The organism is Rathayibacter sp. VKM Ac-2856, from assembly GCF_013205055.1.
Lineage (GTDB): Bacteria > Actinomycetota > Actinomycetes > Actinomycetales > Microbacteriaceae > Rathayibacter.
The window spans coordinates 618,024-1,074,579 of record NZ_JABMLF010000001.1 but is presented as its reverse complement, the minus strand read 5'-3'; the positions used below and the strand labels follow the sequence as shown (position 1 = coordinate 1,074,579).

Here is a 456,556-nt window from a genome sequence, read left to right as displayed (position 1 = left end):
GGCGGGCCCGATCCGCGCCGCCGCTGCGCAGGCCGGCTCGACCCCGGAGCGCGCCTGCCTCGAGCAGTGGCTCGACGGTCGCGATCTCTCGGGGGTCGGCTCGTTCTGGACCACCCGGCCGCTGGCGCTCTACGCCGATCCGTCCGTCGACGTGCAGCAGGTCGACTTCGACTTCACGCCGCAGCTCTGGATGAACAACGCGGCCGAGTACCGGTCGAAGACCTTCAGCTACGTGCTCGCCGACCGGGATCCGGACTGGTCGGCCCTCGCGCTCGGCACGCTCGGCGAGCCCGCCGCGGTGACCGCGTGCCCGACCTTCGACGTCTACGACTACGCCGGGACCGAGGGGGAGACCGTCCTGAACACGATCGTCCGGAACGGCATCGAGGCGGCGGAGGCCGAGCGTGGTCTCTGAGCGACCGGTGCGGTCCGCTCCCGAGGCGCGGGGCGGCGGCGGAGCGACGCGCAGGCGCCTGGTCGTCGAGCTCGGCGCGGCGCTCGCCGCCGCCGGCGGGAGCGTCCTCGCCGCCGTGATCGCGCTGGGCGTGACGCCGGCGGCGATGACGCAGCGCTGGCAGGTGGGCGGCGGCGATCAGACGCTGCACTACCTGCTCTTCCGCAGCGCGACGCAGGCGTTCCCCTTCCTCGAGAACGGGGCCCTGGGCTTCCCGGACGGCTTCAACGCCTTCTTCACGGCGCAGTTCGACGTCGCCTCCGCGGTGACGGCGGGCGCCCTGAGCCTGGTGATCCGCGACGGGCTGCTGCTGCTCAACGTGTTCACCCTGCTGACCTTCGCCTCGGCCGCGCTGACCGGCTACGCGTTCTTCCGGTGCCTGCGCTCCCCGGTGTGGGCGTCGGCGCTCCTGGCCGCCGTCTTCAGCCTCGCGCCCTACCACTTCCTCCGGGTCGGCTACGGGCACCCGTTCCTCGCGAACTACTGGTCGATTCCCCTCCTCGGCATCCTCGTCCTCGCGGCCGCGGGCGACCGGACCGACCCGTTCCGCGCCTGGATCTCCCGGGCGGCGTCCCGGCGCTCGCGACTGCTGCGCGGTGCCGTGCCCGTCGTCGTCCTGCCCGCGCTGATCGCCTCCAGCAGCGGCTACTACTACGTCTTCAGCGTGCTCGTGCTGGGGGGCGTCTGGGCGCTGTGCGCGCTCGCCGGGCTCGCCAGCCGGGTGCCGCTGCGCGAGGTCCTCGGCCGCGGACTGCCGCTCGCCGTCCTCGGGCTGTTCGTCGGGATCGAGATCGCCGTCCTCGGCAGCGACTGGGGCGAGCGCACCTCGGCCTACTTCCAGAGCCGCGGGGTGGGGGAGTCCGAGATCTTCGCGGGCAAGCTCCTCTCGCTCTTCCTGCCCTGGCAGGGCACCGAGCTGCCGAAGATCGGCGCGCTGACCAACCTCTACTCCACGGGCACCGCCGTGGCCGTCACGACCGAGCCCCCGGGAATGCCCGTGCTCGCGATCGCGGGCCTGTGCCTGCTGCTCCTGGCGCTGCCGCTCACCGGTGCCGTCGGCGGGCGGGCGCTGCGCCTCACCGCCGTCGGCCGGCTCCTCTCGGACGAGCGGCTGCGGGTGCTCGCGATCGCGGCGCTCTGGACGCTCGCCTTCTTCGTCATCGCGGGCTTCGGCATGGCGATCGCGCTGTTCCTGGACCCGACCATCCGCGCGTGGTCGCGGCTGTCGATCGTGATCATGCTGCTCGGGCTGGGCGCGGTCGCGATCGTCCTCGGCCGGATCACCCGGCGCGGGCTGCGGATCGCAGCGGCCGTCGTCATCGTCGGCGTCGCCGCTCTGGATCAGCTCGCCGGCGTCGCGCGGATGGTGCCGATCGCGCCGACCGACGACGCCGAGGTCTCCGCGCTCGTCGCCGACGCCGATGCGGCCCTGCCGGACGGCTGCGGCGTGGTGCAGCTGCCGATCAAGAGCTTCCCCGACAGCGGGGCGATCGGGAACATGGGCGACTACGACCCGGCGCTCCCGTATCTGCGGACCGAGGGCGAGGACCTCGTCTGGAGCTACGGCTCGGTCGGCGGCACCGAGGGCTACGAGGTCTTCGACGACCTCGGGACGCCCGCCGAGTTCGCCGCGGCCGTGCGGGCGAGCGGCGCGTGCGCCGTCTCCGTCGACACCGCCGCGTACGTGGGGCGCGAGGGCGCGTGGGAGGCCGACGTCGTCGAGGTGAGCGGCGCGCTCACGCCGACGGCGCAGTCCTCCTCGGGCCGCTGGCTCGTCTTCCCGGTCGCGCGCTGACCACTGCCGTCCGCCGAGTGCTGCCGACCGGTGGACGCGGTCGTCCTGCCGCAGCGCCGGTCACGAGCGGAAGAGCAGCCAGCGCTCGTTCCGGTCGGTGCTGGTGACGGCCGGAGCGTCCGGGTCCGCGACCGCGTCGACGAAGGCGCGCCAGCCGTCGGGGTCGTCGACGTAGGCCGCCGTGTCGACGAGGACCGCGCAGGCACCGGAGGCGTCGTACTCGCGCTCGAAGGCCCGCGTCGTGGTCGCGTCGTCCCAGTCGTCCGCCGAGAGGGTCCCGCGGACCGCGCCGTAGCTGAAGCGCAGCCCCTCCTCGTCCGAGGAGTAGACGTAGGGCAGCGCCTCGTCGTAGTCGCCCATGTCGCCGATGGCGCCGGTCTCGGGGAAGTCCTTGAGCGGGAGCTGGACGACACCGCAGTCGGACGGGAGCACCGCCTCGCTCTCGTCGACGAAGGAGCGGAGCGCGGTGTCGCTCGTGGCCTCGACGTCGATGCCCGTCGAGGCACCGCCGACCTGGTCGACGAGGCCCACCACCGCGACGACGGCGAGGACCGGGAGGAGGACCCGCAGCCGGGAGGCGAGTGCCTCCATCGCGAGCCCCGCGATGCCGAGGGCGAGGACGCTGAGGACGATGGAGAAGCGCGACCAGGCGCGGATCTCCGGGCTGACGACATAGGCCAGGACGGCGCCGAGGCCCGCCACCACGAAGAACAGCAGCCCGACGACGAAGGCCTGCGAGAGCAGGCCCACGCGCGCGTCGGCGACGAGCTCGCCGAGGCGCGACCGGCGCTCGAGCGCGGGGCGACCGGCGCTGAAGAGGATCACGAGGACGATCAGGAGGACGACGAGGAAGGCGACCGAGACGACGACCGCCGTGACGGGGTTCTCCGACGTCGGCACCACCTCGCTCGACTTCTCGTACCCCCGGGCCAGCGCGGCCAGCGGGCCGAACCCGCTGAAGGGAGCGGGCAGCAGCAGATTCTGGATCTTCCCGCCGTAGATCTCCGACTCCTGCGCCGAGCGGCCCTGGAAGTACTTCTCGTAGCGGTCGCCCTGGTCGTTCGAGAGGGCGAGCAGCTGCACCGCGATCAGGACGACGAGGGCGCCGAGTGCGAAGGTCGGCCAGGCGAGGGTCCGCAGCGGAGCCCGGCGCACGAGCACGGTCACCACCGCGACGGCCCAGGCCGCCCCGAGGACGATCGCGCCGAAGACGAAGTAGTACGACTGGGTCCAGGCGACGGCGACCGCCAGGACCAGCACGAGCAGACCGCGGAGCACGTGGCGGCGCCGACCCGCGAGCCCGGAGGTCCAGCGTCGCAGCGGGTCGGTGGCGTCGCCGCCGATGACGAGCAGCAGGACGCCGATCAGCGGGACGGACCAGTAGTTGGCCAGGAACGGGTGCCCCAGCGCGAGCTGGAAGAAGTGGTACGGGAGGATCGCGGTCAGCACGCCGAGGACGAGCGACGTCGGTCGCCGCAGGCGGAGGGCGCGGTAGAAGAGGTACGCGGTGGCGCCGGCGGCGGGGAACCCGGCCAGGCTGTAGAGGTTGAACAGCCAGACGCCGTCGGGCGTGAAGGGGCCGACGAGGGCGACGAACGCGGCCGACCAGGGATCGAACAGCGGGGCGAAGAAGAGGTTCTGCGCCTCGGGGAAGCCGAGCCGGTCGTTCGGGAAGAACGGCAGCACGTCGCGCGCGCTGGAGAAGATCGTGTAGTGCAGGACCTGGTCGGCACCGCCGAAGGTCCAGCGCAGGCCCAGCTGATCGACGCCGACGCGGAGCGCGAGCATGCCGAGCACGGTGGCGAGGATCGCCGAGACGAGCGTCAGTCCCGCGTCGACGAGGACGCGCTGCCGACGGGACCGGCGCTTCGCGGGTGCCGGCTGCTCGACCGGGGCGGGCTTCCCGACCGGTGCGATGGTCGCTGCCGGGGCCGCTTGCTCGACCGGTGTCGTCTGCTCGTCGGGGGCCGTCTGCTCGGCGGGTTCGGGCTGCTCGTCGGGGGCCGTCTGCTCGGCGGGTTCGGGCTGCTCGTCCGGCGTCGTCAGCTCGTCCGGGGCGGTTTGCTCGGCGGCTTCGGGCTGCTCGTCCGGTGTCGTCGGCTCGTCCGCGGCGGTCTGCTCGGCGGCTTCGGGCTGCTCGTCCGGCGTCGTCGGCTCGTCCGGGGCCGTCTGCTCGGCGGCGTCGGGCTGCTCGTCCGGCGTCGTCCGCTCGTCCGATCCGGGCTGCTCGTCCGGGGCCGGCTGCTCCTCGGGGGCGGGCCGCCCGTCCGGTGCGGTCGGCGTGTCGGACGAGTCCTCGGGTGTCATCAGAGCGGTCGTCCTTCGATCGGGCACCGGGGCGGGCACGGTGCGGGGGGAGGGGGCGCTCCGGAACCCTATGGTATTTTCATTTGGCTTCGCCGGGCTCCCGGTCTGCTCTCCCCCTTCGTTCCCCACCCTGAGGAGGCGGTCCTCGACCGTGACCCGTACGTTCCTCCTCGCCGGCGGTGCCGGTTTCCTCGGCTCCCATCTCGCGGCCGAGATCGTCCGCCGCGGCGACACCGTCGTCGTGATCGACTCGCTGCTGACCGGCTCGACCGCCAACCTCGAGTCCCTCCGCGGGCACGAGCGCTTCACCTTCGTCCAGGACGACGCTGCGAACGCGCTCGCCGTCCCCGGGCGCTTCGACGTCGTCCTGCACTTCGCCTCGCCGGCCTCCCCGCCGCGCTACCTCGCCCACCCGATCGAGACGCTGCACGCCGGCTCCACCGTGACCGAGGCGCTGCTCGAGGTCGCCAAGCGCGACGGCGCCCGCTTCGTGGTCTCCTCCACCTCGGAGGTGTACGGTGACCCGCACGTGCACCCGCAGCACGAGGAGTACTGGGGCAACGTCAACCCGAACGGCCCGCGCAGCGTCTACGACGAGGCCAAGCGCTACGCCGAGGCGATCACGTTCGCCTACCGCCGCTACTTCGACGTCGACACCGGCGTCGTGCGCATCTTCAACACCTACGGCCCGAACATGGACATCGACGACGGCCGCGCCGTCCCGGCGTTCGTCAAGGCGGCGCTCGCGGGCACGGCCATCCCGATGCACGGCGACGGCACCCAGACCCGCTCGCTGCTGTACGTGGACGACCTCGTCGCCGGCATCCTGCTGATGGCCGACTCGACGGACTCGGGCCCGATCAACCTCGGCTCGGTCGACGAGCTCGAGCTGGGCGAGATCGCCCGCCGCATCGTCGCGATCATCGGCAGCGACTCGGAGATCCGCTACGAGCCCCGGCCGATCGACGACCCGGAGCGCCGGAAGCCCGACATCACGAAGGCGCGCGAGATCCTCGGCTGGCAGCCGAGGGTCCCGCTCGAGGACGGGCTCACGCGGACGATCGCCTGGTTCGAGTCCACCGCGGTCACCGCGCCCTAGCCCCGCGCCCGCCGAGCGCCGGGCCGCCCCGCACCGAGCCCCTCGCACGACGGGCCCCCGCATCCCTCGAGCGCCGAGCGCGCCGAGTGTCGTACGAGAGAGAATCCCGCCGTGAAGCTTTCCATCCTCATGCCCGTCTACAACGAGCAGGCGACCCTGCAGAAGGCCGTCGACCGCGTCCTCGCGGTCCGCTTCCAGGACGGCGTCGACATCGAGTTCGTCATCGTCAACGACGGCAGCCGCGACCGCACGAAGGAGATCCTCGACGCGCTCGAGGACCCCCGCATCCGCGTCTTCCACCAGCCGGTGAACCAGGGCAAGGGCGCGGCGATCAGCCGCGCCGTCCAGGAGGCGACCGGCGACTACGTCATCATCTGCGACGCCGACGAGGAGTACCGCCCGAGCGAGATCCCGTCGCTGCTGCAGCCCGTCCTCGACGGTGAGGCGCAGCTGGTCTACGGCAGCCGCACCTTCGGCAGCCACACCTCGTTCTCCTACTGGTACGTCATCGGCAACAAGGGCGTGAACCTGATCACGAACATCCTGTTCAACGCCTACGTCTCCGACGTCGAGACCTGCTTCAAGCTGATGCCGCTCAGCCTCTACCGCTCGCTCCAGATCAAGGAGAAGGGCTTCGGGATGGAGGCGGAGGTCACCGCGAAGCTACTGGCCCGCGGCTACCGCCCCTACGAGGTCGGGATCAGCTACAAGGCCCGCACCCGCGAGGAGGGCAAGAAGATCACCGTCAAGGACGGCTTCGAAGCGCTCTGGATCCTGCTCAAGATCCGCGTCCGCGAGGGCTCCCGCACCCGACCGCCGCAGACCGCGGGGGCCTGACCCGATGGCGAGGAGGGGTCCCGTCGCGCTCGCGAAGGCGCTCTACAGCGGCATGATCTCGTACGTGCTGAAGTTCGGCGTCGTCGGGATCCTCGGCCTCGTCGTCGACATCACCGTCTTCAACCTGCTGCGCGTCGGCGGGATCGGCGGCGAGCACCTCCTCTCCGGCCCGATCGGCGCGAAGGTCGTCGCGGTGGCCGCCGCGACCGTCGTCACCTGGTTCGGCAACCGCTACTGGACCTTCCGCGAGCACCGCCGGGCGAACTACCTGCTCGAGCTCGCCGAGTTCAGCGTCGTCGCCGTCGCGGGCATGCTGGTCAACCTGCTGCCGCTCTACATCTCGCACTACGTCCTCGGCTTCGACAACCTCGTCGCCGACAACATCTCGGCCAACGTGATCGGCCTCCTGCTCGCGACGGCGTTCCGCTTCGTGCTCTACCGCTTCTGGGTGTTCGGCCACCACCGCAGCGGCGGTGTGGTCGCGAACCGCGAGGCCGAGCAGGCCGCCGCCGCCCTCTTCGAGGACGATCAGGCCGCCGCGGCGGACACCGGCCGGATCCCGCGCCTGCGCTGATCCGGAGCCTGCGCTGATCCACTGCCCGCGCTGATCCGCCGCCCGTGCGGGTCGGCTCAGACGGTTCCGTCGAGCGCCAGGTCGAGCAGCAGCTGCGCCGTGCGGTCCCAGCCCGGTACCGCCCTCGCGGGGATCCGCCGCGGTGCCGCGAGGGCGTCCTCGATCGCGGCGACCCAGCCGGCGCGGTCGGCCGGAGCGACGAAGACGGCGTCCTCCTCGCGGCCCGCGAGCGCGTCGCGGAGTCCCGGGATGTCGGCCGCGAGCACCGGACTGCCGCAGCAGACCGCCTCGAGGGCGGGCAGGCCGAAGCCCTCGTGCCAGGACGGCATCGCGACCGCGTCCGCGCCGGTCAGGAGCGCGGGCAGGTCCTCGTCCGGCACGTACCCGGACGCGAAGCGCACATCCGCGCCGGCGGCGACGGCCCGCCCGACGGCCGTGTGCACGTCGGCGTTGTCCCAGCCGTCCCCGCCCACCAGGAGCAGGGTGTGCCCGGCCGGCCGCTCGGCCGCGGCGTAGGCGTCGACGAGGGTCGCGAGGTTCTTCCGCTTCTCGATCGAGCCGACGAAGAGGAGGTAGCGGCCGAGCGACTGCGCCGCGCGGACCCGGTCGACCTCGGCGGTGCTCCGGGGGTGGAAGAGCTCGACGTCGACGGTGGTCGGCAGCACGCGCACGCGGCTCGCGGCGACCCCGAGCGAGGTCGTGATCTCCCGTGCGGACGAGGGGGTCCCGGTGAGCACGACGTCGGTGCGGCCGAGCCAGCGCGGGACCTCGCGTGCGAGCATCTCGCGGCGCTCCCGCGGGACGAGCTCGGGCAGGACCGCGAAGCAGACGTCGTGCACGAAGGTGAGCGAGCGCGAGCGGGCGAGGGGCCAGGAGCGGAAGTTCGGGAAGAAGTAGCCGCCGCGCCCGAGGAGCAGGTCGATCCCCGGCGCCGGGAGCCGGGTGAGCGCACTCCACAGCCGGCGGGGGAGCCGCACCGGCCGGATGCGGAGGCGGCGGAAGCCGAAGCGCTCCAGCGCGGGCGCCTCGCTGGCCGGCACCACGAGCAGCACCTCGGCACGCGCCGCGACCTCGTCCGTGTCGAGCGCGCGGAGGATCCCGAGCAGCACCCGGCCCACGCCGGTCAGCCGCGGAGCGGTGAGTGCGGTCGCGTCGACCAGGAGCCGGCCGCGCGCCGCGCTCACGGCCGGCTGACGCGGACTTCGGAGTCGATGTCGACGACGCCGTCGTGCACGGAGGAGCGCTCGACCGTGAAGGTCGCCGCGACCGGGGTCCGCGTGGTCTCACCCTGCGAGAACGTGCCGGCCGAGGCGTGCACGGCGTAGTTGCCGCCGCCGAGGTGCAGGTCGGGGAGGGTGAACGTGACGGTCATCTCGCCGTCGACGCTCGAGAGCGGGGTGCCGATGCGCTCGGTGTTGGTGCCGAAGACGCGCTGGCCGAGCGGGGTGTCGATGCCCATGCCGATGTTCCAGTCGTCGACCGGGCGGCTGGTGCGCACCGTGACGTCGAACTCGAGCGACTCGCCGCTGCGGACGACGATGCCGCCGTGCTCGACCGAGCCGCCGCGCAGCTGGCAGCCGAGGATGTCGATGAGGGTCGGAGCGGGCTCGTCCTCGGCGCCCGCGGCCGCCGCCTCGCGCTCCTGGCGGGCCTGACGGCGGTCCTCGAAGCTCTCGCGGAGCACCTGCAGGCCCTCCGACGTCTCGCCGTCGAAGACGACGTTGCCCTTCTCGAGCACGATGGTGCGGTCGCAGAGCTCGCCGACCTGCTCGAGGGAGTGGGTGACCAGGACGATCGTCTTGCCGGCGCGCTGGAACGCGCGGATGCGGTCCATGCACTTGCGCTGGAACGGCTCGTCGCCGACGGCCAGCACCTCGTCGACCAGCAGGAGGTCGGGGTCGGTGTGGATGGCGATCGCGAAGGCGAGCCGGACGTACATGCCCGACGAGTAGAACTTCACCTGGGTGTCGATGAACTCGGCGATCTCCGAGAACTCGACGATCGCGTCGAACTTGCCGTCGAGCTCCGCCCGGGACAGCCCGAGGATCGCGCCGTTAAGGTACACGTTCTCGCGCCCGGTGAGGTCGGGGTGGAAGCCCGCGCCGAGCTCGAGCAGGGCGGCCAGGCGCCCGCGGCGCTCGACGGTGCCCGTGGTCGGCTGGACGATCCCGCCGATCAGCTTCAGCAGGGTGCTCTTGCCGGAGCCGTTGGCGCCGATCAGCCCGACGGTGGAGCCGAGCGGGATCTCGAGGTCGACGTCGCGCAGCGCCCAGAACTCGTCGCGGTGCTTGCGCCCGCGGCCGAAGTTGACGATGCGCTCCTTGAACGACTTGTCCTTGCGGATCACGAAGCGCTTGGACGCGCCGCGCACGCGGACGACGGTGGGGCTGGGGGAGGGGGTCGAGGCCGACTCCGCCTTGCTGGTGAGGGTCACGATCAGATCTCCTGGGCGAAGTTGCCCTCGAGGCGCCGGAAGATCCGGTGCCCGATCCAGACGAACACCACCCCGACGGCGAAGACGATGATGAGGCGGAGCGCCATGTCGGGCGGCCAGACCTGCGGGGCGATCTCGTTGCCCTCGATGACGCTGACGCGGGAGCCGTCGCCCCAGATCGCCCGCTGGAACGCGAGGATCGCGTTGGACATGGGGTTGAAGAGGTAGAGCTGCTCGAGCCAGCCGCGTCCGGCGCCGGTCGTCGCGGTCACGACGAAGTTCCAGGCGTAGACGATCGGCGACAGCCAGAAGAAGATCTGCAGGCCGACCTCGACGAGGAACTGCACGTCGCGGAGGTAGACGTTCAGCGCCGACAATGCGAGCGCGAACGCCAGTCCGTAGACGAGGGTGATGCCGAGCGCCGGGAGGATGTAGAGCAGATTCCGGCCGAAGACCAGCGAGCCGGTGAGCACCGCGCCGACCATCAGCACGACGAACTGGACCGCGAAGTTGAAGAGCGCGGACCCGATCGCGGCGACGGGGAAGATCTCGCGCGGCAGGTAGACCTTCTTGATCAGCCCGCCGTTGCCGAGGATCGACGTCGTGCCGGCGGTGACGATCTCGCTGAACAGCCCCCAGAGCGTGAGCCCCGAGAAGACGAAGATGGCGAAGTTCGGCACGCCGCGCGAGGCGCCGAGGATCTGGCCGATGGCCACGTAGTAGATCAGCAGCATGATCAGCGGCCGGACGAGGCTCCAGACGAAGCCGAGGCTGCTGTCCTTGTAGCGGGACTTCAGCTCGCGGCCGACCAGGAGCCGCAGGAGCTCGCGGTGCCGGAGGATCTCCAGGAGCGAGGCGACGAAGCCGCCGGAACCCCCGCCCACCGCGGAGGTCGTGCCGGCGAGTTGGAAGGGCTCGTCGGCGATCGAGCGTGCGCGATCGACTGGACTGATGGGCATGGAACTCCAAGGTCTCGGCCTCCGCCGTGCGACGGACCGCATCATTATACGTGTCGACCTGAGCGGTGAGGCCGGTGAGCGCGTCGACCGCGGCCGCATCGCCGGTAGTCTTGTCTCCGCTCGCCGACTGAACGACACGAACGAGGTGTTCGCCATGCCCACGCAGCCATCCGACGTCCCCCTGGAGCCTGTGGCCCAGAGTGCCGGCGACCCGGTCCCCGAACTCGGCGGCTCCGCCGAGGAGGCTCCGATCTCCGCCGACCCGAGCCTGCAGGACCTCGTCTCGGCCGACGAGTCCTCGAGTGGCGGCCCGTCGCGCGACGCGTCCTCCGGCGACGAGGCCACCGAGCTCCGGCGCCTGCGCAGCCAGGTCGACGCCCTGCTGAACGACCCCTTCGACCTGTGGGTCGAGCGGATCCAGGTCGGCGGCGTGACCGCGAGCGGCTTCGAGCAGACCCTCTCCTGGCGGGTCACCAAGCCGCTGCGCATGGTCCGCACCTTCCAGATCCGGGTGCGGCAGCTCGGGCTGCCGGGCGCCATCGGCCACACGGCGCGGTTCGCCAAGCGCCGGCTGTCCGGTCGGGCGCGATGAGCGAGAGCACCGCCGCCGCCCGCGCGGAGCGGTCCGAGGCGATGCTGCAGCGCCTCGAGCAGATCGGCGCGCTCCTCTTCGACGAGGACACCCGTCGCTCCCTCCTCGGCCGCGGTCCGGGCCCCTACCTCGACGAGGTGGCGCGCGAGATCCGCCGGCGCGGCGACGACGAGCTGACCTGGGTGGCGCTGGTGGCCTTCACCGCCGCCTACCCGACCAGCGGGCTCTTCCAGTGGTTCCGGCGCGCGATCGCGCTGGCTCCCGAGGAGGCGGCGCTGCGCATCTTCCTGGAGGCGGGATCGCGCACCGCGACCGGCTTCGCCGATCTCGACGCGAAGGTCGAGGTCGTCACCGGCGCCGTCCTCGTCGACGTCGACTTCCCCGCTCGGCACGGCCACAACACGGGCGTGCAGCGCGTCGTGCGCCAGACCGTCTCCCGCTGGGACGCGGCGCACGAGATCATCCCCGTCGCCTGGGTGCACGGCTCCCTCTCCTTCCGCCGCCTCAGCCCGATCGAGCGGGAGCGCGTGGTCGACTGGGCCGCGTCGGACCGCCGCGCCTGGCGCCACGGCGATCCCGAGCGGACCGAGTTCGTGGTGCCCTACCGCAGCGTCGTCGTGATCCCCTCCGTCCCGGAGTACAACCAGTGCGGACCGCTGTCCGCGCTCGCGGAGCACTCCGGCAACGAGGTCGTGATCCTCGGCCACGACGCCATCCCCGTCGTCAGCGCCGACACGGTCCCGCCCGAGGAGACGGTGCGCTACGTCAACTTCCTCTCCGTCGTGAAGCACGCCGCGCGCGTCGCCACGGTGAGCTCCGCCGCCGCCCTCGAGTACGGCGGCTTCGTCAAGGCGCTCCCGGCGCAGGGCCTCACCGGTCCCTCGGTCCAGGCCGTGCCGCTGCCGGTCGAGCTGCCCGACGGGATCCGCGCCGTCGGCGAGAGGACCTCGTCGCTGCCCCTCGTGCTCTGCGTGGGCAGCCAGGAGCCGCGGAAGAACCACCTCGCCGTGCTGCACGCCGCCGAGGTGCTCTGGCGCGCCGGTCTGCGCTTCCGTCTCCGCTTCATCGGCGGGGCGAACCCGTGGTCGCACCAGGTCTTCGACCCGCGCGTGCGCGAGCTCGTGGCGGACGGCCGACCGGTCGAGGTGCTCCGCGGGGTCGGCGACGACGTGCTCGTCGGCAGCTACCGGGAGGCGCGGTTCCTCGCCTTCCCGTCCCTGCACGAGGGCTACGGACTGCCGGTCGCCGAGGCGCTCTCCATCGGGCTGCCCGTGCTCACCTCGAAGTTCGGCAGCACCGCGCAGATCGCCGAGCACGGCGGCTGCGTCCTGATCGACCCCGCGTCCGACGACGAGCTGATCGACGCGATGCGCGCCCTGCTCACGGACACCGAGCTCCTCGAGCGCCTGCGCCGCGAGGCCGTGGAGCGCCCGGCGCGCACCTGGGACGACTACGCCGCGGAGCTGTGGGAGGCGCTGGTCGCCCCCTCGGCCTTCCTCGAGTCCGAGCCCGTCGCGACCCGGCCCGCCGAGTCCGAGCCCACCGAGTCCGAGGAGGCGCGTCGTGCGCAGTAAGCAGTACCTCGTCGAGCGTCTCGCGACCCTCGTCCGCACCCTCGCCCCCTCGGTCGAGCCGCTGTCGAGCGTCGACGCGCTCACCGGGCAGCTGAGCGTCCTCCTGCCGGCCCCCAGCGACCGGGAGGTCTGGCTCGTGCTGGCCGTGCTCCGCGGCACGCTGCCGCGCCGCGAGGACGTCGTCGACGGCCGCCGCCGTGCGCGCCTCGGCGGCACCGCGGGCCTGCTGCGCCACGCGGCGTCCACGATCGCGTCGGACCGCGTCTTCGCGCGCTTCCACCACCCCGACGTCCAGGTGGTCGTCGGCGCCGTCGTGATCGACGTCCACCACACCGCGCGGACCGGTCTCGCGACCGGCATCCAGCGCGTCGTCCGGCAGAGCATCGCCCGGTGGTCCCGCGACCACGAGGTCCTGCTGGCGGGCTGGGACAGCACGCACGAGTCCCTCGTCCTGCTGACGCCCGAGCAGAGCCGCAACGCGGTCGCGGGCGACGTCCGGGACGCCGAGGAGGACCGGTCCCGCGTCATCGTCCCGTGGGAGGGCACGTACATCCTGCCCGAGCTCGCGGTCGAGGACGAGCGGACCTCCCGCATCGCGGCACTGGCCGAGTTCAGCGGCAATCGCACCGGCACGATCGGCTTCGACTGCGTCCCGGTGACCACCGCCGAGACGGCGAGCACCGGCATCAGCGCGGCCTTCTCGCGCACGCTCGTCGCGGTGTCGCACATGGACCGCATCGCGACGATCTCGTCGGCCGCCGCGACCGAGTACTCGGGCTGGCGCCACATGCTCGGCAGCATCGGCATGGCGGGTCCGGACATCCGGCCGATCCTCCTGCCCTCGCAGCCCGAGGACGTCACCGAGGAGGAGCTGGCCACCGCGGCCCGCTCGCTCGTGACCGACGATCTGCCGCTGGTGGTCTGCGTCGGCAGCCACGAGCCCCGGAAGAACCACCTGGCCGTGCTGCACGCGGCCGAGCTGCTCTGGCGCCGCGGGCTGGAGTTCAGCCTCGTCTTCATCGGCGGCAACGCGTGGAACAGCGCCGAGTTCCTCTACCGCCTGGAGGTGCTCGAGGGCTTCGGGCGCCCCGTGCGCTCGCTGTCCTCCATCACGGACGCCCTGCTCTGGAGCGCGTACCGCCTGGCGCACTGCACGATCTTCCCCTCGATCAACGAGGGCTACGGTCTGCCGATCGTCGAGTCGCTCTCCGTGGGAACGCCGGTGATCACGTCCGGCTTCGGCAGCATGCTCGAGGTCGCGTCCGAGGGCGGCGCCCTGTTCGTCGATCCCCACGACGACCAGGACATCGCCGCCGCGCTCGAGCGGCTCCTGACCGACACGGCGCTGCACGAGCGGCTGACCGCCGAGGCGCTGGCCATCGACGGCGGGACGTGGGATCAGTACGCGGCGCGCGTCTGGGACTACCTCGTCGAGGGAGCCGAGGCGCCCGAGGGCGTCGATGCAACCACCGACGTCAGCACCGACGCGTCCGTCACCGGCCGCTAGGCCGTCGACGCGGAGCGATCCGGCCCGGCCCCGAGGGGGGCCGGGCCGGACGATCAGTGCGCGGTGCGGGCGAGCTCGAGGTCGTGCTCGACCATGCGGGCGACGATCTCCTCGAAGGCGACCGTCGGCGCCCAGCCGAGCTCGGCCCGGGCCTTCGACGCGTCCCCGCGCATCTCGGGGGCGTCCACGGGGCGGGCGAAGCGCGGATCGATCCTGATCCGCTCCTCCCAGGCCTCGATGCCGGCGGCCGCGAAGGCGGCGGCGACGAACTCGCGGACGGAGTGGGCGACGCCGGTCGCCACGACGTAGTCGCCGGACTCCTCGGCGCGCGAGGCGCGGACGAGCGCGTCGACGTAGTCGGGCGCCCAGCCCCAGTCGCGCCGCGCGTCGAGGTTGCCGAGCGAGAGCTCGGTCTCGGTGCCCGCGGCGATCGCGGCGACGCCGGCCGTGATCTTCCGGGTGACGAAGCTCTCGGGACGGCGCGGCGATTCGTGGTTGTAGAGGATCCCGGAGGACGCGTGCAGCCCGCGGCCGCGGTACACGCCGACCAGGTGGTGCGCGAACGCCTTCGCGGCGCCGTAGGGCGACACGGGGCGGATCGGCGTCGACTCGGTCTGCGGGTTCTCCACGGCCGCGCCGAAGATCTCCGAGGAGGAGGCCTGCACGAAGCGCACCTCGCGGCCCGCCGACTCCTGCAGGGCCAGCGAGGCCTCGAGCAGGGCGGCGACCGCGGTGCCGGTGACCTCGGCGGTCAGCACCGGCTCCTTCCAGGACTGCGCCACGGACGAGATCCCGGCGAGGTGGAAGACCACGTCGGGCTCCGCCCGGGCGACGACGCGGCCGAGGCCGGCGGCGTCGCGGAGATCGCCCTGGAAGGGGCGGACGGACTCGGGCAGGGAGGCGTCCTCGTCGCGCACGAGCGCGGACACCTCCCAGCCGTCGGCGAGCAGACGCTCGACGAGGTAGCCCCCGTCCTGTCCGCTCGCTCCGGTGACGAACGCTGCGGGCACGGCGGCTACTTGATCAGTGCGGACTGCTCGGCGAGGTCGTTCTCGACCATCATCGAGACCAGCTCGGGGAAGGAGACCTTCGGCTGCCAGTCGAGGACGTCGCGCGCCTTCGCCGGGTCGCCGATGAGCAGGTCGACCTCCGCCGGGCGCATGAACGCGGGGTTCTGCGTGACGTAGGGGGTCCAGTCCTCGATGCCGACGTGGTTGAAGGCGATGTCGAGGTACTCGCGGATCTCGTGGGTCTCGCCGGTGGCGACCACGTAGTCGTCGCCCTCGGGCTGCTGCAGCATGCGCCACATCGCGTCGACGTAGTCGCCGGCGAAGCCCCAGTCGCGCTTGGCGTCGAGGTTGCCGAGCTCCAGCGTCTCCTGCAGGCCGAGCTTGATGCGGGCGACCGCGAGGCTGATCTTGCGGGTGACGAACTCCGGGCCGCGGCGGGGCGACTCGTGGTTGAAGAGGATGCCCGAGGAGGCGTGCATCCCGTAGGACTCGCGGTAGTTGATGGTCATGTAGTGACCGAAGACCTTGGCGACGCCGTAGGGCGAGCGCGGCCAGAGGAGGGTCTCCTCGCTCTGGGGGACCTGCTGGACCTTGCCGAACATCTCGGACGAGGACGCCTGGTAGAACTTCACGCGCGACATGTCGTCGCCGGCGTAGAGGCGGACGGCCTCGAGGATGTTCAGCACGCCCTTGCCGGTCACGTCGGTCGTGAGCGAGGCGTTCTCCCACGAGTAGGCGACGAACGAGATCGCGCCGAGGTTGTAGACCTCGTCGGGCTGGGCGGCGGCGAGCACGCGGACGAGGCTCGACACGTCGGTCAGGTCGCCGGTGAGCAGCGTCACCTCGGGGACGGTGCGGCGCACCAGCTCGTACTTCGGGTTGTTCTGCCCGCGGACGAGCCCGAACACCTCGTAGCCCTTCTCGAGCAGCAGCTCGGCGAGGTAGAGGCCGTCCTGGCCGGTGATTCCGGTGATCAAAGCGCGGGGCACGTGGTGGTCCGTTTCGTCGGGGTCGGTGACAGCGGGCTACATACTACCCACCGGGCTCCGCCGGGCCGGGGAGCACCGCCGTGGAGCGCCACCCGGAGGCGGGCGCCGGCGGGCGGGCGCGGGTATCCTGACCCGGCCCGGACCCGATCGCAGCGCCGGACCCGATTGGACGCCATGCCGGAACGCCTCCCCGTCACGCTCGCCGTGCTCACCGTCGACCCCGGCGGGATGGGCGGCGGCGAGACCTACGCCCGCGCCCTGACCCGCCTGCTCGTGCCGCGACCGGGGGAGGAGGGGCTGCGCGTGCAGGCGCTCGTCCCCGAGAACGCCCGCGGCTTCAGCGAGGGCGTGCCGGAGATCGTGGCCGAGGGCGTCGTCAGCGGGGCGGGCCACCGCCGGCGCGCGACCGGGATGCTGCAGGCGCTGGCGCGCACCCTGCGGCTCCGGCGGCTGCTCGGACCGGAGGAGATCCTCTACTTCCCTTTCACCGTCCCGCTGCCCTGGCCCTCGCGGCGCCAGGGCCACGTGCAGATGGTCTTCGACCTCCAGCACCGCGATCTGCCGCAGCTCTTCCCCCGCGTCGAGCGCGTCTTCCGGCGGATCGCCTACGAGGCGACCGCGCGCCGCGCCGACGCGATCATCACCATCAGCGCCTTCACGAAGGGGCGCATCGTCGAGCTGCTCGGCATCCCTGAGGAGCGCGTCCACGTCTCGCACCTCGGCGTGGACACCGAGCGGTTCCGCCCGCACCTGGGCGAGCGGGAGGACTTCGTCTTCTACCCGGCCCGCGCCTGGCCGCACAAGAACCACGCCCGCCTGTTCGAGGCGATGCGCCTCCTCCGCGCCGACGGCCACGATCTGCGCCTCGTCCTCACCGGCGGCGACCTGGACAAGCTCGGCCCGCTGCCCGACTTCGTCGAGTGGCGCGGGCACGTGAGCGAGGAGGACCTGGCGGAGATCTACCGGCGCGCCGCGGTCCTGGCCTTCCCGAGCCTCTACGAGGGCTTCGGCTTCCCGCCGATCGAGGCGATGGCGTCCGGCTGCCCGGTTGCGGCCGCCGATGCGGGCTCGCTGCCCGAGATCTGCGGTGATGCGGCGGTGCTCGTCGATCCGCTCGATCCGCGCTCGATCGCCGACGGGATCCTCGAGGCGATCGACCGCTCGGCCGAGCTCGGCGCGAAGGGCGTCGAGCGCGCGGCCCGGTTCAGCTGGGAGCGCTGCCGGGCGGAGCACCTGGCGGTGCTCCGGGCTGTCGCGGCAGACCGCCGGGCCGGTCGGCGGGGTGCAGGAGCCGCCGCCAGCTGAGGCCCTGCGCCGCGCGCATCGCGCAGATCACCAGGAGCAGCCAGCCGGCGTCGACGAGCAGCGCGCTCTCGGCGAGCGAGGTCACGAGCAGCACGGTGAGCACCATCACCGGCCAGACGTGCACGACGGCCTTGCGCTCCGAGGCGATGAGCCAGGAGCGCCAGAGGGCGAGGCCGACGAGCACGAGGAAGAGGGCGGCGCCGACGACGCCCACCTGCAGGGCCAGGTCGAACAGCACGTTGAGGCTGGAGGAGTGCGGGCGGCCGGAGAGGAAGTCGATCGCGTTGTACGGATAGAGGTCGGTGCGCCAGTAGCCCACCCAGCCCCAGCCGATGATCGGCGCGAGGTCGGTGAACCGCCAGACCTGCTGCCAGAGCGTGACGCGGAACTCGAACTCGCTGCCCGCGTTCAGCAGATCGACGATCCGGAAGCGGAAGAGCCAGGCGGTGAGCGCGGAGGCCGCGACGACCGTCAGCGTCGTGTACTGCCGCCGCCGGCGCTGCTCGGCCGTGCCGCGCCGCACCCAGCGGAGGATGAGCGCCACCACCGCGGCGACGACCAGCACGCCCGCGCTGACGGCCGAGCGGGTGAAGACCAGGGTGAGCGCGGCGAGGGCGAGCGAGGCGAGGGCCGGGCCGCGCGCCACCGAGCGCGTCATCAGCTCGACGGAGAACGTGACGATCGCCAGGAGGCAGACGAGCCCGAGCTGGTTGCGGGTGCCCACCAGGCCCTGGATCGGACCGCCGGCCGCCAGCAGGCCCTCGACGCCGAGGAAGCGCAGCGGCCGGTCGATCAGGATCCCGGAGAGGACCTCGACCGCCAGCGAGCCGATCAGCACGACCCGCATCACGTCGCCGACGGCGCGGATGACCTGGATGATGTCGCGGGTCAGGCCGATCGCGATCGCGAGGAAGGCGAGCGCGAACTGGTAGAGCACGCTCGAGGCGGTCGCCCACTGGTAGCCGCTCCAGAGCGTGCTGAGGGCGATCCAGCCGAGGAAGACGAGGATGCTGGTGGGCAGCAGCCCCTCCCAGTCGAGCAGCTCGCGCCGCAGGACGAGCATGACGGCGGCGAGGGCGGTGAGCGTCGCGATCGCGGCGATGTAGCCGGGCCAGCCGATCATCCCGCGGACGGCCGGCGCGCAGAGCACGACGACGAGCGACGTCTGCGCGAGGGCCGCCGCGAACTGCGGGGACGCCAGCGCGTCCGCGAGGGCGGCCGGCAGCGCCGACGGCCGTCCGCCCGTCATCGGGTGGCGCGCTGCCCGGCGAGGGGGATCGGCTCGGCGGCGAGCGCGTCCTCCTCCTCGTTGGCGGGCTGCTTGGTCAGGACCGCGAGCGCGACCAGCAGCAGCCAGCCGCTCTCGATCAGGAGCCGGCTCTCGAACAGAGCCTGGGCGAGCAGGGCGGCCATCACCAGGAGCGGGGCGAGCGAGACGGCCGAGTAGGGCAGCGTGCTCGTCGCGCTGCGGCGCGGGCGGTCGACGGCGCGGAACCAGGCGCGCCAGAGCGTGGAGACGACCAGGGCCGTGAAGAGCACGAGCCCGACGATCCCGAGCTGGAACCAGACGTCGAGCCAGGCGTCGTGCGCCTGCAGGTAGAGCACGCCCTTGCGCTCGGCGAGGGTGTCGAAGGGGGCGGCCCAGGGCGCCCAGTAGCTGACCCAGCCCCAGCCGACGACGGGCCGCTCGGAGGCGAGCGCCCAGACCGAGCGCCAGATGTCCAGGCGGCCGGTCGCGTCGTCGCTCTTGCCGAGCAGGCCGAGCAGCGTGCTCCAGCCGGCGATCGCGCCGCCCGCGAGCACGACCGCGGTCGCGGCGGCCGTGAGGTAGACGGGTCGCCGCTCCGACTCGCCGCGACGCCGGGCCCAGAGCGCGAAGACCGCGGCGGCCGCGACGGCGACGGCGCAGAGCAGCACGGTCGAGGAGCGGGTGAGCAGGAGCGTCGCCGCGAACAGCACGATCCAGACCGCGGCCCAGCGCGGGCGAACGGTGCGCGCGGCCAGCTCGATCAGCACGACGACGAGCCCGAGCAGGGCGATGAAGCCGAGGAGGTTGCGGTTGCCGACGACGCCCTGGATCGGCTCGCCGGTGAAGAGGGCGGCCTGCGACCAGTAGAAGGCGTCCGGAATGCGGCCCGTCGGCAGGTCGATGACGAACGGCAGCACGGGGGCGCGGACGATCACGGCGACGACGAGCTCGAAGAGGAGCGACGCGCCCGCGGTGATCCGCAGCGCTCGGCCCAGCGCGGTGACGAACTGCCCGGTGCTGAGCGTCAGGGCGAGGGCGACGCCGCCGAGCGAGGTGGCGAGCTGCGCGACGACGCCGATCGCACTCGCCCCGGGGTAGGCCGACCAGAGCAGCGAGAGCACCGCGAGGGCGAGGAACGCGACGAGCGCCTTGGGCGTCCGGCTCCAGCGCAGTCGCGGGCGCACGCGCGCCAGCATCACCACGACGCCGACCAGGAGCGCCGCGACGACGACGCCCCAGCCCCACCAGCCGGCGAGGTTCCGCAGCGCCTGACCGCCGAGCATCACCGTGAGCACGGCCACCGCGAGCGCTCGGGGAGCGGCGGGCGCGGCGCGTCGGATCATGGCGAACAGTCTAGGGAGCGGGCGGGCACGGGACGGGCGGAGCCGCCGCTCAGACGAACGCCGCGCTGCCCGTGATCGCTCGGCCGACGATCAGCGTGTTCATCTCGCGGGTGCCCTCGTAGGAGTAGAGCGCCTCCGCGTCGGCGAAGAACCGGGCCACCCCGTAGTCGAGGACGATGCCGTTGCCGCCCATCACCTCGCGGCACCAGGCGACCGTCTCGCGCATCCGCGCCGTCGTGTAGGCCTTGGCGAGCGCCGAGTGCTCGTCGCGCTGCTCGCCGGCGTCGAGCATCTCGGACACCCGGGTGGCGAGGGCGATGCTGGCGGTGATGTTGCCGATGCTCTTGACCAGCAGGTCCTGCACCAGCTGGTGACCGACCAGCGGCTTGCCGAACTGGACGCGCTCGCGGGCGTAGCGCAGGGCCGCGTCGTAGGCGCCGATCGCGACGCCGATCGCCTGCCAGGCGACCTCGGCGCGGGTCAGCCGGAGGACCTTCGCGGTGTCGCGGAACGAGTTCGCGCCCTGCAGCCGCAGCGACTCCGGCACGCGGACCCCCTCGAGCACGATGTCGGCGTTCTGCACGGTGCGCAGGCTCTGCTTGCGGGCGATGGCCGTCGCGCGGTAGCCGGGGGTCGAGGTGGGGACGAGGAAGCCCTTCACCTGGCCGTCGGCGACGTCCTTCGCCCAGATCACGGTCACGTCGCTGAACGTCGCATTGCCGATCCAGCGCTTCGCACCGTCGAGGATCCAGGTGTCGCCCTCCCGCCGGGCCGTGGTCCGCAGGCCCTGCGCGGAGTCGGAGCCGGAGTGCGGCTCGGTCAACCCGAAGGCGCCGATCACCTCGCCCGAGGCGAGCTTGGGCAGCCACTCGGCGCGCTGCTCCTCGGAGCCGGCGACGCCGACCGTCCCCATCACGAGGCCGTTCTGCACCCCGACGTAGGTGGCGATGCTCGCGTCGACCCGGCCGAACTCGAGGGCGACCCAGCCGCGGAACACCGACGAGTTCTCGATCGCGCGCGTCTCCGGCCAGGACAGGCCGATCACGCCGGTGGCATGGATCCCGGGGATGAGCTGGCGCGGGAACTCGGCGCGCTCCCAGTACTCGTCGGCGATCGGCCGGACCTGCTCCTCGAGGAACGCGCGCACGCCGACCAGGAGCTCCTTCTCGGCGGGGGAGAGCCTCGACTCGAAGCCGTAGAAGTCGGCGCCGAGGAGCTGGAAGGCCGCGCCGGGGGTCTCGCGGGTCTCGTCGCGGGTCTCGTCGCGGGTCTCGGAGGTCGTGGTGCCGCCGGTCTCGAGGGTCGTGCTGTCCATGGTCCATCGCTCCATCGCTCGGGTGCGCACCACGGGGCCCGCAGGAGCGGCGGCGGTGCGGCTGAGGCCAGCGTACGAAGCGGCGGGCGCGGCGGCGCGGACGCTGGCGATCGGCGCCAAGCGGCGGCCGGTCCTCCGGGGCCGCTGTTGTAGATCCTGCTAGCGTCGGGGCGGGCCGCCCCCGGCAGGGTCCGGACGGCGCCGCCCCGCACCCCGCCCCGGAACGGAAGGCCTCCGCCGTGCTCATCCCGATCGGCAACACCCCCCGCGACTACGCCTGGGGCTCGCTCACCGGCATCTCCGACGCACTCGGCACCGCGCCGTCCGGCGGCCCCGAGGCGGAGCTGTGGCTGGGTGCGCACCCGGGCTCGCCCGCCCGCATCCTCGACCCCGCCTCCGTCGGCGCGTCGACCCTCGCGGAGTGGATCGCCCGCGAGCCCGAGACGGCGCTCGCCGGAGTGGCGGGCTCGGTCGACCCGGTGTCGGGAGCGCCCCGGCTGCCGTTCCTGCTGAAGATCCTCGCGGCGGGAGCGCCGCTCTCGCTGCAGGCGCACCCGTCGTCCGCGACGGCGCAGCGCCGCTTCGTCGAGGAGGACGAGGCCGGCGTGCCGCGCGACGCGGCCGAGCGCAACTACAAGGACCCGTTCCACAAGCCCGAGCTCATCTACGCGCTCACCGAGAGCTTCGACGCGCTCTGCGGCTTCCGCGAGCTCGGCGGCACGCGGACGCTGCTCGCCGAGCTGGCGGGCCGCGTCGAGGGGGAGCAGGCGGAGGCGATCACGCGCTTCGCCTCGGAGCTCGACGGCGAGCCCGCGGAGGTCCTCCGCCGTGCCGTCTCCTGGCTGCTCGCCGACGGGGACCGCGCGGAGGTCGCGGCGCTGATCGCGGCGGTGGTGCGCGCGTCCGAGGGCGACGAGCGACTCGAGACCGGGACGGTGCGCTCGCTCGCCGAGGCCTACCCGGGCGACCCGGGGATCGTGCTCTCGCTGCTGCTCAACCGTGTGCGCCTCGCCCGCGGCGAGGTGCTGTACCTGCCCGCCGGCAACATCCACGCCTACCTGGCGGGCACCGGCGTCGAGCTGATGGCCGCGTCGGACAACGTGCTGCGCGGCGGCTTGACGCCCAAGCACATCGACGTGCCCGAGCTGGTCGACGTGCTGGAGTTCTCGCCGCTGCCGGTGCCGTACCTGCCGGCCGAGGAGCCCGCGGTCGGGCTGCGCGTCTACCGCCCGGACGTGCCCGACTTCCTGCTCGCGGTCGTCCAGCCGACCTCCGACGAGCCGGTGCGCGTCGAGCTCGACGGGCCGGCGATCGCGATCGCCACGGAGGGCTCCTTCACCGTGCGCGGCGCGGAGGGCGAGACGACGATCGAGCGCGGCGCCAGCGTCTACGTCACGCCGTCCGAGCGCGCCCTCGCGGTGACCGGGCGCGGCACGCTCTTCGTCGCCACGGTCTGACCGCGTCGATCTCGCTGCGTCCGTTGCGCGGGCCCATGCTGGTCGAGTAGCCCGCAGGGCGTATCGAGACCAGTCGTCGCCGGGAGTTCGGAGCGGGTGGATCTCGATACGTCCGCTCCGCGGACTACTCGATCAGCATGGAGGCGGCAGGCCTTCACCTGCGCCGCCCATGCCGGTCGAGTAGCCCGCAGGGCGTATCGAGACCCGCCGTCAAGAGGCGACGGCCGGGGCGAAGGTGCGGCGGTAGGCCGCGGGGGTCGTCTGCAGCACGCGGGCGAAGTGATGGCGCAGCACGGCGCCCGTGCCGAAGCCGACGCGGACGGCGATCGCCTCGAGGGTGAGGTCGGACTCCTCGAGCAGCTGCTGAGCGCGGAGGAGGCGCTGGCGGTTCAGCCAGGCCAGAGGAGTCGTCCCGAGGTCGGCGCGGAAGCGGCGCGCGAAGGTGCGCGGCGACATCAGCGCCCGCCGGGCGAGGACGTCGATGCTCAGCTCCTCCGCGAGATGGTCGAGCATCCACTCGGTGACCTCGGCGAGGGAGTCCGCGCGCGCCTCGGGCATCGGGGTGCGGATGAACTGCGCCTGCCCGCCGTGGCGCTGGGGCGGTACGACCATGCGGCGCGCCACCACGTTCGCGGCCGCGGCGCCCAGCTCCTCGCGGACGAGGTGCAGGCAGGCGTCGATCCCCGCCGCGGTCCCGGCGCCGGTGATGATCCGCCCCTCCTGCACGAACAGGACGTCCGGATCGACGTCGACCGCCGGGTGCCGCCGCGCCAGCTCGTCGGCGTGCATCCAGTGCGTCGTCGCCCGACGGCCCTCGAGCAGTCCCGCCTCGGCGAGGACGAAGGCGCCGCTGCAGACGCTCAGGATCCACGCTCCCCGCTCGTGGGCGCGGCGCAGCAGGGCGAGCACCCGCTCGTCGACGGGGCCGACCGGATGCGCGGGCACCGCGATCAGATCCGCGTCCTCGGCGGCCTCGAGGCCGTCCGCGATCAGCAGGTCGAAGCCGAGCGAGGTGCGCACCGGGCCCGGGTCGGCGGTCGCGATCCGGAAGTCGAAGACCGGCCCGCCGTGCTCGCGCCGGTCGACCCCGAACACCTCGCAGACCACGCCGAACTCGAACGGGGCGACCCCGGGCAGCGCGAGGACGGCGACGGAGCGGAGCATCCCGGCAGGATATCGCGACACTGCGACTTCCTGCCAGGTGGCGGGCGCCGCCCCGCCGCTAGGGTTGCGACGGTGCGCGCGCGGCGCCCGTCGTCGAGGAGGATCCACATGGCATGGCTGGTCACCGGGGGAGCCGGATACATCGGAGCGCACGTGGTGCGCGCGTTCGCCGAGCAGGGCATCGACCCCGTCGTGCTGGACGATCTGTCCTCCGGCCACGAGGCCTTCGTCCCCGAGGGCGTCCCGTTCCACCGCGGCTCGATCCTCGACGAGGCGCTGCTGGACGAGGTCTTCGCGCAGCACGAGATCGAGGGCGTCGTCCACGTCGCCGGCTTCAAGTACGCGGGCGTCTCCGTGCAGCGCCCGCTGCACACCTACGAGCAGAACGTCACCGGCACCGTGCGCGTCCTCGCCGCGATGGAGCGCGCGGGCGTCCGCTCGATCGTGTTCTCCTCCAGCGCCGCGGTCTACGGCGCGGTCGACGTCGAGCTCGTCACCGAGGCCACGCCCAAGAGCCCCGAGTCGCCCTACGGCGAGTCGAAGCTGATCGGCGAGTGGCTGCTCGCCGACGCCGGCCGTGCGCACGGGGTGCGCCACGCCTCCCTGCGCTACTTCAACGTCGTCGGCTCCGGCTACCCGGACGTCTACGACACCAGCCCGCACAACCTCTTCCCGCTGGTCTTCGAGGCGCTGCTGGCCGGTCGCACGCCGCGGATCAACGGCGACGACTACCCGACCCCCGACGGCACCTGCGTCCGCGACTACATCCACGTCGCCGACCTCGCGCTCGCCCACGTGGCGGCCGCGCGCCGACTGGCCGCCGGTGAGCCGATCGATCCCGTGTACAACCTCGGCAGCGGCTCCGGCGCCTCGGTCGGCGAGATCATGACCGCGATCGCCGACAGCACCGGCATCGCCTTCACCCCCGAGGTCGCGCCGCGCCGCCCGGGCGACCCGCCCCGCATCGTCGCCTCGGGCGAGACGGCCGCCCGCGACCTGGGCTGGGAGATGCGCCACAGCGTCGCCGAGATGGTTGAGAGCGCCTGGCGCGCCCGGAGCGCCGCGACGTCCTGACGCCGGGTCCGCCCTCGGTCGCGAGCTTCGACACGGTCGCGACACGCCGGTGTGTCGCGAACCCTCCACGGGGGGTTGAGGGTTTATGGTCCGCGACTTGACCTCAGCGAATGACACCGGTGTAATTACGGAGGCGGTTGCTCCGGGAGGAGCCGGTCGCCGATCATGTTCGCGGGCGGGGTAGGAGACGGTATGGCGATTCCGGACAGCGTCTCGAGGAACGACAGGATCTCCGGAGCCGATCGTGCTCCGGCGGACGGCGCGGCAGCGATGCGCGCGGTCCCGGAGGACTGGTTCGTCGATCCCGTCCGGCTCGGCGTCCCCGGTGTCCGGCAGGGCATCGACTCCGACACGCAGGCGCCCGGCGGCGCGCTCTCCTGGCAGGTCGACTCGCTCTGCGCGCAGACCGACCCCGAGGCGTTCTTCCCCGAGAAGGGCGGATCGACGCGCGACGCGAAGAAGATCTGCACCTCCTGCGAGGTCCGGGCCCAGTGCCTCGAGTACGCGCTGGAGAACGACGAGCGCTTCGGCATCTGGGGCGGCCTCTCCGAGCGCGAGCGCCGCAAGCTGCGCCGCCGGGCGTGACCGCCGCCGGTCCCCGGGGGCGGCGAGCCGCCGCAGGGCGCCGCGCGCCCATCGCTTAGGGTGGTCCGCGATGTATCCACGAGTCACCGCCGTCCTGGTCGCCCACAACGGCGCGGCCTACCTGGAGCGAACCCTCGCGGCGCTGCGGGCCCAGACCCGTCAGCCCGACGCGACCGTGTTCGTCGACGGCGGCTCGAAGGACGAGACCGGGCAGCTGCTCGCCGGCTGGGGTCCCACGCAGCTCGTCCAGGTCGCCGAGAACCTCCCGTTCGGCCAGGCCGTCGCCCGTGCCGTCCGCGTCATGCAGGCGCCGACGGGGGAGGACGAGTGGCTCTGGCTGCTCGCCGCCGACTCCGCCCCTGAGCCGGGCGCGCTCGCTGCGCTCCTCGGAGCGGTCGAGGTCGCGCCGTCCGTCGCGGTCGCCGGGCCGAAGGTGATGGACTGGACCCGCTCCGGCTACATCCGCAGCTACGGCGAGTCGATCACCAACTACGGCACCACCGTCCATCTCGTCGAGGACGAGCTCGACCAGGGCCAGCACGACGCCACTCCCGACGTCCTCGCCGTCGCCGCGGGCGGCATGCTCGTCCGGCACGCGCTCTGGGAGGAGCTCGGCGGCTTCGACCCCGGGCTGCCCGTCGTCGACGACGCCCTCGACTTCTCGATCCGCACCCGGCTCGCCGGCCACCGGGTCAGCCGGGTCCCCGACTCGCGGGTCACCACCGCCCGCATCGGCCTGCAGCGCCCCGACGGCCGGCGGATCGACAGAGGGGAGCGCCGGCGCGCTCGGCAGCACCGCACGGCCCAGCTGCACCGCCGCCTCGCCTACGCGCCGGTCGCCCTGCTCGTCGTGCACTGGCTGTCGCTCGTGCCGCTCGCCGTCGGCCGCGCCGCCGTCCGGCTCCTGCGCAAGCAGCCCGGCCTCGTCGGCGGCGAGCTGCTCGCCGCCTTCGTCGTCGCGTTCGGCGGCACCAAGGTCTTCCACGCGAGGAAGGTCCTCCGCTCCTCGAAGAACGTCGGCTGGAAGGCGATCGCGCCGCTGCGCATCCCGCTCGACGTGGTCCGCCAGCTCCGCTCCGTCCGGCACGACGCGGTCCGAGTGCAGGCGAGCCGCGAGCGGCACCCGCTGCACTTCTTCCAGGGCGGCGGAGTCTGGATCGTCCTGGTCGCGGCTCTCGCCGGCCTGATCCTCTACACCCGCCTGATCGCGGCCACCGCCATGGGCGGCGGCGGACTGCTCACCCTCTCGCCCACGGTCGGCGAGCTGTGGCGGAACGCGGCCTACGGCTGGCGCGACCTCGGCTCCGGCTTCATCGGCGCGGCCGATCCGTTCGCCGCGGTGCTCGCCGTGCTCGGCTCGCTCACCTTCTGGGCGCCGAGCTTCTCGATCGTGCTCCTCTACCTCACGGCGCTGCCGCTCGCGACGATGGGCGCGTGGATGATGATCGCCCGCCTCACGGCGCGGCCGATCGCCCGCGCCGCCGGCGCCTTCGTCTACCTGCTCGCGCCCGCCTTCTTCGCGGCGCAGTCCGAGGGCCGCCCGGCCGCGATCCTCGTGCACGTCCTGCTCCCGTGGCTGTTCTTCGCGGGCTTCGGCGCGTACCGCTCGTGGTCGTCGTCGGCCACGGCGTCGATCCTGGCCGCGGCGATCGTCGCCTGCGCGCCGATCCTCGCGGTGCCGCTCGCGCTGATCTGGATCGTCGTCCTGGCCACGTCCGGGCGCCGCATCGGCCGGTTCGCCGGACTGCCGATCCCGGCGCTCGCGCTGCTCTTCCCGATCATCGTGGCGCACGCCCAGCGCGGCGACTGGTTCGCGATCCTCGCCGACCCCGGTGTGCCGCTGCCCTCCGCGCGGGTCGATGTCTTCGCGCTCCTCGCCGGCTTCCCTTCGAGCTTCACCGCCGGCTGGCTCGATCTCCTCGCCGGGCTGGGCATCCCCTCGTCGGCGGCCGGCGTCGCCACCGCCGTGCTCGTGCTCCCGCTGGTGGTCGCGGCGCTCGCGGCGCTCCTGCTCCCCAACAACCTCTCGGCGCTCGGCGGAGTCGGCGTGGCGGCCGTCGGCCTGCTGACGGCCGCGCTCGCGCAGGACGTCCAGGTCGTCACCACGGGCTCCGAGGCGGTCGCCGTCTGGAGCGGGACCGGCCTCAGCCTGTACTGGCTCGGCCTGGTCGTCGGCTTCTCGCTGTCGGTCGCCGCGCTGCCGTCGTACCGGATGGTCCCGGCCCTGATCGTGACGGCCGCCGCGGTCGTCGCCGTCGCTCCGCTGGCGATCCTGTTCCCGACCGGCGACTCGGCCGTCAGCACCGCCGGCTCCGACCGGTCGCTGCCGGCCTACGTGGCGGCGGAGGCGCAGAACGAGCCGCGCGTCGGCACGATCGTGCTCGTCCCGCAGTCCGACGGCGGCGTCCTCGCCCGCCTCGAGCGCGGCGCGGGAGCGACGCTCGACCAGCAGTCGACGCTCGCGACCACCGGCACCGAGCAGACCGATGCGATCGACGAGCTCGCCGGCAACCTCGTCTCGCGCACCGGCTACGACATCGGCGCAGCGCTCCAGGAGCTCGGCGTCCGGTTCGTGGTGCTCGCACCGCCGGCCACCGCCGACGCGGGCGACGCCGCCTCGGCCGTCAGTGCGCGCGCCGCCGTCTCCCTCGACGGCAACGCCGCGTTCTCGGCGGTCGGCGACACCCAGTACGGCCTGCTCTGGACGGCCGTCGATACCGAGGGCACGCGGATCGACGCGGCGCCGCAGGGTGTCGTCGGCCCGTTCGGCGTCGCCTACACGATCGCCCTGCTGATCGTGTTCCTCGTCGCGCTGCTGCTGGCCGTCCCCACCGGGCTCTCGCTCGAGCGGGCCCGCTCCGGGGCCGCCGTCGCGGGGATCGACGACGAGCCGGGCGAGGCGACCGGCCAGTTCGACGACGGGACCGACGATGCCTGATCCCGCCGACCAGGAGACGAGCATGATCCAGCCCCCGCCCCGCCCCTCGCGTGCCGCTCGACGCGCTGAGCGCGGCGCCGCGACTCCGGCCGCCGAGTCGTCGCCGAAGCGCGACCGGACCGTCTCGGCCGCCCGGCGCCGCCGCTCCGTGCTGCGCGGAGCCGTCGGAGCCGCGGGACTCGCCGTCGCCGCCGCCGCGATCGTGCTGCCGCAGCTCCTCCCGTCGCCGCTGGCCTCGCGCGCCGCCGACGGCGTCGTCGTCACCCCCGTCGCCGCTGACGGCACGCTCGTCTGCGCGGGCGACCTCGTCGACGCGGGGGACCCCGAGGAGCTCGTCGCCATCGACGCCTCGGGCATCTCGCTCTCGCCCGGGGATGCGACCGGCCCGCTGGAGACGCTCGAGGAGACCGATGTGGCCTCCCCGGGCACCGGGATCACCCGGGTCGCCGTCCCCGCCCAGTCCGACCCCGCCCCGGGCGGCGTGACCACCCAGTCCATCGCGACCGAGCAGCTCTCCGGTCTCTCGGCCCTCGGCTGCGCCGAGCCGTCGGCCGACAGCTGGCTCGTCGCCGGCTCGACCGACGTCGGCCGGACCTCCGTGCTCGTCCTCGCGAACGCGAGCGACGTGGCGGCGACCGTCGACCTCTCCCTCTACGGCGAGAACGGCCTCGTCCCGACGACCGGCGCGACGGGGATCGTCGTGCCCGCGGGCACCGTTCGCTCGCTCCCGCTCGCGGGACTCGCCCCCGACGTGATCCAGCCCGTGGTGAGGATGACCGCGCGCGGCGGCGAGATCGCGGCGAGCCTGCAGAGCAGCGCCATCTCGGGTCTCACCCCGCAGGGCGTCGAGACCACCGGCCCGGCGGCCGCGCCGTCTGATCTCACCGTGATCTCCGGCTTCACCGTCGCGTCACCTCCCGCCGACACGGCCGGCGACGACGGCACCGGCGGCGAGGGCACCCCCGTCCTGCGGATCCTCGCGCCCGGCGAGGCGGACAGCACCGTCTCGATCGAGGTCGCGAACGAGGACCCGAGCGGGATCGGCACCTCCACCCAGGTCGTCGTGCCCGCCGGCCGCGTCGGCGAGGTGCCGCTCTCCGGCCTCGCGGACGGCTCCTACCGCATCACGCTGACCTCCGACCAGCCCGTGGTCGCGGCCGGCCGCACCACCTCCACCGGCCCCGCCGGAACGGACTTCGCCTGGTTCGTGTCCGGCACGGCGACGGACGTGCCGTTCGGCGTCGGCAACACGCAGGAGCAGGGCGCCGTGCTGCACCTCGCGAACGGCAGCGACTCCTCGGCGTCGGTGCTGGTCGAGTCGGCGGCGGGGTCGCGGACCCTCGACATCGGCCCGTTCGCGTCGGTCTCGACGGAGCTGGGCGTCGACGCCGCGGTCGTCACGAGCGACCAGCCGGTGCAGGCGTCCGTGTCGATCGCGAACGAGGGGCGGATCGCGTCCTACGCGATCGTGCCGCCCGGCCCGCTGTCCTCGCCGGTCACCGTCTACTCGCACTGACCGCCGGCGCGGCCCGCGGCGCGGCCGTGCGCCGTCGGCCGGGCGGCCGGCCTCAGTGGTCCCGGTAGCGGTCCGGGGAGATGTCCCACGGATCGCGGCCGAGCAGCTCGGCGACGGCGCGGAAGACGTAGCTCTCGATCATCATCCGCTGGTGCCACTCGTCGCGGCGGTGCAGCTTCGCCAGGCGCTCGATCGGCACGCGGTACAGCGTGATGCGGCGGGCGGCGTGGTCCACGCGCCAGCGGGCGATTCCGGTGCCCTGGAGTCGCGCCGGGTCGACGTCCGGGGTGGACGCGAGGTCGACGCGGATGCCGGCGAGCTCCTCGGGCCAGGCGCCGCGGAGGTAGTCGATGGCGGAGCCGATCGTCGTCTCGAAGAAGTCGGCGCGGGTCTGCAGCGGCGGGAGGTGCGGTCCGGTGACGGCGCCGCGGATGCCCCGGCCGTGCCGGTCGCGCGAGCCGCCCCGCACCGAGCTCGCCTGTCGAGCGGTGGAACGGCGTGCGCGGGGCATTGGACCAGCTTATGGCCCGGAGCCCGCGGTCACGGGCCTGTTGCTACTGTGGGCGCGATGAACCGACGGCAGTGCTCGCGCACCGGGTGCAGCCTCCCCGCTGCCGTCACCCTGACCTACGACTACCGCGACTCCCTCGTGGCCGTCGGTCCGCTGAGCCCGCAGCCCGATCCGCACGGCTACGACCTCTGCGCGGAGCACGACCGCCGGCTGCTGGTGCCGCGGGGCTGGCAGGCGGTGCGCTACCGGGAGCCGTCGGCGGAATGATCCGCCGGCCGCAGCGGCGAGTCCTGCGGGCGACGAGCCGTCTCGTCGCGCACCGGGAAGCCGCGCGGGGCGTCCGCCAGCACCGGTGCGAGCCGGGCGAGCCGCCGGTCGGCGAGCTCCAGCGCCCGCTCCTCGCGCTGCCGGCGGAGTGCGGCGACGGCGAGCAGGAAGTCCTCGGCGGGAGCGGCGGGCAGCGGCGAGACGTGCACGGCGGCCTCCTGCGCGAGGGCGGCCGCGAGCTGCGAGCGCGAGGGCTCGGTCATCCCGCCCCGCTGGCGGAGGAACTGCGCGAGCCGCCGCGCGAGCGCGTCCGGGAGTCGCGCCACGTCCGCGGTCGCGGCCCAGGCCTCGAGCGGAGCGGGCACCTCGACCACGAGCGCGGGCGCGGCGGGCACCCGCTCGAGCTGGCTGTGCGTGCCCGCGAGCACGTCGCCGAGCCGGCGGGAGCGGCGCGAGAGCAGGCCGACCACCGCGGCGAGCCCGCCCGCCGTCATCACGATCTCGAGCACTCCGGTGAGCCCGCGGATCAGCGCGTGCCGGAAGCCGATCGCGCCGCCGTCGTCGCGGACCACGCGGGCGCCGACGGCGAGCTTGCCGAGCGAGCGCCCGCGGGTGGCGGTCTCGACGGCGACGGGGACGAGCACGATCGAGACGACGAGGGCGGCGATCGCGACGGCGGCGGAGGCCGCGGCGTCGAGCCCGCCGTCGCCGGCGAGGACGGCGACCAGGTAGAAGAGGCCGAACGCGAGCAGGAGCTCCGCGGCGAGGTCGATGATCGCGCCGGCGGCCCGCAGGACGAACGAGGTGACGGGGATCTCGAGCGCGATCGCCTCGCCCGTGATCAGGCCGGCGTCGTCCCGGGCGAAGTCGTCCCGGGCGGAGTCGTCGCTCATGGTCCCTCATCCCCTGATCGGTGGCCCCGGCTATCATCTCAGCAGATGGACATCGACGCTCTCTCGGCCGCGCGCAGCGCCCAGTGGACCCGCCTCGACGAGCTGGCGCGCAAGCGCCGCCTGACCGGCGGCGAGGCCGACGAGCTCGTGGAGCGCTACCAGTCCGCCTCGGCGGACCTCGCCGCGATCTCCTCCACCGCGGGCTCCACCGCCGTCGGCACGCGCCTGGCCGTCTCGCTGTCGCGCGCGCGGGGGCGGCTCACCGGCACCCGGGGCGAGCCGCTGGCCGCCGTCGCGCGCTTCGCGGTGGTCTCGCTCCCCGCGGCGCTGTACCGGATCCGCTGGCTGACCCTCGCCGTCGCGCTGGCGACCGTGCTGGTCGCCGGGCTCTTCGCGGTCTGGATCCTCGGCGACCCGCGCCTGCTCGCCGCGCTCGGCGACGACGAGCAGCTGCGCCGCTTCGCGCAGGAGGACTTCGTCGACTACTACTCCGAGAACCCGGCCGCGTCCTTCGCCGGTCAGGTCTGGACGAACAACGCCTGGATCGCGGCCCAGTGCGTCGCGTTCGGCATCGTCGGCGTCTACGTGCCGTACATCCTGCTGCAGAACGCGCAGAACCTCGGCACCTCCGTCGCCGTGATGTTCCACGTCGGCGAGGGCGACACCTTCTTCCTCTACATCCTCCCGCACGGCCTGCTCGAGCTGACGGCGGTGTTCGTCGCCGCGGCGGCGGGCCTGCGGATCTTCTGGGCCTGGATCGCGCCCGGCCCGCGTCCCCGGGGGCAGGCGCTCGCGGAGGATGCGCGGAGCCTGTTCACCGTCGCGATCGGGCTGGTCTTCGTGCTGCTCGTCTCCGGCGTGATCGAGGGATTCGTGACGCCGGCGCCGTGGCCGTGGTGGCTGAAGATCGGCATCGGCGCGCTCGCCCTCGGCGCCTTCGTCGCGTACGTCCTGGTGCTCGGCCGTCGCGCCGTCCGGGCGGGGGAGACCGGCGACCTCGACCGCTTCGGCGCGGGCTCGCGCGGCATCGCCGAGGGCTGAGCGGCTGCTCCTTAGAGGAGTCGGCTGCGGCTCTCGGCTGGGAAGCCGGCGGGCGGCGCCCGGGCGGGCGTCAGAGCCGGCCGGTCGCCTTCAGCGCGAGGTAGCGGTCGGCGAGGGCGGGCGGCAGCTTCTCGGGAGCGGCGAGCACCACGTCGCCGCCGAGGCGGCGCACGGCGGCCGCGAGCCGGTCCGCGTCCGCGAGCGAGCGCTCCGCCGCCGCGGCGGTGTAGACGGCGCCGAGATCGCTTCGGTCCCCGGCCATCCGCGCCAGCTCCGGGTCGATCGCGCAGGCGACGACGACGGTGTGCTGCCGGGTGAGCTGGGGGAGCACGGCGAGCAGGCCCTCCGCCGCCCCCACGGAGTCGAGCGCGGTGAGCAGGACGACCAGCGAGCGCTGCGACACCAGGGTGCGCACCTGCGCCGGCACCGCCGCCCAGTCGGTCTCGATCAGCTGCGGCTGCACGGGGGCCAGCGCGTCGACCACGCGGCCGAGCACCTCGGTGCCGGTGGCGCTGTGCACGCGGGCGCGCCGGGCGCGGTCGAAGGCCAGGACGTCGATGCGGTCGCCGGCGGAGGCGGCGAGCGCGGACAGCAGGAGGGAGGCCTCGATCGCCGTGTCCAGGCGCGGCTCGTCGTCGATCCGGGCCGCGGAGGTGCGGCCGGTGTCGAGCACGAGCACCACCCGCCGATCGCGCTCCGGACGCCAGGTGCGCACGACCGGCTCGCGGCGCCGGGCGGTGGCCCGCCAGTCGAGCGAGCGGACGTCGTCTCCGCGCACGTACTCGCGGAGGCTGTCGAACTCGGTGCCCTGACCGCGGATCATCACGCTCGTGCGTCCCTCGAGCTCGCGCAGGCGGGCGAGGCGCGACGGCAGGTGGCGGCGGGAGCGGAACGGCGGCAGCACGCGCACGACCGCGGGTGCGGCGATCGTCGCCTGGCGGCCGGCCAGGCCGAGCACGCCGTTCGAGCGGATCGTCGCGTGCAGCGCGCGGCGCTCCCCGCGCCGGCGCGGCTCGAGCACGGTCCGGACCGCGCGGCGCTCGCCCGGCGGCAGGCGCAGCGGCGAGCGGGTGATCAGCGCGCCGGCGGAGGGCTCCCAGGCGTCGCGGACGACGCCGGTGATCCTGCGCCGGCCGGTGTTCGTGATCAGCAGGGTCGCCTCGGCGCGCTCCCCGAGCCGCATCCGCTCGGGCGCCCGGCGCTCCACCAGGACCGAGCGGGCGGATCCGGCGACCACCAGATCGATGCCCACCAGGATCAGCCAGACCAGCAGCCAGAGCCCGAGCACGGCGAAGGCGACCTCGGCGCGGCGCCCGAGCAGGACGACCGGCACGAGGCCGACGAGGAGGACGAGGACGGAGCGTCCGGTGAGGTGCACGACTCAGACCGGGACGCGGACCTGCTGCAGGATGCCGCCGAGGACTGCCTCCGTGCGCACGCCCTCGAGCTCGGCCTCGGGCTGGAGCTGCATCCGGTGCCGCAGCACGGGCAGCACCATCGCCTGGACGTGATCGGGGGTGATCGAGCCGTAGCCGTTCAGCCAGGCCCACGCGCGGCTCGCGGCCAGCAGCGCCGTCGATCCGCGGGGGCTCACGCCGAGCTTGACGCTCGGGCTCTCCCGGGTGGCGCGGGCGACGTCGACGATGTAGCCGAGCACGTCCGGGCCGGCGCCGACCCGGCGGACGGAGGCCTGCGCGGCGCGCAGCCGCCCGGCGTCGAGCACGGGGTGCACGCCGGCGGCCGCGAGGTCGCGCGGGTCGAAGCCCGCGGCGTGCCGCGAGAGCACCTCGACCTCGACATCGCGCGGCGGCACGTCGAGCACCAGCTTGAGCAGGAACCGGTCCAGCTGCGCCTCGGGGAGGAGGTAGGTCCCCTCGTACTCGACCGGGTTCTGAGTCGCCGCGACGAGGAACGGGTCGGGCAGACGGAGGGTGCGGCCGTCGACGCTCACCTGGCGCTCCTCCATCGCCTCCAGGAGCGCCGCCTGCGTCTTGGGCGGCGTGCGGTTGATCTCGTCGGCGAGCAGCAGGTTGGTGAAGACCGGGCCCTCGCGGAAGGCGAAGCCCGAGGTCGAGGCGTCGTAGACGAGAGAGCCGGTGATGTCGCCCGGCATCAGGTCCGGCGTGAACTGCACGCGCCGGGTGTCGAGGCCGAGCGAGACCGAGAGCGCCCGCACCAGCAGCGTCTTGGCGACGCCGGGCACGCCCTCGAGCAGCACGTGCCCGCCGGCCAGCAGGGCGATCAGCAGTCCGGAGACGGCGCCGTCCTGGCCGACGACGGCGCGGCCGACCTCGGAGCGGACGCGGTCGAGCTCGCGGCGGAGCTCGTCGTCCGCGATCGGGGGGAGGGAGGAGTCGCTCATCGGAGGGGGCCTTCCGGTCGTTCGTGGTCGGTGCGGTCGTGAGCCCCGCCGCGCTGGGCGGGGCCGTCGTGGTCGATGCGCGGTGCGCGCGCCTCGCGGAGCGCGTGCTCGAAGCGCAGGAGCTCGTCCGAGGCGGCGACGAGCGCCGCGTCATCGGCGGGCCGGTCGTCGACGAGGAGCCGGCGCAGCGCTCGCGGGTCGCGCTCGAGCAGGGCGGCGGCGCCCTCGACGACCTCGTCCACCCCGCTCGACGGTGCCAGGCCGAGCACGGCGGCGGCGCGGTGCAGCGTGCCGATCCGCAGCGCGTCGAGCGCGCGGACGCGGGTGGCGCCGTGGGCGTAGAGCCGCGCTCGGCCGCGGGCGGTCTCGCTCGCGTGCACGACGACGGGCAGCGGCTCGACGGCGAGCGGTCCGAAGCGGCGGCCGCGCCAGACGGCCGAGGCGACGAAGACCCCGACGAGCAGCAGCAGCGTCGGCGTGACCCAGCCCGGCGCGAGATCGGCGGGGTCGACCGAGGCGGAGACCGCGTCGGCCGAGCCGGCGCGGTACCAGACCAGCCGGTCCTCGCCGCCGAGGAGCCCGAGCGCGAGAGCGGCGCGGCCCTCCTGCGCGATCGTCCCGTTCCGGAGGAGATCCGCGTCGCCGACGGCGACCACCGGCGCTCCCTCGATCGTGGCGCCGGCGACCAGCGCGAAGGCGTCGTCGCCGGAGGGGAAGCAGCCGACGGCGCCGCCGCCGAGGACGCGGAAGGTGCTGTCGCCCGCGGGGATCGCCTGCGCGCGCTCGGCGGCCGGCAGTGCGCAGGCGGCGGGGAGCACCCCGCGGTCCTGGGGAGCGCCGGCGAAGGCGGCGTCCGGCAGGAGCGCCGTGAGGGCCGCGCCGGAGGGCACGACGAGGACGACCGCGGCGGCGTCCTCCGCGAGCCGGGCGTACTGCTCCTCGTCGAGGGCCGACGTCGGATCGTCGACGAGGAGGGTCGAGCCGGGATCGACCTCGCGCAGGGCCTCGTCGATGCCGTCGGCGCGGACCACCTCGATCCCCTGGTCGCGGAGGACCTCGGCTACGGCGCGGGCCCCGGTCGGCGCGGCGCTGTCGACGTCGAGGTCGGCGGCCGGCACGGGGGAGCCCGTCGCCACGGTGAGCAGGACCGTGCCGAGGGCGACGATCGCGGCGAGCAGGAGCCAGATGCGGCCCCGGCGCAGCAGGGCGCCGAGCGTGGGCGAGGAGACGGTGTCGACCGGCGCGCCGCCAGCGTCGCCAGCGACGGTCGAGCGGGAGGTGGTCGGCCCGGTCATCGGAGGGCCTCGAGCGGCACCGGAGCGGCGGCGAGCGCGCGGTCGAGTCCGGCGACCCGCTCATAGTCGGCGCGGTCGCAGGGCAGGCCGAGGTAGCGGACCCGGTCGAAGTCGTCCGCGGCGCGCCGCAGCTCCTCGCCCGAGGCGGGGAAGACCGCGGCGGCCCGGCGGGAGAAGCCGTGCGCCGTCGTCCCGGGCGAGACGCTCAGCACGGTCCGCTCGTCGAGGGCGCGCACGAGCGCACGGAAGCGCTCGACCAGGGCCTCGCCGAAGTCCCCGCGAGCGGCCGCCGCCTCGGCGAGCGCGCGCAGCTCCGCGGCGGAGCGGGAGTCGTCGTCCGCCAGGACGGCGCCGGTCGCGGCCCCGCGGCGTCGCAGGCGCGGACGCCCGGCGAGCACCAGGGCGACCACGACGAGCACCACCAGCACGATCACGCCGATGACCGCCGCGACCGGCAGGCCGACGCCGTCGCCCGGCAGGGTGAGCGAGGCGAACCAGTCCCGCACGCCCTGCACCAGGCGATCGAACCAGTTCGGCTCGGCGGCCCGGTAGCGCGGGTCGGCGAGCTCCTCGAGGAGCAGGCGCCGGGCCTCCTGGGCGTCGGGATCGAGCGGTGCCCCGGCGAGCGCGAGGCGGATCACGGCGCGGTCCGCTCCGGAGCGGGGAACGGGTCGGGGGAGTCGCGGCCGGCGGCGCGCTCCTCCACATGGCGCATCAGGACGAGGTCGAAGCCCTCGCGCCGGATGCGGCGGTCGAGGTAGACCAGCCCGGTCACCGCGGACTGCAGGACCGTGCCGACCGCGCCGATGACGAGTCCGACCGCGACCGAGAGCAGGGCGACGACGACGGCGGCGACGACCTGCGCTCCGGGGTCGGTCGGAGCGACGAGCGCCCCGCCGATCGGGACGAGCAGGCTGAACGGCGTCGTGACGACCTGTCCGGCGGCCTGGATGATGATCAGCATCAGCGCGAGCGCGCCGAATGTCCGCCAGAACCCGCCGGTCACGAGCCGCCAGGAGCGGCCGATCGCACGGCGCAGCGGGAGGCGCTCCAGCACGATCAGGCTCGGCACCAGGGCGAGCTTCGTCGCGAGCCAGGCGCCGACGACGAGCGCGCCGAGGCCGGAGAGCACGAGCACCAGGATGCCGCCGACGACCGCGCTCGTCCCGGCGTCCTGCGCGCCGAGGAGGAACAGCGGCACCGAGAGCGCGGACGCGGCGATCACCAGCACCACCGCGCCGATCCCCTGCAGGACCGTCCAGCCCACCAGCGCCCAGAAGCGCCCGCGGAGCCGCACGAGCAGGCGGCGCAGCGTCGGCCGCTCGCCGAGGACCGCGCGCGAGACCTCGAGCACGACGACGCCCTGCACGAGCGCGCCGGTCGCCAGGGTCACGGCCAGCGGGATCAGCGCCGAGAGCACGACGATCGCGAGCGATCCGGAGGCGACGGCGTCGCGATCCGCCGCCTCGGCCTGCGTGATCCGCCCGATCGCGAAGATCGCGACGGCGCCGTAGAGCACGAGGGCGAGCAGCGAGCCGACGCCCTGCACCAGTAGCGCGACGCCGAGGGTGGTGCGCGGGCTGCGGCGGAGCACGGCGAAGGGCGCCCCGAGCAGGGTGCCGAAGCCGAGCGGCCGGAGCGGGATCAGCCCGGGCTTCGGCGGGGGAGTCCAGCCCTGGGGCGGCGGCGGCCCCGCGGGTCCCGCGGTCGGCGCCCAGGAGACGGGCGCGACCGGCGGGGCGGGCGCCCAGGAGGTGGGGACGACCGGCGCGGCGGGCGCCCAGGCGACCGGCGGCACCGGCACGGCAGGAGGCGCGGGCGTGGCAGGGGGAACGGGAGCCGAGGGCGTCGCCGCCGCGGCGGGCGGCCGCGCGTCGTCGCCCTCCGGAGCCCCGGCGGGCGGTGGCCACTGAGCTGCGTCGGTCATCCCTCCCCATGCTGTCACAGGCCCCGCCCGAGCCTCGCGTCCGGCGTGCGGTCCCGCTCCCGGGTGCGTCGGTTAGCCTGAGGCCCATGAGCGCGCGAATCCTGGTGGTCGACGACGACGCGGCCCTCGCCGAGATGATCGGCATCGTCCTGCGCGCGGAGGAGTGGGACGTCTCCTTCTGCGCCGACGGGTCGGGGGCACTCGAGGCCTTCCGCCGGGCTCGGCCCGACCTCGTCCTGCTCGATCTGATGCTGCCGGGGATCGACGGCATCGAGGTCTGCCGCCTGATCCGCGCCGAGTCGGGCGTCCCGATCATCATGCTGACCGCCAAGTCGGACACCGCCGACGTCGTCCAGGGCCTCGAGTCCGGCGCCGACGACTACATGGTCAAGCCGTTCGACCCCAAGGAGCTCGTCGCGCGGATCCGCACGCGGCTGCGGCCCTCGCAGGTCGCCGCCAACGCCGTGCTGCAGGTCGGCGACCTCAGTCTCGACGTCGCGGGTCACGAGGTCCGCCGCGGCGAGACCCGCATCGGCCTCACGCCGCTCGAGTTCGACCTCCTGCTCGCCCTCGCCTCGAAGCCGCAGCAGGTGTTCACCCGCGAGATGCTGCTCGAGCAGGTCTGGGGCTACCACTACAAGGCCGACACCCGGCTCGTGAACGTCCACGTGCAGCGCCTGCGCGCGAAGGTGGAGAAGGACCCGGACGACCCGCGCATCGTGACGACCGTGCGCGGGGTCGGCTACCGCGCCGGCTCCGTGCTCCCGGGCTGACGTGAGCCTCGCCCGCCGCTTCGGGGTGCCGGCGCTCCGGCGCTGGCCGCGGAGGGTGCTCCGCGCCTGGCGGAGCTCGCTGCAGTTCCGCGCCGTCGCGATCACGGTGCTGCTGAGCGGCATCGCGATCGGATCGACGGGCGCCTACCTCTCCTACAGCATCAGCGACAACCTGTTCCAGTCGCGGCTGAACCAGGTCACCGGCGACACCTCGCGGGCGACGCGGGCCGCGCAGGGCTACCTGGACGCGGCGACGGTCTCCACCCGCCAGGACATGGAGGAGGTCATGAACTCGGTGCGCACCGCGGTGCGCGACGCCTCCTCCTCCGCCCTGATCGCGGTGGTGCGCGCCCCGGATCAGGAGCCGTCCTCGCTGGCCCCGCAGGACAGCTACAACCGCGAGCTGCAGAACGGCGTGATCAGCGACGACCTCCGCGAGCGCGTGCAGGCCGGCGCCGACGGGCAGTACTGGCAGTCGGTGACCCTCGGCACGTCGAATCAGCAGCTGCCCGGCATCGTCGTCGGCTCGACGCTCGAGCTGCCGAGCTCCGCCGGGCGCTACGAGCTCTACATCGGCTACTCGCTCGCGGACGCCGAGCGGACCCTGCAGTTCGTGCAGCAGGTGCTCAACATCGCCGGGATCCTGCTGATCCTCCTGATCGGCGCGGTCAGCTGGGTGGTCGTGCGGATCGTGGTCGCGCCCGTCCGCGTGGCGGCCGAGACCAGCCAGCGCCTCGCCGCCGGCGACTTCGACGTCCGGATCCCCGAGAAGGGCCAGGACGTGATCGCGACCCTCGCCCGCTCCTTCAACGGCATGGCCGACAGCCTCCAGGAGCAGATCAGCGAGCTCGCCACGCTCAGCCGGGTGCAGCAGCGCTTCGTCTCGGACGTCTCGCACGAGCTGCGCACCCCGCTCACCACGATGAAGCTCGCGGGCGACGTGCTCTACGACCAGCGCGAGGGCTTCCCGCCCGTCGCCGAGCGGACGGTCGAGCTGCTGCACGGCCAGATCGGCCGCTTCGAGAGCCTCCTCGCCGATCTGCTCGAGATCTCCCGGCACGACGCCGGCTCGGCCGAGCTCGAGCTCGAGCCCGTGAACCTCGTGCGCCTGGCCGGCGAGGAGATCGACGGCATGCGCGGGATCGCCGAGGCGAACGGCTCCCGGCTGACGCTCTCCGCCCCCGGCGGCTACTTCGACGCCGAGATGGACGCGCGCCGGATCCGCCGGATCGTGCGCAACCTGCTCGGCAACGCGATCGAGCACGGCGACGGCCGGGAGATCGTGGTGACGGTCGACAGCAACGCCACCGCCGTGGCGATCGCCGTGCGCGACTACGGCCACGGCATGAGCTCGGAGGAGGTGATCCGCGTGTTCGACCGCTTCTGGCGCGCCGACCCGTCGCGCCGCAGGACCCTCGGCGGCACGGGCCTCGGCCTGTCGATCGCCCAGGAGGACACGGCGCTCCACCACGGCTGGCTGCAGGTCTGGTCGATGCCCGACCGCGGTGCGTGCTTCCGCCTCACCGTCCCGCGACGTCGCGGTCAGCGGATCGACGCCTCGCCGCTCCCGCTGCCGCCGGTCGATGCGGGCGAGCAGGCCTTCACCGGGCCGATCGTCCTCCCGCCGCTGCCGCTCGGCGGCGTCCCCGAGCAGGGGGCGCTGCGATGAGGCGGCTCCGCTCCGTCGTGGCCGCGGCCCTGCTGCTGGCGGCCCTGGTCGGCTGCGCGGGCATCCCGCGCGGCGGCGACGTCGGGGTCGGGCGGCCCGACACGGCGCCGCAGGACCTGCAGTACGACTTCCTGCCCTCCGGCCCCGCGGAGGGCGCCGACCAGCTCGAGATCCTCACCGGCTTCATCGACGCCGCCTCGAGCCCGCAGAACAACTACAAGATCGCCCGGGAGTTCCTCTCCACCGGGGCGGACTGGACGCCGGGCGAGCACGTCACGGTCGACGAGGGCCAGCGCTCCTCGACCCAGCCGAGCGCCTCGACGCTCTCGCTCACGATCACCCCGGTGGCGGAGGTCGACGAGACCGGCGTCTACTCCGAGGTCGCCACGACCGCCGCCCTCGATCTCGACTACGGCTTCGTCCAGGAGGACGGCGAGTGGCGGATCAGCGCGCCGCCGAGCGGGGTCGTGATCGACCGGACGACCTTCGAGCAGGTGTTCTCCACCTACGCGCTCTACTTCTTCGACCCCAGCTACAGCTACCTCGTGCCGGATCTGCGCTGGTTCGCCTCCCGCGCCGACAGCTCCACCAGCACCACCATCGTCACCGAGCTGCTGCGCGGGCCGACGGCGTGGCTGCGCGACTCGGGCGCCGTCGTCTCCGCCTTCCCGACCGGGACGACGCTGGCGGCCGAGACCGTGCCCGTGGAGGCCCAGCGGGCCGTCGTCGATCTGAACTCGGCGGCGCTCGAGGCGGACGAGCGGCAGTGGCGCCGGATGGCGCTGCAGCTGGGCCGGAGCCTCGCCAACGTCTCGAACGTGACGGGCGTCTCGCTCTCGGTGCAGCAGAACCCCATCGAGATCCCGACGGAGGTGACCGGGCTGCCGACCTCGCCGCGGGTCGACACCCGGCCGCTGGTGCTGACGGACGGCGACTTCGGCTTCCTCGGCTCCTCGGGGCTGGCCCCGACGGGCGTCTCGGAGCGGGTCGCCGCCCTCTCGCCCCGGGCCGCGGTGCTCGGCGAGCAGCGCGGCGCCGACTCCAGCGCGTCCGCGGCGGTCCTCACCGCGGCCGGCGTCTCGCTCGTCACCCCCGGCGTCGGCGACGTGCTGCTGGACGCCCGCGCCGGCCTCGCCGCTCCCGGGATGGACCCCTTCGGCTACGTCTGGTCGGTGCCCTCGGCCGCGCCCAACGAGCTGGTCGCCTACTCCTCGGACGGCTCCCGCTCGCTCCAGGTCGCGACCGCGTGGCCCGAGATCGAGTCGATCGCCTCGCTCGCGCTCTCCCGGGACGGCACGAGGATGCTCGCCCTCGCCCAGGACGGCCAGCAGGCGACCGTGCTGGTCGCCGGGATCACCCGCTCGGCCAACGGCGACCCGATCGCGGTCGGCGAGCCCGTGGTGCTCCGCTCGACGCTCGGCACGGCGGTCACCGCCGCGTGGACGGACGAGCTCGACGTGGTCTCGGTCGTGCGCGGCTCCACGGGCGAGGACACCGTGACGATGAACCAGCTCGGCGGAGCGGACACCCCGCTCGGGACGACGACCGGCACCGTGCAGATCGCCGCGGGCAACGCGTCGACGCAGATCCGGATCCTCGCCGAGGGCGGCGAGCTGCGCCAGCAGCGCGGCTCCGCGTGGCAGACGGTCGCGACAGGCATCGACCTTCTCGCGACGCAGACGGGCATGGGGTCCTGAGGGCGGGCACACTCGCCCGATGCTGCGCGATCACCTCCTCGACGCCCTCGCCGTGCTCCTGCCGGTGGACTGCCCGGCCTGCGGGCTGCCGGCGGTGCAGGTGCCCTGCCCGGGCTGCGCGTCGGCGCTCGCCGCGGAGGCGCGCCCGGCACTCCGCCGCGTCGGCCCGGCGGACGACCCGCTCGAGGTGCTCGTCGGGGCCGAGTACTCCGGCACGGTGCGGCGCCTCGTCCTCGCGCTCAAGGCGGAGGGGCGGGTCGCGGCGGCGCGCCCGCTCGGCGCGCTGCTGCGCCCGGTCCTCCTGCAGGCGCTCGCCGGGGAGCCTGCGGCGCTGGTCGGACCGCCCCGCTCGCGCGTGCGGCACCTGCGGCGCGGCTTCGACCCCGTCGACCTGCTGGTGCGCGCGGCCGGCGGGCGCCCCTCCCGGCCGATCACCAGGACGCGGCTCTCCCGCGACCAGGTCGGACTCGCCCGGGCCGAGCGGCGCTCCAATCTCGATCACGCGTTCCGCGCCAGGCGCCCGCTCGCCGGAACGCGGATCCTGCTCGTCGACGACGTCGTCACCTCGGGCGCGACCCTGCTGGAGCTGCGCCGGGCGGTGCGCGCGGGCGGGGGAGAGGTCGCCGGCGCCGTCGCGCTCGCGGGCACTCCCCGGCGCGGGAACGCGACTTCCTGAGTGAACTCCCGATGACGATCGGGTGACCGGGGTCTACGCTCGGGGCACGGCGCGAACGGACCGCCCTCAGAAAGGCGGCACGCCGTACTCGACTGGGAGGTTGTCATGGACATCGACATCACAGGCCGCAACATGGGCATCACCGATCGCTTCCGCGCGTACGCGACGGAGAAGTCGGAGAAGATCGCCCACCTCGCCGACCGGGCGCTCGCGCTCGAGATCAAGGCGAGCCGTCACAGCGAGGGCAAGGGCGCCGCCGGCGGCGACCGCGTCGAGCTCACGCTGATCGGCAAGGGGCCCGTGGTGCGGGCCGAGGCGAGCGGGGCCGACAAGTACGCGGCCTTCGACGTCGCCCTCGGGCGCCTGCTCGAACGGGTCCGGCGGGCGAAGGACCGGAAGAAGGTCCATCGGGGCCAGCATCGGCCGACCTCGCTGCGCGACGCGGCGGCCGACGACTTCAGCGTCGTCGCGATCCAGCCCGCCGACGCCGCGGTGCTCGAGCGCCTCAGCACGGGCGTCGTCCCCGTGCAGGAGCCGGCCGCCGAGGAGCCGGCGGTCGACGCGGACGAGAACGACGTGGAGGAGCCGTACTGCCCCGTCGTCATCCGCAAGAAGGTCTTCCCCTCCGTCTCGATGAGCGTCGACGACGCCGTCGACTACATGGAGCTGGTCGGCCACGACTTCTACCTCTTCATCGACGCGGACACCGACCGCCCGAGCGTCGTCTACCGCCGCAAGGGCTGGGACTACGGCGTGATCGGCCTCGGCGACGAGGCGGACGCGCAGGCGGAGGCCGCCGCCGGCTGATCCCCGGCTCGTCCGGCCGCGCGACCGAGCCCCCCGGGGGTCCTCCTCCGGGGGGCTCTTCGCGCCCTGTCGGGCGCCGCACAGTCCGTCGCCGCTAGGCTGGCGGAGTCCGCGCTCCGGCAGCGGGCACCTGTCTTCTACGTTTTGGAGTACCCCGTGGCCTCAGTTCTCGAAAAGGTCCTTCGCGTCGGGGAGGGTCGGGTCATCCGCCGCCTCGAGAACTACGCGAAAGCCGTCAACGCCCTCGAAGAGGACTTCACGCACCTCAGCGACGAGGAGCTGAAGAACGAGACCGTCGAGCTGCGCGAGCGCTACTCGAACGGCGAGTCGCTGGACGACCTGCTGCCGGAGGCGTTCGCCGCCGTCCGCGAGGCGTCGCGCCGCACGCTCGGCCTCCGCCACTTCGACGTCCAGCTGATGGGCGGCGCGGCGCTGCACCTCGGCAACATCGCCGAGATGAAGACCGGAGAGGGCAAGACCCTCGTCGCGACCCTCCCGGCCTACCTCAACGCCATCGCCAGCCGCGGCGTGCACATCGTCACGGTCAACGACTTCCTCGCGAACTACCAGTCCGAGCTGATGGGCCGCGTGTTCCGGGCCCTGGGCATGACGACCGGCGTCATCCTCGCCGGGCAGAACCCCGAGCAGCGACGCGAGCAGTACGCGGCCGACATCACCTACGGCACGAACAACGAGTTCGGCTTCGACTACCTGCGCGACAACATGGCGTGGCAGGCGAAGGACATGGTCCAGCGCGGCCACTTCTTCGCCGTGGTCGACGAGGTCGACTCGATCCTCATCGACGAGGCGCGCACCCCGCTGATCATCTCCGGCCCCGCGTCGGGCGAGGCGAACCGCTGGTTCGCCGAGTTCGCGAACCTCGCCAAGCGCCTCGTCGAGGGCGAGGACTACGAGGTCGACGAGAAGAAGCGCACCGTCGGCGTGCTCGAGCCCGGCATCGAGAAGGTCGAGGACTACCTCGGCATCGACAACCTCTACGAGTCCGCGAACACCCCGCTGATCTCGTTCCTCAACAACTCGATCAAGGCCCGCGCCCTGTTCAAGAAGGACAAGGACTACGTCGTCCTGAACGGCGAGGTGATGATCGTCGACGAGCACACCGGCCGCATCCTGGCCGGCCGCCGCTACAACGAGGGCATCCACCAGGCGATCGAGGCGAAGGAGGGCGTGCAGGTCAAGGCCGAGAACCAGACCCTCGCCACGGTCACGCTGCAGAACTACTTCCGCCTCTACGGCAAGCTCTCCGGGATGACCGGAACGGCCGAGACCGAGGCCGCCGAGTTCATGTCGACCTACAAGCTCGGCGTGGTCTCGATCCCGACGAACCGCAAGATGCAGCGCATCGACAACGCCGACCTCGTCTACAAGAACGAGCAGGTCAAGTTCGAGCAGGTCGTCGAGGACATCGTCGAGCGCCACGCGGCGGGCCAGCCCGTCCTGGTCGGCACGACCAGCGTCGAGAAGAGCGAGTACCTCTCCCGCCTGCTCGCCAAGAAGGGCGTGCGCCACGAGGTGCTGAACGCCAAGAACCACGCGCGCGAGGCCGCGATCGTCGCCCAGGCCGGCCGCCTCGGCGCCGTCACGGTCGCGACCAACATGGCCGGCCGCGGCACCGACATCATGCTCGGCGGCAACGCCGAGTTCCTCGCCGTCGCCGAGATGTCCGCCAAGCGGCTCAGCCCCGTCGACACCCCCGAGGAGTACGAGGCCGCCTGGGACGACGTGTTCGCCGCGGTCAAGGCGAAGGTCGCCGAGGAGGCCGAGAAGGTGCAGGCCGCCGGCGGCCTCTACGTGCTCGGCACCGAGCGCCACGAGTCGCGCCGCATCGACAACCAGCTCCGCGGCCGCTCCGGCCGCCAGGGCGACCCGGGCGAGAGCCGCTTCTACCTCTCCCTCACCGACGACCTGATGCGCCTGTTCAACTCCGGTGCCGCGGAGGCCCTGATGGGCCGCGGCAACGTGCCCGACGACATGGCGATCGAGTCGAAGGTCGTCTCGCGCGCCATCCGCAGCGCGCAGTCGCAGGTCGAGGCGCGCAACGCCGAGATCCGCAAGAACGTCCTCAAGTACGACGACGTCCTCAACCGCCAGCGCGAGGCGATCTACTCCGACCGCCGCCACATCCTCGAGGGCGACGACCTGCACGAGCGCACCCAGAAGTTCCTCGTCGACGTGATCGACGAGATCCTCGAGGTGCACACGGGCGAGGGCAACGGCGACGACTGGGACTTCGACGCGCTGTGGACCGAGCTGAAGACGCTCTATCCGGTGAGCCTCTCGATCGACGAGGTCGTGCAGGAGGCCGGCAGCCGCGGCCGGATCAACAAGGAGTTCATGCGCCGCGAGATCCTCTCGGACGCGAAGCTGGCCTACCAGTCCCGCGAGGAGCAGCTCGGCGCTCCCGCCATGCGCGAGCTCGAGCGCCGCGTCGTGCTCTCGGTGATCGACCGCCGCTGGCGCGACCACCTCTACGAGATGGACTACCTCAAGGACGGCATCGGCCTGCGCGCGATGGCGCAGCGCGACCCGCTGGTCGAGTACCAGCGCGAGGGCTTCACGCTGTTCCAGCAGATGATGGGCCAGATCCGCGAGGAGACCGTCGGCTTCCTCTTCAACCTCGAGGTCGAGGTCACGCAGAAGCAGGGCGAGGTCGCCGGCGTCGCCGCGAAGGGCCTCTCGGAGCCGGTCGCCCCGGTCGAGAAGCTCAGCTACTCCGCGCCGAGCGACTCGGGCGGCGTCGAGGTGCGCAACCAGCGCGGCCAGGTGCAGCAGGCGGCGACGGCCAAGGCCAGCGCCGCGGCCGCCCGCGAGGCGCGCCCGGCGGACGCGGAGGACGCGTCCACCACCGGCGCCTTCGGCCAGCAGCCGGGCGACTCGGACGAGACGCCGAACAACCGCCAGGAGCGCCGCGCACAGACCAAGCGCCGCTGATCGCTCGGCGCGCCGATCCCGAGCGCCGCTGATCGAACGACCGAGGGCCCCGGCTCCGCTGCTGCGGAGTGCGGGGCCCTCGTCGTCGGGGGAGCGGCCGGTCAGCCGCGGTGGCGCACCAGGGCCGAGACGAAGCCGCCGGCGAAGGTGTCGCCGAGGCCGATCGTCGTGGGGCGGTCGGTCTCGAGCACGAGCCCGGGGGTGCAGACGGCCGGCAGCCGCTCCTGCACCGCCGCGCAGACGGCGACCCCGCCGGGCTGCGCGGGCAGCCGGGCGACCCGGTCGTAGTCGGCGGCGGTGATGCCGTCGCCGAGCAGGTAGCGGGTGCTCGCCATCGTCACGCCGCCGAGCAGCGCCGCGCGGTACCGCTCCGCCGCCGCCCCGACCGCGGCCGACCAGTGCCGCGTATGCACGACGAGCACCGGGCCGGGCAGCAGCGCGGCCGCGGCCTCCAGCGCGTCGGCCACCGCGGCGGGATCGAGCAGGTCGAGCGGGCGCCCGAGCAGGGCCTGCAGCTCGTCCTCGTTCATGCTGACGACGTCGACGCGGCCGAGCAGGGCCGCGCGGGCCCGGTCCTGCAGGGCGGGGAGGTGGAATCCGGCGTCCTCGTAGATCACGTCCGCGGAGTGGGGCAGCGCGGCGAGGTGCCGCTTCAGCGTCGCCAGCCGCTCCGTGAGCACCGCCTCGTCCTGGATGCTGTTGAAGCCCGAGACGAGGAACACGTCCGCGTCCGCGAGGACGTCGCCCAGCCCCTCGGCCAGCAGCAGCTCGCGGTTGGGCGGGTCGTTCGAGACGATCACCCGGTTGGGATGCGGGGCGACCAGGAGCACGTCGCCGAGCCGGACGCGGGCACCGCGGGGGAACTGCACGATCAGGTGCGGGTCGGTGCTGTCCGCGGTCGCGCTCGAGACGTACTCGGTGCCCGGGGGGAGCAGGCGGCGGACGTGGTCGTCGATGCTCACCAGGTGCTGCACGGCGGCGAGGCCGTGCACGGCGAGCGCGTAGCCGGCGCGGACCCCCGTCCCGCCGAGGGTGATGCGCCGGGGGAAGCGCTGCGCGAACTCCTCGACGATGCGGGAGGAGGAGGCGAATCTCTCCCCTCCCGCACCGTCGGCGAGGAACGCGAGGAGCGCCACGACGAGATCGCGCTCGGTGGTCACCGGCGCCGTCCTCGTCAGCTCGTCCGCGCGGATCCCGTAGCCGTCCGCGAGCGCCTGGACGACGTCGCCGTCCCAGTCGATCTCGTAGTCCACGGTCCCGCCCAGTCCGAGCACGATCCTCTCGCTCACCGCGTCGTCCCTCGTGTCCGGGTTCCGGGCCTAGTAGAGCTCGGCCTTGCCGGCGGAGCCGAACAGGTCGATCTTCTGGGCGGCCGTCTCCTTCATCGCCGCGATGGAGGGCGGCTGGATCGTGTTCGGCTCGCGGACGGACGGGTCGGCCAGCACCTCGCGCATGCGGTTGTGGTACGAGGCCTTGATGTCGCTGGAGATGTTGATCTTGTTCACTCCGCGCTTCACCGACTCCGCGATCTCGGCGTCGGGGTTGTTCGAGCCGCCGTGCAGGACGAGCGGCACCGCGACGCGCTTCTTGATCTCGGCGAGCAGGTCGAGCTTGAGCGCGGGCTTCATCGACGCCGGGTAGAGGCCGTGGCTGGTGCCGATGGCGATCGCGAGGCTGTCCACGCCGGTGGAGGAGACGAAGTCGACCGCCTCGTCGGGCTCGGTGTAGATGATGTTCGCGGCGCCGTCCTCGGCCTCGTTGTCGGTCTTGCCGATGGTGCCGAGCTCGCCCTCGACCGAGACGCCGACGGCGTGCGCGGCGTCGACGACGCGCTTGGTGATCGCGACGTTCTCGTCGTAGGGGAGCATCGAGCCGTCGATCATCACGGAGGTGAAGCCCGACTTGATCGCGAGCAGCACCTGCTCGTAGGTGGCGCCGTGGTCCAGGTGGATGGTGACGGGGACGCTGGAGCGGTGGGCACGGGCGATGATCGCGTGCAGGATGTCCACTCCGGTGTGGCTCAGCTCGTCGGGGTGGATCGCGATGAGCAGGGGGGAGTCCTTCTCCTCGCTGATCTCGAAGAGGCCGTTCATCATGGCGTAGTCGCTGACGTTGAACGCCGGGACGGCGAAGCCGTTCGCATTGGCGACGTCCAGCAGGTCTTTTCCGGAAACAAGCATTCTCTGACTGTCCTTCTCGTGGTGGTGGTGGTGTTCCGGACGCGCGGTCGCGCGCCTCAGCTCTTGACGGCCCCGGCGGTCATGCCGCCGATGAAGTACCGCTGGAAGAAGAGGAAGAGGAGGAGGACGGGAACGCATCCGAGGATGCTCATCGCCATCATCTCGTTCCACTCGTAGGAGTTCTGGCCCATGAGCAGCTGGATGCCGATCGGCACTGTGCGCATGTCGTCGGTGCGGGTCAGGGTGAGCGCGAAGAGGTACTCGTTCCACGCGATCATGAAGGTGTAGACCCCGACCGAGACGATGCCGGGGATGGCGATCGGCACCAGGATCCGCCAGAGCACGGTCATCGGGCCGGCCCCGTCCATCCGCGCCGCCTCGTCGAGATCGCGGGGGAGGGTGTTGAAGTAGCCGGTCAGCATGATGATCGCGTAGGGCAGCGTGAAGACCAGATAGGTGAGGATCAGGCCCTGGTAGGTGTTGTAGAGCCGCAGCGTCACCATCAGGCCGAAGAACGGGATCAGCAGGGTGATCGGCGGAACCGCCTGGACGCTGACGATGATGATGTTGATCGGCCGCTTGAAGCGGAACTCGTAGCGGCTGAACGCGTAGGACGCGAGGATGGCGACCACCAGCGTCAGCGCCACCACCGCGAGGGCGACGACGTAGCTGTTGATGAAGAAGCGGACCTTGGTCGGGTCGCCCAGGATCCCTGCGTACGCCGCGAACGAGAACGTGTCCGTGATCAGCCGCGGCGGGTACTCGAAGATCTCGGTGTTCGACTTGAACGAGCTGGCGGCCATCCAGACGATCGGCAGGCCCGCGAAGGCGGCGCCGATCAGCAGGAGGACCCAGACCCCGGCCTTCGCGGCGAGGAGCCGCGGCGTGCGGACGGCCGGGCGGGTGGCGGTGGCGGTCACGTCAGTCCCTGGCTTTCTGGTTCCGCACGTAGAAGAACGCGAGGACCATGGTGAGGAGGAGGATCAGGACGGCGCTCGCCGAGGCCACCGAGAACTCGTAGCGGCTGAACGCGAGCTTGTAGGTGTACGTGCTGAGCATCTCGGTCGCGTCGATCGGGCCGCCGCCGGTGGTCATCCAGATCAGCGCGAACTGCTGCGAGGTCCAGATGATGTCGAGCACCGACATGCTGATGATGATCGGCTTGAGCTGCGGGATCGTGACGTTCCAGAAGCGCTGCCAGGCGCTCGCCCCGTCGACCTTCGCCGCCTCGTAGAGGTCGTGCGGGATGCCCTGCAGACCCGCCAGGAGCGTGATCATGTAGAACGAGTAGCCCGCCCAGATGTTGATGAAGGTGACCGAGAGCAGCGCGGTCGCGGGGGAGGCGAGCCACTCGATCCCCTGATCGGTCAGCCCGAGCGAGATCAGCGCGTAGTTGACGACGCCGTTGGGGTTGAGCAGCAGCCGCCAGAGCACCGCGATGATCGCCACCGTGAAGAGCCACGGCAGGACGTAGACGACCCGGAAGAGCGACTTGGCGACGGTCGGCACGAGCGGCGAGTTCAGCAGCATCGCGAAGCCGAGTCCGAGGACGAGGTGGGCGGCGACGCTGACGCCGACGAACACGATCGTGTTGCCGGTGGCCGTGCGGAACTTCGGATCGCCGAGGACCTCGAGGTAGTTGGCGAGACCGACGAAGGCCGGCCGCGGGTTCGTGATGACGTTGTCGAAGAACGAGTACCCGATCACCAGCAGGACCGGCACGAGCATCAGGACGAGCATCACGATCGCCGTGGGGGAGAGGTAGAGGTAGGGCGCGAGGTCGCGCCGCCACCGGCGCCCCGGCCGCGCCGCCGGGGTGGGCGGCGCGGGGGCGGGACGCTGGGGCGTGCTCAGCAGGGAGACCATGGGAGTCGGACGGGTCACGGGCTCAGAACTCGCCGAGCCAGGCTTCCTGGGACTTCTCCAGCGCCTCGTCGACGCTCTGATCACCGTTGAGGGCGGCCTGAAGCTGCTCGTCGAAGTCGCGCATCAGCTGCTCGGCGACGGGCAGGCCGACGAACTCGTTGGCCGGGTAGCCGGCCGAGTAGATGTCGAAGGCCTCCTGGTACAGCGGGTCGCTGTCCGAGAAGTCCGGCGTGGAGGCGGTGTTGCCCGGGAAGGCGTTGGCCAGCGTCGACAGCTCCGAGTTGGTCTCGGCGCTCATCAGGAAGGACACGAGCTTCGCGGCCTCGGCCGGGTGCTCGCTGGCGGCGGAGACCCCGATGCCCCAGGAGGCGTAGGGGATGCCGCGCTCGCCGCTGAAGCCGTCCTCGGCCGGGATGGCCGAGATGCTGAACGTCAGCTCCGGGTTGGACTCCCGGATGGTGGCGATGTGCGAGAGCGAGTCGATCATCATGCCGACGCGGCCGTTGGTGAACTCCTCGACCTTGTCCTGCTCCTTCATCGTCGCGGCGCCGGGAGCGATCACGCCGTCCTCGTCGAGCTGCGCGATGTAGTCGACGGCGCTGGTGACGGCGTCGTTGGTGAGGTCGGGCTTCCCGTCGTCGAGCATGCTGCCGCCGGAGGCCCAGACCCACGACATGACGTCGTTCTGGATGCCGTTGGGCGCGTCGCTGGAGAGCGGGAGCACCCAGCCGCTGGTGTTGTCGCCGAGCGCCGTCACGGCCTTCGCCGCGGCCTCGAACTCGCTGCGGGTCGAGGGCGGAGCGCTGACGCCCGCCTCGGAGAGCAGCGCGTCGTTCGTGAAGAGCGGGTAGACGAAGTTCACGACGGGGACCATCGCGGTCTTGCCGTCCACGACCACGGTCGAGGAGAGCTGGCTCTCGTCGAAGCCCGCGTCCGAGAGCAGAGGTCCGAGATCGGCCAGCGCGCCCTGCTTCGCGAAGTCGCTGATCCACGCGCCGTCCAGTCCGACGACGTCGGACATCGTGCCGGCCGCGGCGCCCGCGAACAGCTGCTCCTTGGTCGAGGCGTACGGGCCGCTGAGGAGGTCGACCGTGATGCCGGGGTTGGCGGCCTCGAAGTCGTCCATCAGCCCGCGGAGGGCGCCGTCCGAGAGCTCGGGCTCCCACCACTGGGCGAACTCGAGGGTGACGTCTCCGCCTTCCGCGGCGTCGCCGCCACCCTGACTGCAGCCGGTCAGCATCGTCGCGGCGACGGCCGCGCTGACGGTGAAGACGACGGCTCTTCTGATGCGAGCACCTTTGCTCATGTCACTCCCTGCAACTCTGCAGTTATCTGCTGTTGTGTGCGCATTCTTGCGCTTGTGTTCTGCGAATGTACCTGGCGGTGCGTGGGTCTGCAAGAACCGGCGTGGAATTGCCGAGATGTGCGACGAACGCGGGGCAAACCGCAGTCCAGGCGGCTCCCTGCGTGCGACAAGTTGCAGGATCCGGCACGGCGGTGTTAGACAACCCCCATGCCCGACACCGACGACACCCCCTCCGCGCACGACGCTCCGTCCCGGCTGCCCGCCGGCCGGAAGGCCGATCTGGCCGCCTACGTCGCCGAGGCGGGCGAGGTCACGGTGACCACACTCGCCCGCCGCTTTGCGGTCTCGGCGGACACGGTGCGCCGTGACCTCGACCAGCTCGATGCGGACGGCTATCTCGTCCGCACCCACGGCGGCGCGGTGAGCCTCACCGTGATGCCCGCCACGGAGAAGCGGCTGGACGTCCGCCTGGGCATCCAGCGCGGGGCGAAGGAGAAGATCGGCGCGCTCGCCGCCGGACTCGTCGACAACGGGGCGGTGGTGATGCTGAACGCCGGCACCACCTCGCTCGCCGTCGTCCGGCACCTCAATGACCACCGCGAGCTGACGATCGCGACGAACAACCTGCGCGTCGCCGCGGAGATCGGCTCGAAGACCTGCCGCGACCTCTTCGTCTTCGGCGGCGCGGTGCGCCTGGGCGGGCAGTCGACGGTGGGGCCGGTGGGCTTCGCGGCGGCCGAGCCGGGCGGCGCCGTCGACCTGCACTGCGACATCGGGCTCATCTCGGTCGGCGCCGTCTCGGCGGAGAACGGCTACTCCACCAGCAACCTCGCCGAGGGCGTGATGATGAGCGAGATGATCGCGCGCTGCGAGCGGGTGGCGATCCTCGCCGATCAGACGAAGTTCGGCCGCACCCTCTTCGCGCAGGTGGCGGAGCTCGGCCGGGCCGACTACCTCGTCACGGACGCGCCGCCGCCGCCGGAGCTCGAGGAGGCGCTGCGGGAGAAGGGCGTGCAGGTGGTGCTCCCCGCGGCGGCGCCCGCCCGCGAGCGCTGAGCTTCGAGCGCCGGCGTGCGCGCGCTGCTGCGCACGCGTCGGCCGGCGCGCTCCGATCCGCACGTGCCGCCCGGCACGCATCGTTCTGCGTCAGAGCACGTTGATCGCCGTCGCCCGCCAACGGGCGTCCGTGCCCTCCAGCCGGATGGCGACCGCTCTGGTCCGCACCCGGTTGTGCACGAGGACGACGGCCTCGACGATCCCGTCGCGCGGCTCGGTGACCACGACGCGGCCGACGGTGCAGGGGATCCGCTGCGCCGACCGGCCCTTGAGGCTCCTCGCCCGAGCGGCCATCACGACCCGCTTCTGCAGGTGGCGGTAGACGTCGTCGCTCAGCCACCTCGCCAGCTGGTCGATCTCGCGGGAGCCCGCGAGGACCTCGACCACCAGCAGTGTCAGGCAGGCGAGGATCGGTTCTGGGTCGGGCAGCTCCGCGCGCGTCGCCGGCTGCGGCGCGAAGAAGGCGGCGGTCGGCGACGCAGGGATGATCGCGTCCGTCTCCAGCGGCAGTGTGCGGTAGTCGAACGCGGTGGTGGGGTGCAACATGGGGCGTGCTCCAATGGCAGGACGAGCGACTCACGATCGGGTCACCTCTCGGCTCGGGTGGTTTCTGGCGCGGGCGGGAGTGCGACAGTGCCCTCATCGAAGCAGTCGAGCCATGCTCAGGTCGCGTCGTGCGCCGGTCTGTGGATAACCGGGCGCGGGGTGCCGCAGGTGCGGTGCGTGAGACGGCGGCACTTAGGCTGGTCGGGTGTCGACCCTCAGTGACCTCGTCCTCTCCCACGGCCGCTCCACGGACGCGGACGTCGAATGGCTGCACCTCCTGGTCGGCGACCTCCAGCTGCTCGCCGATCTCGCCTTCGCCGACATCGTGCTCTGGGTGCCGACCGCCGAGGGCGGCTTCGTCGCCGTCGCGCACGCCCGGCCCTCGAGTGCGGCGACGCTCTTCTACCGCGACTTCGTCGGGCAGAAGATTAAGGCGGAGTGGCGGGCCCAGGTGGCCGAGGCCTTCGAGAGCGCCCGCATCGTCGACACCTCCGCGCCGGACTGGTTCGAGGAGACGCCGACCCGCGTGCGCGCCGTCCCCGTCATCCGGCGCCTCGGCGGCTCCGACAGCGCGACCTACGATCAGCCGATCGCGGTCGTCACGCGGCACACCAATCTCAGCGAGACGCGCACCCCCAGCCGCCAGGAGCTGACGTTCAACGACTGCGCGAACGATCTCTTCTCGATGATCGCCTCGGGCGACTTCCCGGACCTCGGCGCGCCGACCGGTCCGCGTCGCGGCGCACCGCGCGCCTCAGACGGCCTGATCCGGCTCGATGTCGACGGCGTCACCACCTTCGCCAGCCCCAACGCGCTCTCGGCGTTCAACCGCATCGGCTTCGCGGACGAGCTCGAGGGGGAGTCGCTGGCCGAGGTCACCACCGGCCTGGTCGCCGGCAAGGTGGTCATCGACGAGTCGCTGCCCCTGGTCGTCACCGGGCGCGCGCCCTGGCGGACCGACATCGAGGCGCGCGGCGTCACCGTGTCGCTCCGGGCGATCCCGATCCGCGACCGCGGGGAGCGCGTCGGCGCCGTCGTGCTCTGCCGCGACGTCACGGAGCTGCGCCACCAGGAGCGCGAGCTGATCACCAAGGACGCGACGATCCGCGAGATCCACCACCGGGTGAAGAACAACCTGCAGACGGTCGCCTCGCTGCTGCGCATCCAGGCGCGGCGCACCCACTCCGACCTGGCCCGCGAGGCCCTCACGCAGGCGATGCGCCGCGTCGCCGCGATCGCGGTCGTGCACGACACCCTCTCGGAGGGGCTGGCGCAGAACGTCGACTTCGACGCCGTCTTCGATCGGGTGCTGCTGCTGATCGCCGAGGTCGCCTCGACGCACAACACCACCGTGCACCCCACCTTCACCGGTAGCTTCGGCGACCTGCCGAGCGAGTACGCCACTCCGCTGGCGCTGGCGCTGACCGAGCTGGTCACCAACGCGGTCGAGCACGGCCTGGCCGGGCGCGAGGGCGACGTCGAGATCGTCGCGACCCGCGGCGACGACGAGCTGACCGTCAAGGTGCGCGACACGGGTGTCGGGCTGCCGGAGGGCAAGGTCGGCTCGGGTCTCGGCACGCAGATCGTGCGCACCCTGATCCAGGGCGAGCTCGGCGGGACGATCGACTGGCACACGCTCGTCGGGCGCGGCACCGAGGTCACCATCGAGGTGCCGCTGCGCTGGCTGAAGGGACCGCGGGTCTGACGCGAGCCGTCGGCTCGGGGCCGGTGCGCTCCGGTCCGTCGTCTCCGAAGCCGACGTCCCCGGAGACGGCGCGACCCCCGCTGCCGAGGGCGAGCGGGGGTCGGGGTGGTGCCGATGCCGGGTGGAGCCGGCGACGGGCGCTACGAGGCGCGGCGGGCGCGGGCGGCGCGGCGCTTGAGGGCGCGGCGCTCGTCCTCGCTGAGGCCTCCCCAGACGCCCGAGTCCTGACCGGTCTCGAGGGCGTACTGGAGGCAGACCTCCGTGACGGTGCAGCGACCGCAGACCGTCTTCGCCTTCTCGATCTGGTCGACGGCGGGTCCGGTGTTGCCGACCGGGAAGAAAAGCTCGGGGTCAGCGGTGAGGCAAGCGGCCTTGTCGCGCCAGTCCATGCGGGTGCTCCTTGTGTGACAGCGTGCGTGGAGGAACCACGCAGTGTTCGGGTGGGATGATCGAGTCACACCGACGGCCTGGACCATCGGTATGCACCGGGCGCCCGAACCGGCGCACGCCACGAGACCCCACGCAGCTGCGCGAGGCGGTTCGGGTGCGGGACCGGACGGTGCTCGGTTCTTCCCGAGAGATCGCCCCGCTCGCACGCGTGCCTCACGGCACGGCAGGATCGGGGTGTTCACATCGGCGGTAACCCACGACCCTGTGAGCGGTGAAACGAACTGCACTAGCCTGTCACGGAGGCAGGCTCGAATCAAGAGTGCTGGATGGGATGCAGCTGTGATCATGGACGGGAACCGGCCTCCGACCAGGCCCGGAAACGGCTCTCGACCCCTCGGTCTGCTCCTCCTCGTCGCCGTTCTGGCGCTGGAGACCGCCGCCGTGGCGTGCGTCACGGGGTGGCTCCTCATCGAGCTCGTCACGACCCGCGCCGACACGATCGGTGGCGGGATCGCGATCGTGGTCCTCTCCTTCATCGCCCTCGCCTGGGTCGCCGCGACCACCGTGGGCACCGCGCGGCGCCGCAGCTGGATCCGCGCCTCCGCCCTCACCATCCAGCTCGTGATGATGGCCGTCGCCCTCGGCGCCTTCCAGGGGCAGTACGCCGTCCCGGACGTCGGCTGGGCCCTGCTGGCGCCGGCCCTCGTGGCGGTGGTGCTGCTCTTCCTCCCGAGCACGGTCGCCGCCACCCGCCGGGACCCCGCCTCCTCCTGATCGCCCCTCGGCGTCCGCCCGTCGACTAGCGTCGGAGGATGGACTCCACCCGACTCGGCTCCAGCGGCCTCCAGGTCTCCTCGATCATCCTCGGCTGCATGAGCTTCGGCGCCCCCGACCGCGGCGCGCACGGCTGGAGCATGGGGGAGGAGGAGTCGCGGCCCTTCCTCCGCCGGGCGCTCGAGCTCGGCATCACCACCTTCGACACCGCCGACGTCTACTCGGACGGCACGAGCGAGGAGTTCGTGGGCCGGGCCCTCGCCGACTTCGCGGTGCGCGAGGAGGTCGTCATCGCGACCAAGGTGCACGGCACGATGCGTCCGGGGCCCAACGGCGGCGGACTCTCCCGCCGGCACATCCTCAGCGCCATCGACGACAGCCTCCGTCGCCTCGGCACCGACTACGTCGACCTCTACCAGATCCACCGCTGGGACCCGCAGGTGCCGATCGAGGAGACGATGGAGACGCTGCACGACGTCGTCCGCTCGGGCAAGGCGCGCTACATCGGCGCCTCGAGCATGTGGGCGTGGCAATTCGCGAAGGCGCAGTACACGGCCGACCTCGGCGGCTGGACGCGCTTCGTCTCGATGCAGGACCAGTACAACCTGATCCAGCGCGAGGACGAGCGCGAGCTGCACCCGTTCTGCCTCGACCAGGGCGTCGGCGTCATCCCGTGGTCGCCGCTGGCCCGCGGCCGGCTGACCCGCGACTGGGACGAGACGACCTCCCGCACCGAGACCGACCTCTACGGCAAGACGCTCTACCACCAGCAGGAGCAGTCCGACCGCCGCACGGCGGCGACCGTCGAGCGCATCGCGACCGAGCGCGGTGTCCCGCGCGCGCAGATCGCCCTCGCCTGGGTGCGCCAGCAGGAGGCGGTGACCGCTCCCATCGTCGGTGCGACGAAGATGCAGCACCTCGAGGACGCGGTCGCCTCCGTCGACGTCGAGCTCACCGCGGAGGAGCTCGAGTCACTCGGCGGCGACTACGCCCCGCGCTTCAACGAGGGCTTCTGACCCCCCATGCTGGTCGAGTAGCCGCTGCAAGCGGCGTATCGAGACCGACGTGTGCAGTCGGGTGGATGTCGATACGCCCGCTGCGCGGGCTACTCGATCAGCAGGGGTGCGCCGCGACGGCGGGTGCCACCGTCGCACGCCGGTCGACCAGCCGCTGCAAGCGGCCCCCGCGCATGCTGGTCGAGTAGCCGCTGCAAGCGGCGTATCGAGACCTACGCGTGCAGTCGGGTGGATCTCGATACGCCCGCGGCGCGGGCTACTCGATCAGCATGAGCCGCCCGCTCAGGCGAGCTTGAGCTTCTTCCGCAGCGCCTGCACGTGTCCGGTGGCGCGCACGTTGTACTGCGCGAATTCGAGGTCGCCCTCGGGCCCGACGACGAAGGTCGAGCGCAGGACACCGACGACCGTCTTGCCGTAGCTGTTCTTCTCGCCCCACACGCCGTAGGCGCGGTGGGCGGCCATGTCCGGGTCGCTCAGCAGCGGGTAGGCGAGGCCGTGCTCGTCCGCCCAGCGGCGCAGCGCCTCCGGGGTGTCGCGCGAGACGCCGAGCACCTCGTAGCCGGCCGCCTGGAGCGCCGCCGTGCTGTCGCGGAAGTCGCACGCCTCGGTGGTGCAGCCGGGGGTGTCGGCCTGCGGGTAGAAGAAGAGGATGACGCGGCGGCCACGGAGATCGGCGAGGGCGACCGGTCGGCCGTCCTGATCGGGCAGCGTGAAGGCCGGCGCGGCGTCCCCGGCGGAGAGGCGCTCGTCGGCGGGGATCGGGGGGAGGGCGGTGTCGGTCATCGTCTGCTTCCGTCGGTGGTGGCGAAGGTGGTCAGGAGGCGCTGGAGCGAGTCGAGGCGCTCCGGCCCGCTCGCGCCGAGCAGCCCGCCCTCGACCGCCTCGATGATCGCGCAGTCGGGGGAGTCGGGCAGGTGCGTGCAGCCGCGCGGGCAGTCCTCGGCGAGCACGGCGAGCGTGGTGAAGGCGCCGAGGATGTTGTCGGTGTTCACGTGCCCGAGCCCGAAGGAGCGCACGCCCGGGGTGTCGATCACCCAGCCGTGCCGGTCACCGCGCTCGACGCGCAGGGACACCGTCGAGGAGGACGTGTGCCGGCCGCGACCGGTCACCGTGTTCACCCGGCCGATCGCCCGGTGCGCGTCGGGGACGAGCTTGTTCACGAGCGTCGACTTGCCGACCCCGGAGTGGCCGACGACGACGGTCTCGTGGCCGAGGAGCGCCTCGGCGATCTCGTCGACGGGCGGCTCGTCCTGGCTCGAGAGGAAGACCCGGAGATCGAGCCCCTCGAAGTTGCGGAGGAAGGGCGCGGGATCGGCGAGGTCGGTCTTGGTGATGCAGAGCATCGGGGTGATGCCGGCGTCGAAGGCGGCGACCAGGTAGCGGTCGACGAGCCGGGTGCGCGGCTCCGGATCGGCGGCGGCCACCACGCAGACCATCTGGTCGGCGTTCGCGACGATCACGCGCTCGATCGCGTCGGTGTCGTCGGCGCTGCGGCGCAGCAGGGTCGAGCGCTCGCGGATCCGGACGATCCGCGCGAGCGTGCCCTCGTCGCCGCTGGAGTCGCCGACCACGTCGACGCGGTCGCCGGCGACGATCGCCTGGCGGCGCAGCTCCCTCGCGCGCGCGGCCGTGAACTCGTGCTCCTCCGGAGTGCCGTCGCCGATCATCACCGTGTAGCGGCCGCGATCGACGCCGAGCACCATCGCGACCTCGGCGTCCTCGTAGGCCGGGCGGTTCTTCGTCCGCGGCTTGGTGCCCTTGGGGTTCGGGCGCACCCGCGCGTCCGACTCGTCGTAGCCGTCGAAGTCGTCGAGCACTCCGTCGGCATCGAGCCCGCTGTCCGTCCACCACGACACGGCTCAGACCCCTCCCGCGAGCGCGGTCCAGAGCTCGGGGAACTGCGGGAGCGTCTTGGACGTCGTCGCGATGTCCTCGATCGCGACGCCGGGAACGACGAGGCCGATCAGCGCGCCGGCGTGCGCCATGCGGTGATCGGAGTAGGTGCGCCAGCGACCGCCGTGCAGCGGCGCGGGCTCGATCCGCAGACCGTCCTCGAGCTCGGTGACGGAGCCGCCCAGCCCGTTGATCTCGGTCGCGAGCGCGGCGAGGCGGTCGGTCTCGTGGTGGCGGATGTGGCCGATGCCGGTGAGGGTGCTCGGGCCGCTCGCGAGCGCGGCGAGGGCCGCCAGGGCGGGAGCGAGCTCGCCGCCCTCGGAGAGGTCGAGATCGACGCCGAGGATCTCGTCGCCGCCGTGCACGACGAGGTCGTCGCCGTCGCGCTCGACCCGCGCGCCGAACATCGGCAGGATCCGCTCGAGGTGCGCCCCGACCTGGGTCGTCTCGGCCGGCCAGTGGCGGAACCGGACGGTGCCACCGGTGACGAGCGCGGCGGCGAGGAACGGCGCGGCGTTCGAGAGGTCGGGCTCGATCAGCACGTCGGCGCCGGCGATGCTCTGCGGCGCGATCGTCCACGCACCGGGGGTCGACGCGTCAACGCGCACGCCGCGGGCCTCGAGGGCCGCGATCGTCATGTCGATGTGCGGCTGGCTCGGCAGCGCCCCGCCCTCGTGCCGCAGGCGCAGGCCCTCGTCGAACCGCGCGCCCGCCAGCAGCAGCGCCGACACGAACTGGCTCGACCGGGTGGCGTCGACGACGGCGTCGCCGCCGCGGATGGAGCCGGAGCCGTGCACGGTGAAGGGGAGCGAGCCGCGGCCGTCGTCGGCCACGTCCACGCCGAGCGAGCGGAGGGAGGCGATGGTCGCGCCCATCGGGCGCTTGTAGGCGTAGGCGTCGCCGTCGAACGTGGTCGGCCCGAGGGCGAGCCCGGCCAGGGGCGGCAGGAAGCGCATCACGGTGCCGGCGAGGCCGCAGTCGATCGTCGTCGATCCGAGGAGCTCCTCGGCCGGCTCGACGACGAGATCGGCGCCGAAGGAGCCGGTGGCCCCCTCCTCGCGGATCGTCGTGCCGAGGGAGCGCAGACCGTCGATCATCAGCGCGCTGTCGCGCGAGTGCAGCGGCGCCCGGAGGGTGGAGGGGGCGTCGGCGAGGGCGGCGAGCACGAGCTCGCGGTTCGTCAGCGACTTGGAGCCGGGCAGCTCGACCACGGCGTCGAGGGCGCCGGCGGCGGACGGCGCCGACCAGTCCTCCTCGCCGGGGAGCGCGCGGGCGTCGCCGTACGGATCGAACTCGGGAGCGGAATAACGCGAGAAGACCATCGGTTGTCAGAGTAGTCGGCGAACGCGCCGGCGGCAGGTCCAGGCGGGAGGAGAGGCATCATGGCGGCGACGATCGACCTCGCGCGACCCCTCTCGGCGCGACCGACCCGCATCCGGCGTCGCGGCTTAGAATCGCGTGTGATGACTCGCGACGACAGCACACGCCCCAGCACCGCCGACGAGGCGCCGACGACGACGTCGGCCGCCGAGGAGGCGGAGCGGACGATCGAGGAGACCGTCGAGGAGTCGCTCGACGACACCGCGGCCCCCGATGCGCCCGTCGATCTGCGCGCGCTCTTCGAGCAGCAGGCGCTGCCGTTCATCGACCAGCTGTACGCGGCCGGGCTGCGGATGACGAAGAACCCCTCGGACGCCCAGGACCTGGTTCAGGAGACGTTCGCGAAGGCGTTCGGCGCGTTCAAGCAGTTCGAGCAGGGCACGAACCTCAAGGCGTGGCTCTACCGCATCCTGACGAACACGTTCATCAACTCGTACCGCAAGAAGCAGCGCGAGCCCTATCAGAGCGCGATCGACGAGCTCGAGGACTGGCAGCTGGGCGGCGCCGAGTCGACCACGGCCACCTCGAGCCGCTCGGCCGAGGCCGAGGCGATCGACCACCTCCCCGACACCGCCGTCAAGGAGGCCCTGCAGGCGATCCCGGAGGACTTCCGGCTCGCCGTCTATTTCGCGGATGTCGAGGGATTCTCCTACCAGGAGATCGCGGACATCATGAAGACCCCCGTCGGGACCGTCATGAGCCGGCTGCACCGCGGCCGGCGCATGCTGCGCGAACGACTCACCGACTACGCACGCGAGCGCGGGTTCCGCGCCGCTTTCACCACCGGGAGCACGAAATGACCGACTGCGGCTGCACGAAGGCGAAGGCCGAGCTCGAGGAGTACCTCCACAACGAGCTGTGCAAGGAGGACGCCGCCGACATCCGCGAGCACATGGCGAACTGCCCCGACTGCTCCGGTGAGGCGAAGGTCGGCGTCGTGCTGACCGTCGCGGTCCAGCGCGCCTGCAAGGAGACCGCGCCCGAGGACCTGCGCGCCCAGGTGCTCGGCATGCTGCGTGACGCGCAGGCCGGCCACGCCGCCGCGGCGACGGCGCGCGTCTAGCGCTCACCGCACTCCCACGTTCGACGACCTCCGGCTCGTCGGAATCCCGTCCGGCTCCCGTGAGCCGCGGATTCCGGCGAGCCGGAGGTCGTTCCACCTGCCGAAGGTGGCTCGTTCTATCGCGAGGTGAGGTTCGGCTCGTGAAGTGACCTCGGGCTCGCGGAATCGGCCTGTTCTCGCGTGCCGGAGGTGGTTTCGCGTGCCGGAGGTGCTCCGGGCCGTCGCGGGGTGAGCTCGGGCTCGTGAAATGACGTCGGGCTCGCGGGATTGGTCTCTTTTCGCGTGCCGGGGGTGGATTCGCGTGCCGGAGGTGGTCCGGGCTGTCACCGGTCGAGGTTCGGCTCGTGAAATGACGTCGGGCTCGCGGGATCGGGCTGTTCTCGCGTGCCAAGGGTGGTTTCGCGTGCCGGAAGTGATCAGCGCTGCTATTGGTCGAGGTTCGGCTCGTGAATTGAGGTTGGGCTCGCCGAATCGGCCTGTTCTCGCGTGCCGGAGGTGGTTTCGCGTGCCGGAGGTGCTCCGGGCCGTCGCGGGGTGAGCTCGGGCTCGTGACATGACGTCGGGCTCGCAGGATCGGCCTGTTTTCGCGTGCCGGAGGTGGTTTCGCGTGCCGGAGGTGGTCCGGGCTGTCACCGGTCGAGGTTCGGCTCGTGAAATGACGTCGGGCTCGCGGGATCGGGCTGTTCTCGCGTGCCAAGGGTGGTTTCGCGTGCCGGAAGTGATCAGCGCTGCTATTGGTCGAGGTTCGGCTCGTGAAGTGACGTCGGGCTCGCTGAATCGGCCTGTTTTCGCGTGCCGGAGGTGGTTTCGCGTGCCCGAGGTGCTCCGGGCCGTCGCGGGGTGAGCTCGGGCTCGTGAAATGACGTCGGGCTCGCGGGATTGGTCTCTTTTCGCGTGCCCGGGGTGGTTTCGCGTGCCGGAGGTGGTCTGCGCTGTCGCCGGTCGAGGTTCGGCTCGTGGAATGGCGTCGGGCTCGCGGGATCGGGCTGTTCTCGCGTGCCAAGGGTGGTTTCGCGTGCCGGAGGTGGTCGGGGGCCGGCGCGGGGCGGCGGGTCGGGGCGGAACGACGAACGGCCCGCCGGATCCGGGGATCCGACGAGCCGGAGGTCGTGGTGCAGGCCGGGCCGCCCGGGTGGGCGGCCCGAGCCGCGGGTCAGCGCTGCAGGGCGCGGGCCAGGAGGTCGGCCTGCTCGGAGGCGTGGCGCTTCGCCGAGCCGGCCGCGGGGGAGGCCGCAGCGGGACGGGAGACGACGCGCACCGGGCGGTCGAGCTGCGGAGCGACGTTCAGCGCGATGAACGGCCAGGCGCCCTGGTTCTCGGGCTCGTCCTGCACCCAGACGAACTCCGCGTTCGGGTAGCGCGCGGCGATCGCGCGCAGCTCCTCGGTCGGCGCCGGGTAGTACTGCTCGAGGCGCACCAGCGCGACGCCGGCGTCCGGCTTCTTCTCCAGCTCGGCCTTGAGGTCGTAGTGCACCTTGCCCGCGTGCAGCAGCACCCGGGTCACGGCCGACGCGTCCTGGACACGGGCGTCGTCGATCACGGGCTCGAAGCGGCCCGAGGTGAAGTCCTCGACGGCGCTCGACGCCCCACGGAGGCGCAGCATCGCCTTCGGCGTGAAGACCACCAGCGGACGTCGCGGGCGCGAGTACGCCTGGCGGCGCAGCAGGTGGAAGTACGACGCCGGCGTCGAGGGGCGCGCGACCGTCATGTTCCGCTCGGCGCACATCTGCAGGTAGCGCTCGATGCGGGCGGAGGAGTGGTCCGGGCCCTGGCCCTCGTAGCCGTGCGGGAGCAGCAGCACGAGCGACGAGCGCTGGCCCCACTTCTGCTCGGCCGAGGAGATGAACTCGTCGATGACGATCTGGGCGCCGTTGGCGAAGTCGCCGAACTGGGCCTCCCAGAGCACGAGCGAGTCGGGCCGCTCGACCGAGTAGCCGTACTCGAACGCCATCGCCGCGTACTCCGAGAGCAGCGAGTCGTAGATCCAGAGCCGGGCCTGCTGGTCCGACAGGTTCATCAGCGGCAGCCACTCCTGGCCGTTCTCGCGGTCGTGCAGCACCGCGTGGCGCTGGACGAAGGTGCCGCGGCGCGTGTCCTGGCCGACGAGGCGCACCGGGGTGTCCTCGAGCAGGAGCGAGCCCAGCGCGAGCAGCTCGCCGAACGCCCAGTCGATCGAGCCCGAGCGGCTCATCTCCTGGCGCTTGGTCAGCAGCTGCTGCAGCTTCGGGTGCACGGTGAAGCCCTCGGGCGGCGAGTTGAACGCGTCGCCGATGCGGGTGACGACCTCGGCCTTGACGCCGGTCGACTCCGGCTCGCCCGGGTAGTCCTCGCCCTGCTGCGCATCGGGCAGCTCGAGGTCGGCCACGGAGTCGCCGTCGGCGGTGATCACCGGGATCGCGCCGGTCTGCGCGGCGTGCGTCTCGGCGAAGGCGCGCTCGAGGCGGTCCTGGAAGTCCTGGTGCGCCCGGTCGTACTCCTCCTCGGTGATGTCGCCGCGACCGACGAGCGCCTCGGTGTAGAGCTTGCGCACCGAGCGCTTGGCCTCGATCAGGCTGTACATCAGCGGCTGGGTCATCGAGGGGTCGTCGCCCTCGTTGTGACCGCGGCGGCGGTAGCAGATGAGGTCGATGACCACGTCGCGGTTGAACCGCTGGCGGTACTCGAAGGCCAGCTGGCCGACGTGCACGACGGCCTCGGGGTCGTCCCCGTTCACGTGGAAGATCGGGGCCTGGATCGTCTTCGCCATGTCCGTCGAGTAGATCGACGTGCGGGCCTCGTGCGGCGGCGTGGTGAAGCCGACCTGGTTGTTGATGTTGATGTGGATGGTGCCGCCGGTGCGGTACGCGCGCAGCTGCGACATCTGCAGGCCCTCGACGACCACGCCCTGACCGGCCATCGCCGCGTCGCCGTGGACGAGGATCGGCAGGGTCGTGAAGGTGCCGATGGGCTTGCGGTCCTGCTTGGCGCGGACGATGCCCTCGAGCACGCCGTTCACGGCCTCGAGGTGCGACGGGTTCGCCGCGAGGTAGACGGGGATCTCCTCGCCGGCCGAACCGCGGAAGGTGCCCTCGGTGCCGAGGTGGTACTTCACGTCGCCCGAGCCCTGGACCGTCTTGGGGTCCTGGGTGCCCTCGAACTCGCGGAAGATCTGGCCGTAGGTCTTGCCGGCGATGTTGGTCAGCACGTTGAGGCGGCCGCGGTGGGCCATGCCGATGGCGACCTCGTCGAGGTCCGCGTCGGCGGCGCCCTGCAGGACGGCGTCCAGCAGCGCGATCAGCGACTCGCCGCCCTCGAGCGAGAAGCGCTTCTGGCCGACGTACTTCGTCTGCAGGAAGGTCTCGAACGCCTCGGCCTCGTTCAGGCGGCCGAGGATGCGCAGCTGCTCGTCGTGGCCCGGCTTCTCGTAGCCGCGCTCGAGCTTCTGCTGCATCCAGGCGCGCTGCTCCGGGTCCTGGATGTGCATGTACTCCACGCCGACGGTGCGGCAGTAGGAGTCGCGGAGGATGCCGAGGATGTCGCGCAGCTTGAGCTGGCGCGAGCCGCCGAACCCGTCGGTGACGAACTCGCGGTCGAGGTCCCAGAAGGTGAGGCCGTGGCTCTCGATGGCGAGGTCGGGGTGCGAGCGCTGGACGTACTCGAGCGGGTCGACGTCGGCCATCAGGTGGCCGCGGACGCGGAACGAGTTGATGAGCTCCTGCACGCGGGAGGTCTTCGAGACGCGCTCGGCGAGGTCGACGGCGATGTCGGTCGACCAGTGGATCGGGTCGTAGGGGATGCGCAGCGCCGAGAAGATGTCCTCGTAGAAGCCGCGCTTGCCGAGCAGCAGCTCGTGCACGATCTTGAGGAACTCGCCCGAGCCCGCGCCCTGGATGACGCGGTGGTCGTAGGTCGAGGTCAGCGTGATGGTCTTGCCGATGCCGAGCTCGACGAGGGTCTTCTCCGAGGAGCCCTGGAACTCGGCCGGGTACTCGAGGGCGCCGGCGCCGATGATGCAGCCCTGGCCCTTCATCAGCCGCGGCACGGAGTGCACGGTGCCGATGCCGCCGGGGTTGGTCAGCGAGAGGGTGGTCCCGGCGAAGTCGCCGGCGACGAGCTTGTTGCCGCGGGCGCGCTTGACGAGGTCCTCGTAGGCGGCGAGGTAGGCGGTGAAGCTCAGCGTGTCGGCGCGCTTGATGCTCGGGACGAGCAGGGCGCGGGTGCCGTCGGGCTTGGGCATGTCGATCGCGATGCCGAGGTTGACGTGCGCCGGGGCGACGACCGAGGGCTTGCCGTCGGGCTCGTCGTAGTAGACGTTCTGGCTCGGGAAGTCCTTCAGCGCGCGGATCAGCGCCCAGCCGATGAGGTGGGTGAAGGAGACCTTGCCGCCGCGGGTGCGGCGCAGGTGATTGTTGATGACGATGCGGTTGTCGATCATCAGCTTCGCCGGGATGGTGCGGACGCTCGTGGCCGTCGGGATCGACAGGCTCGCGTCCATGTTCGTCGCGAGGCTCTTGGCCATGCCGCGCAGCGGCGAGACGACGTCCTCCTCGACGGCGGCGGTCTCCTCGGCGGGCTTGCTCACGGGAGCGTCCGCCGGGATCGGCTGCGGCTTGGGCTGCTTCGAGGTGGTCCTCGCCGTGCTGGTCGCGGACGTGGCCGGGTGGCTCACCGCTCCGCCCGCGCTCGTCGACACGCGCTCGGCGACGGCCTCCTTCGCGGGAGCCGGGGCCTCGGCGGCGGGCGCCGCCGCGGCGGGTGCGGCACCGCCGAGCTGCTTGCCGTAGCGCTCCAGGATCGGCCACCAGGACTCGTCCACGGACGCCCGGTCGGCGCTGTACTGCTCGTACAGCTCCTCCACCAGCCACTCGTTGGCCCCGAAGTCCTCCGAGCCCTGATCTGTTCCCGCTCCGGTCAACTGGCTCGACACAGCCGATCGCCCACTCTCTCCGTTGATTCGTTCTCGATCATCCGGACGGCACCGTCGCATCCCTCGACGCGCAGGCGCTCCGACGCATTGCGTCCGACAGCGCTGCGGGCGTCGTCGCCCGGTCCCGTCCCGGTCGACAAGCCTATCCCGGATCCTCCAGCGACGGTCCCCGGTCGGGCCGGAGTAGCGTCGTCTCCATGCGCTTCTACGGTGGAACCCCCTCCGGCGACCTCACCTACTCGGACGTCTTCCTCGTTCCCGGCCGGTCGTCCGTGACCAGCCGGCTCGACGTGTCGCTCGCCCCCGGTGACGGCACCGGAGCCAGCATCCCGATCGTCTCCTCCAACATGAACTCGGTCACGGGCCCCCGCCTCGCCGCCGCCCTCGCGCGGCGCGGCGGGCTCGGCGTCCTCCCGCAGGACATGCCGCTGCAGCAGCTCGACGCGGCGATCCGCTGGGTCAAGGACCAGCCGGTCGCCTTCTCGGGCGCGCTGACCGCCTCGCCGTCGACGACGGTCGAGGAGGCGCTCGCGATCCTGCCGGCGGTCGCAGGCCACGGCTTCGTGGTGCAGGAGGAGGACGGCTCGATCCTCGGCTGCGTGCCCGCCTCGCGCCTGGCCACGGCGCTCGAGGACGCCCGGCTCGGCGACCTCGTGCACGGCGCGTCGGCGTCGATCGACGCCGACGACGTCCCCTCCGCCCGCGCCGCCTTCGACCTGATGGTGGCGGCCGACCTCGACTTCGCCCCGGTGCTGCACCACGGCGCTCTGGTCGGCACGCTCTCGCGCACGGGAGCGCTGCGCTCGACGATCTACGATCCCGCGCTGGACGGGCACGGCCGCCTCCGGGTCGCCGCTGCCGTCGGCATCAACGGCGACGTGGCGGCCAAGGCGCGCGCGCTCGTCGCCGCGGGGGTCGACGTGCTCGTGCTCGACACGGCGCACGGCCACCAGGAGGGGATGCTGCGCGCGCTGCGGACCGTCTCGGCACTGAAGCTGGGCGTCCCGATCGCCGCCGGCAACATCGTCACCGCCGACGCCGTGCACGACCTCGTCGACGCGGGCGCCGACATCCTCAAGGTCGGCGTCGGCCCGGGCGCGATGTGCACCACCCGGATGATGACCGCGGTCGGGCGTCCGCAGTTCTCGGCCGTGCTGGAGACGGCGGAGCGGGCCCGCGAGCTCGGCGCGCACGTCTGGGCCGACGGCGGGGTGCGCTACCCGCGCGACGTCGCCCTCGCGCTCGCCGCCGGTGCCGCCTCCGTGATGATCGGCTCGTGGTTCGCCGGCACGATCGAGGCGCCGGGGGAGCTGCGCACCGACGCGGCCGGCCGGGTCTACAAGGAGAGCTGGGGGATGGCCTCGGCCAAGGCGGTGCAGGAGCGCTTCGAGCGCCTCGACGCCTACGAGCTCGCGCGCAAGCGGCTCTTCGCCGAGGGCATCTCCTCCTCGACGATCTACCTCGATCCGCTCCGCCCCTCGCTCGAGGACCTGCTCGACATGATCACCTCGGGTGTGCGCTCCTCCTTCACCTACGCCGGGGCGCGCAGCGTCGCGGAGTTCCACGAGCGCGCGCTGGTCGGGCTGCAGTCGGCGGCCGGCTACGAGGAGGGCAAGGCGCTGCCGGTCAGCTGGTGAGCGGCGCGGGCGTGCTAGAACCGAGCCCATGACGATCGTCGACAACGCCGTGTACGTCGGCGGTCACCGCATCCGCAACCCGGACTCGCTCGAGGACACCTTCGAGCTGATGCGCGACGAGCACGGCATGGCGTGGATCGGGCTGTTCCGCCCGAGCCGCGAGGAGGTGGAGGCGGTCGCGCAGGAGTTCGGGCTGCACCCGCTCGCGGTCGAGGACGCGCTGAGCGGCCACCAGCGGGCCAAGCTCGAGCGCTACGACGACGGGCTGTTCGTGGTGCTGCGGCCCGCGCGCTACGTCGACTCCGCCGAGACGGTCGTCTTCGGCGAGCTGCACGTGTTCGTCGGACCCGACTTCGTCGTCACCATCCGGCACGCCGACTCGCCGGACCTCGCGGCCGTGCGCAAGCGGCTCGAGGGCGATCCGCAGCTGCTCGCGCGCGGTCCCGAGGCGGTGCTCTACGCGATCCTCGACCAGGTCGTCGACGAGTACGCGCCGGTCGTGCACGGCGTGCAGGGCGACGTCGACGAGATCGAGGACCAGCTCTTCGGCGACGGCACCGGCGACGGGCTCTCGGAGCGCATCTACCGCCTCTCCCGCGAGGTCATCCACTTCCAGCGCTCGGTGCAGCCGCTGACGGCGCTGCTGCACGAGCTCGCCTCGGCGCCCGATGCGGCCCCGGGCGCCGACGCGTCGCCGGACCACGTCGAGCTGCACCGCTCGCTCCGCGACGTGCTCGATCACACGATCCGGGTGACGGAGGCGGTCGACGCACTCCGCGCGATCCTCGACAAGGCGCTGACCGTGCACTCGACCCTGGTCTCGCGCCGGCAGACGGAGACGGGGCTCGCCCAGAACGACGTGGTGCGGAAGATCTCGTCCTGGGCGGCGATCCTCTTCGCGCCGACGCTCGTCGCGGGGATCTACGGGATGAACTTCGACGACATGCCGGAGCTGCACTGGCGGCTCGGCTACCCCTGGGCGATCGGGCTGATGCTGGTCTTCGGCTTCGTGCTCTACGCGGTGTTCAAGCGCAAGAAGTGGCTCTAGGGGCCCTCCTGCCCGGCGCGTGCGCCCGCTAGACTCGACGCCACGATGGACGACCCCCCTTCTGCGCATCCGCCCGCCCACCGGCTCGCCCTGACAGGCGGTGATCCCCGTGGGCTCTGAATGGCTCCTCCTGAGCGTCGGCCTGATCCTGACGCTCGGCACCGGCGTGTTCGTCGCCAGCGAGTTCGCGCTGGTCAATCTCGACCGCGCCGACCTCGAGGCCCGCCGCGAGCGCGGCGAGACCCGCCTCGGGATGACGATCGCCGCCCTCCGCGTCACCTCGACGCACCTCTCCAGCGCCCAGCTCGGCATCACGCTGACGACGCTGCTCACCGGCTACACGATGGAGCCGGCGCTCTCGACGCTGCTGCGCGTCCCGTTCAGCGGCCTCGGTCTGCCGGACGAGGTGCTCACGCCGATCATGACGGTCCTCGCGATCGTCATCGCGACGCTGCTGTCGATGATCCTGGGCGAGCTGGTGCCCAAGAACTTCGCGCTGGCCCTGCCGCGCGCGACGGCGAAGCTGGTGGTGCCGATCCAGACCGCGTTCACCACGGTCTTCCGGCCGGCCGTCGCCCTGCTGAACGGCAGCGCCAACGCGCTGCTCCGCCTGGCCGGGATCGAGCCGAAGGAGGAGCTCTCGGGCGCCCGCAGCGCCGAGGAGCTCTCCAGCCTCGTCCGGCACTCCGCGAGCGCCGGGCTGCTCGAGGAGGACACGGCCGACCTGCTCGGGCGCACCCTGCGCTTCTCCGCCCTCTCCGCGGGCGACGTGATGACCCCGCGTCTGCGGCTCTCCACGCTCGAGCGCTCCAGCACCGCGCAGGACGTGCTCGACCTCGCCCGCACCACCGGGCTCTCCCGCTTCCCGATCACGGACGACGACATCGACGACATCGTCGGAGTCGTGCACGTCAAGCAGGCGGTCGCCGTGCCGCGCGGCAAGCGCTCCGAGGTGCCCGTCACAGCGCTGCGCTCCGAGCCGCTGCGGGTGCCCGAGACGATGAAGCTCGACGTGCTGCTCACCGAGCTGCGCGGCCGCGGCTACCAGCTCGCCGTCGTCGTCGACGAGTACGGCGGAACCGCGGGCGTCGCGACGCTCGAGGATCTGGTCGAGGAGCTCGTCGGCGAGGTGGCGGACGAGCACGACCGCTCCCGCCCCGACGTCGTGAAGCTGCCCGGCTCGACGACGTTCCCCGGCATGCTCCGCCCCGACGAGGTGCGCGACCGCGCGGGCGTCGTCATCCCGGAGGAGGGGCCGTACGAGACGGTCGCCGGCTTCGTGATGAGCGAGCTCGGGCGCCTGCCCGCCGTCGGCGACGAGGTCGCCGTCGAGGGCGGCGCGCTCCGCGTCGAGCGGCTCGACGGCCGCCGCATCGACCGGCTCCGCTTCACCCCCGACCCCGAGGCGGCCGGCGAGGGCATCCCCGATCCGCTCGCCGACGTCGGACGACCGCACCGAGGACGCCAGGAGGCCGACCATGAGTGACTGGGCAGGAATCGCCTGGCTCGTGGTGCTGCTCGCCGCGAACGCCTTCTTCGTCGGAGCGGAGTTCGCGGTCATCTCCGCGCGCCGCTCCCAGATCGAGCCCCTCGCCGAGAGCGGGCGCCGCAGCGCGATCACCGCGCTCGCCGCGATGGAGCACGCCACGCTGATGCTGGCGACGACCCAGCTGGGCATCACCGTCTGCTCGCTGCTGATCCTGAACGTCAGCGAGCCGGCGATCCACCACCTGCTCGAGGTGCCGCTGCACGCGGTCGGCATCCCGGACGAGCTCTCCGGCACCGTCGCGTTCGTGATCACTCTGGTGATCGTGTCGTTCCTGCACGTCGTGCTCGGCGAGATGGTGCCGAAGAACATCTCGTTCTCGATGCCCGACCGCGCGGTGCTGCTGCTCGCGCCGCCGCTCGTCGCGATCGCCCGCGTGATCAGCCCGATCATCGTCGCCCTCAACGCGATCTCGAACGGCGTGCTCCGCCTGTTCCGGGTCGAGCCGAAGGACGAGGCGAACAGCACCTTCACGCTCGAGGAGGTGCAGACGATCGTCGACCAGTCGACCCGCGAGGGCACGCTGCGCAGCAACGGCACCCTCCTCGCCGCGTTCGAGTTCACCGAGAAGAAGGTGCGCGACGTGGCGCTGCCGCTGGACGGGATCGTCAGCCTCCCCGCCGGGGCCTCGCCCGCCGACGTCGAGCGGGCCGTCGCGAAGCACGGCTTCTCGCGCTACGTCGTGCTCGGCGACGACGGTCAGCCCGAGGGCTACATCCACCTCAAGGACGTCCTCGACCTCGACGGCGACACCGAGGGGCCGAAGTTCCGCCTGCCGATCCCGGCCAAGCGGATCCGGCAGCTGGCCTCGATCTTCGAGGCCACCGACCTCGAGGACGCCCTCGCGATCATGCGGCGCACCGGCGCCCACCTCGCCCGCGCCTTCGACGAGCAGGGCCGCGCGACGGGAGTCCTCTTCCTCGAGGACATCATCGAGGAGCTCGTCGGCGAGGTCGACGACGCGACGCGGCGCTGACTGCATGCTCGCCGCACGCGGCGGTGGAGGGGCGGCGGCGGCAGCAGTACATGCTGGTCGAGTAGGCCCGCAGGGCCGTATCGAGACCCACCGTGGCCGAGGCGGGTGGATCTCGATACGCCCTCTGCGAGGGCTGCTCGATCAGCATGGTCGCAGGCTGCTCGGCCGGCACAGCTCGTCTCGGGTCCGGAGTCACCGGCCGCTGTCGGGGGTGCGACCTAGGCTGGCGGGATGACGGATCGGCAGAGGGAGTTCGGGCCCGCGGAGGCGGCGCTCGCGGTGCGGGTGCCGCGCGCGGAGGACGACAAGTACAGCCGCGGGGTGCTCGGCATCGCCACGGGCTCGGAGCGCTACCCGGGCGCCGCCGTGCTCGGCGTCGAGGCGGCCGTCCGCACCGGGCTGGGCATGGTGCGCTACCTCGGGCCGGAGCGGCCCTCGGCGCTCGTGCTGGCGCGGCGGCCCGAGGTCGTCACCTCGGCCGGGCGCGTGCAGGCTTGGCTCCTCGGCTCCGGGACGAGCGCCGACGACCGCTCGGAGGACGAGCGCGCGGCGCTGCTCGAGCAGCTGCACTCGGGCGTCCCCGTCGTGCTCGACGCGGGCGCGCTCGACCTGATCGACGAGGCCCGCGGGCCGGTCGTCATCACTCCGCACTACCGCGAGCTCGCGGGCGTGCTCGCGCGCGCCGGGGTCGAGGTGGACGCCGCGGCGATCGCGGCCGACGCGTCCGGCTGGGCGCGCCGCGCGGCCGAGCGGTTCGGTGTCTGCGTGCTGCTCAAGGGCAGCACGACCCACGTGGTGTCCGGCGGCGTCGCCCTCGAGGTGACCGGCTCGACCCCGTGGCTCGCGACGGCCGGCAGCGGAGACGTCCTCGGCGGAGTCCTCGGCGCACTGCTCGCGGGCCGGGCCGCGGACGCCGAGGGCGACGGAGCGCCGCTCGACGACGGGGCGCTCGCGACCGTCGCCGCGGCCGCGGCCGTGCTGCACGCTCGGGCCGGTGCGGCGGCCTCCGGCGGCGGGCCGATCGCGGCCCTCGACATCGCCGAGCAGCTGCCGGGCGTCGTCGCGCGCCTGCTGGAGCGGGCCACGGGGTGATCTGAACCGAACGCCCGGGCACCCCGTTGTCCCAGGAGAGGCGGCCACCCCGCGCGATCCGGTCATCGGAGCCGTACGGCGGCCTCATCGGAACCCCATAGCTCCCGGCCCTAGCGTCGGGGCGACAGCCGCGCCGCCCCCCACACAGGAGAACAGACATGACCGCGAAGACCACGACTCCCGTCCGCTACGCCCTCACCCTCCTCGCCGGGGCCGGCACCCTCGCCGCCCTCGCCGCCTGCTCGAGCACCGCCACCGCCGGCTCCGACGACGCGGGATCGGGCACCGCCGCGACCAGCGCTCCCGCGGCCACCGCCGGCGCGACCTCCGACGCCGGGGCGACCGAGTCCACCGGCTCCGCCGCGACCGGCGCCTACGCCGACGGCACCTACGAGGCCGACGGGTCCTACACGTCGCCCGGCGGCAACGAGTCCGTCGGCGTCGAGCTCACCCTCGAGTCCGGGATCGTCACCGCCGTCACCGTCACGCCCGAGTCCGAGAACCCGACCGGCCAGGAGTACCAGAGCCGCTTCGCGAGCGGCATCTCCGGCGAGGTCGTCGGCAAGAGCCTCGACGAGCTCGACGTGAGCAAGGTGTCGGGCTCCTCGCTCACCTCCGGCGGCTTCAACGACGCCGTCGAGACGATCAAGGCCGATGCCGCTGCCTGACCCGGTGCTGCCTGACCCGGTGGCGACCGGCCCAGTGGCGGCCGGCGCCGGGCCGGCCGCGTCCGGCGGCCTGCGCGTCCTCGACAGCGCGTGGCGGTTCGACGCGATCGGCACCACCTGGCAGATCGACACGGACGCCCCGCTGGGCGCCGCCGCGCGTGCGCGGGTCGAGAGCCGCATCGCCGAGTACGACCGGACCTGGTCGCGCTTCCGCAGCGACTCCGCCGCCTCGCGGCTGCGCACCGAGCCGGGCGAGCACGTCTTCCCGGCCGAGGCCGTGGAGCTGTTCGCCCTCTACGACGCGCTCGTCGAGCTGACGGGCGGCGGCGTCACGCCCTTCGTCGGCGACACGCTGGAGCAGCTCGGCTACGACCCCGCCTACTCCCTCGTGCCGCGCGGCCCGGTCGTGCCCGCTCCGTCCTGGGCCGACGCCCGCGAGAGCGGGGGAGCGTCGCTCCGCACGCGGGCCGGAGTCGTCCTCGACGTCGGCGCCGCCGGCAAGGGGCAGCTCGTCGACCTCGTGCTCGACGAGCTGGCCCTCGCCGGCGTCGACCGGGCGGTCGTCGACGCGAGCGGCGATCTGCGCGCACGCGGGGTCGGCGCCTACCGCGTCGCCCTCGAGCACCCGTTCGACGCCCGGCGCGCGATCGGCGTCGCCGAGCCGGGCGAGCGCGCGCTCTGCGCCTCCGCCGGCAACCGCCGGGTCTGGGGGGACGGCCTGCACCACGTCCTCGACGGCCGCACCGGCCGTCCCGTCGACACGGTCATCGCCACCTGGGCCGTCGCCGACACGGCCCTCGTCGCCGACGGTCTCGCGACCGCCCTGTTCGTCTGCCCGCCCGAGGTGCTCGCCGAGCGCTTCGACTTCGAGTTCGTCCGCGTGCTCAGCGACGGCACCCTCCACTACTCGCCCCGCTTCCCCGGAGAGGTCTTCTGATGATCGGCACCCTCGATCGCGCACTCGGGCGCATCACCATGTACCGCCTGGTCTGGCTGACCCTCGCCGCGCTGCTCGTCGTCGCGCTCGGCTACTCCGCCGCCGGGCTCATCTTCTTCACGCCGATCGAGATCGCCGCGACGGCCGTCGTCGCGATCGCGTCGACGACCGGGGCGACCTGGCTGATCGGCCGCCTGGTCGGCTCGCCGGCGCACCTGGAGTCCTCGCTGGTGACCGGTCTGCTGATCGCGTTCCTGCTCTTCCCGACCGCGGAGCCCCGGGCCCTGCTCGTCGTCGCGCTGATCGGCGTGATCGCGGCGGCCTCCAAGTACGTCCTGGTCTGGCGCGGACGGCACCTCTTCAACCCGGCCGCGGTCGCCGTCCTGATCGTCGGCATCGCGCAGGGCCTGCTCCAGGACACGCCGTTCGCCGGCTCCCTCACCGCCGCGGCCTGGGCACTGCCCACGGGCGCGCTCTGGCCATGGGTGCTGCTCGGCGCGATCGTCGTCGTCGCCCGGGTGCGCCGCTGGGCGATCGTGATCGTCTTCGTCGCAGTCGCCGGCACCGTCTCCGTCCTGCAGTCGGTGCTGAACGGGCAGGAGCCGGGCGCCGCGCTGTCGCTCGTGCTCACCGCCTACCCCTTCGTCTTCGCGGGCGCCTTCATGCTGACCGAGCCGCTGACGCTGGCCCCGCGCCGCTCGCAGCAGCTGATCGTCGCCGTCGTGGCGGCACTGCTCACCACCGTCCCCTTCTCGCTCGGACCGCTGCACGCGAGCCCGGAGCTCGGCCTCGTCGCCGGCAACCTGATCGCCTTCCTCTTCGGCCAGCGCCGGCGGCTGTCGCTCGAGCTGCGCTCCTCGAGCGTGATCGCGCCGGGCATCACCGAGTACCGGTTCGCGCCGCGGACGCCGGTGCGCTTCGAGGCGGGCCAGTGGCTCGAGCTCGAAGTGCCGCACCGCGCCGACGCCCGGGGGAGCCGGCGCACCTTCTCCATCGCGTCCGCTCCCGCGGACGGCGAGATCGCCGTGGCGATGCGCCTGCCCGAGAAGGCGAGCAGCTTCAAGCGCGCGCTCGCGGGTCTCGAGCCCGGTGCCGTCGTCCGGGCGACGAGCGTCGGCGGCGACTTCGTGCTGCCGGCCGATCCGGCGACTCCGCTGCTCCTGGTCGCGGGCGGGATCGGCATCACGCCGTTCGCGAGCCAGCTGACGGCCGTCGCGACGGGCCCGGCGCGCGACGTGGTCGTCGTCTACGCGGCGAGGCGCCTGGAGGACGTCGCCTACCGCGATCTGCTCCGCGTCTCCGGAGCCCGCGTCGTGCTGGTCTCGCCCGAGGTGCCCGATCAGCTGCCCGAGGGCTGGACGCACGTGCCCGGTCGGCTCACGGCCGAGCGCCTCGCGGACGCCGTGCCGGACGCTCCGCGACGCGTCGGCCTCGTCTCGGGCTCGCCGGCGTTCGTCGACTCCGTCCGCGGCGCCCTGCGCTCGGCGGGGGCGAAGAAGGTCCGCACCGACGCCTTCGCGGGCTACTGATGCGGGCGGGCGCCGCTCAGGGGGGCGATCGGGCGGCCCTCTACACTGACGCGGTGCCGACCCCCGCCTCCCGAGTGACCACCGCCTCCCGAGACTCCGCGCGACCGATCGCGTGGCTGCGCGAGAACCGCGACTCCGCCGCCGTGCTCTGGACCGGGTTCGCCCTCGTGCACGTCCTGCTCTCGCTGCTCGCCCTGTTCGCGCCGGGTCTGCCGATGGGCGACGTCAGCATCGTCTACAAGGACTGGATGAGGACGGCCGTCGAGGGCGGTGGGATCGTCGGCCTCGACACGGGCTGGGTGTACCCGATCCTCGCGCTGGTCCCGATCAGCGCCGCCTGGCTCTTCGGCGAGGCGGGCTACGACCTGACCTGGCTCGCCGGCGTCGTCGCCGTCGACGCGGCCGCGTTCGCGCTGCTCCTGCACCGGGGGATCCGCGCCCGCCTCGCCGCGGCGCGCTGGTGGCTGCTCTTCCTGGTGCTCCTCGGGCCGATCGCGGTCGGCCGGATCGACGCGTTCACCGTCCCGCTCGCCATCGCCGGGCTGCTCTGGGTGTCCAGCCGCCCGGTGATCGCCGCGCTCGCGCTCACCGTCGCCACCTGGATCAAGGTCTGGCCCGCCGCGCTGCTGGGCGCCGCCGTCCTGGTGCTGCGCGGCCGGATCCGGATGATCGTCGTCGGCGCGGGCCTCTCGGTCGCCATCGTCGCCGCCGTCTACGCACTCGGCGGGGGCGAGTACGTCTTCAGCTTCGTCACCGACCAGACCACGCGGGGCCTCCAGATCGAGGCGCCGATCAGCACGGTCTGGATGTGGCTCTCCATCGGCGGCTGGGCCGGCAGCTACGTCTGGTACGCCGCCGAGATCAACACCTTCGAGATGCACGGCCCGTTCACCGACGTCGCCGCGGAGCTGATGAACCCGGCGCTCGCGCTCGCCGTCGTCGGGACGGTGCTCCTGGGACTCCGGGCGCTGCGGGCGAAGGCGTCGCCGGTGCGGCTGCTGCCGCTGCTGAGCCTGGGCCTCGTGCTGGTGCTGATCGACTTCAACAAGGTGCTGTCGCCGCAGTACATCGTCTGGCTCGCCCCGCCCGTCCTCGTGGGGCTCGTCGTCGCCGGGCGCGACTTCGCGACGCCCGCGAAGCTGACGCTGGCGATCGCCGCCTTCACGCAGATCGTCTACCCCTACCTCTACCTCTTCCTGCTCTACTCGAACGCGGGCATGGTGCTGGCGCTCACCGTCCGCAACGTGCTGCTGCTGGTGCTGCTCGGCTGGGTGCTGCGCGAGCTGTGGCGCATGGGCGGCGGTGCTGCACGCGGCGGGAGCGACGGCGCGGTGTCCCGCTCGGAGCGCGAGCGGTCCGCCGTGGTCGACGGGGCCGCGGTCGACGGCGCCGGCGGCAGCGCGCGCGCCTAGGCTGGTCGACGGGCCCGATGGACGGGCCCGCGGGGAGGTCGTCTCGTGCTCGTCGCATTCTCGGTCGCACCGTCGGGCGGTGAGGGCCCGGACGCCTCCGTCCACGACGCCGTCGCCGCCGCCGTCCGCATCGTCCGCGACTCCGGTCTGCCGAATCGGACGACCTCGATGTTCACCGAGATCGAGGGCGAGTGGGACGAGGTGTTCGACGTGATCAAGCGCGCCACCGAGGCCGTCGGCGCCTACGGCTCGCGGGTCTCGCTGGTGCTGAAGGCCGACATCCGGCCCGGCTACTCGGGCGAGATCGACGCGAAGATCGAGCGGCTCGGCCGCGCACTCGAGGAGTGAGCCGCGGGGGAGCGCTCTCCTGCTCGAATCGTTTCGATCGGCGCCGGATCCTCGCTATCGTTGACCGGTGACCCTCTCGCCCGCTCGGACCCGCTTCGCCCTGCTCGCCCTCGCGATGGGCGGCTTCGCCATCGGCTCGACCGAGTTCGTCGCGATGGGGCTGCTGCCGCAGCTCGCGCAGGATCTGCTCCCCGACGTCTACGCGGCCAGCTCCGAGCAGGCCAACTCGCAGGCGGGGCTCCTGATCTCGGCGTACGCGCTCGGCGTCGTCGTCGGCGCACCGACCATCGCAGCGGCCGCGGCGCGCTGGCCGCGCAAGCGCCTCCTGCTGATCCTGCTGGTCGCCTTCACCGTCGGGACCGTCGCGTCGGCACTGCTGCCGACCTTCCCGCTCGTGCTCGCCGCGCGCTTCGTGGCGGCGCTTCCGCACGGCGCGTACTTCGGCATCGCCTCGCTCGTGGCGGCGGATCTGATGGGCCCCGGCAAGCGCGGCAAGGGCGTCGCCTTCGTCCTCTCGGGGCTGACGATCGCGAACGTCATCGGCGTGCCCGCGATCACCTGGGTCGGGCAGAACGCCGGGTGGCGCAGCGCCTACCTCGTCGTGGCGGCGATCTTCGCGGCCACCGTGGTCGCGGTGTGGCTGCTCGTGCCGTTCCAGCGGGGGAACGCCGCGGCGACGATGCGCAACGAGCTGAAGGCCTTCGGCCGGCTGCAGGTGTGGATGACCCTCCTGATCGGCGCGATCGGCTTCGGCGGGCTCTTCGCCATGTACAGCTACATCACGCCGCTGTCGACCGAGATCACCGGGCTGCCGCTGGGCGCCGTCCCGTGGATCCTGGTCGTGATCGGCCTGGGCATGACCGTCGGCAATCTCGCCGGCGGCTGGGCGGCCGACCGGAACGTGAAGGTGGCGCTCGTGGTGCTGTTCCTCGGCGTGCTCGTCTCGCTGATCGGTCTCGCGCTGACCGCGACCACGGTCGTGGGCCTGGTCGCGTTCACGTTCCTCGCGGCCGGGTTCTCTGCGGGAGCGTCGCCGGCGATCCAGACCCGGCTGATGGACGTGGCCCGCGACAGCCAGACGATCGCCGCGGCGCTGAACCACTCCGCCCTCAACATCGGCAACTCGGTCGGCGCCGCGCTCGGCGGCGTGACGATCGCCGCGGGCCTCGGCTACCTGTCGCCGATCTGGGTCGGCGTCGTGCTCACCGTCGCGGGCATCCTGCTCGCCTTCGCCAGCATCGCCGTCGACCGCGCCCGCGGCACCGTCGACCCGCCGCGCGACCCCGCCCGCCCCGCCACGGGCGGCGTCCCCGTCAACGCCCTGTAGGCGCCTGAGCGCCGGGCGCCACAGCGTGCGTCGCCGACTCTGCACTCCGCCACTGCCGATGCGGGTGGGTCTCGATACGCGCCTGCGGCGCTACTCGACCAACATAGGCGGGATGCGCGACCGCCCGGTCGGCGACGGTGGGTCTCGATACGCGCCTGCGGCGCTACTCGACCAACATGGAGGGGCGGGGTGCGTGACCGCAGTGTCTGCGACGGTGGGTCTCGATACGCGCCTGCGGCGCTGCTCGACCAGCATGGAGCGCGCGGCCCGCGGCGCTGCTCGACCAGCACGAGCGGGCATGGTGGGCGCCCGCCACGTCTCGTCGGACCACGTGAGCCGACGTCCCTGCCCCCCGCAAGGCGCCGACGGAAATCCGCGTGCCAGCGGATTCTCCGCAGCCGCCGCGACCCGCTCTGCGGTATCCGGCCACGTCGCGAAGCCGACCGCGGCGGGGGCGGGCGGGGACCGCCCCCGCAGAACGACTCAATCCGTCTCGATCAGGATCCCGTCGTGGATGGCGCGCTTGCGCAGGGCGACCTTGGTGCCGACGTCGATGCCGACGACGCGGTACTTCTCGCGGATGCGCTTGAGGTACGACTTCGCCGTCTCCTCGGAGATGCCGAGCTCGAAGGCGACGGACTTGACGGGCTCGCCGCCGCCGTAGAGCGCCATGACGCGGCGCTCCTGGGCGCTGAGCTTGGGGGCTCCGTCCGAGTCGCCGGTGGAGAGCGCCATGTCGAGCTCGTGCGAGATGTAGGAGTGGCCGTCCTTGGCCGCGCGGATCGCCTCGACGATCATGTCGGCGTCCTCGGTCTTGACGAGGTAGCCGAGGGCGCCCGAGGCGAGGGCCTCGCGGACGACGGCGGGCTCGGAGTAGGTGCTCATCAGCACGGTCTTGACGCCGGTGGTCTTCAGCGTCGACAGCTTCACCGAGATCGGGATGTTGTCCTTGAGGTCGAGGTCGAGCAGCACGACGTCGACGGGGAACTCGGGGTGGGTGAGCAGCTCCGGCCAGGAGGCGACCGCGGCGACCAGCTGGATGTCCGAGGCTGCCCCGCGGATCCACTCCGTCAGGGCGCCGAGGAGCATCTTGTGATCGTCGACCACGGCGAGCGTGATCTTCGGTTCGGCGGTGGAGGTCATCGGTGTCCTTCGGGTCGGCGGGGGGTCGGGATGGTCGGTGCCGATCATCGGTCGGCGGGATTCTCGACGTGGCAGTCGATCTCGATCCGGAGCTCGTCGTCGTGGGACGTCTCGCGGAACGTCCCGACCTGAGCGATAGCCTCCCACGTCGCGGGATCGACTCCGCGCACGGGCACGCCCTCGGACTGCAGCGTGAGCGGCACCAGCAGCGTCCGGGCAGGGGCGTCGCCGGTCGGCTCGCGGGGTGCGCCCGCGTGCACGTGCAGCACCACGGAGAGCCCGGAGGCGCCGTCGAGGATGAGCCAGATCGCGGAGAGCAGGCCGTCGCGCTGGCGTTGGCCGAGGAGGCCGGCGTTCCCCTCCGGGTCGTGCAGCTCGACGAGCGGCGAGAGGAGCTCGGACTCCTGGATCGCGTGGTGCAGCCAGGTCTCGCGGCGCCCCTCGATCAGGTGCAGCCGGAGGCTGGTGGCGAGGGCGGCGGCGTGGGCGGCGCGCTGAGGATCGAGCGGGAGGACGGTCGTGCCGTCGCCGACCTCGGCGAGCAGCCGCTCGGCGGCGAGGTCGAGCCGGGCGAGCTCCTCCGAGGCGAGCATGCCGACCGCGTAGCGAGGGCCGAGCGTGGTGCTCTGCACGAGGGCGCGGTCGATCTCGACCTGGACCATGCGGCGGAAGCCCCGCATCATGACCACGGCGACGACGGCGGGGGCGAGGGTGACGGCCATCGCGCCGACGCGGACGGAGAACGAGGTCGGCTCGCCGGAGCCCATCGCGCTGTAGGCGAGGAGCTCGGCGACCGCGATGGCGAGCGCGACGGCGAGGATCTCGGCGCTGCGCCGGTGCACGATCATCGCCGCGTGGGCGACCGCGGCGGCGACGGCGGCGGTCGGCACGGCCGCGGAGGGTCCGTGGCCGGCGACGGCGACCAGATCCAGCGCCACGGCCCCCGCGACCCCGACGACCAGCCCGAGGTAGGCCGCCTGCGGGAGCCGCTGCCCGTCCGCGTGCACGGCGACGACGGCCGCCCCGAAGGACACAGCGAGGAGCAGCCAGGCCGCGATGACGAGTCCCGGTCGGCGGTGGTCGTCGTAGGAGACGATGAAGACGAGGAACTCGTAGGCCATCAGCGCCGCGGCGATGCCGTTGAGGCCGCTGCCGAGATAGCTGGTCCCCAGGGTCTCCTGCTGCCCCCTCCGCAGGCGGGCGGAGCGGGGCGAGCCCGCGCTGCGCCCGGTGTCGGCGCCGGCTCCGCCGAGCAGGGGGGACGTGCTCTCGATGCCGGCGGTCACTTGGGCACCTCCAGGACCACGGTCGTGCCCGAGCCGGGGGAGCTGAACAGCCGGGTGCGCCCGCCGACGTCCGCGAGCCGGGCGACGACCGACTCCTTGAAGCCGAGCTTCGTCGCGGGGACCGTGGCGATCTCGAACCCGGCCCCCGCGTCGGTGACCATCGCGCGGACGGTCTGCTCGTCCTCGGTGATCGTGACGTCGGCCGAGTTCACTCCGGAGTGGCGCCGCACGTTCTCGAGGCACTCGGCGAGGGCGAGGAGGAAGGAGTCGAGCGCGGAGCCGTCGAGCGCGACCTTGCCCGAGCCGTGCCAGATGACGTCGAGCCCCATCCGGCCGAACTTGTCCTTGACGTCCTCGAGGGAGGTGGCGGCGGGCGACGCGGTGACGCTGGTCAGCTGGTACGAGCCGGAGGCGCTCGGCGTCGGCGTCCCGCCGAGGCGCAGCTGGCGCAGCAGCTGGGCGTCCTGCGCGGCCTGGCGGCGCAGGGCGTCCTCCGAGACGCCACGGCCGGAGTGGGCGAGCAGGGTGAGGGTGGCGAGCACGGTGTCGTGCAGGAGCCGCGCGCCCTGCCGGCGCTGGGCCTCCGTCTCGCTGGCCTGCCGCTCCACGCGGTGCGCGTTGCCGATGCTGTCGATGCGCCGCACCACCCGCGGGACGGCGGTGCTGATCCAGAGGGCGAAGCCGCAGAGCGTGCCCCAGGGGAGCAGGCTCTGGACGAGAGCGTTGGGGAGCATCGCCTCCTCGGCGGCGAGGACGCAGATCAGGACGCTCGGGACGAGGACGGGCAGGAGCACCAGCAGGCGCCGTGCGGACGTGGTCAGCACCACGGCGACGGTGCTGGTCACCGCGTTGGCGATCGAGACGAGCACGAAGCCCTCCGGATCGCCGGCGAGCGCGATCGCGAGCCCTCCGCTGAGGAGGAGCCCGCCGACGGCGAGGAGCACCACCCACAGCGTCCGCCCGCTCCGGCCGATCTGCACGTGCAGGGCGGCGATCCCGAGGATCAGCGCCACGGCGAACGGCGTGGCCTCGAGCCGGAGAGTGGCCGGCCCGAGGGCCATGGCGACGGCCGTGGCGTCGAGCAGGAGCCCGATGCCGCAGGCGCATCGGCGGAGGAGGCGGTCGCGCTCGCGAGCGCTGCGGACCAACGGCACGGTCACGCTCCTTCCGACGGCGGCGCGGGGCGGAACCCCCGACTCACGATAGTCACTGGCCGACGACGGGCCGGGAGGCCGCGGGGACTCGGCTCTGACGGGGTGCGTCCCCGTGCCGGGGGGCCCTCGAACGGGGGTGCTCACGGATCGCCGCGGTCGGCTTCCGGACCGCGCCCGGTGCCGACCGTCGCGGGTCAGATGGCGAGCAGCCTCGCCAGGTGCCCGCCGACCGCGTCGTCCTCGATCAGGAAGCCGTCGTGCCCGAACGTCGAGCTGATGACGGCGACCCCGTCGCCGTCGATGTTGTCTCGGACGTGCGCCGCGATGATCCGCTGGCCCTCGACGGGGAAGAGCCGGTCGCTGTCGATGCCCAGCACGAGCGTCGGGCTGGTGACGCGCTCGAGCGCCTCGGCCTCGCCGCCCCGGCCGCGCCCGACGTCGTGCGAGTTCATCGCCTCGACGAGCGTGATGTAGCTGTTCGCGTCGAAGCGGCGGGTGAACTTGTTGCCGTGGAAGTCGAGGTACGACTCGACGGCGAAGCGGCCGCCGCCGCCGAGGGGGCTGAGCCCGGACTGCCAGCTGCGCTCGAAGCGGCTGTTCAGCTCGGACGGGCTGCGGTAGTTGAGCAGCGCCATCCGCCGCGCCAGCGCGAGGCCGTGGTACGGACCCTTGCCGTCGCCGGCGTCGTAGTAGGCGCCGCCCGCGAAGGCCGCGTCGTTCCTGATCGCCTCGAGCTGGACGAAGTTGAGCGCGATCTGGTCGGAGGTGACGCGCGGGGGAGCGGCGAGGATCGCGAGCCGGGCGACCCGCTCCGGGTGGTCGATGCCCCACTCCAGCGCCTGCATCCCGCCCATCGAGCCGCCGATGACGGTGTGCCAGCGCTCGATGCCGAGCCGGTCGGCGAAGAGCGCCTGCACGGCGACCTGGTCGCGGATGCTCGTATAGGGGAAGCGCGCTCCCCACTCGTGCCCGTCCGGCGCGAGCGAGGCGGGGCCGGTCGTGCCCTGGCAGCCGCCGAGCATGTTCGGCGCGACGACGAAGTAGCGGTCGGTGTCGATGACGAGACCCGGGCCGACGAGTCCGGACCACCAGCCGTCGGTCGCGTGCCCCGGGTCGCCGCGGCCGATCAGGTGCGAGTCGCCGGTGAGGGCGTGCAGCACCAGGATCGCGTTGTCGCGCGCGGGCGAGAGCTCGCCCCAGCTCTCATAGGCGACGCGGACGTGGGGGAGTCGGCCGCCGGCCTCGAAGGCGAACGGGCCGATCTCGACGAAGCGCCGGCCACCGGGGTGGTCGCCCTCGCGCCACGCGCCGGTGGCGGGCGGCTTGCCCATCACCGAGCGGAGCTGGCGCTCGGTGACGAAGGCCGAAGGGACGGTGTCCTCGAGTGTCTGCTGCCAGTCCATAGCGGTGTCCATCGTCGCAGAGTGCGGCGGACGCCCGCCCTTTGTTACGCCGCGTGCGGAGCCTGCGGCGCTGTGCGTGCGGGGAGCCCGCGGTGCCCCCCCCGTTCATGCTGGTGGAGCAGCCGCGGAGCGGCACCCCCTCATGCTGGTCGAGTAGCCGCGGAGAGGCGTCCCCTCATGCTGGTCGAGTAGCCGCGGAGTGGCGTATCGAGACCCGCCCTCTGCAGAACGGTGGATCTCGATACGGCCGCTCCGCGGCTTACTCGATCAGCAGGGAAGGGGGGCGCGGCCGCTCTCTGTCGCGCCGACCCGGGTCAGGCGTTCGCGCGGGACGCCTCCACGACGCTGCGGGCGGCCTGCAGCGCCTGCGCGAGGTCGGCGCGGAGGTCGTCGATGTTCTCGAGGCCGACCGAGAGGCGGACGAGCCCGGGCGTGACACCCGCCGTGAGCTGCTGCTCCGGGGTGAGCTGCGAGTGCGTGGTCGACGCGGGGTGGATCACGAGCGAGCGGACGTCGCCGATGTTCGCCAGGTGCGAGAACAGCACGAGCGAGTCGACGAACGCGCGGCCGGCGTCGACGCCGCCCTTGAGCTCGAACGAGAGCACCGCGCCGACGCCCTTCGGCGCGTAGCGGTTCGCCGCCGCGTACCAGGGCGAGGTGGGCAGCCCGGAGTAGTTGACCGTCGCGATGTCCGAGTGGTCCTCCAGGTACTCCGCGATCTCCTGCGCGTTCTGCACGTGGCGCTCGATCCGCAGCGACAGCGTCTCGATGCCCTGGATCAGCTGCCAGGCGCTCGCCGGGGCGATCGAGGCGCCGAGGTCGCGCAGCAGCTGCACGCGGGCCTTGATGATGTAGGCGAGCGAGTCGCCGACCGCATCGGTGTAGACCGCGCCGTGGTACGAGTGGTCGGGCGTCGTCAGCCCGGGGAACTTCGCCGCGTTCGCGGTCCACGAGAAGGTGCCGCCATCGACGATCGCGCCGCCGATGACCGTGCCGTGACCGCCGAGGAACTTGGTCGCCGAGTGCACGATGATGTCCGCGCCGTGCTCGAACGGGCGGATCAGGTACGGCGTCGCGATCGTGTTGTCGACGATCAGCGGGACGCCGGCCTCGTGCGCGACGTCGGCGACGGCGCGGATGTCGAGGATGTTGATCTTGGGGTTGCCGATGGTCTCGGCGAAGAAGAGCTTCGTGTTCGGTCGGACCGCGCGGCGCCACTCCTCCTGGTCGTCCTGGTTCTCGACGAAGGTCGTCTCGATGCCGAGCTTGGCCAGCGTGTACTTGAAGAGGTTGTACGTGCCGCCGTAGATCGACGAGGACGAGACGAGGTGGTCGCCGGCCTGCGCGATGTTGAGCACGGCCGCGGTCTCGGCCGCCTGGCCGGACGCGAGCAGCAGGGCACCGGAGCCGCCCTCGAGCGCGGTGAGGCGCTCCTCCACGACCGCCTGGGTCGGGTTCTGGATGCGGGTGTAGATGTTGCCGAACTCGGCGAGCGAGAAGAGGTTCTTCGCGTGCTCGGCGTTGTCGAACACGTAGGAGGTGGTCTGGTAGATCGGCGTCGCGCGCGCCTTCGTGACGGGATCGGGCGCGGCTCCGGAGTGGATCTGCTTGGTCTCGAACTGCCACTTCTCGGAGTCGGTCATGGTGCATCCCATCGCATCGTCGGTTCGGAACGGAGGCCGTTCCCCGTCGCGACGAGCCTAGGCGCGGGCCGCGGGCGCGGCGAGAGCACCCGACACACGGGGTAATCCCGCCGGGTCAGCGTACGGTGCGGTTCCCGGACGTCGGCCGCGGGTCGCGCTTGGACCCGGTCGGGTCGGCGCGGTTCGCCCGCTCGGGCCGCTCGTCGGCGACCGGCGCGAACAGCCAGGCGGCCCGCGGCTCGATGATCTTGTGGAAGAGCGTGCGGGTCCAGCCGAGCGAGAGCGCCACCGCCACGACGATGCAGAACACGATCATCAGCAGCAGCGCGACCGTGCTCTCGGTCGCCGACAGCAGCCCCGACTCGCGCAGCGGATAGAGGACGAAGCTGTGCAGCAGGTAGACGTACATCGTCGACTGGCCCCACGCCGTCATCGCGGTGCGGCGGCGCGGGATCAGGCTGAACAGGGCGAGCGAGAGCACGACAGCGGTCGCCATCAGCGCCAGGCGCACGAGGCCCGCCCACCAGGCGGTCTCGCCGAGCGCGTCGTAGGGGCGGTCGTAGAAGAACCAGTAGCGCAGATCCGCCGCGCGGAAGGCGTCGATGTTGACCGTCATCACCACCGCGGTCGCGGCGAAGAGGACGACCGCGATCACGCGCGAGACGAGGATCTGCCGCGGGGTGAGATCGAGCCAGCGGTCCACCAGCAGGCGCGAGCCGGCCTTCCAGCTGCGCAGCCGCCAGCCGAACACGAAGAACGGCAGGATCCCGATCGCCCGGGCGAGCGAGAAGGTCGAGTCGATGTTGTCGTAGTAGCTGACGCCGACGGCGAGGACCACGCTGATCAGCAGCGGCCAGCGCAGCAGAGCCAGGTAGGGGAGGACCAGTCGGAAGATGCCCAGGGCGAGCAGGAACCACAGGGTCCAGCTCGGCTTGGTCGGGTTGAACTCCTGCTTGCCCTCGACGGCGAACTGCACCAGCGTCCAGATCACCTCCATGATCAGGTACGGCAGCAGGATGTCGGTGAGCACCCGGCGCATGGTCCGGGTGCTCGGCGCCCCGGCCTTGGAGAAGTACCCCGAGATGATCGCGAAGGCCGGCATGTGGAAGGCGTAGATCGTCAGGTAGACGATCAGCGAGGTGTCCGAGTTGGCCGTCAGCCGCTGGATCCCGTGGCCGATCACGACGAGGGCGACGCAGACGAAGCGGGCGTTGTCCCAGAGGGGGACGCGGCGCTTGGGAGCGGTGGGCGACCCGGCGGTGGCGGGGACCGGGTCGGCGGGCTGCATGCCGCCAGGCTAGCGTTGGCTCCGACGACGGAGTCGATGGTGTCCGAGGCTTGACGGAAAGAGGACGAGCGTGGTTCGACGCGTCGTGGTGACAGGGGCGAGTTCGGGGATCGGTGCGGCCACGGTCCGCCTGTTCCGGGAGCACGGCTGGGACGTGGTGGCGGTCGCCCGCCGCCGTGAGCGGCTCGAGGCGCTCGCCGCGGAGACGGGGGCCGGCCTGTTCGTCGCCGATCTGACCGACGCCGCCCAGGTCGACGCGCTGCGCGACCACCTCGCGGCGACCGGCGCGGTGCACGCCCTCGTCAACAACGCCGGCGGCGCGCTCGGCCTCGACTCGGTGGAGGCGTCCGACCCCGCCGACTGGACGCGGATGTTCGAGATCAACGTGCTCTCGGTCAAGCTCGTCACGAGCGCACTGCTCCCGCTGCTGCGCGCCGGGATCGCCGACGCCGGCTCCGAGGGCTCGGCCGACGTCGTGACCGTCACCTCGATCGCCGGGCACGTCGCCTACGAGGGCGGCGGCGGCTACAACGCGGCGAAGTTCGCCGCGCACGCGCTGGTCGCGGTCCTCCGCCTCGAGCTCGCCGGGGAGCCGATCCGCGTGATCGAGATCGCGCCGGGCATGGTGCACACCGAGGAGTTCTCGCTGGTCCGCTTCGGCGGCGACAGGGAGCGAGCCGACAAGGTCTACTCCGACGTCCCCGGGCCGCTGGTGGCGGAGGACGTCGCCGCGGCGATCGTCTCCTCCGTCGAGCTGCCGCCGCACGTCAACCTCGATCTGGTCACGATCAAGCCGGTGGCGCAGGCCGCGCCGCACAAGGTGATCAAGGGCGCGCTCAGCCCGAAGGAGTGACGGCACCCGGTCGCGGGGTCCTGTGATGTGACGCGGGGCCTCGCGACGCTCTAGCCTGTCCCTCATGGTTTCCGACGCCGACGACTCCGCCGCCCTCCTCGCCGCCACGGAGAAGGAGGTCCTCGGCTGGCTCGAGTTCGGTGACGCCGCTCGCCATCTCGCCGACGACGTCGTCGCCTCCGGCTACCGCCCGGAGCTGGTCGTCGCCATCGCGCGCGGCGGGCTCCTGCTCGCGGGGGCCGTCGCCTACGCGCTGGGCATCAAGAGCTGCGGCGCGCTGAACGTCGAGTTCTACACCGGGGTCGAGGCGCGCCTGTCCGCCCCCGTCGTGCTGCCGCCGCTGCTGGACGAGGCGTCCGTGCGCGGCAAGCGCATCCTCCTCGTCGACGACGTGTCCGACTCCGGGCACACCCTCGCCCTCTCGGTCGACCTGATCCGCGCGATGGGCGCCGAGGTGCAGACCGTCACGCTCTACACCAAGCCGCGCACGGTGCTCGAGCCCGACTTCTTCTGGCGGCGGACTCCGCGCTGGATCGTCTTCCCCTGGTCGGCGCTGCCGCCGGTGGCGGGCGCCCTCGCGGAGGACGACGAGTGAGCGTCCACCTGATCGGCGGCGGCGGCGGAGTCGAGCACGACGCCCAGCTCTACGGCGCGTTCCTGGCGGAGGCGCACGACCGCGCCGTCGACGCCGGCCGCATCGAGGGCCCGCGCATCGCGATCGTCATCGTGCACGACGGCCTCGGCCCCGAGGTCTACGCCGCCTGGGCCGCGACGCTCGCGACGGTCGGCAAGCTCGTCCCCGTGGCCGTGATGAAGCCCGAGGGCGGCCGGATCGACCCCGCCGTCTTCGACGACGTGGACGGGATCCTCGTCGGCGGCGGTCTGACCCCCGCCTACCGCGACGCGCTCGAGGCGTCGTTCCCGCGCCTGCGCGACCTCGTCTCCTCCGGAGTGCCCTACGCCGGCTTCTCGGCGGGCGCGGCGGTCGCCGCCGACCGCGCGATCATCGGCGGCTCGCGCATCGGCGGAGTCGCCGTGGCCCCGGAGCACGCGGCCGAGGAGCTGGACGAGGTCACGGTGCTCGAGGGCATCGGCCTCGTCGACGTCTCGATCGACGTGCACGCCGCGCAGTGGGGCACGCTCGGCCGCCTGGTCGCGGCCGTCGAGGCCGGGCTCGTGGACGGCGGCGTCGCGATCGACGAGTCGACGGTCCTCACCGTCGGGACGGGCGCCCTGCGCGTCCGCGGCGCCGGCTCGGTCTGGCGCGCGAGCGCCGGCGAGGCCGGAGTGAGCGTCGCCACCCTCGCCGCGAGCTGAGGATGGATCTGCAGGAGCTGGCCGGCGCCGGCCTGATCGACCGCGGCTGGGCCGAGGAGCTCGCCCCGGTGGCGGGGGACATCGCCGCGATGGGCGACTTCCTCCGCGCGGAGACGGCGGCCGGGCGGCCCTACCTGCCGGCCGGCGCGCAGGTGCTCCGCGCCTTCGCCGCGCCGCTCGAGGACGTCCGCGTCCTGATCGTGGGGCAGGACCCCTACCCGACGCCCGGGCACCCGATCGGCCTGTCCTTCGCCGTCGACCGGCACGTGCGGCCGCTGCCGCGCAGCCTGCAGAACATCTACCGCGAGCTCCGTGACGACCTGGGCGTCACCGCCCCCGAGCACGGCGACCTCAGCGGCTGGACCCGCAGCGGCGTGCTGCTGCTCAACCGGGTCCTCACCGTCGCGCCGGGCGCGCCCGCCTCGCACCGCGGCAAGGGCTGGGAGCGGGTGACCGAGCACGCGATCCGCACCCTCGTCGCCCGCGATCAGCCCCTCGTCGCGATCCTCTGGGGCCGCGACGCCGCGAAGCTCCGCCCGCTGCTGGGCGACTCGGGCGTCGTCGAGAGCGCCCACCCCAGCCCGCTGTCCGCCTCGCGGGGCTTCTTCGGCTCGCGGCCGTTCAGCCGGGCGAACGAGCTGCTCGCCGAGCGCGGCGCCGAGCCGGTCGACTGGGCGCTCCTGCCCTGACCCGCGCGGCCCGCCTCGGCGCGCCGCCGCCCCGGATACGCTGGCTCCGGTCCTCCGCCGTCGCCCGGAGCGCCGATGCCGACCACCACCGTGCCGACCACCACCGCGGAAAGGGAGCGAGATGCTCGAGGAAGAGTACGAGCAGCGCCGGGTCCTCCCGCCGCACCTGCGCCGGCAGCCCGCCCCCGAGCCGGAGTTCTCCTTCGAGATCCGCGAGGCGCGCAGCGCCGACCTCCCGGACATCCAGGAGATCTACAACCACTACGTCCGCAACACCGTCGTGACCTTCGACGAGGACGACTCGACGCTGAAGGAATGGCGCTCGAAGTTCGCGCGGAACCAGAAGCTCGGGCTGCCGTTCATCGTCGCCGTCTCGCCCTCGGGTCAGATCCTCGGCTACGCGATGGTCTCGCCCTGGTCGTCCAAGCGCGCCTACCGCTTCACCGTCGAGAACTCGATCTACCTCCGGGCGGCCTCCACCGGCAAGGGACTCGGCAAGGCCCTGATGACCGAGCTGCTCGAGCGGGCGAAGGCGGTCGGCATCCGCCAGGTGATGGCCGTGATCGCGGACAAGGGCGCCGAGGCGTCGCTGACGATGCACGCGAAGTACGGCTTCGTCGAGGTCGGGCGGATGGGGCGGGTCGGCTTCAAGTTCGAGCGCTGGCTGAGCACCGTCCTGATGCAGAAGACCCTGAAGTAGCGCCGCCCCCCTGGGATGGCGCCGCCGGGGCAGCGCCGCCGCCGTCGCTGCGAATGCGCCGGACCGAGGCGATCGGCGGGCGGTCCTTCCCTACACTTGTCGGCATGGAATGGCTCGTCCCGCTCATCGTCGTCGTCGTGCTCGTCGTGATCCTCGGGATCTACCTCTGGGCCACCTACAACTCGCTGGTCACGCTCAACGTCCGTGTCGACGAGGCGTGGAGCGACATCACCGTCCAGCTGAAGCGGCGGGCGGACCTGATCCCGAACGTCATCGACTCGGTGAAGGGCTACGCCTCCCACGAGAGGCAGGTCTTCGAGTCGGTGACCCGCGCCCGCGCCGAGACGCTGTCCGCGCAGAGCCCCGCCGAGGCGTCCGCCGCCGAGGACCACATGCAGAAGGCGCTGAAGTCGATCTTCGCCGTGGCGGAGGCCTACCCCCAGCTGCAGGCGAGCCAGAACTTCCTCCAGCTGCAGGGCGAGCTGGTCGACTCGGAGGACAAGATCCAGTCGGCCCGCCGGTTCTACAACGGCGGCGTCCGCGAGATGAACACCAAGGTGACCGTGTTCCCGAACACGCTCTTCTCGCGCCGGCTCGGCTTCTCGGAGCGCGAGTTCTTCGAGGTCGGCGATCTCGCCGCGATCTCGGAGCCGCCGCGCGTCCAGTTCTAGCGGAGCGCGATGTACAGCGCGATCGCCCGGAACAAGCGCAACACGGTCCTGATCCTCGCTCTGTTCCTCCTGATCATCGGCGGTCTCGGCGCGCTCGCGGCCGCGATCTACCGCAGCACCGCGATCGTCGTGGTGGTCCTCGTGGTCGCCGCCGCGTACGCCCTCTTCCAGTACTTCTTCGCGGCGAGGCAGGCGATCGCGATCAGCGGCGGCGTCCCGATCGAGAAGTCCGACGACCCGCGGCTGTACCGCATCGTGGAGAACCTCTCGATCGCCACGGGCACGCCGATGCCGAAGGTCTACCTGATCGACGACCCCGCGCCGAACGCCTTCGCCACCGGTCGCGACCCCGAGCACGCGGTCGTCGCGGCGACCACCGGTCTCCTCGCGATCATGGACGACGCCGAGCTGGAGGGCGTGATGGCGCACGAGCTCGGGCACGTCCGGAACTACGACATCCGGGTGTCGATGATCGTCTTCGGGCTCGTCGTGGCGGTCGGCTTCCTCTCCGACGTCTTCCTGCGCTTCGCCTTCTTCGGCGGCAACCGCAACGGCAACGGCGGCGGCAACCCGATCCTGCTGGTGGTCGGGCTGGTCTCGCTCGTGCTGGCACCGATCGTGGCGACCGTGGTCCAGCTCTCGATCTCGCGGCAGCGGGAGTACCTCGCCGATGCGACCGGAGCGCTCACCACGCGGCACCCGGACGCCCTCGCGAGCGCGCTGCTCAAGCTCGACTCCGCCGGGCGGCCGATGCGGCGCCAGAACAGCTCGATGGCGCACCTCTGGATCGCGGACCCGTCGAAGCCCGGTGCCGTCGCCCGGATGTTCGCCACCCACCCGCCGATCGCGGATCGCGTCCGCCGGCTCGGCGAGATGGGCTCGCGCTTCTAGTCGTCCGCGGAGGGCGCGGTCGCCGGGGGCGCGGTCGCCGGGGGCGCGGTCGCCGGCGGCGCGACCGGCGCGGTCGCGGCCAGCGGACCGCCGTCGAGCGTGGTCAGGTACTCGTCGAAGACGGGCGCCGGGTCGGCCCCCGAGGCGACGGCGTCGACGAGGGCGCGGCGCACCAGGGCGAGCACCACCGTCGCCAGCACGGCCGCGCGCGGCTCGTCTGCGGCGGGCAGGCCCATCCGCAGCGCGATGCTCGGCGTCAGGGCGGTCTCGCCGTCGTGCAGCGACTGCGCCCAGACGGCGCGCATCGCCGGCGTCTCGGTGAGCAGCGGCATCAGCCGCAGGGTCCGCTCCAGCTGCGGGCCGGAGGCGGCGGCGGCGAAGGCGGCGCCGAGAGCCGTGTTCAGCGACTCCGACGCCGGACGGGTCGTGAGCTCGCGCGCCATCGCGGCGATGGCCGCGTAGAGCACGGGGCGCACGCAGTCCTCCTTGCCGCCGAGGTAGCGGTGGAAGGTGCGCAGCGAGATGCCGGCGGCGTGCGCGAGGTCCATCGAGCTGACGCCCTTCGTCGTGCCGCGCTCGAGCAGCAGGGCGACGCACTTCTCGGAGAGGGCGAGCGCGATCGGGCCCTGCCGCTCCCGCGGGCCGCTCATGCGAGGACCTCCCGGTGGCTCGCGGTCAGCGCCCTGAGGAGATCGGACGCGAGGGTGCCGCGGCCGACGACCGTCACGCTCTCGAGCCCCTGCCACCGGGCGGCCGCGACGAGCAGCGCGGCGAGCCGCTCGGCGGTGTCGGGCGGCGCCCCCGGCTCGCGCCAGGCGGACTGCACCAGCAGCACGCCGTTCCGCCGGTCGCTCTTGAGATCGACGCGCGCCGCGATGACGTCGTCGAGCAGGACGGGCAGCACGTAGTAGCCGTGCACGCGCTGCGCCGCGGGCGTGTAGATCTCGATCCGGTAGTGGAAGTCGAAGAAGAGCTCGGCGCGCGGGCGGTGCCAGACGACGGGATCGAAGGGCGAGAGCAGCGCGTCGGCCCGCAGCTCGCGGGGTCGGCGGGCCGCGGTGTGCCGCCAGAGCGGGAGCGGCCGGCCCGAGCGCTCCCAGCCGCGGACCTCGACCGGCACCAGCTCGCCCGCGTCGACGAGGTCGCGCACCGCCGCGAGGGTCGGCGCCTGCAGCAGCCGGTGGTAGTCGGCGAGATCGCCGAGCGTGCCGACGCCGAGGGCGAGCGCGGATCGGCGCACCAGCTCGCGGACCGCGTCCTCCGACGGGATGTCGGCGTCGAGCACCTCGCGGGGGAGCACCTGCTCGGCCAGGGCGTAGGAGCGCTCGAACCGCGTGCGGCCGGCGGTGACCACCTCGCCCCAGCGGAAGAGCACCTCGAGCCCGCGCTTGATGTCGGACCAGCCCCACCACGGGCCCGTGCGCGTGTTCGCCTCGTGCTCGATCTCGGAGGCGCGCAGCGGTCCGTCGGCCAGCGCCGCGCGCAGCCAGTCGAGCGTGGAGCGGTTCTCGGCCGCCCAGCCCTCGTGCTCGGGCAGCCGCACGCGGCGGTAGTGCTCCATCCGCCAGCGGTAGAGCGGCAGGTCGGCCCGGCGGATCAGCGCGGCCTCGTGCGCCCAGTACTCGAGGTAGTGGCCCTTCGGCGAGAACGCGACCGCGTCGAGGAGGGCGCGGTCGTAGGGGCCGAGGCGGGCGAGGACGGGGAGGTAGTGGCTCCGCTCGAAGACGTTCACCGAGTCGAGCTGCAGCGGCCGGATGCGGTCGATCACGCCGAGGATCTGCCGCGTGCCGACCCGCGCCGGCGGCGCGGCGCCGAAGCCCTGGGCGGCCAGGGCGATGCGGCGCGCGAGCGCGGGGCTGAGCTGCTCGGTCATGGTGCCCCCACGCTAGCGAAGGGCACCGACATCGGCCGGTCCGGTGCCGATGCCGCTCCGCCGCCGGGTGTTCCCGTCCGGTTCACCCGCCCGGCCCCGGCGCGTCGGGAGACGACCCTACGTTTCCCGAGGCGCCCCGCCGGGGCCGCCCACCCGACTCCTGGAGGACCCTTGACGACCCAGCGCTTCCCGCGCGCCGGCGTGCTCGCCGCCGCGACCGCCGCCCTCGCCCTCACTCTCACCGCCTGCTCCGGCGACGCCGGCGCCTCCTCGGGAGAGGCGTCCGCCGACGCCTCGACCGCGACCTCCGCCGCCGACCTCGGCGGGCTCGACGCCCTGATCGAGGCCGCGAAGGCCGAGGGCGAGCTGAACGTCATCGCGCTGCCCGACAACTGGGCCAACTACGGCGAGCTCATCTCGGGCTTCGAGGACGAGTACGGCATCACCGTGAACTCCGCGGACCCGGACGTCTCCTCCGCCGAGGAGATCAGCACCGCGCAGAACCTGGCGGGTCAGGACACCGCTCCGGACGTCTTCGACCTCGGCGCCGCGGTGGCGCTCGCCAACACCGACCTGTTCGCGCCGTACAAGGTCGAGACCTGGGACGACATCCCCGAGGGCAATCGCGAGGAGACCGGCCTCTGGGTGAACGACTACACCGGCCTGATGTCGATCGGCTACGACGCCGACGCCGTGCCCGCCCCCGAGTCGCTCGAGGACCTCCTCGGCGCCGACTACCGCGGCTCGGTCGCGATCAACGGCGACCCGACCCAGGCCGGCGCCGCCGCCGCCGCGGTGCAGCTCGCCGCGGTGCAGTCGGGCGGATCCGCGGACGACGTCCAGCCGGGCATCGACTTCTTCGCGGAGCTGAACGACGCGGGCAACTTCCTGCCGCTGGACCCGACCGACGCGACGATCGCCTCGGGCGAGACCCCCGTCGTCTTCGACTGGAGCTACAACAACCTCGCCGCCGCGACCGCGAACGAGGGCACCCGCGAGTGGACGACGACCGTGCTGCCCGGCACCGCGGTCGGCAGCTACTACAACCAGGCGATCAACGCCGATGCACCGCACCCGGCCGCCGCGCGCCTGTGGCAGGAGTACCTCTACTCCGACGCCGCGCAGAACCTCTACCTCGCGGCCGGTGCCTACCCGGTGCGCCTCGCGGCGATGGTCGACGCGGGCACGGTCGACCAGGAGGCCCTCGACGCCGTCGGCGCCGCTCCGGAGGACCTCGTCCAGTTCACGACCGAGCAGACCGAGGCCGCCTCGGCGCTGCTGGCCGAGAAGTGGGCCGCGGCGATCCAGTGACGACCGCCTCCGTCCGCGCCGTCCCCGAGGCCCGCGCGGCCCGGGGACGGCGCGGTCTCCCCGCGTCGCTGGGCGTCGCTCCGTTCGCGGTGTACGTCCTGCTCTTCCTGGCCGTGCCGACCGTCCTCGCGGTCGCCACCGGCTTCGTCGACGGCGACGGCCGGTTCACGCTCGCGAACGTCGCGGCGCTGGGCGACCCCGTCGTCCTGTCGGCCTTCGGCGCCTCGCTCGGCCTGTCCGCGCTCACCGCGGTGCTCGGTGCCGTCCTCGGCGGGATCGTCTGCCTCGCTCTGCTCGGCGCCGACCCGCGCGGACCGCTCCGGACGATCGTCGACGCCGCCGCGAGCGTGCTCGCGCAGTTCGGCGGAGTGATGCTGGCGTTCGCCTTCATCGCGACGATCGGCGTGCAGGGCCTCGTGACGACGCTCCTCGCGGGCGCGGGCGTCGACCTCTACGCCGACGGCGTCTGGCTCTACCAGCTGCCGGGGCTGATCCTGCCCTACCTCTACTTCCAGGTGCCGCTGATGGTGCTCACCTTCCTGCCCGCCCTCGAGGGGCTGCGGCCCGAGTGGGCCGAGGCGAACGCCGTGCTCGGCGGCGGTGCCGCGAGCTACTGGTGGCGCGTCGCGGTGCCCGTGCTCGCCCCGTCCTTCCTCGGCTCGATGCTGCTGCTGTTCGCCAACGCGTTCTCCTCCTTCGCCACGGCCGCGGCGCTGATCAGCCAGGGCGCCCAGATCGTGCCCCTGCAGATCCGTGCGGCCCTGGTGAGCGAGACGGTCCTCGGCCGCGAGAACCTGGCCGGAGCGCTCGCGCTCGGGATGCTCGTGGTGATGATCGTGCTGATGTCCGGCTACGCGCTGCTGCAGCGCCGCGCGCAGCGGTGGCAGCGGTGACCCGAGCCCTGTCCCGGATCGTCCTCGTCGTCGCCGGGATCGCCTTCGCGGTGCCGCTGATCGCGATGGCGGAGTTCACCCTCCGCGGCGCAGGCGGCTACGACCTCTCGCACTGGACGGCGATCCTCGACCCGGAGAACGAGCGCGGCTACCGCGCGCTCTTCCAGGGCATCGGCAACTCGCTGATCCTCGCGGTGGTCACCGCCCTGATCGTGCTCGTGCTGCTCGTGCCGACGATGCTCCTGGTCGAGATCCGCCTGCCGCGCCTGCGCCGGGTGCTGGAGCTCGTCTGCCTGCTCCCGCTGACCGTCCCCGCGATCGTGCTGGTCGTCGGTCTCGCGCCGGTCTACTCGGTGATCACCCGGCTCGTCGGCTCGGCGCCGTGGACGCTCGCCCTCGCCTACGGCGTGCTCGTGCTGCCCTACGCCTACCGCGCGATCGCCGCGGACCTCGCGGGCCTGGACGCGATCACGCTCTCGGAGGCGGCCCGGTCGCTCGGTGCGGGCCCTGTGGGCGTCCTCACCCGGGTGCTGCTGCCGAATCTGCGCCGGGGCCTCGTCGCCGCCGCGCTGATCACCGTCGCCGTCGTCCTCGGCGAGTACACGATCGCCTCGCTGCTCAGCCGCACGACGCTGCAGACCGGCCTCGTCCAGGTGTCGAAGCAGGACGCCTACGTGGCCGTGATCTTCTCCCTCCTCTCCCTCCTGTTCGCCTTCGCCCTGCTGCTCGGGATCGGCCGCCTCGCGCGGATCGGCCTCGTCGCGACCGGGCGCCGCGCCCCGAAAGGCATCTCGTGACCGCGCCCCTCTCCCCGGGCGCCCGCGTCCGCTTCCTCGACGTCGCCCGGCACTTCGGCGCGGCCCGCGCCCTCGACGGCGTCTCGTTCGACGTGGCGCCGGGGGAGTTCATCGCCCTCCTCGGCCCGTCCGGCTGCGGCAAGACCACGGCGCTCCGCGCGCTCAGCGGGCTCGAGCGGATCGACTCCGGTCGCATCCTGGTCGACGAGCGCGATGTCGCCGACCTGCCGGTCGCCCGACGCGACATGGGCATGGTCTTCCAGTCGTACTCGCTCTTCCCGCACCTGCGCGCCCGCGAGAACGTCGAGTTCGGCCTGCGCACCCGCGGTGTCGCGGCCCGGGAGCGGCGGACGGCCGCGCAGGACGCGCTCGACCTGGTCGGCCTCGGCGCGCTCGGCGACCGCTACGCGCACCAGCTCTCGGGCGGTCAGCAGCAGCGGGTGGCGCTGGCGCGGGCGCTGGTCACCCGCCCGCGCGTCCTGCTCCTGGACGAGCCGCTGTCCGCGCTGGACGCGAAGGTCCGCGTGCAGCTGCGCGACGAGATCAAGCGCCTGCAGTCCGAGATCGGCATCACCACGTTCTTCGTCACGCACGACCAGGAGGAGGCGCTCGCCGTCGCCGACCGCGTGGCGGTGATGAACGCGGGGCGGATCGAGCAGCTCGGAGCGCCGGAGGACCTCTACGCGCGGCCCTCGACGCCGTTCGTCGCGCACTTCGTCGGTCTCTCGAACGTGGTCCCGGGCGTCGTGTCCGGCGGCGGGGTCTCGGTGCTCGGCGCGCGCCTGCCTCTGGTCGACACCGCGACCGGCGACGGCGCCGTCTCGGCGTTCCTCCGCCCCGAGGACATCGAGATCGTGCCGGGCGGTGCTCCGGACGCCCTGCCCGCGGTCGTCGTCGCGACCAGCTTCCTCGGGCCGGTGCGGCGCTCGACTCTCCGCACCGAGCAGGGGGAGGAGCTCGTCGTCCAGCACGCCGCCGGTCTCCGGCTCGAGCCGGGGGAGCGGGTCGGGCTCGCGCTGGCGCTGCGGCCGGTCGCGGTCCGCGCCGCCTCGTGAGTCGTCGCGGATTCCGCCCGCGGAATGCGGCAAGGATTAGTCTGGGCGGATGAGACTCGGCCGGTCCCGCCGCACGTCCGGCGCCCGCGACGCCGCCCTCGACGCCGCCCTCTCCACCGCGGCTCCCGAGCGGCCCGTGCAGCCCGTGCAGCCCCGCCCGCTCGACCCCGATGCGGCGTTCGTCAGCACCGGGATGCGGATCGCCGGGGCCTGGGCGTGGCGCATCCTCGTGGTGGCCGGCGCCCTCGCCGTGATCGGCCTGCTCGTGATCGAGCTGCGGCTGATCGTCATCCCGCTGCTGCTGGCGATCGTCATCGCGGCGCTCCTGGTGCCGTTCGCGACGTTCCTCCAGCGCCACCACTGGCCCAAGTGGCTCGCGATCGTGGTGGCCGAGCTCGGCATCGTGGTCGTGATCGGCGGCCTGCTCTTCCTGGTCGTCACGCAGGTCTACTCCGGCTTCGACGACCTCAGCCGCCAGACGGTGGAGTCGTACGACGACCTCAAGACGTGGCTGCTCGAGGGGCCGCTGCACCTGACCGAGACCGACATCAACCAGTACGCGCAGCAGGCGCTCGCCGCCGTGCAGCAGGACTCGGGGATGCTCGTCAGCGGTGCGCTGAGCGTCGGCTCGACGGTCGGCCACGTGCTCACCGGCGTCCTGCTGACGCTGTTCTCCACCCTCTTCATCCTGATCGACGGCCCGAACATCTGGCGCTGGGTCGTGCGGCTCTTCCCGCACCGCGCCCGCGGCGCCGTCGACGGCGCCGGCCGCGCGGGCTGGGTCACGCTGACGAACTTCGTGAAGGTGCAGATCCTGGTCGCCTTCGTCGACGCGGTCGGCATCGGCCTCGGCTCGTTCTTCCTCGGCGTCCCGCTCGCGATCCCGATCGGCGTGCTCGTCTTCCTCGGCTCCTTCGTCCCGGTGATCGGCGCGGTCGTCACCGGCGCCCTCGCGGTCTTCATCGCCCTGGTCTACAACGGACCGGTCATCGCGCTCATCCTGCTGATCGTCGTCCTCGGCGTGCAGCAGCTCGAGGGCCACATCCTCCAGCCCCTCATCATGGGCTCCGCCGTCAAGGTGCACCCGCTCGCCGTCGTCCTCGCGGTCGCCGGCGGATCGATCGTCGCCGGCATCGCGGGCGCCTTCTTCGCGGTCCCCGTGGTCGCGACCCTCAACGTCATGGTCAACTACGTCGCGAGCGGAGCCTGGCGCTCGCCGACCCGAACCCCCGAGAGAGTTGCCGAAGAGCATGCAGACTAGCCGCGTCGTCGGACCGACCCTGAGCGAGTTCGAGGCGGCCCGAACCGTCCTCGCGCCCGTCATCGCGAACACCCCGATGGAGACGAGCAGCTTCCTCGCCGAGGTGCTCGGCTCGCCCGTGTTCCTCAAGTGCGAGAACCTGCAGCGCACCGGGTCCTACAAGATCCGCGGCGCCGTCTTCCGGCTCTCGCACCTCTCGGCGGAGGAGCGGGCGCGCGGAGTCGTCGCGGCCTCGGCCGGCAACCACGCGCAGGGCGTCGCCTTCGCGGCGCGCGAGCTCGGCATCAAGGCGACCATCTTCATGCCCATCGGCGTCGCGCTGCCCAAGCTCGCGGCGACCCGCGACTACGGGGCGGACGTCGTGCTCAGCGGGCACATCTTCAACGAGGCCCTCGCCGCGGCGGCCGAGTTCGCCGAGCGCACCGGCGCCGTCTTCGTGCCGCCGTACGACCACCCCGACGTCATCACGGGCCAGGGCACCATCGGCCTCGAGATCCTCGAGCAGGCGCCCGGCGTCGAGACGCTGGTCGTCCCGATCGGCGGCGGCGGACTCATCGCCGGCGTCGCCTCGGCCGCGAAGCAGAAGGCCGCGCAGGAGGGGCGGACGCTCCGCGTCATCGGAGTCCAGGCGGCGAACGCGGCGCCCTACCCGCTCTCGCTCGCGGCCGGCGAGCCGATCGCCATCACGATCTCGCCGACGATCGCCGACGGCATCGCGGTCGCGAAGCCCGGTCAGCTGAACTTCGAGATCATCCGCGAGGTCGTCGACGAGGTCGTCACCGTCGAGGACGACGACACCGCGCGGGCGCTGCTCGTGCTGCTCGAGCGCGCGAAGCTCGTCGTCGAGCCGGCCGGTGCGGTCGGCATCGCCGCCATCCTCACGGGCAAAATCCGGAACGCGGGCCGCACCGCGGTCATCCTCTCCGGCGGCAACATCGACCCGCTGATGATGGAGCGCGTGATCAGCCGCGGGCTCGCCGCCTCCGAGCGCTACCTCAAGATGAGCATCGGCCTGCCGGACCGGCCTGGCCAGCTCGCCCGGATCGCGGACCTCATCTCGGAGGCGAACGCCAACGTCGTCGAGGTGCTGCACACCCGGCACGGCCGCGGCCTGCAGATCAGCGAGGTCGAGCTCGAGATCAGCGTCGAGACCCGCGGCCCCGAGCACGCGGACCGCGTCCTCCAGGTCCTCCGCGACGCCGGCTACCAACCCCGCCTGTCACGCGGCTAGCCCTGCAGAAACGCGAGATGCCACTTGTGACGTCCCGACACGGCGTGTCGGGCGCACAAGTGGCATCTCGCGAAGGGGGGGACGGGACGGGGACGAGTCAGTGGCCGTTCCACGTTTCGACGTCGACGACCTTGACCGTGATGCTGCGGCCGTTGGGGGCCTCGAAGGTGGTCGAGTCGCCGACCTTCAGGCCCATGATGGCGCCGCCGAGGGGGCTCTGCGGGCTGTAGACGTCGAGGTCGCTCTCGCCCGCCATCTCGCGGTTGCCGAGGAGGAAGCGCGACTCGTCGCCGGCGATCTCGGCGGTGATGATCGTGCCCGCCTCGACCACTCCGTGGCTCTCGGGCGGCGTGCCGATCTCGGCCTCGCGCAGCAGGGCGGTGAGCTGGCGGATGCGCGCCTCGATCTTGCCCTGCTCGTCCTTCGCGGCGTGGTAGCCGCCGTTCTCCTTGAGGTCGCCCTCCTCGCGCGCGACCTCGATGCGCTTGGCGATCTCGAGGCGCCCGTTGGTGGACAGCTCGGTGTGCTCCGCCTGGAGGCGGTCGTACGACTCCTGGGTCATCCAGGTGACCTGAGGCTGGTCGGCCATGGTGGGCTCCTCACGTGACGGCCGCGCGCGACCGACGGTGCTGTCGGTCGCCTGCGCCCGTCGACCGGATCGACCGAGGACGTGCGGCGGGGGAAAAGACAAGGCCCCGACGGGTCCGTCAGGGCACCCCGACACCCTACGGGAGCCAGCAGGACGAGATCAAACCTGTCGTGGCGAGCTCCGTGGTGCGCACCGTCTCGGTGTAGGAGCGGAAGCGGTCGGTCGAGGCCGGGTACTCGACGACCCGCCAGCCGACGACGGCCGACTGCTCGTTGAGCGCCTGGACGGCGCAGGCGGCGTCGCGGCCGGTCGGCACGGTCAGGTCGAAGGAGACCTGGACCGTGCGGTCGTCGACGACGACGTGCGCGGTGTCCTGCACGTCGACACCGTCGCGGGCGCCGTCGAGGCCGGCCCAGATCACCCAGGCGGCGAAGACGGCGACGAACGCGACGGCCACGAGCGCGAAGAGGCGGCGGTCGCCGCGGCGGCTGCGCGGGGTGCGGCCGTAGCGGGAGGCGAGGGGCCCGGCGGCGCGGACGGCGTCCGGGTCGAGGGCGGGGTCGCTCGCGCGCTCGTCGCTCTCGGACGTTCGGGCGGCCACGGAACTCCCTGGGGTGAAGCGTCTACTCTGGAGGATGACGCGCCCCGGTGGAATCCGCGCGCGTCGACCCCATTAAACCCCGAGGAATCGAGCGATCGTGTCCCAGGCCGTCCAGGTCTCCGCTGATTCGGAGCCGCGCGCCGGCGCGCAGTCGCGCGTCGCCCCGGAGGCCCCGCGCCTCCTCGCCGTGCACGCCCACCCCGACGACGAGTCGAGCAAGGGCGCGGCGACCCTCGCCTCCTACGCCGACCGCGGCGCCGAGGTCATGGTCGTCTCCTGCACAGGGGGCGAGGCCGGCTCGATCCTGAACGAGGCCCTCGCCGCCCGCGCCCACGCGGAGCGCGACATGGCCGGGCTCCGCCGCTACGAGATGGCCGCGGCGCGGGACGCGCTCGGCGTCGAGCACACCTGGCTCGGCTTCGTCGACTCCGGGATGCCCGAGGACGGCGCGGTCGCCGCGGACTCCTTCGCCGGCCTGCCGCTGCACACCGCCGCGGCGCCGCTCGTGCGCCTCGTCCGCCGCTTCCGCCCGCACGTGATCATCAGCTACGACGAGAACGGCGGCTACCCGCACCCGGATCACATCCGCGCGCACCAGGTCGCTGTCGAGGCGTTCCGCGCCGCCGGCGAGGCCGACGAGTACCCCGGCACCGGAGCCGCCTGGTCGGTCTTGAAGCTCTACTACGACCGCGTCTTCAGCTCGCAGAAGCTGCGCGCGATCGCCGAGCACATCCGCTCGATCGACCCGGAGGACCCGCTGCTCGCCTCCTTCGAGGAGATGAAGCGCTGGAACGAGGAGACGCCCTACCTCGCCACCACGAAGGTCGACGTCTCGGGCTTCCACGACCGCCGCGACGCCGCCCTGCTCGCCCACGCGAGCCAGGTCGCTCCGGACAACAAGTTCTTCTTCCTGCCGCACTCCGCGATCGACGCCGCCTGGCCGACCGACGACTTCCAGCTCGTGCAGAGCCGCGTCGACGCGCCGACGCCGGAGACCGACCTCTTCGCCGGGATCGACGTCGCACTTCCGGGTGAGGCCGTCGTCCCCGCGGTCCCCGCCGCCGTCCGCGAGGAGCGGACCGCATGAGCACCGCGACCGTCCTCGAGGCCGCCCACCTGGCCCTGATCCGCGCCGCCGAGGCGACGCCGGTGCCGACGACCCCGCCGGAGTTCAACGAGGACACGGTGACGCCGGGCCTGTTCGGCTTCGTCACGATGTTCGTGATCGCGCTGGCCGCCGTCCTCCTGGCGCTCGACATGGTCCGCCGGGTGCGCCGGACGACCTACCGCGCCCAGGTCGGCGAGCAGCTCGACGCCGAGGAGCGCGAGCGCGCCGAGGGCTCCTCCGGGCGCTGACCCGGTCCACCGGTCCGCCGGTCCACCTGCCCGCCGGTCCGCCCGCGCCGGTGCGCGGCCGAGCCGCTCCGCGATCAGCCGACGTTGTAGGTCGGGTCCAGGCAGACGATGAGCGCCGCCGTCCAGTGGCAGAGGAACGCCACCGCGGTGAGCGCGTGGAAGATCTCGTGGAAGCCGAAGACCCCGGGCACCGGGTTCGGGCGCTTCAGTCCGTAGATCACGGCGCCGACGGTGTAGCAGAGGCCCCCGACGAGGACGAGCACCATCATCGCCGCGCTCGCCTCGAACAGCGGCCCCAGGTACATCACCGCGGCCCAGCCCAGCAGCAGGTACAGCGGCACGTAGAGCCAGCGCGGCGCGGAGATCCAGAACACCCGGAACCCGATCCCGAGCAGCGCGCCCGCCCAGACCAGCACGAGCAGCAGAGTGCCCTGCGACGGGGGCAGGGCCAGCACGGCCAGCGGCGTGTAGGTGCCGGCGATCAGCAGGAAGATGTTCGCGTGGTCGATCCGCTTGAGGACGATCTTGGTCCGCGGGGACCAATCGAAGCGGTGGTAGAGCGCGGAGTTGCCGAAGAGCAGCAGCGACGAGACGGCGAACACGGTCGCCGCCCACTTCGCGTGCGCCCCGTCCGCGAGCGAGACCAGGACGATCCCCGCGGCGATCGCGAGCGGGAACAGGCCCGCGTGGATCCAGCCGCGCCAGGTCGGCCGCGCCTCCGCCACCGGGCCGTGCTCGATCTCGTCCTCGAGCAGCGGGAGCGAGGGACCCGCGGCGTCGTCGTCCGTCAGCGCGCGCGCGTCCGGATCGGGCGTGGGGGAGGTCGGCCGGTGGCTCATACGCACGAGGATACGACCCGCCGCCGGAGGGCGACCGGGAGAGGCGGATCGGACGGGGGAGGGGCGGGGGTCCGGTGGTGTGGCGCGGATTCGACTACCGTGGCACCGTGCCGAAGTCGAGACTGCCCCTGGGGAGCGACCTGCTCTACGGCGTCTACAAGAAGCGCCTGCGCTCGAGTCTCGAGGGTGCCGCGCTGCCGAACCACGTCGCGATGATCATCGACGGCAACCGCCGGTGGGCGCGCCAGCGCGCGCTCGAGACGGCGGCGCACGGCCACCGGGCCGGCGCCGCGAAGGTGCACGAGTTCCTGCAGTGGTGCGACGAGCTCGGCGTCCGCCACGTCACGCTCTACCTGCTCTCCCAGGACAACCTGGTCGGCCGCGACAGCTCCGAGCTGACCGAGCTGATCGCGATCATCGCCGATCTCGCCGAGGAGGTCTCGCAGCAGCCGAAGTGGCGCGTGCAGCACGTCGGCTCCGACGACGGCCTGCCCGCCTCGCTGGTCTCGGCGCTCGACTGCGCGGAGGAGCGCACCGCGAGGAACACCGGTCTGCACGTCAACCTCGCGGTGGGCTACGGCGGCCGTCACGAGATCGCTCAGGCGGTCCGCAGCATCCTCGACGAGCACGGCAAGCGCGGCTCGTCGATCGAGGACGTCGCGGGGCTGCTCACCCCCGAGCTGATCGGCGAGCACCTCTACACCAGCGGCCAGCCCGATCCGGATCTCGTCATCCGCACCTCGGGGGAGCAGCGCCTCTCCGACTTCATGCTCTGGCAGAGCGCGCACAGCGAGTTCTACTTCATGGAGGCGCTCGGCCCGGACATCCGCGAGGTCGACTTCCTCCGGGCGCTGCGCGACTACGCCGGCCGGCACCGCCGCTTCGGCAGCTGAGCGGCCCCTTAAGAGGTCGTCCGCGGGATGTGCAGAGCCCACAGTTCACATAGCCGTTACACGCTCGTTCCGGCAAGAACCACACGATTGTCATTCGCGGGGTTAGGTTCGGATCATCAGGTGACGCACCTGGTCGAGTCGGCCACACAAGTACGGCTCGATGACCTGCCAGTGAAGGAACTGAGCGGTGCCGAGACGCACCACCGGCCGACTCGAATCCTCTGAAGTGAGTCGGGGGCTCCGGCCCCCGGAATGTGGAGAGTCGACGTGACAGTTCCCCAGGGTACGGATCCGCAGAACGGCACGCAGGGCGCGGTCCACCGCCGCGCGCAGCACGGCGCCTCGGATCGCACCGAGCAGCTCCAGCGCACCTACGTCCTCGACACCTCGGTGCTGCTGTCGGACCCCTCCTCGATGTTCCGCTTCGCGGAGCACGCCGTCGTCCTGCCGATCGTCGTGATCAGCGAGCTCGAGGGCAAGCGCAACGATCCCGAGATCGGCTACTTCGCCCGCCAGGCGCTCCGGCACCTGGACGAGCTGCGGGTCAAGCACGAGCGGCTCGACTTCCCGATCCGGGTCGGCCGGGGCGGGACGCTGCGCGTCGAGCTCAACCACTCCAACCTCTCGATCCTCCCGAGCGGGCTTCAGCTGGGCGACAACGACTCCCGGATCCTCGCCGTGGCGATGAATCTGCAGAGCGAGGGCGCGCTCGTGACGGTCGTGTCCAAGGACATGCCGATGCGCGTGAAGGCCGCCTCGATCGGCCTCGCCGCGGAGGAGTACCTCGCCGAGCTCGCCCCCGAGTCGGGCTGGACCGGCATGGACGACGTCACCCTGCAGGGAGACCAGATGAGCGAGCTGTACGACCGCGAGCGGCTCTTCACCGACGAGGTCGCCGACATCCCGATCAACACCGGGCTCGTCGTGCACTCGGACCGCGGCTCCGCTCTGGCCCGGGTGACGGGCAAGCGCCAGATCGCGCTGGTGCGCGGCGACAAGGACGTCTTCGGGCTGCACGGCCGCTCGGCCGAGCAGCGGCTCGCGATCGATCTGCTGCTCGACCAGGAGGTGGGCATCGTCTCGCTCGGCGGCCGGGCCGGCACCGGCAAGTCGGCGCTCGCGCTGTGCGCCGGGCTCGAGGCCGTGCTGGAGAAGCGCCAGCACAAGAAGATCATGGTGTTCCGGCCGCTCTACGCGGTCGGCGGCCAGGACCTCGGCTTCCTGCCGGGCGACGCCGCGGAGAAGATGAACCCCTGGGCGCAGGCGGTCTTCGACACCCTCGGCGCGCTGGTCTCGCAGAACGTGCTCGACGAGGTCATCGAGCGGGGCATGCTCGAGGTCCTGCCGCTGACCCACATCCGCGGCCGCTCGCTGCACGACGCGTTCGTGATCGTGGACGAGGCGCAGTCGCTCGAGCGCAACGTGCTGCTGACGGTGCTGTCCCGCGTCGGCCAGAACTCGCGGGTGGTGCTGACCCATGACGTGGCGCAGCGCGACAACCTGCGGGTCGGCCGCTACGACGGCGTCGCCTCCGTGATCGAGACGCTCAAGGGGCACCCGCTGTTCGCGCACGTGACGCTGACGCGCTCCGAGCGCTCGGCCATCGCGGCGCTGGTGACGGAGATGCTGGAGTCGAACGAGTCGGCGTGAGCGTGCTCGGCTGATCGGCGGCGGCTGAGACCGCTCGGCTGACCATCGGCTCCGCCCGGCCTCCGGCTCGCGGATCGCCCTCCGGCTCGTGGGATCCCTCGCTTCCCACGAGCCGGAGGTGCTTCCGCGAGCCGGAGGTGGTCCGGAGCCGCGGCGCGTAGCGTGGACCGGGTGAGCATCCTCGACGACGCGCTCCTCGAGCGCTTCCGCCTCCGCGCGGCCGACTACGACGCGCGCAACGTCTTCTTCACCGAGGACCTCGAGGAGCTGAAGGCCGCGGGCTACCTGACGATGCTCGTGCCCCGGGAGCTCGGCGGGGGCGGGCTCGGGCTCGAGCAGGCGACGGCCGAGCACACCCGCCTCGCCACGGCGGCTCCGGCCACCGCGCTGGCGACCACGATGCACCTGGTCTGGACCGGGATCGCGCGGGCTCTGCGAGCCCGCGGCGACGCCTCGCTCGAGCACGTCCTCGTCGACGCGGTGGCCGGCCACGTCTTCGCCTTCGGCAACAGCGAGCCGGGCAACGACCTCGTGCTCTCCGATTCGCTCACCCGCGCCGAGCCGCTGCCGGGCGGCGGCTACCGGTTCACCGGCACCAAGATCTTCACCTCGCTCTCGCCGGCCTGGACACGGCTCGGCGTGTTCGGCCGCGACGACAGCGGGCCGGAGCCGCGCCTGGTGCACGGCTTCGTCGATCGCGCGACGCCGGACGCACCCGTGCCCGGGCTCACGGTGCACGACGACTGGGACACGCTCGGCATGCGGGCGACGCAGAGCCGCACGACGGTGCTCGACGGCGTCGAGGTGCCCGGGGAGCGGATGTTCCGCTCGCTGCCGGTGGGGCCGACCGCCGATGCGCTCGTCTTCGCGATCTTCGCCGACTTCGAGCTGCTGATCGCGTCGGTGTACCTCGGCGTCGCCCGGCGCGCGCTCGAGCTCGGCGTCGCGGCGGCGCGGAAGCGGACGTCGCTCCGGGCCGGCGGGCGGCCCCTCTCCGAGGATCCGGACATCCGCTGGCGGCTCGCCGACGCGGCGATCCTGCTCGACGGGCTGCGGGCGCCGCTCGCGAGCGCGGCGGCCGATGTGGACGGGCTGGTGGACCGCGGGGCGGACTGGTTCCCGTCGCTCGTCGGGGTGAAGATCCGCACGACGGAGGCGGCGCTGCGCATCGTCGAGAGCGCCGTCCGCGTCTCGGGCGGCTCGTCCTACTCGCGGACCTCCGAGCTCTCGCGGCTCTACCGCGACGTGCTCGCCGGGCTGTTCCACCCGTCGGACGACGAGTCCGCGCACGGGCTGTTCGCGAACGCGCTGCTCGGGCCGGTGCCGCCGCAGGAGTGACGGGGGCCGGGGTCGCCGGTGCCCGGCGGGGCTGTGGACAACTCCGGCGGGAGCGACGCGATCCGCTCTAGGGTCTGCGGATGCAGCGGATCCGGGACCTCGTGGCGGCGCTCGGCGGAGCGGCGGTGCTCGCACCGATCGCGCTGGCGCGGAGCGACCCGCGCGAGGCGGCGGTCGTCCTCGTCGTCGCTGCGGTGACGGTGCCGCTGGTCCTCGCGGACGTCCGCGAGCGGAGGCTGCCGAACGTGCTGACGGCGCCGCTCCTGCTGGCGGGACTTGCGTCGACGATCGGCGCCGTCGTCGCGGGGCGGATGCCGCAGGAGCTGCTCGCCGTGGCGGCGACCGCGCTCGCGCTGCTCGCGCTGCATCTCGCAGGCGGGCTCGGGCTCGGCGACGTGAAGCTCGGCACGGGGCTGGCGGTGCCGCTCGCGGCGGTCGATCCGGTGCTCGCGGTCGCGGGGCCGGCGCTCGCGTTCCTGCTCGCGGGGGCGTGGTGCCTGCCGTCGGCGCTGCGAGGCGGGGCCGCGCGGATCCCGTTCGGGCCGTTCCAGCTCGCGGCGTTCTGGCTCGTGCTGGCCGGGGCGTGACGGCACCCCGGGCCTCATCGACCGTGGGTCTCGATACGCCCCTGCGGGGCTACTCGACCAGCAAGCAAGGGGCCGCCTGCGAGAGGAGGCGCCCCGCTCCGCGCTCGCCGGCGCGGAGGGCGGGCGCGCTCCATGCTGATCGAGTACCCCGCGGAGCGGGCGTCTCGAGATCCACCCGCACGGTGGGCCGGCGCCCGATGCTGATGGTGATCCCACCACGCGAAAGGCGGGCGCCTTCCATCTTGATCGCGATGGCACCACGCGAAAGGCGGGCGCCCTCCATGCTGATCGAGTAGCCCGCGGAGCGGGTGTATCGAGATCCACCCCGATCGGAGCGGCGGTCTCGAGGCGCGCCGCCCCGCGCGAGCACTCAGCCCGGGTGGGTCATCGACATGACGTCGAGCGCGCTGTCCAGCTGCGCCTCCGTCACCTCGCCGCGCTCGACGAAGCCGAGGTCGATGACGGACTCGCGGACGGTGATGCCCTTCGCGACCGAGTTCTTCGCGACCTTGGCGGCGGCCTCGTAGCCGATCACCTTGTTCAGCGGGGTGACGATCGAGGGCGAGGACTCGGCGAGGGCCCGCGCGTGCTCGACGTTGGCCTCGAGGCCGTCGACGGTCTTGTCGGCGAGCAGCGTGGCCGACGCCGTGAGCAGGCGGATCGACTCGAGCAGCGCCGTGCCCATCACCGGGATCGCGACGTTGAGCTCGAACGCACCCGAGGCGCCGGCCCAGGCGATGGTCGCGTCGTTGCCGATGACGCGCGCGCAGACCATCAGGACGGCCTCCGGGATCACCGGGTTCACCTTGCCGGGCATGATCGACGAGCCGGGCTGGAGGTCCGGGATGCTGAGCTCGCCGAGACCCGTGTTCGGGCCGGAGCCCATCCAGCGCAGGTCGTTGTTGATCTTGGTGAGGCTGACCGCGAGCACCCGGAGCGCGCCGGACGCCTCGACGAGCGAGTCGCGGGCGCCCTGCGCCTCGAAGTGGTTGCGCGCCTCGGTGACGGGCAGGCCGGTCTCCTCCGCGAGGCGGGCGATGACCGCGGCCGGGAAGCCGGCGGGCGTGTTGATGCCGGTGCCGACGGCGGTGCCGCCGAGCGGGACCTCGGCGACGCGGGGGAGGGCGGAGTGCACGCGCTCGATGCCGAGGCGGATCTGCGCCGCGTAGCCGCCGAACTCCTGGCCGAGAGTGACGGGCGTCGCGTCCATCAGGTGGGTGCGGCCGGCCTTGACGACCTCGGCCCACAGCTCGGCCTTGGTCTCGAGCGCCTCGGCGAGGTGCTCGAGTGAGGGGACGAGGTCCTGGATCAGCGCACCGGTCACGGCGACGTGCACCGAGGTCGGGAAGACGTCGTTGGACGACTGCGAGGCGTTGACGTGGTCGTTCGGGTGCACCGGACGGCCGAGGGCGGTGGTGGCGAGGGTGGCGAGCACCTCGTTCATGTTCATGTTCGACGACGTGCCGGAGCCGGTCTGGTAGACGTCGATCGGGAAGTGCTCGCCGTAGCCGCCGCCGACGACCAGGTCGGCCGCGTCCGCGATGGAGCGGGCGATCTCGCCGTCGAGCACGCCGAGGTCGGCGTTGACGAGCGCCGCGGCCTTCTTGATCCGGGCGAGCGCCGCGATCTGGGCGGTCTCGAGGCCGGCTCCGGAGATCGGGAAGTTCTCGACCGCGCGCTGCGTCTGCGCGGCGTAGAGCGCGTCGCGCGGGACGCGCACCTCGCCCATCGTGTCGTGCTCGATGCGGAAGGCGTCGGTCGCGCCGGGGTCGGTCGGGGAGTTGTCCACCACGCTGTGATCGTCCTGTTCTGTTCGGTCCGTCGAGTCGACGGTTCGGTCTGGTCTGGTCTGGTTCGGTGTGCTCGCGCGCCCGCGGAGGGCTACGGGGCGTCCGGGACGACCGCGTCGGGGGTCGCGACGCTCTGGAGGGGGCTGGAGGTGCGCTCCTGCTCCGAGCGGTAGGGGCTCAGCTGCGGCGGGTCGATGCCGAGGACCACATCGGAGTCCACGGTGCCGTCGGCGAGGCGGTAGTTCGCGCCGACCACCGCGAGGTCGCCCGCGGCGACCGCGTCGGCGATCAGCGGGGAGCGCTGCAGCAGCTCGGCGACCGTGTCGCGGAGGTGCTCGCGCCCGACCGCCAGGGCGTCCGTCGTCGACGGGTCGACGAGGACGCGGCCGTCGGGCTGCGGGCCGACGATGCGGCGGACGGCGGGGATGATCGGCTCGATCAGGTGCTCGATGTGCGGCGGGAGGCGCTCGGCACCCGGTGCCTGCGACTGGATCGCGGCCTTGACCGCCCCGCACTCGTCGTGGCCGAGCACGAGGATCAGCTTCACGCCGAGCACCGCGACGGCGTACTCGAGGGAGCCGATGATCGAGTCGGCGATGACCTGGCCGGCGTTGCGGACGACGAAGAGGTCGCCGAGACCGAGGTCGAAGATGATCTCGGCGGCGAGGCGCGAATCGCTGCAGCCGAAGAGCGCGGCGAGCGGCTTCTGCTCCGCGGCGAGCTCGTTGCGGCGCTCCACGTCCTGGCGGGGGTGGCGCGGCTCACCGGCGACGAAGCGCTGATTGCCGCGCAGCATCTCCTTCCACACCCACGACGGCGGGCGCGATTCGCGCGCGACGGCGATGCTCTGCGGCACCTCGTGCTGGGGACTCGACGGATCGAAGCTCAACGGGACTCCTCCTGGCCGATCTGGGGGGTGATGGCGTCGACCACCTGGCGGATCTCGTCCGTCGGGGCCGTGCCGTAGACGAGGTAGGTGCTGCCACCGGCCGTCGTCTCGAGAGCGTAGGGGCTGTTGCCGCTGTCGTCGCCCGAGTCGCGGTGGTCGTAGACCGTCCACTCGCGGCCGTCGATCTCCTCGACGCCCGTGGCGGCGGCGCTGTCGAGCTGCCCGGCGACCCAGCGCTCATCGGCGTCGAAGCCCTGGCTGACGCCGATGTAGCCGTTCTTCGGCGTGATCAGGCCGACGTACCAGTACTCCACCCCGCCGTCCTCGCGCAGCTCCGCCGCGTTCGAGGACCAGGCGTCGGGCATGTCGGGCGCGGCGAGGGTCTCGCTCTCGCCGAGCTGGAACTGCGCGGCGACCGCCGGCACGTCGACCGGGTCGCGGACGGTGCCCTCGCCGCGCGGCACGATCAGGACGATGAGCGCGACGACGCCGACGGTCGCGAGCAGGGAGAAGACGAGGTTGTTGACGGTCTTGCGCTGGCGGTAGAGGCGCGAGTTCTCGGCCTTGCGCGCCGCGGTCTCGGCCGCGGTCTCGGGGCGGCCGAGCTCGGCGACGACCCGGGGCGGCTTCTCGCGGCTCATCCGGCGCTCGTTCCGCCGGAGCGCGCGGCGTCGAGCCGGGCGCGCGCGCCGATCAGCCACTCCTCGCAGCGGGCCGCCAGGGCCTCGCCGCGCTCCCAGAGGGCGAGCGAGCGCTCGAGGGTGGAGCTGCCCTGCTCGAGCTCGGAGACGACGCGGACGAGCTCGTCGCGCGCCTGCTCGTAGCTGAACTCGGAGACGTCGGAGTCGCTCGACTGCGCGGCGTCGCCCGACGGGGCGGGGTCGCTCGACCGCGCTGCGGGGGAGTCGGTGCGGGCGTCGGCCATGGGGGTGATCCTATCGATCGGGGCTGCGAGGAGGGCGCTGGCGGCGGGGGTGGAGCGGAGGTGAGGGCCCGCGATCACCCGCGACCGGCGGGATCGGCCGCCGGTCCCGAGGAGCGGGCGGCGACCGCGCCCTCGGCGAGGGTCAGGACGAGGGACTCGCCCCCGGGCGCGTCCCGCGGGGAGCGCACGACGTGCCCGGCGCCGTTCTGCACGATCGCGTAGCCGCGGTCGAGGGTGTGCTGGGGCGAGAGCGCGCGGAGGTGGCCGTGAAGGCGCTCGACCTCGAGGTGGGCGCGCTCGATCCGCCGCTCGACGAGCTCGGCGCCGCGGGCGACCCAGCGGGTCAGCTCCTCGGAGCGCTGGTCGACCAGCACGCGGGGCTGGGCGAGGACCGGCCGGGAGCGCAGCTGCGACAGACGGTCGATCTCGTGCGAGACCAGTCCGCTGACCCGGGTCGTCATCCGCAGCCGTGCCTGCTGCACGCGCAGCAGCTCGTCGGACACGTCGGGCACCACCCGCTTCGCGGCGTCGGTCGGGGTCGAGGCGCGGAGGTCGGCGACGTCGTCGAGCAGCGGGCGGTCGGCCTCGTGCCCGATCGCGCTGACGACGGGGGTGGAGCAGCTCGCGACGGCGCGCACCAGCGACTCGTCGCTGAAGCCGAGCAGGTTCTGGAAGTCGCCGCCGCCGCGGGCGATCACGATCACGTCGATGCTCGCGTCGGCGTCGAGGGTGCGCAGCGCCGAGGTGACCTCGGAGACCGTGCGCTCGCCCTGGACGGCGGCGTGGACGACGCGGAAGCGGACGGCGGGCCAGCGCAGCTGGGCGTTGCGGAGGACGTCCTTCTCGGCGTCGGAGTCCCGGCCGGTGATCAGGCCGATGCCGTGCGGGAGGAAGGGGAGGGGCTTCTTGCGGCTCGCCTCGAACAGGCCCTCGGAGGCGAGCTGCCGGCGCAGGCGCTCGAGCTTCTCGAGCAGATCGCCGAGGCCGACGTGGCGCATCTCGAACACCTGCATCGAGAGCGTGCCGCCCTTGACCCAGTAGTTCGGCTTGATCAGCGCGATGACCCGGTCGCCCTGCTTGAGGTCGGCGGGGAGGCGTGCGCGGACCGACGACCAGACGGTGAACCCGACCGTCGCGTCGCCCGAGAGGTCCTTCAGCTTGCCGTAGACGTTGCCGCCCGAGACGCCCCACTGGGTGATCTCGCCCTCGACCCACGCGGTGCCCAGGCGCTCGATCCAGCCCTTGATCTTGCTCGCGAGCAGGCCGACCGGCCACGGGGCGTCGGCGGTGGGAGGGGCGTCTGTCATCGGTGCCTTCGCTGGAGCGGGCGGGGGAGAGGGGGCGGCGGACCCACGACGACAACGGTACGGGATGCCTCCGACACCTCGGCTGCGTCCGTGCGGAGGCGGCGCACGATGTCCCGGCGGTGGCGCGCGACGGCACTGTCCGGCGGATCGTTCCGCGGGCGCGCCGCCACGGTCCTGTGCGAGTTCTCCGCTCCCGCCGGGAGCACGCACGGCACCGCGTAGAATCGACGGGTGAGTGAAGCCCCGATCAGCCTGCCCATGCCGCGCATGCCCCGCGCTACCGGGCGCCTGCGCGACGAGCCCGTCGACGGTGCCAAGCGGGTGCTCCTCGCCGCCCCCCGCGGCTACTGCGCCGGCGTCGACCGCGCGGTCGTCGCCGTCGAGAAGGCCATCGAGCACTACGGCGCCCCCGTGTACGTCCGCAAGCAGATCGTGCACAACGTGCACGTCGTCTCGACGCTCGAGAGCCAGGGCGCGATCTTCGTCGAGGAGGTCGACGAGGTCCCCGAGGGCTCGCACGTCGTCTTCAGCGCCCACGGCGTCTCGCCCGCGGTCGTGCAGGGTGCGGCCGACCGCAACCTCCAGGCGATCGACGCCACCTGCCCGCTCGTCACGAAGGTGCACCGCGAGGCCGTCCGCTTCGCGCGCGACGACTTCGAGATCCTCCTGATCGGCCACGAGGGCCACGAGGAGGTCGAGGGCACGGCGGGCGAGGCACCCGATCACGTGACCCTGGTCGGCAGCCCCGACGACGTCCCGAACATCGTGGTGAAGGACCCGGACAAGGTCGTCTGGCTCTCCCAGACCACGCTGTCGGTCGACGAGACGATGGAGACGGTGCGCCGCCTCCGCGAGCGCTTCCCCAACCTGCAGGACCCGCCCAGCGACGACATCTGCTACGCCACCCAGAACCGCCAGGTCGCGATCAAGAAGGTCGCCGAGAACGCCGAGCTGGTCATCGTGGTCGGCTCCGCCAACTCGTCCAACTCGGTCCGCCTCGTCGAGGTCGCCCTCGAGTACGGCGCCAAGGCCGCGTACCGCGTCGACTACTCGAGCGAGATCAAGCAGGAGTGGCTCGACGGCATCCGCACCGTCGGCGTCACCAGCGGCGCCTCGGTGCCCGAGATCCTCGTGCGCGAGGTGCTCGACGACCTGGCCGCCGCCGGCTACGGCGACGTGGAGGAGGTCAAGACGGCGGAGGAGGACCTCATGTTCTCGCTGCCCAAGGAGCTGCGGAAGGACGTCGCCGGCAAGCGCGACGCCCGCGGTGCCGGCGGACGCGTCAGCGCTCCCGTCCGCGCCTGAGACACTCCGCACATCCGGCGCCTCGCGTCCGATACGCGAGAAGGCCGCCACTCCCGAGGGGAGGGCGGCCTTCTCGCGTTGAAGGAGGGGTGCCGGTGCTACACGTCCGTGCCGGTGCCCGCGGACATCCGCGAGACGTAGTCGGCGAAGGTCGGGTCGCCGAGGATCGCGATGGCCGCGACCGCCAGGGAGAGCACGATCGTCGCCGCGATGCCGATGATCGGCACCAGCACGGCGCGCTTCCCGGCACGCAGGCGCCGGATCGCGATCCAGACCGCGAAGGCGACGATCAGCGCCTGCGCGAGCGCCACGACGATCCCGAGGGTGCGGGCGAGGTCGGGCGAGGCGTAGGTGCCGATGCCCTGGCTCGTGTAGAGCTCGGAGAGCGTGGTGGCGAAGCTCGACGGGTCGAGCAGGGTCGGGACGGCGAAGAAGACGCCGAGCGCCAGCAGGATGATCGTGATGAGGCGGTCGACGGGATGCGCGGCCGAGGCCGTCGCGGCCGGTGCGGTCGCGGGTCGCGGATCCGACTCGGAGCCCCGCGGGTCGGGGACGACGGCCGCGTCCTCCGGAGGCGTCCACGACCAGCCGGGCGGCGCGTACTCGCCGTACTGCGGCTCCGGTCGCTCGGTGCGGCCCGGCTGGTCGTGTGCGTTCGTCACGGAGCGGTGCCCTACTTCCCGGAGTGGCCGGCGGAGCCGAGCTGACGGGTCGCCTCGGCGACGCGGACGGCCATGGCGGACTCGGCGATCTTGCCCCACGAGCGAGGGTCGTAGACCTTCTTGTTGCCGACCTCGCCGTCGACCTTGAGGAAGCCGTCGTAGTTCTTCAGCACGGTGTCGGCGACCGAGCGGCTGAAGGCGTACTGGGTGTCGGTGTCGATGTTCATCTTCACGACGCCGTTGCGGACCGCCTCGGCGATCTCCTCGTCGGTCGAGCCGGAGCCGCCGTGGAAGACGAGGTCGAGCGGGAGCGCCTCGGTGCCGTACTTCTTCTGCAGGCCGTCCTGGATCTCGCGGAGCAGCTCGGGGCGCAGGCGCACGTTGCCGGGCTTGTAGACGCCGTGGACGTTGCCGAAGGTCAGCGCGGCCATGTAGCGGCCCTGCTCGCCGAAGCCGAGGGCCTCGACGGTCGCGATCGCGTCATCGAGCGTCGTGTAGAGGTGCTCGTTGATGTCGTGCGAGACGCCGTCCTCCTCGCCGCCGACGACGCCGATCTCGACCTCGAGGATCGCGTTGATCGCCTTGACGCGGGGGAGGATCTCCTTGGCGATCGCCAGGTTCTCGTCGAGGGGAACGGCCGAGCCGTCCCACATGTGCGACTGGAACAGCGGCTCGCGACCGGCCTTGACCTCCTCCTCGGAGGCGGCGATCAGCGGGTAGACGAAGCCGTCGAGCGCGTTCTGCGGGCAGTGGTCGGTGTGCAGCGCGACGGTGACCGGGTAGTTCTTGGCGACCTCGGTGGCGAACTTCGCGAAGGCGATGGCTCCGGCGGCGCGGTTCTTGACCGTGTGGCCGGCGAAGTAGTCGGCGCCTCCGGTCGTGACCTGGATGATGCCGTCCGAGCCGGCCTCGGAGAGGCCCTGCAGCACCGAGTTGATGGTCTGCGAGGAGGAGACGTTGAACGCGGGGTACGCGAAGCCGCCCTTCTTCGCCTTGTCGAGCATCTCTGCGTACTGGTCCGGGGTAGCGACGGGCATGGCATCTCCTTTGACGGATGAACGGGAGGGGGTCGGGCGAGGCCCGCGTCGGCGTCGAGTCTAGCGAGGCGGCCGCGGCGGTCCCCCCGGGCGCGGGGCACGCCTCCGATAGGCTCGGTCCCGGGATGGGGATCCGCTCCGCGGGTCCTGCGACGACGCCGTCTGCACGAACTCGAACGCGAAGGACTCCGCGCTGTGACCGAAATCGACCACGACTCGCTCTACCTCCACCCGGACCGCAACCTCGGCATGGAGCTCGTCCGCGCCACCGAGGCGGCCGCCATCCGCGCGGTCCCCTTCATCGGCAAGGGCGACAAGAACGCCGCCGACGGCGCCGCCGTCGACGCGATGCGCACCTTCCTCGGCACCGTCAACTTCGACGGGGTCGTCGTCATCGGCGAGGGCGAGAAGGACAACGCCCCGATGCTCTACAACGGCGAGCACGTCGGCAACGGCTCCGGGCCGGCCGCCGACATCGCGGTGGACCCGATCGACGGGACGTCGCTGACCGCCGCGGGCCGCCAGAACGCGCTGTCGATGATCGCGGTCGCCGACCGCGGCGCGATGTTCGACCCCTCGGCCGTCTTCTACATGGAGAAGATCGTCACGGGGCCGGAGGGCGTCGGGATCATCGACATCCAGCGCCCGATCGGCGAGAACATCCGCGCGCTGGCGCGGGCCAAGCGCAAGCCGGTCGATGAGATGCGGATCGCGGTGCTCGACCGCCCCCGCCACGCGCAGCTGATCGACGACATCCGCGCCGCCGGTGCGGGGACGCGCCTGCTGCTCGACGGCGACGTGGCGGGCGGCATCAACGCCGCGCGGCACGACTCGCGGGTCGACATGTGCGTGGGCACCGGAGGGACGCCCGAGGGCATCATCACCGCGTGCGCCATCCGCGCGCTCGGCGGCGTGATCCAGGGCATCCTCCGGCCGAAGGACGATGACGAGCGCCAGCGCGCGATCGACGCGGGTCACGACCTCGACCGCGTTCTGCACGCGAACGACCTGGTCCGCAGCGACAACACCTACTTCGTCGCCACCGGCGTGACCAATGGCGGCCTGGTCAAGGGCGTCCGCAAGGAGGGCCACATCATCACCACGGAGTCGATCGTCCTGCGCTCGCGCTCGGGCACGATCCGCCGCGTGACGGCCCAGCACCTCGCGGAGAAGTGGGTCTAGGAGCGATCTCCCGCCCTGCTGGGCGGGCAGGCGCGCAGCGGCGCTGCGCCCTGCCGGCCGAGTAGCCGCGGCGCTCCATGTTGGTCGAGTAGCCGCGGAGCGGCGTATCGAGACCCACCTCCAATGGACGGTGGATCTCGATACGCGCCCTGCGGGCGCTACTCGATCAGCATGGTGTCGGTCGAGACCCGCCGCTCAGGCGGTGCGCTCGTCCGGGGCGAGGAGCTCGACGGCGGTGAGCCGACGCGGGGAGACGGTGACGCCGGTGACCGGCTCGATCACGCGCGACTCGTCGAGCGAGTCGAACTGGCGCGCGGTGACGAGGACGCGCGTCTCGAGCGAGCCGGCGAAGGCGTTGTAGGAGTCGACGGTCTTCTCGATGGAGCGGCGCAGTCCCTCCGCGTGATCGGCGAGGGTGGCGAGGCGCGTGTAGAGGGTCCTGCCGAGATCGAGCAGGCGCTTCGCGTCGTCCGTCAGGACGTCCTGCTGCCAGGTGTAGGCCACGGTCTTCAGCACCGACCACAGCGTCACCGGCGAGGCGAGAGCCACCCGCTTACGGAAGGCGTACTCGAGCAGGGTCGGGTCCGCGTCGAGGGCGCTCGCGAGCAGGGGCTCGCTGGGGATGAACGCGATGACGAACTCCGGGCTCGCCGGCAGCCCCGTCCAGTAGGCCCGGTTCGCGAGCGCGTCGATGTGCCCGCGCAGCGCGCGGACGTGCGCCCGCAGCAGCCCCGCGCGCCGAGCCTCCTCCTCGGCGCCCGCCCCCGCCGGGATCGCGCTCGCCTCGAGGTACGCGTCGAACGGCACCTTCGCGTCCACCGCGATCGCCTTGCCGCCCGGGAGGCGGACGACCATGTCGGCGCGCCCCCGGCCGCCCTCGCCCTCGAGCCCGAACTGCACATCGAAGTCGACCCGCTGGGTCAGCCCCGCGGCCTCGACCACGTTGCGCAGCTGGGTCTCGCCCCACGCACCGCGGCTGGCGCTCGAGCGCAGCGCCGAGGCGAGCGTCTCGGTCGTGGAGCGGAGCCGCTCGCCGGCGAGGCGCTGCCCCTCCAGCTGCTCGGTGATGGCGCCGAACTGCGCGGCGCGCTCGCTCTCGAGGCGCCGCACCGACTCCTGCATCCCGCGCAGGCTCTCGGCCACGGGGGAGAGGGTCTGCAGGATCCGCGCGTCGTGGCGCTCGCGCTCGGCGACGACGCGCAGCTGCTCCTGCAGCTCGCGGATCTGGTCGCGGGCGGAGCCGAGGTGCTCGCGGTGCTGCTCGACGACCGACTCGTGACGCTCCTCGAGGCCCTCCGCGCGCGCCTGAGCGGTGGCCAGCTCGAGGGCGAGCGCGGTGTCGGGAGTGCGGCCGCGGGCGAGCAGCACGGCGACGACGGCGGCGAGGAGGGCGCCGATGACGAGACCGAGGACGAAGCTGAGTTCCATGCGCCGAGGAGACCACGGACCTCCGACATCCGAGCGGCGACACTCCTCGGCAGGCCCGATCGGTGCCCCGCACGGCCGCTAGCGTGGAGGGATGAGCTCGGCCGATCCCTCCGCCGCCTCCCGGTCCGCCGTGCGGCGCCGACGGGGAGGGGCGGCGGCCCTGGCGGCCCTCGCGGTCGTGCTGCTGCTGCCCGCGGCGGCGGATCTCGAGGCCGTGGCCGCCCCGGCGCATGAGCCGCCGAGCATCCGGATGTGGACCGATCTGGCGGGCGGCGTCGACGAGTCCGGCTTCGATCCCGGCGACATCGTCTCGGACGAGGTCTTCTTCGACGGCGACGCCCTCGGCCCGCTGACGATCCAGGCGTTCCTCGATGCACGCGTGCCGGACTGCGCGGGGACGGACGTCCCGTGCCTGCGGGACTACGCCGAGGACACCGGCGACGTGGCCGCGGACGAGCAGTGCGACGCCTACCGCGGCGGCGCGGACCGCTCCGCCGCGGACATCATCGGCTCGGTCGCGGGGGCCTGCGACGTCAGCCCCGCCGTGCTGCTGACGCTGCTGCAGAAGGAGCAGTCGCTGGTCACCGACAGCGCGCCGAGCGAGCGCCAGTTCCGCAGCGCCACCGGCTACGGCTGCCCGGACACGGCGGACTGCGACAGCGACTACTTCGGCTTCTTCGGCCAGGTCTACGGGGCGGCCTGGCAGTTCCAGCGCTACCGCAACCCCGAGAGCAGCTTCGACTGGTACCCGGTGGGCGAGACCAGCGAGATCCAGTACTCGCCGGACGCGGCGTGCGGGACCGCCCCGGTGCGGATCGAGAACGCGGCGACGGCGGGTCTCTACTACTACACGCCCTACCAGCCGAACGCGGCGGCCCTGGCGAACCTGTACGGCTCGGGCGACGCCTGCTCCGCCTACGGCAACCGCAACTTCTGGCGCATCTTCAGCAACTGGTTCGGCGACCCGAGCCCCGGGGAGTGAGCCGGGTCGCGGGCGTCAGGCGGCGACCGGCGCCTTCGGGCGGAGGCGCTTGACCGAGACGCCGGCGAGCTCGCCGAGCTCGGCCAGGCTCGCGGCCCCGTGGCGGCGGGCGGCGTGCACCACGATCGCCGCGCACGCCTCGGCGTCGGCGGACGCGTCGTGGTGGCGGAAGTCGTCGTAGCCGGCGGCGAACGCGACGGACGGCAGACGGTAGGACTCGAGCTCGTAGGTCTTGCGGGCGAGCTGGAGCGAGCAGAGGTAGTCGTAGGCGGGGAGCTCGAGCGCGGTCGCGGCGCAGGCGGCGCGGATGACGCTCATGTCGAAGCCGGCGTTGTGCGCGACGAACACGTCCTCGCCGGCGAAGGCGACGAGGTCGGCGAACTGCTCGACCCAGGAGGCGGCGCCGTGCACGTCGTGCTTGCGGATGCCGTGGATGCGGCTGTTCCACTCGAGGAAGTCGTCGTAGCCGTAGGGCGGGCGGATGAGCCAGCCCGCACGGTCGACGACGCGGCCGTCGCGGACCTTGACGAGGCCGACCGAGCAGGCCGAGGCTCCGTGCGAGTTGGCGGTCTCGAAGTCGATGGCGGTGAAGTCGATGGGCACGCTCCAGCCTCTCACGCACCTCCGACGCCGCCCGGAGCGGCACGCGGCGCCCCCGCGGCCCACGCCCGGGCCCCCGCGACCACGCCGTAGGATGGATGCCCGTGGCTCTCACTATCGCAATCGTCGGACTCCCCAACGTCGGCAAGTCGACGCTCTTCAACGCGCTGACCAAGAACACGGTGCTCGCCGCGAACTACCCGTTCGCGACGATCGAGCCCAACGTCGGAGTCGTGAACCTGCCCGACTCCCGCCTCGAGGTGCTCGCCGGCATCTTCGGCTCGGAGCGGATCCTCCCCGCCCCCGTCTCCTTCGTCGACATCGCCGGCATCGTCCGCGGTGCCTCGGAGGGCGAGGGCCTGGGCAACAAGTTCCTCGCCAACATCCGCGAGGCCGACGCCATCGCGCAGGTCATCCGCGGCTTCGAGGACGCCGACGTCGTGCACGTCGACGGCAAGGTCGACGCCGCCAGCGACATGGAGACCATCAACACCGAGCTCGTCCTCGCGGACCTGCAGACCCTCGAGAAGGCCGAGGCGCGGTACGAGAAGGAGCTCAAGGGGAAGAAGATCGAGCCGATCGTCCTCGAGACGGCGAAGAAGGCCCGCGAGTTCCTCGACACCGGCAAGCCGCTCTCCGCGTCCTCGATCGAGCTCGAGCCGATCCGCGAGCTCGGCCTGCTGACCGCGAAGCCCTTCATCTACGTCTTCAACGTCGACGAGGCGGTGCTGACCGACGAGGCGCGCAAGGCCGAGCTGGCCGCGCTGGTCGCCCCCGCGCACGCGATCTTCCTCGACGCCAAGATCGAGTCCGAGCTGATCGACCTCGACGAGGCGGACGCCGCCGAGATGCTCGAGTCCACCGGCCAGACCGAGTCGGGCCTCAACCAGCTCGCGACCATCGGCTTCGACACCCTGGGCCTGCAGACCTACCTCACGGCGGGCCCGAAGGAGACGCGCGCCTGGACGATCGGCAAGGGCTGGACCGCTCCGCAGGCGGCCGGCGTGATCCACACCGACTTCCAGAAGGGCTTCATCAAGGCCGAGATCATCTCGTTCGACGACCTCGTCGAGACCGGCTCGATCGCCGAGGCCCGCGCCAAGGGCAAGGCCCGCATCGAGGGCAAGGACTACGTCATGCAGGACGGCGACGTGGTGGAGTTCCGCTTCAACGTGTGACGCGGTTCTCCTCTGCGAGCCGGGCGGCGGGGGGACCGCGCAGCGCAGGCGCCTGGAAGTACGGGTCTGCTCGGCGCGAATCGCTGGTGACGAGGTCGGATGGCGCGCCAGCGTCGGTGCCGGGCATTCCTCCACGATCCAGCTCTGACATACTCGGGCAACGCCGTGCGACACGAGGGGAAGACGTGCCGGGGAGACCACCGCATCCGGATGCCCGTGCCGAGCAGTTCCTTCAGTGGTTGGAGAGCATCGGGTGGTCGGTCGTACTCGGCGACGCTCACTTCCTCGGTCGGTGCGGTGGGACCTGCGGGCACCGTGAACTCGTGCAGAACGTGGCCGAGATCCGACCGATGATTGAGATCCGACGACGGTCGGTGGAAAAGTACTCGTGTACGACCGAGGAGGAAGACCGATGATGCAGGGCTACGTGGAAGTGAGCTGCATCGTCATCGGAGCAGCTGAGGAGTCTGAGTTCGATGACGCGATCTGCAGCGTGGCCACCGAGATGTCCCGCCTTGAAGGCGGTCTCGGAGTCGCGATCTCGGGCTCGGCGTCGACACGCTCCCTCGTCTTCGAGATCCCTGTCGATGACGAGGACGACACGAGTGATCCGCTCACCTGGGCCCTGGCTCTCGTCCGCGCCGCATCGCACGCCGCGTCGCTGGGGACGCCGGGCTGGCCGACAGTGCGTGTCGAGGAGATGCGCCGTGACAGCGTCGAGGCGCCCGCGGTGGTCTGAGTCCTCCGCCGTGTTCTTGTGAACACGGCGACCACTCGTCGTCCGAGACGCGCGACCGCCCGGGCGCACCTGCCCGGGCGGAAACGGTCTGTCGTCGTCGGTGCGGGGTGGTTCTGACGCGACGGGCGTCCGAAGCCGCGATTCAGGGGGACGCGTGCGATGAGCAGCGGTGAAGAACGACAGCGGATCCTGCGTTTCTGGTGGCTCCTCGAGCTGTTCAGTCCGCAGAGCGTGCCGCGGCCGACACCTCGTGCAGCGGGGGCGGCCGACAGGCAGGTGATCGAGTGGCGGCCGGGAGATCCGCTGCCGTGGAAGGTACTGCCGACTCCGCGGCGAGTGGGCGGGTCCGAGCGTGCGTGGCGACACACGGTGTACCTGGGCGTCTACGACCTCGAATCGACGTACGACAGCCTTCAGCGCGCGTTCGGGGAGGACACGGACGCGTACGACGAACGGTCGGCGGGCCGTAGCGCTGCGGCCGGCCTTCTCGTGGGTGCCGACGGCGTTCTGGCGGTCGACTCCGCGGTCCTCTCATCCGCGCTGTGGGCGGTCGGGCGGATCGGGACACACGGCATCGATGATCCGGAGTGGGCAGCGGGCTTCCCCGAGGCGGTGAAGGCGTTCCGAGAGGCGGTGGACGAGCACGAGGGCGGGCGCCCGGGCGGTCGTGGCGACGCCGCCCCCGCACAGGACTCCGAATCGCTGACCGCGCTGACACGGCTCGCTCATGAGATGGAGGGGGTGAGCGGAAGGCCGGAGCTCGCCACGCCCGTCGCGGTCATCCAGTCCGTCGCCGTCTCCGTCCGGCGCCAGGACGACCCGGCTGACATCGACTTCCTCAACAGCCTGTTCCTCGACGACCTCGCGGCCGTCCGCGCCGCGGTCGCGAAGGGGCACGGCGGCGAGGCGCTGACCGAGTATCTGACGAGCGGGGGCCGGCTCGACGAGAGCTCCCGCGTCGATGTCATGCTCGACGACGCGGCGACCGAGGACGGCGTCGTCGTCGAGCGGCTTCCGCTCGGGCGCTGGCCGTCCACGCCCGAGCACGGTCTCTCCCTGCGTCAGCAGTTCGCGGTGAACCGGGCACTGGTCGATCTCGGGCCCGGACGCGGACTGATGGGCGTGAACGGACCGCCCGGCACGGGCAAGACGACGATGCTCCGCGACATACTGGCGGGCAACGTCGTCGAGCGGGCCCGCCGCCTCGCCGCCCTCGAGCGAGCGGAGGACGCGTTCGGTCCGAAGACTCATTGCTGGAAGGCCGGTGACGGCCGCACGCGCATCGTGCGGGAGGTGCGGCCGGAGTTGACCGGCTACGAGATGGTCGTCGCCTCCGCCAACAACGCGGCCGTGGAGAACGTGACGGCGGAGATCCCGGCGCGAACGGCGATCGACCGCCCGTGGAGCGAAGAGGCGGACTACTTCGCCGACATCGCTAGAGAGGTGCTCGCTGCTTCCACGTCCCGGAGCGACGGTGATGAGGCTGTCGATGCGTGGGGCCTGGTGGCGGCACGACTCGGCAACAAGCGCAATCGCAGCGCGTTCCAGTCGGCCTTCTGGTTCGGCGGAAGGGGCTCGGCGAGCGGTGCCTACGAACCGGACGCGGCCGGCGGCATGCTGGCGTTGCTCAAGGAGTGGCGCGACGGCGCCGGCCCGCCTCGCTCGTGGAAGGCTGCGCGGGACGCTTTCGCGGAGGCGGAGCGGCGCGTCGAGGCGCTGCTCGAACAACGGCGGGAGCAGCAGGCACGCCACTCGACGCTTCCCCGCGCGGTGGAGGAGCAGAACCGGATCGCGGAGATCGTCACATCGCTCCGGTCCCGCCTCGACGCTGCGAAAGAGGAGCGGATCGCCCGCGAAGCCGCTGTCGATGGTGCGAGCGCTCTCCTCGCGAGCATCGAGGTCGCCCGGGAGCGCATCCGTGCCCGGAGGCCCGGTGTGCTCGCGACGATCATGTCCCTCGGTCGGTCACGACGCGACTGGCGAAGAGAACTGACTCCGGTCGAGGCCTCGGCCCGTGCGGCGAGCGCCGCCCGCGACGAGGAACGATCCCTGCTCGCCGGGATCGACGACCGCGGAGAGCGGCTCGACCGCGACCTCGCGAGCGCTCGGCGTGAGCGGGCGCAGGCGACGGAGTCCCTCGCCCGGCTGAGGCAGCAGCTCGCCGCCGACGAGGAGCAGGTCGGTGCCGGGTACCCGGGCGAGGCGTGGACCGGGAACGCCCGAGAGATGCGCGCCCCCTGGCTCGACCCGGTGCTGGACGAAGCCCGGTCCGATCTCTTCCTCGCTGCACTGGACCTCCACAGGGATCTCCTCGCGAACACGGCGGCCGAGATGATCCCCGGGCTGCGGGCGGCGCTCGACATCGTCGTGGGCGGAGGGCCGCGCGGGCTCGAGCCGGCCAAGCGGCGGGCGGCCTGGCAGCTCTTCTTCCTCGTCGTCCCGCTGGTCTCGACGACGTTCGCCTCGCTCGGGCGGATGTTCGGCGACGTCGGTCAGGAGAGCATCGGCTGGCTCCTCATCGACGAGGCAGGCCAGGCCTGCCCGCAGTACGCCGCAGGAGCGATCTGGCGGGCGCGCCGAGTCGTCGTGGTCGGTGATCCCCTCCAGCTCCAGCCCGTCGTGACGATGCCGCGGAAGGCTCAGCGCGACATCGCCTCCGCGTTCGGCTTGGACGACACCTGGATTCCTCCGCAGGCGTCGGTGCAGACCCTGGCCGACAGGGTCTCCTTGCACGGCACGACACTCACGCAGGCCGATCGTCAGGTGTGGGTGAGTGCACCGCTCACCGTGCACCGCCGCTGCGACGACCCGATGTTCAGCCTCTGCAACGCGATCGCCTACGGCGGCATCATGGTGAACGGCGTGAAGCGCGACCTCACTCACCCTGAGAAGCCCGATCTCTTCGACAGTGAAGCCGGCCCACGCGTCGTCACGAGCCGGTGGATCGACGAAGCGGCTCCGACACCGGGAACACATCTCCAGGAGAATCAGATCGCGCGCCTCGAGAGCGGTCTGTCGTATCTCAAGGGGCTCGGGATCCCTCCGAGCCAGGTGATCGCGATCTCGCCGTTCCGCGCTGTCGCCGATCGGCTCTCTGCGCTGTCCACGCAGTATCCGGGTCTCACGGCGGGCACGATCCACACGGCGCAGGGGAGGGAGGCGCCCGTGGTGTTCCTGGTCCTGGGCGGGGATCCGAGCTCGCCAGGGGCTCGCGCGTGGGCCGCCTCCTCCGTCAACCTCGTGAACGTCGCGGCCAGTCGAGCCAGCCGTCGACTGTTCGTCATCGGCGACCGCGACGCGTGGCGAGGGCACGACTACTTCCGCGAGCTCGCTGGACATCTGTCTGTCGACACCGATCGCCAGAGCTGACGTCTCTTCTTCTCGGGTTCGGGTGATCTCGGTTGCTCGCGGATCGCGCACTTCCCTGCGCGCGCGATCTCACCTCGGTATTATCAGGTGATGGCCATGACTCTTGGACCGACCGACGCGCAGGACAGTTCTCCGACTGGGCCGACGGAGGCGCAGGGGATCGGCAAGCAGGAGGCGGCGGTGCGCGCCACCCTCGAGGCAGCCGATCGACGCGCGCACCGCGACGACGTCACTGCGCTGTCCGCCCGTGGGCGAGCGCGGTACGCGGCTCTGCTCGATCGACTCGCTGAGTAGTTCGGCGTGGGACTCGCGACAGGTGCGATGTCTGCGGCTCGAGGACCTGCTCGCTTCGGCCCTACGATCCGGGGTGCCACCCACCCGCGATCGTGGTCTCCTCGGCTCGGCTGGATGCCCGTCGTCGTCTTCCTCGGGCTCAACGGACTCGAACTCGACGCCCCGGAGGACGACGCGTACGACCTCGTCGTCGGCGTCGCCACCGGCCCGGTCACTGCAGAGGAGACGGCGAGCGTGCTCGGATCGTGGACGCGGGCCGTCGAGTAGCCCGTGTTCCGTCGGGTCAGTTCAGGACGTCGCCGATGATCCAGCTGGAGAGGCCGACCAGCGTGCAGACGCCGACGACCACCCAGGCGACGGTCTTCCGGACCGAGCGGGCGGCGGCCTCCGAGGTGAGCGGGGTCGGCCGCAGCGGCGCGACGTAGGCGGGCGGGGCCTCGGTGGCGCCCGGGATCAGGCGGGGGAGGGTCACCGGGCGGCCGTCGACCCAGTTCGCGGGGAGCTCGGCGGCGCGGGCGGCCTGGAGAGTCAGCTCGGCCTTCAGCGGCGAGCCCTGGATGGCGCAATAGGCGACCGCGGTCAGGCCGAGGCCGGCGAGGTGCCGGAGCGTGGGCGCGAACTGCTCGGACGTCGCCGTGGTCAGCTCGCCGACGCGATCGCCGTCCAGGCGCACCTCGACGAGACCGCCGACGAGGTGCAGCGTCACGAGGAGGAGGCCGCGGCCGCCGGCGGGGACGACCCCGGCCAGGCGCACGAAGTGCTCGTCCTCGCGCTGCACCTGCAGGGCGCGGCCCCAGGGGAGGATCGAGTAGCGGGACTCCGGTGGCGCGTTGAGCGGGACGAGCAGCTCGGGGGCGACCAGGGCCACCTTGACCGAGGCGCGCAGGCCCTCCTCCGTCCGCTCCACGCGCAGGCGGGCGGTCGTGGTGGGGGCGGCGCCGCTGGCGACCACGCGGTCGAGTGCTGTGCGCTCGGGCGCGGTGCGGTAGGCGTCGGGGAGGTAGCCGATCACCCGTCCGCCGGCGCGGACGGAGACGGCGGGGGTGCCGGTCGGGTGGTCGGGCTCGGGGACGAGGACGACGTCGAGGAGCTGGTCCGACACCTCGCCGATGCGCAGGGGACGGGCCGCGACGGCGGCGATCTCCTCGATCCGCTCGGCCTCGTCGGTGGCGTCGACGGTCGGGGCGCCGGCGGCGTTCGGCAGGCGGTACTCGACGTGCTCGGCGGCGGCGGGCGCCGGGCGGGGTGCTGCCCGGTCCGCCGCGGGGAGTGCCGCGTCGTCGGTCGAGCGGCGGGCGTCGGTCCACGCCGTGCCGTCCCACCAGCGCATCGTCCCCGGGTGCGCGTCGTCGCTGTACCAGCCCGCAGGTGCGGCGCGTTCGTCGTCCACCGGGTCCCCGTTCTCTCGGCCCATCGAGTCTACGAGGGGCGCCGGAGTGCCCTGACGCGCCCGGGACCGTGCCGACTACTCGAAAGTCGCGGTACTCGCCCGCGACTACCGCGACTTCTGCGGAGTGGAGTGGAGTCGGGTCCGGCTCAGAGGGCCGGGTCCTCGTCCGCCGGGTCCTCGGTCGCGAAGGCGACGAGCTGCACGGGGGCGCCGGCGCAGTCGCCGAGCGACGGAGCGGAGTCGAGGACGTCGGCGACGAGACCGCTGACGTGGCGGGCGTGTCCCGGATTGATCGGGGCGGGGTCCTCGAGGACCTCCACCAGCCGGTGGAGCACGGCGCAGGTCTCCGGACGCGGCATGGCTTCCACGGTATTGACGGGTCCCTCCTCCCGGTAGAGGCGATTCGCGCCAGACCCCCCGTCTAGTCTTCGGAGATGACTCGATTCGAAGGCTCCGTCGTCCTCGTCCTCGGCGCCTCCGGCGGCCTCGGGCGCCTCATCGCGGAGGACCTGGTGCAGCGCGGCGCGACAGTGGTCCGCTCGGGCCGCGACGCCGGCGCTCTGGGCGAGGCTCCGCTCGTCGCGGACCTGCTCGGCGAGGACGCTCCGCAGCGCCTCGTCGACGAGGTCCTCCGCCGGCACGGACGGCTGGACGGCGTCGTGATCGCCGCCGGCGTCGTCGCCTTCGGCCCGTCGGCCGAGCTCGACGCGGCGGTGCTGGAGGAGCTCGTCGACGTGAACGCCCTCGCGCCGATCCGCGTGCTGACGGCGGCGTTCGCGGCTCTCTCCGCCTCCGAGCGACGGCCGTTCGCGGTCACGATCAGCGGGGTGGTCGCGGAGGCGCCGACCGCCGGGCTCGCGGCGTACTCCGCCTCGAAGGCGGCCCTGCACTCGTTCGTCCGGGCGTCGGCGCGGGAGTACAAGAAGGCCGGGATCCTGCTGCTGGACGCGCGCCCCGGGCACACCGAGACCGCCCTCTCGCAGCACCCGCTGGCGGGGACGGCACCGCGGTTCGGCGCGGGGCACTCGCCGGAGTCGGTCGCCGCGCGGATCGTCCGCGCCGTCGAGGACGCCGAGACGGACCTGCCTCCCGCGGCCTTCGACGCCTAGCGGCGCTGCGGGATCGACGGCGGGCGCGCCCCTCCACAGCCGCGGATCGGCCGGTCCCTCCACGGAAGCCGGGATCCGACTCCCGAGCGGTGACCGCCGTCGTCACGATCGACGCATGGGAATCCGTTATTACGCCTACGCCTTCGATGCCGACCTGACCGAGCGCGCGCTCGCCGACCCGCGGAGCGTGATCGACGACGACGTCCTCGCGGGCGCCTGGGGGATGCCGCACGGCAGCGCGATCGAGGCCGCCGACCTGCGGCCGCCCGTGCCGGAGGAGGACATGCTCTGCCTCGACAGGGCGTGGTCAGGGCTGCAGGCGCTGACCGCGCCGCGCTCGCCGGGGCAGCCGCCGCGGCCCGCCCACCGCATGCTGGAGGGCCGGGTCTCGCTGCGGGGGATGTGCTGGGACCCGTGGGTGCGCGCCGTCCCTCCGGGCGACGTCGCCGAGATCGCCGACGACCTGCTCGCGCTGCGGTCGGAGGTCGAGGAGGGGCTCGCGGAGCATCCCGAGGGCGCGCAGCTCGGGCAGTACCTCGACCGCGCGGTGGACTTCGCCTCCCGGGTCGCGCGCTCGGGCCGCGGCTTCGCCTACCTGATCGGCTAGGCGCGTGCCCCGACGGCGCCGGCGGGGTGCGTGCTCCCTCGCATCACGCGGTCGCGAAGCGCTTCGCCGAGCGCTCGCGGGCCTTCGCCGCCTCGACCTCGCGGTCCTTGGGCGGCGCGGTCGTCACCAGGTCCTCGAGCAGGTGGCCGGTGATGTGGGCGATCTCGGCGACGGCGCGGTCGAACGCCTCCTGGTTGGCCTTGGACGGGGCGCTCGCACCGCTGATCTTGCGGACGTACTGGAGGGCGGCGGCGTGCACCTCCTCATCGGTCGCGGCGGGCTCGAAGTTGTGGAGGGTGTGGATGTTCCGGCACATGCGACGAGGGTACGACCGGGCGCGCGCGGGCGCGAGAGGGCGGACATCCGCCGTTCACCCCGGCGTCGCTCGCGACCCCTAGCGTCGCTCCGTGCCCTCCGTCTCCGATCACCCCCTCCGCTCCGCCGCCCCGCTCGATGGCGCTCTCGTGCCCTCGCCCGAGCTGCTCCGCACGCTCACACTCGAGGACGCCCGCGATCTCGTCGTGCTCGACGAGGACGACGACGATCCGGTGCTGCTGCGCCGCGACGGCACGCAGGTCGACACCTGGCGCGAGGGCTACCCCTACGACGAGCGCATGTCGCGCGAGGAGTACGAGGCGGGCAAGCGGCTGCTGCAGATCGAGCTGCTGAAGCTGCAGAACTGGATCAAGAAGCACGGCCGGCGCCTCGTGGTGGTCTTCGAGGGGCGCGACGCCGCGGGCAAGGGCGGCACGATCAAGCGCTTCACCGAACACCTGAACCCGCGCGGTGCCCGCGTCGTCGCGCTCGAGAAGCCGACCGAGCGCGAGGGCTCGCAGTGGTACTTCCAGCGCTACGTCTCGCATCTGCCCGCCGCGGGCGAGATCGTGCTGTTCGACCGCTCCTGGTACAACCGGGCCGGAGTCGAGCGCGTGATGGGCTTCTGCACCCCGGCGCAGTACGACGAGTTCATCCGGCAGACGCCGCTGTTCGAGAGCATGCTGGTCGGCGAGGGGATCGACCTGGTCAAGCTGTGGTTCTCGGTCTCCGCCGAGGAGCAGCGCACCCGGTTCACCATCCGCATGATCGACCCGGTGCGCCAGTGGAAGCTGTCGCCGATGGACCTCGCCTCGCTCGACAAGTGGGGCGACTACACCGCCGCCAAGGAGGCGATGATGGCCGCGACCGACACGGCCGACGCGCCGTGGACGATCGTCAAGAGCAACGACAAGAAGCGCGCTCGGCTCGAGGCGATGCGCTACGTGCTGAGCCTCTACGACTACGACGGCCGCGACGACGAGGTCGTCTCGCCGCTCGGGCCCGACCCGCTGATCGTCGGCTCGGCGGCCGACGTCCACGAGCGCGGCGAGCACGGGGCGCCCGCGCGGTCGTCGGACTAGCGCGAGACCGGGGGACGGGGTCATGGGCGACAGGGGCATGGGGGACGGTGTCATGGGGGACAGGACGATGCGGAGCCGTGCTGCGGGGAACGGCGTCGCGCGCAGCGGCGGCGCGCACGATCTGCCGGGGGTGCACCTGCGCTGGCTGGCGCTCGACGAGCAGAGCCTCGACGCCGAGCGGCTGCTGCCGCTGCTGGGCCGGGCCGAGCAGGAGCGCTACCGGGCCACGATGTCCGCGGCCGTGGCCGAGCGGTTCGTCTTCGGTCGTGTGCTGCTGCGGATGCTCGTGGGCGAGCTGCTCGAGCGACCGGCCACCGCGGTCCGCGTCGTCGCCTGCTGCCCCCGCTGCGGCGCCGCGCACGGACGCCCGTGGATCGAGGGCGCCGAGCACCTCTCGGTGAGCATCGCGCACTGCCGGGGAGCGGTCGTGGTCGCGGCGAGCAGCGCGGGGGTCGTCGGGGTCGACGTCGAGCCGGCCGCCGGTCCCGCCGAGCGCGGGATCGCGATCACCCGGATCGCGGGTGCGCCCTTCGCCACGGGCGGGATCCGCGCGGCCGACCCGATCCTGCACTGGACCCGCATCGAGGCCGCCCTGAAGGCCGACGGCCGCGGGCTCGACCTCGATCCGCGTCTCGTCCGGATCCACGAGTCCCGCTTCGCCGCGGAGGCGCGGATCGACGCCTCGCGCTTCCGCCTCGCCGAGCCGCATCTCGATCCGTCGCTGCGGGTGAGCGTCGCCCTCGGCGACGTCGGTGGCGGTGCAGGACCGATCATCGGCTGGCGCCGCGAGCACGGCGACGCGCTCGAGGACTCGCTGGTCTCAGCGGGCGGGCGGTAGCGGCGGCAGCCGCACGTCGACGAGCCAGGCGTCGAGCAGCGCCGAGACGCCGGTCGCCGCAGTGGTGCCCGCTACCTCGGCGCAGAGCGCGCGGAAGTCGTCCTCGGTCGCAGTGCCGGAGGCGTGCCGGGCGGTCCAGGTGCGCAGGAGCCCGAAGAAGGACTCGTCGCCGAGGCGCAGTCGCAGCGCGTGCAGCGCCAGCGCTCCGCGCTTGTAGACGCGGTCGTCGAAGAGATCGACCGGCCCCGGATCGCCCAGCACGAGGTCCTGCGGCTGCAGCCGGAGAAGCGCATGGTGGCGGCGCGCCTGCGCGTCGGCGGTGAGCCCGCCCGACTCCTCGGACCAGAGCCACTCTGCATAGCAGGCGAAGCCCTCGTTGAGCCAGATGTGCCGCCAGCGCGCGAGACCGACGCTGTTGCCGAACCACTGGTGCGCCAGCTCGTGGGCGATCAGCCGCTCTGAGCCGCCGCGGCCGTCGACGTGGTTGGCGCCGAACACGGCCATGCCCTGCGCCTCGAGCGGGATCTCCAGCTCGTCCGCGGTGACCACGACGGTGTACTGCGCGAACGGGTACGGGCCGAACACCCGGGCGAAGAACGCGAGCATGGCGCCCAGGGGAGCGAGGTCGCGGGCGGCGCGCGTGGCCAGGGCGGCCGGGCGCGCGAGGGTGACGGAGACTCCGGAGAGCAGCCGGTCCTCGAGGACGTAGCGGCCGATCTGCACCGAGGCGAGATAGCTCGCAGTCGGCTCAAGCTGCTCGTAGAGCCAGGTGCGCCGGCCGGAGCGCTCGCTCGTCTCGAGCAGCACGCCGTTGGCGAGGACGGAGTAGCCCTCCTCCGCGCTCACCCGGATGCGGTAGGCGGCCTTGTCGGTGACGTCGTCGTTGCAGGGGTACCAGGTGGAAGCGCCGGAGGGCTGCGAGGCGACGAGCACGCCGTCGGTCAGCTCCTCCCAGCCGAGCTCGCCCCAGTGGCTGGCGCGCGGGCCGGGATGCCCGCCGTACTCGATCTCGACGAGGGCGCTCGCCCCGGCCTCGATCGGCTCCGCGGGCGTGATCCGGAGCTTGTGCGCGGCCTGGTCGGCACGGGCCTTCCGGCCGTCGACGCGGACGCGGCTCGCGCGGAGGCGGCTGAGGTCGAGGGAGAAGCGGCGCAGCGGCTGGAGCGCGACGATCCGCAGCGTCGCGCGACCGGCGAGGCGGTTGCTCGACACCCGGTAGTCGAGGTCGAGGTCGTACGACTCGACGCGGTACCCGGTGTTGCCGAGGCCCGGGAGGTACGGGTCGCCCGCCGTGTCCAGGCCGGTCTGCCCGGTGCTCACGCGACGGGCGCGTGGTAGTCGCCGACGCGCACCTCGCGCCACGGACCGATCGGGTTCCCGCTCCACCGGCTGCCCGCAGGCACCAGCTCGCCGCGCATGACGAGCGAGGCGGGGCCGACCGTGCCGTGCGCCGCGATCGTGGCCGCAGGGAGGATCACGCTGTGCGGGCCGAGGGTCGCGCCGGCGTCGAGACTCACGAGATCCATGCTCATGATTCGATCATGGAACAGGTGCGTCTGCACGACGCAGCCCCGGTTCACGGTCGCTCCGTCGCCCAGATCGACGAGATCGGCCTCGGGGAGCCAGTAGCTCTCGCACCAGACGCCCGAGCCGATCCGCGCGCCGAGGCTGCGCAGCCACCAGACCAGGGCGGGGGTGCCGGCCGCGGCGTGCGCGAACCAGGGGGCCGCGACCATCTCGGTGAAGGTGTCGGCCAGCTCGCTCCGCCAGACGAATGAGGACCAGAGCGGGTGCTCGCTCGGCTGAACGCGCTGGATCAGCAGCCACTTCGCCGCGGTCGAGACGCCGGCGGCGACCGCTCCCGCGACGAGCAGGACGCCCCCGCCGACGACGGCCGTCGCGACCGCGCCGATCACGGGCACGAGCGCCAGCAGCGCCACGACGACGCCGACCCCGATCGCGACCGAGACGACGACTGGGACGAAGCGCAGCAGCTCCCAGCCGATCCGCGCGGCGCGCAGCTTCGCGGCCGGCCGGAAGGTGCGCTCCGCCTCCGCCTCGACGACCGTCCGCCGCAGCCGCACCGGCGGCGAGCCGAGCCAGGACGAGCCCGCCTTCGACTTCCGCGGGGCGGAGGAGAGCACCGCCACCAGACCGCCGGCCGGCACGGTGTGGCCGGGCGCCGCCATCCCGGAGTTGCCGAGGAAGGCGCGCTCGCCGATCTCGGCGCGGGCGAGCCGCATCCAGCCGCCACCGAGGGCGTACGACGCGACGAGGGTGTCGTCGGCGAGGAAGGCGCCGTCGCGGATCGTCGTCATCGCGGGCAGCAGCAGCACGGTCGACGCCTCGACGTCGCGGCCGACCTTCGCGCCGAGCAGGCGCAGCCAGACGGGGGTGAAGAGCCCGGAGTAGAGCGGGAAGAGCAGGGTGCGGGCGTGATCGAGCAGGCGCTCCGTCGACCAGACCTGCCAGCCGATCCGGCCGCGGACCGGGTGGGTGCCCGCCTCCACGCCCCGGCCGAGCAGGCGCACGAGCAGGACGACGAGCACGGCCAGCACGACACCGGTGAGCGCGACGGCGGGGACGAGGGCGGCGAGGGCGCGGGGGAGCGCCTCCGCGAGGCCGGCGGATCCCGTGGTCGCCAGGGCGACGACTCCGAGGCCCGCCGCGAACGAGACGATCGGGACCGCGGCGAGGCCGACGGCGGAGAGGGCGTAGGCCCAGACCCAGGCGGTGCCGCGGGGCGGGCGCTCGGCGGGGAAGCCGGCGCTCGCCTTGCCGAGGCGCTGCGCGGGCGAGCCGCCCCAGCGCTGGCCCGCGGGCACCCGTCCGAAGACCGCGGAGCCCGGCTCGATCTGCGCGTGCTTGCCGATGCGGGTGCCGGGCAGCAGCGTGCTGCGCGCGCCGACCGTGCTGCCGGCGCCGACGCGGACCGCGCCGACCCGCAGCACGTCGCCGTCGATCCAGTAGCCGGAGAGGTCGACCTCCGGCTCGATCGCGGCGCCGCGGCCGAGGGTCAGCATGCCGGTCAGCGGGGGCAGGGAGTGCAGGTCGACGTCGTCGGCGATGCGGGCGCCGAGGGCTCGGGCGTAGTGCGCGACCCAGGGCGCGCCGGCCAGGCTGACGGCGCCGAGCTGGTGCGCGATCCGCTCGGCGAGCCACAGCCGCAGGTGCACCCCGCCGCCGCGCGGGTGGTCGCCGGCGCGGACGCCGTGCAGCAGCGTGCGGGCGGCGAGGACGGTGAGGCCCATCCGCCCGAACGGGGTGCAGAAGAGGGCGAAGGCGAGGATCAGCCCGGGCAGGGGCACGGTCGGCAGCCAGTCGAAGCCGGGCAGCAGGTCGAGCAGGGCGCAGGCCGTCAGCACGACGGTCGTCCAGCGGGCGCCGCCGAGCACGAGCAGCGGGGCACCGAGGAGGGTCTGCAGCACCTGCATCCGCCGGGGGACCGGGGCGATCCGGTGGGTCGAGACCTCGCCGGCTCCGTTCGCGCGGCTGGTGATCTCGGCCGACATCGCGGCGAGGCGGGGGTGCGCGTAGACGTCCGCGACGGTGAACTCGGGGTCGTGCTCGCGGATCCGGGCGACGAGCTGCGCGGCCGCGAGAGATCCGCCGCCGAGGTCGAAGAAGTTCGCCCTCTCGTCGACCGGGACGCCGAGGACCTCGCGCCAGAGCCCGGCGAGCCAGGCCGTCTCCGCGTCGAGCCCCGGGTCGGCCGCGGTGCTCTCGGGCAGCGGCCAGGGCAGTGCGGCGCGGTCGACCTTGCCCGAGACCCGGGTCGGCAGCTCGTCGACGACGGCCAGCAGCGGCACGAGGGCGGCCGGCAGCTCCTCGCGCAGGCGCGCCAGGGCGGCGTCGCGGTCGAGTTCGCGCCCGTCGGCGAGGGCGAGATAGCCGACGAGGACCTGGATCCCCGCCCCGGTGGTGCGGACGGCGGCCGCGGCGCCCGAGACCCCGGGCAGCCCTTGCAGGGCCGCCTCGACCTCGCCGAGCTCGATCCGCCGGCCGCCGAGCTTGACCTGGTCGTCGGCGCGGCCCTGGAAGACCAGCCCGGCGCTCTCGAAGCGCACCAGGTCGCCGGAGCGGTAGGCGCGCTCCCAGCCCAGCGTCGGCGCGGGCGCGTACTTCTCGGCGTCCTTCGCGGGGTCGAGGTAGCGCGCGAGGCCGACGCCGCCGATGATCAGCTCGCCGACCTCGCCCTCGCCGACGCGACGGCCCTCGGGATCGACGACGGCCAGGCGCCAGCCGTCCAGCGGCAGGCCGATCCGCACCGGTCCCGCACCGCCGAGCGGAGCGGCGCAGGCGACGACGGTGGCCTCGGTCGGGCCGTAGGTGTTCCAGACCTCGCGGCCGTCGACGGCCAGGCGCTGTCCGAGCTCGGGCGGGCAGGCCTCGCCGCCGAAGATCAGCATCCGGACGTTCTCGAGCGACTCCGCGGGCCAGAGCGCGGCGAGCGTCGGGACGGTCGAGACCACGGTGATGCCGTGCGTGGTCAGCCAGGGGCCGAGATCCATCCCGCTGCGCACGAGCGAGCGCGGTGCGGGGACGAGGCAGGCGCCGTGCCGCCAGGCCAGCCACATCTCCTCGCAGGAGGCGTCGAACGCGACCGAGAGGCCGGCCAGCACGCGGTCGCCGGGGCCGAGCGGCTCGGCCCGGAGGAAGATCCGCGCCTCGGCGTCGACGAAGGCGGCGGCCGAGCGGTGGCTCACGGCGACGCCCTTCGGCGTGCCGGTCGAGCCCGAGGTGAAGATGATCCAGGCGTCGTCGTCGAGCGCGGGCGGCTGCAGCAGCGGGATCGAGGCGGTGCTGGGATGCGGCGCGGAGCCGGTGAACAGCCGTGCAGGCTCGGAGTCGCCGCGCTCGAAGCGGCCGGAGCCGGTGATGACGCCGCGGACGGCGGCCTCGCCGAAGACGAGTCGCGCCCGCTCCTCGGGGTCGTCGGCGTCGACGGGGACGTACGCGGCACCCGCGGCGAGGACGCTGAGGATCGCGAGGTAGAGCTCGCGCGAGCCGCTGGCCATCCGCACGCCGACCCGGTCGCCGCGGCGGACGCCGGCGGCGGTCAGCTCGCCGGCCGCGGAGACGACGCGGGCGAGGAGCTCCCGGTAGCTGAGGGCGCCGGCCGGATCCTCGAGCGCGGAGGCGTCGGGGTGGCGCTCGGCGGTGTCGCGGAGCACGTCGATCAGGGTGCGCGGCGCCGGGGCGAGGGCGCCGGCGTCGAGGAGGTCCTGGGGCTGCGCGACCGTGCTCACGAGTGCTCTCCGTCCCGGTCGCGCGTCCGGGAGCGGGTCGACCGGGGCGTCACGGTAGGGGCACCCGGTGTCGTGGAGGTGAACAGCCGGTGCCCCGCGTCGCCGCGAGGCACCGGCTCCGAGGGAGGGCTCGGCGCTAGTGCGCGGCGACGGGCCGCGGCACGTCCGACTCCGCGGGGCGCTTCACGAAGAAGGCGGCGATGATCGCGGCGGTCGCGATGCTCGCTCCCCAGACGAATGCGGCGTGGATGCCGCCGGCGGTGGCGACGACCTCGTCGACGCCGTCGCGGGCGAGCGCGGCCGACTGCACCGAGAGCACGGTGACGAACAGGGCCGTGCCCGCTGCGCCGCCGAGCTGCTGGACGGTGCCGATGATGGCACTGCCGTGCGAGTACAGCGCGGGGCGGACGGAGCCGAGGCCGGCGGTGAACAGGGGGGTGAAGACGAGCGCGAGGCCGAGGCTCAGGACGACGTGCAGGGCGAGGATGAACCACGAGACGGAGTTCTCATCGAGCGTCGTGTAACCCCACAGCGCGCCGGCGACGATGATCGAGCCGGGCACGAGCAGAACCCGCGGGCCGAAGCGGTCGTAGCCGCGGCCGACGAACGGTGCGAGCAGACCCATCAGCAGTCCGCCGGGCAGCAGCAGAAGGCCGGTCTCGAGCGGCGTGAGGCCGAGCACGTTCTGCGTGTAGAGGGGGAGCAGGATCAGCGTGCCGAACAGCGCCGACATGCTCACCGCCATCATCACGATGACCACGGTGAAGTTGCCCGAGGAGAAGGTGCGCAGGTCCAGGAGGGCCCGATCGGTCTTCTGCAGCAGGAGCTGGCGGACGATGAACGCCGCGAGGCCGACACCTGCGACGACGAAGGGCACCCACGGCGCGACGATCGCCTCGCCACCCTCGCCCAGGCTGCTGAGCCCGTAGACGAGGCCGCCGAAGCCGAAGACCGAGAGGACGACGGAGAGCGAGTCGATCGGGATCTTCCGCGGCTCGGTCACGTTCTCGACCTTGCGGAGGCCGAGGAGGAGCGCGCCGACCGCGATCGGCAGCACGATCCAGAACATCCAGCGCCAGCTGAGGAAGTTGAGGATGACGCCCGAGATCGTCGGGCCGACCGCCGGGGCGACCGAGATGACGATGGAGATGTTGCCCATCATCCGGCCGCGGATCGCCGGCGGGACGAGGGTCATCACGGTGGTCATCAGCAGCGGCATCATGATCGCCGTGCCGCCGGCCTGCACGACGCGCGCGGCCAGCAGGACCTCGAAGGTCGGCGCGAGCGCGGCGCTGAGCGTGCCGATGCTGAACAGCGTCATCGCAGCGGCGAAGAGCGTGCGGGTGTGCAGGCGCTGGATCAGGTAGCCGGTGATCGGGATGACGACCGCCATCGTCAGCATGAACGCGGTCGAGAGCCACTGGCCGACGTGCGCCTCGACGCCGAAGTCGCGCATGAGATCGGGCAGCGCCACGCTCATGATCGTCTCGTTGAGGATGACGACGAAGGCCGAGACCAGCAGGAGGCTGATGACGAGGCGGCTGCGCGGGTCGAGCGCCGTGGAGGGCTTGTCGGCCGCGGCGGCGGGCCGGGTCTCGGGAAGGGTGCGCTCGGTCACAGGTGCGTCTCCGGTCGTGAAGGGGATCGTCGTGAGGGGGCGCATCGCCAGGGTGACGTCGATGCGACGGGTCGTACGAGTCCCAGAACACTGCCGGTGACCTCCGACATTCCCGATCGGCCGACATCCGTCGCGCATCCGGCGTGTCGGGAGCGAGGCGAGCGGTGACGGGACGGCGCGCCGCCGCCGCTTCGGGATCGCCGCCGCCCATCATGCTGGTCGAGTAGCCCTGCCGGGGCCTGCCGCGACTGCATGCTGGTCGAGTAGCCCTGCAGGGGCGTATCGAGACCCGCCGTCCCCACCGGGGCGGGTCTGCGGCCTTCTCGTCTGCCGTCGGTGGATCTCGATACGCCCGCTCTGCGGGCTACTCGATCAGCATGACACCCGCGCGATCATCACTCGACGGGAACCGGGTCCCCGATCAGGCACCGACCGGTCGCGAGCGGCGCGAGGACCGCCCCGAGGTACCTCGGGCCGCCGTCCTCGCCCGAGGCCTTGTGCCGGTACTGACCCACGAGGCAGGAGTCGCCGACCCTCACCGCGACGAAGACCGCATCGGCCCTCTTGTCGGCGGACGTGATGTCGGCCGTGATCTCCAGACCGGCCCGGTCCACGCCACCGGCGATCAGCGCCCGGGTCAGATCCGCCCCGCTCGGATCGCCGATCGAGGCGACCGTCTCCCGGTTGATCGCATCGAACGTCTCGAGATCGAGAGGAACGGCCGGACCGGGTCCGTCGACACTCGGGACGGCGCTCGGAGCGGGCGGCGGCGGTGCGGATCCGTCGATCGGCGGCAGTCCGAGAGCGCAGCCGCTGAGGACCGCGGTCACGACCGCGAGGACGGTTGCCGCCCTGACGCCGGACCGGGAGGGCGACTGCGTCCGCTCGCGCATCACCATCTGCACACCGACCGATCGTCCTTCTGCAGGATCGTCGTCGTCCTGGTCCGTAGAGGACCCTAATCACGATCGACAGCCGGAGCCTTCCCGGCGCAAGAACTCGAGGACATCGGCGCGCTCTGTCCGGTCGTCGGCCCGCTCTGCGCTCCGTCGCCCAGGCGATCGAGCGCTGCTGAGCGCGCACCGGCCAGCTCGCTTCCAGGGCTCGTCTCCCACTGCGCATCCGACGAGCCGATCAGACGTCCTGGCAAAGACATCATCTGCGTATTATCCTCGAGACGGAAGTGAAGTATCTTCGCTTCCAAGAAGTGATCGACGAGACGGTGAGCCGTCATGGCTCTCGTCGAGTGCAACGATGCCAGGAGGTTCACGTGGAGGATCGCGATCGGTCGAGCTCCGTCAGGAGTAGTGGGAAGTCCCGACGCCTCCCTCAGGAGGAGGGCGTCTCCTCCGATCGCGATGACCTCGTCGTCGCTACTGGTCGGGTTCGGGCGGACGGCGGGCGCGTACGCCTCGCGGCGATCGGCCGAGGGCATTACGACCACGTTCTGCAGCACGCGGCCGGCATCGAAGTCCTGACCGACCTTCCACTCGGCTTCCAGCGGGAGGGCGTCACCACCGTGCAGGGCTACTGGGACGGCCAGCAGATCTCCGATGCTCGAGTAGTCGCGGCGCTCGATCCCGTGCGTCTTCCGGAGCACCTCGGCGATCGGATCGATCGCTCGATCGTTCCCACCGGGCGCGTCTCCCACTCCGATGCGCTCGCTCCTGATCTCCTCGCCGCCCTCGATCGGCTGCGAGCCGACGTTCTCGTCTCCTACGTCGCACATCAGCTGCCGGACGGTTGGGTCGGCGTCGCGAGCGCGACCGATTCGACAGCAGCCCGAGACGCGCTTCAGCCGTTCCTCGGTGACGCCTTCGCTCTCACACGGTCGCCCTGGGGGGAGGCCGATCTCGATGCCATCGACGAGATCGTCGAGTCGGGGGCTCTCCGCGACGAGCTGCTCGACATCGGTCGCTTCGTCGATCCCTTCGGACGTCTCCGGGTGTGCGCGCTCGTCCGCGCCCTCTCCGCGGATGCGGCGGCAGAGCTCGACATCGAGCACGCGGACGCAGTCGTCGTGTCCAGCTGGATTCACCCGATCGCCCACTGATGACGCCGTCGGAGGTCAGCGAAAGAGGTCGACGAGGTTGACATCGGCAGGTGTCACGCCCGTGCGAGCACCGCCGCGAACGCGTCCGCCGCCGCGTCCGCGTCGGCCGGCGTGGACTCCGCGCCGAAGCTGAAGCGCACCGCCGTCTGCGCGACGGCCGGCTCGAGTCCGAGCGCCAGGAGCGTCGGGGACGGCTCGTCGCGGCCGGCCGCGCAGGCCGAGCCGCTGGACACCACGACGCCGCGCTCCTCCAGGGCGAGCAGGATCGACTCGCCGCTGCGCCCCGGCACCACGAACGACGCGATCGACGGCAGCCGGTGCTCCGCCGACCCCAGCGGCACGGCCCGGGGCACCTCCGCCGCGACCCGCGCCGCGAAGGCGTCGCGCACCGCCGACACGCGGGCTCCCCGCGCCGGATCCACCAGCTGCACCGCGACGCCGAGCGCCACCGCGAACGCCACGTTCTCGGTCCCCGAGCGCCGAGCCCGCTCCTGCCCGCCGCCGTGCACGAGCGGCTCGAACGGCACCCGGCTGCGCAGCAGCAGCGCGCCGACGCCCTTCGGCGCCCCGAGCTTGTGCCCCGAGATCGAGACGGCGTCCGCACCCAGGCCGACGAGATCGATCCAGCCCGCTGCCTGCACCGCGTCCACGTGCAGCGGGATCCGCAGCGGCCGGCACAGCGCCGCGATCGCCGCGACGTCCTGCACCGTCCCGATCTCGTTGCTCGCCGCCATCACCGAGACGAGCGCCGTGTCCGGCCGCATCAGCGCGGCGAGCGCGTCGAGGTCGAGCCGCCCCTCCGCGTCCACCGGCGCGACCGAGACCTCGACGCCGTGCAGCCGCCGCAGATGGTCCGCGGACTCCACCGTCGCCTCGTGCTCGATCGCCGAGATCACGACGTGCCGACGGGACGGATCCACCGTCAGACCGCCCAGCGCGATGCCCTTGACCGCCGTGTTGATCGACTCGGTCCCGCCCGAGGTGAAGAGGACCTCCGAGGCGCGCCCGCCGAGGAAGAGCGCCACATGCCTCCGCGCCTCCTCCAGCGCGCGCGCCGCCGAGTCGCCCAGTGCGTGGCTGCTCGACGGATTGCCGTACTCGCTGGTGAGGAACGGCCACATCGCCTCGAGCACCTCCCGGCGCACGGGCGAGGTCGCGGCGTGATCGAGATAGATCACGCCGCCGGCGCCTCGATCGCGATGTCGAGGCCGAGATCGAGCGAGCGGACGCTGTGCGTCAGCGCTCCGACGGAGATCACGTCGACACCGGCCTCGGCGATGGCGCGCACCGAGTCGAGGTTCACGCCGCCGCTGGCCTCCACCACGGCCCGGCCGCCGATCAGCACGACGCCCTGCGCCAGCTGCTCCGGCGTGAAGTTGTCGAGCATGATCGTGTCCGCGCCGCCGGCCAGGGCCGCGCCGATCTGCTCCAGCCGGTCGACCTCGACCTCGATGTGCGTCGTGTGCGAGACGGCCGCGCGGGCGGCGAGCAGCGCCTCCGTGAGGTCGAGACCGCGCTGCGCGAGGATCGCGAGGTGGTTGTCCTTCGCCAGGATCGCGTCCGAGAGCGAGAACCGGTGGTTGTGCCCGCCGCCGCTGCGCACCGCGTGCCGCTCGAGCGCGCGGAGCCCCGGCGTGGTCTTGCGGGTGTCGACGATGCGCGCCCGGGTGCCCGCGACGGCCGCGACGTAGCGCGCCGTGAGCGTCGCGATCCCGCTCATCCGCTGCACCAGGTTGAGCGCCACCCGCTCGCCGCGCAGCACTCCGCCCGCCGGGCCGTCGATCCGGGCCAGGACGTCGCCGGCCGCGAAGACGGTGCCGTCCGGGACGACGTCCTGCACGCGGATCCGCGAGTCGGCCTGCAGGAACGTTCCGAGCAGCACCGCGCCCCCGCTGAAGACGCCGGGCTCGCGGGCGACGAGCGCCGCGGAGGCCGTCGCGTCGGCGGGCAGCAGGGTGTCGGAGGTGAGGTCGCCCCAGGGCGCGTCCTCCTCCAGGGCCAGGGTGACGATGCGCTCGATGCTCTGACGGGTCAGCACGGGACGGCGACCTTTCTCGTACCGGCGACGCGGTAGGCGCTCGCCGAGGGGTGGGGGTGGTCGGTGCGGCGGTGGGCGCCGCGCGATTCGGCGCGGGCCAGGGCGGCGTCGATCAGGGCGAGTCCGGAGGTGCGGAGGTTCGCGTCCTCGAGGGCCGCCCGGGTCAGCGGCGCGGGGGAGCCGGCGGCGGCCAGCGCGGCGCGGGCCGACTCGAGGCCCGCGGCGTCGCGCGAGAGCCCGGCGCCCGTCCAGAGCGTCTCCTGCAGGAGAGCCCGATCGAGGGCGAGCGGCACGAGGGCGGTGGCCGGCGCGTCGTCCGAGGCGGACGAGGACCGAGACCCGTCGTCCAGCGCCGCAGCGACCCGCCGCGCGAAGACGACGCCCTCGAGCAGGCTGTTCGACGCCAGGCGGTTCGCGCCGTGCACGCCGGTGCAGGCGACCTCGCCCACGGCGAAGAGCCCGGGGAGGCTGGTCCGCCCGTCGAGGTCGGTGGCGATCCCGCCCATCCAGTAGTGCGCGGCCGGCGTCACCGGAATGAGGTCGTCAGCGAGCGAGAGCCCGCCCGCGCGGCAGGCGGCGGAGATCGTCGGGAAGCGGTGCGCGAGCACGTCGGCGGGGATCGCCCGCGCGTCGAGGTGCACCGGCAGTCCGCCCTGGAGCCGCATCCGGTCGGCGATGGCGCGCGCCACCACATCGCGGGGCGCCAGCTCGGCGTCCGGGTGCACGCCGACGAGGAAGCGCTCGCCCGCGGCGTCGCGCAGCACCGCGCCCTCGCCGCGGACCGCCTCCGACACCAGGAACCCGCCCGGCAGGGCGAGCGAGGTGGGGTGGAACTGGTAGAACTCCAGGTCCGCCGTCTGCGCACCGGCCCGCAGCGCCGCCGCGAGCCCGTCGCCGGTGGCGACCGCGGGGTTCGTCGTGTGCCGGTAGAGCTGCCCGGCGCCGCCGGTGGCGAGGACGACCGCGTCGGCGTCGATCCGCTCGACCCGTCCCTCCCGCAGCACGTCGACGCCGGTGACGGTGGAGCCCGTCCGCACGAGGTCGACCAGCACGGTCTCCTCGAGCACGGTGACGGAGGCGGCGCGCACCGCGGCGACGAGCGCCTCCTCGATGGCGGAGCCGGTCGCGTCGCCGCCCGCGTGCAGGATCCGCGGCCGCGAGTGCGCGCCCTCGAGTCCGCGCGCCAGGCGGTCGCCGTCGCGGTCGAAGCCGACGCCCCACGCCATCAGCGCGGCGACCGCCGCCGGACCCTCGGCGCAGAGCACCTCGACGGCCGAGCGCGAGCAGAGCCCGGCGCCGGCGGTCAGCGTGTCCTCGACGTGCAGCGCGACCGAGTCGTCGTCCGTCGTGACGGCCGCGATCCCGCCCTGCGCGGCGCGCGTGCTCGACTCCGCGAGCGCGCCCTTGGTGACGAGGACGACCTCGTGCCGGCGCGAGGTCAGCAGTGCGACGACCAGGCCGGCGATCCCGCTGCCGACCACGACCGTGCGGGTCACGTCAGACCCCCGCGGCGGGAGTCGGGGCGACCGGCCCGGCCGGCGGCACCGCGGCGAGCATCCGCTCGAGCGCCACACGCGCCTGGTCCTGCACCGCGTCGTCGACCGAGATCCGGTTGTGCACCGTCCCCGCGACCAGCCCCTCGAGCACCCAGGCGAGGTAGCCCGGGTGGATGCGGTACATCGTCGAGCACGGGCAGACCACGTCGTCGAGGCAGAAGATCGTGTGCTGCGGGTACTGCACCGCGAGGCGCTGCACCAGGTTGATCTCGGTGCCGATGGCGAAGGTGCTGCCCGCGGGCGCCGCCTGGATCGCCTTCACGATGTAGTCGGTCGAGCCGTACTCGTCCGCCGCGTCGACGACCGCCATCGGGCACTCCGGGTGCACGATCACGCGGACGTCCGGGTGCTCGAGGCGCGCGCGCTCGATCTGCGCGACGGTGAAGCGCTTGTGCACCGAGCAGAAGCCGTGCCAGAGGATGACCTGCGCGTCGAGCAGGGTCGCCTCGTCCGAGCCGCCGCCCGGCTTCCGCGGATTCCACATCGGCATGCGCTCCAGCGGCACGCCCATCGCCTTCGCCGTGTTGCGGCCGAGGTGCTGGTCCGGGAAGAAGAGGACCCGCTGACCGCGCGCGAACGCGTCCTCCAGCACCGTCGTCGCGTTCGACGAGGTGCAGACCACCCCGCCGTTCCGCCCGCAGAACGCCTTGAGCGCGGCGGAGGAGTTCATGTACGTCACCGGGATCAGCGGCACTCGGCCGTCGGCGTCCGGCTCGGTGCCGTAGAGCTCGGTCAGCTCGGCCCAGGCGTCCTCGACCGAGTCGATGTCCGCCATGTCGGCCATCGAGCAGCCGGCGGCGAGGTTCGGCAGGATCACGGCCTGATCCGGGCGGGAGAGGATGTCGGCCGTCTCCGCCATGAAGTGCACGCCGCAGAACACGATGGCCTCGGCGTCCGGCCGGTTCGCGACCGCCTTCGCGAGCTGGAAGGAGTCGCCGACGAAGTCCGCGTACTGCACCACCTCGTCGCGCTGGTAGAAGTGGCCGAGCACGACGACGCGCTCGCCCAGCGTCTCCTTGGCCGCGAGGATGCGGCGGTGCAGCTCGTCGGCGCTCGCCGAGGTGTACTCGTCCGGCAGCCGGCCCTGCACCGGCGACGCGGCCGGGATCGGGTCGGCCTGGGAGGCGCCGGGGCCGTAGGCGGGGAAGCCGAGGTCGAACGACCAGGGCGCGTCGGCGAGCTCGGGCGCGCAGGTCTCGCCCGGCGCTCCGCGCTCGATGAGCTGGCTGGTGCTGTCGACCGATGTCACGGTGTCTCCTCGGATGGTGCGGTGCGGACGGGGGCGGCGGCCGGGGCTAGACCGGCAGCGGCCCGTTGTCGACGAGTGCCACGGACCCGTCGTAGCGGTACAGGCGCGGCGGGCGGTGACGGGTGCCCGTCAGCCGCTGCTCGGTCGGCACCACGGTCTTGGAGGCCTCGATCGTCCGGCGGAAGTTCGCCGGGTCGAGGGGCTTCTGCAGGACGGCCTCGTGCACCTCGCGCAGCTGGGCGAGCGTGAACGTCTCGCCGAGGAAGGCCTGCGCGATGCGGGAGTACTCCATCTTGTTGCGCAGCCGCCAGAGGGCGTAGTCGACGATCAGCCCGTGATCGAAGGCGAGCTCCGGCAGCAGATCGGTGCACAGCCAGGCGACGTTCTCGTCCACGATCGCCTCGTCGGCCTCGGAGGTGCGCACCAGCGCCCAGTAGACGATCGACACGACGCGGCGCTCGCCGCGGGAGCGCTCGGTGCCGCCGACGGCGTAGAGCTGCTCGAGGTAGCGGGGAGCGAGGCCCGTCGTCTCGCGCAGGGTCCGCCGGGCCGCCTCGGCGAGGTCCTCGTCGGGCCGGAGCGGGCCGCCCGGGAGGGCCCAGAGCCCGCGGTACGGGTCGCGGAGGCGGCGGACCGCGGGGATCCACACGGTCGCGGCCCCGGTCTCCGGGTGCGGGCGCAGCGCGAAGATCACGGTCGACACCGCGAGCTGCGGCACTGCTGCCTCCACGGCCCCCCCCTAAAAGTCGTCCTGACCCTAACTGCACGCCCCACCTTAGTGTCACCCCGACCCGAACACCAACCCGACTCGCGCCTGTGTCCCCACGCCCGTTCCCCCGCCGCGAGATGCCACTTGTGCACGCGACACGCCGACGAATCCGAGCACAAGTGGCATCTCGCGGCGGGGGGACAGCGCGCGCACCCGACCGCTAGGGTGAGCGGACAACCGAATACCGGGCCGCATACGCGACGCGGGAGAGCCGACTCCGGTCGGCACCGAAGGAGCAAGCCTCCCCGCCAATCTCTCAGGTCTTGTACCGCGTCGAACTGGCCACTCTGGAAAGCGATCCGCTCGAGGATCCGCCGATGGTGAAAGCGAGCGCTCCGCGAGGGGCGCCGTGAATCTCTCAGGCACCACGACAGAGGGGGAGTTCCCACGGCACTGCTGTGCCACGCATCACCGACCTGTGCGGGCGCGTGCGCAGCACTGCGACGAATTGGAGAACTCCCATGTCCGAAGAAAACTCTGTCGACGAGACCCCTGTCGACGACACCGTCGACGCCCGCACGGCCGACGGCGGCGCGCCCGAGTCCGGCGGCATCGAGATCGACTCGCCCGACGCCACGGCGCCGAGCACCGAGCCCCGCCGCTCGCCCCTGCACGACGTGCACGTGGCCGCCGGCGCCTCCTTCACCGACTTCGCCGGCTGGTGGATGCCCGTCCGCTACACCGGCGACCTCGCCGAGCACCACGCCGTCCGCACCGCGGCCGGCCTCTTCGACCTCTCCCACATGGGCGAGATCCTCGTCGTCGGCCCCGAGGCGGTGGACGCCCTCGACTACGCGCTCGCGAGCGACCTCTCCGCCGTCGCCGTCGGCCGGGCGAAGTACACGCTGCTGCTCGACCGCACCGGCGGCGTGATCGACGACCTCGTCGTCTACCGCACCGGCGAGGACCGCTTCATGGTCGTCGCGAACGCGGCCAACCGCCACGTCGTCGCCGAGCAGCTGCGCGACCGCACCGCGATGTTCGAGTGCGAGCTCTTCGACGAGAGCGACGACGTCGCGCTGATCGCGATCCAGGGCCCGCGCTCGCTCGAGATCCTGCAGAACGTGCAGGGGCTCGCGATCGAGGTCGACCGGGGCGAGGAGTCGGTGCTCGACACCGACGACGCGGCCCGCCTGCTCGAGGAGCTGCGCTACTACCGCGCCGTCCCCGCCACCTTCGAGGCGCACCCGATCCTGATCGCCCGCACCGGCTACACCGGCGAGGACGGCTTCGAGATCTACGTCGCCCCGGACACCGCGCCCGCGCTCTGGGAGGCGCTCGCCGAGACCGGCGCCGGCGCGGGCCTCGTCCCCGCCGGGCTCGCCGCGCGCGACACCCTCCGCCTCGAGGCCGGCATGCCGCTCTACGGCCACGAGCTCTCCCGCGACGTCTTCCCGGCGCAGGCCGGCCTCGGCCGCGTCGTCGCCCTCGGCAAGCCGATCGACTTCGTCGGCCGCGCGGCCAGCGAGGAGGGCCCCTCCGGCGACGCCCCCGTGCTCGTCGGCCTGATCGGCGAGGGCCGCCGCGCCGCCCGCGCCGAGTACAGCGTCCACGGCCCCGACGACGACGTCATCGGCGTCGTCACCAGCGGCGTCCTCTCGCCGACCCTCGGCGTCCCGATCGCGATGGCCTACGTCGCGCCCGCCTCCGCCCAGCCCGGCAGCGTCGTGTCCGTCGACATCCGCGGCAGCCGGCTCCCGATGACCGTCACCGAGCTCCCCTTCTACTCCAGAAAGAAGAACTGACCATGGCCGTTCCCACCGAGCTCCAGTACACCTCCGACCACGAGTGGATCCTGGTCGAGGGCGAGACCGCGACCGTCGGCATCACCGCCTACGCCGCCGACAAGCTCGGCGACGTCGTCTTCGTCGAGCTTCCCGAGGCGGGCACCCGCGTCGAGGGCGGCTCCGTCGTCGGCGAGATCGAGTCGACCAAGTCGGTCGGCGAGCTGTTCGCCCCCGTCGACGGCGAGGTCCTCGAGACCAACTCCGCCGTCGTCGACAGCCCCGAGCTGGTGAACGCCGACCCCTTCGGCGACGGCTGGCTGATCAAGGTGCGCTTCGACGCGCTGCCCGACGGCCTGCTCGACGCCGCCGCCTACGGCGAGCTGGTGGGGGAGTAGATGTCGGTCCGCACCCCCGGAGAGTTCGAGTCCCGCCACATCGGGACCGACGCCGACGCCCAGCGCACGATGCTCGCGGCCCTCGGCTACGACTCCGTCGACGCACTGGTCGAGGCCGCCGTCCCCGAGTCGATCCACGTCCGCGATCTCGCGCCGGTGCTCCCTGCGCCCGCCACCGAGACCGAGGCCCTGGCCGAGCTCCGCGCCCTCGCCGCGCGCAACACAGTCCGCCGCCCGCTGATCGGGCTCGGCTACCACGGCACGCTGACCCCGGCCGTGATCAAGCGCAACGTCCTCGAGAACCCGAGCTGGTACACGGCCTACACGCCCTACCAGCCCGAGATCTCCCAGGGCCGTCTCGAGGCGCTGATCAACTTCCAGACGATGGTCGCCGACCTCACCGGGCTCGACACCGCCGGTGCGTCGATGCTCGACGAGGGCACCGCGGTCGTCGAGGCGATGCTGCTGGCCCGCCGCGCGTCCAAAGCCAAGACGGACGTCTTCGTCGTCGACTCGGACGCGCTGCCGCAGACCCTCGCGCTGCTGCGCGGCCGGGCGGAGGCGGTGGGCATCCGCATCGTCGAGCTGCCGCTCTCGCGCACCGACGCGGACGACGTCCCCGAGTCCTTCGGCGCGCTCGTGCAGTACCCGGGCGCCTCCGGTCACCTCTGGGACCCCTCCGCCGTCCTCGGCGCGGTCAAGGCGCACGGCGGTCTCGCGATCGTCGCCGCCGACCTCCTCGCGCTCACCCTCGTCCGCTCGCCGGGCGAGCTGGGCGCGGACGTCGCCGTCGGCACCACGCAGCGCTTCGGCGTCCCGATGGGCTTCGGCGGACCGCACGCCGGCTACCTCGCCGTTCGCAAGGGTCTCGAGCGCCAGCTGCCCGGCCGCCTCGTCGGCGTCAGCCAGGACGCGGCCGGCAACCCCGCCTACCGGCTCTCGCTGCAGGCGCGCGAGCAGCACATCCGCCGTGAGAAGGCCACCTCGAACATCTGCACCGCGCAGGTCCTGCTCGCCGTGATGGCCGCGATGTACGCGGTCTACCACGGGCCGGACGGCCTCGCCCGGATCGCCGAGCGGGTGCACTCCCGCGCGGCGCTGCTGGCGCGGCTCCTGCTCGACCGCGGGCATGCGCTCCGGCACGCCGACTTCTTCGACACCGTCGCGGTCGTCGTCCCGCAGGGGGCGGAGGCCGCCGTCGCCCGCGCCCGCGAGGCCGGCTTCGATCTGCGCCTCGTCGACGCCGACACCGTCGCGGTCGCGCTCGACGAGACCGTCACCCCGGAGGAGGTCGTCGCGGTCGCCGTCGCGATCGGCGACCTGGACTCCGAGCACGGCGTCCTCGCCGGCGCGTCGCGCAGCATCCCGGGCGCGCTCGAGCGGACCACCCCGTTCCTGGTGCACCCGGTCTTCAACACGCACCGCAGCGAGACCTCGATGATGCGCTACCTCAAGCGCCTCGCCGACGCCGACTACGCGCTGGACCGCGGCATGATCCCGCTCGGCTCCTGCACGATGAAGCTCAACGCGGCCGCCGAGATGGAGGCCGTCAGCTGGCCCGAGTTCGCCGACCTGCACCCCTTCGCGCCCGAGGCCGACGTCCAGGGCTCCCTCGCCCTGGTCGACCAGCTCGAGCGCTGGCTGGCGCACCTCACCGGCTACGACTCCGTCTCCCTGCAGCCGAACGCCGGCTCGCAGGGCGAGCTCGCCGGCCTCCTCGCGATCCGCGGCTACCACCGCTCGCGCGGCGACGAGGCGCGCACCGTCTGCCTCATCCCCTCGAGCGCGCACGGGACGAACGCGGCCAGCGCCGTCCTCGCCGGGATGCGCGTCGTCGTCGTCGCCTGCGACGAGCTCGGCAACGTCGACCTCGACGACCTCCGCGCCAAGATCGCCGAGCACGCCGAGGGCCTCGCCGCGCTGATGATCACCTACCCGTCCACCCACGGCGTCTACGAGCACGAGGTCGCCGAGATCTGCCGCCTCGTGCACGAGGCCGGCGGCCAGGTCTACGTCGACGGCGCGAACCTCAACGCGCTGCTCGGCTTCGCCCGCTTCGGCGACTTCGGCGGCGACGTCTCGCACCTCAACCTGCACAAGACGTTCTGCATCCCGCACGGCGGCGGCGGCCCCGGTGTCGGGCCCGTCGCGGCGAAGGCGCACCTCGCGCCGTTCCTGCCGGGCCACCCGCTCGCGCAGCGGCTCGAGCACTCCGTCGGCCAGCACGGCGAGAGCGTCGTCCACGGCGGCGCGCCCGTCTCGGCGGCGCCCTACGGCAGCCCCGGCATCCTGCCGATCTCGTGGGCCTACGCCCGCATGATGGGCGAGGAGGGGCTGCGCGCCGCCACCGGCGCCGCCGTCCTCTCGGCCAACTACGTCGCCGCGCGCCTCCGTGAGCACTACCCGGTGCTCTACACCGGCGGCAGCGGTCTCGTCGCGCACGAGTGCATCCTCGACATCCGCCCGCTCACCGCGGCCACCGGGGTGACCGTGGACGACGTCGCCAAGCGCCTCGTCGACTACGGCTTCCACGCGCCGACGATGAGCTTCCCCGTCGCGGGGACGCTGATGGTCGAGCCGACCGAGAGCGAGGACCTCGCCGAGATCGACCGCTTCATCGACGCGATGATCGGCATCAAGGCCGAGGCCGACCGCGTGGGCGCGGGCGAGTGGCCGGTGGACGACAACCCGCTCCGCAACGCCCCGCACACCGCGGAGTGCCTCGTCGACGCCGAGTGGTCGCACCCGTACAGCCGCGAGGAGGCCGTCTACCCGGTCCGCTCGCTGGTGCGCGGCAAGTACTGGCCGCCGGTCCGCCGCGTCGACCAGGCCTTCGGCGACCGCAACCTCGTCTGCGCCTGCCCGCCGATCGAGGCCTTCGCCTGATCCGCGCCTGACGCCCGCTGCAGCCGATCCGTCGCGGACGGTCGTGTCCGCTCTCTCGACACGACTGCACGCGACGGATCGGCTGCTCAGCCTCCCTGCGGAGCGGGGTCAGGGCGTCGGCGTGACGGAGGGAGTCGCGGTCGGGGTCGGCGCCGCGAAGAGCTCCGGCCAGAGCGCGACCGCGAGCGGATAGCCCACGAACGACACGACGTCGATGATCGAGTGCGCGATCACCAGCGGCAGCGTGCGCCCGAAGCGCTGGTAGAACAGCCCGAAGACCACGCCCATGATCACGTTGCCGATGAACGGCCCGATGCCCTGGTACAGGTGGTAGCTGCCACGCAGCAGCGCGCTCGCGAACAGGATCCGCCAGCGACCCCAGCCGAGGTCGCCCAGCCGGGCGAAGAGGTAGCCGATCATGATGACCTCCTCCTGCACCCCTGCCCGGATCGCGGAGAGCACGAGCACCGGGACGGTCCACCAGTAGGCGTCCAGCGGCGACGCGACGACCGCGACGGTGATCCCGAGGGCCCGCCCGAGCGCGTAGAGGCCGATGCCGGGCGCGCCGATGGCCACCGCGAGCACCGTCCCGGTCCCGAGGTCGCCGAGCGGCCGGCGGAGATCCAGTCCGAGCCGCCCGAGCGGACGCGGTCCGCTCTGCCAGAGCAGGAAGACGCAGAGCAGCACCGGCACGAGGTCGAAGAACAGGGCCAGCAGCTGGTAGATCAGGTCGAAGGCCGGCCGGTCGCTCAGCGCCCCGTTGATCGTCGTCGACTGCTGCCCGAGCGCGACGGAGCGGGTCAGCTTGTTCGTGATCGAGACGACGGAGTAGACGGCCGAGGCGCCGAGCGAGAGGCCGAGGACCAGCAGGATCTCGACCCCGATCCGGCGCCGGGACTGGGCGGGCGCTGGGGGAGCGGTGGACACGAGCGGGCCTCTTCCTGGATTCGCTGCTGTGCGCCGAACGGCGCCCAGACGCAGGATTCGTGCGAATCCGCGCAAGGATTACACCTCCCGGTTACCGCTGTGTAACGGTTTCCTCATCGTTTTGTGGCGATAGGCAGTCGATACATAGTCTCGTCTGAGGCATTCGCGCGGTGGCCACCAGTCTCGCGCGCCGACGTCGTCGCTACGCGCACGGCACTCCACGCGTCAGGGAAACCACTTCTCGCGCGCCCCCACATCACTGGAGGAATTGTGAAAATCAGACGTTTCGGCCTCGGAGCTCTGGCGCTCGTCGCCGCGAGCACCCTGGTCCTGGCCGGCTGCAGCAGCTCGAACGAGGGCGGGGGTGACGCCGCGGGAGACTCCGCCGCGATCATCCTCACCAACGGCTCGGAGCCCCAGAACCCGCTGGTGCCGACCAACACCAACGAGGTGGGCGGCGGCAAGATCCTCGACGAGATCTTCGCCGGTCTCTACTACTACGACGCCGAGGGCGCGGCCCAGCCCGACCTCGCCGAGTCGGTCGAGTCCGACGACGCGCAGAACTACACGATCACGATCCAGTCCGGCCGGACCTTCACCAACGGCGAGGAGATCACGGCCCAGTCGTTCGTCGACGCCTGGAACTACGGCGCGAAGTACTCGAACGAGCAGCTGCAGAGCTACTTCTTCGAGGACATCGAGGGCTTCAGCTACGACGAGGACACCGAGCTGACCGGCTTGAAGGTCGTCGACGACACGACGTTCACCGTCGCGCTGTCCTCGCCCAAGTCGGACTTCCCGCAGCGCCTGGGCTACTCGGCCTACTACCCGCTGCCCAGCGTCGCGTACGACGACATGGACGCCTTCGGTGAGAACCCGATCGGCAACGGCCCCTACATGCTCGACGGCGAGGGCGCCTGGCAGCACGACGTCCAGATCGACCTCGTCGTGAACCCCGACTACGACGGACCCCGCGTCCCCGTCAACGGCGGCATCACGATCACGTTCTACGCCACCCAGGACGCGTCCTACGCCGACCTGCTCGCGGGCAACGTCGACGTCATCGACCAGATCCCGGACTCCGCGTTCGGCACGTTCGAGAGCGACCTCGGCGACCGCGCCGTGAACCAGGCCTCGGCCGTGTTCCAGTCCTTCACCATCCCGGAGCGCCTCGCGCACTTCAGCGGTGAGGAGGGCCAGCTGCGTCGCCAGGCCATCTCGATGGCCTTCGACCGCGACCAGATCACCGACGTCATCTTCGAGGGCACCCGCACCCCCGCCTCCGACTTCACCTCCCCGGTGATCGACGGCTGGAGCGACTCCCTCGAGGGCGCCGAGGTGCTCGAGTACAACCCCGACGAGGCGAAGGCGCTGTGGGCTCAGGCCGACGCGATCAGCCCCTGGGACGGCACCTTCTCGATCGCCTACAACGCCGACGGCGGCCACCAGGGCTGGGTCGACGCTGTGATGAACTCGGTCAAGAACACCCTCGGCATCGACGCCATCGGCGAGGCCTACCCGACCTTCGCCGAGGCCCGCACCAAGATCGTCGACCGCTCGATCGAGACCGCGTTCCGCACCGGATGGCAGGCCGACTACCCCGGTCTGTACAACTTCCTCGGACCGCTGTACGCGACCAACGCCTCGTCGAACGACGGTGACTACTCCAGCGCCGAGTTCGACCAGCTCCTGGCCGACGGCTCCGCCGAGACCGACCTCGCGACCGCGAACGAGGACTACCAGAAGGCTCAGGAGGTCCTCCTGCAGGACCTCCCGTCGATCCCGCTCTGGTACGCCAACGTGACCGGTGGCTACAGCGAGAACGTCTCCGACGTAGAGTTCGGGTGGAACTCGGTTCCGCTGTTCTACCAGATCACCAAGAGCTGACATCAGACACGACGGGCGCTTCGCCCGTGGGGACGGCACGACCGTTCCCACGGGCGGAGCGCCTTGTTGGGTCACGATCGAATGAGGTCCACCATGCGACACCGGAACAGGCAGGGCTGACGTGCTCGCCTACATCGTCCGACGCATCCTGCAAGCCGTCCCCGTCCTGATCGGGACGACGTTCCTGATCTACTTCATGGTCTTCGCCATGCCGGGGAACCCCCTCCTCGCCCTCTTCGGCGACAAGACCCCCAACGCGGCCCTGCTCGCGCGCCTCGAGGAGCAGTACCACCTCAACGAGCCGTTCATCGTGCAGTACCTCTACTACCTCGGCGGAGTCGTCCGCGGCGACTTCGGCATCTCCTTCTCGGGGCAGTCCGTCAACGACATCCTCGCCCGCACCTTCCCGGTCACCCTCACGCTCGCCATGATGGCGATCGTCATCGAGATCGTCGTCGCTCTCACGATCGGGCTCATCAGCGGACTCCGGAAGGGCTCGTTCTTCGACGCCAGCGCGCTCGTGGTCAGCCTCCTGCTCGTCTCGGTGCCGATCTTCGTGCTCTGCTTCATCGCGCAGTCCTTCTTCGCGGTGCAGCTGGGCTGGTTCTCGCCGACGGTCGGCGGCTCGCCGACGTTCGAGCGGCTCCTGCTCCCGGCAATCGTGCTCGCGCTGTTCGTGGTCGCCTCCGCGATCCGGCTCACGCGCGGCTCGGTCATCGAGACCGCCGGCTCGGACTTCGTGCGCACGGCGTACAGCAAGGGACTGTCGCGCAAGCGCGTCATCCCGGTGCACATCCTGCGCAACTCGCTCATCCCGGTCACGACGCAGTTCGGAGCCGACTTCGGCCTCCTGATCGTCGGCGCGACCGTGACCGAGGGCATCTTCAACGTTCCCGGAGTCGGGAACACGCTCTACCAGGCGATCATCCGAGGAGAGCGGCCGACCGTCGTCTCCTTCGTCACGGTCATGGTGCTGTTCTACCTCGTGGTGAACATCCTCGTCGACCTGCTCTATGCCGTACTCGACCCGAGGATCCGCTATGCCAAATGAGATGAACCGCGGCGCCGCGCGCCGCATCGATCACTTCGTGGCACCGCTCGAGGAGACGCCGATCGCCTCGATCGACGCCGTCTCCCTGGACGAGAAGCCCAGCAACCTGTGGACCGACGCCTGGCAGGACCTGCGCAAGCGGCCCATGTTCTGGATCTCGGGCGCGATGATCGTCCTGATCCTCGCCGTCTCGCTGCTCCCGAACCTCTTCACGTCGATCGACCCCCGGGCCTGCGACCTCGGCTTCAGCAACCAGGGGCCCGGCGACGGCAGCCTCCTCGGCTACACGAAGCAGGGCTGCGACGTCTACGCGCGCATCGTCCACGGCGCCTCGACCTCGCTCACCGTCGGCCTGATCGTGATCCTGATCACGACGATCACGGGCGTCATCGGCGGCGCGCTCGCCGGCTTCTTCGGCGGCTGGGTCGACACCGTGATCATGCGCGCGGGCGACATCTTCTTCTCGATCCCCTACATCCTCGCCGCGGTCGTCATCATGTCGGTCTTCTCGGCCCACCGGAACGTCTTCGTCATCGCCCTGGCGATCGGAGCCTTCGCGTGGCCGACCACGGCCCGCGTCCTGCGGTCCGAGGTCCTGAGGGTGAAGCAGTCCGACTTCGTCGGAGCCGCGACCGCCACGGGCCTGTCCCGCATGGCGATCCTGTTCCGCCACGTCATGCCCAACTCCATCGCCCCGGTCATCGTCGTCACGACGATCTCCCTCGGCGCGGCCATCACCGCGGAGGCGACGCTGTCCTTCCTGGGCGTCGGCCTGCCGGGCGACGTGATGTCGTGGGGCAACGACATCAGCCAGGCGCAGCGCGACCTGCGGACCAACCCGCAGACGCTGATCTACCCGTCCGCCGCGCTGACCATCACCGTGCTGAGCTTCATCCTGATGGGTGAGGCCCTGCGCGACGCGCTCGACCCGAAGGCGAGGGCCCTCCGATGACGAACACGACACCCACCACGCCGACGGGCCCGCTGCTCGAGGTCACCGACCTCGAGGTCGGCTTCCAGACCGGCAGCGGACTCGTCAAGGCCCTCCGGGGCGTCAGCCTGACGATCGACCACGGCCAGACCGTCGCGATCGTCGGCGAATCCGGCTCGGGCAAGTCGACGACCGCCGCGGCGATCATCGGCCTGCTGCCCGGCAGCGGTCAGGTCACCGCCGGCTCCGTGCTGTTCGACGGCAAGGACCTGGCGAAGGCGACCAGGGCCGAGCTCGAGGACATCCGCGGCCGCCGCATCGGCTACGTGCCGCAGGACCCGATGTCCAACCTCAACCCGGTCTGGTCCGTCGGCTTCCAGGTCGAGGAGACGATCAAGGCCAACGGCCTCGCCAGCGGCCGCAAGGAGGTCCGCGCCAAGGCGATCGAGGTCCTGAAGAACGCGGGGCTCGCGGACGCCGAGAAGCGGCTCAAGCAGTTCCCGCACCAGTTCTCGGGCGGCATGCGCCAGCGCGTGCTGATCGGCATCGGCCTGGCCGCGTCGCCGCAGCTGCTGATCGCGGACGAGCCCACCTCGGCGCTCGACGTGACGGTGCAGCGGCGCATCCTCGACCACCTCGAGACGCTGACGAAGACCGACGGCACCGCGCTGCTCTTCATCACGCACGACCTGGGTCTCGCCGCCGAGCGCGCCGAGAAGCTGATCGTCATGTACAAGGGCCGCATCGTCGAGTCCGGCGCCTCGGTGGAGGTGCTGCAGAACCCGCAGCACCCCTACACGCAGCGCCTGATCGCGGCGGCGCCGAGCCTGGCCTCCCGCCGCATCCAGTCCACGGCCGGTGCGGCCACGGAGTCGGTGCCCGGCGAGGCGGCGTCCGTCCACGAAGTCGACCTGGTCGGCGCGGCCGGCGCGCACCACGGCGGTGCGACCACGACCGCGCGGCCGATGATCGAGGTCGACGGTCTCACCAAGGTCTTCAAGATCCGCCGCGGCGGGCTGAAGGCCGAGGACTTCACCGCCGTCGACGACGTCTCGTTCTCGATCCCCAAGGGCACCACCACGGCGCTCGTGGGGGAGTCGGGCTCGGGCAAGTCGACGATCGCGCGCCTCGTCCTGGGTCTGGAGACGGCGACCTCGGGATCGATCTCGATCGACGGCCGTCGCACCGAGAAGATCAAGGGCAAGGAGATGCTGGCGCTGCGCCGCTCGATGCAGCCGGTGTTCCAGGACCCGTACGGCTCGCTCGACCCGCTGCACAACATCGGCAACACCATCTCGGAGCCGCTGCGGGTGCACAAGGTGGGCGATCGCGCGTCGCAGCGCGAGCGCGTCTTCGAGCTGCTCGACCAGGTGTCGCTCCCGCGCGTGATCGCGGGCCGCTACCCGAACGAGCTCTCCGGCGGCCAGCGCCAGCGCGTGGCGATCGCCCGCGCGCTCGCGCTCAAGCCCGAGATCGTCGTGCTCGACGAGGCGGTGTCGGCCCTGGACGTGCTCGTCCAGGCGCAGATCCTCCGCCTCCTCGCCGATCTCCAGGCCGAGCTCGGGCTCACCTACCTGTTCATCACGCACGACCTCGCCGTGGTCCGCGTGATCGCGGACGACGTCTGCGTGATGCAGAAGGGCCGGATCGTCGAGCACGCCTCGACCGACACCGTGTTCGACTCGCCGCAGCAGGAGTACACCCGCGAGCTGCTCGCCGCCATCCCCGGCGCGGGCATCGAGTTCGCGGTCTGATCGACCCGCACCACCACCGCTGAGGGCCCCGTTCCGCGGCCGGCGTCACCCGATGTTCATCGGGTCGCCGACCGGGAACGGGGCCCTCCGCCGTCGGACCGCGCGCCTGCGGTACGATGGAGGGTCCCCCTTACTGCACGAGAACACGAGACGAGTCCGTTCACATGGCAAGTGCCACCCGCTCCGACCTGCGCAACGTCGCGATCGTCGCCCACGTCGACCATGGCAAGACCACCCTGGTGGACGCCATGCTCAAGCAGACGAACTCCTTCGACGCGCACGCCCACGTGGACGAGCGCGCGATGGACTCGAACGAGCTCGAGCGCGAGAAGGGCATCACGATCCTCGCGAAGAACACCGCTGTGTCCTACAGCGGCAAGCACGCGGTCGACGGCCCCATCACGATCAACGTGATCGACACCCCCGGCCACGCCGACTTCGGCGGCGAGGTCGAGCGCGGCCTGTCGATGGTCGACGGCGTCTGCCTCCTCGTCGACGCGTCCGAGGGCCCGCTGCCGCAGACCCGCTTCGTCCTGCGCAAGGCGCTCGAGGCGAAGCTCCCCGTCATCCTGCTGGTCAACAAGACCGACCGCCCCGATGCGCGCATCGACGAGGTCGTCGCCGAGAGCCAGGACCTCCTGCTCGGCCTCGCCTCAGACATGGCGGACGACGTCCCCGACCTCGACCTCGACGCGATCCTCGACGTCCCCGTCGTCTACGCGTCCGGCAAGGCGGGCCGCGCCTCCGCGAACAAGCCGGAGGACGGCACGCTGCCCGACGCCGAGGACCTCGAGCCGCTGTTCGAGGCGATCCTCAAGCACATCCCGGCGCCGACGTTCGACGACGAGGCGCCCCTGCAGGCCCACGTCACCAACCTCGACGCGTCGCCGTTCCTCGGCCGCCTCGCCCTCCTCCGCGTCTTCAACGGCACGATCAAGAAGGGTCAGACCGTCGCCTGGGTCCACCACGACGGCTCGCACACCAACGCGCGCATCACCGAGCTGCTGATCACGAAGGCGCTCGACCGCTACCCGGCCGAGACCGCGGGCCCCGGCGACATCGTCGCGATCGCGGGCTTCCCCGAGATCACCATCGGCGAGACCATCGCCGACCCGGAGGACATCCGCCCGCTGCCGGCCATCACGGTCGACGACCCGGCGATCTCGATGACCATCGGCACCAACACCTCGCCGCTGGTCGGCAAGGTCAAGGGCCACAAGCTCACCGCCCGCATGGTGAAGGACCGCCTCGACCGCGAGCTCATCGGAAACGTGTCGCTCAAGGTCCTCGACATCGGCCGTCCCGACTCGTGGGAGGTCCAGGGCCGCGGCGAGCTCGCCCTGGCCATCCTCGTCGAGCAGATGCGCCGCGAGGGCTTCGAGCTCACCGTCGGCAAGCCCCAGGTGGTCACCCGCCAGGTCGACGGCAAGGTGCACGAGCCCTTCGAGCACCTCACCATCGACGCCCCGGAGGAGTACCTCGGCGCGATCACGCAGCTCCTCGCCGCCCGCAAGGGCCGCATGGAGAACATGGCGAACCACGGCACCGGCTGGGTCCGCATGGAGTTCATCGTCCCCTCGCGCGGTCTGATCGGCTTCCGCACCGAGTTCCTCACCACTACCCGCGGCACCGGCATCGCCAACGCGATCCTGCACGGCTACGAGCCGTGGGCCGGCGCCATCGTCACCCGCAACAACGGCTCGATCGTCGCGGACCGCACCGGCGTCGTGACGCCGTTCGCGATCATCGCGCTCCAGGAGCGGATGACCTTCTTCGTGAACCCCACCGAGGAGGTCTACGAGGGCATGGTCATCGGCGAGAACTCGCGCAACGACGACATGGACGTGAACATCACCAAGGAGAAGAAGCTGACCAACATGCGTCAGTCCACCTCCGACACCTTCGAGTCGATGACGCCGTCGCGCCAGCTGACGCTCGAGGAGTGCCTCGAGTTCGCCCGCGAGGACGAGTGCGTCGAGGTCACCCCCGAGATCGTGCGCATCCGCAAGGTCGAGCTTGACGCGAACGCCCGCGCCCGCGCGACCAGCCGCATGAAGAAGCAGAGCTGACCCGGGGCGCCCCACGGCGCCCCGCACGAACGACCGGCCGGAGCCCGCTCCGCCGGTCGTTCGTCGTTTCCGGGTGCACCCGATGGAGCTGCCGCCCGCGCTGCATGCTGGCGAGTAGCCGCGCAGCGTCTCTCTGCATGCTGGTCGAGTAGCCGCGCAGCGGCGTATCGAGACCGACGCGTGCATACGTCAGGTCTCGATACGCCCTCTCCGAGGGCTACTCGACCAGCATGGACGCGGCCCTCTGCAGGGTGGTCGACGAGCCGCGCAGCGTCTCCCTGCATGGTGATAGACGAGCCGCGCAGCGCCACCCCCTGCATGCTGGTCGAGTAGCCGCGCAGCGGCGTATCGAGACCGACGCGTGCACACGTCAGGTCTCGATACGCCCTCTTCGAGGGCTACTCGACCAGCATGGATGCGTCTCCCTGCGTGGTGGTCGACCAGCCGCGCAGCGTCTCCCTGCAGGGTGGTCGACGAGCCGCGCAGCGCCCCCTGCATGCTGGTCGAGTAGCCGCGCAGCGGCGTATCGAGACCCCTCAGCCGCCCGGCGCCGGCGACGGCGCCGCGCCCTCCGCCTCCAGCGTCGCGGTGACGAACGCGACGAACGCGTCCGCGTCGTCCGGCGCCCCGGTGTACTGCTGCCCGTTCACGAGCACCGTCGGCGTCGAGGTCAGCTCCGCCACCGACGAGTTCGCCAGCGGCTCGCTCGTCGCCCGCTTCGTGGCCGCGGCGACCCACGGCCGGAACTCGCCCGCCGTGATGCACGCGAGGACGTCGTCGTCCGTGACACCCGCCCCGGTCACGAGCGCCCGCAGCTCGTCGTCGCTCAGCCCGGTCGTCCCCTCGGCGGGCTGCTTCGCGAACAGCGCCTCGTGGACGGCCAGGAACCGATCGGGATCCTCGTCCGCCACGCAGGCCGCGACGTTCGCGGCGCGGCTCGAGTACTCCGACCCCGCCGAGGACGAGTCGAGGATCGCGACCGGGTGGATCTCCAGCGTGATCGCCCCCTGCTCGAGCCACGAGCGCAGGGTCGGCGCGTTCGCCGTCTCGAACTGCCCGCAGTACGGGCAGAGGTAGTCGACGTACAGATCGATCGTGGCGACGCCTCCCGCCCGGGTCGCCGCCTCGTCGGTCGGCACGGGCTGCTCGCCGGCCTCGATCGGCGCCGTCGTCACGGCGCTCACCGCCGAGTCCGCTCCCGCGAGCACGATCCCGTCGCTCCGCATGTTCGCCGGACCGGTGCTCGCGACCTCCTGCTGCGACCAGACGTTCCACGCCACGAGCGCCACGACCGCGAGCACCCCCAGCGCTGCACCGCCCTGGCCGAGCAGCCGGTTCCGCCGCCTCCGGCGCCGCTCGCTCTCGCGCCGCTCCCTCGCCTCGATCCGGGCGAGCTCCTGCCGCTCGCGCTTGGTGAGGCCGTTCTTCGCACTGTTCCCTGACATCGTCGACGACGGTAGCGAGCAGTCCTCGCCGTCGCCGAAGAGCTGCCCGCCGATGACCTGAGCCGGCATGCGCATCCCCTCAGGAACACTGGCGATCAGGCGAACAGTCCCGATCCCACGAAGTCGCTCTCGTCGCGCACTCCCGGTGGAACGGCGAAGACCGCCGAGCCGACGTGCTTGATGTACTCGTTCAGAGCATCGGTCGCGAGGTTCTGCTGCACCGCGATGAACTGCGCCGGCGAGCGCTGGAAGGAGAGGAAGAACAGCCCCGCGTTCAGCCGCCCCAGCTCGTCGTTGCCGTCGACAAAGTTGTAGCCGCGGCGCAGCAGCCGGACGCCGTTGTTGACGGTCGGGTGCGCGAGCCGCACGTGCGACTCCCGGTCGACCAGCGGAGCGCCGGTCGCGCCGGCCGCCTCGAAGTCGGGCTCGGTGAACTCGTCGCCGCCCGAGAGCGGTGCACCGGAGCCCTTGCTCCGGCCGATCACCCGCTCCTGCTCGCCGAGCTGGCTGCGGTCCCAGGTCTCGATGATCATGCGGATCTTGCGCGCCACCAGGTAGCTGCCGCCCGCGAGCCAGGCCGGCCCGTCGGCGTCCTGCACCCAGACGTGCTCCTGCACCGCGTCGGGCTCCTCCGACTTGATGTTCGCCGTGCCGTCCTTGAAGCCGAAGAGGTTCCGCGGGGTCGCCTGCGCCGTCGAGGTGGAGGACGTGCGGCCGAAGCCGAGCTGCGACCAGCGCAGCGACGCCCGCCCGAAGGCGATGCGGCTCAGATTGCGGATCGCGTGCACGGCCACCTGCGGGTCGTCGGCGCAGGCCTGGATGCAGAGATCGCCGCCGCCCGCGGCCGGAACGAGCGCGTCGCCGCGGAAGCGGGGGAGCGCCTCGAGCTCGGCGGGGCGGCGGTCGGCGAGGCCGAAGCGGTCCGCGCCCGACTCGTCGACGAAGAGGGTCGGGCCGAAGCCGAAGGTGAGGGTGAGCGAGGACGCGTCGAGACCGAGCGCCTCTCCCGTGTCGTCCGGCGGTGCCGTGTCGGGGCCGCCGACGGCGCCCTCCTCGCTGACGTCGAGGCCCCGGGCGAGGCGCGCGGCCGCGAGCGTCCAGTCCTGCAGCAGCTCGATCAGGTCGTCGCGGGTCGCCGAGCTCGCCATGTCGAAGGCCGCGAAGTGCAGGCGGTCCTGCGCCGCCGTGGTGATCCCGGCCTGGTTCGCGCCGAAGAACGGCACGACCCGGGTCGCTGCGGAGGAGGCGGTCGCGCTCGACGCGGAGGCGACGGCGACCGTCCCGCCGATCCCCGCAGCCAGCCCCGCCGTCCCGGCGGAGACGAGGCCGAGCAGCCCGCGCCGCGAGAGGCGGCGGGGCTGCTCGTCGGCCGCGTCCACGGCAGCGGCGGGGGCGGCGTCGTTCTGCTGGGGCTCCACTACTCCGCGGGCTCCTCGACGCCGAGCACCGTGTGGGTGAGCTGCGACAGCGGCTCCGAGAGGGCGTTCACCTGGTCCGAAAGCTCCTTCTTCTGCTCGTCCGTGACGCTCGAGTACGCGACGAAGCCGGAGTCGAGCGAGCCGTACTGCGCGAGCATCGCGTCGAGCTCGGCGAAGCGCTGCCCGATCTCGGCGGTGAGCGCGGCTCCGTCGTCACCGGAGGCGGTGGCGATCGGCTCGACGTTGCCGAAGGCGACCTCCGCGCCCTGCACGTTCGCGGCGAAGTCGGTCAGGTCGGTGCCCGACCACCAGTCCTCCTCGCCGGTGATCTTGCCCGCGGCCACCTCGTCGAGCAGGCCGATGGCGCCGTTCGAGATGTCGCCGACCGAGACGGTGAAGTCCGGCGCGGCGACGAGGTCGTAGAGGTCCTGCACGTCCGAGACCAGGCCGTCGGCGAAGGCGGTCCGCTGCTCGGGGGTCGACGGAGCCCAGTCCATCCAGGCGCTCGTGCCGTCGGAGTTCAGCGCGTCGGCGGCGGGGACCCACAGGTCCTTCTCGATGCGGTGGAAGCCGGTCCAGTCCAGGCCCTCGGCGACGGCGTCGACCTCGCGGTAGTCGATCTTCGGGTCGAGGTCGCCGAAGGCCTCCGCGGTCGGCTCGATGCGCTCGTAGAAGACGCGGGTCGAGGCGAAGAGGCTGCGCGCCGTCTCGTCGTCGCCCGCCTTGTACGCCTCCGCGAAGGCCGTCACGGCCGGCAGCAGCTCGCCGGACTGCGACTGCACGTAGGAGACGTAGTTGGTGACGGCGGCCTCGGTCGCGGCCTGCTCATCGGCCGACTGCTCGGTCGCCTCGCCGGTCACGACGAACTCGGCGAGGCCGATCGGGGCGCCGACCTGCTGGAACTTGCAGGCGGTGTAGTAGGTGCCGGGTTCGAGCTGGGCGACGTAGGACACGCTCTGCCCCGGCGTCACGTTCTCCTTCTCGCCGACGATGCGGAGCTTGTCCTCGGCGAGGATCTCGAACTCGTTGACGTCCGAGCCCGTGTTCTCGAGCGCGAAGGTCACCGCGCCGGCCTCGGCGGTCGCGGCGGACACGGCGCAGGCGCCGTCGTCGATGGCGACGTCGAGGGCCGCGGCGGAGGAGGCGGCCGGCGTGTTCGGCACGCAGCCGGCGAGCAGCAGGGCGAGGGTTCCCGCTCCGGCGATGCCGGCGGCGACGCGGGGGAGACGGGGGCGAGTGCGCGAGGGCATGGTTCTCCTGGTGGTGGGAGGTCGTTCCGGCGGCGCCGGAGCGGGATCAGACGGAGGCGGCGGCGGGGGCGGGCGCGGCGACCGGGGTCGAGCTGCCCCGACGCGGCCGCCGCGAGCGGACCTGGCGGACGAACAGCGCGCCGACGACGACGAGGTAGAGGAGCCACGCGACGAACTGCAGCGCCGTCGGCTCGGGGGTGTAGTTGAAGAGCCCGCCGAGCACGGCGACGACCGGCGCGGGCAGGATCGGGCCGAGGTCGAACAGCGGCGTGCCCCAGCCCGGCAGCAGCGCGGCCTCCTGCAGATCGCCCACGCCGTAGAGCAGCACGCCGGCCGCGACGACGATGAGGAAGCCGCCCGTCCAGGTGAAGAAGCGGCCGAGGTCGATCCGCACGAAGCCGCGGAAGATCAGGTACGCCGCGACGACGGCGCTGAGGATGCCGAGGAACGCGCCGATCGTGCCGACCCACGCCTCGGAGCCGGAGGCGGCGCTGCTCGAGGACACGCTCGCCCAGACGAAGAGCGCGGTCTCGATCCCCTCGCGGCCGACGCTGACGAAGCCGAGCACGACGATGCCGAGCGCGGAGCCGCTCACGGCGGCGTCGAGCCGGGACTCGAGCTCGCCCTTCAGGCTGCGGGCGTTGGCGCCCATCCAGAAGATCATCCAGGTGACGAGGCCGACGGCGAGCAGCGAGAGGCCGCCGCCGAGGAGCTCCTGCGCGGTGAAGCTGAGGCCGTAGGGCCCCCAGGTGAGGATCGCGCCGGTGACCAGGGAGAGGACGACCGCGGCCGCGATGCCCGTCCAGAGCCGGGGGAGCACGTCGCGCCGCTCCAGCTTGGTCAGGTACGCGACGAGGATGCCCACGACGAGGCCGGCTTCGAGGCCTTCACGGAGGCCGATGAGGTAGTTTGCGAGCACGTGTGTTCTCTTGATCGTCTGCGCGGGAGGACGGGGCGGTTCCCGCCCCCGGACCGCATCCTCAGGTAAGCCTTGCCTAACCCGAGGACGACTGTAGTGGCCGCCCGAGCGCCTGTCCAGACGGGACGCGCGACGCGCGGCAGGCGGACGTCCTGCATCCGGTCGCCGGTGCGGCGGACGAGAGCGAGCCGCGGACGAGAGCGCGCGACGAAGGAGAGGCGGAGAGTGGACGCGAAGCGAGACGGCGCCGACGAGCGGGTCGTGGCGGTCCACGCCCATCCCGACGACGAGTCGATCACCATGGGCGGAACGCTCGCCCGGCTGGTCGCCGACGGCGCCGCGGTCACCGTCGTCACCGCCACCCGTGGCGAGTGCGGCGAGGTCATCCCGACGGATCTCGCGCACCTCGAGGGCTCGGACGAGCTCGCCGCGCACCGCACCACCGAGCTCGTCGTCGCCCTCACCGCGCTCGGCGTCGCCGACCACCGCTTCCTCGGCGACCCCGCCGCCCGTGCCGCGGGCCTCGCGCCGCGGATCTACCGCGACTCCGGCATGCAGTGGGGTCCCGGCCGCGTCCCCGTCCCGCTCGAGCCGGCCGATCCCCGCTCCTTCACCTGGGCACCGGAGGAGGAGGCGATCGCCGATCTCGTCGCCGTGCTCGTCCAGACCCGCGCGACGCTCGTCCTCTCCTACGACACCGGCGGCGGCTACGGCCACCCGGACCACATCCGGGCCGCACTCGTCGCCTCGACGGCCGCCGAGCGCCTCGGCCTCCGCTTCCTCGCGGTGCTGCCGGAGGCGGCCGCCGCCGAGCCGGGCGACGTGGTGATCGAGCTCGACGACGAGGACCACGCCAGGAAGCGCGCCGCACTCGAGGCGCACCGCACCCAGATCGTCGTCGAGGGCGACGAGGCCCGGCTCTCCAGCGGTCCGCCGTTCGCGATCGGCCGCGTCGAGCGCTTCCGCCCCGAGGGGGCGCCGACGCCGCCGGAGCCGGTCGCGGAGGAGCGGCCCGACCTCGCCACGCGCGTCGTCTCCGGCGTGCTCTCCGTCCTCACCGGCGCCGTCGTCGGCGCGATCACCACGGTCGCGCACCAGGGCACGGTCACCGTCGGCGACGCCGTCCTCCCCGTCGGACTGGCCGTCTCGCTCGCCGCCGTCCTCCTGCTGCTGCTCGGGCTCCGCCTCGTGATGGTCGACCGCTTCGTCGCCTTCTGCACCGCGATGGGCCTGCTCGGCGCCATCGGGCTGCTCGCGCTCCGCAGCACCGGCGGATCGGTGCTCGTCCCGGCCAACGGCCTCGGCGTCGTCTGGACCTTCGCGCCCGCGCTGATCGCCCTCGTGGTGATCGCCTGGCCCCGGGTGCGCACCCTGCCGCGCCCGGCCGCGGCGGCTCAGGCGGCTGACAGCGAGGCCCCGCCGCTCCCCGTACGATAGAGACCACTGTTCGAAGGGACGTCCACGACCGTGACCTACGTGATCGCACTTCCGTGCGTCGATGTCAAAGACCGCGCCTGCATCGACGAATGCCCGGTCGACTGCATCTACGAAGGCGAGCGCTCGCTCTACATCCACCCCGACGAGTGCGTCGACTGCGGGGCCTGCGAGCCGGTCTGCCCCGTCGAGGCCATCTACTACGAGGACGACCTCCCCGAGGAGTGGTCCGACTACTACAAGGCCAACGTCGAGTTCTTCGACGAGATCGGCTCGCCCGGCGGCGCCGCGAAGGTCGGAGTGATCGCGAAGGACCACCCGGTCATCGCCGTCCTCCCTCCGCAGAGCCACTGAGCGCGCGTCCGTGGCTCTCGGACCGCTGCCGGACTACCCCTGGGACCTGATGGGCCCCGCCACCCGGGTCGCCTCCGCGCACCCCGGCGGCATCGTCGATCTCTCCATCGGCTCCCCGGTCGACCCGACGCCCGCGCCGATCCGCGAGGCCCTCGCCCGCGCGACGGACGCTCACTCCTACCCGACCACCGTCGGCACCCCGGCCCTCCGCGAGGCGATCGCCGCCTGGTACGCGCGCCGGCGGGGAGTCCCGGGTCTCGGTGCCGACGAGGTGCTGCCCACGATCGGCTCCAAGGAGCTCGTCGCCTGGCTCCCGTTCCTGCTCGGCCTCGGCGAGGGCGACGTCGTCGTGCACCCGCGCGCGGCCTACCCGACCTACGCGATGGGCGCCGCGATCGCCGGCGCGTCCGTGCTGGCCTCCGACGATCCGGACGAGTGGCCGGCCGAGACCCGGCTGGTCTGGCTGAACTCTCCCGGCAATCCGGACGGCGCCGTCCTCGATGTCGAGGCGCTGCGGCGCGCGGTCGAGCGGGCGCGCGAGCTCGGCGCGGTCGTCGCGGGCGACGAGTGCTACGCGGAGCTCGGCTGGGACGGCCGCTGGGCCGACGAGCCGATCCCGAGCGTCCTCGACCCGCGCGTGGTCGGCGAGGACCGCCGCGGCGTCCTCGGCGTCTACTCCCTGAGCAAGCAGTCCAACCTGGCGGGCTACCGGGCGGCCTTCGTCGCGGGCGACAGCGCGCTGATCGCCCGGCTCGTGACGGTGCGCAAGCACGCGGGGATGATCGTCCCCGCGCCGCTGCAGGAGGCGATGGTCGTCGCGCTCGGCGACGACGACCACGTGGCCGAGCAGAAGGAGCGCTACCGCGCCCGCCGCGATCTCCTGCGCCCGGCTCTCGAGGCCGCCGGCTTCCGCGTCGACCGCAGCGAGGCGGGTCTCTACCTCTGGGCGACGGAGGGCCGGCCGGCCTGGGAGTCGATCGACCGTCTCGCGCGCCTGGGCGTCCTCGCGGGCCCCGGCGTCTTCTACGGCGACCACTTCACCGAGCACGTCCGGCTCTCCCTGACGGCGACCGACGAGCGCATCGCGGCCGCCGCCGAGCGCCTGGCCGGCGGACTCTGACCCTCGTCGGGCCCGGATCCTGAAGGATCTCCACAACGGACCGGGGCGAGCACTGGGCGGTGTCACAGTGCCCGAGCTTTGCCCATAGGCTGTATGGGGTTCGGTCAGCGTCGCCACAAACGGCCCTGGATTCCGGACAGTTCCAGCCCCCGGCGCCGCCCGCTCCGCGCGAGCGCACCCGGGTGCGACCGATGACCTGGGAGGCGTTGTGACCGAATCCGGCACGCAGAGCGACGGAACCGCGACGGTGGAGACACCCGAGCCCGCCACGGAGAGTGCGCCGGCCGCGGCCGAGGTCCTGCCCGAGAAGGTGACGCTCACGTTCGGTGAGCGCACCGCCGAGTTCCCGGTGCTGCGCAGCGTCGACGGCTCCTCGAGCATCGACTTCTCCACGCTGTCGAAGCAGACCGGTCTGATGTCCCTCGACTACGGCTTCGTCAACACAGCCGCCACCAAGTCGAGCATCACCTACATCGACGGCGACCAGGGGATCCTGCGCTACCGCGGCTACCCGATCGAGGAGGTCGCGACGAACGCGACGTACCTCGAGGTGGCCTGGCTGCTGATCTACGGCGAGCTGCCCACCGCGGACGAGCTCGCGGGCTTCGACGAGCGCATCCGCCGGCACACGCTGCTGCACGAGGACCTCAAGCGCTTCTTCGACGCCCTGCCGCACAGCGCGCACCCGATGTCGGTGCTCGCTGCCGGCGTCTCGGCCCTCTCGACCTACTACGAGGACAGCTCGAACCCGAAGGACCCGGAGGCGGTCGAGCTCACCACCATCCGCCTGCTGGCGAAGCTGCCGGTGATGGCGGCCTACGCGCACAAGAAGTCGATCGGCCAGGCGTTCCTCTACCCGGACAACTCGCTGAGCTTCGTCGACAACTTCCTCCGCCTGAACTTCGGCACGATGGCCGAGCCGTTCGAGGTCGACCCGGTGCTCTCGAAGGCGCTCGACCGCCTGCTGATCCTGCACGAGGACCACGAGCAGAACGCCTCGACCTCCACGGTCCGCCTGGTCGGCTCGACCGAGGCCAACCTCTACGCCTCCGTCTCGGCGGGCATCAACGCCCTCTTCGGCCCGCTGCACGGCGGCGCGAACGAGGCCGTGCTGACGATGCTCGGCCGCATCCGCGAGTCCGGCGAGAGCGTGCAGACCTTCGTCGAGCGGGTGAAGAACAAGGAGGAGGGCGTCCGCCTGATGGGCTTCGGCCACCGGGTGTACAAGAACTACGACCCCCGCGCGAAGCTCGTGAAGGAGAGCGCGTCCGAGGTCCTGCAGGCGCTCGGCGTCAAGGACCCGCTGCTCGACATCGCGATGGAGCTCGAGGCGCTCGCGCTGGAGGACGACTACTTCAAGGAGCGCCGCCTCTACCCGAACGTCGACTTCTACACCGGCGTCATCTACAAGGCGATGGGCTTCCCGACGCGGATGTTCACCGTCCTCTTCGCGATCGGCCGCCTGCCCGGCTGGATCGCGCACTGGCGCGAGATGAACACCGACAAGCAGACCAAGATCGGCCGCCCGCAGCAGCTCTACACGGGCGCCCCCGAGCGCCACTGGCCCACCGGCCACTGACGCCGGGCGGTCTCGATGCGCCGCGTCATGCTGGTCGAGTAGCCCGCGCCGCGGGCGTATCGAGACCCCGCGTCCGTCGTCGGGCAGGTCTCGATACGCCGCGTACCGCGGCTACTCGACCAGCATGTGCCGCCGCGGCCGCTCGCCGTGCTGGTCGAGCAGCCCGCGTAGGGGGCGCCCCATGCTGGTCGAGCAGCCCGCGCAGCGGGCGTATCGAGACCCGCCCGCCTCAGGCGTGCAGCGCCGTGTTCAGCTCGATGCCCGCGCCCGTGCGGGGGAGCACCTCGACCGCGCCGGTGAGCGAGTTCCGGCGGAAGAGCAGGTTCGGCACGCCCGACAGCTCGACCGCCTTGACCGTCTGCGGACGTCCGTCGGCGCGGGGAGCCCCGCCGACCACGACGACCTTCGTCCCCGCCGTGACGTACAGCCCGGCCTCGACGACAGTGTCGTCCCCGATCGAGATCCCGATGCCCGAGTTCGCCCCGAGCAGCGCTCGCGCGCCGATCGACACGCGCTGCACGCCACCGCCGGACAGAGTTCCCATGATCGAGGCGCCGCCGCCGATGTCCGAGCCGTCGCCGACGATGACACCCTGCGAGATCCGCCCCTCGACCATTGAGCTGCCGAGCGTGCCCGCGTTGAAGTTCACGAATCCCTCGTGCATCACCGTCGTCCCGGGAGCGAGGTGCGCCCCCAGGCGCACCCGCGAGGTGTCCGCGATGCGCACCTTCGCCGGCGTCACGTAGTCGGTCAGCCGCGGGAACTTGTCGATCCCCGCGGCCTGGATGCCGTGGCGACGGAGTGACGGGCGGAGGCGGGTGAACGAGTCGGGCGCCACCGGGCCCGCGTTGGTCCACACCACGTTCGGCAGGTGCGCGAAGATCCCGTCGAGGTTGACGGTGTTGGGCTGCACGAGCAGGTGCGAGAGCAGGTGCAGCCGCAGGTACGCGTCCGAGGTCGAGGCCGGCGCGGTCTGCAGGTCGATCTGCAGCGTCACCACGTCGATCCGCACCTCGCGCCGGGGGTCCTCGCCCGCCTGCTCCTCGATGTCCGCCGGCACGATCCACGGGTCGCGTCCCTCGGGGATCGTGCCCAGCCGCGGCTCGGGGAACCAGGTGTCGAGGACCGTGCCGTCCGAGGCGATCGTCGCGAGTCCGTATCCCCAGGCGGAGGCGGGCGCGGGCACGGCGGAGTCGTCGGTGTTCTGGGGGCTCATGCGCCCAGGCTAGCGCGCCGGATCCGGCCGGTACCCTGGGCGCATGGCCGTTCCGACCTCCGCCCCGGCGCCCGTCGCGCCCCTCGATCTGCGCTCCGATCCGATCGCCCTGACCCGGGTGATCTGCGACGTCCCCTCCGTCTCCGGGGACGAGCTGGCACTCGCGGACGCGGTCCAGCTGGCGCTCGAGCAGTACCCGCACCTCGAGGTCCTCCGCGACGGCCACACCGTCGTCGCCCGGACGAACCTCGGCCGCGCGCAGCGCGTGGTGATCGCGGGCCACCTCGACACCGTGCCGATCAACGACAACCTGCCCGTGCGCGAGGAGGTCGTCGACGGCGTCGAGCACCTCGTCGGCCGCGGCACCACCGACATGAAGGCCGGCGTCGCGGTCCAGCTCGTCCTCGCGGCCGAGCTCGTGGATCCCGTCGTCGACATCACCTGGATCTGGTACGACAACGAGGAGGTTGCGTCCGACCTCAACGGCCTCGGCCGCCTCTCCCGGCACCGCCCCGACGTCTTCGCCGCCGACTTCGCCGTCCTCGGCGAGCCGACGCGGGGCGAGGTCGAGGGCGGCTGCAACGGGACGCTGCGCGTCGACGTCATCACCCGCGGCGTCCGCGCGCACTCCGCCCGCAGCTGGGTCGGCGAGAACGCCGTCCACGCCGCCGCCCCGATCCTCGACCGGCTCGCGGCCTACGAGCCCCGCGAGGTCGAGATCGAGGGTCTCGTCTACCGCGAGGGCGTCAACGCGGTCCGCATCAGCGGGGGAGTGGCGGGCAACGTCATCCCCGACCTCTGCACCGTGCACGTTAACTACCGCTTCGCGCCGAACCGGAGCGGCGAGGAGGCGGTCGCTCACCTCCGCGAGCTGTTCGAGGGCTTCGAGGTCGAGGTGGTCGATCTGGCCGAGGGCGCGCGCCCCGGGCTCGACGCTCCGCTGGCGCAGGCGTTCATCGCCGCGGTCGGCGCGGAGGCGAAGCCCAAGTACGGCTGGACCGACGTCGCGCGGTTCTCGGCGATGGGCATCCCCGCCGTGAACTACGGCCCCGGCGACCCGCTGACGGCGCACGCGGACGACGAGCGCGTCGCCGTGCACGAGATCACGGCCTGCGCCGACGGCCTCCGCCGCTGGCTGAGCGCGTCGGCGTGAGCGCGCTCGCGACAGGGCGGGCGCCGGCTCGCCGACGCGCGCAGCTCCGGCTCGTCCCCTGGTGGGCGCGCGTCCTCGCGGTCTTCCTGCTGACCCGGCTCGTGACGACCGTGATCATGCTGCAGTTCGCGGCGAACCAGGAGGCGAACTCCTGGACCGGTCCGTCGCCCGCCTACGCCGACTTCGCCGCGATGTGGGACGGGCGCTGGTACCAGATCATCGCGACCGCCGGCTATCCGACCGAGCTGCCCGTGACCGAGGCAGGCGAGATCGGCGAGAACGCCTGGGCGTTCATGCCGCTCTACCCTGTGGTCGTCCGGCTGGTGATGCTGCTCACCGGGCTCGGCTGGGCGACGGCGGGCGTCGCCGTCTCCGTGATCTGCGGCGCGGTCGCCTGCCTCGTCCTCTACCGGCTGATGCGGCACTCGCTGAGCGAGGCGCAGTCCCTCGTGGCCGTCCTCTTCTTCTGCGTCGCGCCGACCTCGCCGATGCTCCAGATCGCCTACGCCGAGTCGATGGCGATGATGCTCACCGCGATCGTCCTGCTCCTGCTGGTGCGGCGCCGCTTCGCCTGGGTCTTCCCCGTCGTCCTCGTGCTCGGGCTGACGCGTCCGAGCGGGCTCGCCTTCGCGGCGGCGATGGGCCTCTACGTCGTCTACCGCGTCGTCCGGCGCGCGAAGGAGCCGTTCCTGCGGGCCGACGCCGTGCCCGCCGTCGCTCTCACGGTCTGGGGCCTCGTCGTCGGCTTCCTCTGGCCGGCGGTCGCCTGGGCTGTCACCGGCTCCCCGACGGCCTACACCGACACCGAGCTGGCCTGGCGCTCGTCCTACATCGGCTACCAGGAGCTCTTCCCCTTCACCTCGTGGTTCCAGGGCGGCGCGTGGTGGGGCGGCTGGTGGTTCGGCGCCCCGATGGTCGGCATCGCGATCGTGGTCGTGCTGGTGCTGCTGTTCGTCGGGATCCTCGTCTCGCCCTGGACGCGGCGGCTCGACCTCTTCAGCCGCGCGTGGATCGCCGGATACGGCGTCTACCTCTTCGCGTTCTTCTTCCCGCAGTCGAGCACGTTCCGCCTGCTCGGACCGCTCTTCCCGCTGGTCGGGGCGCTGGCGGTTCCGCGTTCGCCGCTGTTCCGGGTGACGCTCGTCGCGGTCTCGATCGTGGGTCAGATCGTCTGGATCAGCATCGGCTGGGCCGTCGACGGCTACGACTGGACTCCGCCGTGATCCGGTCCGCGTTCTCGTGCCGACGTACCGCGTGAGACCGCCGATTTCGTCCCAGGCGCGGATGCACGATAATAGACGGATACGTCACGAAAGGGGAACTCTATGGCGGCCATGAAGCCGAGGACCGGAGACGGACCGATGGAGGCTGTTAAGGAGGGGCGACTCATCGTCGTGCGCGTTCCGCTCGAAGGCGGCGGACGCCTCGTCGTCTCGGTCAACGATGCAGAGGCGAAAGAACTGCACGACGCTCTCGCGTCGGTGGTCACTCCAGCCTGACCCACCCAGCACCGTCGAGAACGCCCGCCGCATCCGATGCGGCGGGCGTTCCCTCGTTCCCGGGCGAGGGGAACGCGCGCCGGGTCAGGCGCGGCGCTTGTTGGCCTGCAGCAGGCCGTCGCCGATCGGCGAGAGGACGCTGACCACCGCGGGGGAGCCGCAGATCTCCGCGACGAGGGTGCGGAAGGCGGACGCGATCTCGTCGCGCTGCGCGGGGTTCGAGACGCGGCCGCGCCAGAGCGCGTGCGGGACGAGCACGGTGCCGCGGGGGCGCACGAGGCGCAGCGCGTGCTCGACGTTCTCGATGACCTGGAGCGGATCGCCGTCGACGAAGACGATGTCGTAGGAGTTCTCGTTCATCCGGGGGAGCACCTCGAGGGCGCGCCCCGGGATGAGGCGCAGGCGGTTCGGCGAGATGCCGGCCTCGTGGAACTGGGCGCGGGCGTGCTGCTGGTGCACGGCCTCCGAGTCGATCGAGGTGAGCATCGCCTCGGGGGCGCCGTCGAGGAGCCAGAGCCCGCTCACGCCCGTCCCGGTGCCGATCTCGATGATCGAGGTTGCGCGCGCTGCGGCGGCGACGAGCGCGGCCTGCGCGCCGATCGAGGGCGCGATGGCGTCGATGCCCAGCTCGACGGCGAGTCGGCGGGCGGAGGCGATCGCCTCGGGCTCGACGACGGCGTCCTCGGCGTACTTCCAGTTGGCATCCTTGTCGGACACGGGTGCACTCCTCTGGTGGTGGTCGCGGCGGGCGGATCGCGCCCGTGCATCGCCAGGGTACGGGGGCGCGCGCGGTCGTCGGCGCAGGCGCGGCGGGTTAGTGTTGTCCCGTGTTCGGTTTGACGTTCGACAAGCTCCTCATCATCGGAGTCATCGCCGTCTTCGTGCTGGGCCCTGACCGCCTCCCCTACTACGCCTCGCAGCTCGCTGCGCTGGTGCGAAAGGTCCGCGGATTCGCCACGCAGGCGCGCGAGCGCGTGAAGGACGAGATGGGTGACGAGTTCGACGAGGTCGACTGGCGCAAGCTCGATCCGCGGCAGTACGACCCGCGGCGGATCATCCGGGACGCCCTGCTCGAGGACGAGCCCGCTCCCACGGTGAAGCCGCCCTCGGCGGTCTCCGCGCCCGTGACCGCGGGCGGCGCCGCGTCGACCGCGGACAGCTACTACACGACGATGAAGCGCTCGGCCGGCGCCGGCGAGCTCTCCACGGTGGCGCCGCCGCCCATCGACCTCGAAGCGACCTGACCCGCGCCCTCCCGGGTCGACCGAGCGGACGACGTCACGCGTGCCGTCGACGGTGGGTCTCGATACGCCCCTGCGGGGCTACTCGACCAGCATGAGTGCGGCGAGCATGTCGAAAGCGGCGGCGGCTGCCTTCCGCGTGCCGGTCTGCATGCTGGTCGAGCAGCCCGCGGAGCGGGCGTATCGAGACTCACGCTGCCCGAGTCATGCTGGTCGAGTAGCCCGCGGAGCGGGCGTTTCGAGACTCACGCTGCCCGAGTCATGCTGGTCGAGCAGCCCGCGGAGCGGGCGTATCGAGACCCGCCATGCTCGAGTGTCGGGTCTCAGCCGACCGACATCGGCAGCCGACGGCCGGTCAGGCCGCGCGGCCGCGACGCGAGGGTCCGGGCCAGTTCCGTGATCGCCACGGCCGCGGGATCCTCCGGGTCGCCGATGACGACCGGCAGCCCGTCGTCGCCGCCCGCGCGCAGCGCCACGCTGATCGGGAGCGACGCGAGCAGCGGCACGTCCTCACCGCTCGCGCTGAGCCGGCGCGCCACCTCGGCGCCGCCGCCGCTGCCGAAGAGGTCCAGCACCGACCCGTCGGGCTGCGGCAGCCCGGACATGTTCTCGACCACGCCGACGATGCGCTGACCCGACTGCCGGGCGAGCGCACCGCTGCGCTCCGCCACGTCGGCCGCCGCCGGCTGCGGAGTCGTCACGATCAGCACCTCGGCGTGCGGCAGCAGCTGGCCGATGGAGATCGCGACGTCGCCGGTGCCCGGCGGCAGATCGAGCAGCAGCACGTCCAGGTCGCCGAAGTAGACGTCGGTGAGGAACTGCGAGATCGTCCGGTGCAGCATCGGCCCGCGCCACGAGACGGCCGCTCCGCGGGTGTCGCCCTCGAGGAACATGCCGATCGAGATCACCTTCACGCCGTGTGCGACCGGGGGGAGCATCAGCTCGCCGACGCGCGTCGGCCCGGCGACCCGTCCGTCGTGCATGAGGCCCAGCAGACCCGGGATCGAGAAGCCGTGCACGTCCGCGTCGACGAGGCCCACCGCGAGCCCGCGCCGAGCGAGCGCTACCGCGAGATTCGCCGTCACCGTCGACTTTCCGACCCCGCCCTTGCCGCTCGTCACCGCGTAGACGCGGGTCAGCGAGTCCGGACCGAAGGGCATCTCTCGCCGACCGCCGCGCAGCCGCTCGGTCAGCGCCGTGCGCTGGGCCGGCGTCATCACTCCGACGTCGACCTGCACCGCGCCGACCCCGGCGGCCGACTCGGCGGCCGCCCGCACATCGCGCTCGATCGCCGATGCCGCAGGGCAGCCGACGATCGTCAGCCGGATCGCGACGCGCACCGCGCCGTCTGCGCCGACCGTGACCGAGTCGACCATGTCGAGCTCGGTGATGGGCTTCCGGATCTCGGGATCGACGACCCGCGCGAGGGCCGCGAGCACCGCGCTCTCGAGAGCGGCGGACTCCTCCGCACCGAGCGCGGCGTCAGCCATCGCGCCGCTCGGCCGCGATCGACTCCGCCCGGTCCTTCTCCAGCTCCTCCACGAGGCTGCGCAGCTCGGAGCGGATGAAGTCCTTGCTCGCCATGTCGCGGATCGCCAGGCGGAGGGCGACGACCTCGCGGGCGAGGTACTCCGTGTCGGCGAGGTTGCGCTCGGCGCGCTGGCGGTCCTGCTCGATCTGCACGCGGTCGCGGTCGTCCTGGCGGTTCTGCGCGAGCAGCAGCAGGGGAGCCGCGTAGGAGGCCTGCAGCGAGAGGATCAGCGTGAGCACGGTGAAGCCGAGGGCCTGCGAGTCGAACCGCGCGTCCTCGGGGCCGTAGGTGTTGAAGAGCAGCCAGAACACGCAGAAGATCGTCATGCCGACGAGGAACCAGGGCGTGCCCATGCCGCGCGCGAACGACTCGGTCAGACGGCCGAAGCGGTCGCTGCTCTGCCGGTTGCGCCGGGGGAGCACCCGGGTGCGCAGACCCTTCGGGGCGTCGAGGCGCCTGTCCTGCTTGGTGTCCCTAGCCACGCGCACCCCTCCGTCCTCGTCGTCCTGCGATGAATCTGCCCCTCGCCGCTGCCGCCGCGGCGGGCGGGACGACCGGTATGCCCTGCGTCGCCGTGCGCACGGGCGTCCGGGGTTCGTCGTCACCGTCGTGGCTGCGCCAGTCGTCGGGGAGGAGGTAGTCGAGCACGTCGTCGATCGTGACGACGCCGACCAGGCGGTGCGACTCGTCCACGACGGGCACCGAGACCAGGTTGTAGCTCGCGAGGATGCGGGCGACCTCGGCGGCGGAGGTGTCCGGGGTGATCGGGTCCAGGCTCTGATCGAGCAGGGTGCCGAGGCGCTCGTGCGGCGGGTAGCGGAGCATCCGCTGGAAGTGCACCATGCCGAGGAAGCGGCCGGTCGGCGGCTCGTACGGGGGAAGGGTCACGCAGACCGCGGCGCCGAGCGCCGGGGCCAGCTCGTGCCGGCGGATCATCGCGAGTCCCTCGGCCACGGTCGCCTCGGACGAGACGATGATCGGCTCGGTCGTCATCAGTCCACCCGCGGACTCGGGTGCGTAGGAGAGGAGCATGCGGACGTCGTCCGCCTCCTCCGGCTCCATCAGCTCGAGCAGGGCCTCGCCGCGCTCGTCGGAGAGCTGCGCGATCAGGTCGGCCGCGTCGTCCGGCTGCATCTGGTCGAGGACGTCGGCGGCGCGGTCGTCGTCGAGGCGGCCGAGGATCTCGACCTGCTCGCTCTCGGGCATCTCCTCGAGGACGTCGGCGAGACGGTCGTCCGAGAGCTCGCCGGCGACCTCGAGCATCCGCTGCTGCGGCAGGTCGAGCAGGGTGCTGGCGAGGTCGGCGGGCTTGAGCTCGGAGAGGCTCGCCACGTACTGCTCGGCCGACTGGGCCTCGGTGGAGACGCTCTCGCGCACCTCGCGCCAGCCGGCGAAGGTCGTGGCGCCCTTCGCGAAGGGGGAGGGGCTGGTCTTGGGGCGGCGCACGAAGAGCTGCGCGAGCTCCCACTCGCCCGGCCCGACCTCCTCGATCGCGACGTCCTCGACGATCGCGTCCCCCGAGCCGTCGACGAAGCTCATCCGCCGGCCGAGGAGCTCGGCGATCACGCGGACCTCGCCGCCGCGCTGCTCGAAGCGGCGCACGTTGATCAGACCGGTCGTGATGATCTGCCCGCTGCCGATGCTCGTCACCCGGCCGATCGAGACGAACACCCGGCGCCGGCCGGGGATCTCGACGACCAGCCCGACCACGCGCGGCGCGTCGTTCTGACGGTGCACGAGCAGCACGTCTCGGACCTTGCCGACGCGATCGCCCGCCGGGTCGAAGACGCTGCAGCCGGCCAAGCGCGCTACGAAGACTCTGGCGGAACTCACGGCTACCAACCTAGACCCGGCCGCCCTCGCGGAACCCGAGCACGACCCCCGCCGCTCCCGGCCGGCGCTCGGGAAGCTCTCGATCCGCGCCCAGAAGGCTCCAAGTCGGCTGTGACACTCTCAAGGTGTGACTCAGCAGATGCCCATGAACAACCGCCGGGGCGCCGTCTCCCCGACGATCCCGCGCGGCGAGATCCTCGCCACCTTCGACACCTACGAGAAGGCGCAGAGCGCCGTCGACGTGCTCGCCCGGGCGGACTTCCCCGTCAAGCAGCTGGCCATCATCGGCAACGAGCTGAAGAGCGTCGAGCGCGTCACCGGCAAGCTCACCTGGGGGCGCGTCGCCCTCGCCGGTGCCGCCTCCGGCGCATGGCTCGGTGTCTTCCTCGGGCTGCTGCTCATCATCTTCTCGCCGTCGACCGAGTTGTCGTTCCTCATCGCCGCCGTCCTGCTCGGTGCCGGCTTCGGCATGCTCTTCGGCCTCGCCTCCTACGCGGTCAACCGTCGCCGCCGCGACTTCACCTCGACGATGCAGGTGATCGCCACGAGCTACTCCGTGCTCGTCGACCCCGAGGTGGTGAACCGGGCGCGCAACCTCCTCGACGGCACCCCCGCCGAGCAGGAGGCCCCGGTCTGGTCACCGCCGCCCGCGAACGCGGAGCCGGTGCCGGTGCGTCCCGAGGACGAACGGCGCTGATCGCCACGAAGGCCCCCGGAGGAGTCCGGGGGCCTTCGTCGTTCCCGCCGCGCCCTCGAGGGAGCGTGCAGCGGTCTCAGCGGGCCGCGGACCCCACCGGCGGAAGGACGATGTCGACCGCGAGACCGCGCGGGTCCCGGTTCGACAGCGCGACGGTGCCCCCGCCCGAGAGCACCGTGGTGTGCACGAGGGCGAGGCCGAGGCCGCTGCCGCCCGAGGCGATCGTGCGGGAGTCGTCCGGGCGCGAGAAGCGGTCGAAGGCGACCGGGATGAAGTCGGCCGGCATGCCCGGACCGTCGTCGGAGACGGTAAGCAGCAGCCGGCCGTCCTTCTGGCCGAGCGACGCGACGATCGTCCCGCCGTGCCCGATCGCCTGGATCGCGTTGCGGACCAGGTTGTCGATCACCCGGCCGAAGTCCTGGGTCGCCACGGCGTAGAGGCGCGCCGGCTCCCGCTCGTCGATCTCGTAGTCGATCTCGACGTCCGACTCCGCCGCGAGCAGCCGAGTGCGGTCGACCGCCCCGACCAGCTCGTCGACGAGCTCGGCGAAGGGCGAGGCGGGCCTGGCCGAGCGGCTCTCGATGCGGGAGATGTCCAGGAGCGCCGAGGCGAGGCGGACGAGGCGGTCGACGCTCTTCTGCGCGTCGAGGATGACGCGGTCGACGGCGACCGGGTCCTCGACGCGGTGGTGCGCGATCTCGAGCTGCGCCGAGAGCGCGGCGAGGGGTGTCCGGAGCTCGTGGCTCGCATCCGAGACCATCTGCTTCTCGCGAGCGACGGAGGCCGACTGCTTGGCGAGGAACGCGTTGAGCGTCTGGGCGAGCTCGTCGATCTCGTCGCGCGTGCCGACGACCGGCAGCTGGTCGCCCGGGGTGGGAGCGGCCGCGATCTGGTCCGCCCGCGCCCGCATCCGCCGGACGGGTGCGAGGGCGGCGCCGGTGAGGATCCAGGAGGCCAGGCCGAAGGTGACGACGAGGAAGATCGCGGCGTAGACGAGCACGTGCGCGAAGTCGTCGAGCACCAGCTGCGACGCCGCCTGGTCGCGGGCCGTCGCGACGCTCCAGGTGCCCTCCTCGCCCTCCACCGCGACGACGCGCACGAGGTAGCGGGTGGTGCCCGTCGCGACCTCGGTGTAGCGGGGGACGGCGTCCGCCGGATGATCGCGCAGCTCGGCCTGGACGGAGCGCCGCACCTCGGTCGGCATGGTGGTCGCCTCGACCACGCCGTCGGGGGTGATCGCGAGGTAGAGCTGCCCTGTGGAGGAGTCCCGGACCCGCGGCACGTCGCCGACGGCGATGTCGCGCCGGATCTCGTCCTCGATGGAGACCAGGATGGTCCGCTCGCTGCGCTCGACGATGCCCGAGACGACCTGGTAGAAGAGCATCGCCGCGAGGGCGAAGAGCACCGTCGCGACCGCGACCGAGCCGATCGTGATCCTGGCGCGGATGGACAGGGCTCCCGTCCGCCGCGTCGCGGCGCGCGCCGCGGCGAGCGGCCTCGAGGCGGCCACGCGGCTACTCGACCGGGCGGAGGAAGTAGCCCTTGCCGCGCACGGTGACGATGCTCACGCCGGTGTCCTCGGCGGGCAGCTTCTTGCGGAGGTAGCTCACGTACTGGTCGACGATGTTGTTGTCGACGATCTCGCCGCCGCCCCAGATCTCGGAGAGGATGCGCTGGCGGGTGACCACGGAGCCGACCGGCGAGATCAGCAGCTTCAGCAGCTCGAGCTCCTTCGGGCTGACGTGGATGCGGGTGCTGTCCGCGGTGCGGCGGATACTCGAGCCGTCGACGGTGATGCGGCCGACCTCGATCGAGGTGGACATCAGCGAGGGGCTGCGGCGCAGCAGCGCGCGCAGTCGCGCGTTCAGCTCGGTGAAGGCGAACGGCTTCGTCAGGTAGTCGTCCGCACCCGCGTCCAGGCCGAACACGCGGTCCTCGACGGAGTCGCGCGCCGTGAGCAGCAGGATCGGGGTCGAGCGGCCGAGCTCGCGGATGCGCCGGCAGATCTCGAAGCCCGACATCGCGGGGAGCATCACGTCGACGATCGCGGCGGAGAACTCGGCGTTGCTGAACGCGACGAGCGCATCGATGCCGTTCGTGGTCAGCACCGCCTCGTAGCCGGCGTCTTCTAGGCCGCCCACGAGCGCTTCGCCCATGGCTGGATCGTCTTCGACGACAAGGATCTTCACGCGCTCACCCTACGACGCCGCTCTCAGGAACCGCGCCTGCGCCGCGCAGGACGTCGACCTCCGGACGGAGTGGGGGCATCCCCGCGGAAGAACGATGCAGGAGGGGCCGCACTTGCCAGCTTCTGCACGGGATTTTGCTCTGTTGAGACCCGGATGGGGGCCGTAGAGTACGTCAATATGCGACGACCCGAACGTCGCAGTCGATATGCGACGACCCGAAAAGTCGCATGGTTACGGTGCCCTGATGCTCATGAACATCTCCAGAAGACCGTTCCTCCTGTGGAGGGACTCTGCCCTGATCGCAGGACGTTCCCTGCTGCACGAGCGACCCGAGAGGGTGGCTGCGGGTGAGAAGGCGATGCCGGTCGCGTCGCCCTCTTCCGCGGAGGACGAGATGCCCGGAATCCGCCGCTGCGAGTACTGCCGCACGGCTCCGGCGCGGTCGCGGTCGACCACGTGCTCGCCCGAGCATGCTCGGATCGTGCACTACTACGACTGAGGTGCCCGCCGACGTCGTGTCGGCGTCGCCTGCCTCTGCCCAGAACATGACGTGAGGGCCGCGGGCCTCGGTCGCGCCCCGAGGAGTGGGGGAGTCGGAGACGGTCGATCGCATCGATCGTCGACCTGATCCGGGTCGCTGTGCGCGCTGGAGGCGCGCTTCACGCGCTAATGTCGCGGTCGAAGCCGGGGGGGGGCCATGACTGCCACACGAGTGCACGGAACGTTCTCGATCCCATCTCTCGATGGAGTCCGCGCGATAGCGGTGCTGATCGTCTTCGTGGGTCATGGAGCGACCGCTCCCGGCCTCTGGCCCGGTCATGTCGGGGTCACGGTCTTCTTCTTCCTCAGCGGCTACCTGATCACCACGCTCCTGCGACGCGAACGCGAGCGGACGGGTCGGATCGCGCTGTCCCGGTTCTACCTCCGGCGGCTGCTCCGCATCACGCCGCCGGCGCTGATCGCCATCGTCCTCTGCGTCATGGTCGGTGCCGCTGGACTGCTGCCGGCCACCACGACCGGGTGGGGTGTGCTGGCCGAGGTCTTCAACTACACGAACTACTACCTCGTCGTCGCCGGTCGCGACGGACTTCCCCCGGAGTCGAGCATGCTGTGGTCGCTCGCTGTCGAGGAGCACTTCTATCTGATCTTTCCCGCCGCCCTCATCCTCCTGCTGTGGAGGCGGCTCACCTATCGGCGTATCGCGTTCGTCCTGATCGCCGCAGCGGTCGCTGTCCTGGTCTGGCGCGTGGTGCTCTTCTTCGTGCTCGACGCGAGCTTCTTCCGCCTCTACGTCTCCACCGATACCCGCTTCGACGGGCTCATCCTCGGCGCGGCTCTCGCCCTTGCTTGGAATCCGGCGCTGGGGGATCGTCCGCCGTTCGGACTCCGAGCCGACACGATGGGCAAAGTGCTCGCGCCGATCGCTGTCGTCGTCTTCGCGGTGACCGCCGTCCTCCCCGATTCGCTGAGACTCACGTTCGCCATTCGATCCAGTACGCCTGCCTCGTCCCGATCTTCTGGCTGATCATCACGCGCCCTGATTCGGTGATCGGTCGAGTGCTCAATCACCCCGTCGCGGTGCGCCTGGGTGTGCTTTCGTTCTCGATCTACCTGGTGCACAGGCTCGTCCTCGGCCTCGTCGCAGAGATCGTTCCCGTGGCTCCGCTGGTCGACATCGTCTCGCTGGCACTGACGATCGCGCTGGCCGAGCTGATCTTCCGGGCTGTCGAGCAACCTGCCGCGCGACTTCGCAAGCGTCTCGAGAGCGACGGGCGTGGAAGGGCAGGGCGCAAGGACGAAGTGCCTCCGCTCGACCGGAGCGGTGATCGCGCGGGACTCTGAGCGGAGAAGGATCGAAGGTGCTCCTGGGCTCTGGCTGCCCGACGGCCCGGCGGTGCCCCGCCGGCCTCTGAGGCCCTTCCCGATCACGATTCCGGAGGAATGCAGCGACGCCCGTACCACTGCCACCCTCGATTCGGCGTTCCCCAGAAATGGGCACTGGCGCGCATTGAATAGTGGTGGGGGGCAGGCGGCACGTCGGCCGAGAGCTAGCGGGAGAGGCCGATGGGGAAGCTGTACTACGACGAGTCCGCCGAGATCGACGTCGAGGACCGCGTGCTCGCCCATCTGCAGATCGTGATCGTCGCGAAGCTCCGCCGCAGCGAGGCGTTCCTGCTGAGCTGGCGGAACGATCCCGGCGCGGGCGACGGCCGCAACGCGATCTGGCTGCACCCCGCTCTGTCCCTCCGCTTCACCTACTTCGGCGGTCGGATGCCGCGCATCAACCCGGCGTGGATCGCGGAGCTCACCGATCTGGCCAATTCAGCCGGTGGCCTCTACGCCACGGCGGAGCCGGCCGAGCCGGCGCGTCCCGCCTCGCGGTCGAACCGGGGCTAGGCGCCGCCGCGGCTGGAGCCGTCCGGAACGACGAAGGCCCGGGCAGCGCTTCGCAGCGTCGTCCCGGGCCTTCGGAGATGGTGCCCCCAGTAGGATTCGAACCTACGCCCCTGCCTCCGGAGGGCAGTGCTCTATCCCCTGAGCTATGGGGGCCAGGAGTGCCTGTCAACATTAGCACCCGGGGTGCGCCTCCCCGGACGCTCTGGCGGGCCGTGCGGCCGTGCCACGATGGGGGCATGCTGCGCACCGTCTCCGCCTCGCTGGGCCTGCGACTGAACGGTCCGACCGACCTCGTCTTCCTGGTGGCGGCGACGCCGACGGGCGACTCGTTCGAGGACTCCTTCGCCGTCACGCTGGACGGCGAGCCCATTCCGGTGCGCGAGTTCCCGGCCCGGCACGGCGCCCGCGTGCACCGCGTGGCGGCGAACGCCGGCGCGATGCAGGTGGAGTACCGCGGGCGGGTCTCGGGCCGCGGCACCCCCGACGAGCCGAGCGAGCTCGAGCTGGTCGAGTACCTCCGACCGAGCCGCTACGCGGAGACCGACGCGCTCGGCGGAATCGCCCGCCGTGAGTTCGGGCGGGCGAAGGGCTTCGAGGCGCTCACCGCTGTCGAGGAGTGGGTGCACTCCCACCTCTCCTACGTCTACGGCTCCACAATCGCCACCGGGGGAGCGGCGCAGGTGATCGAGAGCGGTCAGGGTGTCTGCCGCGACTTCGCGCACACGGTCGTGGGGCTGCTCCGCGCGCTCGACATCCCGGCGCGGGTCACCGCCGTCTACGCGCCCGGCCTCGAGCCGCGCGACTTCCACGCCGTCTCCGAGGCCTGGGTCGACGGAGCCTGGCACGCGGTCGATGCGACCCGGCTCGCTCCGCGCCCGTCGATGCTCCGCATCTCCTCCGGCCGGGACACCGCGGACACGGCGTTCCTCAGCAGCTACCTCACCGATCTGCGCCTCGAGACGATGAGCGTCGAGGCGAGCTGCGACGAGGTCATCGAGGACGACCACGTCTCGCCGGTCCGCCTGGGCTGAGCGGCGTCGGCTGAGCATCGTCGTCGGAGCGGACGGCGCCGTCCGAGCGGCGAGCGTCAGCCGGCGAGGGCGGCGAGCGCCGCGCGCACGAGCGGCTCGGGGTCGCCCGGCTCCACGAACGACGCGCTCGACGCCTCGAGCCAGTAGTCGCCGATGAAGGCGTCCGCGACGCCGCGCCCGTCGGCGACCTCGTAGTAGCCCTCGATCTCCGGCGGCCTGCCGTAGGTGGGCACGGCCTCGCTCGTCGTGAAGAACTCGTTCTTGAGCGCCTCGATGACGGCCGGCTCCAGCTGCGCGACCGCCAGCTGGAAGTCGGCGCCCTCGGGGTCGGCCCAGCCGCAGACGAGGCCGTCGTAGGAGGCGATCTCGGTGGAGACCGCGGTCGGCTCCACGGCGTCGCTGGGCGTGAAGTCCGCCCACAGGCCGGTCAGCGCGGAGGAGGGGACGAGCTCCTCGCAGGTTGCGGGCACGGGAGTCCCGGTGACGGCGGCGTCGCTCGCGCTCGGCGCCGGGTCCGCGGCGGGCGCGCAGCCGGCGAGGGCCGAGACGACGACGAGGAGAGCGAGGGCGGCGGGGCGGCGCATGCGGGGCACCCTAGCAATCGCGGGCCGCGGGGAGCCGGGCGCTCGCCGTGGGTGCGCGGACCGGCCGGTAGAATCGCTCCCCGTGACTCCCGAACAGCTCGCCGCCTCCCTGCACGCCCTCGTCCTCGACGCCGTGCAGCGACGAGGGAGCGACGCCGAGGTCGCGCTCGCCGACGTGGTGCTCGAGCGCCCCAAGAACCGCGACCACGGCGACTGGGCCTCGAACATCGCGATGAAGATCGCGAAGAAGGCCGGAGCGAACCCGCGCGAGCTCGCCACCGAGCTCGCCGAGGGACTCGGCGCGGTCGACGGCGTGGCCTCCGTCGAGGTCGCGGGCCCCGGATTCCTCAACGTACGCCTCGACGCGGCCGCCGCGGGCGCGCTCGCCGGCACCATCGTCGACGCCGGCGAGGCCTACGGCACCGGCTCCGTCTACTCCGGAGTGCGGATGAACCTCGAGTTCGTCTCGGCCAACCCCACCGGTCCGATCCACATCGGCGGCACCCGCTGGGCGGCCGTCGGCGACAGCCTGGCGCGCGTGCTGATCGCTCAGGGCGCCGAGGTGACCCGCGAGTACTACTTCAACGACCACGGGGCGCAGATCGACCGCTTCACCCGGAGCGTCCTGGCCGCCTACCGCGGCGAGCCGACCCCCGAGGACGGCTACGGCGGCGCCTACATCGCCGACATCGCCGACCGGGTCGTCGCCGCCTACCCGGGCGATCTCTCGGTCCTGCCCGAGGCGGAGCTGGACGAGACCTTCCGCTCGATCGGCGTCGACCTGATGTTCGGCGAGATCAAGCAGAGCCTGCACGAGTTCGGCGTCGACTTCGACGTCTACTTCCACGAGAACTCCCTGCACGAGTCGCGCGCCGTCGAGCGGGCGATCGAGCGCCTCCGCGGTCTCGGCCACATCTACGAGGCCGACGGCGCGACCTGGCTGCGCACCACGGACTTCGGCGACGACCGCGACCGCGTCATCATCAAGAGCGACGGCGAGGCGGCCTACATCGCGGGCGACCTCGCCTACTACCTCGACAAGCGCGAGCGCGGCTTCGACCGGGCGATCATCATGCTGGGGGCCGACCACCACGGCTACATCGGCCGGATGATGGCGATGTGCGCGGCCTTCGGCGACACCCCGGGCGTCAACCTCGAGATCCTGATCGGGCAGCTCGTCAACCTGCTCCGCGACGGCCAGGCCGTGCGGATGTCCAAGCGCGCCGGCACCGTCGTGACGATGGAGGACCTCGTCGAGGCCGTCGGCGTCGATGCGGCGCGCTACTCGCTCGTGCGCTCCTCCGCCGACTCCTCGCTCGACATCGACCTCGACCTGCTCACCAAGCGCAGCAACGACAACCCGGTCTACTACGTGCAGTACGCGCACGCCCGCACCCGCCAGGTCGCGGCGAAGGCGGAGGCCTCGGGAGTGCCGCGCGAGCCGTTCGCGCCCGAGACGCTCGTGCACCCGAGCGAGTCGGCGCTGCTCGGCGGTCTGCAGGAGTTCCCGCGGATCGTCGCCCTCGCCGCCGAGCTGCGTGAGCCGCACCGCGTCGCCCGCTACCTCGAGGAGATCGCCGGCCTCTACCACCGCTGGTACGACAACTGCCGGGTCGTGCCGCAGGGCGACGACCCGATCGAGGCGGTCCACTCGACCCGCCTGCGCCTCAACGAGGCGACCGCGCAGGTTCTGCGCAACGGGCTCACGATGCTCGGCGTCACCGCTCCGGACCGGATGTGACCGCCACCGGCGCCGCGCCGCGCCGAGGGCGCCGCGTGACGATCGTCGTGATCGTGCTCGTCCTCCTCTTGGCCGTGGCGGCCGTCGTCGGGGACGTGCTCGCGCGTCGCGCCGTCGCAGACACCGCCGCGTCCAGCATCCGGGAGGCGCTGTCCCTCCCCGCCGACCACCCCGTCGAGGTCGAGGTCGCCGGCTGGGCGGTGCTGCCGCAGCTGATCGGCGGCACGCTCGACCGGCTGGACGTCCGCAGCGCCGACGTCGCGTTCGGCGATCTGAACGGCGACGTCGATGCGACCCTCGAGGGCGTCCCGGCGAGCGGGAGCGGCGCGATCGAGGCGGGACGCGCGACCGTCGCGCTCGACCCGGACTCGGTCGAGACGCTCGTCGCCGCTCGGAGCGAGGTGCCCATCGACGGCGTGACCCTCGATCCGCCGCTGGTGCGCGTGAACACCTCGGTCGAGGTCCTCGGGCTCACCCTCGCCGCGGGCGTCGGCATCGAGCTGGGCGCGGCCGACGGCGCGATCGAGCTGACTCCGTCCGAGGTGACGGCGGGCGGCACGACGATCAGCGCCGCCGACGTCGAGGACCGCTTCGGCTCCGTGGCGGAGGGCCTGCTCGCCGCCCGGTCCGTCTGCATCGCCGACGCCCTGCCGACGGGGCTCGCGCTCACCGGCGTCACCGTGCGGGCCGACTCGCTCGACGCCTCGTTCGACCTGTCCCCGACGTTCCTCAGCGATCCCGCCCAGCAGGAGACCGGCGTCTGCTCCTGATGCGACACGGACCCGCGGCGCTCGACCGGTAGGATCGGAGCCCTGTGCCCGTGCTCCCCGCTGGGAGCGCACTGAGCGCACGCTCATCGACAGCACTCTCAAGGATCTTGCTGGCTTCAGGGGTCAATCCGGACTCGCTCGCCACGCAGTGACGCTCCCACTCTCTTCTGTGAGGTCTCACCCGTGGAACACGCCGACGCCCCCGTCCGCGCCCCCCGTCATCCCCTCGCACCGGACTGGCTGCACGAGCCCGACGACGCGAACGCGCTCGCCGACGGCGTCTGGTCCGACGGCGTCGTCCGCGCGCCGGACGGCGGTCTCGAGGTTGCCGGCGTCGCGGCGACCGAGCTGGCGGCGCGGTTCGGCACCCCGCTCTACGTGGTCGACGAGGACGACGCCCGTCGCCGCGCCGTCGCGACGCGGGAGGCCTTCGAGCGCGAGCTCGGCCGGATCGGCACCGGCGTCACCGTCTACTACGCCGGGAAGGCGTTCCTCTCCACCGAGGTCGCGCGCTGGATGCGCTCCGAGGGGCTGAACATCGACACGTGCAGCGGGGGAGAGCTCGCGGTCGCGCTCGCCGCTGGTGTCGAGGCCGAGCACATGGGCCTGCACGGCAACAACAAGTCGCTCGCCGAGATCGACCGGGCGGTCGAGGTCGGCATCGGCGCGATCGTCCTGGACAGCGTCCTCGAGATCGAGCGGGTCGCTGCGGCCGCCGAGCGCCACGGCCGCGTCCAGCCGGTCCGGCTGCGGGTGAACAGCGGCGTGCACGCGCACACCCACAGCTTCCTCGCGACCGCGCACGAGGACCAGAAGTTCGGCATCACGCTCGAGGACTGCCCGGACGCCGTCGCGCGGATCCGCTCGCACGCGAGCCTGCGCTTCCTCGGTCTGCACTGCCACATCGGCTCGCAGATCTTCGGATCGGCGGGCTTCGCCGAGTCGGCGTCGCGCCTGCTCGCGGTGCACGCGGCGCTCCTCGCCGACGGTCCCGTCCCGCAGCTCAACCTCGGCGGTGGGTTCGGCATCGCCTACACGAGCGCCGACGACCCGACGCCGATCGACGAGATCGCCGCTGCGATCGCGGACGCCGTCGGCGAGCAGTGCGCGAGCCGCGGGATCCCCGTCCCGCACATCGCGATCGAGCCGGGCCGCTCGCTGATCGGGCCCGCCGGGCTCACCCTCTACGAGGTCGGCACGATCAAGGACGTCGCCGTGGGGACGGACGGCGTGCGCCGCTACGTCAGCGTCGACGGCGGCATGAGCGACAACGCCCGGCCCGCGCTCTACGGCGCCGACTACACGGCCCGGATCGCCGGCCGCGTCTCCGACGCCGAGCCCGCGCTCGTGCGCGTGGCGGGCAAGCACTGCGAGTCCGGCGACATCGTCGTCCACGACGACTTCCTCCCCGCCGACGTCCGGCCCGGCGACCTGCTCGCCGTCGCCGCGACCGGCGCCTACTGCTGGTCGCTCTCGAGCAACTACAACTACCTCGGCCGCCCCCCTGTCGTCGCCGTGCGAGACGGAGTCGCGCGCGTCATCGTGCACGGCGAGACCGAGGACGACCTCCTGCGCCGCGATGCCGGCATCGAACGAAAGGCCATCCTCCGATGATCGAGTACCGCAGCCTCCGCGTCGCCCTGCTGGGCGCCGGGTCCGTCGGTGCCCAGGTCGCGCGCCTGCTGCTCGACCACGGCGACGAGCTCGCCCAGCGCGTGGGGGCGCCGCTGGAGCTCGCCGGTGTGGCCGTCCGGGACATCGACGCGCCGCGCACCGCGGACATCCCCCGGGAGTACCTCACCACCGACGCCGAGGCGCTGATCCTCGGCGCCGACATCGTGGTCGAGCTGATCGGCGGCCTGGAGCCGGCGCGCAGCTACATCCTGAAGGCCATCTCCTCCGGTGCCGACGTGATCACGGCCAACAAGGCCCTGCTCGCCGCGCACGGCAACGAGCTGTTCGAGGCCGCCGACCAGGTCGGCGCCCAGCTCAACTACGAGGCGGCGGTGGCCGGGGCGATCCCGATCATCCGCCCGTTGCGCGACAGCCTCGCCGGCGACCGCGTGCACCGCATCCTCGGCATCGTCAACGGCACGACCAACTTCATCCTCGACCGGATGGACACCGAGCACGCCACGCTCGAGGAGGCGCTCGCGCTGGCCACCGAGCTCGGCTACGCCGAGGCCGACCCGACTGCCGACATCGAGGGCTACGACGCCGCGCAGAAGGCGGCGATCCTCGCGCGCCTCGCCTTCCACACCGACGTCCCGGTCTCGCTCGTGCACCGCGAGGGCATCACCGGCGTGACCCAGGAGCAGGTCGAGCAGGCGCGCGCCTCGGGCTACGTGATCAAGCTGCTGGCGATCTGCGAGCGGCTCGTCGACGCGAAGACGGGGGAGGAGGGCGTCTCGGCGCGCGTCTACCCCGCGCTCGTGCATCGCTCGCACCCCCTCGCCGCCGTGCACGGGGCGAACAACGCCGTCTTCGTCGAGGCGGAGGCGGCCGGCAGCCTGATGTTCTACGGCGCGGGCGCCGGCGGCGTCGAGACCGCCTCGGCCGTGCTGGGCGACGTCGTCTCGGCCGCCCGCCGCCACGTCGTCGGCGGCCCCGGCCTCGTCACCAGCGCCAGCTCGGGACTCCCGGTGCTGCCGATCGGGCACGTGACCACCCGCTACCAGGTCACCCTCGAGGTGCTCGACCGCCCGGGCGTCCTCGCCCAGATCGCCGGTGTCTTCGCTGAGCACGGGGTCTCGGTCGAGACCCTGGTGCAGACCCCGCCCGTCCTCGACCCGCTCGCCGAGGCCGGAGCCGGTGCGGAGCGGCGCGAGCCGACCGCTACCCTGGTCATCGGCACGCACGCCGCGGCAGAGTCCGATCTGGCGGCCACCGTCACCGCTCTCCAATCCCACGGGTTCGTCGGCGCCGTGACGTCCGTCCTACGAGTTGAAGGAGCCTGAGATGGCCAAGCAGTGGCGCGGAGTCCTGCACGAGTACGCGGACCGCCTGGATGTCACCGAGGCGACCCCCGTCATCACGCTCGGCGAGGGCGGCACCCCGCTCATCCCCGCGGCGGCCCTCTCCGCTCGCACGGGCGCGAAGGTGTGGGTCAAGTACGAGGGCATGAACCCGACCGGCTCCTTCAAGGACCGCGGCATGACGATGGCGATCTCGAAGGCCGTCGAGCACGGCGCGAAGGCCGTCATCTGCGCCTCGACCGGCAACACCTCGGCGTCCGCCGCGGCCTACGCGACGCACGCCGGCATCACCGCCGCTGTGCTCGTCCCCGAGGGCAAGATCGCCCTCGGCAAGCTCAGCCAGGCGATCGCGCACAACGCGCAGCTGCTCCAGGTGCAGGGCAACTTCGACGACTGCCTCGACATCGCGCGCGACCTCGCGAAGAACTACCCGGTGCACCTGGTCAACTCGGTGAACCCCGATCGCATCGCCGGTCAGAAGACCGCGGCCTACGAGGTCGTCGAGGTCCTCGGCGACGCGCCGGACTTCCACATCGTCCCCGTCGGCAACGCGGGCAACTACACCGCCTACTTCCGCGGCTACTCCGAGGAGCTGGAGCGCGGCGAGTCGACGAAGCTGCCGCGCATGTTCGGCTTCCAGGCCGAGGGCTCCGCGCCGATCGTGCACGGCGCCCCCGTCCGCCACCCCGAGACGATCGCCAGCGCGATCCGCATCGGCAACCCGGCCTCGTGGGAGCTCGCGCTCAACGCCCGCAGCGTCAGCGACGGCTACTTCGGCGCGATCAGCGACGAGAAGATCCTCGAGGCGTACCGGATCCTCGCGGGCGAGGTCGGCGTCTTCGTCGAGCCCGCCTCCGCGATCAGTGTCGCGGGCCTGCTCGAGCGCGCCGAGGCGGGGGCGATCCCCAAGGACGCGACCGTCGTGCTGACCGTCACCGGCCACGGCCTCAAGGACCCGCAGTGGGCCCTCCGCACCGCCGACGGCGAGGACATCACCCCGACCGTCGTGCCCGTGGACACCGCCGCGATCGCCGACGTGCTGGGGCTGGCCGGCGCATGACCTCGGCGGTTCCCGTCGGCCGCACCGTGCACGTCAAGGTCCCCGCGACCTCGGCGAACCTCGGCCCCGGGTTCGACACGCTCGGCCTCGCGCTCTCGTCCTACGACGAGCTCGACGTGACGGCCGTGACGGCCACGGGCGCCCGGGTCTCGGTGCACGGAGTGGGCGAGGGCGAGGTGCCCACCGACGAGACGAACCTCGTCGTGCAGGCGATCGCCTACACCTTCGCCGATCAACGGCAGGAGATGCCCGGCATCGACGTGACCGCGCGCAACATCATCCCGCACGGCCGCGGGATGGGCTCCTCCGGCGCCGCGATCGTCTCGGGGATCATGGCGGCGAAGGGCCTGCTCGACGGCATCGTCCAGCTCGACTCCGACGACCTGCTCCGCATCGCGACCGAGATGGAGGGGCACCCCGACAACGTCGCGCCGGCGCTCTTCGGCGGGCTCACGATCGCGTGGGTAGAGCCCGGTGCCGAGGGCGGACCCGAGGCGCCGCTGCGCCCGCGCTCGAAGAAGCTGATGGTGCACCGCGGTGTCTCCCCGGTCGTCTTCGTGCCCGAGCACACCATGTCGACGCGGCTGGCGCGCTCGCTCCAGCCGATCAGCGTCCCGCACGAGGACGCCGTCTTCAACGTCTCGCGCTCGTCGCTGCTCATCGCGGCGCTCATTCAGAGCCCCGAGCTGCTGTTCGCGGCGACCGAGGACAAGCTGCACCAGAACTACCGGGCCGCGGCCATGCCGCAGACCTCCGAGCTGATCGCTCTGCTGCGCTCGCACGGCTACGCGGCCGTCGTCTCCGGCGCCGGCCCGAGCGTGCTCGTGCTCTGCAGCGACCCCGCGCAGCGCCTCGCCGCCGCGGATCTGGTGGCGAAGGAGGCGCACACGCCCTGGCGTGCGCACATGCTGGCCGTCGACTTCAAGGGTGCTACAGTGGGGATCGCATCCCGAGGAGCCGCGTAACGAGCGGAATCTGTCCGACGGATCGTCCCGATAATCACGGCCATCACATCGTGTGAAGGGCGCCCCTGCTTCTCTCGCAGACCAGCGCCTGGCCGCTCGTGCCCTCTCTGCGCTTCCCGAGGCAGGTCGAGCCGGCGGCCGAGAGCATCGCGTGGATCAGAACTCGCGATGGACCCGCACGGTCGATGTGCTCTCCCGGTGAGCGATCGTTCCCGGGGGGAAGGAACCCCTCTCCAGTGACAGATGTCAACACCCGCGGCTCCGCCGCGGACACCAACGCCGATCTCGCAGGCCTCCGCGTCGCGGAGCTGCAGGCGCTCGCGACGAGCCTCGGCATCAGCGGGGCCTCCAAGCTCCGCAAGGGCGAGCTCGTCCAGGCCATCTCGGACCTCCGCGCCGGTGCGGCCTCCGAGTCCGCCGACGTCGAGCCCGCCGGTGCCGAGCCCGCGGCTCCCGCCGAGGAGCCCGCGGTCGCAGACGCCACCGTCGGCGAGCAGGCGTTCGCCGAGCAGCCCGAGGCCGTCGTCGACGGCACGAGCGTCGAGGCCGAGCCCGCCGATGTGGCCGAGCAGAGCGCTCCCGTGCTCGAGGCTCCCGCCGAGGTGCAGGCTCCCGCCGAGAGCACGGAGGCGGACACCGCCGACGTGCTCGAGCAGGCGGCGACCACCACCGACGAGCCGGCGCCCGTCGCCGCCGAGGCCGCGCCGGTCGAGCTCGAGCTGCCCGTGGCCGCCGAGCCGGTCTCCGAGCCCGCCGCCGAGCGGGCGCCCCGTCGCCGCGGCTCGCGTCGCGCGTCCAGCGGCACCGTCGCCGCGGGCGAGCACGTCAACATCCCGGCAGGCAGCGGCGTCGAGTCGCTCATCCCGGAGCTCCCGCCCGTGATCGAGCAGGCTCCCGACGCCGAGCAGGCGCCGCGTCCCGTCATCGAGATCGAGCTGCCCAACGGCCCGGAGTCCGACGACTCCTCCCGTGAGGGCGGCCAGCGCGAGCGTCGCGGACGCCGTCGCAGCCGCGGCGGCAGCTCCGAGCAGACCGAGCAGCCCGAGTCGACCGACGCCGTGGAGTCCTCCACCGAGGACGCCGGCGACGAGTCGGACTCCGGCGCGCGCCAGGACGACCAGCAGGGCGGCGGCGACCAGCAGAACGGCGGCGACCAGCAGGGCACCGGCCGCGGCCGCAACCGCCGCAACCGCAACCGCCGCGGCGAGGACCGCCAGGCGAACGACGGCCAGAACGGCAACGGCCAGAACGGCGGCAACCAGGGCGGCGCCCAGGGCGGCAACGGCCAGAACGGCGGCGCTCAGAACGGCGGCGCCCAGAACGGCAACGGCCAGGGCGGCCAGGCGCCGCAGAACCAGGGCGGCCAGAACCAGGGCGGCAACGGGCAGAGCGCCCAGGGCTCCTCGCAGGGCGGCCAGCAGGCCGACGGCGAGGACGGCCGCCGCAGCCGCTACCGCGACCGCAAGCGCCGCGGCGGAGCGGTCGGCGACGACTTCGAGCCCGAGATCAGCGAGGACGACGTCCTCATCCCGGTCGCCGGCATCCTCGACGTCCTCGACAACTACGCCTTCGTGCGCACCACCGGCTACCTGCCCGGTGTCAGCGACGTCTACGTCTCGCTCGGCCAGGTCAAGAAGTACAACCTGCGCAAGGGCGACGCCGTGGTCGGCGCCATCCGCCAGCCCCGCGAGGGCGAGGGCAGCGGACGCCAGAAGTACAACGCCATCGTCCGCGTCGACTCGATCAACGGCCAGACCGTCGAGGAGGCCGCCGCGCGCGTCGAGTTCCACGACCTCACGCCGCTCTACCCGACCGAGCGCCTGCGCCTCGAGACGGAGCCGGGCAAGCTGACCCAGCGGATCATCGACCTCGTCGCCCCGATCGGCAAGGGCCAGCGCGGTCTCATCGTCGCGCCGCCCAAGGCCGGCAAGACGATCGTCCTGCAGCAGATCGCGAACGCGATCGTGCAGAACAACCCCGAGGTCCACCTCATGGTCGTGCTCGTCGACGAGCGTCCCGAGGAGGTCACCGACATGCAGCGCACCGTGCGCGGCGAGGTCGTCGCCTCCACGTTCGACCGTCCGGCCGAGGACCACACCACTGTCGCCGAGCTGGCCATCGAGCGCGCCAAGCGCCTCGTCGAGCTGGGCCACGACGTGGTCGTGCTGCTCGACTCGATCACCCGCCTCGGCCGCGCGTACAACGTGACCGCCGCCCCCTCGGGCCGCGTGCTCTCGGGTGGCGTCGACGCGTCGGCGCTGTACCCGCCGAAGAAGTTCTTCGGTGCGGCGCGCAACATCGAGAACGGCGGCTCGCTCACCATCCTCGCGACGGCGCTCATCGAGACCGGCTCGAAGATGGACGAGGTGATCTTCGAGGAGTTCAAGGGCACCGGCAACATGGAGCTCCGCCTCTCGCGTCACCTCGCCGACAAGCGGATCTTCCCCGCCGTCGACGTGAACGCGTCGGGCACCCGCCGCGAGGAGATGCTCCTCAGCTCGGACGAGGTCAAGATCACCTGGAAGCTGCGCCGCGCCCTCGCCGGGCTCGACCAGCAGCAGGCGCTCGAGATCATCCTGTCGCGCCTCAAGGAGACGTCGTCGAACGTCGAGTTCCTGATGCAGGTCTCGAAGTCGGCCGTCGGCCCGACCACCGCCAACCACGGCAACGGCCACCACTAGCGCCCTCACGTCCGCGGTCGCCCCTCCCCGGGGCGGCCGCGGACGTTTTCGCGTCCAGGGTCCCGAATCCGGCGCCTGCGGCCGCCCATGCTGGTCGAGCAGGCCGCGCAGCGGATCGCCCATGCTGGTCGAGTAGCCCGCGCAGCGGGCGTATCGAGACCCACCCTCCACCACCACCCGGAAACCAGGAACCCCATGTTCGAATCCGTCAGCGTCCTCTTCGCCGAGCACGAGGACCTCCAGACGCAGCTGTCCGACCCGGCCCTGCACGCGGACGCCGCGCGCGCGAAGAAGGTCAACCGCCGCTACGCCGAGCTGAGCCAGATCAAGGCCGCCCACGCCGCCTGGATCCAGGCCGGCGAGGACCTCGAGGCCGCCCGCGAGCTCGCCCGCGAGGACGACGCGTTCGCCGAGGAGGTCCCCGAGCTCGAGGAGTCGCTGCGGGTCGCGCAGGAGAAGCTGCGCCGTCTGCTCATCCCTCGCGACCCGGACGACGGCCGCGACGTGATCATGGAGATCAAGGGTGGCGAGGGCGGTGCCGAGAGCGCGCTGTTCGCCGCGGACCTGCTCCGGATGTACCTGCACTACGCCGAGGCGAAGGGCTGGAAGACCGAGATCCTCGACCGCGACGAGTCGGACCTCGGCGGCTACAAGAACGTCCAGGTCGCCATCAAGAGCAACGCGACCGACCCGTCGCAGGGCGTCTGGGCGCACCTCAAGTACGAGGGCGGCGTGCACCGCGTGCAGCGCGTCCCCGTGACCGAGTCGCAGGGCCGCATCCACACCTCGACGACCGGCGTGCTGGTCTTCCCCGAGGTCGACGCTCCGGAGGAGGTCGCGATCAACCAGAACGACCTCAAGATCGACGTCTACCGCTCGTCCGGCCCCGGCGGCCAGTCGGTGAACACCACCGACTCCGCGGTGCGAATCACTCACCTCCCGACCGGCATCGTCGTCTCCATGCAGAACGAGAAGAGCCAGCTGCAGAACCGCGAGGCCGGCATGCGCGTCCTCCGCGCCCGCATCCTCGCCCGCCAGCAGGAGGAGATCGCCGCCGCCGCCTCCGACGCGCGCAAGACGCAGATCCGCACGATGGACCGCTCCGAGCGCATCCGCACCTACAACTTCCCCGAGAACCGCATCGCCGACCATCGCACCGGGTATAAGGCGTACAACCTCGATGGCGTGATGAACGGCGCGCTCGACCCCGTGGTCGAGAGCGCGATCCAGGCCGACGAGGAGGCGCGCCTGGCCGACATCGGCTCCGAGGAGTCGTGACCGCGGTGACGACTCCCGTGGCCGCCCGCTCCCTGCTGGCCGACGCGGTCGCGCGGCTGAGCCGGGCGCACGTCCCCGATCCGACCGTCGACGCGGAGCTCCTGCTCGGCCACCTCCTCGGCCTCGGCCGGGGCGAGCTGCAGGCGCGCCTGATCACCGGCCTCTCCCTCGAGGAGTCGACGGTCGACGCGTTCGACCGCGTCATCGAGCGCCGCGCCGCGCGCGAGCCGCTGCAGCACATCACCGGTGTCGCCCCGTTCCGGAGCATCGAGCTCGCGGTGGGCCCCGGCGTCTTCGTGCCGCGCCCCGAGACGGAGGGCGTCGCGCAGCTCGCGATCGACGCCCTGCGCTCCGTCGCGGACCCGTCGCCGCTCGCCGTCGACCTGGGCACCGGCAGCGGCGGTCTCGCGCTCGCCCTCGCTCACGAGGTGCCGCACGCCCGCGTCATCGGCGTGGAGAACTCGGTCGACGCCTTCATCTGGGCGCGCGGCAACCGCGACCGCCTCGGGCTGGAGAACGCGCGCATCGTGTTCGCGGACCTCGCGGAGGCGCTGCCGGAGCTCGACGGAACGGTCTCGGTGGTCGTGTCGAACCCGCCCTACATCCCGGCGGCGGCGATCCCGCGCGACCCGGAGGTGCGCCTCTACGACCCGCCGGCGGCTCTGTACGGGGGAGAGGACGGCCTCGATGTCGTGCGCGCTCTCTCCGTCACGGCGCAGCGTCTGTTGCGCCCCGGGGGAGTGCTCGTGATCGAGCACGGCGAGCTGCAGGGGGCGGAGATCCGTGCGCTGCTCACCGCCGACGGCTGGCGCGGGGCGACGACGCAGCGGGACCTGACGGGGCGCGACCGGTCGACGGTGGCGGTGCGCTGAGGCGCGAAGGCGCGTCAGATCGTCGCGCCCTCCGAGGTACGCCATCGCGCGCCGTCCGAGAAGATCGGCCGTCTGATCGTCGTGTCGTAGAACATGGCGCCCGGACCGGCCAGCCCAGGGTCCGGGCGGTTCGCGGTGCTGCCGCTGCTCAGCTGCAGAGTGGACTGGAACGTGATCCGACCGTCGGAACGCCGGGCGGAGAACGCGGTACCCACGCTGCCGTCATCGCGGCCGTAGCGGAGTTGAAGCTCCGACGTCTCGGAGCCCTCTGCCTGAGGCTCGTCGTCGGATCGGAACTGCCACCGCAACGCTCCAGCCGTAGTGAGGTCGATCGACGAGCTTCCGCCGGCCGCTTTGTCGAGCGTCAGGCTCGATTGGTAGCTCGTCGGGTAGCCGATGGTCATGTACGGTCCGAGCTGCCGCTCGCCCGTCTCCTCATGAGGGACGAGATTGCCGCTGGCGACGTTGTCCCACGAGTACCACGACTCCGCGGTCTGCGGCCGGTGCACTGCGAAGGCGAGCGACGGCGACTCCCCACGTGACCCATCGTCGGTCAGAGTGGAGGCCGACGGTGCGGATGAGCCGTTCCGGTCGTCCACGATCATGTTGTGGGACACGAAGATGTTCGTGTTCGCGGTGCTGGTTCCGGGAGTGGAGACGCCGAAGCTGTCGGAGCCCGTCGCGGTGTCGGGGGCGGATCCGTCCGGACGGCGCGACCGGCCGGGCCTGACGATCATGTTCGCGGAGACGAGGATGTTGCTGCATCCTTCGTCGATCAGAATGCCGCCCCGATCGCAGTCGACGAGCGTGTTGCCACTGATCGACATCGACGCGCTGAGGCGTTCGTCGTCGGTGCTGCCGTCGCCGTCGAGGTCGATGGCGCTGCCCAGCCGGGCGAGGTAGATCCCGCAGCCCTCCCAGTTCTCCCGCTGACGCGAGACACGAGTGACGGTGTTCGCGGTGATGGAGAGCGTCGTCGCGCCTCCTTCGGCGACGATGCCGTGGCGAGTGGAGTAGTCGATCGAGTTCCCGGTGATCGTCACGCCGGTCGGGCCCGGGAGCCCGTCGGCCCCACCGCACCAGATGCCGCTGTAGTAGCTCCCGTGGATGCTGTTGCCGGAGCAGACGACACGCTGCACACCGCTGGAGAAGGACACGCCGTTGTCGGCCGACAGCTCGATGCGGTTCCCGGTGAACAGCACGGACTCGACCGAGCGGAACGACATGTCCATGCAACGCCATGAGGAGCAGTCGGTGACGGAGACCGCCCCGTCGATGCCCCACATCTTGACGGCACATCCGCGGAAGCCGGTGAACTCGACGCTGTCGAACGCGACGTCGGACACGATGGGAGACGAGGAAGCGTGACGTCGTCCGACGAAGTCGACCGACGACTGCAGTCCACGCGTTCCCGCCGTGCTCGTCGCCGTCACGCCGCCGGAAGCAGACCAGCCCGACACGAACTTGCGGGAGTCCCGAGCGACATCGGTGAGCGCGGCGCCGTTGGAGAGCGACCCGCTGAAAGTGAGGTTGCGGAACACGATGTTCCTCGTCGCTGCCGTCCCGCTCTTGATGACGAACGCCGCGCCGATGGTCGTGCTGAGCAGGCCGGAGATGACGGTGGCACCGATGCCGGCGCCCTCGATGGTGAGATCGCTGTGGCCGACCAGCGAATACGCTCTGCTGAACACGTAGGCGCGTGCACCGGCGCGGACGACGGACGGGCCGGGAGACGCCTTCGCCGCGAGGAGTGCTCGATCCCAGCACTGGACGTCGGATGTGTCGCCCGGCTGGACGTAGTCGTCCACGAAGAAGAGGGAGGTGCCGCCGACCAGAGCGTCGTTCGTCTTGCTCGCGGGATTCCTGACCAGAGCCTCGACCTGCGCATCGAGGTCGGCGGAGTCGACCGGTGCCGCTACGCTCCGCGGGGCGAGGCCGATCGCCGCAGCCGCCGTAGCCGCGGTGGCCAAGAGCGTCCTCCTGCTGGCGGCGCGGAGATCCGGTGCTGATTCGCCTGCTCGAGTGCCGCTCGTCCCCGTCGTTCTCGTCATCTCGGTGGTCCTTTCAGAAGGGACGGTGAAGGTCTCATACGAGCGTCCCGCGCGCTGTCCGCCAGTCGGTGCCGTCGGAGAAGAGCGGAAGCGCGAGGGTCGAGTCGAAGATCATGGCGCCCACGCCGGCTGAGGCCGGATCCGGCCGGACAGCGGCGGGCGCGACGACGGCGTACGAGTTCACCGTCAAGCGCCCGTCCGTCCGCCGCCCGGTCAGCACTTTGACGGTCGAAGAGTCGTCCCTGCCCGCGATCACCTGGAGATCGGAGCCTTTGCTCGCTCCGACCTCCGCAGCAGTGTTCGATGTGAGTGTCCACTGGACGGCTCCGGCACGGCGCAGTTCCAGGAGGCACCTGCCGCCGGGGCTCTTGTCCACCCTCATCCGGACCTCCGCACTGGGCGCACCCAGCGCGATCCGATCTCCGAGGGTCCGCGGAGCAGTGTCCAGGGCGACCAGGGACCCGCCGCTGCTGACATTGTCGTTCGCGGTCCAGGTCGGGACGCCACCCGGGCGGAAGACGCCGTAGCCCATCGAGGCCGGTTCCGCGGCCGAGGAGGCGGACGTCAGTGCGGAAGCGGACGGTGCCGACACTCCGTTCCGGTCGTCCACGATCAGGTTGTGGGTGACGAGGACGTTCGAGGTCGTCCCCGATGCGTCGGGAGTCGAGATGCCGAAGCTCTCATTGCCGTAGGCGATCGACGGCGCCGTGCCGTTGGGCTTCGCGATCCGCCCCGGGCGCATGACGACGTTCGCGGAGACGACGATGTTGCTGCAGCGTCGCTCGATCAGGATTCCCCCTCGGTCGCTGTCGGCGACCGTGTTCCCCGTGATGGACAGGGAACCGGTCAGGCGCTCGTCGTCCGTCGACCCGTCTCCGTCGGTGTCGGTCACCGTCGTGCTGTCGAGTCCGCTGACGAAGATCCCGCAGCCCTCCCACCACTCCCGGAGCCGCTCGGACCGGGTGACGACGTTGCCTGCGATCGACAGGCTCTTGGATCCTCCGGCGGCGTAGATGCCGTGGCGGGCAGAGCGATCGATCGTGTTCCCCACGACGACGACGCCGGTCGGACCCGACTGGTCCTCCCAGCCGCCCACCCAGATGCCGTTGTAGTAGCTCCCGAGCACGTCGTTCCCGGTGCAGACCACGTGCTGGGAGCCCCGGGAGATCGAGACGCCGTTGTCCGCTGAGTACCGGATGCGGTTCCCCGAGAAGATCACGGCCTGATTGGAGCGGAAGCCGATGTCGAGACAGCGGTGAGCGGTCGAGTCGGTCATTCGCGAGTATCCGCGGATGCCGTAGAGCTTCACCGGAATCGAGCGGAATCCCCACAGCTCGACGCGATCCACGGTCACGTTCCTGATGCTCGGGTACTCCCCGCCGGGGAGCAGATCGCCGACGAATTCGATCGCCGCCTGGAGCCCGCGCGTCCCGCTCGTGCCCGAGGAGATGATTCCTGCGCTTTTGGACCAGTCGATCACGAATTCGCGCGAGTCTCTGGCGTAGTCGGTGCCGAGAGCGTCCGAGTTGGTGAGGCTGCCCTTGATCGTCATGCCGCGGATGGTGATGTCCGAGGCGGCTTCCGTGCCGCTCCGAAGGCTGAACGCTGCGTCGAGTTTGACGTGGAGCATTCCTGAGATCACCGTGGCGCCGATTCCGGCGCCTTCGATCGTCAGCTGCGAGTGGCCGGCGAGGCTGCACGACTTGCTCAACTGGTACTCGCGCGCGCCGGCTCTGACGATGGTCGGCCCTGGGACGGCCTTCGCCGCCGTCAGGGCGCGATCCCAGCAGTACCAGTCGGAGGCGTCGGTGGGCAGTCGATAGTCCTCGACCAGGATCGTCGCGGGAGTCCGCCGCAGCGCGGCGTTCGTCCTCGCCGCCGGTGTTCGCACCAGGGATGCGAGTCGGTCATCGAGGGTGGAGGAGTCGACCGGTTCCGCCTCGGCAGCCGGTGCAGCGAGGAGCGCCGCCATAGCTCCCGCGCCCGTCGCGGCCATCACGCGGCGCCGAGTCGTCATCGCACTGCCCAGGGAGGTCATGCGGATATCCTGCGGCTGCCGTCATCCCAGGCGTCGCACCTGAAGCATGCTCAGAGTTCGAGGGCTCTGTTGGGGGTCAATCGCGGAGATGTGCTGGGCTCGGAGGATCGGTCGGGCGCGGCGAGTGGGTCAGGGCGGCGGATCTCCGGGTGTCTCCTCGGATGAGCGGAGTGCCTGTCTGGACAGCCGGATGTCGTGAACCGCGAGCCGCAGCCGAGCGACGACGCCCGTCTCGTTTCGCGGCCCTGCAGACAGCTTCTTCCCCGAGCGCACTGCAGCGAGGACAGCCCGCAGAGCGGGTGGACTCAACTCGAGGCGCTCCTTGAAGGAGGCATCACGGAACGCGACCCACCAGTGGAACGCCGTGGAGCCGGTCCCCGCCACCACCAGACGCCAGGCTCGCGCCTCCCCGGGGGTGAGGTCGCTGGGCTCGGAGGGAATCGCGAGCCGGTCGAACAACGGAGCGAGCGTATGACGCGCTCGGAGCCGCGATGCCAGGCGCACGGTGGCGGCCTTCTCGTCCTCGTCCTCGAACCGCACGGCGAAGATCCGCGCGACGGCGTCGAGATCGCGCACACTCTGGGCGCGGAGGGGATCGCGGAGCGCGTGAACGGCCAGGATCAGTCCGCCGGCGCGGGGCGATGTGACTTGGATTCCACGCCCGGCGACGACCCTCGTCTCGCACTCCGCTGTCAGCCCCTCGAAGATCTCTGCGTCGGACGCGAAGAAGCCCGGGTAACGGAAGTGGACGTCGATGTCGCTCGCCCAGCCGGGATGATAGAGCGAGACGGAGTGCACGGGGAAGAACCGCGGCGCCGCGGCTTCTCGACGAGGAGACCACCCTCGAAGGGACATCGCGCCGAGATAGTCGTCGAGACGCCCGGGCTCGATCAGGATGTCGGCGTCCGAGGAGGGCTTGCTGTCGCGGAAACCCTGCATGATCGCGACGGGCCCTTTGAACACGACGTACCGTGCTCCGATCTCCACTGCGACATGAGCGGCGAGCGCATGCGCGAGAGCGACGGATTCCTCCAGGGCGATGGCGTCGGACGGACTCATCACCTGCCTCGTCCCTGCCTGTGCTCGACCACCTCGACGTTCCGCAACGCGGCGTCGAGCATCACCGTATCGCTCGCCGAGTGTGCTCAGCCCTGCCCTCGAACCGGTGTCAAGGGAGTCTCATCTTGGTGCGACTCGGACGGGGGGCGCTCGCTCCAGTCCTGCGCGGTGCTCCGAACGATTCGCCGGACGACCGTCCCATAGGCTGATTCAGCTGGGTCGGCGTCGTACGCGGCAGCCCTCGAATCGTGCCGTGCGGACCGTCCGCAGCGGCGCAGGAGCCGCGCTCGGAGTGCTGCGCCGCGGAGCCGGTGCCACGGCAGAGCGCCGTCGAGATCCCCGTCCTCCGCACGTTGTCATGAGTTTCGAGTCCGAAGGAGATCAGCGCGATGGGTGCACGTCCGGTATGAAGCGAGTCCTCCATGTGACCGAGTGCTACGCAGGCGGAGTGAGTCGAGCGATCGACACAGTCGTCTCTCTCGCACCGGAATTCGAGCATCACCTGCTCTGGGAAGGAGACGAGGAGCCCGCGAACGACGGCTCGTTCGCCTCGCTCCGAAGGCTCCCACGCAGATTCCTCTCGCGAATCATGGAGACCCGTCGCGCTATCGACGAGCTCGATCCGGATGTCGTCCACGCTCACTCGAGTTGGGCCGGGGTCTACTCCCGGGTCCTCCCGCAGCGCGCTCCGATCATCTATGAACCGCACTGCTACAAGTTCGACGATCCGGCGATCTCTGCGCTCACAAGAACGTTCTATCGGAACAGCGAGCGGGTGCTTCTGCCCCGTACCGCGGCCGTCGTGGTCCTGTCGCCACACGAGGAACGGTTGACACGCGAGATGAGCTCGGCTGTGCGGAGCTTCTACCTGCCGAACGCGCCCTCCGTGCATCCGGACCGCGTCGGCGAGAGCGTCCGGGTCGCCGACGAGGTCGTCATGATCGGGCGCATCTCTGCTCAGAAGGATCCCTCGTACTTCACGGACATCGTGCGGACCATCAGGTCCGAGCGGCCCGGTACGGTCTTCACCTGGATCGGTGACGGCGACGATGAAGCACGAACACAGCTCGAGGCGGCGGGAGTGCAGGTGACGGGCTGGTTGGACGGCGCGGGTATCCGTCAAATCCTTTCGCGCGGCGTAGTGTACGTGCACTCTGCGCGCTACGAGGGCTTCCCCCTGTCCGTCCTCGACGCCGCTGCGTTCGGTCTGCCGATCGTCGTCCGCGACATCCCCGCTTTCGACGGAACTCCGCTGCTGCGCGCGTCGTCGGCGGCGGAGGTGGGACGCCTCGTCACCGAACTCCTCTCCGATCCCGCGGTCGAGGCGGATGTCAGGCGGAGGTCGGCGGAGCTGCTCGAGACCATGAACTCCGACCGCCAGGCGCAGGCGCTGCGCGAGGTCTACTCGTCCCTGATCGAAGGTGCCATCCGGTGAAGGTCCTGTTTCCCGAGCGAATCGTCGATCGTCACGTCGGCGGCAACACCACCTACGCCCGAGCGGTGAGAGACGGCATCGCCGCCCGCGGAATCGAGACGGGCATCATCCCCGCGCGGGGTTCCGCTGTCGCGACGATGCTCGCCGAGACCGCATACGGTCGGCGCAACAAGACCGACGTCCTGCACTATTCCGCGGATACCGGGCCCCTGGTCCGCACGGCCGGGCCTTCGCTCGTCACCGTCCACGGCGTCGCGAGCCGGTGGATCGATGTCGCCCGATCCAGTCGCCAGGAGTGGGTGTGGCGGGAACGCGTGCGAAGGGCGATCGCATCGACGGACGCCCTGATCACCGTCAGCGAGTCGGCTGCCGATGACATCGCCGAGGTGTTCGCCCTCGACCGCGGGTCGATCACGGTGATCCCTCATGGCATGGACACGTCGGCCTTCTCCACGCGGACTCCTCTGAGCACGGAGTTGTCCGCGGCCTTGCCCGCCCGCTTCGCCCTCTACCTGGGCAACATCGAGCCGAGGAAGAACCTGCGGGAACTCGTGCGCGCGTTCTCCACTCCGGAGGTCGTCTCTCTGGGACTGCCGCTCGTGATCGCAGGGAAGCCCGCATGGAACTTCGCGGAGGCGATGCGGGAGATCGAGGCTGCGCCGAACGTCCTGCATGTCGGCTTCGTCAGCGACTCCGACCGCATCGCACTGATGCAGGCCTGCTCCCTCTTCGTCTTCCCCAGCCTCTACGAGGGCTTCGGTCTCCCCGTGCTCGAGGCCATGGCGGCCGGAGCGCCGACCGTGTCGTCGAGACGGGGGTCTCTCGCCGAGGTCGCCGGTCCGGCGCGCACAATCGAGGACCTGACGGCCGAGGGGATCGCCGCGACAGTCGTCTCGGCGGCGACGGACGCGAGCTGGCTCGAGACCGCGACCCGGACGGGACCTGAATGGGCGCGACGCTTCCGCTGGAGCGACAGCATCGACGCCCATGTGCGGGTCTACGAGAAGGTGGCTGCCCGATGAAAGCACTGCTCCTTCACGGCTACAGCGCGACCAACGCCGGAGACGGTCTGCTGGTCGCCGAGGGCGTGCAGATGCTGCATGACGCGTTTCCCGACGGAGTCGACGTGACGGTCCTCGCGCTGCACCCCGACACCTTTCGCGACCGTCCTGAGACGGTGGTCGACGCGTCGTTCGGCAAGCGGGGGCCTTCGCGCGAGCTCACCGCGGTGCTGCGGCGTCTCGGCGACTTCGATCTTCTCGTGGGCGTCGGAGGTGGATATCTCCGCTTCGGACATCCGATCGAAGCGGCGAAGACCGCGCTGGCCCATGTGGCTCAGCTGCGCGCGGTGGCCCGCTCCTCCGTGCCTTCCGTCTACCTGCCGCAGAGCATCGGGCCGCTGAGGCTCGGCTCGCGCGCCCTGCTGCGACGGCTGCTCGCGGGTATCGACCTCGTGCACCTTCGAGACGATCGGAGCATGACGGAGATCGGTCTCGCGAACCTGCGGCGGTCGCCCGACATGGCCCTCATCAGCGGCGAGTGGGCGGATCGGCGCGACACTGCGCCCGCGGAGAAGGTGGTCCTGACCGCTCGGGCGGTCCGGGGACGGACGGCGCCCGGAGTCGTCGAGCTCGCGAGGCGGCTGGGCGACTTCGACGGATACGTGCAGAGCACAGGTGCGGGCAATGACGACACCCGGGTGGTCGAGGCGCTCGAACCGACTCGGATCCTCTCCAGAAGCGAGTACCTCGACCGCAGCAGCCGTCGCGTGGTCGTGGCCGTCCGGCTGCACGCTGCACTGATGGGCCTCGCCGCCGGCCATTGGGTGATCCACCTCGCCTACGAGCGGAAAGGCTTCGGCGCCTTCAGCGACCTCGGTCTCTCCGACTACGTCTTCACCGTGAACGGGTTCGACGTGGATGAGATCTCGGCGCTGGTGGATCGGCTTCGGACCGATCCTGCCGCCCGCCGCGATTACGACCAGCGGATCTCGGCAGCGAGGGGCAGACTGGCTGCCGAGCGGACTGCCATCGTCGAGGATCTTCGCCAGCGAGTGAAGGCTGAGCGGTGAGCGCTGCCCCGCGAGGGGACATGTCGTCCCAGTCCTACACCGTGGTGATCCCTGCTTACCGCTCGGAGTCGACGATCGCCCGAGCGATCGAGTCCGCGTTCGGCGCAGGCGCGCAGCGGGTCCTCGTCATCGACGACGGCTCCGACGATCGCACCGCCGCCGTAGCAGAGGCGGCTGGAGCCGAGGTCCTTCGCCAGGAGAACGCCGGCGCATCGCGCGCCCGGGCGAGGGGCGCCGAGCTCGTCTCGACCGACTTCGTCACCTTCCTGGACGCCGACGACGAGCTGCTGGGCCCCGCAGTCGGGCGGAGCATCGAGCGCCTTCTGGAGCGGGACGATCTGGTCGTCGCCGCGGGAACCGTGGTCGGCGTGGGCCGCGACGGGCGCGAGTCCTCGTTCCCGGTGCGGTATTCGCCGGTGGACACCCGATCACTCCTCATCAGGGGATTCGGTCCGTGGCCCCCGGCGGCCGAGGTCATTCGGGTCAGCGCGCTGCGAGAGGCCTCTGCGATCTCCCCGGTGCCATTGCATCTGCGGTTCGCCGACGATTACGAGCTGCTCATCCGCCTCTCGATCGTCGGCGCCGTCGATGTGCGGAACGAGGCGACGTGCAGGTACTCCATGGCGGGAGGCAAGTCCGTCACATCCGCAGCGTCCGCGATCGAGGCGAAGGAGCAGATCCGACGCCACTACGCGCACGAGTTCGGCCTCTCGCTCGATCTCATGTCGCAGAAGCAGATCAAGGCTGCTGCTCACGTGCGGGTGGCGCGGGCGCACCTGTCGAACGGAGACGTCGTCGCCGCCAGTCGGGAAGGTCTTCGATACGTCACGACGGATCCCCGAGGCGCCCTACGAAGACTGAGGAGAATCGTTGTTCCGTTCTGATCGCCCCATCGCGTCGGTGTTCGTCTGGGCCACCGGCCAGGACGAGAACATCGGCGACTCGCTGCTCCGCCGTGGCTATCTGGACGCCCTGCGCGGGGCTGGTCCTCTGAGGGTCTGGGTCGGTGCCGCGTCGCACGGCTTCCTCTCCGGCCTCGGCCTCGGCGCGGCCGATTCGACGGTCGCTCACTTCGGATCCTGGTATCGCTCGGCGCTTCTCGCGGCGATGAGAGGTCGCATCCTCCTGGCCCTCAACGCCGGTGAAGTCCCGGTCTCCCGCGGCGGGGCGTTCCGGCTGCTGAGGCTGATCCCCCTGCTGACGTTGGTCCGGGCCACGGGCGGCACTGTCGTCTGGGCAGGGGCCGGCGTCCCCGTGCACGCGTCAGCGTTCCTCCCCGTCTACCGCCTCGCAGCTCGTCTCGCCGATGTCGCCCGATGGCGGGACGAGGAGACGCTCGCCCGGATGGAGGTCGGGGGCCTGGCACCCGATTGGGCGTTCTCCCTCGGCGGCGCGGCGGCGGAGCCCGCCTCGGAGCGCGATGTACTCGCCCTGATCATGCGCGGGGACCGGCCTTTCCCGGACGCCGGCTGGATCCGGTGGGTACGTGGGCTCGCTGACGACCTCGTCTTGACACCGGTCGTCGTCGTACAGGTCGAGAGGGACGGGCACGCCGCGCGGCGGCTCGCCGAAAGCCTCGGGGGAGAGGTGCTCGAGTTCTCGGACGGGTCCACCCACGAGACGCAGGAGCGCTTGGTGCGAGACACGTACCGCCGCACCCGCCTCGCGATCGGAGACCGCTTGCACGGTCTGATCGTCGCGGCGACGGAAGGTGCCGTGCCGCTGGGATGGGTTCCGAGCTCCGCGGGCAAGATCGGGCGGCACTTCGACGCCGTCGGCCTCGAGTTCGTCGGCGAGCACGAGGGATCTGCGTCCGCTGCTCTGCCGAGCATCGGAGAACAGGAGCTCGCGATCTGGGAGCAGAGCACGTCGAGCTCGGTCACGGAGGCGAGTGAGCAACTGCGTCGCCTGACGGAGAAGATCAGCCGATCCTCGGGCGCCCCGAGTCCGTCTCGATGAGCGGCTCGACGAGCGACGACTCGGGTCTTGGTGGGAGGGCCGTCCGCGGCGCCGCGTCGACCCTTGCGGGTCAGGCGATCCGCATCGTCGTCCTGCTCGCTTCCACGGTTCTGCTTGCCAGGATCTTGTCTCCGGACGACTTCGGTCTCATGTCCATCGTCCTCAGCATCGTCGCTTTCGGGGAGCTGTTCCGCGACTTCGGGCTCTCGACGGCGTCCGCCCGTGAGATCGGCCTGACGCGAGGTCAGAAGTCGAATCTCTTCTGGATCAACACGGGCCTCGGCGTTGCGCTCGGTGCGCTGTTCTTCTTCGCCGCAGCGCCGATCGGGGCGCTGTTCGGCGAGCCCTACCTCACTGTCGCCATCCAGATCACCTCCTCGGTCTTCGTGCTGAACGGCCTCGCTACGCAGTACCGCGCCGAGCTCAACCGTCAGCTGCGCTTCCTGGCGCTGAGTGCTGTCGATACCGTCCCGGCGGTCGCCGGCCTCGTGCTCGCCATCATCTGGTCGACCTTCCAGGCGGACTTCACGGTCCTCATCGTGCAGCAGCTCGCGACGTCGGCCGGAGGTCTGGTGCTCGCCGTCGCGCTGGTCCGCTGGATGCCTGGTCTGCCGTCCCGCTCGGCGTCCGTGGGGCGCCTCTTCCGCTTCAGTGCAGGGCTGTTCGGCGCCCAGCTCGTCGCCTACTTCACGAAGAACATCGACAACCTGGCACTCGGATTCGTCTGGGGGACCGGCCCTCTCGGACTGTACAGTCGCGCATACCAGATCCTGATGATGCCGCTGAACCAGGTCGCCGCGCCACTCACCCGGGTCATGGTTCCGGTTCTCACCCGGCTGCAAGACGATCGTGACCGGTTCCAGGACTACCTGCTGCGGAGCCAGGTCGTCGGCGGGGTCGGCCTCGGGATCTTCTACGGCCTCTGCATCGGGCTCGGCGGCCCGCTCGTCGACCTCGTCTTCGGCTCGAAGTGGGCCGAGATGGTGCCGATCTTCCAGATCCTCGCCGTCGGCGGGATCTTCCGGGCGCTCGTCCAGATGTCGTTCTGGATATTCCTCGCAAAGGGCTTCTCGGGTGCGCAGTTCCGGTTCTATCTGATCAGCCAACCGGTGATCGTCCTGCTCATTCTCGCGGGGCTTCCGTGGGGCGCCGTCGGTGTCGCCGTCGGCCACTCCGTCGGCTACACGCTGAACTGGGTCATCGCGCTCTGGTGGTGCGGACGTGCGACGTCGACGCCGGTCGCGGCACTGTTCCGCTCGGGCATCCTCAATGTTCTTTTCTTCGCGCTCCCTGCTGCCGTGCTGGGCGCGGCGGCGGCACTGCTGCTACCCGGATCGTCGATCCTCGCAGTCGTGGCCGGTGTCGTCTCCTTCGCGGTCTATCTGCTGATCGCAGGCGCTCTCTCGAAGCACGTCCGAGAAGTGCTTCTCGTCCTGCGCGGGGTCGTCAGAAGATTCCGCAAGCGCTGAATTCCGCCGCCGCTCCGGAGTCGGCGGTGCTTCCACCGGGAGCAGGGCGACCCGGGGACCTGCAGAAGGAGCGCAGTACCATGACCACGATGTGGAATCTCGGAACCTCGATCGCCGTCGTCGAGAGCGCTGATCGCGTGGTGCTTCTCGACCTCGAGGCCGTCGGCGCCCTTCCGGTGGTGCTCGCCGGCACGGCACAGTCCATCTTCCGGATCGCCCTTCGAAGCACGGACCGCGCGACTCTGGTCGCGGACGTCGCCGCACACTACGGGGTCGCGCCGCCCGCCGTTCGAGACGACGTCGACCACTTCATCGCTCATCTCGTGACCGCCGGATACCTCCGGCAGAGCTGAGTGACGCCGTCGGAGAGCTCCGAGAGCGAGCGCCGTCAGCGCATGCCGCGCAGGGGAACCCGACGTGACATCGATGGCGCACGGTCCGACAGTCCTCCGCTGCGGCTGATCGTGTCCCTGCGGACCGTCTCGGCAGGCCCCGGGTCGGAGGCGCTCTCGCGGGCGGCCACGCCGAGATAAGCCAGGCCGACCCAGATCGTGACAGTCGTCCAGGAGGGCGCAGCGTTCAGCGCGAACACGAAGTAGATCGCCAATGCGAAGTCGAGACGATTCGCTCGGAAGGCTCGGAACGCCTGCACGGCGAGGAGCGCCGCGAAGACGAGCAAGGCGATCAGACCGATCTCCGAGCCCATCTGGATGTAGGCGTTCTCGGTGATCGCCCGGCCTCGAAGGGGCAGATAGCCCAGAGGGAAGGCTCCGGGATCGGCGTACTCGGCGAACCAGACGCCGAATCGTCCCGGCCCCACCCCGAAGAGGGGATGATCGAGTGCGATCTCCGAGCCCGTCGCGGACTTGCCGGAGCGGATCGCGATCGACCGGCTCGTGTCCGCTCCGGCCGACTCCGATCCCAGACCGAGTTTGCTGAGCTGGAAGGCGAGGACCGCCTGGACGCGGGGGATCGCGGCGATGGCCAGCGCGATCACGAGTCCGACGAACCCGAAGAGACTGGCCCATCGCACCTGCGGGCGCAGCAGGAGCGTCAGGATCAGACCGGCGACCACGGCCAGGATGGCGTTCGTGGATTGCGAGAAGAGAAGGCATGCCGTGGCGAGGACGACGCCGAGGACGTCCTTCGACCGCAGGCAGATCATCAGCGCCAGACCGGCGAAGAATCCGAGGTAGTTGCCCTCCATGAAAGGACCGTTCCTCGGTACCGGGGAGCCGAAGGTGGACCCGAGGACGAGCTCGAACCCGAAGAATCGAAGCAGCTCGAACGATCCGACGCTCCAGAGTGCGAACTGCAGCGCGCAGAAGGCCGCGCAGACTCGCACCGCTACCCCGACCGCTCTGCGGAATCGAACGGGATCGATGTCGATCATGATGAACCACGCCAGCAGCACCATCGCGGAGTAGCCGAGATACAGCACCGCATCGGTGCCGATGCTGCGTCCGTAGCCGGAGAAGGGGCCTGCGGGGGTGGGAGTCACCAGTGCGAACGCCGTCGAGAGCACGGTCACGACGAGCAGCGCGACTATCAGCGTCCGCTCGACGGTGAGCCCCGTCTTCCTCGTTCCGCGGCTGAACGGCGCGAGCACGAGCGCTGCGATGATCGCGAGTTCGCACAGCTTGAGGGGGAACCCCGCCTCGATGGTGAGGGCCTTCTGCAGTGGTGAGAGAGCGATGGCGATGAGTAGCAGCCGGTGGCTGATCGAGATCGTGGGCCGGGCCGCTGCGATCGACTGTCCGCGATACGCGATCCTCGTGGCCGTCATGATCCCCATCGTAGGCGGTGGTCTGGAGCCGGATCGGGCCGCGTCACGAGCACGGGGGGTGCACCAGGGACTTGATCCATGCCGCCGACTGGTAGGCACCCGCGGTCATCCACAGCGAGATGCTGTCCGGGGCCGACTTGCCGAGAACTGCGTGCCCGGACCTCAAGCACCGCTCGGCGATCCAGCGTGCACGCGGTACGTGGGGAACGGAGGTGATGACGGCGATCCCGCTCCACTGCGAGGTGACCGAGAGCTCATCCAGAGCGGACAGCTCGCCCTCGGTGGTGAACGGATCGGCACGCAGGCACACGACCTCGATGTCCATCTCCGCGGTGCACTCCTTGTTCTTGAAACGTCCGTCTACGTCCTTGCTCGATGACAGCACGAGCACGGCTCCGGAGGACCGGCGCGCGAGCAGTACTCCCTCAGCGACGTTGCGAGGATCGGAGGGTCCGAGAACCATGACGGCGTCGATCCGCCCCGGAAGGGGATCGTCAGCTGACATCGCGAGCACGGCCAGCGTCGCGCCTGTCCAGATCACGAGGAGCGCGAGCAGCCCCGCTGTGGTCCTCGTCGCGGCGATCCGGAGGCGGGTGCGCGCGCCTGAGTTCAGTGCTCCTAGGGCTCCGGGCAGGAGCAGACCCGCGACCAGGCTCCCGATAACGACCGCGGTCTGCGTCACGAGAGCAGAGCCTCCAGTCACCAGCGCACTGGTCGAGACCAGCAGGGCGCCGATACCCAGAGAAAGGAGCAGTGGACGCCCCGACAGCACAGCACCGAGCCCGACGATCGGGGCCACGAGCATCAGCAGCTGTCCGACGAGGATCTCCCCGGAGGATGGCGGTGCGAGGTGCGCGGCCTGTGCGATCAGAGAGAGCAGTCGCCCAAGCACTGACGAACCGATCGGAGTGATGATGACCGCCGCGATACTCAGAATCGCGGACATGACTACCGTTGAGAGGGCTCCGGGGCGTCGCGGGTCCCGTTCTCGCCGCCCGCCGTGGACGCGCGGCGGGCGATGCTTGACCGGCCCGAACCGGTCCGAACGAACAGCCACGTCACCCCCTCAGGAAGCTTCGCGCCAGGCGAGCGCGACCCTCGCCGGCCTCAGCTCGCAGTCGCCGCGTACTTCGCCTCGGTCGCCGCCTTCTGCGGCCGCCACCAGGCCTCGTTCTCGCGGTACCACTGCACGGTCGCCGCGAGCCCGGACTCGAAGTCGGTGTAGCGCGGCTCCCAGCCCAGCTCTGTACGCAGGCGCGTCGAGTCGATCGCATAGCGGAGGTCGTGGCCGGGGCGGTCGGTGACGTGGTCGAAGGCGTCCTCGCCCTGGCCGAACTCGTCGAGGATCAGCTTCACGACCTCGAGGTTGTTCTTCTCGCCGTCGGCGCCGATCAGGTAGGTCTCGCCGATCTCGCCGCGCTCGATGATCGCCCAGACGCCGCTGTTGTGGTCGTCGACGTGGATCCAGTCGCGGACGTTCTCGCCGGCGCCGTAGAGCTTGGGGCGGATGCCGTCGATGACGTTGGTGATCTGCCGGGGGATGAACTTCTCGACGTGCTGGTAGGGGCCGTAGTTGTTCGAGCAGTTCGAGATCGTCGCCTTCACGCCGAAGGAGCGCACCCACGCCCGCACGAGCAGATCGCTCCCGGCCTTCGTCGACGAGTAGGGGCTCGAGGGGTTGTACGGCGTCTGTTCCGTGAACTTCGCGGGGTCGTCGAGCTCGAGGTCCCCGTAGACCTCGTCGGTCGAGATGTGGTGGTAGCGGACGTCGTGCTTCCGCACGGCCTGCAGCAGCGTGAACGTGCCGATGATGTTCGTCTCGATGAACGGCGTCGGGTCGTTCAGCGAGTTGTCGTTGTGGGACTCGGCGGCGAAGTGCACGACCAGGTCGGAATCGGCGACCAGCCGGTCGACGAGCTCGGCGTCGGCGATGTCGCCCTCGACCAGGGTGACCCGGTCGGCGACCGGGGCGAGGGAGGCGCGGTTGCCGGCGTAGGTGAGCTTGTCGAGAACGGTGATCTGCGCGTCGGGACGCTCTCGGAGAGTGAGGTGGACGAAGTTGCTGCCGATGAAGCCGGCGCCGCCGGTGACGAGGATTCGCACGAGTGCTCCTGCTGTGAGGGGAGGGAGGGGGGCCTGGGGCTTCCAGCAGGGACGTTACCGCACGGCGGGCGGAGGACCCGACGGCGTCGGTCCGAGCCGCGGGCAACTGCCGACCCCGGCTCCTCTGCAGATCGACCAGGGCCTCGCTCCGCGGATCAGCGGGCGGAGAGGAAGTGCCCCCGGCTGCCCGCGACGACGCCTCGGAGGACGGTGCGGGTCGTCGAGACCCGGCCCCAGCGCAGGCCCCGTGCCGCGAGGGCGGCGCAGTAGAGGCCGCGGTTGAGGGCGAAGGCGCGGCTGCCGCGCCGTCCGTCCGTCAGTGCCAGCTCCCGGTCCAGGTACGTCCGGTTCCGCACGGAGAGGTAGAGCTCGCGCGTGTTCGCGCTGTGCAGGAGCGCATCGGTGGCCGAGACGCGCTCGCCCGCGGTCCTGGTCGTGCCGACGTCGTCGATCCGGCTCAGCGGATGCAGGTGGATCGGGAAGCCGGCCATGGTGATGCGCCGCGTCCACTCGCGGTCGTCGCCCTGGAGCAGAAACTCCGGGCGCGGCGGCGCCGTCGTCGTGAGGGCCGCGCGCGACACCAGCAGACCGCCGTAGGGCGCGACCGGAATCCGGATCGGAGTGCGGGGGCGGCCGGAGCAGCGGCCGACGGCGGGACGGCGGAGCATCCGGCGGACGTCGTTGTCGAGGAAGCGCCCGGGGCTCGGGAACACCTCCGTCACAGGCCGGCCCGTGACGAGCTGCGACTGGTAGAGGTCGGTCTCGCGCAGGCTCGCGTGGCAGGCCCGCGGGTCCAGCGCCTCCGGCGAGCTGAGGACGACGGAGAGCGCGTCCGGCCGGGGGACCGTGTCGTCCTCGAGGAGCCAGGCGTAGTCGAGCTCCTGGCAGAGGCAGTGCTCGATGCCGGCGCCGAAGCCGCCGGCGGTTCCGAGATCGTTGGGGAGGGCGGTCGAGCTCACCCGGTCGGAGAGATCGGCCGGGAGCAGCTCGCGCAGCACGCGCTCCTGGCCGCCGTTCCCGCGGAAGACCACGTGCACCGACGCGGCGCCGGCGTGCAGAGCCGCTTCGACGACGCGGGCGAGTGGCACGCCGCGCCTCCCCGAGGTCACGGTCACGGCGATGACCCTGGGTGTGGTGCCGTCGAGGCGTCGGAGCATGGCGGTGGTCTCTTCTGGAGTCGTGGTGCGGCGGCGCGGGATGACCGCTCAAGGCGGTGCGTTCCCGCAGGTGACGAGCAGGACGATGCCAGAGGAAGATGAGAAGGACTCGGTACTCTCTGAGACATTCTCGAGGAATCGTCCGTTCGCCCTCCGATTCCGCACGCGGACGGGTCAGCGCGCCCTCCCGCCGCCCGCGACCCCCGGTCCCGTATCATTGCCGCGTTATGGCTCGCATCTACGACTGCTCCGTCGACACGGACCTCCTGACCGGCACCCGTCTCGCGCGCACGGCGATCGGCCGGGGTGAGCTCGTCGTCCTGCCGACCGACACGGTCTACGGGATCGCGGCGAACGCCTTCGACGCCGCCGCCGTGCAGCGCCTCCTCGATGCGAAGGGGCGGACCCGGCAGTCGCCGCCGCCCGTCCTCATCGGCGACGTCGCCGCGCTCGACGCCCTCGCCGAGAACGTGCCCGAGGCGGTCCGCGAGCTCGCGAAGGCCTTCTGGCCGGGCGGCCTCACGATCGTCCTGCACGCCCAGCCCTCCCTCGTCTGGGACCTGGGCGAGACCCGGGGGACCGTGGCGCTGCGCATGCCCGACAACCCGGTCACCCTCGAGCTGCTGGCCGAGACGGGGCCGCTCGCGGTCTCCTCCGCGAACCGCACCGGCCGTCCGTCCGCGACCACCGCGCAGGAGGCGCTCGATCAGCTCGGCGACTCCGTGGACGTCTACCTCGACGCCGGTGCCGCAGGCAGCCGCTACGCCGACCGCCCCGCCGGCGCGAGCGAGTCCTCCACGATCGTCGACGCGACCGCCCTCAGCTTCGAAGGCGGCACCCTGCGCATCCTCCGCCAGGGCGTCGTCTCGGCCGAGAGCATCCGCGAGGTCGTCGGCGACCTGCTGCTCGACGGCATCGCCACGGCCGAGGAGCCGGAGGTCCCCACGCCGAGCCCCTCCTACGACGCCTCCACCGAGCTGAGCGACCCGACCGTCGAGGACGACGACGCGGCACCCGTCGCCGAGGAGCGCCCCGCTCCCACGGCACGGCCGGACTGGGCGTCGCGCGCCCAGGTGCAGGACGAGCCGGCGGCGAGCGGAACCGCGCGCACCGACTCCACCCCGGGTGAGTAGCCGATGATCACCTTCGCCCTGGTCTCGCTCGCCGTCGCGGTCGTGACCTGCGGTCTCTCCTGGGTCATCTGGAAGCTCAGCCTGAGGTTCCGGCTCTACCCGGCGATCCGGGTCCGCGACATGCACACCCGCCCGACCCCGCGCCTCGGCGGGATCGCGATGTTCCTCGGGATCCTGGTCGGCTTCGGCATCGCCTCGCAGCTGCCCTACTTCCGGCTGGTGTTCGCCAACCCCGAGCCGATCCTCGCCATCCTCGGCGCGAGCCTCCTGATCGTCCTGATCGGCGTGGCCGACGACATCTGGGACCTCGACTGGACGACGAAGCTCGCCGGGCAGATGATCGCGGCGGGTCTGATCGCCTGGAAGGGCGTGCAGATCGTCTCGCTCCCGATCGGCGGTCTGACCGTCGGCTCGCCCTGGATGTCGCTGATCATCACCGTCCTGGCGATCGTGCTCGTCACCAACGCGCTGAACTTCATCGACGGACTCGACGGTCTCGTCGCCGGCGTCGCCCTGATCGCCAACGGCGTGTTCTTCCTCTACAGCTACCTGCTGGTGCAGCAGACCTCGCCGACCGACTACTTCAACCTGGCGTCGCTCATCGCGGTGGTCCTCGTCGGCGCGTGCGCCGGGTTCCTGCCCATCAACTGGCGGCCCGCGAAGATGTTCATGGGCGACGGGGGAGCGCTGCTCGTCGGGATGCTGATGGCGACGTCGGCCATCGCGGTCACGGGTCAGATCGACCCGTCCCAGCTCGGGGCGAAGGAGCTGCTGCCGGCCTTCATCCCGATCATCCTGCCGTTCGCCATCCTGGTCGTCCCGCTGATGGACTTCGGTCTCGCGGTGATCCGCCGCCTGCGCGCCGGGAAGTCGCCGTTCAGCGCCGACCGGAAGCACCTGCACCACCGCCTGCTCGACATGGGCCACTCGCACCTGCACGCGGTGCTGATCTTCTACGCCTGGACGGCGGTCGTCGCCTTCAGCTGCCTGCTCATGTTCGTGGTCGACGTGATCTGGGTGCCGCTGGCCTTCCTCGCCGTCGGGCTCCTCGTCTGCACCGTCGTCACGCTCCTGCCGCTCAGCCGCCGCAAGCGGCTCGAGGCGGCGGCGCAGTCGGCGGAGGCGTCCCCCGTCCTCGACCCCCTCGATCGCGCGTCCGAGACGGACGCGAACCGGTCGCCGATCGGGCTCCCGCTCGGACGCGACACGACAGCGCCGCATTCGGCGCGGAAAGAAGCATCATGACCGGAGCCTCCCCGGCCGCCTCCCGCCCCCAGCCCGCCTCCGTGCCCGTCCTGCGGCGCACGCTCGTGGTCGGCGGGGTCTTCGTCCTCGTCCTCGCCGTCGTCGGCTCGGTGATCGGCTTCCTCGCCGCCGGCGGCGAGGGCGCGATCGGCGCCCTGATCGGAGCGGTCGTCGGGGGAGTGATGGTGGCCCTCACTGCCGCCAGCATCCTCGTCGCCAACCGGATGGACATCGGCGGCTTCTTCGCCGTGGTGCTCGGCACCTGGCTCGCCAAGTTCGTGCTGTTCGTGATCGCGGCGCTCGTTCTGCGCGACCAGCCGTGGCTGAACAGCACCGCGATGTTCGTCACGATCATCGCCGCGGTGCTCGGATCCCTGGTCATCGACGTGCTCGTCGTGTCCCGCTCGCGCATGGCGAATGTCAGCGACATCGCTCGATGAGCGCCGCCCGAACGGTGTCTGAGAGGATCACGATTCGGCTCTCAGGCCGTTCTGTTGCTACAGTGGGGTCAAATCCCCGCAGGCGACGTGTGCCCGTCCTCAGGTCGTCTCATCGTTGATGTCGATCGCCGAGTGCGAACGCCGTCCGAGCGGAATACCCCACCTTTCGTCGTCGCGAGAGCGTTGTGTCCGTACGACTCACGTCGTCCGTCTGCCACGTGCCACGCCCCGAATTCCAGGAGCTAGCGCTGTTTGCTAACGCTGTGACCCTGTTGGTCTCGTCCTCGACCGGTGAGAGTGACTTCCACACCCCGTCGATCTCCGAGTTCTTCCCGCCCGGTTTCCTCTTCGAGGGAACCCCTTTCGAGATCAACCGCGTCATGCTGGTCCGCTTCATCGCGGTCATCGCACTGATGCTGTTCTTCTACCTCGGGACGCGCAAGATGCGCATCGTCCCGGGACGCTTCCAGAGCGTCGTGGAGATGGCCTTCGACTTCGTCCGCGTGACGATCGCGAAGGACATCCTCGGCGAGAAGGACGCGCGCCGGTTCCTGCCGATCCTGGTGACGATCTTCTTCGCGATCATCGCGATGAACCTCACCGGAATCGTCCCGTTCCTGAACATCGCGGGAACGTCGGTCGTGGGCATGCCGCTCTTCCTCGGTCTGGTGGCCTACGTCACCTTCATCTACGCCGGCATCAAGGACCGGGGGATGGGCTTCTTCAAGAACGCCCTCTTCCCGCCCGGAGCCCCGTTCCTGATCTACTTCATCCTCACGCCGATCGAGCTGCTGCAGACGTTCATCATCCGTCCGCTCTCGCTCGCGCTGCGGCTCGTGATGAACATGATCGTCGGGCACCTGCTCCTCGTGCTGTGCTTCTCCGCCACGCAGTTCTTCCTCTTCAGCTCGCAGATCGACCCGGGCTTCAAGCTCTTCGGTGTCGTGACCTTCGCCTTCGGCGGCGCCTTCACGCTCTTCGAGCTGCTGGTCGCGGTGCTGCAGGCCTACATCTTCACTCTCCTCGCTGCGGTCTACATCCAGTTGGCCGTCGCCGAGGAGCACTGACCCCACTACTCACGGGCTCCCGCCCGTTCACACGATCACCCCACTGAAAGGACCCACTCGTGGACTCAGTCACCGTTCTCGCCGAACTCACCGGCAACATCGCGACGGTCGGTTACGGCCTCGCAGCGATCGGCCCCGGCATCGGTGTCGGCATCGTCGCGGGCAAGACCGTCGAGGCCATGGCGCGCCAGCCCGAGATGGCCGGCCGCCTCCAGACCACGATGTTCCTCGGCATCGCGTTCACCGAGGTGCTCGCGCTCATCGGCCTCGCCACCTACTTCATCTTCGCGGCGTAGTCGTGTTCAGCACCGCTGTGAACATCGCTGCGGAAGAAGGTGACGTCCCCGCGGTCATTCTGATCCCGGAGTTCTACGACTTCTTCTGGTCGGGGGTGATCTTCCTCATCCTGCTGTTCTTCTTCTGGAAGCTGGTCCTGCCGCGCATCCAGACGATGCTCGACGCGCGCTCCGCGGCGATCGAGGGGAACATCGCGAAGGCCGACGAGGCCCAGCGACAGGCTGAGATCGCTCTCGAGAAGTACACCGCTCAGCTGGCCGAGGCTCGCGCCGAGGCCGGAGTGATCCGCGAGAAGGCGAACGCCGACGGCAACGCGATCGTGGCGGCGAAGAAGGAGCAGGCGCAGGTCGAGGCCGAGCGCATCCTCCAGAACGCGCACGCACAGATCGAGGCGGACCGTCAGGCCGCCGTCGTCGCTCTGCGCTCCGAAGTCGGAACCCTCGCCATCGATCTCGCCTCCGGCGTGATCGGCGAGAGCCTCAACGACGACGCGAAGGCGTCCGCGATCGTGGACCGCTTCCTCGCCGACCTCGAGGCCTCGGAGAAGGCGAACAGCTGATGGGCAGCGCGTCACGACAGGCCCTGACCGCCGCGAAGGCGGAGCTGTCCGCCTTCGGCGGTCACGTCCCGCTCGAGGCGGCTCAGCAGCTCTTCGAAGCGGCCCGGGTCATCGACTCGCAGGCGCAGCTCCGCTCGGCCCTCTCGGACCCGAGCGTGGAGGCGGCGAGCAAGCGTGCCCTGGTGGCCCGCGTGTTCGCCCCCTTCGACGTCTCCGCCAAGCGCCTGCTCACCGTCATCGCCGGCCACCGCTGGTCGAGCCCGAGCGACCTGGTCGCCGGGATCGAGGAGGTGGGGGTCCGCGCGATCGCGTCCTCCGCACCCGAGGGCGTCTCGATCGAGCGCGAGCTGCAGATGTTCGGCGCGGTCGTCTCGTCCGACGCCGGCCTCGAGCTGGCGCTCGGCAGCAAGCTCGCCGCCGCCGACTCGAAGGTCTCGCTGATCCAGCGGCTCCTCGAGGGCAAGGCGTCGGCGGAGACGCTCGCCATCCTGCGTCAGCTGATCGCGCACCCGCGCGGTCGCCGCGTCCCCGAGCTCGTCCGCTTCGCAGCGGGAATCGTCGCCGACCAGGGCGGCTTCACCATCGCCACGGTCTCGGTCGCGGCGCCCCTGCACCCCGAGCAGCTCGACCGGCTCCGCTCGGCGCTCACGCGCCAGTACGGCCGCCCGGTCTCCGTCAACGTGCTGGTCGACCCCTCCCTCCTGGGCGGGATGCGACTGAACGTCGGCGACGAGGTCATCGACGGCACCGTCTCGGCGCGGCTGTCCGACCTGAAGCTCCAGCTCGCGTCCTGACGGACGCACGTATCCTCAGGGAGCGGCTCGCGCCGCCTCCGACCTCCGCACCACCCAGGTCAGGCCCCGACGACCGCTTCGGCTCGCACGGACCCAACGAATAGGAATTCCCATGGCAGATATCACCATCAGCCCGGATGAGATCCGCGACGCGCTGAAGGACTTCGTCTCGTCGTACGAGCCGGGCAAGGCGTCCACCACCGAGGTCGGCTACGTCATCGACGCCGCCGACGGCATCGCCCACGTCGAGGGTCTCCCCGGCGTCATGGCGAACGAGCTGATCCGCTTCTCCAACGGCGTCCTGGGCCTCGCCCAGAACCTCGACGAGAACGAGATCGGCGTCGTCGTCCTCGGCGAGTTCTCCGGCATCGAGGAGGGCATGGAGGTCACCCGCACCGGCGAGGTCCTCTCCGTCCCCGTCGGCGACGGCTACCTCGGCCGCGTCGTCGACCCGCTCGGCAACCCGATCGACGGACTCGGCGACATCGCCTCCGAGGGCCGCCGCGCCCTCGAGCTCCAGGCTCCCGGCGTCATGTCGCGCAAGTCGGTCCACGAGCCGCTGCAGACCGGCATCAAGGCCATCGACGCGATGATCCCGGTCGGCCGCGGCCAGCGCCAGCTCATCATCGGCGACCGCCAGACCGGCAAGACGGCCATCGCGATCGACACGATCATCAACCAGAAGGCCAACTGGGAGTCCGGCGACACGAACAAGCAGGTCCGCTGCATCTACGTCGCGATCGGCCAGAAGGGCTCGACCATCGCCTCGGTGAAGGGCGCGCTCGAGGACGCCGGAGCGATGGAGTACACGACGATCGTCGCGTCCCCCGCCTCCGACCCCGCCGGCTTCAAGTACCTCGCCCCCTACACCGGCTCGGCCATCGGCCAGCACTGGATGTACGGCGGCAAGCACGTCCTGATCATCTTCGACGACCTGTCGAAGCAGGCCGAGGCCTACCGCGCCGTGTCGCTCCTCCTGCGCCGCCCGCCGGGACGCGAGGCGTACCCCGGCGACGTCTTCTACCTGCACTCCCGTCTGCTGGAGCGCTGCGCGAAGCTGTCCGACGAGCTCGGCGCCGGCTCGATGACGGGTCTCCCGATCATCGAGACCAAGGCGAACGACGTCTCGGCGTACATCCCGACCAACGTGATCTCGATCACCGACGGCCAGATCTTCCTCCAGTCCGACCTCTTCAACGCCAACCAGCGTCCGGCGGTCGACGTGGGAATCTCGGTCTCGCGAGTCGGCGGTGACGCTCAGGTCAAGTCGATCAAGAAGGTCTCCGGAACGCTGAAGCTCGAGCTGGCGCAGTACCGCTCGCTCGAGGCGTTCGCGATGTTCGCGTCCGACCTGGACGCCGCTTCGCGCCGCCAGCTCGCCCGCGGCGCCCGCCTGACCGAGCTGCTCAAGCAGCCGCAGTACTCGCCGTACCCCGTCGAGGAGCAGGTCGTCTCGATCTGGGCCGGAACGAACGGCAAGCTCGACGAGGTGCCCGTCCCCGACGTGCTGCGCTTCGAGCGCGAGCTGCTCGACTACCTGGGCCGCAACACGCAGGTCCTCTCCACGCTGCGCGACACGAACGTGCTCTCCGACGACACCGTCGCCGAGCTGCACCGTGCCGTCGACGGCTTCAAGCTCGAGTTCCAGACCGGTGAGGGCAAGCCGCTCGCCTCGGTCGGGCGCGAGGAGCACAAGGCGATCTCGGCCGACGAGGTCGGCCAGGAGAAGATCGTCAAGGGCCGTCGCTAACAGCGACCCCTCGACGATTCAGAGAAGGACTACAGGAGACACATGGGAGCGCAACTCCGGGTCTACCGGTCGAAGATCCGTTCGGCCCAGACGACCAAGAAGATCACCCGCGCCATGGAGCTGATCTCGGCCTCGCGCATCCAGAAGGCGCAGAACCGCGTCGCCGCCGCGGCTCCGTACTCGAACGCCATCACGCGCGCCGTGTCGGCCGTCGCGACCTACTCGAACGTGGAGCACCCGCTCACGACCGAGCGCGAGAAGCTCGACACGGCCGCGATCGTGATCTTCACCTCCGACCGCGGCCTCGCGGGCGCGTTCTCCTCGAGCGTGCTCAAGGAGGCGGAGGAGCTGGCCTCGCTGCTGCGCAGCGAGGGCAAGGACGTCGTCTTCTACCTGGTCGGACGCAAGGCGAACGCGTACTTCTCGTTCCGCCGGCGCCCGAGCGTGCGGATCTGGACGGGCGGCACCGACCAGCCGGTGTTCGAGACCGCGAAGGAGATCGCCGACGCGGTCGTCGACTCCTACAACCTCGATGACGAAGAGGGCGGAGTGGACGAGATCCACCTCGTGTACAACCGCTTCGTCAGCATGGTCACGCAGCAGCCGACGGTCGTCCGTCTCCTGCCGCTCGAGGTCGTCGAGGGCGCTGAGGATCAGAACACCGACCTCTACCCGCTCTACGAGTTCGAGCCCGACCCCGAGACGGTCCTCGACCGCCTCCTGCCGGTCTACGTCGAGAGCCGCATCTTCAACGCGATGCTGCAGTCGGCGGCGTCCGAGCACGCGGCGCGCCAGAAGGCGATGAAGTCGGCCAGCGACAACGCGGACACCCTCATCAAGACGTACACCCGGCTCGCCAACAACGCGCGCCAGACCGAGATCACGCAGCAGATCGCCGAGATCGTCGGCGGCGCCGACGCCCTGTCGTCCTCGAAGTAGACGGCGCACCTCCCCGACACGAAGCCTCCGCCCTCCGGGTGCGGTGAGACCACAGAAGGAAGAAGCAATGACACTGACCGCACCTGAGGCGGCGACCGGGACTCCGGGCGGGGCCGTCGGCCGTATCGCCCGCGTCACCGGCCCCGTCGTTGACATCGAGTTCCCCCACGACGCGATCCCCGAGGTCTACAACGCGCTGTACACGCACGTCGAGGTCGAGGGCGTCTCGTCCAAGCTGACCTTCGAGGTCGCGCAGCACCTGGGCGACGACCTCGTCCGCGCCATCTCGCTCAACCCGACCGACGGACTCGTCCGCGGCCAGGAGGTCCACGACACCGGCCTGCCGATCTCGGTTCCCGTCGGCGACGTGACCAAGGGCAAGGTCTTCAACGTGATCGGCGAGGTGCTCAACGCTGACGCCGACGGCACGATCAACGGCCAGTCGTTCGAGATCACCGAGCGCTGGCCGATCCACCGCAAGCCCCCGGCGTTCGACCAGCTGGAGTCGAAGACCGAGCTCTTCGAGACCGGCATCAAGGTCATCGACCTCCTCACCCCGTACGTCCAGGGCGGCAAGATCGGCCTGTTCGGCGGTGCGGGCGTCGGCAAGACCGTCCTCATCCAGGAGATGATCCAGCGCGTCGCGCAGGACCACGGTGGAGTGTCCGTGTTCGCCGGTGTCGGAGAGCGCACCCGTGAGGGCAACGACCTCATCGCCGAGATGGAGGAGGCGGGCGTCTTCGACAAGACCGCCCTCGTCTTCGGCCAGATGGACGAGCCGCCGGGAACGCGCCTCCGCGTCGCGCTCTCCGCGCTGACGATGGCGGAGTACTTCCGCGACGTCCAGAAGCAGGACGTGCTGCTCTTCATCGACAACATCTTCCGCTTCACCCAGGCCGGCTCGGAGGTGTCGACCCTGCTGGGCCGCATGCCTTCCGCGGTGGGCTACCAGCCGAACCTCGCCGATGAGATGGGCGTCCTCCAGGAGCGCATCACCTCGACGCGCGGACACTCGATCACCTCGCTGCAGGCGATCTACGTCCCCGCCGACGACTACACCGACCCGGCGCCGGCCACCACGTTCGCGCACCTCGACGCCACGACCGAGCTCTCCCGGGAGATCGCGTCGAAGGGCCTCTACCCGGCCGTCGACCCGCTGACCTCGACCTCGCGCATCCTCGACCCCCGCTACCTGGGCGCCGACCACTACCGCGTGGCCACGAACGTCAAGCAGATCCTCCAGAAGAACAAGGAGCTGCAGGAGATCATCGCGATCCTCGGTGTCGACGAGCTCTCCGAGGAGGACAAGATCACCGTGTCGCGTGCGCGCCGGATCCAGCAGTTCCTCTCGCAGAACACCTACATGGCGAAGAAGTTCACCGGCGTCGAGGGCTCGACCGTCCCGCTGAAGGACACCATCGAGTCGTTCGACGCGATCGCCCGCGGCGAGTTCGACCACGTGGCGGAGCAGGCGTTCTTCAACGTCGGCCCGATCACGGACGTCGAGGAGAAGTGGGCCCAGATCCAGAAGGAGAACGGCTGATCATGGCCGGGACCCTGAAGGTCAGCGTCGTCTCCGCGAATGCGGAGGTGTGGGCGGGCGAGGCGAAGCAGATCTCGGCCCGCACCGTCGAGGGCGAGATCGGCATCCTGGTCGGTCACGAGCCGATGCTCGCGATCCTCGCCTCGGGCGAGGTCCGCGTCACGGCCGTGGACGGCAGCCGCATCACCGCCCAGGCGGACGACGGCTTCCTGTCCGTCGAGAACGACGTCGTCACCGTCGTGGCCCGCGAGGCCGCGCTCGTCTGATGACCCGCCGCCTCGAGCGGCGACCGGAGGGGCCGGGTGATCATCGCGATCACCCGGCCCCTCCGTCGTGTCCGGCACACCCGTGCCGCGCCCGTCCCGCGTGCCGTCCGGCGCGCCCGCATCCCCGAGGGAGTCACGTGCACGTCCTGCTGCCCCCGTCCGAGACCAAGCGCGACGGCGGCTCGGCCGAGTTCCGGGTCGAGGACCTCGCCTTCCCGGCTCTGCTCGAGCGCCGGAACGCCCTGCGGGACGCACTCGTCGCGCTAGCGGGGGATCGGGACGCCTCCGCGAAGGCGCTGAAGCTCGGGCCGCGCCAGCTCGGGGAGATCGATCGCAATGCGGCACTGCTCTCGGCGCCCGCGATGGCCGCGGTCGATCGCTTCGACGGTGTGCTCTACGACGCTCTCGACGCCGCGTCGCTGTCGGAGGCGGCGCGCGCGGTCCTCGGGCGGATCGTGGTGGTGCAGTCGGCGCTCTGGGGTCCGGTGCGCGGCCTCGACGGGATCCCGGCCTACCGGCTGTCGCACGACTCCCGCGTCCCCGGCATGCCGCTGAAGCGCTGGTGGGCGGCGGACGCGGGACGCGAGCTGTCCGCGCTCGACGGTCTCGTGCTGGATCTGCGCAGCGAGTCCTACGCGGCTCTCGGCCCGCTCGAGCCGCGCGAGGGGCGCTTCTTCGTCCGTGTCCGCTCCCGGGACGCGTCGGGGCAGCTGCGGAACCTCGCCCACTTCAACAAGCAGGGCAAGGGGCTCTTCGTCCGCGCGCTCGCTGAGGACGCCGTCGAGGCCTCGTCTCTCGCCGAGCTCGTCGCGTGGTCGGCGGGTCGCGGCTTCGAGCTGGAGCGCAACGCCGACAGCGGCGAGCTCGATCTCGTGGTGCCGTCGGCCTGAGGACGTCGACCCGCTGCCGTCGGCCTGGAGATCAGCGGCGCGCGCGGAAGCAGCCGGTGAGGTGGTCGTCGACCACGCCGGCGGACTGCAGCAGCGCGTACATCGTCGTCGGCCCGACGAAGCGGAAGCCCGCCGCGCGCAGCGCCTTCGAGAGTACCAGGGAGGCCGGCGTCGACGCGGGGACGTCGGCCGGCCGGACGACGCGGTCGGCGGGTGCCTCCTCCTCGAAGGACCAGACGAGCCGGTCGAGGGCCCCCTCGCCGTCCCGATCGCGCAGGGCGAGGGCCGCCTGCGCGTTGCCGATCGTGGCGAGGATCTTCCCGCGGTTGCGGATGATGCCGGTGTCGTCCATCAGCCGGTCCACGTCGTCCGCGTCCATCGCCGCGACCGCCTCGAGCTCGAAGCCGTGGAAGAGCTCGCGGAACCGCGGGCGCTTCCGGAGGATCGTGATCCAGGAGAGGCCGGCCTGGAAGCCCTCGAGGCAGATCTTCTCGAACAGCGGGCGGTCGCCGTGCAGGGGGACGCCCCACTCCTCGTCGTGGTAGCGGCGGTACTCCACGTCGTCGCCGCTCCAGGCGCAGCGGACGACGCCGTCCGCGTCGGTGATCAGTCCGTCGTCCGCGGTCATCGGTGGGCGATCCCCTCGTGGTCGAGCAGCCAGGCCTTCGTGACGATCCCCTCGCCCGCGCTGAATCCGGTGATCCGCCCGTTCCCGGCGAGGACGCGGTGGCAGCCGACGAGGATAGGGATCGGGTTCGCGCCGATCGCACCGCCGATGGGCCGCCCGGCGCGGGCTCGACCGGTCGCCAGACCGAGGGCGCCGTAGGAGGTGATCTCGCCGAAGCCGATGCCCTGCAGCGCTCCCCAGATCTCGAGCTGGAAGGGAGTGCCGCGCAGGAGCAGGGGAAGGTCGAAGGTGCGACGCTCACCGGCGAAGTAGGCGTCGAGCTGGTCGACCGCGGAGTCGAGGACCGGCAGGGCGGCCTCGGCCAGATGATCGTGGGGGAGCGCGCCGCCGCTCTCGATCGCCAGGGAGACGATCGATTCCCCGTCGCTGCCGACCTCGATCCGGCCGAGGGGGCTGTCCGTTCGTCGCACGTGCTGGGGAGTCGTTCTCATGCCCCGAGAGTATCCGCGCCGCCCGGTCGCGACCGGCGGGAATCGGACATCGGTGGACGGCCGGGCAGACGGGCCTGCTGTGGAGGAGCGTCCTCCCTCTGCTGATCGAGCGGCCCGCGGAGCGGGCGAGACGTCGCTGTGCCCGCGGTGACCTCCTCCACAGGCGAGGGTCCGCCGATCTCTCCGAGGACGGTCCCCGGGTCCTCCCCGCGACGGCCCGGAGACGGCCAGCATCGCCGCATGCCACTCACCTCATCGCCTTCCGCACTCTCCACCGTCCACGGCGCCGTGCTCGCGGCGCTCCCACGACTCGTCGGCCGTCTCCCGCAGGAGAGCATCGTGCTCGTCCCGCTGCGGGGCGGGACGCCGACGGGCGCGCTCCGCTTCGACATCACCGCCGGCGATCCGACGCCTGCCGCTCGCGCCTGGATCGGTGCTCTCGGTCGCTTCGGTCGACCCGAGCGGCTCGTCATCGCGCTCCTGGGAGATCGTGGGCGGTCGCGGTCGGGCGAGGCGCTCGTCGGAGCGCTGGCGGACCGGGCGCGCGACATCGGTCTCCCCGCCGAGGTCGTGGTCGTGTCCGACCCGCCGGTCGCCGCACCGGCGGAGTGCGGCGCGTCGTCGACGCGGCCGGTGCCGGCCCGCCTGTCCGCGACCCTGCTGCCCGTCGTCCGAGCGGAAGAGGCGCTGTCCGTCGCGGCGGAGGTCGACACGCTGCTCGACCGGCATCCCCGGGCGGAGCTGCCGGCGCCGCTCCTCGAGGACGCGAGCGCACTGCTGGTCGCTGCGGCAGCGCGCCCTGCCCGCCGAGTGCGTCCCCGGACGCTCGCCGTCCTGATCGTCTGCGCACAGCGCGACGAGTGGCGGCAGCGCGCGCTGCACCGGCTCACGCAATCGGAGCCTCTCACCTCGCGGGCGGCCTCGGCACTCGTCGCGCGTGCCGCCGCGGCGGCGCCGACGACCGAGCGGTGCGCACTGCTGGTGCTGCTCGCCTCACTGCACTGGTCGGCGGGGCGCGTCGATCGCGCGGCCGCCCTGGCGCAGGAGTCGCTGCGTCTGGACCCGCACGATCACTCCGCCCGCCTGCTCACCGCAGCCCTCGAGCGCGGCGAGCCGTGCCCGTGGACCGCCGCCGCGCCGCGAGCGGCATGACGCTCCGGCGCGGACGCCGACCGCTCAGGCGGCGTCCGCCAGCGTCAGAGGCGGGCCCAGGCCTCGGTCAGGACCGAGCGCAGGATCTGCTCGATCTCGTCGAACTCCTTCGGCCCGATCGTGAGGGGCGGCGCGAGCTGCACGACGGGGTCGCCGCGGTCGTCGGCCCGGCAGTAGAGACCGGCGTCGAAGAGCGCCTTCGAGAGGAAGCCGCGGAGCAGTCGCTCCGACTCCTCCGCATTGAAGGTCTCCTTCGTCGCCTTGTCCTTGACCAGCTCGATCCCGAAGAAATAGCCGGCGCCGCGGACGTCGCCGACGATCGGCAGGTCGAGCAGCTTCTCGAGCGTGGAGCGGAAGAGCGGGGAGTTCTCCCGCACGTTCTCGTTGAGCTTCTCCTCCTCGAAGATGTCGAGGTTCTCGAGGGCGACCGCCGCCGAGACGGGGTGGCCGCCGAAGGTGTAGCCGTGCGGGAAGGAGACCTCGCCGTGCCGGAACGGCTCGTAGAGGCGATCGCTCACGATCGTCGCGCCGATGGGGGAGTAGCCGCTCGTCATGCCCTTGGCGCAGGTGATCATGTCGGGTACGTAGCCGTACTCGTCGCAGGCGAACATGTGGCCGATCCGCCCGAAGGCGCAGATCACCTCGTCCGAGACGAGGAGGACGTCGTGCCGATCGCAGATCTCGCGGACCCGCTGGAAGTAGCCGGGCGGCGGCGGGAAGCAGCCGCCGGAGTTCTGCACCGGCTCGAGGAAGACCGCGGCGACCGTGTCGGGGCCCTCGAACTCGATCATCTCCTCGATGCGGTCGGCCGCCCAGACGCCGAAGGCCTCGAGGTCGTCGCCGTGCTGCGGAGCCCGGTAGAAGTTCGTGTTCGGGACGCGGAAGCCACCCGGGACGAGCGGCTCGAACATCGCTTTCATCGCGGGGATGCCGGTGATCGCCAGGGCGCCCTGCGGAGTGCCGTGGTAGGCCACCGAGCGCGAGATCACCTTGTGCTTGCCGGGCTTGCCCTGCAGCTTCCAGAAGTGCTTCGCCAGCTTGAAGGCCGTCTCGACGGCCTCGCCTCCGCCGGTGGAGAAGAACACCCGGTTGAGATCGCCCGGCGCGTGATCGGCCAGACGATCGGCGAGCTCGATGGCGGACGGGGTGGCGTACGACCAGAGCGGGAAGAACGAGAGCTCGGACGCCTGCTTGGCGGCCGCCTCCGCGAGCCGCCGTCGGCCGTGGCCGGCGTTGACGACGAAGAGCCCGGAGAGCCCGTCGAAGTACTTCCGACCCGTGCTGTCCCAGATGTGGTGGCCCTCGCCCCGGGTGATGATGGGCACTCCGGCGCCCGAGTCCATCACCGACTGCCGGGTGAAGTGCATCCAGAGGTGGTCCTTGGCCTTCTTCTGCAGTGCCGCGTCGTCGAATCCGGCCGGGGCGTCCTCGCCCTTCACCGGATCGCCCGAGGCGAGGCCCTGGGTCGAGAATGCTGTCTCTGTGGTCATCGGTTACCGCGTTCCCCAGTTGTAGAACTGCTTGTGGAGTTTCAGATAGACGAAGGTCTCGGTCGAGAGGACCCCCGGGAGCGAGCGGATCTCCTGGTTGAGCAGGGCGATCAGATCGTCGTCGTTCTCGCAGACGACCTCGGCGAGGATGTCGAAGGTGCCCGCGGTGAGGACGACGTAGTCGACGGCGGGGATCGCCGCGAGGCTGTCCGCGACGACTCGGGTGTCGCCCGTCACGCGGACGCCGATCATGGCCTGGCGGTAGAAGCCGAGCTGCATCGGATCGGTCACGGCGACGATCTGCATGACGCCCGACTCCGTCAGCTTCTGCACCCGCTGGCGGACCGCCGCCTCGCTCAGCCCGACCGCCTTGCCGATCTCGGCGTAGGAGCGCCGCCCGTCGGCCTGCAGCTGCTCGATGATCGCCTTGGACACGTCGTCCAGCTGGAGCGGGCGCGAGGAAGGAGGGCGGGAGGGGCTCATGCGATGATCCTGGCAGCCCCGGCGGGCACCGGCAAGTGAATCCGCATCGGGGAGCGGTCTCGGGAGACGGAATCCGCCGTGGGGGGAGCGCTCTCCTGCTCCTGGTTCGGAGATGCGCTGGCGGCTCGGCACCGGTGGTGCACGGGCATCGGCGCCGCCTCCGCAGCCGATAGCATCGGAGGGATCGGCCCGCACGCGCGGCGCCGGCGGAGGCGAGGAGACGCGATGACGCAGATCGGCCGCAGCCGAGCGTCGGTGACCGTCCCCGTCTCGGCCTGGTCCTCCGACGCTCCCTCCGCGGAGGTGACGCTCGGCTGGGCGGCCCGCACCGAGGTCGGTCTCGTCCGGAGTGCGAACGAGGACAGCTACCTCGCGAAGTCCCCGCTCTTCGCCGTCGCCGACGGGATGGGCGGTCACGCCGCCGGCGAGGTGGCCAGCGACGCCGTCGTGTCGCGGCTCTCGCTCGCCGCGACCGGAGCGACGGTGGGCGCGGAGGAGATCGATCGCGCGCTCCGCGAGGCGGTCGACGACATCGCCCGTCAGTCCCGGACGGCGGACGGCGGCACCGGCACCACCGTCACCGGAGCAGCGCTCACCGTCGTGGGCGGCGAGCCCTACTGGTCCGTCTTCAACATCGGCGACTCGCGCGTCTACCTCTGCGTCCAGGGAGCCCTGGTGCAGCTGACGGTCGACCACTCGATCGTCCAGGAGCTCGTCGACGCCGGCCTCATCTCGCGGGACGAGGCGGACGTGCACCCGCACAGCAACGTGATCACCCGGGCCGTCGGCTTCCACGAGCCGCCCGTCCCCGACTACCGGTTGGTCCCCGTGATCGCTCCGTCGCGACTCCTGGTCTGCTCAGACGGGCTGACCAAGGAGCTCACCGACGCGGGTCTCGAGCACGTGCTCTCGACCGCCGCGACCGCCCAGGAGGCGGCGGACGAGCTCGTCGAGGCGGCGCTCGGGAACGGCGGCCGGGACAACGTCACGGTCATCGTCGTCGACGTCCTCGCCGTCACCGGGGCCGACGACTGATCGGCGTCCCGGAAGACGCGACCGGACCGCGGTTACCATGGGGAGAGGAGGGTGAACTCGGTGATCTGCAGCACGTGTGGCTCCACCCTCGACGCCGGGGCGATCCTCTGCGGCGAGTGCGGCACCCCGGTGGCCCCGCACGCCACCCGAGGCGCGTCCCGTCCTGCCTCCTCCGGTGACACCACCGTCCTCGACCCGTCCCGCCGGGCCTGGCTGCCGGGCCTCGCACCGGGTCGGCATCGTCGGCCCGCGCCGGGCGCGCCGATGGCCCCGCCGAGCCAGGGGCTCGTGCGTCTGATCTTCGCGTCCGGTCAGCACGCCATCGTCACCGGCAACGGACTCATCGGCCGTCAGCCGCTCCCGGACCCCGGGGAGAGCTTCCGCCACATCCTCGCCGTGCCCGACCCGACCCGCTCGCTCTCGAAGACGCACCTCGAGTTCGGCTTCGACGAGGGTGGGCTCTGGGTCAGCGATCGCTGGTCGGCGAACGGCTCGGTGCTCGTCGCGCCCACGCAGGCTCCGCTCCCGCTCGAGGCCGGGCGGCGCTATCGCGCGAAGATCGGCAGCAGACTGCTCCTCTCGTCGGTCGAGATGGCGGTGGAGCGGGTGGAGGGCTCCTCCACAGCCTCGAACCGTCCACCGATCACCCGCTGACCCGCCGCGGGGGAGCGGCGTCCGCTTCTCTGGTCGCATGACGATCCAGCACCCGGGCGAGAGGCGACCGCCTCCCCTCCCGGCCCCGACTCCGCCGAGGGTCCCGCCCCGCCCGCCGTTCCCGTGGATCGCCGCGCTGACGCCGGTGCTCTCGTCGCTCGTCCTGTACGCGCTGACCTCGTCGCCGTACACGCTCGCCCTCGCGGCGCTCGGCCCCCTCGTCGCTCTCGCGTCCTTCCTCGAGGGCGCACGCCTGCGCCGCCGCACGGCCCGTCGTGAGGCCGAGCGCTACGCGCGGGAGCTGGCCGAGCACGCCGCCGCCGCGGCGCGGGTGCGGGCGGAGGAGCTGGCGGCGCTCCGCCGGGCGTCGCCTCCGCCGCTCGACGTCCTCGAGCACCGGGTGCCGGTGGACGCCCGCTGGCGCCGGTCGGCCACCGGCTTCGAGGTCGTGCTCGGGCGGGCGCGGGAAGCCGAGGATGCGCCCGCGGGTGGCGGCGGACCGCTCACGGTCCCGCTCTCGGCCGGGATCGGCGTCGTCGGGCCGCCGGTCCTCGTCCGCGCCCTCGCGCGGGCGCTCCTGGTGCAGGTCGCGGAGCTCGTCGCGCCGGACTCCCTCCGCATCGAGCTGCCGGCCGGCGCCGCGTGGGACTGCGTCCGACCCCTTCCGCACGTGCGCTCGGCCACGGCGTCGCTCAGCCTCGCCGTCGTGGAGGCGGGCGCGTCGACGGCCGCCGACTCCGTCATCGCCCTCGCGCGCACCGCGGCCGAGCTGCCTCCGCGGTGCCGCTGCATCGTCCAGGTCGGCGGCGCGGAGCCCGCGAGCGCGGTCGGCCGAGCCGGAGCGGGGGTGCGGGAGGCGCTGGTCGTCGACTGGGTCTCCGCGGAGCAGGCGCGGCGTCACGCCGAGTCCCTCGCTGCGGCGCACGGGCCCGGAGCGCAGGAGCTGCCCGGCACGGTCCGGCTCTCCTCACTCGGCATGCCGGTCCGGGGCGACGGCGCCGGCGGGCTCCCGGTGCTGCTCGGGCGGACCGCGGAGGGGCCCCTCGAGATCGATCTGGTGCGGGACGGACCGCACGCCGTCGTCGGCGGCACGACCGGGAGCGGGAAGAGCGAGCTGCTCATCGCGTGGGTCGTCGCCCTGGCGGCGCGCTACCGCCCCTCCGCCGTGACCTTCCTGCTCGCGGACTTCAAGGGCGGAGCGGGGTTCGCCGCACTGCGACGGCTCCCGCACGTCGCCGGGGTGATCACCGATCTCGATCCCGAGGGCGCCGCCCGCGCGTTCGCGAGCATCGCCGCCGAGCTGCGGCGCCGCGAGATCGTCCTCGCGGAGCGCGGCGTGCCGGACATCGCCCGACTGGCTCCCGGTGTGCTGACGCGGCTGATCGTCGTCGTCGACGAGTGCGCGGTCGTCCTCGAGCGCGCGCCGGAGCTGCACCGCACCTTCGCCGACATCGCCGCGCGCGGGCGCTCGCTCGGCGTCCACCTCGTTCTCTGCACGCAGCGCCCGGTCGGCGTCGTGCGCGACGCGGTCGCGGCGAACTGCGGGCTGCGGATCGCGCTCCGGGTGCACGACACGGCCGATTCGCGCTCGCTCGTCGCGTCGGACGCCGCCGCCCGGATCCCGCACGGAGCCGCCGGGCGCTGCGTCGTCTCGATCGGCGGACGGCTGCGGCTCGCCCAGGCGGCGCTGGCGGAGGAGGGCGACATCGCGGCGGCGGCCCTCGCGGCCGGTGAGGACGCTCCCGTGCACCGCCCCTGGCTCGATCCGCTTCCGGCGCGGATCCCGCTGCCTCCGAGTGCGCGGGCGAGCGAGGACCGGGTCGCGCTCGGCCTGGTCGACCGCCCGGGAGAGCAGCGCCAGGACGTCGTCGAGTGGGACCGGCGCTCGCTCCTCGTGCTCGGAGCCTCCGGGGCCGGCCGCAGCGGCGCGCTCGGCGTGGTCGCCGCCCAGCTCGGCGGTGCTCGCGTCGTCGGGCCGCTCGACGCCGAGGAGGCGTGGGACGCGGTCCTCGCCCCGGAGGGGGCCGGGGGCCCACTTCTGCTCGACGACCTCGATCTGCTGCTGCGGCGCTGCACCGAGGAGGAGCGCCGACGGCTCCTCGACGCCCTCCAGACGGCGCTCCGCTCCGGAGCCCGGCCGATCGTCGCGAGCGCCCGCCGCGTCACCGACGGACTCGCGGGCGTTCGGGACGCCTTCGACGACGTGCTGCTCCTGCGCGCCGCGCACCGGCAGGAGCACCAGCTCCTGGCGCTGCACGGCGAGCCGTACCGGGCCGACCTCCCGGCGGGCGCGGGGTGGTGGCGCGGGGAGCGGATCCAGCTCTTCGGGCCGCCTCCGCCGGCCCCGTCCCACCGCCGCAGCGGGGTGCCGGTCGTCCCGACGGGAGAGGCGCCCTTCGCCGTCCTGACCCACCGCGTGGCGGCTCTGCGAGCGCGGCTCGCCGCGAGCGGAGTCCCGGCGGTCCCGCTCGCGCAGGCCGAGGACGCGTGCCCTCCCGGTGCCGCCGTCCTCGGATCCGTCCTCGAGTGGTCGTCGGCGCGAGCGCGCCTCGAGCGCCTCCGCGCAGCCGCTCCCGTCGTGCTCGACGTCCCGGTGGCGGAGGCGCGGGTCGTGCTCGGTCCGCTCCCTCCGGCACCGCTCTGCACGGGGGAGCGGGTGCTCCTGGTGATCGACGGACGCCTCGAGCGCGCGCGGTGGCCCGACGCTCCGTCGCCGCGAACAGGAGGAATCGGTGGTCAGAACGCGTCCGGAACGCGGATTTCGTGACGATCATGTTTCCGGATGACCGATCTCGTCCGTCTCGCATCGACAGACGTCCGAGCACTGTGCCAGTATTTCCCCACGTTCACGCCGGTGGGCCCGAGCACCGACGCAGTCAGGAGCCTCAGCCATGACCCGTCCTCTCCCGAGGGACCCCGTCCTCCGCGAGGCCATCGCCGTCGCCCGTTCACACGAGCGGGAGCGGCGGGCGATGCTCTCCCGGCGCGCCGTCCTCGGCGGCCTCGGCCTGGGCGTCGGTGCGCTGGCGCTCGCCGGCTGCGCACCGGTGTCCCGTGCCGCTCCGACCGCCGCCGTCGACGAGTCCGCCACGGACCCGAGGCTGGTCTGGGACAACTGGCCCGCCTACCTCGACGAGGACGACGCGGGCGGCTACCCGACCCTGATGGCGTTCGAGGAGCAGTCCGGCATCTCCGTCACCTACAACGTCGCGGTCGACGACAACAACTCCTACTACGGCAAGGTCAAGGACCAGCTCGCCCTCGGCCAGTACATCGGCGCCGACACCGTCTGCCTCACGGAGTGGATGGTCTCGCGGCTCGCTCGGCGGGGCTACATCCAGGAGCTGGACCACGCGAACATCCCGAACATCGCGAACCTCACGCCCTCGCTCGCGAACCCGGACTTCGACCCCGGCCGCCACCTCTCGCTCCCGTTCCAGGCCGGCTTCGCCGGGATCTGCTGGAACAAGGAGAAGCTCCCGAACGGCCTCGCCAGCGTCGACGACCTCTGGGACCCGGCTCTGCGCGGTCGCGTCGGAGTGCTGAGCGAGATGCGCGACACGATCGGGCTGATCATGCTCGCCCAGGGCACCGACATCGCCGGGTCGTGGGGCGACGACGAGTACATGAACGCGATCGACGTCTTCCGCAAGCAGGTCGACGACGGTCAGATCCGCAACATCAAGGGCAACGCGTACCTCAACGACCTGCAGAACGAGGACACCCTCGCCGCGATCTGCTGGTCCGGGGACATCACGCTGATCAACGCCGAGGCAGGCGACAAGTGGGAGTTCGCGCTCCCCGACTCGGGCGGGACCCTGTGGAACGACACCTTCGTCGTGCCGATGGGCTCGCAGCGCAAGGCGAATGCCGAAGCGCTCATGAACTACTACTACGAGCCCGAGGTCGCCGCCGAGCTGGCCGCCTGGGTCAACTACATCACCCCCGTCGACGGAGCGAAGGACGCCATGGAGAGCATCGACCCGGAGCTGGCCGAGAACCAGCTGATCTTCCCCGACGAGGACACGCTCGCGCAGTCCCACATCTTCCGCACGCTCACCGCGGACGAGGAGAAGGACTACCAGGCCGAGTTCCAGAAAGTGCTGCTGGGCATCTGATGGCGACCGGAACCTTCGCCGAGAGCGGCGCCGACCTCGAACTGGTCGGGATCAGCAAGCAGTACCCGGGCTTCACCGCCATCGACTCCCTCGACCTCACGATCCCCGCAGGATCCTTCTTCGCCCTCCTCGGGCCCTCGGGCTGCGGCAAGACGACCACGCTGCGTCTCGTGGCGGGCCTCGAGGAGCCCAGCGGCGGCCGGATCCTCATCGGCGGGAAGGACGTCACCACCACCAAGACGTACCAGCGCCCGGTGAACACGGTCTTCCAGTCGTACGCGCTGTTCCCGCACATGTCGATCCTCGAGAACGTCGCCTTCGGGCTGAAGCGCCGCCGGATCGGCGACCCCGTCGGCAAGGCGCACGAGGCGCTCCGGCTGGTCGAGCTCGACCACCTCGCCCAGCGCCGACCCGCGCAGCTCTCCGGCGGGCAGCAGCAGCGGGTCGCCCTCGCCCGGGCGATCGTCAACCGGCCCGCGCTGCTGCTCCTGGACGAGCCGCTCGGCGCCCTGGACCTCAAGCTCCGCCGCCAGATGCAGCTCGAGCTGAAGTCGATCCAGGAGGAGGTCGGCCTCACCTTCCTGCACGTCACCCACGATCAGGAGGAGGCCATGACCATGGCCGACACGGTCGCCGTGATGAACAAGGGCCGCATCGAGCAGATGGGCGCCCCCGAGGCGCTCTACGAGCTCCCGCGCACGGTGTTCGTCGCGAACTTCCTCGGCCAGTCGAACCTCTTCACCGGCGAGGTCGTCGGATCCAGCGGCACGGCGCTGACCGTCGCCGCCGGTGACGCCCGGATCGTCGTCCCCACGGCCCGCGCCGCCCGCGAGTCGGGCGAGATGACGATCGGCGTCCGCCCCGAGAAGCTCCTGCTGCTCACTGAGGCGCCGGCCGAGTCGCCGGATCGCAACGTGCTCGGCCCGGGCCGCGTCGTCGACGTCTCCTTCAGCGGTGTCAGCACGCAGTACACGATCGAGATCCCCACGCTGGGCTCCGTCGTCGTCTTCGCGCAGAACATGGTCTTCGGCCCCGTCGTCGGCGAGGGCGCGCAGGTCTGGGTCAGCTGGAGCATCGAGCACGGCTTCGGCCTGGCCGACGAGCCGGGCACGGTCCCACGCTTCGCCGCCGACGACTCCACCCGCTCGATCGCGCTGCAGAAGCGCGGGCTCCTCGCCGGGCGCAGCGGAGGGGCGTAGGCATGGCCTTCGCCGCGTTCGCCTCCGGCTCGACCGGCACTCTCGAGCCGCCGGTCCGCCGACGGTCGACGATCGCTCTGGTGCTCCTGCTGCCGGGCATCGTCTACATGCTGCTCTTCTTCCTCACGCCGCTGATCTCGCTCGTGCTCACCTCGTTCCAGATCGAGGTGCCGGACGGCGACATCGGCGAGTACGCCCCGGGCTTCGCCTGGCAGAACTACCTCGTCGTGATGGCCGACTACTGGCCGCACGCCGTGCGCTCCTTCGGCTACGCGGTGATCGCGACGGTGCTCGCGCTCGTCATCAGCTACCCGCTCGCCTACTTCATCGGGGTGAAGGCCCGGCCGTGGCCGCTGCTGCAGAACCTGCTGCTCACCCTCGTGATCGCGCCGTTCTTCATCAGCTTCCTGCTGCGCACCCTGGCGTGGAAGCAGATCCTCGCCGACGAGAGCCCGCTCGTCCAGGCCCTCAAGGCCGTGGCGATCCTGCCCTCGGACGGACACCTCACGGGAACGCCGATCGCGGTCGTCTTCGGCATCACCTACAACTTCATCCCCTTCATGACGCTGCCGCTGTACACGACGCTGGAGCGGCTGGACACGCGGCTGCTCGAGGCCGGCTCCGATCTCTACGCCCACCCCGCCTCGGTGTTCTGGAAGGTCACCGTCCCGCTCTCGATGCCCGGCATCGTCTCCGGGACGCTGCTCACCTTCATCCCGGCAGCGGGCGACTACATCAACGCCAGTCGCGACTTCCTCGGCTCGTCGCAGACCTCGATGGTCGGCAACGCGATCGAGGCCAACTTCCTCACGCTCGAGAACTACCCGGCCGCGGCCGCGCTCTCGATCGTGCTGATGGCGGTCATCCTGGTGATCGTCGGCTTCTACGTGAAGCGCAGTGGAACGGAGGACCTCCTGTGACCGCCACCGCCGACCGTCCCGTCGCGAGCGCCCAGGAGGCGCTGGGCGCACCGCCGCCCGCCCCCGTCCGCGGTCCGCGGCGCTTCACGGGCCTGGGTCTGGGGGTCTACACCGCGCTCGCGCTGATCTTCCTGCTGATCCCCATCGCCTACACCTTCGTCTTCTCGTTCAACGACTCGGGCAAGAGCAATTTGGCCTGGCGCGGGTTCACCTTCGACAAGTGGGTCTCGGCGTGGACGAGCGAGGAGGTGATGACGGCGTTCGGCAACAGCCTGCTGGTCGGCGTCGTCGCGACCGTCCTGGCGACGGCTCTCGGCACGATGATCGCGATCGCCCTGGTGCGGTTCCGCTTCCGGTTCCGCTCCGCGATCAGCCTGCTGCTGTTCCTGCCGATGGCCACGCCCGAGGTGGTGCTCGGTGCCGGTCTGGCCGCTCAGTTCCTCGCGGTCGGCACCGAGAAGGGCCTGGTCACGATCATCCTGGCGCACACGATGTTCTGCATCAGCTTCGTCGTGGTCACGGTCAAGGCCCGCGTGGCGAGCCTGGATCCGCGTCTGGAGGAGGCGGGTCGCGATCTCTACGCCTCGCCGAGCCAGGTGTTCTGGCGGATCACCTTCCCGCTCCTGCTGCCCGGGATCCTCGCCGCGGCGCTGCTGTCCTTCGCGCTGAGCTTCGACGACTTCATCATCACGAACTTCAACTCCGGATCCGTGACGACCTTCCCGAAGTACATCTACATCGCGGCGGCCCGCGGCATCCCCGCGGAGGCGAACGTCATCGCCTCAGCGGTGTTCGTCCTGGCGATCGCCATCGTGGTCGTCGTCCAGGTGTCCTCCGCCGCACGGGCCAAGCGCCTCGCGAGGACGCAGTAGGACCGCGGCTCAGACGTACGACGCGCGGATCGCCCCGACCGGCTGCCCGCCGCCCGTGACCACGGGGTTGAGGCGCACGAGCACCTCGTTCGCCGCGGCGCGGTCGACGGTGCCCGCCTCGACCAGGAGCTTCAGGGCGACGACCGTCGCGGCGCGCAGACTGCCGTCGAGGATCTTGAGAGCGACGGTCGTGCCGTCGGGGGACGCCATCACCAGCACGCCCTCGGCGCCGAGCTTCGCGACCAGGCCCAGGCGCTCGATCACCACGGTGTTGTCGCGGCCCGGCCCGTCCAGCGCCCAGGCGTTCTCGAGGATCGCCTCGGTGAGCACGCCGGCCTGGCGGTAGAGCCCGAAGGGCGAGGCGGGGGAGGAGGAGACGATCCGCGAGATCCCCTTCGCCAGCGCGGTGAGCGGCAGCGCGTGCACGGGCGCGCCGCAGCCGTCGATGCCGGTGGCGACGACCCGCTCGCCGGTGAGACGCTCGATGGTGTCGACGATGTGCTGCTGCAGCGGGTGGGAGCGCTCGAGGTAGTCGTCGGTGCTCCAGCCGTTCTGCACGCAGGCGAGCAGCATCGCGGCGTGCTTGCCCGAGCAGTTCATGTAGAGCGGGTCGGCGCTGGCGCCGGCGCGCAGCAGCTTGGTGCGCGAGGCGGAGTCCGTCGGCCAGTCGGCCGGGCACTGCAGCGCGGTGTGGTCGAGTCCGGCGCGGAAGAGCAGGTTCTGCACCAGGGCGACGTGCTGCGGGATGCCCGCGTGGCTCGCCGTCGCGATGACCGCCTCCGCACCGCTCAGCTCGACGCCGGCGGTCATCACGGCGAGGGCCTGGAAGGGCTTCAGGCAGGAGCGGGGGAAGACCGGGGCCGTCGGTGTGCCCAGGCTGCGGGCGACGCGGCCGTCGGAGTCGAGGAGCACGGCCGATCCGGCGTGGCGCGACTCGACGAAGCCGGAGCGCTCGACCACCGCCAGTTCGACGGATTCGGCGAGGGTGAAGGTACCTGCGGACATCCCCCCATCTTGCCCGACGGCCCGGCGCCTCCTGAGCGGAGGGGCCGGGCCGTCGAGGGGAGGAGCGGGACTCAGAGGGTCGCGAACGCCTCACCGAGCACGGCGACCGCCTCGTCGAGCAGCTCGTCCGTCAGGGCGAGGCTCGGGAGGAAGCGCACCACATTGCCGTAGGTGCCGGCGCTGAGCACGAGCACGCCGTGCTTCGCGGCGTAGTCGATGATCGCGCCGACGGCAGCGGTGTTGGGCCGCTTGGTGGTCTGCGCGGTGCCCGGCTCGACCAGCTCGATCGCCATCATCGCGCCGATGCCGCGGACGTCGCCGATGATGTCGTAGCGCTCCTGCAGTGCGCGGAGCGCGGCGCCCAGGCGGGCTCCGATCCGGTCGGCCTCGGCGAGGAGGCCCTCCTGCTCGATCCGCTCGAAGACCGCGACCGCGGCGGCGGCGGCGACGGGGTTGCCGCCGAAGGTGCCGCCGAGACCGCCGGCCTGCGCGGAGTCCATGATCTCGGCGCGGCCGGTGACGCCGGCGAGGGGCAGACCGCCCGCGATGCCCTTGGCGGACAGCACGAGGTCCGGGACGAGCCCGAAGTGCTCGCTGGCGAACCAGGCGCCGGTGCGGGCCATGCCCGACTGGATCTCGTCGGCGACGAAGACGATGCCGTTCGCGGTGCACCACTCCTGCAGCGCCGTGAGGAAGCCCTGCGCCGGCACCATGAAGCCGCCCTCGCCCTGGATGGGCTCGACGACGAGGCAGGCCAGGGCGGAGGCGCCGACCGTCTTCTCGAGGTAGGAGATGGTCTGTTCGGCCGCCTCGGCGCCCGAGAGGCCGTCGTGGTACGGGTACGAGCTCGGAGCGCGGTGCACGTCGCCGGCGAACGGTCCGAAGCCGAGGCCGTAGGGGAGCGCCTTGAAGTTCATCGCCATCGTGAGGTTCGTGCGGCCGTGGTAGGCGTGGTCGAGCACCGCGACACCGGGACGGCCGGTGTGCTTGCGGGCGATCTTCACCGCGTTCTCGACGGCCTCGGCGCCGGAGTTGACCAGCACGGTCTTCTTCGCGTGGTCGCCGGGGGTGTGCTCGCCGAGCAGCTCCGCGACGCGGATGTACGGCTCGTAGGGCGTCACGGTGAAGAGCGTGTGGGTGAGGCGGCCGAGCTGGGCGGTCGCGGCCGCGACGACGGCGTCGTCCGTGTGGCCGATCGTGGTCACGCCGATGCCGGCGCCCAGGTCGATGAAGCGGTTGCCGTCGACGTCGACGAGGATCGCGCCGTGCGCGCGGTCGATGTAGACGGGCAGCGCGGTGCCGACTCCGGTGGGGACGACGGCCAGGCGGCGCTCGTGCAGCGCGCGGGATCGGGGACCGGGGATCTCGGTCGCGACGAGACGCTCCTGGGGGACGGCCGACGTGGGAACCTGGGGAGCGAGCGTGTCTGTCATGGTCCTCCGAGTGTACCCGCGGGCCTCGGAGGAGCAGGGGTCCAGACCGTCGAGACCGGCCTGAACCACGGCCGAGAAGGAGGGATCCGATGCGATCGGAGCACGATTACGCCGTTTCCGTCGTCTGGGAGGGCAACCGCGGCAGCGGCACCAGCGGCTACCGGGAGTACGGCCGCCAGAACGTCCTCGTCGCCGAGGGTCCGGCGCCCATCCTCGGCTCGGCCGACAAGCCCTTCCGCGGCGACCCGGACCGCTGGAACCCCGAGCAGCTCCTGCTCGCCGCCCTCGCGCAGTGCCACCTGCTCTCCTACCTCCACGTCGCCGTGAAGAACGGCGTCGTCGTCACCGAGTACGTCGACGACGCCCTCGGCCGGATGGTGCAGGAGGGCGAGGGCGGGCGCTTCGCCTCGGTCACCCTCCGGCCGAGGGTGCGGGTCGCGCACGAGTCGATGGTCGAGGTCGCGCAGTCGCTGCACGGCGAGGCGTCCCGGCTCTGCTTCATCGCGAACTCGGTCAACTTCCCGGTCGGGCACGAGCCGCGGACCTCGGCGGCCGACGCGCGCTGACCGCACGGGGTCGGCCGCGGGCGCTCAGCGCCGCTCGTGCGGCAGGGCTCGCCGGATGCGGTCGACGGTGCCGACCGGCGGCGACTCGTTGTAGACGCCCGCGGCCTCCTGGCCCGACAGCGCGTGGATCGCGGCCATCACCTCGTCGGTGGCGTGCCGGCGCGCGCGTCCGGAGTCGGCCGAGCCGTGCCGCGACAGATCGAGCGGATCGCCGAAGCGCACCGTGATCCGGTGCAGGCGCGGGATCCTGGAGCCCACCGGCTGGAGCTCCTGCGTGCCGATGAGCCCGACCGGGACGACCGGGGCGCCGGTGGTGAGGGCGAGCCAGGCCACTCCGGTGCGGCCCCGGTACAGGCGGCCGTCACGCGAGCGGGTGCCCTCGGGGTAGACCGCGAACGCCTCGTCGCGCTCGAGGATCGCGCGCCCGAGATCGAGTGCCTCCTGCGCGGCCTGGCCGGCGCCGCGCTCGACGGCGACCGCTCCGACCGCCGTGAAGAAGGAGCGCGAGAGAGCGCCGCGCGCCCCGGTGCCGGTGAAGTAGTCGGCCTTGGCGAGGAACTGCACCGGCCGGGGCGCCAGCAGCGTCAGCACGGGCGAGTCGATGAACGACAGGTGGTTGCTGGCGAGGATGACCGGACCGGTGCGCGGCACGTTGTCCCGGCCCTCGACGATCGGCCGGTAGATCATCCGACCGAGGCGGCTCATCGTGAAGCGGGCCACGCGGGCGGAGACGCCGATCCCCGGGGGTGTCGGCGGTGCGGGAGCGTCGTCGGTCGGCATTCGCCCGACGCTACCGGCGGGTGCATGCCGCTCGGGTCATGCCCCGCCGGGCGCTCCGGCCCCGCGCCGTCGCGACCCGACCCGAGGATCGACGCGGCGACCGCCCCGGTGGACGACCGCGGGCCGCCCCTCCCGAGGAGGAACGGCCCGTCGGTGCGCGGCGCGAGCTCAGTCGAAGGTCGCGAGCGCCTCCTCGATGACGCTCGCGGCGTCGTCGATCAGCTCCTCGCTGATGACCACGCTCGGCATGATGCGCAGCACGCTGTCCCAGCTGCCGGCGTCGAGGGCGATGACGCCGTTCGTGGTGACGTGCTTGAGGACGGCGGAGAGCGCCTCCGGGTTCTGCTTCTTCGTGCCGGGGTGCACGAGCTCGACACCGAACATCGCGCCCTTGCCGCGGACCTCGCCGACGACGGCGAAGCGGTCGGCCCAGTCGCCGATGCGGGCCTGCAGGGCGCGCTCGACGCGCTGCGCCTCGGCGATCAGCCCCTCGGACTCGATCGCCTCGAAGGTGGCCAGCGCGGCGGCGGTCGAGACGGGGTTGCCGCCGAAGGTGCCGCCGATGCCGCCGGGCTGCACGGCGTCCATGATCTCGGCGCGGCCGGTGACGGCCGCGAGCGGGAAGCCGCCGGCGATGCCCTTGGCCGAGGTGATGAGGTCCGGGACGACGCCGAAGTGCTCGATCGAGTACCAGGCGCCGGTGCGGGCGATGCCGGCCTGGATCTCGTCGGCGACGAAGACGATGCCGTTCTCGGTGCAGAACTCGGACAGCCGCTCGAAGTAGCCGGCCGCCGGGATGATGATGCCGCCGTCGCCCTGGATCGGCTCGACGAAGAGGGCCGCGAGCTCCTGGGCGCCGATGTGGGTGGTGATGTAGTCGATGGCGCGCTCGGCCGCCTCCGCGCCCGTCATGCCCTCGGGGTCGCGGAAGGGGTAGCTCATCGGGAGGCTGTAGATCTCGCCGGGGAACGGGCCCATGCCGGCGCGCTCCGGCCAGGGGCGGTAGGTCATCGCCATGGTCAGGTTCGTGCGGCCGTGGAAGGCGTGGTCGAGGGAGGCGATGGCTCGGCGGCCCGTGTGCTTGCGCGCGATCTTGACCGCGTTCTCGACGGCCTCCGCTCCCGAGTTGACCAGGATCGAGTGCTTCTCGAAGTCGCCGGGAGTGATCTCGGCGAGCTTCTCGGCGACCCGGACGTAGTTCTCGTAGGGGGTCACCGTGAAGAGGGTGTGGGTGAGCTTCTCGGCCTGCGCGGCGGCGGCCGCGGCGACCGCCGGGTGCGCGTGGCCGATGGTGGTGACGCCGATGCCGCAGCCGAGGTCGATCAGGCGGTTGCCGTCGACGTCGACGAGGACGGCGCCCGAGGCGTGGTCCATGTAGATGTTCGCGAGGGTTCCGGCACCGCGGGAGACGCTCGCGACGCGGCGCTCCTGCAGCGCGATCGAGCGGGGGCCGGGCAGCTCGGTGACGAGCGCGCGGGACTGGGGGACCGAGAATTCACGCATTCCTCCATGCTAGGCGCGGCTCCCGGGGAGCGGGCCGGAGACGCTCCGTCGCGAGGCGACCGGGTGCGCGGCATGGAGCGATCGTTCAGGCGCGTCGAAGGCGCAGCCCGCAGGATGGACGGATCCCCCCGACGTCGTCCCGCTCCCTGCCGGGCAGGAAAGGTGCACCCGTGCGCAGAACCCTCGCGATCCTCGCCGTCCTCGGCGCCTCCCTGAGCCTCGCGGCCTGCACGGACGGCACTCCCGAGGCGACGCCGAGTGCGACCGCCACTCCGCTCTCCTGCATCGCCCCCGGCGACGCGTCCGACGCGGTGGAGGCCGCCGGCGACTTCGCCACGAAGCCGGTCACCGTCTTCCCGACCCCGATGAGCGTCGAGGCGACCGAGGGCACGACCGTCATCGAGGGCACGGGCGACGCGGTCGCCGAGGGCGACACGGTCCTCGTCGACTACACCCTCTACAACGGCACGAGCGGCGCCGAGTTCTCGGCGAGCAGCTACGCCTCGGGGGGCCGCGCCGCCTTCGAGGTCGACACCGACCAGTACCTCGCCGGCCTCGTCAAGGCGGTCAACTGCGCCACGGTCGGCTCGCGGGTCGTCGCGGTCGTCCCGCCCGCCGATGCGTTCGGCGACGCCGGCAGCACCGACCTCGGCATCGCCGCGGACGACTCCATCGTCATGGTCATCGACGTCGAGGGCATCGTCCCCTCGGCCGCGACCGGCGAGCCGCAGGCCCCGGTCGACGGACTGCCGACGGTGGCGCTCGCCGAGGACGGCGCCCCCACAGTGACGATCCCCGAGACCGATCCGCCGGCCGAGCTGCAGCTCGCGGTGCTGAAGAAGGGCGGCGGTCAGACCGTCGTCGACGGCGACTCGCTGATCGTGCAGTACCAGGGCGTCGTCTGGGGCACCGGTGAGGTCTTCGACCAGAGCTGGGGCAACGGCACGCCCGCGTCCTTCGGCACGGGCGACGTGATCGAGGGCTTCAAGGAGGCCGTGGTCGGCCAGACCGTCGGCTCGCAGGTGCTCGTGGTCATCCCGCCGGACAAGGGCTACGGCGAGGCGGGCAACACCCAGGCCGGCATCAGCGGCACCGACACGCTCGTGTTCGTGGTCGACATCCTCGCGGTGAGCTGACCCCGCTCGGCCGCACCGGGCCGCGGCCCCCGTGCCAGGATGGGCGGATGCGCAGGGTCATCATCCTCGGCTCGACCGGGTCCATCGGCACGCAGGCCCTCGACGTCATCGGCGCGAACCGCGACCGCTTCGAGGTCGTCGGGCTGGCGGCCGGCTCCAACCGCGAGGTCGTCGCGCAGCAGGCGCGCGACTTCGGCGTCGAGCACACCGCCTTCGGCGCCGCGGAGGCCGAGCAGCTGATCCGCTCGGTCGACGCGGACGTGGTCCTCAACGGCATCACCGGCTCCGTCGGGCTCGGCCCGACGCTCGCCGCCCTCGAGGAGGGCCGCACGCTCGCCCTGGCCAACAAGGAGTCGCTGATCGTCGGCGGCGAGCTGGTCACCTCGATCGCCGCTCCCGGGCAGATCGTGCCCGTCGACTCCGAGCACTCGGCCATCGCCCAGGCGCTGCTGGCGGGGGAGCACCGCGAGGTCCGCAGGCTGGTGCTCACCGCGTCGGGCGGGCCGTTCCGCGGGCGCGACCGTGCCTCCCTCCGCGACGTCACCCCGGCCGAGGCCCTCGCCCACCCGACCTGGGACATGGGCCTGGTCGTGACGACCAACTCCTCCACCCTCGTCAACAAGGGCCTGGAGGTGATCGAGGCGCACCTGCTCTTCGACGTGCCCTACGACCGGATCGACGTGACGGTGCATCCGCAGTCGATCGTGCACTCCATGGTCGAGTTCGTGGACGGCTCCACGATCGCCCAGGCCTCGCCGCCGGACATGCGGCTGCCGATCTCGCTGGGCCTGGACTGGCCGCACCGCGTCGCCGGCGTGGGCGTGCCGCTGGACTGGACCCGCGCGCAGTCCTGGACGTTCGAGCCCCTCGACGAGGAGGCGTTCCCCTCCGTCCGGCTCGCCAAGAAGGTCGGTGCCGCCGGCGCGTCGTACCCGGCCGTCTTCAACGCGGCCAACGAGCAGGCCGTGCAGGCGTTCCACGCCGGTCGGATCGGCTACCTCGACATCCTCGCGACGGTCGAGGCGGTGGTCGACGCGCACACGGTCGAGGGCGAGCTGACCCGCGAGTCGCTGGCCGACGCGGAGACCTGGGCGCGCCGGACCGCCGACGCGCGGATCGCCGCCGCCTGACCTTCTCCGCAGCAGCACCGGCGCGCTGATCGGACGCTCTTCGCGTTCCTCCAGCGCCTCTCCAGCCGAGGGGGGACCCCGCGGCCTACAGTGACCGAGTGGAATCCGTGCTGCTCTTCGTCCTCGGCGTCGTCATCATCGCCGTGGGCGTGATGCTCTCGATCGCTCTGCACGAGGTCGGGCACCTCGTTCCGGCGAAGCTGTTCGGCGTCAAGGTGACGCAGTACATGATCGGCTTCGGCCGGACGCTCTTCTCCTTCCGCCGCGGCGAGACGGAGTACGGCGTCAAGGCGCTGCCGCTCGGCGGCTACATCGCGATGATCGGCATGTACCCGCCCAAGCACCCGGGCGACCGGGTCGGCGAGTCGAGCACCGGCTTCTTCAACGGACTGAACGGCAACGAGTCGGCGCCCGATCCCGAGCCCCGCCGCGGCGGCTACGCGACGATGATCGACGAGGCCCGCGCCGCCAGCGCCGAGACCATCGGCGAGGGCGAGGACCACCGCGCCTTCTACCGCCTCGCGGTCTGGAAGCGCGTCATCGTGATGTTCGGCGGGCCGTTCATGAACCTGGTGATCGCGACCGTCCTCTTCACCGTCCTGCTCTGCGGGATCGGCGTCGCCCAGAACACCTCGACGATCTCGAGCGTCTCGCAGTGCGTCGTCCCGGCGAGCGACACGACCACCGAGAGCTGCTCCGCCGACGACCCGCTCGCGCCCGGCGCGGCGGCCGGCATCCTGCCCGGCGACACGATCACCGCGATCGACGGCGCGCCCGTCTCGTCCTGGAACGACCTCACCCCGATCATTCGCGCCTCGGCGGGCGTCCCGCTCCGCGTCGCCGTCGACCGCGACGGCGAGAGCCTCACCCTGTCGATCACCCCCGCCGAGAACGAGGTGGCCGTCACCGACGACGCCGGCAACGCGGTGCTCGACGCCTCCGGCGCGGTCGAGACGCAGACCGTCGGCTTCATCGGCATCTCGCCCACCCAGGCGCTCGTGCAGCAGCCGATCACCGCCGTCCCCGAGACCGTCGGGGAGAACGTCGCCAGCGTCGCCCACGTCATCCTCAACCTGCCCCAGCGCCTCATCGACGTCGCCCAGGCCGCCTTCGGCACCGAGGCGCGCGACGCGAACGGCCCGATCAGCGTCGTCGGCGTCGGCCGCATCGCCGGCGAGATCGCCGCGTCGGACCAGCTCCCCGTCGTCTCCAAGGTGCAGACGATGGTCGGCGTCCTCGCGTCCCTCAACGTCGCGCTCTTCGTCTTCAACCTCGTCCCTCTCCTGCCCATGGACGGCGGACACATCGCCGGCGCGCTCTGGGAGGGCCTGCGCCGCCGCATCGCCAAGCTCTTCGGCCGGCGCGACCCGGGACCCGTCGACATCGCCAAGCTGCTGCCGCTCACCTACGCGGTCGTCCTGCTGCTGGGCGGCATGAGCCTGCTGCTCATCTACGCCGACATCGTCAAGCCGATCACCTTGTTCTGAGTTGTCTTGCGAGCCGGTCCCTGCCCGGCTCGCCGCGGTCGGGCTGTGCTTGTTCGACGCCGGTCCCTGCCCGGCGTCGCGCGGTCGGCTTCGCGACGGGTGGGGTGGGGAGGAGCGGGTCGCGGGCGGCTGGCGCGAATCGCTGGCACGCGATTCGCGCGTTCGCCTTCAGCGTGGCGCCGGTCCCAGCCCGGCTCGCCGCGGTCTGGCTGTGCTTGTTCGACGCCGGTCCCTGCCCGGCGTCGCGCGGTCGGCTTCGCGACGGGTGGGGCGGGGAGGAGCGGGTCGCGGTCGGCTCTCGCGAATCGCTGGCACGCGATTCGCGCGTTCGCCTCGGAGGTGGTGCCGAAATTCTGCTCGGCTAGCCGCGGAGGTCTGTGCGATCTGCAGGAGAGGGGGCGGGGAGGAGACGGGCGGACGGGGGTGGACGCCTGGTGGGCGGGGGATCGCCTGCGGATCGGACGTCGACGGGGCGCTCGCTCGGGGAGGGGGGAGGGCCGGTGCGGCTCCGCGGAGATCGGTGGGACCTGGGAACCGGGGGAGCGTCGGCGGCGGGCCGCGCGGCGCGCGTACGATGGGGCGCGTGCCTGCTGTGAATCTGGGTTTGCCCAAGGTCCCCGTGACCCTCGCCCCCCGCCGGAAGACCCGTCAGATCAAGGTCGGGAAGGTGCTCGTCGGCGGTGACGCCCCCGTCAGCGTGCAGTCGATGTGCACCACGCCCACCACGAACATCAACGCGACGCTCCAGCAGATCGCCGAGCTGACCGCCTCCGGCTGCGACATCGTGCGCGTCGCCGTGCCCAGCCGCGACGACGCGGAGGCGCTGCCGATCATCGCGAAGAAGAGCCAGATCCCCGTCATCGCGGACATCCACTTCCAGCCGAACTACGTCTACGCGGCGATCGACGCCGGCTGCGCGGCCGTCCGGGTGAACCCCGGCAATATCCGCAAGTTCGACGACCAGGTCGGCAAGATCGCGGCCGCCGCGAAGGCCGCGGGCGTCTCCATCCGCATCGGCGTCAACGCCGGATCGCTCGAGCCCAGCCTCCTGCAGAAGTACGGCAAGGCGACCCCCGAGGCGCTCGTCGAGAGCGCCGTCTGGGAGGCGAGCCTCTTCGAGGAGCACGACTTCCACGACTTCAAGATCTCGGTCAAGCACAACGACCCGGTGATCATGGTCCAGGCCTACCGCCAGCTCGCCGAGCGCGGCGACTGGCCGCTGCACCTCGGCGTCACCGAGGCCGGCCCCGAGTTCCAGGGCACCATCAAGTCGGCGACGGCGTTCGGCATCCTGCTCGGCGAGGGCATCGGCGACACCATCCGCGTCTCGCTGTCGGCTCCGCCCGCCCAGGAGGTCAAGGTCGGCCTGCAGATCCTGCAGTCGCTGAACCTCCGCGAGCGCAAGCTCGAGATCGTCTCCTGCCCGAGCTGCGGCCGCGCGCAGGTCGACGTCTACACGCTCGCGAACGACGTGACCGCCGGCCTCGAGGGCATGAGCGTGCCGCTGCGCGTCGCCGTCATGGGCTGCGTCGTCAACGGACCGGGTGAGGCGCGCGAGGCCGACCTCGGCGTCGCCTCCGGCAACGGCAAGGGCCAGATCTTCGTCAAGGGCGAGGTCATCAAGACGGTCCCCGAGTCCGAGATCGTCAAGACGCTGATCGAGGAGGCCAACCGCCTGGCCGCCGAGATGCCCGCTGACGACACCTCGACCGGCTCCCCGGTCGTCGTCGTCTCGAAGTAGTCCCGGGCGCGGGCCGGCGCGACGCCGGTCCGCCGCCGCGACACGGGCGGGACACCCCGCCGCGGACTCCGGATAGGATCGTCCCTCGTGGTTACCCGTCTCTCGCACCTGTTCGTCCGCACCCTCCGAGAGGATCCGGCCGACGCCGAGGTCGCGAGCCACCGCCTCCTCGTCCGGGCCGGCTACATCCGCCGCCAGGCACCCGGCGTCTTCGCTTGGCTGCCGCTCGGTCTGAAGGTGAAGCGCCGCATCGAGGCGATCATCCACGCCGAGATGGCCGCCGCCGGTGCGCAGGAGGTCCACTTCCCCGCGCTGCTGCCCCGCGAGCCCTACGAGCTCTCCGGCCGCTGGACCGAGTACGGCGACGGCGTCTTCCGCCTGAAGGACCGCAAGGACGCGGACTACATGCTGGCGCCGACCCACGAGGAGTTCTTCACCCTCCTGGTCAAGGACCTCTACTCGTCCTACAAGGACCTGCCGCTGTCGCTGTACCAGATCCAGGACAAGTACCGCGACGAGGCGCGCCCCCGCGCCGGCCTCCTGCGCGGCCGCGAGTTCACGATGAAGGACGCGTACTCCTTCGACTACACTGACGCCGGTCTCGACGCGAGCTACCAGCTGCAGCGCGACGCCTACGAGCGCATCTTCCAGCGCCTCGGCCTCGAGTACGTCATCGTGCAGGCCGACGCCGGGGCCATGGGCGGCTCGCGCAGCGAGGAGTTCCTGCACCCGACCCCGGTCGGCGAGGACACCTTCGTCCGCTCGGCCGGCGGCTACGCGGCCAACGTCGAGGCGTACCGCACCCCCGTCCCCGAGGCGCTCCCGCTCGACGGGCTCGGCGCCGCGCGGGTCTTCGACTCGCCCGGCACCCCGACCATCCAGACCCTCGTCGACCTCGCCAACGCCCAGGAGCCGCGCGCCGACGGCCGCGCCTGGACCGCCGGCGACACCCTCAAGAACGTCGTCCTCGCGCTCGCCGCGCTCGACGGCACCCGCGAGCTCGTCGTCGTCGGCCTCCCCGGCGACCGCGACGTCGACCTCAAGCGCGCCGAGGTCGCCTTCGCGCCCGCCGAGGTCGAGGCCGCCACCGAGGAGGACTTCGCGAAGCACCCCGCGCTGGTCAAGGGCTACATCGGCCCGTGGTCGGCCGAGGGCGCCGTGCTGGGGGAGGAGTCGGCGAGCGGCATCCGCTTCCTGCTCGACCCCCGCGTCGTCGACGGCACCTCCTGGATCACCGGCGCCAACATCGCCGGCAAGCACGTGCTCGACCTCGTCGCCGGCCGCGACTTCTCCGCCGACGACGTCGTCGAGGTGGCGGACGTGCGGACGGGCGACGCGGCCCCCGACGGCTCCGGCCCGATCGAGACCGCCCGCGGGATGGAGATCGGCCACGTCTTCCAGCTCGGCCGCAAGTACGCCGACGTCCTCGGCCTCAAGGTGCTCGACGAGAACGGCAAGCTCGTCACCGTCACCATGGGCTCCTACGGCATCGGCGTGACCCGCATCCTCGCGATCATCGCCGAGAGCAACCACGACGACCGCGGGCTGATCTGGCCGGAGAACGTCGCGCCGTTCGACGTGCACGTGATCGCGACCGGCAAGGACCCGGCGGCGCTCGCCCTCGCCGAGTCGGTCGGCGCCTCGCTCGAGGCCGCGGGCCGCGACGTGCTGCTCGACGACCGCCCGAAGGTCTCGCCCGGCGTGAAGTTCGGCGACGCGGAGCTGATGGGCGTGCCGATGATCGTCATCGCCGGCCGCAGCGCCGCCGACGGGATCGTCGAGCTGTGGGACCGGCGGACCGGGGAGCGCGAGCAGCTGCCCGCCGCCGAGGCGCTCGCCCGACTCGGCGCCTGAGCCGACCCGTCCTCTCCGTCCGCGCCCGGCGCGGTCGGTTATGCTCAATGGTCCCGTCGCGCGGGCCCGGCTCTGGCCGCGGCGCCGCCGGCGCGGGACCGGATTTCGACGTGGTCGCGCTGCGCTGCCACGCCCCAAGTGAATAGAGAGAAAGGCCCGCCCGTGGACATCGACCTGAGCGTTCTGCGCCTGCTGGAGCGCGAGCGCGAGATCCCCTTCGAGGAACTCGTGCAGATCATCGAGCAGGCGATCCTCACCGCCTACCTCAAGCACATCGGCCAGGCGGACGACGCCGACAAGGCCACCGCCGTGGACGCCCGCGTGCACCTCGACCGCAAGACCGGGCACGTCAGCGTCTTCGTGCCCGAGATCGACGAGGAGGGCGCCGTCGTCGGCGAGTCCGAGGACTCGCCGCGCGACTTCGGCCGCATCGCGGCCTTCGCCGCCAAGCAGGTCATCAATCAGCGGCTGCGCGACATCGGCGACGAGAAGGTCCTCGGCGAGTTCAAGGGCCGCGAGGGCGACATCGTCGCCGGCGTCATCCAGCAGGGCCCCAACCCGAAGATGATCCACGTCGACCTCGGCTCGATCGAGGCCATCCTCTCTCCCGAGGAGCAGGTGCCGGGCGAGGACTACAGCCACGGCCGCCGCATCCGCGTCTACGTCACGAGCGTCAGCCGCGGCACGAAGGGCCCGTCGGTCCAGGTCTCGCGGACGCACCCCTCGCTCGTCCGCAAGCTCTTCGCCCTCGAGGTCCCGGAGATCGCATCGGGCGTCGTCGAGATCGTCTCGCTGGCCCGCGAGGCCGGCCACCGCACCAAGATCGCCGTGCGCGCGACCGAGCCCGGCGTCAACGCCAAGGGCGCGTGCATCGGCGAGCTCGGTCAGCGCGTCCGCGCGGTGACCGCGGAGCTCAACAACGAGAAGATCGACATCGTCGACTACTCCTCCGACCTGCCCACGTTCGTGGCCAGCGCGCTCTCGCCCGCCAAGGTGACCAGCGCCTTCGTCATCGATCAGAGCCTCAAGGCCGTCCGCGCGCTCGTGCCGGACTACCAGCTCTCGCTCGCCATCGGCAAGGAGGGCCAGAACGCCCGACTCGCCGCCAAGCTCACCGGCGCCAAGATCGACATCCAGCCCGATTCGGTGATGGACGGGGAGTGATCCCCTCCATCGGCGATGCGGGGAGGCACTCCCGCGAACGAGGGAGTACAGTGGAACCCGTCAGAACGTGCGTCGGCTGCCGTCTGCGCGCCCCAAGGGCCTCACTTCTGAGGCTCGTCCTCCCCTCGAACGTCCTCGTGGTCGATCCGCGAGCCGTCCGTGCTGGGCGGGGAGCGTGGCTGCACGACGCGTACGACTGCTACGAGCTCGCGGAGAAGCGCCGCGCGTTCAGCAGGGCGTTCCGGACGCGCGAGAGCGTGGACGCGAGCGCCGTGGAGCAGTACGTCACCCGTGACCTGACCGGCTCGGCTCCTCATCCGGAGGAACCGGCCAGGCGAACGATCACACCGCAGAGAGAACAGGTAGAACGGCCCGTGAACTGATCATGAGCAACGACTGATGAGCGGCTCGAAATGAGATCCGTCCGTTTGTGATGGCCTGCCCCGTCTTGGGCGCAGGTCCGAGACAGGAGAGAAGTGGCTAAACCACGCGTGCACGAGATCGCCGCCGAACTCGGCGTCGACAGCAAGGTCGCACTTGCGAAGCTGAAAGAACTGGGCGAGTTCGTCAAGGGACCGTCGTCCAGCATCGAACCCCCCGTCGCCCGCAAGCTCCGCCAGGCCCTCCAGGGCAGCGCGAGCGCGAGCGGAGCGTCGACCCCGTCGGCTCCCGCCGGCGGCACCACCACCACCGCGCGTCCCGGGGCTCCCCGCCCCTCCGGCGCGCGTCCGTCCGCGCCGATGCCCGGCCCGGCCAAGCCGCCCGCTCCGGCGCCGGCTCCGCCGATGTCGGTCGCCGAGCGCCAGGCCGCAGCCCAGGCCGCTCAGGAGGCCGCTGCCGCGGCCCGCGCCCAGGCCGCCGCCGCCGCCCCCGCCGCTCCGGCTCCGACCGAGGCCGCCGCTCCGGCGCCCGCGGCCGAGAAGCCCGCCGCAGCGCCCGCCTCGTCCGCCACCCCCGGCGGCCCGAAGCCCGCAGGCCCCCGTCCGGCTCCGGCGACCCCGCCGAAGTCCTCCGGCAGCACCCCCGGCGGCTCCAGCCGTCCCGGTGGCGCACCGCGTCCGGGCAACAACCCCTTCGCGAGCAACCAGGGCATGGGCCAGCGTCCCGCGACGCCCCCGCGCCCGGGCAACAACCCGTTCGCCAGCTCGCAGGGCATGGGCTCGCGCCCGACGCCCAGCAACATCCCCCGCCCCGCTGCTCCTCGCCCCGGCGCGCCCCGACCCGGCGGTCCCGGCATGGGCCAGCGCCCCGCCGGCTTCGGTCAGCGTCCCGGCGGTCCCGGTGGCGGAGCCGGTCGTCCCGGCGGCCCCGGCCGTCCGGCCGGCGGCGGCTTCCAGCGTCCCGGCGGCGCTCCCGGAGCGGGTGGCGGCTTCGCCCCTCGTCCCGGTGGCGGCGGCGGTCGCGGTCGCGGCCCCGGCGGTGGCACCGCTGGTGCCTTCGGTCGCGGTGGCGGCAAGAGCAAGGCCCGCAAGTCGAAGCGCACGAAGCGTCAGGAGTTCGAGCTCAGGGAGGCCCCGTCGCTCGGCGGCGTCAGCGTCCCCCGCGGCGACGGCAAGACGGTCATCCGTCTGCGCCGCGGCGCGTCGATCTCGGACTTCGCCGACAAGATCGAGGCCATGACCGGCGTGCCGGTGCCCCCCGGCAACCTGGTCACCGTCCTCTTCGCCCTCGGCGAGATGGCGACGGCGACCGAGTCGCTCGACGAGGCCACCTTCGAGGTGCTCGGCGGTGAGCTCGGCTTCAAGATCCAGGTGGTCTCGCCCGAGGACGAGGACAAGGAGCTCCTCGAGGGCTTCGGACTCGACCTCGAGCAGGAGCTCGAGGACGAGACGGACGAGGACCTCCAGATCCGTCCCCCCGTCGTCACCGTCATGGGTCACGTCGACCACGGAAAGACGCGCCTGCTCGACGCGATCCGCAACGCCAACGTCGTCGCCGGCGAGGCGGGCGGCATCACGCAGCACATCGGTGCGTACCAGGTCGTCGCGGAGCACGAGGGCATCGAGCGCCCGATCACCTTCATCGACACCCCGGGTCACGAGGCGTTCACCGCCATGCGAGCCCGCGGTGCCCAGGTCACGGACATCGCGATCCTCGTGGTCGCGGCGGACGACGGCATCATGCCGCAGACCATCGAGGCGCTGAACCACGCCCAGGCGGCCAACGTGCCGATCGTGGTCGCGGTCAACAAGGTGGACAAGCCCGACGCCAACCCGGCCAAGGTGCGCCAGCAGCTGACCGAGTTCGGTCTCGTCGCCGAGGAGTACGGCGGAGACGTCATGTTCGTCGACGTCTCGGCCCGTGCGGGCACCGGAATCCAGGACCTCCTGGACGCCGTGCTGCTCACCGCGGACGCCGGTCTCGACCTGCGCGCCAACCCCGACAAGGAGGCCCGCGGAGTCGCGATCGAGGCCAAGCTCGACAAGGGACGCGGTGCCGTCGCGACGGTCCTCATCCAGTCGGGAACGCTGCGCGTCGGCGACGCGATCGTCGCGGGAACGGCCTACGGCCGCGTCCGTGCGATGGCCGACGAGAACGGCGTCGCCGTGCTCGAGGCCGTGCCCTCGCGACCGGTCCAGGTGCAGGGACTCTCGTCCGTGCCCCGAGCCGGCGACACCTTCCTCGTCACCGAGGAGGACCGCACCGCCCGCCAGATCGCCGAGAAGCGCGAAGCCGCTCAGCGCAACGCCCTGCTGGCCAAGGCCCGCAAGCGCATCTCGCTCGAGGACTTCACCCGTGCTCTCGAGGAGGGCAAGGTCGAGTCGCTCAACCTCATCATCAAGGGCGACGTGTCCGGTGCCGTCGAGGCGCTGGAGGAGTCGCTCGTCAAGATCGAGGTCGACGACTCGGTGCAGCTGCGCATCATCCACCGCGGCGTCGGTGCGATCACGGAGTCGGACGTCAACCTCGCGACGATCGACAACGCGATCATCGTGGGCTTCAACGTCCGCCCCGACCCGAAGGCCCGCGAGCGCGCTGCTCGAGAGGGAGTGGACATCCGCTTCTACTCGGTCATCTACAACGCGATCGAAGAGGTCGAGAACTCGCTCACGGGCATGCTCAAGCCCGAGTACGAGGAGGTCCAGTCCGGTGTCGCCGAGATCCGCGAGGTGTTCCGCTCCTCGAAGGTCGGCAACATCGCGGGTGTCATCGTCCGCTCCGGCACGATCACCCGCAACTCGAAGGCGCGCGTCATCCGCGACGGCGTCGTCGTCGGGGACAACCTCGCCATCGAGTCGCTGCGTCGCTTCAAGGACGACGTCACGGAGGTCCGCACGGACTACGAGGCCGGTATCGGTCTCGGCAAGTACAACGACATCCAGATCGGCGACGAGATCGAGACGATCGAGATGAAGGAGAAGCCGCGAGGCTGAACCTGAAGCATCACTGGAAGGCCCGGGTCCGCCCGGGCCTTCCGGCGTTCGTGGGCGGCCCGGCTTCCGGGTCTCCGGCCTGAGTCTCTTCTGTGGGGTCGGGAGCTCACTCCCGTCCTCGCGCGACTTCCCGCGGGCCTTCGGCCCGCCCGCCAGGCCCGAGCCAGTCGCGCGAGGACGGGAGTGAGCTCCCTCCCTGCGGGAGGGTCGGGCGCTGCCGAGGGGCGCGCGTGGGCGGGTATCCGGGATCTGTCGCGTCGGGCATCTGGTGCCGCATGTCGGGGTGGGATGCCTGCGCGTGAAGAGGACCGGGAGTACGGGCGTCCGCGTGTACTGGCGTGAGGTGCGGGTGGGGTGCCTCGTCGCGGCTCCTGGCTCGGGTCTGGCGGGCGCGGCGCAGCCGCGCGGGAAGGAGTCGCGGCGAGGCACCCCACCCGCGCTGGCAGCGCCGCGCAGAACAGTGCGAGCGCAGAGCAAGCCCCCAGTGAGACGACCGGCAGGACTGCCGGGGAGTGGTTAGATGGCGAGCTGAACGGTTCGTCGAGAGAGATGAGGACCAGCCATGGCAGATCCGGCACGGGCGAGGAAGCTCGCCGAACGGATTCAGGTGATCGTCGCCAAGCGGCTCGAGCGCGGACTCCGCGACCCCCGACTCGGCTTCGTCACCATCACGGATGTGCAGGTGACAGGTGACCTGCAGCACGCCTCCGTGTTCTACACGGTCTACGGCACCGACGAGGAGCGCGCCGACTCGGCGCTCGCCCTCAAGGCGGCGACCGGCATGCTCCGCACCGAGGTCGGCAAGAACATCACGGCCCGGCTGACGCCGTCGCTCGAGTTCATCCTCGACGCGATCCCGGAGAACGCGAAGCACATCGAGGACCTCCTCGCGACGGCGCGCAACCAGGACACCCAGGTGCAGTCGCTCGCCGCGAAGGCGGACTACGCGGGCGACGCCGACCCGTACGTGAAGCCGCGCGAGGACGAGGACGAGGACTAGCCCTCGGGCCTGAACACCGCGGAGCCCGTGGCGACGTCGACCGATTCGAGGACGACGACGACACGGGCTCCCGGCGTCTGCGGGGTCGGCACGTCGACCGTGATCTCCGGGTCGAGCAGCTGCACCTGCGAGCGGGTCCTCGCCGTGGAGACGACGACGCCCTCGAAGGACGAGCCCTCGCGACCGCGCAGGATCGCGGCCTCGACGACGGCGGTGGCCGCGCGGGTGGCCGCTCCGGAGCGGCGGTCGCTCGCGGTCATCAGGGCGGGCAGCTCGGGGAGGGCCTCGCGGAGCCAGGACGGGAGCTCCGTGCCGGTGGAGACCGCGAGGCAGGTCGCCAGGCCGAAGCGGTCGACCAGGCGGCGCAGCGGCGCGGTGACGTGCGCGTAGGGCGCGGCGAGCGCGGCCTGGCGGGGCTGCTCGGGGGCGGTTCCGTCGAAGGCGGTGTAGCCGGCGCCGCGGAAGAGCGACGCCGCGGCCGACATGATCGCCAGCTGCGCGGGGTCGGCGGTGTCGAGGCGGCGCAGATAGGCGCCGTACTGCTCCTCGGCGCGCCAGGGGACGCCCAGGGCCTCGGTGCGGGTGCGGAAGGCGGCGACGGTCGCCTCGTCGGCCTCGGGCATGGTGCGGAGGATCCCGACTCCGGCGTCTAGCATCAGGGTCGCGGCGGCCATGCCGGTCAGCAGCGAGACCTGCGCGTTCCAGCCCTCGGCGGCGAGCGGGGCCCGGCGCTCGATCCGGTAGCCGCCGTCGACGGCGACGATCTCCTCCTCGGGCAGGGCGAGGCTCGCCCCGCCGCGCTCGGCCTCGCGGGCGAGACGCTCGGCGCCGAACCAGGGGAGCAGCGCGATCGAGGGGTGCGGGGCGCCCGCGTCGACGCTGCGCTGGACACCGGTGTAGTCGAGGCGGGCCGTGCTGCGGACGAGAGCGCGCTCGAGGCGGACGGAGCGCGGCGCGGCGCCCTCGTCGAGCTCGAGGGTCCAGACCAGGGCGCGCCGCTCGAGGTCCGGGAGCAGCGAGGCGGTGCCCTCGGACAGGACCGCCGGGTGCAGGGGGATGCGGCCGTCGGGGAGGTAGTAGGTCTGGCCGCGGCGGCGGGTCTCGGCGTCCAGGGCGCCACCGGGACGGACGACGGCGGGCACGTCCGCGATGGCGTAGCGGAGCACGACACCGGACGGACGGCGCTCGAGGTGCAGCGCCTGATCGAGGTCGAGCGAGCCGGGCGGGTCGATCGTGACGAACGGGACGGCCGTGAGGTCGATCCGGCTCGCATCGTCCGCGGTGCGGTCGGCCTGCTCCGCCTCCGCGAGGACCTCGGGCGGGAACACGCCCGGGAGGTCGTCCTCGCGGCGGGCGGCGGCGAGCGCACCGTCGAGCTCGGCGTCGGGGCGGGGGAGTCGGAGGCGTCGACCGGTCACGGCGCCACGCTACCGGGCCGGTCCGACACGGGCGGCGCTCAGGAGTGCGGGAGGAGGTAGCCGTCCTCCGGGGTGCCGGTCGCGAGGCCGTCGGCGAGCAGGCCGGCGAGGGCGCGGTCGCGCTGCTCCGCGTCCGGCCAGAGCGAGGCGATCTCGGCGGCCGTCACGGGGCCGTGCGCGGCGCGCAGCTCGGCGAGGACGAGGCCCCGCACCTGGCGGTCCGAGCCCTCCAACCTCTTCTGCCGGGCCTTCACCGGGCCGTCGTACGCGGGGTAGCCGGCGGTGCGCCAGGCGCAGGCGTCCCGGATCGGGCAGGCGTCGCAGCGCGGGGCGCGGGCGGTGCAGACGATCGCGCCGAGCTCCATCGCACCCGCGTTGAAGGCGGCCGCGTCCGCGAGGTCCTCGGGCAGCAGCGCCTCCATCGCGGCGAGGTCGGCCTTCGCCCGAGGCGGACCCGGCTCGGCGGCTCCGTCGACCGCGCGGGCGAGGACGCGCCGGACGTTCGTGTCGACGACGGGGTGGCGGTGGCCGAAGGCGAAGACGGCGATCGCGCGCGCCGTGTAGTCGCCGATGCCGGGCAGGGCGAGGAGCGTGTCGACGTCGTGCGGGACGACGCCGCCGTGCTGCTCGGTGATGGCGACGGCGCAGGCGTGCAGGCGCAGCGCCCGGCGCGGATAGCCGAGCGACTGCCAGGCGCGCACCGCCTCGCCGGGAGGGACGGCCGCGAGGTCCGCCGGGGTCGGCCAGCGCTCGAGCCACTCGGCGAGCCGGGGGATCACGCGGACGACCGGCGTCTGCTGGAGCATGAACTCGCTGACCAGCGTGCCCCAGGCGGGGAAGCCCTCCCGGCGCCAGGGGAGATCGCGTGCGCTGCCGTGGAACCAGTCGACGATCGCGGCGGCCAGCGGTGCGGTGGGCATCAGGTCACCCTAGGCGCTCGCGCGTATCGTGGACGAATGACGAAGTGGGTTCCGCAGAAGGCCGATGTGCTCGACGCGCTCGCGGCGGAGGTGCTGCACAACTACGGGCACGGCCGGGTCGCGGTCGGGATCGACGGCGACGATCCGGCGGTGTCCGCGGAGTTCGCGCTCGCCTTCGCCGACGCCCTCCGCCGGGCGGGTCGCGACGCCGTCGTCGCGCACCTCGACGACTTCCGCCGCCCACGGGCCGAGCGGGAGGATCCGTCGGTCCCCGAGGCGGAGCGCGCGTACGCCGCGGGCTACGACTACGAGCTGCTGCGCCGGGTGCTGCTCGATCCGTTCAAGCTCGGCGGGAGCGCCGGCTTCGTCCTCGCCGCCTACGACGGCGCCCGCGACGAGCCGCGGCAGGCGCGCTGGCGGACCGCCGGCCGCGACGCCCTGCTGCTCGTGGACGGCCCGTTCGCGCTGCGCCCCGAGCTGCGCGGCGCCTGGAGCACGTCGATCCGGCTCGACACGCAGGAGCCGCCGGTCGACGCGGCCTACCGCGCGAGCACCGATGCGCGTCGCCTCGCGGGCATCCTGGTGGACGTCCGCGATCCGGAGCACCCGCGCCGGCTCTTCGCCGACTCCTGCTGAGCGGCCGCTCCGCTCCGGAGCTAGAGGGCCGTCGCCCGCCGGACGACGTCCTCCGCGGGGAGGAACGCGCCCGCGCGCTCGACCTCGTGCACGAGCTCGACCAGCAGCTGGTTGACCGGCGCCTCGCGACCGAGGCGGTGGGCCGTCCGCACGACGGCGCCGGACAGGTGGTCGATCTCGCTCGGGACCCCGCGCCGGACGCTCTGCAGCGTGGATCCCGGATTCGGCACGTCGCCCATCCGTGTCGCCATCCGCCGCGGCAGCAGCTCGACGACGGGCAGCGGCGCGGCCGCCAGAGCACGGATCCTCGCGTCGGAGAGGCCCTGCAGGGCGCCGAAGCGGACACCGGAGGCGAGACCCGTGCGCGCGGCCTCCCGCATCGCCCGGGCGAGCAGCCGTCGCAGGCCCGGGTGGGCGATCGTCTCCTGCACGGAGAGACCGGTGATCGCGGGGAGCGCGTTGACCTCGTTGATCAGCAGCTTCGTCCACTGCGCGCCGAGGAAGTCGTCGGTGGTGGCCGTGGGGACCGCCTCGCCGAGGACGGCGGCGGCGCGCCGGACGTCGTCGTCGGCCGGGCGGCCGGGCACGCCGAGGGTCGTCGTCGCGGGGGCGGTCACGGTGACGCGGCCGGGCTCGAGGTGGCTCGCGGCGAACAGGGCGAGCGCGCCGACCAGGCGGGCCTCGCGGACCTGCCGGGCGGCGGCCTGCAGCCCGTCGAGCCCGTTCTGCACCACCACGAGGAGCGTGCCGTCGACGGTGCGGCGGTTGGCGCGGAGCGCGTCCTCGGCGTCCTGCGCCTTCGTGCAGAGCACGGCGAGATCGGGGACGAGGTCGAGCGTCTCGCCGCAGCGGACCCAGGCGGTGTGCTCGCCCCAGGCGCCGTCGAGGCGGAGGCCCTGCCGCCGGATCGCGGTCAGGTTCTCGCCCCGGGCGGTCACCTCGACGTCGTGTCCGGCGCGGTCCAGCAGGGCGGCGACGGTGCCGCCGACGGCGCCCGCTCCGAGTACGGCGATCCTCATCCGGACAGCCTAGAACGGCCTCGGCCGGGGCCCGTGCCGGGTGGCGCTCCCGCGGGCCGACTCCCGAACTGCGCGTGTATCCTCGCACCCGTGCTCGAGACTCCCAGCCCTTCCGCGGCGGCGCCGAACGGGATCCTCCTGCTGGACAAGCCGGGCGGCATCACCAGCCACGACCTCGTCTCGCGGACCCGGCGCCGCGCCGGGACCCGCAAGGTCGGGCACGCCGGAACGCTCGATCCGATGGCGACCGGACTGATGATCCTCGGCCTCGGCCCCTCGACCCGGCTCCTCACCTACCTGGTCGGGCTGGACAAGGAGTACGAGGCGACGATCCGCCTCGGCGCCGCGACCGGCACGGACGACCGCGAGGGCGAGACGATCTCCACGGCCGAGCCGGGCGCCGTCGCGGCGCTCACGGCCGACGCGGTCGACGCCGCGGTGGCGACCCTCACCGGCGCGATCGAGCAGATCCCGAGCTCGGTGAGCGCCATCAAGGTGGACGGCCGGCGCGCGTATGCCCGCGTCCGCGACGGCGAGGAGGTCGTGCTGCCCGCGCGGCCCGTGATCGTGAGCGCCTTCGACGTGCCCGAGCGCCGCGAGGTCGACGGGTTCCTCGACCTCGACGTCCGCGTCACCTGCTCCTCGGGCACCTACATCCGCGCGCTGGCCCGCGATCTGGGCGCGGCCCTCGGCGTCGGCGGGCACCTCACGGTCCTCCGGCGCACGGCCGTCGGCCCGTTCCGGGTCGCTCAGGCCGGCGACATCGACGAGCTCGACGTCCCGGCCGCGCTGCTCCCGCCGACGGCCGTCGCGGGCGAGCTGTTCCCCCTCCTGCACCTCGACGGCCGCGAGGCGGTCGACCTGGCCAACGGCAAGCGGATCCCGGTGCCCGAGGCGTTCGCGGGCGCGAAGGGCCTCCTCGCCGCCGTCGGGCCGGGGGAGCGCCTGGTGGGCCTCGCCGAGCGTCGGGGCACCGCGCTCAAGAGCGTCGTCAACTTCCCCACCGAGGAACTCCGGGTGGGCACGCCGTGATCGACTGGTTCACCACGCTGCAGGTCGGCGTGGCGGTCGCCGCGGGACTGCTCTGCCTCGTGCTCGGCATGATCGGTCGGCGGCCCTCCGACGTCACGGTCGGCGCCACGGCGATCGTCGAGCTGCTGCTGATCGTCCAGCTCGCCGTGGCGATCGTCTCGCCCGTCGTCGGCAACAGGCCCTCGGGCAGCCTGCCGGAGTTCTACATCTACCTGGTCTCGGCGCTCATCCTGCCGCTCGCGGCCGGCTTCTGGGCGCTGATCGAGCGCAGCCGGTGGAGCACGGTGATCCTCGGCGTGGTCTGCCTCGCGATCGCGGTGATGGTCTACCGGATGCACCAGATCTGGTTCGTCCAGACCGCCTGACGCTCCCGATCCTCCGCCGAGGGGGAGAGGGCGCATCGAGCGCCTACCATTGACCCTGCGATGTCGAACCACTCCAGCGATGCGCCCGGACGGGCGGCCCACGACCCAGCTCAGCCGAACCCCGACCGGCAGACCGCCCGCTCGGCGCGATCCCGCGGCATCGGCAGCCTGCTCGTCGTCGTCTACGGGATCCTCGCGCTCGCCGCGACCGGCCGCTCGGTCTTCCAGATCATCGACCGCTTCGACGAGGCGCCGCTCGCCTTCTCGCTGTCGGCGCTCTCCGCGGTGGTCTACATCGTCGCGACCGTCGCCCTCGTCGCTCCGGGTCGGGTCTGGCAGCGGATCGCCTTCGTGACCATCACGTTCGAGTTGGTCGGCGTGCTCGTCGTCGGCGCGATCAGCGTGCTCGCGCCGCAGCTGCTCGGCCTCGCCAGCGCCGACCCGTTCGGCCGGCAGTCGACGGTCTGGGCCGCGTTCGGCGCCGGCTACCTCCTCATCCCGCTGGTGCTGCCGGTGCTCGGGCTGTGGTGGCTGCGGGTGCAGGGGCGCCGGTCCGCCGCGGGGACGAGGGCCTGATGCGCATCGAGCAGCGACCCGCCGACCTCACCGGCATCGGCCCGTCCGCCGTCACGATCGGCAAGTTCGACGGCGTGCACACCGGCCACCGGGCCGTGATCGACACCCTGCACGCCCGCGCGCGCGAGCGCGGTCTCGCCGCGGTCGTCGTCACCTTCGACCGCAATCCGCTCAGCGTCATCGCGCCGGAGAGGTGCCCGCCGGCCCTCGTCGGCAACGAGCAGAAGCTCGAGCTGCTGGCCGAGACGGGGATCGACGCGACCCTGCTGCTGGCGTTCGACGAGCAGTTCCGCTCGCTCACGGCGGAGGAGTTCGTGCAGCAGGTGCTCGTGGACGCCCTGGAGGCGCGCGTGGTGCTGGTCGGCTCGGACTTCCGCTTCGGCGCCCACGGGGCCGGCGACGTGGCGATGCTGCGGACGCTCGGCGAGGCGCACGGCTTCGAGGTCGAGCTGATCGACGACGTCCGGCCCGAGCACGGCCGCCGCGTCTCCTCGACCTGGATCCGCGAGCTGCTGGCCGACGGCGATGTCGAGCACGCCACCTGGCTGCTCGGCCACGAGCCCGTGGTGCGCGGCGTCGTCGTGCACGGGGCGAAGCGCGGCCGAGAGCTCGGCTTCCCCACCGCGAACCTCTCGCCGGAGTCGCAGGGGCTGATCCCCGCCGACGGCGTCTACGCCGGCCGCTTCGTCACCGAGGGCCGCAGCTACCCGGCCGCGATCTCGGTCGGCAGCAACCCGACCTTCGTCGGCGTGCCGCCCAAGCAGGTCGAGGCGTTCCTGCTGGATCAGACGATCGACCTCTACGACCGCGTGGTCGACGTCGCCTTCGTCTCGCGCATCCGCGGGCAGGTCGCCTACGAGGGCGTCGAGCCGCTGATCCGGCAGATGAACGACGACGTCGAGAAGGTCCGCGCGATCCTCGGCGCGGAGCGACCGGCCGACTGACCTCGAGCGCCCCGAGGAGCCCGGGCGGGCGGGGTCGGCGGCCCTAGCAGCGGCCGGGGCGGCGCACCAGCGGGAGAGCGCCCAGGGGCGGCGGCGTACCGTGGCCGCATGAGCGAATCCTCACCCGCCCCGTCGCGCGCCGCGGACCCGGCCCGTCCCCTGGCCCTCGTCACCGGCGCGACCGGCTACATCGGCGGCCGCCTCACCCCGCGCCTGCTCGAGGCGGGCTACCGCGTGCGCGTGCTCGTGCGCGACCCGCGCAAGCTCGCCGAGGTCCCGTGGGCCGGCGACGTCGAGGTGGCGCAGGGCGACCTCAGCGACCCGGAGTCGCTGGCGGCCGCGTTCGAGGGCGTCGACGTCCTCTACTACCTCGTGCACTCGATGGGCTCGGGCTCGGACCACGCGCGCTTCGAGCAGGTCGAGAGCCGCGCCGCGACCAACGTCGCCGAGGCCGCGCTCGCCGCCGGCGTCGAGCGGATCGTCTACCTCGGCGGGCTGCACCCGGATCTCGAGAAGCTCTCGCCGCACCTGCGTTCGCGCGCCGAGGTGGGCCGGATCCTGATGGCCTCCGGCGTGCCGACCATCGCTCTGCAGGCCGGCGTCATCATCGGCTCCGGCTCGACGTCGTTCGAGATGGTGCGCCACCTCACCGACGTGCTGCCGTACATGCCCGCCCCGCAGTGGGTGCGCAACTTCATCCAGCCGATCGCCGTCCGCGACGTGCTGCACTACCTGCTCGGCGCCGCCGCGCTCGAGGACGCGACGCTCAACCGCACCTTCGACATCGGCGGGCCGGACGTGCTCCGCTACGGCCAGATGATGAACGGCTACGCGGTCGAGGCGGGGCTCGCGCAGCGGCCGATCGCCTCGCTGCCGGTCTTCACGCCGTGGCTCGCCTCGCAGTGGGTGAACCTCGTGACGCCGATCCCGCGCTCGCTGGCGGTGCCGATCATCGCGTCGCTGCAGTACGACTGCGTGGTGCGCGAGGACGACATCCGCGGGCTGATCCCGGACCCCGAGGGCGGGCTCACGCCGTACCGCCGCTCCGTCCGGCTCGCGCTGGGCAAGATGCAGGCGGGCGAGATCGAGACCAGCTGGCAGAACGCGGAGGTCGTCGGAGCGCCGAGCGACCCGCTGCCGAGCGACCCGGACTGGGCGGGCCACACCGTCTACGTCGACCTCAAGGTGCGCCGGACCGGCGCCGACCCGGCGAAGCTCTGGCGGGTCATCGAGGGCATCGGCGGCACCAACGGCTGGTACTCGTTCCCGCTCGCGTGGGCGATCCGCGGCTGGATGGACAAGCTCGTCGGGGGAGTGGGCCTGCAGCGCGGGCGCCGCGACTCCGAGCGGCTGCACGCGGGCGACGCCCTCGACTTCTGGCGCGTCGAGGCGATCGAGCGGCCGACGCTGCTGCGCCTGCGCGCCGAGATGAAGGTGCCCGGCGGAGCCTGGCTCGAGATGCGCGCGGAGCCCGGCGAGGACGGCGGCTCGGTCTACACGCAGCGCGCCGTGTTCTTCCCGCAGGGGCTCGGCGGACGGCTCTACTGGTTCGCCGTCCTGCCCTTCCACGGCGTGATCTTCAACGGGATGGCGAACCGCATCACGGCCACCGCGTCCGACCTCGCCGATGCCGGCGAGGAGCGCTCCCCTGGTGGGCGCGGGGCGCAGCGGTGACAATGGAGGGGTCCGCGGGCGGCGACGCCGCCTCGGACGCGAACGAGAGGAGCACGATGAGCGAACGATCGGACACGGACGCGGGGCGCGATCTCCAGCTGGGAAAGGTCGCCTTCATCGGCGACAGCATCATTCAGGGCGGATCCTGGGACGAGTGGCTGACGGCGTCGACGGTGGTCGACGAGGGCGTCGGCGGGGCCACGAGCGACGACGTCGTCGAGCGGCTGCCGGAGCTCGTCGAGGGGGCGCCGGACACGGTGGTGCTGCTCGTCGGCACGAACGATCTCGCCTACCACCGGACGACCGAGCACATCGTGCGCAACATCGAGACCATCGTCGCGACCTTCCGCCGCGACCTCCCCGACGTCCGCATCCTGGTGACGTCGATCCTGCCGCGCGCCCGCGAGTTCGGCGCGCAGATCCGCGAGGTCAACCGCCACCTGTGGCAGTTCGCGCCGACGGCGCACGCGGGCTACCTCGACCTGTGGCCGGTGCTCGCCGGCGAGGACGGGGCGCTGCTCGAGCAGTACTCGCCCGACGGCCTGCACCTCAACGAGGCCGGCTACGCCGCGTGGCGCGAGGCCCTCGGCCCGGCGCTGGACTCGGTGCTGCGGATGCCCCCGCGCACCCGGCCGATCACGCTGCCGTACGACGAGTTCGCGCGGCCGAAGACGGCGTAGCGCTTCGCCGACAGGCAGCTCTGCGGAGCCGAGGGGAGCCGTGACCGTGAGGTCCGGCTCCTTTCGTCGTTCCCGGCGTCGGGACCGGCGCGGGCTCGGGGACCGGCGCCGCGACCCGGGCGGCGAGCTAGGCGAGCGCCTCGCGGAAGGCGGCGAGGGCGTCCTCGGAGAAGAGCACGAAGCGGACCTCGTCGAGGGGGTTCGGGCCGGCTTCGGCGGCGGCCAGGCGGGCCGAGTCGACCGCGACGCGGGCCGCGCTCGCCATCGGCCAGCCGTAGACGCCGGCCGAGACAGCCGGGAAGGCCACCGTGCGAGCGCCGAGGGAGCGGGCGACGCGGATCGACTCGGTGTAGGCGGAGGCGAGGACGGCGGAGCGGTCGGTGCCGCTCGAGTACACGGGTCCGACGGTGTGCACGACCCAGCGGGCGGGCAGGCGCCCGGCCGTGGTGGCGACCGCGGAACCGGCGGGGAGCCCGTCGCGCAGCACGCCGGCCCGGAGGCGCCGGCACTCCTCGAGGATCTCGGGGCCGCCGGCGCGGTGGATCGCTCCGTCGACCCCGCCGCCGCCGAGCAGCGTCGAGTTGGCGGCGTTCACGATGACGTCGACCTGCTCGCGGGTGATGTCGCCGCGGACCGCGGTGAGCGCGGTCACGAGCGGTTGTTGGAGAGCTCGAAGATCTTCACGAGCTCGGCGATCGCCGCCTCGCGCGCGTCGCCGCCCTCGTCGAACATCGCGGTGACGTGCGTGCGGAGGTGGTTCTCGACGATCAGCTTGTTGAGCGAGCCGAGCGACTTCTGGATGGCGAGCGACTGCGTGACGATGTCGACGCAGTAGTCCTCGTTCTCGATGGCCTTCTCGAGGCCGCGCATCTGGCCCGCCAGGATGCGGGCGCGGTGCAGGGAGCGCTTCTTCAGATCCTCGATCACCCCTCCAGCTTACGTCGGAGCTCGGATACCCGGCGGGGGTATGCGCCTCGAGGTCGGGTCGGACGTCTCCGTCGGGTGCGCCGCGTACGATCGACGGGTGAACGCCAAGAAGTCCGGACCGCCCCGCGGCGGCACCGCCGACCGCTACCCGTCCCGCTCGAGCGCGCGGATGGCGCTGGCGCCCGGGATCCTGACGGCGATCATCCTGCTCGCGGGCCTCGCGCTGGTGGGCGGCGACGCGTACGACTTCGTGCGGTACCCGGTGGCGATCCTCGCGGCCGTCATCGGCTGGTTCGCGATCCAGGCGAAGGCGTACTACTGGCTGATCGGGCTCGCGCCGATCGTCGTGCTGTGGAACCCGGTGCTGCCGTTCTCTTTCCCGGACGCCGTCTGGTCCTCCCTGCACCTCGCGGCCGTCGGCGTCGTCGTCGCGGCGGGCCTGATCATCCGCGTGCGCGTTCCGGAGTGACGTCCGCGGCGCCGGACGCGCCGCGTGCCACCTGAGGGTCCCTGAGGAGTAGACTCGTCGCGCACCTGCACGCCGGGGATGCTGCGACCGGGTCTCAGACCCGTTGCTCGGAGCTCCCGACGGCCACCGGGTGCATCGGTGCCCGTCTCGTCTCCGACGCGACGCGGCCAGTGCAAGTGCAACACCAGCACGGTGACGAACCAGCACAGTGCAATGCGACGGTGGAGCGCGGGAACCCCTCCTCCGCCCCCGTCCACGTCGAGGAGGAGCATGGCTCGCAGCGGCCAGCGTCAGTCCGGTCAGTCGCGTCGTCAGACGAGCTCGGCGGGCACCCGCCCGCGCTCGCGCTCGCGCGGTGTCGACAACTCCGGGATCATCCCCATCCTCGCCCGCCGCGTGCGCGAGGTGGAGGCCAAGGCCCAGACCGGCAAGGTCGGGCCCACGAACCGGACGAAGTTCCTCGTCATCGCCCTGCTGATGCGCGAGGAGCGCAAGCGGGTCAAGGTCGACACGGAGCTCAGCGACGCGCAGCGCGCGGAGGAGATGAAGCGCCTCGACGGCATCGCGACGATCCTCGCGAAGACCGCGGCGCGCGACACCAGCCTGATCGCCCTCCTCGAGTCCGAGGCGGGCGTCACCGCCGCCGCGCAGAAGCTGCGCCGCGACTGGCTGCTGGAGGCCGGCGCCGAGCTGAGCCCGGACGAGCTGCTGATCGTGACCGAGCCGGAGCCCAAGCCCGAGGTGCCGGTCAACCAGGTCGTGCCGCCGTCGGTGCGAGCGCGCCAGCTCGCCAACCCGTTCCTGCCGCCCGACTTCTCGATCGCCGCCGCCCCCGCGCCGGCCCGCCGTCGCCTCGACGACTGGGAGCTGCTCGGCCCGCTGTTCAAGGCGTTCGAGTACGGTGCCGGCGGCCGCGCCGCCAGCATGGAGCTGCCCGAGCCGCCGAAGATCGACCGGGTCACTCCGCGCGGTCGCGACCTGATGCCGCACCAGGCTCGGTTCATCGAGAGCGCGCGCGAGGGGCACCGCAGCTTCCTGCTCGCCGACGAGCCGGGTCTCGGCAAGACGGCGCAGAGCCTGCTCGCCGCGTCCGTCACGGGCTCGTACCCGCTGCTCGCCGTCGTCCCCAACGTCGTCAAGATGAACTGGGCGCGCGAGGTCGAGCGCTGGACTCCGCAGCGCCGGGCCACCGTCATCCACGGCGACGGCAGGACGCTCGACGCGTTCGCCGACGTCGTGATCGTCAACTACGACATCCTCGACCGCCACATCGGCTGGCTCGGCAGCCTCGGCTTCCGCGGCATGGTCGTCGACGAGGCGCACTTCATCAAGAACCTCCGCTCGCAGCGCTCGCAGAGCGTGCTGGCGCTGGCGTCGAAGATCCGCGAGACGACTCCCGGCCACGATCCGCTGATGATCGCGCTGACGGGAACACCGCTGATCAACGACGTCGACGACTTCCGCGCGATCTGGCGCTTCCTCGGCTGGATCGACGAGACCAAGCCCGGGCCCGAGCTGATGAGCCTGCTCGAGGACACGGGTCTCACCCCGGCCGACACCGGCTTCTACCCGGAGGCGCGCGAGGCGGTCATCGACCTCGGCATCGTCCGGCGGAAGAAGATCGACGTCGCCGCCGACCTGCCCTCCAAGCGCATCGTCGACCTGCCGGTCGAGCTGGACGACGACCTCGGCCGCTCGATCCAGAAGGCGGAGCGCGAGCTCGGCGCCCGGATGCTGCAGCGCTACAAGGCCGTCACGGCGTCGATCACGCACGAGCTCGACGACGACGAGCGCGAGCGGTTCGTCCGCATCGTCGCGCAGAGCGAGCTCGAGGAGTCGAAGTCGGCCAAGACCGGCGAGAACGTCTTCACGATGGTGCGCCGGATCGGCCAGGCCAAGGCGGCCCTCGCGGCCGACTACGCCTCGCAGCTGGCGCGCTCGGTCGGCAAGGTGGTCTTCTTCGCGAAGCACATCGACGTGATGGACCAGGCCGAGGAGACGTTCGAGAAGCGCGAGCTCACCTCCGTCTCCATCCGCGGCGACCAGAGCGCGACCTTCCGCCAAACCCAGATCGACGCGTTCAACGAGGACCCGGACGTGTCCGTCGCGGTCTGCTCGCTCACCGCGGCCGGTGTCGGCGTCAACCTGCAGGCGTCCTCCAACGTCGTGCTGGCCGAGCTGTCCTGGACGTCGGCCGAGCAGACGCAGGCGATCGACCGCGTGCACCGCATCGGCCAGGAGGAGCCGGTCACGGCCTGGCGCATCATCGCGGCGCACACGATCGACGCCAAGATCGCCGAGCTGATCGACGCGAAGGCCGGCCTCGCCGCCCGCGCGCTCGACGGCGCGGACGCCGAGGCGGCCTCGGCCGACACGGTTCAGCTGGACGCGCTCATGCACGTCCTCCGCGAGGCGATCGGCTGAGCGGAGCCGCGAAGAAGTCGCGCTCGAAGACGCTCGAGCGCAGGAACGCGTCGCCCATGGCGGCGCGTTCCGCGTCGGTGGCCCGGGCCGCGGCCGCCTCGGTGAGGGCGACGGCCCGCTCCGTCGCCACCGCGAACGCCGGATCGGCGTAGGTCACCAGCCAGTCGGCGTACGGATGGCCGGGCCGGTTCGCCGCGGCCAGCCGCTCGCCGATGTCGGCGTAGAGCCAGAAGCACGGCAGCAGCGCGGCGACGATCTCGCCGTAGCCGCCGCGCGCGCCCACCGCGAGCAGGTGGTCGACGTAGCCGCGGGTGACGGAGGAGGCCGTCGCCGTGCGCTCGCCCAGGCGGTCGCGGTGCAGCTGGGCCTCCGCCGCGAGGGCCGATGCCGACGACTCCGCCCAGAAGACCTGCTCGGCCGTGCTCGGCGCGCGCTGCGCCGCGACCGCGAGGACCCGGGCGTACTCGGTGAGGTAGAGCGCGTCCTGCTCGAGGTACCACTCGAAGTCCTCGCGGGCGAGCGAGCCGTCGCCGAGCGCCGTGACGAACGGCAGTGCGTCGATCTCGGCGCGCAGCGGCTGAGTCTCGCTCCACATCCGCTCGCAGAAGGCGGGTGCGCGGAGGCGGTGGAAGTGGTCGATCGGGCCGCTGCCCTCGCCGACCCGGAGCGCATCGGCCGCACGGAGGGCGCCGTTCAGCCAGTCCTTCGCCTCGGCGAGAGCGTGGCCGAGGGTGTCGGGGGTCGTCCCGCGGCCCGCCAGGAGGGTCGCCATCGCGGAGGAGAGCGAGCAGCCGGTGCCGTGGGTGCTGGTCGTCTCGACGCGCTCGCCCGGCACCTCGCGGATCTCGCCCGCGGGGGTGACGACGGCGTCCGGCGCCGAGGGGCCGGCAAGGTGGCCGCCCTTGACCAGCACGGCGGTGCCGAGGGCGCGGGCGAGGTCCGCGGCCTGCGCGAGCGCCGACTCCCAGTCCTCGGCGGGCTCGGTGCCGGCCAGCACGGCCAGCTCGGGCAGGTTGGGCGTGACCAGGTCCGCGCGGCGGACGAGGGCGCGGACCGCCTCCTCCGCCTCGGTGTCGAGCAGGCGGTGACCGCTGGTGGCGATCATCACCGGATCGACGACGACCAGCGGCGGGCGGACGTCGTCGAGCCATGCGGCGATCACGGCACCCAGCTCCGCGTTCGCGATCATCCCGATCTTCACGGCGTCGATGACGACGTCGTCGCTCACCGCGTCGAGCTGCTCGCGGAGGAACGCGGCCGGCGGCAGGTTGATCGAGCGGACGCCGCGGGTGTTCTGCGCGACGAGCGCCGTGACGACGGCCATCCCGTAGCCGCCGAGGGCGCCGATCGACTTGAGGTCGGCCTGGATGCCGGCGCCGCCGGTCGGATCGGTGCCGGCGATGCTGAGGACCCGGGGGACCGCCCGGGACGACGGGAGCGCGGCGCTCATCGCTCCCACTCCGTGCGGAAGCGGCGGGCGGCGGACTCGGGATCCTCGGCGGCGCAGATCGCCGAGACGATCGCGAGGCCGGCGGCGCCCGCGCGGCGCAGGGCCGCCGCGTCGTCGGCGGTGACGCCGCCGATGGCGACGCAGGGGAGCGGGGTCGCGGCGGCCAGCTCCGCGAAGCCGTCGATCCCGAGCGGCTCCGGGTGGTCGGGCTTGGTCGCCGTGGCGCGGATCACGCCGACGCCGAGGTAGTCGACCGTGCCCGCGGGCAGGGCGTGCGCGGCTGCGAGGTGCGCGGGCGTGTTCGCCGTGAGGCCGACCACCGCGTCGGCGCCGAGGATGCGGCGCGCGGCGAGGACCGGCAGATCGGACTGGCCGACGTGCACGCCGTCGACGCGGGCGCCGGCCAGGCGGGCGGCGAGGACCACGTCGACGCGGTCGTCGACGAGCAGGGTGGTGTGCTCGTCGAGCACGGCGGCGACGGCGCAGGTGAGGGCGACGAGCTCGGCGGCGGTCGCGTCGTGGTCGCGGACCTGCACCGTGCGGACGCCGCCGGCGACGGCCGCGGCGACGACGGTCGGCACGCCGCGCGGGCCGCAGAGACGGGTGTCGGTGACGAGCTGGAGCGAGAGGTCGATCATGCGATCCGCGCTCCCGTCGCGACGTCGTCGGTCGTGAGCGCGGACAGGGCGTCCAGCAGTCCGACCGCGAACGAGCCGGGACCGGCGGCGGTGGCGGCGGCGCGCTCGGCGGCGAGACCCCAGACCGCGGAGGCGGCGACCGCGGCTCCGAGTGCGTCGCCGTCGCTCGGCTGCGCGCCGAGGAACGCGGCCATCACCGCGCCGAGGGCGCAGCCGCCGCCGGTGACGCGGGTCAGCAGCGGGTGGCCGCCGCTGACGCGCACGACGCGCTCGCCGTCGGTGATCACGTCGACCGCGCCCGAGACGGCGACCACGGCTCCGACGCGGTGGGCCAGTGCGGTGGCGGCCTCGAGGGCGTCCTCCGGGCCGTCGACGGCGTCGACACCGCGACCGCCGGCGCCGAGACCGGCGAGGGCGAGGATCTCGGACGCGTTCCCGCGGATGATCGCGGGACGCGCCTCGAGCAGCTCGGCCGCGAGCGCGGTGCGGACGGGGAGCGGTCCGACGGCGACGGGGTCGAGCACCCAGGGCGTCCCGGCCGCGTTCGCCGCCGCGACGGCCTCGCGGGCGCCGTCACGCTGGTCCGCGTGCGGGGTGCCGAGGTTGACCAGCGTCGCGGAGGCGATCCCCGCGAAGACGCCGGCCTCGCCGGGCAGATCGCACATCGCCGGGCTCGCACCGAGCGCGAGGAGGCTGTTGGCGGTGAAGCCGGTGACCACCGCGTTGGTGATGCACTGCACGAGCGGCGCGGCTCGGCGCAGGCCGTCGAGGTCTCGGGCGACGGCCGCGCCGTCGAGGAGGGTCGGGTGGGCAGGCGTGCGAATGCTCATTCGCGACATCCCTTCGCTAGTACGAACTAGATCAGGTTCGACGGGTCTCATCTCAGCCCTGGCGGGCACCCCGTGTCACTGCCGACGACCCTAGCGGGTCCCGCCGTCACGCCGTGAGGATCCTGCTGTCGCCGCGGTCGCTCACGACGACCTTCAGCCCCGTCGGCAGCCGCTCGCGCATCGCGTCGACGTGGCTGATCAGCCCGATCGTGCGGCCGCCGGAGCGCAGCTCGTCGAGGGTGCCGAGCGCGGTCTCGAGGGTCTCGGAGTCCAGCGAGCCGAAGCCCTCGTCGATGAACATCGTCTCGAGCGAGACGCCGCCGGACTGCATCGTCACCACGTCCGCGAGGCCGAGCGCCAGCGCGAGCGAGGCGAGGAAGGTCTCGCCGCCCGAGAGCGACGCGGGCTGGCGCCGGGCGCCGGTGAAGGCGTCGAGGACGTCGATGCCGAGACCGGAGGCGGCGCCGCGGTAGGCGAGTGAGTCGTCGTGCACGAGGGCGTAGCGGCCGCTGGTCATCGCGTTCAGGCGCAGGTTCGCGGCGGCGACGATCTCCTCCAGGCGGCCGGCCAGGGCGAAGGCCTCGAGGTCCATCCGGCGGGTGTTCTGCCCGCGCCCGTCGATGGTCTCGGCCAGGGCGCGCAGCTCGTCGTGGCGGCGCAGCCTGTCCTCCAGCACGGTCAGGCGCTCGTCGGCCCGCGCGGCCAGCTCGGCGAGACGCGCGGCGCGGTGCTCGAGGACGGAGTGCCGGGAGCGGGCCTCGTCGCGGCGGGTGGAGGCGGTGCGCGCCTCCTCCTCCGCCGCGGCGAGATCGACGGGGGTCGTCGGCACTCCGGCGAGCTCGGGATCGGTGAGGACCGCGTCGACGGCGCTGCGGCGGCGCTCGTGCTCGGCGACCACGGCCTCGGCGCGGGCGCGCTCGCCCGCGGTGAGGGCGGCGGACTCGGCGTCCTCGGGGCTCGCGAAGCCGCGGTCGGCGACGACCTCGGCCAGCTGGGCCCCGGCCGCCTCGGCCGCGTCGCTGCGGGCGCTCGCGGAGTCCTCGGCCTCGACGAGGGCGTCGGCGATGCGGCGCCGGGCGGTGATCGCGGCGACGCGCTCGGCGATGCTCGCGGCCCCGTCGCGGTGGGCGTCGATCCGCTCGCGCAGCAGCCGCAGCGCCTCGGCGGCCAGAGCGTGGTCGGAGGAGAGGCGCTGGTGCTCGGCGCGGGCGGACTCGAGGTCGGCGGTGAGCGCGTCTCCGCGGACGCGGAGCGCCGTGCGCTCGCGCCGGACCTCCTCGAGGCGGGTCGCCGCGCGCCGGGAGGCGTCGAGGCGGCGCTCGGCGTCGGCGAGCGAGGCCTGCAGCTCCTCGTCCGTCGAGTCGCCGACGCGCTCCTGGAGCGCGGCGAGGGCGAGCGCCCCCGCACCCTCCGCCTCGCGCGCGGTGTCCATCGCGGCGGCGGCGCGATCGACGGCGGTGCGCGCCCGCTCGATCTCGCCGGTGCCGACGGGCGGCAGCTCGCCGTGCTCGGCCGGCCTCGGGTGCTCGCAGGAGCCGCAGACGGGGCAGGGCTCGCCGGGCTCGAGCTCGCCCGCCAGCTCGCCGGCGAAGCCCGCGAAGCGGCGGGCGACGAGCGCGGAGTGCTCCGCGGCGCGTAGGCCGTGCGCGCGGGCCGCGTCGGCGTGGGCCTCGCGCAGCCGGCCGAGCGCGGTCGCGGCGCTCCCGCGCTCGGCGGCGGCGCGGATCCTCCGCTCCAGCGCGGCCAGCTCGTCGCTCCGGGCCGGCAGCGCGGAGGCGTCCGCGACGAGGTCGTCCTCCTCCGCGGTCAGGGCGTCGAGGAGGCCGGGGAGCGCGCGGAGCTCGCGGTCGAGGACCTCGAGCGCGGCGGCGGCCCGGTCGCGCGCCGCCGCGGCGCGCTCGAGGCCGCGGACCGCCTCCGGCAGCGCGCGCTCGTCGGCCAGCGCCTCGGCCAGCGCGCCGAGCGTGCCGGCCAGGCGCTCGCTCGCTCGGACGGCGGCGGCCCGATCGGCGGGCTCCTGGAAGGCGGCCGTGAAGGCGTCCGCGGCGTCGTCGCGGGACCGCACGGCAGCCAGGGCCCGGTCGGCGGCGGTGCGCGCGGTCTTCAGCAGCGGCAGCACGCCCTCGGCGCGCCGCGCCCGCTCGATCCGCTCGCGCTCGCGCACGACCAGCGACTCCGCGACCGCCAGCTCCTCCGCCTCGATCAGCGCGGTCCGGCGGCGGTCCTGCGCGCGCTTGAGGACGCGCGCCTCGTCGCGGGCCGCCTCGGCCGCACGGCTCGCCGCGTCGGCCTCCGCCACCTCCGCACCGGCGAGGGCGAGCGGAGCGTCGAGCCGGGTCACCAGGTTGCGGAACCAGGCAGCGTCCGGCACCGCGGGCGCCGGCTCGTCGTCGGCGGTCAGGCGCACCGCCTCGTCGGCCAGCGCCGTCACGACCGCGCGCTCCTCCTCGAGGGCGGCGCCGCTCTCCTGCCGCAGCTCGACGAGGCGCCGGCGGAGCAGGTCGTAGCGCTCGGTCGCGAAGAGCGTGCGGAGCAAGCGCTGCCGGTCGTCGTTCTTCGCGAGCAGGAACTCGTGGAAGCGGTTCTGCGCGAGCAGGATCACCTGCAGGAACTGGTCCTTGGTGAGGCCGACGATCCGCCCGATGTCGGCGCCCGTCTCCCGAGCGCTGGAGGAGAGCCCGCGCCACTCGCCGTCGACGTGCTCGAGCAGCGCGACCTTCGCCGCCTGCCGGGTGGTGCCGCCGCCGCGCTTGGCCGGACGCTCGTACTCCGGCGAGCGGCGGACCCGGTAGAGCCGCCCGGCCGCCTCGAAGTCGAGCTCGGCGAACGTCTCGTCCTCGGGCGCGCTGTGGTCGCTGCGCAGCCGCGAGGCCGTGCCGTCGAAGCGCGGCACCGAGCCGTAGAGGGCGAAGCCGATCGCGTCGAGGATCGTGGACTTGCCGGCGCCGGTGCGCCCGGCGATGAGGTAGATCCCGACGTCCTCGAGGCGGTCGAAGTCGATCTCCTGCTCGGCGCGGAACGGGCCGAGACCGGCGAAGGAGAGGCGGCGGATCCTCACCGCAGCGCCTCGGCGTCGACCTGCGCCAGCGCATCGAGCGCGAGGGCGCGCTCGGTCTCGGTCGCCCCGTGCCCGCCGCGGACGTGCGCGAGGAAGTCGTCGATCACCTCGACGTCGCTGCGGCCGCGGACCCGCTCGGCGTAGCGCCGCTCGTCGACCGCGGCGTGCGGCGGACGGTGCTCCAGCGTCGCGCAGCCCGGGAAGCGCGACTGCAGTCGCGCCATCGCGTCGAGCGGGCGCACCTCGTCGGTCAGCACGGCCGACACCCAGTCGGGCTCGTACTCCGCGAGCGATGGATCGCTCAGCAGCTCCTCCAGCCGCCCCTCGATCACGCTGAGGCGGCGCGGCACCGGCAGCGACGACCAGGACACCTCGCCGAGACCGTCGGCACCGAGTTCGACCAGCCAGCCGCCGCGCGGCTTCGCGGCCTCGCCGAACGAGTAGTGCAGCGGGGCGCCGGAGTAGCGGACGCCCGGCAGCAGCGTCGCCCGCCCGTGGATGTGCCCGAGCGCCGCGTAGTCGGCCGCGGCGAAGTGGTCGACCGAGACGTAGTCGATCCCGCCGGCCGTGATGTCGCGCTCGACCGTGCCGGCCGGTGCTCCGACGGCGAAGCAGTGCGCCAGCACCACCCAGCGGCGGCCGGACGCCTCGGCGTGCGCGCGGATGCGGCGCATCGCGAAGGCGAGGACGTCCTCGTGGCGGCGCAGCGACTCCTCCGGGTGCCGGTGCCGGTAGAGCGCCGGCTCGAGGTACGGGATGCCGTAGACGCCCACCTCGCCGTGCTCGTCGCGCAGGACGACCGGCTCGGCGTACGCGTCGGGGTCGGTGAGCACGTGCACGCCGGAGCCGCGCAGGAGCCCGGCCTGGAAGCCCAGTCGGGCGGGGGAGTCGTGGTTGCCGCTCGTCAGCACGACCTCGGCTCCGGCCGCGCGGATCGCCTCGAGCGTGCGGGTCAGCAGCGTGTAGTGCTCGGCCGCCGGCACCGCCGAGTCGAAGACGTCGCCCGCGACGAGGACGACGTCGACGCCCTCGGCACGCACCGTCTCGACCAGCGCGTCGAGCACGACGCCGAGCGCGGCGACGCTCGAGTGGCCGTGGAAGGTGCGGCCGATGTGCCAGTCGGAGGTGTGCAGGAGCTTCACGACCGTCCTTTCGCGTGCGGTGCGGGTGTGCGGTGGCGCTCCCTGTCGTGCTCCTCCAGGCTACTGAGCGGCTCCGACACCGGACGCCGGCCGTGCCGTCGCCGCCGGACACCTGCCGTTCACCCGGGGGTGCAGAATAGGGCGTCGGTCGATCAGAGGAGGCCCCGTGAAGCTGCCCCGAGTCCCCTCGACCCTCCTCGGCCTCGGCGCGAGGACGCGGGCCGCCGCGGAGGACACCAGCCCGATCGAGCGGATCCGCCCCGAGGAGGAGCCCGCCCGCCGGAGCACCGTCGACAACGCGATCTACCAGGACGGCCACCGCGTCGTCTCGCCCTCGAGCATCCCCGAGGCGCTCGCCGCCCTGCAGCGGCTGCCCGACGCGATGGCCTGGATCGGCCTCTACCGCCCGACCGAGGCCGAGCTGGCCGCCCTCGAGGACGAGTTCTCGATGCACCCGCTCGCCATCGAGGACGCGATCAGCGCGCACCAGCGCCCCAAGCTCGAGCGCTACGGCGCCGACATGTTCGTCGTCCTGCGCGCCGCGAGCTACGCGGACCAGCGCGAGGAGGTCGACTTCGGCGAGCTGCACCTGTTCGTCGGGCCGAACTTCGTCGTCACCGTCCGCCACTCCGAGAAGCCCGACCTCTCCCTGGTCCGGCGCCGGATGGAGGCGGACCCGGAGCTGCTGCGGAAGGGCCCGGTCGCGGTCCTCTACGCGATCCTTGACGCGGTGGTCGACCAGTACGCGCCGGTCGTCGCGGGGCTCGAGAACGACATCGACGAGATCGAGGCCCAGGTCTTCGAGGGCGACCCGGCCGTGTCGCGGCGCATCTACGAGCTCAGCCAGGAGGTCCTCGACTTCCAGCGCGCGACCCGCCCGCTGACCGGGATGCTCGGCCGGCTCGTCACCGACTTCGACGTCTTCCGCGAGGACGTCGAGCTCCGCCGCTACCTCCGCGACGTCGCCGACCACGTCGCCGTGGTCGACGAGCGCGTCGAGGGCTTCCGCACCACGCTCCGCGAGATCCTCGCCGTGAACGCGACCCTCGTCGCCCAGCGCCAGAACGAGGACATGAAGAGGCTCGCGGAGGCGGGCAACCAGCAGAACGACGAGGTCAAGCGGATCTCCGCCTGGGCCGCCATCTTCTTCGCCCCCACCATGATCTCCAGCGTCTACGGCATGAACTTCGACGCGATGCCGGAGCTGCACCTCGCCTGGGGCTACCCGGCGGCGCTGGGCCTGATGGTCGCCTCCAGCGTGGTCCTGCACCGGCTGTTCAAGCGCTGGGGCTGGCTCTGACCGCTCCGAGCTAGTGCCGCGCGCGGCGGGGGTCAACACCGTGACGCGCTCCTCCGCCCCGCGTAGCGTCGGGCACGGCCGGCTCCTCGGCCCGAGTGCAGGGAGATGCGATGAAGCGGACCGACGTGCCGGCGACCGAGGCGACCTCGCTCTGGCGGCAGGGTGCCGAGCCGATCCCGGGTGACGCGTTCGTCCCGGGCGCGCACTACGACGACGTGATCGTGGGAGCCGGGCTGACGGGACTCGTGACGGCGCTCCTGCTCCAGCGCGGCGGTCGCCGGGTGCTCGTCCTCGAGGCCCGCGAGGTGGGGGCCGTGGCGACCGGCAGCAGCACCGCGAAGCTGAGCCTGCTGCAGGGCGCGCACCTCAGCAGGATCGCCGCGCGGAACATCCCCGCGGTCACCCGGGCCTACGTCGCCGCGAACCTCGCCGGCTTCACCTGGCTCGTCGACTACCTCCGCGAGGCCGGCGTCCCCGTGCAGCGCCGCACCGCCTACAGCTACGCGCAGACCCCCGACGGTGTGGCGGCGGTGCTGCGCGAGCACGAGACCGCCCGCCGCTTCGGTCTGGCCACCCGACTGGTCGGTGAGCTGGACACGCCGTTCCCGAGCACCGCGGCCGTCGCGCTCGACGACCAGGCCGAGTTCGATCCGATGGCGGTGCTGACGGCGCTCGCCGCCGACTTCCGCGCGGCGGGCGGCGTGCTCGTGCAGGGCGTCCGGGCGCTCGGCCTGCGCGCCTCCTCGCCCGTCCGGGTGCGCACCTCCGCCGGGGACGTCACCGGGGAGCGGGCGTACCTCCTCACCGGCGCGCCGATCCTGGACCGCGGGCTCTACTTCGCCAAGCAGATCGCCCTGCGCTCCTACGCGGTCGCCTTCCGGGGCGCCGAGGCGATCCCGGACGGCATGTTCCTCTCCGTCGACGGGCCCTCGCGCTCGATCCGCGACGTGGAGCGCGACGGCGAGCGGCTGCTCCTCGTCGGAGGCAACGGCCACGTGGTCGGCCGCCGCGCGCGGACGCAGGAGAGCGTCGACGACCTCATCGCCTGGACGCGCCGCTCCTTCCCCGGAGCCGAGCCGATCGCGCAGTGGAGCGCGCAGGACTACGAGCCGTTCCACCGCGTGCCCTTCGTCGGCTGGCTGCCCCGCGGCCGCGGCCGGATCTTCCTGGCGACCGGCTACGACAAGTGGGGGATGACCAACGCGGTGCAGGCGGCGCTCACGCTCGTCGGCGACTCCCGCGGCGAGACCCCGCCCTGGGCGCGGACGCTGCACCGCCGACCCACCCTGCCCCGGGTGATGGCGGAGGGCGCGGGGGCGCTCGGCGCGGTCGCCGCCTGGTACGCGCGCGGCTACGGGGCGGCGCTGCGCGCCCCCCGCTCCGAGGGCGTGATCCCGGACGAGGGGCAGGGCGCGCTCGCCCGCGACGGACTCCGGCCGGTCGCGGTCTCGACCGTCGAGGGGCGCCGCTGCGCCGTCTCCGCGGTCTGCCCGCACCTGGGCGGTGTCGTCACCTGGAACGACGCGGAGCGCAGCTGGGACTGCCCGCTGCACGGCTCGCGCTTCGCCCCCGACGGCACCGTCCTGGAGGGCCCGGCCACCGGCCCGCTCGCGCCGCTGCCCTGATCGCGCTCCGGCCGCCGACCTGCCGGTAGGGTCGCCGCATGGGGGAGCACACGCACATCCGACGTCCACTCGCACCTCGGCTCGCCGCCGGTGTCCTCGGCCTGGCCGCCGTCGCTGCGGCGCTCTCCGGCTGCTCGAGCGGAGGCGACGCGGTGGCGCAGACACCGGCGCCGACCGTCACGGTGACGGTCGAGCCGACCGCGCGCGGCACGGTCCCGGGGGAGCAGGACACCAGCGCGTCGTACGTCTGCGGCCGCTACAGCTCGCTGCTCAGCCTGGGCTGGACCATGCAGTGGTTCCACGACCGCGGCGACGTCTCCGAGGACGCCTATCAGGCGTTCCTCGAGCGGCAGGCCTTCCAGCTCTCGACGGTGCGGATGCAGGACCCGGCGCCGGACGAGACCGGTGTCTCCGCCGCGTCGGAGGGCATCCGGAGCCTCCTGCAGGACGCGCAGGCGGCCGCCGGCCGGTGGACGTACGACCCGTCCTCCCCGGAGTGGAGCACCCTCCAGTCCGACCTCGGGACGGGCTGCGCCGCCGCCGGGTCGACCCTCGCGTCCTGGGCCGAGCCCGAGATGGGCGGCTGAGCGACCGGGCAGCCCGCGCTGATCGAGCAGCCCGAGCTGCGGGCCGCCCCCTGCTGATCGAGCAGCCCGCGCGGCGGGCCGCTCCACGTCGATCGAGTAGCCCGCGCAGCGGGCGTATCGAGATCGCGCACCGACGGGAGTTCCGGCGACGGTGGGTCTCGATACGCCCCTGCGGGGCTACTCGACCAGCATGCAGGTGGGTCTCGATACGCCCCTGCGGGGCTACTCGACCAGCATGCTCGGGGCCGCTCGATCAGCGGGCCGGGGGACGGGTCAGTCGTCCTCGGAGGGCTCCGCGACCTCGCGGCCGTCGGCGCCGGAGGCGTCGCCGTCGACGTGCAGGTCGGTGTCGCCCGGGATGCTGAAGTCGCTCAGCGGGTCGAGCGGCGCCTCCTCGGGGGAGTCGGAGTCGCGGGCGTCGGTCGTCTCGTCGCGTTCGGTCATACCTGCACCCTACGAGCGTCCGACGAGCCGCTGCACCGCGGTCACCGGGATCGACAGCCACTCGGGGCGGTTGCGCGCCTCGTAGATGGCCTCGTAGATCGCCTTGTCGAGCTCGAACGCGTCGAGCACGGCGCGGTGCGCGGTGACCGCGTCGCCCGCCTCCTCGGTGTAGCCCTCGAGGAAGGCGCGGCGGCTGGCCAGCGCCCAGGCGGCGCGGGAGCTCCCGGGCGAGGCCTGCTCGTGCGCGCCGGCCGCGTAGTCGAAGGAGCGCAGCATCCCGGCGACGTCGCGCAGCGCGATGTCCGGGAGCAGCCGCTCGTGCATCGGCCGCAGCGGCTCGCCCTCGAAGTCGAGCAGCACCCAGCCGCGGTCCGGCACGGCCAGCACCTGGCCGAGGTGGTAGTCGCCGTGGATGCGCTGCAGCCGCGGCCAGGGCGCCTGCTCGGCCGCCTGGAAGACGGCGTCGATCGCGTCGGCGTCCTCGGCGATGACGGGCACCTCGGAGGAGGCGATCCGCAGCCGGCGGCGCATCGTCGCGATCATCCGCTGCACGACCTCCGGGGTCGCGTCCTCGGTCGGCATCACCTCGGCGAGCGTGGAGTGCACCTGCGCCGTCGCGAGACCCAGCTCGCGGGCCGGACCGGTGAAGTCGTCGTCGCCGGCGACCGCCTCGAGCGCCACGCGCCAGGCGTCCTCGACACCGGGGAGGAACTCCTGCGCGAAGGCGAGGTGGCCGAAGGCGCGCCCCGACGGCTCGCCGCGGTCGTCCCACTCGCCGGTCACGTTGCCGATCACGGGCGGGACGAGCGTGCTGCCGGCGGCGTTCAGTGCGGACTGCACGGTGACGTCCGGGTTCTCGCCGTGGTGCAGCGCGCGGAAGACCTTGACGATCACGGGGGTGCCGGCCGAGCCGTCCTCCGCCGTGGTCTGCACGATGATCGACGTGTTCGACTGCTCGCCGCTGAGGATCCGCGACGACGCGAAGGCGCCGATCGAGGCCCCCGGCTGGCGGTGCCCCTCGGCGCGTGCGCCGCCCAGGGTGCCCTCCGCGTCGGAGGATCCGCCCTCGGCGATCAGCTCGAAGAGCGCGCGCGCGAAGAGCGGGTCGCGGGGACCGTCGTACACGAAGCGGGTGCCGTCGCTCTCGATCAGGGCGTCCTCGAGGCCCGCCACGGGCGCCGAGCGCACCGTCACCGGCACCTGGTAGAGCACCGGGCTGGAGCCCGCGCGGTCGATGACGAGGTGCACGACGACGTCGCCGTCACCGCGCTCCAGGCGCCACTCGCCGCGGATCTCCAGCTCGGGGCGCCGCCCCTTGCTCGCGTACCACCGCTGATCCGCGACCCAGGCCGCGGCCCGGTCGATCGACAGTCCTGCGCTCATCTCTGCACTTCCCCTCGGTCGGCACCCCGAACCTTACGCGGCGCGACCGACGCCCCGGTGGGGCTTGCGGCGCGCCCGCTCGATCCGGAGGCCGCGCTCACTCGCCGCGGGTCTCCTCCGCCAGCCCGAGCACGTCCAGGATCCAGGCGTACTCGAACGCCACCTCGCGCCAGCGCTCGTAGCGCCCGCTGACGCCGCCGTGCCCGGCCGTCATCTCGATCTTCAGCAGCGCGGGCGCCCCGACCTCGCGCAGCCGCGCGACCCACTTCGCCGGCTCCACGTAGAGCACGCGCGTGTCGTTGAGGCTCGTCGTCGCGAGGATCCGCGGGTAGGCGACGCCCTCGCGCACGTTCTCGTAGGGCGAGTACGACTTCATGTAGGCGTAGACCTCGGCGTCGTGCAGCGGGTCGCCCCACTCGTCCCACTCGATCACGGTCAGCGGCAGCGACGGATCGAGGATCGAGGTCAGGGCGTCCACGAACGGCACCTGCGCCAGGATCCCGGCGAACGCCTCCGGTGCGAGATTCGCGACCGCGCCCATCAGCAGGCCGCCTGCCGAGCCGCCCTGCGCGACCAGGCGCTCCGGGGTGGTGAACCCCGCCTCGACGAGGTGCCGCGCCGCGTCGACGAAGTCGGTGAAGGTGGTCCGCTTGGCGAGCGTCTTCCCCTCCTCGTACCAGGAGCGGCCCATCTCGCCCCCGCCGCGCACGTGCGCGATGACGAAGACCACGCCGCGGTCGAGCAGCGAGAGCCGCGCGATCGAGAAGCCCGGGTCGATGCTCGCCTCGTACGAGCCGTAGCCGTAGAGCAGGAGCGGCGCCGGCGCCTCGTCGGGGGCGGCCGCGTCGCGCCGCCAGACCAGCGAGAGCGGGATCCGCGTGCCGTCCTCGGCCGTCGCCCACTCGCGGCGCTGCTCGTAGCGCGCGGGGTCGTAGTCGCCGAGGACCGGCTGCTGCTTGAGCACCGTCCGCTCGCCGGTCGCGACGTCGAGGGTGAGCACCGTGGAGGGGGTGACGAACGACGTGTAAGCGAGCCGCAGAGTCGGCTGCTCCCACTCCGGGTTGCCGGCGAGGCCCGCGTCGTAGAGCGGCTCGTCGAAGACGATCTCCTCGAGGCGCGCGCCGCCGTCGCCGGGGATCAGCAGGCCCAGGCGGGTGGCGCCCGCCTCGCGGTAGGAGACGACGACGTGCTCGGCGAAGGCGTCGACGCCCTCGATCCGCCGTCCGGGGGTGTGCGGGACGAGGACGCGCCGCTCGGCCGCCCGCTGCTCCGGGGTGAGCGAGAGGTCGGCCGGCTCCTCGACGATCTCGAAGTCGAGGGCGCCGTCGTTGTGCACGATCAGGAGGCGGTCGCGGCCGTCGACGACGGCGTGGTCGACCTCGTACTCGACGCCCTCGCGGCGCGGCCACACCGAGCGGAACTCCCCGGTCGGGTCCTCCGCGTCGAGCAGCAGGCACTCGCTGGTGATCTTGCTGCCGATCTCGATGACGAGGAAGCGGCGGCTGCGGGTGAGGCCCACGCCGATCCAGTAGCGCTCGTCGGGCTCGGTGAAGACGACCTCGTCGGTCGCGGAGTCGGTGCCGACGGTGTGGCGTCGGATCGTGTCGGGCCGCCAGGACTCGTCGACGGTCGGGTAGAAGACGAAGCGGGCGTCCGCGCCGAAGACGGCTCCGCCGCCGGTGTCCTCGACGACGTCGGGCAGGTCCTCGCCGGTGCTGAGGTCGCGGATGCGCAGGGTGTAGCGCTCGTCGCCCTCGACGTCGGTGCCGAAGAGCAGGTAGCGCCCGTCGGCGGACACGTCGAAGCTGCCGAGCGAGAAGAAGTCGTGCCCCTCGGCCTCGACGTTGCCGTCGAGGACGACCTGCTCGCCCTCGAGCGGTCCGCCCTCGGCGATGGAGGGCGGCGTCCAGTCGCCCGGCCCGGTGATCGGCGCGCGGCAGTGCACGCCGTACTGGCGGCCCTCGTAGGAGCGGGAGAAGTACCACCAGCCGCCCTCGCGGACCGGGACCGAGAGGTCGGTCTCCTTCGTCCGCGACCGGATCTCCTCGAAGAGGCACTCGCGCAGCGGGGCGAGGGGCTCGAGGAGGGCGTCGGTGTAGGCGTTCTCGGCCTCGAGGTGGGCGATCACCTCGGGCTCCTCCTTCTGCCGCAGCCACTCGTACTGATCGACCACCAGATCGCCGTGGTGACGGCGTTCGAGGGGGACACGGCGGGCGACGGGAGGGACGGGCGCGGTCATCCGCCCAGCCTAGGCCGACCGCGCGCCCCGCCGACGGCGTGCCCCCGCGAGCGCCGCCGACCTGCGCACAATGGAGCATGGCGGAGCAGTCGGACAGGACGAAGGCGGCCGCGCGGCGACGCGTGCAGACCGAGGTGGAGCGCAAGTACGACGTCGGAGCCGACGCGTCCCTGCCGTCCCTGATCGGCGCGGGCGCGGTCGCGACGGCGAGCACCGAGGAGCCGGTGCGCCTCTCGGCCCAGTACGTCGACACCGCCGACCGCGCGCTCTCCCGTGCCCGGATCACCCTGCGCCGCCGCGAGGGCGGCGAGGACGAGGGCTGGCACGTCAAGCTGCCGGGCAGCGCCGGCCGCACCGAGATCCACGCACCGCTGACCGCGTCCCGCGCCGTGCCCGCGGCCGTCCGCGAGCCGGTGCTCGGCCACGTCGGCCGCGCGCGGCTCGAGCCGCTCGCCACCCTCGACACCGTCCGCGCGATCACCCGCGTCGCCGACTCCGCCGGCCGCCTGCTCGCCGAGATCGCCGACGACCTCGTCATCGCGCACGACCAGCGCTCGGGCGTCGAGCGGCGCTGGCGCGAGTGGGAGGTCGAGCTCCTCGACGTCCACGGCGACGAGGGCGAGGCGGTCCTCGACGCGATCGAGCAGCGGCTGCTGGCGGCCGGCGCGCGCCCCGCGGAGAGCGCCTCCAAGCTCGCACGCGCGACCGGCGGACCGATCGTGGACGAGCGGCCCGCTCCCCGGGACGGCGGGGAGGCGGCGCTCGCCGCGATCCGCGAGCTCCTGGCCGGTCTGCGCGCGGTCGACCCCCGGGTGCGCCTCGAGGCCGACGACGCGCTGCACAAGATGCGCCTGCACACCCGGCGCCTGCGCAGCGTCCTCGCCGCCTCCCGCTCCGTGCTCGAGCGCGAGGCCCTCGATCCGGTCCGCGACGAGCTGCGCTGGCTCGGCGGGGTCCTCGGCGCCGCCCGCGACGAGGAGGTGCTCGCCGCGCGCCTGCGCACCGCGGTCGAGGAGGCGGGGGAGGGGCTGCCCGCGAAGGCCGTCGCCGGCAGCTCGCTCCTCGACGCCGTCGAGCGCCGGCACGCGATCGCCCTGCAGCGGGTCGCGAAGACCCTGCGCGGCGCCCGCTACCTCGCCCTCCTCGCCTCCCTCGACGCCCTGCTGGCCGACCCGCCGCGGACGGAGAACGCCGCCGACGGCGCGAAGAAGCTGGTCCGCCGCTCCCTCGCGAAGGAGCTCTCGCGCGTCGAGGCGGCCCGGAAGGGCGGGGACGGTCTCGAGGCCCGGCACGAGGTGCGCAAGGCGGCCAAGCGCCTGCGCTACGTCGTCGAGGCCTGGACCGCGGTCGTGCCCGACGCGGTCTCCCCGCGGCGGCGCAGGCTCGCGAAGGCGGCCGAGGCCGTCGCGGACGCGCTCGGCGAGGAGCGCGACGCCCTGGCCGCCCGCGACGTGCTGCGCGCGCACGCCCTCGTGGCGGCCCGCCGCGGGGAGCCGGCCTTCGCCCTCGGAGTGGCCTCGGAGCGCGAGCGACGGCGGGCTGAGGAGGCCGCACGGGCCGGCGACGAGGCGCTCGGGCGGCTGCACTCCCTGTCAAGCTGAGCAGGACGGTCATCCGCACGAAACGGGCGGCGGATAATGTGAATCATGCCTTCCGTCCGTCCACTGCCGTCTGCCCTCCTGCGTCCGCGCCATTTCGACCGTGACGACGTCGTCGTCCATGCCGGACTGTTCTCGCTGGTCAACTCGAGTACGACCCCGCAGGCGGCCTGGACCGAGGACCTGATCGCGCTCGGCGAGGTCCTCGACGAGGCCGAGTTCCCCTACCGCCTCATCCGCGGCACGAAGGGCGCGCCCTTCCTCGCGATCGACCGCTCGCTCGGCGCCGAGCTCGCGACGCTGCTCGCGCGCGCCTTCGCCACCGAGCCCTTCTACGTGAAGACGCTCGACAAGCGCGGCACGCCGCCGCAGCTCCTGGCCGAGGGCGCGATCGCCCCGTACCCGCGCGCCGCGGTCTTCTCGCTCTTCCGCCCCCGCGTCTCCTCGAGCGGCTCGCTGCGCTACGGCGCGCGCAGCGGCGTCCGCCTCGAGTTCTGGAAGGTGGGCGAGGAGGAGATCACCACTCCCGCCGAGAACGCCCTGATGCGCAGCAGCCTCCCGGTCTCCGAGGCGATCGACGCGCACGTCGAGGCCTACGGCCGCACCTGGCCGACCTTCGAGGGCATGTTCGAGCCGCTCGTCAGCGACATCCGCTTCGACGTCGACATCGTCTTCTCCTGGGTCGACGGCACCGACCTGGAGTTCCAGCGCGCCCGTGCCGCGCGGATGGCCAGCTACGTGGTGGGCGAGGGCGACGACGCTCCCGCGCGCTTCCGTCAGATCGACGAGCTCAAGTACGCCCTGCGCAGCGTCTACATGTACGCGCCGTGGGTGCGGCACATCTACATCGTCACCGACTCGCCCCGCCCGCGCTGGCTCGACGAGCACCCCGACGTCACGCTCGTCCGCAGCGAGGACCACTTCCGCGACCTGTCGGTGCTGCCGACCCACAACTCGCACGCCGTCGAGAGCCAGCTGCACCGGATCCCGGGGCTGGCCGAGCACTTCCTCTACTCGAACGACGACATGTTCTTCGGCCGCCCGGTGGACCCGTCGATCTTCTTCTCGCCCGGGGGTATCACCAAGTTCATCGAGGCGACCACCCGCATCGGCATGGGCGACTCCAACGCCTCGCGCAGCGGGTTCGAGAACGCCGCGCGGGTCAACCGCCGGCTGCTCCGCGAGCGCTTCGGCGCGATGACGACCCGCCACCTCGAGCACGCGGCCACGCCGCTGCGCAAGAGCGTGATGGCCGAGCTCGAGAGCGAGTTCGAGCCGGAGTTCACCGCGACCGCCGCGAGCCGCTTCCGCTCGGCGAGCGACGTCTCCGTCACCAACTCGCTCTACCACTACTACGCGCTGATGACCGGGCGCGCGGTGGTGCAGGAGAACGCCTCGGTGAAGTACGTCGACACGACGATGCACCAGGGTCTGAAGGACATGAAGAAGCTGCTGAAGAACCGCGCGGTCGATTTCTTCTGCCTGAACGACGGCAGCTTCCCCGAGATCTCGGCCGAGGTGCGCACCCGCGCCGTGATCGACTTCCTCGAGGAGTACTACCCGATCCCGGCGCCGTGGGAGCGCGTGGACTGAGCGCGGCCCGGCCGGGCGGCGCAGCGCCTGGGCGCTGACGCCGACCGGCTCCGCGCTGGGCGCTGACGCCGACCGGCTCCGCGCTAGGCGCTGACGCCGACCGGCTCCGCGACGGGCGGGTAGAGCTTCTCGGCCTGCTCGATCGGCGCGGCCGTGGCCGGGGCGATCTCGACGCCGTGCGCCGCGAGGATCCGCTCCGTCTCGTTCGCCGAGACGTAGGACACCTCGGTCGACGCGCCGATCGGCACCACCGAGTGCAGCACCGTGCCGTCGTACACGTGGATCAGGTTGAAGGCCTGCGCCGAGTCGCGGGCGCGGGTGCCGCCGACCGGCACGTTGAGGTCCTGCGTGTAGCAGGTGGCCGACGCGACCGAGACGGGGATCCCGGCGAAGGTCGCGGTCGAGGAGTAGTGCAGGTGCCCGGCGATGATGCTGCGGACGTCGGAGCCCTCGAGCACCTCGGCCAGCGCGGGCTGGTCGCGCAGCTCGACGAGCACGGACAGGTCGAGCACGCTCGGGACCGGCGGGTGGTGCATCGCGAGGATCGTGCCGTGCGGAGCGGGGCTCGACAGCTCCTCGGCGAGCCAGTCGAGCTGGGCGTCCGAGATCTCGCCGTAGTGGGCGCCGGGCACGGTCGAGTCGAGCGCGATGATGCGCAGCCCGTTCACGTCGTGCACGCGGTCGATCGGCTGCGTCGTCGGCAGCTGGTCGAGCAGACCCGAGCGGAAGGCGCCGCGGTCGTCGTGGTTGCCCATCACCCAGATCACCTCCGCGCCCAGACGGGTCGCGGCCGGCTCGACGACGGCGCGCAGCTTCGCGTACGCCTCCGGCTCGCCCTTGTCGGCCAGGTCGCCGGTGATGACGATCGCCTCCGGGCGGCCGCCCGAGGCCTCCAGCTCGTCGAACAGGCGGCGGAGCTGCGCCTCGCTGTCGACGTCGGAGCCGTACAGCCCGCCGTCTCCGGCGATGAAGTGGGTGTCGCTGAGGTGAAGGACGAAGTGGTTCGGCCGGGGGTACTCGGCCTGGCGGACAGTCATGATCCTCGGGTTCCACGATCGGTGGGGCCGGCTCGAACGGGCCGGCGTCGGTACGGGATGTCGCATGGTGCTGTACTGCGTTCCGCGGGCCGTGACCTGCACCCGCGGAGCTCAGTCCATCATCGCGGGATGAACGGACGGCCAACGAAGCCCGGCGCGTCATCGAACGGATCTCCCAGGAACGGCGCCGCACGACGGCTCGATCCTCAGCCGGTGCTCAGAGAACGCACCGGGAAGCGACGGCCCGGCTCCAGGAGGGACGCCGTCAGCGGGGAGCCGACGCTCAGAGCTCGAGCAGGAGCCGCGCGTAGAAGGCGATGGCGCGCTCGAACTGGTCGACCTCGACCGACTCGTCGGCGCCGTGGATGCCCAGCTGCTGCTGCGGACTGATCTCGAACGGGATGAAGCGGTAGACCCCGTCGCTGATCGCGTGGAAGTGCCGGGCGTCGCTGCCGCCGGTCTGCACGTAGGGCGCGACGATCGCGTCGGGGAAGACCTCCTGCACGACGCCGCGGAGCACGTCGTAGGGGCCGCCGTCGCCGGGCTCGCCGGTGGGGGAGACGGGGGAGGGCTCGTGCGCGACGCGCACCTCGATCTCGACCTCGGGGTCGTCGATCACGGCGCGGATCCGCTCGACGACGCCGGCGACGGTGCCGCCCGGGTTGATCCGCACGTTCGCCACCGCGCTCGCCGTGGAGGCGAGGACGTTCGCGCCGGTGCTGCCGCGCAGCTGCGTGATGGCGACCGTGGTCCGCAGCATCGCGGCGGAGCGGTTCGAGTGCCCGGCCAGCGCGCCGATGACGGCCTCGGGGTGCTCGTGGGGTCGGGCGTACCAGACGGCGTGCGCGGCGTCGGCGCGGGGCGCGGCGGCGCGCACCAGCTCGGCGATCGGCTCGGGCAGCGTCGAGGGGAACGGGTTCTCGGTGAGGCGGTGGATCGCCCGGGCGAGGCGCTGCGTGGCGAGCATGCCCGGCAGGGGCGGCGGGGCGGAGGCGTGCCCGCCGGCGTCCCGGCAGGTCAGCTCGAGATTCATGATGCCGCGCTCGGTGACGCCGATGACCGCGATCGGGGTCGAGACGCCGGGGACGATGCCGCGGCGGACGTTGCCGCCCTCGTCGAGCACGAAGCGGGGGCGGACGCCGCGGGCCGCGAGCAGCGCGACGATCGAGGGCGCGCCGTCGCCGGCCGTCTCCTCGTTGTGGGTGGAGACCAGGTAGACGTCGCGCCGGGGCCGCTCGCCCCGCAGCACGGCCGCCTCGACGGCCTCGAGCAGGGTCACGAGCGAGCCCTTGTCGTCCAGTGCGCCGCGGCCGACGACGGCGGTGCGCCCGTCGGGACGGAGGACGGTGTCGGCGGCGAAGGGGGCGATCGACCAGTCGTCGGGCGTGACGCTGACCACGTCGTAGTGGGCCATCAGCACGGACGGGTCGCCGTCCTCGGTGCCGCGCCAGCGCCAGAGCAGGGAGTGGCCGGCCACCGTCTCGCACTCGAGGGCGGCGTGCAGCGCCGGGTAGAGCTGCTCGAGCAGCTCGCGGAAGACGCGGAACCGGCTCCAGTCGGTCTCGGACTCGTCGGAGTGCGACACCGTGTCGACCCGCAGCAGGGCCTGGAAGCGCTCGAGCGCGGTCGTCGTCACCGGGCTAGCCTACGACGGCGGTCCCGACCCCTCGGACCCGGGGAGCGGAGGTGCGGCATGGGCGTGCGGCCCCTGATCGACCCACTGCCCGAGGTCTGCGTCGTCTACGTCCTCCGCGAGTCGGCCGGCGGCACCGAGGTGCTGCTCGGGCGGAAGCTCCGAGGCCTCGGCGAGGGTCGCGTCGTCGCGCCCGGCGGCAAGCTCGAGCCGGGGGAGTCGCCGGTGTCGGCGGCCGTCCGCGAGCTCGCGGAGGAGGTGGGCCTGCACGCGGATCCCGCCGACCTCGAGCCGCGCGGCGCCCTCGACTACCTCTTCCCGCACCGCCCCGCCTGGAGTCAGCGCTCGCACGTCTTCCTCTGCCGCCGCTGGAGCGGTGAGGTGACCGCGTCGAGCGAGCTCGCCGCCGCCTTCGTCCCGCTGGACGACGTCCCGTACGACCGCATGTGGGACGACGCGCGCTTCTGGCTCCCCGCCGTGCTGCGCTCCGGCGCCGTGGCGGCGAGCGCGTTCGAGTTCGGCGCCGACCTCGAGCACGTCGTCGCCCGGTCCTGATCCCGCTGCCCGCTACACGCCAGACGGACGTCCGACCGCCACGGAGTTGACGATTCGTCAGCGATTCGTAATCTCGTTCTCGGGCGACCAGGGACCCGACCCCGGGACACCGGGCCCGAGGGAAGAGGTGACGGCATGAGGACTCGACCGATGCGTATGACGGCGGCGGTCCTGGCCGTCCTGGCGGTCGTGCTCGGCGCGGGGGTGCTCACCGCGGCACCCGCCGAGGCGCTGAGATCCGGGACGCGATCGGATCGGCCGTGGGTGGTGGAGGTGTACGGCACGCTCTTCGGTCTGCAGACGACGACCTGCACGGGGACCGCGATCGCCGCGGACTGGGTGCTGACGGCGGATCACTGCCCCGCGGACCGGGTCTTCTACCGGTACGCGCCCACTCCCGGCGCCGAGGAGATCAGGGCGGAGGTCCCCGTCGCCGAATCGATCTCCCTCGCCCCCGCGGACATGAAGCTGGTCCGGCTCGCCCAGCCGCAGGAGCTGCCGAGCTATCCGGCGCTGCTGCCGGACGGATACCGGGTCGGCTCGGTCGGCGAGGTCTACGGGATGGGCGACGACTTCTTCGCCCTGCAGAGGAGGGAGAAGGTGTGGGTGGTGCGGCAGGGCCGGATGCCGAAGGGCATCATCGGCATCCACACGACCGGCACGACGGGGGGCGCCGAGCAGATCGGGCAGACCGGTGACTCGGGCGGACCCCTGATCGTCGCCGGTCGCCTCGTCGGCGTCTTCTTCGCCACGACGATGCCGGACGAGCCCGTGCAGATGATGGCGTTCTCCGACGTGCGACCGGCTGTGGCGAAGCTGAAGGAGCTGCAGAAGCACGGCCGCTTCCCCCGTGAGGCGACGTTCGACCGGACGCCCGGGATCATGGACGTCTCGGTCGCCCACGATCGCCTCCAGGTGACGCTGAGCGACGAGCTGATGCACTCGGGGAAGCGCGTCGTGGTCTGGGTGGACGGGCGCTACGTGGGCGAGCTGGCCGACGGTCGTCTGATCTACTCGCAGAAGCGCGAGGTCCCGGGCGGCGCGACGATGATCCCCACGACTCCCGTGGCGGACGGGGGCCTCGTCCAGATCGGCGAGCTGGCGTCGGGCGTCGAGGTGCGGGAGGCCGACCTGCTGTTCCAGCAGCGGCTGAACGGCGTCGACGCCGTCCGGCGGAGCGGCGACCGGCTCGCGGTCACGCTCAGCCGCGCACTGGTGAACTCCGGGAAGCGGGTCGTGATCTGGGTGGACGGCGTCTACCGGGCCGAGGTGCTGGACGACGTCTCGCTCTACGCGTCGAAGACGAACATCGATGACGCCTCGATCGTCGTGCCCGACGGCGCGGTGGAGGAGGGCGCCCTCGTCCAGATCGGCGTGCTGCCCGCCGGCACCGACCTCGAGAAGGCGGAGATCCTCGACGCGCGCATCCTGTGACGATCGCGGCGCCCGGGGACGGCGGCTAGAGCTCGAGCGCGTCGCCCGGCTCGAGCGCGTGGTACTCGCCGCCGCCCTCGCGCGTCGCCCAGCCGAGGCGGTCGTGCCCGAGCTTCTGCCCCGCCTCGGACAGCACGCGCTCGTGCGTCGCGAAGGCGTGCCGGGGCGCGAGCTCGAGGACGTAGTCGATCGATTCCGCGATCTTCATCCACGGGGCGCCGGAGGGCGCCGCCAGCACCTCGACGTCGACGCCCTGCGGCACGGTGAAGGAGTCGCCCGCGTAGTAGAAGCGGCCGTTCACGAGAACCCCGACGTTGTCGATCACGGGGATGGAGGAGTGGATCACCGCGTGGCGGGAGCCGAAGAAGCGCAGCTCGAAGGGGCCGACCTCGACGACGTCGCCCTCGGCGACCGTCTCCACGTCGAAGCCCTCGGCGGCCGCGGCGACGCCGGCCGGGCCGAGGATCCGCAGCGCCGGGTTCGCCGCGCGCAGCCGCTCCAGCTGCTCCGCGGTCCAGTGGTCGGCGTGCTCGTGGGTGATGACGACCGCGACGGTCTCGGCGGTCCCCTCCAGCGCGCGGGTGAAGGAGCCGGGGTCGAGGACGAGCCGCGAGCCCGCCTCCTCGACGAGGACGGTGGCGTGCTCGAGCTTGGTCAGTCGCATGCCTCGAGCCTGTCGCGGCGCCCGCCGCCGTGCAAGACGGTCGTGGAACGCGGTCGGGCGCCCGCTCGATTTGCACCGGGGCGGATCCGTGTGCAACACTCTTCGAGTTGCAAAAACGCGGCCCCATCGTTTAGCGGCCTAGGACGTCGCCCTCTCACGGCGGTAACGCGGGTTCAAATCCCGCTGGGGTCACCACGGCAACACGAGAAGAACCCCCGGTCATGGCCGGGGGTTCTTCTCGTTTAACGGCCCGCTCCCCGGGGTGAGACCGTAGGAATCCCTCACCCTCGGAAGGTCCCCATGCAAGAGCTGCCCGTCTGGTTCGTGACCGGCTCGTTCGTCGTCCTCAGCCTGATCCTGGCCGCGGACCTCCTGCTGGTCTACAAGCGGCCGCACGTGCCGAGCCTGAAGGAGTCCGGCCTGTGGGTCGGCTTCTACGTCACGCTCGCGCTGATCTTCGCCCTGGTGATGCTGCTGCTGGGCGGGGGAGAGGTGGCCGGCCAGTTCGTCGCCGGCTGGCTCACCGAGTACAGCCTGTCGATCGACAACCTGTTCGTCTTCGTGATCATCATGGGCCGCTTCGCGGTGCCGCCGAAGTACCAGCAGGAGGTGCTGATGGTGGGCATCATCATCGCGCTGGTCTTCCGCGGGGTCTTCATCCTCCTCGGCGCCCAGCTGATCGAGAGCTTCAGCTGGATCTTCTACCTCTTCGGCGCCTTCCTCGTCTACACGGCGTGGAACCAGGCGTTCGGCAAGGAGGACGAGAACGAGGGCACCGACAACCTGCTCATCCGCCTGCTGCGCAAGCGCGTGAAGATCTCGGACGAGTTCGACGGCTCGAAGATCCGCACGGTGAAGAACGGCACGAAGTACTTCACCCCGATGCTGATCGTGTTCCTCGCGATCGGCTCGACCGACCTGCTCTTCGCGCTGGATTCGATCCCCGCGATCTTCGGCATCACCGAGAGCCCGTTCATCGTCTTCACCGCGAACATCTTCGCTCTGATGGGCCTGCGCCAGCTCTACTTCCTGCTCGGCGGCCTGATCGACAAGCTCGAGTACCTCAAGTACGGCATCGCGTTCATCCTCGCCTTCATCGGCGTGAAGCTCGTGCTTCACGCCCTGCACGAGAACGACCTGCCCTTCCTCAACGGCGGCGAGCCGCTGCCGGTCTGGGACATCGACACCATCACCTCGCTCGCCGTCATCGTCGTGAGCATGACGGTCGCCACGGTCGCGAGCCTGATCAAGATGCGCCGCGAGCACTCCCACATCGAGCTGCACGACGGCCACCCGGAGGTCGTCGCCGACGCCGACCGGCAGGACCGCGCCGAGAAGAAGTGAGCCGACGATGACGACGACGACGGTCGACCTCCCGCAGGGCGTCCTCCGCCTGACGGTCTCGAGCAGCACCGACGTCGGCGCCGTGCGCCGCGTGAACGAGGACGCGCTCCTCGTCGGTGCGACCCTGGTCGCCGTCGCCGACGGCATGGGCGGGCACGCGCGCGGCGATCTGGCGAGCTCCACCGCCGTCGAGAGCCTGAACGCGAGCACCCCGGACGCGATCGGACCGGTGGCGGACGTCTTCACCCGCGTCGAGACCGCGAACGCCGCCGTCCGCGACCTCGACGTCGGCGGAGCCCTCTGCGGCACGACGCTGACCGGCCTGGCCCTGACGCGACCGGCCGGCGACGGCCCGGCCGAGTGGGCGCTCTTCAACGTCGGCGACTCGCGGGTCTACCGCTGGGACGGCGCGGGGATCCAGCAGCTCACCGTCGATCACTCCGCGGTCCAGGAGCTGGTCTCCGCCGGGCTGCTCAGCCGCGAGGCGGCGGAGTCGCACCCGGACCGCAACATCGTCACCCGCGCGCTCGGCGCCGACGACGAGGTCGAGACCGACGTCTGGACCCTGCCGATCGTGCCCCGGGCGAGCTACCTGCTCTGCTCCGACGGACTCACCAAGGAGCTGTCGGACGCGCGCATCGCCGGGTTCTTCGCCCGCCGCGACGCCGGCGAGCTGGACGGCGTCGACCTCGCCGAGGCGCTCGTGCGCGCGGCGGTCGAGGCCGGTGGCCGCGACAACGTGACGGTCGTCGTGGTCGACGCCGTGCTCGCGCCCCGCGACTGAGCTGTCGATCGTTCTCCAGTAGTCCTGACCCTCGGACAGGTGTCAGCCACTCCGATCCGGGACTGCAGAGCCGGGCTGTGGATGGGCATACTGGAGGGATGGACACCGTCGAGGCTCTCGATCGCGCGAAGACGCGCTTCGCAGAGGGGGACGTCCGAGGAGCCGTGTCGCTGCTCGAGCGCTGTGTCGAGGCCGACCCCACCTGGATCGACCCCCGCGTCCTCCTGTCCGAGCTGTACCGGCGCTCCGGCGACCTCATCGAGGCCGGGCGCTGGGGCTACCTGATCGAGAACTGCGCCGCCCCCGAGGAGCGGCGGGCCTTCGAGCGCGCGCTGGTGCGCACCGACGAGGACCCGTTCGAGTTCGCGGAGCGCGCACTGGTCCGGCCGCTCGAGCTCGCGGCCGAGTCGCCGCACGCCGCGATGATGCTCGCCGCGCTCCCCGCCCGCATCGACGAGGCCGTGCGCTTCGAGGAGGAGTCGCCCGACCCCCTCGACGGCGAGTGGTTCGAGCACGAGGCGCTGCCGGTGAAGCGGCGCTCCGGCTTCGTCGGGATGGTCGGCGCCGCGGTGGCCGCGGTCTTCGTCGTCGGCGGCGTGGTGGTGGGAGCGGCGGCGCTGCTGGTCGTCCCCGCGGTGCTGATCGCGATGCTCGTCGCCCCCTGAGCGCGAGCGCGCCGCGCGGTGCTCGACCCCCGCGCTCCTCCCGGCCGCGCGCCGGCGCGGTGCTATCCTCGGTCAATGCTGTTCGGCCGGCTCCTCCTTCTCCGCCGCGACGAGACCTCGATCTGACAGGCCTCTCTCGTCGCGGTGTCTCTCGTGGGCTGACCACCATTCCTGAGGAAGAGAAACCCGTCATGAACGACAGTTCCCCCGACACCGCGGTGCGCCCGCGCACCCTGGCCGAGAAGGTCTGGGACGACCACCTCGTCGCCAAGGGCGAGGACGGCACGCCCGACCTGATCTACATCGACCTGCACCTCGTGCACGAGGTGACCAGCCCGCAGGCCTTCGACGGCCTCCGCCAGGCCGGCCGCCCCGTCCGCCGCCCCGATCTCACGATCGCGACCGAGGACCACAACACCCCGACCGTCGGCATCGACAAGCCGATCGCCGACCTCACCAGCCGCACCCAGATCGAGACGCTGCGTCGCAACGCCGCCGAGTTCGGCGTCCGCCTGCACTCCCTCGGCGACATCGAGCAGGGCATCGTGCACGTCGTCGGTCCGCAGCTCGGGCTGACCATGCCCGGCATCACCGTCGTCTGCGGCGACTCGCACACCTCGACCCACGGCGCGTTCGGCGCGATGGCCTTCGGCATCGGCACCAGCGAGGTCGAGCACGTGATGGCCACCCAGACGCTGCCGCTGAAGCCGTTCAAGACCATGGCGATCACGGTCGAGGGCGAGTTGCGCGAGGGCGTCACGGCGAAGGACATCATCCTCGCGGTCATCGCGAAGATCGGCACCGGCGGCGGGCAGGGCTACGTGCTCGAGTACCGCGGCTCGGCGATCCGCTCCCTCTCGATGGAGGGCCGGATGACGATCTGCAACATGTCGATCGAGGCCGGAGCGCGCGCCGGGATGGTCGCGCCGGACGAGACGACGTTCGCTTACCTCAAGGGCCGCCCGCACGCGCCGGAGGGACAGGACTGGGACGACGCGGTCGCCTACTGGCGGACGCTGCCGAGTGACGAGGGCGCCGTCTTCGACGCCGAGGTCGTCCTGGACGCCGACGCGCTCGAGCCCTTCGTCACCTGGGGCACGAACCCCGGCCAGGGCGTCTCGCTCTCGCAGGCCGTGCCCGACCCCGACTCGATCGCGGACCCGAACGAGCGCTCGAACGCCCGGCGCGCCCTCGAGTACATGGACCTCGAGGCCGGCACCCCGATGAAGGAGATCCCGGTCGACGCGGTCTTCATGGGCTCCTGCACCAACTCGCGCATCGAGGACCTCCGCGCCTTCGCCTCGATCATCCAGGGACGCACCAAGGCGCCGGGCGTGCGCGTCATGGTCGTCCCCGGCTCCGCCCGCGTGCGGATCGAGGCCGAGGCCGAGGGCCTGGACAAGGTGATCACCGCGTTCGGCGCCGAGTGGCGCTTCGCCGGCTGCTCGATGTGCCTCGGCATGAACCCGGACCAGCTCGCTCCGGGGGAGCGCTGCGCCTCCACCTCGAACCGCAACTTCGAGGGCCGGCAGGGCAAGGGCGGCCGCACCCACCTGGTGTCGCCGCTCGTCGCCGCGGCGACCGCCGTCCGCGGCACCCTCTCCAGTCCGTCGGACCTGGAGCCCGTCCGCGAGCTGGTGGAGGCCTGACCATGGAGAAGTTCGAGACCGTCACCGGTGTCGCGGCGCCGCTGAAGCGCAGCAACGTCGACACCGACCAGATCATCCCGGCCGTGTTCCTCAAGCGGGTCACGAAGACCGGCTTCGAGGACGCGCTCTTCCACGGCTGGCGCCAGGACCCGGAGTTCGTTCTCAACCAGCCGGCCTTCCAGGGCGCGCAGATCCTCGTCGCGGGGCCGGACTTCGGCACGGGCTCCAGCCGCGAGCACGCCGTCTGGGCGCTGCGCGACTTCGGCTTCCGCGTCGTGCTGTCCTCCCGCTTCGGCGACATCTTCCGCGGCAACTCCGGCAAGCAGGGGCTGCTCGCCGCGGCCCTAGCAGAGAGCGACATCGATCGGCTCTGGGAGCTGATCGACGCGACGCCGGGAATAGAAGCGACCGTCGATCTGGTTGGTCGTACGGTCACCGCCGGTGGCGAGACCTTCCCCTTCGAGGTCGACGACTACACTCGTTGGCGCCTGATCGAAGGGCTGGACGACATCGGTCTGACCCTGCGCGACGAAGCGCTCATTTCCGAATTCGAGACCCGTCGCGCGAGCTGGCGGCCCAAGACATTGCCGGTGAAATAGCGTGAACACACTTCTTCAGGACGCCAAGGCGGCGGGAGCACAGGATGCCAAGGCGGCGGGAGCACGAGTGGGGATGACCACCGAGCGGATCACCATCCACGGCGGGCGTCCGCTGAAGGGCCGGATCGAGCTCAAGGGCGCGAAGAACCTCGTCACCAAGGCGATGGTCGCGGCGCTGCTCGGCGAGACCGCCTCGACCCTCCGCGACGTCCCGGACATCAGCGACGTCCGCGTCGTGAAGGGCCTCCTCGAGGTCCACGGCGTCAAGGTGAAGCAGGGCCCCGAGGTGGGCGAGCTGATCCTGGACCCCTCGAACGTGGAGTCCGCGCACTTCGCCGACATCGACGCCCACGCGGGCTCGAGCCGGATCCCGATCCTCTTCTGCGGCCCGCTGCTGCACCGCCTCGGCGAGGCCTTCATCCCCGACCTCGGCGGCTGCCGCATCGGCGATCGCCCGATCGACTACCACCTCGAGGTGCTCCGCAACTTCGGCGCCATCGTCGAGAAGCTGCCCTCCGGCATCCGGATGTCGGCGCCCGAGGGCCTGCACGGCGCGAAGGTGTCGCTGCCCTACCCGAGCGTCGGCGCGACCGAGCAGGTGCTGCTCACCGCGGTCCGCGCCTCGGGCATCACCGAGCTGTCGGGTGCGGCGATCGAGCCGGAGATCATGGATCTCATCAACATCCTGCAGAAGATGGGCGCGATCATCTCGGTCGACACCGACCGCGTGATCCGCATCGAGGGCGTCGACCGCCTCGACGGCTACACCCACCGCGCGCTCTTCGACCGCAACGAGGCCGCCTCCTGGGCCGCCGCGGCGCTCGCGACCGATGGCGACATCTTCGTCGGCGGCGCCCGCCAGCAGGAGATGACCACCTTCCTCAACGTCTTTCGCAAGGTCGGCGGCGCGTTCGAGATCGCCGAGGACGGCATCCGCTTCTACCACCCGGGCGGCGAGCTCAAGCCGGTCATCATCGAGACCGACGTGCACCCCGGCTTCATGACCGACTGGCAGCAGCCGCTCGTCGTGGCGCTGACGAAGGCCAAGGGCGTGTCGATCGTGCACGAGACCGTCTACGAGCAGCGCTTCGGCTTCGTCGACGCCCTGGTCGAGATGGGCGCCACCATCCAGATCCACCGCGAGTGCCTCGGCGGGCAGGCCTGCCGCTTCGGCCAGCGCAACTTCATGCACTCCGCGGTCATCTCCGGCCCCTCGAAGCTGCACGGCGCCGACATCGTCGTGCCGGACCTCCGCGGCGGCTTCTCGCACCTGATCGCCGCGCTCTCGGCCGAGGGCACCTCCTCGGTCTCGAACGTCGGCATCATCAGCCGCGGCTACGAGAACTTCCTCACCAAGCTCGAGCAGCTCGGCGCCGACTTCTCGCTCGACGCGTAGCCGACCGCCGGAGCGCCTCCGGCTCGCACCACCCGCGGCTCCGGCTCGCAGGATTTCCCGATCCCGCGAGCCGGAGCCGTTTTCGCGTGCCGGAGGTGTTTCCCGCGTGCCGGAGTTGCCGCCGTCGCTCCTGCCTGATGTTCGGCTCGTGGTTTCGGGTCCGGCTCGTGGTTCCGGCCGTTTTCCGCGTGCCGGAGTCGTTTCTGCGTGCCGGAGCCTTCGCGGTCGTCCGGTGCCCGATGTTCGGCTCGCGATTCCGGCTCTGGCTCGTGGTTCCGGCCGGCTTCCGCGTGCCTGAGTCGTTTCCGCGTGCCGGAGCTGTCGCCGCGGATCTGCACCCGAGGTTCGGCTCGTGGTTTCTCCTCCGGCTCGTGGTTCCGGCCGGTTTCCGCGTGCCGGAGTCGTTTCTGCGTGCCGGAGCTGCCGCCGTCGTGGGGTGGCTGATGTCGGGCTCGTGGCTCCGGGTCGGGCTCGTGGTTCCAGCTGTTTCCCGCGTGCCGGAGTCGTTTCTGCGTGCTGGAGCTGTCGCCGCAAATCTGCACCCAATATTCGGCTCGTGGTTTCTCCTCCGGCTCGTGGTTCTGGCCGGTTTCCGCGAGCCGGAGTCGTTTCTGCGTGCCGGAGGTCGGGTGGGGCACGCGCCGGGGCGCGGCGCGGTGCGCGTGAGGCGGCGCGTCGGCCTCGGCACGCCGCGGCGGAGCACCGGGACGCGCCCGCACCGGACGCCTCGCGGGCGGGAGCGGCGCGGGATGCGAGGATGGGCGGGTGTCTGAACGAAGCCGTCCATCCATCTTCTGGCTGCTCGCGGCGTTGGTGATCCCCACGATGACCGCCTCCGTCGACCTGCGGATCCGCGACATCGACAAGATCCCCGACAAGGGCGCGTTCGTCTTCGCGCCGAACCACTACAGCGAGATCGACCCGTTCATCACGGGCTGGGTGCTCTGGCGCGCCGGTCGCGCCCCGCGCTTCCTCGCGAAGGCGTCGCTGTTCAAGGTCCCGGTCGTCGGATCGATCCTGCGCGCGTCGGGGCAGATCCCGGTCGAGCGGGCCGGCTCCGTGCGCGGCAGCGAGCCGCTGAAGGCGGCGAAGGAGCTGGTCGACACCGGCGGCTCGGTCCTCATCTACCCCGAGGGCACGCTCACCCGCGACCCCGAGCTCTGGCCGATGCGCGGCAAGACCGGCGCGGTGCGGATGGCCCTGCAGTACGGGCTCCCCGTCGTGCCGATGGCGCACTGGGGCACCCAGCAGCTGATGGGCCGCTACTCCAAGAAGATCACCCTCTTCCGCCGCAAGCGCGTCGACGTGCTGGTCGGCGACCCGGTCGACCTGTCGGCGTTCCGCGGGCGCAGCCTCGACTCCGCCACCCTCAACGAGGCGTCGGTCGTCGTGATGGCCGCGATCACCCGGCTGCTCGAGGAGCTGCGCGGCGAGACGGCGCCGGAGAAGCGCTGGAACCCGGCCGAGCACAACCAGAAGGGCACGGGACGCTTTGAGTCGGAGCAGTAGGGCGGAGAAGGCGCCCATCCCCGTTCCCCGCCGCGTCGCCGTCCTCGGCGCCGGCAGCTGGGGGACCACCTTCGCGAAGATCCTCGCCGACGGCGGCTCGGACGTCGTCATGTGGGCGCGACGGGCCGAGCTGGCCCGCGAGATCACCGAGGCCAAGCGCAACAGCGACTACCTCCCCGGCATCAACCTCCCGCGCAACATCCGGGCGACCCCGCGGATCGAGGAGGCGCTCGAGGGCGCCGACCACGTCTACCTCTCCATCCCCTCGCAGACGCTGCGCGGGAACCTCGAGGCGATCGCGCCGTTCCTCACCGAGCGGACCGTGCTGGTGAGCCTGATGAAGGGCGTCGAGAAGGGCAGCGGGCAGCGGATGAGCGAGGTGATCTCGCAGGTGCTGCCGATCGACCCGACCCGCATCGCCGTGGCCTCCGGGCCGAACCTCGCGCTCGAGATCGCCAAGGAGCAGCCGACCGCGGCCGTCATCGCCTCGGAGAGCCTCGTCACCGCCCAGGAGGTCGCGCTCGCCGCGACCAACCGCTACTTCCGCTCCTACGTCAACACCGATGTGATCGGCACCGAGTTCGGCGGCGTGCTGAAGAACCTGATCGCCGTCGCGATCGGCATCGTCGACGGGGTCGGCTACGGCGAGAACACCAAGGCGTCGATCATCACCCGCGGGCTCGCCGAGATGACCGACTTCGCCGTCGCGTACGGCGGACGGCCCGAGACGATGTCCGGGCTCGCGGGCCTCGGCGACCTGATCGCCACGTCGAGCTCGTCGCTCTCGCGCAACAACACGGCCGGGCGCCTGCTCGGCCAGGGCTACAGCTTCGGCGACGTCGTGAAGTCGATGCAGCAGACGGCGGAGGGGCTCTCCTCGGTCGCGCCGATCCTCGAGCTCGCCCGCGCCCGCGGGGTCGACATGCCCATCGTCGAGCAGGTGTCGCAGGTGCTCGCCGGTACGCTCGATCCGAAGGACATCGCGCCGCATCTGACCACGGATTCGGACGAGCCCCAGGGGGAGAGGAACCTCGATGACCAGCAAGCTCGCAGTGGCCGTTCTGTTCGGGGGGCGTTCAAGCGAGCACTCGATCAGCTGCGCAACGGCGGCGGGGGTGCTGCGGGCGATCGATCGTGACCGCTTCGACGTGATCCCGGTGGGGATCACGGCCGACGGCGCGTTCGTGCTCGAGGAGGACCGCCCGGAGAAGTTCGCGCTCGACGCGAGCGCCCTGCCGCGGGTCGAGGACAACGGCACGCGCGTGCGCTGGCCGGAGTCGGCCCTGTCGCGCGAGCTGAGCGTCACCGCGGCCGACGGCACCGTCCGCTCGCTCGGGGACATCGACGTGGTGCTGCCGATCCTGCACGGCCCCTGGGGCGAGGACGGCACCGTCCAGGGGATGCTCGAGCTGGTCGGTCTGCCCTACGTCGGCTCGGGCGTGCTCGCGTCCGCGCTCGGGATGGACAAGCACTTCACCAAGACCGTCCTCCGGGCCGCGGGCATCGCCGTCGCCCCCTGGTACACCGTGACCGAGGCGGAGTGGCGGGACGACCCGAGCGACGCTCTCGCGGCCCTCGACGAGCTCGGCCTGCCCGCCTTCGTGAAGCCGGCCCGCGCGGGGTCGAGCGTCGGCGTGAGCCGTGTCGACGAGCGCTCGCAGCTGGACGCGGCGCTCGACGAGGCCTTCTCGCACGACTCGCGGGTGCTGATCGAGTCCGCGATCGTCGGCCGCGAGGTCGAGATCGGCGTGCTCGGCGGGCGCCGCGGGGCATCGGCCCGCGCCTCCGTCGCGGGGGAGGTCGTCGTCAGCGGCGGCGGGTTCTACGACTTCGAGGCCAAGTACCTCGGGATGAAGGGCGTCGAGCTGGTCTGCCCGGCGGAGCTCACCGAGGGCGAGCTCGAGGAGATGCGCGCCCTGGCCGTCAGCGCCTTCAGCGCGATCGGCGCCGAGGGCCTCGCCCGCGTGGACTTCTTCCTGACGGCCGACGGCTTCGTGATCAACGAGATCAACACGATGCCCGGCTTCACGCCGATCTCGATGTTCCCGCGGATGTGGGGCGCGAGCGGCGTCGACTACCCGGACCTGATCAGCGAGCTGCTCGACCTGGCGCTCGAGCGCGTCCCGGCCGCGGTCCGATGACCGGCGCGGGCCTCGGGCTCCGGCTCGCACCGGGCCCGCGGGCCCCGTTCGAGCAGATCCGCGAGGGGATCACCGCGCAGGTCGCCGCGGGCGCCCTCCTCGTCGGGACGCGGCTGCCGGCGGTCCGGGCGCTGGCCGAGGAGCTCGGCGTGGCCCCGGGCACGGTCGCCCGCGCGTACAAGGAGCTCGAGGCGGCGGGGATCGTCGAGACGCGGGGCCGCGCGGGAACCGTGGTGTCCGGCGGCGTGGACGCGGTCGAGCACGAGCTGCAGCTCGCGGCGGGCGTGTACGCGGCGCGGGCGAGAGCGCTCGGAGCGACGCCGGAGCGGGCGGCCGAGGTCGTGTCCGCGGCGCTCCGGGCTGCGGGTTGACGCAGGCCCGACGCGCGCCCGACGCGGCTCAGCCCGCGGGCGTGGTCGGCGGGTCGAGGGTGTCCGTCTCCGAGACGTTCGTGCAGGCGCGCTCCTGCGGGAGGTACGAGACGGCGTTGGCGAGGTCGACCACGGCCGAGGTGCCCGAGGCGCGGCTCTGGTCGACGGTGATCTCGACGGCCGGGTCGCGGCCGTAGGTGGTCAGCGTGTAGATGTCGTCGGCGGCCTGCGACTCGTCGATGATCCAGTCCACGCCGCTGACCGAGACGCAGAGCTCGGTCGTGGGGCCGGGCGGGGTGACGCCGCAGTGCAGGATGACGGCCGCGGGGGTGCCCCACGCCGCAGTGCCCTGCGCGTTCGTCTCGCGCTCGGGCAGCTCGGCGACGACGTCGGGCAGGCGCACCGAGACTTCGGCGCAGCCCTCGTTCGTCGCGTCCGCGGCCGGCTGCAGCGCCACGGCGGCCGAGCAGCCGCTCAGGAGCAGGACGGCGGAGGCGGCGACCAGGGGAGCGGGGAGGAGGCGGGAGGACATCGACGGCAACGCTAGCGTGTGAACCATGGCACCGGATCCGAGCCCCACCCTGGCCGAGCTCAGCGAGGGCGAGGTGCTCGCGCGCATCCTGCGCAGGCTCGGCGGCCGCGGTGCCGAGACGCTCGTCGGGCCGGGCGACGACTCCGCGGTCCTGCGGGCTCCGGACGGCCGCTTCGTCGTGACGACGGACATGATGGTGCACGGCCCCGACTTCCGGCTCGCCTGGTCCACGCCGTTCGATCTCGGCTGGAAGGCCGCCGCGTCGAACCTCTCCGACGTGGCCGCGATGGGAGCCCGGCCGACCGCGCTCGTGGTCGCCCTCGCCGCCCCGCAGCAGCTCGGCGTCGACGTGCTCGAGGGGATCGCGGACGGACTCGCCGCGGGCTGCGCGGCGATGGCGCCCGGCTGCGGCGTCGTCGGCGGGGACCTGTCCGCCTCCGCGACGCTGACCCTCGCGATCACCGCGTTCGGCTCGCTGGACGGCCGGCCGCCGGTGCTGCGCGGCGGGGCGCGCCCGGGCGACGTGATCGCGACCGCCGGGCCGCTGGGCGTCGCCGGGCTCGGCCTCCGGCTGCTCTTCGAGCGCGCGCGCACCGGCGGCGAGCCCGACGCGGCGCTCGCCCGGGCCCTGCGCGCGGAGCACCCGGGAGTGCTCGACGCTCAGCTGCGGCCGACCCCGCCGATCGCGGCCGGTGTCGCGGCGGGCGGAGCGGCCACGGCGATGATGGACGTCTCGGACGGCGTCGTCCTCGACGCGCAGAGGATGGCCCGGGCGAGCGGGGTCGTCCTCGACCTCGACGCCGACGCGGTCGACGCGCACGCGGCGCCCCTCACCGCCGTCGACGGGATCGACGCGGCGCTCGCCCGCTCCCTGGTGCTCGGCGGGGGCGAGGACCACGCGATGCTCGCCTGCTTCCCGGCCGGCGCGGCGCTGCCTCCGGGCTTCATGGTGCTGGGCGCCGTCCGCGAGGGCGAGCCGGAGGTGCGGCTGGGCGGTCTCGCGCTGGACGAGCGCGGCGGCTGGGACCCCTACCTGGGCTGGGACGGCGCCGCGGGCTGATCCGCCGCGGCGGGCGAGGCCCACCAGATCGTGGTCTCGCCGTAGTCCTTCCGCCGGTCGCGCTCGAGTCCCGCGGGCCAGCGCGGCTCCGGGCTGCGCGAGCTGCGCTCGACGACGACGACCGAGTGCTCCGCGAGCAGCGGCAGGACGCCGGCGAGGTCGGCCGCCAGCTCGTCCTCGGCGAGGTCGTAGGGCGGGTCGAGGAAGACGGTGTCGGCGTTGACGGCGGGGGAGCCGTCCAGGAACGAGCGCACGGAGGCGATCACCACCTCGATGCGCGGCTTCGGCCGCTTGTTCGCGCCGGCGGCCGCCGTGATCGCGCGGGCGTTCTCGCCGGCGGTCTTCGCGGCCTCCGCATCGCGCTCCACCAGCAGCACCGAGGCGGCGCCGCGACTGGCCGACTCGAGACCGAGGGCGCCGGAGCCGGCGTAGAGGTCGATCACGGTCGCCCCGTCGAGCGCGTCGCGGGCCTCGAGGGCCGAGAAGATCGCCTCGCGCACCCGGTCGCTCGTGGGCCGGGTGCCGGCGCGGGGGACCCGCAGGGTGAGCGATCCGGCGAAGCCGGCGATGATCCTGGTCACCGTTCCGAGCATAGGACGCACGAACGAGGCCTGAGAGCCCCCCGGAAGGCTGAGCCCTTTTCCGGCTCGCACTGCGAGAATCTGCAGATGACGTCCCTGGATGAGAACCGGTCCGCAGTCGGCACGGCACCGGAGAGCGATGCGGCTCCCGGATCGGCGATGACCCGCGAGGAGTTCAGCGCCCACTGCACCGCGATCCTGAAGAACCTGTGCAGCGTGATCGACGGCAAGGACGCCGAGGTCTCGATGGCGCTGACGGTCTTCCTGGCCGGCGGCCACCTGCTGATGGAGGACGTCCCCGGCACCGGCAAGACCGTGCTCGCGAAGTCACTGGCGGCGTCGGTGGGCGGCTCGGTCTCGCGCGTCCAGTTCACCCCCGACCTGCTGCCGTCGGACGTCACCGGCGTCTCGGTGTTCAACCAGGCCACCCGCGACTTCGAGTTCAAGCCGGGACCGGTGTTCGCCAACGTCGTGATCGGCGACGAGATCAACCGCGCGTCGCCGAAGACGCAGTCGGCGCTGCTGGAGTGCATGGAGGAGCGCCAGGTCTCCGTCGACGGCGAGACCCACCTGCTGCCGCGGCCGTTCGCGGTCGTCGCGACGCAGAACCCGGTCGAGATGGAGGGCACCTACAGCCTCCCCGAGGCGCAGCGCGACCGCTTCATGGCGCGGCTCTCCCTCGGCTACCCGGATGAGCGCGCCGAGCTCGAGATGATCCGCACCCGCGACTCCGCCAGCCCGCTCGAGGAGCTGCGACAGGTGGTCCGGCACGACCAGCTCCTCGGGATGATGGAGTACGTCCAGTCGATCTACGTCGCCCCGCCCGTGCAGGAGTACGTGGTGGCGATCATGCAGGCGACCCGGATCGACCCCGAGCTGCGCCTGGGCGGCAGCCCGCGCGCGACCCTCCAGCTGATCGCCGCGGCGAAGGCGCTCGCCGCGATCAACGACCGCGACTTCGTGGTGCCGGACGACATCGACGTGCTCGCCGTGCCGGTGCTCGGCCACCGCCTGCTGCCCGCGACGCGGCTCCCCGGCCGCTCCGGCACCGGCGCCTCGCACTCCGTGAGCGAGATCGTCCAGCGCATCGTCGCCGCCACCCCCGTCCCGTTCAGCGGCCGTGCCGACTGAGCCCCGCCGTCCCGAGCCCGGTCGCACAGGGCAGCGCCGCACCGGGCAGCGCCGCACCGGGCAGCGCCGCACCGGACAGCGCCGTCCCGGGCAGTGGACGGGCCGCGTCGGCGGACTCCCGGCCCTCCGCGGCACGGCCCTCACCCTGCGCGGCTGGGCGCTCGTCGTGCTCGGCGCGGTCGCGATCGTCGTCGCGCCGATCATCGAGTTCCGCGAGCTGCTCTTCGTCGGCATCGTCCTGCTCGGCCTGCCGGTCGCAGCCGTCCTCTCCCTGCTCGTGGTGACCCCCGTGCTGCAGGTCCAGCGCCGCTTCGCTCCCCAGGTCGTCGCGGTCGGCGACGTCGTCGACGTCGACGTGGTCCTCGACAACCGCGGTGCGGCGCTCCGGGCGGGCGCACGGGCGGAGGACCGGCTCGACCGGGTCGAGCGCGGTCTCGTGACCGGGCGCACCGTCGCGCGCGGCGCCTTCACGCTGCCCTCGGTCGCCCTGCGGGGGAGCGGAGCCAGCCGGGTCCGGGCGCGCTACCGGCTCCCCGCCGGCCGGCGCGGCATCCACCGCATCGGTCCGCTGCGCCTCACCCGCGGCGACGCCTTCGGGCTCGCCGTCCGCGAGACGATCGCCGGCGCGGCCCAGCCCTTCGTGGTGACGCCGCGCGCCGTCCCGCTGCAGAGCGACGTGCTCGACGCGCACGGCGCGGGCGGCTCGAGCCCCGTCGCGCACGCCACGGCCGGCGCGGGGACGGACGACGTCATCCCGCGCGACTACCGTCCCGGCGACGCCATGCGCCGCGTGCACTGGCGCGCGAGCGCGCGCTCGGGCGAGCTCAAGGTGCGCCAGGACGAGCAGAACACCGACCCGCATGCGTGGATCCTGCTGGAGACCCGCGCCGCCCGCGTCCTCGACGAGCGCGGCGGCGACGACCGCCTCGAGTGGGCGGTCTCGATGACCGCCTCGCTCGCGGTGCACCTGCTCGAGCGCGGCTTCGAGACGCACCTGGTCGAGACCGGTGCCGCCGACGAACCCGCCCGCTCCGAGGACGAGCGCGAGGTCGCGCACGACGTTCTCCTGCGCCTCGCCGAGCTCGCCCCCGCCGCCGAGTCGGTGGAGGCCGTCGGGCGGATCGCCGCCGAGATGCGCGACGCCGGCGGCAGCCGCCCGGTCTTCGCCGTGCTCTCCCGGCTGCACGAGGAGGACCTGGCCGCGCTCGCCTCCCTCGCCGCGCACGCGCGCCCGGCCGTGGCGTTCGTCGTCGGCGGCACCCCCGAGGAGGAGGCGGCCCTCGCGTCGCTCGGCTGGTACCCGGTGCCCGTCACTCCGCGCACCCCGATCGAGGAGGCGTGGGCGCAGGCCCTCGCCCTGCGGGTGGTCGCGTGATGCGCCGCGCCCGCGACGCCCGCTCGGGCTCCGTCCTCCTGTCCGCGCTGCTGTGGCTCGCCCTCGTCGTCGCGGCCTCCGGGATCTGGCGCCTGCTCGAGGGGATCGGCTGGCTCGTCCAGCTCGCCGTCGCCGTGGGCGTGGTGCTGGCCGTGCCCGCCGCGGCGCGCGCCTTCCGCGCGCACCCCGTGCTCCCGCCGCTCCTCGGCACCCTCACCGCCGTCGGCGTCCTCACCGCGATGTTCGTCCCCGCGCAGGCGCTGCTGTTCCTCGTCCCCACCCCGGGCACCGTGGGCGACGCTCAGGCGCTCGCGCAGGCGGGCTTCACCTCCATCGCGGAGCAGGGCCTCCCCGCGAACGCCGACCAGGGCATCTCGTTCCTCCTCGTCGGCGGTGTCGTCGTGCTCGCCTGGGCCGCCGATCTCTTCGCGTTCTCGGTGCGGCTGCCGGCGCTCGCCGGTCTCTTCCCCGCCACGCTGCTTGCCGTGCCGGCGATCATCGATCCGGCCGAGGTGTCCTGGCCGAGCCTGCTGCTGACCGCCCTGGTCTACCTCGGGATCCTCGCCGTGAGCGCGCGGCCCGAGCGCCGCGGTCCCCGCCGGGCCTCCCTCGGCGCCGCGGTGCCCTCGGTCGCGATGGCCGGCGTGGTCGTGATCGCCGCCGGGCTCGTCGCGGGCTCCGCCGGCGGCTTCACCCGCGTCTCGACGCCGTCCGGGGTCTCCGGCACGCTCTTCAACGGCTCGATCGACCCCGTCGTCGCCCTCGGCGCGGACCTGCGCCGGCCCAACCCCGTGACGGTGCTGCGCTACTCGACCGACTCCGATCTGCCGGTGTACCTCCGGGTGCTCACCGTGTCGGACTTCGAGGGCGAGGACTGGGCGCCGAGCGACACGGAGGAGACGGCCGACATCGAGGCGCCGATCGCCCCGGCCGGGCTCGGCGAGGCCGTGCCGCGCGAGACGGAGGAGGTCGACGTCTCGGTCGAGACCCTCCGCAGCCGCTGGCTCCCGGTGCCGTACCCCGTCTCCGAGCTGAGCGGCGTCGGCGAGGGCTGGCTGCAGGACGTGCAGGACGGCTCGATCCGCGGCGACGCCACCACCCGCGCGGGCGACGAGTACGAGGTGCAGGCGCTGCGCCTCGAACCCGATCCGCAGCAGCTGCTCGACGCGCCGGTGCCCACCGGTTTCGAGCGCTATCTCTCGCTCCCGGAGGACGTGCCCGAGATCGTCCGCAGCACCGCGGCCGAGGTCACGGCCGAGGCGGTCACGGCGTACGACCGGGCCCGCGCACTGCAGACCTTCTTCCGCTCGTCCGAGTTCCGCTACTCCGAGGACACCCCGGCCGAGGAGGGCTACGACGGCGACGGCGTCGGCGTGCTCTCCGCCTTCCTGGAGGTCCGCGAGGGCTACTGCGTGCACTTCGCCTCGGCGATGGCCGTGATGGCGCGCGAGCTCGGCATCCCCTCGCGGCTCGCGATCGGCTACCAGCCGGGCTCGGTCGTTCCCTCGCCGGGCAGCGACCTGACCAGCTACCGCGTGCAGTCCTCCGACCTGCACGCCTGGCCGGAGCTCTACTTCGAGGGCGTCGGCTGGCTGCCCTTCGAGCCGACGCCGAGCCGCGGCGCCCCGGCCTCGTACACGCTCCCGAGCGCGACGACGTCCGCTCCGTCGACCACCCCCGGCGCCGCCGCGAGTGCGGCGCCCGGTGCCGAGCCCGGCGAGACCGCGACACCGACGCCCACCGCGTCGAGCGCGACGGCGACGCCCGGAGCGCTCGGCGGCGGCACCGCGGCGACCGCGCCGGTCGTCACGCTCTGGTCGCTGCTGCTCCTGCTGCTGCTCGTGCCCTGGCTCGTCCGCGTCGTCCAGCGCGCGCTGCGCCGGCGCCGGGCGGCGGACGGCGCGCTCGAGCCCGCGTGGGCCGAGCTGCTGGCGAGCGCGCGCGACCTTGGCGTCCCCGTCGAGGAGGGCGAGTCGCCCCGGACCCAGGAGGCGCTGATCTCGGCGGCCCTCGGCGAGGACGAGGGCGCCCGCTCCGCGCTGCGCCGCCTCCGCGAGGGGGTCGAGCGCGTCCGCTTCGCTCCGGGGGCCGCGGACCAGGCGGCAGGCTGGAGCGCCGCGTCGGCGGTGGTCGCGGGTCTGCGCTCCTCGGCCGGGATCGGCGTGCGGCTGACCGCCGCTGTCGCGCCGCGATCGGTCCTCCCGGGTCTCGCGAGGGCCGGGCGTCCGAGGTCCGACCTATGATCGTCGGGTGATCCCGGACCCCCTCGACGCCTCGCTCGCGCCGCTGATCGGCCCGCGGACCGCGACCCCGATCGAGAAGGCCTTCGGCTACCGCACGGTCGGCGAGCTCCTCGGCCACTACCCCCGCCGCTACGCCAAGCGCGGCGAGCTGACCGAGCTGTCCCGCCTCCCCGTGGGCGAGAGCGTGACGATCGTCGCCGAGGTCCGCGAGGTGCGCTCGCGCGAGATGCGCAACCGCCGCGGCGGCCTGCTCGAGGTGATCATCTCGGACGGCACCGGCACGCTCTCGCTGACCTTCTTCGGCCAGCCCTGGCGGGCCTCGCAGCTGCACCGCGGTGCGCGCGGCATCTTCGCGGGGACGGTGTCGATGTTCCGCGACACGAAGCAGCTCACCCACCCCGACTACCGCCTCTTCGACGACGAGGAGGTCACCGCGCACGGCCCCATCGGCGCCTCGCCGCTCGCGAAGGACTGGGCCGAGCGGCCGATCCCGATCTACCCGGCGACGAGCGCGATCTCGAGCTGGCAGCTGCAGGCGGCGATCGGCGTGCTCCTGGACGGCCTCGGCGAGGTCCCGGACCCGATCCCCGCGCAGGTGCGCGCGGATCGCTCGCTGCTCGACCTCGGCGCGGCGCTCGAGCTGATCCACCGCCCGCAGCGGGAGGGCGAAGAGGCGACGGCGCGCGACACGCTCCGCTTCCACGAGGCCTTCCTGCTCCAGCTGGCCCTGCTCGAGCGGCGGGCCGCGGCGCGGTCGACGCCGGGCTCCCCGCGCATCGCGGCGGCCGGCGGCCTGCTCGAGCGCTTCGACCGGGCGCTGCCGTTCACCCTGACCGGCGATCAGCAGTCGGTGGGCCGCGAGATCGCCGCCGACCTGGCCGCGGAGACGCCGATGTCGCGGCTCGTGCAGGGCGAGGTCGGCTCCGGCAAGACCCTGGTCGCGCTGCGCGCCATGCTCGCCACCGCCGAGAGCGGCGGGCAGGCGGCCCTGCTGGCGCCGACGGAGGTGCTCGCCGGGCAGCACCTGCGCTCGATCGTCCGGACGCTCGGTCCCCAGCTGGCGGCCGAGCTCTCGCCGACCCTGCTCACCGGCGGCCTGGGCGCCGCGGCCCGGCGCGCGGCGCTGCTGCGGATCGTCTCCGGCACCGCGAAGATCGTCGTCGGCACCCACGCCCTGCTCGGCGACAAGGTCTCGTTCTACGACCTCGGCCTGGTCGTGATCGACGAGCAGCACCGCTTCGGCGTCGACCAGCGCGACGCGCTGCGGCGGAAGGGCGCCCAGCCGCCGCACGTCCTCGTGCTCACCGCGACGCCCATCCCGCGCACCGTCGCGATGACGGTCTTCGGCGACCTCGACGTCTCCACCATCCGCGAGCTGCCCGCCGGGCGCCCCGGCATCACCAGCCACGTGGTGCCGCTGGCCGATCATCCGGCGTGGATCGCGCGGGCGTGGGAGCGGGCCGAGGAGGAGATTCGCAAGGGCCACCAGGTCTACCTCGTCTGCCCGGCGATCGAGCCGGGGGAGGCGGCGGAGGGCCCGCTCGCCGCGGAGGACGAGCCCGCCGCGACGCCGCTCTCGACGGTGTCGGAGACCATCGACGGCGTCCGCAGCCACGCCCTGCTCGGCGCGCGCCGCTCGGCGGCCCTGCACGGCCGGATGAGCGCCGAGGAGAAGGACGCGGTGATGCGCGCCTTCGCGGCCGGCGAGATCGACGTCCTCGTCTCGACCACGGTGATCGAGGTCGGCGTCGACGTGCCGAACGCCTCGATGATGGTCGTCCTCGACGCCGAGCGCTTCGGGGTGTCCCAGCTGCACCAGCTGCGCGGGCGGATCGGACGCGGCGGCGTGCCCGGCGTGTGCCTGTTCGTCACCGCCGCCGAGGCGGGGACGACGGCCCGCGAGCGCGTGGAGGCCGTCGCGGCGACCCTCGACGGCTTCGAGCTGGCCGAGGTCGACCTCGAGCTGCGCCGCGAGGGCGACGTGCTCGGCGACTCGCAGTCGGGCGGGCGCTCCTCGCTCCGCCTGCTGCGCGTGGTGCAGGACTCCTGGCTCATCCTCGAGGCGCGGGTGCTGGCCGAGCGGCTGCTCGAGACCGACCCGGTGCTCGCCGGTCACGACCGGCTCCGCGCAGCGCTCGAGCGCCGGGTGCAGGAGCGCGACCGCGAGTTCCTCGGCAAGAGCTGACCCCGTGGGCCCCCGGCCCGGGCGGGGGCGCCCGATACGCTGAGGACATGGCCCGCATCGCCGTCGTCCCCGGTTCGTTCGATCCCGTCACCCTCGGGCATCTCGATGTCATCGAGCGCGCCGCGCGGCTCGTCGACGAGCTGCACGTGGTCGTCGTGCACAACCCGTCCAAGACCGCGCTGCTGCCGATCGCGCAGCGGGTGGCGCTGATCGAGCAGTCGATCGCCGAGGCCGGGATCGAGGGGACGATCGTCGTCGCGTCCTGGAGCATGGGCCTGCTGGTCGACTACTGCACGGACGTCGGCGCGAGCATCCTGGTGAAGGGCATCCGCTCGCAGGTCGACGTGGCGTACGAGACGCCGATGGCGATCGTGAACCGCAATCTCGCGCACGTCGAGACCGTCTTCCTGCTGCCCGACCCGGCGCACGCCCACGTCTCGTCCTCGCTCGTCCGCCAGGTCTCGGGGCTCGGCGGGGACGTCGCGCCCTACGTGCCGCCGTCCGTCGCCGCGTTCCTCGCCTCCTGAGCGCCGCCCGCTTGCACGATCCCGCCCCGGCTGGCAACCGCCGGGCCCCCGTGCGCGGGGCGTCGGCGGAGCCTGGGAGAATGACAGGATGACTGCGATGCGCGTGGCCGCCTGGGCCCTCGAGGGGATCCCCGAGGTGGTCCCCGGGGACGACCTGCTCGAGCTGATCCTCTCGGCGATCGAGGCCGCTCCGGAGCCCGACCGCCCCGTCGACGGCGACGTGCTCGTGGTGACCAGCAAGGTCGTCTCGAAGGCCGAGGACCGCGTCGTCGCGGCCGACGACCGCGAGGACGCCATCACCGCGGAGACGGTCCGCGTGGTCGCGACCCGCGCGCACGCGCACGGGGTCACCCGCATCGTCGAGAACCGCCTCGGCATCGTCCAGGCCGCGGCCGGAGTCGACTCCAGCAACGTCGCTGAGGGCACCGTCCTGCTGCTGCCCGAGGACCCGGACGCCTCCGCCCGCGCGCTCTGCACGGGTCTGCGCGAGCGGCTCGGCGCCCGGGTGGGCGTCGTCGTCAGCGACACCCTCGGCCGGGCGTGGCGGGTCGGCCAGACCGACGCGGCGATCGGAGCGGCCGGGCTGCTCGTCGTCGACGACCTGCGCGGAGCCGTCGACGCCCTCGGGCGGACGCTCGCGGTGACCATGCCCGCGGTGGGCGACGAGATCGCCGCCCTCGGCGACCTGGTGAAGGGCAAGGCGACCGGGCACCCCGTCGCCGTCGTCCGCGGTCTCGGCCGGCTCGTCGCCGGACTCGAGGCCCCGGGCGCCCGCACCCTGACCCGCACGGGGCCGGACGACATGTTCCGTCTCGGCGCCGACGAGGCCTACGCCGAGGGCTACGCCGCCGGTGTCGCCGCTGCCGCGGGGCAGGTGGCCTCGTGAGCGGCGCCTGGACCGCCGTCGTCGTCTACCGGGGACGGGGCATCTCCAAGACGCGCCTCGAGCTCAACGCGCGCTCGGCCCTCGCCGAGGCCTTCCTGCTCGACACCCTCGCCGCCGTCGGGGGAGCGGTCGCGGTGGGCGCCGTCGTCCTCGTCACCTCCGACATGTCCGCCGTCGAGCGGGCCGCGCTCGAGCACCCGGGGCTGCACGTCGTCCGCGATCCCGGGCAGCTCAACCCCGCCGTCGCGGCGGGTGTCGCCGCCGCCGGCGACCTCCGCCCCGGCTCGCCCGTGATCGCGCTGACCGCCGACCTGCCGGCCCTCACCTCCGCCGATCTCGACGCGGCGCTCGCGGCCGCCGGAGTGGGGCCGTCGATGGCCGGCGACCGCGCCGGGAGCGGCACCACCGCGCTGCTCCTGCCGGGGGGGACGGGCCCGGAGCCGGCCTTCGGCGTCGACTCGCGCGAGAAGCACCTCGCCGCCGGCTACCGCGTACTCGATCTCCCCGACTCCTCGACGCTGCGGCTCGACGTCGACACCGTCGACGACCTCCGCCACGCGGAGTCGGTCGGCGTCGGCGCCTGGACGGCGCGCGAGCTCTCCGACGACGCGGCCTGAGCGCCGGTCAGCCGGCGAGCAGGCCCGCCTCGAAGGCCCGGGTCAGCTCGCGGTCGACCGCCAGCGGCGCCCCGTCGACCGAGCGGATCGGGACCGCGCGCCGGGTGCTCGACACCAGCCAGGCCGCCTCCGCAGTGCCGAGCGCGGCCACGGGCAGGTCCCGGCGCGCCGACTTGAGACCGCGCGCCTCGCCGATCGCCAGCAGCCGTGACACGGTCGTTCCGTCGAGGATGCCCCCGCCGGCCGAGGGCGTCACGAGGGCCCCCTCCGCGAGCAGCACGAGACTCGAGGTGGCCCCCTCGAGGAGGAGGCCGTCGCTGCTGCGCCAGACCACGTCCTCCGCGCCACGCCGCCGCGCCTCGCGCAGGGCCGCGCGGGTGACCGCGCCGGAGGTCGTCTTCACGCCGCCGAGCAGCCAGGGCGCGTCCGCCGTCGCACCGTGCGCGTAGCCGCGGTCGAGCACGGCGACGGCGACGCCGCGGGCGCGCAGCTCCGAGGAGTCGGCCGTCGGCTCCGCCCGCACCGTCGACCGCGCGATCGACGCGTCGCGGTGACCGGCGACGAGCCGGATGCTCAGATCCTCGACCGCGTCGTGCTCGGAGACCGCCAGGGCGATCGCGGCGGCCCACGCCTCGGCCGAGGGGATCGCGAGCCCGACGGCGTCCGCGGAGGCGGCGAGGCGCGCCAGGTGCCCCTCCTGCCCGCGAGCCCGGCCCCGGATCACGGCGAGCGTCTCGAAGACGCCGTCGCCGCGCAGGTAGCCGGCCTCGTCCACGCGGACGAGACCGGCCTCGGGGTCGCGGAGCCGAGGAGTGCCGGAGTCGTCGATCTCGACGAGGACGGGGGAGGTCATGCCCCCATCCTGGTCCGTCGAGGCGCTCGGCGGCGGGTAGATGGGCGGGTCGGCGGGCGGCCGGGTCTCAGCGGATGGTCAGTCCGCGGGCGACGTCCTCGGCCGTGCGCAGCTCGCGCGGTGCCTCCGCCCGAGCACCCGCGGCGCCCAGGACGTCGACGGCGGCGAGGGCGTCGAGATCGAGGCCCGTCGGCTCGCCCAGGCTCGCCACGGAGACCTGGAAGGTCCGATAGGCGCCGAGCGGGGCCAGGCCCTCGCGGTCCTCGCCGGCGACGATGCGCTGCACCAGCTCGGTCTGGTCGAGGAGGTACGCGCTCGCCGCGAGCGTCTCGCCGTCGGGGCTCCAGGCCGCGATCTTCCAGAACCGGAGCGGGATGCCGACGCCGCGGTAGACCGGGTCGCCGTCGCCCAGGACCGGGCCGGTGAGGACGTCGATCCGGGCGCGGTTCGCCTGCGCGTACTCGAGCACCAGGTCCTCGAGGCCGAGCCAGAGCTCCTTCGACTGGTTGAAGCCGCTCGCCTGCGGAGCTGCGTTCGTGTAGCAGAAGCTGTCCACGTTGCCCGCGCGCGCTTCGGCCGGCTCGCCCCAGACGGGATCGCGACGGCGGACGAGATGCCCGCGGTCGAAGTCGTTCCGCGCGTACACCTCCGGACCGGTCTGCTCGCTGGCGGGGACGCGATCGTCCAGGTGCCAGTCGTCGCCGCGGCCGAGGTCGAGCAGCCGGGCGCCGTCGATGTTCACCGCGGTCGAGAGCGCGAGGCGTCGCTCCGGGTCGAGGAGCACCTCGAAGTGCGTGTACGGGAGCTCCCGCACCACGCGGCCGCCGAGCGGTCGGGGCGCCGCGAGCGGGACGCCGAGGAAGCCCGGGTCGAAGCCGCTCACTGGTCGACGTCCGCGGTGGGAGTGACGGTGGGCGTCGCGGTCGGGACGGCCGTCGGCGTCGCGGTCGGCACCACGGTCGGCTCGGCCGTGGGAGCCGGAGTCGCCGAGCCGGACGGCGCGGGCGCCTGCGTCTCGGGAGCGGGCACCAGGGCGCCGTTGCTCACGAGCAGCGTGATGCTCGAGTAGCGGGCGATCGTCGTCCCGGCGCCCGGATCGGTCCCGGCGACGGTCCCCGCGGGAGTCGCGGAGTCGACGGTGGCGCCCTCCTCGACGTCGAAGCCCAGGTCCTCGAGCACCTCGGTCGCGTCGTCGACGGACTGCCCGGTCACGTTCGGCACGGCGATCTGGCGGCCGTTCAGCAGCGCGCTGCTCGGGTCCGCGAAGTCGTCTCCGCCGTACTTCTCATCCGCGCGGGTCATCACGGCGTTCCAGATGTAGTGGCGCAGGTTCGAGGCGTAGGCGCGGGCGTTCGTCTCGGTGCTGCGGACGGCGACGCGGCGCATCGACGCGTCGCCGACGATGTTGCCGACCCAGACCACGGTCGCGACGCGGCTGGACGCCCCGTCCATCCAGGTGTGCACGGCGTCGTCGGTCGTGCCGGTCTTGCCGATGTGCTCGATGCCGTCCTCCGGGTCGGAGGCGGCCGCGGTACCGCTCGTCACCACGTCCTGCAGCGCGTCGTTGGCGACGGCGGTGAGCTCGGGGGAGAGCGCCTGGGTGCAGGTCGAGACCGGCGCCTGGACGCCGACCCCGGTCGAATCGGTGATCGCGTCGATGGCGATCGCCGTGCAGGCGGTGCCGTTGTTGGCGAAGCCGGCGAAGGCGGTCGCCATCGAGATCGGCGCGATCTGATCGGCCGAGCCGAGGATCGCCGCCGGCGAGGGCGTGAGCGGTGCTCCGGACGCGGTCTTCACACCGAAGGCGGCGGCCTGGTCCCGGATCGCGCAGAGGTCGAGCTGCTGCGCCATCGCGACGAAGACGGTGTTGATCGAGCGCATCGTGCCCTGGAGCACGCTGAAGGTGCCGTTCTCGTCCTCGTCGTTGCCGACGGCGAAGGTGCCGTTCCACTCCCCGCTCGGCTCGCAGGAGGAGGGGAACTCGGTGAAGGTCCGCTCGCGGCCGTTGACCGTCTCGTAGATGGTGTGGCCGTTGGCGATCCACTGCGCGAGGGTGAAGATCTTGTAGGTCGAGCCCACCTGGAAGCCGGCGGAGCCGCCGTAGGCCGTGTCGGCGTTGAAGTTGATCGCGGAGAAGTTCTCGCCGTTGACCGAGCCGGCCGCGTCGTAGTCCTTGTTCTGCACCATCGCCAGGACCCGCCCGGTGCCGACCTCCATCGAGAGCGTCGAGCTGCCGATGTTGACGTCGTCGATCGGGGTCTTCGGCACCCACTCGTTCGTGGCCGCCGTGGCGACGTCCTGGAGCTCGCGGTCGAGCGTCGTGTAGATCTTGTAGCCGCCGCGCTGGAAGTTGGCGAAGCGGGTGTTCTCGTCGTCGCCGAAGGCGGGGTCGTTCTGGATGACGCGGGTCACGTAGTCGCAGAAGAAGGCGGCGTTGCCGGCCTGCTGGCAGCCCGTGGGCGTCTGCGTGATCGCGGGGACGACCTCCTCGGCGACCGCCGCGTCGTGGTCGGCCTGCGAGATCTTCCCCTCCTCGAGCATCCGGTCCAGGACGTAGTCGCGCCGGACCTTGTTCTCCGGGATGTTCTCGGGCTCGTCGATGCGCAGGCCGTTGGGGTTGTTCACGGTCGCGATCAGGCTGGCGGCCTGGGCGAGCGAGAGGGACGCCGCGGTGCTGGAGAAGTAGTACTCGGCCGCGGCCTGGATCCCGTAGACCTGGCCGCCGAAGCCGGCGATGTTGAGGTAGCCCAGCAGGATGTCGTCCTTGCTGTACTTCTTCTCGAGGTCGACGGCGAGCTTCATCTCCTTGAGCTTGCGCGCGGGAGTCGTCGCGGTCGCCTCGTCGTACGCGGCCTGCGAGGCGGCGGCGTCCGTGTCGCTGAGCGCCTCGGCCTTCTGCACGAGGACGTTCTTCACGTACTGCTGGGTGATCGAGGACCCGCCCTGCAGATCGCCGCCGACCACGTTGCTCAGCACGGCGCGGATGGTGCCCTGCAGGTCGACGCCGCCGTGCTCGTAGAAGCGCGGGTCCTCGGTCGAGACGGCCGCGTCCTTCACGAACTGGCTGACCTGGTCGAAGGCGACCTCCTCGCGGTTCTGCGCGTAGAAGGAGGCGAGGAGGCCGTCCGTCCCGTCCGCGTTCTTCGCGTAGATCTCGGTCTTCTGCGCCAGCTGGCCCAGCTCGAGGTACTCGGGGACGGTCTCGAAGAGGCCGATCGGGTTGTTGGCGGCGAGGCCGGTGACGGCCAGGGCGGGAGTGACGCCGACGGTGATCAGCAGCCCTCCGGCCAGGCTCGCTCCGACGACACCGAGGACGCGGGCGAGCATGCCGCTGCGGGCGGTTCCTTGCGCAGACATGGCTACGAGAGTAGGCGACGAGTCTGCATCCGCGGTGCCGCCGTGCGCCGGGTCGCCCCGGAGTACGGTGAGCGGATGAGCCGGCAGCAGCGATGAGCACCCCCGCGGACCCCGCCACCACCCGCCCCCGAGCCGTGCTCGTGGTCGCGATCCTCGCCTCCTTCGTGGCCTTCCTGGACGGCACCGTCGTCAACGTCGCGCTGCCCGCGATCACCCGCGAGCTCGGCGGCGGCCTGGCCGTGCAGCAGTGGGTGGTCGACGGCTACCTGATCACGCTCGGCGCCCTGATCCTCGTCGCCGGCTCGCTGGCCGACCGGATCGGGCGGGCGCGGAGCATGACGATCGGCCTGATCGGCTTCGGCGTGACCTCCCTCCTCTGCGCGCTCGCGCCGACGGCCGAGGTGCTGATCGTGGCGCGGATGCTGCAGGGTGCGGCGGGCGCGATCCTCGTGCCCAGCTCGCTCGCGCTGATCATCGCCACCGTGCGCGGGCCGGCCCAGGCGAAGACGATCGGCGCGTGGACAGCGTGGACCGGCACGGCGACGATCGCCGGCCCGGTGATCGGCGGCCTGCTCGTGGACGCGGGCTCGTGGCGCTACGTCTTCGCGCTCAACCTCCTCCCCATCCTCGTCACGCTGGTGCTGCTGCGCCGGCTCGGCCACGTCGACTCGGGCACGCGCGTGCCGATCGACGGCGTCGGCGCGGTGCTCGGCGTCGTCGGCCTCGGCGGACCGGTCTTCGCGCTGATCGAGCAGGAGCGGCTGGGCTTCGGGAACCCGCTGGTGCTCGTCGCCCTGATCGGCGGACTGGCGGCGCTCGTCGCTTTCGTGATCTGGGAGCGGCGGACGGCGGATCCGATGCTCCCGCTCTCGCTGTTCGCCTCCCGCAACTTCACGGTCGGCAACGTCTCGACCGCCTTCGTCTACGGCGCGCTGTCGTTCGGCTTCTTCGGCCTCGGCCTCTACCTGCAGCAGGGCCTCGGCTTCTCGGCGACCCTGGCCGGTCTCGCCACCCTGCCGCCGACGATCCTGCTCCTGCTGCTCTCGCAGGTCGCCGGCTCGCTCTCGGCGCGGTTCGGGCCGCGGCTGTTCATGGGCGTCGGCCCGCTGATCGCCGGAGTCGGCTTCCTGCTGCTGGCCGGCGTCCGCCCGCCCGCCGACTACGCGACGCAGCTGCTGCCCGGGATCCTGCTGTTCGGGCTCGGCCTCGCGATCACCGTGGCCCCGCTGACCTCGACCATCCTCGGTGCGGTGGACAGCCGGCACAGCGGAGTCGGCTCCGCCGTCAACAACGCCGTGTCGCGGATCGCCGGGCTGGTCGCGATCGCCGCCACATCGCTGATCGTCGGCGACAGCCTGGACGCGGAGGGCTTCACCCGCGCGGCGATCGCCACCGCAGTGCTGCTGTTCGCCGGGGGAGTGGTGTCGCTGATCGGCATCCGCAACCCGGCGCGCGAGGCGGAGCCGGCCGCCGGCCGCTGACTCGCCGGGTGTCGGGTGCTCGGCGCTGCCGGGCGACGACCCCCGTCCGCGGGTCCGGGACGGCCCGGAAGTGACCATCTCGCGACGATCCGGGTGACACGGTCGAAAAAGGTTGTCGCTACATGGAATACTCGACTCGTCGATGCGCTTGCATGCACCGGACGGGGACGAGCTTCCCGCGCGATTCACACTCTCGAGGAGAAATCATGAGCGACACCACCACCATCCCCGGATACCGCGCCGGCACCTGGGTCATCGACCCCACGCACAGCGAGGTCGGCTTCAGCGTCCGCCACCTGATGATCAGCAAGGTCAAGGGCAAGTTCGAGCGCTTCACCGCCACCTTCACCACCGGTGAGAACCCGCTGGACTCCAAGGTCGAGGCCACCGCCGAGGTCGCCTCCATCAACACCAACGAGCCCAACCGCGACGGCCACCTCCGCACCGGCGACTTCTTCGAGGCCGAGAAGTACCCCTCGATCCACTTCGTCTCGACCGCGGTCCGCGCGAACGGCGACGACTTCCTCGTCGACGGCGAGCTCACCATCAAGGACGTCACCAAGCCCGTGACCTTCGAGGTCGAGTTCGGCGGCTTCGGCTCCGACCCCTACGGCAACTACAAGGCCGGTCTGACCGCCAAGGCGACCATCGACCGCACCGACTTCGGCCTCACCTACAACGCCGCCCTCGAGACCGGTGGCGTGCTCATCGGCGAGAAGGTCACCATCACCCTCGACCTCCAGGCCGCGCACCAGGCGTAGTCCCTCCCCACGTCCGAGGCCGCCCCTCCCCACCGGGAGCGGGCGGCCTCCGTCGTTCGGCGCCGCCCCTCCGCCTCTCAACCCTCCGCCACTCCGGTACCTCCGGCTCGCGAAACCACCTCCGGCTCGCGATTCATGCCGGATCCCGCGTGCCGAGGTGGTCTCCGCGAGCCGAACCTCCCGCCTGACGACATTCGGCTCGCGATTCGCCCTCCGGCTCGCGATTCCGCCCCGTTTCCGCGAGCCGAGGCGGTTTCCGCGAGCCGAACCTCAGGCGCGAGGATCTCCGGCTCGTGATTCGCCCTCCGGCTCGTGGTTCTGCGGGGTTTCCGCGTGCCGGGGCGGTTTTCGCGAGCCGAACCTCGGGTGGGAGGACGTTCGGCACGCGAGATCATCTCCGGCTCGTCGTTCTGCGGGGTTTCCGCGTGCCGAGGACGTTTCCGCGAGCCGACCACCTCAGGCGGGATGAGCTTCGGCTCGTGATTCGGCCTTCGGCTCGTGGTTTCGCACGGTTTCTGCGTGCCGAGGCGGTTTCCACGAGCCGAACCTCCGGCGGGAGGATCTCCGGCTCGTGTTTCGCCCTCCGGCTCGTGGTTTCGCGGGATTTCCGCGTGCCGAGGCGGTTCTCGCGAGTCGAAGTCCGCCCTCGAGCACCTTCGGCTCGCGGAATCAGCTCCGGCTCGCGGAATGAGCTCCGGCTCGCGGAATCAGGTCCGGCTCGGAGTCTCGCGCAGGCGCCACGCGTCGACGCCGGTTCCGCGCGCCGACACGGCCGAGCCGCACCCGGCTACAGGATCCCGAGGTCCTTCAGCTGCTCCGAGATGCCGGCGCCGTCCGGGGCGTAGACCCACGGGGTGCCGCTCGTCTCCGAGAGGTCGGCGGCCTTCGAGCGGCCGCCCGCGAGCACCGCCTCGCCGTTCGAGAGCTGGCGGATCGCGATCGCCGCGACCTTCTCGGGGTGCTCGTGCGCGAAGTCGGAGTAGATCTCCTCGTCGTGCTGCCCGTCGTCGCCCACCAGCAGCCAGCGCACGTCCGGGAACTCGACCGCCAGGCGGCGCAGGTTCTCCTCCTTGTGCTGCTTGCCGCTGCGGAACCAGCGGTCGTGCGTGGGCCCCCAGTCGGTGAGGAGGAGTGCTCCCGCGGGGTAGAGGTGCCGCGAGAGGAAGCGCGTCAGCGCCGGCGCCACGTTCCACGCGCCGGTGGAGAGGTAGATGACGGGCGAGCCCTGGTTCTGGCGCGAGAAGCGGTCGAGGAAGACCGCCATCCCGGGCGTGGGCATCCGCGCGTGCTCGTCGAGCACGAAGGTGTTCCAGGCGGCGACGAAGGGTCGGGGGAGCGCCGTGACCATGACCGTGTCGTCGACGTCGGACACCACGCCGATCCGCGCCTCGGGCCGCACGATGAAGACGGGGGCCTCGACCGGTGCGCCGCCCTCGACGGTGAGGGTGATGGTGTGCCAGCCCGGCTCGAGCGTGATCGGGATGTCCGCGTCGATCACCCCGCCCCGGTCGGCGACGACCCGGTGGCTCTGCCCGTCCACCGCGACCGAGACGACCGCGCCGCTGATGTAGAGGCTCGTGAAGCTGCGCCAGCCGCGCACGCTCTCGACCGGCTGGACCTCCTCGGCCCCGGGCGGAGTGGGCCGGGTGTAGAGGACCCGCGCGAGCACCCGGAGCTGCTCGACGGTGCCGTAGCCGGTGTAGGGGATGATCCGCGGCACGTAGCCCTTGCGGGTCACGCGGCGCATGCGCAGCGCGTGGATGCGGTCCTCGATGCGTGCGGCGCGGTGCAGGACCTCGGCCGCCCCGGCGCTCATCGGTTTGCTCTCAGGCGTCAGCGGCATCCGCCCAGTGTGCCAGACGCTCCGGTCCGCTCGTGGGAGCGCGCTCAGCCCTCGACGGGCTCGATCAGCTCCGGGCCGTCGGTGCCGACGGTCCCGACCGCCGCGCCGACGCGCTGCACCTCGAGCTCCTCCGCCAGCTCGGCCGCGCCGTCGGACACCGCGCGCAGCAGCGAGCCGTCGCCCTGGGTGAGCGGATCGAGCCAGTCCTCGATCAGCTCCGGCTGCAGCAGCACCGGCATCCGCTCGTGCACGTCGGTCACGGCCCCGGCCGAGGGGCGGGTCAGGATCGTCGCCGACAGCAGCCACGGCGACCCCGGCTCCGCCGCGCGCCACCACTCGTACAGCCCGGCGAACAGCACCAGGGCGCCGCCGCCCGGCGAGACGAAGACCGGCGCCTTCACGCCGTCCGCGCCGACGCGCCACTCGTACCAGCCGGAGGCGGGGACGATCGCGCGGCGGGCGGCGAACGCCTCGCGGAACGACGGCTTCTCGGCGACCGACTCGATCCGCGCATTGAAGAGCGGCGCTCCCGACGGGTCCGCGGCCGCGCGCGGCACCAGTCCCCAGCGGGCACCCGCCAGCCGTCGGCGCGGCGGCTCGCCCTCCTCCACGCCCTTCATCGACTCGGCGACGACGGCGATCCGCTGCGTCGGCGCGATGTTCCAGGACGGCCCGGGCAGGTCCGCTCCCGGCTCGTCGATGTCGAAGAGAGCGACCAGATCGGCGCTGGTCTGCGAGAGGACGAAGCGTCCGCACATGGGTCCTCCTGGGGTGCCGCTGCGCGCCCACCCTACGTGGGGCGAAGAAAGCGAGAGAGTTTCGGTGAATCGACGCGAACGGCGCGTTCACGTGCGTACGATTGTAGAAACCGATACCGAAGGAGCTGCGCCGTGCCGCTTGGAAACCTCGTCGATCGCCCCTTCGGGGAGTCGCCCCAGGTCCGCAACGAGCCCGTCCAGGTCCGCAGCGCGGCCCGGCTGGCCTCCCTCCTCGACGCCGCGGCCGCCGTGGTCGACGAGGTCGGCTTCGACCGCCTGACCACCGCGATGGTGGCCGAGCGGGCGGGTGCCGCGATCGGCACCGTCTACCGCTACTTCCCCGACCGGATCGCCGTGCTCCAGGCGCTGCGCGAGCGGGCGCTCGAGCGCTTCCGCAAGAAGGTCATCACCGACATCCGCGAGAAGCACCCCGACGACTGGTGGGGCGCCGTCGACTGCGCCATCGACGCGTTCTGCGACATGCACCGCAACGAGGCCGGCTTCCGCTCCATCCGCTTCGTCGACACGATCCACGCCCCCGAGGTCGCGGGCGAGGCGTTCGAGGCGGGTTTCTTCGCCCGCCGCTTCGCCGAGATCCTCGCGTCCGAGTACGGCCTGCCGGGCGGTGCGCAGCTGTCCTTCCGCCTCGAGGTCACGATCGAGGTCGCGGACGCGATGCTCACCCGCGCCTTCCTGATCGACCCCCACGGCGACCAGCGCTTCATCGACGAGAGCCGCGCGCTGCTGCGCAACTACCTCTCGATGCACTACGGCCAGACCGAGGCCTGATCCGGACCGAGGCCTGATCCAGGCTGAGGCCTGATCCGGCTCGACACCCGTTCGCGAGGGCCGTCCAGGGCCTAGCTGTTTCCACGCTCCGGTGCAACACTGCGCCGCTCGGGTTGGCACGCGTCTTCGAATGATGTTTTGCTAGCCGCCAGGTTCTGACCGGGACCACGGGACAGGGAAGAGCAGGACCGTGATCGAATTCCGCGGAGTGAGCAAGCAGTATCCGGACGGCACGCGGGCGGTGGACGACTTCTCGCTGGTGCTGCCCTCTCGGCAGACCACGGTCTTCGTCGGCTCCTCGGGCTGCGGCAAGACGACGATTCTGCGGATGATCAACCGCATGATCGAGCCGACCGGCGGCACGATCGAGATCGACGGCGAGGACATCTCGACCCTCCCCGCCGTCGCGCTCCGGCGTCGCATCGGCTACGTGATGCAGAACTCCGGCCTCCTGCCGCACCGCAAGGTCATCGACAACATCGCCACCGTGCCGCGGCTGAACGGCGTGGCGAAGAAGCCCGCCCACGCCCGCGCGCTCGAGCTGATGGACACGGTCGGGCTCGACCGGTCGCTCGCCGCCCGCTACCCGAGCCAGCTCTCCGGTGGCCAGCAGCAGCGGGTGGGAGTCGCGCGCGGACTCGCCGTCGACCCGAACATCCTGCTGATGGACGAGCCGTTCGGCGCCGTCGACCCGCTCGTGCGCGCCGACCTCCAGCGCGAGACGCTGCGCCTGCAGCACGAGCTCGACAAGACGGTCGTCTTCGTCACCCACGACATCGACGAGGCCTTCCTCCTCGGCGACCAGGTCGTCATCCTCGAGAAGGGCGGCCGGATCGCGCAGAAGGGCTCGCCCGCCGAGATCCTGGCGAATCCCGCCAGCGAGTTCGTGGCGGGCTTCGTCGGCGCCGACCGCGGCAAGCGCTCGCTCTCGATCGAGGTGCGCGACGGCGCGCGGATCGTGGTCGACGCGGACGGGCGGACGACCGGCGTCCTGCGCCCCCAGGACGGCGTCGACGCGTGAACTGGGTCGTCAACAACACCGATCAGATCGTCGCGAACCTGCTGGCGCATCTCGCGCTGTCGGTGCCGCCGATCCTGCTCAGCTTCGTCATCGCGCTGCCGTTCGGCTGGATCGCGAACCGCTACCGCTGGAGCCGCGGCACGCTGCTCACCGGTCTCGGCGTGCTCTACGCGATCCCGTCCCTCGCGATGTTCATCCTCCTGCCGGCGCTGCTCGGCATCCCGCTCCGCTCCACGGCGAACGTCATCATCGGCCTGACCCTCTACGGCGTCGCGCTGATGGTGCGGACCGCCTCCGACGCGCTCTCCGCGGTGTCGGAGGACGTGACCCAGTCTGCGACGGCGATGGGCTACTCCGGCTGGGCGCGGTTCTGGAAGGTCGAGTTCCCGCTCGCCGGCCCGGTCCTGCTCTCCGGCCTCCGGGTCGTCACGGTGAGCACCGTCAGCCTCGTCACGGTCGGCGCGGTGCTCGGCATCCAGAGCCTCGGCCTGCTCTTCACCGACGGCTTCCAGCGCGGCATCCAGGGCGAGATCATCACCGGCATCGTCCTCACCATCGCGCTGGCCCTCGTGCTCGACGGCCTGCTCGTGCTGCTCGGCCGACTGCTCATGCCGTGGACCGCGCTCGATCGGGCCCGCTCCCGCAGAGCCCAGCGCGTCGAGAAGGCGGTGACCGCATGAACCTCATCGCAGAGGCCTTCGCCTGGATCGGCGATCCGGCGCACTGGGAGGGCGTCTACGGCATCCCGACCCGTGTCGCGCAGCACCTCGGCATCAGCCTCCTCGTGCTGGTCCTCGCCGCCGCCATCGCGATCCCGATCGGCTACCTGATCGGGCACACCGGCAAGGGCAAGGGCATCGCCGTCCCCGTCGCCGGCGGGCTCCGCGCCCTGCCCACGCTCGGCGTGCTCGTCCTCGCGGCGATGAGCCTGGGCCTCGGGCTCGGCGCACCGCTGATCGCGCTGGTGATCCTGGCGATCCCGTCTATCCTCGCGGGCGCCTACTCCGGTCTCGAGGCCGTCGACCGCCGCACAGTCGACGCCGCCCGCGCCGTGGGCATGACCGAGTGGCAGATCCTGACCCGGGTCGAGATCCCGCTGGGACTGCCGCTGCTGATCGGCGGTCTGCGCGTCGGGACGCTGCAGATCATCGCGACGGCGACGCTCGCCGACTACATCGGCTCAGGCGGCCTCGGCCACTACATCTTTCAGGGCGTGAAGGCGGGCGACTACCCGCAGATGCTCGCGGGCTCGATCATCGTGATCGCGCTGACGCTGCTCAGCGAGGTGCTGTTCGCGATCCTCCAGCGGGTCGCCGTGCCCCGCGGCGTCGTGGTCGGTCTCGGCCGCGTCTCGACCGGCAAGGCAGGTTTCCGCGCTCCGTCACTCCGACGACGCGCGGTGGTGGGAATCCCCATCGAAGAAGGGAAATAAGTGATGTTCACAGCAACCAAGAAGGGCCGTGTCGCGCTCAGCGCACTCGCGGTCGGTGCCGTCGTGGCACTGGCAGGGTGCTCGTCCAGCGATCCGCTCGACGAAGGATCGGGAGCGACCGCCGGCGGCGACACCATCGTCATCGGCTCGCAGGACTACTACTCGAACGAGATCATCGCGGAGATCTACGCTCAGGCCCTCGAGGACGGGGGGATGACCGTGCAGCGCGACTTCCGCATCGGTCAGCGCGAGATCTACCTGCCCGAGATCGAGAGCGGCTCGATCGACGTCTTCCCCGAGTACGGCGGCAGCCTCCTGCAGGCGCTGGAGCCGGACACGACCGCGACCACGGCCGACGACGTCTACTCGGCGCTCACCGAGGCCCTGCCCGACGGCCTGCGCGCGCTCGACGCCGCGGACGCGAGCGACCAGAACTCCTACACGGTCACCCAGGCCTTCGCCGACCAGTGGAACCTGACCGACATCGCCTCGCTCAAGAACGTCACCGACACGATCGTGCTCGGCGGCAACTCCGAGCTGCAGACGCGCCCCTACGGGCCCGACGCGCTCCAGTCGAAGTACGGCATCACCACGACGTTCCAGGCGATCGAGGACAGCGGCGGATCGACGACCGTCGACGCGCTGACCAGCAACCAGATCCAGATGGCGAACATCTACACCGCCGACCCGAACATCGAGTCGAACGACCTGCTGCCCCTCGCCGACCCCGACGGCCTGTTCGTCGCGGACAACGTGGTGCCGATCGTCTCCGACAAGGTCGACGACGACGCCGCCGAGATCCTGAACGAGGTCAGCGCGAAGCTGACCGCCGAGGACCTCGTCGCGCTGAACGCCGAGAGCGTCAACGAGCAGAAGTCGGCCGCGGCCATCGCGACCGAGTGGCTCACCTCCGCCGACCTCATCGGCTGAGCCCACCCGCTCACGCCCGGAGGCGCGTCACTCGTCGAGGTGACGCGCCTCCGCGCGTGAGAGCAGCTTCTTCACGCCGAAGACGATCAGCACGAAGACCACGATCGCTCCGACGAAGAGGTACCCGGCGTAGTGCAGGCTGTCCGACAGCTCGCGGTAGCCGCCGGCCGCGGCGGCGCCGACGCCGACGTAGGCGAACGACCAGACGATGCACGCGGGTGTCGTCCAGGCCATGAACGTGCGGTAGCTCATGCCGCTCATCCCGACCGTGAGGGGGATGAGCGAGTGCAGCACCGGGAGGAAGCGCGAGAGGAAGACGGCGATGCCGCCGCGGCGCGCGAGGTAGCGCTCGGCGCGCAGCCAGTTCTTCTCGCCGAGGCGCCGGCCGAGCCGGGAGGCCCGGATCCGCGGGCCGAACCAGCGGCCGAGGTAAAAGCCCACCGACTCGCCGCAGAGCGCGCCGATGATCACGGTGATCGCGAGGGCGACGAACTGCAGGGGAGAGGTGACCCCGGTCGCGCTGACGATCACGATCGTGTCGCCCGGCACGATCAGCCCGGCGAGGATCGTCGTCTCGAAGAAGACGGCGAGGCCCGCGAGCAGGGTCCGCCAGACGGGCGGCACGCTCACGACGAAGGCGAGGATGCCGGTCAGAGCGTCGTTCACGGCCGGGTGCGCTCGCTCACGTCAGCGGACCCGCTTGAGCAGCGACCAGAAGGTCTCGACGATCGAGCCCATGTCGACCTGGTCGTCGAGGAGCCACTGCACCTGCAGACCGTCGGACAGCGCGGTGATCATCTTCGCCGCGAGCTCGGGATCGATGTCGGCGGCGATGAGGCCGTCGCTCTGGTCCTCGCGGACGCGGGCGGCGAAGACGTCGTTGACGGTGCGGTACCGCTCGACGAAGAACTCGTGCGCGGGGTGCGACTCGTCGGTGGCGTCGGCGGAGAGGGTCGCGTAGAGGTGGACGAGGCCCGGCACCTCGCTGTTGTGGCGGATCAGCCGGACGACCTCCTCGATCGCCTGGTCGCCCTTCTGCTCGAGGTCGTAGACGGCGCGGTCGGTGTCGTCGCGCTTGCGGAGGACCTCGGCGAAGAGCTCCTCCTTCGAGTCGAAGTAGTGCAGGAGCCCCGCCTGCGTCAGGCCGACCTCCTCCGAGATCTCGCGCAGCGAGGCCTTGCGGTACCCCTGCCGCGAGAACACCTCGAGGGCGGTCTGCAGGATCTCCTCGCGTTTCGCGACGCCCTTGGCGTAGCTCCCCTTGCTCGGCATTCCTCGATCGTAGGGGGCGCGGCCGAGCAGGAGCCGCGAGCGGCACGGACCGCCGCGCACGCTTTCCCACCGCGCACCTTGGGCACCGCCTCAGCTGTGGAATCGCTGGGAGTTGTTGGCGGTTTTTCTCACCCTTCGCGGCCCAGCCCGATTCCTCGCCGTCGAGAGTCCCCTCGCGAGCCTGCTGACGGCCTCGAGCGCTGTCGACCAGGACCGGCGCGGACGACTTCCTCGACGTCGAGACGCTCTGTCTCGACGTCGAGCGATCGCCGGCGGGAGGGTGTCCACGAGTCCCCGGCGAGGGCCCCGGGAAGGGGGTCGCCGAGGGGCTCCTGAGGCCCGCACATCCGCTCCAGTACTGGGATCCGAGCCTGTTCGGCCCCCCGAGCCGACCTAGGCTCGGGGCTGTGAACGAACTCCTGGATCCGCTCCTCCTGTCGCGCTGGCAGTTCGGCCTGACGACGATCTACCACTTCCTCTTCGTGCCGCTCACGATCGGCATGGCGCTCACGGTGGCGATCTTCCAGACCTGCTGGGTGCGCACCGGACGCGTGCACTACCTGCAGCTGACGAAGTTCTTCGGGAAGATCTTCCTGATCAACTTCGCGATGGGCGTCGTCACCGGCATCGTCCAGGAGTTCCAGTTCGGGATGAACTGGAGCGACTACTCCCGCTTCGTCGGCGACGTCTTCGGCGCCCCGCTCGCGTTCGAGGGTCTGCTCGCGTTCTTCCTCGAGGCGACGTTCATCGGCCTGTGGATCTTCGGCTGGGACAAGCTCCCGGCGAAGCTGCACCTCGCGACGATCTGGCTCACCACGCTCGGCACGACACTGTCGGCCTACTTCATCATCGCGGCGAACGCCTTCATGCAGAACCCGGTCGGCTTCCGGATCAACGAGGCCAAGGGCCGCGCCGAGCTCACTGACATCTGGGCCCTGCTCACCAACAAGGTCGCGCTCGCCGCGTTCCCGCACACGATCTTCGCCTGCTTCATGGTCTCGGCCGCCGTCATCATCAGCGTCGCCGCGTACCACCTGTCGCGCAACCAGCACCTCGAGACCATGCGCCCGGCGCTGCGCTTCGGCGCCTGGATGATGCTGATCAGCGGGGGGCTCACCCTCTTCACAGGCGACTCGCTCGGCCTCGCGATGGTCGACACGCAGCCGATGAAGATGGCGGCCGCCGAGGCGCTCTACCGGACCTCGACCGGTGTCGACGCCTCCTTCTCGATCTTCACCTGGGGCACGCCGGACGGCTCGAGCGAGCTCTTCTCGATCCGCATCCCGTACCTGCTCTCCTTCCTCTCCACCCACACCTTCACCGGCACCGTCGAGGGCATCAACGACCTGCAGGCGCAGTACAGCGCCGTCTACGGCCCCGGCGACTACACGCCGATCATCTGGGTCACCTACTGGTCGTTCCGCTGGATGATGGCGCTCGGCGTCCTCGCCATCGGCGTCGCCGCCGCCGGCCTCTGGTTCACCCGCAAGGGCCGCGAGCCGAAGCAGTGGATGTGGCGGATCGCGATCTGGGCGGCCCCGCTGCCGCTGCTCGCGATGATCGTCGGCTGGGTCTTCACCGAGATGGGCCGGCAGCCCTGGCTGGTCTTCGGCCTGCTCAAGACGGCGGACGGCGTCTCGCCCGGCGTCAGCGGCCTCGAGGTGCTCATCTCGCTCGTCGCCTTCACCGCGATCTACGGCACGCTCGCCGTCGTCGAGTTCCGGCTGATCAAGCGGGCGGCGCAGGCCGGCCCCGACGACGCGCCCGAGATCGACGAGGAGAGCGGTCGCCCGCAGCTCGTCGGCACCGTCTACTAGAGGAAGGAACGCGCACATGGACCTCGGATCCCTCGATCTGGCCACGCTCTGGTTCTGGATCGTCGCCGCCTTCTTCATCGGCTACTTCGTGCTCGACGGCTTCGACTTCGGCGTCGGCATGTCGCTGCCGTTCCTCGGCCGCGACGACACCGACCGCCGCGTCCTGATCAACACGATCGGGCCGGTCTGGGACCTCAACGAGACCTGGGTCATCGTCGCCGGAGCGGCGATGTTCGCCGCGTTCCCCGAGTGGTACGCGACGCTCTTCAGCGGCTTCTACCTGCCGCTGCTGCTGATCCTGCTCGCGCTGATCGCCCGCGGCGTCTCGTTCGAGTACCGGCACCAGCGCCCGGAGGCCGCCTGGAAGAATCGGTTCGACCGGATGATCGTGGCCGGCTCCGCCCTGCCCGCCTTCCTCTGGGGCGTCGCCTTCGCGAACATCGTGCAGGGCGTGCCGCTGGACGCGGACCACAACTACATCGGCACCGTCCTCGACCTGCTGAACCCGTACGCCCTGCTCGGCGGCGCGACCACGCTCCTGCTCTTCTTCACCCACGGCGTCGTCTTCGTCTCGCTCAAGACCGACGGCGAGATCCGCGAGCGGGCGCGCCGGCTGGCGACCCGGGCGGGACTGCTGACCATCGTCGTCGCCGCGGTGTTCCTCGGCTGGACGAACCTCGCGCAGGGGAGCGGACCCTCGTGGCTGCTCTCGATCGCCGCCGCGACCGCGCTGGTGCTCGCCTGGGTCGCGAACCTCCGCGGCCGGGAGGGTCGCGCCTTCGCCCTTCTCGCCGGCACGATCGCCCTCGCGGTCCTCGCGCTGTTCACCACGCTCTTCCCGGCGGTGATGCCCGCCTCGAACGTCGTCGCGAACAGCCTCACCATCGAGAACGCCTCGAGCACGCCCTATACCCTGACGGTGATGAGCTGGACGGCGCTGGTCTTCGTGCCGCTCATCGTCGGCTACCAGGCCTGGACCTACTGGATCTTCCGCAAGCGCATCACCCGGACCCACATCCCGGTCGACGCGCACTGACCGATCGCGACCGTGAAGCCCCTCGACCCCCGACTGCTCCGCTACGCCCGCGCCGCGCGGCTGTTCCTCGCCCTCGGCGGGGCGCTCGCGCTCGTCCGCACGGCGGCCGCCGTCGCCTTCGCATGGCTGGTCGCGCAGCTGGTCGCCGGTGCGGTCGACGGGCGCTCGGCCGCTGAGCTCGCACCGTCGCTCACGGCCCTGCTCGGCGTGGTCGTGCTGCGCTCCGTGCTGGCGTGGGCCGTCGAGGTCAACGCGGCGCGGGGCGGAGCCGGGGCGAAGGCGCAGCTGCGCTCCGCGGTCCTCGCGGCGCTCGTCGCGCTCGGTCCGGCGCACCGCTCCGGCGGGTCGGGGGGAGTGGTCGCGCTGCTCGGCGGCGGCCTCGACGCGCTCGACGGCTACTTCGTCCGCTACCTGCCGCAGCTGATCGCCACCGCCGTCACCACGCCGATCCTGACGCTCGTGGTCTTCCTCGCCGATCCGCTCAGCGCCCTCTTCCTCGTGGTCACGCTGCCGCTCATCCCGGTGTTCATGGTGCTGATCGGCTGGGCGACCCAGGCGGTGCAGAAGACGCAGTGGAGCCGGCTGCAGGCGCTCGCCTCGGGCTTCGTCGATACCGTCGGCGGGCTGGCCACGCTGAAGATCTTCGGCCGGGCGGAGCGGCAGGGCGCCCGCATCCGCGCGCTGACCGAGGACTACCGCGTGCACACCATGAAGGTGCTGCGCGTCACCTTCGTCAGCAGTTTCGTCCTCGAGCTGGCGGGCTCGCTCTCGGTCGCGCTCGTCGCGGTGTCGATCGGGTTGCGGCTCGTCGACGGCTCGCTCGGGCTGGCGATCGGACTGTTCGTGCTCGTCCTGGCGCCGGACGTGTTCCTGCCGGTGCGGCAGGTCGGCGCCGAGTTCCACGCCGCGGCCGACGGCGTGCAGGCCGCCGACGAGGCCTTCGCGATCATCGAGGCCGCTGCGGCGGTGCCGGCCCGCACGCCGGCGCCCGCGAGCGGGGGAGCGCTGGAGCTGCGCGGTCTCGCCGTGGACGACGGGGAGGGGCGTGTCCTCGCGCCGGTCGTCGCCGTCCTGCCGGCCGGGTCGATCACCGCGCTGACCGGCCCGAGCGGCGCGGGCAAGTCGACCCTCCTGGCGGCCCTCGCCGGCTTCGCCCCCGCGACCGGACGCCTGACCCTCGGGGAAGAGCCGGTCGACGGCTCCTCCGACCGCGGCTGGCTCGCCTGGTCCGGGCAGCGGGCGGACCTCCTGCCCGGGACGGTGGGCTCGAACGTGGCGCTCGGCTCGCGCTCGCCCGACCCCGAGCGCGTCGCCCGGGCGCTCGCGATCGCCGGCCTCGCGCTCGATCCCGCCCGTCGGATCGACGCCGACGGCACGGGCCTCTCCGGCGGTCAGGCCGCGCGGGTGGCCGTGGCGCGGGCCGTGCACCGCGTGCTCGAGCGCCACTGCGCGGTGCTGGCGCTCGATGAGCCGACCGCGGCGCTCGACGACGAGTCGGAGCGCGTGCTGCTCGAAGGCCTGCGCACCCTCGCGGACGAGGGCGTCGTCGTGCTGGTCGCGACGCACCGCCCCGCGACGATCGCGGCCGCCGACGCCGTCCTCGCGCTCGCACCGGCCGAGGCGGTGCTCCGGTGAACCGCGCCGACGTGCTGCGGGCGGCGATGCCGGCACCGCGCCGCTTCCTCCCGGGGCTCTCCTTCGGCCTGCTGTCCTCCGCGTCGATCGTCGCCCTGCTCGCCTGCTCGGCGTGGCTGATCGTGCGGGCGGCCGAGCAGCCGCCCATCCTCTTCCTCTCCCTGGCCGTCGTCGGCGTCCGCGCGTTCGCGCTCGCCCGGGCCTTCTTCCGCTACCTCGAGCGCCTGGCCGGGCACGACGCGGCGTTCCGCGCGCTGGCCGAGCTGCGGGCCGGCGTCTACGAGCGGCTGGTGCCGGTGGCCCCCGACGGGCTCGGCCGGGTGCGGCGGGGCGACCTGGTCTCGCGCGTAGTATCCGACGTCGACGCGCAGCAGGACGTGCCCCTGCGGATCGTGCAGCCGCTGCTCGTCTCGGCCGTCGTGTCCGCCGCGGCGGTCGTGGGCGTGTGGATGCTCCTCCCCGCGATGGGGGCGGTGCTGCTCGGCCTGCTGGTCCTCGCGTTCGTCGGGGGAGCGCTCGGCGCCGGGCTGGTCTCGGCGCGCGCCGACCGCGAGCTCGCCCCGCTGCGCGGCGAGCTGGCCGAGCGCCTGAACCTGCTGGTGACCCGGCTCGACGTGCTGATCGCCTTCGACGCCGCCGAGGCGGCCGTCGCCGACGTCGCGGAGGCGGAGGGCGCGCTGACGCGGGCCGCCCGTCGCCGCGCCGCGTCGGTCGGACTCGCCGCGGCCGTCCTCGCGCTCTGCGCCGGCGGTGCCGTGTGGGCCGGCCTCGCCCTCGGGATCCCGGCGGTCGACGAGCTCGGCGGTCCTGCCCTCGGGGTGCTCGCCCTGGTGCCGCTCGCCGTGTTCGAGGTCGCCGCCGCGGCTCCGCTCGCCGTGCAGAGCGCCCGCTCCGCGCTGTCCAGTGCGCAGCGCCTCGCCGACCTCGACGTGCAGGCGTCCTCGCCCGCGCTGGCGACCGACGACGACGTGGACCCGGCGGCGGCGATCCCGGCCGGCCGCGACATCGTCCTCCGCGATCTCTCCGTCCGCTGGCCGGGAAGCCCCGTCCCCGCGCTCACCGGCGTCTCGCTCGACCTGCGGGCCGGCGAGCGGATCCTCGTCACGGGCGGCAGCGGCTCGGGCAAGACGACGCTCGCGCACGCCCTCGTCCGCTTCCTCGACCACACCGGTTCGTACCGCATCGGGGGCGTGGAGGCGCGGACCCTCCCGCAGGCCGAGCTGCGGCGCCTCGTCGGCCTGCTCGAGCAGCAGCCCTACCTCTTCGACGACACGATCCGGCAGAACCTGCTCTTCGCCCGCCCCGAGGCCGACGACGCGGTGCTCCTGGGCGTGCTCGAGCGGGTGGGCCTCGCCTCCTGGACCGCAGCGCGCGGCGGACTCGATGCGCGGGTGGGCGAGCGCGGCTCGCTCGTCTCCGGCGGGCAGGCGCAGCGGCTGGCGCTCGCGCGGGCGCTGCTCGCGGACTTCGACGTGCTGGTGCTCGACGAGCCGACCGCCTCGGTGGACGCGCCGGTCGCCGATGCGCTGCTCGCCGATCTGCTCCGAGCGGCGTCGGGACGCACGGTGCTGCTGATCGCGCACCGCGTCCCCGCGTCCCTCGCCTTCGACCGGCGCATCACGGTCGCGGGCGGCACCGCCCGCTGACCGCCCGCGGACCTCCGGCGCTGTGCGGATGGCGAGGGGTCAGCGGCTGGACCAGCTCGCCCGGCCGCGTCCGTCGTACTGCACGAGGTTGCCGTCGTCCTGCATCACGAGCCGGTAGGGCGGCACTGCGGGGCCGACGTTGACGAAGTAGCGCGGCAGTGCGGTCCAGCTCGCGCTGCCCCGCCCGGCGACCGCCATGTACCCGTCCTCATCGATGGAGAAGAAGTCGCCGCAGGTGGACGTCCCGGTGGACCAGATCGGCCCGGTGCGACCGGAGACGACGAGGTTGCCGTCCGCCTGCATCACGGCGCGGTAGGCGCCGTTGCCCGAGCGGAGTCCCTCACCGGCGTAGAGCGCGGCGGGAGCGAACAGGGTGCTGCTCGGGAAGGCGATCCGGCTGCTCCAGAGGACGGTGTCCTCGATGCTGTAGAGGACGAGCCGGCCGGTGTTGTCGAGGTTCATCCGCACCCCGGAGCCGCTGGTGCCGGTGGCCCACTTCGCCGCCCCCTCCGCGCCGTAGATCACGGCGTTGCCGTCCGCCTGCAGCACGAGCCGGTTCCCCGCGCCCGAGGTGCCCGTGCTCCAGGTCACGCCGTTCGGGCCGTAGCCGACGAAGTTGCCGTCGCTCTGCATCACCGCGGTGAAGCGGCCGTCGCCCGAGGTGAGGCGTCGGCCGGTCCGCAGCGTCTCGGTCGGGTAGAGCCAGTCGGTGGGCGGCGCCTCGATCGTCGTGCCGATGCTGCTCGCCCAGGCGGGGGAGCCGTCGGCGCGGCTGACGACGAGGTTGCCGTCGATCTGGATCCGGAGGGCGGCCCCCGCCTCGTCGGCGGTGCCGGTGGACCAGACGGGCCGGCCGTCGGCCGTGTAGACCACCACGTTGCCGTCGGCCTGCATCACCAGTCGATCGCCGCGTCCCTCCGTCCCGGTGCTGAAGACGGCGCGCCCGCTCGCGTCGTAGGTGACCGCGTTGCCGTCGCTCTGCAGCACGAAGCGGTATCCGCCGCCGACCGAGGTGATGCTCTCGCCCCGTGCCAGCTGCTCCCCGCTGACGAGGGCGTCGGTGAAGACGTTCGCGGCGCGGGCGACGGCGGTCGTGACGGGCCCGGAGCCGGCGGCGAGGGCGGGGGTCGCTCCCAGCAGCAGGGCGCCCGCGGTCACGAGCACCACCGCCCCGGAGACGAGCGTGCGGGCGGGGCGGGGAGGCGTCATCGCGGGTCCTTCGAGCGGGATCGGTGGCTGGTTCTCCCGCATGCTGCCACGGCGCGGGCCGCGCCACGCCGTCGTTCCGCCGCCATGAGCCAGGGGACTCGAAGTGGGGTCAGCCGTGGGGCCGGACCCGGCGCTCGGCCTCGGCGAGCGACGCGCCCTCGACGGCCCAGCGGTCCAGCACGCCGTCGACGCGGTCCCGAGCGGCTCCCGTGGTGCTCTCGCGCAGGGGCAGGATCACGTCGCGGGCGAGCGGGGCGAGGAGCTCGTCGACCCGCGCGTCGCGGACGAAGCCCTCGAGCCGGGTCAGATCGGACGCGCGCAGGAGCGCCGCCCGCGACTGCAGCAGCACGATCGCCGCGAGCCGCGTCTCGAAGACGGGCGGCTCCCACAGCTCCGACGACAGCGCCGTGACGTCGTCGTGCTCCAGCCCGCGGAACTTCTTCAGCGCATCCCGCACGGTCCCGCGGACCGCGCCGACCGAGGCCCCGGTCGAGTCGAGCCCCGCACCGAGCCGCTCCCGCACGTCCTGCGCCCGCCAGACGTCGCCCTCGTACTCCAGCGCCGCACGGATGAAGTCGCCGGCGTCGCTCACCCCTCCATCATGCGACGGGACGGGCGGGACCCGCGAACCGGCGAGCCCCGGTCAGCGACTCGACCACACCGCCCGGTTGCGACCGTCGTACTCGACGAGGTTGCCGTCGTCCTGCATCACGAGGCGGAACGGCGCGACCGCGCCGGCGCCGGGCGTCACGATCCAGGTCCCGATCCCGCTGCCGGAGACGACCGCCATGAGGCCGTCGTCGTAGAGGTTGAACGAGCTGCCCTCGCCCGAGGTGCCCGTCGACCAGATCGGGCCGGAGCGGCCGGAGACCACGAAATTGCCGTCGCCCTGCATCACGGCGCGGTACACGCCGTTCGCCGAGCGGAGGAGACTGCCGGCCGCGAGGCCGTTCTCGGCGTAGAGGCTCGAGCCGGGCAGCTGCGCCTGACTGGTCCAGAGCACGGTGTCCGCCGGGTCGACGATGATCAGCGAACCGCCGTTGTCGATGCCGAGGCGCAGGTCGGTGCCGCGGGTGCCGGAGGACCACCGGACCGAGTCGTCCGATCCGTAGATGACCGCGTTGCCGTCGGTCTGCAGCACGAGCCGGTTGCCGGCGCCGCGGGTGCCGGTGCTCCACACGACGCCCTGGGGGCCGTAGCCGACGAAGTTGCCGTCGGTCTGCATCTCGGCGCGGAAGCGGCCGTCTGCCGAGGTCAGCCGGCGTCCGCCGCGCAGGGTCTCCCCGGTGAAGAGGGTGTCGGTCGCGGGCTCGGCGATCGTCCCGTTGACGCTGCTCGCCCACGCGGGGGAGCCGTTCTCGCGGTAGACGACGAGGTTGCCGTCCCCCTGGATGATCAGGTAGGCGCCGGGCTCGTCGGTGGTCTCGGTGCTCCAGACGGGGCGGTCGTCGGCGGAGTAGATCACGACGTTGCCGTCGGTCTGCATCGCGAGGTGGTCACCGCGGCCGGCCGTACCGGTCGCGAAGACGACGCGGCCGTCCGGTGCGTAGGTGACCGCGTTGCCGTCGGTCTGCATCACGAACTCGTACGCGGGCCCCGGGCGGTCGGAGACGATGCTCTCGCCGCGCGCGAGCTGCTCGCCGCCGTCGAGCGCGTTGTAGTAGGACGTCGCTGCGCGGGACTGCGCGCCCTCGTTCGTCCGGAGTGCGGGGGACGAGTCGGCCGAGGACGAGGAGAGCGGTGACGGGGCCACCTCCTCGGCCACTGCAGGGGTCGCCGTGAAGAGCAGGGTGCCCGCCGCGACGAGCGCGACGAGAGCGGAGGCGACGGAGCGGGAGGAGCCGGCGGAGCGCGAGGCTCCGGCCGAGCGGGAGGAAGAGGGAGGCGTCATCGCAGTTCTTTCTCGAGAGGTCGGCATCGCCGAGCGGATCCTCGAATGCTCGCACGCGCGGGCGACATCCGAGGTGCGCTCCCGACACCGTGTCCCGATACGCGACGCAGGCCGACTGTGGCCGATCCGGGGCCCGCCCGGACGAGGAAGGCCCGGCTCGTGCGGGGTGCGCACGGGCCGGGCCTTCGGAGGTGTTGCGCCGTCTCAGCGGCGGGCGGGGCTCCGTGTCAGCGGATGGACCAGACGGCGCGGCCGTCGGCGTCGTACTCGACGAGGTTGCCGTCGTCCTGCATGACGAGGCGGAAGGGGGCGGTTCCGCCGGCGGCGGGCTGTGCACTCCACGTGATGGCGCCGTTGTCGGCGACGATCTGGAGACGGCCGTTCTCGAAGATCTCGAGCGAGCTGTTCACGCCGCCGGTCTGGCTGGACCAGAGGGCGCCCTGGGGTCCGTAGACGACGACGTTGCCGTCCTTCTGGACGACGGTGCGGTAGTCGCCGTTGTTCGAGCGGAGCTGGCCGCCGGTGGCGAGGTCGTTCGGGCCGTAGAGGCTGGAGCCCGGCAGCGCCATCTGGCTGTCCCAGATGATCGTGTCGTCCTCGTCGAGGAGGGAGAGGACCCCGTTGTCGCCGAGGACGGCGCGGAGGTCTGCTCCGCTGGTGCCGGTGGCCCACTTCACGGAGCCGTCGGCTGCGTAGAGGACGGCGTTGCCGTCGTCCTGCATGACGAAGCGGTTGCCGGCGCCGCGGGTGTCGGTGTTCCAGACGACGCCGCCGGGGCCGTAGCCGACGAGGTTCCCGTCGCGCTGCATCTCGGCGCGGAAGAGGCCGTTCTCCGAGGTGAGCCGGTGGCCGAAGGTGAGGCTGCTGCCGGTATCGAGGGTGTCGCGAGCGGGCTCGGCGATCCTCCCCGCGCTGGCGGACCAGGCCGGAGTGCCGTCCTGGCGGTAGAGGGCGAGGTTCCCGTCCTCACCGAGGATGAGGGTGGTCCCGGGCTCGCCGTCCGTGCCGGAAGCCCAGAGCGGACGGTCATCGACCCCTTCCACGACGAGATTGCCGTCCCTCTGGAGTATCACCACGTTCGGCCTGATGACGTCTTTCTTGGTCTCAGGGTCGTAGCGGTACTCGGTGTTGAAGGTCCCCGTGGCGAAGAGGACGCGTCCGTCCGAGGCGCGGAGGACCGCGTTGCCGTCCTCCTGCATCAGGAAGGCGTAGCTCCCCGCGGTGTCCGAGCGAAGGGTGCGCTCGAGGTCGCCGCCATCGAAGTGCATCGACTCTCCGCCGAGGAGAGCGTTGTAGTAGGGGTGATCGTGCTCCGGCCCGTCGGGCCACGGCTTGAGGGCCGGAACGATCGGGCTCCCCGGAGCCGGGGAGGACGAGATGGAGGGGATGTCCGCGGCGAAGGCGGGCGTCCCGCTGAGCAGCAGGCCTCCGGCTGCGACGAGCGCGACGAGCCCGGAGGCGAGGGGGCGTGGAGATGTTCGGTGTGACATGGCAGTTCTTTCTCGAGAGGTCGGCACCGCCACGATCGAGGCGGCCTCGCCGAGCGGTCTTCTCCGAATGGAAGCACCGACGCGCACGCCGTCCCGGGCTCCGGCGCGCGGTGCTGGGTCCTTGTCGCGGGAGACGCCCTCGGACGGCGAAGGCCCGGCTCGTGCGAGGTGCGCACGGGCCGGGCCGTCGGTTCGAGTCGCCGGCCGTCAGCGTCGACGGGCGTGCGGCGACGTCAGCGGCTGGACCAGACGGCCCGGTCGTGGAGGTCGTAGGCGACGATGTTCCCGTCGCTCTGCATCACGAGGTGGAAGGGGCCGACTCCACCGGCGGCGGGCACTGCCGTCCAGGTGACCGCGCCGTCGCCGGCCACGATCTGCAGCACGCCGTCCTTGCCGAACCGGAGAGAGCTGCCCGTGCCGCTCGTCCCGCTCGACCAGACGGCTCCGGCCGGGCCGTAGACGACGACGTTCCCGTCGCCCTGCATCACGACCCGGTACCGGCCGTCGTCGGAGCGCAGCAGCCCGTCCGCGGAGAGGAGGTTCGGCGAGTAGAGCGCCGATCCGGGCAGTGCGGTCTGGCTGTCCCAGAGCGGACGGTCGTTCACATCGCGGACCGTCAGCACTCCGTTGTCCTCGAGGGTGGCCGAGTCCGCCACCGCCTCGCTGTCGGCGATCCATACTTCGGTGTCGTTCTCGTCGTGGATCACGAGCTCACCGTCGGAGCTGATCTGGAGAGTGTTGTCCACGCCGCGGGTGCCGGTGCTCCAGAGCACGCCGTTCGGGCCGTAGCCCACCAGATTGCCGTCGCGCTGCATCTCGGCGCGGAACAGTCCGCTCGGCGAGGTGAGCCGATGGCCGCGCGTCACCGCGTTGTAGTACTCGAGGGTGCTCGACGGCGGCTGGGCGATCCTGTCGTTGATGTCGCTCGCCCAGGCGGGGGAGTCGTCCTGTCGGTAGAGGACCAGATTGCCGTCGTTCTGAATGATCAGCGTGGCCCTCGGTTCGATGTCCGTCCCGGTGCTCCAGAGGGGACGGCTCTGATCGGAGTAGACCACGACATTGCCGTCGTCCTGCGCGACGATTCGATTGCCCCGACCGGAGGTGCCCGTGCTGAAGACGGCGTGGCCGACCTCGTCGTAGGTGACGGCGTTGCCGTCGTCCTGCATGCGGAAGGTGTACGTCGCTCCCGGGCCCTCGGACTGGATGTACTGGCCCGCGACGAGCTGGCGCCCTCTGGTGAGGAAGTCGGGAACGGACGGGCCCGCCGAGTGCAGCGATCCGGCCGTGATCGACGTAACGGAGGTGGCGGGGCCGTGCCCACCCTGGGCGCGGGCGGGTGTCGCTCCGAGCAGCAGGCCGGTCGCGACGAGCGCGACGAGCCCCGGGGCGAGACGGTGCGGAGAGCTGACAGGTGTCATGGGAGGTCCTTCTCGAGTGGTCGGCAGTGACGAGCAGCGGTGAGCGCCGCAGAGCGGAACGCCCCGATCGTGGCGCGGCAGATCGACGCCGATGCCGCCGCGGCGCGCAGTGCAGGGTCTCTGGCAGGCGGTGCGCGATCCGGTCCTGACGCGCAGGAGTGGCGGTCAGGCTCGAGCGACGTGGGACGCGGCAGGAGGCGACCGGAGTCCGGTGCCGCTGAGGGTCCTCAGGGGAGGGGGCGGCGGAGGGCGTCGAGGCGCCGGCGCCAGGCGTCGAGCCGGCCCGGGACCGCGGCGAGCGCCGGCCCCTCGATCCAGCTCGTCGCCAGGCGCAGGCCGTGCAGCGCATTCGCGGTCCACACCTCGCGGCCCTCGAGATCGGCGGGCTCGGCCGGCGCCTCGATGACGTCGACGCCCAGTGCCCCGGCGAGGACGGAGACGGTGCGGGCGGTCACGCTCCAGACCCGGGGGCTGCTCGCGGGCGGGACGACCAGTGCGTCGCCGAGCCACCAGAGGACGGCGCTCGACGCCCCGTCGACGACAGCGCCGTCGCCGTCGAGCAGCACGGCCTCGTCGGCGCCCGCGGCGGTGGCTCGCGATCGCAGGAGTGCCAGCCGAGCGATGTCGGGACCCTTGCGCTCCGGAGTGCGCCGAGGGTCGACGGGGCTCGTCCAGAGGACGACGGTGCGGCCTCGCGGCGGCGCGGGACGCAACCGCAGCCGCAGCCCTCCGGCGGTCAGCTCGAGCCGGGGGAAGGCGTCGCCGGTGCGGGGGAGCGCTGCGACGGCGGCGTCGAGGAACGCGTCGGCCCCATCCGGGCCCCCGGCCTCGGCGACGGCGGCGAGGAACCGCTCGCGGTGCAGCTCGAGACCGCGGACGCGGCCCTCCGAGACGAGGAAGGAGTCCGCGGCGAGGAGGACGTCGTCCGACGCGTCGACGGCGGGACCGAGCTGGCGCCCGTCCCACTCCCTCATCCGCTCGCCGTCCACGACCGCCTACGCTAGCCCAGTGGCCGCGCTCCCCGAGGAACCCGCCTCCCGCAGGGAGCTGGCGTGGGTGGACCCCGAGCGAGCATACCTCGGGTTGTTCGCGGCGGCGCCCGCCTCCTTCTGGCTCGACTCGGGCCGCGACGCCGTCCACGGCCTCTCCTTCCTCGGTGCCTCCGACGATGTCCTGACGGTCGAGGCCGGCGCGGACGTCTCGACGGCGCTCACCGCGGTCGACGCGGAGTGGACGGGCGACCGTGCGCTCGGGCGCTACGGCTGGATCGCCTACGAGGCGGGCGCGGCCTTCGTCTCCCTCCCCCTCCTGCCCGCCGCCGACGGCGCACCGCCGGCGCTCGCGCTGATCCGCGGCGATCCCGTGCTGGAGTTCGATCACGCGCGGCGCACGCTGCACCTCGTCTCCTCCGCCGGGCAGGAGCGGGAGGCGCGGCGGCTCGAGCGGGCGCTGACGGTGCTCGCCGAGGCTCCGGCCGTCCCGGGGGAGCCGCGTGCCGCGGAGGCGGCCGGCCGCGTCGAGTGGCGGCACGACGCCGAGCGGTACCGCGCCCTGATCGCCCGGTGCCGAGCCGCGATCCGCGCGGGCGACGCCTACCAGCTCTGCCTGACCAACGAGGTGGTCGTCGAGGGCGCCTTCGATCCGGTGGAGGCGTACCGGCGCCTGAGGCGCTCGAGCGCGAGCCACCACGGCGGTCTGATCAGGATCGGAGGTCTCGCCCTGGTCAGCGCGTCACCCGAGCGCTTCCTCGACGCCTCCGTCGACGGCCGCGTCGCGACGCACCCGATCAAGGGCACCCGCACCCGCAGCAGCGACCCCCTCGTCGACGCGGAGCTGCGGGCCGAGCTGCTCGGGAGCGTGAAGGAGCGCGCCGAGAACGTGATGATCGTCGACCTGGTGCGGAACGATCTCGCGCGCATCGCCGCTTCCTCCTCGGTGCGGGTGGACCGCCTCCTCGAGGTCGAGACGTACCCGCACGTGCACCAGCTGGTGAGCGAGGTGTCGGCGCGGCGCGCACCCGGCGTCGGCCTCGCCGAGCTGCTCGCGGCGACCTTCCCCGCCGGGTCGATGACGGGGGCGCCGAAGCGACGGGCCGTCGAGCTCCTGCGCGAGTGGGAGGCGGGGCCGCGCGAGATCTACGCGGGCGCGTTCGGCCGCATCGGCGGCGACGGCTCGCTCGATCTGGCGATGACGATCCGGACGCTCGTGCTCGACGGATCCCGCGCCCGGATCGGGACCGGCGGGGGCATCACCGCGCTGTCCGTCGACGACGAGGAGGTGGAGGAGACCCGGCTGAAGGCCCGCGCGCTGCTCGCCGTGCTCGGAGTGGCCCTGGACGACTCGGAGACCTCGGGCGACCCGGAGTCCCGGACGCCCCGATGACTCCGGGCGACGCGTGACCCGCGAGGTCGCGGCGGAGTCGTCGCCCGGTCACTGGAGGCCAGTAGGGTGGTTGGTCGAACGCGGCGCCCCGAGAGCGCGCGTTTCCCCTCCCTTCAGAAGTGAGACACACCTGTGGCAGAAGAGACCTCCCAGCAGACCGGCGCGACGGACGAGGAGCGCTACGACTTCCGCGCGCTCCAGGAGAAGTGGCTCCCGATCTGGGAGGAGACCCGGCCGTTCGCGACCGGCGACTCCACCGACAAGCGCCCGCGCAAGTACGTGCTCGACATGTTCCCCTACCCCTCGGGCGACCTGCACATGGGGCACGCGGAGGCGTACGCGCTGGGCGACGTCATCGCGCGCTACTGGCGTCAGCAGGGCTTCAACGTGCTCCACCCGATCGGCTGGGACAGCTTCGGCCTGCCCGCGGAGAACGCGGCGATCAAGCGCGGCCTGAACCCCGTCAGCTGGACCTACGACAACATCGAGCAGCAGAAGCGCTCGATGAAGCGCTACGCCGCGTCCTTCGACTGGGACCGCGTGCTGCACACCTCCGACCCCGAGTACTACAAGTGGAACCAGTGGCTGTTCCTCAAGATGTACGAGAAGGGCCTCGCCTACCGCAAGGACAGCTGGGTCAACTGGGACCCGGTGGACCAGACCGTCCTCGCGAACGAGCAGGTCCTCGCCGACGGCACCTCCGAGCGCTCCGGCGCGGTGGTCGTCAAGAAGAAGCTCACGCAGTGGTACTTCAAGATCACCGACTACGCGGACCGCCTCCTGGACGACCTGAACCAGCTCGAGGGCTCCTGGCCGTCGAAGGTCATCGCGATGCAGCGCAACTGGATCGGCCGCTCGATCGGCGCCGACGTCGAGTTCGAGATCGAGGGCCGCGACGAGCGGATCACGGTCTTCACGACGCGCCCCGACACCCTCTTCGGCGCGACCTTCATGGTCGTCGCGCCCGACTCCGACCTGGCCGCCGAGCTGGTCGAGGGCGCCGACCCGGAGCTTCGGGACGCCTTCCGGAGCTACCTGGAGAAGGTGCAGAAGTCGAGCGAGATCGAGCGCCTCACCGTCGACCGCCCGAAGACCGGCGTCTTCCTCGGCCGCTACGCGATCAACCCCGTCAACGGCGAGCGCCTGCCGATCTGGTCGGCCGACTACGTGCTGTCCGACTACGGGCACGGCGCCGTGATGGCCGTGCCCGCGCACGACCAGCGCGACCTCGACTTCGCCCGCGCCTTCGACCTGCCCGTGCGGGTCGTCGTCGACACCTCGGCGCCCGTCACCGGCGCGATCCCGGTCATCCCCACGGATCCGGAGGAGCTCGCCGCGCTCGAGGCGGAGTACGCGGTCGACCCCGCCGTGACCGGTGAGGCGCTGACCGGCGACGGCCGCCTGATCAACTCCGGCCCGCTCGACGGCCTGTCCAAGCGCACCGCCATCGAGCGCGTGATCAAGCTGCTCGAGGAGCGCGGCCGCGGCCGCTCGGCGAAGAACTACCGCCTGCGCGACTGGCTGATCTCGCGCCAGCGCTACTGGGGCACGCCGATCCCGATCATCCACGGCGAGAACGGCGAGCTGATCCCGGTCCCCGAGGACCAGCTGCCCGTGCGCCTGCCCTCGACCGACGGCCTGGACCTGCAGCCGAAGGGCTCCTCGCCGCTCGGCGCGGCGGAGGACTGGGTGAACGTCGCGAACCCGAACGACGGCAGCCCCGCCCGCCGCGACCCGGACACGATGGACACGTTCGTCGACTCCTCCTGGTACTTCCTCCGCTTCCTCTCGCCGAAGGACGACACCCAGGCGTTCGACCCGAAGCTCGCCGAGAAGTGGGCGCCGGTCGACCAGTACGTGGGCGGCGTGACGCACGCGATCCTGCACCTGCTCTACGCGCGCTTCATCACCAAGGTCCTCTTCGACCTCGGCTACGTCTCCTTCACCGAGCCCTTCACGGCGCTGCTCAACCAGGGCATGGTGCAGATGGACGGCGCCGCGATGTCGAAGTCGAAGGGCAACATCGTCCGCCTGTCGGACCAGCTGGACGAGTTCGGCGTGGACGCCGTGCGCCTGACGATGGCGTTCGCCGGTCCGCCGGAGGACGACATCGACTGGGCCGACGTCTCGCCGTCCGGCAGCGCGAAGTTCCTGGCGCGCGCCTGGCGCCTCGCCAAGGACGTCACGACGAAGCCCGACGTGGAGTGGAAGAACGGCGACGCGGCCCTGCGCCGCCAGACGCACCGCTTCCTCGCGGAGTCGCCGTCGCTGATCGAGGCGTTCAAGTTCAACGTCGTCGTCGCGCGCCTGATGGAGCTGGTCAACGCGACCCGCAAGGTCATCGACTCCGGAGCCGGCGCGGGCGACCCCGCCGTGCGCGAGGCGACGGAGGTCGTCGCGATGGCGCTCAACCTCTTCGCCCCGTACACCGCCGAGGACATGTGGCACCGTCTCGGCTACGAGGGCACCGTCGCGCACGCGCTCTGGCGCAAGGCCGACCCGACCCTCCTGGTCGAGGAGAAGGTCACCGCGATCCTCCAGGTCGACGGCAAGGTCCGCGACCGCATCGAGGTGTCGCCGAAGATCTCCTCGGACGAGCTCGAGCAGAAGGCGCGCGCGGCCACCGGTGTCGCGCGGGCGCTGCAGGGCCGCGAGGTCGTCACGGCCGTCGTCCGGGCGCCGCGCCTGGTGAACCTGGTGACGAAGCCGGCGTAGCGCGCCGCGAGCACGCGACTCCTCGAAGGGGCTCCTCCACTGCGGAGGGGCCCCTTCGGCGTTTACACCGAATAGGGATTAGCCTCTGGCCTGCTCAGTGCTACCACTCGACCGAATTCTTGCTAAGAAACTCTTCTCTTGTGCAAGAAGCGACATCTAACGCGGCAGCCTTCAACGTGACGGCCTTATCATTCGTCACGATAACCCACGTCGGTCCCCATAACTGATCTGCGGTGCACTCCTGTGCGTCGAGCGCGCAAGCGATAAGTATGGGATCGGCCGCGCCCTTGTTTGTGTAAAGGTTTACGAGCGTCGAGTCTTCAATCTGTATGCTCGCCATTACTTTTGCCAGGTGCTCCAAGACGGTTGATGTTGTTGGGTACTCGATTTCCTTGAATGCGGCCTTGTCGGGATATCCTTGTGCTTCATAAATAATCTCTGTTGGCAGAAAGCATCGCTCTAGAAAGAATTTGCTTTCACGCTGGGCCCGGCTGAGGTGAGAGAGCGCGTTGTTGTCTAAAATGTATAGTTCTTCGTTCACTGCAATGCCGCCTTTAACTCGCTGAGTTCAGCTGGGGAAATTCGGTTCAGACATACGATTCGGCAAAATTCTCGTTCCGCAAGCCCTTGTTCCTCGACGGCCCGAAGCATCCGTGTTGTGAGCGCTCGTCCGTTGTACTTCCGAATAGCGTTGACAGCTTTTGGCTGGTTGCGCGGCCCGGGCTTTGGTCGAGAGCGGAACTCATCCTCAAGATGGCTGAGATGTGTTGATGCCGCCTCCGCGCTGAGCTTGCCCAGCCGCATCCCCCGCACAACCATCGCACTGGGGGTAACTTTAAAGACGTCGGCCGCGGCCTTCACGGCATCGATGTCCTCGAACTTGGTGTCTTGAACACCGCTGGCTGGCATCAAGACTTCACCGACAATGTCGTATTCTCGGCCGACGTTCAACGCCGTACTATTCGCGTCGTAGGTGACTGGGGCAAATACTCCTCGGGCGACAAGCACCGTCATAAGCATGAGCGTAAAGATTTGCCTGCCCGGCTGTTCTTGGAAGTCACCATGATCACCGCCAGTGAGGAAAATATATGGAATTTTCGAGTCTCGCACAGTCATGCCGCTGAAGTGCAAACCATCCAGAATTTGCGGCATGAAGCCTCGGACGCTCCTCGCGACGAGCACCTGCTTTGCCTCGATTTGCTCAATTAACATTTCGAGCGCAACTTCTTTAGTCCGTGCTCTGCGAATCGTATCAAGATCTAGCTCCAGCGCCGCGATCAGCTTGTCGGCGTCATCGCGGGGGGTACTGCCAGGTCGGCGGAGGAGTCCAACAATCTCGTTACGAATGAGAAGTGAATCGTACCTCTTCGCGAGCGATTGCTTGCGAAGTAGATCTTTGATGATCAACTCCACATCGCGAAGTCTGACGGTGGTTCTCGAGTTGACGGTGAACGTGTCTGGGGCAACTCCTTGTAGCAGCTTTTTAGTCTTCGATTCCACCTGCGCCTTCACGAAAGAAAGTGGAGCAAAGAATAGTGGGTGAGGAATCTCTGCCTTCCGCGAGAGAGCCACGAGCTCCTGATACTTGATTTCTCCCTGCTCAAGCGCACGGTGGTAGGGGGCGCGGCCGCTCACGACAGAGTTCTCTAGCAACTCCACGAAGACGGCACGATCGATCGAGACGCGATCTTTGTCAATCAATACGTCCAAAGCATCGACCCGCTTACTCCCCGTTTGATTCTCCGGTACTGCGAATTATTTGATCACTTCCTCGCGACCTATGGCTGGGACGCTACACGCTAGTCAGCCGCTCCTGCTATCACCGCCCATCGCACCTATGCTCACGAGCGCATCGCCGCCGATCCCGTCCACCCCGTGCACGACCGCCCAACTGTCACGCCCCCTTTCGTTTGAGGGATTATCCAACGCCGCGTGACATGGGTGGTTTTCGGGCTTGAGGTGGGCAGGGTTGCCTAGCTGTTGCTGCTGTCGCAGGTCGTCGGCAAGGTCCGCGACCGGATCGAGGTCTCGCCGAAGATCTCCTCGGACGAGCTCGAGTAGAAGGCGCGCGCGGCCACCGGTGTCGCGCGGGCGCTGCAGGGCCGCGAGGTCGTCACGGCCGTCGTCCGGGCGCCGCGCCTGGTCAACCTGGTGACGAAGCCGGCCTAGGCCGCCTCGAGCGCCGGACCTCCTCGAAGGGGCTCCTCCACTGCGGAGGGGCCCCTTCGGCGTTCCCGACCCGACTCGCTGTCCCCGGCGGTGTGGTCTGCCGTGATCCGCAGGGTGCCCGGGCGGACGACGCCAGGACGTCGGGCCGACCGATGCCGGACGTCAGGCCCGGGTGCACCGTCACCATACGTGTAAGAGTGCTGTCTCTCCTGTCCTGCCGGCACTGATGCTCAACGACGTCGATGCCGTCTCGTTCCTCCTCTGACCCTGGGAGTGCTCATGCCGGCCTTCTACCTCTCCTCGCGCCGCATCGTCGCCTCGCTCCTGATCGCGATGATCCTGCTCGACGCGGCGTTCACCGCACTCCGCGCTCTCGACACGGCGGCGATCATCGTGGCGGCGTACGCGGTCGTCGCGACCGCGCTGCTCGCCTCGGTCGCAGCGCGGCAGACGCGGCACCTCGGAGTCGATCTGTCGGCGTTCATCGTCGCAGCGCTCGCGATCAGCGTGTCCTGGGGAGCCGCGCCGGTCACACTCGGGGTCCTGACCCACCTGCCGGCGCTGGTCGGCGCCGTCGCGTTCGCCACGATGGTGCTGATGCTGCGCACCGCTGCCGCGGGGGCGGGAACGAAGAACCGTCGTTGACCCTGCTGTCGTGGGAGCGGAGGGGACTCCGACGCGCTGACTCAGGCGGGTGGCACCGAGCCGTTGCGGATGTGCTGGTAGACGACGGAGGTGCGGACGTCGGCGACCTCGCGGCGCTGGGTGAGGCGGTCGATGACGAAGGCGTAGAGGTCGTCGTTGTCGCGGACGGCGACGTGGATGATGAAGTCCTCGTTGCCGGCGGTGACGAAGACGCCGAGGGTCTGCTCGAGGCCGCTCACCCAGTCGCGGAAGGACTCGATCACCTCGCGGGACGGCGGTCGGATGCGCACGGCGATCAGGGCCTGGACGCCGCGCCCGATCGCGGCGAGGTCGACGTCGAGGGTCGTGCCGCGGATGACGCCTCGGGTGCGCAGGCGCCGCATCCGATCGAGCGAGGTGGTGGGGGAGACGCCGACCGCGGTCGCGACGTCGCGGTTGGACATCCGCGCATCCGACTGCAGCAGGCGCAGGATCGCGATGTCGACGGCGTCGAGGACCACCGGATCACGGTTCTGCTGGTTGTTCATACGGATATCGTGCACGGAGTTCGCGCATCCGCCTATCGTGACTGCCGCCGGTCGGGAGGACCGACCAGAGGAGGAACGACGATGAGCACGGGATTCGCGGGATACGCCGAGGACGAGATCGACACGGCGGCGGCGACCCGATCCGCCCGGTTGAAGTGGGTGGTCGTGGTCGACGAGGCGCTGCCGATCGGACGCGCGGTGAACGCCGCCGTCTGCGTCGCGGCGGCGACCGGCGCGCAGGTGCCGGGGCTGCTCGGCCCCGCAGCACACGACGCCTCGGGCTCCGAGCACCCGGGACTGCCGTGGGCGGGATGCACCGTCCTCGCGGCCGATGCGGCGACGCTCCGGATCATCCGAACGAAGGCCGACGCGCACGAGGGGACGTTCGTCGCCGACATGCCGGCGGCCGCGCAGGAGACCCGCGTGTACGACGAGTACCGCGAGGTGCTCGACTCGACCGAGCCGGAGCTCGTCGAGTACCTGGCGGTGGGACTGATCGGGCCGAGGAACCGCGTCGACAGGATCGTCGGGCGGCTGCGGCTGCTCTAGGGCGGGCGTCCTCCCCAGGGCGGGGATCGGCGGGCCGTCCACCGTTCGGCGATCGGCGCTCACCGGTCGAGCCGCCCCGACCTAGCGTCGTCGGATGCAGCAGGCGACCCAGGACGACGACCCCGCCGGTCTGCTGCGCCGTCCGCGGCGGGAGCGCTCGCGCTGGCGGATCGGCGTCGGCGCGGCGGTGGTGCTGGTGATCGGAGCCGCGGTCGTCGCGGTGCTCCTCGCCGGGGTGAGGGCGGGCGGCCGGACGGAGGTCCTCGAGCCCGCCGGTGCTCCGGCGGCCTCGGTCGACGGGTCCGTGCCACCGCGGTCGGCCGGCGGCACCGGGACGCCGCTGCCGAGCGGCTCTGCCGGCGGGACCCTCTACGTCCACGTCGCCGGAGCCGTCGCCGCGCCCGGTCTCTACCTGCTCGATCCGGGCGCCCGGGTCGCCGACGCGCTCGCCGCAGCGGGCGGCTTCACGGAGCCGGCCGAGAGGGCGGCCGTCAACCTCGCACGTCGGCTCGTGGACGGCGAGCAGATCCTCGTACCGGAGCAGGGAGCGGCGGTCGCGCCGGTCGGCTCGGGTCCGGCTGCGGTCGGCGGCGTGGTCAGTCTCAGCACGGCGACGGCCGCGCAACTGGAGGAGCTGCCCGAGATCGGTCCGGCCACCGCGGCGAAGATCGTCGCCTACCGGGAGGAGCACGGCCCGTTCACCTCCGTCGACCAACTGCTGGAGGTGCCCGGCGTCGGCGAGAAGACCCTCGAGGCGTTCCGCGAGCAGGTGGCCCCGTGATCCGCGCGCACGATCTGCGGCTGCTCCCGGTCGCGCTGTCGGCGTGGGCGGCTGCGGCCGCGTCGGGGCTGCTGCCGGTCGGCGCGGTCCTCGCTGACGGCGCTCTGCTCTGCGCGCTCGCCTGGTCCGCCGCGCTCGTCGCCGTCGCGGGTCTGCTCCTGCTCCGCCGGCGCCGTGCGGCCTCCGGGCTGGCCGTGCTCGCGGTCGCGCTCGGGGGAGCGGCGCTCGCCGTCAGCGCCGTCGCGGTGGCGGCGCCCGCGCGCCACCCGCCGGAGCTCCGGGCGGCGGCGGAGTCGCGGACGGCGGAGGCGGTGCTCGTCCGGATCGACACGTCCGCTCGTCCGCTCGCCGCGGGCGGCGTGTGGTTCGACGGAACGGCGCTGCGGCTCGGCGATCGGTCGATGTCGGCACCGGTGCGGGTGTTCCTCGCCGAGCCGGGAGGCCGGCTGCCGGTCGGCTCCGAGGCGCTGCTGCGCGCGCGTGCCGAGGAGCCGGACTCCGTCGGCGAGAGCACCCTGCTGACCGCGTCCGCCGTGCTCGAGCGGCGGCCGCCGGGAGGAGTCGCGGCGATCGCGGAAGTCCTGCGGTCAGGCTTCCTCGCCAGGACGGCGGTGCTCGGGGGAGACGGGGCCGGTCTCCTGCCGGGCCTCGCGACCGGGGACACCTCCGCCCTGCCGTCGGACCTCGAGGACGACATGCGGACCGCCTCGCTCACCCACCTGACCGCGGTCTCCGGAGCGAACTGCGCGGTCGTGGTCGCAGCGGGCTGGCTCGTCGCCGCGCTGCTGGGCGCGGGCCTGCGCGTCCGCACGGTGTCGGCCCTGGCCGTGCTCGCGGCGTTCGTCGTGCTGGTCACTCCCGAGCCGAGCGTCGTCCGCGCGGCGGTCATGGCGAGCGTCGTGCTGCTGGCGCGGCTGGGGCGGCGCTCGGGTGCTGCGCTCCCGGCGCTGCTGGCGAGCGTCGTGCTGCTGGTGCTGCTCGATCCGGCGATCGCGGGGCGACTCGGCTTCGTGCTGTCCGTGCTGGCGACGGGCGGGCTGCTGCTCGCCGCGGAGCCGATCGCGCGACGCCTGGGGGATGCGCTGCCGCGCCCGCTCGCGCTGCTCATCGCTGTGCCGCTGGCCGCGCAGCTGGCCTGCCAGCCCGCCGTCCTGCTCATCGATCCGTCGATCCCGGTCTACGGGGTGCTGGCCAATCTGCTCGCCGAGCCGGCCGCCCCGGCGGCGACCGGCCTGGGCCTCATCGGCTGCCTGCTCGCGCCGTGGTGGCCGGGCGGTGCGGACGTCGTGATCCGGCTCGCCGCCGTGCCGACCTGGTGGATCGCCTCGATCGCCCGCGCCGTCGCGACCTGGCCGGTGCCGCGGATCGCCTGGCTTCCGGGTCTGGGCGGGATGCTGGCACTCACGGTCCTGACCGTGCTCGCCCTGCTGCTGGTCACCCGCGCGCGCCGGCTCGCACCGCTCCGGCGGGTCGCGGCGACGGTGCTGGCGGGGGTGCTCGTGGTCGGGGCGGCGTCGGGAGTGGCGACGCCGCTCCTGCGCTCCGCCGCCGTCCCGTCGGACTGGCGGGTCGCGATGTGCGACATCGGGCAGGGCGACGCGGTGCTGGTCCGCGGGGACGCGGGGGTGGTCCTCGTCGACACCGGGCCGCTGCCCGAGCGGCTGGACGCGTGCCTCGATCTGCTCGGCATCGACCGGCTCGCGCTCCTCCTGCTCACCCACTACGACCTCGACCATGTCGGCGGACTCGCCGCGGTCGTCGGCCGCGTGGACGAGGCGCTCGTCGGACCGGTGGCGGACGAGGGCGACACCCGCGATCGCGCCGACCTGGTGGCGGGCGGTGCCGCGGTGCGCGAGGCGGCGCGCGGGGACGCCGGTGCGGTCGGCTCGCTGCGCTGGCAGGTCGTCTGGTCGGAGCGGGGGACCGCCCTCCGCGGGAACGAGGCCAGCGTGACCCTGCGGATCGACATCGCCGCGGACGCGACCGGTGGCCCGCTCTCCCTGGCCATGCTCGGCGACCTCGGGGCGGAGGAGCAGGGCCGGCTCGCACGCCTGCACCCCGGTCGCGTCGACGTCGTCAAGGTGGCGCACCACGGCTCCGGCGACCAGGCGCCCGCCCTCTACGACGAACTGGGCGCCCGCGTCGGCCTCGTCTCGGTCGGCGCCGACAACACCTACGGCCATCCGACTCCGTCGCTGCTCGCCCTGCTGGCCGAGCGCGGCACGCACGCGCTGCGCACGGACCTCGAGGGGACGGTGCTGCTCTCCTCGCGCCCCGAGGGCGTCGCGGTCTGGTCGACCGGGGCGGCCGCGCCGGTGACCGCGTCGGGTGAGCAGGACGGCTCCTCCAGCGTCGAGGCGATGGCGGCGCATCTCGCGACGGTGCCGCCGTCGTGGCGTCGCGGATCGGCTCGAGACGCAGGCGGCTGCTTGGATGTCGAGTCGAAGCAGCACCGAGAGGAGGGTCGGCATGATGCGCAGGGACGAACCGGGCGTCTCGCCCTCACTGGTCGCGTTCGCCCACGCGGCTGTCCTCATGTTCCTGGCCGCGGTGCCGTATCAGCCGCCGTGGTGGATCGCTCTCTCCGGGGTCGTGCTGATCGGAACGGGGCTCCTCGCCTTCCGGGATTCCCACCGGTACCGCCGGAAGTCCTCGGAGCGGGGGAGACGCAGCGGCCCGCCGTGATCGCACCTCCCCTCCTCGCTCCTCGAGCGCGCGGCTCCGGCTCGTAGAATCGAGGGTCACGGAAGGACGACGGCATGGCAGGCAGAGCCCCGGCGCGCGGCAAGGCGACGCCCTCGAAAGCGGCGATCCCGCAGCTCGCGTGGAACCAGACGCGACCCGCTCCGATCGTCCTGATCACAGGGCCAGAGCAGTTCCTCGCCGACCGGGCGCTGCGGTTCCTCCGCGAGTTCCTGCGCGCCGAGGACCCGAGTCTCGAGGTCAACGACATCGACGCCGGCGGCTACGCGCCGGGCGAGCTGCTGACGCTGGCGAGTCCGTCCCTGTTCGACGAGCCCCGGCTGCTGCGCGTCTCCAACGTCGAGAAGTGCTCCGACGCGTTCCTCGTCGAGATGATCGAGTACCTCGCCCAGCCGGCCGACGGCGCGACGGTCGTGCTCCGGCACGGCGGCGGCAACCGCGGCAAGAAGCTGCTCGACGCGATCCGCTCCGGCACCGGAGGCGGCATCGAGATCGTCTGCGCGGAGCTCAAGCGCGAGAGCGACAAGGTCGACTTCGCCGTCGCCGAGTTCCGCACCGCCGGCCGCACGGCGACGACCGGTGCCGTCCGGGCGCTGGTGTCCGCGTTCTCCGACGACCTCGACGAGCTCGCGTCGGCCTGCCAGCAGCTCGTCTCCGACGTGACGGGGGACATCACCGAGGCGACGGTCGCGAAGTACTACGGCGGCCGCGTCGAGACCACGGCGTTCACCGTCGCCGACGCCGCCATCGCGGGGCGGCACGGGGAGGCGCTGCTCGGTCTGCGGCACGCGCTCGCCTCCGGCGCGGATCCGGTGCCGATCGTGGCGGCGTTCGCGAGCAAGCTGCGGACGATGGCGAAGGTCGCGGGGTCCCGCGAGGGCTCGGGGCAGGTCGCGTCCCGGCTGGGGCTCGCGCCCTGGCAGGTGGACCGCGCTCGCCGCGACCTGGCCGGGTGGACCGGCGAGGGGCTGGGCACCGCGATCATGACGGTCGCGGAGGCGGACGCGAACGTGAAGGGAGCGACTCGGGACCCGGTGTTCGCGCTCGAGCGCATGGTGTCCGTCATCTCGGCGCGCGGTCTCTGACGCGCGGCGCATCTCCGGCGGGTGGGTCTCGATACGCCCCTGCGGGGCTACTCGACCAGCGTGCAGGCGCAGGATGCGGTCGTCGAGCGGCCGGACGGGTTTGCCCCGACCATGCTGATCGAGCAGCCCGCGCAGCGGGCGTATCGAGATCCACGCGCCCAGCACCTGCGCCGACCGGTCAGGGCACGTACGTCTGCCGGTTCTCCGAGTCGAAGTGGAAGACAGCCCAGCCGAAGGCGAGCTGCGCGGCGGCGAGCCCGATCGCGGAGGCCACGATCAGCGCGACCACGGCCATGGCGATCGCGGCGCCGGGATAGCCCTTCCGCGCCGTCACGAGGAGCAGGATCAGCCCCGCCAAGTGCGCGAGGGCGACCGGGACACCACCGACGGTCTCGCCGAAGCCCGCCATCGTGGTCCCCGCAGCCAGGGCCTTGCCCTGCTCCGACTGCGCCTCGAGCAACGCGAAGCCGTACCAGCACCACGAGAAGAGCGCGGCGGGGAGTCCGAGGCAGGCGATCCACCAGAAGGCGACCCGCGCACCGCGGCCCGCCGACTGCGGTCGAGCGGACGGTGGTGCGGCGACGGCGCCGTTCTCCGCGGGCACCCTCAGCCCGCCTCGATCAGGCTGGTCAGTCGATCCGCGGCGGAGGAGATCGTCGAGACGGCGCTGAGCGTGAACAGGCAGGCGACGCCCCAGAACCAGGTGCGGCCGGGAGCGCCCGCGCGACGGCGGTCGAACGCGAGCCACCAGGCCGCGACGACCGAGACCAGCGCTGCGATCACCGAGCCGAGGGCCATCCGCACCCAGTCCGCCGCGTCCGGCGCGGTCCAGGAGTTCGTCCCCACCACGATCGCGAGCGGCACGACGATCATGCCGAGCGCCCCGAGCAGGACCGCCCTGGTCTGACTCCTCGGTGTCGTCGTCTGCGTCGTCGTCGTCTGCGTCGTGCCCGTCGTCGTCATGATCCCCCGATCGCGCGCCGGCTCACGCGGGAGCCGCCCGTCAGCGCGAGGCTACCGGATGTCCGCCCGCGGGGTCTCGATACGCCCCTGCGGGCCTACTCGACCAGCAAGAAAGTCCCGCGAAGGCGAAATGCGCCCGACGCCAGGACCTCGAGGAGTCGTACCAGCTGCCTTCCCGCAGGCTCACCGGCGATTCGCGTGTCAGCGAATCGTCGTAGCCGGAGCGCGACCCGCTCCACCCGCGCGCCCGTCTCGAGAGGCCGACTGCGCGACGGGCGACGAGGAACGAGGAGCCCGTCGAGTCGGGCGCAGGCTCACCGGCGATTCGCGTGCCAGCGAATCGTCGTAGCCGGAGCGCGACCCGCTCCACCCGCGCGCCCATCTCGAGAGGCCGACTGAGCGACGGGCGACGAGGAACGAGGAGCCCGTCGACGGCGAGCACCAACGACGAAGGGCCCGGCCAGAGGCCGGACCCTTCGTCGTCGGTGCGAGACGCAGCTTTACAGCGCGGCGACCTGCTTCGCGATGGCCGACTTGCGGTTCGCGGCCTGGTTCTTGTGGATGACGCCCTTGCTCGAGGCCTTGTCGAGCTTCTTGGCGGCGAAGGCGAGCGCGGTGGCGGCCTTCTCGGAGTCGCCGGCGGCGATGGCGGTGTGCACCGCGCGGACGGCGGTCTTCAGCTCGCTCTTGACCGCCTTGTTGCGCTCGTTGGCCTTCTTGTTGGTGAGGTTGCGCTTGATCTGCGACTTGATGTTTGCCACGTCTATTACCTTCTTCTCGGATGTGTGTGCAGCCGGCTACTCGACGGAGTGCCCCTTCCGGTGGCGTGGAACGCCATCCGGGTGCGACTGGAGGTCGCCGGCTTCTGAATCACTCCACACACGCCAATGGTGGAGCGCAAGCCAACAAGGAACTTTAGCGCACCCGCCGCCACCCTTCAACCGCGCCGCTCCGCCCGCACGCCCTCTCCCGCGAGATGCCACCTGTGCACGCGACACGCCGCGCGAGGCGTGCGCAAGTGGCATCTCGCGGGAGGGAGCCGCCAGTAGCCTGACCAGCGATGCCCCGACTCGCCGATCACATCCCCGCCGTTCCGCCCTCGGGCATCCGCCGGCTGTTCGAGATCGCCCTCCGTCTGGAGGGCGTGACGCTGCTCGCGGTGGGGGAGCCCGACGTCCCCGTCGCTCCGCACATCATCGAGGCGGCCCGGGCCGCGTGGGCCGCGGACGACACCGGCTACGGACCCAACGGCGGCCTGATGGAGCTCCGTCGCGCGATCGTCGCCAAGCTCGCCCGCGACAACGGCGTCCACGCCGACGTCGAGCAGGTATGGGTCACGGTCGGCGCGACGCAGGCGCTGCACCAGGCGATGACGCTGACGCTCGGCCCGGGCGACGAGGTGCTCCTGCCCGACCCCGGCTACACCACCTTCACGATGAACGCCCGGATGATCGGCGCCGTCCCCGTGCCCTACACGCTGCGCGCTGAGAACGCCTTCCTGCCCGATCTCGACGAGCTCGAGCGGATCGTCACCGACCGCACCCGCGTGATCATCGTCAACAGCCCCTCGAACCCGCTCGGCATCGTCCTACCGCGTCCGATGCTCGAGCGGCTGCTCGACTTCGCCCGCCGCCACGACCTCTGGATCATCAGCGACGAGGTCTACGAGCGCTTCACCTACGGCCGCCCGCACGTGAGCCTCGCCGCGCTCGCGCAGGAGGCCGGCCACGACGACGACCGCGTCTTCAGCGTCTTCTCGCTCTCGAAGACCTACGCGATGACCGGCGTGCGCGTCGGCTACCTGGTGACCCCGCCCGGCCTGACGTCGACGATGGTCACCGTGCAGGAGGCGACGATCAGCTGCGTCGCGACGCCCGACCAGCGCGCGGCCCTCGCGGCGCTGACCGGCCCGCAGGACGCGGTCGAGGACGCCTCCGCGCACTACCTCGCCAACCTGCGGCTCGCGACGGCGCTGCTCGACGAGCGCGGCATCCGCTTCCGCGAGCCGGAGGGCGCCTTCTACCTCTGGATCGACGTCTCGCACGCGAGCGACGGCGACGTCGCGTCCTGGGCGGAGTCCTTCCTGCTCGAGACCCTCGTGGCGGTCGCACCCGGCAGCGCCTTCGGCCGCACCGGCGAGGGTTGGATCCGCGTCTGCCTCGCCGCCGACCCGGCCGCTCTCGAGCACGGGCTGCGCGCACTGCCGGCCCCCGCGACGGCGGTGCCCGCGTGAGCACCGAGGACGTCCTGGTCCGCCGGGTGCGCCCGGAGGAGTATGCCGCGGTCTCGCGCCTGCGCCTCGCCGCCTACGCCCACGACTACGAGCTGGGGGAGGAGTACGCGGCGGACGTCGCCGACGTCGCCCGGCACGACACCGAGGGCGAGGTCTGGGTCGCGGAGGCGGAGGGGACGATCCTCGCGACCGTCACGACCGCCGCGCCGGGCCGCAGCCTCTATTCCCTCGGGCGCCCCGGCGAGCTCGACTGGCGGCTGCTCGCCGTCGCCCCGGAGGCGCGGGGCCGCGGCCTCGGACGCCTGCTCACCGAGTTCGTCGTGATGCTCGCCGTCGAGCGCGGCCTCCAGCGGGTCGTGATGAACAGCGGGACCGAGATGCGCGCGGCGCACGCCCTCTACGAGAGCATGGGCTTCGTCCGGCTGGGTGACCGCGAGAATCCGCCCGGGATCGAGCCGACGCGCACCTACGGTCTGGACCTCTAGGCGCGGCGGCTGCAGAACATCAGCCGAGAGGCGATCCCGTCGCCGAGGGGCTATGAGACCGCGGAACAGCCGATGTTATGCACCGCATCCGGTCGGTCCCGGCCCCTCGCCCGCCGCCGGACCCCGGCCGTGGGACACTGGACGCACGATGTCTCCACGTGCACACCTCGGGCTCGAGCCCGCCGCGACCGATCCGGCGTCCATCCGCAACTTCTGCATCATCGCCCACATCGATCACGGCAAGTCCACCCTCGCCGATCGCATGCTCGGCATCACCGGCGTGGTCGAGGACCGCGCGATGCGCGCGCAGTACCTCGATCGGATGGACATCGAGCGCGAGCGCGGCATCACGATCAAGTCGCAGGCCGTGCGGATGCCGTGGGAGCGCGACGGGCAGACCTTCGCGCTCAACATGATCGACACCCCCGGCCACGTCGACTTCTCCTACGAGGTCAGCCGCTCGCTCGCCGCGTGCGAGGGCGCGATCCTGCTGGTCGACGCCGCTCAGGGCATCGAGGCGCAGACCCTCGCGAACCTCTACCTCGCCCTCGAGAACGACCTCGCGATCATCCCCGTCCTCAACAAGATCGACCTCCCCGCGGCCGACCCCGAGAAGTACGCGGCCGAGCTCGCGAGCCTCATCGGCGGCGACCCGGCCGACGTGCTCCGCGTCTCCGGCAAGACCGGCGTCGGCGTCGAGGCGCTGCTCGACCGCGTCACCGAGCTGGTCCCCGCGCCGGTCGGCGACAAGAACGCCCCGGCCCGCGCGATGATCTTCGACTCGGTCTACGACTCCTACCGCGGCGTCGTCACCTACGTCCGGATGATCGACGGCCAGCTCTCGCCGCGCGAGAAGATCCAGATGATGTCGACCCGCGCGACCCACGAGATCCTCGAGATCGGCGTCTCCAGCCCGGAGCCCGTGTCGACCAAGGGTCTCGGCGTCGGCGAGGTCGGCTACCTGATCACCGGTGTGAAGGACGTCCGCCAGTCCAAGGTCGGCGACACCGTCACGACGGCGTCCAAGCCCGCCACCGAGGCGCTGCCCGGCTACACCGAGCCGCTGCCGATGGTCTTCTCGGGTCTCTACCCGATCGACGGCAGCGACTACCCCGACCTCCGCGAGGCGCTCGACAAGCTCAAGCTCTCCGACGCCGCGCTCGTGTACGAGCCCGAGACCTCCGTCGCGCTCGGCTTCGGCTTCCGCTGCGGCTTCCTCGGCCTCCTGCACCTCGAGATCGTCACCGAGCGGCTCGACCGCGAGTTCGGCCTCGACCTCATCACCACGGCCCCGTCCGTCATCTACGAGGTCACCACCGACGACAAGAGCACTGTCACGGTGACCAACCCGAGCGAGTTCCCCGTCGGCAAGATCGCCAGCGTCACCGAGCCGATCGTCCGCGCCGCGATCCTCGCGCCGAAGGACTACGTCGGCACGATCATGGAGCTCTGCCAGAGCCGTCGCGGCACGCTGATCGGCATGGAGTACCTCGGTGAGGACCGGGTCGAGATCCGCTACCACATGCCCCTCGGCGAGATCGTCTTCGACTTCTTCGACAACCTGAAGTCCAAGACGGCCGGCTACGCCTCGCTCGACTACGAGCCCGCCGGCGACCAGGAGGCCGACCTGGTGAAGGTCGACATCCTGCTGCAGGGGGAGCAGGTCGACGCGTTCAGCGCGATCGTCCACCGCGACAAGGCCTACGCCTACGGCGTGCTGATGACCGGGCGGCTGCGCAAGCTCATCCCGCGCCAGCAGTTCGAGGTGCCCATCCAGGCGGCGATCGGCGCTCGCATCATCGCGCGCGAGTCGATCAGCGCGATGCGCAAGGACGTCCTCGCCAAGTGCTACGGCGGTGACATCACCCGCAAGCGCAAGCTGCTCGAGAAGCAGAAGGAGGGCAAGAAGCGCATGAAGATGGTCGGCCGCGTCGAGGTCCCGCAGGAGGCGTTCATCGCCGCCCTGAGCGGTGACGTCGAGACGAAGGACAAGAAGTGAGCGTCCGGCGCTCGAGCTTCGAGGGGCAGCCGCAGGTCACCTACGCGGCGGTCGGCGGCACGCTCGCGCCGGACCTGCTCGAGTACCCGCCGGACGGCTTCACCGCTGAGCGCTTCGAGGCGCGCCTGGGCTCCGGGGACGAGCGCTTCGCCATCACGACCGCGTCGCTGATGACCTGGGGCGTGCAGCGCGGCAGCGGGATCACCGTCTGCGACATCACCTCCGGCAGCGGCGTGCAGTACACCGGGGTCAACTTCGACTCCGCCGGGACCCCGATCGACCTCGCCAGCCGCCCCACGGAGGAGCGGTTCGCGGCGGACGGCACGCCCTACATCACCGCCGGTGTCACGGCCGTGCTCAAGATCAGCCTGCTCGGCCGGACCTTCGACGCTCCCGTGCGGGTCGTCTACGTCGTCGACGAGCCCGACCAGGTCGGCTTCGCCTACGGCACCCTCGAGGGCCACCCGGAGAGCGGCGAGGAGTCGTTCGTGGTGGAGAAGCGCGCCGACGACTCGGTCTGGCTCGTCATCCGCGTCTTCTCGCGTCCCTCCACCGCCCTCTACCGCCTCGGCACCCCCGTCCTCCGGGCCGTGCAGAAGCGGCAGGTCAAGAAGTACCTGCGCGCGCTGCTGCCGGCGCGCGTCAGCTGACGTGGGGAGCGCCCTCCCGCTCGCCGATCCGGCACCGGCCGACGGTCTCCTCCCGGCCTCCGTCGTCGACGGCGTCGAGACCCGCGACCTCGGTCTGTACGTGCACGTGCCCTTCTGCCGGGTGCGGTGCGGCTACTGCGACTTCAACACCTACACGGCGACGGAGCTGCGCGGCGCGATGCAGCAGGACTACGCCGACGAGGCGATCGCCGAGATGGCGCTCGGCGAGGGCGTGCTCGAGAGCGCCGGGCTGCCCCGGCGCCCCGCGGCCACCGTGTTCTTCGGGGGCGGCACTCCCACCCTGCTGCCCGCCGGTGATCTGGTGCGGATGCTGGGCGGGCTCCGGCGCCACTTCGGCGTCGCCGACGACGCCGAGGTCACGACGGAGGCGAACCCCGACTCCGTGGACGCGGCCTACCTGCGCGAGCTGGCCGACGCCGGGTTCACCCGGGTCAGCTTCGGGATGCAGTCGGCGGTGCCGCACGTGCTCGCGACGCTCGAGCGCACCCACGATCCGGAGCGCGTGCCGCTCGTGGTCGAGTGGGCGCGCGAGGCGGGGCTGCAGGTCAGCCTTGATCTGATCTACGGCACGCCGGGGGAGTCGCTGGCCGACTGGGAGCGCTCGCTCGACTCGGCGCTGGCGACCCGGCCCGATCACCTCTCGGCGTACGCGCTGATCGTCGAGGACGGCACGAAGCTCGCGCGGCAGATCCGCCGCGGCGAGGTGGCGACCCCGGACGACGACCTGACCGCCGACATGTACGAGCTGGCGGACGCGCGGCTCGCCGCGGCGGGCTACTCCTGGTACGAGGTGAGCAACTGGGCGCGCGACGACGCGCACCGGTCGCGGCACAACCTGTCCTACTGGCTGGGGCACGACTGGTGGGGCGTCGGTCCCGGCGCGCACAGCCACGTGGGCGGAGTGCGCTGGTGGAACGTGAAGCACCCGGCGGCGTACGCGGAGCGGCTGCACTCGGGGGTCTCGCCGGCGGCCGGGCGCGAGACGCTCGACGCGGCGACGCGGCAGGTCGAGGACGTGCTGCTGCGCTCGCGGCTCGCCGACGGGCTGCCGATCGACGCGATCGATCCGGAGCGGCGCCGCGAGGTCGCGGGGCTCATCGCCGACGGTCTCGTCGACGGCCGGGCGGCGCTCGGCGGCCGCATCGTGCTGACGCTGCACGGCCGGCTGCTGGCCGACGCGGTCGTCCGCCGGCTGACGGACGGCTGACGCGCCGACGTTCGACCGCGTGGGTCTCGATACGCCGCCTGCGGCGGCTACTCGACCAGCGTGGAGCGCACCATGCTGATCGAGTAGCGCGCGCAGCGCGCGTATCGAGATCCACCGTCCGACGCACGTGGGTCTCGATACGCCGCCTGCGGCGGCTACTCGACCAGCATTGATCGCCGCCTGCGACGGCTGGTCGCTCGGGCGGGACGGCCCCGCGCCGGCCTACTTGAAGAAGGGGATGCTGAGCGGGTACGTGTAGTACTCGCCCGCGCTGGCGCGGACCGAGGCGATGATCGCGAAGACGATCACGAGGATCGGCACGATGAAGAAGACCACGACGCCGACGAGCACGAAGGTCAGGATCGTCCCCGCGACGTAGGCGATCAGCGTCGTCAGGTGGAAGTTCAGCGCGGTCTTCGCGTGCGCCTCGAGGAACGGACCGCGGCCCTTGAAGACCAGGTAGACGATCAGCGACGGCAGGAAGCTGAAGAAGATGCCCGTGACGTGGGTGACGATCGCCCAGGTCTTCTCGTCCGCGGGGTTCAGCGGCGGTGCGGGGGTCCCGTATGCGGGCGGCGGGGGCGGTGTGGCCGACATGATGATCTCCGTCTCGGGCATCGGTGCGCCGGGCGACCCCGGGCGCTCGGCGTCCATGGTGGCAGAGACAATGCCGTCGTGTCGCGGACGATGACACCGCGGCGCGGACGGTGCAGCCCCGGCCTGAGCGCGGCGCGCGTCGGCCGATCCTGGGCGAGCCCCGCCTCCTGTCAGCGCGCGCGGTTATGATTGGCACTCAATCTTGCGGAGTGCCAAGCTCCGCGCGGTGCTGCGGCGCCGAGGTGGTCGTGCCGCGAGGCACCCGGAGTCCGGCGGGAGGTCGGTCGTATGGTGACGGAGCGCGGTCTCCAGGTCCTGCGCGTGATCGTGCAGGACTACGTCGCGAATCGGGAGCCGGTGGGCTCCAAGTCGATCGTCGAGCGCCACGCGTTCGGCGTCTCCGCGGCGACCATCCGCAACGAGATGGCGCAGCTCGAGGAGGAGGAGCTGATCGCGGCCCCGCACACCTCCTCCGGCCGGGTCCCCACCGACAAGGGCTACCGCCTCTTCGTCGACCAGCTGACCGACCTGCGCCCGCTGACCGCGGCGCAGCGGCACGCGATCGAGACCTTCCTCGGCCAGAGCCCGGACCTCGACGAGGTGCTCGTGCGGACGGTGCGGCTGCTCTCGCAGCTCACCAACAGCGTCGCCCTCGTGCAGTACCCCTCCTTCGGCGCCGCGCGCATCCGCCACGTCGAGCTGGTCGCCCTCGCTCCGCGCCGCCTGCTCTCCGTCCTCATCACCGACACCGGCCGGGTCGACCAGCGCGTGCTCGAGACTCCGGAGGACGTCGACGAGCTCCTGCTCGGCGAGATCCGCGCCAAGCTCAACACCGCGGTCCTCGGCCTCGGTCTCGCCGCGGCGGCCGAGACGCTGCAGAGCGCGACGGAGCAGTTCAGCCCCGAGCGCCGCTCGATCGTCGATCCGGTCGTGCAGACGCTGCTCGAGCAGGTCGGCGCGAATCGACAGGACCGCCTCGTGATGGCGGGCGCGGCGAACCTGGTGCGCACGGAGGAGGACTTCTCCGGCAGCATCTACCCGGTGCTCGAGGCGATCGAGGAGCAGGTCGAGCTGCTGCGCCTCTTCGCCGAGATGACGCCGGACCCGCGCGGCATCTCGGTCCGCATCGGCCGAGAGAACGCGCCGTTCGGCCTGCAGGAGACCTCCGTGCTCACCAGCGGCTACAACACCGCCGGCGGCCAGGTCTCGCGACTGGGGGTCCTCGGTCCGATCAGGATGGACTACTCCGGCAACATCGCGGCGGTCCGCGCCGTCGCCCGCTACCTCTCCCGCCTCCTCGGCGAGGAGTGAACCACCCCTAGACCCTCGCCGGACACCTCCGGCTCCCGACAGGTCCGCCGCGCCCGGCGCACCGACCCACGAACGAAGGACGAAGCCCCCAGTGGCCGATCACTACGAAGTCCTCGGCGTCGACCGAGACGCCTCCGCCGACGAGATCAAGAAGGCGTACCGCCGGCTCGCGCGCGAGCTGCACCCCGACGTCAACCCGAGCGCCGACGCCTCCGAGCGCTTCAAGCTCGTCACCCACGCCTACGACGTCCTGAGCGACTCGCAGCAGCGCCAGCAGTACGACCGCGGCCCCCAGGAGGGCTTCCCCGGTGGCGGCGGACAGGGCTTCGGCGGCTTCGGCGACATCTTCGAGACCTTCTTCGGCCAGGGTGCGCAGGGCTCCTCGCGCGGCCCCCGGTCGCGCCGCGAGCGCGGTCAGGACGCCCTGCTGCGCGTCGAGGTCTCGCTCGACGAGGTCATCTTCGGCACGCACCGCGACCTCGAGGTCGACACGGCCGTTCTGTGTGAGACCTGCCAGGGCTCGTGCTGCCAGCCGGGGACCTCGCCCGTCACCTGCGACATCTGCCACGGCTCTGGCCAGATCCAGCGCACCGTCCGCTCGCTCCTCGGCAACGTCATGACGGCCAGCCCCTGCGGCACCTGCCGCGGCTACGGCACCGTCATCGCGACCCCCTGCTCCACCTGCCAGGGCCAGGGTCGCGTCCGTGCGCGCCGCACCATCCCCGTCGACGTCCCCGCGGGCGTCGACACCGGCCTGCGTCTGCAGATGCCCGGCAGCGGCGAGGTCGGCCCGGCCGGCGGCCCGAGCGGCGACCTCTACCTCGAGATCAAGGTCAAGCACCACGACATCTTCAGCCGCAACGGCGACGACCTGCTCTGCACCCTCGATGTGCAGATGACGGACGCCATCCTCGGCTCGACGGCGACCCTCGCGGCGCTCGACGGCGACATCGAGATCGAGGTCAAGCCGGGCACGCAGAGCACCGAGATCGTCACGATCAAGGGCCGCGGCGTCACGAAGCTGCGCGGCAACGGCCGCGGCGACCTCCGCGTCGGCATCCAGGTGGTCACGCCCACCAAGCTCGGCCACCGCGAGCGCGAGCTCGTCCAGGAGTTCGCCAAGCACTACAAGCCGCAGAAGCCCGCGCTCACGCACTTCCAGCAGGGGCTCTTCTCCAAGCTGCGCGACCGCTTCCTGGGCTGACCGGGGCAGGCGTGGCGCACCACTACATCGACGAGTCGCTCGACTCGGGGGACTTCGTCACCGGCGGGAGGCTGGAGCTCTCGGGCGCGGAGGCCCGCCACCTCGCGACCGTGAGCCGAATCCGCGCGGGGGAGAGCGTGCGGATCGGCGACGGCCGCGGCCGGGTCGCGATCGCCGTGGTCGAGAGCGCCGAGGCGACCCGCGTCGTCCTCGCGGTCGAGTCGGTCGAGGAGTCTCCCGCGCCGAGTCCGCGGCTGGTGCTCGTGCAGGCGCTCGCGAAGGGCGACCGCGACGAGCTGGCGATCCAGGCGGCGACCGAGCTCGGCGTGGACGAGGTCGTGCCGTGGCAGGCCGCCCGCTGCGTCTCGCGCTGGTCGGGCGTCAAGGAGGAGAAGGGCCGCGAGCGCTGGCGCAGCATCGTCCGCGAGGCGAGCAAGCAGTCGCTCCGCGCCCGCGTCCCCGAGGTGTCGGCGGCGATCGGCTTGAAGGCGCTCGTGGAGCGCGCGAAGACGGAGCGGGTGCTCGTGCTCGAGCCCTCGTCCGGCGCGCGCCTCACCGCGATCGAGCCGGACAGCCGCGATCTCGTGCTCGTCGTGGGTCCCGAGGGCGGGATCGCTCCCGAGGAGCTGCGCGCCCTCGCCGACGCGGGTGCCGAGGCCGTCGCGCTCGGCGACTCCGTCCTGCGCACCTCCACCGCCGGCCCGGCCGCGATCGCCGTGCTGTCGGCCCGTCTCGACCGCTGGTGAGCGGCATCGCACCGCGCGCCCTGGGCGAACGCGCCCCCGACCGGGCCGCCGCCCCGTTTAAGATGAGTGCATGAGCGAACCCACCGTCTTCACGCGCATCGTCCGCGGCGAGATCCCCGCCGACGTGGTGTTCGAGAACGATCGCATCCTCGCGATCCAGGACATCGCGCCCAAAGCCCCCGTCCACCTGCTGATCTTCCCCAAGACCCAGGAGTACGCGAACGTCGCCGAGCTCGCCGCCGGCGATCCGGCCCTCCTCGCCGAGATCGCCCGGGTCGCGCAGACCCTGGCCGATGCGCACAGCAACGGCCAGTTCCGGCTCGTCTTCAACTCCGGCGAGGAAGCCGGGCAGACCGTGTTCCACGTCCACGCCCACGTCCTGGGCGGCCACCTGACGGAAGGCTCCCTTGCCACCGGTTGATCACGCGGACGACAGCTCCGCGGGCCTGAACACCGCCCGATCGGACTCCGCGGAGTCGGCCGACCCGCAGAGCACCTCGAGCCCGCAGTCGCCTGCGGCTGAGCGCACCACCGGCCAGGCGCACCGCGTCATCGCCGTCGACGGAGTCGCGATGGTGCGCCTCCTCGGACCCCAGGACCGCCTCATCCGAGCGGTCGAATCGCGATTCCCCGACGTCCAGGTGCACGTGCGCGGCAACGAGGTGACCCTCGACGGCGAGGGCGTGCCCGTCGCCGCCGCGGCGCGCCTGGTGGAAGAACTGGTGCTCATGACCGCCGGCGGCCACGACCTCGACCCGGAGGAGGTGCGCGAGTCCGCGCGCATCCTCGAGAACGGCGGGCCGGTGCGTCCCGCGGACGCGTTCGGCCAGGCCATCCTGACGGCGCGGGGCAAGAGCATCCGCCCGAAGACCCTGGGCCAGCGCGAGTACGTCGACGCCGTCGATCAGAACACGATCGTCTTCGGCATCGGCCCCGCCGGCACCGGCAAGACCTACCTCGCCATGGCGAAGGCGGTGCAGGCCCTGCAGCGCAAGGAGGTCGAGCGGATCATCCTCACCCGTCCGGCGGTCGAGGCGGGGGAGCGGCTGGGCTACCTGCCCGGCTCGCTCACCGACAAGATCGACCCGTACCTGCGGCCGCTCTACGACGCGCTCAACGAGATGATGGACCCGGAGATCGTCCCCAAGCTCCTCGCGGCGGGCACGATCGAGGTGGCCCCGCTGGCGTACATGCGCGGCCGCACGCTGAACTCGTCGTTCGTCGTGCTCGACGAGGCGCAGAACACGACGCCGGAGCAGATGAAGATGTTCCTCACCCGCCTGGGCTTCGGCTCGAAGATGGTGATCACGGGCGACATCACCCAGGTCGACCTGCCCGCCGGCTCCAGCGGACTCCGCCTGGTGACGCGGGTGCTCGACGACATCGACGACATCCACTTCGCCCGGCTGACCAGCGAGGACGTGGTGCGCCACAGCCTCGTCGGCCGGATCGTCGACGCCTACACCGAGTACGACCAGCAGAAGCAGGCGCAGAGCTTCGAGCGCGAGCAGGCCCGCGAGTTCGCGGCCCGCGCCGAGCGCCGGGCGGCCGGCCGCTCGGGCGGCGACGCGCAGCCCAAGCGCCCGCGCGGCTGAGCGCCGGCCCACCCCCTCCGCCCCGCCCTCCCGATCGAAGGAACCCCGCAGCCCGTGAGCATCGAGATCAACAACGAGTCGAGCATCCCCGTCGACGAGGCGACCCTGCTGCGTCTCGCGGGCTACGCGCTGGACTCGCTGCACGTGCACCCCGATGCCGAGCTCGCGATCGTGCTGGTCGACGAGGGCGCGATGGAGCAGCTGCACGTGCAGTGGATGGACGAGCCCGGCCCGACGGACGTGCTGAGCTTCCCGATGGACGAGCTGCGGCCGGGCACCGAGGACGAGCCGACCCCGGCCGGCCTGCTCGGCGACATCGTGCTCTGCCCGCAGGTGGCGCAGAGCCAGGCCGAGGCGGCCGGCCACTCCGTGCTCGACGAGCTGCTGCTGCTCACGGCCCACGGCCTGCTGCACCTGCTCGGGTTCGACCACGCGGAGCCCGAGGAGGAGCGCGAGATGTTCGGCATCCAGCGCGACATCCTCGTCGGGTTCCACATCAGCGAGCGACGCCGCTAGGCCCGGCGTGCTCACCGTCCAGCTCCTCATCGCGGCCCTCGCCCTCGTCGCCGTCGGCGGCTGGCTCGCCGCCACCGACGCGGCCCTCGGCGTCCTCTCGCGCAGCGACGTGCTCGAGATGGCGCACCACTCGCGCAGCGCCCGCGCCCTGCGCGCCATCGCCGGCGACATGAGCGCGCACGTCAACGTCGTCAACTTCACCCGGATCGCGGCCGAGACGACGGCCGCCGTCTTCGTGACCACGGTGCTCGTCGTCGTCGTCGACGCCCTCTGGCTGGCGCTCCTGCTGGCGATCCTGATCATGGCGGCCGTGTCGTTCGTCCTCGTCGGATCGAGCCCCCGCAGCGTCGGCCGGGCGCACGCCCGCGCGGTGCTCGGCTCCAGCGCCTCGCTCGTGCACGTGCTGCGCGTCGCCCTCGGCCCGGTCGCGCACGGCCTCGTCGCGCTCGGCAACCGGGTCACGCCGGGCACCGGGCGCTCCGCCGGCTTCTCCTCGGAGGAGCAGCTGCTGAGCATGGTCGACGAGGCGACGGAGCAGGACGTCCTCGAGCAGGACGACCGCGAGCTCATCCACTCGATCTTCGAGTTCAACGACACGCTGGTGCGCGAGGTGATGGTGCCGCGCACCGACATGGTGACGATCGAGGGCGGAGCATCGGTCGGCGCCGGCATGGGCCTCCTGCTCAGCCGCGGCATCTCGCGTCTGCCCGTGATCGGCGACGGCGTCGACGACGTGCTCGGCGTGCTCTACCTCCGCGACGTCGCCCGGCACACCTACGAGCGCCCGGACGACGACGACTCCGCCGCCGATCTCGCCCGACCGGCGCTGTTCGTGCCGGAGTCGAAGAAGGCCGACGAGCTGCTGCGCCAGATGCAGCTCGAGTCCAACCACCTCGCGATGGTGGTCGACGAGTACGGCGGCATCGCCGGGCTGGTCACGCTCGAGGACCTGATCGAGGAGCTGGTCGGCGACATCTCGGACGAGTACGACCGCGAGGTCGATCTCTTCGAGGAGACCGAGCCGGGCGTCTACCGCGTCTCGGCTCGCCTGCCGGTCGACGAGCTCGGCGAGCTCTTCCGGCTCGACCTCGAGGACGACGACGTCGACTCGGTCGGCGGACTGCTCACCAAGGCCTACGGACGCCTGCCCGAGCGCGGCGCGACCGCGCGGATCGACGGGGTGATCCTCGAGGCCGAGCAGGCGGATCCCCGCCGAGGCACCATCTCGACCGTCATCGTGCGGCGCGATCCCGACTACGATCCCTCAGGCGAGACGAGCACCGGACCGGTTCCGGTCGTCGCCGAGGCAGACCACCAGGACGAGGACGCACGATGACCGACCCCAGCACCCCCAGCACTCCCTACCGGGCGGGCTTCGTGTCGTTCGTCGGCCGTCCCAACGTGGGCAAGTCGACGCTGACGAACGCGCTGGTCGGCGAGAAGATCGCCATCACCAGCTCGAAGCCCCAGACCACGCGCCGCGCGATCCGCGGCATCGTGCACCGCCCCGACGGTCAGCTGATCGTCGTCGACACGCCGGGCATCCACCGCCCGCGCACCCTCCTCGGCGAGCGGCTGAACTCGCTGGTCACCTCGACCCTCGGCGACGTCGACGTGATCGGGATGCTCTTCCCGGCCGACGAGCCGATCGGTCCCGGCGACCGGTTCATCAATGAGCAGCTCGAGGCGTTCCCGCGCGCCCGCAAGGTCGCGATCGTCTCGAAGGTCGACCTCTCCTCGAAGAAGTCCGTCGCGAAGCAGCTGCTCGCCGTGTCCGAGCTCCGCGAGTGGGACACCATCGTGCCGATCTCCGCGGTCACCGAGGAGCAGCTCGACGTCCTCGCCGCCGAGCTGCTGCGCCTGATGCCCGTCTCGCCCGCGCTCTACCCCGAGGAGGCCGTGACCGACGAGGACACCGGCTCGCGCATCGCGGAGTTCATCCGCGAGGCGGCCCTCGAGGGCGTCTCGGACGAGCTGCCGCACTCGCTCGCCGTGACGCTGGACGACATGGTCGAGCGCGAGGACGGCTCCTTCATCGACATCTACGCGAACGTCTTCGTCGAGCGCGACAGCCAGAAGGGCATCATCATCGGTAAGGGCGGCCAGCGCCTGCGCGAGGTGGGCGCCGTGTCGCGCGAGCAGATCGAGCGGCTGCTCGGCCGCCGCGTCTTCCTCTCGATCCGGGTGAAGGTCGCCAAGGAGTGGCAGCGCGACCCCAAGCTGCTCGGCCGCCTCGGCTTCTGAGCCCGGGTGAGCGCCGACGCCGAGCCGTCGGGAGGACCGCCGTCACCCTCCCGGACGACGCCGCCGTCGGCGCCGCCGCGTAGCGTGGGCGGCATGCGTGCGCTCCTGGACCGGCCGGCGACGCTCCCGATCGGCGGAGCGCTGCTCGCCGCCCTCCATCTCGTCCTGACCGCGGTCGGCGCCGTCGCACCGGAGCACCTGAGCGGCGGTCTCCTGATCGCGCTGGGCCTGGCGGTGGCCGCGTTCCTTCCGGCCCTGGCGCCGTCGCTCGTCGCCGTCGGGGCGGTCATCGGCGGCGGCTTCCCCGTGCTCGGCGTCCCGGTCGACGCCGTCGTGGTCGGGATCGCCGTCCTGTGGTCCACCGCCCGCAGGCTCGGTCCCTGGACGCGGACGCTGGCCCTCGTCGGCGCGCTGCTCCTCTCCGGGATCGCGGGGCTCGTCGCCGCGCTGACGGTGACGGAGCAGCTGGTCCCCGCCGAGGCGAGCGCAGACCAGGTGCTGCTCGTCCGCGCCGTCACGGCGCTCGTCGTCCTCGGCCTCCTTGTCAGCGCGGCGGTGCTCGCCTGGTCCGCAGGCGCGTCGCGGCCCGTCGGTCCCGACGACCGCATCGGCGCCCTGCTCGTGCGCGCCACCGGGCCGCAGGACGGCTTCGCCGTCGGCGCCGCCGGCTGGCAGGCTCTGCTGCTGCTCCTGATCTCGACCGTGCCGTTCGCCGGGCCCGACGGCTCGCTCGAGCCCGTCATCGGCGGTGTGCTGGCCGTGGCCCTCGTCCTGCACCGCCGCGCCCCGGCTCTGGCGCTGACGATCGCCTGGGGCGGCGCGCTGCTGCAGATGGGGCTGCAGCTGGCGCCGGGCCCGGCGGACCTGGCGATCCTCGCGGTGCTGTTCGGCACGGGCGCCTCCGAGCATCGCCGGGTGCGCGCGGCGGGTGCGGTCTCGGCCGTGCTCGGCGCGATCATCGCCGTCGTCTACCTCATCCTCGTCTTCACCCTGGTCGAGAGCACCACCTCGGCGATCGTGACCGGGGGCGCGGTGTTCGGCGGCATCCTCGCCACCCTCGGCCTGTCGTGGACGGTCGGGCTGCTGTCGCGCTCCGTCCGGCGGGCGCGCGAGGGGCAGGCGCTGCGCGCGGAGGCCGAGCGCGATCGCGCCGCGGCGCAGCGCGAGCTCGACACGGTCGAGGAGCGCAACCGCATCGCTCGCGACATGCACGACGTCGTCGCGCACTCGCTCGCCGTCGTCATCGCGCAGGCGGACGGCGCCCGCTACCTCGGCTCGGCGAGCCCGGAGCAGACCGACGCGGCCCTGCTCACCATCTCCTCGGTGGCGCGCGACGCGCTGGGCGACGTCCGGGTCCTCCTGGCGCAGCTGCGGCACAGCGAGAGCGACGGTCCCCAGCCTGAGGCGCGCGATCTGCCCGCACTGCTCGAGAGCGTGTCCGGCGCAGGGACGCCGCTGCGCTCCGAGCTGGAGCTCGACCTCGAGGCGGTGCCGCGCGGCATCGGCCTCGCCCTCTACCGCATCGTCCAGGAGGCGACGACGAACGCGCTCCGACACGGCCGCCCGGGTGCGCCGCTGGACGTGTCGCTGCGCCGCGAGTCCGGCGAGATCGTCCTGACCGTCCGCAATGCGCGGTGCGCCGACGCCGACGCCGCACCGGCGGTGCCGGGGGAGGGCCACGGTCTCGTCGGGATGCGCGAGCGCGCCGCTCTCGTCGGCGGACTGCTGCGCGCCGGGCCCGAGGGCGACGACTTCGTGGTCGACGCGCGCCTGCCCGCACCCCTCGCTCCCGCTTCTCCCGCCCTGCCCGTCGCCTCTGGAGGCCGCCCCGCATGACCGACACCATCCGCCTCGTCCTCGTCGACGACCAGGCCCTCTTCCGCGCCGGCATCCGCATGCTGCTGAGCTCCCAGCCGGACCTCGAGGTGGTCGGCGAGGCGTCCGACGGCGCGGAGGGCGCGGACCTCGTCGCCCGGCTGGCGCCCGACGTGGTGCTGATGGACATCCGGATGCCCGGTGTCGACGGCATCGAGTCGACCCGGCGGATCCTCGCGGACGCCGCCGAGAGGGGAGTGGAGCCGCCGCGTATCCTGGTGCTGACGACCTTCGACCTCGACGAGGCGGCCGCGCGCGCGATCCGTGCCGGGGCGAGCGGGTTCCTGCTCAAGGACACCGAGCCGGGCTTCCTGCTCGCGTCGGTGCGCACGGTGCACGCCGGGACCGCGGTGGTCGCCGCCTCCGCGACTCGGGAGCTCTTCGAGCACTTCGGTGCGCCGGGGAGCGGCCGCGAGACCCCGGCGGCGTTCGGGACGCTCACGGACCGCGAGCGCGAGATCTTCCACCTCGCCGCGCGGGGTCTCAGCAACACCGAGATCGCCCGCGCCGAGTTCCTCAGCGAGGCGACCGTCAAGACGCACATCAGCCGGACCCTCGGCAAGCTCGGGCTGCGCGACCGCGTGCAGCTGGTCGTCTACGCCTACGAGAACGGCCTCGTGGCCTGAGCGCGCCGTCGCGTCGCGCTGCCGCGGCGTGGGTGCCGTGCCGCGAGGGCAGTGCTACCGTGGTCGCGTGCGCTTCGGTCTGCTCCTTCTTAGCTGCCGCGACGAGATCTGATCCTCAGGCCTCCCTCGTCGCGGAGTCCGTCGTCGGCTGAATCAGACCATTCGTCACCACAGACCACCCGCGAGGTTCGATCCGCATACGGATCCCCGCGAGACGAGAGACAGGCGCGTTCGCGCGCCGGGAAAGCATCCTCATGAAGAACACCCAGAAGCCGACGTCGATGCCGATCGGCAAGTACAAGCCCTTCCACGAGCAGATCGTCGTCGAGCTGCCCGACCGCACGTGGCCGACCAAGCGCATCACCACGGCGCCGCGCTGGTGCGCCGTCGACCTGCGCGACGGCAACCAGGCGCTGATCGACCCGATGAGCCCCGAGCGCAAGCGGATCATGTTCGACCTCCTGGTCCGCATGGGCTACAAGGAGATCGAGGTCGGCTTCCCGAGCGCGAGCCAGACCGACTTCGACTTCGTCCGCAGCCTCATCGAGGAGGACGCGATCCCGGAGGACGTCACCATCCAGGTGCTGACCCAGGCGCGCGACCACCTGATCGAGCGCACCTACGAGTCGATCCGCGGCGCTCGCCAGGCGATCGTGCACCTCTACAACTCGACCAGCGTGCTGCAGCGCGAGGTCGTCTTCCGCAAGGACCGCCAGGGCATCATCGACATCGCCCTCGCCGGCGCGCGCAAGTGCCGCGAGATGGAGGCGTCGGTCCCCGGCACCGCCGTGTACTACGAGTACTCGCCCGAGAGCTACACCGGCACCGAGCTCGACTTCGCCCGCGAGATCTGCGACCGCGTCGTCGAGGTCTTCGAGCCGACGCCGGAGCGCAAGGTCATCCTGAACCTGCCCGCCACCGTCGAGATGGCGACGCCGAACGTCTACGCCGACTCGATCGAGTGGATGTGCCGCAACCTCGCCCAGCGCGAGAACATCATCGTGTCGCTGCACCCGCACAACGACCGCGGGACCGCGGTCGCCGCGGCGGAGCTGGGCTACCTGGCCGGCGCCGACCGCATCGAGGGCTGCCTCTTCGGCAACGGCGAGCGCACCGGCAACGTCGACCTGGTCGCGCTGGGCGTGAACCTGTTCACCCAGGGGATCGACCCGCAGATCGACTTCAGCGACATGGACGGCATCAAGCGCACCGCCGAGTACTGCAACCAGCTGGCCGTGCCCGAGCGCAGCCCCTGGGCCGGCGATCTGGTCTTCACCGCCTTCAGCGGCTCGCACCAGGACGCGATCAAGAAGGGCTTCGAGGCGATGGAGGCCGAGGCCGAGCGCACCGGCGTCAGCCGCGACGAGCTGACCTGGGCCGTGCCATACCTGCCGGTGGACCCGAAGGACCTCGGCCGCTCCTACGAGGCGGTCATCCGGGTCAACTCGCAGTCCGGCAAGGGCGGTGTCGCGTACCTGCTGAAGACCGACCACGCGCTGGACCTGCCGCGCCGGCTCCAGATCGAGTTCTCCGCCGTCGTGCAGGCGAAGACCGACGCCGAGGGCGGCGAGGTCACCAGCGAGCAGATCTGGTCGATCTTCCAGGACGAGTACCTGCCCGCGCCCGCGCACCGCGCCGAGGACAAGTGGGGCCGCTTCGAGCTGGCCCGCACGAGCACCTCGAGCGACCTGGGCGGCTCGATCGCCCTGGACGCCGTCCTGCGCGTCGGCGACGAGACGGTGACGGCGAGCGCGACCGGCAACGGTCCGATCAACGCCTTCGAGGCGGTGCTCGCGCAGCACGGCGTCGAGGTCCGCGTCTTCGACTACGTCGAGCACGCTCTCAGCGCCGGCGGCGACGCGCTGGCCGCCTCCTACGTCGAGTGCTCGGTCAACGGCCGCACCCTGTGGGGCGTGGGCGTCGACGCCGACATCTCGACCGCGTCGCTCAAGGCGATCGTCTCGGCGGTCAACCGCGCCCTGCGCGAGGAGGCCCCGGACCGCGAGCTGGCGACCGCGTCGGCCTGACCTCCGCGCGGGCGCGCTCCTCGTGCCCGTGTCCGCGGCGCGGGCCCGCTCCTCCTGGCCGAGTGACCCGCCGCGCGGGCGCTCCATGCTGGTCGAGTAGCCCGCTGCGCGGGCGCTCCATGCTGGTCGAGTAGCCCGCTGCGCGGGCGTATCGAGACCCACGTTCTGCAGGCGGTGGGTCTCGATACGCCGCGTTCCGCGGCTACTCGACCAGCATGGTGGGGTCGAGACCCGCGTCGTGCAGATGAGGGTCTCCGGTACGCCGCGTTCCGCGGGTGCTCGGTCGCGTCAGGCGCGGCCCTGCAGGATGAGGTTCCAGTAGACCCAGGGGAGCAGGTAGCGGTCCGCGAGGAAGGTGAGGCGCCGCTCCTTGGCGAGGCCCTTCCAGAAGGGGATCGTCGGCTTCGGGCGGTAGCGGTCGTCGAACTCGGCGAAGACGACGGTCGAGCGCGAGACGACGAACGGGCAGACCGAGTAGCCGTTGTAGACCTGCGGGAGCGGCTTCCCCTTGCGGGCCGCGACCAGGTTCTTCGCCAGCGTCTTCGTCTGCTGCCGCAGCGCTCCGCCCGACTTGGAGTTCGTGGTCGCCGCGGCGTCGCCCAGCGCCCACACCTCGGGGTGGCGCGGGTGGCGCAGCGTCAGCGGATCCACCTCGACGAAGCCGCCGACGCCGGACTCCGCCGTCAGCCCCGTCCCCGCCAGCCAGTCCGGCGCGGACTGCGGCGGCACCGCGTGCAGCACGTCGTAGGAGAGCGTCTCCCGCTGCTCCGTGCCGACCTGCCCGGCGTCGTGGTCGACCCCGAGCTGCGCGCCGCGGCGGTCGTCGCCGGCGATGACGATCGTCCGCCCGTCGGCGTCGACCTCGACCAGCTCGCGGCTGTAGCGGACGTCGATCCCGTACTCCGCCACCTTCCGCTCGAGCTCCGCGTCGATCAGCGGCATGCCGAACAGGGTCGGCGTCGGCACCACCAGCACGACGTGGATGTCGGCGAGGACGCCCGTCTCGCGCCAGTAGTCGCAGGCCAGGTACATCGGCTTCTGCGAGGCGCCGGAGCAGGTGCCGGGACCGCTGGGCTGCGTGAAGACCACCGTGCCCGAGCGGACGCCGCGGAGGACGCTCGACGCCTTCCGCGCGTAGTCGAACTCATAGTTCGAGACGCCGACCGGCGACGCCATCGCCTCGGCCAGGCCGGGCACCGCCGCCCAGTCCTTCTGGATGCCCGGGCAGACGACGAGGTCGCCGTAGCCCACCCGCCGACCGGAGGCCAGGGTGACCGTCCGGGCGACCGGATCGATCCCCTCGACGCGGTCCCGGATCCAGGTGACGCCCTTCGGGGTCACCTGGCCCTGCGGCCGGGTCGCCTTCGAGGCGGGAGCGGTGCCGCCGGCGACGTGGGAGAACATCGGCTGGTACAGGTGCGTCTCTCGCGGCTCGATGACGGCGACGTCGTCCACCCCGTAGCGGCGCAGGCGCCCCGCGACCGAGAGTCCGGCGTTGCCCCCGCCGATGATCAGCACGTCGTGTCGTTCGGTCGTGGAGGTGCCCGCAGCGCTCATGCGCTCACCCTAGGTCGGACCTCCGACACCGGCACGGGCTTCCGCGGGCCGCCCCGACGTGCTTGCGCCCGACGTGCTTCCGCCTCAGCTGCGCCGACGCCAGCCCAGGCGCGGCACGCGGCTGAGTGCCCGCTGCTCCGGCAGGCTCCAGCCGTAGCGGACGGCGAGCAGCCGGATGACCGCCGTCACCGCCACCGCGATCGGCGCCGCGTAGTCGATGACCATGCCGAACCGCAGCGCCACCACGAGCACCACCGTCCCGCCGGTGGCGGCGATCGCGTACAGCGAGCCCACGTGCATCAGCGCGATCGGCCGGTTGAGCAGGATGTCGCGGATCACCGACCCGCCGACGGCCGACACCGTCCCGACGAACACCGCGGGCACCTCCGGCACGCCGAGCGAGAGCGCCTTCGTCGTCCCGATGGCGCCGAAGAGGCCGATCGTCAGGGCGTCGAGCGCCGTGATCGTGCCGTCGACCCGGTTGAGCACGTGCTGCAGCAGCATCCCGAACAGCGAGGCCGTCACGGCGACGACGAGATAGGCGTTGGTGTGCAGCGCCACGAGCGGCGTCTGCAGCAGCAGATCGCGCAGCACGCCGCCGCCGAGCCCCGTCGCCGTGCCGATGATGGTGACGCCGAGCAGGTCGATCCGGCGGTCGCGGAACTCGCCCGCGAACATCGCGCCCTGGAGGCAGCCGATGGCGATCGCGAGGAGGTCGGCCCAGGCCGGGATCTCGAAGAGGGAGGCTGCCACCGAGACATCGTTCCACGGCGCGCATCGGGGAGGTGCGGTGCCGCCGCCGGCTTGTCAGGGGTGGGGAGGATAATCGACGACATGCCCACCTACCGTGACGAGGCCGTCGTGCTGCGCACCCACAAGCTGGGCGAGGCCGACCGCATCGTCACGCTGCTCTCGCGCGGGCACGGCAAGATCCGCGCGGTCGCGAAGGGCGTCCGCAAGACCGGCTCCAAGTTCGGCTCGCGGCTCGAGCCGTTCATGGTCGCCGATCTCCAGCTCTACGAGGGCCGCAGCCTCGACATCGTCACGCAGGCCGAGTCGCTCGGCGCGTACGGCGCGATCATCGCGGCCGACTACGACAGCTACACCGCCGCGAGCGCGATGGTCGAGACGGCCGACCGCCTGACCGACGCCGACGCGTCGCTGCAGCAGTACCTGCTCCTCGTCGGCGCCCTGCGCTCCCTCTCCAAGCACGAGCACGAGCCGGTGCTCACGCTCGACTCCTACCTGCTGCGCGCGCTCTCGATCGCGGGCTGGGCGCCGAGCTTCGAGGACTGCGCCCGCTGCGGGGCACCCGGTCCGCACGGCGCGGTCGTCGTCCAGCTCGGCGGGGTCGTCTGCGAGGACTGCACGCCGCCCGGCGCGCCGCGGGTGGCCCCCGAGGTGGTCGTCCTCCTCGGCGCCCTGCTCACGGGAGACTGGGGGCACGCCGAGTCGACGGAGCCCGCCACCCGCTCCCGAGCCAGCGGCGTGGTCGCCGCCTACACCCAGTGGCACCTCGAGCGCGGACTGAGATCTCTGGAGCACGTCACCCGATGAAGCCTTTCACCCACAGGGACGCCGAGCCGTTCCGCCCCCTCGACTGGACGGGCGTGCACCCGCCGGAGCTGCCGCGCAAGGCCGTCCCCGGGCACGTCGCGATCGTGATGGACGGCAACGGCCGCTGGGCCAACTCCCGCGGGCTGACCCGGGTGGAGGGGCACAAGCGCGGCGAGGCGTCGCTGCTCGACGTGGTCGCGGGGGCGATCCAGATCGGCGTGAAGCACCTCAGCGTCTACGCGTTCTCGACCGAGAACTGGAAGCGCTCGCCGGACGAGGTGCGCTTCCTGATGGGCTTCAACCGCGACGTGCTGCACCGCCGCCGCGACCAGCTCAACGAGTGGGGCGTGCGCGTGCGCTGGGCCGGGCGGAAGCCGCGACTCTGGGCCTCCGTGATCAACGAGCTGCAGTTCGCCGAGAAGCTGACCGAGGGCAACGACGTCCTCACCCTCACCATGTGCGTCAACTACGGCGGCCGCACCGAGATCGCCGACGCCGTCCAGCGGATCGCCGCCGAGGTGGCGGCCGGTCGGCTGAAGCCCTCCGGCATCACCGAGAAGACGATCGGCAAGGCGCTCTACCAGCCGGACATGCCGGACGTCGATCTCTTCGTGCGCTCCTCCGGTGAGCAGCGCACCAGCAACTTCCTGCTTTGGCAGAGCGCCTACGCCGAGATGGTCTTCCTCGACCGGCTCTGGCCCGACTTCACCCGCGAGGACCTCTGGGGAGCGATCGAGCACTACGCCGGTCGCAGCCGGCGCTTCGGCGGAGCGGTGGACGTGCCGGGGGCCTCGGCCTGAGCGGCTCCGGCTCCCGGCCCGCCGCTCAGCTCCCCGACTCGCAGCGGGTCCCGTCCGCCGGGAGCACGCCCGAGACGAGGTAGGCGTTCGCGATCGCGGTCGCGCACGGCGACTCCCGGTACAGGGCGCCGTGTCCGTCCTCGTCCACCTCGACGAGCGTGCTGTTCGTCAGCTCGGTCTCGTGCAGGCGCAGGGCGTCCGCGTGCGGTGTCGCGGGGTCGTGCAGGTTGGAGACGATGAGGATCCTGTTCCCGGTGCCGTACGACAGCAGCGGGTCGAGCCTGTCGTACTCGCCCCACCGGTCGCAGTCGCGGGCGGAGCCGCCCTCGTCGTCGACGCTGCCCAGGGGGCCCGAGGTCTCCTCCGGCTGGGCGCCGGCGTCCGTCGCACCGGGGACCGGGGGCACGGCGCAGTAGACGGCGTACTCGAGGGCTCGATCGACCACGGAGTCGCCGGTGCTCGCGACGATCTCGAGAGAGCCGGGATCGCCGGCCGCCGCTCCGGCGAGGACCTCGACCGTCTCGCGCCACGAGGACCGGGGCTCGTACATCCTGGTCACCAGGTACGACGCGAGCTCCTCGCCGCCCACCTCGGCCGGCTCGCCGTCGGGGCCGGTGGTCGTCCGGGGATCCGCGGTCAGGGCCTCGAAGAGCGCCGTCAGCTGCGCGGAGGCCTCGTCGCGGTCGCCGGTGAAGGGGCACGCTCCGAGCTCACCCGACGTGCAGGCCTCGAGCAGTCGCCCGACGCTCGCCTCGAAGCCCGGCAGGTCGCTGGTCCGGTTCAGCGAGACAGTGTCCGCGATGCCGTCCAGGACCATCCGGCCGACCGTGCCGGGGAAGAGGGTCGCGTAGACGCTGCCGATGTAGGTGCCGTAGGAGGCGCCGTAGTAGTCGAACTCCGGCTGATCGAGCGCCTGCCGCAGCAGCTCGTGGTCCATCACGACGTCGGTGGTGGAGGCATGGGTGGCGAAGGGGCCGGCCGTCGAGCAGGCCTCCACGGCGCCCTCGCCGTCCGCGGCGGACCCCTCGAGGTCGCAGCCGAGGTCCGTGGCGGGCGTGAGGCCCCGCGGCTCGATCCCCACCAGGTCGTAGGTCCTGAAGAGGGGAGCGGCGTCCGGCACGGTCGCGAGGCCGAGCGCCATGTCCCTCGCGGACGCTCCCGGTCCTCCCGGGTTCACCATCAGCACCGCGTCGTGGGACCCGCCTTTCGACACCCGGATGATCGAGAGGTCCACCGAAGCGGAGGTCGCGGGACGACTCCAGTCGATCGGCGCCGCGATCGTCCCGCAGGTCGTCTCCACTCCCTCGAGCTCGGGGTACTGCTCCGCATCGAGCTCGGGGACCTCCTCGCTGGGGCAGTCGGACCAGGACGGCTCGCCGTGCTCGGAGAGCCAGGAGGCCACGCGGGCACCTGCCTCGCCAGGGCTCACTGGCGTGGTGGTCGTGCCCGCGGTGCAGCCGGACAGGGTCAGCGCCACGAGGCAGCCCACCACGACGATCAGGTTCTTCTTCATCTTCTCCAGCTCTCGTGCGTCTCTCCGGGCGCTTCGACGGTGGCGCCCGATCGCGGCGAGGCGGACGGGTGCGAAGGGTCAGCGTAGGGAGCGGCGTCGTCGCCGGCCGGGCTGGCGTGCGACGACTGCTGTTCCCCGGTGCTCGCGGGAGGGCGGGCATAGAGTTCTCCGCCGGTCGGCGAGCGACCGGCGTCCGGGAGCGGCGGGCGGGCGCGGTCCCGGGGGCGGGACGGGACGGCCGACCCGTGGCTAGCATCGGATCATGACGGTCCCGAACTCCCACCCGCTCGACAGGACGGGGCCGCGGTCCCCGGCTCCGAGGCCGGAGACGCCTGTCCCGGCGTCCCCGACGATCGGGCGCTCGCGAGCGGCCGCGCCGGGGGAGGCGTCGTGATCCGCGTCGGGCTCGTCGGCTACGGACTCGCCGGCCGGATCTTCCACGCGCCCTTCCTGGCCGCGGACCCGGACTTCTCCCTGGTGGCGATCGCGACGAGCGACCCCGATCGCGGCGCGGCGGCCGCGGCGGCGCACCCCGGAGCGCGGATCGTCGCCGGTCTCGACGCCGTGCTCGCCGAGCGGCCCGACCTCGTCGTCCTCGCGACTCCGCCCTCGGTGCACCGCGAGCAGGCCGAGCAGGTGCTCGCCGCCGGCGTCGCGGTGGTGATCGACAAGCCGTTCGCGCCGAGCACGGCCGATGTCGACGCGATCCTCGCGGCCTCGCAGGCGGGCGGCGCGCCCGTGTTCGTCTTCCAGAACCGCCGCTGGGACGCCGATCTCCTCACGCTGCGCAGGCTCCTCGACGAGGGCGCGCTCGGCGAGGTGATCCGCTTCGAGTCGACTTTCGAGCGCTGGAGCGCCCCGAAGACCGGGCGCTGGCAGACGGCGATCTCCCCGGCGCAGGGCGGCGGCATCCTCTTCGACCTCGGCAGCCACCTCGTGGACCAGGCCCTCCTGCTCTTCGGACCCGCCGTCGTCACCGCAGCCGAGACCCGCGCGGTGCACGCGGGGAGTGCGAGCGAGGACGACGCCTTCGTCTCGCTCCGGCACGAGTCGGGCGTGCGCTCGCACCTGACGATGAGCCGAGTCGCCCGCGCCTCCGCGCCGCGCTTCCGGGTGCTCGGAACGCGCGCCGCCTTCTCGGTCGACGGGCTCGACCCGCAGGAGGGCGCACTCCGCGGCGGCGGGGATCCGCTCGACCACGACTTCGGCGTCGTGCCCCCGGGAGCGGAGGGCGTGCTGGTCGGCGAGAGCGGCTCCTCCGCCGTGCCGAGCGAGCGCGGCCGCTACTCCGCCTTCCTCGCCGGCGTCGCCCGCACGATGCTCGACGGTGCTCCGTCGCCGGTCGACGTGCAGGACGCGCGGGCCGTGGTCGCGCTGATCGAGCAGGCGCACGCCCTCGCCGCACGATGACGTGCGACGCGCCCGGAGCCGCTGCGAGGTTGGCGATCCGGGCGCCGAGGGGGATCCTCGGAGGGTGAGCTCCGCAATCACGGCCCCCGCCGACCTCCGCGCGCTGTTCCCCGGCGCACGCGGGTACCACAACGCCTGCACGCTCGGTCTGCTGCCGCGCGCGTCCGCCGCCGCCCTGCGCGCGGACCTCGACGAGTGGTCGGCCGGCCGCAGCAGCGCCGCGGGCTACGGGGCCGTCGTCGAGCGGGCGCGCGCCGCCTTCGCCGAGATCGCCGGGGTTCCCGTCGGGCGGGTGGCGATCGGCTCGCAGACCTCCGCGATGGCCGCCGTGCTCGCCGCGTCGCTGCCGGACGGCGCGCGCGTCCTCTGCGTCCACGGCGACTTCTCCTCGATCGTCTTCCCCTTCCTCGCTCAGGCCCACCGCGGCGTCGTCGTGCGCTCGGTGCCGCTGGAGGCGCTCGCCGACTCGATCGAGGACGCCGACGACCTCGTCGTCTTCTCGGCCGTGCAGTCCAGCAGCGGGGCGCTCGCGGATCTCGACGCGGTCGTCGAGGCCGCCGCCCGCCACGGCGTGCGCACGGCCTGCGACCTGACCCAGGCCGCGGGAGTGCTGCCGGTGGACGCCTCCCGCTTCGACGCGACCCTCACCCACGCCTACAAGTGGCTGTGCTCGCCCCGGGGCGTCGCCTTCCTCACCGTCTCGCCCGAGTACGCGGCCGAGCTGGTGCCGGTGCAGGCCGGCTGGTACTCGGGGGAGGACGTCTGGTCCTCCTGCTACGGACCCGCGATGCACCTGGCCGAGAACGCGCGGCGGTTCGACGTCTCGCCCGCCTGGCAGGCGTTCGTCGGGGCCGAGGCGTCGCTCGAGCTGTTCCGCTCCCTCGACCTCTCCTCGGTCTGGTCCCGCGCCTCGGGGCTGGGGGATCAGCTCTGCGAGCGGCTCGACCGTCCGCCGCAGCACCGGGCGATCGTGTCCTGGCCGGACGAGGACGGCGCCGATCTCGCGCGCCTCCAGGCCGCCGGGCTGCACGTCTCGGGGCGGGGCGGGCGCCTCCGGATCGCGTTCCACCTCTGGAACGACGAGTCGGACGTCGACCAGCTCGTGCGGGTGCTGCGGGAATAGCTCCCGGTCGCCGCGGTTGTCCTCCGAGTGAGCGAAGCGCAGACCCCCATCACCGTCGACATCTGGTCGGACATCGCGTGCCCGTGGTGCTACATCGGCAAGCGGAAGTTCGAGCGCGGGCTGGCCGCGTTCCGCGCCGCCCATCCGGACGCGCCGCAGGTCGCGGTCGAGTACCGCAGCTTCGAGCTGTCCCCGGAGACGCCCGAGGACTACCGCGGCGGCACGGCGGAGTTCCTCGCCCAGCACAAGGGCGTCCCGCTGGAGCAGGCGCAGCAGATGCTCGACTCCGTCACCGCCGTCGCCGCGGGAGTCGACCTCGACTACCACTTCGAGTCGGTCGTGCACGTGAAGACCGTCCGGGCGCACCAGGCCCTCCACCACGCGAAGGCGCAGGGGCTGCAGCTCGAGCTCACGGAGCGGCTGCTCCGCGCCTACTTCGTCGAGGGGCGCGACCTCGCGGATCCTCACGTCCTCGCCGCGCTGTCGGCCGAGGTCGGGATCGACGCCGAGGAGGCGCGGCGCGCGCTCGACGAGCAGCGGCACCTCGCCGACGTGCAGGCCGACATCGCCCAGGCGCGCGAGTACGGGATCAACGGCGTGCCGTTCTTCGTGCTCGACGGCCGCTTCGGGGTGTCCGGCGCGCAGGAGCCGACCGCCTTCACCGAGGTGCTCGAGCACGTGCTGTCGCAGCGGGCGGTCGTCTCATGACCGATCGTGTACCGAGCGGGCCGTTCGAGATGCTCGGCGCGGCGGACGTGCCGGTGTGCGAGGACGAGGTCTGCGCGGTCCCGGGTGATCCGGTCGACGCCGATCAGGCGCTCAGCGAGCAGGCTCCTCGACGGTGATGTCGGCGACCGTCGCTCCGTAGGCCGCGATCAGCGCGTCCGCGTCGACGAAGGCGCTCCGGCCGCCCGTGCCGGCGCCCATCGCGATCCGGCGGCCGACGATCCGCTCGTCCGCGACGACGGGCCAGGCGGTGGTGGAGCCGATCGGCGTGATGGTGCCGCGGCGGTAGCCCGTCGCCTCCAGCGCCACCGACTCGTCGGGCAGGCGGAGCTTGTTGACGCCGACCACCGCGCGCAGCAGCGGCCACGAGATCTGGCGCCCGCCGGGCACCAGCGCGAAGACGAAGCCGCCGTCGTGCCGCTTGACCACCAGCGACTTCACGATCGAGCCGGGCTCGATGCCCAGCAGCTCCGCCGCCTCGGCCAGGCTCCCGGCCTCGGGGCGGTCGACGAGCTCGACGTCGAGTCCGCGCTCCCGCGCATCCGCCTCGAACCGCGCCGGTCCGTCCTCCACAGCGTCGTTCCCGTTCATCCGTCCACACCTCTCCGCTCGACTCGCCTTCCCCAACACAGGATCTGGGAGAATCGATACCGATGTCCTCCACTCTCATGGCCGCCCCGCCCGCGCGCACCGCGCCGGCGCTCCGGATCGGCCCCCTCGAACTCGACGCCCCCGTCGTCCTCGCGCCCATGGCCGGGATCACCAACACCGCCTTCCGCCGGCTCTGCCGCGAGTTCGGCAACGGCCTGTACGTCAGCGAGATGATCACCTCCCGCGCGCTCGTCGAGCGCACGCCGGAGTCGATGCGCCTCATCCGCCACCACCCGAGCGAGAAGGTCCGCTCGATCCAGCTCTACGGCGTCGACCCGAAGACGGTCGCCGAGGCGGTCACCATGCTCGTCGCGGAGGACCGCGCCGACCACATCGACCTCAACTTCGGCTGCCCCGTCGCGAAGGTCACCCGGAAGGGCGGGGGAGCGGCCCTGCCGTGGAAGCTCCCGCTGTTCCGGCAGATCGTCGAGGGCGCGGTGAAGGCCGCGGGCGACGTCCCGCTGACCGTCAAGATGCGCAAGGGCATCGACTCGGACCATCTCACCTACCTCGAGGCCGGCCGGGCCGCGGAGGGCGCGGGAGTGGCGTCGATCGCGCTGCACGCCCGCACCGCCTCCGAGTTCTACAGCGGCCAGGCCGACTGGTCGGCGATCGCGACCCTCAAGGAGGCGATCTCCGCCGTCCCCGTGCTCGGCAACGGCGACATCTGGTCGGCCGAGGACGCGCTGCGGATGATGAGCGAGACCGGCTGCGACGGCGTCGTCGTCGGCCGCGGCTGCCTCGGCCGGCCGTGGCTCTTCGGCGACCTCGCGGCCGCCTTCGCCGGGTCGGACGAGCGCTTCACGCCGACCCTCGGGCAGGTCGCCACGGCCTTCCGCCGCCACGCCCAGCTCATCTGCGAGTTCTTCGAGAGCGAGGAGCGCGGCTGCCGCGACATCCGCAAGCACGTCGCGTGGTACTTCAAGGGCTACCCCGTCGGCGGCGACCTCCGCGCCCGGATGGCCTCGGTCGTCACCCTCGCCGAGCTCGACGAGCTGCTCGCCACGCTCGACCCCGACGTGCCGTACCCCGGCGAGGCGGCGGAGGGCCAGCGCGGCCGCGCGGGCTCGCCGAAGACGCCGTCCCTGCCCGACCGCTGGCTCGAGTCCCGCGAGCTGAACGCCGATCAGCGCGACGCCGTGTCGGCCGCCGAGATCCACCACAGCGGTGGATGACCGCGCGCTCTGGGGGTACTCGCTCGTCGACGTCGAGCGGTTCCTGCCGGAGGACCACAGCACCCGCCGCTCCGACTTCGCCCGTGACCGCGCCCGGCTCTTCCACTCCAGCTCGCTGCGGCGCCTGGCGGCGAAGACCCAGGTGCTGAGCCCCACGGCGGGCGTCGACTTCGCGCGCAACCGGCTGACCCACTCGCTCGAGGTCGCCCAGATCGGCCGCGAGCTCGCCACCAGCCTCGACCTCGACCCCGACGTCGTCGACACGGCCTGCCTCGCTCACGACATCGGCCACCCGCCGTTCGGCCACAACGGCGAGCGCGCGCTCAACACGTGGGCCGAGTCGATCGGCGGCTTCGAGGGCAACGCGCAGACCTTCCGCCTGCTCACCCGCCTCGAGCCGAAGGTGTTCGGCGACGACGACCGCCCCTACGGGCTGAACCTCACCCGGTCGAGCCTCGACGCCAGCTGCAAGTACCCCTGGCCCGACACCCGCTCCGTCGCCGACCCGTCCGGTCGTGCGAAGTACGGCTTCTACGCCGACGACGAGCCCGCCTTCACCTGGATGCGGGAGGGCGCCCCCGAGGGAGTCCGCTGCATCGAGGCCGAGGTGATGGACCTCTCCGACGACATCGCCTACTCGGTGCACGACTTCGAGGACGCGGTGTTCTCCGGCTACATCGACGTCGCCGCCCTCGGCTCCCGCACCGACCACGACGACCTGGTCGAGTCGATGCACTCCTGGGTGGGCGGCGAGATCGGGCACGACGAGCTCGTCGAGGCCTTCGACCGCCTCGACTCCCTCGACGTCTGGGTCGACTCCTGGGACGGCTCGCGCCGCGACCAGGCCCGGCTGAAGAACCTCACCAGCCAGCTCATCGGCCGCTTCGCCGGCTCCGCCACCGAGGCCACCCGCGCCGCCTACTCGCACCCCGACCTCGTCCGCTTCGGCGGCCACGTCGTCGTCCCGCGCGAGCAGCAGGCCGAGATCGCCGTGCTGAAGGGCATCGTCGCCACCTTCGTGATGTCCCGCAACACCCGCCAGCCCATCTACGCCCAGCAGCGCGAGGTGCTCACCCGCCTCGCCGACACCCTCCTCGAGCGCGGCGCCGGCGCCCTCGACGCCGGCTTCGCCGAGGACTGGAACGCCGCCCCCAGCGACGACGCCCGCCGCCGGGTCGTCGTCGACCAGGTGGCCAACCTCACCGACCAGAGCGCGCTCAGCTGGTTCGAGCGGCTGTGCCACTGACTCGAAGCGGGGCGTAGCCCCGCTTCTCGTCGGACGCCGGTCCCTGCCCGGCGTCCGCGCAGTCGGGCTGTGCTTGCTGGGACGCCCGTCCCTGCCGGGCGTCCGCGCGGTCGGCTCCTCGAGGTGGTGCGTTCCGCAGAGCGGGGAGCGGACGCCTAGCGCGATCCGCTGGCACGCGGATCACACGTTCGGCTGCACCCTGCGACGTGCTCGTCGTGCGGCCGCTCCTTCTCGCCTCCATGCTGGTCGAGTAGGGCGCGGAGCGGCCGTATCGAGACCGACGTGGTCGAGGGGTGGGTCTCGATACGCCGCGTTCCGCGGCTACTCGACCAGCATGGTGGCGGCCGCGTGCTTCGCACGGCGGAGGGGCGCGTGCTTCAGACAGCGGCGGTGCGCCGTGCTTGCTGGTCGAGGAGGGCGCGGAGAGGCCGTGCGGAAACGGCGGACTCGGTCGGGGCGGGGGTGGCGGCGGATACGATGGGAGGCATGCCTCGGATTCGACAGACGGATGTCGAGGAGGTCAAGGCCAGGGTCAACATCGCGGACGTCGTCGGCGAGTACGTGACCCTGAAGTCGGCGGGCGTCGGATCGCTCAAGGGGCTCTGCCCGTTCCACGACGAGCGCAGCCCGAGCTTCCACGTGCGCCCCCAGGCCGGCTTCTACCACTGCTTCGGCTGCCAGGAGTCGGGCGACGTCTACAGCTTCGTCATGAAGATGGACCACACCTCGTTCAGCGAGACCGTCGAGCGGCTCGCCGGCCGCATCGGCTTCCCGCTGCAGTACGAGGAGGGCGGCGGCCAGGCCCCCGAGACCGGCGGCCGCGCCCGCCTCATCGCCGCGAACAACGCCGCCGAGGAGTTCTTCCGCGAGCAGCTCGCGACCCCCGGCGCCGACGTCGGCCGCCGCTTCCTCGGCGAGCGCGGCTTCGACCGCGCCGCCGCCGACCGCTTCGGCGTCGGCTTCGCCCCCGACGGCTGGGACGGCCTCACCACCGCGCTGAAGCGCCGCGGCTTCTCCGAGGAGGAGCTCACCACCGCGGGCCTCGTCAGCAGCAGCAACCGCGGCGGCGTCTACGACCGCTTCCGCGGCCGCCTCGTCTGGCCGATCCGCGACGTCACCGGCCAGACCGTCGGCTTCGGCGCCCGCCGCCTCCTCGAGGAGGACAAGGGACCGAAGTACCTGAACACCCCCGAGTCGCCCGTCTACCACAAGTCCCAGGTGCTCTACGGGCTCGACCTCGCCAAGCGGGACATCTCCCGCGGCCACCGGGTCGTCGTCGTCGAGGGCTACACCGACGTGATGGCCTGCCATCTAGCCGGCGTGACCACCGCGGTCGCGACCTGCGGCACCTCCTTCGGCGTCGACCACATCAAGGTCCTCCGGCGGGTGCTCGGCGACGACAGCGGCGTCGGCGAGGTCGTCTTCACGTTCGACCCCGACGCGGCCGGCCAGAAGGCCGCCATGCGCGCGTTCCAGGAGGAGCACCGCTTCGCCGCGCAGACCTTCGTCGCCGTCGCGCCCGAGGGCCTGGACCCGTGCGACCTGCGCCTCAACCGCGGCGACGACGCGGTCCGCCGCCTCATCGACGACAAGAAGCCGATGTTCGAGTTCGTCATCCGCCAGCTGCTCGCGCGCTACGACCTCGACACGGTCGAGGGCCGGATCGCCGCCCTGCGCGCCGCCGCCCCCGTCGTCGCCGAGATCCGCGACCCCGCCCTGCGCCCCGGCTACTCGCGCGAGCTGGCCCGGATGCTCGGGCTCGACATGTCCGAGGTCAACTCCGCCGTCCGCTCCGCCGGCTCCCGGGCGCGGAACGCCCCCGGCGGCCGCGACGAGCGCCCGCAGGAGGACGCGCCGGAGGCCCCCGCCGGCGCCCGCCTCGCCGACCTGCCCGTCGACGTCGTCACCCGGATCGAGCGCGAGGCGCTGATGGCGATGCTCCAGCTGCCGCAGGCGATGGGGGAGAGCCTGCTCGCCCGGGCCGCGCACGCCGCGGTCACGAACGAGACCCTCCGCGTCGTCCGCGACGCCGTCGTCGCCAACCTCGAGCGCGCCCAGGACCGCGACTGGGTCGAGCACGTCGCGGCCGACGTCCCCGGGCCGTTCGCCTCGCTCGTGCGCCAGCTCGCCGTCGCGCCGATCCCGGCGGCCGACGAGGCGGGGCTCGCCCGCTACTCGAAGGACGTCGCGATCTCGCTGATCGAGCGCGACCTGCTGCGCGAGATCGCCGAGCTGCGCGGCGCCCTGCAGCGCGCCTCGTCCGATCCCGTGCTCTCCCGCGCCGTGCAGGTCCGCCTGGTCGAGCTGGAGCGCGAGAAGCGCGCGCTGCGCACCGAGTGACGACTCCCGGCCGTGCCGGGCCCTGCAGGGGGAGCGTGTTGCAGTCGTGTGAAGAAAACGCGCAGGGGCTCCCGCCGGTTCGGAGAGCGCTCCCGCATGTGTTACCACTGAGGAACAGCAATGCGGGCGCTCAGCGTCGTGGACCCCGCGCGCCCAGAGATCACCGTGCGCCTGAAAGACTGTGCGCCGGTGCGACACCGCTCCGCTCGGATTCCGTGCGAGTCGGACTCTGCGCCGCGGGTAAGCGTTCCACGCCGACGGCCGCATCCGATTTCTGACAGGAAGAGGCAGACGGAGATGACATCCGGATTCACCCGCGGTTCGCGGGCGCTCGGCACGGCAGCGGGCTTCGCCGCGGTCGCGCTCGTGCTGGCGGGCTGCTCCGCCGGCGGCGGGGACTCGACCGGCGGCGCCGCCGGCGGCACGCTCACCATCGGCACCACCGACAAGATCACCACCCTCGACCCCGCGGGCTCGTACGACAACGGCTCCTTCGCCGTGATGAACCAGGTGTTCCCGTTCCTGATGAACACCCCCTACGGCAGCCCGGACGTCGAGCCGGACATCGCCGAGTCGGCGGAGTTCACGGCGCCGACCGAGTACACGGTCACGCTCAAGGAGGGCCTCAAGTGGGCCAACGGCCACGACCTGACCTCCTCTGACGTCAAGTTCTCCTTCGACCGCCAGGTCGCGATCGCGGCCGAGAACGGCCCGTCGTCGCTCCTCGCGAACCTCGACAGCGTCGCGGCGCCGGACGACACCACCGTCGTCTTCACGCTGAAGTCGGACAACGACCAGACCTTCCCGCAGATCCTCTCGAGCCCCGCCGGCCCGATCGTGGACGAGGAGGTCTTCTCGGCCGACGAGCTGACCGCCGACGACGACATCGTCTCGGGTGACGCGTTCGCCGGGCAGTACACGATCGCCAACTACGACGTGAACAACCTCATCCAGTACAAGGCGTACGACGACTACCAGGGCGTGCTCGGCGAGGCGAAGACGGGCACCGTCAACGTCAAGTACTACGCGGACAGCTCGAACCTCAAGCTGGACATCCAGGAGGGCAACATCGACGTCGCGTACCGGAGCCTCTCCGCGACCGACGTCGAGGACCTCCGCGGGAACGACGCCGTCAAGGTCGTCGACGGTCCCGGCGGCGAGATCCGCTACATCGTCTTCAACTTCGACACCCAGCCCTTCGGCGCGACGACCCCCGAGGCCGACGCCGCGAAGGCGCTGGCCGTGCGCCAGGCGGCCGCGGACCTCATCGACCGCGACGAGATCGCCGACCAAGTCTACAAGGGCACCTACACGCCGCTGTACTCCTACGTCCCGGCGGGCCTCACCGGCGCGACCGAGTCGCTCAAGGGCCTCTACGGCGACGGCCAGGGCGGTGCCGACGCCGACAAGGCGGCGGCCACGCTCCAGGCCGCAGGCGTGACCACCCCGGTCACCCTCAACCTGCAGTACTCGAACGACCACTACGGTCCGTCCTCGGGCGACGAGTACGCGCTGATCAAGGACCAGCTCGAGTCGACCGGCCTGTTCACCGTGAACCTGCAGACGACCGAGTGGGTCCAGTACTCCAAGGACCGCTCGAGCGACGTCTACCCGGCGTACCAGCTCGGCTGGTTCCCGGACTACTCCGACGCCGACAACTACCTGTCGCCGTTCTTCATCAAGGAGAACTTCCTCGCGAACCACTTCGACGACGCCGACGTGCAGAGCCTCATCGCCGAGCAGGTCTCGACGACGGACGCCGATGCGCGCACCGCGCTGATCGAGGAGATCCAGGACAAGGTCGCGGCGCAGCTGTCGACCCTGCCCTACCTCCAGGGCTCGCAGGTCGCGGTCGTCGGCAGCACCGTGAGCGGAGCCGAGGACACCCTCGACGCCTCGTTCAAGTTCCGCTACGCGGCGCTCAGCAAGGGCTGATCCACCCCTCCGGCCGGCGCCTCCCCACCCGGGAGGCGCCGGCCGTTCTCCACGAAAGGCATCACGTGACGACAGCCACGACGGCTGCGGCGACGGCGCCCACCCGGCGTCCGCGCGGCTCAGGAGGAGGGCTCGGGCGCTACCTGCTCGTCCGCTTCCTGCTCATCATCCCGACCGTCTTCATCCTCGTGACGATGGTGTTCCTCCTCATGCGCTCCACGGGCGACCCGATCACCGCGGCGCTGGGAGGCAGGCTCACCGCCGACCAGCTGGCCGAGCGCGTGGCCGCCGCCGGCTACGACCGGCCGCTGATCGTGCAGTACTTCGAGTACCTCGGCAACCTGCTGCGCGGCGACTTCGGCACCACGCTGAGCGACAACCGCCCGGTGACCGAGGTGCTGCTGACCTACGGCGCCGCGACCGTCGAGCTCGCCTTCTACGCCCTGATCGTGGCGTTCCTGGTCGGCATCCCGCTCGGGATGCTCGCCGCCTACCACCGCGACCGCACGCCCGACGCGGTCCTGCGCATCTTCGCGATCCTCTGCTACGCGACCCCCGTCTTCTTCGCGGGTCTCCTGCTCAAGCTGGTCTTCTCGGTCTGGCTCAAGTGGTTCCCCGTGGCCGGCCGCGCGACGACGAACACCGAGCTCTCGCTGCAGTTCCTCGAGAACAAGACCGGCATCTACCTGATCGACGCGATCCAGACCGGCGATCCCGCCGCCGTGGCCGACGTGCTCTCGCACGCGGTGCTGCCGGCGGTCGCGCTGGGCCTGCTGACCGCGGGCATCTTCCTCCGCCTCGTCCGCACCAACGTGATCGGCACCCTCGGGACCGACTACGTCGACGCCGCCCGCTCGCGCGGCGTGAGCGAGTTCCGCCTGGTCCGCACGCACGCGTACCGCCCGGCGCTCATCCCGATCATCACCGTCATCGGCCTGCAGATCGCCCTGCTGCTCGGCGGTGCCGTGCTGACGGAGACGACCTTCGAGTGGAAGGGCCTCGGCTTCCAGCTGGCCGAGTACCTCCAGGCGCGCGACTTCGTCGCCGTGCAGGGCATCGTCGCCCTGCTGGCCGTGATCGTGGCGCTGACCAACTTCATCGTCGACGTCATCGCGGCGCTCATCGACCCGCGAGTGAGGTACTGACCCATGAGCACCACCACTCCGGCGCGCCCGCGCCGCCGCCTCGCCGACCGGCTGCCGGTCCTCCGCCAGCTCCGCCAGAGCGTCGGGCTCCAGCGCGGGATGCTCGTCACCGGTCTCGTCATCACCGGCGCGTTCCTCCTCGTCGCCGCCTTCGCCCCGCTGATCGCGCCGTACGGCTACTCGCAGCTGCGCACCGGCACCGAGTCGTTCGGCGCGCAGCAGCCGCCGAGCGCCGAGCACCTGCTCGGCACGACCGTCGGCGGCTACGACGTCCTCTCCCGCGTGCTCTGGGGCGCGCAGACCGCGTTCCTCGTCATCGTGGTCGCGGTCGTGCTGTCGATCTTCCTCGGCGTCTTCCTCGGCCTCGTCTCCGGCTACCTCGGCGGCTGGCTCGACCGCGTGCTCGTCGTGATCTGCGACGCCATCTACGCGTTCCCGACCCTGCTGCTCGCGATCGTGATGTCGATCGTCATCTCGGGCGGCCAGTCGAACCTCTGGTCCGGCATCTTCGCCGCCGCGGTCTCGATCACCGTCGTCTACATCCCGCAGTACTTCCGGGTCATCCGGGCGGAGACGGTGCGGATCAAGGGCGACGCGTTCGTCGAGTCCGCGAAGGTCATCGGCGCTTCGACGCCGCGGATCATGTTCAAGCACGTGCTGCGGAACGCCACGCGCACGCTGCCGCTGATCTTCACGCTCAACTCGTCCGAGGCGATCCTGACCCTCGCGGGCCTGGGCTTCCTCGGCTTCGGCATCGAGCCGACCTCGGCCGCCGAGTGGGGCTACGACCTCAACAAGGCCCTGTCCGACGTGACCAGCGGCATCTGGTGGACCTCGGTCTTCCCGGGCCTGGCCATCGTCCTCGTCGTCCTCGGCATCACGCTGGTCGGCGAGAGCCTCAACGACCTCGCCGACCCGCGCCTGCGCGGTCGGCGCGCGGTGGCCGCCGGTTCCGGCGACGTCGCCGCGACGTCCGTCGTCCCGGGTGGCACCCTCCCCGCGGACGGCCTGGAGACGCCGGGACACGATCCCGTCGCCGGAGTGGAGAAGACCCGATGAGCGTCCAGCGTCCCACCGACGGCGGCGGGCAGGCCGACTCCCGCCCGATCGTCGACATCCAGGACCTCGAGGTCGCCTTCGCCAGCGACCGCGGCGCGGTCCGAGCCGTCGCCGGCGTGAGCCTCCGGGTCGAGCGCGGCGAGGTGCTGGCCATCGTCGGCGAGTCCGGCAGCGGCAAGACCGTCACCGCCAAGTCGATCCTCGGGCTGCTGCCCGAGACGGCGACGGCCTCCGGTGTCATCCTGCTCTCGAAGAAGAACGGCAGCTCCTCCACCGATGTGGTGTCCGTGCCGAAGGCGCGGCTGCGCGAGCTCCGCGGCACCGACGTCGCGATGGTCTTCCAGGAGCCGGGCACCGCGCTGAACCCCGTCTTCACCGTCGGCTGGCAGATCGCGGAGGGACTGCGCGCCCACGCCTCGGTCCCGCGGAAGGAGGCGCGGCAGCGCGCGATCGACGTGCTGCGCACCGTCGGCATCCCGGAGCCCGAGAAGCGCGTCGACTACTACCCGCACCAGTTCTCGGGTGGGCAGAAGCAGCGCGTCGTGATCGCGATGGCGCTCGTGCTCGACCCCGGGCTGATCGTCGCCGACGAGCCCACCACGGCGCTCGACGTCACGGTGCAGGCCGAGATCCTCGACCTGCTGCGCCGTTGCCGCGACGACTTCGGCACCTCGATCGTCCTGATCACGCACAACATGGGCGTCGTCGCCGACCTCGCCGACCGCGTCGCGGTGATGTACCAGGGCGAGCTGGTCGAGGAGGCGCCGGTCGCCGAGCTGTTCGCCGCTCCGAAAGCCGAGTACACCCGCAAGCTGCTCGCCGCCGTGCCGCACGTGGGCCAGGGCGTCGCCCGGGCGAAGGAGCGCGCCATCGAGCGCGCCGGCGCACCCGAGGCCGAGACGCTCGTCCTCGCCGAGGACCTGCGGATCCAGTACCCGGGCCGGCTCGGCCGCCCCGGCTTCGTCGCGGTCGACGGGGTGTCCTTCCGCATCCGCGCGGGGGAGGTGCTGGGCCTCGTCGGCGAGAGCGGCTCGGGCAAGACGACCATCGGCCGCGCGATCGCCGGTCTCACCACCGTCACGGGCGGCTCGCTGCGCGTGCTCGGCAAGGAGATGCGCGGGATCCGCGAGCGGGCCTTCCGCCCCGTGCGCGGCGACATCGGCTTCGTCTTCCAGGACCCGGCGTCGAGCTTCAACCCGCTGCTCACGATCGCCGAGTGCGTCGCCGAGCCGCTGATCGTCCACGGCCGCGCCCGCGACGCCGGCGCCGCCCGGAAGCGCGTCGACGAGCTGCTCGAGGCGGTGCAGCTGCCGCGCGCCTACGGCGACCGCTACCCGCACGAGCTCTCCGGCGGCCAGCGGCAGCGCGCGAGCCTGGCGCGCTCGCTCGCGCTCGAGCCCAAGCTGCTGATCGCCGACGAGCCCACCTCGGCGCTCGACGTCTCGGTGCAGGCGCGCGTGCTCGAGCTCTTCGCGGAGCTGCAGCGCGAGTTCGGCTTCGCCTCGCTCTTCATCAGCCACGACCTCGCCGTCGTCGACCTCCTCGCCGACCGCATCGCCGTGCTCTACCGCGGCGAGCTGGTCGAGGAGGGCACGGGCGAGGAGGTGCTGTCCGCGCCGAAGCACCCGTACACGCAGCGGCTGCTGGCCTCGCTGCCGGTGCCCGATCCGGGGGAGCAGGCCGAGCGCCGCGAGCTCCTGCGGAGCATCGTGCAGGCGGAGCGGACGGCGTGAGCCGAGCCGCTGCCGCCTCGGCGCCCATCGTCGTCGACGACCTGAGCGTCGAGTACCCGCCCCGAGGGATCAGCGGGCGGTGGACGGCGCTGCGCGGCGTCAGCCTCCGCGTCGAGCCGGGCGAGGTGCTCGGCATCCTCGGTGGCAGCGGATCCGGCAAGTCGACCCTGGCCCGGGTGCTCGGCGGCGAGGGCCTGGACGGCTCGGCCGTCGGCAGTGCTCGGACCCGGCCGGTGATCATCGGCGGCCAGGCGACCGTCGCCGGGCACCGCCTGCGCGGCCTGCCGGCCCGCGAGGTCAAGCGGTTCACCTTCGACGTCGCGCACCTCGCGCAGGACGCCGGCGCGGTGCTCCGCCCCGAGCTGACCGTCTCCGAGCTGATCGCCGAGCCGATCTTCCTCCGCGACCGCCACTACGACCCCAAGAGCGCGGCGGTCCGGGTCGCGACGCTGCTCGACTCGGTGCACCTGCCGCTCTTCCTGCTCGACCGCTACCCCTACGAGCTGTCCAGCGGCCAGCGCCAGCGCGTCGCGATCGCCCGCGCGCTCGTGCTCGGCCCGACGGTGCTGATCGCCGACGAGCCGACGTCCGGGATCGACGCGACCGTCCGCGAGTCGATCGTCGACCTGCTGACGGACCTGCGCCGGCAGGAGGGCTTCGCCGCCGTCGTCGTCAGCCACGACATCGACGTGCTCAGCCGCGCCACCGACCGCATCGCGGTGCTGGTCGAGGGCGAGGTGGTCGCCTACGGCCCCCTGCTGGAGGTGCTCACCGAGTCGCGGCACCCCTACGTGCGCGAGCTCGGCGCGGCGTTCGCGGAGTTCGAGCGCTTCGACGCCGGCCGCGCCGCCCGTGCCGTGTCCGCGGAGGAGGCCGGATGAGCGCGCCGCGCATCGCCGTCCTGCCCCGGCCGAAAGCGGTCTTCACGGAGGCGATCGAGGCGGGCGGCGGCACGGTCGTCGACGTCGACGAGGCGGAGGCGCTGCTCTGGCTCTCCTACGGCCGGACCGACGAGCTCGCCGCGGTCCTCGCCGAGCACCCGGATCTGCGCTGGGTTCAGCTGCCCTGGGCGGGGGTCGACGTCTTCGCGCCGGTGCTCCGCGGCAGCCGGCGGGAGGGCCTGCGCTGGACGAGCGCGAAGGGCGCCTACGCCGAGCCGGTCGCCGAGCACGCCCTCGCGCTGACCCTCGCGCTGCTGCGCTCGCTGCCCGAGCGCGCCCGCGCCGACTCCTGGGGAGCGAAGCGCGCCAGGACCCTGCACCGCGCGAAGGTCGTGATCGTCGGAGCGGGCGGCATCGCCGTCGAGCTCCTGCGGCTGCTGAGCGTCTTCGACGCGCAGGTCACGGTGGTGCGCCGGAGCGCCGTCGCCGTGCCCGGAGCACAGCGCACCGTCACCGCCGAGCAGCTGCCCGACGCGGTCGCCGACGCGGACGTCCTGGTGCTCGCGGCCGCCGCGACCGACGGCACCGCGCGGCTGGTCGACGCCGCGCTGCTGCGGCGGCTGCCGGCCGAGGCCGTGCTGGTGAACGTCGCCCGGGGGAGTCTCGTCGACACGGACGCCCTCGTCGCGGCGCTCGCGGAGGGTCGGCTCGCCGGCGCCGCCCTCGACGTGACCGATCCGGAGCCGCTGCCCGACGGGCACCCGCTCTGGAGGGAGCCGCGCTGCCTGATCACGCCGCACTCGGCCGACACCCCGGAGATGACGACCCCGCTGCTCGCTGAGCGGGTCCGCGCCAACGTCGCCGCGTTCGCCGCAGGGCGCGATCTGCTCGGCGTCGTCGACCCGGAGCTCGGCTACTGATCCAGGATTTGGAGTTCGCGCAGACTTTGCTAAAGTAGTCACGCGCTGTTCGCCTCCGGGTGAGCGGATGATCCTCGATAGCTCAATTGGCAGAGCAATCGGCTGTTAACCGGTAGGTTCTTGGTTCGAGTCCAAGTCGGGGAGCGAAGGGCCTGGGACTCCACTCCTGGGCCCTTTTTCGTGCGCCCTGCGGGGTCGCCGTCGCCCTCCGTCGCCCCCTCGCCCGATTCCTCGGGCTCCTGGGCTCGAGTCCACAGGCCTCCCGGTCGCACGCCGCCTCCGCCCCGTCCCGACCGGAGCCCCCATGCGCGACGACGTCCTCGACCTCCTCCGCCGCCGGCCCGATGTCGAGGCCCCCGACCTCGTCGCGGTCGACGCGAGCGACCGCCTCCTCCTCGACCTCGCCGCGGGCCGCTCGCGCGTCGCCGTCGTCGGCGACGCCTTCGGCGCGCTGACGCTGGCCCTGGCCGCGGACGGCGTCGCCGTCTCCTCCGCGCAGGACTCGATCACCGCCGAGCGTGCCCTCACGGCCAACGCCGAGGCGGTCCGCGCCGCGGGCATCGAGCTCGCGCCCTTCGAGATCGCAGAGTCGGTCGCCCAGGCGGTCGACGGTGCCGAGATCGTGCTGCTCCGCCTCCCGCGCTCGCTCGACTCCCTGGCCGCCGTCGCCGCCGACGTCGCGCTCGCGAACCCCGCGGCGCAGCTGATCGGAGCGGGCCGCATCAAGCACATGTCGCTCGGCATGAACGACGTGCTCGCACGCCGCTACGACCGGATCGACGTCAGCCTCGCCCGGCAGAAGTCGCGGGCGCTGCTCGCGGGCGAGGCGAAGGCGGAGCAGCCCGCTGCCCCCGGAGCCGAGCGCCGCCGTCTCGCCGAGCTCGGACTCGAGGTCGTCGCGCTGCCGGGCGTCTTCGCCGGCGCCAAGCTCGACCTCGGCACGCGGGCGCTGCTGGCCGCACTCGACCCGGCGGCTCTGCCCGGGGGCGTCGCGGTCGACCTCGGCTGCGGCTCCGGCGTGCTCGCCGCGTCGCTCGCCCTCGCCCGGCCGGACATCGAGGTGATCGCGACGGACAGCTCGCGCGCCGCCGTCGAATCCGCCGGTGCCACCGCCGAGGCGAACGGCGTCGCCGACCGCGTCCGGCTGCTGCGCGACGACAACGCCTCGAGCCTCGCGGACGGCTCGGTCGACGTCGTGCTGTGCAACCCGCCGTTCCACTCCGACGGCGCGGTGACCGACCTCGTCGCCCGTCGGATGATCCAGGAGGCCGGCCGCATCCTCCGCCCGGGCGGCGAGCTCTGGACCGTCTTCAACTCGCACCTCGCGCACCCCGCCGAGCTGCGCCGCTCCGTCGGCCCGACGAAGATCATCGAGCGCAGCGCGAAGTTCACCGTCGCGCGCAGTCGTCGCGAGAGCTGACCGCAAGCCCCCGCCGCGCCTCCGGCTCCGACGCCCGCTCCCGGGTACGATCGCTCTCCGGCGTCCCCCCGCGCCGTTCCCTGATTCCCCGGAGGCCGTCGTGCTCGAAGTCGTCCTCGTCCTCGCCCTGATCGTCGCGGCGGCGGCGGTCGTCCTCTGGCGCCGCTCCGCCGCCGCCGAGCGTCGCGCCGTCGACAGCAGGGCCGAGGAGGCGTCGCGCGTCGCCCGTCTCGAGCTGACCGTCCGCGAGCTCGAGGCGCGACTGCGCATCGTCGGCGAGCTCGAGCAGCTCGCCGTCCGCGCCGCGTCGAAGGTGGTGGAGGAGGCCGAGAGCGTGCGCCTCACCATCGAGCGCGATCCCGCCGCCGCCTCGCGCTCCGCCGTGCGGTCCGTCCGCGCCGCCGAGGCGTCGCTCGCGCAGCTGCGCCGGATCGCCACCGTCGCCGCGGTCGAGCCGGGCGAGCTGCCCGCGGCCGACGGCTCGGCCGCGCTGATCGAGAGCGCGCGCGAGCGCGGGCTGGTCGTGCAGGAGGAGACGTTCGGCGAGGCGTTCCCGCTGCAGGACGGCGCGGACCTCGCCGTGATGCGGGTGCTCGAGTACGCCTTCGACGAGGCGCTCGAGTCCGGCGGCACCGGCACCGAGCTGCGGATCACCTCCCGCTGGACCGCCACGGGCCTGCGCGTCGAGGTGGACGACGACCGCGAGCGCCACGCGGGTGCCGAGGCCGACGCGAGCGCGGTCGACGCCGACCTGCACGCCCTCACCGACCGCATCGACAGCCCGGCGCTCTCGGAGCTGCGCGAGCGCGCCGCCCTCTTCGGCGGCGACGTCGTGGAGAAGCGCACGCCCGGCGTCGGCCGCAGCGTCACCGCGTCCTTCCCGACCGTCCGTCACCACAACGGCGTGCACGGCGTCGACCTGGCCTAGGCCGGACGACTCCGCCGGGGCTCAGTCCTCGAGGTGGTCGACGCCCGGGGTCCAGGAGACGCCCGGAACGCCCCAGCCGCGCTTGCGGGTGATCTTGGCGACGGGCTTCGCGTACTCGTGCTCGAGGCGGTCCGTGTAGAGGACGCCGTCGAGGTGGTCGAACTCGTGCTGGAAGACGCGGGCGAACCAGCCCTCCGCCTCGATCTCGAACGGCGTGCCGTCGAGGTCGACCGCGCGCAGGATCGCGCGCTCGGAGCGGCGCAGCGGGAAGCGCTCGCCCGGGAACGACAGGCAGCCCTCCGACTCGGTGTCCTCGTCCGCCTCGCCGAGCGGCGTCGGTGTGACGAAGAGCTCGGGGTTGATCGCGACGCCGCGACGGGGAGTGTCGTCGTCGTCGGGGTAGTCGTAGACGAAGAGCCGCAGCGGCACGCCGACCTGCGGGCCGGCCAGGCCGACGCCGGGGGCGGTGTCCATGGTCTCGAACATGTCCGCGACGAGCGTGCGGAGCGCGTCGTCGAACTCGGTGACGGGGGCGGCGGGGGAGTGCAGGACGGGGTCGCCGGCGATGCGGATGGGGAGGACGGCCATGGGGTTCAGGGTATCGCGGGGCCCGCAGCCGGCCGTCCCGATCGTCATCCGCTGGTTGTCCGACGTCCCCCGTGCGTCGGAGGATGCGCGGATCGATCGTGGGTAGGGTCGTGCCCATGCCCACTGACCTCGCCGACCTTCTGAACGACCCGGCGAAGTTCATCGGCATCCCGATCGCTCTGGTCGGGGCGGTCTTCCTCTCCCTCGGCGCGCAGTTCCAGCACCGCGGAGTCGTCAAGGTCGAGCGGTTCTCGAAGCGCTCCGGTTCGAGCGGGCTGAGCGGCGGGCAGCTCTTCGCGCTGCTGTCGCGGCCGTCCTGGGTGATCGGCACGCTGATGCTGGCTCTCGCGATCGTCTTCCAGCTCACCAGCCTCGGTTTCTCGCCGCTCATCGTCGTCCAGCCGCTCGGCGCCGTCGCGCTCGTCATCACGGCGATCGTCAACGCCCGGGTGAGCAAGGTCCGGCTGAACGCCTCCTCGATCCGGGCCATCATGCTCTGCGTCGGCGGCGTCGGGGTCTTCGTCCTGGTCGCCGCCTTCAACGCGGTCGACGAGTCGATCCGGACGTCGCAGCTGATCACGATCCTGGTGATCCTCGCGGTCGTGATGACGATCTTCGTGATCGCCTTCCGCGTCTTCCGCAAGAAGGCTCGGGCGATCTTCTACATCCTCGGAGCCGGCGTCGTCTACGGCTTCGTCGCGACCCTCGCGAAGGTCGTGCTCAACCGGATCAAGTTCGGCGAGTTCGACCCGCTCACCGTCGTCTGCATCGTGGCGCTGCTGGCCGCGACCGCGCTCGGCGGCTACTTCGTCCAGAACGCCTACGCGTCGGGCCCGCCGGACCTCGTCGTCGCCGGCCTCACCGTCGTCGACCCGCTCGTCGCCGTGGCGATCGGCATCGTCGTCCTCGGCGAGGCGCAGTACGCGGCGCCGTGGGCGATCCCGCTCTTCATCGCGGCGGGAGTGGTCGCCATCTGGGGCGTCTTCCTCCTCGCGAAGCACCACCCGCAGGCCCGCTGAAGCGCCCGACGCGAGCCGCCGCAATCCCGGGTTCCGCGCCCCTCCGCGCCTACACTGGGACCGCTTCGAGACGCCGTGCTCCCGCCCGAACCCACGCCGATCGCTCCTCTCTCTTGGAGCGACACGACACCGTTAGGACCCACTCCGTGTCAGAACCCCGCGACGAGTCGCGACCCGAGTCGTCGACCGGTGAGCCCGCCACGGCGGGAGACGCCGCCCGCCGCCCGCTGACCGTCCTGATCGGCTGCGACACGTTCGCGCCCGACGTCAACGGAGCCGCCAAGTTCGCCGAGCGCCTCGCCGCCGGCCTCCAGGCGCGCGGCCACGAGGTGCACGTCGTCGCCCCGTCGTCCGACGGCTGGAGCGGCACCCGCGTCGAGAGCCACGAGGGTCAGCGGATCATCGTGCACCGCCTCTTCAGCCTCCGCTGGTACCCGCACGACTGGCTGCGCTTCGCGATGCCGTGGCGCATCCGCCAGAACAGCGCGCGGATCCTCGACGAGGTGAAGCCGGACGTCGTGCACTTCCAGTCGCACGTCATCGTCGGCCGCGGTCTCGGCCAGGAGGCGGCCGTCCGCGGCATCCGCATCATCGGCACGAACCACTTCATGCCCGAGAATATGCTCGAGTTCACGCTGCTGCCCAAGGCCGTCCAGGCGAAGGCCGTGGCGATGGCCTGGCGGGCCGCGCGCCGCACCTTCGGCCGGGCCGAGGCCGTGACGACGCCGACCCGCAAGGCGGCGCAGTTCCTCGAGAAGTACACCGGCCTGCAGGGCGTGCACGCCATCTCCTGCGGAATCGACGCCGACAACTACACCCCCGACTTCACGCCGCGCACCGCCAACCGCATCCTCTTCGTCGGCCGCGTCACCGGCGAGAAGCACATCGACGTCCTCCTCCGGGCGGCCGCACTGCTCGATCCCGCCCTCGACGCGCAGGTCGAGATCGTCGGCGGCGGCGACCAGATGCGCAACCTGCAGCAGCTCGCCACGACGCTCGGCATCGCCGACCGCGTCCACTTCACCGGCTACGTCTCCGACGCCGAGCTGAAGCAGGCGTACAGCCGCGCCACCGTCTTCGCGATGCCCTCCATCGCCGAGCTGCAGAGCATCGCGACCATGGAGGCGATGGCCTCGGCCCTCCCCGTCGTCGCCGCCGACGCGATGGCGCTCCCGCACCTCGTCCACGAGGGCGAGAACGGCCACCTCTTCGAGCCCGGCAACGCGCAGGCCATGGCCGACCGCCTGACCGACGTCCTCACGGCCGACCCCGAGCGCCTCGAGGCCCTCAAGCGCAGCTCGCTCCGCATCGTCGCCGCCCACGACATCAACCGCACGATCAGCACTTTCGAGAGCCTGTATCGTGGGGAGCCGGTGGCCGATCCGGCCTCCGACGCAGCGTCCGCTCCGGCCGGCCGAACCGCCTCCTGACGGTCCGCCCCGCCCCCTCGGGCGCCGCGGGGCGTTAGCTCAGCCGGTCAGAGCAGCGGACTCATAATCCGTCGGTCACGGGTTCAAGTCCCGTACGCCCTACCAACTAAAGACTGGGGAGCGGGCCGTTGAGGTTGAATCCGCAGCCGCAGACCCCCTTCGTAACCGCCCGACGTAGCGATCGTGCGATGATGGTTTTCACACTTCGATGTCAGGGGAACGGTAGTGGTGAAAACTCTGTCAGCAGCGTCCACGAGTGCGCTGATTGACGTAGCGCTTGAGTTAGGTAGGGCAAACGAAGGGGAGCCGCTTTGGCATCGGGGGCATACATCCAAGTCACACACCCTGATTCCAAGTCTCTTCCGGAAGCTGAATGACGCCGAAGAGATTTTCGACATAGAGCGGCGTTTAATCACCCGCTTCAGGCAACGCAGCCTGCCATACTGGCCAAATGGTTATCCTCAGAACGACTGGGAGCACCTGTTTGCAATGCAGCACTATGGCATTCCTACACGTCTTCTTGATTGGACGGAAAATCTTCTCGTCGCTTTATATTTTGCTGCTCTCCCGACGGTCCCCGAAAGAGAGGTCGACGATACGCCAGCCATATGGAAGATATCGCCTGCTCGGTGGAACCGGAACGCCAAGCATTTGGATGAGTTTGACGATATTGGAATTCTAACTACCGATGACGAAGAACTTAAGTCTTACGCTCCTTTAGATCGTCAGTTGGTTCAACGTCACAAGGTTCCTCTTGCGATCTACGGAACCCACAACTCGGCCCGCATAGTTGCACAGCGAGGTGCTTTCAGTGTGGCGGGAAAGAGTTTGGAGCCAATGGAACAATTTGCAGTGCCGGAGGTTGATGCGCTTTGGAAAATCGATCTCTTATATCCGCGAGACGTGATGCGGAACGATCTCGAGGTGCTTGGGTTTGCGGAAAGTATGGTATTTCCGGATATGGTTGGACTTAGCAAAGAAATTACTGCATCGGAGGGTCTTCGTTGACTAATAGATCTTCAGCGCTCGATCACGAATTGGGGCGTGCCCGGCGTAAAATTTCGACAGATAGTTACCCCATGAGTATAGGAGAGCTGTCGAGCCTTTACCGCGACGGAGAGCTCGTAATTCAGCCAGCATATCAGCGTCTTTATCGCTGGGAGGCCGAGCAAAAGTCGCGGCTGGTCGAAAGTATTTTGCTCGGAATTCCCCTGCCTTCTATCTTTGTCTCTCAAGCGCAAAATGGAAAGTGGGAGTTGATCGATGGGCTACAGCGAGTTTCAACAATCCTTCAGCTGCAAGGATTGCTGCCAAGCTACGAGCCTCTTCGAATGGAGGGAACTAAATATCTCAAGGGCTTGGAGGGAATGGTTTGGGAGTCCGACGATGACGATTCGCTTTCAGATGCGCAACGGCTAGACTTCAAGCGCTCGAAGGTCGACGTAAAGATTGTCAAAAGAGAATCGGATCCTGCCACCAAGTACGATTTATTCCAGCGACTTAATAGCTACGGAACACCCCTTGCTCCTCAAGAAATGCGACACGCGCTACTCGCTGGAGTGAGCGCAGAATTTGGCTTGTGGCTTCAGGAGACAACATCAAATCCAGACTTCCAGGAGTCGATCAGTTTGCCCGAGAAACTCCTGTCTGAAAAGTATGACGAAGACCTTGTTCTACGTTTTCTGTACCTTCACGAAAACGGCGCTATTAAGCCTGTTGACCTTCGAGGCTTTAATCAGAAATTGGATGATGCATCCGTTTCAATGGCTGAAGTCTACCCACTCGGTCGCGATCGTCTTCAAGGCATTTTTACACAGACATTTGAGCAGCTGAACTCGCAGCTCGGTTCCAATGCCTTCCGGAAGTGGAGTGCCGAAAAGGACCGCTTTGCTGGAGGTTTTTTGAATACCGCCTTCGAAGTATTGGCCATGGGTCTCGCCTACCATATCGCGACGGGATCGCGACACCGGAAAGACCTCCAAAATGTAGCTGTCGAACTTTGGGCGCGAGAGGAGATGAGCGCTCGGTTCGCGACTGGAGTGAGTACTGAGAAGCGTCTAAGCATCACTCTGCCACTTGGTCGTGAACTTCTGGCGTGGCGTCCGTAGGTGAGGGATACACGTCGAGGCGGTCTATGTCGGCCTACTGGGGGTTGCGGGAAGCGTTGCAGGAACACTTGCTAGTGGTCGCGGTGTCGGTATAGCCGAAGATGCGGACGATCCGTACCAGCGGCACTCCGAACGCGGCGAACAGCGTCGCGGCGTTGCGGCGGAGGTGGAAGAAGTACGGGCCAGGCTGGCCGTCGGCGTAGCGGCGTTGCGGAAGCGGCGGCGGTAGAGCGAGTCGTAGTCTTTGCGCTTGGACCAGACGACCCCGCCGTGGAAGTCGCCTTCGCCGCCGCAGTTCCGACTACGACCGCGTGAGCCGGACGTCTTCTCGTCGCCCGAGTGCGTGGCGCGATATCGGATAACCCGTCTGCCAAGTCATTCAGTAGCGGACCTCATGGGTCCCATATGGCGGACTGAGGGAGTCTTCGCTCGTGCGGACGAGCGTCGTTTGAACTTCGGGCTACCGGTGCATCGCCGCTGCGGAGGCATGCCTACGCTCTCAATCGTCCGAGCACCCCGTCGGGCGCGTTTTCGTCCCGGGACATCGAGCGCGATACGGCGGTACTGTTTACAGGTCGAACCGGGTCTGCGCCGCCCGGCCGTCAATGCGACCTACGGAGCAGTGCCGCGAGACTGTTTGTAAATCCGACGGCCGCGGGCCGCGCAGCGAGACCGCGGTTGAGAGGGGTCGATGCGCTCAGGCGGGCAGTATTGGGATCCGTCGCGCGGGCCGAGAGCCACGCGTGGGTTGCGCCGCGTGAGAAGCGGAGCGAGAAGCGTGTGTATGACATGGAACAGAATATGAGTATGAACGAAGAGCCGCGACAGCTTCGACCTGTACTCGACTATCCCGAGTGGCCGCATCAGAAGTGGAATCGCGCGCGTCAACTGGGTGCGGAACTGGATTCGAGAATTCGCGCTTGGGGCGTCACAGTACCGATCGGGCTCGAGCCTAGGTTTTCCCAGGACCGGCGGCTCGTGACCTTTCATGCTCGGGTACCACACGAGCCGCCTGTGTACGAGTGGTCCCTACTGCTTGCGGACGCGCTCCATAACTATCGCGCTGCACTCGACGCCCTAACTTGGTCAATGGCACATCTTGATGGGGCCGTGCCGACTGCGGAAAACGCGCGTCGCATCTATTTTCCCATCTGCCTTACTCGAGAGCAGTGGATGAAGTGGGCGCGTGGATCGCTCGCAACCGTACCGGAGTTTGTCCTCGAGCGTCTTCACTAAATTCAGCCGTACCATGTCCAGCCGGTTGACGAAGGTATCTTCGTTCATCTTCACGAATTGGACATTGCAGATAAACATAAGGGACTAGTTCAAGCCTCGGTCGTTCTTCGCGAAGCTCACCAAGTGACGTTTAGGTTAGAGCTTGAGGGGGGCGTGCCATGGGAACAGAACATCGACGGAGAGCCGTGGAAGTGGCTGACTGCTAATCGCGCAGTGAAGCACGGGGATCCTTTGTTCGAGATGCGGACGACCGTGCCGATCAAAAGTGCGGAGAGCCCTATGCGATTGCCCGTCGTCATTGCTGTTTCAAACCGGGGCGAGGTCATGGACGTAATTAACGTGCTCGAGATGATTGATCAGCAGGTGAGCATCACCTTCGAGATCGTGGAGACCGGACGCCTCAGAAGCGCACCGGACCTCCGACCGACGCCCGTCGAAGACGTCGAGCCGAGAATCAGCCCCTCCGAAAGCCCCTCGGACGACGCCACAACGGGGTGATCGATTCCGCCAACGGCGAAAGGTTCCTGTTGCGGAAGGTGCTTTGGTCCGAGTACCTACGCGAGATTTTGCGGCCTGCGGCGGGTTACTTAGTCGAGCGCGGCTCAGAAAAGTCTCTACGGAGCGTCGCGCTCGGACTCCGATTGGCCCGGGATCGAGCCCTTAAGTCCCTATTTCCGATCCGGCGCGGTCGTGCCGACGGCCGACGCCTCGTGTTCGCAGAAGTCGTCGTACTCGAGTGTCGAGTACGACGACTTCTGCGGAGTGGAAGGGCGGGTCAGGCGTCCGGGTGGGACTTCTTCAGGCGGGACTTCGCGGCGCGCTCGGTGAGGACCGACAGGTAGTCCTGGACGGGGCGGCCGGCGAGGGCGTCGAGCTCCGCCTGGACGGCGGACTCCACCTCGGCGGCGGGGCGGTCGGGGAAGCGGGTGCGCAGGCGCGCAGACACTTCGGAGACGATCTGGTCGAGGTTCACGTCATCAGGCACGCGCGCATCCTGCACCCGCTCGGTTAACGGGAGGTGCCCGGATCCGGGCGTGGCGGTGCGGCCGTGACAGCAGGAGGAGTTCGCCCGCTCGCCCGCGAGAGCGCTAGCACGTCCGTCGCCCGGAAGCCCGTGGTGGCCGCGTCTTTCCCGACGTGGTTCGCTGGTCACGTGCCTGACCTCCCGATGTTCCCGCTCGGCTCCGTGCTCCTGCCGCACATGCCGCTCCCGCTCCGGCTGTTCGAGCCGCGGTACCTGCGGATGCTCGGCGACGTGCTCGAGGACGACACGCTCTCGTTCGGCGTCGTCCTGATCGAGCGCGGTCAGGAGGTCGGCGGCGGCGATCAGCGCTTCCCCATCGGCACGGTCGCGCGCATCCTCAACATCGACGGCGCCGAGTCCTTCGTCACCATCGACTCCGTCGGCGAGGACCGCTTCGAGGTCGTCCGCTGGTACGACGACGATCCGTACCCGAAGGCCGAGGTGCGCGCCGTGGCCCCGCTCGAGTGGGCACCGGAGCACGAGGAGCTGCTGCGCTCCGCCGAGTCGGCGGTGCGGACGGCGCTGGCGGTCGCGAGCGAGTTCGTCGAGCAGCGCTACGGCGCCGTCGTCGAGCTGGCGGAGGACCCGGCGGCGCACGCCTGGCAGCTCGCGGGCGTCGCTCCCGTCACCGAGCTCGACCGGCTCGCGTTCCTGCGCAGCACCTCGATGGTCGAGCTGCTCGAGGCCGTGCGCGAGCGCTCCTCCGAGGCGACCGAGTCGTTCCGGGCCGGCTGGGCCTGATCGAGCCTCGACCCTGACGGCGTCCTTCCCCTGACTGCGGGAGACGCCTCACTCCTCGAGAACGACTCCGCGCTCGGCCGCGAGCTGCGCCAGATCGTCGACCACGACGAGCGCCATCCGGACCGAGCGGTCGCGGCGGTACTCCTCGTCGTCGGCGTCGATCCGCGGGGCCCGGTCGAGGGTCTCCTCGATCGACTGCGACAGCTCGCGCCAGGCGTCGCGCCGGGCGTCGTCGACCAGCGCGGCCAGGTACTGCTCGTCGCGCGCGCGGTGGCGCAGGGAGTCGGCGACCGAGAGCGAGAGCCGCTCACGGTGGTCGAGGTTGTCGATGTCGGCGGAGCGGTAGTCGTGCACGTGATCGGAGCGGCCGCCGACCAGGGTCGCGTCCGCGGCGATGGCGCGCAGGCGCTCGGCCGCGGCCTCGGACTCGTCGGCGAGCTTCTCCAGCTCGGCGGCGGCGATGACGGAGTAGTGGCGCACGTCGAACGGGACGCCCTCGGCCAGGCCGTCCATCAGCACGCGGTTCTTCACGGCCATCCGGCTCGCGTACTGCGCGAGCAGCAGGCCCTCCTCAGCGGCCTCCTCGACCGAGACGGGCTCGCGCGCCGGGTTCTCGTCCGGGTCGTACGGCTCCATCTTGAACCTGCGTCGACGGCGGAACCACACGCGCGTCACCTGCACCCTCGGTCCGAGCACCCCGCCCGCCGGAGCACCCTCTCGAGAGTACCGGTCGGGCGGGGGCGTTGGTCGGCCGACCGGACGCTCGGGAGCGTCGACGGCGGTCCTGGCGGGCGGCGCCCGCTCAGGCGTCCCGCCAGTCGTCCTGCAGCAGGTGCGAGCCGGCCTGCGGTCCCATCTGCAGCATGCCGCCGTCGACGGTGTAGGACGCGCCGGTGATGTACGAGCCGGCGGGCGAGGCGAGGAGGGCGACGACGGCCGCGATCTCCCGGGCGTCGCCCGGGCGGCCGAGCGGGATGCCCGGGCGGTCGATCGTGAACGGGTCGACGTCCTCCGCGTCGTTCATCGGGGTCGCGATCTCGCCCGGTGCGACCGCATTGGCCGTGATGCCGTGCCTGCCCAGCTCGAGGGCGGCGACCTTCAGCAGACCGCCGAGGCCGTGCTTGGCGGCCGTGTAGGCGCTCGCGCCGACGCGGGGCTGGTGCTCGTGCACGCTCGTCACGCCGATCAGCCGGCCGCCGGTGCCCTGCTCCACCATGATGCGGGCGGCCCGCTGGAGGCAGACGAAGGCCCCGTCGAGGTTCAGCGCGACGACCTCGCGCCAGCTGTCGAGGCTCTGCTCGAGGAACGACTCGCCTCCGCCTCCGCCCGCGTTGTTCACGAAGACGTCGAGGCCGCCGAGGCGCCGCGCCAGGTCGTCGATGACGTCGCCCGCGCGATCGAGCTCGGTCGCGTCGAGACGGGCGACCTCGGCGCGGCGGCCGTGCGAGCGGACCTCCTCCGCGGTGTCCTGCGCGCCCTTCTCGTCGCTGTGCCAGGTGATGCCGACGTCCATCCCCGCCTCGGCGAGGGCAACGGCGACGGCTCGGCCGATGCCCGAGTCCGAGGCCGTGACGACGGCGCGGGTGGGCTGGAAGTCGCGGGGTCCGCGGGTCATGACGTCTCCTGTTCCGTGGAGGCCGGGCGCCCCCTTGATCCCGATCCCAGCACCCGGGCTCCGGAGGCGGGAGCCGCTTGACAGGTCGATCACCGCGTCGGCGGGCGTGGCGGGTGCCCGCTGGGCGTGGGCATCGCGTTGACTGTGCGGATGGATTCCCGACGCATCTCGGTCGTCGTCCCCGTCAAGGACGACGCCCGGCATCTCGAGCGGCTGCTCGCGCTCCTCGCCGACCAGACGCTCGCCCCCTTCGAGATCGTCGTCGTCGACGACGGCAGCACCGACGACAGCGCCGAGGTCGCGCGCGCGGCGGGTGCGCGGGTGGTCGTGCACGGCGGCACCGGCATCCCCGCCAGCACGGCGCACGGCTTCGACGAGGCGGAGGGCGACGTGCTCGCGCGGCTCGACGCGGACTCGCAGCCCGACCGGCACTGGCTGGCGCGGATCGCCGCGCACTTCGCCGATCCGACGGTCGGGGCGGTGACCGGCCCCGGACGCTTCGTCGAGCTCGGTCCTCTCGCACGGGCGCTCGCCCGGGTCGCCTACATGGACGCCTACTTCGTGCTGATGGGATCGGCGCTGTCGCACTGGCCGCTCTTCGGCTCCAACTGCGCCGTCCGGCGGTCGGCCTGGGAGGAGGTCGCGGGGGAGATGCACCGCGACGACCCGTACGTGCACGACGACGTCGAGCTCAGCGTGCACCTGGGGCTGCGCCACCGGATCGTGCTCGACCGGCACCTGGAGGTCGGCATCTCCGCGCGGCCGTTCGGGGCGGCGAAGGACATGGTGCGGCGCCTGGACCGCGCGCTGCACACGCTCCGGCGCCACCCCGGTCTCGGCGACCCGCTGCAGCGCTGGATGCACCGCACCCGGCGCCGGCACCAGGAGCGGCTGCAGTCCCTCGCCGCCGCCCGCCGCGCTCCGCGCTAGAGCGGCAGGCCGGGACGCGGCTCGGGGCCGGGATCCCGGGCCGGGCCGGCGCCTAGGACTCCGTCGACGCGGCCGCCGGCGCCTCGGCCGGCCGGGGCCCGTCCTTCGGCATCGCGCGGACCGCGAAGAGCATGCCGACCGCGAGGACCGTCAGGGCGATGCAGACGAAGCGGGTGCCGTCCGCGAGGCCCTCCGGAGTCGGATCCCCGCCGCCCGCCTGGGCGTTGACGATCGCGCCGAAGACCGCGACGGCGACGGCGCTGCCGATGTTGCGGGCGAAGAAGTTCGTCGACGACACGACGCCGCGCTCGTTCCACTCGACGCTCGCCTGCGCGCGGATCAGGGTCGGGGTCGCGACCAGGCCCATCCCGGCGCCGATCAGCACGCAGAAGCCCGCGATCTCCCAGAGGCTGGACGAGGCGCCCAGGAGGATCGTCAGCCCGGTGCCGACCGTGACCAGCGCCGCCCCGATGAAGGCCGTCCGCCGGAAGCCGATCCGGAGGTACAGCCGCCCCGAGAGACTCGCGGCCACAGGCCAGCCGAGCGTCATCGCGGCGACCGCGAAGCCGGCGCCGAGGGCGGAGCTGCCGAGGACGTTCTGCGCGAAGGTGGGGAAGTAGGAGGTGACGCCGAGCGTGATCGCTCCGACCGTCACCGAGACGAGGCTGGTGGAGAGCAGCACCCGTCTCGTAAGCACCCAGAGCGGCAGCACCGGGGCCGCGGCCCGCCGCTCGACGGCGACGAAGGCGGCGAAGGCGAGGGCCGAGACGACGAAGACGCCCACCCCCGCGGCCGAGAGCCAGGGCCAGGCGTTGCCGCCCTCGAGCAGGCCGAGGATGAGCAGCGCGGTGCCGAGGGCGAGCACCGAGGCTCCCGCGACGTCGAGCGGGGCGCGCTCGCCGCGGGTGGTCTCGCGGAAGCTGCGGATCAGGAGGAAGGCGGCGAGCAGGCAGAGCGGGATGTTGACCAGGAAGATCCAGCGCCACGCGCCCAGGTCCGACAGCACGCCGCCGAGGGTCGGGCCGACGACCGAGGAGATGCCCCAGACGCTCGCGAGGTAGCCCTGGGTCTTCGCGCGCTCGGCGACCGTGTAGATGTCGCCGGCGATCGTGATGCCCATCGGCTGGATCGCTCCGGCGCCCAGGCCCTGCAGGGCGCGGAACGCGATCAGCGCGGGCATGCTCCAGGCCAGCCCGCAGAGGAGGGAGCCGACGAGGAACAGGCCGATCCCGATCAGCATGATGGGCTTGCGGCCGATGACGTCGGAGAGCTTGCCGTAGAGAGGGACGGAGACGGCCTGGGAGAGCAGGTAGATCGAGAACAGCCAGGGGAACTGCTCGAAGCCACCGAGGTCCGCGACGATCGAGGGCACCGCGGTGGAGAGGATGGTCGCGTCGAGCGCGACGAGCGCGGTCGAGATCATCAGCGCGAGGAGGATCGGACCGCGCTCGGAGCGCAGTCCGACGCTCGCGCGAGTGGGGGAGTCGGTCATTCCGCTCACGCTATTGCAGAGCCGGGCGATGGAACGGGGGCTCGACGCACTCGGTAGACTGGCCCTATGGAACTCGTGCTCTGGCTCGTCGTAGCCGCCATCGCCGGTGTCGGCCTCGTCTCCGGAGTCGCGGCTCTGATCGCCATGACGGTCGCCCCCTGGTCGGACAGCAAGTAGCCGGGGGCCGGGTCGGGAGCCTCGACCCTCACTCGTAGCACCGCACGACGCTCCAGCACGGATCGGTCGAGGCGACGACGTCGAGCACGTACGCTCCGCCCGTCTCGAGATCGGTCGCCTGGAAGCGCCAGCCGCCGATGCTGACCGGCACCCCGCCGAATGTGGGCGGGAAGCCGTCGAGCGGCGCCCACCAGTCGCTGGTGCACGTCCAGACCGTCGGCCGGTCCGTCACGCGGTAGTGAGCACCCCGCCACTCGAGGGCGACGGGCACTCCGTCGCCGTCGGTGGCGACCATCGCCGTCTCGTCGATCACCGCCATCGTGGGTGCTCCCGCCTGCTCCGCTCGACCCGTCGGACTCGACTGGCCGTTCGAACATGTGTTCGATAGTCTGCGAGTGTACGCCGCGGCGCCCGTGCTCGCCACGGCAGCGGACCGACCGGGCAGGAGGCGAGATGATCGAGTGGAGTCCCCTCCAGATGCTGCGCAGCAGCGGGCCCGACGAGTGGGTGATGGTGGACGCGATGCGGACCGGGCGGATCGGGCTGATCCGCCGGATCGAGACGGGTCCCTACCGCGAGAGCTGGTACCGGGCCGTCACGTGGGCCGCGGAGCCGAGCCGGCGCACGCTCGTCGGCTACTCGCGGTCGATGGAGACGATCGCGGCCGCGCTCTGGGCGCATCAGCCGCTGACCGCGCAGGAGAAGCCGTTCCCCGGCTATCCGGCGTCGAAGCCGGCTCCCGAGCGCGCTCCGTGACCGCGGTGCCGGGGGTGCTCGTCCGCGCGGGCACCGAGGCGGGGGAGAATGGCCGGATGCTCCTCGCGCTCACCGGTGGACCCACGGGGTCGTGGCGGGCAGTGGCGGCGGACGGCTCGGGGGCGGAGCTCGGCGGCGGTCGCGGCCCGGTCGAGCTGGCCGCCTTCGTCCGGGCGCAGGAGGCGGAGCGACCGCGCTGGGTCTGGGACGACACCGCGCGCTGGTACCCGGCGCTGCTGGCCGAGGGCGTGCACGTCGCGCGCTGCCACGACCTCCGCCTCGCCCGCGCGATCCTTCGCCGCTCCGAGCAGACGGCGCGCTCGCCGCTCGCGCGCGCGGCTCCCGACGCCTGGGACGCCGGGGCGGCCGCGCCGGCCGCGGGGGACACGCTCCTCGGCTTCGAGGAGGCTCCCGCCGAGACCGACGAGCTGGACCCGCTGGTCGAGCTCGCGCGGCAGGAGGAGGCGCTGGCCTCGGCCGTCGAGGGAGGGCGACTGCGCCTCCTGCTCGCCGCCGAGTCCGTCGGCGCGCTGATCGCCCGCGAGATCGCCGCGGCCGGTCTGCCCTGGCGCGCGGACGTCCACGACCGGGTCCTCACCGAGCTGCTCGGCCCGCGGCCGCGCTTCGGCGGCCGCCCGGCCCGCCTCGAGGCGCTGGCCGATGACATCCGCCGCGAGCTGGCCGCGCCCGAGCTGAACCCCGATTCGCCGGCGGACCTGCTGCGCGCGCTCCGCCGCGCCGGTCTCGCGGTCGAGTCGACCCGCTCGTGGGAGCTGACCTCGATCGAGCATCCGGTGATCCCGCCGCTGCTGGAGTACAAGAAGCTCTCGCGTCTGCTGACCGCCAACGGCTGGGCCTGGCTCGACGCCTGGGTGCACGACGGGCGGTTCCGGCCCGAGTACGTCGTCGGCGGGGTCGTCACCGGCCGCTGGGCGACCTCGGGCGGCGGCGCGCTGCAGCTGCCGCGGCAGATCCGCGCCGCGGTGACCGCCGATGCGAGCTGGAAGCTCGTCGTCGCGGACGCGGCGCAGCTCGAGCCGCGGATCCTCGCCGCGCTGGCGGGCGACTCCGTGATGGCCGCTGCCGGTCGCGGCAGGGACCTCTACCAGGGCATCGTCGACGCCGGGGTCGTGCCGGACCGGCCGAGGGCCAAGGTCGCGATGCTCGGCGCGATGTACGGGGCGACGAGCGGGGAGGCCGGGCGGCTGCTCCCGAGACTGGCGCGCGCCTATCCGCTCTCCGTCGCGCACGTCGAGGCGGCCGCGCGGGCGGGGGAGCGCGGCGAGTCGGTCTCGACCCGGCTCGGCCGCAGCTCACCGCCCGGGGACGTGGACGCCGGGGGTCAGCGCGCCCGCGACTGGGGGCGCTTCACCCGCAACTTCGTCGTGCAGGGCACGGCCGCGGAGTGGGCGCTCTGCTGGATGGGGGAGCTGCGGGCGAGGCTGCGCGCGGAGGGCGCGCTCGCGCACCTCGTGTACTTCCTGCACGACGAGGTGATCGTGCACGCGCCCGAGAGCGAGGCGGAGCGCGTCGCCGCGATCGTCCGCGAGGCCGCGGTGCGCGCCGGCCGCGCGCTCTTCGGGGAGCAGGAGGTCGACTTCCCGGTCACCGTCGCGATCGTCGACGCCTACGACGAGGCGAAGTGACGCGAGGGCCGGGCGTTCGCCTCTGCGCTCAGTAGCAGTGCGGCGCTCAGTACCAGTGCGGTGCTCAGTACCAGTGCGGCGAGCGGCTGTTCCAGGACGACCACGCCGCGCACGGCGAGCCGTAGCGGTCGGCGATGTAGGCGAGGCCCCAGTCGACCTGGGTGGCCGCGTTCGTCTGGTAGTCGGCGCCGTAGGACGCCATCTTGCTCGCGGGCAGGGCCTGCGGGATGCCGTAGGCGCCGGAGGAGCGGTTCAGGGCGTTCCAGCGCCAGCCGGACTCGCCGTTCCAGAGCGGGATCAGGCAGTTGTCGACCTGGTCCTGGCCCCAGCCGTGGCTGCCGACGACGGAGCGCGCGTAGTTCTGCGCCTGTGCGGGCGACATGCCGTCGGTGCGACCGGCGTAGGTGCTGAGCGCGGCGATGGTCTTCGCGGTGCTGTTCTTGCCGGACTGGTCGTCGTTCCCCAGCTCGACCGGACCGCCGCCACCTCCACCGCCACCCGTGGCCGGTGCCGCGGGCGCCGGTGCCGAGGGAGCGGACGGCGCCTTCGCGGCCTGCTGGCGCCGGGCCTCGGCCTCGGCGGCGAGGCGCGACTGGCGCTCCTGCTCCTCGAACGCGGCCTTCGCCTCCTGACCGGTGGCGAACTCCTCCTCGAGCGCGGCCGTGGTGTTCTTGAGCGAGGCGAGCTGCTCGTAGAGCTGCGAGCTGTACTGCTCCTGGTCGGCGACCTTCGCGTCGGCCTCGGACTGCGCCGACTGAGCGGCTGCGAGCGCGTCCTGCGCGGCGCTGACGAGCGAGAGGCGCTCGGTGCGCGCCTGCTCCGCCTGCCCGGCGAGGGCTGCGGCGGTGTTCTCGGTGGTCTCGGCGTCGTCCTGGAGGCGGCTGGTCTGCAGCGTGAGCTGGCTCATCGTGCCGAGGCGGTAGAGCAGCTGGTCCGACTGCTCGCCGCCGACGAGGAGGTTGAGCGTCGCGTCGGTGCCGCCGTTGCGGTAGAGCTGGGCGGCGAGGCGGCCGGCCTGCTCCTTCGCGGCATCGGCGTCCGCGCGGGCGGCGGTGGCGCGCTCCTCGAGAGCGGTCACGCGCTGGGTGGCCTCGTCGAGCGCGCTCTGCGCGTCGTCGGCCTCCGAGGCGCGGGCGATCGCGGCGTCGGTGAGGACGGCGGCCTGATTGCGCAGGTCGTCGAGGATCGCGGTGATGCGGTCGACCTCGGCGGCCGTGGCGCTCTCGCTCGACTTCGCGGCCTCGACGTCCGACCACGACGGGTAGTCGGAGGGGTCGTAGGCGGCGGAGGCCGCCATCGGCGCGGCGAGGGCCGCGCAGAGGACGAGGACCGTGCCCGCACCGGCTGCGACGAGCCGTCGGCGCGCGGACGTGGACACGCGGAGGCCGAGAGGCGAACGGATCATACTCGCCAGCCTAGGCGACGGCGCCCGCGCCTGTCTCGTGTCGGCCGATCCTGTCGCCGTCCGGCTCCTCGGACGTCGCGTCGTCCTTCGCGGCGGCCCGGCGGCCCCGCCGCGGGCGCTCGAGGGCGTAGCCGCGGACGGCCGCGCCGTCGCCGCCCCCGGACAGCTCGTCCCGGGCGGCCTCGAGGAGCCGGCGGAGGGCGTCGTCGCGCACCAGCACGGCGCGGGCGGCCAGGCGTCGCTGCGGGTGCTCGTCCGGCACCTCCTGCTCGTCGGGGAGCGTGCTCGCGTAGCCGTCGAGGACAGCGTCGAGATCGGCGGAGGAGAGGCTCGAGGCGAGCAGGATGCGGTCGAGGACGTCATCCCAGTCCTCCTCGGCGGAGGCGCCGTCGCCGGAGAGCCACGCGAGGGCCTCGGCCCGGCCCTCCTCGGTGAGAGCGTGCAGGGGGAGACCGTCCTCGGTCGCTCCGGCGCCGACCACCAGACCGCGCTCGCGGAGGCGGTCGAGCGTGGAGTAGATCTGACCGACGTTCACCCGGCGGCGGTGCGCCGCCCGGTCGAGCAGCTCGGCGTGCAGCTGCAGGCCGTAGGCGGGACCGAGGGTGAGGAGAGCGAGCAGGCCGTCGCGGACCGACACGGGGCTCCTCTCGAGCGGATGCGGGCCCGGATCCGGGCGGCGCCGCGGTTCGGGCGGACGATCCCGAGTATAGGCAGGGGATCTGCGCGGCCCCGGGCGAGGCGCGGCGAGGCGCCTTGTCGTTACGGGGGCTCTCCTGCATAATCTGGAGCGGTGGCTCGTCCGCCGCACAAGAAGGCACTGCACGTCGCTCGTGGTCCAGGTCGTTGGGGAAGACGCACCAGGACGGACGGAGGACAGCGTGGTGACGCAACAGACTCGGGGTGTGCTCTTCGTGCACTCCGCCCCCCGCGCGCTCTGCCCCCATCTGGAATGGGGAGCAGGTCGCGCTCTCGGCCGTGCCGTCAACTTCGACTGGATCGAGCAGCCCGTGCAGCGCGGCGCCCAGCGCGCCGAGTTCGCCTGGGAGGGCCCGGTCGGCACCGGCGCGGTGATCGCCTCCGCCCTCCGCGGCTGGTCCGACGTCCGCTACGAGGTGACCGAGGACCCGTCACCGGGGACCGACGGCGGCCGCTGGATGCACACCCCCGAGCTCGGCATCTTCTACGCCCAGACCGACAGCGGCGGCAACACCGTCATCCCCGAGGACCGCATCCGCTCCGCCATGGAGACCGCCGGCGCCGACCCCATCGAGCTGCACCGCGAGCTGCGCCTCGCCCTCGGCCAGGCCTGGGAGGACGAGCTCGAGCCCTTCCGCGCCGCGAGCGACTTCGCCCCGGTCGTCTGGATGCACAGCGTCGGCTGAGTTCTCTGCTGCGCCGCCCCCTGTGCGGCGCAGCGCGGTCGGCTTTCGCAGGTAGGTGCGCTGGGTGGAGCGGGGTGCGTGCGGCGACGGTGATTCGCTGGGACGCGAATCGCCGGATGCGCCTCGTGGCGCGCGGCGATCCGGGCGCTGCTGGTCGTAGTGGGGCGGACCCGTCTTCGGCTCGTGAAGTGGTGCCGGGCTCGTGGAATCGGCCGCCTTCGGCGAGCCCGAGCTGATTCGACGTGCCGAACTTGTGGGGATGGCTGGTTCGGCTCGTGAAGTGGCGTCGGGCTCGTGGAATCCGCCGCGTTCCGCGAGCCGGAGTCGAAACGGCGTGCCGGAGGTGTGTGGGCATCCGGTTCGGCTCGCAAGATGGCATTGGGCCCGTGGAATCGGCTGGATTCGGCGAGCCAGAGTCGATTCGGCGTGCCGGAGGTGTGTGGGCGTCCGGTTCGGCTCGTGGAATGGGGTCGGGCTCGTGGAATCGGCCGGATTCGGCGAGCCGGGGTCGATTCGGCGTGCCGAAGGTGCGTGAGCGTCTGGTCCGGCTCGTGAAGTGGTGTCGGGCTCGTGGAATCCGCCGCGTTCGGCGAGCCGTAGTCGAAACGGCATGCCGGAGGTGTGTGGGCGTCCGGTTCGGCTCGTGGAATGGGGTCGGGCTCGTGGAATCGGCCGGATTCGGCGTGCCGGGGTCGACTCGGCGTGCCGAAGGTGCGTGAGCGTCTGGTTCGGCTCGTGAAGTGGCGTTGGGCTCGTGGAATCGGCCGGATTCGGCGAGCCGGGGTCGATTCGGCGTGCCGGAGGTGTGTGGGCGTCTGGTTCGGCTCGTGGAATGGTGTCGGGCTCGTGAGATTCGCCGTGTTCTCCGAGCCTGAGCTGATTCGACGTGCCGGAGTCGGCCTGACCGAATCGGGCTCGCGATCTGAGCCTCGGTTCCCTGGATCGGCGGTGTTCCGCGAGCCGAAGCGCGAACAGCGTGCCGAAGGTGGACGGGTGCGCTGTTCGACCCGCGGAACAGCTTTCGGGTTCGACGGTCTGCGAGATCCCGCGAGCCGGAGCCCGTCACAACGCGCGAAGCCACTGCGAAGCGCCAGCGAGCCGCAGGCGAAGCATCCACGCGGTCGACCGTCCCGGTGACGGGTGCCCTGCCCAGCGAGCCGTAGGCAAAGCGTCCACGCGACCGAGAGTTCCGGTGAAGGCTCCGGTACTCAGGGAGCCGTAGGCGATGCGTCCACGTGGTGTGTGTTCTGGTGAAGGTGCCTGTACTCAGCGAGCCGCAGGCGATGCGTCCACGCGGTGGATGTTCCGGTGAACGTGCCTGTACTCAGCGAGCCGTAGGCGATGCGTCCGCGCGGCAGATGTTCTGGTGAAGGTGCCTGTACTCAGCGAGCCGTAGGCGACGCGTCCACGCGGTGGGCGTTCCGGTGACGGTGCTTGTCCTCAGCGAGCCGCAGGCGATGCGTCCACGCGGTGGGTGTTCCGGTGAACGTGCTTGTACTCAGCGAGCCGCAGGCGACGCGTCCGCGCAGGCGAGCACGGAGCCGGCACTCGGAGCGAACGGCGACCCGCGCGCCCCGAGGCGCATCCGGGGATCCGCGTTCCAGCGGATCACCGTCGCCGAACCGCACCGGCCCTGCGATCCGCAACCCCGCAGGGAGCGGACGCGCCTGCGCCGCGCGATGCGCGGCGCAGCCCGCGTTCCGCTCGGTGTACGGGGCTACGCCCCGCTACACCGACCGGAACGCGGCAACAGCATTGTGCCCCCCGAACCCGAAGGAGTTGGAGAGGGCGACGAGCGGTCCCGCGCCGAGGTCCCGCGGGGTGGTGACGACGTCGAGGGGGATCTGGGGGTCCTGCTCGGTGAGGTTGATGGTGGGCGGGGCGGTCCGCTCGTGAAGGGCGAGGACGGTGAAGATCGCCTCGAGCGCGCCGGTGCCGCCGAGGAGGTGCCCGGTGGCGGCCTTGGTGGCGGAGACGGCGATGTTGGGGAGGTGGTCGCCGAAGACGCGGGCGAGGGCCCGGTACTCGGCGATGTCGCCGACGGGGGTGCTGGTCGCGTGGGCGTTGACGTGGGTGACGTCGGTGCGGGCGGCGCCGGCCTGCTCGAGGGCGTCGATCATGGCGCGGGCGGCAGCGGATCCCTCGGGGTCGGGGGCGGTGATGTGGTACGAGTCGCTGGTGACGGCGCCGCCGGCGAGCTCGGCGTAGATGCGGGCGCCGCGGGCGAGGGCGTGCTCCTCGGTCTCGAGGACGAGCGTGGCGGCGCCTTCGCCGAGCACGAAGCCGTCGCGGGAGACGTCGTAGGGGCGGGAGGCGGTGGCCGGGTCGTCGTTGCGGCGCGAGAGGGCCTGCATCGACGCGAAGGCGGCGAGGGGGAGCGGGTGGACGACCGACTCCGTGCCGCCGGCGATGACGACGTCGGCGAGGCCGCGCTGGAGGTGCTCGTAGGCGTTCGCGATCGCCTCGGTGCTGGAGGCGCAGGCTGACACGTCGGTGCGGGCGTAGGCGCGGGAGGGGATCGACATGCTGATCGCGGCCGCGGCGGCGTTGGGCATGAGCATGGGGATGGTCATCGGGAGGACGCGGCGGGGGCCGCGCTCGCGCAGAGTGTCCCAGGCGTCGATGAGGGTCCAGAGGCCGCCGATGCCGGTGGAGTAGTCGACGCCGACGCGCAGCGGGTCGACGTCGGTGATGCCGGAGTCGGCCCAGGCCTCGCGCGCGGAGATCAGGGCGAACTGGCTGGAGGGGTCGAGGCGCTTGGCCTCGGGGCGGGGGAGGACCTCCTCCGGGCGCACCTTGGCCTGGGCGGCGAAGGTGACGGGGAGCTCGAGCTCGGCGACCCAGTCGGCCTCGATGGTGCTGACGCCGGACTCGCCCGCGAGAAGGGCGTTCCAGGACTCGCGAGCGGTGCCGCCGAGGGGCGTGCTCGCTCCGATGCCGGTGACGACGATTTTCTTGGGGCTCATGACGACGATCTCTGTTCCGTGACGGGATTGGTGCCGGGCGCACCCCGGCCGGGCTCAGCGCCCGGGCCGGGGTGTCCGCCGCGTGGACGGGGTGCGCGGGGCGCTGACTACTCGGAGGCCTTGACGATGAAGGTGACCGCGTCGCCGACCGTCTTGAGGTTCTTGACCTCGTCGTCCGGGATCTTCACGTCGAACTTCTCCTCGGCGTTGACGACGATGGTCATCATCGAGATGGAGTCGATGTCGAGGTCGTCGGTGAACGACTTGTCCATCTCGACGGAATCGGTGGCGATCCCGGTCTCGTCGTTGACCAGCTCGGCCAGGCCGGCGAGGACTTCTTCGTTGGACAGTGCCATGGTTCTCTCCTTGAGGGTGTTCGATCCGCGATGTCGTTCGGGATCGTGGGTGTCGTTCGAGATCGTGGTGCTCGTCGATCCCGGATGCTCTCCGGAATCGGCTTTCGTCGTGTGACCGTAGGTCAGTTTAGGGGTGGGTCCGCGCCCCCTACGGGAGCACCACGACCTGCGCGCCGAAGACGAGTCCGGCGCCGAAGCCGATCTGCAGGGCGAGTCCGCCGCTGAGCTCGGGGTGCTCCTCGAGCAGGCGGTGGGTGGCGAGGGGGATCGAGGCGGCCGAAGTGTTGCCGGTCGTCTCGATGTCGCGGCCGATGGTCACCGTCTCGGGCAGCTTCAGCTGCTTCGCGAGCTCGTCGATGATCCGCATGTTGGCCTGGTGGGGGATGAACGCCGCGAGGTCCTCGGGCTCGACGCCCGCCTCGGCCAGCGCCTGCTTGGCGACCTTGGCCATCTCCCAGACCGCCCAGCGGAAGACGGACGGGCCGTCCTGGCGCAGCGTCGGCCACTCGGCGACGCCGTCGCGGTAGGCGGCGAGCGGGTTGTCCATGCCGACCGTGTCCCACTTGGAGCCGTCGGAGCCCCAGACGGTCTTGGAGATGCCGGCGGTCTCGCTCGGGCCGACGATCGCGGCGCCCGCGCCGTCGCCGAGGAGGAAGGAGATGCTGCGGTCGGTCGACTTCACGATCTCGGACAGCTTCTCCGCACCGACGACGAGGACGTACTCGGCGAGTCCAGAGCGGACGAACGAGTCGGCCTGGGCGATCCCGTAGGTGTAGCCGGCGCAGGCCGCCGAGATGTCGTACGCGGGAGCCGGGTTGGCGCCGATGCGCTCGGCGAGCAGCGCGGCGAGGGACGGCGTCTGCACGGTGTTGCTGATCGTCGAGACCAGCACGAGGCCGATCTGGTCGGCGCGGATGCCGGCCTTCTCGATCGCCTCGAGCGAGGCGGTGGTGGCGAGGTCGACGGCCTGGACGTCGGCCGAGGCGCGGCGGCGCTCGATGATGCCGGTGCGCTGGCGGATCCACTCGTCGGAGGAGTTGATCGGGCCGACGAGGTCGTCGTTGGGCACGACGAGGTCGCCGCGCGCCGCGCCGATGCCGAGGATGCGGGTGTACGCGCTGCCGCTGGACTGGGTGAGGGAAGGGGTCGTCATGGGTCTCTCCTGCTAGGCGGCGTGCTCGTCGATGAAGGCGCGGGCGGCGTCGAGGTCGTCGGGGGTCTTGATCGCGAGGGTGGGCAGGCCTTTGAGGCCGCGCTTGGCGAGGCCCACGAGGGCGCCGGCCGGGGCCAGCTCGATCAGGCCGGTGACGCCCGCCTCGGCGAAGGCCGCCATGCAGAGGTCCCAGCGGACGGGGGAGGCGACCTGGCCGACGAGCAGCTCGAGGAAGCGGGAACCGGAGTCGACGACCGAGCCGTCGCGGTTCGTCCAGAGGCGCAGCGTCGGGTCGGCCGGGGTGATCGCGGCGGCGACGTCGCCGAGGGCGTCCCGGGCGGGCGCCATGTAGCGGGTGTGGAACGCGCCGGCGACCTGGAGGGGGACGACGCGGGTGCCGCGGACGGGCTCGTCCTTCAGCGCCTGGAGGGCGTCGACCGCGCCGGCGACGACGATCTGGCCGCCGCCGTTGTAGTTGGCGGGCTCGAGGCCGAGCTCGTCGAGGCGGGCGAGCAGCGCCTGCTCGTCGCCGCCGAGCACGGCGCTCATCGCGGTGGGCGTCGCGGCGGCCGCGGCGGCCATGGCGCGGGCGCGCTCCCGCACGAAGACGAGGGCGTCGGGCTCGGAGAGGACTCCGGCTCCGGCCGCGGCGGTGATCTCGCCGACCGAGTGGCCGGCGATGCCCGCGATGCGGTCGCGACGGCCGCCCTCGAGCAGCGCGGCCAGGCTGACGAGCCCGGCGGAGACGATCAGCGGCTGGGCGACCGCGGTGTCGCGGATGGTGTCCGCGTCCGAGACGGTGCCGTGGGCGGCGAGGTCGATGCCGACCGCCTCCGAGTGCGCGGCCACCTGCTCGGCGACCGAGGGGACGGCGAGCCAGGGCTCGAGGAATCCGGGGGTCTGGGAGCCCTGACCCGGGGCGACGACGACGATCACGCTTTCAGTCTTCCGATCCGCGCCGGTTCGTGCGGCGCTCTGAGGTACTGACAATCCACAAGGAGCTTGTGGCGGTTCTACAACAGGTCTCCCTGAGGGCGACGGCTCACTTGCGCGTCGGACGGCGGCGGACCGCTCCGTCCGGATCGCTCATCGAGCCGAGGATGAGGGCGGACTGGAGGATGAGCGCCTCGCGGGCGCCCGTCGCGTCCCAGCCGATCACCTCCGCCACCCGCTTGAGGCGGTAGCGGACGGTGTTGGGGTGCACGAAGAGCTCGCGGGCGGTCGCCTCGAGGGAGCGGCCGTTGTCGAGGTAGGCCCACAGGGTGGTGAGCAGCTCGGTCGAGTGCTTCTGCAGCGGCTTGTAGATCTGGGTGATCAGGCTCTGCCGGGCGAGCGGATCGCCGGCGAGGGCGCGCTCGGGCAGCAGGTCGTCCGCGTTCACCGGTCGCGGGGCGTTGCGCCAGGAGCGCGCGACCGCGAAGCCGGCGAGGGCGGCGCGGGCGCTGCGCGACGCCTCCACGAGCGTCGGCACCTCGTGGCCGAGGACCAGGTGTCCGGAGCCGAAGCCGGGCTCGAGCGCGTTCGCGATCTCGAGGAAGGCGACGGGCGGGCCGGTCTCCTCGGTCGCGTTCTCGCTCGGCTCGGCGCGGCCGATGACGAGCACGAGTCGGCTGCCCTGCACGCCGATCAGCACGTCGGCGCTCATGTGCCGGGCGGTGCGGCGGAGCTGGTCGACGTCGAGCATCTTGGGCGCGGTGCCCACGAGCACCGCGACCTCGCCGTGGCCGTGCCAGCCGAGGGCCGCGATGCGGCTCGGCAACTCGTCGTCGGCCTCGCCCGTGAGGATCGAGTCGACGACGAGCGCCTCGAGGCGCGCGTCCCAGAGGCCGCGCGCCTCCGCCGCCCGGGCGTAGACGTCGGCCGCCGCGAAGGCGATCTCGCGCGAGTAGAGCAGGATCGCCTCGCGCAGGTCCTCGCCGCGGTTGGTGATCCGCTCCTCGACCACCTCGACGGTGACCTTGATCAGCTGGAGCGTCTGGGTCAGCGAGACGGAGCGGAGCAGCTCCCGCGGAGCGGCCCCGAACACGTCGGCGGCGATCCAGGGCGTCGCCGAGGGGTCGTCGAACCAGGAGATGAACGAGGTGATGCCGGCCTGCGCGACCATGCCGACGGCGGAGCGCCGGCCCGGCGGCATGCTGCCGTACCAGGGCAGCGTGTCCTCGAGCTTCTTGATGGTCTGCGTGGACAGCTCGCCCGAGAGGGTCCGCAGCCAGGCGAGGGTCTGCTCCTTCGTGCGCGGAGCGCCCGGCCGGGTGGCCGGACGCTCCGCGGAGGAGGCAGTGCCCCGTGTCGTCGACTGCGCGTCGTCGGAGGAGAGCACCGAGCCGTCCGTCAGCTCTCGCCGCCCGCGTTGCCGGTGGTGCCGGCGTTCACGTCGTGGAGGCTGTACTTCTGGATCGCCTGGGCGGAGAGCGAGGGGTCGACCTCGCCGCGCTTGGCGAGCAGCTGCAGCGTGCGCACCACGACCGACGGACCGTCGATCTTGAAGTGGCGACGAGCGGCCGCGCGGGTGTCCGAGAAGCCGAAGTCGTCCGCTCCGAGCGTCGCGAAGTCGCCCGGGATGAACTGGCGCAGCTGGTCCGGGACCTGGTGCGAGAAGTCCGACACGGCGACGAAGGGGCCCTTCGCGTCGGCGAGCTTCTGCGTCACGTAGGGGACCTGCGGCTCGTCCTCGGGATAGAGGAAGTTGTGGTGCTCGGCGTTGATGCCGTCGCGCCGCAGCTCGTTCCACGAGGTGACCGACCAGACGTCGGCCGACACTCCCCAGTCCTCGGCGAGGAGCTTCTGCGCCTCGATCGCCCACGGCACGGCGACGCCGGACGCGAGCAGCTGGGCCTTCGGGCCGTCCCACTGGCCCCAGGAGACGCGGTGGATGCCGCGGACGATGCCGTCCACGTCCACGTCCTCGGGCTCCTTGGGGTGCACGATCGGCTCGTTGTAGACCGTCACGTAGTACATGACGTTCGGGTCCGGGTGCTTCCCCCCGTACATGCGCTCGAGACCGGACTGCACGATGTGCGCGATCTCGTAGCTGTACGCCGGGTCGTAGCTGACGACGGCCGGGTTGGTGGCCGCGAGGATCGGCGAGTGGCCGTCCGCGTGCTGGAGGCCCTCACCGGTCAGCGTGGTGCGCCCGGCGGTCGCCGCGATCATGAAGCCGCGGGCCATCATGTCGCCCGCCGCCCAGATCGCGTCGGCCGTGCGCTGGAAGCCGAACATCGAGTAGAAGACGTAGACCGGGATGAGCGGCTCGCCCTGCGTCGAGTACGAGGTGCCGACCGCGGTGAACGCCGCGAGGGCGCCCGCCTCGTTGATGCCGACGTGCAGGATCTGGCCCTGCGGGCTCTCCTTGTAGGCCAGGAGCAGCTCGCGGTCGACCGACGTGTAGTGCTGGCCGCGCGGGTTGTAGATCTTCGCGTTCGGGAAGAACGCGTCCATGCCGAAGGTGCGGGCCTCGTCGGGGATGATCGGGACGACGCGGTTGCCGAAGTCCTTCGAGCGCAGGATGTCCTTCAGGATGCGGACGAACGCCATGGTGGTGGCGATCTCCTGCGTCCCGGAGCCCTTCTTGCCGATCTTGTAGGCCGAGTCGTCCGGCAGCGAGAGCTGCGTGTACTTCGAGCGGCGCTCGGGGAGGTAGCCGCCGAGCGCGCGGCGGCGCTCCTGCATGTACTCGATCGCCTCGTCGCCCTGACCGGGGTGGTAGTACGGCGGGAGGTAGGGGTTCTCCTCGAGCTGGGCGTCCGTGATCGGGATCCGCATGGTGTCGCGGAAGCCCTTCAGGTTGTCCAGGGTCATCTTCTTCATCTGGTGGGTCGCGTTGCGGCCCTCGAAGCTGCGGCCGAGACCGTAGCCCTTGATGGTGTGGGCGAGGATGACGGTCGGCTGGCCCTTGTGCTCGGTCGCGGCCTTCATCGCGGCGTAGATCTTGCGGTAGTCGTGACCACCGCGGCGAAGGCCCCAGATCTGCTCGTCGGTGTAGTCCTCGACCAGCTTCTTCGCGCGCTCGTCGCGGCCGAAGAAGTTCTCGCGGACGTAGGCGCCGTCCTCGGTCTTGAAGGTCTGGAAGTCGCCGTCGGGCGTCTTGTTCATCAGATCGAGCAGCGCGCCCTCGGTGTCGCGGGCGAGCAGGTCGTCCCACTCGCGGCCCCAGATGAGCTTGATGACGTTCCAGCCGGCGCCGCGGAAGAACGACTCCAGCTCCTGGACGATCTTGCCGTTGCCGCGGACCGGGCCGTCGAGGCGCTGCAGGTTGCAGTTGACGATGAAGTTCAGGTTGTCGAGGCCGTCGTTCGCGGCGACCTGGAGCTGACCGCGCGACTCGACCTCGTCCATCTCGCCGTCGCCGAGGAACGCCCAGACCTGCTGGTCGGAGGCGTCCTTGATGCCGCGGTTGGTGAGGTACTTGTTGGCCTGCGCCTGGTAGATCGCGTTGATCGGGCCGAGGCCCATCGACACGGTCGGGAACTGCCAGAACTCCGGCATGAGGCGCGGGTGCGGGTAGCTCGAGAGCCCGCCGCCCTGGTGCGACTTCTCCTGGCGGAACCCGTCGAGCTGGTGCTCGCTCAGGCGTCCCTCGAGGAAGGCGCGCGCGTAAGGGCCGGGGGAGGCGTGGCCCTGGATGAAGACCTGATCTCCGCCGCCCGGGTGGTCCTGGCCGCGGAAGAAGTGGTTGAAGCCGACCTCGTACAGCGAGGCGCTCGACGCGTAGGTCGAGATGTGCCCGCCGACGCCGATGCCGGGGCGCTGTGCGCGGTGCACGAGGATCGCCGCGTTCCAGCGGATCCAGGCGCGGTAGCGTCGCTCGACGTCCTCGTCACCGGGGAACTCGGGCTCGTTCTCGGCCGCGATGGTGTTGATGTAGTCCGTCGTCGGCACCATCGGAACGCCGAGGTGCAGCTCCTTGGAGCGCTTGAGGAGGCTGAGCATGACATCGCGTCCGCGACCCGCACCCCGCTCCTCGACGAGCGCGTCGAGCGACTCGTTCCACTCCGACGTTTCCTCGGGATCCGAGTCGACGTGTCCGACGGAATACGGGTCCTGATCGTTAACAGTCACCCTCGACCTCTCTCTGGGGGCAGATCGTGCCCGAGACATCACTCTCATGAAGCGGTGCGGATCCGCGCGCAGGATTCTCGGATGACGAGCGGCGCGCGGGCACCCGTGCAAGCCTAGCGATTCCGACCATGTGTGGCGATCCACGACGGAACCGCACAGGGCACTGTGGGATTTCTCCAGCGGAACCGCGTCCAGCGGCCGGGACGCAGCCTCCGACTGGAGCGCGAGGGGTGGGACACCGGGTTCCCTTGGCCGATCGGCAGAGCGGGTCTAGCATTGCCCCTCGTGCTCGCGCGACATTCGTGCGCATGGAAGGACATCGGACCGATGGCTCTCGAGAAGCTCACGCTGGCTCCCGACTTCGAACTCGCGAACCAGTACGGCGAGCGCATCCAGCTGGGCGACTTCCACGGGCGGCGCAACGTCGCCCTCGTCTTCTTCCCGCTCGCCTTCTCCGGCACCTGCACGGGCGAGTTCTGCGCGCTGCGCGAGAACCTGGCGCTGTTCGAGCACGCGGACGTCGAGCTGATCGGCATCTCGGTCGACTCGAAGCACACCCTGCGCGCCTGGGGCGAGAAGCAGGGCTACGACTTCACGCTGCTCTCCGACTTCTGGCCGCACGGCGACGTCGCGAAGCAGTACGGCGTCTTCCTCGAGCAGAAGGGCTACGCCACCCGGGCGACCTTCCTGATCGACAAGGCCGGCGTCATCCGCGAGACCTTCATCACCGCGCCCGGCGAGGCCCGCTCGATGGACGACTACCGCGCCTCGATCGACGCGCTCACGCCCGCTCACGCCTGACGCCCGTCCTCCTTCCGCGAGATGCCACTTGTGACCGCCTTCCACGGCGTGTCGCGTGCACAAGTGGCATCTCGCGGACTGCGGCCGTGCGTGCACACCGCAGGCGTCAGTTGAGGATGTTGACGGCTCGGGAGATGACGAGGGCGAGCAGGACGAAGCCGGTGACGCCCTCGAGGGCCATCAGCAGCTTCGCGCGGCTCGAGAGCGGCATGGTGTCGGTCGGGCTGAAGGCCATCGTGTTCGTCGTCGACAGGTAGAGGTAGTCGACGAAGCCGGGGCGCCAGTCGGATTTCTCTGACGAGGTGATCGCCACCTCCGGAGCGGCGTCGCGGAACGCGTCCTGCGGGAAGGCGAAGTCGGCGGACGGCAGCTCTGTGCGCTCGAGCGTCCCGCGCGCGACGGGGCCGCCGCGGTCGAGCTCCCAGTAGATCAGCGCGTAGGCGACGACGTTCGTCACCCAGACCTGCAGTGCGGTGAGCAGCAGCAGCGGTCCGTCGGCCGATCCGTCGACGAGGTCGACCACCACCCGCACGACGTTGACCTGGTTCGCCGCGGCGAGCACGACGGCGAGCGTGATCGACACCCCGCGGGACCAGCGGGTCTCGGTGTCCAGGCGCCGCGGGTTGACGACGAAGAGCGGGATCAGCAGCGCGAGCGTGAGGACGGCCGCGCCGATCCGGACGGCCGCGGTGCCGGGGTCGTGCCCGACGAGGTTGAGTGCGACGGCGACGAGGATCGCCGCGGAGGCCGGCCAGCGGCTCTCGGCCCGGCGCCGTGCGCGGGAGTCGTCGCTGTCCGCCATCCCGCGAGAGTAGCGGCGCTCGCGCTCCCGTGAGGGGACGCGGACAGGGCTCCGGGCGGCCGGGGGAGCCCCGCCCGCGTCCGGTCGCGGCGCGGGCGGTGTCGTAGGATCGTCCCGATCGTCCGCGGCCCGGCCGCGACGGGGGCCTTTAGCTCAGTTGGTAGAGCGCCACGTTTACACCGTGGATGTCATCGGTTCGAGCCCGGTAGGGCCCACCTCGGTACCCCGCTGGAGCAGCGCGCTCGGCGGGAGCAGCGGGCTCAGCGGGACTGGCGGCGCTTGTAGGGCTTGGGCTGGCCCTTGACGATCGGGGCGCGGCCGGTGCCCTTGGAGGCCTTGGCCTTGCCGCCCGCCTTGGGCGCCTCCTCCGGCTCGTCGCCGAGCGCGGCGAGCTCCTCGCGGGCCGAGGCGAGGCGCTGGCGTCCGGCGGCGGTGAGGGTGGTCGCCGCGGCGCCCGGCTCGAAGAGGGGGCGGCCGAGGTCGAGCTCGACGGCGGCGACGGAGGAGTCGAGCTTCTTGCGGGAGATGCCGAGCTTCTCGGCGGCGCGCACGAAGTGGAGCTCCTCGGCGACGGCCACGAAGTGACGCAGCTGGCTGATCTTCATGGGGAACCCTTCGCGACCGCTCGCTGCGGCCGCCTCCACCCTAGGCGGACACCGCTCCCGCGCCGACCCGGGCACCGGCGCTACGCGGAGGGCGTCAGCCGCTGGTCGCCGACGACGCCGAGCAGGCGCAGGGCCTCGGCGGCGGCGGGGGAGCCGGCCCGTGGGGTGAGCACCAGCAGCACCTGGGCCTGGTTCTCGGTGAAGAGCGCCTGGCAGTCGACGTCGATCTCGCCGACCTCCGGGTGTTGGAGGGTCTTGCGGTCCTCGAAGCGGGCCGTGACCTCCTGCAGCTCCCAGTACCGGCGGAACTCCCCGCTCCGCTCGAGCAGCGACGCGATGATCCGCGCGGCCAGCGGGTCCGCGTCGGGGGAGGCGGCGGCGAAGCGCAGCTGGGCCGTCTGCATCCGCCCCTGATGCTCGTGATCGCGCTCGGGATAGCTGCGGCGGGCGGCCTCGGGACGCGCGAACCAGCGGTGGATGCCGCTGCGGTCGAGCCCGGTCCAGCCCGCGTCGTCGCCGAACAGGGCGCGGGCGAGACGATTCTGCACGAGGGTCTCGCCGAGCTCGGTGATGACGAGCGCCGGGGTGTCCTCGAGCCGGTCGAGCACGCGGAGCAGGCCGGGCGAGACGTGCTCATCGCGCCGGTGCCGCGCGGGCGGGGTCTGGCCGGCGAGGCGGAAGAGGTGGTCGCGCTCGTCCAGGTCGAGGCGGAGCCCGCGGGCGATCGCGGTGAGCATCTGCTCGGACGGCTGCGGGCCGCGCTGCTGCTCGAGCCGGGACCAGTAGTCGGCGGACATGCCGACGGTCGAGGCGATCTCCTCGCGACGGAGGCCGGCCGTGCGGCGGCGCGCTCCGGGCGGCATCCCGACGTCGGACGGCTGCAGCCGCTCGCGTCGACCGCGGAGGAACTCGGCGAGCGCAGGTCTGTCCATGCGCTCATCCTGCCGCGCCGGGCGATCCGCGGACCAGGGAGCGGCGGTCCCTGGATCGTCCAGCCCTTCCTGCGATCACCGCACCGGACGACTCTGGCATCGGCCGGGTACGACAGCCCCGGCCGACGAAGGAGACGACATGAAGACCACGGGACGCACGATCCTGATCACCGGCGCGACCTCCGGCATCGGCAAGGGCCTGGCCGAGCGCTTCCTCGATGCGGGCAACCGCGTCGTCGTCGGCGGGCGCCGCCGGGAGCTGCTGGACGAGTTCACGGCGGCGCACCCCGGCACGGCGTCGGTCGTCGTCGACGTCGCCGACCCGGAGTCGATCTCCGCCGCGGTCGACACCGTCACCCGCGAGCACCCGGGCCTCGACGTCGTCGTCACGATGGCGGGCATCATGCTGCCGGAAGACCTCCGAGACCCTGGTCACCTCGCCACGGCCGAGTCGATCATCGAGACCAACCTGCTCGGGACGATCCGCACGCTGACCGCGTTCACCCCGTGGATCGCCGGGAAGGCCGACGGAGTGCTGATGACGGTGTCCTCGGGTCTCGCCTTCGTGCCGCTGCCGGCGACGCCGACCTACAGCGCGACCAAGGCCGCGGTGCACTCCTACACGCAGAGCCTCCGCGTGCAGCTCGCCCAGACCCCGGTGCAGGTCATCGAGCTGGTGCCGCCGGCCGTGCAGACGACGCTGATGGGGCAGCAGGACGACCCGAGCGCCCTGCCGCTGGCCGATTACCTCGACGAGACGATGCGGATCCTGATGGAGCAGCCGGAGGTGGAGGAGGTGCTGGTGGACCGCGTGCGCTTCCTCCGCGACGCCGAGGCCGAGGGGCGCCACGCGGACGTGCTGGCGCTGCTCGGCGGCCGGCACTGAGGTCGGCGGGCGCTGCGGTCGGGCGGACGGATCGAGCCGGCGTCCGGCCAGGTGGCCTGACGTTCGCCGCCGCCCGCCCGCTGTTCGGCGACTGTTCTCCGTCAGACGTTGCGCGGGAGCGCTCTCACGCCTACCCTCACGCTCGTGGCCGGAACCCGAAGCCGACCGCGGAGGAGGCCAGTGTGGGCGAGCTCGTCTACAGCGGTGTCGCATCGATCGACGGGTTCACCGTCGACGAGACCGGGGATTTCCGCTGGGCCACGCCCCGCCCCGAGGTGCACCGCTTCATCAACGAGACCGAGGCCGGAGTGGGCACGTACCTCTACGGCCGCCGGATCTACGAGACCATGCGCGGCTGGGACGCGGGCTACGCGCTCGCCGAGCAGTTCGCCTTCATCGACGACTTCCAGGAGATGTGGCGGGCGGCGGACAAGGTCGTCTACTCGAGGACCCTGCCCGCCGTCCGCACCCGGCGCACCCGGCTGGAGCGGGCGTTCGACCCCGCGGCGGTGGCGGAGGAGGTCCGCGCCTCTCCGCACGACGTGTCCGTCGGCGGGGCGACGCTCGGCGCCCAGGCGCTGCTGGCCGGCATCGTCGACGAGATCCGCTGGTACGTCGCGCCGATCGTGGTCGGCGGAGGGACGCCCTTCCTCCCGCAGGGGCTCCGGAGCCGCCTCGAGCTCCGGCAGCAGCGGTGCTTCGGCGACGGGACCGTGTTCCTCCGCTACGGCGTGAAGCGCTGAGGCCGGTCCTCTCCGCCGCCGGTCAGGCGGCGGCCTCGTCCGCGCCGACCAGCGCCGCGATCCGGGCGGCGATCCGCGCTCCCTGCGCCCGCCCGGCCTGCGCGGCGGCGGGGCGCACCTCGGGATCGAGCGAGTTCGGTCCGAAGGCGGCGATCGAGGCCTCGTCCGCGTAGACGACCTCGACCCGGGAGCCGGCGAGGGCGTCGAGCTCGGCCGTCGGCAGGGTGCCGACGCCCGGCGAGCCGATCCCGGACATCGGGGTGATGACGAGCACCCAGTCGGCGCCCGCGGCGAGGTCGGCGTTGCTGCCCGAGCGCACGCCGCCGTCCATGTAGCGGACGCCGTCGATGCTCACCGGCGGCCAGACGCCGGGCACGGCGCAGCTCGCGGCGATGGCGTCGACGAGGCCGACGCCGCTCGTGCGGTCGAAGACCTGGAGCGCGCCGGTGGCGGTGTCGATGGCGGTGATGAGGAGGCGCTGCTCCGGCCAGTCCGCGTCGGCGACCCGCGCGGCGATCACGTCGCGGCGGGACTCCTCGGACAGCGTCGCCGTCTCGAGGGCGAGCGCGCCGATGCGGCGCCGGGCGTCCTCCGGGGACGTCGCACCCTCGATCGCGGCGGCGTACATCGCCTGCAGGCGCTCGACGTCGACGACGGCGCCGATCTCGGCGGACTCCTCGCGCAGCTGCGACGCGTAGGCCTCGTCGAGCCCGACGGAGGTGCTCAGCTGCGAGGCGACCGCGGATCCGGCGGACGTGCCGATCAGCGTGGTCGAGGGGTCGAGGAGGAGGCGCGCGGCGGCAGGGGAGGCGTCGCTGAGGCCGCGGACGATGCCGAGCTCCCAGGCGATTCCGGCGAGGCCGCCTCCGGCGAGGACGAGGGCTCCGGGCATGGGTGGTCCTTTCGATGGTGCGGTCGGGATCACTGCCAGCGTGGCCTCCGAGGCTGGGAGACGCCGACAGGGGAGGTGATCGAGCGGTCAGGCTCGGGCGGCCGCGATCGCGTCCGCGGCGAGGCGCACCGAGCTCTCGCGGTCGCGGAGCCAGAGCGGCACCGAGTGCACGCGCAGACCGGTGCCGTCCAGCGCGGCGACCGCCGCCGCGTCCTCCTCGCCGACGAGCCAGGCGTCGAGCAGTCCGCCGCCCGAGCGCGCGCCGTAGTGCCGGCCCACCGCCTCCGCCGAAGTCTCGACGCCGATGGCGGGCAGGCAGTGGTCCGCCATGCCGCGCACCACCGCGCCGCCGATGATCGGCGAGACGCCGACGACGGGGGCGGACGTGGTGCGCACCGCGTCGGCGAGGCCGGGCACGCCGAGGATCGTGCCGATCGACACCACCGGGTTCGACGGGGCGATCAGCACGGCGTCGGTGTCGGCGATCGCCTCGAGCACGCCCGGGGCGGGGCGCGCCTCCTCGACGCCCTGCTGCACGAAGCGGCGGGCGGGCACCGAGGCGCGCAGCCGCACCCACCACTCCTCGAAGTGCAGCAGCCGCACGCCCTCGCCGGGGAGCTCGACCTCGACGTGGGTCTCGACGTCGGAGTCGGACATCGGCAGCAGGCGGACGCCGAGCGGCCAGCGCGCGGTGATCCGCTCGGTCGCCTGGGTCAGGGTGAGGCCGTCGCGGAGCATCGAGGTGCGGGCGAGGTGCGTGCCGATGTCGAGGTCGCCGAGGGTGAACCAGGGCCAGCCGACGCCGAAGGCGGTGAGCTCGGCCGAGACGCGCTCGCTCTCGCCGGCCCGGCCCCAGCCGCGCTCGGTGTCGTTCACCCCGGCGAGCGCGTAGGTGAGCGAGTCGAGGTCGGGGCAGACCTTGAGACCGGTGAGCCACATGTCGTCGCCGGTGTTGGCGACGACCGTGATCTCGGAGTGACCGCCACCGGCCGCCTCGAGATCGCGCAGGTGCTCGCGCACCGCGGAGGTGAAACGGGCGCCGCCGACGCCGCCGGCCAGGATCGTGATGCGCATCCGTCGACGCTACCGCGGTCGGTCGCACGGTGCGGATTCCGAACCCACGAGGCCTTAATGCTGCGGATCCGCGCCGGAAACACCCGGGAAACGTCGAAGGACGACGATGACACCCTGTCCGGCGAGCGGAGCGGAGGCGGTCATTGCCTTCGGCCCGATCGCGGACCACAGTGAGACCACGGCCCTTCGGCCCCGCCTCCCGCCCCGCGGGTGCCCCTGGCGGAGCCGGGACCGGGCCGGCCGAAGCATGGAGGTACCGATGACCATCGTCCGCGCAGCGATCACCCAGACCACGTGGACCGGCGACAAGGAGTCGATGCTCGACAAGCACGAGCAGTTCGCCCGCGACGCCGCCGCCCAGGGAGCGCAGATCGTCTGCTTCCAGGAGCTGTTCTACGGTCCGTACTTCGGGATCACCGAGGACAAGAAGTACTACCGCTACGCCGAGCCGGCCGACGGCCCGATCGTGCAGCGCTTCGCCGCGCTGGCGAAGGAGCTCGGCACGGTGATGATCCTGCCGATCTACGAGGAGGACATCACCGGGGTCTACTACAACACCGCCGTGGTGGTGGACGCCGGCGGGACGATCCTCGGCAAGTACCGCAAGCACCACATCCCGCACCTCGACCGCTTCTGGGAGAAGTTCTACTTCCGTCCCGGCAACCTCGGCTACCCGGTGTTCGACACCGCCGTCGGCAAGGTCGGCGTCTACATCTGCTACGACCGGCACTTCCCGGAGGGCTGGCGCGAGCTGGGCCTCAACGGCGCGCACATGGTGTTCAACCCGAATGCGACGAAGCCCGGTCTGTCGAACCGGCTCTGGGAGGTGGAGGGCCCGGCCGCCGCGGTCGCGAACGGCTACTTCGTGCTCCAGCCCAACCGGGTCGGCCGCGAGGACAACGAGTACGGCGAGCTCGCCGTCGACTTCTACGGGACGAGCCAGGTGATCGACCCGCGCGGGAACTTCGTCGGCGAGCGCGGCTCGGGCGAGAGCGAGGAGATCCTGATCCGCGATCTCGAGCTCGACATGGTGCAGCAGATGCGCGACGACTGGCAGTTCTACCGGGACCGCCGTCCGGACTCGTACACGAGCATCCCGAAGCCCTGACCGCGAAGCCCTGACAGCAGAAGCACCGACCGCGCGACCGCCGCAGCACCGGAACCACCGAGGAGCATCGATGAAGACCCTCATCACGAACGGAACGGTCGTCAACGCGACCGGCACCGCCACCGCCGACGTCCTGATCGACGGCGAGACCATCGCCGCGGTGCTCGCGCCCGGCTCGACGCTGCTGGGCTTCGACCTGGCCGCGAACGTCGACCGCGTCATCGACGCGAGCGGCAAGTACGTCATCCCGGGCGGGATCGACGCGCACACGCACATGGAGATGCCGTTCGGCGGCACCTTCGCCTCGGACACCTTCGAGACCGGCACCCGGGCCGCGGCCTGGGGCGGGACGACCTCGATCGTCGACTTCGTGGTGCAGTATCCGGGCGAGAGCGTCGTCGACCGCTACCAGGCCTGGCAGGAGAAGGCGGCCGGGAACTGCGCGATCGACTACGGCTTCCACCAGATCCTGTCGGACGTGCAGGACTCGTCGCTGGTCGCGATGGACGAGCTGATGGACGAGGGGGTCACCAGCTTCAAGCTCTTCATGGCCTACAAGGGCGTGTTCCTCTCGGACGACGGGCAGATCCTCCGCGCGTTCCAGAAGGGCGCCTCGAACGGCGCGATGATGATGATGCACGCCGAGAACGGCGCGATCATCGACGAGCTGGTGAAGCAGTCGCTCGCCGCCGGCAACACCTCTCCGTACTTCCACGGCACCTCGCGGCCGTGGCAGGCGGAGGAGGAGGCGACGCACCGGGCGATCATGATCGCGGACCTCACCGGCGCTCCGCTCTACATCGTGCACGTCTCGGCGAAGCAGGCGGTGGAGCAGATCGCGCAGGCCCGCGACCGCGGGATGAACGTCTTCGGCGAGACCTGCCCGCAGTACCTCTACCTCTCGCTCGAGGAGCAGCTGGGCGCGCCGGGCTTCGAGGGCGCGAAGTGGGTGTGCTCGACTCCGCTGCGCTCGAAGGCGGAGGGGCACCAGCACCACATGTGGCAGTCGCTGCGGACCAACGACATCCAGATGGTCTCCACCGACCACTGCCCCTTCTGCATGAAGGGCCAGAAGGACATGGGCGTCGGCGACTTCTCCAAGATCCCGAACGGCATCGGCTCGGTCGAGCACCGGATGGACCTGATGTACCAGGGCGTCGTGTCCGGGCAGATCTCGCTGCCGCGCTGGGTCGAGCTCACCTCGACCACTCCGGCGCGGATGTTCGGGATGTACGGCAAGAAGGGCGTGATCCAGCCCGGTGCCGACGGCGACGTGGTCGTCTACGACCCGAGCGGGCACACCTCGATCGGCATCGGCGAGGGCCGCAGCCACCACATGAACATGGACTACTCCGCCTGGGAGGGCTTCGAGATCGACGGGCACGTCGACACCGTGATCTCCCGCGGCAAGGTCGTCGTCGACGACGGGGACTACATCGGCACCGCCGGCGACGGCAAGTACATCAAGCGCGGTCTCTCGCAGTATCTGATCTGACCCGACGTCCCCCTCTTCCCACCGCAACGAAGGAACCCGCATGGACTTCGGAGTCGTCCTCCAGACCAACCCGCCCGCCTCGCGCACCGTCGCGCTCGCCGTCCTCGCCGAGACCTACGGCTTCGACTACGCGTGGACGTTCGACTCGCACCTGCTCTGGCAGGAGCCGTACGTCATCTACTCGCAGATCCTCGAGAAGACCCACCGGATCACCGTCGGCCCGATGGTGACCAACCCGGCGACCCGCGACTGGACCGTCATCGCCTCGCTGCACGCGACGCTCAACGAGATGTACGGCAACCGCACCGTCTGCGGCATCGGCCGCGGCGACTCCGCGGTCCGCGTGACCGGCGGAGCGCCGACCACGCTGAAGACGCTGCGCGAGTCGATCCACGTCATCCGCGAGCTCGCGAACAGCCGCTCCGTCGAGTACAACGGCTCGACGCTGCAGTTCCCGTGGAGCCGCGGCTCCTCGCTCGAGATGTGGGTCGCCGCCTACGGGCCGCTCGCGCTCAAGCTGGCGGGGGAGGTGGGCGACGGGTTCATCCTGCAGCTCGCCGACCCGGACATCGCGCGCTGGATGATCCGGACCGTCAAGGACGCGGCGGCGAACGTCGGCCGCGATCCCGAGTCGCTGCAGTTCTGCGTGGCCGCGCCGATGTACATCGGCACCGACCGCGCGCACATGTACGACCAGTGCCGCTGGTTCGGCGGGATGGTCGGCAACCACGTCGCCGACATCGTCGGCCGCTACGGCACGAGCGGCGCCGTGCCCCAGGCGCTGACCGACTACATCGCCGGTCGCGAGGGCTACGACTACAACGAGCACGGGCGCGCGGGCAACTCGCACACCGCGTTCGTCCCCGACGAGATCGTCGAGCGCTTCTGCGTCCTCGGCACCGCCGACGAGCACATCGCGAAGCTGACGGCGCTCGCCGAGATCGGCGTCACACAGTTCGCCGGCTACCTGCAGCACGACAACAAGGAGGAGACGCTGCGCGTGTACGGCGAGCGCGTCATCCCGGCCCTCGGCCCGCACATCGTGGCGAAGGCATGAGGTCGCCGGCCGCGACGCGCGGGGTCCTGCTCGGCGCGGCCGGGCTGCTCCTGCTCGCGGTGCTCTGGGAGGTCTACAAGGCCCTCGGACCCGAGACGGGCGTCGTCATCCAGGGCGTCACCGTGCTCCCGCGCACCAGCGCCATCGCGATGCCGCACCTGTGGGAGATCGCGGGCCGGCTCGCGGAGCCGGTGACCGGTGCGCGGGGCGCGCCGCCGCTCTGGCTCGCGGTGCTGCAGGCGAGCGCCTTCTCGCTCGGGGTCGCGGCCGTGGGCTGGGTCGTCGGCGTGGTCGTCGGGCTGCTGCTCGCGGTGCTGATGCAGCGCTTCCGGACGGCCGAGTCGGCGGTGCTGCCGTGGATCGTGCTGAGCCAGACGGTGCCGCTGATCGCGATCGCGCCGCTGGTGCGCCGCTGGGGCTCGCAGCTCGAGCTCGGCGCGCTGACCTGGGAGAACTGGATGTCGGTCGCGCTGATCGCCTCCTACCTCGCCTTCTTCCCGGTCTCGATCGGGGCGCTGCGCGGGCTCGGCTCGCCCTCGGCGCACCAGGTCGAGCTGATGCACGTCTACGGGGTCGGCTGGTGGAAGACGCTGCTGCGGCTCCGGCTGCCCGCGAGCGTGCCGTTCCTCCTCCCGGCGCTCCGGCTCGGCTCCGTCAGCGCCGTGATCGGCACCGTCGTCGCCGAGGTCTCGATCGGCCTGCGCGGCGGCATCGGCCGCATGATCATCGAGTTCGCCTCCTCCGCGGGAGGCGATCCCGCCAAGCCGTGGGCGCCGATCCTGGGCGCGGTGCTGGTGGGTCTCGCGGCCGCCGGCGCCGTCGCGCTGATCGGCACCGCGCTCCGTCCGTTCCGCAGAGGGGAGCAGCCCGCATGAGCGCTGCCGAGCAGGCCGTCGTCGTCGACTCCGTCACGAAGACGTTCACCACGACGAAGTCCGCGAGCGTCACCGCGCTCGACACCGTGTCGCTCGAGATCGCGGCGGGGGAGTTCGTCTCGCTGATCGGACCCTCAGGCTGCGGCAAGTCGACGCTGCTGCGCCTGATCGCCGACCTGGACGAGCCGACCTCGGGTGCGATCACCGTCTTCGGCAAGACCGCCCGGCGGGCCCGCCTCGACCAGGAGTACGGCATCGCGTTCCAGCAGGCGGGGCTCCTGCCGTGGCGGAGCATCCGCGCGAACATCGCGCTGCCGCTCGAGCTGCACGGCGTCGCCACCGCGGCCCGCCGCTCCCGCGTCGACGAGCTGCTGGCGCTCGTGGGGCTCGGCGACTTCGCCGACTCGTACCCGGATCAGCTGTCCGGTGGCATGCAGCAGCGGGTCGCGATCGCCCGGGCGCTCGCCGAGAGCCCGCGGCTGCTGCTGATGGACGAGCCCTTCGGCGCCCTGGACGAGATGACGCGCGAGCGAATGCAGACCGAGCTGCTGCGCATCCGGAGCGAGACCGGAGCCGCGGTGGTGTTCGTCACGCACTCGATCCCGGAGGCGGTGTTCCTCTCCGACCGCGTCGTGGTGATGTCGCCCCGGCCCGGGCGGATCCGCGACGTGCTGCGGATCGCGCTGCCCGACTCCTCCGAGCGCGTGGCGGGCGTCCGGGAGGACGCCGCGTTCTTCGCCGACGTGAGCGCCGTGCGCGAGCTGCTGCACGGCGACGCGGCCGCGGTGCCGCGAGGGGTGGAGAACCGGTGAGCAGCCCCGCACTCGCCCGGGCGGTCCTCGCGCCGCTGGTGCTCGGCGTGCTGGCGCTGCTGGTCTGGCAGGTCGGCGTCACGGCGCTCGACGTGCAGCCGTTCGTGCTGCCCTCGCCGCTCGCGATCGGGGCGGAGTTCGCGCAGAACGCGGGCACGGTCCTCGCCGGGAGCCGGGTCACCGGCGGCAACGCGCTGATCGGCCTGATCGCCGGGGCGGTGCTCGCGGTGCTGGTCGCCGGGATGTCGGCGCTGGTGCGGGTCTTCGACGGTCTGGTGGCGGCGATCGTCGCCGCGGCGGCCGTGGTGCCGATCGTGGCGCTCGCTCCGGTGCTCTACACGATGTTCGGCGCCAACGTGGAGACGGCTCGGCAGCTGGTGGCGGCCCTCGCTGTCTTCGTGCCGGTGTACGTCAACACGCTGCGGGGGCTGCGCCAGGCGACACCCGTACACCGGGATCTGATGCGCGCCTATGCCGCGACGCCCTGGCAGACGGCGCGGACGATCACGCTGCCCGGGGCGGTGCCCTTCTTCTTCACGGGGCTGCGGATCGCCTCCTCGCTCGCCGTGATCTCGGCGCTGGTCGCCGAGTACTTCGGCGGGCCGATCGGCGGGCTCGGCAAGTCGATCACCTCCGCGGCGTCGGGCAGCGACTACGCGCTCGCCTACGCCTACGTGCTCGGGGCCGTGCTGGTCGGCCTCGTCTTCTACTGCGTCACCGCGGGGCTCGAGGTGCTCGCGCTGCGGCGCAGCCACGCGCGCTGAGGCGCGCCCCTCCGCTCCCGCCGGCTCGTGCCGGACGGGCTCCACGGCACCACCCGAACGCACCACCTGCTCCATCCGCACCTGCTCCATCCGCACTCGCTCCACCGCTCCATCCGCACCACGGCACTCCCGGCCCGCCCGGGCCGCATCCCGCACCGCCACAGCACCAGGAGGAACAGTGAACAGACGCACGCGCATCGCGATGACGACCACGGCAGGACTCGCCGCCATCGGCCTCGCGCTCACCGGCTGCAGCGCATCCGGCGACACCGGCTCCGGGGACTCGGGGGACTCCGGGGACCTCACCCCGGTCACCCTGCAGCTCCAGTGGGTCGCCCAGGCCCAGTTCGCCGGCTACTACGCCGCCGTCGACCAGGGCTACTACGAGGACGAGGGCCTCGACGTGACCATCGCCGAGGGGGGCGGCGACATCGTCCCGCAGGACGTCCTCGCCTCCGGAGACGCCGACTACGCGATCTCCTGGGTCCCGAAGGTGCTGGGCTCGATCGAGAACGGGGCGAACATCACCGACGTCGCCCAGATCTTCGAGCGCAGCGCCACCACGCAGATCTCGTTCAAGGACAAGGGCATCACCTCGCCCGCCGATCTCGCCGGCAAGCAGGTCGGCAGCTGGGGCTACGGCAACGAGTGGGAGCTCTTCGCCGGCATGCAGAAGGACGGCGTCGCGCTCGACGACATCTCGCTCGTGCAGCAGCAGTTCGACATGAACGGCTTCCTCGCGGGCGACATCGACGCCGCGCAGGCGATGACCTACAACGAGTACGCGCAGGTCCTCGAGTCGACGAATCCGGACACGGGCGAGCTGTACACGCCGGACGACCTGAACGTGATCAGCTGGAACGACGTCGGCACCGCGATGCTCCAGGACGCGATCTGGGCCGACGCGGACCGGCTCTCGAGCGACGACGCCTACGCCGAGCAGACCGTCGCCTTCATCAAGGCGTCGATCAAGGGCTGGATCTACGCGAAGGACGACCCGCAGGCGGCGGCGGACATCGTCACCGCGGCCGGCTCCACGCTCGGCACGAGCCACCAGCTCTGGATGACCAACGAGGTGAACAAGCTGATCTGGCCCTCGACGAACGGGGTCGGCATGATCGACGAGGCCGCCTGGGACCAGACGGTCGACATCGCGAAGACGACCGAGAACGAGACCGGCGCGACGATCATCAGCGACGACCCGCCGGAGACCGCCTACTCGAACGAGTACGTCGAGAAGGCGCTCGCCGAGCTCGCCGACGAGGGCGTCGACACCAGCGGCGCCGACTACGCGCCGATCGAGGTGACCCTGCAGGAGGGCGGGGCCTGACGAGTCGGGGCGTCGCTCTCGGCTCGCCGAGTCCCCGCCCCGCCCCATCCCGTCCCATCCCATCCCATCCCATCCCTCAAAAGTTGCGGTAGTCGCCTCCGACTACCGCAACTTTTGCGTGATCGCCTTCCGCTGCGTCGCGGCGACGGAGGCGGGACTCCGCGACTGCGCAGAAGTTGCGGTAGTCGATCCCGAGTACCGCAACTTGTGAGGAGTGGGCTCGGAACGGGACGGGCGGGACGGGGCGGGGCGGGATGGGGCGGGGCAGGGCCCGGCGGGATCCGCCGACCTCTGCCCGGGAGCGGGGCGGGGGACTAGGCTCGATCCTCGTGACTACTTTCAAGAAGACGCCGTTCACCGTGAACGTGCGCGACATCGTGAACCGCCCGGGGGAGATGCGCGAGCACCGTCTCGACCTCGACGCGCCGGAGGCCTTCGGCGAGGGCATCGTCGCCGTCCGCCAGGGCGCTCCGCTCGATCTCGACGTCCGCATCGAGTCGGTGCACGAGGGGATCCTGGCCAGCGTCCAGGTCTCCGCGGAGGCCGTCGGCGAGTGCAGTCGGTGCCTCACCGACATCTCCCTGCCTGTCGATGTCGAGTTCCAGGAACTTTTCGCGTACTCTTCTGACGAAGCTTTCGACTATGAGGTTCACGACGACCACGTGGATCTTGAACCTCTGGTCAGGGATGCGGTGGTGCTGTCGCTGCCGTTCCAGCCGGTGTGCCGGCCGGATTGTCCGGGCCTCGACCCTGTCACGGGGGAGCGGCTGGCCGATTCCTCCGCGTCCGAGCCCGAGGCGCCGCGCGACTCCAGGTGGGCCGCGCTCGCCGGGTTGGGCGAGTCGGGGACCGGTGGGGCCGCAGCGCCCGGAGCTTCCGCAGACAGTGGTGCCGGCGCCGAGCCGCGCACCGAGACCGACCCGCACTAGTACTGATCAGCACCGCACTGATCCGACCGAGGTAGAGAAGAGAGAATCATGGCTGTTCCCAAGAGGAAGAAGTCCCGCGCGAACACCCACGCTCGTCGTTCGCAGTGGAAGGCGGAGGTCCCGCCCCTGGTGAAGACCGTCGAGAACGGCAAGACCGTCTACAGCCTCCCGCACCGCGCCAAGGTCGTCGAGGACTCCGCGGGCACCGCGCTGTTCCTCGAGTACAAGGGCCGCAAGGTCGCGAACGTCTGATCCCGCCCCTTCGGCTCCGCGTCGCCCCGCGACACGAGCCGTGCGGTCCATGGTGAACCAGACCCCCGCAACACCCTCCAGCGACGACCGGTCGCGTCTGGAGGCCACGCTCGGCGTGAGCCTCGACGGTGAGCTCTTCGAGCTCGCCCTGACGCACCGGTCGTTCGCTTTCGAGCACGGCGGCATCCCGCACAACGAGCGTCTCGAGTTCCTCGGCGACTCGATCCTCGGGCAGGCCGTGACGGTCATGCTCTACACGGAGTACCCGGCGCTCAGCGAGGGCGACCTGGCGAAGCGCCGGGCGAGCCTCGTCTCGACCGTCGCGCTCGCCGAGATCGCCCGCGGCATCGGCCTGGGCGAGCACCTCCGCCTCGGCCGCGGCGAGGAGCTGACCGGCGGCCGCGACAAGTCGTCGATCCTGGCGGACACCGTCGAGGCGATCATCGGCGCCGTCTACCTCGGCACCGGGCCGGACGAGGCCCGCGATCTCGTGCTGCGGCTGATCGCCCCGCTGACCGCGGATCCGCTGCGCTTCGGCGTCTCGATGGACCCGAAGACGAGCCTGCAGGAGGCGGCGGCCGAGCGCGGCGCGCCCGCCCCGCGCTACGACATCGCCGCGACCGGGCCCGACCACAGCAAGGTCTTCGTCGCGACCGTCATCGTCGGCGGCCTCGTCACCGCTCGCGGCGAGGGGACCAGCAAGAAGGCGGCCGAGATGGCCGCCGCGCTCGACGCGTGGACGCGGCTGTCCGCGACGGCTCCCGGTGAGCCGGTGGCGCCCGCTTCTCCTGCTGCGCCCGCCGCGTCGATCGAGGACTGACCGTGCCCGAGCTGCCCGAGGTCGAGGTGGTGCGGGCCGGTCTCGCTCCCGCCGTCACCGGCTCGCTCGTCACGAGCGTCGAGATCGTCGACGAGCGCTCGCTCAAGCGCCACGTGCACCCGCTCGGCTCCTTCGAGGGGCTGCTGGTCGGGCGACGGCTGCGCGGCGCGGTGCGGCGCGGCAAGTTCCTCTGGCTGCCGGCCGGGCGCGACGAGGCGCTGCTCGTGCACCTCGGGATGAGCGGGCAGGTGCTGCTGCGGACGGCCGACGCGGCGCTCGCGAGACTGACCCGGATCCGGATCGGCATCGAGCATCCCGAGCACGGCGAGCTGGCGCTGCACTTCGTCGACCAGCGGATCTTCGGCTCGATGGCGATCGACACGCTCGCGCCGACCGCCGACGGCGCCCCCGGCGGCTTCGCGGGCGACGACGCGGTGGAGGGCGACTGGCTGCGCGCCGTGCCCTCGCAGGTCGCGCACATCGCCCGCGATCCGCTCGACCCGTTCTTCGACCTCTCCGGCGTCATCGCCGCGCTCGGCCGGCGGAGCAGCGGCATCAAGCGCGCCCTGCTCGATCAGACCCTGGTCAGCGGCATCGGCAACATCTACGCGGACGAATCGCTGTGGGCGGCGGAGCTGCACCCGGAGACGCCGAGCTCGTCGCTGACCGAGCCGCGGATCCGGCGCCTCTTCGCGGAGGTCCGCTCGGTGCTCGAGCGCGCCCTCGCCGAGGGCGGCACGAGCTTCGACGCCCAGTACGTCAACGTGAACGGCGCCTCCGGCTACTTCTCGCACAGCCTCAACGCCTACGGGCAGACCGGGAAGCCCTGCCCGCGCTGCGGCGAGCCGATCGTGCGCGTCCCGTTCATGAACCGCTCGTCGCACCTCTGCCCGCGCTGCCAGCGCGCCCCGCGCTGAAAAGATCGGCGGCCGCGAACCGGCTCCCACGTTCCGACCGACCGAACTCTGTCGCTCGTTGCACCCTCATAGCGATGAGGATGTGCCCCCCGAAGGGGTGCTCGTAGCGAGTCGCGGAAACGGTGGCGTGTAGGTTCTCCGTGCTCCGCCGGAAAGAGCGCGAGAACGGACGACCCGAAAGACGCCGCGATGCCCCTACTGCTTCTCATTCCGCTCCTCATCGCGGCTCCTCTCGTGGTCGCGGTGACGACGCGCAATCCCTGGGCTGCCCTCCTCGCATTCCTTGTGATGTTCGTGGTCAATCGACTCGTGCGGGTCCTGCGGAAGAACCGCTACTTCGCCTCCGAGCACTTCCAGGCGATCAAGGCGGCGAACGCCTCCCTGGTGGGTGAGCACAACGAGGTCGTCGGATATCTGGACGAGATCCGCGCAAGCGGAGCGTTCGAACTCGGCTCCTCCACGAGTGGACAGCACGCGCATCTGGCGTCCTTCGAGAACAACTCCTCCTGGAACTACCGCCGGGATCGGAACGTCGCGACCTATGCGCCCCATATCCACCACGCCTCCCTTCAAGTCGTCCGCAACGCGTCCGCGGACCCGATCAAGTACCTGATGAAGTACTTCTCGGTGCGAGCCGATCACGAGACTCTCAGCGACGTCCAGCGGGTCGCGAACGACATCGCCCGGCTCGAGGCGGCGGTCGGCAATGTGCACGAGCGCGAAGTGGAGATCGTGTCGAGGACGGCCCCGCCGAAGTTCATCAGGAAGCACTACACGCAGGAGTTCTGGGATCAGGTCGGGGCTCGTCTGTCGCCGCTCCAGGTGCCCTATCCGCGCTACTCCTTCGACTACGTCTCGGCGGGCGGCAACAGCGCTCAATCGACCAAGATCGTTCTCGATACGCCGACGCTGGAGGCGCTCTCCGAGACTCTCGCGGAGAAGATCCGCCGAGCGAAGTCTGCGGCAGGACAGCGAGCTCTGATGACGTCGAGACTTCGACGCTTCATCAAGTCCAGGGACAACGAGACCTGCAGGAAGTGCGGCATCTCGACGATGGCCGAACCGCACCTGCTGCTCGAGGTCGACCACATCATGCCGCTCTCTCGCGGCGGCCTGAGCGTGCCCGACAATCTTCAGACTCTGTGCTGGCGCTGCAACAGGAGCAAAGGCGCGAGGATCGGCGTGTGATGACCCGAGGAGCCGGCGGACGCTCGATCGCGCGAGCGCTCAGCGGGCCGCGGTGACGACCGCCTCGAGTCGCGGCCGGATCGATTCGGCCATCATGCTGATCTCCCGTTGAGCGATGCCGGTCGCTCGGGCGGACTCCTCCCAGGGAGCAAGTGACTCGGCGATGCGGATCATTCGCTCACGGCCTTCCTGCGCCGAGAGGCTGAATCCCTCGGCGAGCGCGATCAGCGCCTCCGCTTCGTCGGGCGGTGCATCGGCTCCCATGATCGAAGTGGAACGAGCGCGCCACGGGTCGGGATTCGGATTCACGTCGAACGACGGACTGAGCCTCCATGCGCCGCGCTCGGCGAGGAAGCCGTGATTCCGGAGGTGGTCGTCGGTGTTTCCGAGCGCCACGTTCGCGACGACGCGGTCGAAGAGCTCGTGATGGTCTGCGCGCGGCGAGAAGGAGAGATCGCGGATGGAGTCGGACAGTTCGGCGTAGTCCCGGTGGTCACCGTCGAAGCCGCCCAGGGCGGTCATCGCGCTGATGTAGCCGATCCGCAGGCCGTTCTCCGTGCGGTCGAACCGACGCAGGATCAGGACGCTTCGCCCTCCCACGCGGCTGAGTCTCCGGTGCGGCGTGCGGACACCCGCGCGATCCAGCAGATCCAGGGCGGTCGACTCCCAGGCCATGACGTCCCATTCGTCGCTTCCGTGCGGGAATTTCGCGATCGCCAGCGAGCCGTCCTCGAGGCGCACCGACGCCTTCGGTCGCGCTCCACCCAGACCGGTCGTCCCCGTGTCGAGAAGCTGCTTGACCGCTCGGGTCGGGTCCTCGTCGGCGGAGACGTCGTCTGCAGCCCGCAGGAGCGTCGGCAGGGACAGCAGCGGGGGAACAGTCGAGGGCTCCCCGACGAACGCTTCGCTGCCGGAGACGCGGTAGCGGAGTGCACCCTGGCGGGTGTCGTCACTCACGCCGAGGAGGAAGTCGACGTCGTCGAGGCGGCGAGGTGCGCGGCCCTCCTCGCGCGCGCGGATCCGCTCGGCCTTCTCGACGAGGTTCCGTCCCCAGCGGTCCGGGGCGCTGTCCGAGAAGGCGCGGACGAGGCCGGTCTGGTGCTGCGCGCCGCTCACCAGGGGCAGCGCGGGATCGATGCTCGTTCCTCCGCTGACCAGGTAGTCGGCGTCGTAGAGGAAGGTGGTCGAGACCTCGCCGCGGGTGCGGGTGAAGTGCGCTCGACCGACCAGCAGGGAGCGGCCGTCCTCGTCAGCGAGGACGTCCACGGTGGTCATCGGGCGCGCTTCTTGGTCAGGCGACCGGCGCGCAGTCGGCCGATGTCACTGGCGAGGGGATCCGCGGCAGCGATCGTCTGGTCGAGCACGCCGAGTGCGCGGAGGACCTGAGCGACGCTTCCGAAGCGGACGCCGGGGTCACCTGCCTCGATCTTGTGCACTGTCGCGCGAGTGATGCCGGCGCGCTCCGCGACCTGCTGGGCGGTCAGGCCCAGCACCATCCGCCAGCCGCGGACGTGCTCACCGAGCTCCGTGAGCTGCGTGTCGATCCGGTAGCCGGTCATCCTGATCTCCGTTCCTATGGACGGAATCTTATGCACAACGGCCCGTTATGCGCAGGACTGCATTCTTAAGGAAGGCGCAACTGGCGCACTGGGACGGGTCAGGCCGCGGCCTTCTCCTCGGCGGGGGTGGCGTGCTTGACGTGGGCGATCAGGTGGCCGAGGAGCGAGGCGATCAGGGTGATCGCGGCGGCGATGGCGAGGCCGAGCCAGAGGCCGACGTTCAGCGCCAGGGCGCCGACTCCGGCGCCGACGGCGATCAGGACGACGGCCGTGGCGCGGCGGAACCAGGGCTGGCCCTTGCCGCCGCCGAGGCGCGAGTCGGCGGCGAGGCCGGTGATGGTCGACGTGACGACGACGGTGGTGACGTCCTTGACGGCGATGTGGCGGGCGGTCGCGGCCTGGAGGCCCATCGCGAGGCCCAGCACGCCGGTGACCGTCAGGGCGAGCGGCTCCGGGTGCTCGGGGACGACGCCGAGGACGACGGCCAGCACGGCCATCAGCAGGCCGACGACGGTGAAGAGCCAGGACGAGCGGGTGGTCCAGCCGACCTTGACCGGGCGCAGGACGCGGCCGCCGATCGCGGCGCCGAGCATGAAGCCCACGAGGGCGATGATCGGGCCGACGACGGGGAGGTCGTCGGCGCCGGCGAGCGCCATGCCGAGGATGACGACGTTGCCGGTCATGTTGCCGGTGAAGACCCGGTCGAGGCCGAGGTAGCCGACGGCGTCGATGATGCCGGTCGAGAAGGTCAGGGCGAGCATGAGGCCGAGGTGGACGTTGTCGGTGCGCGTGCGCAGGCGTCGGAACACGGGGGTCCTGTCGTCGGAGGGGGTGGGCGGGGGCCGCGAGATGCCACTTGTGGGCGCCGCCACCGGCGTGTCGCGAGCACAAGTGGCATCTCGCGGAGGTCGGGGCGGGTGCGCCGCCGATCCTGCCATGGATGCGGCCGTGTGCTGCGACACGAGGGCGCAACACGGCGCCGTTACTGTCGGACGGTGCGCGGGGCGGACCCGCGCGGGGAGGCGGCGGAGATGAGCGAGGCGGACGTGAGCGAGGCGGACGTGACCGAGGCGGACGTGACCGAGGCGGACGTGACCGAGGCGGACGTGACCGAGGCGGAGACGCCGGAGGCCGTGCGGCGGGCGGTGTGGGCGGTCCAGCCCGGTGAGGGACTCCCCGCAGGGGTCGAGTACCTGCCGGCGGGGCCCGGGTCGGTGCTGTGGGGGCGGCTGCCCTGCGCGAGCGACCGCGCGGTGCTCACCGTCGACTCCGGGGCCGAGGTCGTCATCGACACGCTCAGTCACGAGGGGGTCCTGGAGGACCAGGGCCGCGATCCCGCGGCGTTCTTCGGCGCGCACGGCGTCGCTCCCGAGGGCGTGCTGCGCGACGCGGTCGAGCTCGCGGCGGCCGGGCCGTTCCGCGACACCGCGGTCGATGGGCCCCACGTCGTCACCGGGCCGATCGCGGTCCGCGGTGCGCAGCCGGGCGACCTGCTCCGCATGACGCTGCTCGAGGCCGAGCCGCGGGTGCCGTACGGCGTGATCTCGAACCGGCACGGGCGCGGCGCCCTGCCGGGGGAGTACCCGCTGGCCGCGGGTCCGTTCAGCGCGTTCGCCCGCGTCGAGGAGGGCGAGGACGGGGTGCGCCGCGGCGTGCTGCCGCTGACGCCCGGCGGGGAGCGGACGGCGCGGTTCGAGCTGCACCCGTTCCTCGGGATCATGGGCGTGGCGGTGGCGGGCGACGAGCGGCCGCACTCGGTGCCTCCGGGAGCGCACGGCGGCAACATCGACATCTCGCTGCTGACGGCGGGGACGAGCGTGTACCTGCCGGTGCAGGTGCCGGGCGCGCTCGCGTACGTCGGCGATCCGCACTTCGCGCAGGGCGACGGGGAGGTCGCGCTGACGGCGATGGAGGCGAGCCTGCGGGTGCGGGTGCGCTTCGAGGTGGTGCCGCGGGCAGAGGCGCTCGAGGCGTTCGGCGAGATCGCCGGGCCGCTCGGCGAGACGGCCGACTTCCTCGTGCCGACCGGGATGGACGAGGACCTCGACGTCGCCGTGCAGAACTGCGTGCGCGCGGCGATCGCGCTGCTGCAGGCGCGGTACGGGATGGACGCCAGCCTCGCCTACGCGTACCTCAGCGCCGCGACGGACTTCAACATCTCGCAGGTCGTCGACCTGGTGAAGGGCGTGCACGCCCGCGTGCGGACGGCGGACTTCGATGCGTGATCCGGTTGACGTCGGTCCGCTCGGTGCCGATCCGCGGGTCACGACGCTGGAGGGCGCGCTGCCCGACGGGCTCGTCGACGCGGTGCTGGCCTACGAAGCCGCGCTGTCGGCCGACGACGTGCCGGCGCTCGCGGACGCGTTCGTCCGGTCGCCGACGACGCTGCGCGGCGACGCCTCGGGGCTCCTGGTCGGGCACGAGGCGATCACGGGGTTCCGCGGGCGGCGCGGCGGGACGCCGGCGCGGGCGATCGCCGAGCTGCACGTGCGAGCTCTCGGGGCGGACGACGCACTGGTGGTGACGGTGAACGCGCCGGCACGCGGCGGGCGCGGCCTGGTCACGCAGCTGTGGACGCGCGAGGGCGGCGTCTGGCGGGTGCGCGCGGCGCAGGTGCAGGCGCCCGCTCCGGCACTCGACCCGCGGGTGTGGCGGGCTGTCGGGGCGCCGCTCGTGCCCGCCTCGGCGCCGGGGCCCCTCGACGGGCTAGACGTGGCGGTGAAGGACCTCTTCGCGATCGAGGGGCAGCGGATCGGCGCCGGGCTGCCGGCGCGGCTGGCGGAGGCGGAGATCGAACGGACCACTGCGCCCGCCGTCGCGATGCTGCTGGCCGCGGGAGCCGCGGTGCGCGGGATCGCGCAGACGGATGAGTTCGCGTACAGCATCGCGGGGCGGAACTCCGGCTACGGGACGCCGCCGAACCCCGCGGTCCCGGGCGCGATCCCGGGCGGCTCCTCGAGCGGACCCGCCACGGCGGTCTCGCTCGGCCAGGCGTCGATCGGGCTGGCCACGGACACCGCGGGGTCGATCCGCGTGCCGGCCTCCTATCAGGGGCTGTGGGGACTGCGGACGACGCACGGCGCCGTGCCGGTGGCGGGGCTGCTGCCGCTCGCGCCGAGCTTCGACACGGTCGGCTGGCTGACCCGCGACCTCGCGACGCTGCGGCGGGTGGCGGGCGTCGCGCTGGCCGGGCTCGCCGAGGTGCCGGCGGGCGGGTTCGTCGTGGCCGACGCGCTGATCGAGCGGGTCGACGCTCCGGTCGCGGCGGCGTTCTCGGCGGTGGTCGAGGGGCTCGGGGCGGAGCGGGTCGTGCTGCCGCCGCTGCAGGAGATGTTCGAGGCGTTCCGCACGGTGCAGGCGGCGGAGGCGTGGGCGTCGGACGGCGACTGGGTCGCGGCGCACCCGGGCGTGCTGGCGCCGGACGTGCAGAGCCGGTTCGATGCGGCGTCGCGGATCGACGCGGCGGCCGAGGCGGTGGCGCGGGAGGCCGTCGCGGGGTTCCGCGCGGCGCTCGATGCGGCGCTGGCGGGGCGGGTGCTGCTGCTGCCGTCGGCGTCGTCGGTGGCGCCGGCGCTCGACGCGTCCGCGGGGGTCATCGATGCGGCGCGGACGGCGACGCTGGGATTGACCTGCATCGCGGGGATCGGCGGGTACCCGGCGCTCTCGGTGCCGCGGCTGAGTGTCGACGGGCGGCCGGTGGGGCTGTGCCTCGTGGGGCCGCGGGGGGCCGATCTGGGGCTGCTGGAGCGGGCGGCGGGGGTGCTGGGGGAGGCGTAGGCGGCGAGAGCCGAGCAGCGTGGGTCTCGATACGCCCGCTGTGCGGGCTACTCGACCAGCATGGGTGAGGGTGCGACCCGTGCGTGAAGCTCGGGCGGGCGCTCGGTCATGCTGGCGAGGAGTCACGGAGTGCCGCATCGAGAACGCCGCGCGCCGAAACGTGGACGAAACGTCTGTTGCATAGGATCCTCGACTGAAACAGGTTTTTCTGCTCGTCCGACTGCGAAGAAGGTGGCTCCCATTCCGACCGCGCCCGAGATCTCGACGTTCCTCCCCATCGATCCGCCGCCCCGGCTGCTGATGGGTCCCGGCCCGATCAACGCCGATCCGCGGGTCCTCCGCGCGATGTCCGCGCAGCTGGTCGGCCAGTACGACCCGTTCATGACCTTGATGATGAACGAGACGCAGGAGCTCTACCGCCGCGTCTTCGCCACCTCGAACGAGAAGACGATGCTCGTCGACGGCACCAGCCGCGCCGGCATCGAGGCCGCGCTCGTGTCGATGCTCGAGCCGGGCGACCGGGTGCTGGTGCCCGTCTTCGGCCGCTTCGGCCACCTCCTCCGCGAGATCGCCCAGCGCTGCGGCGCCGAGGTGCACGTGATCGAGGCGGAGTGGGGGCAGGTCTTCCCCGTCTCGGCGATCGTCGAGGCGATCGAGCGCGTGCGCCCGAAGGTGCTCGCGGTGGTGCACGGCGACACGTCGACGACGATGGCGCAGCCGCTCGAGGAGCTCGGCGCGGTCTGCGAGAAGCACGGCGTGCTGTTCTACACCGACGTCACCGCGTCGCTCGCGGGAAACGCCTTCGGCGCCGACGAGCTCGGGCTCGACGCGGTCTCCGCGGGGCTGCAGAAGTGCCTCGGCGGGCCGTCCGGCTCGGCGCCCGTCACCTTCTCGGAGCGCGCCGTCGCCGTGATCGAGGCGCGCAAGAGCATCGAGGCCGGGATCCGTGACGAGGGCGACGCGGTCAGCGCGCACCCGGTCCGCTCCAACTACTTCGACCTCGGCATGGTCTTCGACTACTGGGGCCCGCGCCGGCTCAACCACCACACCGAGGCCACGACGATGCTCTACGGCGCGCGGGAGTGCGCCCGGCTGATCGTGGAGGAGGGCCTGGACGCCACGATCGCGCGCCACGAGCTGCACGGCGCGGCGATGCTGGCGGGCGTGCAGGGGCTGGGCCTCCGCGTCTTCGGCGACCTCGCGCACAAGATGAACAACGTCGTCGCGGTGCACATCCCGGACGGCGTGAACGGCGACGCGGTGCGCGGCGCGATGCTGGAGGACTTCGGCATCGAGATCGGCACGTCCTTCGGCCCGCTGCACGGCAAGGTCTGGCGGATCGGGACGATGGGCTACAACGCGCGCCAGGACACGGTGCTGACGACCCTCGCCGCTCTGGAGGCGGTCCTGCGGCGCGCGGGCGCCGCGGTCGCCCCGGGCGGCGGCGTCGCCGGCGCGTACGGCGTCTACGACTCCGCCTCGGGAGGCGCGGCGTGAGCGTCGTCGACGCCGCGGCGATCATGGCGCGCTGCGACGAGCTCGCGGCGGTCTCGTGCACCCGCGGCGCGATCGAGCGCGTCTACCTCTCCCCGGAGCACGCCCGCGTCAACGCGATGGCGGCGCGCTGGATGGAGGACGCCGGCATGCGCACCTGGCAGGACGCTGCCGGCAACCAGTGCGGCCGCTACGAGGGCGCGACGCCCGGGCTGCCCGCGCTGCTGCTCGGCTCGCACCTGGACACGGTGCCCGACGCGGGGCGCTACGACGGGATCCTCGGCGTCATGCTCGCGATCGCCGTCGTCTCGCGGCTGAACGCGGCCGGGACCCGCCTGCCGTTCGCGGTCGAGGTCGTGGCCTTCGGCGACGAGGAGGGCACCCGCTTCGGCACCGCGCTGCTGGGTTCCCGCGCCGTCGCCGGCACCTGGGACGAGCACTGGTGGGAGCTGGAGGACGCCGACGGCGTCACGCTGGTCGAGGCGTTCCACGAGTTCGGCCTCGACCCCTCGCGCATCTCCACCGCGGCGCGCGACGCGGGCGACGTGCTCGCCTACCTCGAGACGCACATCGAGCAGGGCCCGTACCTCGAGGAGGCGGACCGCGCGCTGGGCGTGGTCTCCTCCATCGCGGGCGCCCGCCGCTTCGCGCTGACCCTCACCGGCAAGGCCGGCCACGCGGGCGGTGTGCCCTTCGACCGCCGCCGCGACGCCCTGACCGGAGCGGCCGAGGCGGTGCTGGCCGTGGAGCGCATCGCCCGCGAGCACGGCGCGATCGCCACGGTCGGCCGCCTCGAGGCGTTCCCGGGCGCCGTGAACGTGATCCCCGGCCGGGTCGAGTTCTCGCTCGACCTGCGCGCCGAGTTCGACGACGTGCGCGACACGGTGTGGAGCGAGATCGAGCACGCGATGTCCGAGTCCGCTCGCCGCCGCCGTCTCGCGCTGACCGTCGAGGAGACCCACGGGGCGCCCGCCGTCGTCGCCGCGGACTGGCTGCAGGACGTCGTCCGCGCCGGCATCCGCGCCACCGGCGACGAGCAGCCGATGGTGCTGTTCTCGAAGGCGGGGCACGACGCGATGGCGATCGCCGATCTCACCGAGTACGCGATGCTCTTCGTCCGCTGCGAGGGCGGCGTCAGCCACCACCCCGAGGAGAACGTCACGGAGGCCGACGTCGCGACGGCCCTGGACGCCTTCGAGGCGGCGGTGCACGCGTTCGCCGAGGCGCGGGCGGGCCGCGTGTGACGGGCGCCGCGGCGCCGGTCGTCGGGCTCGGCAGCACGACCCAGGTGCCGAGCATCGGGCACCGGATCGACGCGGGCTACGCCTCGCTCTCGCCGCAGGAGCAGCGCGCGGCCGACTTCATCCTCGATCACCTCGGCGACCTCGCCGTCTACACGGCGACCGAGCTCGCCCAGCACAGCGGGGTCTCGAAGGCCACCGTCTCGCGGCTCTTCCGCCGGCTGGGCTTCTCGAACTCGCAGGAGGTGCGCGAGCACGCCCGCGCGCTGCGCAGCTCGGGCGTCCCGGTCGGGCCCGCGTCCGGTGCGCCGGCCGAGGCGCTCGCCGCCCATCTCGAGAGCGAGCACGCGAATCTCCGCCGGCTCGCGACCACCTTCGCCGACGGGCGGCTCGAGGAGTCGGTGCGTCTGCTCTCGGGTGCGCGCGAGGTCGTCGTGATCGGCCTGCGCAACAGCTACCCCGTCGCCCTGCACCTGCGCCAGCAGCTCGCCCAGGCGCGCGCCCGAGTGCGGGTGGCGCCGCAGCCCGGGCAGTCGCTCGGCGAGGAGATCGCCGGGCTGGGCGCGGAGGACGCGGTGGTGCTGGTGGGCTTCCGCCGGCGGCCCGCGTCCTTCGAGGCCGTCGTCGATGTGCTGGCCGCCCGCGGGGTGCCCGTCGTGCTGCTCGCCGACGCGCAGGCGCGGCGCTTCGCCGATCGCTGCGCGGTGTGGCTGGAGTGCCCCGTCGACAGCGAGGCGGCGTTCGACAGCTACGCGGCGGCGATGAGCGCGGTCGCCGTGCTGGCGTCCGGTGTGCTGGGCGCGGTGCCGCGCGGGTCGCGCGAGCGCATCGCGGGCATCAGCACGCTCTACGCCGAGCTGGCGGAGCTGGAGGAGCGGCCGTGAGCGCCGAGGCGGCCGAGCTGATCCGGGCGCACGCGCGCCACCCGGTGGGCCGGGACGAGTCGGCGCCCGCCGAGGTGCGGGGCCGGGCCGAGGTGCGGGGCCGGGCCGAGGTGCGGGGCCGGGCCGAGCTGCTCACCCCGACCTGCGGCGACCGGATCGAGGTCCGCGTCTCCGGGAGCGCGACGGCGCTGGCGATCCGGTGGAGCGGGCGCGGCTGCGAGGTGTCGCAGGGGTCGGCGTCGCTGCTGGCCGACGAGCTCGACGGGCTCGACGCGGGCGCTGTCCGGGATCGGACGGCCGCCTTCCTCGCCGCGATGGCGGAGCACGACGCGATGAGCGGCCGCGGCGCGACACCCGGCCGCGCCGAGACTCCCGGTGTCGACTCCGGACCGCCGCTCGGCGACGAGGCGGCCCTGCTGCTGGTCGCCGCGAATCCGGTGCGCTCGGTCTGCGCCACGCTGGCCTGGCGCGCCCTGCGCGACGCGCTCGAGCAGAGCGGCCTCGACGAGGGCGGCGCGGGATGACCGGGTCAGCCCGGTCCGTCGCGGTCGGCGCCCGAGAAGAGGTCGCCGCACTCCACCTCGAGCACCCCGTGCCGCGCCAGGTACTCGCGGGCCCCCGCGTCGCCGGAGAGCGACGCGGCGAGCGGCCGCCAGTGCATGCGGCCGAGGAGCACCGGATGGCCGGGCCGACCGCGGTAGGTCGCGCGGGCGAGCACCGCCGGATCCGCGGGGGACTCGCGCAGCAGCCGCTCACCGACCGCTGCAGGCTCGTCGGGCAGATCGACGAGCGTCACCAGGGCGGCGTCCCCGATCGCGGCGTCGAGACCCGCGCGCAGGGAGGCGGACAGGCCCTCGGCCCAGTCCTCCGCGACGGCGACCGCCGCGCGCTCCGGCACCCGCTGCCGGGCCTCGTCGGCTCCGGCCCCCAGCACGACCAGCACGCGCGCGCAGCCGACGGCCTCGAGCCGCGAGACGGCGCGCTCGACCCAGCTCACGCCCACCAAATCGCGGCGCAGGGCCTTCGGGCCGCCCGCCCGGCGTCCGGCACCGGCGGCGAGCACCACCCCCACCACGTCCATCCGACCATCGTGCCGCACACCCGGCGCCGACGAGGAGCCTCCATGACCGACTCCACTCCCGACTCCGCTCCCGACTCCGCTACCGACTCCGCTACCGACCACGCCCCGGACTTGTCGCGGCTGCGCGACGCGCTGCTGGCGTGCCTCGCCGTCCCGCGCTGGGCCGACGAGGTCGCCACCGGCGCGCCGTACGCCTCCGCCGACGCCCTCGCCGCGGCGGCCGACGCGAGCGCGCGCACGCTGACGGCCGACGAGGTGGAGGCGGCGCTCGCCGACCACCCCCGGATCGGCGAGCGGCACGCGGGGTCCGGACGGTCCTCCGAGTTCTCCGCCGCGGAGCAGGCGTCCAGCCTGTCGCCGGACGAGGCGCTGGCCGAGCGGCTGCTGGCCGGCAACCTCGCCTACGAGGAGCGCTTCGGCCGGGTGTTCCTCATCCGGGCGGCCGGACGCGACCGGGCCGAGATCGTCGCCGAGCTGGAGCGCCGCCTCGCCCTGGACGACGAGACCGAGCGCGGGATCGTCGCCGAGCAGCTGCGCGAGATCACCGTGCTGCGGACCCGCGCGCTCGGGCCGGGGACCGGCGCGGTCGCGGAGGCGAGCCGATGAGCGCGCACCGCAGCCACGTCACGACGCACGTGCTCGACGCGGTGCTCGGCCGGCCCGCGCAGGACGTGCCCGTCGCGCTCGAGGCCCGCGGCGAGTCCGGCTGGGAGCCGATCGCGTCGGCCCGCACGGACGCCGACGGCCGCGTCGCCGAGTTCGGCCCGGCGGCGCTGCCCGCGGGCGTCTACCGGGTCGTCTTCGACACCGCCGCCTACTTCCAGCGCTCGGGCACGGAGTCGTTCTACCCCGAGGTCGTCGTCGCATTCCGGCTCGAGGACACGGCGGCGCACTTCCACATCCCGCTGCTGCTGAGCCCGTTCGCCTACTCGACCTACCGGGGGAGCTGAGCGTGCAGCTCCGCGATCTCCTCGATGCGCCGACCCTGCGGATCCGCGCCGTGCACACGACGGAGGAGGCGCTCGCGCGCGAGGTGAACTGGACGTTCACCACCGATCTGCTCGACCCGAGGCGCTACCTCGCCCGCGACCAGCTCGTGCTCACCGGGATGATGTGGCGGCGCACCGCGGCGGACAGCGAGACGTTCGTCGCGGCGGTCGCCTCCTCCGGCGCCGTCGCGCTGCTGGCCGGCGAGGGGCTCCTCGGCTTCGTGCCGGACGATCTGGTCGCGGCCTGCCGGGCGCACGGGGTCGCGCTCTTCGCGGTGCCGGCCGACGTCTCCTTCGCCTCGATCACCGCGCACCTCTCGAACGCGCTCGCGGGCGACCGGGTCGCGCGGCTGACCGCTGGGCTCGCGCGCCAGCGACAGCTGCTCACCGAGGTCTACCGCGGGCAGCTGCTCGACGAGCTGATCGCCCGCACCTCGACCGAGCTGGGGCGGCCGGTGCGCGTGCTCACCGCGACCGGTCGCGCGGCCGCCGCGTCCGCCGATCCGCTCGGTGCCGAGGAGGTCGATCGCGTCGTCGAGGCCGCGCTCACCGCGCGCCGCACGCCGGTCACCGTGCCCGACGCGCACGGCGGCGTGCTGTCGATCCTGGCCGTCGCCGGAGCGGAGGAGCACCGCGCCGCCTCGTGGTTCGTCGTCGTCGCCGGCGACTGGAACGAGTGGCACCCCTCCCTGCTCGACGCGATCACCGAGCTCACCGGCGTGGTCGGGCTCTACCGGCTGCAGCGCGAGGCGGCGCTGCTCGCCGACGCAGCGCTCGCCGATCGGCTGCTCGAGCTGATCGACGAGGACAGCGAGCAGCCCGAGACCGCGGTGTACCTGCGCCAGCTGGGACTGGGCGGCGTCGAGCGGTTCGCCGTGCTGGCGGCCGCGGTGGACGGCGACGGCGATCTCGCGCGCGCGGTGCTGACGGACGCGGTGGCGCACCTCGGCCGTGCCGTGGTCGGCCGGGACGCGGACGGCGCGGTGGCGCTGGTCCCGGTGACGGACGAGGACGCGCTGCCCGTGGTGACGGGGGCGCTCCGGCGCCTCGGACCCGCGCTCGGCGGGGCGGTGCTGCGGGTGGGAGTGAGTGCGCCGAGCCCGCTGCCCGCGCTCGGCGG

Annotated in this window: 409 protein-coding genes, 5 tRNA genes and 2 riboswitches (2 of these 416 only partly in view); of the genes, 260 read left to right on the top strand and 154 right to left on the bottom strand. The window is 72.1% G+C overall.

Annotated elements, in window-relative coordinates; all coding sequences use genetic code 11:
- Positions 1–415, top strand: the final stretch of a protein-coding gene (locus tag HQQ82_RS04945) for a hypothetical protein (RefSeq protein WP_173231912.1). 1,283 nt of this gene lie to the left of the window's left edge; only the last 415 of its 1,698 coding nucleotides appear in the window; its start codon lies beyond the left edge, outside the window; its stop codon occupies positions 413–415.
- Positions 405–2,249, top strand: coding sequence for a hypothetical protein (locus tag HQQ82_RS04940; RefSeq protein ID WP_173231911.1), 1,845 nt, complete (start codon positions 405–407; stop codon positions 2,247–2,249). The genes HQQ82_RS04945 and HQQ82_RS04940 overlap by 11 nt, the downstream gene beginning before the upstream one ends.
- 60 nt (positions 2,250–2,309) lie before the next feature.
- On the opposite strand, the gene HQQ82_RS04935 is transcribed toward HQQ82_RS04940, so the two are convergent.
- Positions 2,310–4,556 carry a hypothetical protein gene (locus HQQ82_RS04935; RefSeq protein ID WP_173231910.1) on the bottom strand — a complete coding sequence of 749 codons (2,247 nt, stop codon included), beginning with the start codon at positions 4,554–4,556 and terminating at the stop codon, positions 2,310–2,312.
- A 151-nt stretch (positions 4,557–4,707) separates the two neighbouring features.
- Between HQQ82_RS04935 and HQQ82_RS04930 the strand changes: the two genes are divergently transcribed.
- From HQQ82_RS04930 to HQQ82_RS04920, 3 genes are all read left to right on the top strand, one after another.
- Entirely contained in the window at positions 4,708–5,655 is a 948-nt protein-coding gene (locus HQQ82_RS04930) for an NAD-dependent epimerase/dehydratase family protein (RefSeq protein ID WP_367947817.1), read from the top strand.
- A gap of 111 nt (positions 5,656–5,766) precedes the next feature.
- Positions 5,767–6,492 carry a glycosyltransferase family 2 protein gene (locus HQQ82_RS04925; RefSeq protein ID WP_173231908.1) on the top strand — a complete coding sequence of 242 codons (726 nt, stop codon included), beginning with the start codon at positions 5,767–5,769 and terminating at the stop codon, positions 6,490–6,492.
- A 4-nt stretch (positions 6,493–6,496) separates the two neighbouring features.
- Positions 6,497–7,066, top strand: a complete 570-nt coding sequence (locus tag HQQ82_RS04920; protein WP_254071173.1) for a GtrA family protein — start codon at positions 6,497–6,499, stop codon at positions 7,064–7,066.
- A 56-nt stretch (positions 7,067–7,122) separates the two neighbouring features.
- On the opposite strand, the gene HQQ82_RS04915 is transcribed toward HQQ82_RS04920, so the two are convergent.
- The 3 genes from HQQ82_RS04915 to HQQ82_RS04905 are packed head-to-tail and all read right to left on the bottom strand — an operon-like array spanning position 7,123 to position 10,459.
- Positions 7,123–8,250, bottom strand: a complete 1,128-nt coding sequence (locus tag HQQ82_RS04915; protein ID WP_173231907.1) for a glycosyltransferase family 1 protein — start codon at positions 8,248–8,250, stop codon at positions 7,123–7,125.
- Entirely contained in the window at positions 8,247–9,500 is a 1,254-nt protein-coding gene (locus HQQ82_RS04910) for an ABC transporter ATP-binding protein (protein ID WP_367947816.1), read from the bottom strand. Before HQQ82_RS04910 ends, HQQ82_RS04915 begins: the two co-directional genes overlap by 4 nt.
- A gap of 2 nt (positions 9,501–9,502) precedes the next feature.
- Complete coding sequence (locus tag HQQ82_RS04905) at positions 9,503–10,459, bottom strand: ABC transporter permease (RefSeq protein ID WP_173231906.1); 957 nt, start codon at positions 10,457–10,459, stop codon at positions 9,503–9,505.
- Between HQQ82_RS04905 and HQQ82_RS04900 the strand changes: the two genes are divergently transcribed.
- Genes HQQ82_RS04900 through HQQ82_RS20520 form a run of 3 tightly spaced genes read left to right on the top strand, consistent with a single transcriptional unit; the run spans position 10,458 to position 14,132 of the window.
- On the top strand, positions 10,458–11,051 hold the full coding sequence (locus tag HQQ82_RS04900) for a hypothetical protein (RefSeq protein WP_173231905.1): 594 nt from the start codon (positions 10,458–10,460) through the stop codon (positions 11,049–11,051). The genes HQQ82_RS04905 and HQQ82_RS04900 overlap by 2 nt on opposite strands.
- Positions 11,048–12,625, top strand: coding sequence for a glycosyltransferase family 1 protein (locus HQQ82_RS04895; protein ID WP_173231904.1), 1,578 nt, complete (start codon positions 11,048–11,050; stop codon positions 12,623–12,625). Before HQQ82_RS04900 ends, HQQ82_RS04895 begins: the two co-directional genes overlap by 4 nt.
- Positions 12,615–14,132, top strand: a complete 1,518-nt coding sequence (locus HQQ82_RS20520; RefSeq protein ID WP_173231903.1) for a glycosyltransferase family 1 protein — start codon at positions 12,615–12,617, stop codon at positions 14,130–14,132. Before HQQ82_RS04895 ends, HQQ82_RS20520 begins: the two co-directional genes overlap by 11 nt.
- 53 nt (positions 14,133–14,185) lie before the next feature.
- Here the strand turns inward: HQQ82_RS20520 and HQQ82_RS04885 are convergent, their stop codons facing one another.
- A complete protein-coding gene (locus HQQ82_RS04885; protein ID WP_173231902.1) occupies positions 14,186–15,142 on the bottom strand; it encodes a GDP-mannose 4,6-dehydratase in 957 nt (318 codons plus the stop codon).
- A 5-nt stretch (positions 15,143–15,147) separates the two neighbouring features.
- Positions 15,148–16,131 (bottom strand): GDP-mannose 4,6-dehydratase, encoded by a 984-nt coding sequence (locus HQQ82_RS04880; RefSeq protein ID WP_173231901.1) that lies wholly within the window; start codon positions 16,129–16,131, stop codon positions 15,148–15,150.
- A gap of 174 nt (positions 16,132–16,305) precedes the next feature.
- On the opposite strand from HQQ82_RS04880, the gene HQQ82_RS20250 reads away from it, so the two are divergent.
- Positions 16,306–17,436 carry a glycosyltransferase family 1 protein gene (locus HQQ82_RS20250; protein ID WP_173231900.1) on the top strand — a complete coding sequence of 377 codons (1,131 nt, stop codon included), beginning with the start codon at positions 16,306–16,308 and terminating at the stop codon, positions 17,434–17,436.
- Here the strand turns inward: HQQ82_RS20250 and HQQ82_RS04870 are convergent.
- Genes HQQ82_RS04870 through HQQ82_RS04860 form a run of 3 tightly spaced genes read right to left on the bottom strand, consistent with a single transcriptional unit; the run spans position 17,336 to position 21,343 of the window.
- Positions 17,336–18,685, bottom strand: coding sequence for an O-antigen ligase (locus HQQ82_RS04870; RefSeq protein ID WP_173231899.1), 1,350 nt, complete (start codon positions 18,683–18,685; stop codon positions 17,336–17,338). The genes HQQ82_RS20250 and HQQ82_RS04870 overlap by 101 nt on opposite strands.
- Entirely contained in the window at positions 18,682–20,028 is a 1,347-nt protein-coding gene (locus HQQ82_RS04865; RefSeq protein ID WP_173231898.1) for an O-antigen ligase, read from the bottom strand. Before HQQ82_RS04865 ends, HQQ82_RS04870 begins: the two co-directional genes overlap by 4 nt.
- Before the next feature lie 49 nt (positions 20,029–20,077).
- Positions 20,078–21,343, bottom strand: coding sequence for an acyl-CoA dehydrogenase family protein (locus HQQ82_RS04860; RefSeq protein WP_173231897.1), 1,266 nt, complete (start codon positions 21,341–21,343; stop codon positions 20,078–20,080).
- Between the two features lie 239 nt (positions 21,344–21,582).
- On the opposite strand from HQQ82_RS04860, the gene manA reads away from it, so the two are divergent.
- Positions 21,583–22,800, top strand: coding sequence for a mannose-6-phosphate isomerase, class I (manA, locus tag HQQ82_RS04855; protein ID WP_173231896.1), 1,218 nt, complete (start codon positions 21,583–21,585; stop codon positions 22,798–22,800).
- Between the two features lie 210 nt (positions 22,801–23,010).
- On the opposite strand, the gene HQQ82_RS04850 is transcribed toward manA, so the two are convergent.
- The gene (locus HQQ82_RS04850) at positions 23,011–23,964 is read right to left on the bottom strand and encodes a GlxA family transcriptional regulator (protein WP_173231895.1); all 954 of its coding nucleotides are present in this window, start codon (positions 23,962–23,964) and stop codon (positions 23,011–23,013) included.
- A gap of 108 nt (positions 23,965–24,072) precedes the next feature.
- On the opposite strand from HQQ82_RS04850, the gene galE reads away from it, so the two are divergent.
- The 4 genes from galE (at position 24,073) to HQQ82_RS04830 (ending at position 30,077) form a co-directional block, all read left to right on the top strand.
- Complete coding sequence (gene galE / locus HQQ82_RS04845; protein ID WP_173231894.1) at positions 24,073–25,038, top strand: UDP-glucose 4-epimerase GalE; 966 nt, start codon at positions 24,073–24,075, stop codon at positions 25,036–25,038.
- A gap of 270 nt (positions 25,039–25,308) precedes the next feature.
- A complete protein-coding gene (locus HQQ82_RS04840) occupies positions 25,309–25,623 on the top strand; it encodes a WhiB family transcriptional regulator (RefSeq protein WP_173232338.1) in 315 nt (104 codons plus the stop codon).
- Positions 25,624–25,693: 70 nt separating this feature from the next.
- On the top strand, positions 25,694–28,561 hold the full coding sequence (locus tag HQQ82_RS04835; protein ID WP_173231893.1) for a glycosyltransferase family 2 protein: 2,868 nt from the start codon (positions 25,694–25,696) through the stop codon (positions 28,559–28,561).
- 22 nt (positions 28,562–28,583) lie between these two features.
- Positions 28,584–30,077 carry a DUF5719 family protein gene (locus tag HQQ82_RS04830; protein ID WP_173231892.1) on the top strand — a complete coding sequence of 498 codons (1,494 nt, stop codon included), beginning with the start codon at positions 28,584–28,586 and terminating at the stop codon, positions 30,075–30,077.
- A gap of 52 nt (positions 30,078–30,129) precedes the next feature.
- Here the strand turns inward: HQQ82_RS04830 and HQQ82_RS04825 are convergent, their stop codons facing one another.
- The gene (locus tag HQQ82_RS04825; RefSeq protein WP_173231891.1) at positions 30,130–30,588 is read right to left on the bottom strand and encodes a metallopeptidase family protein; all 459 of its coding nucleotides are present in this window, start codon (positions 30,586–30,588) and stop codon (positions 30,130–30,132) included.
- Between the two features lie 57 nt (positions 30,589–30,645).
- Between HQQ82_RS04825 and HQQ82_RS04820 the strand changes: the two genes are divergently transcribed.
- A complete protein-coding gene (locus HQQ82_RS04820; protein WP_173231890.1) occupies positions 30,646–30,855 on the top strand; it encodes a DUF3499 family protein in 210 nt (69 codons plus the stop codon).
- Here the strand turns inward: HQQ82_RS04820 and HQQ82_RS04815 are convergent.
- Positions 30,831–31,748 (bottom strand): RDD family protein, encoded by a 918-nt coding sequence (locus HQQ82_RS04815; protein WP_173231889.1) that lies wholly within the window; start codon positions 31,746–31,748, stop codon positions 30,831–30,833. The two genes, HQQ82_RS04820 and HQQ82_RS04815, sit on opposite strands and share 25 nt — an antisense overlap.
- A 45-nt stretch (positions 31,749–31,793) precedes the next feature.
- Between HQQ82_RS04815 and HQQ82_RS04810 the strand changes: the two genes are divergently transcribed.
- Positions 31,794–32,789 carry a stage II sporulation protein M gene (locus tag HQQ82_RS04810; protein WP_173231888.1) on the top strand — a complete coding sequence of 332 codons (996 nt, stop codon included), beginning with the start codon at positions 31,794–31,796 and terminating at the stop codon, positions 32,787–32,789.
- A gap of 70 nt (positions 32,790–32,859) precedes the next feature.
- On the opposite strand, the gene HQQ82_RS04805 is transcribed toward HQQ82_RS04810, so the two are convergent.
- From HQQ82_RS04805 to HQQ82_RS04785, 5 genes are read right to left on the bottom strand one after another with little or no spacing between them, the layout of a single operon-like run.
- Positions 32,860–34,167: a DUF58 domain-containing protein gene (locus HQQ82_RS04805; RefSeq protein WP_173231887.1), complete on the bottom strand. Its 1,308-nt coding sequence runs from the start codon at positions 34,165–34,167 to the stop codon at positions 32,860–32,862.
- A gap of 3 nt (positions 34,168–34,170) precedes the next feature.
- The gene (locus HQQ82_RS04800; RefSeq protein WP_173231886.1) at positions 34,171–35,151 is read right to left on the bottom strand and encodes a MoxR family ATPase; all 981 of its coding nucleotides are present in this window, start codon (positions 35,149–35,151) and stop codon (positions 34,171–34,173) included.
- A complete protein-coding gene (locus HQQ82_RS04795; RefSeq protein WP_173231885.1) occupies positions 35,148–36,446 on the bottom strand; it encodes a DUF4350 domain-containing protein in 1,299 nt (432 codons plus the stop codon). The genes HQQ82_RS04800 and HQQ82_RS04795 overlap by 4 nt, the downstream gene beginning before the upstream one ends.
- Positions 36,443–37,087, bottom strand: a complete 645-nt coding sequence (locus tag HQQ82_RS04790; RefSeq protein ID WP_173231884.1) for a DUF4129 domain-containing protein — start codon at positions 37,085–37,087, stop codon at positions 36,443–36,445. The genes HQQ82_RS04795 and HQQ82_RS04790 overlap by 4 nt, the downstream gene beginning before the upstream one ends.
- Positions 37,084–38,373 (bottom strand): hypothetical protein, encoded by a 1,290-nt coding sequence (locus HQQ82_RS04785; protein ID WP_173231883.1) that lies wholly within the window; start codon positions 38,371–38,373, stop codon positions 37,084–37,086. Before HQQ82_RS04785 ends, HQQ82_RS04790 begins: the two co-directional genes overlap by 4 nt.
- Before the next feature lie 86 nt (positions 38,374–38,459).
- Here HQQ82_RS04785 and mtrA point away from each other — a divergent pair, with 86 nt between their 5' ends.
- The 6 genes from mtrA to secA all read left to right on the top strand — a co-directional run bounded on the left by mtrA (position 38,460) and on the right by secA (position 46,947).
- Positions 38,460–39,146, top strand: a complete 687-nt coding sequence (gene mtrA / locus HQQ82_RS04780; RefSeq protein WP_173231882.1) for an MtrAB system response regulator MtrA — start codon at positions 38,460–38,462, stop codon at positions 39,144–39,146.
- Position 39,147: 1 nt separating this feature from the next.
- Entirely contained in the window at positions 39,148–40,815 is a 1,668-nt protein-coding gene (mtrB, locus tag HQQ82_RS04775) for an MtrAB system histidine kinase MtrB (protein WP_367947815.1), read from the top strand.
- Positions 40,812–42,512 (top strand): GerMN domain-containing protein, encoded by a 1,701-nt coding sequence (locus HQQ82_RS04770; protein ID WP_173231881.1) that lies wholly within the window; start codon positions 40,812–40,814, stop codon positions 42,510–42,512. The genes mtrB and HQQ82_RS04770 overlap by 4 nt, the downstream gene beginning before the upstream one ends.
- Before the next feature lie 19 nt (positions 42,513–42,531).
- Positions 42,532–43,188 (top strand): ComF family protein, encoded by a 657-nt coding sequence (locus HQQ82_RS04765; RefSeq protein WP_173231880.1) that lies wholly within the window; start codon positions 42,532–42,534, stop codon positions 43,186–43,188.
- A 105-nt stretch (positions 43,189–43,293) separates the two neighbouring features.
- Positions 43,294–43,995, top strand: a complete 702-nt coding sequence (gene raiA, locus HQQ82_RS04760; RefSeq protein WP_173231879.1) for a ribosome-associated translation inhibitor RaiA — start codon at positions 43,294–43,296, stop codon at positions 43,993–43,995.
- A gap of 156 nt (positions 43,996–44,151) precedes the next feature.
- Complete coding sequence (gene secA, locus HQQ82_RS04755) at positions 44,152–46,947, top strand: preprotein translocase subunit SecA (protein ID WP_173231878.1); 2,796 nt, start codon at positions 44,152–44,154, stop codon at positions 46,945–46,947.
- Between the two features lie 101 nt (positions 46,948–47,048).
- Here secA and HQQ82_RS04750 read toward each other — a convergent pair whose 3' ends face one another.
- From HQQ82_RS04750 to HQQ82_RS04730, 5 genes are read right to left on the bottom strand one after another with little or no spacing between them, the layout of a single operon-like run.
- Positions 47,049–48,236 carry an ADP-dependent glucokinase/phosphofructokinase gene (locus HQQ82_RS04750; RefSeq protein ID WP_173231877.1) on the bottom strand — a complete coding sequence of 396 codons (1,188 nt, stop codon included), beginning with the start codon at positions 48,234–48,236 and terminating at the stop codon, positions 47,049–47,051.
- A 30-nt stretch (positions 48,237–48,266) separates the two neighbouring features.
- The gene (locus HQQ82_RS04745) at positions 48,267–49,127 is read right to left on the bottom strand and encodes a ketose-bisphosphate aldolase (RefSeq protein ID WP_173231876.1); all 861 of its coding nucleotides are present in this window, start codon (positions 49,125–49,127) and stop codon (positions 48,267–48,269) included.
- Positions 49,128–49,183: 56 nt separating this feature from the next.
- Positions 49,184–50,047 (bottom strand): carbohydrate ABC transporter permease, encoded by an 864-nt coding sequence (locus tag HQQ82_RS04740; protein ID WP_367947814.1) that lies wholly within the window; start codon positions 50,045–50,047, stop codon positions 49,184–49,186.
- A gap of 1 nt (position 50,048) precedes the next feature.
- Positions 50,049–51,011, bottom strand: a complete 963-nt coding sequence (locus HQQ82_RS04735) for a carbohydrate ABC transporter permease (RefSeq protein ID WP_367947813.1) — start codon at positions 51,009–51,011, stop codon at positions 50,049–50,051.
- A gap of 4 nt (positions 51,012–51,015) precedes the next feature.
- On the bottom strand, positions 51,016–52,299 hold the full coding sequence (locus HQQ82_RS04730) for a sugar ABC transporter substrate-binding protein (RefSeq protein ID WP_173231875.1): 1,284 nt from the start codon (positions 52,297–52,299) through the stop codon (positions 51,016–51,018).
- A 207-nt stretch (positions 52,300–52,506) separates the two neighbouring features.
- Here HQQ82_RS04730 and HQQ82_RS04725 point away from each other — a divergent pair, with 207 nt between their 5' ends.
- On the top strand, positions 52,507–53,355 hold the full coding sequence (locus HQQ82_RS04725; RefSeq protein ID WP_173231874.1) for a DeoR/GlpR family DNA-binding transcription regulator: 849 nt from the start codon (positions 52,507–52,509) through the stop codon (positions 53,353–53,355).
- A gap of 90 nt (positions 53,356–53,445) precedes the next feature.
- On the opposite strand, the gene HQQ82_RS04720 is transcribed toward HQQ82_RS04725, so the two are convergent.
- Positions 53,446–53,901, bottom strand: coding sequence for an Rv3235 family protein (locus tag HQQ82_RS04720; RefSeq protein ID WP_254071172.1), 456 nt, complete (start codon positions 53,899–53,901; stop codon positions 53,446–53,448).
- Positions 53,902–54,106: 205 nt separating this feature from the next.
- Here HQQ82_RS04720 and HQQ82_RS04715 point away from each other — a divergent pair, with 205 nt between their 5' ends.
- The gene (locus HQQ82_RS04715) at positions 54,107–55,606 is read left to right on the top strand and encodes a PAS domain-containing sensor histidine kinase (protein WP_173231873.1); all 1,500 of its coding nucleotides are present in this window, start codon (positions 54,107–54,109) and stop codon (positions 55,604–55,606) included.
- A gap of 140 nt (positions 55,607–55,746) precedes the next feature.
- On the opposite strand, the gene HQQ82_RS04710 is transcribed toward HQQ82_RS04715, so the two are convergent.
- The gene (locus tag HQQ82_RS04710; protein WP_056045195.1) at positions 55,747–55,995 is read right to left on the bottom strand and encodes a WhiB family transcriptional regulator; all 249 of its coding nucleotides are present in this window, start codon (positions 55,993–55,995) and stop codon (positions 55,747–55,749) included.
- A 442-nt stretch (positions 55,996–56,437) separates the two neighbouring features.
- On the opposite strand from HQQ82_RS04710, the gene HQQ82_RS04705 reads away from it, so the two are divergent.
- Together HQQ82_RS04705 and HQQ82_RS04700 are read left to right on the top strand one after the other, a co-directional pair.
- Positions 56,438–56,770 carry a hypothetical protein gene (locus HQQ82_RS04705; RefSeq protein WP_254071171.1) on the top strand — a complete coding sequence of 111 codons (333 nt, stop codon included), beginning with the start codon at positions 56,438–56,440 and terminating at the stop codon, positions 56,768–56,770.
- A gap of 38 nt (positions 56,771–56,808) precedes the next feature.
- Positions 56,809–57,786 carry an aldo/keto reductase gene (locus HQQ82_RS04700; RefSeq protein WP_173231871.1) on the top strand — a complete coding sequence of 326 codons (978 nt, stop codon included), beginning with the start codon at positions 56,809–56,811 and terminating at the stop codon, positions 57,784–57,786.
- A 282-nt stretch (positions 57,787–58,068) separates the two neighbouring features.
- Here the strand turns inward: HQQ82_RS04700 and bcp are convergent, their stop codons facing one another.
- Genes bcp through aroA form a run of 3 tightly spaced genes read right to left on the bottom strand, consistent with a single transcriptional unit; the run spans position 58,069 to position 61,001 of the window.
- Positions 58,069–58,569 (bottom strand): thioredoxin-dependent thiol peroxidase, encoded by a 501-nt coding sequence (bcp, locus tag HQQ82_RS04695; RefSeq protein WP_173231870.1) that lies wholly within the window; start codon positions 58,567–58,569, stop codon positions 58,069–58,071.
- A complete protein-coding gene (rsgA, locus tag HQQ82_RS04690) occupies positions 58,566–59,642 on the bottom strand; it encodes a ribosome small subunit-dependent GTPase A (protein WP_173231869.1) in 1,077 nt (358 codons plus the stop codon). Before rsgA ends, bcp begins: the two co-directional genes overlap by 4 nt.
- A 3-nt stretch (positions 59,643–59,645) precedes the next feature.
- Positions 59,646–61,001 carry a 3-phosphoshikimate 1-carboxyvinyltransferase gene (aroA, locus tag HQQ82_RS04685; RefSeq protein WP_173231868.1) on the bottom strand — a complete coding sequence of 452 codons (1,356 nt, stop codon included), beginning with the start codon at positions 60,999–61,001 and terminating at the stop codon, positions 59,646–59,648.
- Positions 61,002–61,142: 141 nt separating this feature from the next.
- On the opposite strand from aroA, the gene HQQ82_RS04680 reads away from it, so the two are divergent.
- Positions 61,143–61,859: a sigma-70 family RNA polymerase sigma factor gene (locus HQQ82_RS04680; protein WP_173231867.1), complete on the top strand. Its 717-nt coding sequence runs from the start codon at positions 61,143–61,145 to the stop codon at positions 61,857–61,859.
- Complete coding sequence (locus HQQ82_RS04675; RefSeq protein ID WP_173231866.1) at positions 61,856–62,122, top strand: zf-HC2 domain-containing protein; 267 nt, start codon at positions 61,856–61,858, stop codon at positions 62,120–62,122. Before HQQ82_RS04680 ends, HQQ82_RS04675 begins: the two co-directional genes overlap by 4 nt.
- 1,153 nt (positions 62,123–63,275) lie before the next feature.
- Here HQQ82_RS04675 and HQQ82_RS04670 read toward each other — a convergent pair.
- On the bottom strand, positions 63,276–67,028 hold the full coding sequence (locus HQQ82_RS04670; protein ID WP_173231865.1) for a multifunctional oxoglutarate decarboxylase/oxoglutarate dehydrogenase thiamine pyrophosphate-binding subunit/dihydrolipoyllysine-residue succinyltransferase subunit: 3,753 nt from the start codon (positions 67,026–67,028) through the stop codon (positions 63,276–63,278).
- Between the two features lie 197 nt (positions 67,029–67,225).
- Between HQQ82_RS04670 and HQQ82_RS04665 the strand changes: the two genes are divergently transcribed.
- The 11 genes from HQQ82_RS04665 (at position 67,226) to HQQ82_RS04615 (ending at position 79,548) form a co-directional block, all read left to right on the top strand.
- Entirely contained in the window at positions 67,226–68,665 is a 1,440-nt protein-coding gene (locus tag HQQ82_RS04665; RefSeq protein WP_173231864.1) for a GuaB1 family IMP dehydrogenase-related protein, read from the top strand.
- A gap of 28 nt (positions 68,666–68,693) precedes the next feature.
- Entirely contained in the window at positions 68,694–69,713 is a 1,020-nt protein-coding gene (locus HQQ82_RS04660) for a magnesium and cobalt transport protein CorA (protein ID WP_173231863.1), read from the top strand.
- Positions 69,714–69,813: 100 nt separating this feature from the next.
- Positions 69,814–71,199, top strand: coding sequence for a hemolysin family protein (locus HQQ82_RS04655; RefSeq protein ID WP_173231862.1), 1,386 nt, complete (start codon positions 69,814–69,816; stop codon positions 71,197–71,199).
- Positions 71,192–72,235: a hemolysin family protein gene (locus HQQ82_RS04650; protein WP_173231861.1), complete on the top strand. Its 1,044-nt coding sequence runs from the start codon at positions 71,192–71,194 to the stop codon at positions 72,233–72,235. The genes HQQ82_RS04655 and HQQ82_RS04650 overlap by 8 nt, the downstream gene beginning before the upstream one ends.
- Positions 72,236–72,466: 231 nt before the next feature.
- Positions 72,467–73,327, top strand: coding sequence for an ADP/ATP-dependent (S)-NAD(P)H-hydrate dehydratase (locus HQQ82_RS04645; RefSeq protein WP_173231860.1), 861 nt, complete (start codon positions 72,467–72,469; stop codon positions 73,325–73,327).
- A 158-nt stretch (positions 73,328–73,485) separates the two neighbouring features.
- Positions 73,486–73,995 (top strand): FMN-binding protein, encoded by a 510-nt coding sequence (locus HQQ82_RS04640; protein ID WP_173231859.1) that lies wholly within the window; start codon positions 73,486–73,488, stop codon positions 73,993–73,995.
- Positions 73,982–74,932, top strand: a complete 951-nt coding sequence (locus tag HQQ82_RS04635; RefSeq protein ID WP_173231858.1) for an FAD:protein FMN transferase — start codon at positions 73,982–73,984, stop codon at positions 74,930–74,932. The genes HQQ82_RS04640 and HQQ82_RS04635 overlap by 14 nt, the downstream gene beginning before the upstream one ends.
- Positions 74,932–76,461 (top strand): oxidoreductase, encoded by a 1,530-nt coding sequence (locus HQQ82_RS04630; protein WP_173231857.1) that lies wholly within the window; start codon positions 74,932–74,934, stop codon positions 76,459–76,461. Before HQQ82_RS04635 ends, HQQ82_RS04630 begins: the two co-directional genes overlap by 1 nt.
- A 53-nt stretch (positions 76,462–76,514) precedes the next feature.
- Positions 76,515–77,873, top strand: a complete 1,359-nt coding sequence (locus tag HQQ82_RS04625) for a glycosyltransferase 87 family protein (protein WP_173231856.1) — start codon at positions 76,515–76,517, stop codon at positions 77,871–77,873.
- Positions 77,874–77,918: 45 nt separating this feature from the next.
- Complete coding sequence (locus HQQ82_RS04620) at positions 77,919–78,221, top strand: thiamine-binding protein (protein ID WP_123702710.1); 303 nt, start codon at positions 77,919–77,921, stop codon at positions 78,219–78,221.
- 115 nt (positions 78,222–78,336) lie between these two features.
- Positions 78,337–79,548, top strand: a complete 1,212-nt coding sequence (locus tag HQQ82_RS04615; RefSeq protein ID WP_173232333.1) for an MFS transporter — start codon at positions 78,337–78,339, stop codon at positions 79,546–79,548.
- A gap of 483 nt (positions 79,549–80,031) precedes the next feature.
- Here HQQ82_RS04615 and HQQ82_RS04610 read toward each other — a convergent pair whose 3' ends face one another.
- The 6 genes from HQQ82_RS04610 to HQQ82_RS04585 all read right to left on the bottom strand — a co-directional run bounded on the left by HQQ82_RS04610 (position 80,032) and on the right by HQQ82_RS04585 (position 87,465).
- The gene (locus tag HQQ82_RS04610) at positions 80,032–80,691 is read right to left on the bottom strand and encodes a response regulator (protein ID WP_123445394.1); all 660 of its coding nucleotides are present in this window, start codon (positions 80,689–80,691) and stop codon (positions 80,032–80,034) included.
- Positions 80,692–80,735: 44 nt separating this feature from the next.
- Complete coding sequence (locus tag HQQ82_RS04605; protein WP_173231855.1) at positions 80,736–81,977, bottom strand: hypothetical protein; 1,242 nt, start codon at positions 81,975–81,977, stop codon at positions 80,736–80,738.
- Positions 81,974–83,137, bottom strand: a complete 1,164-nt coding sequence (locus HQQ82_RS04600) for an ATP-binding protein (RefSeq protein ID WP_173231854.1) — start codon at positions 83,135–83,137, stop codon at positions 81,974–81,976. The genes HQQ82_RS04605 and HQQ82_RS04600 overlap by 4 nt, the downstream gene beginning before the upstream one ends.
- Before the next feature lie 188 nt (positions 83,138–83,325).
- Positions 83,326–84,534 carry a homoserine O-acetyltransferase gene (locus HQQ82_RS04595; RefSeq protein ID WP_173232332.1) on the bottom strand — a complete coding sequence of 403 codons (1,209 nt, stop codon included), beginning with the start codon at positions 84,532–84,534 and terminating at the stop codon, positions 83,326–83,328.
- 314 nt (positions 84,535–84,848) lie between these two features.
- Complete coding sequence (locus HQQ82_RS04590; protein ID WP_173231853.1) at positions 84,849–86,177, bottom strand: bifunctional o-acetylhomoserine/o-acetylserine sulfhydrylase; 1,329 nt, start codon at positions 86,175–86,177, stop codon at positions 84,849–84,851.
- A gap of 115 nt (positions 86,178–86,292) precedes the next feature.
- On the bottom strand, positions 86,293–87,465 hold the full coding sequence (locus HQQ82_RS04585) for an acyltransferase family protein (RefSeq protein ID WP_173231852.1): 1,173 nt from the start codon (positions 87,463–87,465) through the stop codon (positions 86,293–86,295).
- A 70-nt stretch (positions 87,466–87,535) separates the two neighbouring features.
- Here HQQ82_RS04585 and HQQ82_RS04580 point away from each other — a divergent pair, with 70 nt between their 5' ends.
- From HQQ82_RS04580 to HQQ82_RS04550, 7 genes are all read left to right on the top strand, one after another.
- Positions 87,536–88,318 carry an SDR family NAD(P)-dependent oxidoreductase gene (locus HQQ82_RS04580; protein WP_367947812.1) on the top strand — a complete coding sequence of 261 codons (783 nt, stop codon included), beginning with the start codon at positions 87,536–87,538 and terminating at the stop codon, positions 88,316–88,318.
- Positions 88,319–88,382: 64 nt separating this feature from the next.
- Positions 88,383–88,913 carry a phosphoribosyltransferase gene (locus HQQ82_RS04575; protein WP_173231851.1) on the top strand — a complete coding sequence of 177 codons (531 nt, stop codon included), beginning with the start codon at positions 88,383–88,385 and terminating at the stop codon, positions 88,911–88,913.
- Complete coding sequence (locus tag HQQ82_RS04570; RefSeq protein WP_173231850.1) at positions 88,910–89,635, top strand: Type 1 glutamine amidotransferase-like domain-containing protein; 726 nt, start codon at positions 88,910–88,912, stop codon at positions 89,633–89,635. The genes HQQ82_RS04575 and HQQ82_RS04570 overlap by 4 nt, the downstream gene beginning before the upstream one ends.
- Positions 89,632–90,324 (top strand): uracil-DNA glycosylase, encoded by a 693-nt coding sequence (locus HQQ82_RS04565; protein WP_254071286.1) that lies wholly within the window; start codon positions 89,632–89,634, stop codon positions 90,322–90,324. The genes HQQ82_RS04570 and HQQ82_RS04565 overlap by 4 nt, the downstream gene beginning before the upstream one ends.
- Before the next feature lie 121 nt (positions 90,325–90,445).
- Positions 90,446–91,024 (top strand): GNAT family N-acetyltransferase, encoded by a 579-nt coding sequence (locus HQQ82_RS04560; protein ID WP_173231848.1) that lies wholly within the window; start codon positions 90,446–90,448, stop codon positions 91,022–91,024.
- A 104-nt stretch (positions 91,025–91,128) separates the two neighbouring features.
- The gene (locus tag HQQ82_RS04555) at positions 91,129–91,695 is read left to right on the top strand and encodes a LemA family protein (protein WP_173231847.1); all 567 of its coding nucleotides are present in this window, start codon (positions 91,129–91,131) and stop codon (positions 91,693–91,695) included.
- 9 nt (positions 91,696–91,704) lie between these two features.
- Positions 91,705–92,586: a M48 family metallopeptidase gene (locus HQQ82_RS04550; RefSeq protein WP_173231846.1), complete on the top strand. Its 882-nt coding sequence runs from the start codon at positions 91,705–91,707 to the stop codon at positions 92,584–92,586.
- Here the strand turns inward: HQQ82_RS04550 and HQQ82_RS04545 are convergent.
- Together HQQ82_RS04545 and HQQ82_RS04540 are read right to left on the bottom strand one after the other, a co-directional pair.
- A complete protein-coding gene (locus HQQ82_RS04545) occupies positions 92,583–93,236 on the bottom strand; it encodes a TetR/AcrR family transcriptional regulator (protein WP_173231845.1) in 654 nt (217 codons plus the stop codon). The genes HQQ82_RS04550 and HQQ82_RS04545 overlap by 4 nt on opposite strands.
- On the bottom strand, positions 93,233–94,459 hold the full coding sequence (locus HQQ82_RS04540) for a winged helix-turn-helix domain-containing protein (RefSeq protein ID WP_173231844.1): 1,227 nt from the start codon (positions 94,457–94,459) through the stop codon (positions 93,233–93,235). Before HQQ82_RS04540 ends, HQQ82_RS04545 begins: the two co-directional genes overlap by 4 nt.
- Before the next feature lie 171 nt (positions 94,460–94,630).
- On the opposite strand from HQQ82_RS04540, the gene HQQ82_RS04535 reads away from it, so the two are divergent.
- From HQQ82_RS04535 to ilvA, 6 genes are read left to right on the top strand one after another with little or no spacing between them, the layout of a single operon-like run.
- Complete coding sequence (locus HQQ82_RS04535; RefSeq protein ID WP_216848189.1) at positions 94,631–95,770, top strand: ABC transporter substrate-binding protein; 1,140 nt, start codon at positions 94,631–94,633, stop codon at positions 95,768–95,770.
- A complete protein-coding gene (locus HQQ82_RS04530) occupies positions 95,767–96,663 on the top strand; it encodes an ABC transporter permease (protein ID WP_173231843.1) in 897 nt (298 codons plus the stop codon). Before HQQ82_RS04535 ends, HQQ82_RS04530 begins: the two co-directional genes overlap by 4 nt.
- Positions 96,660–97,460, top strand: coding sequence for an ABC transporter permease (locus HQQ82_RS19790; RefSeq protein WP_367947811.1), 801 nt, complete (start codon positions 96,660–96,662; stop codon positions 97,458–97,460). Before HQQ82_RS04530 ends, HQQ82_RS19790 begins: the two co-directional genes overlap by 4 nt.
- Positions 97,457–98,515, top strand: coding sequence for an ABC transporter ATP-binding protein (locus tag HQQ82_RS19785; RefSeq protein WP_173231842.1), 1,059 nt, complete (start codon positions 97,457–97,459; stop codon positions 98,513–98,515). Before HQQ82_RS19790 ends, HQQ82_RS19785 begins: the two co-directional genes overlap by 4 nt.
- Before the next feature lie 49 nt (positions 98,516–98,564).
- Positions 98,565–99,776, top strand: a complete 1,212-nt coding sequence (locus HQQ82_RS04515; RefSeq protein WP_173231841.1) for an AI-2E family transporter — start codon at positions 98,565–98,567, stop codon at positions 99,774–99,776.
- The gene (ilvA, locus tag HQQ82_RS04510; protein WP_173231840.1) at positions 99,766–101,007 is read left to right on the top strand and encodes a threonine ammonia-lyase; all 1,242 of its coding nucleotides are present in this window, start codon (positions 99,766–99,768) and stop codon (positions 101,005–101,007) included. Before HQQ82_RS04515 ends, ilvA begins: the two co-directional genes overlap by 11 nt.
- Positions 101,008–101,104: 97 nt before the next feature.
- On the opposite strand, the gene greA is transcribed toward ilvA, so the two are convergent.
- On the bottom strand, positions 101,105–101,596 hold the full coding sequence (gene greA, locus HQQ82_RS04505; protein WP_159985483.1) for a transcription elongation factor GreA: 492 nt from the start codon (positions 101,594–101,596) through the stop codon (positions 101,105–101,107).
- Positions 101,597–101,732: 136 nt separating this feature from the next.
- Positions 101,733–102,197: a DUF4307 domain-containing protein gene (locus HQQ82_RS19780; protein ID WP_173231839.1), complete on the bottom strand. Its 465-nt coding sequence runs from the start codon at positions 102,195–102,197 to the stop codon at positions 101,733–101,735.
- A 97-nt stretch (positions 102,198–102,294) separates the two neighbouring features.
- Here HQQ82_RS19780 and mca point away from each other — a divergent pair, with 97 nt between their 5' ends.
- Positions 102,295–103,284, top strand: coding sequence for a mycothiol conjugate amidase Mca (mca, locus tag HQQ82_RS04495; protein WP_173231838.1), 990 nt, complete (start codon positions 102,295–102,297; stop codon positions 103,282–103,284).
- Positions 103,281–103,553, top strand: coding sequence for a hypothetical protein (locus tag HQQ82_RS04490; protein WP_173231837.1), 273 nt, complete (start codon positions 103,281–103,283; stop codon positions 103,551–103,553). The genes mca and HQQ82_RS04490 overlap by 4 nt, the downstream gene beginning before the upstream one ends.
- Before the next feature lie 74 nt (positions 103,554–103,627).
- On the opposite strand, the gene HQQ82_RS04485 is transcribed toward HQQ82_RS04490, so the two are convergent.
- Positions 103,628–104,392 (bottom strand): hemolysin III family protein, encoded by a 765-nt coding sequence (locus tag HQQ82_RS04485; RefSeq protein WP_173231836.1) that lies wholly within the window; start codon positions 104,390–104,392, stop codon positions 103,628–103,630.
- 107 nt (positions 104,393–104,499) lie between these two features.
- Here HQQ82_RS04485 and HQQ82_RS04480 point away from each other — a divergent pair, with 107 nt between their 5' ends.
- The 4 genes from HQQ82_RS04480 (at position 104,500) to HQQ82_RS04465 (ending at position 108,860) form a co-directional block, all read left to right on the top strand.
- Entirely contained in the window at positions 104,500–105,285 is a 786-nt protein-coding gene (locus tag HQQ82_RS04480) for an isoprenyl transferase (RefSeq protein ID WP_367947810.1), read from the top strand.
- Positions 105,286–105,552: 267 nt separating this feature from the next.
- Entirely contained in the window at positions 105,553–106,935 is a 1,383-nt protein-coding gene (locus tag HQQ82_RS04475) for a PhoH family protein (RefSeq protein ID WP_367947809.1), read from the top strand.
- Between the two features lie 162 nt (positions 106,936–107,097).
- A complete protein-coding gene (locus HQQ82_RS04470; protein ID WP_173231834.1) occupies positions 107,098–108,273 on the top strand; it encodes an acyl-CoA dehydrogenase family protein in 1,176 nt (391 codons plus the stop codon).
- Between the two features lie 80 nt (positions 108,274–108,353).
- Complete coding sequence (locus tag HQQ82_RS04465; protein WP_173231833.1) at positions 108,354–108,860, top strand: prepilin peptidase; 507 nt, start codon at positions 108,354–108,356, stop codon at positions 108,858–108,860.
- A gap of 370 nt (positions 108,861–109,230) precedes the next feature.
- On the opposite strand, the gene HQQ82_RS04460 is transcribed toward HQQ82_RS04465, so the two are convergent.
- The 5 genes from HQQ82_RS04460 to xseA form a co-directional block, all read right to left on the bottom strand.
- Positions 109,231–110,652, bottom strand: coding sequence for a class II fumarate hydratase (locus HQQ82_RS04460; protein WP_173231832.1), 1,422 nt, complete (start codon positions 110,650–110,652; stop codon positions 109,231–109,233).
- 89 nt (positions 110,653–110,741) lie between these two features.
- Positions 110,742–111,446: a carbonic anhydrase gene (locus HQQ82_RS04455; RefSeq protein ID WP_173232327.1), complete on the bottom strand. Its 705-nt coding sequence runs from the start codon at positions 111,444–111,446 to the stop codon at positions 110,742–110,744.
- Positions 111,447–111,535: 89 nt separating this feature from the next.
- Complete coding sequence (locus tag HQQ82_RS04450; protein ID WP_173231831.1) at positions 111,536–112,180, bottom strand: DUF4245 domain-containing protein; 645 nt, start codon at positions 112,178–112,180, stop codon at positions 111,536–111,538.
- The gene (locus HQQ82_RS04445; RefSeq protein ID WP_367947854.1) at positions 112,177–112,473 is read right to left on the bottom strand and encodes an exodeoxyribonuclease VII small subunit; all 297 of its coding nucleotides are present in this window, start codon (positions 112,471–112,473) and stop codon (positions 112,177–112,179) included. The genes HQQ82_RS04450 and HQQ82_RS04445 overlap by 4 nt, the downstream gene beginning before the upstream one ends.
- A gap of 65 nt (positions 112,474–112,538) precedes the next feature.
- A complete protein-coding gene (gene xseA / locus HQQ82_RS04440) occupies positions 112,539–113,771 on the bottom strand; it encodes an exodeoxyribonuclease VII large subunit (protein ID WP_173231830.1) in 1,233 nt (410 codons plus the stop codon).
- A 258-nt stretch (positions 113,772–114,029) separates the two neighbouring features.
- Here xseA and HQQ82_RS04435 point away from each other — a divergent pair, with 258 nt between their 5' ends.
- Complete coding sequence (locus HQQ82_RS04435) at positions 114,030–115,076, top strand: 4-hydroxy-3-methylbut-2-enyl diphosphate reductase (protein WP_173232326.1); 1,047 nt, start codon at positions 114,030–114,032, stop codon at positions 115,074–115,076.
- Positions 115,077–115,174: 98 nt separating this feature from the next.
- Here HQQ82_RS04435 and HQQ82_RS04430 read toward each other — a convergent pair whose 3' ends face one another.
- Both HQQ82_RS04430 and fbaA read right to left on the bottom strand, forming a co-directional pair.
- Complete coding sequence (locus HQQ82_RS04430) at positions 115,175–115,738, bottom strand: DUF6264 family protein (RefSeq protein ID WP_173231829.1); 564 nt, start codon at positions 115,736–115,738, stop codon at positions 115,175–115,177.
- A gap of 11 nt (positions 115,739–115,749) precedes the next feature.
- Positions 115,750–116,775 (bottom strand): class II fructose-bisphosphate aldolase, encoded by a 1,026-nt coding sequence (fbaA, locus tag HQQ82_RS04425; protein WP_173231828.1) that lies wholly within the window; start codon positions 116,773–116,775, stop codon positions 115,750–115,752.
- A 249-nt stretch (positions 116,776–117,024) separates the two neighbouring features.
- Here fbaA and glpX point away from each other — a divergent pair, with 249 nt between their 5' ends.
- Positions 117,025–117,957 (top strand): class II fructose-bisphosphatase, encoded by a 933-nt coding sequence (glpX, locus tag HQQ82_RS04420; RefSeq protein ID WP_123704712.1) that lies wholly within the window; start codon positions 117,025–117,027, stop codon positions 117,955–117,957.
- A 195-nt stretch (positions 117,958–118,152) separates the two neighbouring features.
- Here glpX and HQQ82_RS04415 read toward each other — a convergent pair whose 3' ends face one another.
- On the bottom strand, positions 118,153–119,385 hold the full coding sequence (locus HQQ82_RS04415; protein WP_173231827.1) for a DNA recombination protein RmuC: 1,233 nt from the start codon (positions 119,383–119,385) through the stop codon (positions 118,153–118,155).
- 91 nt (positions 119,386–119,476) lie between these two features.
- Between HQQ82_RS04415 and HQQ82_RS04410 the strand changes: the two genes are divergently transcribed.
- Positions 119,477–120,367 carry a hemagglutinin gene (locus HQQ82_RS04410; protein WP_173231826.1) on the top strand — a complete coding sequence of 297 codons (891 nt, stop codon included), beginning with the start codon at positions 119,477–119,479 and terminating at the stop codon, positions 120,365–120,367.
- Positions 120,368–120,382: 15 nt separating this feature from the next.
- Here HQQ82_RS04410 and HQQ82_RS04405 read toward each other — a convergent pair whose 3' ends face one another.
- Positions 120,383–120,970 (bottom strand): exonuclease domain-containing protein, encoded by a 588-nt coding sequence (locus tag HQQ82_RS04405; RefSeq protein WP_173231825.1) that lies wholly within the window; start codon positions 120,968–120,970, stop codon positions 120,383–120,385.
- Positions 120,971–121,071: 101 nt separating this feature from the next.
- Here HQQ82_RS04405 and ychF point away from each other — a divergent pair, with 101 nt between their 5' ends.
- The 4 genes from ychF (at position 121,072) to HQQ82_RS04385 (ending at position 126,814) form a co-directional block, all read left to right on the top strand.
- Positions 121,072–122,145: a redox-regulated ATPase YchF gene (gene ychF, locus HQQ82_RS04400; protein ID WP_173231824.1), complete on the top strand. Its 1,074-nt coding sequence runs from the start codon at positions 121,072–121,074 to the stop codon at positions 122,143–122,145.
- Positions 122,146–122,557: 412 nt separating this feature from the next.
- Positions 122,558–122,884: a hypothetical protein gene (locus HQQ82_RS04395; RefSeq protein ID WP_173231823.1), complete on the top strand. Its 327-nt coding sequence runs from the start codon at positions 122,558–122,560 to the stop codon at positions 122,882–122,884.
- Between the two features lie 159 nt (positions 122,885–123,043).
- Positions 123,044–126,253 carry a DEAD/DEAH box helicase gene (locus HQQ82_RS04390; protein WP_173231822.1) on the top strand — a complete coding sequence of 1,070 codons (3,210 nt, stop codon included), beginning with the start codon at positions 123,044–123,046 and terminating at the stop codon, positions 126,251–126,253.
- 408 nt (positions 126,254–126,661) lie between these two features.
- On the top strand, positions 126,662–126,814 hold the full coding sequence (locus HQQ82_RS04385; RefSeq protein WP_216848183.1) for a hypothetical protein: 153 nt from the start codon (positions 126,662–126,664) through the stop codon (positions 126,812–126,814).
- 16 nt (positions 126,815–126,830) lie between these two features.
- Here HQQ82_RS04385 and HQQ82_RS04380 read toward each other — a convergent pair whose 3' ends face one another.
- Both HQQ82_RS04380 and HQQ82_RS04375 read right to left on the bottom strand, forming a co-directional pair.
- Positions 126,831–127,937: a DUF2510 domain-containing protein gene (locus HQQ82_RS04380; RefSeq protein WP_173231821.1), complete on the bottom strand. Its 1,107-nt coding sequence runs from the start codon at positions 127,935–127,937 to the stop codon at positions 126,831–126,833.
- Positions 127,938–128,083: 146 nt separating this feature from the next.
- Complete coding sequence (locus HQQ82_RS04375) at positions 128,084–128,296, bottom strand: hypothetical protein (protein ID WP_173231820.1); 213 nt, start codon at positions 128,294–128,296, stop codon at positions 128,084–128,086.
- A 75-nt stretch (positions 128,297–128,371) separates the two neighbouring features.
- Between HQQ82_RS04375 and HQQ82_RS04370 the strand changes: the two genes are divergently transcribed.
- Together HQQ82_RS04370 and HQQ82_RS04365 are read left to right on the top strand one after the other, a co-directional pair.
- Positions 128,372–129,046, top strand: coding sequence for an SDR family oxidoreductase (locus HQQ82_RS04370; protein ID WP_173231819.1), 675 nt, complete (start codon positions 128,372–128,374; stop codon positions 129,044–129,046).
- A gap of 115 nt (positions 129,047–129,161) precedes the next feature.
- The gene (locus HQQ82_RS04365; protein ID WP_173231818.1) at positions 129,162–129,653 is read left to right on the top strand and encodes a DUF1877 domain-containing protein; all 492 of its coding nucleotides are present in this window, start codon (positions 129,162–129,164) and stop codon (positions 129,651–129,653) included.
- Between the two features lie 43 nt (positions 129,654–129,696).
- Here the strand turns inward: HQQ82_RS04365 and HQQ82_RS04360 are convergent, their stop codons facing one another.
- Positions 129,697–129,969, bottom strand: coding sequence for a DUF2277 domain-containing protein (locus HQQ82_RS04360; protein ID WP_173231817.1), 273 nt, complete (start codon positions 129,967–129,969; stop codon positions 129,697–129,699).
- Positions 129,970–130,174: 205 nt separating this feature from the next.
- Between HQQ82_RS04360 and ppk2 the strand changes: the two genes are divergently transcribed.
- Together ppk2 and HQQ82_RS04350 are read left to right on the top strand one after the other, a co-directional pair.
- A complete protein-coding gene (gene ppk2, locus HQQ82_RS04355; protein WP_367947853.1) occupies positions 130,175–131,050 on the top strand; it encodes a polyphosphate kinase 2 in 876 nt (291 codons plus the stop codon).
- Between the two features lie 52 nt (positions 131,051–131,102).
- Entirely contained in the window at positions 131,103–131,888 is a 786-nt protein-coding gene (locus HQQ82_RS04350; protein ID WP_173231816.1) for a 4'-phosphopantetheinyl transferase superfamily protein, read from the top strand.
- Here the strand turns inward: HQQ82_RS04350 and HQQ82_RS04345 are convergent.
- The 4 genes from HQQ82_RS04345 to HQQ82_RS04330 all read right to left on the bottom strand — a co-directional run bounded on the left by HQQ82_RS04345 (position 131,871) and on the right by HQQ82_RS04330 (position 139,585).
- Positions 131,871–133,208 (bottom strand): M1 family metallopeptidase, encoded by a 1,338-nt coding sequence (locus HQQ82_RS04345; RefSeq protein WP_367947808.1) that lies wholly within the window; start codon positions 133,206–133,208, stop codon positions 131,871–131,873. The two genes, HQQ82_RS04350 and HQQ82_RS04345, sit on opposite strands and share 18 nt — an antisense overlap.
- Entirely contained in the window at positions 133,205–137,137 is a 3,933-nt protein-coding gene (locus HQQ82_RS04340; RefSeq protein WP_173231815.1) for a Pls/PosA family non-ribosomal peptide synthetase, read from the bottom strand. The genes HQQ82_RS04345 and HQQ82_RS04340 overlap by 4 nt, the downstream gene beginning before the upstream one ends.
- Before the next feature lie 136 nt (positions 137,138–137,273).
- Positions 137,274–138,755: a DHA2 family efflux MFS transporter permease subunit gene (locus tag HQQ82_RS04335; RefSeq protein ID WP_367947807.1), complete on the bottom strand. Its 1,482-nt coding sequence runs from the start codon at positions 138,753–138,755 to the stop codon at positions 137,274–137,276.
- Positions 138,756–139,150: 395 nt separating this feature from the next.
- Positions 139,151–139,585, bottom strand: a complete 435-nt coding sequence (locus HQQ82_RS04330) for a hypothetical protein (protein ID WP_173231813.1) — start codon at positions 139,583–139,585, stop codon at positions 139,151–139,153.
- 440 nt (positions 139,586–140,025) lie between these two features.
- Here HQQ82_RS04330 and HQQ82_RS04325 point away from each other — a divergent pair, with 440 nt between their 5' ends.
- Positions 140,026–140,808 carry a hypothetical protein gene (locus HQQ82_RS04325; protein WP_173231812.1) on the top strand — a complete coding sequence of 261 codons (783 nt, stop codon included), beginning with the start codon at positions 140,026–140,028 and terminating at the stop codon, positions 140,806–140,808.
- A 53-nt stretch (positions 140,809–140,861) separates the two neighbouring features.
- On the opposite strand, the gene HQQ82_RS04320 is transcribed toward HQQ82_RS04325, so the two are convergent.
- From HQQ82_RS04320 to HQQ82_RS04300, 5 genes are read right to left on the bottom strand one after another with little or no spacing between them, the layout of a single operon-like run.
- Entirely contained in the window at positions 140,862–141,986 is a 1,125-nt protein-coding gene (locus HQQ82_RS04320; protein WP_173231811.1) for a cysteine desulfurase family protein, read from the bottom strand.
- Positions 141,983–142,846 (bottom strand): carboxylating nicotinate-nucleotide diphosphorylase, encoded by an 864-nt coding sequence (gene nadC / locus HQQ82_RS04315; protein ID WP_173231810.1) that lies wholly within the window; start codon positions 142,844–142,846, stop codon positions 141,983–141,985. The genes HQQ82_RS04320 and nadC overlap by 4 nt, the downstream gene beginning before the upstream one ends.
- Positions 142,840–144,342: an L-aspartate oxidase gene (gene nadB / locus HQQ82_RS04310; RefSeq protein WP_173231809.1), complete on the bottom strand. Its 1,503-nt coding sequence runs from the start codon at positions 144,340–144,342 to the stop codon at positions 142,840–142,842. Before nadB ends, nadC begins: the two co-directional genes overlap by 7 nt.
- Position 144,343: 1 nt before the next feature.
- The gene (gene nadA, locus HQQ82_RS04305; protein WP_173231808.1) at positions 144,344–145,651 is read right to left on the bottom strand and encodes a quinolinate synthase NadA; all 1,308 of its coding nucleotides are present in this window, start codon (positions 145,649–145,651) and stop codon (positions 144,344–144,346) included.
- A gap of 46 nt (positions 145,652–145,697) precedes the next feature.
- Positions 145,698–146,381 carry an NUDIX domain-containing protein gene (locus tag HQQ82_RS04300; protein WP_173231807.1) on the bottom strand — a complete coding sequence of 228 codons (684 nt, stop codon included), beginning with the start codon at positions 146,379–146,381 and terminating at the stop codon, positions 145,698–145,700.
- Between the two features lie 232 nt (positions 146,382–146,613).
- Positions 146,614–146,701: riboswitch (glycine riboswitch) on the top strand.
- A 180-nt stretch (positions 146,702–146,881) separates the two neighbouring features.
- On the opposite strand from HQQ82_RS04300, the gene gcvT reads away from it, so the two are divergent.
- From gcvT to gcvP, 3 genes are read left to right on the top strand one after another with little or no spacing between them, the layout of a single operon-like run.
- Positions 146,882–148,165: a glycine cleavage system aminomethyltransferase GcvT gene (gene gcvT / locus HQQ82_RS04295; protein WP_173231806.1), complete on the top strand. Its 1,284-nt coding sequence runs from the start codon at positions 146,882–146,884 to the stop codon at positions 148,163–148,165.
- A gap of 2 nt (positions 148,166–148,167) precedes the next feature.
- A complete protein-coding gene (gene gcvH, locus HQQ82_RS04290) occupies positions 148,168–148,542 on the top strand; it encodes a glycine cleavage system protein GcvH (RefSeq protein ID WP_173231805.1) in 375 nt (124 codons plus the stop codon).
- Positions 148,543–151,428, top strand: a complete 2,886-nt coding sequence (gcvP, locus tag HQQ82_RS04285) for an aminomethyl-transferring glycine dehydrogenase (protein WP_173231804.1) — start codon at positions 148,543–148,545, stop codon at positions 151,426–151,428.
- Positions 151,429–151,536: 108 nt separating this feature from the next.
- Here gcvP and HQQ82_RS04280 read toward each other — a convergent pair whose 3' ends face one another.
- Positions 151,537–152,355 carry a CPBP family intramembrane glutamic endopeptidase gene (locus HQQ82_RS04280; protein WP_173231803.1) on the bottom strand — a complete coding sequence of 273 codons (819 nt, stop codon included), beginning with the start codon at positions 152,353–152,355 and terminating at the stop codon, positions 151,537–151,539.
- 270 nt (positions 152,356–152,625) lie between these two features.
- On the opposite strand from HQQ82_RS04280, the gene HQQ82_RS04275 reads away from it, so the two are divergent.
- From HQQ82_RS04275 to typA, 5 genes are all read left to right on the top strand, one after another.
- Positions 152,626–154,242 carry an ABC transporter substrate-binding protein gene (locus tag HQQ82_RS04275; protein ID WP_173231802.1) on the top strand — a complete coding sequence of 539 codons (1,617 nt, stop codon included), beginning with the start codon at positions 152,626–152,628 and terminating at the stop codon, positions 154,240–154,242.
- Between the two features lie 121 nt (positions 154,243–154,363).
- Complete coding sequence (locus HQQ82_RS04270; protein WP_173231801.1) at positions 154,364–155,293, top strand: ABC transporter permease; 930 nt, start codon at positions 154,364–154,366, stop codon at positions 155,291–155,293.
- Positions 155,283–156,245 (top strand): ABC transporter permease, encoded by a 963-nt coding sequence (locus tag HQQ82_RS04265; RefSeq protein WP_254071170.1) that lies wholly within the window; start codon positions 155,283–155,285, stop codon positions 156,243–156,245. The genes HQQ82_RS04270 and HQQ82_RS04265 overlap by 11 nt, the downstream gene beginning before the upstream one ends.
- Positions 156,242–157,978, top strand: coding sequence for an ABC transporter ATP-binding protein (locus HQQ82_RS04260; RefSeq protein ID WP_173231800.1), 1,737 nt, complete (start codon positions 156,242–156,244; stop codon positions 157,976–157,978). Before HQQ82_RS04265 ends, HQQ82_RS04260 begins: the two co-directional genes overlap by 4 nt.
- Positions 157,979–158,142: 164 nt before the next feature.
- Positions 158,143–160,047, top strand: coding sequence for a translational GTPase TypA (typA, locus tag HQQ82_RS04255; protein ID WP_173231799.1), 1,905 nt, complete (start codon positions 158,143–158,145; stop codon positions 160,045–160,047).
- A 536-nt stretch (positions 160,048–160,583) separates the two neighbouring features.
- On the opposite strand, the gene HQQ82_RS04250 is transcribed toward typA, so the two are convergent.
- From HQQ82_RS04250 to efeU, 4 genes are read right to left on the bottom strand one after another with little or no spacing between them, the layout of a single operon-like run.
- Complete coding sequence (locus HQQ82_RS04250; RefSeq protein ID WP_173231798.1) at positions 160,584–161,561, bottom strand: thioredoxin domain-containing protein; 978 nt, start codon at positions 161,559–161,561, stop codon at positions 160,584–160,586.
- Positions 161,562–161,587: 26 nt separating this feature from the next.
- Positions 161,588–162,871, bottom strand: coding sequence for an iron uptake transporter deferrochelatase/peroxidase subunit (gene efeB / locus HQQ82_RS04245; RefSeq protein WP_367947852.1), 1,284 nt, complete (start codon positions 162,869–162,871; stop codon positions 161,588–161,590).
- Between the two features lie 38 nt (positions 162,872–162,909).
- Positions 162,910–164,160 carry an iron uptake system protein EfeO gene (gene efeO, locus HQQ82_RS04240; protein ID WP_173231796.1) on the bottom strand — a complete coding sequence of 417 codons (1,251 nt, stop codon included), beginning with the start codon at positions 164,158–164,160 and terminating at the stop codon, positions 162,910–162,912.
- Positions 164,161–164,206: 46 nt separating this feature from the next.
- Positions 164,207–165,079, bottom strand: a complete 873-nt coding sequence (gene efeU, locus HQQ82_RS04235; RefSeq protein ID WP_173231795.1) for an iron uptake transporter permease EfeU — start codon at positions 165,077–165,079, stop codon at positions 164,207–164,209.
- A gap of 225 nt (positions 165,080–165,304) precedes the next feature.
- Between efeU and HQQ82_RS04230 the strand changes: the two genes are divergently transcribed.
- The 4 genes from HQQ82_RS04230 to HQQ82_RS04215 all read left to right on the top strand — a co-directional run bounded on the left by HQQ82_RS04230 (position 165,305) and on the right by HQQ82_RS04215 (position 169,566).
- Complete coding sequence (locus tag HQQ82_RS04230; RefSeq protein WP_173231794.1) at positions 165,305–166,516, top strand: PIG-L family deacetylase; 1,212 nt, start codon at positions 165,305–165,307, stop codon at positions 166,514–166,516.
- A 30-nt stretch (positions 166,517–166,546) separates the two neighbouring features.
- A complete protein-coding gene (fdxA, locus tag HQQ82_RS04225) occupies positions 166,547–166,867 on the top strand; it encodes a ferredoxin (RefSeq protein WP_085475430.1) in 321 nt (106 codons plus the stop codon).
- Between the two features lie 10 nt (positions 166,868–166,877).
- On the top strand, positions 166,878–167,987 hold the full coding sequence (dapC, locus tag HQQ82_RS04220) for a succinyldiaminopimelate transaminase (protein WP_173231793.1): 1,110 nt from the start codon (positions 166,878–166,880) through the stop codon (positions 167,985–167,987).
- A gap of 298 nt (positions 167,988–168,285) precedes the next feature.
- Positions 168,286–169,566: a citrate synthase gene (locus tag HQQ82_RS04215; protein ID WP_173232322.1), complete on the top strand. Its 1,281-nt coding sequence runs from the start codon at positions 168,286–168,288 to the stop codon at positions 169,564–169,566.
- 229 nt (positions 169,567–169,795) lie between these two features.
- On the opposite strand, the gene dapD is transcribed toward HQQ82_RS04215, so the two are convergent.
- The gene (gene dapD / locus HQQ82_RS04210; protein ID WP_173231792.1) at positions 169,796–170,782 is read right to left on the bottom strand and encodes a 2,3,4,5-tetrahydropyridine-2,6-dicarboxylate N-succinyltransferase; all 987 of its coding nucleotides are present in this window, start codon (positions 170,780–170,782) and stop codon (positions 169,796–169,798) included.
- 43 nt (positions 170,783–170,825) lie between these two features.
- Here dapD and dapE point away from each other — a divergent pair, with 43 nt between their 5' ends.
- The 3 genes from dapE to HQQ82_RS04195 all read left to right on the top strand — a co-directional run bounded on the left by dapE (position 170,826) and on the right by HQQ82_RS04195 (position 173,434).
- Positions 170,826–171,935, top strand: coding sequence for a succinyl-diaminopimelate desuccinylase (gene dapE, locus HQQ82_RS04205; RefSeq protein WP_173231791.1), 1,110 nt, complete (start codon positions 170,826–170,828; stop codon positions 171,933–171,935).
- Positions 171,932–173,158: a hypothetical protein gene (locus HQQ82_RS04200; RefSeq protein ID WP_367947805.1), complete on the top strand. Its 1,227-nt coding sequence runs from the start codon at positions 171,932–171,934 to the stop codon at positions 173,156–173,158. The genes dapE and HQQ82_RS04200 overlap by 4 nt, the downstream gene beginning before the upstream one ends.
- A 102-nt stretch (positions 173,159–173,260) precedes the next feature.
- Positions 173,261–173,434 carry a DUF3117 domain-containing protein gene (locus tag HQQ82_RS04195; protein ID WP_077221916.1) on the top strand — a complete coding sequence of 58 codons (174 nt, stop codon included), beginning with the start codon at positions 173,261–173,263 and terminating at the stop codon, positions 173,432–173,434.
- Between the two features lie 84 nt (positions 173,435–173,518).
- Here HQQ82_RS04195 and HQQ82_RS04190 read toward each other — a convergent pair whose 3' ends face one another.
- The gene (locus tag HQQ82_RS04190; protein WP_173231790.1) at positions 173,519–174,151 is read right to left on the bottom strand and encodes a class I SAM-dependent methyltransferase; all 633 of its coding nucleotides are present in this window, start codon (positions 174,149–174,151) and stop codon (positions 173,519–173,521) included.
- 110 nt (positions 174,152–174,261) lie between these two features.
- Here HQQ82_RS04190 and HQQ82_RS04185 point away from each other — a divergent pair, with 110 nt between their 5' ends.
- Positions 174,262–174,678 carry a Sec-independent protein translocase TatB gene (locus HQQ82_RS04185; protein WP_173231789.1) on the top strand — a complete coding sequence of 139 codons (417 nt, stop codon included), beginning with the start codon at positions 174,262–174,264 and terminating at the stop codon, positions 174,676–174,678.
- A gap of 320 nt (positions 174,679–174,998) precedes the next feature.
- Here HQQ82_RS04185 and HQQ82_RS04180 read toward each other — a convergent pair whose 3' ends face one another.
- Genes HQQ82_RS04180 through HQQ82_RS04170 form a run of 3 tightly spaced genes read right to left on the bottom strand, consistent with a single transcriptional unit; the run spans position 174,999 to position 178,039 of the window.
- A complete protein-coding gene (locus tag HQQ82_RS04180; protein WP_173231788.1) occupies positions 174,999–176,165 on the bottom strand; it encodes an Mrp/NBP35 family ATP-binding protein in 1,167 nt (388 codons plus the stop codon).
- Positions 176,158–176,688, bottom strand: a complete 531-nt coding sequence (locus HQQ82_RS04175; RefSeq protein ID WP_173231787.1) for a DUF1003 domain-containing protein — start codon at positions 176,686–176,688, stop codon at positions 176,158–176,160. Before HQQ82_RS04175 ends, HQQ82_RS04180 begins: the two co-directional genes overlap by 8 nt.
- A complete protein-coding gene (locus HQQ82_RS04170; protein WP_173231786.1) occupies positions 176,681–178,039 on the bottom strand; it encodes a CBS domain-containing protein in 1,359 nt (452 codons plus the stop codon). The genes HQQ82_RS04175 and HQQ82_RS04170 overlap by 8 nt, the downstream gene beginning before the upstream one ends.
- A 145-nt stretch (positions 178,040–178,184) precedes the next feature.
- Here HQQ82_RS04170 and HQQ82_RS04165 point away from each other — a divergent pair, with 145 nt between their 5' ends.
- On the top strand, positions 178,185–178,736 hold the full coding sequence (locus HQQ82_RS04165; protein ID WP_173231785.1) for a general stress protein: 552 nt from the start codon (positions 178,185–178,187) through the stop codon (positions 178,734–178,736).
- 76 nt (positions 178,737–178,812) lie between these two features.
- Here the strand turns inward: HQQ82_RS04165 and HQQ82_RS19775 are convergent, their stop codons facing one another.
- Entirely contained in the window at positions 178,813–180,246 is a 1,434-nt protein-coding gene (locus HQQ82_RS19775) for a HAMP domain-containing sensor histidine kinase (protein WP_173231784.1), read from the bottom strand.
- A gap of 4 nt (positions 180,247–180,250) precedes the next feature.
- A complete protein-coding gene (locus HQQ82_RS20515; RefSeq protein ID WP_367947804.1) occupies positions 180,251–180,925 on the bottom strand; it encodes a response regulator transcription factor in 675 nt (224 codons plus the stop codon).
- Positions 180,926–181,622: 697 nt separating this feature from the next.
- Here HQQ82_RS20515 and HQQ82_RS04150 point away from each other — a divergent pair.
- From HQQ82_RS04150 to HQQ82_RS04140, 3 genes are all read left to right on the top strand, one after another.
- A complete protein-coding gene (locus HQQ82_RS04150) occupies positions 181,623–182,450 on the top strand; it encodes an acyltransferase (RefSeq protein ID WP_301952379.1) in 828 nt (275 codons plus the stop codon).
- Between the two features lie 32 nt (positions 182,451–182,482).
- Positions 182,483–182,767 (top strand): acyltransferase, encoded by a 285-nt coding sequence (locus HQQ82_RS04145; RefSeq protein WP_173231781.1) that lies wholly within the window; start codon positions 182,483–182,485, stop codon positions 182,765–182,767.
- A gap of 222 nt (positions 182,768–182,989) precedes the next feature.
- A complete protein-coding gene (locus HQQ82_RS04140) occupies positions 182,990–183,322 on the top strand; it encodes an ATP-dependent DNA ligase (RefSeq protein ID WP_173231780.1) in 333 nt (110 codons plus the stop codon).
- A gap of 78 nt (positions 183,323–183,400) precedes the next feature.
- On the opposite strand, the gene HQQ82_RS04135 is transcribed toward HQQ82_RS04140, so the two are convergent.
- Positions 183,401–183,475 (bottom strand) — tRNA-Arg (locus HQQ82_RS04135).
- A gap of 83 nt (positions 183,476–183,558) precedes the next feature.
- Between HQQ82_RS04135 and HQQ82_RS04130 the strand changes: the two genes are divergently transcribed.
- Entirely contained in the window at positions 183,559–184,353 is a 795-nt protein-coding gene (locus HQQ82_RS04130; protein WP_173231779.1) for a transglutaminase family protein, read from the top strand.
- A 56-nt stretch (positions 184,354–184,409) separates the two neighbouring features.
- On the opposite strand, the gene HQQ82_RS04125 is transcribed toward HQQ82_RS04130, so the two are convergent.
- Positions 184,410–184,937: a hypothetical protein gene (locus tag HQQ82_RS04125; protein ID WP_173231778.1), complete on the bottom strand. Its 528-nt coding sequence runs from the start codon at positions 184,935–184,937 to the stop codon at positions 184,410–184,412.
- A gap of 82 nt (positions 184,938–185,019) precedes the next feature.
- Between HQQ82_RS04125 and argS the strand changes: the two genes are divergently transcribed.
- The 9 genes from argS (at position 185,020) to prmC (ending at position 197,279) form a co-directional block, all read left to right on the top strand.
- A complete protein-coding gene (gene argS / locus HQQ82_RS04120; protein WP_367947803.1) occupies positions 185,020–186,678 on the top strand; it encodes an arginine--tRNA ligase in 1,659 nt (552 codons plus the stop codon).
- Between the two features lie 35 nt (positions 186,679–186,713).
- Entirely contained in the window at positions 186,714–187,448 is a 735-nt protein-coding gene (locus HQQ82_RS04115) for a DUF2993 domain-containing protein (RefSeq protein ID WP_173231776.1), read from the top strand.
- A gap of 183 nt (positions 187,449–187,631) precedes the next feature.
- Positions 187,632–189,062: a diaminopimelate decarboxylase gene (gene lysA, locus HQQ82_RS04110; protein WP_173231775.1), complete on the top strand. Its 1,431-nt coding sequence runs from the start codon at positions 187,632–187,634 to the stop codon at positions 189,060–189,062.
- A complete protein-coding gene (locus HQQ82_RS04105) occupies positions 189,059–190,405 on the top strand; it encodes a homoserine dehydrogenase (protein ID WP_173231774.1) in 1,347 nt (448 codons plus the stop codon). Before lysA ends, HQQ82_RS04105 begins: the two co-directional genes overlap by 4 nt.
- A 1-nt stretch (position 190,406) precedes the next feature.
- A complete protein-coding gene (gene thrC / locus HQQ82_RS04100; protein WP_173231773.1) occupies positions 190,407–191,483 on the top strand; it encodes a threonine synthase in 1,077 nt (358 codons plus the stop codon).
- On the top strand, positions 191,480–192,448 hold the full coding sequence (thrB, locus tag HQQ82_RS04095; RefSeq protein WP_173231772.1) for a homoserine kinase: 969 nt from the start codon (positions 191,480–191,482) through the stop codon (positions 192,446–192,448). Before thrC ends, thrB begins: the two co-directional genes overlap by 4 nt.
- A gap of 236 nt (positions 192,449–192,684) precedes the next feature.
- Positions 192,685–195,129 (top strand): transcription termination factor Rho, encoded by a 2,445-nt coding sequence (rho, locus tag HQQ82_RS04090; RefSeq protein WP_367947802.1) that lies wholly within the window; start codon positions 192,685–192,687, stop codon positions 195,127–195,129.
- Positions 195,130–195,324: 195 nt separating this feature from the next.
- On the top strand, positions 195,325–196,407 hold the full coding sequence (gene prfA / locus HQQ82_RS04085) for a peptide chain release factor 1 (protein ID WP_173231770.1): 1,083 nt from the start codon (positions 195,325–195,327) through the stop codon (positions 196,405–196,407).
- 5 nt (positions 196,408–196,412) lie between these two features.
- Entirely contained in the window at positions 196,413–197,279 is an 867-nt protein-coding gene (gene prmC / locus HQQ82_RS04080) for a peptide chain release factor N(5)-glutamine methyltransferase (RefSeq protein WP_173231769.1), read from the top strand.
- Between the two features lie 14 nt (positions 197,280–197,293).
- Here the strand turns inward: prmC and HQQ82_RS04075 are convergent, their stop codons facing one another.
- Positions 197,294–198,565 (bottom strand): right-handed parallel beta-helix repeat-containing protein, encoded by a 1,272-nt coding sequence (locus tag HQQ82_RS04075; protein WP_173231768.1) that lies wholly within the window; start codon positions 198,563–198,565, stop codon positions 197,294–197,296.
- Between the two features lie 130 nt (positions 198,566–198,695).
- On the opposite strand from HQQ82_RS04075, the gene HQQ82_RS04070 reads away from it, so the two are divergent.
- Positions 198,696–198,974 (top strand): hypothetical protein, encoded by a 279-nt coding sequence (locus HQQ82_RS04070; RefSeq protein ID WP_173231767.1) that lies wholly within the window; start codon positions 198,696–198,698, stop codon positions 198,972–198,974.
- Positions 198,975–199,364: 390 nt separating this feature from the next.
- Here HQQ82_RS04070 and HQQ82_RS04065 read toward each other — a convergent pair whose 3' ends face one another.
- Both HQQ82_RS04065 and HQQ82_RS04060 read right to left on the bottom strand, forming a co-directional pair.
- Complete coding sequence (locus HQQ82_RS04065) at positions 199,365–201,368, bottom strand: right-handed parallel beta-helix repeat-containing protein (RefSeq protein ID WP_173231766.1); 2,004 nt, start codon at positions 201,366–201,368, stop codon at positions 199,365–199,367.
- 129 nt (positions 201,369–201,497) lie between these two features.
- Positions 201,498–202,427 (bottom strand): nucleotidyltransferase family protein, encoded by a 930-nt coding sequence (locus HQQ82_RS04060; protein ID WP_173231765.1) that lies wholly within the window; start codon positions 202,425–202,427, stop codon positions 201,498–201,500.
- 448 nt (positions 202,428–202,875) lie between these two features.
- On the opposite strand from HQQ82_RS04060, the gene HQQ82_RS04055 reads away from it, so the two are divergent.
- From HQQ82_RS04055 to HQQ82_RS04025, 7 genes are all read left to right on the top strand, one after another.
- The gene (locus HQQ82_RS04055; RefSeq protein ID WP_173231764.1) at positions 202,876–203,862 is read left to right on the top strand and encodes a glycosyltransferase; all 987 of its coding nucleotides are present in this window, start codon (positions 202,876–202,878) and stop codon (positions 203,860–203,862) included.
- Complete coding sequence (locus HQQ82_RS04050; RefSeq protein WP_173231763.1) at positions 203,859–204,884, top strand: glycosyltransferase family 1 protein; 1,026 nt, start codon at positions 203,859–203,861, stop codon at positions 204,882–204,884. Before HQQ82_RS04055 ends, HQQ82_RS04050 begins: the two co-directional genes overlap by 4 nt.
- On the top strand, positions 204,881–205,933 hold the full coding sequence (locus HQQ82_RS04045; protein WP_173231762.1) for a polysaccharide pyruvyl transferase family protein: 1,053 nt from the start codon (positions 204,881–204,883) through the stop codon (positions 205,931–205,933). Before HQQ82_RS04050 ends, HQQ82_RS04045 begins: the two co-directional genes overlap by 4 nt.
- A gap of 20 nt (positions 205,934–205,953) precedes the next feature.
- A complete protein-coding gene (locus HQQ82_RS04040) occupies positions 205,954–206,817 on the top strand; it encodes a glycosyltransferase family A protein (protein WP_173231761.1) in 864 nt (287 codons plus the stop codon).
- Complete coding sequence (locus tag HQQ82_RS04035; protein WP_173231760.1) at positions 206,804–207,892, top strand: hypothetical protein; 1,089 nt, start codon at positions 206,804–206,806, stop codon at positions 207,890–207,892. The genes HQQ82_RS04040 and HQQ82_RS04035 overlap by 14 nt, the downstream gene beginning before the upstream one ends.
- On the top strand, positions 207,889–209,361 hold the full coding sequence (locus HQQ82_RS04030; RefSeq protein WP_254071169.1) for a lipopolysaccharide biosynthesis protein: 1,473 nt from the start codon (positions 207,889–207,891) through the stop codon (positions 209,359–209,361). The genes HQQ82_RS04035 and HQQ82_RS04030 overlap by 4 nt, the downstream gene beginning before the upstream one ends.
- Positions 209,362–209,441: 80 nt before the next feature.
- Positions 209,442–209,714 (top strand): PqqD family protein, encoded by a 273-nt coding sequence (locus HQQ82_RS04025; protein WP_173231758.1) that lies wholly within the window; start codon positions 209,442–209,444, stop codon positions 209,712–209,714.
- Between the two features lie 35 nt (positions 209,715–209,749).
- Here the strand turns inward: HQQ82_RS04025 and HQQ82_RS04020 are convergent, their stop codons facing one another.
- From HQQ82_RS04020 to HQQ82_RS04005, 4 genes are all read right to left on the bottom strand, one after another.
- Positions 209,750–211,147, bottom strand: coding sequence for an O-antigen ligase (locus HQQ82_RS04020; protein WP_173231757.1), 1,398 nt, complete (start codon positions 211,145–211,147; stop codon positions 209,750–209,752).
- A gap of 43 nt (positions 211,148–211,190) precedes the next feature.
- Complete coding sequence (locus HQQ82_RS04015; protein ID WP_173231756.1) at positions 211,191–212,093, bottom strand: ElyC/SanA/YdcF family protein; 903 nt, start codon at positions 212,091–212,093, stop codon at positions 211,191–211,193.
- Between the two features lie 161 nt (positions 212,094–212,254).
- Positions 212,255–213,250: a dTDP-glucose 4,6-dehydratase gene (gene rfbB, locus HQQ82_RS04010; RefSeq protein ID WP_173231755.1), complete on the bottom strand. Its 996-nt coding sequence runs from the start codon at positions 213,248–213,250 to the stop codon at positions 212,255–212,257.
- Positions 213,251–213,405: 155 nt separating this feature from the next.
- The gene (locus HQQ82_RS04005; RefSeq protein ID WP_173231754.1) at positions 213,406–214,407 is read right to left on the bottom strand and encodes a glycosyltransferase; all 1,002 of its coding nucleotides are present in this window, start codon (positions 214,405–214,407) and stop codon (positions 213,406–213,408) included.
- Positions 214,408–214,634: 227 nt separating this feature from the next.
- On the opposite strand from HQQ82_RS04005, the gene HQQ82_RS04000 reads away from it, so the two are divergent.
- From HQQ82_RS04000 to HQQ82_RS03945, 12 genes are all read left to right on the top strand, one after another.
- Positions 214,635–215,540 (top strand): L-threonylcarbamoyladenylate synthase, encoded by a 906-nt coding sequence (locus HQQ82_RS04000; protein WP_173231753.1) that lies wholly within the window; start codon positions 214,635–214,637, stop codon positions 215,538–215,540.
- A gap of 3 nt (positions 215,541–215,543) precedes the next feature.
- Positions 215,544–216,785 (top strand): MraY family glycosyltransferase, encoded by a 1,242-nt coding sequence (locus HQQ82_RS03995; RefSeq protein ID WP_173231752.1) that lies wholly within the window; start codon positions 215,544–215,546, stop codon positions 216,783–216,785.
- Positions 216,782–217,225, top strand: a complete 444-nt coding sequence (locus HQQ82_RS03990; RefSeq protein WP_173231751.1) for a hypothetical protein — start codon at positions 216,782–216,784, stop codon at positions 217,223–217,225. Before HQQ82_RS03995 ends, HQQ82_RS03990 begins: the two co-directional genes overlap by 4 nt.
- Positions 217,226–217,488: 263 nt before the next feature.
- Positions 217,489–218,292 carry a F0F1 ATP synthase subunit A gene (atpB, locus tag HQQ82_RS03985; RefSeq protein WP_123445503.1) on the top strand — a complete coding sequence of 268 codons (804 nt, stop codon included), beginning with the start codon at positions 217,489–217,491 and terminating at the stop codon, positions 218,290–218,292.
- Between the two features lie 59 nt (positions 218,293–218,351).
- On the top strand, positions 218,352–218,588 hold the full coding sequence (locus HQQ82_RS03980) for an ATP synthase F0 subunit C (RefSeq protein ID WP_055794702.1): 237 nt from the start codon (positions 218,352–218,354) through the stop codon (positions 218,586–218,588).
- 2 nt (positions 218,589–218,590) lie between these two features.
- On the top strand, positions 218,591–219,148 hold the full coding sequence (locus HQQ82_RS03975) for a F0F1 ATP synthase subunit B (protein ID WP_367947801.1): 558 nt from the start codon (positions 218,591–218,593) through the stop codon (positions 219,146–219,148).
- The gene (locus tag HQQ82_RS03970; protein ID WP_173231750.1) at positions 219,148–219,942 is read left to right on the top strand and encodes a F0F1 ATP synthase subunit delta; all 795 of its coding nucleotides are present in this window, start codon (positions 219,148–219,150) and stop codon (positions 219,940–219,942) included. The genes HQQ82_RS03975 and HQQ82_RS03970 overlap by 1 nt, the downstream gene beginning before the upstream one ends.
- A gap of 112 nt (positions 219,943–220,054) precedes the next feature.
- Positions 220,055–221,692, top strand: coding sequence for a F0F1 ATP synthase subunit alpha (gene atpA, locus HQQ82_RS03965; protein WP_123702905.1), 1,638 nt, complete (start codon positions 220,055–220,057; stop codon positions 221,690–221,692).
- 42 nt (positions 221,693–221,734) lie between these two features.
- Positions 221,735–222,631, top strand: coding sequence for a F0F1 ATP synthase subunit gamma (locus HQQ82_RS03960; protein WP_173231749.1), 897 nt, complete (start codon positions 221,735–221,737; stop codon positions 222,629–222,631).
- A gap of 67 nt (positions 222,632–222,698) precedes the next feature.
- Positions 222,699–224,174, top strand: coding sequence for a F0F1 ATP synthase subunit beta (atpD, locus tag HQQ82_RS03955; RefSeq protein WP_123445507.1), 1,476 nt, complete (start codon positions 222,699–222,701; stop codon positions 224,172–224,174).
- A gap of 2 nt (positions 224,175–224,176) precedes the next feature.
- On the top strand, positions 224,177–224,440 hold the full coding sequence (locus tag HQQ82_RS03950; RefSeq protein ID WP_173231748.1) for a F0F1 ATP synthase subunit epsilon: 264 nt from the start codon (positions 224,177–224,179) through the stop codon (positions 224,438–224,440).
- Between the two features lie 137 nt (positions 224,441–224,577).
- A complete protein-coding gene (locus tag HQQ82_RS03945; protein ID WP_173231747.1) occupies positions 224,578–225,330 on the top strand; it encodes a peroxide stress protein YaaA in 753 nt (250 codons plus the stop codon).
- A gap of 31 nt (positions 225,331–225,361) precedes the next feature.
- Here the strand turns inward: HQQ82_RS03945 and HQQ82_RS03940 are convergent, their stop codons facing one another.
- Both HQQ82_RS03940 and HQQ82_RS03935 read right to left on the bottom strand, forming a co-directional pair.
- Positions 225,362–225,958 carry a DNA-3-methyladenine glycosylase I gene (locus HQQ82_RS03940; protein WP_173231746.1) on the bottom strand — a complete coding sequence of 199 codons (597 nt, stop codon included), beginning with the start codon at positions 225,956–225,958 and terminating at the stop codon, positions 225,362–225,364.
- Entirely contained in the window at positions 225,955–226,449 is a 495-nt protein-coding gene (locus HQQ82_RS03935; RefSeq protein WP_173231745.1) for a methylated-DNA--[protein]-cysteine S-methyltransferase, read from the bottom strand. The genes HQQ82_RS03940 and HQQ82_RS03935 overlap by 4 nt, the downstream gene beginning before the upstream one ends.
- Before the next feature lie 240 nt (positions 226,450–226,689).
- On the opposite strand from HQQ82_RS03935, the gene HQQ82_RS03930 reads away from it, so the two are divergent.
- Entirely contained in the window at positions 226,690–227,601 is a 912-nt protein-coding gene (locus HQQ82_RS03930; RefSeq protein ID WP_173231744.1) for a DUF4192 family protein, read from the top strand.
- Between the two features lie 44 nt (positions 227,602–227,645).
- On the opposite strand, the gene HQQ82_RS03925 is transcribed toward HQQ82_RS03930, so the two are convergent.
- Together HQQ82_RS03925 and HQQ82_RS03920 are read right to left on the bottom strand one after the other, a co-directional pair.
- Entirely contained in the window at positions 227,646–229,091 is a 1,446-nt protein-coding gene (locus HQQ82_RS03925) for an aspartate aminotransferase family protein (protein ID WP_173231743.1), read from the bottom strand.
- 3 nt (positions 229,092–229,094) lie between these two features.
- Complete coding sequence (locus HQQ82_RS03920) at positions 229,095–229,574, bottom strand: Lrp/AsnC family transcriptional regulator (RefSeq protein WP_173231742.1); 480 nt, start codon at positions 229,572–229,574, stop codon at positions 229,095–229,097.
- A 225-nt stretch (positions 229,575–229,799) separates the two neighbouring features.
- Here HQQ82_RS03920 and HQQ82_RS03915 point away from each other — a divergent pair, with 225 nt between their 5' ends.
- The 7 genes from HQQ82_RS03915 to HQQ82_RS03885 all read left to right on the top strand — a co-directional run bounded on the left by HQQ82_RS03915 (position 229,800) and on the right by HQQ82_RS03885 (position 238,372).
- A complete protein-coding gene (locus tag HQQ82_RS03915) occupies positions 229,800–230,609 on the top strand; it encodes a PP2C family serine/threonine-protein phosphatase (RefSeq protein ID WP_173231741.1) in 810 nt (269 codons plus the stop codon).
- 60 nt (positions 230,610–230,669) lie between these two features.
- A complete protein-coding gene (locus HQQ82_RS03910; RefSeq protein WP_173231740.1) occupies positions 230,670–231,263 on the top strand; it encodes a hypothetical protein in 594 nt (197 codons plus the stop codon).
- 37 nt (positions 231,264–231,300) lie between these two features.
- Complete coding sequence (locus HQQ82_RS03905; RefSeq protein WP_173231739.1) at positions 231,301–234,030, top strand: FtsK/SpoIIIE domain-containing protein; 2,730 nt, start codon at positions 231,301–231,303, stop codon at positions 234,028–234,030.
- Positions 234,031–234,154: 124 nt separating this feature from the next.
- Positions 234,155–235,381, top strand: coding sequence for a PotD/PotF family extracellular solute-binding protein (locus HQQ82_RS03900; RefSeq protein WP_173231738.1), 1,227 nt, complete (start codon positions 234,155–234,157; stop codon positions 235,379–235,381).
- Positions 235,381–236,580, top strand: coding sequence for an ABC transporter ATP-binding protein (locus HQQ82_RS03895; protein ID WP_173231737.1), 1,200 nt, complete (start codon positions 235,381–235,383; stop codon positions 236,578–236,580). Before HQQ82_RS03900 ends, HQQ82_RS03895 begins: the two co-directional genes overlap by 1 nt.
- 2 nt (positions 236,581–236,582) lie before the next feature.
- The gene (locus HQQ82_RS03890; protein ID WP_173231736.1) at positions 236,583–237,500 is read left to right on the top strand and encodes an ABC transporter permease; all 918 of its coding nucleotides are present in this window, start codon (positions 236,583–236,585) and stop codon (positions 237,498–237,500) included.
- Positions 237,501–237,592: 92 nt separating this feature from the next.
- Positions 237,593–238,372 (top strand): ABC transporter permease, encoded by a 780-nt coding sequence (locus HQQ82_RS03885; RefSeq protein ID WP_254071266.1) that lies wholly within the window; start codon positions 237,593–237,595, stop codon positions 238,370–238,372.
- 9 nt (positions 238,373–238,381) lie between these two features.
- Here HQQ82_RS03885 and HQQ82_RS03880 read toward each other — a convergent pair whose 3' ends face one another.
- Positions 238,382–239,377 carry an asparaginase gene (locus tag HQQ82_RS03880; RefSeq protein ID WP_173231735.1) on the bottom strand — a complete coding sequence of 332 codons (996 nt, stop codon included), beginning with the start codon at positions 239,375–239,377 and terminating at the stop codon, positions 238,382–238,384.
- A 71-nt stretch (positions 239,378–239,448) separates the two neighbouring features.
- Positions 239,449–240,810: a 4-aminobutyrate--2-oxoglutarate transaminase gene (gabT, locus tag HQQ82_RS03875; protein ID WP_173231734.1), complete on the bottom strand. Its 1,362-nt coding sequence runs from the start codon at positions 240,808–240,810 to the stop codon at positions 239,449–239,451.
- Positions 240,811–240,899: 89 nt separating this feature from the next.
- Here gabT and HQQ82_RS03870 point away from each other — a divergent pair, with 89 nt between their 5' ends.
- Positions 240,900–241,376, top strand: coding sequence for an OsmC family protein (locus HQQ82_RS03870; RefSeq protein ID WP_173231733.1), 477 nt, complete (start codon positions 240,900–240,902; stop codon positions 241,374–241,376).
- A 24-nt stretch (positions 241,377–241,400) separates the two neighbouring features.
- Here HQQ82_RS03870 and HQQ82_RS03865 read toward each other — a convergent pair whose 3' ends face one another.
- Positions 241,401–242,081, bottom strand: coding sequence for a 1-acyl-sn-glycerol-3-phosphate acyltransferase (locus HQQ82_RS03865; protein WP_254071265.1), 681 nt, complete (start codon positions 242,079–242,081; stop codon positions 241,401–241,403).
- Positions 242,082–242,324: 243 nt separating this feature from the next.
- The gene (locus HQQ82_RS03860; RefSeq protein ID WP_173231731.1) at positions 242,325–243,659 is read right to left on the bottom strand and encodes an aminotransferase class III-fold pyridoxal phosphate-dependent enzyme; all 1,335 of its coding nucleotides are present in this window, start codon (positions 243,657–243,659) and stop codon (positions 242,325–242,327) included.
- Positions 243,660–243,829: 170 nt separating this feature from the next.
- Here HQQ82_RS03860 and HQQ82_RS03855 point away from each other — a divergent pair, with 170 nt between their 5' ends.
- From HQQ82_RS03855 to rbfA, 9 genes are all read left to right on the top strand, one after another.
- A complete protein-coding gene (locus HQQ82_RS03855; RefSeq protein WP_173231730.1) occupies positions 243,830–244,795 on the top strand; it encodes an FKBP-type peptidyl-prolyl cis-trans isomerase in 966 nt (321 codons plus the stop codon).
- A gap of 47 nt (positions 244,796–244,842) precedes the next feature.
- Positions 244,843–245,925, top strand: coding sequence for a 1-deoxy-D-xylulose-5-phosphate reductoisomerase (locus tag HQQ82_RS03850; protein WP_173231729.1), 1,083 nt, complete (start codon positions 244,843–244,845; stop codon positions 245,923–245,925).
- Positions 245,926–246,023: 98 nt separating this feature from the next.
- The gene (locus HQQ82_RS03845; protein ID WP_367947799.1) at positions 246,024–247,412 is read left to right on the top strand and encodes an RIP metalloprotease; all 1,389 of its coding nucleotides are present in this window, start codon (positions 246,024–246,026) and stop codon (positions 247,410–247,412) included.
- A 583-nt stretch (positions 247,413–247,995) separates the two neighbouring features.
- Complete coding sequence (gene ispG, locus HQQ82_RS03840) at positions 247,996–249,153, top strand: flavodoxin-dependent (E)-4-hydroxy-3-methylbut-2-enyl-diphosphate synthase (RefSeq protein WP_123445529.1); 1,158 nt, start codon at positions 247,996–247,998, stop codon at positions 249,151–249,153.
- An 87-nt stretch (positions 249,154–249,240) separates the two neighbouring features.
- The gene (locus HQQ82_RS03835) at positions 249,241–251,007 is read left to right on the top strand and encodes a proline--tRNA ligase (RefSeq protein ID WP_173231728.1); all 1,767 of its coding nucleotides are present in this window, start codon (positions 249,241–249,243) and stop codon (positions 251,005–251,007) included.
- A gap of 162 nt (positions 251,008–251,169) precedes the next feature.
- The gene (nusA, locus tag HQQ82_RS03830) at positions 251,170–252,171 is read left to right on the top strand and encodes a transcription termination factor NusA (RefSeq protein WP_173231727.1); all 1,002 of its coding nucleotides are present in this window, start codon (positions 251,170–251,172) and stop codon (positions 252,169–252,171) included.
- Positions 252,168–252,554, top strand: coding sequence for a YlxR family protein (locus HQQ82_RS03825; protein WP_367947798.1), 387 nt, complete (start codon positions 252,168–252,170; stop codon positions 252,552–252,554). The genes nusA and HQQ82_RS03825 overlap by 4 nt, the downstream gene beginning before the upstream one ends.
- A 93-nt stretch (positions 252,555–252,647) precedes the next feature.
- Positions 252,648–255,545, top strand: a complete 2,898-nt coding sequence (gene infB / locus HQQ82_RS03820; protein WP_173231726.1) for a translation initiation factor IF-2 — start codon at positions 252,648–252,650, stop codon at positions 255,543–255,545.
- Positions 255,546–256,107: 562 nt separating this feature from the next.
- Entirely contained in the window at positions 256,108–256,545 is a 438-nt protein-coding gene (gene rbfA, locus HQQ82_RS03815; protein WP_123445535.1) for a 30S ribosome-binding factor RbfA, read from the top strand.
- Here the strand turns inward: rbfA and HQQ82_RS20510 are convergent.
- The gene (locus HQQ82_RS20510; RefSeq protein ID WP_173231725.1) at positions 256,542–257,963 is read right to left on the bottom strand and encodes an RNB domain-containing ribonuclease; all 1,422 of its coding nucleotides are present in this window, start codon (positions 257,961–257,963) and stop codon (positions 256,542–256,544) included. The genes rbfA and HQQ82_RS20510 overlap by 4 nt on opposite strands.
- 38 nt (positions 257,964–258,001) lie before the next feature.
- The gene (locus HQQ82_RS03805; RefSeq protein ID WP_173231724.1) at positions 258,002–258,883 is read right to left on the bottom strand and encodes an A/G-specific adenine glycosylase; all 882 of its coding nucleotides are present in this window, start codon (positions 258,881–258,883) and stop codon (positions 258,002–258,004) included.
- Positions 258,884–258,919: 36 nt separating this feature from the next.
- On the opposite strand from HQQ82_RS03805, the gene HQQ82_RS03800 reads away from it, so the two are divergent.
- Positions 258,920–259,519 (top strand): hypothetical protein, encoded by a 600-nt coding sequence (locus HQQ82_RS03800; RefSeq protein WP_173231723.1) that lies wholly within the window; start codon positions 258,920–258,922, stop codon positions 259,517–259,519.
- Between the two features lie 20 nt (positions 259,520–259,539).
- Here HQQ82_RS03800 and HQQ82_RS03795 read toward each other — a convergent pair whose 3' ends face one another.
- Positions 259,540–260,538: a ketopantoate reductase family protein gene (locus HQQ82_RS03795; protein WP_173231722.1), complete on the bottom strand. Its 999-nt coding sequence runs from the start codon at positions 260,536–260,538 to the stop codon at positions 259,540–259,542.
- Positions 260,539–260,628: 90 nt separating this feature from the next.
- Between HQQ82_RS03795 and truB the strand changes: the two genes are divergently transcribed.
- From truB to HQQ82_RS03765, 6 genes are all read left to right on the top strand, one after another.
- Complete coding sequence (gene truB / locus HQQ82_RS03790) at positions 260,629–261,570, top strand: tRNA pseudouridine(55) synthase TruB (protein ID WP_367947797.1); 942 nt, start codon at positions 260,629–260,631, stop codon at positions 261,568–261,570.
- A complete protein-coding gene (locus HQQ82_RS03785) occupies positions 261,567–261,935 on the top strand; it encodes a hypothetical protein (RefSeq protein ID WP_173231721.1) in 369 nt (122 codons plus the stop codon). The genes truB and HQQ82_RS03785 overlap by 4 nt, the downstream gene beginning before the upstream one ends.
- Positions 261,936–261,995: 60 nt before the next feature.
- Positions 261,996–262,511, top strand: coding sequence for a hypothetical protein (locus HQQ82_RS03780; RefSeq protein ID WP_254071168.1), 516 nt, complete (start codon positions 261,996–261,998; stop codon positions 262,509–262,511).
- The gene (locus tag HQQ82_RS03775; protein ID WP_173231720.1) at positions 262,511–263,455 is read left to right on the top strand and encodes a bifunctional riboflavin kinase/FAD synthetase; all 945 of its coding nucleotides are present in this window, start codon (positions 262,511–262,513) and stop codon (positions 263,453–263,455) included. The genes HQQ82_RS03780 and HQQ82_RS03775 overlap by 1 nt, the downstream gene beginning before the upstream one ends.
- A gap of 108 nt (positions 263,456–263,563) precedes the next feature.
- Complete coding sequence (locus tag HQQ82_RS03770; RefSeq protein ID WP_173231719.1) at positions 263,564–265,129, top strand: SDR family oxidoreductase; 1,566 nt, start codon at positions 263,564–263,566, stop codon at positions 265,127–265,129.
- A 56-nt stretch (positions 265,130–265,185) separates the two neighbouring features.
- A complete protein-coding gene (locus HQQ82_RS03765; RefSeq protein WP_173231718.1) occupies positions 265,186–265,809 on the top strand; it encodes a GDSL-type esterase/lipase family protein in 624 nt (207 codons plus the stop codon).
- 127 nt (positions 265,810–265,936) lie between these two features.
- Here HQQ82_RS03765 and HQQ82_RS03760 read toward each other — a convergent pair whose 3' ends face one another.
- Both HQQ82_RS03760 and HQQ82_RS03755 read right to left on the bottom strand, forming a co-directional pair.
- Positions 265,937–266,461, bottom strand: a complete 525-nt coding sequence (locus HQQ82_RS03760) for an O-acetyl-ADP-ribose deacetylase (RefSeq protein ID WP_173231717.1) — start codon at positions 266,459–266,461, stop codon at positions 265,937–265,939.
- Positions 266,458–266,736 carry a metal-sensitive transcriptional regulator gene (locus HQQ82_RS03755; protein ID WP_123445545.1) on the bottom strand — a complete coding sequence of 93 codons (279 nt, stop codon included), beginning with the start codon at positions 266,734–266,736 and terminating at the stop codon, positions 266,458–266,460. Before HQQ82_RS03755 ends, HQQ82_RS03760 begins: the two co-directional genes overlap by 4 nt.
- Positions 266,737–266,833: 97 nt before the next feature.
- Between HQQ82_RS03755 and HQQ82_RS03750 the strand changes: the two genes are divergently transcribed.
- Both HQQ82_RS03750 and HQQ82_RS03745 read left to right on the top strand, forming a co-directional pair.
- Positions 266,834–267,205, top strand: a complete 372-nt coding sequence (locus tag HQQ82_RS03750; protein ID WP_173231716.1) for a DUF6804 family protein — start codon at positions 266,834–266,836, stop codon at positions 267,203–267,205.
- Between the two features lie 270 nt (positions 267,206–267,475).
- Positions 267,476–269,629 (top strand): DEAD/DEAH box helicase, encoded by a 2,154-nt coding sequence (locus HQQ82_RS03745; RefSeq protein WP_173231715.1) that lies wholly within the window; start codon positions 267,476–267,478, stop codon positions 269,627–269,629.
- Here HQQ82_RS03745 and thiD read toward each other — a convergent pair.
- The 5 genes from thiD to HQQ82_RS03720 form a co-directional block, all read right to left on the bottom strand.
- Positions 269,598–271,079 (bottom strand): bifunctional hydroxymethylpyrimidine kinase/phosphomethylpyrimidine kinase, encoded by a 1,482-nt coding sequence (gene thiD, locus HQQ82_RS03740; RefSeq protein WP_173231714.1) that lies wholly within the window; start codon positions 271,077–271,079, stop codon positions 269,598–269,600. The two genes, HQQ82_RS03745 and thiD, sit on opposite strands and share 32 nt — an antisense overlap.
- Positions 271,076–271,717: a thiamine phosphate synthase gene (thiE, locus tag HQQ82_RS03735; RefSeq protein WP_173231713.1), complete on the bottom strand. Its 642-nt coding sequence runs from the start codon at positions 271,715–271,717 to the stop codon at positions 271,076–271,078. Before thiE ends, thiD begins: the two co-directional genes overlap by 4 nt.
- Complete coding sequence (gene thiM, locus HQQ82_RS03730) at positions 271,714–272,547, bottom strand: hydroxyethylthiazole kinase (RefSeq protein WP_173231712.1); 834 nt, start codon at positions 272,545–272,547, stop codon at positions 271,714–271,716. The genes thiE and thiM overlap by 4 nt, the downstream gene beginning before the upstream one ends.
- Positions 272,539–272,630, bottom strand: a riboswitch (TPP riboswitch). Its footprint overlaps the gene before it by 9 nt.
- 23 nt (positions 272,631–272,653) lie before the next feature.
- A complete protein-coding gene (locus HQQ82_RS20505) occupies positions 272,654–275,605 on the bottom strand; it encodes an AAA family ATPase (protein WP_173231711.1) in 2,952 nt (983 codons plus the stop codon).
- The gene (locus tag HQQ82_RS03720) at positions 275,602–276,747 is read right to left on the bottom strand and encodes an exonuclease SbcCD subunit D (RefSeq protein WP_173231710.1); all 1,146 of its coding nucleotides are present in this window, start codon (positions 276,745–276,747) and stop codon (positions 275,602–275,604) included. Before HQQ82_RS03720 ends, HQQ82_RS20505 begins: the two co-directional genes overlap by 4 nt.
- Positions 276,748–276,991: 244 nt before the next feature.
- Between HQQ82_RS03720 and HQQ82_RS03715 the strand changes: the two genes are divergently transcribed.
- The 3 genes from HQQ82_RS03715 to HQQ82_RS03705 all read left to right on the top strand — a co-directional run bounded on the left by HQQ82_RS03715 (position 276,992) and on the right by HQQ82_RS03705 (position 280,259).
- Positions 276,992–278,047: a magnesium and cobalt transport protein CorA gene (locus HQQ82_RS03715; protein ID WP_367947851.1), complete on the top strand. Its 1,056-nt coding sequence runs from the start codon at positions 276,992–276,994 to the stop codon at positions 278,045–278,047.
- Between the two features lie 110 nt (positions 278,048–278,157).
- Positions 278,158–279,672, top strand: a complete 1,515-nt coding sequence (locus tag HQQ82_RS03710; protein ID WP_173231708.1) for an FAD-dependent oxidoreductase — start codon at positions 278,158–278,160, stop codon at positions 279,670–279,672.
- Positions 279,673–279,710: 38 nt separating this feature from the next.
- Positions 279,711–280,259 carry a hypothetical protein gene (locus HQQ82_RS03705; RefSeq protein WP_173231707.1) on the top strand — a complete coding sequence of 183 codons (549 nt, stop codon included), beginning with the start codon at positions 279,711–279,713 and terminating at the stop codon, positions 280,257–280,259.
- Between the two features lie 273 nt (positions 280,260–280,532).
- Here the strand turns inward: HQQ82_RS03705 and HQQ82_RS03700 are convergent, their stop codons facing one another.
- The 3 genes from HQQ82_RS03700 to HQQ82_RS03690 form a co-directional block, all read right to left on the bottom strand.
- Positions 280,533–280,703: a hypothetical protein gene (locus HQQ82_RS03700; RefSeq protein ID WP_173231706.1), complete on the bottom strand. Its 171-nt coding sequence runs from the start codon at positions 280,701–280,703 to the stop codon at positions 280,533–280,535.
- Between the two features lie 9 nt (positions 280,704–280,712).
- Positions 280,713–282,086, bottom strand: coding sequence for a phosphotransferase (locus tag HQQ82_RS03695; RefSeq protein WP_173231705.1), 1,374 nt, complete (start codon positions 282,084–282,086; stop codon positions 280,713–280,715).
- 97 nt (positions 282,087–282,183) lie between these two features.
- Positions 282,184–284,325, bottom strand: a complete 2,142-nt coding sequence (locus HQQ82_RS03690; protein WP_173231704.1) for a S9 family peptidase — start codon at positions 284,323–284,325, stop codon at positions 282,184–282,186.
- 77 nt (positions 284,326–284,402) lie between these two features.
- On the opposite strand from HQQ82_RS03690, the gene HQQ82_RS03685 reads away from it, so the two are divergent.
- Positions 284,403–285,926 (top strand): CYTH and CHAD domain-containing protein, encoded by a 1,524-nt coding sequence (locus HQQ82_RS03685; protein WP_173231703.1) that lies wholly within the window; start codon positions 284,403–284,405, stop codon positions 285,924–285,926.
- Between the two features lie 45 nt (positions 285,927–285,971).
- Positions 285,972–287,516, top strand: a complete 1,545-nt coding sequence (locus HQQ82_RS03680; RefSeq protein ID WP_173231702.1) for a stealth family protein — start codon at positions 285,972–285,974, stop codon at positions 287,514–287,516.
- A gap of 83 nt (positions 287,517–287,599) precedes the next feature.
- On the opposite strand, the gene HQQ82_RS03675 is transcribed toward HQQ82_RS03680, so the two are convergent.
- Together HQQ82_RS03675 and HQQ82_RS03670 are read right to left on the bottom strand one after the other, a co-directional pair.
- Positions 287,600–288,553 (bottom strand): phosphodiesterase, encoded by a 954-nt coding sequence (locus HQQ82_RS03675; protein ID WP_216848170.1) that lies wholly within the window; start codon positions 288,551–288,553, stop codon positions 287,600–287,602.
- Positions 288,554–288,836: 283 nt separating this feature from the next.
- Positions 288,837–290,189 carry a M20/M25/M40 family metallo-hydrolase gene (locus tag HQQ82_RS03670; RefSeq protein WP_173231701.1) on the bottom strand — a complete coding sequence of 451 codons (1,353 nt, stop codon included), beginning with the start codon at positions 290,187–290,189 and terminating at the stop codon, positions 288,837–288,839.
- Between the two features lie 57 nt (positions 290,190–290,246).
- Here HQQ82_RS03670 and HQQ82_RS03665 point away from each other — a divergent pair, with 57 nt between their 5' ends.
- On the top strand, positions 290,247–290,741 hold the full coding sequence (locus HQQ82_RS03665; protein ID WP_173231700.1) for an 8-oxo-dGTP diphosphatase: 495 nt from the start codon (positions 290,247–290,249) through the stop codon (positions 290,739–290,741).
- Positions 290,742–290,891: 150 nt separating this feature from the next.
- The gene (locus HQQ82_RS03660) at positions 290,892–292,175 is read left to right on the top strand and encodes a trypsin-like serine protease (protein ID WP_173231699.1); all 1,284 of its coding nucleotides are present in this window, start codon (positions 290,892–290,894) and stop codon (positions 292,173–292,175) included.
- Between the two features lie 25 nt (positions 292,176–292,200).
- On the opposite strand, the gene HQQ82_RS03655 is transcribed toward HQQ82_RS03660, so the two are convergent.
- A complete protein-coding gene (locus HQQ82_RS03655; protein WP_173231698.1) occupies positions 292,201–292,839 on the bottom strand; it encodes an MBL fold metallo-hydrolase in 639 nt (212 codons plus the stop codon).
- A gap of 119 nt (positions 292,840–292,958) precedes the next feature.
- Between HQQ82_RS03655 and HQQ82_RS03650 the strand changes: the two genes are divergently transcribed.
- The 11 genes from HQQ82_RS03650 (at position 292,959) to HQQ82_RS03600 (ending at position 303,297) form a co-directional block, all read left to right on the top strand.
- Positions 292,959–293,034 (top strand) — tRNA-Glu (locus HQQ82_RS03650).
- Positions 293,035–293,139: 105 nt separating this feature from the next.
- Entirely contained in the window at positions 293,140–294,183 is a 1,044-nt protein-coding gene (locus tag HQQ82_RS03645) for a TerC family protein (protein ID WP_173231697.1), read from the top strand.
- A 7-nt stretch (positions 294,184–294,190) separates the two neighbouring features.
- Positions 294,191–294,967: a PP2C family serine/threonine-protein phosphatase gene (locus tag HQQ82_RS03640; protein WP_173231696.1), complete on the top strand. Its 777-nt coding sequence runs from the start codon at positions 294,191–294,193 to the stop codon at positions 294,965–294,967.
- A 98-nt stretch (positions 294,968–295,065) separates the two neighbouring features.
- On the top strand, positions 295,066–295,632 hold the full coding sequence (locus HQQ82_RS03635) for a DUF6584 family protein (RefSeq protein ID WP_173231695.1): 567 nt from the start codon (positions 295,066–295,068) through the stop codon (positions 295,630–295,632).
- 191 nt (positions 295,633–295,823) lie between these two features.
- On the top strand, positions 295,824–297,281 hold the full coding sequence (gene leuC / locus HQQ82_RS03630; RefSeq protein WP_173231694.1) for a 3-isopropylmalate dehydratase large subunit: 1,458 nt from the start codon (positions 295,824–295,826) through the stop codon (positions 297,279–297,281).
- A 2-nt stretch (positions 297,282–297,283) separates the two neighbouring features.
- Entirely contained in the window at positions 297,284–297,880 is a 597-nt protein-coding gene (leuD, locus tag HQQ82_RS03625) for a 3-isopropylmalate dehydratase small subunit (RefSeq protein WP_173231693.1), read from the top strand.
- Between the two features lie 73 nt (positions 297,881–297,953).
- On the top strand, positions 297,954–299,276 hold the full coding sequence (murA, locus tag HQQ82_RS03620; protein ID WP_173231692.1) for a UDP-N-acetylglucosamine 1-carboxyvinyltransferase: 1,323 nt from the start codon (positions 297,954–297,956) through the stop codon (positions 299,274–299,276).
- A gap of 765 nt (positions 299,277–300,041) precedes the next feature.
- On the top strand, positions 300,042–300,785 hold the full coding sequence (locus HQQ82_RS03615; RefSeq protein WP_367947796.1) for a lysophospholipid acyltransferase family protein: 744 nt from the start codon (positions 300,042–300,044) through the stop codon (positions 300,783–300,785).
- The gene (locus HQQ82_RS03610) at positions 300,769–301,923 is read left to right on the top strand and encodes an NAD(P)H-dependent glycerol-3-phosphate dehydrogenase (RefSeq protein ID WP_216848169.1); all 1,155 of its coding nucleotides are present in this window, start codon (positions 300,769–300,771) and stop codon (positions 301,921–301,923) included. The genes HQQ82_RS03615 and HQQ82_RS03610 overlap by 17 nt, the downstream gene beginning before the upstream one ends.
- Positions 301,820–302,926, top strand: a complete 1,107-nt coding sequence (locus HQQ82_RS03605) for a D-alanine--D-alanine ligase family protein (RefSeq protein ID WP_173231691.1) — start codon at positions 301,820–301,822, stop codon at positions 302,924–302,926. Before HQQ82_RS03610 ends, HQQ82_RS03605 begins: the two co-directional genes overlap by 104 nt.
- Positions 302,923–303,297: a GntR family transcriptional regulator gene (locus HQQ82_RS03600; protein WP_173231690.1), complete on the top strand. Its 375-nt coding sequence runs from the start codon at positions 302,923–302,925 to the stop codon at positions 303,295–303,297. Before HQQ82_RS03605 ends, HQQ82_RS03600 begins: the two co-directional genes overlap by 4 nt.
- A 28-nt stretch (positions 303,298–303,325) precedes the next feature.
- Here the strand turns inward: HQQ82_RS03600 and HQQ82_RS03595 are convergent, their stop codons facing one another.
- Positions 303,326–303,829, bottom strand: a complete 504-nt coding sequence (locus HQQ82_RS03595) for a DUF3515 family protein (RefSeq protein ID WP_173231689.1) — start codon at positions 303,827–303,829, stop codon at positions 303,326–303,328.
- Between the two features lie 25 nt (positions 303,830–303,854).
- Here HQQ82_RS03595 and thiL point away from each other — a divergent pair, with 25 nt between their 5' ends.
- The gene (gene thiL / locus HQQ82_RS03590) at positions 303,855–304,889 is read left to right on the top strand and encodes a thiamine-phosphate kinase (RefSeq protein ID WP_173231688.1); all 1,035 of its coding nucleotides are present in this window, start codon (positions 303,855–303,857) and stop codon (positions 304,887–304,889) included.
- Here thiL and HQQ82_RS03585 read toward each other — a convergent pair.
- Positions 304,859–305,470: an RsmD family RNA methyltransferase gene (locus tag HQQ82_RS03585; protein WP_173231687.1), complete on the bottom strand. Its 612-nt coding sequence runs from the start codon at positions 305,468–305,470 to the stop codon at positions 304,859–304,861. The two genes, thiL and HQQ82_RS03585, sit on opposite strands and share 31 nt — an antisense overlap.
- 159 nt (positions 305,471–305,629) lie before the next feature.
- Between HQQ82_RS03585 and HQQ82_RS03580 the strand changes: the two genes are divergently transcribed.
- The 7 genes from HQQ82_RS03580 to cofC all read left to right on the top strand — a co-directional run bounded on the left by HQQ82_RS03580 (position 305,630) and on the right by cofC (position 314,434).
- Positions 305,630–306,601: a MoxR family ATPase gene (locus tag HQQ82_RS03580; protein WP_254071259.1), complete on the top strand. Its 972-nt coding sequence runs from the start codon at positions 305,630–305,632 to the stop codon at positions 306,599–306,601.
- Positions 306,591–307,976 carry a DUF58 domain-containing protein gene (locus HQQ82_RS20500; RefSeq protein WP_173231685.1) on the top strand — a complete coding sequence of 462 codons (1,386 nt, stop codon included), beginning with the start codon at positions 306,591–306,593 and terminating at the stop codon, positions 307,974–307,976. Before HQQ82_RS03580 ends, HQQ82_RS20500 begins: the two co-directional genes overlap by 11 nt.
- Positions 307,976–310,219, top strand: coding sequence for a DUF3488 and transglutaminase-like domain-containing protein (locus tag HQQ82_RS03570; protein WP_173231684.1), 2,244 nt, complete (start codon positions 307,976–307,978; stop codon positions 310,217–310,219). The genes HQQ82_RS20500 and HQQ82_RS03570 overlap by 1 nt, the downstream gene beginning before the upstream one ends.
- 10 nt (positions 310,220–310,229) lie before the next feature.
- A complete protein-coding gene (locus tag HQQ82_RS03565) occupies positions 310,230–312,404 on the top strand; it encodes an ATP-dependent DNA helicase RecG (protein WP_173232311.1) in 2,175 nt (724 codons plus the stop codon).
- Positions 312,405–312,451: 47 nt separating this feature from the next.
- Positions 312,452–312,931 carry a pantetheine-phosphate adenylyltransferase gene (gene coaD / locus HQQ82_RS03560; protein WP_173231683.1) on the top strand — a complete coding sequence of 160 codons (480 nt, stop codon included), beginning with the start codon at positions 312,452–312,454 and terminating at the stop codon, positions 312,929–312,931.
- An 88-nt stretch (positions 312,932–313,019) separates the two neighbouring features.
- Positions 313,020–313,817 (top strand): coenzyme F420-0:L-glutamate ligase, encoded by a 798-nt coding sequence (cofE, locus tag HQQ82_RS03555; protein ID WP_173231682.1) that lies wholly within the window; start codon positions 313,020–313,022, stop codon positions 313,815–313,817.
- Entirely contained in the window at positions 313,814–314,434 is a 621-nt protein-coding gene (gene cofC / locus HQQ82_RS03550; protein ID WP_173231681.1) for a 2-phospho-L-lactate guanylyltransferase, read from the top strand. Before cofE ends, cofC begins: the two co-directional genes overlap by 4 nt.
- Before the next feature lie 7 nt (positions 314,435–314,441).
- Here cofC and HQQ82_RS03545 read toward each other — a convergent pair whose 3' ends face one another.
- The 3 genes from HQQ82_RS03545 to HQQ82_RS03535 all read right to left on the bottom strand — a co-directional run bounded on the left by HQQ82_RS03545 (position 314,442) and on the right by HQQ82_RS03535 (position 318,644).
- Positions 314,442–315,287 carry an aminotransferase class IV gene (locus HQQ82_RS03545; protein WP_173231680.1) on the bottom strand — a complete coding sequence of 282 codons (846 nt, stop codon included), beginning with the start codon at positions 315,285–315,287 and terminating at the stop codon, positions 314,442–314,444.
- Positions 315,288–315,354: 67 nt separating this feature from the next.
- Positions 315,355–316,170, bottom strand: a complete 816-nt coding sequence (locus HQQ82_RS03540; RefSeq protein ID WP_173231679.1) for a DNA/RNA non-specific endonuclease — start codon at positions 316,168–316,170, stop codon at positions 315,355–315,357.
- On the bottom strand, positions 316,167–318,644 hold the full coding sequence (locus HQQ82_RS03535) for a transglycosylase domain-containing protein (protein ID WP_173231678.1): 2,478 nt from the start codon (positions 318,642–318,644) through the stop codon (positions 316,167–316,169). Before HQQ82_RS03535 ends, HQQ82_RS03540 begins: the two co-directional genes overlap by 4 nt.
- Positions 318,645–318,736: 92 nt before the next feature.
- Here HQQ82_RS03535 and HQQ82_RS03530 point away from each other — a divergent pair, with 92 nt between their 5' ends.
- Complete coding sequence (locus HQQ82_RS03530) at positions 318,737–320,125, top strand: MFS transporter (protein WP_173231677.1); 1,389 nt, start codon at positions 318,737–318,739, stop codon at positions 320,123–320,125.
- Between the two features lie 206 nt (positions 320,126–320,331).
- Positions 320,332–320,886, top strand: a complete 555-nt coding sequence (locus HQQ82_RS03525; protein ID WP_123445585.1) for a YceI family protein — start codon at positions 320,332–320,334, stop codon at positions 320,884–320,886.
- A 787-nt stretch (positions 320,887–321,673) separates the two neighbouring features.
- Here the strand turns inward: HQQ82_RS03525 and HQQ82_RS03520 are convergent.
- On the bottom strand, positions 321,674–322,729 hold the full coding sequence (locus tag HQQ82_RS03520) for an App1 family protein (RefSeq protein ID WP_173231676.1): 1,056 nt from the start codon (positions 322,727–322,729) through the stop codon (positions 321,674–321,676).
- 44 nt (positions 322,730–322,773) lie between these two features.
- On the bottom strand, positions 322,774–323,487 hold the full coding sequence (locus HQQ82_RS03515) for an SOS response-associated peptidase (RefSeq protein WP_173231675.1): 714 nt from the start codon (positions 323,485–323,487) through the stop codon (positions 322,774–322,776).
- 132 nt (positions 323,488–323,619) lie between these two features.
- On the opposite strand from HQQ82_RS03515, the gene HQQ82_RS03510 reads away from it, so the two are divergent.
- The 5 genes from HQQ82_RS03510 (at position 323,620) to HQQ82_RS03490 (ending at position 327,659) form a co-directional block, all read left to right on the top strand.
- Entirely contained in the window at positions 323,620–324,276 is a 657-nt protein-coding gene (locus HQQ82_RS03510; protein ID WP_173231674.1) for a TetR family transcriptional regulator, read from the top strand.
- A gap of 190 nt (positions 324,277–324,466) precedes the next feature.
- Positions 324,467–325,297: an ATP-binding cassette domain-containing protein gene (locus HQQ82_RS03505; RefSeq protein WP_173231673.1), complete on the top strand. Its 831-nt coding sequence runs from the start codon at positions 324,467–324,469 to the stop codon at positions 325,295–325,297.
- Positions 325,294–325,977, top strand: coding sequence for an ABC transporter permease subunit (locus HQQ82_RS03500; protein WP_173231672.1), 684 nt, complete (start codon positions 325,294–325,296; stop codon positions 325,975–325,977). The genes HQQ82_RS03505 and HQQ82_RS03500 overlap by 4 nt, the downstream gene beginning before the upstream one ends.
- Positions 325,974–326,729 carry an ABC transporter permease gene (locus tag HQQ82_RS03495; protein ID WP_173231671.1) on the top strand — a complete coding sequence of 252 codons (756 nt, stop codon included), beginning with the start codon at positions 325,974–325,976 and terminating at the stop codon, positions 326,727–326,729. The genes HQQ82_RS03500 and HQQ82_RS03495 overlap by 4 nt, the downstream gene beginning before the upstream one ends.
- A gap of 3 nt (positions 326,730–326,732) precedes the next feature.
- Positions 326,733–327,659, top strand: a complete 927-nt coding sequence (locus HQQ82_RS03490; protein ID WP_173232310.1) for an ABC transporter substrate-binding protein — start codon at positions 326,733–326,735, stop codon at positions 327,657–327,659.
- Between the two features lie 27 nt (positions 327,660–327,686).
- Here HQQ82_RS03490 and HQQ82_RS03485 read toward each other — a convergent pair whose 3' ends face one another.
- Positions 327,687–328,325: a DedA family protein gene (locus HQQ82_RS03485; protein WP_173231670.1), complete on the bottom strand. Its 639-nt coding sequence runs from the start codon at positions 328,323–328,325 to the stop codon at positions 327,687–327,689.
- 21 nt (positions 328,326–328,346) lie between these two features.
- Positions 328,347–328,931, bottom strand: coding sequence for a TetR/AcrR family transcriptional regulator (locus HQQ82_RS03480; RefSeq protein ID WP_173231669.1), 585 nt, complete (start codon positions 328,929–328,931; stop codon positions 328,347–328,349).
- Positions 328,932–329,338: 407 nt separating this feature from the next.
- Here HQQ82_RS03480 and HQQ82_RS03475 point away from each other — a divergent pair, with 407 nt between their 5' ends.
- From HQQ82_RS03475 to cydC, 4 genes are read left to right on the top strand one after another with little or no spacing between them, the layout of a single operon-like run.
- Positions 329,339–330,748, top strand: a complete 1,410-nt coding sequence (locus tag HQQ82_RS03475; RefSeq protein WP_173231668.1) for a cytochrome ubiquinol oxidase subunit I — start codon at positions 329,339–329,341, stop codon at positions 330,746–330,748.
- A gap of 16 nt (positions 330,749–330,764) precedes the next feature.
- Positions 330,765–331,784 carry a cytochrome d ubiquinol oxidase subunit II gene (gene cydB, locus HQQ82_RS03470; RefSeq protein WP_173231667.1) on the top strand — a complete coding sequence of 340 codons (1,020 nt, stop codon included), beginning with the start codon at positions 330,765–330,767 and terminating at the stop codon, positions 331,782–331,784.
- A 12-nt stretch (positions 331,785–331,796) separates the two neighbouring features.
- Positions 331,797–333,419: a thiol reductant ABC exporter subunit CydD gene (gene cydD, locus HQQ82_RS03465; RefSeq protein ID WP_173231666.1), complete on the top strand. Its 1,623-nt coding sequence runs from the start codon at positions 331,797–331,799 to the stop codon at positions 333,417–333,419.
- Positions 333,416–335,065: a thiol reductant ABC exporter subunit CydC gene (cydC, locus tag HQQ82_RS03460; RefSeq protein ID WP_367947794.1), complete on the top strand. Its 1,650-nt coding sequence runs from the start codon at positions 333,416–333,418 to the stop codon at positions 335,063–335,065. Before cydD ends, cydC begins: the two co-directional genes overlap by 4 nt.
- A gap of 39 nt (positions 335,066–335,104) precedes the next feature.
- Here cydC and HQQ82_RS03455 read toward each other — a convergent pair whose 3' ends face one another.
- From HQQ82_RS03455 to HQQ82_RS03430, 6 genes are all read right to left on the bottom strand, one after another.
- Positions 335,105–336,274, bottom strand: coding sequence for a hypothetical protein (locus tag HQQ82_RS03455; RefSeq protein WP_173231665.1), 1,170 nt, complete (start codon positions 336,272–336,274; stop codon positions 335,105–335,107).
- Positions 336,275–336,383: 109 nt separating this feature from the next.
- Positions 336,384–336,866, bottom strand: coding sequence for a DNA alkylation repair protein (locus tag HQQ82_RS03450; RefSeq protein ID WP_173231664.1), 483 nt, complete (start codon positions 336,864–336,866; stop codon positions 336,384–336,386).
- Positions 336,867–336,917: 51 nt separating this feature from the next.
- The gene (locus HQQ82_RS03445; RefSeq protein ID WP_173231663.1) at positions 336,918–338,165 is read right to left on the bottom strand and encodes a hypothetical protein; all 1,248 of its coding nucleotides are present in this window, start codon (positions 338,163–338,165) and stop codon (positions 336,918–336,920) included.
- 227 nt (positions 338,166–338,392) lie between these two features.
- Positions 338,393–339,655 (bottom strand): hypothetical protein, encoded by a 1,263-nt coding sequence (locus HQQ82_RS03440; protein ID WP_173231662.1) that lies wholly within the window; start codon positions 339,653–339,655, stop codon positions 338,393–338,395.
- 233 nt (positions 339,656–339,888) lie between these two features.
- Entirely contained in the window at positions 339,889–341,073 is a 1,185-nt protein-coding gene (locus HQQ82_RS03435) for a hypothetical protein (RefSeq protein ID WP_173231661.1), read from the bottom strand.
- Between the two features lie 227 nt (positions 341,074–341,300).
- The gene (locus tag HQQ82_RS03430) at positions 341,301–342,062 is read right to left on the bottom strand and encodes an aminotransferase class IV (RefSeq protein WP_173231660.1); all 762 of its coding nucleotides are present in this window, start codon (positions 342,060–342,062) and stop codon (positions 341,301–341,303) included.
- 19 nt (positions 342,063–342,081) lie between these two features.
- Between HQQ82_RS03430 and HQQ82_RS03425 the strand changes: the two genes are divergently transcribed.
- A complete protein-coding gene (locus HQQ82_RS03425) occupies positions 342,082–343,455 on the top strand; it encodes an anthranilate synthase component I family protein (RefSeq protein ID WP_367947793.1) in 1,374 nt (457 codons plus the stop codon).
- A gap of 132 nt (positions 343,456–343,587) precedes the next feature.
- Positions 343,588–346,170 carry a leucine--tRNA ligase gene (leuS, locus tag HQQ82_RS03420; RefSeq protein ID WP_173231659.1) on the top strand — a complete coding sequence of 861 codons (2,583 nt, stop codon included), beginning with the start codon at positions 343,588–343,590 and terminating at the stop codon, positions 346,168–346,170.
- Positions 346,171–346,270: 100 nt separating this feature from the next.
- Here leuS and HQQ82_RS03415 read toward each other — a convergent pair whose 3' ends face one another.
- Positions 346,271–346,711, bottom strand: a complete 441-nt coding sequence (locus HQQ82_RS03415; RefSeq protein WP_173231658.1) for a hypothetical protein — start codon at positions 346,709–346,711, stop codon at positions 346,271–346,273.
- The gene (locus HQQ82_RS03410) at positions 346,708–347,805 is read right to left on the bottom strand and encodes a hypothetical protein (protein ID WP_173231657.1); all 1,098 of its coding nucleotides are present in this window, start codon (positions 347,803–347,805) and stop codon (positions 346,708–346,710) included. The genes HQQ82_RS03415 and HQQ82_RS03410 overlap by 4 nt, the downstream gene beginning before the upstream one ends.
- Before the next feature lie 813 nt (positions 347,806–348,618).
- Here HQQ82_RS03410 and HQQ82_RS03405 point away from each other — a divergent pair.
- Entirely contained in the window at positions 348,619–348,984 is a 366-nt protein-coding gene (locus tag HQQ82_RS03405) for a hypothetical protein (protein ID WP_173231656.1), read from the top strand.
- Positions 348,985–349,025: 41 nt separating this feature from the next.
- On the opposite strand, the gene HQQ82_RS03400 is transcribed toward HQQ82_RS03405, so the two are convergent.
- The gene (locus HQQ82_RS03400; protein WP_173231655.1) at positions 349,026–349,511 is read right to left on the bottom strand and encodes an Lrp/AsnC family transcriptional regulator; all 486 of its coding nucleotides are present in this window, start codon (positions 349,509–349,511) and stop codon (positions 349,026–349,028) included.
- Between the two features lie 81 nt (positions 349,512–349,592).
- Here HQQ82_RS03400 and HQQ82_RS03395 point away from each other — a divergent pair, with 81 nt between their 5' ends.
- The 4 genes from HQQ82_RS03395 to holA all read left to right on the top strand — a co-directional run bounded on the left by HQQ82_RS03395 (position 349,593) and on the right by holA (position 354,629).
- Positions 349,593–350,060 (top strand): DUF2000 domain-containing protein, encoded by a 468-nt coding sequence (locus HQQ82_RS03395; protein WP_173231654.1) that lies wholly within the window; start codon positions 349,593–349,595, stop codon positions 350,058–350,060.
- A 94-nt stretch (positions 350,061–350,154) separates the two neighbouring features.
- Positions 350,155–350,841: a ComEA family DNA-binding protein gene (locus HQQ82_RS03390; RefSeq protein WP_173231653.1), complete on the top strand. Its 687-nt coding sequence runs from the start codon at positions 350,155–350,157 to the stop codon at positions 350,839–350,841.
- Positions 350,838–353,573, top strand: a complete 2,736-nt coding sequence (locus HQQ82_RS03385; RefSeq protein WP_173231652.1) for a ComEC/Rec2 family competence protein — start codon at positions 350,838–350,840, stop codon at positions 353,571–353,573. The genes HQQ82_RS03390 and HQQ82_RS03385 overlap by 4 nt, the downstream gene beginning before the upstream one ends.
- Positions 353,574–353,600: 27 nt before the next feature.
- A complete protein-coding gene (holA, locus tag HQQ82_RS03380; protein ID WP_173231651.1) occupies positions 353,601–354,629 on the top strand; it encodes a DNA polymerase III subunit delta in 1,029 nt (342 codons plus the stop codon).
- A gap of 178 nt (positions 354,630–354,807) precedes the next feature.
- Here holA and HQQ82_RS03375 read toward each other — a convergent pair whose 3' ends face one another.
- The 3 genes from HQQ82_RS03375 to rpsT form a co-directional block, all read right to left on the bottom strand.
- Positions 354,808–355,233, bottom strand: a complete 426-nt coding sequence (locus HQQ82_RS03375; protein ID WP_216848164.1) for a hypothetical protein — start codon at positions 355,231–355,233, stop codon at positions 354,808–354,810.
- Positions 355,234–355,235: 2 nt separating this feature from the next.
- Positions 355,236–355,592, bottom strand: a complete 357-nt coding sequence (locus tag HQQ82_RS03370) for a hypothetical protein (RefSeq protein WP_173231650.1) — start codon at positions 355,590–355,592, stop codon at positions 355,236–355,238.
- Between the two features lie 500 nt (positions 355,593–356,092).
- Positions 356,093–356,353 (bottom strand): 30S ribosomal protein S20, encoded by a 261-nt coding sequence (gene rpsT, locus HQQ82_RS03365; RefSeq protein WP_085475572.1) that lies wholly within the window; start codon positions 356,351–356,353, stop codon positions 356,093–356,095.
- 299 nt (positions 356,354–356,652) lie between these two features.
- Here rpsT and HQQ82_RS03360 point away from each other — a divergent pair, with 299 nt between their 5' ends.
- The 5 genes from HQQ82_RS03360 to hemW all read left to right on the top strand — a co-directional run bounded on the left by HQQ82_RS03360 (position 356,653) and on the right by hemW (position 362,187).
- A complete protein-coding gene (locus tag HQQ82_RS03360; RefSeq protein ID WP_173231649.1) occupies positions 356,653–357,825 on the top strand; it encodes a pyridoxal phosphate-dependent aminotransferase in 1,173 nt (390 codons plus the stop codon).
- Entirely contained in the window at positions 357,822–358,310 is a 489-nt protein-coding gene (locus HQQ82_RS03355) for a GNAT family N-acetyltransferase (RefSeq protein ID WP_173231648.1), read from the top strand. Before HQQ82_RS03360 ends, HQQ82_RS03355 begins: the two co-directional genes overlap by 4 nt.
- A 148-nt stretch (positions 358,311–358,458) precedes the next feature.
- On the top strand, positions 358,459–360,309 hold the full coding sequence (lepA, locus tag HQQ82_RS03350) for a translation elongation factor 4 (RefSeq protein WP_123445615.1): 1,851 nt from the start codon (positions 358,459–358,461) through the stop codon (positions 360,307–360,309).
- Positions 360,306–360,959 (top strand): DUF1990 domain-containing protein, encoded by a 654-nt coding sequence (locus HQQ82_RS03345; protein WP_173231647.1) that lies wholly within the window; start codon positions 360,306–360,308, stop codon positions 360,957–360,959. The genes lepA and HQQ82_RS03345 overlap by 4 nt, the downstream gene beginning before the upstream one ends.
- Position 360,960: 1 nt before the next feature.
- A complete protein-coding gene (gene hemW / locus HQQ82_RS03340; protein ID WP_173231646.1) occupies positions 360,961–362,187 on the top strand; it encodes a radical SAM family heme chaperone HemW in 1,227 nt (408 codons plus the stop codon).
- A gap of 222 nt (positions 362,188–362,409) precedes the next feature.
- On the opposite strand, the gene HQQ82_RS03335 is transcribed toward hemW, so the two are convergent.
- Entirely contained in the window at positions 362,410–362,784 is a 375-nt protein-coding gene (locus HQQ82_RS03335; RefSeq protein WP_173231645.1) for a DUF4870 domain-containing protein, read from the bottom strand.
- A gap of 288 nt (positions 362,785–363,072) precedes the next feature.
- Between HQQ82_RS03335 and hrcA the strand changes: the two genes are divergently transcribed.
- The 11 genes from hrcA (at position 363,073) to leuA (ending at position 374,928) form a co-directional block, all read left to right on the top strand.
- The gene (hrcA, locus tag HQQ82_RS03330; protein WP_173231644.1) at positions 363,073–364,095 is read left to right on the top strand and encodes a heat-inducible transcriptional repressor HrcA; all 1,023 of its coding nucleotides are present in this window, start codon (positions 363,073–363,075) and stop codon (positions 364,093–364,095) included.
- Positions 364,096–364,186: 91 nt separating this feature from the next.
- A complete protein-coding gene (gene dnaJ, locus HQQ82_RS03325; RefSeq protein ID WP_173231643.1) occupies positions 364,187–365,299 on the top strand; it encodes a molecular chaperone DnaJ in 1,113 nt (370 codons plus the stop codon).
- An 11-nt stretch (positions 365,300–365,310) separates the two neighbouring features.
- Positions 365,311–366,045 (top strand): 16S rRNA (uracil(1498)-N(3))-methyltransferase, encoded by a 735-nt coding sequence (locus HQQ82_RS03320; RefSeq protein WP_173231642.1) that lies wholly within the window; start codon positions 365,311–365,313, stop codon positions 366,043–366,045.
- Between the two features lie 70 nt (positions 366,046–366,115).
- Positions 366,116–366,466, top strand: a complete 351-nt coding sequence (locus HQQ82_RS03315; protein WP_173231641.1) for a histidine triad nucleotide-binding protein — start codon at positions 366,116–366,118, stop codon at positions 366,464–366,466.
- Positions 366,467–366,617: 151 nt separating this feature from the next.
- On the top strand, positions 366,618–367,640 hold the full coding sequence (locus tag HQQ82_RS03310) for a PhoH family protein (protein ID WP_173232306.1): 1,023 nt from the start codon (positions 366,618–366,620) through the stop codon (positions 367,638–367,640).
- Between the two features lie 54 nt (positions 367,641–367,694).
- Positions 367,695–368,156, top strand: coding sequence for an rRNA maturation RNase YbeY (ybeY, locus tag HQQ82_RS03305; RefSeq protein ID WP_173231640.1), 462 nt, complete (start codon positions 367,695–367,697; stop codon positions 368,154–368,156).
- Between the two features lie 7 nt (positions 368,157–368,163).
- Entirely contained in the window at positions 368,164–369,492 is a 1,329-nt protein-coding gene (locus tag HQQ82_RS03300) for a CNNM domain-containing protein (protein WP_173231639.1), read from the top strand.
- Positions 369,489–370,400, top strand: coding sequence for a GTPase Era (gene era / locus HQQ82_RS03295; RefSeq protein ID WP_173231638.1), 912 nt, complete (start codon positions 369,489–369,491; stop codon positions 370,398–370,400). The genes HQQ82_RS03300 and era overlap by 4 nt, the downstream gene beginning before the upstream one ends.
- Positions 370,401–370,493: 93 nt before the next feature.
- Positions 370,494–372,236 carry a sensor histidine kinase gene (locus HQQ82_RS03290; RefSeq protein ID WP_173231637.1) on the top strand — a complete coding sequence of 581 codons (1,743 nt, stop codon included), beginning with the start codon at positions 370,494–370,496 and terminating at the stop codon, positions 372,234–372,236.
- Complete coding sequence (locus HQQ82_RS03285) at positions 372,233–372,901, top strand: response regulator transcription factor (RefSeq protein WP_173231636.1); 669 nt, start codon at positions 372,233–372,235, stop codon at positions 372,899–372,901. Before HQQ82_RS03290 ends, HQQ82_RS03285 begins: the two co-directional genes overlap by 4 nt.
- A 254-nt stretch (positions 372,902–373,155) precedes the next feature.
- Positions 373,156–374,928 carry a 2-isopropylmalate synthase gene (leuA, locus tag HQQ82_RS03280; RefSeq protein ID WP_173231635.1) on the top strand — a complete coding sequence of 591 codons (1,773 nt, stop codon included), beginning with the start codon at positions 373,156–373,158 and terminating at the stop codon, positions 374,926–374,928.
- Positions 374,929–375,216: 288 nt separating this feature from the next.
- On the opposite strand, the gene HQQ82_RS03275 is transcribed toward leuA, so the two are convergent.
- Together HQQ82_RS03275 and HQQ82_RS03270 are read right to left on the bottom strand one after the other, a co-directional pair.
- Positions 375,217–376,485, bottom strand: coding sequence for an NAD(P)/FAD-dependent oxidoreductase (locus HQQ82_RS03275; RefSeq protein WP_173231634.1), 1,269 nt, complete (start codon positions 376,483–376,485; stop codon positions 375,217–375,219).
- Between the two features lie 84 nt (positions 376,486–376,569).
- Positions 376,570–377,238 carry a trimeric intracellular cation channel family protein gene (locus tag HQQ82_RS03270; protein ID WP_367947791.1) on the bottom strand — a complete coding sequence of 223 codons (669 nt, stop codon included), beginning with the start codon at positions 377,236–377,238 and terminating at the stop codon, positions 376,570–376,572.
- Positions 377,239–377,319: 81 nt separating this feature from the next.
- Between HQQ82_RS03270 and recO the strand changes: the two genes are divergently transcribed.
- Together recO and HQQ82_RS03260 are read left to right on the top strand one after the other, a co-directional pair.
- Positions 377,320–378,042 carry a DNA repair protein RecO gene (gene recO, locus HQQ82_RS03265; RefSeq protein WP_173231633.1) on the top strand — a complete coding sequence of 241 codons (723 nt, stop codon included), beginning with the start codon at positions 377,320–377,322 and terminating at the stop codon, positions 378,040–378,042.
- Positions 378,039–378,842, top strand: coding sequence for an isoprenyl transferase (locus tag HQQ82_RS03260; protein ID WP_173231632.1), 804 nt, complete (start codon positions 378,039–378,041; stop codon positions 378,840–378,842). Before recO ends, HQQ82_RS03260 begins: the two co-directional genes overlap by 4 nt.
- 25 nt (positions 378,843–378,867) lie before the next feature.
- Here the strand turns inward: HQQ82_RS03260 and HQQ82_RS03255 are convergent, their stop codons facing one another.
- Entirely contained in the window at positions 378,868–380,355 is a 1,488-nt protein-coding gene (locus tag HQQ82_RS03255; RefSeq protein WP_173231631.1) for an alpha/beta fold hydrolase, read from the bottom strand.
- A 390-nt stretch (positions 380,356–380,745) separates the two neighbouring features.
- Between HQQ82_RS03255 and HQQ82_RS20495 the strand changes: the two genes are divergently transcribed.
- The 3 genes from HQQ82_RS20495 to HQQ82_RS03240 all read left to right on the top strand — a co-directional run bounded on the left by HQQ82_RS20495 (position 380,746) and on the right by HQQ82_RS03240 (position 383,596).
- Entirely contained in the window at positions 380,746–381,765 is a 1,020-nt protein-coding gene (locus tag HQQ82_RS20495) for a Gfo/Idh/MocA family oxidoreductase (RefSeq protein ID WP_173231630.1), read from the top strand.
- Positions 381,766–381,829: 64 nt separating this feature from the next.
- A complete protein-coding gene (locus HQQ82_RS03245) occupies positions 381,830–382,888 on the top strand; it encodes an aminotransferase class V-fold PLP-dependent enzyme (RefSeq protein ID WP_173231629.1) in 1,059 nt (352 codons plus the stop codon).
- 27 nt (positions 382,889–382,915) lie between these two features.
- Positions 382,916–383,596: a DsbA family oxidoreductase gene (locus HQQ82_RS03240; protein ID WP_173231628.1), complete on the top strand. Its 681-nt coding sequence runs from the start codon at positions 382,916–382,918 to the stop codon at positions 383,594–383,596.
- Between the two features lie 111 nt (positions 383,597–383,707).
- Here HQQ82_RS03240 and HQQ82_RS03235 read toward each other — a convergent pair whose 3' ends face one another.
- Positions 383,708–384,205, bottom strand: a complete 498-nt coding sequence (locus tag HQQ82_RS03235; RefSeq protein ID WP_173231627.1) for an aminoacyl-tRNA deacylase — start codon at positions 384,203–384,205, stop codon at positions 383,708–383,710.
- A gap of 62 nt (positions 384,206–384,267) precedes the next feature.
- Between HQQ82_RS03235 and dusB the strand changes: the two genes are divergently transcribed.
- From dusB to HQQ82_RS03175, 12 genes are all read left to right on the top strand, one after another.
- Positions 384,268–385,440, top strand: coding sequence for a tRNA dihydrouridine synthase DusB (gene dusB, locus HQQ82_RS03230; protein WP_173231626.1), 1,173 nt, complete (start codon positions 384,268–384,270; stop codon positions 385,438–385,440).
- On the top strand, positions 385,433–386,686 hold the full coding sequence (locus HQQ82_RS03225) for a deoxyguanosinetriphosphate triphosphohydrolase (RefSeq protein ID WP_173231625.1): 1,254 nt from the start codon (positions 385,433–385,435) through the stop codon (positions 386,684–386,686). Before dusB ends, HQQ82_RS03225 begins: the two co-directional genes overlap by 8 nt.
- A 486-nt stretch (positions 386,687–387,172) precedes the next feature.
- Positions 387,173–389,026: a DNA primase gene (gene dnaG / locus HQQ82_RS03220; protein ID WP_173231624.1), complete on the top strand. Its 1,854-nt coding sequence runs from the start codon at positions 387,173–387,175 to the stop codon at positions 389,024–389,026.
- 297 nt (positions 389,027–389,323) lie between these two features.
- Positions 389,324–390,961, top strand: coding sequence for an ABC transporter substrate-binding protein (locus HQQ82_RS03215; protein ID WP_173231623.1), 1,638 nt, complete (start codon positions 389,324–389,326; stop codon positions 390,959–390,961).
- 65 nt (positions 390,962–391,026) lie between these two features.
- A complete protein-coding gene (locus HQQ82_RS03210) occupies positions 391,027–392,106 on the top strand; it encodes an ABC transporter permease (RefSeq protein ID WP_173231622.1) in 1,080 nt (359 codons plus the stop codon).
- A 3-nt stretch (positions 392,107–392,109) separates the two neighbouring features.
- Positions 392,110–393,165 (top strand): ABC transporter permease, encoded by a 1,056-nt coding sequence (locus HQQ82_RS03205; RefSeq protein ID WP_173231621.1) that lies wholly within the window; start codon positions 392,110–392,112, stop codon positions 393,163–393,165.
- A complete protein-coding gene (locus HQQ82_RS03200) occupies positions 393,162–394,898 on the top strand; it encodes an ABC transporter ATP-binding protein (RefSeq protein ID WP_173231620.1) in 1,737 nt (578 codons plus the stop codon). The genes HQQ82_RS03205 and HQQ82_RS03200 overlap by 4 nt, the downstream gene beginning before the upstream one ends.
- A complete protein-coding gene (locus HQQ82_RS03195; protein WP_367947790.1) occupies positions 394,895–395,779 on the top strand; it encodes an ATP-binding cassette domain-containing protein in 885 nt (294 codons plus the stop codon). The genes HQQ82_RS03200 and HQQ82_RS03195 overlap by 4 nt, the downstream gene beginning before the upstream one ends.
- On the top strand, positions 395,776–396,699 hold the full coding sequence (locus HQQ82_RS03190) for an NAD(P)-dependent oxidoreductase (protein ID WP_173231619.1): 924 nt from the start codon (positions 395,776–395,778) through the stop codon (positions 396,697–396,699). Before HQQ82_RS03195 ends, HQQ82_RS03190 begins: the two co-directional genes overlap by 4 nt.
- A 71-nt stretch (positions 396,700–396,770) precedes the next feature.
- Positions 396,771–396,843: transfer RNA gene (locus HQQ82_RS03185), tRNA-Asn, on the top strand.
- A gap of 160 nt (positions 396,844–397,003) precedes the next feature.
- The gene (locus HQQ82_RS03180; RefSeq protein WP_173231618.1) at positions 397,004–398,119 is read left to right on the top strand and encodes a class I SAM-dependent methyltransferase; all 1,116 of its coding nucleotides are present in this window, start codon (positions 397,004–397,006) and stop codon (positions 398,117–398,119) included.
- A 100-nt stretch (positions 398,120–398,219) separates the two neighbouring features.
- Positions 398,220–399,047, top strand: a complete 828-nt coding sequence (locus tag HQQ82_RS03175) for a hypothetical protein (protein WP_173231617.1) — start codon at positions 398,220–398,222, stop codon at positions 399,045–399,047.
- Positions 399,048–399,068: 21 nt separating this feature from the next.
- On the opposite strand, the gene def is transcribed toward HQQ82_RS03175, so the two are convergent.
- A complete protein-coding gene (gene def / locus HQQ82_RS03170) occupies positions 399,069–399,635 on the bottom strand; it encodes a peptide deformylase (protein ID WP_173231616.1) in 567 nt (188 codons plus the stop codon).
- Between the two features lie 116 nt (positions 399,636–399,751).
- Between def and HQQ82_RS03165 the strand changes: the two genes are divergently transcribed.
- The 6 genes from HQQ82_RS03165 (at position 399,752) to HQQ82_RS03140 (ending at position 405,926) form a co-directional block, all read left to right on the top strand.
- Positions 399,752–400,654 (top strand): DMT family transporter, encoded by a 903-nt coding sequence (locus HQQ82_RS03165; RefSeq protein ID WP_173231615.1) that lies wholly within the window; start codon positions 399,752–399,754, stop codon positions 400,652–400,654.
- A 239-nt stretch (positions 400,655–400,893) separates the two neighbouring features.
- Positions 400,894–402,084 (top strand): glycosyltransferase, encoded by a 1,191-nt coding sequence (locus HQQ82_RS03160; protein WP_173232303.1) that lies wholly within the window; start codon positions 400,894–400,896, stop codon positions 402,082–402,084.
- Positions 402,085–402,112: 28 nt separating this feature from the next.
- Positions 402,113–402,189: transfer RNA gene (locus tag HQQ82_RS03155), tRNA-Ile, on the top strand.
- Between the two features lie 120 nt (positions 402,190–402,309).
- A complete protein-coding gene (locus tag HQQ82_RS03150; RefSeq protein WP_173231614.1) occupies positions 402,310–403,092 on the top strand; it encodes an FRG domain-containing protein in 783 nt (260 codons plus the stop codon).
- Between the two features lie 71 nt (positions 403,093–403,163).
- Positions 403,164–404,192, top strand: coding sequence for a DUF262 domain-containing protein (locus tag HQQ82_RS03145; protein ID WP_173231613.1), 1,029 nt, complete (start codon positions 403,164–403,166; stop codon positions 404,190–404,192).
- Positions 404,193–405,551: 1,359 nt separating this feature from the next.
- Positions 405,552–405,926, top strand: coding sequence for a hypothetical protein (locus HQQ82_RS03140; RefSeq protein WP_173231612.1), 375 nt, complete (start codon positions 405,552–405,554; stop codon positions 405,924–405,926).
- A gap of 277 nt (positions 405,927–406,203) precedes the next feature.
- Here the strand turns inward: HQQ82_RS03140 and HQQ82_RS03135 are convergent, their stop codons facing one another.
- Positions 406,204–406,413, bottom strand: coding sequence for a three-helix bundle dimerization domain-containing protein (locus tag HQQ82_RS03135; protein WP_173231611.1), 210 nt, complete (start codon positions 406,411–406,413; stop codon positions 406,204–406,206).
- A gap of 168 nt (positions 406,414–406,581) precedes the next feature.
- On the opposite strand from HQQ82_RS03135, the gene HQQ82_RS03130 reads away from it, so the two are divergent.
- A complete protein-coding gene (locus HQQ82_RS03130; RefSeq protein WP_173231610.1) occupies positions 406,582–407,193 on the top strand; it encodes an LON peptidase substrate-binding domain-containing protein in 612 nt (203 codons plus the stop codon).
- Between the two features lie 48 nt (positions 407,194–407,241).
- Here HQQ82_RS03130 and HQQ82_RS03125 read toward each other — a convergent pair whose 3' ends face one another.
- Both HQQ82_RS03125 and HQQ82_RS03120 read right to left on the bottom strand, forming a co-directional pair.
- The gene (locus HQQ82_RS03125; RefSeq protein ID WP_216848159.1) at positions 407,242–407,868 is read right to left on the bottom strand and encodes a hypothetical protein; all 627 of its coding nucleotides are present in this window, start codon (positions 407,866–407,868) and stop codon (positions 407,242–407,244) included.
- A gap of 127 nt (positions 407,869–407,995) precedes the next feature.
- Positions 407,996–408,808 carry an SDR family oxidoreductase gene (locus tag HQQ82_RS03120; protein ID WP_173231608.1) on the bottom strand — a complete coding sequence of 271 codons (813 nt, stop codon included), beginning with the start codon at positions 408,806–408,808 and terminating at the stop codon, positions 407,996–407,998.
- Positions 408,809–408,958: 150 nt separating this feature from the next.
- Between HQQ82_RS03120 and HQQ82_RS03115 the strand changes: the two genes are divergently transcribed.
- Positions 408,959–409,738 (top strand): glycosyltransferase family 2 protein, encoded by a 780-nt coding sequence (locus HQQ82_RS03115; protein WP_173231607.1) that lies wholly within the window; start codon positions 408,959–408,961, stop codon positions 409,736–409,738.
- Positions 409,739–409,790: 52 nt separating this feature from the next.
- Here the strand turns inward: HQQ82_RS03115 and HQQ82_RS03110 are convergent, their stop codons facing one another.
- Positions 409,791–411,230 carry an MDR family MFS transporter gene (locus HQQ82_RS03110; protein WP_173231606.1) on the bottom strand — a complete coding sequence of 480 codons (1,440 nt, stop codon included), beginning with the start codon at positions 411,228–411,230 and terminating at the stop codon, positions 409,791–409,793.
- Between the two features lie 205 nt (positions 411,231–411,435).
- Positions 411,436–411,726, bottom strand: a complete 291-nt coding sequence (locus HQQ82_RS03105; RefSeq protein ID WP_173231605.1) for a hypothetical protein — start codon at positions 411,724–411,726, stop codon at positions 411,436–411,438.
- Positions 411,727–411,860: 134 nt separating this feature from the next.
- On the opposite strand from HQQ82_RS03105, the gene HQQ82_RS03100 reads away from it, so the two are divergent.
- Both HQQ82_RS03100 and HQQ82_RS03095 read left to right on the top strand, forming a co-directional pair.
- Positions 411,861–412,163: a hypothetical protein gene (locus HQQ82_RS03100; RefSeq protein ID WP_173231604.1), complete on the top strand. Its 303-nt coding sequence runs from the start codon at positions 411,861–411,863 to the stop codon at positions 412,161–412,163.
- A gap of 56 nt (positions 412,164–412,219) precedes the next feature.
- Positions 412,220–413,809, top strand: a complete 1,590-nt coding sequence (locus tag HQQ82_RS03095) for a bifunctional 3'-5' exonuclease/DNA polymerase (protein ID WP_173231603.1) — start codon at positions 412,220–412,222, stop codon at positions 413,807–413,809.
- 64 nt (positions 413,810–413,873) lie between these two features.
- On the opposite strand, the gene HQQ82_RS03090 is transcribed toward HQQ82_RS03095, so the two are convergent.
- Entirely contained in the window at positions 413,874–415,214 is a 1,341-nt protein-coding gene (locus HQQ82_RS03090) for a hypothetical protein (protein WP_173231602.1), read from the bottom strand.
- Between the two features lie 10 nt (positions 415,215–415,224).
- A complete protein-coding gene (locus HQQ82_RS20490) occupies positions 415,225–415,851 on the bottom strand; it encodes a PadR family transcriptional regulator (protein WP_173231601.1) in 627 nt (208 codons plus the stop codon).
- A gap of 241 nt (positions 415,852–416,092) precedes the next feature.
- Here HQQ82_RS20490 and HQQ82_RS03080 point away from each other — a divergent pair, with 241 nt between their 5' ends.
- Positions 416,093–416,596 carry a DUF3145 domain-containing protein gene (locus HQQ82_RS03080; RefSeq protein ID WP_367947789.1) on the top strand — a complete coding sequence of 168 codons (504 nt, stop codon included), beginning with the start codon at positions 416,093–416,095 and terminating at the stop codon, positions 416,594–416,596.
- Between the two features lie 1,727 nt (positions 416,597–418,323).
- On the opposite strand, the gene HQQ82_RS03075 is transcribed toward HQQ82_RS03080, so the two are convergent.
- The 6 genes from HQQ82_RS03075 to aceE form a co-directional block, all read right to left on the bottom strand.
- Entirely contained in the window at positions 418,324–419,562 is a 1,239-nt protein-coding gene (locus HQQ82_RS03075) for a beta-ketoacyl synthase (protein ID WP_173231600.1), read from the bottom strand.
- Between the two features lie 107 nt (positions 419,563–419,669).
- Positions 419,670–419,918, bottom strand: coding sequence for an acyl carrier protein (locus tag HQQ82_RS03070; protein ID WP_159985175.1), 249 nt, complete (start codon positions 419,916–419,918; stop codon positions 419,670–419,672).
- 148 nt (positions 419,919–420,066) lie between these two features.
- Positions 420,067–421,071: a beta-ketoacyl-ACP synthase III gene (locus HQQ82_RS03065; protein ID WP_173231599.1), complete on the bottom strand. Its 1,005-nt coding sequence runs from the start codon at positions 421,069–421,071 to the stop codon at positions 420,067–420,069.
- 12 nt (positions 421,072–421,083) lie between these two features.
- Positions 421,084–422,007, bottom strand: a complete 924-nt coding sequence (locus HQQ82_RS03060; RefSeq protein WP_173231598.1) for an ACP S-malonyltransferase — start codon at positions 422,005–422,007, stop codon at positions 421,084–421,086.
- Positions 422,008–422,113: 106 nt separating this feature from the next.
- Entirely contained in the window at positions 422,114–423,280 is a 1,167-nt protein-coding gene (locus tag HQQ82_RS03055; protein ID WP_173232301.1) for a CdaR family transcriptional regulator, read from the bottom strand.
- A 122-nt stretch (positions 423,281–423,402) separates the two neighbouring features.
- The gene (gene aceE, locus HQQ82_RS03050; RefSeq protein WP_173231597.1) at positions 423,403–426,129 is read right to left on the bottom strand and encodes a pyruvate dehydrogenase (acetyl-transferring), homodimeric type; all 2,727 of its coding nucleotides are present in this window, start codon (positions 426,127–426,129) and stop codon (positions 423,403–423,405) included.
- A 327-nt stretch (positions 426,130–426,456) separates the two neighbouring features.
- Here aceE and HQQ82_RS03045 point away from each other — a divergent pair, with 327 nt between their 5' ends.
- Positions 426,457–426,930, top strand: a complete 474-nt coding sequence (locus tag HQQ82_RS03045) for a peroxiredoxin (RefSeq protein WP_173231596.1) — start codon at positions 426,457–426,459, stop codon at positions 426,928–426,930.
- A gap of 106 nt (positions 426,931–427,036) precedes the next feature.
- On the opposite strand, the gene HQQ82_RS03040 is transcribed toward HQQ82_RS03045, so the two are convergent.
- Positions 427,037–427,732 carry a DUF1345 domain-containing protein gene (locus tag HQQ82_RS03040; protein WP_173231595.1) on the bottom strand — a complete coding sequence of 232 codons (696 nt, stop codon included), beginning with the start codon at positions 427,730–427,732 and terminating at the stop codon, positions 427,037–427,039.
- Positions 427,733–427,874: 142 nt separating this feature from the next.
- Here HQQ82_RS03040 and HQQ82_RS03035 point away from each other — a divergent pair.
- A tRNA-Val gene (locus HQQ82_RS03035) sits at positions 427,875–427,947 on the top strand.
- A 45-nt stretch (positions 427,948–427,992) separates the two neighbouring features.
- On the opposite strand, the gene HQQ82_RS03030 is transcribed toward HQQ82_RS03035, so the two are convergent.
- Together HQQ82_RS03030 and HQQ82_RS03025 are read right to left on the bottom strand one after the other, a co-directional pair.
- Positions 427,993–428,337 (bottom strand): LysR family transcriptional regulator, encoded by a 345-nt coding sequence (locus tag HQQ82_RS03030; protein WP_173231594.1) that lies wholly within the window; start codon positions 428,335–428,337, stop codon positions 427,993–427,995.
- Between the two features lie 80 nt (positions 428,338–428,417).
- Positions 428,418–429,269, bottom strand: a complete 852-nt coding sequence (locus tag HQQ82_RS03025; RefSeq protein WP_173231593.1) for a helix-turn-helix transcriptional regulator — start codon at positions 429,267–429,269, stop codon at positions 428,418–428,420.
- 139 nt (positions 429,270–429,408) lie between these two features.
- Here HQQ82_RS03025 and HQQ82_RS03020 point away from each other — a divergent pair, with 139 nt between their 5' ends.
- Together HQQ82_RS03020 and HQQ82_RS03015 are read left to right on the top strand one after the other, a co-directional pair.
- Positions 429,409–430,155 (top strand): SDR family oxidoreductase, encoded by a 747-nt coding sequence (locus HQQ82_RS03020; protein ID WP_173231592.1) that lies wholly within the window; start codon positions 429,409–429,411, stop codon positions 430,153–430,155.
- Positions 430,156–430,337: 182 nt separating this feature from the next.
- Positions 430,338–430,898, top strand: coding sequence for a dihydrofolate reductase family protein (locus tag HQQ82_RS03015; protein WP_173231591.1), 561 nt, complete (start codon positions 430,338–430,340; stop codon positions 430,896–430,898).
- A gap of 22 nt (positions 430,899–430,920) precedes the next feature.
- On the opposite strand, the gene HQQ82_RS03010 is transcribed toward HQQ82_RS03015, so the two are convergent.
- Positions 430,921–431,790, bottom strand: coding sequence for a patatin-like phospholipase family protein (locus tag HQQ82_RS03010; protein WP_173231590.1), 870 nt, complete (start codon positions 431,788–431,790; stop codon positions 430,921–430,923).
- An 87-nt stretch (positions 431,791–431,877) separates the two neighbouring features.
- Positions 431,878–432,864, bottom strand: a complete 987-nt coding sequence (cofD, locus tag HQQ82_RS03005; protein ID WP_173231589.1) for a 2-phospho-L-lactate transferase — start codon at positions 432,862–432,864, stop codon at positions 431,878–431,880.
- A gap of 259 nt (positions 432,865–433,123) precedes the next feature.
- Here cofD and HQQ82_RS03000 point away from each other — a divergent pair, with 259 nt between their 5' ends.
- The 12 genes from HQQ82_RS03000 (at position 433,124) to HQQ82_RS02945 (ending at position 444,411) form a co-directional block, all read left to right on the top strand.
- Positions 433,124–433,972 carry a nitrilase-related carbon-nitrogen hydrolase gene (locus HQQ82_RS03000; protein WP_173231588.1) on the top strand — a complete coding sequence of 283 codons (849 nt, stop codon included), beginning with the start codon at positions 433,124–433,126 and terminating at the stop codon, positions 433,970–433,972.
- A gap of 70 nt (positions 433,973–434,042) precedes the next feature.
- Complete coding sequence (gene hydA, locus HQQ82_RS02995) at positions 434,043–435,467, top strand: dihydropyrimidinase (protein ID WP_173231587.1); 1,425 nt, start codon at positions 434,043–434,045, stop codon at positions 435,465–435,467.
- 40 nt (positions 435,468–435,507) lie between these two features.
- Complete coding sequence (locus HQQ82_RS02990) at positions 435,508–436,524, top strand: TIGR03842 family LLM class F420-dependent oxidoreductase (RefSeq protein ID WP_173231586.1); 1,017 nt, start codon at positions 435,508–435,510, stop codon at positions 436,522–436,524.
- Positions 436,521–437,399, top strand: coding sequence for an ABC transporter permease (locus HQQ82_RS02985; protein ID WP_173231585.1), 879 nt, complete (start codon positions 436,521–436,523; stop codon positions 437,397–437,399). The genes HQQ82_RS02990 and HQQ82_RS02985 overlap by 4 nt, the downstream gene beginning before the upstream one ends.
- Complete coding sequence (locus tag HQQ82_RS02980; protein ID WP_173231584.1) at positions 437,396–438,211, top strand: ABC transporter ATP-binding protein; 816 nt, start codon at positions 437,396–437,398, stop codon at positions 438,209–438,211. The genes HQQ82_RS02985 and HQQ82_RS02980 overlap by 4 nt, the downstream gene beginning before the upstream one ends.
- Entirely contained in the window at positions 438,208–438,975 is a 768-nt protein-coding gene (locus HQQ82_RS02975; RefSeq protein WP_173231583.1) for an ABC transporter permease subunit, read from the top strand. Before HQQ82_RS02980 ends, HQQ82_RS02975 begins: the two co-directional genes overlap by 4 nt.
- A 202-nt stretch (positions 438,976–439,177) precedes the next feature.
- Positions 439,178–440,305 carry an ABC transporter substrate-binding protein gene (locus HQQ82_RS02970; RefSeq protein WP_173232300.1) on the top strand — a complete coding sequence of 376 codons (1,128 nt, stop codon included), beginning with the start codon at positions 439,178–439,180 and terminating at the stop codon, positions 440,303–440,305.
- Between the two features lie 395 nt (positions 440,306–440,700).
- A complete protein-coding gene (locus HQQ82_RS02965; RefSeq protein WP_254071243.1) occupies positions 440,701–441,234 on the top strand; it encodes a DUF177 domain-containing protein in 534 nt (177 codons plus the stop codon).
- Positions 441,235–441,282: 48 nt separating this feature from the next.
- A complete protein-coding gene (gene rpmF, locus HQQ82_RS02960; RefSeq protein WP_123445680.1) occupies positions 441,283–441,486 on the top strand; it encodes a 50S ribosomal protein L32 in 204 nt (67 codons plus the stop codon).
- Positions 441,487–441,535: 49 nt separating this feature from the next.
- On the top strand, positions 441,536–442,306 hold the full coding sequence (gene rnc, locus HQQ82_RS02955; protein WP_173231581.1) for a ribonuclease III: 771 nt from the start codon (positions 441,536–441,538) through the stop codon (positions 442,304–442,306).
- Between the two features lie 2 nt (positions 442,307–442,308).
- Positions 442,309–443,223: a bifunctional DNA-formamidopyrimidine glycosylase/DNA-(apurinic or apyrimidinic site) lyase gene (gene mutM / locus HQQ82_RS02950; protein ID WP_173231580.1), complete on the top strand. Its 915-nt coding sequence runs from the start codon at positions 442,309–442,311 to the stop codon at positions 443,221–443,223.
- Between the two features lie 189 nt (positions 443,224–443,412).
- Positions 443,413–444,411, top strand: a complete 999-nt coding sequence (locus HQQ82_RS02945; RefSeq protein WP_173231579.1) for an HNH endonuclease — start codon at positions 443,413–443,415, stop codon at positions 444,409–444,411.
- Positions 444,412–444,450: 39 nt separating this feature from the next.
- Here HQQ82_RS02945 and HQQ82_RS02940 read toward each other — a convergent pair whose 3' ends face one another.
- The 3 genes from HQQ82_RS02940 to HQQ82_RS02930 form a co-directional block, all read right to left on the bottom strand.
- On the bottom strand, positions 444,451–445,686 hold the full coding sequence (locus HQQ82_RS02940; protein ID WP_173231578.1) for a type II toxin-antitoxin system HipA family toxin: 1,236 nt from the start codon (positions 445,684–445,686) through the stop codon (positions 444,451–444,453).
- Complete coding sequence (locus HQQ82_RS02935) at positions 445,683–445,970, bottom strand: helix-turn-helix domain-containing protein (RefSeq protein ID WP_173231577.1); 288 nt, start codon at positions 445,968–445,970, stop codon at positions 445,683–445,685. The genes HQQ82_RS02940 and HQQ82_RS02935 overlap by 4 nt, the downstream gene beginning before the upstream one ends.
- A gap of 98 nt (positions 445,971–446,068) precedes the next feature.
- Positions 446,069–446,779, bottom strand: a complete 711-nt coding sequence (locus tag HQQ82_RS02930) for a YoaK family protein (protein WP_367947786.1) — start codon at positions 446,777–446,779, stop codon at positions 446,069–446,071.
- Between the two features lie 222 nt (positions 446,780–447,001).
- On the opposite strand from HQQ82_RS02930, the gene HQQ82_RS02925 reads away from it, so the two are divergent.
- The 6 genes from HQQ82_RS02925 (at position 447,002) to HQQ82_RS02900 (ending at position 453,890) form a co-directional block, all read left to right on the top strand.
- Positions 447,002–448,195 (top strand): acetamidase/formamidase family protein, encoded by a 1,194-nt coding sequence (locus HQQ82_RS02925; protein ID WP_173231576.1) that lies wholly within the window; start codon positions 447,002–447,004, stop codon positions 448,193–448,195.
- On the top strand, positions 448,188–449,747 hold the full coding sequence (locus HQQ82_RS02920) for an AtzH-like domain-containing protein (protein ID WP_173231575.1): 1,560 nt from the start codon (positions 448,188–448,190) through the stop codon (positions 449,745–449,747). Before HQQ82_RS02925 ends, HQQ82_RS02920 begins: the two co-directional genes overlap by 8 nt.
- Before the next feature lie 300 nt (positions 449,748–450,047).
- The gene (locus tag HQQ82_RS02915; protein WP_173232298.1) at positions 450,048–451,244 is read left to right on the top strand and encodes an alanine--glyoxylate aminotransferase family protein; all 1,197 of its coding nucleotides are present in this window, start codon (positions 450,048–450,050) and stop codon (positions 451,242–451,244) included.
- Positions 451,241–452,485, top strand: coding sequence for an allantoate amidohydrolase (locus HQQ82_RS02910; protein ID WP_367947785.1), 1,245 nt, complete (start codon positions 451,241–451,243; stop codon positions 452,483–452,485). The genes HQQ82_RS02915 and HQQ82_RS02910 overlap by 4 nt, the downstream gene beginning before the upstream one ends.
- Positions 452,482–453,366, top strand: a complete 885-nt coding sequence (locus HQQ82_RS20485; protein ID WP_216848409.1) for a MurR/RpiR family transcriptional regulator — start codon at positions 452,482–452,484, stop codon at positions 453,364–453,366. Before HQQ82_RS02910 ends, HQQ82_RS20485 begins: the two co-directional genes overlap by 4 nt.
- On the top strand, positions 453,363–453,890 hold the full coding sequence (locus tag HQQ82_RS02900; protein ID WP_173231574.1) for an iron-sulfur cluster assembly scaffold protein: 528 nt from the start codon (positions 453,363–453,365) through the stop codon (positions 453,888–453,890). Before HQQ82_RS20485 ends, HQQ82_RS02900 begins: the two co-directional genes overlap by 4 nt.
- Before the next feature lie 5 nt (positions 453,891–453,895).
- Here HQQ82_RS02900 and HQQ82_RS02895 read toward each other — a convergent pair whose 3' ends face one another.
- Positions 453,896–454,447 (bottom strand): NTP transferase domain-containing protein, encoded by a 552-nt coding sequence (locus HQQ82_RS02895; protein ID WP_173231573.1) that lies wholly within the window; start codon positions 454,445–454,447, stop codon positions 453,896–453,898.
- Positions 454,448–454,489: 42 nt separating this feature from the next.
- Here HQQ82_RS02895 and uraD point away from each other — a divergent pair, with 42 nt between their 5' ends.
- The 3 genes in view from uraD to HQQ82_RS02880 are tightly spaced (at most 2 nt apart) and all read left to right on the top strand, a layout consistent with a single transcriptional unit that may run on beyond the window.
- Positions 454,490–455,053: a 2-oxo-4-hydroxy-4-carboxy-5-ureidoimidazoline decarboxylase gene (gene uraD, locus HQQ82_RS02890; protein ID WP_173231572.1), complete on the top strand. Its 564-nt coding sequence runs from the start codon at positions 454,490–454,492 to the stop codon at positions 455,051–455,053.
- Positions 455,050–455,397 carry a hydroxyisourate hydrolase gene (gene uraH / locus HQQ82_RS02885; RefSeq protein WP_173231571.1) on the top strand — a complete coding sequence of 116 codons (348 nt, stop codon included), beginning with the start codon at positions 455,050–455,052 and terminating at the stop codon, positions 455,395–455,397. Before uraD ends, uraH begins: the two co-directional genes overlap by 4 nt.
- 2 nt (positions 455,398–455,399) lie before the next feature.
- A protein-coding gene (locus HQQ82_RS02880) for a helix-turn-helix domain-containing protein (RefSeq protein WP_173231570.1) crosses the window boundary here: on the top strand, positions 455,400–456,556 show its 5' portion. Its footprint extends 379 nt past the window's final position; 1,157 of the gene's 1,536 nt are visible here — the first part of the coding sequence; its start codon is at positions 455,400–455,402; the stop codon falls past the right edge of the window.

Excerpts from the sequence above, each read along its gene's own strand:
- HQQ82_RS03315 (WP_173231641.1), top strand. The coding sequence starts at position 366,116 with ATGAGCGAACCCACCGTCTTCACGCGCATCGTCCGCGGCGAGATCCCC.
- gcvP (WP_173231804.1), top strand. The coding sequence starts at position 148,543 with ATGTCGGTCCGCACCCCCGGAGAGTTCGAGTCCCGCCACATCGGGACC.
- HQQ82_RS03405 (WP_173231656.1), top strand. The coding sequence starts at position 348,619 with ATGCCGGCCTTCTACCTCTCCTCGCGCCGCATCGTCGCCTCGCTCCTG.
- dnaG (WP_173231624.1), top strand. The coding sequence starts at position 387,173 with ATGCCTCGGATTCGACAGACGGATGTCGAGGAGGTCAAGGCCAGGGTC.
- HQQ82_RS04725 (WP_173231874.1), top strand. The coding sequence starts at position 52,507 with ATGCCCGACACCGACGACACCCCCTCCGCGCACGACGCTCCGTCCCGG.
- HQQ82_RS04665 (WP_173231864.1), top strand. The coding sequence starts at position 67,226 with ATGCGCTTCTACGGTGGAACCCCCTCCGGCGACCTCACCTACTCGGAC.
- thiE (WP_173231713.1), bottom strand. The coding sequence starts at position 271,717 with ATGATCGACCTCTCGCTCCAGCTCGTCACCGACACCCGTCTCTGCGGC.
- HQQ82_RS04350 (WP_173231816.1), top strand. The coding sequence starts at position 131,103 with ATGGGGGACAGGACGATGCGGAGCCGTGCTGCGGGGAACGGCGTCGCG.
- HQQ82_RS03145 (WP_173231613.1), top strand. The coding sequence starts at position 403,164 with ATGAGTATAGGAGAGCTGTCGAGCCTTTACCGCGACGGAGAGCTCGTA.
- HQQ82_RS04265 (WP_254071170.1), top strand. The coding sequence starts at position 155,283 with ATGCCAAATGAGATGAACCGCGGCGCCGCGCGCCGCATCGATCACTTC.
- HQQ82_RS04920 (WP_254071173.1), top strand. The coding sequence starts at position 6,497 with ATGGCGAGGAGGGGTCCCGTCGCGCTCGCGAAGGCGCTCTACAGCGGC.
- HQQ82_RS04195 (WP_077221916.1), top strand. The coding sequence starts at position 173,261 with ATGGCGGCCATGAAGCCGAGGACCGGAGACGGACCGATGGAGGCTGTT.
- HQQ82_RS04060 (WP_173231765.1), bottom strand. The coding sequence starts at position 202,427 with ATGAGTCCGTCCGACGCCATCGCCCTGGAGGAATCCGTCGCTCTCGCG.
- leuA (WP_173231635.1), top strand. The coding sequence starts at position 373,156 with ATGAAGAACACCCAGAAGCCGACGTCGATGCCGATCGGCAAGTACAAG.
- HQQ82_RS03435 (WP_173231661.1), bottom strand. The coding sequence starts at position 341,073 with ATGACACCTGTCAGCTCTCCGCACCGTCTCGCCCCGGGGCTCGTCGCG.
- HQQ82_RS04390 (WP_173231822.1), top strand. The coding sequence starts at position 123,044 with ATGAGCAGCGGTGAAGAACGACAGCGGATCCTGCGTTTCTGGTGGCTC.
- HQQ82_RS02945 (WP_173231579.1), top strand. The coding sequence starts at position 443,413 with ATGCCCCTACTGCTTCTCATTCCGCTCCTCATCGCGGCTCCTCTCGTG.
- HQQ82_RS04485 (WP_173231836.1), bottom strand. The coding sequence starts at position 104,392 with ATGAGCCACCGGCCGACCTCCCCCACGCCCGATCCGGACGCGCGCGCG.
- HQQ82_RS03710 (WP_173231708.1), top strand. The coding sequence starts at position 278,158 with ATGAAGCGGACCGACGTGCCGGCGACCGAGGCGACCTCGCTCTGGCGG.
- HQQ82_RS03880 (WP_173231735.1), bottom strand. The coding sequence starts at position 239,377 with ATGTCCGCAGGTACCTTCACCCTCGCCGAATCCGTCGAACTGGCGGTG.
- lepA (WP_123445615.1), top strand. The coding sequence starts at position 358,459 with ATGTCTCCACGTGCACACCTCGGGCTCGAGCCCGCCGCGACCGATCCG.
- HQQ82_RS03105 (WP_173231605.1), bottom strand. The coding sequence starts at position 411,726 with ATGGCGGTGATCGACGAGACGGCGATGGTCGCCACCGACGGCGACGGA.
- HQQ82_RS03260 (WP_173231632.1), top strand. The coding sequence starts at position 378,039 with ATGAAGCCTTTCACCCACAGGGACGCCGAGCCGTTCCGCCCCCTCGAC.
- HQQ82_RS03915 (WP_173231741.1), top strand. The coding sequence starts at position 229,800 with ATGACGCAGATCGGCCGCAGCCGAGCGTCGGTGACCGTCCCCGTCTCG.
- HQQ82_RS03970 (WP_173231750.1), top strand. The coding sequence starts at position 219,148 with ATGGGCAGCGCGTCACGACAGGCCCTGACCGCCGCGAAGGCGGAGCTG.
- HQQ82_RS04020 (WP_173231757.1), bottom strand. The coding sequence starts at position 211,147 with ATGACGGCCACGAGGATCGCGTATCGCGGACAGTCGATCGCAGCGGCC.
- uraD (WP_173231572.1), top strand. The coding sequence starts at position 454,490 with ATGACCGACTCCACTCCCGACTCCGCTCCCGACTCCGCTACCGACTCC.
- HQQ82_RS04730 (WP_173231875.1), bottom strand. The coding sequence starts at position 52,299 with ATGAGCAAAGGTGCTCGCATCAGAAGAGCCGTCGTCTTCACCGTCAGC.
- prfA (WP_173231770.1), top strand. The coding sequence starts at position 195,325 with ATGTTCGAATCCGTCAGCGTCCTCTTCGCCGAGCACGAGGACCTCCAG.
- HQQ82_RS04005 (WP_173231754.1), bottom strand. The coding sequence starts at position 214,407 with ATGCTCCGACGCCTCGACGGCACCACACCCAGGGTCATCGCCGTGACC.
- HQQ82_RS03635 (WP_173231695.1), top strand. The coding sequence starts at position 295,066 with ATGGACACCGTCGAGGCTCTCGATCGCGCGAAGACGCGCTTCGCAGAG.
- HQQ82_RS04745 (WP_173231876.1), bottom strand. The coding sequence starts at position 49,127 with ATGCTTGTTTCCGGAAAAGACCTGCTGGACGTCGCCAATGCGAACGGC.
- bcp (WP_173231870.1), bottom strand. The coding sequence starts at position 58,569 with ATGACCGACACCGCCCTCCCCCCGATCCCCGCCGACGAGCGCCTCTCC.
- HQQ82_RS03070 (WP_159985175.1), bottom strand. The coding sequence starts at position 419,918 with ATGGCACTGTCCAACGAAGAAGTCCTCGCCGGCCTGGCCGAGCTGGTC.
- HQQ82_RS03695 (WP_173231705.1), bottom strand. The coding sequence starts at position 282,086 with ATGAGCGCAGGACTGTCGATCGACCGGGCCGCGGCCTGGGTCGCGGAT.
- cofD (WP_173231589.1), bottom strand. The coding sequence starts at position 432,864 with ATGCGCATCACGATCCTGGCCGGCGGCGTCGGCGGCGCCCGTTTCACC.
- HQQ82_RS04130 (WP_173231779.1), top strand. The coding sequence starts at position 183,559 with ATGCTGCGCACCGTCTCCGCCTCGCTGGGCCTGCGACTGAACGGTCCG.
- gabT (WP_173231734.1), bottom strand. The coding sequence starts at position 240,810 with ATGACAGACACGCTCGCTCCCCAGGTTCCCACGTCGGCCGTCCCCCAG.
- HQQ82_RS03120 (WP_173231608.1), bottom strand. The coding sequence starts at position 408,808 with ATGACCCGCGGACCCCGCGACTTCCAGCCCACCCGCGCCGTCGTCACG.
- HQQ82_RS04900 (WP_173231905.1), top strand. The coding sequence starts at position 10,458 with ATGGAACTCCAAGGTCTCGGCCTCCGCCGTGCGACGGACCGCATCATT.
- HQQ82_RS04250 (WP_173231798.1), bottom strand. The coding sequence starts at position 161,561 with ATGCCGGCTCAGGTCATCGGCGGGCAGCTCTTCGGCGACGGCGAGGAC.
- HQQ82_RS03200 (WP_173231620.1), top strand. The coding sequence starts at position 393,162 with ATGAGCGTCCAGCGTCCCACCGACGGCGGCGGGCAGGCCGACTCCCGC.
- leuC (WP_173231694.1), top strand. The coding sequence starts at position 295,824 with ATGAACGACAGTTCCCCCGACACCGCGGTGCGCCCGCGCACCCTGGCC.
- HQQ82_RS02980 (WP_173231584.1), top strand. The coding sequence starts at position 437,396 with ATGAGCGCTGCCGAGCAGGCCGTCGTCGTCGACTCCGTCACGAAGACG.
- HQQ82_RS03675 (WP_216848170.1), bottom strand. The coding sequence starts at position 288,553 with ATGACTGTCCGCCAGGCCGAGTACCCCCGGCCGAACCACTTCGTCCTT.
- coaD (WP_173231683.1), top strand. The coding sequence starts at position 312,452 with ATGGCCCGCATCGCCGTCGTCCCCGGTTCGTTCGATCCCGTCACCCTC.
- HQQ82_RS03765 (WP_173231718.1), top strand. The coding sequence starts at position 265,186 with ATGAGCGAACGATCGGACACGGACGCGGGGCGCGATCTCCAGCTGGGA.
- HQQ82_RS02895 (WP_173231573.1), bottom strand. The coding sequence starts at position 454,447 with ATGGACGTGGTGGGGGTGGTGCTCGCCGCCGGTGCCGGACGCCGGGCG.
- atpD (WP_123445507.1), top strand. The coding sequence starts at position 222,699 with ATGACACTGACCGCACCTGAGGCGGCGACCGGGACTCCGGGCGGGGCC.
- HQQ82_RS03455 (WP_173231665.1), bottom strand. The coding sequence starts at position 336,274 with ATGACGCCTCCCCGCCCCGCCCGCACGCTCGTCTCCGGGGCGGTGGTG.
- atpA (WP_123702905.1), top strand. The coding sequence starts at position 220,055 with ATGGCAGATATCACCATCAGCCCGGATGAGATCCGCGACGCGCTGAAG.
- HQQ82_RS03310 (WP_173232306.1), top strand. The coding sequence starts at position 366,618 with ATGGTGCGCCTCCTCGGACCCCAGGACCGCCTCATCCGAGCGGTCGAA.
- HQQ82_RS04815 (WP_173231889.1), bottom strand. The coding sequence starts at position 31,748 with ATGAGCGACGACTCCGCCCGGGACGACTTCGCCCGGGACGACGCCGGC.
- HQQ82_RS02940 (WP_173231578.1), bottom strand. The coding sequence starts at position 445,686 with ATGACCACCGTGGACGTCCTCGCTGACGAGGACGGCCGCTCCCTGCTG.
- HQQ82_RS04360 (WP_173231817.1), bottom strand. The coding sequence starts at position 129,969 with ATGTGCCGGAACATCCACACCCTCCACAACTTCGAGCCCGCCGCGACC.
- HQQ82_RS04820 (WP_173231890.1), top strand. The coding sequence starts at position 30,646 with ATGAACCGACGGCAGTGCTCGCGCACCGGGTGCAGCCTCCCCGCTGCC.
- HQQ82_RS02935 (WP_173231577.1), bottom strand. The coding sequence starts at position 445,970 with ATGACCGGCTACCGGATCGACACGCAGCTCACGGAGCTCGGTGAGCAC.
- HQQ82_RS04645 (WP_173231860.1), top strand. The coding sequence starts at position 72,467 with ATGACGGATCGGCAGAGGGAGTTCGGGCCCGCGGAGGCGGCGCTCGCG.
- HQQ82_RS03925 (WP_173231743.1), bottom strand. The coding sequence starts at position 229,091 with ATGACCACAGAGACAGCATTCTCGACCCAGGGCCTCGCCTCGGGCGAT.
- HQQ82_RS04040 (WP_173231761.1), top strand. The coding sequence starts at position 205,954 with ATGTCGTCCCAGTCCTACACCGTGGTGATCCCTGCTTACCGCTCGGAG.
- HQQ82_RS03275 (WP_173231634.1), bottom strand. The coding sequence starts at position 376,485 with ATGAGCGCTGCGGGCACCTCCACGACCGAACGACACGACGTGCTGATC.
- galE (WP_173231894.1), top strand. The coding sequence starts at position 24,073 with ATGGCATGGCTGGTCACCGGGGGAGCCGGATACATCGGAGCGCACGTG.
- HQQ82_RS04830 (WP_173231892.1), top strand. The coding sequence starts at position 28,584 with ATGATCCAGCCCCCGCCCCGCCCCTCGCGTGCCGCTCGACGCGCTGAG.
- HQQ82_RS03605 (WP_173231691.1), top strand. The coding sequence starts at position 301,820 with ATGACCAGCAAGCTCGCAGTGGCCGTTCTGTTCGGGGGGCGTTCAAGC.
- HQQ82_RS04105 (WP_173231774.1), top strand. The coding sequence starts at position 189,059 with ATGATCGAGTACCGCAGCCTCCGCGTCGCCCTGCTGGGCGCCGGGTCC.
- HQQ82_RS04640 (WP_173231859.1), top strand. The coding sequence starts at position 73,486 with ATGACCGCGAAGACCACGACTCCCGTCCGCTACGCCCTCACCCTCCTC.
- HQQ82_RS04615 (WP_173232333.1), top strand. The coding sequence starts at position 78,337 with ATGGGCGGCTTCGCCATCGGCTCGACCGAGTTCGTCGCGATGGGGCTG.
- HQQ82_RS03795 (WP_173231722.1), bottom strand. The coding sequence starts at position 260,538 with ATGAGGATCGCCGTACTCGGAGCGGGCGCCGTCGGCGGCACCGTCGCC.
- HQQ82_RS03480 (WP_173231669.1), bottom strand. The coding sequence starts at position 328,931 with ATGCCGAGCAAGGGGAGCTACGCCAAGGGCGTCGCGAAACGCGAGGAG.
- HQQ82_RS04370 (WP_173231819.1), top strand. The coding sequence starts at position 128,372 with ATGACTCGATTCGAAGGCTCCGTCGTCCTCGTCCTCGGCGCCTCCGGC.
- HQQ82_RS20250 (WP_173231900.1), top strand. The coding sequence starts at position 16,306 with ATGCCGGAACGCCTCCCCGTCACGCTCGCCGTGCTCACCGTCGACCCC.
- HQQ82_RS03255 (WP_173231631.1), bottom strand. The coding sequence starts at position 380,355 with ATGAAGAAGAACCTGATCGTCGTGGTGGGCTGCCTCGTGGCGCTGACC.
- HQQ82_RS04125 (WP_173231778.1), bottom strand. The coding sequence starts at position 184,937 with ATGCGCCGCCCCGCCGCCCTCGCTCTCCTCGTCGTCGTCTCGGCCCTC.
- glpX (WP_123704712.1), top strand. The coding sequence starts at position 117,025 with ATGGAGCTCGTCCGCGCCACCGAGGCGGCCGCCATCCGCGCGGTCCCC.
- HQQ82_RS03495 (WP_173231671.1), top strand. The coding sequence starts at position 325,974 with ATGAACCTCATCGCAGAGGCCTTCGCCTGGATCGGCGATCCGGCGCAC.
- HQQ82_RS03770 (WP_173231719.1), top strand. The coding sequence starts at position 263,564 with ATGAGCGAATCCTCACCCGCCCCGTCGCGCGCCGCGGACCCGGCCCGT.
- HQQ82_RS04870 (WP_173231899.1), bottom strand. The coding sequence starts at position 18,685 with ATGACGGGCGGACGGCCGTCGGCGCTGCCGGCCGCCCTCGCGGACGCG.
- HQQ82_RS03090 (WP_173231602.1), bottom strand. The coding sequence starts at position 415,214 with ATGATCCGTTCGCCTCTCGGCCTCCGCGTGTCCACGTCCGCGCGCCGA.
- HQQ82_RS03860 (WP_173231731.1), bottom strand. The coding sequence starts at position 243,659 with ATGCGTGAATTCTCGGTCCCCCAGTCCCGCGCGCTCGTCACCGAGCTG.
- HQQ82_RS04465 (WP_173231833.1), top strand. The coding sequence starts at position 108,354 with ATGCAGCGGATCCGGGACCTCGTGGCGGCGCTCGGCGGAGCGGCGGTG.
- HQQ82_RS04065 (WP_173231766.1), bottom strand. The coding sequence starts at position 201,368 with ATGACCTCCCTGGGCAGTGCGATGACGACTCGGCGCCGCGTGATGGCC.
- HQQ82_RS03440 (WP_173231662.1), bottom strand. The coding sequence starts at position 339,655 with ATGTCACACCGAACATCTCCACGCCCCCTCGCCTCCGGGCTCGTCGCG.
- HQQ82_RS03075 (WP_173231600.1), bottom strand. The coding sequence starts at position 419,562 with ATGAGCCCCAAGAAAATCGTCGTCACCGGCATCGGAGCGAGCACGCCC.
- HQQ82_RS03045 (WP_173231596.1), top strand. The coding sequence starts at position 426,457 with ATGGCTCTCGAGAAGCTCACGCTGGCTCCCGACTTCGAACTCGCGAAC.
- HQQ82_RS04630 (WP_173231857.1), top strand. The coding sequence starts at position 74,932 with ATGATCGGCACCCTCGATCGCGCACTCGGGCGCATCACCATGTACCGC.
- HQQ82_RS03020 (WP_173231592.1), top strand. The coding sequence starts at position 429,409 with ATGAAGACCACGGGACGCACGATCCTGATCACCGGCGCGACCTCCGGC.
- HQQ82_RS04490 (WP_173231837.1), top strand. The coding sequence starts at position 103,281 with ATGAGCACCGCGACCGTCCTCGAGGCCGCCCACCTGGCCCTGATCCGC.
- HQQ82_RS03900 (WP_173231738.1), top strand. The coding sequence starts at position 234,155 with ATGACCCGTCCTCTCCCGAGGGACCCCGTCCTCCGCGAGGCCATCGCC.
- HQQ82_RS04935 (WP_173231910.1), bottom strand. The coding sequence starts at position 4,556 with ATGACACCCGAGGACTCGTCCGACACGCCGACCGCACCGGACGGGCGG.
- HQQ82_RS03805 (WP_173231724.1), bottom strand. The coding sequence starts at position 258,883 with ATGCCCACCGCACCGCTGGCCGCCGCGATCGTCGACTGGTTCCACGGC.
- leuD (WP_173231693.1), top strand. The coding sequence starts at position 297,284 with ATGGAGAAGTTCGAGACCGTCACCGGTGTCGCGGCGCCGCTGAAGCGC.
- HQQ82_RS04365 (WP_173231818.1), top strand. The coding sequence starts at position 129,162 with ATGGGAATCCGTTATTACGCCTACGCCTTCGATGCCGACCTGACCGAG.
- HQQ82_RS03905 (WP_173231739.1), top strand. The coding sequence starts at position 231,301 with ATGACGATCCAGCACCCGGGCGAGAGGCGACCGCCTCCCCTCCCGGCC.
- cydB (WP_173231667.1), top strand. The coding sequence starts at position 330,765 with ATGGACCTCGGATCCCTCGATCTGGCCACGCTCTGGTTCTGGATCGTC.
- HQQ82_RS03520 (WP_173231676.1), bottom strand. The coding sequence starts at position 322,729 with ATGCCGCTGACGCCTGAGAGCAAACCGATGAGCGCCGGGGCGGCCGAG.
- HQQ82_RS03290 (WP_173231637.1), top strand. The coding sequence starts at position 370,494 with ATGCGTGCGCTCCTGGACCGGCCGGCGACGCTCCCGATCGGCGGAGCG.
- HQQ82_RS03690 (WP_173231704.1), bottom strand. The coding sequence starts at position 284,325 with ATGACCGCGCCCGTCCCTCCCGTCGCCCGCCGTGTCCCCCTCGAACGC.
- gcvH (WP_173231805.1), top strand. The coding sequence starts at position 148,168 with ATGGCCGTTCCCACCGAGCTCCAGTACACCTCCGACCACGAGTGGATC.
- HQQ82_RS04800 (WP_173231886.1), bottom strand. The coding sequence starts at position 35,151 with ATGAGCGACTCCTCCCTCCCCCCGATCGCGGACGACGAGCTCCGCCGC.
- HQQ82_RS03680 (WP_173231702.1), top strand. The coding sequence starts at position 285,972 with ATGCCTTCCGTCCGTCCACTGCCGTCTGCCCTCCTGCGTCCGCGCCAT.
- HQQ82_RS04560 (WP_173231848.1), top strand. The coding sequence starts at position 90,446 with ATGCTCGAGGAAGAGTACGAGCAGCGCCGGGTCCTCCCGCCGCACCTG.
- HQQ82_RS04765 (WP_173231880.1), top strand. The coding sequence starts at position 42,532 with ATGCTGCGCGATCACCTCCTCGACGCCCTCGCCGTGCTCCTGCCGGTG.
- HQQ82_RS03535 (WP_173231678.1), bottom strand. The coding sequence starts at position 318,644 with ATGTCTGCGCAAGGAACCGCCCGCAGCGGCATGCTCGCCCGCGTCCTC.
- xseA (WP_173231830.1), bottom strand. The coding sequence starts at position 113,771 with ATGACAGACGCCCCTCCCACCGCCGACGCCCCGTGGCCGGTCGGCCTG.
- HQQ82_RS03215 (WP_173231623.1), top strand. The coding sequence starts at position 389,324 with ATGACATCCGGATTCACCCGCGGTTCGCGGGCGCTCGGCACGGCAGCG.
- HQQ82_RS04770 (WP_173231881.1), top strand. The coding sequence starts at position 40,812 with ATGAGGCGGCTCCGCTCCGTCGTGGCCGCGGCCCTGCTGCTGGCGGCC.
- HQQ82_RS02985 (WP_173231585.1), top strand. The coding sequence starts at position 436,521 with ATGAGGTCGCCGGCCGCGACGCGCGGGGTCCTGCTCGGCGCGGCCGGG.
- HQQ82_RS03990 (WP_173231751.1), top strand. The coding sequence starts at position 216,782 with ATGACCGGAGCCTCCCCGGCCGCCTCCCGCCCCCAGCCCGCCTCCGTG.
- HQQ82_RS03850 (WP_173231729.1), top strand. The coding sequence starts at position 244,843 with ATGCGCAGGGTCATCATCCTCGGCTCGACCGGGTCCATCGGCACGCAG.
- rbfA (WP_123445535.1), top strand. The coding sequence starts at position 256,108 with ATGGCAGATCCGGCACGGGCGAGGAAGCTCGCCGAACGGATTCAGGTG.
- HQQ82_RS03895 (WP_173231737.1), top strand. The coding sequence starts at position 235,381 with ATGGCGACCGGAACCTTCGCCGAGAGCGGCGCCGACCTCGAACTGGTC.
- HQQ82_RS04860 (WP_173231897.1), bottom strand. The coding sequence starts at position 21,343 with ATGGACAGCACGACCCTCGAGACCGGCGGCACCACGACCTCCGAGACC.
- HQQ82_RS04835 (WP_173231893.1), top strand. The coding sequence starts at position 25,694 with ATGTATCCACGAGTCACCGCCGTCCTGGTCGCCCACAACGGCGCGGCC.
- HQQ82_RS03645 (WP_173231697.1), top strand. The coding sequence starts at position 293,140 with ATGCAAGAGCTGCCCGTCTGGTTCGTGACCGGCTCGTTCGTCGTCCTC.
- raiA (WP_173231879.1), top strand. The coding sequence starts at position 43,294 with ATGGACATCGACATCACAGGCCGCAACATGGGCATCACCGATCGCTTC.
- aroA (WP_173231868.1), bottom strand. The coding sequence starts at position 61,001 with ATGGTCTTCTCGCGTTATTCCGCTCCCGAGTTCGATCCGTACGGCGAC.
- recO (WP_173231633.1), top strand. The coding sequence starts at position 377,320 with ATGCCCACCTACCGTGACGAGGCCGTCGTGCTGCGCACCCACAAGCTG.
- ilvA (WP_173231840.1), top strand. The coding sequence starts at position 99,766 with ATGCAGACTAGCCGCGTCGTCGGACCGACCCTGAGCGAGTTCGAGGCG.
- HQQ82_RS04660 (WP_173231863.1), top strand. The coding sequence starts at position 68,694 with ATGACGATCGTCGACAACGCCGTGTACGTCGGCGGTCACCGCATCCGC.
- HQQ82_RS04595 (WP_173232332.1), bottom strand. The coding sequence starts at position 84,534 with ATGGACTGGCAGCAGACACTCGAGGACACCGTCCCTTCGGCCTTCGTC.
- HQQ82_RS03640 (WP_173231696.1), top strand. The coding sequence starts at position 294,191 with ATGACGACGACGACGGTCGACCTCCCGCAGGGCGTCCTCCGCCTGACG.
- HQQ82_RS04260 (WP_173231800.1), top strand. The coding sequence starts at position 156,242 with ATGACGAACACGACACCCACCACGCCGACGGGCCCGCTGCTCGAGGTC.
- HQQ82_RS04825 (WP_173231891.1), bottom strand. The coding sequence starts at position 30,588 with ATGCCCCGCGCACGCCGTTCCACCGCTCGACAGGCGAGCTCGGTGCGG.
- HQQ82_RS03775 (WP_173231720.1), top strand. The coding sequence starts at position 262,511 with ATGCGCATCGAGCAGCGACCCGCCGACCTCACCGGCATCGGCCCGTCC.
- thiD (WP_173231714.1), bottom strand. The coding sequence starts at position 271,079 with ATGAGCGCCGCGCTCCCGTCGTCCCGGGCGGTCCCCCGGGTCCTCAGC.
- HQQ82_RS03580 (WP_254071259.1), top strand. The coding sequence starts at position 305,630 with ATGACCCGCGAGGAGTTCAGCGCCCACTGCACCGCGATCCTGAAGAAC.
- HQQ82_RS03360 (WP_173231649.1), top strand. The coding sequence starts at position 356,653 with ATGCCCCGACTCGCCGATCACATCCCCGCCGTTCCGCCCTCGGGCATC.
- HQQ82_RS03115 (WP_173231607.1), top strand. The coding sequence starts at position 408,959 with ATGGATTCCCGACGCATCTCGGTCGTCGTCCCCGTCAAGGACGACGCC.
- HQQ82_RS03040 (WP_173231595.1), bottom strand. The coding sequence starts at position 427,732 with ATGGCGGACAGCGACGACTCCCGCGCACGGCGCCGGGCCGAGAGCCGC.
- HQQ82_RS04675 (WP_173231866.1), top strand. The coding sequence starts at position 61,856 with ATGACCGACTGCGGCTGCACGAAGGCGAAGGCCGAGCTCGAGGAGTAC.
- HQQ82_RS03705 (WP_173231707.1), top strand. The coding sequence starts at position 279,711 with ATGGGGGAGCACACGCACATCCGACGTCCACTCGCACCTCGGCTCGCC.
- HQQ82_RS03700 (WP_173231706.1), bottom strand. The coding sequence starts at position 280,703 with ATGACCGAACGCGACGAGACGACCGACGCCCGCGACTCCGACTCCCCC.
- HQQ82_RS03400 (WP_173231655.1), bottom strand. The coding sequence starts at position 349,511 with ATGAACAACCAGCAGAACCGTGATCCGGTGGTCCTCGACGCCGTCGAC.
- holA (WP_173231651.1), top strand. The coding sequence starts at position 353,601 with ATGGCAGGCAGAGCCCCGGCGCGCGGCAAGGCGACGCCCTCGAAAGCG.
- HQQ82_RS04680 (WP_173231867.1), top strand. The coding sequence starts at position 61,143 with ATGACTCGCGACGACAGCACACGCCCCAGCACCGCCGACGAGGCGCCG.
- fbaA (WP_173231828.1), bottom strand. The coding sequence starts at position 116,775 with ATGCCCGTCGCTACCCCGGACCAGTACGCAGAGATGCTCGACAAGGCG.
- HQQ82_RS03190 (WP_173231619.1), top strand. The coding sequence starts at position 395,776 with ATGAGCGCGCCGCGCATCGCCGTCCTGCCCCGGCCGAAAGCGGTCTTC.
- HQQ82_RS03395 (WP_173231654.1), top strand. The coding sequence starts at position 349,593 with ATGAGCACGGGATTCGCGGGATACGCCGAGGACGAGATCGACACGGCG.
- HQQ82_RS04785 (WP_173231883.1), bottom strand. The coding sequence starts at position 38,373 with ATGACCGACGCAGCTCAGTGGCCACCGCCCGCCGGGGCTCCGGAGGGC.
- HQQ82_RS03165 (WP_173231615.1), top strand. The coding sequence starts at position 399,752 with ATGCCCACTGACCTCGCCGACCTTCTGAACGACCCGGCGAAGTTCATC.
- HQQ82_RS02990 (WP_173231586.1), top strand. The coding sequence starts at position 435,508 with ATGGACTTCGGAGTCGTCCTCCAGACCAACCCGCCCGCCTCGCGCACC.
- HQQ82_RS03285 (WP_173231636.1), top strand. The coding sequence starts at position 372,233 with ATGACCGACACCATCCGCCTCGTCCTCGTCGACGACCAGGCCCTCTTC.
- gcvT (WP_173231806.1), top strand. The coding sequence starts at position 146,882 with ATGTCCGAAGAAAACTCTGTCGACGAGACCCCTGTCGACGACACCGTC.
- HQQ82_RS03000 (WP_173231588.1), top strand. The coding sequence starts at position 433,124 with ATGACCATCGTCCGCGCAGCGATCACCCAGACCACGTGGACCGGCGAC.
- HQQ82_RS03010 (WP_173231590.1), bottom strand. The coding sequence starts at position 431,790 with ATGCCCGGAGCCCTCGTCCTCGCCGGAGGCGGCCTCGCCGGAATCGCC.
- HQQ82_RS03995 (WP_173231752.1), top strand. The coding sequence starts at position 215,544 with ATGATCACCTTCGCCCTGGTCTCGCTCGCCGTCGCGGTCGTGACCTGC.
- HQQ82_RS04030 (WP_254071169.1), top strand. The coding sequence starts at position 207,889 with ATGAGCGGCTCGACGAGCGACGACTCGGGTCTTGGTGGGAGGGCCGTC.
- HQQ82_RS03390 (WP_173231653.1), top strand. The coding sequence starts at position 350,155 with ATGCAGCAGGCGACCCAGGACGACGACCCCGCCGGTCTGCTGCGCCGT.
- thrB (WP_173231772.1), top strand. The coding sequence starts at position 191,480 with ATGACCTCGGCGGTTCCCGTCGGCCGCACCGTGCACGTCAAGGTCCCC.
- HQQ82_RS04710 (WP_056045195.1), bottom strand. The coding sequence starts at position 55,995 with ATGGACTGGCGCGACAAGGCCGCTTGCCTCACCGCTGACCCCGAGCTT.
- HQQ82_RS04435 (WP_173232326.1), top strand. The coding sequence starts at position 114,030 with ATGCCGCGCATGCCCCGCGCTACCGGGCGCCTGCGCGACGAGCCCGTC.
- HQQ82_RS04395 (WP_173231823.1), top strand. The coding sequence starts at position 122,558 with ATGATGCAGGGCTACGTGGAAGTGAGCTGCATCGTCATCGGAGCAGCT.
- HQQ82_RS03870 (WP_173231733.1), top strand. The coding sequence starts at position 240,900 with ATGCGATCGGAGCACGATTACGCCGTTTCCGTCGTCTGGGAGGGCAAC.
- HQQ82_RS02915 (WP_173232298.1), top strand. The coding sequence starts at position 450,048 with ATGGGTCCCGGCCCGATCAACGCCGATCCGCGGGTCCTCCGCGCGATG.
- HQQ82_RS04140 (WP_173231780.1), top strand. The coding sequence starts at position 182,990 with ATGGGGAAGCTGTACTACGACGAGTCCGCCGAGATCGACGTCGAGGAC.
- HQQ82_RS04650 (WP_173231861.1), top strand. The coding sequence starts at position 71,192 with ATGAGTGACTGGGCAGGAATCGCCTGGCTCGTGGTGCTGCTCGCCGCG.
- rpmF (WP_123445680.1), top strand. The coding sequence starts at position 441,283 with ATGGCTGTTCCCAAGAGGAAGAAGTCCCGCGCGAACACCCACGCTCGT.
- HQQ82_RS04720 (WP_254071172.1), bottom strand. The coding sequence starts at position 53,901 with ATGTTGCACCCCACCACCGCGTTCGACTACCGCACACTGCCGCTGGAG.
- efeO (WP_173231796.1), bottom strand. The coding sequence starts at position 164,160 with ATGCCCTCGCGCACTCGCCCCCGTCTCCCCCGCGTCGCCGCCGGCATC.
- HQQ82_RS04610 (WP_123445394.1), bottom strand. The coding sequence starts at position 80,691 with ATGACCTCCACCGCCGAACCGAAGATCACGCTCGCCGTGGTCGACGAT.
- HQQ82_RS03595 (WP_173231689.1), bottom strand. The coding sequence starts at position 303,829 with ATGTCCTCCCGCCTCCTCCCCGCTCCCCTGGTCGCCGCCTCCGCCGTC.
- HQQ82_RS03445 (WP_173231663.1), bottom strand. The coding sequence starts at position 338,165 with ATGACGCCTCCCTCTTCCTCCCGCTCGGCCGGAGCCTCGCGCTCCGCC.
- HQQ82_RS02970 (WP_173232300.1), top strand. The coding sequence starts at position 439,178 with ATGACGACCACGGCAGGACTCGCCGCCATCGGCCTCGCGCTCACCGGC.
- HQQ82_RS04455 (WP_173232327.1), bottom strand. The coding sequence starts at position 111,446 with ATGCTGCGCGGCAATCAGCGCTTCGTCGCCGGTGAGCCGCGCCACCCC.
- HQQ82_RS03065 (WP_173231599.1), bottom strand. The coding sequence starts at position 421,071 with ATGACGACCCCTTCCCTCACCCAGTCCAGCGGCAGCGCGTACACCCGC.
- HQQ82_RS04515 (WP_173231841.1), top strand. The coding sequence starts at position 98,565 with ATGAGACTCGGCCGGTCCCGCCGCACGTCCGGCGCCCGCGACGCCGCC.
- HQQ82_RS02920 (WP_173231575.1), top strand. The coding sequence starts at position 448,188 with ATGCGTGATCCGGTTGACGTCGGTCCGCTCGGTGCCGATCCGCGGGTC.
- HQQ82_RS03950 (WP_173231748.1), top strand. The coding sequence starts at position 224,177 with ATGGCCGGGACCCTGAAGGTCAGCGTCGTCTCCGCGAATGCGGAGGTG.
- HQQ82_RS03865 (WP_254071265.1), bottom strand. The coding sequence starts at position 242,081 with ATGAGCCGCCTCGGTCGGATGATCTACCGGCCGATCGTCGAGGGCCGG.
- HQQ82_RS03890 (WP_173231736.1), top strand. The coding sequence starts at position 236,583 with ATGGCCTTCGCCGCGTTCGCCTCCGGCTCGACCGGCACTCTCGAGCCG.
- HQQ82_RS03515 (WP_173231675.1), bottom strand. The coding sequence starts at position 323,487 with ATGTGCGGACGCTTCGTCCTCTCGCAGACCAGCGCCGATCTGGTCGCT.
- thrC (WP_173231773.1), top strand. The coding sequence starts at position 190,407 with ATGGCCAAGCAGTGGCGCGGAGTCCTGCACGAGTACGCGGACCGCCTG.
- uraH (WP_173231571.1), top strand. The coding sequence starts at position 455,050 with ATGAGCGCGCACCGCAGCCACGTCACGACGCACGTGCTCGACGCGGTG.
- HQQ82_RS03370 (WP_173231650.1), bottom strand. The coding sequence starts at position 355,592 with ATGACGACGACGGGCACGACGCAGACGACGACGACGCAGACGACGACA.
- HQQ82_RS04555 (WP_173231847.1), top strand. The coding sequence starts at position 91,129 with ATGGAATGGCTCGTCCCGCTCATCGTCGTCGTCGTGCTCGTCGTGATC.
- HQQ82_RS03930 (WP_173231744.1), top strand. The coding sequence starts at position 226,690 with ATGCCACTCACCTCATCGCCTTCCGCACTCTCCACCGTCCACGGCGCC.
- HQQ82_RS03960 (WP_173231749.1), top strand. The coding sequence starts at position 221,735 with ATGGGAGCGCAACTCCGGGTCTACCGGTCGAAGATCCGTTCGGCCCAG.
- HQQ82_RS04850 (WP_173231895.1), bottom strand. The coding sequence starts at position 23,964 with ATGCTCCGCTCCGTCGCCGTCCTCGCGCTGCCCGGGGTCGCCCCGTTC.
- HQQ82_RS04075 (WP_173231768.1), bottom strand. The coding sequence starts at position 198,565 with ATGTGGGGCATCGACGGGGCGGTCTCCGTCACCGACTGCTCCTCATGG.
- HQQ82_RS03940 (WP_173231746.1), bottom strand. The coding sequence starts at position 225,958 with ATGACCGCGGACGACGGACTGATCACCGACGCGGACGGCGTCGTCCGC.
- HQQ82_RS04635 (WP_173231858.1), top strand. The coding sequence starts at position 73,982 with ATGCCGCTGCCTGACCCGGTGCTGCCTGACCCGGTGGCGACCGGCCCA.
- HQQ82_RS04180 (WP_173231788.1), bottom strand. The coding sequence starts at position 176,165 with ATGGCTGACGCCGCGCTCGGTGCGGAGGAGTCCGCCGCTCTCGAGAGC.
- def (WP_173231616.1), bottom strand. The coding sequence starts at position 399,635 with ATGGCCGTCCTCCCCATCCGCATCGCCGGCGACCCCGTCCTGCACTCC.
- HQQ82_RS03745 (WP_173231715.1), top strand. The coding sequence starts at position 267,476 with ATGGCTCGCAGCGGCCAGCGTCAGTCCGGTCAGTCGCGTCGTCAGACG.
- hydA (WP_173231587.1), top strand. The coding sequence starts at position 434,043 with ATGAAGACCCTCATCACGAACGGAACGGTCGTCAACGCGACCGGCACC.
- HQQ82_RS04150 (WP_301952379.1), top strand. The coding sequence starts at position 181,623 with ATGACTGCCACACGAGTGCACGGAACGTTCTCGATCCCATCTCTCGAT.
- HQQ82_RS04385 (WP_216848183.1), top strand. The coding sequence starts at position 126,662 with ATGCCCGTCGTCGTCTTCCTCGGGCTCAACGGACTCGAACTCGACGCC.
- HQQ82_RS03205 (WP_173231621.1), top strand. The coding sequence starts at position 392,110 with ATGAGCACCACCACTCCGGCGCGCCCGCGCCGCCGCCTCGCCGACCGG.
- HQQ82_RS04025 (WP_173231758.1), top strand. The coding sequence starts at position 209,442 with ATGACCACGATGTGGAATCTCGGAACCTCGATCGCCGTCGTCGAGAGC.
- HQQ82_RS04545 (WP_173231845.1), bottom strand. The coding sequence starts at position 93,236 with ATGAGCGGCCCGCGGGAGCGGCAGGGCCCGATCGCGCTCGCCCTCTCC.
- cofE (WP_173231682.1), top strand. The coding sequence starts at position 313,020 with ATGACTGCGATGCGCGTGGCCGCCTGGGCCCTCGAGGGGATCCCCGAG.
- HQQ82_RS03570 (WP_173231684.1), top strand. The coding sequence starts at position 307,976 with ATGCGCCGCGCCCGCGACGCCCGCTCGGGCTCCGTCCTCCTGTCCGCG.
- greA (WP_159985483.1), bottom strand. The coding sequence starts at position 101,596 with ATGGCCGACCAGCCTCAGGTCACCTGGATGACCCAGGAGTCGTACGAC.
- HQQ82_RS03110 (WP_173231606.1), bottom strand. The coding sequence starts at position 411,230 with ATGACCGACTCCCCCACTCGCGCGAGCGTCGGACTGCGCTCCGAGCGC.
- HQQ82_RS04585 (WP_173231852.1), bottom strand. The coding sequence starts at position 87,465 with ATGCAGCCCGCCGACCCGGTCCCCGCCACCGCCGGGTCGCCCACCGCT.
- HQQ82_RS03095 (WP_173231603.1), top strand. The coding sequence starts at position 412,220 with ATGCTCCTCGCGCTCACCGGTGGACCCACGGGGTCGTGGCGGGCAGTG.
- HQQ82_RS04375 (WP_173231820.1), bottom strand. The coding sequence starts at position 128,296 with ATGCCGCGTCCGGAGACCTGCGCCGTGCTCCACCGGCTGGTGGAGGTC.
- murA (WP_173231692.1), top strand. The coding sequence starts at position 297,954 with ATGACCACCGAGCGGATCACCATCCACGGCGGGCGTCCGCTGAAGGGC.
- HQQ82_RS03780 (WP_254071168.1), top strand. The coding sequence starts at position 261,996 with ATGTCGAACCACTCCAGCGATGCGCCCGGACGGGCGGCCCACGACCCA.
- HQQ82_RS04540 (WP_173231844.1), bottom strand. The coding sequence starts at position 94,459 with ATGACCGAGCAGCTCAGCCCCGCGCTCGCGCGCCGCATCGCCCTGGCC.
- dusB (WP_173231626.1), top strand. The coding sequence starts at position 384,268 with ATGTCCTCCACTCTCATGGCCGCCCCGCCCGCGCGCACCGCGCCGGCG.
- HQQ82_RS03660 (WP_173231699.1), top strand. The coding sequence starts at position 290,892 with ATGCGTATGACGGCGGCGGTCCTGGCCGTCCTGGCGGTCGTGCTCGGC.
- HQQ82_RS04810 (WP_173231888.1), top strand. The coding sequence starts at position 31,794 with ATGGACATCGACGCTCTCTCGGCCGCGCGCAGCGCCCAGTGGACCCGC.
- HQQ82_RS04045 (WP_173231762.1), top strand. The coding sequence starts at position 204,881 with ATGAAAGCACTGCTCCTTCACGGCTACAGCGCGACCAACGCCGGAGAC.
- HQQ82_RS03935 (WP_173231745.1), bottom strand. The coding sequence starts at position 226,449 with ATGAGAACGACTCCCCAGCACGTGCGACGAACGGACAGCCCCCTCGGC.
- HQQ82_RS02965 (WP_254071243.1), top strand. The coding sequence starts at position 440,701 with ATGCGCGAGCACCGTCTCGACCTCGACGCGCCGGAGGCCTTCGGCGAG.
- HQQ82_RS04410 (WP_173231826.1), top strand. The coding sequence starts at position 119,477 with ATGAGCTCGGCCGATCCCTCCGCCGCCTCCCGGTCCGCCGTGCGGCGC.
- hrcA (WP_173231644.1), top strand. The coding sequence starts at position 363,073 with ATGGTGACGGAGCGCGGTCTCCAGGTCCTGCGCGTGATCGTGCAGGAC.
- rnc (WP_173231581.1), top strand. The coding sequence starts at position 441,536 with ATGGTGAACCAGACCCCCGCAACACCCTCCAGCGACGACCGGTCGCGT.
- HQQ82_RS03490 (WP_173232310.1), top strand. The coding sequence starts at position 326,733 with ATGTTCACAGCAACCAAGAAGGGCCGTGTCGCGCTCAGCGCACTCGCG.
- HQQ82_RS04895 (WP_173231904.1), top strand. The coding sequence starts at position 11,048 with ATGAGCGAGAGCACCGCCGCCGCCCGCGCGGAGCGGTCCGAGGCGATG.
- thiM (WP_173231712.1), bottom strand. The coding sequence starts at position 272,547 with ATGAGCATTCGCACGCCTGCCCACCCGACCCTCCTCGACGGCGCGGCC.
- HQQ82_RS02925 (WP_173231576.1), top strand. The coding sequence starts at position 447,002 with ATGAGCGAGGCGGACGTGAGCGAGGCGGACGTGACCGAGGCGGACGTG.
- thiL (WP_173231688.1), top strand. The coding sequence starts at position 303,855 with ATGGCACCGGATCCGAGCCCCACCCTGGCCGAGCTCAGCGAGGGCGAG.
- era (WP_173231638.1), top strand. The coding sequence starts at position 369,489 with ATGACCGACCCCAGCACCCCCAGCACTCCCTACCGGGCGGGCTTCGTG.
- HQQ82_RS04000 (WP_173231753.1), top strand. The coding sequence starts at position 214,635 with ATGGCTCGCATCTACGACTGCTCCGTCGACACGGACCTCCTGACCGGC.
- HQQ82_RS03335 (WP_173231645.1), bottom strand. The coding sequence starts at position 362,784 with ATGTCGGCCACACCGCCCCCGCCGCCCGCATACGGGACCCCCGCACCG.
- HQQ82_RS03525 (WP_123445585.1), top strand. The coding sequence starts at position 320,332 with ATGAGCGACACCACCACCATCCCCGGATACCGCGCCGGCACCTGGGTC.
- HQQ82_RS04865 (WP_173231898.1), bottom strand. The coding sequence starts at position 20,028 with ATGATCCGACGCGCCGCGCCCGCCGCTCCCCGAGCGCTCGCGGTGGCC.
- HQQ82_RS04415 (WP_173231827.1), bottom strand. The coding sequence starts at position 119,385 with ATGGAACTCAGCTTCGTCCTCGGTCTCGTCATCGGCGCCCTCCTCGCC.
- HQQ82_RS03025 (WP_173231593.1), bottom strand. The coding sequence starts at position 429,269 with ATGGACAGACCTGCGCTCGCCGAGTTCCTCCGCGGTCGACGCGAGCGG.
- HQQ82_RS03545 (WP_173231680.1), bottom strand. The coding sequence starts at position 315,287 with ATGACCTCCCCCGTCCTCGTCGAGATCGACGACTCCGGCACTCCTCGG.
- HQQ82_RS03800 (WP_173231723.1), top strand. The coding sequence starts at position 258,920 with ATGACGAAGTGGGTTCCGCAGAAGGCCGATGTGCTCGACGCGCTCGCG.
- dapD (WP_173231792.1), bottom strand. The coding sequence starts at position 170,782 with ATGAGCCCCCAGAACACCGACGACTCCGCCGTGCCCGCGCCCGCCTCC.
- HQQ82_RS03180 (WP_173231618.1), top strand. The coding sequence starts at position 397,004 with ATGCGCGACGACGTCCTCGACCTCCTCCGCCGCCGGCCCGATGTCGAG.
- HQQ82_RS03100 (WP_173231604.1), top strand. The coding sequence starts at position 411,861 with ATGATCGAGTGGAGTCCCCTCCAGATGCTGCGCAGCAGCGGGCCCGAC.
- mtrA (WP_173231882.1), top strand. The coding sequence starts at position 38,460 with ATGAGCGCGCGAATCCTGGTGGTCGACGACGACGCGGCCCTCGCCGAG.
- dapE (WP_173231791.1), top strand. The coding sequence starts at position 170,826 with ATGGCCGTTCCGACCTCCGCCCCGGCGCCCGTCGCGCCCCTCGATCTG.
- HQQ82_RS03920 (WP_173231742.1), bottom strand. The coding sequence starts at position 229,574 with ATGAGCCCCTCCCGCCCTCCTTCCTCGCGCCCGCTCCAGCTGGACGAC.
- typA (WP_173231799.1), top strand. The coding sequence starts at position 158,143 with ATGGCAAGTGCCACCCGCTCCGACCTGCGCAACGTCGCGATCGTCGCC.
- HQQ82_RS04840 (WP_173232338.1), top strand. The coding sequence starts at position 25,309 with ATGCGCGCGGTCCCGGAGGACTGGTTCGTCGATCCCGTCCGGCTCGGC.
- HQQ82_RS04590 (WP_173231853.1), bottom strand. The coding sequence starts at position 86,177 with ATGACCGACTCCGAGAAGTGGCAGTTCGAGACCAAGCAGATCCACTCC.
- HQQ82_RS03030 (WP_173231594.1), bottom strand. The coding sequence starts at position 428,337 with ATGAAGATCAGCCAGCTGCGTCACTTCGTGGCCGTCGCCGAGGAGCTC.
- HQQ82_RS04550 (WP_173231846.1), top strand. The coding sequence starts at position 91,705 with ATGTACAGCGCGATCGCCCGGAACAAGCGCAACACGGTCCTGATCCTC.
- HQQ82_RS04700 (WP_173231871.1), top strand. The coding sequence starts at position 56,809 with ATGGACTCCACCCGACTCGGCTCCAGCGGCCTCCAGGTCTCCTCGATC.
- HQQ82_RS04450 (WP_173231831.1), bottom strand. The coding sequence starts at position 112,180 with ATGAGCCGCGAGAAGCCGCCCCGGGTCGTCGCCGAGCTCGGCCGCCCC.
- HQQ82_RS03685 (WP_173231703.1), top strand. The coding sequence starts at position 284,403 with ATGGCGGAGCAGTCGGACAGGACGAAGGCGGCCGCGCGGCGACGCGTG.
- HQQ82_RS03530 (WP_173231677.1), top strand. The coding sequence starts at position 318,737 with ATGAGCACCCCCGCGGACCCCGCCACCACCCGCCCCCGAGCCGTGCTC.
- HQQ82_RS03655 (WP_173231698.1), bottom strand. The coding sequence starts at position 292,839 with ATGCGACTGACCAAGCTCGAGCACGCCACCGTCCTCGTCGAGGAGGCG.
- HQQ82_RS04795 (WP_173231885.1), bottom strand. The coding sequence starts at position 36,446 with ATGACCGGGCCGACCACCTCCCGCTCGACCGTCGCTGGCGACGCTGGC.
- HQQ82_RS04165 (WP_173231785.1), top strand. The coding sequence starts at position 178,185 with ATGAACAACCGCCGGGGCGCCGTCTCCCCGACGATCCCGCGCGGCGAG.
- HQQ82_RS03665 (WP_173231700.1), top strand. The coding sequence starts at position 290,247 with ATGGGCGTGCGGCCCCTGATCGACCCACTGCCCGAGGTCTGCGTCGTC.
- HQQ82_RS03600 (WP_173231690.1), top strand. The coding sequence starts at position 302,923 with ATGACCGGCGCGGGCCTCGGGCTCCGGCTCGCACCGGGCCCGCGGGCC.
- HQQ82_RS04905 (WP_173231906.1), bottom strand. The coding sequence starts at position 10,459 with ATGCCCATCAGTCCAGTCGATCGCGCACGCTCGATCGCCGACGAGCCC.
- HQQ82_RS03235 (WP_173231627.1), bottom strand. The coding sequence starts at position 384,205 with ATGAACGGGAACGACGCTGTGGAGGACGGACCGGCGCGGTTCGAGGCG.
- HQQ82_RS04015 (WP_173231756.1), bottom strand. The coding sequence starts at position 212,093 with ATGTCCGCGATTCTGAGTATCGCGGCGGTCATCATCACTCCGATCGGT.
- HQQ82_RS04575 (WP_173231851.1), top strand. The coding sequence starts at position 88,383 with ATGGTTTCCGACGCCGACGACTCCGCCGCCCTCCTCGCCGCCACGGAG.